Raw genomic sequence first — 360,404 nt, forward strand, 5'->3', positions numbered from 1 at the left:
ACACCACCCACACCACCCACACCACCCACACCACCCACACCACCCACACCACCCACACCACCCACACCACCCACACCGCCCACACCGCCCTCCCCATTCGCCCCATGCCCACCGCCGACATACGCCGCGCGCACATCGCCATTCTCCACATACGTCGGCTCATGCAACCAGCGCCATGCCAATGCCGCGGTTATCGCGCAACTCAGCGCCAGCAACGCATAAACACTCACGAAACCGAATCTCGTTGCAAGCGCCGGCAGCAACAGCGCGCCGAGTCCTCCACCTGCGGGGACAGCCGTCTGGCGAATGCTCATGGCCAGTCCGCGCTCGCCCTCGCGAAACCACGCCATGACCGCGCGGCCGCTCGAACCGTTGACGCTGCCGCCGAGCAGACCCACGAGCAACAGCCCGAGCGCAAGCGTCGTCACGCGAGGCACATGCGACCCGGACGGTGCCGCGAACAACGCCAGGCCGGCCAGCGCCGCGGCGGTGGAAAGCAGACCCAGCAGCAGCACGCGACGGTCGCCCCACCGGTCCGTCAAGAGTCCCCACGGCAGTTCGCTCACCGCGATGCCCAGGCCGAGCATGCCCAGCACAAGCCCGAGCCCTTCATTGCCGAGGTGATAACCCGAGCGCAAGTAAACCGCCGTGGTCGGAACACCCGAGAATGCGGCCGAAAAGCTCGCGTTGGCGGCAAAGCCCACGCCCAATACCTTCCACCGGTGGCTCGCCCCTAGGCCGCCCGTTATCTGGCCGCCTGCCCGTAGTGCGTTTTCCATGTTTCCTCCGCAATGAATTCGGAGGTATGCTACGGCGACGCCTTCTATCGGAAAAGCCGGAAATACAGATGCCATCCATCGGGAATAACGAAACATGAGCCAGCGCGGATTCGACCTCACGCAACTACGGACCTTCGTCGCCGTCGCTGAATCGGGCAGCGTCTCGGCAGGCGCGGAGCGCGTGTTCCTGTCGCAATCGTCGGTGAGCGAGCAGTTGAAAAAACTCGAGGAGCGCGCAGGCCAGCCGCTCTTCGTGCGCAGCAAGCAGGGCGTGAGCGCGACTCCCGCGGGCAGCCGCCTGCTGGAGCACGCGCTTCGCATCATCGCGATGAGCGAAGCGGCGTTCGAAGACCTCCAAGGTCGTTCGCTCGATGGCGAACTGCGCATCGCGATTACCGACTACTACCGTCCGCACGACATCGCTCGCATCCTCAAGACGTTCTCCGAGCAGCACCCGCGTCTGAAGCTGCATGTCACCGTGCTGCCGAGCGCCGTGATCGACAGCAGCGCCGGCGACGACGCATCGTTCGACATCGGCCTCTCGTTGCGGCTCGTCACGGGCAACTCTCGCGCGTCGAGCGGGCGCAGCAGCGCGCAGAGCACCGTCGTGCGCCGCGAGAAATTGCTGTGGGCAAGCGCATCGGATGCGAGCCCGCGACCGGTCGCGCCGTATCAACTGGTGCTGTTGCCCTCGAGTTGCCAGTTGCAGCGCTTCGTCGTGAAGCTGCTCGACGAAAACAAGGTGTCTTATGTCGTGTCGCATTCCGCCTCGGGCGTAGCCGGATTGCAACTCGCGTTGAAGGCTGGACTCGGCATCTCGTGCCTGAACGAATCGTCGATTGGAGCAGGTGTGGTCGCATGCCCGCCTGGCATTGGCCTACCCGCATTACCCGCCGTCGAGTTTCATTTGCTGCCCGGGCGGATCGGCGAGAGCGAACGTGTGACCAATGCGCGCACCGCGTTGATGAGACTCTTCAATTGAGCACATCAGACCATCACATTCGCGCGCTAACGTCCATTTGCATGCGGCGTGAATAGAAGTGTTGAAAGCGTTCTGAACGCCGCCTATGATGATCAGAGACGAAGTCAGCCAGCCTTATTGTTTCGTCATTGACGCTCCGAATGGATTGCTGCAGTCTGACATATGCAGTCGGACATCAACGTGTCGATGCAGCAACGGGAAAGCTGCCGTCCTTCGCGCTTACGTGTGTCAACGCGTTCTTTGACGAGCCATTGAATCGCAGCGGCGAACCGACGTTTCGCCATCCACAATAAGTGCCCTTTCATTGCCGTTTGCGCTGTCGCGATAGAGAAAAAAGGTAGACCCGCTGAGCATGGCGAACCAGGCTGGAAGCGAATCCAGCCGTCAATGCGGGCGAAGCAGATCGACAAAAAAACGTTCCCCAGCGAGGCCCGACGTGCATCGTAGAGCTATGGGATTTGCGCTTCTGTTCGTGCTTTACGTCTTATGGAACGGCGCGGCGCTCGCGGCTACCAGCGCGCCCGGCCCCATGCCCTCGGCCATGGACGAACGCGTGCGCGCCTGCACCTCCTGTCATGGCGTGCAGGGCCAGGGCCTCAACAACGATTACTTCCCGCGCATCGCCGGCAAACCGGCCGAGTATCTGTTCAATCAGCTAACAGCGTTTCGCGACGGCGGCCGCACCTATCCGCCGATGGGTTATCTGGTCGCGTTTCTTCCCGACGACTATCTGCGCAAGATCAGCCAGTACTTCGCCGATTTGCAGCCGCCCTACCCGAATGCCGATCAATCGAACGTCGCGCCCGCCGTGCTCGCCGCGGGCCAGCGACTCGTCATGCAGGGCGACCCGGCGCGCAAGATTCCCGCGTGCATCGCATGTCATGGAGCGCGCATGACGGGGCAGCAACCTGGCATTCCCGGACTGCTCGGTTTGCATGCGAGCTACATAGCCGGGCAGATGGGAACCTGGCGCTCCGGCACACGTCACGCGCTCGCGCCGGATTGCATGCGGTCAATCGCCGTCAAGCTGACCGACAAGGACATCACCGCCGTCTCGACCTGGCTCGCGCGGCAGCCGCGTCCAGCCGACCCGCGGCCCGTGCCGGCGTCTGCGGAGCGCTTGCCTCTCGCATGCGGGAGCCAACCGCAATGAAAACGACACTTCGTTCGCTGCGCGTGCTCTCACGTAAGTTGCACCGCTCGCTCCTGCCACTGGTTGCCGCCGCAGCACTGGTGACCGGCAGCGCGCCACTGCACTCGCTTGTCACCGAAGCTCGCGCCGCCGACAGCACCACTGAAGCCAAGGCCAATACCTCCGTCGACAACCGCACGGACATCGTCAAGCGCGGCGAATATCTTGCGCGCGCGGGCGACTGCGTGGCCTGCCACACCGCACCGCGCGGCAGGCTGTTCGCCGGGGGCCTCGCGATGGACACGCCGTTCGGCACGCTCTACTCGCCGAACATCACGCCAGATGCGCAGTACGGCATCGGCACTTGGAGCGAGGACGCCTTCTTCCGGATGATGCGCACCGGCATCACGCCCGAGGGCAAGCTGCTCTATCCCGCCATGCCGATTGCGCAGTACACGAAGGTCACGCGTGAAGACTCGAACGCGATCTTCGCTTTCCTGAAATCGGTCGAGCCAGTGCGCACGCCGAATCGCAAGCACACGCTGCGCTTCCCGTTCAATCAGCGCAAATTGCTGTACGGCTGGCGCACGCTGTACTTCCGCGAAGGCGAATTCAAGCCTGATCCGACCCGCTCCGTCGAATGGAATCGCGGCGCGTATCTCGTTGAAGGGCTCGGGCACTGCACGATGTGCCACACGAAGATCAACATGCTCGGCGGCTCTTCACAAAGCGAGCAATTTGCCGGCGGGCTGATTCCGGTGCAGAACTGGTACGCGCCGTCGCTCACTTCCGACAAGGACGGCGGACTCGGCGACTGGAGCATCAAGGACATCGTCGACCTGTTGCAAGCGGGCATTTCCGATCGCGGCGCTGTGTACGGCCCAATGGCCGAAGTCACTTATCACAGCCTTCAATACATGACCGACGAAGACGTCAAGGCAATGGCGGTGTACCTGAAGACGTTGCCGGACAATCGCGGCCGCAAGTCCGGGCCGACAGCGCCGACCGGCACCAACGTGTTCGCGCTCGGTGAAAAGATCTACGCCGACAAGTGCGCACTGTGTCATGGCGCAAAAGGCGAAGGACAGTTGCAGCACTATCCGCCGCTCGCGGGCAACCAGTCGATCGAAATGAACTCCGCGGTCAATCCCATCCGCATCGTGCTGAACGGCGGCTTCCCGCCTGGCACGAAGCGTAATCCCGAGCCCTACGGTATGCCGCCTTTCGCGCAGGAACTGAACGACACCGACGCGGCCGCCGTCATTACCTATATCCGTACAGCGTGGGGCAATCATGGGACGCCGGTCACCGCCCGCGATGTCAACGAACTGCGCAACGCGCCGCTGCACTAGCCGCCGCACCGGCAACAGGAGAAGCCCCAGATGGAAGCGAACGATACGCGCGCCGCGCTCCCTCCCACCGACGACGAAGTAGAACGCGTGGTCGTCGCGGGTCCGCATGGTGCGATCGCCGTCGCAGGCGTGGCCACGCTGATCGTCATGGCGATCTGGTTCGGCTTCTACTTCCTCGTGTTTCTGCCGCGCGGCGTCGTGCACTGATCATGTCCACTCATTCCCCCGACTCCCAACACCAACCGGGCAGCGGCCACACCGTCGCGCTACGCGCCGAGCGCCGCTGGGCGATCTTCGTCGGCGCGCTGATCGTGCTGATGCTGGCCGTGATCGTGTACTCGGGGCTCCACTGGGCGATGATGCCGCCATCGCGTGTGGAAACGATCGACCCGTCCCGTCTGCAACTGTCGGGCGAATTCGTCGAAGACAATCTGGGCAGCGCGGTCGAGCCGGACGGCTCCGTGGTCGTGCGTTTCATCGCGCAGCAGTACTCGTTCACACCGCAATGCCTGCTCGTGCCCGCCGACACTCCGATCACGATCCGAACCACCAGCGCGGACGTCGTGCACGGTCTGCTCGTCACCAACACCAATATCAACACGATGGTCGTGCCCGGCTACGTGGCCACGTTGAACACGCGCTTCGACGCGCCCGCCGATCACACCATGCCCTGTCACGAGTTCTGCGGCTTCGGCCATCAGGCCATGTGGGCGCATGTGAAAGTGATCGACAAAGCCGCCTTCTTCGAGCAGGCCCGACAATCACGGAGGCTGAGCTGTGTTTCACGCTAAGCGACTCGTTCTCGCGCATTTCTGGCTCGCCTTTATCGCGTTTATCGTCGCGCTGTTTCTCGGCGCCTGGCAGATGCTCGTGCGCAGTCCACTCGCGCCGTGGATCGGCGACCCCGAGCTGTACTACCGCTCAGTCACCGCCCACGGTTCAGTGATGGCCTACGTGATGCCGACTCTGGTGTCGATGGGCTTTGGCTACGCAATCGTCGAGCTTGCGCTCGCGCAGCGCCTCGCGGGCCTGAAGTGGGCATGGGCCGCCTTCATCATGCTGGCGGTCGGCGCGGTGATGGCGATGGTGCCCGTCGCACTCGGCAAGGCCTCGGTGCTCTACACGTTCTATCCGCCGATGATCGGCAGTCCCTTCTATTATCTCGGCGTGGTGCTAGTGGTAGTCGGCTCGTGGATCTGGGTCGCGTTGATGCACGTGAACCTCGCCATATGGCGGCGCGCGAACCCCGGAAAGCCGGTACCGCTCGCGATGTTCGCCAATGTCGCCGGCGCATATCTATGGGCATGGACGGCCGTCGGCGCGGCGCTCGAAATCCTGCTTCAGATTCTGCCGGTTGCGTTTGGCCTCAAGAATACGATCGACGCAGGCCTGTCACGTGTCCTGTTCTCGTGGACGCTGCATGCCATCGTCTACTTCTGGCTGATTCCCGCCTATATCGCGTACTACACGCTCGTGCCGCGAGCCATCGGCGGGCGGCTCTATAGCGATTCGATGGCGCGCGTATCGTTCATCCTGTTCCTCGTTTTCGCTATGCCGATCGGCATCCACCACCTGTTTGCCGATCCGCAGATCGGCTCCGGTTTCAAGTTCCTGCACGCAGTGTTCACAGGGATGGTCTCTGTGCCCACGCTGCTGACGGTGTTCACGATTTGCGCGTCGGTGGAAATTGCCGGCAGGCTGCGCGGCGGTAAGGGTGCGTTCGGCTGGCTCACCGCATTGCCCTGGCAGAACCCGATGATGCTCGTCGTCGCGTTTTCGTTCATGATGCTGGGGCTCGGCGGCGCCGGCGGTCTGATCAACATGAGCTATCAGTTGAATACCACCGTGCACAACACGCAGTGGGTGACCGGACACTTCCATCTGATCTTCGGCGGCGCAATCGTCATCATGTATTTCGCGATCGCGTATGAACTGTGGCCGCAACTCACCGGCCGCGCAATCGTGTCGATGAAGCTGGTGCGCACGCAACTGTGGCTGTGGTTCATCGGCATGCTGGTGGTCACGCTGCCGTGGCATTACGTCGGCCTGCTCGGCGCGCCGCGCCGCATGGCTTACTATGACTACAAGATGCCGGGCCTCGAATCGCAGGCGTTCTGGGTCAGCATGTCGGCGGTCGGCGGAGTGGTTCTCGCCATATCGGGCGCGCTCTTCATCTACATTCTGGCGAAGTCGCAGTTCGGGCCGGCGGTTCCGCAGCAAGGCTTCCGTTTCGCGAGCGCGGTGCATCCGGTCGAACGCGTGCCCGCCGCGCTCAATAGCTTCGGCTTGTGGGTCGCGTTGATGATCGGCCTGACCGTCGTCAACTACAGCGTGCCCATCGTCCAATTGCTCAAGCTGCCGCAAACGTCCGTGCCCGCGGTGGTGGTTGGAGCACAGCGATGAATCAGGAACGCGTCTTCAGCTTGCGAAATCCGTGGTTCACGGTAAGCGTGGCCGGCACGCTCGCGCTGGCCATCGTGTCGTTGCTGATAGGTTTCATCTGGCTGCCTTCGGCGAATAGCGCATTCGCGAACCGCAGCTTATGGGCGACGATCTGCAGCGCTGCGGGCGCGCCGTCGAGCTGGTACAGCGGTACCAACATTGCAGGCCGGGCACCGAGCGACGTGGTCGTGCTGCCGCCGCTGCGTCGCGTGCGGGCCGACGCCGATTCGATCGGGCGCGGAGCAACCCTCGCCACGCAGAAATGCTCGATGTGTCACGGCGTGCTCGGTACGGTGCAGGTCACGGCGCCCGCGCTGGCCGGTCAATATGCGGACGCCGTCTACAAGGAGTTGCGCGATTATCAACAAGGCGTGCGGCAGAACGCGGTAATGCAGCCGATCGTCGCCGCTCGCAGCGATCAGGACCTGCACGATCTCGCGGCTTACTACGCGTCGCTGCCACGCGGTCCCGCCGCGGAAGTTGCGCCCACCGGCAGCACGCCCGATGCGAACGCAGTGCGGCTGGCCATGCAGGGCGATCCGCAGCGCAACATTGCGCCATGTGCGGCATGTCACGGGCAACTGGATCGCAAGGGGTCGGCGCCGTGGCTTGGCGGCCAGTCGTCGATTTACCTTGCGGCGCAGATGCGAGCATTTGCTTCTGGCGCACGCCGCAACGACATCAACGAGCAGATGCGCAATGTCACGCGGCACATGACATCGGCGGAGATTGATAGTGTCGCGAAGTACTACGCGGGTATGCAGTAGAGCGAATGATTTGGGCGCGTGCGTTGCGGTGCACTGTGGTTCGCTGGGGCGCGCGACCGTAAAGTGCGATGCTCTGGGCAGGGCGCGACGCCCCCGGCCCCGCGGTGAGATGCAGCGCGCTGCCGCCTAACTACACGCGCCACGAACCTAACGCAACGCCGCCCGCGCATGTATCAAGCAACCACCAGTTCGTCCGCGCCGTTCGCTGCACGTTTCGTTGCAGCGCTCTGACCGTTGCGCGAGCCGGCCAGGCCCCGCGACGACGAACCGCCTTCCGTCTGGAACACTGCCACGGCCGATGTGAGCCTTCTCGCCTGCTCCTCCAGCGAGCTTGCCGCGGCCGCGGCTTGTTCGACCAGCGCGGCGTTCTGCTGCGTGACCTCGTCCATTTGCGCGACGGCCAGATTGACCTGGTCGATGCCGGTGCTCTGCTCGGTCGCGGCTGCGGCGATCTCGCCCATGATCGAGCTGACTCGCGAAATGGCCTGGACGATTTCGGTCATCGTCGAGCCGGACCGCTCGACCAGTTGTGAGCCGTTCTCGACGCGCGTAGTCGACGCTTCGATCAACGCCTTGATTTCCTTCGCGGCCGCGGCGCTTCGCTGGGCCAGCGAACGCACTTCGCTCGCGACGACCGCAAAGCCGCGGCCCTGCTCGCCGGCGCGCGCCGCCTCGACCGCAGCGTTCAGCGCGAGGATGTTCGTCTGAAATGCGATCCCTTCGATCACGCCGACGATATCCGCAATGCGCCGCGAGTCGTCGACGATCTCGTGCATCGTGCCTACCACCTGCTCGGTCAATTCGCCGCCCTGAGCGGCGAGCGTCGACGCGCCCTGCGCAAGCGAACTCGCCTGCTTCGCGTTGTCCGCGGTCTGTTTCACCGTCGACGTGAGCTGCTCGATGCTCGCCGCCGTTTCTTCCAGCGACGCCGCCTGTTCTTCGGTACGTTGTGACAGATCCGTATTGCCCGCGGCGATTTCGCTTACGCCGCTGTCGATCGATTCGGTGCCTTGACGCACCGAATTCACGGTCGCGATCAGCGACTCCTGCATCTTGCGCAGCGCGGCGGCGAGGCGGCCCATTTCGTTGCTGCTCGTGACAACAATCTGCCCGGTCAGGTCGCCATTGGCGATCCGCTGGAACTGGGCGATGGTGGCATCGACCGGACTCACGATTGCGCGCACCAGCACCGCGCGACCGAGCAACGAACCAAGCAGCGAGATGCCGATGCCGATCGCCACCGTTACGCAGATCGCGTAAAAGAGGGCCTGTGCGCTCTGATAGCGCTGTTCGGCGTGGTCGAGCTGCAACTGTTCGAGCGCGAGCATCGCCTTTTCGAACGAACTGTACAGAGACGGCAGCTTCTTCGCCTGCAGTTGCTGGAACGCGGTGCGGTCGCCCGCCTTGAGTGCGGCCAACGCCGGCTCGACACCCTCGCGAAGGAACGTGTCGCGCTTGTCCTGCATATCCTTGATGAGGCGCTGCTCGTCGGCCTCGGCGCTCGCGCGGCTCACATAGTGGGCAAGCCGTTCATTCGATGCTTTCTGGTACTGATCAAAACGCTTGAGCACAGCGTTTGCGCCGTCCTGGTCGTTGAGATCGACGAGCGACGCATAAGTGGCCAGTGCGAGGCGCAGACGCAACAGCTGGCCGGCGCTGCCTTCGAGATCGGCGACGGCGGGCGTGTCCACGGTGTACATCTGTTGCAGGGACGCGTTGCTCGAGCGCAGCGACAGAAGCCCGGCTGCAGCGCCCAGCAGCAGGGCGGCGGCAAAGAACGCGATCATCAGGGTAAGGCAACTGCGAATCGACAGATTTTTCAGCATCGGGCTAGTCTCCATTTGGGCCGCCTGACCGAATGTTCAGTGAAATACGCGTCGGCCATGCATGCTGCGCCCAGCCCATTCGGCATGGTCCGCAACCGTTTTTGTCAAAAATTAAGCGAATGCCACAGATAGGGACTACGGCTGAATCGCTAAAAACTTTATGGTGGATGGCGTACGCTTTTGCGTCACATCAAATTACAAGCGGCGCGAAGCCGCCCGAACGCCGGCGATAGCGGGACTGCCGAGTTTCAGGCGTCCTACCTAAGCCGGATGGCAGTCGATGCAAATGTCATAGGAGCACTTCTATGTCTGAAATAGGCTCGGCTCTGGTGGTTTTCATTCTCCTGCTCGCGACCACCGGCATCGGCGTGTGGGTGCGCCCGCTCCTGCCCGAGGAGCACAAGGCACACGAGACCGTGCAACTCGTGCAACTGGTGATCGGCATGCTCGTGACGTTTGCCGCACTGGTGCTTGGTTTGATGACCGCGTCGGCGAAATCCAGCTTCGACACGGCGTCAAATGACTTGCGCACCTTTGCCGCCGACATCATCGAACTGGACACGACGTTGAGGGATTACGGCAGCGACACCGAACCGGCGCGCAACCTCTTGCGCGTCTACACGGCCGCGGCAATTGCATCGACGTGGCCGAACGAACCGGCTCCTACGGGCGACTACCCCACCCACCTCGGCTCGCCGGACAACTCGCAGAAGCTGGAAAACGTGCGGCTCGGCGAAATGCTGACGTCGGTAGGCCGGCAATTGCGGCAGTTGCGCGCGCGTGATCCGCTGCAACAGCACGCGCTCGACGACGGCCTGACTCAATTTCGCCGCGTGGTGGATGCGCGCTGGAAGATTATCGAGGAAGCGCACAGCTCCATCTCGCAGCCCTTCCTCAAGACGCTGACGTTCTGGCTGTGCGTGATATTTCTGAGCTTCGGGCTCATCGCGCCTCGCAATGCGCTGGCGCTCGTGACAATCTCGCTTGGGGCTGTGTCGATTGCGTCGGCGATCTATGTAATCGTCGATCTTGATACGCCGCTCACCGGGCCGATCATGATCTCCAGCTTGCCGATGCGCGATGCGCTGGAGCATTTGAGGCGATAGCGACTGCTGAAAAGAAAAACCCCGCTGAGGAAGCGGGGTTTTTTGCTGGTTTTGTGGTACGGGTGGTCAGAACGGAATATCGTCATCCATCTCGTCAAAGCCGCCGCCGGCCGGTGCGCTCGGACGGCTGGAGCCACCACCGCTCGCGCCGCCACCGCTGCCGCCGCGCGAACCGCCACCCGACATAGCACGGCCGCCGCCACCGCCGCCACCGCCGCCACCGCTGCGCTCCGACGGCTCGCCACGGCTGTAGCCGCCTTCGTCGCCGCCGCCCATGGAGCCGCCACGACCGCCCAACATTTGCATCTGCTCGGCGACGATTTCCGTCGAGTAACGGTCGGTGCCGTCCTGTGCCTGCCACTTACGGGTGCGAATGCGCCCTTCGAGGTAAACCGACGAGCCCTTCTTCAGGTATTCGGAGACGATCTCGGCGAGGCGGCCGAAGAACGACACGCGGTGCCATTCGGTCGCTTCCTTCATTTCACCGGACGCCTTGTCCTTGTACCGATCCGTCGTTGCAAGGCGGATATTCGCCACTGCGTCGCCGCTCGGAAGATAACGGACTTCCGGATCGGCTCCGAGATTGCCGACGAGAATGACCTTGTTCACGGATGCCATGAGTTTCTCCTGTTGATTCCATTTCGGGCGGCCCGGCAACACAGTTCGCCTCTCACGCCTGACCGGCCCGAGATCAAAAGTGTGCCTCTGCCCGCCGCCGGGTGAGTTCTGGGTGATGCCGGGACACGCCCGAGTCGCCGCGTATGTTCTGCGAGTGTTCCGCGCGTGTCACGAGGACGCTTTACGCGGCGGCTGTTTCATCTTTGCGGCGATTATAAGCCAGCAAAAGACGAGCCCCGAGCAAGTAAAGAAGACCGCGCTCTGACCGTCCGCTTTGAGCAACCAGCCGCCGATCATGCCACCCAGCGCAAGACCGATGGACTGCGTGGTGTTGTACACGCCGGCTGCCGCGCCCTTGCGGTTGCCCGGCGCCAGTTTCGACACCAGCGAAGGCTGCGACGCCTCGAGAATGTTGAAGCCCAGAAAGTACACAAAAAGGATGGCCGCCACACTCAGAATCGTATGCGGAGCCACGCCCAATAACAACTGTCCGATCAGGATAAGAGCGATGGCCGAGAGCAGTACGATCTTCATCTTGCCGCGCTTTTCAGCGGCGATGATCGCGGGCACCATCATCACGAACGACAAGCCCATGACCGGCAAATACACTTTCCAGTGCGATGCGACCGGCAGGCCGCCGGCTTCGAGAATGCGCGGCACGACGAGGAACAACGCCGTCTGCGTGGCGTGCAGCACGAGCACGCCGAAGTTCAAACGCAGCAGCTCGACGTTGTGCAGCACTTCGGCGAACGGCGCCCGCACATGCACGGGCTTCGGCGCATCGGGCACGACCCACAGCACCACGCCGACGGCGAGAATCGAGAAGACGCCCACCAGCGTGAAAAGACCGCTCATGCCGACCCAATGGAAAACGATCGGCGCGCCGACAATCGCCACCGCAAAGGAAATGCCGATGCTGCCGCCGACCATGGCCATCGCCTTCGTGCGGTGCTCTTCGGCAGTCAGATCGGCGATGAAGGCAATCACCGCGGACGACACCGCGCCCATGCCTTGAATCACCCGGCCGACGATAATCCACGTCATGTCGTGCGCGCCCGCCGCGACAAAGCTGCCGAGCGCGAAGATCAGCAGGCCCGCAGCAATGACCGGCTTGCGGCCGATCTTGTCGGAGACCCAGCCGTAGAAAATGTAGAGCATGGACTGCGTCACGCCGTAAGCGCCCAGCGCGATGCCGACGAGCAGCACGTTTTCGCCGCCGGGAATGGTCTTCGCGTAGATCGAGAACACCGGCATGATCATGAAGAGCCCGAGCATGCGCAGCGCGAAGATGGCGGCAAGCGACACGGTCGCGCGCAGTTCAGGCGCGCTCATGCGTGAAGAGGTGGCAGACGGATTGGACATCGGAAGCGTTCTTTGAATGAGCTGGCTGACGCACCGGGGGCACCGGGGCGCCACGACCGGACGGCTTTCCATGGGACGGCCTGCAGACGGTGCGGCACTGCCGCTCGAGCCAACCGGGCAGCCTGCAGCGTTCCCGCTCCGCGCTGACCGCACTCCTGACCCTTCGGCTCTCGCGCCTTTGCGGCCGCGGCGCGCTTCGCGGCGCCTTGTACTTGCCGGAAACGGCCCCAGTTAGACCTTTTCCCGCTAGCGCTGAACCGCGTTCTTACAGCTTGCCTGAGGCGCTGTTCAGGCCTGTTCGGGCCGTCAGGCAGCCGTAACGGCGGCCTTGAAAAGTCGTTATAGTAGCAGGTTTAGCCTCTTCCTCTTTCCGCAGTTCATGGAATAAATCCGTGGAACAAATCCGTATTCGTGGGGCTCGCACCCACAACCTGAAGAACGTCAATCTCGACCTACCACGTCACAAGCTCGTCGTAATTACCGGTCTTTCCGGCTCGGGAAAATCGTCGCTCGCGTTCGACACGCTGTATGCGGAAGGACAGCGGCGCTACGTCGAAAGCCTGTCCGCTTACGCACGCCAGTTCCTGCAGTTGATGGAAAAACCCGACGTCGATCTGATCGAAGGTCTGTCGCCGGCGATCTCGATCGAGCAGAAGGCCACGTCGCACAATCCGCGTTCCACGGTGGGCACCGTCACCGAAATTCACGACTACCTGCGGCTATTGTTCGCACGGGTCGGCACGCCTTACTGTCCGGATCACGAAATCCCGCTCGAAGCGCAAAGCGTGTCGCAAATGGTCGACGCGGCGCTCGCGCTGCCGGAAGAAACCAGGCTGATGATCCTCGCGCCGGTCGTCGCCGACCGCAAGGGCGAGCATGTCGAGTTGTTCGAGGAGATGCAGGCGCAGGGCTTCATCCGGTTTCGCGTGCGCTCGGGCGGCGGCACGGCCAATGAAGGCGCGGCGAAGATCTATGAAGTCGACTCCTTGCCCAAGCTGAAGAAGAACGACAAGCACACTATCGACGTCGTGGTCGACCGCCTCAAGGTGCGGCCCGACATGAAGCAGCGCCTCGCGGAATCGTTCGAAACCGCACTGCGTCTCGCCGACGGTCGCGCCATCGCGCTCGAAATGGACACCGACAAGCAGCACCTGTTCAGCTCGAAGTTCGCGTGTCCGATCTGCTCGTACTCGCTGCAGGAGCTGGAGCCGCGGCTCTTCTCGTTCAACAATCCGATGGGCGCGTGTCCGGAATGCGACGGCCTCGGCCAGATCACCTTCTTCGATCCGAAGCGGGTGGTCGCGCATCCGTCGCTGTCGCTCGCGGCAGGCGCGGTGAAGGGCTGGGACCGGCGCAACCAGTTCTACTTCCAGATGCTGCAAAGCCTCGCGGCGTTTTACGACTTCGACATCGACACTGCCGTCGAAGACCTGCCTGAAAAAGTCCGCAAAATCCTGCTGTTCGGCTCGGGCAAGCAGGAAATTCCATTCTCGTACATCAACGAGCGCGGCCGCACGTCGGTCCGCGAGCATGTGTTCGAAGGCATCATCCCGAATCTGGAGCGGCGTTATCGCGAGACGGATTCAGCCGCAGTGCGTGAAGAGCTTGCGAAGTATCAGAACAATCAGCCGTGCCCCGCCTGCGCGGGCACGCGGTTGCGCCGGGAGGCGCGCTTTGTGCGCATCGGCACGGACGGCGACGCGCGCGGCATCTACGAAATCAGCGGCTGGCCGTTGCGCGACGCGCTCGGCTACTTTCAGACGCTGCGGCTCGAAGGCTCGAAGCGAGAGATCGCCGACAAGGTCGTGAAAGAGATCGTCGCACGGCTCATGTTCCTGAACAACGTCGGGCTCGATTACCTGTCGCTGGAACGCAGCGCCGAAACGCTGTCGGGTGGCGAGGCGCAACGCATTCGCCTCGCGTCGCAGATCGGCTCGGGTCTGACCGGCGTGATGTACGTGCTCGACGAGCCGTCCATCGGCCTGCACCAGCGCGACAACGACCGGCTCATCGCCACGCTCAAGCATCTGCGCGACCTGGGCAACTCGGTGATCGTCGTCGAACACGACGAAGACATGATCCGCATGGCCGACTACGTGGTCGACATGGGTCCGGGCGCCGGCGAGCACGGCGGCATGGTGATCGCCGAGGGCACGCCCAAACAGGTGCAGGGCAACCCCGCCTCCATGACGGGGCAGTACATGTCCGGCGCGCGCACCATCGAGTATCCGGACGAGCGCAAGGACCCGGACGAGCGGCATTTGCGCATCGTCGAGGCGCACGGCAACAATCTGCGGCACGTCACACTCGACCTGCCGGTCGGCCTGCTCACGTGCGTGACCGGCGTTTCGGGCTCGGGCAAGTCGACGCTCATCAACGACACGCTGTATCACGCGGTCTCGCATCATTTGTACGGCTCTTCCACGGAGCCGGCGCCGTATGAGTCGATCGAGGGTCTCGAGCACTTCGACAAGGTCATCAACGTCGACCAGTCGCCGATCGGCCGCACGCCGCGCTCGAATCCGGCCACTTATACGGGCCTTTTCACGCCGATCCGGGAGCTATTCGCGGGCGTTCCCGCCGCCAAGGAGCGCGGCTACGACCCGGGCCGCTTCTCGTTCAACGTGAAGGGCGGCCGCTGCGAGTCCTGTCAGGGCGACGGCGTGCTGAAGGTCGAGATGCACTTTTTGCCGGACGTCTACGTGCCGTGCGACGTCTGCCATGGCAAGCGCTACAACCGCGAAACACTGGACGTGCAGTACAAAGGCAAGAACATCAGCGAGGTGCTCGACATGACGGTCGAGCATGCGTACGAGTTCTTCAAGCCGGTGCCGGTCGTCGCGCGCAAGCTGAAAACCCTGCTCGACGTCGGCCTCGGCTATATCCGGCTGGGCCAGTCCGCCACCACTTTGTCGGGCGGCGAGGCGCAGCGGGTCAAACTATCTTTGGAACTGAGCAAGCGCGATACGGGTCGCACGCTATACATTCTCGACGAACCCACGACCGGGTTGCACTTTCATGACATTGCGCTGCTGCTGGAAGTTATTCATCGGTTACGCGACCAGGGTAATACCGTCGTGATCATCGAGCATAATCTCGATGTAATTAAAACGGCGGACTGGGTCATCGACATGGGTCCGGAAGGCGGCGCGGGCGGTGGCCAGATCATCGCGCAAGGCACGCCCGAGCAGATCGCGAAGTCCAATGCAAGTTTTACCGGTAGATATCTGGCGCCTCTGCTCAAGCGCGCGGCCAGTAAAAAGTAACGCTGCACAACACGGGTTGGAGACGGATAAGCCATGGCCAAGCGGAATCAGGCGCGCGAAGACGGGCAAGTTGAGGACCTACGTCCACGCCCGGTCAGGCTGACCAGCAACATGAGCCTGCCGAAGCTCTCGGCAGTCGAGATCGGCAGTTACGTGCTGATGCTGTTCGGCATGTGGGCGGTGATCGAACTCCGGCTGCTCGGCGCCCTGCTCGCCGGGCTGCTGGTGTTTCAGCTGGTGCATACGATCGCGCCGCGCATCGAACGTCATATGTCCAGCAAGCGGGCGCGCTGGCTCGCGGTGGTGTTTCTGTCGGCTGTGATCGTAGGCGCGCTCACGGGCCTCACGCTCGGCATCATCGAGCACTTCGAGAACGACGTGCCCAGTGTGCAGAGGCTGCTCGACCAGGCCATGCAGTTGATCGATCAGGCGCGCGGGCGGATTCCGCAATTCATCGCGAGTTCGCTGCCGGTCGACACCGAGCAGATGAAAACCAAAGCCGCCGAGCTGATGCAGACGCACGCCAACATGCTGCAGCAAAGCGGCAAGAGCGCTGCGCGCGCGTTCACGCACATTCTGATCGGCATGATCATTGGTGCGATTATCGCGGTGAGTGCGCAACAACACATGCACCGGCTGCCGCTGTCCACCGCGTTCGTCACGCGCGTGACCCGTTTTGCCGACGCGTTCCGCCGCATCGTATTCGCGCAGGTGAAAATTTCTGCGATCAACGCGGTGTTCACCGGCATCTTCCTGCTGCTGTTTCTGCCGATCTTCCACGACCAGTTGCCGCTTTCGAAAACGCTGGTACTGGTCACGTTCATCGTCGGCTTGCTGCCGGTCATCGGCAATCTGATCTCGAACACGATCATCGTTGCGGTGGCGCTGTCGGTGAGCTTTCCGGCGGCGGTCATGTCGCTCGCGTTTCTGATTTTGATTCACAAGCTCGAGTACTTCCTGAACGCGCGGATCGTCGGCGGACAGATCGAGGCGCGCGCCTGGGAACTGCTCGTGGCAATGCTCGTCATGGAAGCCGCTTTCGGTCTGCCCGGCGTGGTCGCAGCGCCGATTTTCTACGCGTATATCAAGCGCGAGTTGATCTATCTCCGGCTGGTTTGAGTCTGTTGCACGCTGGAGAATGCAAAGAAAAACGGCACCGCGGTGCCGTTTTTTTTGCTCAGAAATCGATGCGCGCGTTCAATGACAGCGTGCGAGGATCGCCCGGCGTCATGTAATCGGCGTATTGGTACTCCCAATAGCGGCGGTTGAGCAGATTGTCGATTGCCGCGCGGAACGTCACGTCATAGCCGGCAATCCGGGTCGCGTAGCTCGCGCCCAGATTCACCAGCAAATAGCCCGGCGCATTCAGATTGTCCGCCGGACGCACATTGGTGTTGCCCGTGAACTTCGCGTCCGCGCCGATGCGCAGCCCCGGCACGTACGGCACCGAGTAAGTCGCATGGCCGGCAACCACAAACTGCGGCGCGCCCGCCACGCGGTTGCCGTTATTGGCCGCGCCGCGCTCGTACTTCGTGTTGATCCACATCAGGTCGCCGCCCACGTTCCAGTTGCGGCCTAGACGCACATCGCCACCCATCTCGACACCCTGGAAGATCGACTCGCCGTCTTGGGTGTAGACGTTCGCACTATTCGCATAGGCCGCGCCGCGCTCGATGCGGAACAAGGCAGCCGTCGCGCTCCAGCGTCCCTGCTCGGTTTTGACGCCCACTTCGTATTGCTTGCTGCGCAAAGGTTTGAGCAGTTCACCGCGATTCGCATACGTATCGCCGACGACGGTCCCCGCTTCGAGCGACTCGACATAGCTCGTGTACAACGTCGTGGTCGGCGCGAGCTTGAACATCAGCGCGACGGTCGGCGTCAAAACGCCATTCTGGCTATAGGTCGAGGTCGTCGCGCCGGTCGTCGAATAGCCGTGCTGCTCGTAGTTCGTGTAACGCACGCCGCCGAGTACCGACCAGCGCTGCGTCAACGCGATCGTATCGCTGGCAAAGAGCGCTTTCTGCGTGATGTCGCTGTCGCGGTATGTGTAGTAGTTGGACGCGCCGCCGAACGTGTTGACGTTCGGCTGGTAGATGTTGCCCGTGCCAATCTGGCCGAAGAAGCTGTTCGCACCGTAGTCGTTCGTCTGACGCTGATACGCTGCGCCAAATACCAGTTGATGCTGGAAGGGTCCCGTCTTCACATGGCCTTCCGCCGACACCTGCCACAGGCTCAGTTGATGGCCTTCCTTGCCGGCGAAGCGGCTGTCGGTGTAATCGCCCGCGCCGTTCAGCAGGTAGTACGTGCTTTCGTTGCGGTCACGCGAACTCTTGCTGTAGCTGTAGCTTGCGTTGAGCGTCCAGTCCGGGCCGAGGTTGTACTGCAGGCCGGCGGTGTAAAGCTGCAGATTGGTGTTCAGATGCTGGTCGGGACCGGAAAGGTCGCCGGTGCCGCCGCTGATCGTATGCGGCAGGCTGGTGCCGGTGTATTGCGCCGTCGAGATCGCGCCCGTAATGCCGGTCGAATGGCGCTCCTGATATAACGCGCCGAAGGTCGCCTTCAGGTCGCGCGTGATGCGGGCGTCGAGTGCGACTGAAACCGAATCGCGCCGCACGTTGCCGTCGTTATAGGTTTTGCCTTCCTCGTGCGTGGCGTTCAGGCGATAGCCGAACATGCCGTCCGGACCCACGCGGCCGCCAAGGTCCGCGTGCTCGGTCCATACACCGTCGGTGTAGTAGCCGACGTCGACGCTGCGTACTGGCGTCGTCGAGACGGGCGGCTTTTTCGTCACGTAGTTGACGACGCCGCCGGGCGCGCCGAATCCGTACATGAAGCCGGTCAACCCTTTGAGCAGTTCCACTTTTTCGAGTTGCTCGTAGGGCATCGTGATGCCATAGCTGTTGAACGGCATGCCGTCGATTTTGAATCCCGACTGCCAGTCGAGCTGCATGCCGCGCACGGTCAGATACGTGGCCCACGCGTTGTAGGCGTTGCCGTTGTCGGATACGGAGGCGTCAGTGGCAAACACGTCGCCGAGTTTGGACGGCTGGCGATCCTGCAACTCTTCACTTGTCACGACGGTGGTCGAAAACGGCGTATCGAGTTGCGAGCGGGTGCCGAGCGCGCCGCTGCCGACGTCCTCTTTCAGATGCTGGGCGGTGTCGTGTGCCGCCGTGACCTTGACGGCCGGCAACGCGTTTTCACCGCTTTCCGAAGACGCGACTGGCGGCGGCACCTGCTGCGCCAGCGCGGCCTGACTTGCCGTTAATGCCAGGCACGCGGCCCAGTGCAACCGGTGCATTGCGCGACTCTTTCGTGAACGTCCTACCCCGCTGTGCTTCTTCATTGTCGATCCCGTTTCTCTATCTCATTTCATCAAATGAGAATCATTACTATTTGTACGGGACGGGATAATGCCGAAAAACTTGGCCAATTGTAAGGGTAAAGATGCGACATTTTGTCGCATGCGCGCTGTGAGGTGCCTTCGCAAGCCTTACCGGGCGCGGCACCGCGCACAGATTAGTCGAACCGCCCGGAACGCGATCAACGCCGCTGACCCGCCGAACTTTCAAGGAACTTGCGGCTTACGATGCGCATCGCATAAGATGCGAACAATTCCCATTTACAACTTTGCTACCGCTGTGATCCGTCGTCTGCAACTCCGCTTCGCGTTTCCGGTACGCCCATGAGGCGCCAGCTCGTCCGTCTGCATCGCTGGTTTGGTGTCGCCACTGCGCTGTTCCTGTTCGTCGCGGGACTGACCGGCGCGATCATCGCGTGGGATCATGAACTCGATGCCGCGCTCAATCCTTCGTTTTTCAAGGCGCGCACCGAAGGGCCTGCCCTGTCCGGCCTGGAACTCGCGCGACGCGTCGAAGCCGCCGATCCGCGCTTGCAAGTGACGTATCTGCCGCTCGCGGCAGAGCCCGGTCATACGCTGCAGATGATGGTGCTTCCGCGCACCAATCCGGTCACGCGAGAGCCGTACAAGCTCGACTTCAACCAGATCGCCGTCGATCCCGCCACGGGCAAGATTCAGGGTCAGCGGCAGTGGGGCGCATTTTCGCTAGCGAGGATCGACCTGATTCCGTTCATCTACAAGCTGCACTACACGCTGCATCTGCCGTTCACCGGCGGTATCGACGTGGGCGTCTGGCTGATGGGCATCGTCGGGATTATCTGGCTGTTCGATAGCGCAATTGCGCTGTGCCTGTCGTTTCCGAACCTCAATACGTGGCGCAAGTCGTTCGCGTTTCGTTTCGGGCGGGGCGGCTACGCGCTCACGTTCGACTTGCACCGCTCGGGCGGTGTGTGGATCTGGGGACTGCTGATGATCGTCGCGGTGACGTCGGTGTCGATGAACCTCGCGTCACCCGTTGTGCGTCCCATCGTCTCGATGTTTTCGACGCTCACGCCGGACCCGATCAACAACCCGGAGATTCTTCGCGCGCCGAAACCCGGCGACAGCCTGCTCACCCGCGAGCGCGTCCTGCAACTGGCGCACGAAGCCGGCAAAACGCAGCACCTGCAAGCGCCTCCGGGGGGCATCTATTACGCGGAATTCCTGCATGCGTATGGCGTCGGTTTCTACGAGACTGGCAACGATCACGGCGACATGGGCCTCGGCAACCCGTGGATGTACTGGGACGCGGCAACTGGCAAGCTGCTCGGCCAGCAGATTCCGGGCAGAGGCACAGCGGGCGACGTCTTCATGCAGGTGCAGTTTCCGCTGCACTCGGGACGCATCCTTGGCCTTGGCGGGCGGATCCTGATTAGCGCAGTCGGCATCGCGGTCGCCGTGCTGAGCGCGACCGGCCTGCTGATCTGGCTGAAGAAGTTGAATGCGCGCCGCCGCTCATCGCAGAACGCGCAGAGAATGCACAAAGCGCCAGTGACCAGGGACGCCGGCAGAGCCCCGGCACGTCCTGAGCCAAACGTCGCGCCCGAATGAACCGGTACCTGCGCGCAGCGGCAAATGAAGCGGAGCGTCGCTAAAGGATGCCGCTGCGGCAAGCCCTCACCCGTTTCTAACGGAACACCACCGTCTTGCTACCGTTCAGCACCACGCGGTGCTCGACGTGCCATTTCACCGCACGCGCCAGCGTCACGCATTCGACGTCGCGGCCGATCGCCGTCAACTGCTCCGGCGTCATGCTGTGGTCCACGCGCTCCACTTCCTGCTCGATGATCGGACCTTCGTCCAGATCGGTCGTCACGTAGTGCGCCGTTGCGCCGATCAACTTCACGCCGCGATCGAACGCCTGGTAATAGGGCTTCGCACCCTTGAAGCTCGGCAGAAACGAGTGATGAATGTTGATTGCGCGACCCGCAAGCGCTTCGCACAGCTTCGGCGACAGAATCTGCATGTAGCGCGCGAGCACGACCAGATCTGCCTGATGCTCGTCGATCACTTCGAGCACGCGCGCTTCCTGCGCGGCCTTCGCTTCGGGCGTGCCGCCCAGCAGCGGGAAATGATGAAACGGAATGTCATAGCTCGCTGCGAGCTGATAAAACTCCTTGTGGTTCGAGATGATCGCCGGGATCTCGATGTTCAGCTGACCGGTACGGTAGCGGAACAGCAAGTCGTTCAGGCAATGTCCGATTTTCGAAACCATGATGACGACGCGCGGCTTCACCGATGCATCGTGCAATTCCCAGCTCATGCCGAACTGCTCGGCGAGCGCCCCGAAGGACACACGCAGCGCCTCGAGCCCCGGATCGCCGCCCACCTGCTGAAAATGCACGCGCATGAAGAACTCGCCGGTGCGGCTGTCGCCGAACTGCGCGGAGTCGAGAATATTGCTGCCACGCTCGAACAGAAAGCCCGACACGGCGTGAACAATGCCGGGCCGATCGGCGCACGACAGTTTGAGGATAAAGCTGTGATCGGTCGACATGACCTGGGTGACTCCCTTCTTCAATGCGTGGTTTGTTCGGTGTTGCTGTATGGTGTGCGGCGCAAGGCGCTTTGGCAAGGTCCGCGATGACGTGCTTACGCGAGCACGGGCGGCGCAAACAACGCTTCGATTCCCGCGCAGGCCTCTTCGTCGATCCAGCGGCGGCGCAGCAGGCAATCCAGCGTGGCAAGACTCGCGTCGACCGTCATTGCGCCTTCCTCGATCCAGCGCGCCACTTCGTCGATGCGCGCAAGCCGGTGCTCGCCGACTTCGCCGTCCTGATTGCGTGGCGCGAAGTCCGCCGGCAGCGCGAGGTCGTAGATAAAGATCTGTTCGGCCTGGGTGCCTTCGGGCAGCGATTGCAACACATACGCGGTGCGGCCCGCCACCGCCCGCACGGCAATCTCTTCCGGAATGCCGGCTTCTTCCCAGCACTCCTTGACGATCGTCGCCTCGACGCCAAAACCCCAACCGATTCCGCCCGCCACTACGTTGTCGAGCATGCCGGGATCGGTCGCCTTCGTGTCGCTGCGGCGCGCGATCCACAACTTCGGCGCGCCGCCGTCCGCATATTCTACGACGCCGTTCAGATGCACCGCGTAGGTCAGCGTGCCGAAAAAGCGCGACGCCGCACGTTCGATGTAGGCGAGCGGCGGCGCGTCGAACGCATTGCGGATCGCATAGGTCTCGTTGCGCCAGCCGGGAATGCGGCCTTCGGCGGCAAGCGCGCCGATCACCGAACCGAGCGCCGCGCTCCGCAAATCAACGGTGTTGAACGAAGGCGCGAGGTTCACGCGCGCATCGTCGATGTCGAATACGTCAGGCCAACGCGCGAGCAATCGCACATCGCTCGAACGAATCCAGCCGACCTGGTTGCTGTCGATGTAGAACGGCAGATGCGCAGCAACGTCGAAGCGGCGCGCGGCGATAAGGCAAGGCAAACTCATTCGAAACTCCAAACTGTCGGCGGCAAGCGGTGGCAAGCGGCAGTGAGCCAGATCAGTCACGCAACGCGACCCGAATCCCGATCGCAATGAAGGTGGCGCCGGCAAGACGGTCGAGCCACACGCCCACACGCGGCCGGCGCTTCAACCACCCGCCGATAATCCCTGCACACACGCCAAACAGAGAAAACACCGCCACGGTCTGCAACATGAAAAGCGCGCCGAGTTCGAGCATTTGCACGGTAACGCTTTGCGCGCCGTGCGGCTGCACGAATTGCGGCAGAAATACGATGAAGAACAGCGTCACCTTCGGATTGAGCAGATTGCCGAGCACGCTTTGGCGGAACACGGCCATCAACGGTTGCGGCGCACGTTCGTGTGCGGTCGCGAGGCCCTGGCTACGCAGCGCCTTGACGCCGATCCAGACGAGATACGCCGCGCCGGCCAGCTTGATCGCCTGGAAAGCGAACGGCGAGGAGCGCAGCAGCGCTGCCACGCCGAGCGCGGCGAGCGTCGTGTGAAACGTGATGCCCGCGGCAAAGCCGAGCGCGGCCACCAGACCGGCCGCACGGCCCTGCGAGATGCCGCGCGCGAGCACTTGCAGATTGTCCGGACCGGGCGCCATCGTGATCGCAATCGACGTGGCAAGGAACAGCATGAAGTTGGGCATCGTTCTTACCTTCTTTATTGCACAAGGTGAAGCGCGCAGCGGCGAGTTTGCCGCGCGCTCAATGACCGTCGAAACTCGTCACCGTATAGAGCGACAGCCCGCCGTCGGCGAGCAGTTTCGAGCCGCCGAGTTCAGGCAAGTCGATAATCGCCGCACCTTCCACGACGACCGCGCCGAGCCGCTCAAGCAGAATCTTGCCGGCCATCATCGTGCCGCCGGTTGCGATCAGATCGTCGATGATCACCACGCGGTCGCCCGGCTTGCACGCGTCTTCGTGAATCTCGACGGTGGCCGTGCCGTATTCGAGTTCATAAGATTGCGACGCGCGCTTGTAGGGCAGTTTGCCCTCCTTACGAATCGGAATGAAGCCCAGATTCAACTCATACGCAAGAATTGGCCCGATGATGAAACCACGCGCATCGAGCCCGGCAATGTAGTCGAGCTTCGCGTCGATATAACGCTGCACGAACAGGTCGATCAGCACCCGCAGCGACTTCGGCTCCTGAAGCAGCGGCGTGATGTCGCGGAACTGCACGCCGGCCTGGGGCCAGTCGGGCACGGTGCGAATATGACTCTTGATGTAGTCGGCCGCATCGAGCGGCGCGCTCGCGAGCGCGTTTGACATGATGTCTCCGGATGGACCTCGACAGGTCCAATGAAAAGCTGAATTGGTGCAGCCGCACGAACCGTGCAGCAATCGCTACGCCGCGGCGGCGCCCGCGCGGCGGTGTTTCGAGAGCCGCTCCTCGGCCTGCGCCAACTGTTCGGGCAAGCCGCGCAACACGACAATGTCGCTCGCGCGCAGCTTGGTGGACGGGTCCGGCTCCACGCCGCGAATGCCGTGACGGCGAATCGCCGTCACTTCGACACCCAGTTCGTACAAACCCAGGTCCGCGAGCGTACGGCCAACCGCGTCGGCGTTCTCGTCGACCGGGACCGATTGTAGCCGCACCTGTTCGTGGCCGTCGTCGTCGTCCATGTCGTCGGCGCCGTGGAAATAGCCGCGCAGCAGCGCATAACGTTCGTCGCGCATTTCTTCCACGCGGCGCACCACGCGGCGCATCGGTATGCCCATCACGACCAGCGTGTGCGAAGCGAGCATCAGGCTCCCCTCTACGATTTCGGGAATCACCTCTGTCGCGCCAGCGGCCAGCAGCTTTTCCAGATCGGCGTCGTCGACGGTACGAACGATCACCGGCAGCGTCGGTTCCAGTTCGTGGATGTTGTGCAGCACGCGTAATGCCGAAGGCGTGTTTGCATACGTAATCGCGATCGCCGCGGCGCGATGAATACCGGCCGCGAGCAGCGATTCGCGGCGGCCCGCATCGCCGAACACGACCGACTCGCCCGCGGCGGCTGCCGCTTGCACGCGGTCCGGGTCGAGGTCCAGCGCGACATACGACAAACCTTCGTGTTCGAGCATGCGAGCAAGGTTCTGTCCGGAGCGCCCGTAGCCGCAGATGATCACGTGGCCGCTTTGCTTCAGGCTCTGCGTGGCGATGCGCGTCATTTGCAACGACTGCATCATCCATTCAGTCGAAGACAGCCGCAGCACGATACGGTCCGCGTTCTGGATCAGGAACGGCGCGGCGAGCATCGACAGCAGCATCGCCGCAAGAATTGCCTGCAGCAGCGTGGCGTCGACGAGATGTTTGTCGAGAATCAGATTCAGCAGCACGAAGCCGAACTCGCCCGCTTGCGCGAGGCCGATACCCGTGCGCATGGCGACGCCCGGCGACGCGCCGAACAGACGAGAAAGCCCCGTGATCATGACGGCCTTCAGCAGGATTGGACCGATCAGGAAGCCGAGCACGATCAGCGGATGCTCCCAGATCACGCGCGGATTCAACAGCATGCCGGTCGTGACGAAGAACAGCCCGAGCAGCACGTCGCGAAACGGCTTGATGTCTTCTTCCACCTGATGCCGGTACGGCGTTTCCGCGATCAACATGCCTGCGATGAATGCGCCCAGCGCGAGCGACAGCCCGAACTTGTCGGTGATGAACGCCGAGCCGAGCGTCACGAGCAGCAGATTGAGAATGAACAGTTCCTGCGAGCGGCGCCGCGCGACCACATTGAACCAGCGCGTCATGAAGCGCTGCCCCACGATCAGCAGCAGCGACAAAGCGACGACGATCTTGATGGCCGCGACGCCGAGCGCGTTGACGAGGTCTTTCGAATCGCCGCCCAGCGCCGAGATAATGATCAGGAGCGGCACCACCGCGAGATCCTGGAAAAGCAGCACACCGAAGATATTGCGGCCATGCTCGGTTTCGATTTCAAGCCGCTCCGCAAGCATCTTGCTGACAATCGCCGTCGACGACATCGCCAACGCGCCGCCGAGCGCAACGCTCGCTTGCCATTTGATATGCACCCAACGCTCGAACACGAAACCGAGCGTGACCGCGATCGCGATCGTGCCCAACACCTGCAATAGACCGAGACCGAACACGAGCCGGCGCATGGAGCGCAGCTTCGCGAGCGAAAACTCGAGGCCGATCGAAAACATCAGGAACACGACGCCGAACTCCGCGAGGTTCTGCGCGCCCACGGAATCGGGAACGAGGCCCAACGCATTCGGCCCAACGACGATGCCGACGCTCAGATAGCCGAGCATCGGCGGAAGATTCAGAAAGCGAAAAATCACCACGCCCGCGACCGAGGCCAGCAGCAGGAAAAGCGTCATTTCGAGCGGGGAAATCATCGGCAAAAACGCATGAGTGAAGCGTCCTCGTTCGTCAGCGGAACCGCGCACGCAACACGCCGTGCGACAAGGTTGAGGGGCCGTTATAGGGGGCGATAAAGCGGCCGTTGAAGGGGCCGATGAAGGCAGCGGCTTTGCACAGCAGGCCCGGCGCGGCGAACAAGCGCCTTTGCTATACTTCGCGAATGATAGCGAAAATCAATGGCGACCGGGCACTTGCGCTCGCTCGTGACGTGCTCGACATCGAAGCGGACGCCGTGCGCGCGCTTCGCGATCAACTCGACGGCGCCTTCGTCGGCGCGGTCGAACTCATCATGGGTTGCCGCGGGCGCGTTGTGGTCTCGGGCATCGGCAAATCCGGGCATGTGGCCCGCAAGCTCGCGGCCACGTTGGCCAGCACCGGCACACCGGCGTTCTTCGTGCATCCTGCTGAAGCGAGTCATGGCGATCTCGGCATGGTCACCGCCGACGACGTATTTCTCGCGTTGTCCAATTCCGGCGAAACCGAAGAACTCGTGGCAATTCTGCCGCTCATCAAGCGGATCGGCGCAAAGCTGATCGCAATGACCGGCCGCCCGTCGTCGAGCCTCGCGAAACTGGCCGACGTCCATCTGAATTCTGCCGTAGCGAAAGAAGCCTGTCCGATGAATCTTGCGCCTACAGCGAGCACCACGGCGGCGCTCGCGCTCGGCGACGCGCTCGCGGTCGCCGTGCTCGACGCGCGTGGCTTCGGCCGCGACGACTTCGCGCGCTCGCATCCGGGCGGCGCACTCGGTCGGCGCCTGCTTACTTACGTCAGCGACGTCATGCGCACGGGCGACCAGGTGCCGAAGGTCACGCCCGCAGCGACCGTACGCGACGCGTTGTTCCAGTTGACGGCCAAGCGCATGGGCATGACCGCGATCGTCGATAGCGAAGACCGCGTGAAGGGCATTTTCACCGACGGCGACTTGCGCCGCGTGCTGGAGCGTGACGGCGATTTTCGCGCGCTGTCGATCGCTTCGGTCATGACTGCCGACCCGCGCACCATCGGCCCGGATCATCTCGCAGTGGAAGCCGTGGAACTGATGGAGCGCCATCGCATCAATCAGATGCTGGTCGTCGACGAAGCGGGCAAGCTCATCGGCGCACTCAACATGCACGACCTGTTCTCGAAAAAGGTGATCTGATGGCCGTCGCGCCCCCTACCGCTACCGAACGCGCAAGCCGCGTGAAGCTGATGATTTTCGACGTCGACGGTGTACTGACCGACGGCGGGCTGCTCTTCACGGCGGAAGGCGACACGATGAAGGCTTTCAATTCCATGGACGGCCACGGCATGAAGCTGCTGCGCCAGGCCGGCATTGAAACGGCGATCATTACCGGGCGCAAGTCGGGCATCGTCGCCGCGCGCGCGAAAGAAATGCATATCACGCATGTGTATCAGGGCATCGAGAACAAGCCGCAGGCATTCGCGGAGTTGCTCCAGGCGACCGGCATGAGTGCGGAACAATGCGGCTACATGGGCGACGACTGGGTCGATCTCGGCGTGATGCTGAAGGTCGGCTTCGCGGCCGCACCGGCTAATTCGCATCCTGAAGTGATCGCGCGAGCCCACTGGGTCAGCGAGGCGCGCGGCGGCCACGGCGCGGCCCGCGAAGTGTGCGACACGCTGTTGCGCGCCCAGCACAAGTACGAGGCGCTGCTCGCAGCCGCCTGTAGCGGCGAACAGCGGGGCCTCGTCGGATGAATCAGTTTCGCCTGACTTCGCTGATCCCGCTCGTCGCGATGGCCGCTCTCGCGGGCATCACGTGGTGGCTTCTGCAAGCCACGCTGCCGCGGCAAAACGAAGGTGCGGTGCGTCCGAAGGAGCACACGCCCGACTACTTCGCCGACAACTTTTCGGTTTCCGAACTCGATCAGTCGGGCTCGACGCAATATCGCCTGACCGCGCAGTCGCTGGTTCACTACGAAGACGACGAACTGAGCGATCTCGTTAAGCCCGCGATGCGCGCGTTCCAGCCGGGCAAGCCGATCGTCACTGCAACCGGCGATACCGGCAAGGTCAACGGCGACGCGTCTATCGTCGACCTGTATGGCAACGCACGCATCCTGCGCGCGCCAGGTTATGGCGACCCGCAGATGCAAGCCGATTCCGAGCATTTCCGCGTGCTGGTCAACGACGATGTGATCGAGACGGAAAAGCCGGTTAAACTTCAGCGCGGCGTCTCCGTAATGACTGCCAGCGGCATGAACTACAACAACGTCACCCGGGTGATGCAGCTCTTCGGCAATGTGAAAGGCGCGATCGCCGCGTCCGACGCCGGCGGCAGCTCGCCCAAGTAACCCGGGTAAATCCATTCCAGGCGTGACTGCATGAACGAATCGTTCCCCCGTTTTCATACCGGCCGCTCGCGAACCCTGTCCGCGTGCCGCGCCGGACTTGCTGCGCTGATTGTCGCGTTGCCGCTCGCCGGCTTCGCGCCGCTTGCGCACGCAGACCGCGCCGACAAGGACAAGCCGCTCAATATCGAAGCGGACAACATGACTTACGACGACCTCAAACAGGTCAACATTTTCACCGGCCATGTGGTCGCGACCAAAGGCACGATCGTGATCAAGGCCGACCGTGTCGACGTGACGCAAGACCCGCAGGGCTATCAGTACGCAACCGGCACCTCGACCGGCGGCAATCTGTCGTATTTCCGTCAGAAGCGCGAAGGTCTCGATGAATACATCGAAGGCACGGCCGTTCGTATCGACTACGACGGCAAGCAGGACCTGACCACCCTCACCACGAATGCGACCGTCAAACGTCTGCAAGGCCTTTCCACGGTGATGGACCAGGTGCACGGCAGCGTCATTACATATGACGGGCAAAAGGACTTCTATACCGCGAAGGCAGGCAAGGACGTCGCGGGACCGGGCAACCCGAGCGGCCGTGTGCGCGCGATGCTTTCGCCGCGTAACGGCGGCGCGGCGCCGCTGAACGGTGCGTCGGCCACGCTCGCGCCGTCCACCACGATTCAGGGAGCGCCGAATCAGTGAGCACCTCCGCGTCCCTCCCCAATCGCAAGCCGGCCGGCACCAGTAGTTCGCTGGTCGTACGCAATCTGAAGAAGCGCTACGGTTCCCGCACAGTCGTCAAAGACGTCTCGCTCGACGTGAAAAGCGGCGAAGTAGTCGGGCTGCTCGGGCCGAACGGCGCGGGCAAGACCACGTCGTTTTATATGATCGTCGGCCTCGTGCCGCTCGACGCAGGCGAAATCGATCTGGACGGCAAGTCCATCAGCTTGTTGCCGATCCACAAGCGTGCTTCGCTCGGGCTCTCGTATCTGCCGCAGGAAGCTTCGGTGTTCCGCAAGCTTTCTGTCGAGCAGAATATTCGCGCCGTGCTGGAATTGCAGCACGAAGACAACGGCAAGCGCCTCACAAAAGACGCAATCACGAGCCGCGTGGAAGCTTTGCTGGACGAGCTGCAAATCTCGCATTTGCGCGACAATCCTGCGCTGTCGCTGTCGGGCGGCGAACGCCGCCGGGTGGAAATCGCGCGGGCGCTCGCCACCAATCCGAGCTTCATTCTGCTGGACGAGCCGTTCGCGGGCGTCGATCCGATTGCGGTGCTCGAAATCCAGAAGATCGTTAAATTTCTGAAGCAGCGCAATATTGGTGTGCTAATCACCGACCACAACGTGCGTGAAACGCTCGGTATCTGCGATCACGCCTACATCATCAGCGACGGCAGCGTGCTGGCCGCCGGCGCGCCGAGCGAAATCATCGAAAACGAAAGCGTGCGGCGCGTCTATCTGGGCGAGCATTTCCGCATGTAAGTGCTCGCGGGAATCGGCGGCGCCACGCGCGTTTGCCGGTTCTTCGGTGGCAAGCGCCCGGGCCTGCTCCTGTCGCGGGCGGCCCGCGCCCGGCGTCGCCGGGACCGGCGCAGCGTAATTGCGAATTCGCAAGGTATCGCGGTCGTGGCAAACTCTCTACAATGAATCTGAACTTGCCATGAAAGCCAGCCTCCAACTCCGCCTATCGCAGCATCTTGCGTTGACCCCGCAACTGCAGCAGTCCATCCGGCTGCTTCAGCTGTCCACGCTCGAACTGCAGCAGGAAGTGGCAACCGCGATCTCGCAGAATCCGCTCCTCGAGAACGAGGACGACTGGATCGCGAGCCCGCTTCGCGTGGCGGCCGACGGTTCGCTGATTACCCAGGCACCCAGTTCGTCGGCGCCACCCGACCAGATGGGCGGCAACGGCTCGTCATCGTCCAGCAGCAGTGAGCGCGCGGAAAACGGCGAGCCGCAAGGCGTAGACGAGTACAACGGCCTCTCGGGCGACAGCAACGGCGACGCGTCGCAATGGAATCTCGACGACTACGGCCGGTCCGGCAACGCCTCCGACGACGACGATCTACCCCCGCTGCAAATTCACGAATCGAGTACTTCGCTGCGCGATCATCTGATGGCGCAATTGCGCGTTACGCAGGCTGGTCAGCGTGACCGGGCGCTGATCACCTTCCTGATCGAGTCGCTAGACGACGACGGCTACCTTGCCGCCACGCTCGACGAAGTGCTCGCGGATCTGCCCGAAGAACTCGAAGTCGACCTCGACGAACTGAATGCCGCGCTCGCGCTGCTGCATAGCTTCGACCCGGCGGGTGTAGGCGCACGCTCCGCCTCCGAGTGTCTCAAGCTGCAACTATTGCGGCTGCCGCCCTCGCCCACGCGAACGCTCGCGCTCGAAATCGTCGCCCATTATCTGGAACTGCTGGCCGCGCGCGATTTCACGCGTCTGCGCAAGCATCTGAAAGCAAACGACGACGACCTGCGCGACGCGCACATGCTGATCCGCTCGCTCGAGCCGTTCCCCGGCGCGGCGTACGGCAAGGCCGAAGCGGACTACGTGGTGCCGGACATCATGGTGCGCAAAACTGCCCAAGGTTGGCAGGCTGAACTCAATCCCGAAGTGGTGCCGAAGCTGCGCATCAATCACCTGTACGCCAATATTCTGCGCAACAACCGCGGCGATCCGGGCAGCGGTTCGTTGCGCCAGCAACTGCAGGAAGCGCGCTGGCTCATCAAGAATATTCAGCAACGTTTCGAAACAATCCTGCGCGTCGCGCAGGCCATTGTGGAGCGCCAGAAGAGCTTTTTTGTGCACGGCGAAATTGCTATGCGCCCCTTGGTTTTGCGGGAAATTGCTGATACGCTGGGCCTACACGAGTCGACTGTCTCGCGTGTGACAACCGGTAAGTACATGCTCACCCCGTTCGGGACGCTAGAGTTCAAGTACTTCTTCGGATCGCATGTTTCGACAGACACGGGCGGCGCGGCCTCTTCCACGGCCATTCGCGCGCTCATCAAGCAACTGATAGGAGCGGAAAACGCAAAAACGCCTCTTTCAGACAGCCGCATAGCCGAACTGCTGGCGGAACAGGGCTTCGTGGTCGCACGGCGCACCGTCGCGAAGTATCGCGAAGCACTCAGGATTCCGGCAGTCAACCTGCGCAAGTCTCTGTAGCCCGTCGCCTTCCGTGGCGGGCATTTACCGGCCGCTCCGCAAGTTGGCGGACAGGCCGGCCGATGCGACCTGCCAGAAGTCAGTCACCGGGGGGCGACTCAGGCAAGCCGACAGATCGACCGGACCTACGTCATCGTGCGGACCAAGCGGCCATTAGCTTGGAGAAGCACTATGAATCTGCAGATCAGTGGACACCACCTCGAAGTAACGCCTGCGTTGCGCGAATACGTGATCACCAAACTGGATAGGGTGCTAAGACATTTCGATCAGGTCATCGACGGCAGTGTGGTCCTCTCGGTCGACAACCACAAGGAAAAGGACAAGCGGCAAAAGGTTGAAATCAACCTGCATCTGAAGGGCAAGGACATTTTTGTCGAGAGCTGTGACAGCGACCTCTACGCTGCGATCGATCTCATGATCGACAAGCTCGACCGGCAAGTGATACGTCACAAGGATCGCCTGCAAGGCCATCAGCACGAAGCGATCAAGTATCAACCGGCGCCGCAACTTGACGTGCCGCCGCAGTAAGCGAAATTAGAAGACTTACTTCATTTCGCTTCACCTCAACCGCCCGGATTCGGGCGGTTTTTCGTTGGGATTCCGGTTTGTTTGCCGAATGCTTTGTCGATTGCTTGTCGATTGCTTGTCGATTGCTTGTCGATTGCTTGCCGGTTCCCACCGGACGATCCTCAAGGTCGCCGCAGCGCGAATCGCCCTGAAAAAAGAACCTATTGAGCATTGATGGCGCGCCGCACCATACGCCGTCGCCCTGTTCTATAATGTTCCGGTTACCATCGGGGTCTAGGTCGCATGCACGCGGTCTGCCGGAGTACTGTGCTTTCGGACTCCAACGCACATCGCGGTGAGCATCAAACGAATGGAACGCCAATCAATCGCCCCAGCGAGGAGAACCCAGGCCACGTTTTCGCCTGTCAACATGAATCGTTTAGCCAAATTTCTTCCCCTCGAGAACGTCGTCGTCGGACTATCGGTCACCAGCAAAAAGCGCGTGTTCGAGCAAGCGGGCCTCATCTTCGAGAACCAGAACGGCATCGCCCGTAGCACGGTCACCGACAATCTGTTTGCGCGCGAGCGCCTCGGATCGACAGGGCTTGGCGAAGGCGTCGCGATTCCGCACGGCCGCATCAAAGGACTCAAGCAGCCGCTCGCCGCGTTTGTCCGTCTGGCCGAACCCATTCCCTTCGAATCGCCCGACGGCCAGCCGGTCTCGCTGCTGATCTTCCTGCTCGTGCCTGAACAGGCCACGCAGCAGCACCTCGAAATCCTTTCGGAAATCGCGCAACTTTTGTCCGATCGCGAGGCGCGCGAGCGCCTGCATACGGAAGAAGACCGCGAATCATTGCATCGCCTGCTCACTCAGTGGCAACCTTGATGCAGCGGCGGTCATCCGCACGCCGCCTATCCGCACGTCCCACCGCCCGCGTGCGGATATAGTCAGGCTCGGCGCACGGCCCGCGTTAGCGTGGCCAGCGGTTTGCCCGGCAAGCGGCCAACACTGGAGTCACTGACTCATGGATACGTCCAGCATCAACGCCCAGAGCATTTTCGACGATAACGCCGCCACGCTGAAGCTAAGCTGGCTGACAGGGCATGAAGGCTGGGAACGCGGCTTTTCTTCAGAATCGGTCGCCAATGCCACGTCGAGCGCCGACCTCGTCGGCCACTTGAACCTGATCCACCCGAACCGGATCCAGGTGCTCGGCGACGCCGAAATCGACTACTACAAGCGCCAGACCGACGAAGACCGCTCGCGCCACATGGCCGAGCTGATTGCGTTGGAACCGCCATTCCTCGTGGTGGCGGGCGGCGTCGCGGCTCCGCCGGAACTGGTGCTTCGCTGCACGCGCTCGTCTACACCGCTTTTTACTACGCCGATGTCAGCGGCTGCTGTGATCGACAGCCTGCGCCTCTACATGTCGCGCATTCTCGCGCCGCGCGCCACGTTGCATGGCGTGTTTCTCGACATTCTCGGCATGGGCGTGCTGCTCACCGGCGACTCGGGTCTCGGCAAAAGCGAGCTCGGTCTCGAACTCATTAGCCGCGGCCACGGCCTCGTCGCCGACGACGCCGTCGACTTCGTCCGGCTAGGCCCGGACTTCGTCGAAGGGCGCTGCCCGCCGCTGCTGCAAAATCTGCTGGAAGTGCGCGGCCTGGGACTGCTCGACATCAAGACGATTTTCGGTGAAACCGCCGTGCGCCGGAAAATGAAGCTCAAGTTGATCGTGCAACTGGTACGCCGTCCTGACGGTGAATTCCAGCGGCTGCCGCTGGAGAGCCAAACCGTCGACGTGCTCGGCCTGCCCATCAGCAAGGTCACGATTCAGGTGGCCGCAGGCCGCAACCTCGCGGTGCTGGTCGAAGCTGCGGTGCGCAATACCATTCTGCAATTGCGCGGCATCGACACGCTGCGTGACTTCATGGACCGGCAGCGCCTCGCCATGCAGGACCCGGATAGTCAGTTTCCCGGCAAACTGATCTGAGTCGGTCGTACATCGAGTACTTGCAGCCCACGCCCATGGCCGGTTGCAGGTACGCGCGAGAGCAGTCAGATGCTATGATGAAACGGACCGATTCCACGACTCCATGCGCATAATCCTCATCACCGGCATATCCGGCTCTGGCAAATCCGTCGCGCTCAACGCGCTTGAGGACGCGGGCTATTACTGCGTCGACAATTTGCCGCCGCGCTTTTTGCCCGAACTCGCCTCCTATCTCGCCGAAGACGGAAATGACCGCCTCGCGGTCGCGATCGACGCGCGCTCGAGTGCGTCACTCGACGACATGCCTGCGATGATCCGCGACCTCTCGCGCGCTCACGACGTGCGGGTGCTGTTCCTCAACGCGAGCACGCAGTCGCTGATTCAGCGCTTCTCGGAAACGCGTCGCCGTCATCCGTTGTCGGGCTCGACCGCGCATGACGCAGATGTCGGCTTGCTCACGTCGCTCGCGGAGGCAATTGAACGCGAGCGCGAGCTCGTCGCGGGACTTGCCGAATTCGGCCATCAGATCGACACGAGCAACTTGCGCGCGAACGTGCTGCGCCAGTGGGTGAAGCGTTTTATCGAGCAGGAGCATGCGGGTCTCGTGCTGATGTTTGAGTCCTTCGGCTTCAAACGCGGCGTGCCGCTCGACGCCGATTTCGTGTTCGATGTACGCACGCTGCCGAACCCGTACTACGACCATGAGTTGCGCCCGCTGACGGGTCTCGACAAACCGGTGATCGATTTCCTGGACGCGCTGCCGGTCGTTCACGAAATGATCGACGATATCGAGAAGTTCCTCGCCAAATGGCTGCCGCATTTCCGCGACGACAATCGTAGTTATCTGACAGTCGCGATTGGTTGTACGGGCGGCCAACATCGCTCGGTGTTCATTGCGGAGACGCTTGCCGCGCGTCTCGCCAATACAGCGAATGTAATCGTGCGGCATCGCGACGCACCGGTCGACGCCGGGGCGTCATCGAAGTTAGTGGCTTAACCGGCCGCATCGCGCGGCCTTAACTCGAAGCGTTGCGCCATGTCCTCTACTTCTACTGTGCTCGCCGATGTGCCGCTGTTCCCGCTGCATACCGTTCTGTTTCCTGACGGCATTCTGCCGCTGAAAATCTTCGAAGCGCGCTACCTCGATATGGCGCGCGACTGCCTGCGCGAGAAGACGCCGTTCGGCGTGTGCCTGCTGAAAAGCGGCGCCGAGGTCGCTCGGGAACACGAGCCTTCGGTGCCCGAATCAATCGGCTGCCTCGCCGAAATTGAAGAGTGCGACGTTGAGACCTTCGGCATGCTGTTGATTCGCGCGCGCGGCACGCGGCGCTTCCGGCTGCTGTCGCATCGTGTGGAAAGCAGCGGTTTGCTGGTCGGTATGGCCGAGCCGCTCGGCGAAGACCGGCCGCTAGAAGGTAACCAGCAACTCGCCAGGTTCGGCGCGTGCGCGGAAGTGCTGGAGCGCATCATCGCTACGATCCAGGAGCGCGACCCGGAAAGCTTGCCGTTCGCGGAACCGTTCAGACTCGAAGACCCGTCGTGGGTGTCCAACCGTCTCGCCGAAGTACTGCCGATCGCACTAAAAGCGCGGCAAAAGCTCATGGAAATGCTGGATGCCGGCGCGCGCATCGACGTGGTTCATCACTATATGCAGCAGCATCAACTGCTGTAAGAAGCGGCTCCGCGCGTGACCGTTCAGATCAGCGAACCCCGCAGACTCTCCAGAAGTTTTCGAACGGGCGCGGGCACGCCGAAAGAATCGAGATCGCTCACCGACACCCAAGCCGTGTCCGCATCGCGTAACGCCGCGAGAGCGCCGACACTACGATCGAACTCTGCGAGCCGTGGCTCTATTTCCAGCTTGAAGTGCGTGAACACATGCGTGAGCGGCGCGAGCGGCGACACCGCACCGTCGCCGCCGAACTCGCGCGCTCGCGTGGCGAGTGCCGCTTCGTCCGCAGCCTCGGGCAAGCTCCACAGGCCGCCCCAGATACCGGACGGCGGGCGCTTTTCGAGCATGACCGCGTCGCCGTCGCGCATCACGAGCATCCACGTGCGACGCGTCGGCACCGCTTTCTTCGGACGCGCGGTCGGCAGTTCGCGTTGACGTCCCGTCACGTTCGCAACACAGTCGGCGGAAAACGGACAGCGCAAACAGTCGGGCTTGCCGCGCACGCATAACGTAGCGCCAAGGTCCATCAGACCTTGCGTGTACGCGCTGACTTCGTCGTCCGATGCATTGGACGGCAGCAGCGATTCAGCCAGCGTCCACATGGCATTCTCGACCTTCTTCTCGCCGGGGAATCCTTCGACGCCGAACACTCGCGCGAGTACACGCTTCACGTTGCCGTCGAGAATCGTCGCGCGGGCGCCGAACGCAAACGACGCGATCGCCGCCGCCGTCGAACGCCCGATGCCGGGCAGTTCCGCGAGTTGGTCCACCGAAGCCGGGAACGCGCCGCCGTGCCGCTCGACGACCGCCTGCGCGCAGCGATGCAGATTGCGGGCGCGCGTGTAATAGCCGAGGCCGGCCCACAGCGCCATGACGTCATCAACAGGAGCCGCGGCAAGCGCGGCAACATCCGGAAAGCGCGCGAGAAACTTCGCGTAGTACGGAATCACCGTCGACACTTGCGTCTGCTGCAGCATGATTTCCGACAGCCAGATGCGATAGGCATTGCGCGTGTTCTGCCATGGCAGATCATGGCGCCCATGCATGCGCTGCCATGCGATCAGCCGGGCGGCAAACCCGGACGTCAGTGCAGATGCGGGCACCGTGGATACAGCAGGCGCGGCGGACGGCGCGGAACGCGGACCGGACTTAGGAGTTAAGCGGGAAGGCATCGAAAATTAGCGCTGACAGGTGGGACAAAAGTAAGTGGAGCGCTGACCTTGCACGATCTGTCTGATCGGCGTGCCGCACACGCGGCACGGCTGCCCCGCGCGGTCATAGACGAAATAATCGAGCTGGAAGTACCCGCTTTCGCCATTGCTGCCGACGAAATCGCGCAGCGTGCTACCGCCTTTCTCGATCGCCGCTGCGAGCGTCACGCGTACAGCATCGGCCAACAATCCGTAGCGTACGAGCGAGACGCGGCCTGCCGCGATGGTGGGCCGGATACCTGCGCGAAAGAGGCTTTCGGACGCATAGATATTCCCCACGCCGACGACGATTTCGCCGGCCAGCAGAGCCTGCTTCACCGACACCTTGCGCCCGCGTGTGAGCCGGTGCATGAGCGCGCCTGAGAATGCGGGCGAAAACGGCTCGACGCCAAGACTCGCAAGCAACGGATGCTCGAGCACGTCGCCGGCTTCACGCGGATGCCACAACACCGCGCCGAAGCGTCGCGGATCGCGGAAGCGCAGAATGAAATCGTCGAAAATCCAGTCGACGTGGTCGTGCTTCGCCGCGGCCGGAGGATGCGGTACATGACGCAACACACGCAGTGTGCCCGTCATGCCAAGATGCACGATGAACCACCCCGCGTCGATTTCGAACAGCAGATATTTGCCGCGCCGCTCGACGTTGCGCACGACGTGCCCTCGCAAGGTCTTCGCAAGGTCCGCGGGAATCGGCCACCGCAGCGCGGGCGTACGGACATCGACGCGCTGCACCTTGCGGCCGGACACATACGGCTCGATCCCTCGTCGGGTAACCTCAACTTCTGGCAGCTCTGGCATGTCTAACTGGTCTGCAACTTGCGTGAGTGGTTGTGCGCGTATTGTAGCGAGCGCGTTACAATCGTCCGAAACATTGAACGGATTTCCATGAACTTGTCCTTCGTGAAGCTGTTTTCGAAGCGCCCGGCTAGCGCGTCCCGCGTGCCGCACGCAGTGTCCGCGCGGCGCTCGCTGGGTGTGGCCGCGCTCGCGCTTTGGGCGTTCGCCGCGCTGCCCGCGCACGCGCAGGACCCATCGCCGGAGTCGGACGACACCTCGGTCACGCTGTCCGACCCGCTCGGCCCGCCGTCAGCAGAAGAACAGAAAGCGCTGCCGAACGTGCAACTGACGAGCCAGATCGTATTCCAGGTGCTCGCCGCCGAAGTCGCGTTGCAGCGTAATCAGCCTGCGCCTGCTTATCAGACGTACCTCGCGCTTGCGCGCGACACGCACGATCCGCGCATGGCGCAGCGCGCCACTGAAATCGCGCTGGCCGCGCAAAGTCCGTCGGACGCGTTGGCCGCCGCGCAATTGTGGCAGCAGTATGCGCCGGGCTCGGAGCGCGCCGCACAACTCGACGCGTCGCTGCTGGTACTGTCAGGCAAGCCCGATGACGCAGCGCCGCTGCTTGCGCGTGAACTCGAGAAGGTGCCCGCGCAGAATCGCGGCAGCGCAATTCTTGCGCTCCAGTTGCTGATTTCTCGCGGACCGAATCGCATCGGCGGCCTGCATGTGCTGCAGGACCTGCTGAAGAACGATATGAACCGGCCGGAAGCGCAGCTGGCCGTCGCACGTCAGCAACTGGTTTCCAATGACGCGCCGGGTGCTCGCAAGTCGCTGGAACAGGCGCTCGCGCTTAAGCCTGACTATTTGCCCGCCGCGTTGATGCTGTCGCAAATGGGCCCCGAGGAACGCAAGGAAGGAATCGCGTCGCTCGAAAAATACGTGCAGCAAAACCCGAAGTCGCATGACGCGCGTCTCGCGCTCGCTCAAATGTATCTGGCAAGCGACCGCCTCGACGACGCGCAAAAGCAGTTCGAGATCATGCACAAGGCGAATGCGAACGACCTCACGCCGCTCATGGCGCTCGCGCTCATCAAGATCCAGCAGAAGAACTTCGCAGAGGCGCAGACGTATCTCACGCAGTACGCGCAGCAAGCCGAGAAGACGCCTGGCGCGGATGCGGGGCAAGCGTATATCTATCTTGCGCAGTTGGCGCTCGAACAGAAGAACGAAGCGGCCGCCGCCGACTGGCTCGACAAGATTTCGCCGTCGAGCCAGCAGTACATGCCCGCGCAGATCACGCGCGCGCAGCTGCTCGCGAAGCAAGGCAAGCCTGACGACGCGCGCCGCCAATTGGCCAATCTGCGGCCGGCCGATCCGCGCGATCAGGCGTTGGTCGCACGCACCGACGCAGCCATCCTGTTCGACGCGAAGCGCTACCCTGAGGCGGAAACGCGCCTGCAGCAAGCCACGGCGGCATTTCCGGACGACCCGGATCTGAGCTATGACTACGCCATGGCGGCCGAAAAGAACGGCCACTTCGACGTCATGGAAGCGCAGTTGCGCAAGCTCATTCAGACGCAACCAGACAATCCCCAGGCGTACAACGCGCTTGGCTATTCGCTTGCCGATCGCAATCAGCGTCTAGCGGAAGCGGACAAGCTGGTCGAGAAGGCGTCGTCGCTTGCGCCGAACGACGCGTTCATCATGGACAGCGTCGGCTGGGTCAAGTACCGCATGGGCAATACGTCGGACGCGATCAAAGTGCTGCGCAAAGCCTACGACATTCAGCCGAACGCTGAGATCGGCGCGCATCTCGGCGAGGTGCTGTGGAAAGCCGGCGATCAGGACCAGGCCCGCGCCGCTTTCCGCGAAGCTCGAAAGCTCGAACCCAACAACGAAACGCTCGTCAAAACGCTGCAACGTCTTCAGGTGAACGATCTTTGATGCGTATTTCCCGTTTCAATTCTTTTTCATGGGCGCCGCGTCGCGCGGCGCTCGGGCTTGCTGCGGCAGCCGTCGTGACACTGGTCGGTTGCGCCTCGGTGAAACCGCAGGGGCCGTCCACGTCGAATGCGGCGACCGCGGTGACTACGCAAACGAGCCGTGCTTACCAGGGCCGTTTCGCCGTCCAGTACAACGATCAGAACGGCCAGCAGCGCAACGCGTACGGCAATTTCTCGTGGCAGGAAACGGGCGACACGGTGACCTTGCAATTGCGCAATCCGCTTGGGCAGACACTCGCGATCGTCACGTCGTCGCCGGCTTCCGCCACGCTTGAATTGCCGAACCGCCAACCGCTCACCGCCGACAACGTCTCCACGTTGATGCAGAACGCGCTCGGCTTTGCACTTCCCGTCGAGGGATTGCGTTACTGGCTGCAGCCTTCGCCCGCACCCACCTCGCGTGCCAAAACGGAACGGGACCCGGAACAGCCGTCACGCTTCAAGGAGATCACTCAGGACGGCTGGACGATCGACTATCTTGCCTACGCCGAAGCGCCGGCTACTGGCGTAAAGCGGGTGAATCTGACGCGCTCGGAGCCGCCGCTCGACATCAAGCTTGTACTGGACCAGTAAAACGCGCGTCTCGCGCTCTTGCCGCTTATTCGGCGCCACCTCGGCGCATGCAGCCTCGACATGATCGAAACGACCGACTCGCTGCGCGATTGCCTCGCGCCAGCGAAACTCAACCTCTTTCTGCACATTACCGGGCGCCGGCCGGACGGCTATCACACGCTGCAAACGGTCTTCCAGTTACTCGACTGGGGCGACACGCTGCACTTCAGGCGTCGCGCCGATGGCCTCATCACGCGTAGCACCGAAATCGCCGACGTGCCCCCCGAACACGACCTCACCGTGCGCGCCGCCACGCTTTTGAAAGCGCATACAGGCTCGCCGGAAGGCGTCGACATCGAAATCGAAAAGCGCCTGCCTATGGGCGCAGGGCTTGGCGGCGGCAGTTCGGACGCCGCCACCACGCTGCTCGCGCTGAACCGGCTTTGGAAATTGAACGTGCCGCGGCTGGAATTGCAGGCGCTGGCATTGAAGCTCGGCGCGGACGTGCCATTTTTTGTTTTTGGAAAAAATGCGTTTGCCCAGGGTGTCGGCGAAGCTTTAGACGTTGTACAATTGCCGCCGCGTCATTTCCTGGTAGTGACGCCGAGGGTTCATGTTCCGACTGCAGCGATTTTTTCCGAAAAAGCGTTGACAAGAGATTCAAAAGCCCTCACAATTACGGACTTTCCTGCAGAACTTAGCTGCAACACTGAATGGCCAGAGAGCTTTGGCCGTAATGACATGCAGCAGGTTGTCGTTGGAAAGTACGCGGAAGTAGCGCAAGTGCTGCGATGGTTTGAAAACGTCGCGCCGGCGCGGATGTCCGGATCTGGTGCAAGTGTCTTTGCAGCGTTCCGTAGTAAAGCTGAAGCAGAAGCGGTGCAAGCTAAACTGCCAGGCGAATGGAACAGCGCAGTGGCCGCCAGTCTGGAACAACATCCACTCTTTGCTTTCGCGTCATAGGTTTTGCATCGTCGAACGAAACTCCACGTTCGGCGGAGCTCAAAGTTAGTGTAGGGGAGTCGCCAAGCTGGTTAAGGCACCGGATTTTGATTCCGGCATGCAAAGGTTCGAATCCTTTCTCCCCTGCCAATAATTTCTCGCATTTCCCCTCGCCCCCAGCCTGAAGCAGGTGCACGATGAGCAGCCATGACGGCCTGATGGTTTTTACTGGCAACGCAAATCCCGCGCTTGCTCAGGAAGTCGTCAAAATCCTCGGTATTCCCCTCGGCAAAGCAATGGTTAGCCGTTTCTCGGACGGTGAAATCCAGGTCGAGATTCAGGAAAACGTGCGTGGCAAAGACGTCTTTGTTCTGCAGTCCACGTGCGCACCGGCGAATGACAACCTGATGGAACTGATGATCATGGTCGACGCGCTCAAGCGCGCATCGGCCGGTCGGATCACGGCAGCCATCCCCTACTTCGGTTATGCACGTCAGGATCGCCGCCCTCGTTCGGCGCGCGTCGCCATCTCGGCGAAAATCGTGGCGAACATGCTGGAAATCGCAGGCGTCGAGCGGATCATCACGATGGATCTGCACGCCGACCAGATTCAAGGCTTCTTCGACATCCCCGTCGACAACATCTACGCTACGCCTGTGCTGCTCGGCGATCTGCGCAAGCAGAACTACGAGAACCTGCTGGTCGTTTCGCCGGACGTCGGCGGCGTGGTGCGTGCCCGGGCATTGGCGAAGCAGTTGAACTGCGACCTCGCGATCATCGACAAACGTCGCCCGAAGGCGAACGTTGCCGAGGTGATGAACATCATCGGTGAAGTGGAAGGCCGGACCTGCGTGATCATGGACGACATGGTCGACACTGCCGGCACCCTTTGCAAGGCGGCTCAGGTTTTGAAGGAACGTGGCGCGAAGCAGGTTTTCGCTTATGCCACTCACCCGGTTCTGTCGGGCGGCGCCGGCGAGCGCATTGCCGCATCCGCACTCGACGAACTCGTTGTCACGGACACGATCCCGCTCGGTGAAGAAGCCCGCTCGTGCGCGAAGATCCGTTCGTTGACCAGCGCCGGCCTGCTTGCCGAAACGTTCTCGCGGATCCGCCGCGGCGATTCGGTCATGTCGCTGTTCGCTGAAAGTTAAGTATTTGCGAAGGCGCGGTGTATCGCTCTATGCGACACACGCGCTTTTGCACAATCGGCGTGAACGAACGAAGGTTCATGCCGCAGCTCTGGGGCCTCAGCCATAACGGCTTGCGGGCCCCGTTTTTACTGCCTGGTCGCGGGCAGTGCATTGGAGATTCAAAATGAAAGTTGTCGCTTTCGAGCGTTCTTTGCAAGGTACGGGTGCGAGCCGCCGCCTGCGTAACTCGGGCAAGACCCCGGGCATCGTATATGGCGCTGGTGCTGAAACGCAATTGGTCGAACTGGACCACAACGCGCTGTGGCACGCGCTGAAGAAAGAAGTTTTCCACTCGTCGATCCTCGATCTGGAAGTTGGTGGCAAGTCGCAACAGGTTCTGCTGCGCGACGTGCAATATCACCCGTTCCGTCAGCTCGTGCTGCACGTGGACTTCCAGCGTGTCGACGCATCGAAGAAGCTGCACACCAAGGTGCCGCTGCACTTCATGAACCAGGAAAGCAACCCGGCTGTGAAGCTGGCGAGCGCGGTGATCTCGCACGTCGTCAATGAACTGGAAATCGAGTGCCTGCCGTCGGCACTGCCTGAATTCATTGAAGTCGACCTGGCCAAGATCGAAGCTGGTCAATCGGTTCACGCTAAAGACATCCCGCTGCCGGCAGGCGTGTCGCTGGTTGCTCACGTCGAAGCAGAAAACCCGGTGGTCGCTGCTGCAACGATCCCGGCTGGCGCAGTGTCCGAAAGCGACGCCGCCGCTGGTGAAGGCGAAACGCCGGCTGCTTGAATGCGCCTCGCGCAGTGAGCAAGTAATCCTCTCGATCCGTTTCAATGAGACGATCGATGTGACCCGCCGAGGTTCGCCCCGGCGGGTTTTTTTTCGGTTATTTCGGCCCGGCCGCGTTTGGCTTGCGGGCCAGATGGACCCACTCAATCATGATCAAGCTGATCGTCGGCCTCGGCAATCCGGGCGCCGAGTACACTGCGACGCGCCATAACGCCGGCTTCTGGCTGGTGGATCAACTGGCGCGCGAGGCGGGCACGACGCTGCGCGATGAGCGGCGCTTCCATGGCTTCTACGCGAAGGCGCGGCTCCACGGCGAGGAAGTGCACCTGCTGGAGCCGCAGACTTATATGAACCGCTCGGGTCAGTCCGTCGTTGCGGTGGCGCAGTTCTTCAAGATTCTTCCCGACGAGATACTCGTCGCGCATGACGAACTCGACATGCCGCCCGGCAGCGTCAAGCTCAAGCTCGGCGGGGGGAGCGGCGGACATAATGGCTTGAAGGACATCACCGCGCATTTGTCGTCGCAGCAATATTGGCGGCTGCGCATCGGCATCGGGCATCCACGCGACCTGATCCCCGAAAGTGCGCGCGCGGGCGCCAAGCCCGACGTCGCGAACTACGTGCTGAAACCGCCGCGGCGTGAAGAGCAGGACGTGATCGACGCGTCCATTGAGCGCGCGTTGGCAGTCATGCCGCAGATCATCAAAGGCGAGCTCGAACGGGCAATGATGCAACTGCATCGCAATTCTTAAGCTGTGTTGCTGGCGGCGCAGGTTGGGATGAAGCAGCGCGACTTCGTGCCAAAGCAGCAAGAGCGGCCGGAGCGCCAACCCCAATCAACCGCATTGCAACGATAGGAGAGCGCTTTGAGCCGATACTGGAGTGACATTGTTCACCGTCTGACGCCGTATGTGCCGGGCGAACAGCCCCTGCTCGCCCGTCCGGTCAAGCTGAACACCAACGAGAATCCCTACCCTCCGTCGCCCCGCGTGCTCGAGGCGATTCGTCAGGAACTCGGCGACGCCGGCGAGTCGCTGCGCCGCTACCCGGACCCCACCGCGTTCAAGTTGCGCGAAACGGTCGCCGCCTATCACGGCATCCGTGCGGATCAGGTGTTTGCGGGCAACGGCTCAGATGAAGTGCTTGCACTCACGTTCCAAGCTCTGCTGAAGCACGATAAGCCTCTGCTGTTCCCTGACATCACGTACAGCTTCTATCCCACGTACGCGAGGCTTTTCGAGGTCGACTACCAGACGATTCCGCTCGACGACAGTTTCGCGATCAACGTCGACGACTACGCCATTGCGAACGGCGGCATCCTGTTTCCGAATCCGAATGCGCCCACCGGACGTCCGTTGCCGCTCGCCGATATTGAGCGTCTCGTAAAGAAAAACGCGGATTCCGTTGTGGTAATCGACGAGGCCTATGTGGACTTCGGCGCCGAATCGGCGATCGGACTGATCGATCGCTATCCGAATCTGCTCGTCGTGCAGACAGTGTCCAAGTCGCGCTCGCTGGCAGGCATGCGCGTCGGCTTCGCCTTTGGCAACGCGGAGCTGATCGACGCGCTCAATCGGGTAAAAGACAGCTTCAATTCGTATCCGCTCGACCGCCTCGCACAAGTCGCCGCGCGCGCGGCTTACGAAGACGACCGGTGGTTTCGCGACACCTGCGCAAAGGTAATTGCAAGCCGCGAGCGATTGAGCGCGGGACTAACGGCGCTAGGCTTCGACGTCGTGCCGTCGGCCGCCAATCTGCTGTTCGCGCGCCACGAGGCCTACGACGCGGCAATGCTCGTATCGCTCCTTCGTGAAAGGGAGATTTTCGTGCGCCACTTCAACGCACCGAGAATCGACCAGCACCTGCGCATTTCGGTCGGTACCGACGCGGAATGCGGCGTTCTGCTCGACGCATTGCGCGACATCTTCAGCGCTTACATCGGCTGAGCGGATCTGCGCAAAAAAAAGCGGCGAGGCCGGTGCCTCGCCGCTTCGCGTTTCCACTGCAAGAACATCAAGCGGTTTTTGCCGCCTGCAGCGCGTGATATTTCGCCATCAAGCCTTCCGGCGTTTCGAGGTGCTCCGGATCGCGCGGAATACACTCGACCGGGCACACCTGGATACACTGCGGTTCGTCGAAATGACCGACGCACTCAGTGCACTTCTTTGGGTCAATCACGTAGATTTCCGGGCCCATCGAAATCGCGTCGTTCGGGCACTCGGGCTCGCACACGTCGCAATTGATGCACTCGTCGGTAATCATCAAGGCCATACTTCTCTCACTTCGCGCCGGCCGCAGCCGGCTCTGATCCGTCAAACCGACAGTTTACGCCGGTTACGGCTGCGCCGCCGAAGCACCGTTATCCGGGTCCAACGCCGCAACCTTCTCCTTCAGCCATTTTTCGACCGACGGGAAAACGAACTTGCTCACGTCGCCGCCCAGCTGCGCAATCTCGCGCACAATCGTGCCCGAAATGAACTGATACTGATCGGACGGCGTCATGAACATGGTTTCGACGTCGGGCAACAGATAGCGGTTCATGCCCGCCATCTGAAACTCATACTCGAAGTCGGACACGGCGCGCAGCCCGCGCACGATCACTCGCGCGTTATTGCTGCGAACGAAATCCTTGAGCAGCCCTTTGAAGCTCATGACCTGAACATTCGGGTAATGGCCCAGCACTTCGTGAGCGATATCGAGCCGCTCCTTGAGCGTAAAGAACGGCTTCTTGTTGCGGCTGTCGGCGACGCCGACCACCAGCGTGTCGAAGATGCTCGACGCGCGCCGAACGAGGTCTTCGTGACCGCGCGTTAGCGGATCGAACGTGCCCGGGTACACGGCGACTACCATGAGACTTCTCCTCTCTTCAGACAGATGGGCACGTCAAAGCGTCCACGCGACGCATTTGGCACCGGCCGCACGCGTGACGGCAAACCGTCCGGCGCTTGTTATGGAAGGCGCATTATTCCTCATTTTCGCGCTGCAGCAAATGGAAGTGGACAGCGCCCGCTTTGCCCTGCCGGACGATTTCCCACCCGGCAAGAGCTTCGTTCGCGCCGGGCTCGATCGCCACGCCGGCTTCTACATACAGGAAACCGTCGCTGCTCACGAGCGGAGCCGCCAGCCCGAGCGCTTTGTCCAGTACATCCGAGCCAAACGGCGGGTCGAGGAATACCACGTCGAACGAACCGGGCGGCAGGCTCGCTGCAAGACGCAAACCGTCGGCCTCGGCAATTTCGATCATGCGCGCCCCGAGTCGTTCCTGGTTGGCCCGCAACTGGCTCGCCGCTCGCGAGTTACGCTCGACCATCAGTACGCGTGCGGCGCCGCGCGACGCCGCTTCGAAGCCGAGCGCGCCGCTGCCGGCAAAGAGATCGAGGCAGCGCTGACCGTCCAGACGTTGCCCGAGCCAGTTGAACAGCGTTTCGCGAACCCGGTCCGGCGTGGGGCGCAAGCCGTCGAGGTCGAGCACGGGCAGTGGCGTGCGTTTCCAGTCGCCGCCGATAATCCGGATGGCGTGCGGCTTACCGCCTTTAGACGAAGCGCCATGGGCGCGGGAAGAGGCTGAACGGGGCATGCAGTTTTGATTGCGTTGACAGAAGCGTCCGCTGCGTCGAAGCAAGCGGACCGGAGCGCCAACGTTACCACAGGGGCGCGGCGCGTCCAGCCTGGCCGTTCGGCCTATACAACGTGCGACGGCGCGCCTGATAAAATGTGCGGCTTCCAGCGCCTTGCATCCCGCATCGCAACGCTGCCTGCCGCTTTCGCCGGTGCTGTACCGGCCGCGCGCATCGGCGCGCGCTCTCACCACGCCAGATCATGTTCAGCTTTTTCAAACGATTCAAGGGTTCGAAAGAGTCCGAAAACGCGCCAGACGAATCGCAAATCGCGCCTGAGGGGCTGCTTGACGAGCCGGCTGCAGAAGCGCCGGCCGAGCCGCCTGTCCCCGCGAAAGCCGGGCCGGCCGCGAATGCCGCAAGTGCCAGCGTGCCGGCGAGCATTGTGTCGCCGCCCGTCGCCTCGCCCGAACCGCAGCCCCAGCCCGATTTCGAGGAATCGACGCTCGAGACCGTCGAAATCGTGCCTCCGCCGTTGCAGGATGCGAGCGCGAAACGCTCGTGGCTGACTCGCCTGAAAACCGGCTTGTCGAAGACCAGTTCGAGTCTCACCGGCATTTTCGTCGGCACCAAGATCGACGAGGATCTTTACGAAGAGCTGGAAACCGCGCTGCTCATGTCCGACGCGGGCGTCGACGCGACCGAATTCCTGCTTGAAGCGCTGCGCGAGAAGGTACGCACCGAGCGTCTTACGGAGCCGCAACAGGTCAAGACGGCGCTGCGCACGCTACTGGTCGAGTTGCTCAAGCCGCTCGAAAGCTCGCTTATGCTCGGACGCGCGCAGCCGCTCGTCATGATGATTGCTGGCGTCAACGGCGCGGGCAAGACGACGAGCATCGGCAAGCTCGCCAAGCATCTGCAGAGTTTCAACCAGTCGGTCCTGCTTGCCGCCGGCGACACGTTCCGCGCCGCCGCGCGCGAGCAGTTGGCAATCTGGGGGCAACGCAACAACGTCACCGTGGTGTCGCAGGAAAGCGGCGATCCAGCGGCCGTGATTTTCGACGCGGTCGGCGCCGCGCGGGCACGCAAGATCGACGTGATGATGGCGGACACGGCCGGCCGTCTACCCACCCAGTTGCATCTGATGGAAGAGCTGCGCAAGGTCAAACGCGTGATCGGCAAGGCGCAGGACGGCGCGCCGCACGAGGTGTTGCTCGTGATCGACGCCAATACCGGGCAGAACGCGCTTGCGCAGGTCAAGGCTTTCGACGACGCGCTCGGCTTGACCGGCCTGATCGTCACCAAGCTCGACGGAACGGCCAAAGGCGGCATTCTTGCAGCCATCGCGCGGCAGCGACCCATTCCGGTGTACTTCATCGGCGTTGGCGAAAAGGTGGAGGACTTGCAGCCTTTCAGCGCTGAAGAGTTCTCCGACGCGTTGCTAGGCGGTTAAGCCAAAGCGACGCCATTAGCGGCGCCTCGCCGGCAAGTCACAAAAAAGGGCACTCTTCGGAGTGCCCTTTTTACACCGGCAACGCGGTGCGGCTCATTCGGCGTCTGGCTGCATGCCGGGCGCGGCGCGCGCGAATGCGTCGATTTCCATCGCGTGGTCGTAAATGCGCTGGATGGTCGGATATTTCGACGTATCGACGTTGAAGCGCTGCGCGTTGAACACCTGCGGGATCAGGCACGCGTCCGCGAGTGTCGGCTCGTCGCCGAAGCAAAGCTTGCCGGTGCGCCCGTCGCTCGCCAGGTGAGCCTCCAGCGTCGCAAAGCCGGTGTCCACCCAGTGCCGGTACCAGGCGTCTTTCGCGTCGTTCTCCACGCGCAGCGTGTGTTTCAGATACTTCAGCACACGCAGATTGTTGAGCGGATGGATCTCACACGCCACCTGCAACGCGAGCGAGCGCACATATGCACGGTCGGCGGGAGCCTTCGGCAAAAGCGGCGGCTCGGGATGCGTTTCCTCCAGATATTCGATGATGGCGAGCGACTGCGGCATCACCTCATGGCCGTCGATCAACGTGGGGACGATGCCGTCCACGTTGACCGCGCGATATTCCGGCTTCAGCTGCTCGCCACCGTCTCGCACGAGATGCACAGGTACATACTCGTACGGCAGGTTTTTCACGTTGAGCGCGATCCGCACCCGATACGACGCCGAGCTGCGAAAATAGCTGTAGAGCTTCATGTCGTTGTCTCCTCCCAAAACTGCTTCAGACGACGCGCACGCTGAATTCTCCCAGTCCGTCCACGCCGCCATTCATCAGATCGCCCTTCACCACCGCGCCGACGCCTTCGGGCGTGCCGGTGAAGATCAGATCGCCCGGCTGCAACTCGAACAACGTCGAAAGGTAGGCAATGGTTTCGCCCACCGACCAGATGAGTTGCGACACATCCGAGCGTTGCTTCTCCTCACCGTTCACAGACAGCCAGATCGCGCCCTTACCGATGTGGCCAACGCTCGACACCGGATGAATCGGGCCGAGCGGCGCAGATTGATCGAAACCTTTCGCGGTGTCCCACGGACGACCCAGCTTCTTCGCCTCGGCCTGCAGGTCGCGGCGCGTCATGTCGAGACCGAGCGCGTAGCCGTAGACGTGATCCAGCGCGCTGTCCGCGGAGATATTTTTGCCGCCTTTACCGATCGCCGCGACGAGCTCCATTTCGAAGTGGACGTTCTTAGACAGCGTCGGATACGGAAACTCGCCGGTCTCGCCCGGCGGTACATACAGGACGGCATCCGCCGGCTTGCTGAAGAAAAACGGCGGCTCGCGGTCGGGATCATGACCCATCTCGCGGGCATGCGCCTCGTAATTGCGGCCGACGCAATAAATGCGACGCACAGGGAACTGCTCGCTGGACCCGACAACCGGCACTGCGACCACCGGTGCCGGTGCAAATACGTAACTCATCCGGTTCTCCGTTCTTCGATATGAGCCGCAGTGCGGCGATAAAACAGCGAGTGTAACGCGCGGTAGAAGGCGACGCGCGCAAGTCAGGCAAGGGTTCCGGAGAGCGGTGCGTCAGTGCGCGCGCCTCGCCGGACGGCTATAGATGCGATACTCACACCAGATAACGTCCCTTGAATACCGTGGCGTACCGTCCCGACGGCGGCACGCCAGCACGTCAATTGCGCTCATGACAGACTCCGCCGACACCGCCAACCCGTTCCCCTGTGCCCGCTTCATCAAGGAAATCGGCCGCGGGCCGAACGGAGCCCGCGCGCTCACCGCCGACGATACGCGCGCGCTCTACACCGCTATGCTCGACGGCCGCGTCGGTGAACTGGAACTGGGCGCGGTGCTGCTCGCTTATCGTGTGAAAGGTGAAACCGCCGACGAACTCGCGGCGATGCTGGCGGGCGCCCATGCGTCGTTCGAGCCGGTTCATCTGCGTCCCGGCGAGTTCCGGCCCGTGTCGATCCCCAGCTATAACGGCGCGCGCAAACAGCCGAACCTCGTGCCGCTGCTTGCGCTGTTGCTTGCGCGTGAAGGGGTGCCGGTCCTCGTGCACGGCATCACCGACGATCCCGGCCGCGTAACGAGCGCCGAAATTTTCACGCATCTGCGGATACCGCACGCGACCTCGCACGACGACATTGAAGACGGCCTCGCAGAGCGCCGTCTCGCGTTTGCGCCGATCGACGTGCTCGCGCCAAAGCTTGCACGTCTGCTCGGGTTGCGGCGGCGCATGGGCGTGCGCAATTCGACGCATACGCTCGTCAAGATTCTGCAGCCGTTCGCGCCCGCCGGGCTGCGTCTCGTGAACTACACGCATCCGCCGTATCGGGACAGCCTCACGCAGCTATTTAGCAGCCATCCGGACGCGGCGGCCGGCGGCGCTTTGCTCGCGCGCGGCACGGAGGGCGAAGCGGTCGCCGACACCCGGCGTCAGGTGCAGGTGGACTGGCTGCACGACGGGATCTGCGAGACGCGAGTGCCGCATGAGCGCTCGTCGCGCGACGCACCCGAGGTCGAGTTGCCCGAAGCACGCGATGCCGCGACGACAGCGGCATGGATCGGCGCCGTGCTGCGCGGCGAGGCGCCGGTGCCAAGCGCGATAGAGAGGCAAGTCGAGTTGATTGCCGACGTCGCTAGAACGCCCGCGCACTGAAGCTCACTCAATCGCGCAACGCGTCGCCTGCCATGCAATGAGGCGCCACTGGCCGTCTTCCTGCGTGTGGATTGCCGTGTAGGCAATGGGAAAAAGCAGTGCGCCGCTATTCGCTTCCATCTCGATCAGCGCGCGACCGGTCACGACGCAGGTTTCGCGGCCGACCGGCAGCACATCTTGCGACTGCACTTCAATTTGCCGATAGCGGCGGCGCCCGGCGGTAATGCCGTCGATGAACTGCCGCTTCGTCTCGCGCTTGCCGTTCGTGTGCACGTAGCTCACGTTCTCTGCGAGCAGCGCGTCGAGCGATTGACCGTCGCCGTCGACCATCGCGCGGAAGCGTTCGCGTTCCAGCCCGCGGATCGCCTCGATTGTCTTTGCCGCCATTGCTCAGCCCCTTGCACCGGTGAGCCAGACGCGGCCACGGTCGTCAGAAGTTATATTGCAGGTATAGCTGGTGGAAATTTATACCAGGATTCGGCTCTTTGATACCGCCATTCGAAACATGCTGGAAGCGGTAGCCGGCCTGGTACTGCTGATGGGCGCCGAACTGCATGCCCACACCCGCCATATCGGCGAACTGGAACGCAGTGGACAGTGTGAAAGTCGAAGAAATTCTCGGGCTCGACAACAAGCGCACACCCGCGCCCGCTTCGACGAAAGGCCGGATCGATCCGGATCCTTTAATGAAGCGAATGATAGGCGTCACACCGATCTCGCCGATGTTCTCATGCACATTGCCTTCGTTCGTGTGCCACCAGGCAACATGGGCCTCGCCGATCAGCGCGAAATGCCAGTCGCCGATCTGCCACCACGTGAGATTCGGGTCCCACACGAGCCCGAGGTCCAGTTTCTTGACATGATGATCCCCCAGAGCTCCGGTGACCTGGACTCCGAACTGATCAGCGGCGGCGACGCCGGAAAGCGTGAGCAGCAGAGCCGCGCACGCAGCTTTTAGAGCCAGACCACGGAAGACATTCTTTTTGTTGTCCATCTGATACCCGCGCTCAGCAAGTTGAACATTCTGTAACAGTTTGCGTATTCTAAAGACAATCTGAAGGCGGTGGATCCTGTTAAGAAACTTAAATTTTCGCAATTACATACATCATAAAGCGCAAAAATCGGTCGAAAGTGAGAGTGAATGGTGTTTGTTAGGTAATTTCTACGGCACCAGCGCTGGCCGCCAAAGGCGAGTATGATGGCTATTGAAAGTTGAAATTCAATAGGAAACAACGGAACTTGGATGCCCCTATGGGCTCTAAGTATTAGCACTCGGAAATCGAGAGTGCTAACATCCAACGCTGGAGTCGTTACCTGAACAAGCTTTTGCCTGATTCCAAAGGAGTTTTAAACGTGAGCCATGCATTGACCCTTCCGAGTACTCTGAGCCCGTCGTCGGCTAAGGCCGCTCCGGCAGGTGCGCTGGCGCTCTCGCATTCCTCCCTGCTGCCCGGTCAACTGGGCAACATCGACGCCTACATCCAGGCCGTAAATCGGATTCCGATGCTGACGCCGGCAGAAGAACGCCAGTTCGCTACAGAATTCCGCGAGCACGACAACCTCGAGGCTGCACGCCGCCTCGTGCTGTCGCACCTGCGGCTGGTCGTCTCGATCGCGCGCAACTATCTGGGCTATGGGCTGCCGCACGCCGACCTGATCCAGGAAGGCAACATCGGCCTGATGAAGGCCGTGAAGCGCTTCGATCCGGAGCAGAACGTACGTCTCGTGTCGTACGCCATGCACTGGATCAAGGCGGAGATCCACGAATACATCCTGCGCAACTGGCGCATGGTGAAGGTCGCCACAACCAAGGCGCAGCGCAAGCTGTTCTTCAATCTGCGCAGCCATAAACAAGGCTTGGGCGCTTTCACGCCGGACGAGATCGAAGGTCTCGCCAAAGAGTTGAACGTCAAGCGCGAAGAAGTAGCGGAGATGGAAACGCGCCTCTCGGGCGGCGACATCGCGCTGGAAGGCCAGGTTGAAGACGGCGAAGAGTCGTATGCGCCGATCGCGTATCTCGCCGACTCGCATAGCGAGCCGACCGCGGTACTGGCCTCGCGTCAACGCGACAAGCTGCAAAGCGACGGTATCGCGACGGCACTGGAGGCACTCGACGCCCGCAGCCGCCGCATCATCGAAGCTCGGTGGCTGAAAGTCGAAGACGACGGTTCGGGCGGCTCGACGCTGCACGAACTGGCCGACGAGTTCGGCGTCTCGGCTGAGCGTATTCGTCAGATCGAAGCGAGCGCAATGAAGAAGATGCGCGGTGCGCTGACCGAATACGCGTAACGCTCGTCAACGGACAGAGCGGCGTGGTGTAAGCCGGTTAGCCAAAAAAGAAACGCTGAAGTCCAAAGCCCTGCCTCGCAAGACGGCGGGGCTTTTTTTATGCGCCGTTCCCGGGCTGCGGCAAATGGGCACGCGCGCCGGCTACGGGAGAAGGGTCGGCGTACCGCACGCTAACAAGTGGTTTGTCCGGCATGGCGCCGGTAAACGCAAAGCGGCACCTCGGATCGAGGTGCCGCTTTCTTATTGCGCTGCTGGTCGGGCGCTCGGTGGACCCGCGCTAACCGCATCGCCGCATCGCGTGGCATGAAGCGCCTTGAGCGCTTCGCCGCCACGCCTGTCGGTCACGCAGGCAAAGGTGCCGCGCCGCCGCTGGCCGGCATGCGCGTTGCCAGTGCTTCCGCGTAACGCCGCGCCGCATCGCCGACGACGATATGGAACGTATCCGCCGCAACCCACGCTGTGTCGAGCGTCGCGAGACGCTGACGATCCACCGCCGACGGATCCTGAACGACGATACGCAGACGCGTCGCCGCCACGGCGTCGAGCGACTTCACGTTGCCGGCGCCGCCAAACACCGCGAGCCAGCGCAATGGATCGGGATCGAGCGGACCATTTGCGGCAGCCGAAGCACCACCCACCGTCGCCGAAGGTGCAGCCGAAGTCGAAACCGCAGCCGGCGCAGCAGCGGAGGCAGCCGGCTTCACCACACCGGCATCGTTGCCGCCCCGCTCCATCGCAGTCCGAATTTCATCAGCGATGATGTCCGCTTCCGGTCCGATAATGACCTGTACGTTCGTCGCGCCGCGCTTGAGCACGCCGCGCGCGCCGATGGTCTTCAGTTCGTTCTCCGACACCTTGCCGGAGTCCACCACGGACAGACGCAGACGCGTCGTGCACGCATCCACCACCGAGAGATTCGCCGCGCCGCCGAGCGCCGCGATATAACGCTGCGCGCGCGGGACGGCAGCGCCTGCCACGGGCGAAACGAAACCGCCGGCAGCGAACGAATCGACTTGTTCGTCGGCAGCGGCGGGTTCACGGCCCGGCGTCGCCATGTTGAACTTGCGGATGAAGAAGCGGAACAGGCCGTAGTACACCACCGCATACACGATGCCGACCGGAATGGCCAGCCAGCCCTTGGTCGAAAGGCCGTAGTTCAGCACGTAGTCGATTGCGCCCGCGGAGAACGTGAAGCCGAGGTGAATGCCGAGCGCCGAACAGATCGCGAGGGCAAGACCCGTCAACAGCGCATGGATCACGTACAGCACCGGCGCGAGAAACATGAAGCTGAACTCGATCGGCTCCGTGACGCCCGTCAGAAACGACGTAAGCGCCATCGAAAACAGCAGACCGCCCACAATCGCGCGGCGCTCTTTCGGCGCTTCATGGAACATCGCGAGACATGCGGCCGGCAAGCCGAACATCATGACCGGGAAGAAGCCCGTCATGAACGTTCCGGCAGTCGGATCGCCGGCGAAGAAGCGATGCAGGTCGCCCGTCACGGCGGCGCCGCCCGGCGGCGTGAAGGTGCCGAACACGAACCACGTCAGCGAATTCAGGATGTGATGCAAACCCGTCACGAGCAGCAGCCGGTTCAGCACGCCGAACACGAATGCGCCGAGCGCGCCCGCCGTGGTCAGCCAATGGCCGGCTGTATCGATCACGCTCTGCACCGGTTGCCATACATAGCCGAACAGAATGCCGAGCGCGAGACAGACTACGCCCGTGACAATCGGCACGAAGCGTTTCCCTCCGAAGAACGCCAGGTAGTCGGGCAGCTTGATGTCCTTGTAGCGGTTGTACAGCAAGCCGGCCACGATACCCGCCACGATCCCCGACAACACGCCCATATTCAGCTTGTCGTTGATGTCCTTCATCACCGCGACTTCGATCAGATAACCGATCGCGCCCGCGAGACCCGCGACGCCATTGTTGTCCTTCGCGAAGCCGACCGCCACGCCGATTGCAAACAGCAGCGGCAGGTTGTCGAAGATCGCGCCGCCGGCGTCGGCGATCATCTTGATGTTGAACACATCGGGCTGGCCGAGGCGCAGCAGCAGGCCGGCAACCGGCAGCACCGCGATAGGCAGCATCAGCGCGCGTCCCAGGCGCTGAATCTTCAGAAACGGATTCCCATCCATTGATACCTCCAATCCTTGTCTCGTCGTCGACGAACGTCGTTGAGTTATGTAGCGTTGCGTACCGTGCGGGGTTCAGTCCAACGGCCACGTTTCGCGGCTTACTACTCTTACCGCCTGCGCCGATTCGAGCGCCAGCGCATCCTGGGCGCGTTGACGGCACAGTTGATAATCGAGGTTGCGCACCCGCGCCTTGATGCCCGGCACCGAAACCGGGTCCACTGAAAGCTCGGTTACGCCGAGGCCGACAAGCAGCGGCATCGCAAGCGGATCGCCCGCTAGCGCACCGCATACGCCGACCCATTTGCCATGCTTGCTCGCGCCTTGCACGGTCGCGGCGATCAGCCGCAGCACAGCCGGATGCAGACCGTCGGCCTGTGCGGCGAGATCGGCCTGACAGCGGTCCATGGCAAGCGTGTATTGCGTCAGGTCGTTGGTGCCGATCGACAGGAAGTCCGCGTGTTGCGACAGTTGGTCGGCCAGCAGCGCCGCCGACGGCACCTCGATCATCACGCCGACTTCAATCGGCTCTGTGCGGCCCAACTCGCGAGCGAATTCGTCGATTCGTTTGCGGATGCGAATCAGCTCGCCGACATCGGTCACCATGGGCAACAAAATGCGGACGGCGCCCAACGGCTTTACGGAGAGCAGACCGCGCAGCTGATCGTCGAGCAGATCGGGGCGCACCTGCGCGAGGCGAATGCCGCGCAAGCCGAGCGCGGGGTTCGGCTCCGGCGGCAGCGTGAGGTAGTCGACTTCCTTGTCCGCGCCGACGTCGAGCGTGCGGATGATCGCGGTGCGGCCGCTCAATGCGTCGACAATGCCTTGATAGCTCTGCCGATGCTCGTCCGTGGTCGGCGCGGCTGCACGGTGAATGAATAGCAGTTCGGTACGCAGCAGGCCGACCGAGTCCGCGCCGTTTTCCACGGCCGTTTTCGCGTCGTCGAGCGTCGCGATGTTCGCGGCGACTTCGATCGCGCGGCCATCGGCCGTGACCGCAGCTTCCTGCGACGTACGGCGATTCGCTTCGCGCACACCCGCAAGGCGGCTGCGCTCGAGCTGCGCACGCTCGACATCGAGCTCCGTGGGTGCAAATTCCAGCCGACCGGTGGTCGCGTTCACCACGACCTGCGTGCCTTCGGGAATCGCATACAGCGCATCGCCCATAGCGACCAGCGCGGGAATGCCCGCCTGCCGCGCGAGAATCGCCGCATGCGACGTCGCACCGCCGCGCGCCATCACGAGAGCCGTGACACGCGAGCGATCCAGTGCGGACAAATCGGATGGCGTGAACTCCTCCGCGGCGAGCACTGCTTCGTCCGGGAGCGTGCGCGCCGCGGCATTCGTATAGCCGAGCGCACGCAGCACGCGTTTCTCGATGTCGCGCAGGTCGGCGGCACGTTCGGCGAGCAACGCGTCTTCGATATTAGTAAGGATGGCTATCTGTGCGCGAATCGCTTCGCGCCACGCAAAGCCCGCACTCTTGCCGAGACTGATCAGATCGCGCGCGGCGTCGAGCAGCGTGAGGTCTTCAAGCAACACGCGATGCACCGCGAAAATACCCGCCTCGCCGACCGCACCGCGTTGCGACGCGTCGCGCACCGTCGTGCCGAGGTCGGCGTCGACGGTCGCAATCGCCTTGTCGAGCAGACGGCTTTCCGCAGCCGACGTGCCGCTTGCCTGTTCAGGCGGATCGATGTCCGCGTCGTCCCAGCGCACCAGCTTGCCAATCGCCACGCCCGGCGACGCGCAGACACCGGCGAGCGCGTTCGGCGCGAGAGTCTCGCCCGCCGCCGGTGTCACGGTTTGCGGCGCGGGCGAACTCTGCCGCGCAGGCTTCTCTTCGACTTCGCCGTGCGCCTCGCGCGTCAGCTCGTCAGCGATCGCGTCTACAGCGGCGCGGGCTTGCGGGCCCACACCGAGTAGCTCCACCGTCGCGCCTTGACCCGCGCCGAGTCCCAGCAGTCCAACCACGCTTTCGATTGCCGCCTTGCGCCCTTCGTAACGCACCTCGACACGCGCATCGAAACCGCGCGCCACTTCACGAGCACGCGCTGCCGGCCGCGCATGAAGCCCGCCCGCATGAACCAGTGTGACTTGCGCGCGCGCTTCTTCGGTCACGCTCGTTGCGCTCAACTGACGAGACGCATCGGCCGCGGCACCGTCGCGAGGACGCAGCAACAACAGCGGCGTTTCACCTGCCTTCAGCATGCCGCCCTGCGCGCGCTCGACGATCTCGAACGCGTCAGAGTTGGCTATAGCGATGACAGAAACAAGGCTCGGCGCATGCAAGGCGATCTGATCCTGATCGAACTCGATCAGCACGTCGCCGGCATGCACGTGTGCGCCCTGCTCGATCATCGGCGCAAAGCCTTTGCCGTTCAGCTCGACCGTGTCGATACCGATATGCAGCAGAATCTCGGCGCCCTCCGCCGTGGCCAGCGTCACAGCGTGGCCGGTGCGTGCAAGGTGGGTGACGGTTCCCTCGCACGGCGCGACGAGTCGGCCCTCGAGCGGATCGACGCCGATCCCGTCGCCGAACATGCCGCCCGAAAACACCGGGTCGGGCACGTTCGCGAGCGGAACGACCGGACCGGTCATCGGCGCCAGCAAAACAATATGGCCTTCAGAATGGCTCATTAAACGGGACTCCTCGACACGTCGCATCTGATTTCTCGTCAGTGAGTTTCGGTGATTTTGTTGAGATGGCGCGGCGCATCGGGATTGCGCCCGCGCGCGGCCGCAAGGCCCGCGGCCATCACGTAAAAGGACAGGATGGCGGCGATCGGATCGAGCGCCGCGTGAGCGGTGATAGCGAGCGGCAGCGTCGCTTCGGGTACATCGGACGGAGCGGCAAGCAATACGCGAGCGCCGCGAGGCTGCATGTCGCGCGCGAGTTGCAGCAGACCGGCCTGCTCCGGCCCACGCGGTGCGAACACCAGCAACGGATAGTCGCGGTCGATCAGTTCCATCGGACCGTGCCGCACTTCCGCGCTAGAAAACGCTTCTGCCTGAATGCCGGAGGTTTCCTTCAGCTTCAACGCGGCTTCCTGCGCGACGGCAAGGCCGAGACCGCGGCCGATCACGATCATGCGTTCGATGCCGCGCAGTTCGTCGACGGCTTTCGACCAGTCGAGCTTGCCGGCGGTCTGCAACGCGTCGGGCAGCGTGTTCAACGCAGCCAGCAAGTCCGGATCGCGCTGCCAATGCGCAACCAGTTGCGCGGAAATCGAGAGCATCGCGATGTAGCTCTTGGTGGCGGCAACGCTCAATTCAGGACCTGCGACGAGCGGCAGATGCCACTCGCACGCGTCGGCGAGCGGTGAAGCCGGTGCGTTGACTGCGGCAACCGTCAACGCGCCCGCCTCGCGCAACGCCTGCATCGTGCCGACAAGATCAGGACTCTTGCCCGATTGCGAGAACGCCAGTGCAAGCTGATCGCGAACCTGTAGCGGCGCCTGTTGGAGCGTCGCGACCGACATGGGCAGCGACGCGACCGGCACGCCGAGGCGGCTCATCGTCAGGCTTGCGAAGTAACTCGCCGCATGGTCGGAACTGCCGCGCGCGACCGTCAACGCGACATGGCGGGGTTGCTGCGCGAGCCGGGCGGCCAGGGCCTCGACGCGCGAGGTGTCCGTGAGTTGCGCGGCGACCGTTTCTGCGGACGCCAACGCCTCTTTAAGCATATTCGACAATTGCTTCTCCTTCGACGTATGTCGCGCTCAACGCCAGTTCACGATCGAACACGACGACGTCGGCCCATGCACCGCGCGCGATTCGGCCGCGGTCTTCAATGCCGAGGTAGTCGGCGGCGTAGCGCGACAAACGGTTTGATACATCGGCGATCGGCAGACCGATCGACACCAGATTGCGCAGCGCCTGATCCATGGTCAGGGTGCTGCCGGCGAGCGTGCCGTCGGCGAGACGCACGCCGCCGAGACACTTCGTTACGTGTTGGCTGCCCAAGCGGTACTCGCCGTCGGGCATGCCGGTCGCCGACGTGCTGTCCGTGACCACGTACAGACGCGGAATCGCGCGCAGTGCGGCGCGGATCGCGCCCGGATGCACGTGCAGCAGGTCGGGAATAATTTCGGCGAATTCAGCATGCGCGAGCGCCGCGCCGACGAGGCCAGGATTGCGGTGATGCAGCGGCGACATCGCGTTGAAAAGATGCGTGAAGCCGCACGCGCCGTGTTTGAGCGCGGCAACGGCGTCGTCGTAAGTGCCGAGCGAATGGCCGAGCTGCACCCGCACGCCGCGCGCCGCCATCTCCGAGATGATGTCCATATGGCCGGCAATTTCAGGCGCCAGCGTGACTACGCGGATCGGCGCGATGGACAGATACTTGAGCACTTCGTCCATCACGGCGGAGACGGCCGCATCGGGCTGCGCGCCCAGCTTGCCAGGGTTGATGTAAGGCCCTTCCAGATGCACGCCGAGCACCCGCGAGCAGCCTGGTGTGCGCACGCGCGCGACGTCGCCGAGACCGGCGACCACGCTCATCAGTTCGTCGCGCGGCGCGGTCATGGTGGTAGCCAGCAGACTCGTCGTGCCGTAGCGCGCATGGGTGCGTGTGATGGTCTCGATGGCGTTGTCGGCTTCCATGACGTCGGCGCCGCCGCCGCCGTGCACGTGCAGGTCGATAAAGCCCGGCAGGATGTACGGGGCGTCGTTCGTCGCGGGATCGACGCGCTCGCCGGTAATCGCCGTGATGCGGCCGTTTTCGAATTCGAGCGTGCCGTGAATCCACCCGTCGGTGGTGAGTATGTTTCCGGTCAGCATGAGTCTCTCTTGCAAGGCGTGATACGGGGTGTGGCTCAATCGCGCCTGAGCGCGCGGTGCGGGGCGCGGGCGCGCGGCTTACGCGGCCGTGTGTCCCACCTGGATGCGGCGCTCAGGTCCGCAATTCAGCGACGAAGTCGTAGTAGTCGTCGCGGCAATAGGTGTCCGTCAATTCGATTGCGCGCTGGTCGGCGCTATAACCGATACGGGTAATGACCAGCAGCGCCGAGCGCGGTTCGATATCCATGAGGGAAGCGATCTCGCTCGAAGCGTTGACCGCGCGAAAGTGCTGCAACGCGCGCACAACCGCTGCGCCACGTTGCTCCAGATAGCTGTAAAGCGAAACGCCGATTGCCTGCGGATCGGGAACGATCGCGACCGGAAGCGCCGAGTGCTCGACCGCCATCACGATGCCGTCCGCGCGGCGCAGCCGGCGCAGGCTCGCCACTGCTGCGCCGGGCGACAAACCGAGGCGCACCAGCTCTTCCCGATTGGCGGCGCGAATATCGCGCTCGAGCCAAACCGAGTCCGGACGGAAGCCACGCTGCTGCATCTTCTTGGTGAAGCCGGTGAGCCGCGACAGCGGATCTTCGACGCGTGGCGTAATGAAGCTGCCCGCGCCGCGCGCGCGCCGGATAAGCCCTTGCTCGACCAGCAGTTCGATTGCCTTGCGCGCGGTAATGCGCGACACGCCGATTGCGTCCGAGAGCGTCCGCTCCGAAGGCAACGCTTCACCGGCCGACCACACCCCGCAATGGATCGCGGTCGCCAGATTGCGCGCGAGCTGCAAATACAGCGGCGTGACGTTGCGAGCGTCAGGCATGAGTGCGGACCAGCGAGTTTCCATGGCGCTCCGGCGGCAGTGGCGGAAGGTTCGGCCTGCAAAAAGGAGAGCCCATTATATAACCAACATAATACCAGTCAACGAACTGGTTCTATGCCGGTATGATCGGGCGCAAAGCCTTGTCCATCAAGCCGGAGCGGCCTATGAACATGGTCCGCATGCGGGTTCGGAGAGCCCAGGATTTACCCGTATTCGAGACGAATTCAGCGTGTAGCAGGCCCAATTACGAACCAGTTCGAGGTTCTGAAAGAGTGCACGTTCGTCCGTTTTCGAAGCTCGCGCGGTTTATGCCAAATGCATGATTTTGTTAAGGAAGGCGCGTTCCAATATAGTGGTATGCGAATCCATAAAAAGAACGGGAGATCAGCATTTGACCGATTCCGAGACGCTGCGACGGGCCCAGGCAGTCCGCCATTTCAATCGCTTCTACACGCGGCTTATTGGCGCTCTGCACGAGCGCCTGGCTCGCAGCACGTTCTCGTTGACGGAGGTGCGCGTGCTGCACGAACTGTCGCGCGGACGCGCGCAGACGGCGTCGGCGCTCGGCCGCGCGCTTGGACTCGACAGCGGTTATCTGAGCCGCTTGCTGACCAGTTTCGAGCGTCGCAATCTGATTACGCGACGGCCGTCCGAAACGGACGCGCGCCAGTCGCTGATCGAACTGACGGCTCACGGCCACGCAGCCTATGCGCCGCTCGACTCGGCAGCTGTTGAGGAAGTGCTGGACCTGCTCGGCGGACTCGGCGCGGGCTCACAGGAGCAGTTGATTGCCGCGATGAACCTTATCGAACGACTGCTCGGCGACAAGCCGCAGCAGGGCGCCATCGAACTGCGCGCGCCGCGCCCCGGCGAATGCGGCTGGCTCGTGCATCGACAAGCGCAATGGTTCGCGGCGCAATATGGTTGGGACGGATCGTTCGAAGGGCTGCTTGCGCGCGTGGTCGCCGACTACACGCAACGCAACGATAGCATTCGCGAAACGTGCGTCGTCGCTGATCACAACGGCATGGTGGTGGGCGCGGTGTGCATCGTCGCCGTGTCAACGACGGTGGCCGGCGTGCGCCTCTTGTGGGTCGAACCGGACGTGCAGCGTCTTGGCATCGGCACACGCTTGATGACCGAAGCAACGCGGTTCGCGCGGCGCGCGGGTTACACGAGACTAACGCTGACCACGGCCAGCGCATTGGAAGAGCCGCGGCGCCTGTGCAAGCGCGCCGGTTTCGAACTCGTCAGCACGGCGCCGGAGCGCCGTTTCGGCAAGGATCTGATGATCGAGCGGTGGGAGTTGGGGCTGTAAGCCGCGTTAGAACGACGGCACCACCGAACCCTTGAACTGCGTCTTGATGAACTGGCGCACGTCTTCGGATTGATACGCTGCAACCAGCTTCTTCACCCACGGCTTGTCCTTGTCCCGGGTGCGCACCGCGATCAGGTTCGCGTACGGGCTGTGAATGTCTTCGAGCGCAATCGCGTCTTTCGTCGGCTGCAGACCGGCGGAAAGCGCAAAATTCGTGTTGATCGCGGCTGCGTCCACATCGGCAAGCGAGCGCGGCAATTGCGCGGCATCGAGTTCGACCAGCTTGATCTTCTTCGGATTCTCAGCGACGTCGAGCGCGGTCGCATTGTTGCCGTTCGTGCCCGCGCCGGCCCTCAGCTTGATCACGCCCTGCGTCTGCAGGAGCAGCAGCGCGCGGTTCTCGTTTGACGGATCATTCGGCACAGCGACCTTCGCGCCTTGCGGCAAATCCTTTAGCGACTTCAGCTTCTTCGAATAGATGCCGAGCGGCGAGATGTAGGTGAGACCCGCGTTGACAATCTTGTAGCCGCGCTGCTTGATCTGGCTGTCGAGATACGGCTGATGCTGGAAGCTGTTGGCGTCGAGATCGCCTGCGTCGAGCGCGGCGTTCGGCTGCACGTAATCGTTGAATTCGACGACCTTCACGTTCAGGCCTTCACGCTTTGCCACCTTGGTGACGACTTCCCAGATCTGCGCGTCCGGGCCGCCGATGGTGCCGACCTTGATGACTTTGTCGTCGGCATGGGCGCCGAGGCTGGTGACGATCGCCGCGCCGGCGATCACTGCGGAGAGGGCTTTGAGGATATTTCTGCGCTGCATGTAATTCTCGCTGTTTCTAATCGAATCGTTCGCATGAGATTCGGGTGATAGCCGGACGCGGGCACTGATGACACGCAGGTAGCCGCGGGTTCAGAGCGCGCCGCCGGCCGGACCGTAAATCGTCTCATATGCGGTGCGAGATGTGAAATACAGCAATCACATATAGGTATGCGAAGCGCGATCGGGCGGCGAAGCGCCACGCTGTGGCTGATAATTCGAAACGTTGCCGCGAGCATCCGCGGTACGTTCAATCTCCTGCGAGGACGCCCATGTATGTCATCAACCTGATCTATACCGCTTCACTTGAACGAATCGACGACGCGCTGGAAGCGCACCGTGCGTTCCTGACCACGCATTTCGAAGCAGGTGTGTTCGTGGCAGCAGGACCGAAAGTGCCGCGCGACGGCGGCATCATTCTGGCGGTGCGCATCGAGCGTGACAGGCTGGATGCGATCCTCGCAACCGATCCGTTCGCCGTGCAGAAGCTCGCGCGTTACGAGGTGACCGAGTTCAAGACGACACGGCTTGCGCCGGGGTTGAATCTGCCGATGCCGGTTTGAGCTTGAGCGGGTCGTTTATGTACAGCACGACGTCAGTCAAGCAGCAGCTTGATGTCGTGTACCCAAGGCGCGGCGCCCTGGCCGTCGCGCGCGAAAAGGCGCAGCTTGCCGTCGGTGTCGAACACATAGCTCGCCGCCGTATGGTCCATCGTGTAGCTGTCGGGGGTCTTGCCGGGCACCTTCGCGTAGTAGACGCGGAAGTCTTTCGCCACTTTCTTGAGCTGTGCCTCGTCAGCGGGACGCAGGCCTACGAAGGTCGGATTAAACGCGGAGACGTATTGCCCGAGTAACGCGGCAGTGTCGCGCTCGGGATCGACGGTGACGAACAGTACTTGAACGCGCTTGGCGTCTTCGGGACCGAGTTGCTGCAGCGCTTGTGAGAGCTCAGCCATCGTGGTGGGGCAAACGTCCGGGCAATGCGTGTAGCCGAAAAACAGCACGACGACCTTGCCTTTGTAATCCGCCATTGTGCGAATCTTGCCCGACGTGTCCGGCAACGAGAAGTTGCTTCCAAACTGGGTATTGCCGGTCAAGTCCAGGTTCTGGAACGCTGGCGGCTGCTTGCCGCAGCCCGCCACGAACAATGCGCTGCCGAGCGCGCAGGCAATCACAGCGGCACGCGCCGCACGCGCGAAGCGGGTATTGAGCATGGTATTACGCGCCGATCACAACGCGCACATAGTGGTCGATCAGCAGCGCGGCAAACAGCAGCGACAGATAGACGATCGAGTATCGGAAGGTCCGGCGCGCCAGATTGTCGGAGTACTCGAGGTAGATCTTCCACGCGTAGGCGAGAAACACCGCGCCGAGCACCACAGCCGCTGCAAGGTAGAGCACGCCGCTCATGCCGGAGATGAACGGCATCATAGTCACGGCGAACAGAATTACTGTGTACAACAGAATATGCAGCCGCGTGTACTTTTCGCCGTGCGTGTTCGGCAGCATCGGCAAGCCGGCGTTTTCATAATCTTTGCGGCGGTACAAGGCGAGCGCCCAGAAGTGCGGCGGCGTCCACACGAAAATGATCAGCACCAGAATCCATGCGTCGCCCGGCACCTGACCGGTGACGGCGGCCCAGCCGAGCGCCGGTGGCATCGCACCCGACGCGCCGCCGATCACGATGTTCTGCGGCGTGGCCGGCTTGAGCAGCAGCGTATAGATGACGGCATAGCCGACGAACGTGGCGAGCGTGAGCCACATGGTCAGCGGATTGGCGAACGTATAAAGCGTCCACATGCCAAGGCCGCCGAGCACGGCCGAGAACAGCAGAATTTGCGTAGTGGTAATTTCGCCGCGCGCCGACGGACGCCACGACGTGCGCCGCATTTTCGCGTCGATTTTTTGTTCGACGAGGCAGTTGATTGCAAACGCCGCACCGGCCAGCAGCCAGATGCCGACGGTGCCGCCGATCAGAACGGTCCAGGGCACCATGCCGGGCGTCGACAGAAACATGCCGATGACGGCACAGAACACGGCAAGTTGCGTGACGCGCGGCTTGGTCAGCGCAATGTACTGCGAGATCCGGCTGCCGGGCGTATGAGGGAGTGTTGTGCTGTCCATGTGGAGTCACGCTGGCGCGGCATCGCGCGCAGGCAACACGGCGCGGCCGGGACGGCTATAAGCGATTCGAAAGTTTAACATAACGAGCAGGAGCAGCAGGATCGCCGCGCCTCCGTTATGAGCTACCGCAATTGGCAGCGGCCATTGCAGAACGATGTTCGACAATCCGGTGACGAACTGGATCAGCACCACCAGCAAAACGCCGTTCGCCGGACGCCGCAGCGACTCGAAGCGGCGCAATTGAAGCGCGAACCACACGAGGTAGCCGACGACCACGAGCGCGAAGGTGCGGTGCGTCCAGTGAATCGCCACCAGTGCATCTTGCGTGATCATGTCGCCGCTGCTTGTCATGCCGAGCGCACGCCACAGGTGAAAACCGTGCGAGAAGTCCATCGGCGGAACCCATTGGCCGTTGCAGGTGGGGAAATCCGTACACGCGAGCACCGCGTAGTTCGTGCTGACCCAGCCGCCCAACGCGATCTGCACAATCAACAGCACGAGACCCGCGACCGCCGCGACGCGCCAACGCGCGGCTTCCGGCTCATACGCAGGCAATGGCGTCTGGCGCGCGGCGAGCCAGCCGAGTGTGCCCAGCAGCGCGAGACCGAGCAGCAAGTGCGTCGTCACGATGACCGGTTGCAGCTTCATTGTCACCGTCCATGCGCCGAACGCGCCTTGCACGAGAATCAGCAGCAGCAGCGAAGTCGGCCACCAGGGCGACACGTGCAGCGGACGCCGCTTGATGCGCGCGGTCCATGCAATCACCGTCTGCGCGATGATCAGCACGCCGATCGCCATCGCGAAGTAGCGGTGGATCATTTCGATCCACGCCTTGGTCATGCTGACGGGGCCGGTGGGCATCGCCTGATGCGCGGCGGTGATCGCAGCATGCGCGATAAATGGCGACGACGTGCCATAGCAGCCGGGCCAATCCGGGCAGCCGAGCCCCGAGTCGGTCAGACGCGTGAAGCCGCCGAACATCACGAGGTCGAGCGTGAGGAAAGTGGTGAGCCACACGAGCTTGCGGAATTTGTTGTCGTCGGCCTTGACCCACACATAAGACAGCGGCAACAACGCAATACACAAGCCGATCAGACCCAATTGCAGTACGAACATCTTCTCTTACCCTGGTTGCGGCATCAGCCGATGCTCGACCATTTCAGCAGCTTGGTCACGTCGCCCTTGATCTTGCTCGGGTTCGGGTCTTTCGGGAAACGCATCATCAGATTGCCGTTCGGATCGACCATATAGATGTGGTCGGTGACCTTGGTGCCGTTCGCGGTCGGCAGCCACGCCGACACCTGCGCCGGATCGGCAAGCAGCATGTTGGTGTCGGGATAAGCCTTTTGTATCACGTCCGCCACGTTGCCCGCACCTGTCCGCAGCCACACTTCTACGACGCGCTCGCGTTCCGGGCCCTGTGCCGCGCGGATTTGCCGCATGAAGTAGAGCTTCGTCACGCACGCTTTGTCGCAAGCGGTGTCGTCGACGGAGATCAGCAGCCAGTGGCCACGCAACGCGGCGAGCTTGAGCGGTTTGCCGTCTTCGCCGGTGACGACGAGCGACTCGGGAATCGGCCGCTGCGGTTCGACGAGCGTGCCGTAACTGGTGCTGCCGCCGCTCGGCTTCACCACGTAGTACATGAAATAGGACACGGCAATGGGCGCCGCGCAGACGATCGCGAGCAGCAGCAGGATCCAGCGGCCGCGCTCCCAGGAGCCCTTGCCGTTGGGCTGACCGGGCATCGGCTTGGCGGCGGTCGGTTTGCGGGCTTGCTGCGAACGGGGAGATGGCGTCGACACTACATAACCTCTTTCAATAATTTGTGCGGCTCGCCCAGGTCGTGGAGAGCCGCGCCGGGCACGCGCCGCATCACACGATGGGCGCCTGCTGTTTTCTGGCCGCGCGGCGCGCGGCGTACAGGCCGAAGGCCAAAGCCGCGGCCGCCATGCCCCACCACTGGAACATGTAGCCGTAGTTGCGCTCGACGCCGTTGGTTGGAGCCGGCCAGTCGCGCACGAGTTTGTCGCCGTCGTCGTTCAATTGCTGGATGACGAACGATTGCAAGGGCAGTCCGGTCTCGGCGGCATAAGCGGCGACGTCGAGATTCTGGCGAATCGCCTGATGCGCGGCCGATCCGCCCTGCCCCAGTTCAAACGCACGCGACGCATCCGCACGCGCAATTCCTTCTATCTCGATTTCGCCCTGGGGCGTAGTGTACGGCGCGATCGTCTCGCGATTATTGATGTTACGCGGCAACCAACCCCGATTGACGAGCACATAACCGCCGCCGGTAAGTTTAAAAGGCATCACCACGTAGAAACCCGGCTGGTCGTTATACGGACGATTATCGAGGTACACGACCTTGTCAGCGACAAACGTGCCGCGCGCTTTCACGCGATGAAACTCGATGTCCTTCAATGCGACCGGCGCACTGGTGACGGGTTGCGCGGGCGCGTTCTCGAACTGCGTGATGCGTGCCTCGAGTGCTTCTTTCTGATGCGCGCGGTCGCGCTGCCAGAAGCCAAGTCGCAAGGTCACCGCGACCACGAGCAGGATCAGCAACGCGGGAACGAGCCGGATCTTCATCGACGACACTCCAGATGCGGCTTGAACGGGCTGGCGAACGTGGGGCAAACGCCGGCGCTCGGTGAGATAATGATCACCTTGCCTTCGCGCTTTTCCGTTTCAGCAGCTTCCATGCACATTCTCGTTCCCATCGCCTTCGTCCTGATCATCGCCAGCATGGTGTCGGCGCTGTACTTCATGATGCATGACAAGGGCAAAACCAAGCGGATGGTCTGGTCGCTCGCCATGCGAGTCGGACTTTCGATCTCGCTGTTCCTCTTCATCCTGTTTGCGTACTGGATGGGCTGGATTCACTCAACCGGCATTCCGTACGGGCGCTGAGCCTCGCGTCACCATCACTGCGCTATAAACAAAACGCCGCCCTGACGGGGTCGAGGGCGGCGCTTCATCAATCCTGCTCACTACGCGTGCGCGGTGTTCCGATGGACGCTGCGCGACGGCCCCCGCGCGCTCCGGTATAACCGGCTGCGGCGCGGGCCAATCAGTCTTACAGCCAGTACACGACGACGTAGAGTCCGAGCCAGACGACGTCCACAAAGTGCCAGTACCAGGCCGCGCCTTCGAACGCAAAGTGGTGTTCCGCCGTGAAGTGGCCGCGAATCATTCGCACCAGCACCACCGCGAGCATCGTGCCGCCGAGGAACACGTGAAAACCGTGGAAGCCCGTCAGCAGGAAGAACGTGGAGCCGTACACGCCCGAAGCCAGCGTCAGGTTCAGTTCGTTATACGCGTGGAAATATTCGAAGCCCTGCAAGAACAGGAAGCACACGCCCAGCACGAGCGTAGCTGCCAGCCAGATGATGGCCTTCTTGCGATGATCTTCACGCAGTGCGTGGTGCGAGACCGTCAGCGTGGCGCCCGACGAAAGCAGCAGCGCCGTGTTGATGGTCGGCACCGGCCATGGCGTCATGGACTTGAAGGTCGACACGAGCGACGCGGGACCGTTGTTGGGCCACACCGCCGAGAAATCCGGCCAGATCAGCTTGTAATCGAGACTCGCCAGTTCGTGCAGCGCGATTGCGCGTGCGTAGAAGAGCGCGCCGAAGAAAGCGCCGAAGAACATCACTTCAGAGAAGATGAACCAGCTCATGCTCCAGCGGTATGACTTGTCGACATTCTTGCCGTACATGCCGCCTTCGGATTCGGCAATCGCGTCGCCAAACCAGTGCCACAACGTAAAGAGCAGCCACAACAGGCCGACGACAACGCCGATCGGCGCCCAGTCATGTTCGTTGATCCACGCCGCAAGCGATCCGAGCATGACCAGCAACCCAGCGGCGGCGCTGATCGGGTGCCGCGACGGATGCGGTACGAAATAGTACGGGCTCTCGTTTTGACCGCTCATTCTTGATTCTCCACTTCAGTCCAGTTGTTCCGGAAGCTCCGGCTGCATCTTCGGCGGCGCGTGTGTACCGCACCGCTTCACTCTAATTCGTGGGCGCTGCTACGCCCGTACCACATGCATGCGCAATGTCAGCCCACCACCGCGCGTACCACCAGAATCAGCACGCCGATGAAAATCGCCGTGCTGATCAACGCCGCGATAATGACGTGCACCGGGTTCAGTTGCGTTGCGTCGGCTTCAAGATCGCGCCGCTTGCGCACGCCGAAAAACGACCAGAACACCGCCTTCATCGACTGGCCGAAACTGCTTTTGCGCGGGCCGCCGCTGTTATCGCTCATTGTTGTCTTCCTTCGCCGGCGGCATGAGCCGTCAGGCGGGATTGGCAGCAGTTGCCGCCGTCTCGGCCGGGAGCGCCGCGCTTCCAACCTTCGCCGTTGCCGGCGTGTTCAACTCGAAAAACGTGTACGACAACGTGATCGTTTTCACGTCCTTCGGCAACTTCGGATCGACGACGAACACGACAGGCATCCGCTTCGTCTGATTCGCCGTCAACGTCTGCTGCGTAAAACAGAAGCACTCGATCTTCTTGAAGTACTCAGTTGCCTGTTTTGGCGCGTAGCTCGGAATGGCTTGCGCCTGAATCGTGCGCGCCTGTTCGTTGCTCACCTCGTACATCACCGTTGTCACTTCGCCCGGATGCACGTCCATGCTGCGCTGTTCCGGCTTGAAACCGAGCGGGCCGCGCGCGTTCGCATCGAATTCGATCGAAACCGTACGGCTCATGTCGACCTGCGTATTCTTCGCCTCGCGCACCGTTGCATCGCGCTGCACCAGGTTGTTGATGCCGGTGATCTGACAGATCGCGCGGTACATCGGCACGAGCGCAAAACCAAAACCGAACATCATCAACGCGACGACGAACAGCTTGACCAGCATCGAACGGTTGAAAGAGCGATCGGCCTGAGCCGGCGGTTGCGTCGACATCTCAATCCTCAACAAACCTGCAAACTACACCTGGACCGGTTCCGTCAGGAAAACCAACCCTGATTGATGATGACGCTCGCGAAAAATACCGCTGCGATTGCGAGCAGCACAAGACCGATCCGTCTGTTGCTCGCCCGAATCTGCTCCGGCGTACGTCTTTCCTGTGAATTGCGCGTCATGCTCGAGTTTCTGAATACCTGATTACTGCCATTGCCGCGCTTTCGCCGCCGTCCGGTCCGGGCGACGACGCAATCGCGTCGCCACGGAACCGGCTACTTCGCTAAACGACGATTACTCGACGGTCGGCGGGTTTTCGAACGTGTGGAACGGAGCCGGGCTCGGCACGGTCCACTCGAGGCCCGTTGCGCCGTCCCACGGCTTGTCGCCCGCTTTTTCGTGGTCGCCGCCGCCGCGATACGCAGGCAACGCCACCGCGAACAGGAAGTACACCTGTGCGAGACCGAAGCCGAACGCGCCGATCGAAATCACCTGGTTCCAGTCGGTGAATTGAGCCGGATAGTCGGCGTAGCGACGCGGCATGCCTGCAAGACCGACGAAGTGCATCGGCAGGAACGCGAGGTTGAAGAAGAACATCGACGCCCAGAAGTGAATCTTGCCGCGCGTTTCGTTGTACATCCAGCCGGTCCACTTCGGCGCCCAGTAGTACCAGCCCGAGAACAACGCGAACAGTGAGCCCGCCACCAGCACGTAGTGGAAGTGCGCGACCACGAAGTAAGTACCGTGATACTGGATGTCGAGCGGCGCCATGGCGAGCATCAGGCCCGACAGGCCGCCGAACGTGAACACCAGCAGGAAGCCGACCGCGAACAGCATGGGCGTTTCGAAGGACAGCGAACCGCGCCACATCGTAGCGACCCAGTTGAACACCTTCACGCCAGTCGGCACGGCGATCAGCATGGTCGCGTACATGAAGAACAGCTGGCCCGTTACCGGCATGCCGGTTGCGAACATGTGGTGCGCCCAGACCATGAACGACAGAATCGCGATCGACGACGTTGCGTACACCATCGAGCTATAGCCGAACAGCGGCTTGCGCGAGAACGCCGGAATGACCTGCGACACGATCCCGAACGCCGGCAAGATCATGATGTACACCTCGGGGTGCCCGAAGAACCAGAAGATATGCTGGTACATGACCGGGTCGCCGCCGCCCGCCGCGTTGAAGAACGACGTGCCGAAGTGGCGATCGAACAGCACCATGGTGATCGCGCCAGCCAGAACCGGCATCACGGCGATCAGCAGGTACGCAGTGATCAGCCAGGTCCAGACGAACATGGGCATTTTCATCAGCGTGAGGCCGGGCGCGCGCATGTTCAGGATCGTCACGACGATGTTGATCCCGCCCATGATCGACGAAGCGCCCATAAGGTGGACCGCGAAAATCGCGAAGTCCATACCCGGGCCCATCTGCGTGGACAGCGGCGCGTACAGCGTCCAGCCCGCGGCGGTCGCGCCGCCCGGCGAGAAGAACGAACCGACCAGCAGAACAGCCGCCACCGGCAAAAGCCAGAAGCTGAAGTTGTTCATGCGGGCAAAAGCCATGTCCGATGCGCCGATCTGCAGCGGCACCATCCAGTTCGCAAAGCCGACGAACGCCGGCATGATCGCGCCGAACACCATGATCAGGCCGTGCATGGTGGTCAACTGGTTGAAGAACTCGGGGCGCATGATCTGCAGGCCCGGCTCGAACAATTCGGCACGAATCATCAGCGCCATCACGCCCCCGGAGAGGAACATGGTGAACGAGAAGATCAGGTACAGCGTACCGATGTCCTTGTGGTTGGTTGCGAACAGCCAACGACGCCAGCCATGCGGCGTTTCGTGGGCATGGTCGCCGTGCACGTGCTCGTGGCCCGCGACTACATCGTGTCCGATGCTAGACATGACAATCTCCTAAAGCGAATACTGCGGTGCTGACCGTGACACGTCAGGCAGCCGGGCTGATCTGAACACGCCGGGCTTCTTTCGCGTCGCTGCCGCCCGTGATCGTTTCCGGCTTCTTCAAAATAATATGGTCTTCGGCGATGCCGGCTGCTTTCAACGCGTCGCGCACGGCTTCCGCACGGCTCTTCGCGAGCTTCGCGTTCGTGTCCGCGGAACCGCTGGCGTCGGTGAAGCCAGACAGCGTGAACTTCGCGTCCGGATGCGCCTTCGCGTAAGCCGCGGCTGCTTCGACCGCCGCTTTCGCGTCGGCGGGCAGCGTGCTCTTACCGGTATCGAAGTAGACGCTCGCCGGCAATGCTGCTTGCGATGCCGCCGCGCTTTCCGAACCCGCGGACGCTGCCTGCGCGCCCGATGCTTCCGAAGCCGCAGCACCCGACGCCGCTTCAGCGCCGCTCGCCGCCGCGCCTGCGTCGGCCAGATGGTTGCCGCCTTCCGGCAGTTTGCCGTTACGGGCGTCTGCAACCTGCTTCGGCTGGAGAATGTCGCCGGTGTGGTTGCCCCACGAATTACGTTCGAACGTGACCACCGAGGCAATCTCTACGTCGTTCAGCGTAGGTGCCCACGAAGGCATTGCGTTCTTGCCCTTCAACACGATGCTGACGTGCTCTGCAATCGCGCCGTTGGCAACCTTGCTGCCGTCGAGCGCCGGGAATGCGCCCGCGCCCTTGCCGGTAGGCTGATGGCAGACCGCGCAGTTCGCTGCATAGACCTTGCCGCCGCGCTCCATCAACTCGGCCATCGTATAAGTCTTGTTCGGATCGTCCTGACCCGCCGCCATTTTCTTCTTCTGCGCGTCGACCCACTTCGCGTAGTCGTCGGTGGAGAGCACTTCGACCACCACCGGCATGAACGCGTGTTCCTTGCCGCAGAGTTCGGTACAGAAGCCGCGGAAGGTACCGACCTTGTCAGCCTTGAACCACGTGTCGCGCACGAAACCAGGAATCGCGTCCTGCTTCACGCCGAAAGCCGGCACGTACCAGGAGTGGACCACGTCGTTGGCGGTGGTGATGATGCGGATTTTCTTGCCGACCGGCACGACCAGCGGATTGTCGACTTCTTGCAGATACGTAGTGGAAATCGGCTGACGGCCGTCGGTTTCGGCACGCGGCGTGGCCAGCGTGGAGAGGAAGTTGATGCCCTCGCCCGGACCCTTCACGTAGTCGTAACCCCACTTCCACTGGTAGCCCGTGACCTTGATGGTGACGTCGGCATTGGTCGTGTCCTTCATTGCGACAACCGTCTTGGTGGCCGGCAACGCCATCAGCACGACGATGACGAACGGCACGATCGTCCAGATGATTTCGACGGTGGTGCTTTCGTGGAAATTCGAAGCCTTGTGGCCTTTCGATTTGCGGTGGGCAAAGATCGAATAGAACATCACAGCGAACACGCCGATGAAAATCACCGTGCAAAGAATCAGCATGAACGTGTGGAGGCTGTAGAGCTCCTCAGCGATTTTAGTCGCAGGCGGCTGGAGATTGATCTCGTTGACGGCAGGGCCGCCCGGAACATCGCCCACTGCCAGGGCGGCACCGGCGAAAAGCAGTCCGCTCATCGCCAGCACGCCCATGAGCGCTCGCTTGATTGTTTTCATAGCTTCCTTACCCAAAATTTCCATTCAAACCCTCGACCCCGCTGACCCCGTGACGGGCTGCCCGCGCTCCCCGTGAACGCCGCATGACCGGACGCGCCTAACAACGCGCGAGCCAGATACGCAACTCGCGGGCGAACTGCGCGCGCCGGTGCTGCGCGAGATGCTGCCCGATCATGATCGTCTCGCCGCGCGAGACCAGCTTGATCTGATCACGCGGTGTTGCGCCAGCCTCGATCCGCACCCAGCGCGGATTGAACTCGAACTGCGTGACCTGCTCGGCGCTCACCTGTTCGATTACCAGCCGGTTCTGGAACAACCGGATGCGTTCGTAATCGACAGCGTGGCGCGCATACATGGCAAACGCGACGCCCACCGCCAGCAATTCGATACCGGTGAACGGCAACACCAGCCAGGCGCCGACCAGAACCAGCATGAAAGCAATTGCCAACGAGAACAACGCGAGCGACACATAGAAACACACGAACTGCCGCGGCGACATGGAGCAGTTGCGTTTCATGGTCCAGTCCTTCAGGACCGGTTCTGAATCCGCCAGCAGATCTGATGCATCCATCGCTGCCTCCCGCCGAACGTCAACAACGCGTCACCAAGTCGTCAACAACGCGCCACCAACGGCCGCCTGCAATGCCCGACAGTGACCTCAACCCGCGACCTCATATTCCGGCCGCCCAACCGCCACCGCGCCAACTCGTGTTGCAGCCCGTGCCTCGGGCCTGCCGCCCCAAATGTGGGAACTCCGGGCGACAAACTGACGCATTATAGGCGCGATCCATAGCATCCACAAGCAAGCCCCGACCGCCTCACAAGCCAGGCGCGACAAGCCTCCGCGCCGTTTTGCCGCACCTTTTGCACGTCTTTGAAAGCGGTAATTTCAGACATAACAGATGTCCTCTTTACCTCTTTAGCGATTCCTCGACGAGCCTCGCCCAATGTCCTCTATTCGCACGATGCCGTGTCCTTCCGCCGTCGTGCGCGGTACCGCTTTCCACGCGTGTCCGTAGATCACCTCGAAGGTCAGCGCAATCGTTCCGTCGCCGCGCCGACGCGCTTCGAGCGCTGCCAGCAACGCTCTGTGCAACCGCCGTGCCGCCGCGCCCGACGACTCTTCGCGCTCGAACGGATACGCGCCCCAACGGCGTACGTCCGCGAGCAGCGACTCGGGCGACTTATAGGTGATTGTGATGGTTTCCTGGTCCATCACGGGAATTTCGAAACCGCTTTCGACCAGCATGTCGCCAAGGTCATGCATGTCGACAAAGTCGATCACATGCTTGCGCGAGCCGACACCGTGCGCCGCTTCCACTTCGGCGTATGCGCCGCGCAACTCTTTCAGGGTGTCGGGTCCGAGGGTACTGAACATCAGCAGCCCGTTCACCTTGAGCACGCGCTGCCACTCAGGGAATACGAGGTCAGGGCGCGAGTGCCAGTGAAGTGCGAGATTCGACCAGATGAATTCGAAGGCACCAGCCGCGAAAGGCAGCGCGGAAAAGTCCGCCTGCGCGAAGCGCGGACCGCGTGCGCCAAGCGCCTTGCCCAGCGTGGCCGGCAAGAAGCGCCGCCAGCTCGTATCGCCGGAATCGTGGCGCAGCGCGCGTGTGAGCATGCCGCGCGACAGGTCCGAGCCGAACACCGGCGCTTCCGGAAAGCGCTCACGCAATGCAGGAATGTCTTCGCCTGCACCGCAACCGGCATCAAGCACGCTTGCCGGCGCGACCTTGATGTAATCGAGACGCTCGCGCATGCGCTGCGCGATCTCGCGCGGCAGGAAGGCGACGTCGTCGAAAGTCGTTGCACGGCGGTCGAAAATCCGCCTGAGGCGCTGGGAATCGTAGGCCGGACGGCCTGATTGAGCGGAAGTTGGGGACATGGGTGTCGTGCTGGCGTAGAGCCCGAAGTATACTCGTTCGCTTCCTCCGCTTCAGTGCGAACGGCCCTTGCGGTCGCCAGTGCATGACATTCCGAGCATATTTTTCGTCGTCAGCCAGTCCGTTCACGCGATTCGCGCGCGGCGTGCGTTCGGCGTGGCCGCATGCAATGCACGCAATCCTACCGAACGCGTGCGCTCTGTGCGGCAATTTGTCGCACAGCACGCTGTGCCTCTTTTGCGACGAATCCTATTGGAATGAGAGTGCGTTGCGTTGCTGTGTCTGCGCCGTGCCGCTGACTTTCGCGCGAAGGGAACAGCACGCGTCTTATCGCTGCGCAGATTGCGTCGCCGAAAAACCGCCGTTCGACGCAACGTTCGCGCTCGCCGACTATCGCGCGCCGCTCGACGCGCTCGCAGTCGGCCTGAAGTTTCGCGCCCAGTTGATGCTGGCGCGCGAATTCTCGCGGCGTCTTGCCCGTCTCGCGCAAGATACCTGGCAAGAGCCGTCTGACTGCCCCGATGTCATCGCTCCGGTACCGCTCGCAGACCGGCGTCTTAGAGAACGCGGCTATAACCAGGCATGGCAGATCGCCAGAGCGCTGGCTCGCTCGCTGAAGGTGCCGGCCGACCCGACTCTGGTGCGCCGCGTGATCGACACCGCGCCGCAGTCGCGGCTCGATCTCGACGCGCGCCGCCTCAACGTGGGCCGCGCATTCCAGCTTGCTGGCAGAGTCGAAGGACTGCACGTAGGCATTGTCGACGATGTAATGACGACCGGCGCAACGCTCGAAGCGCTCGCCCGCACGCTGAAGGCAGCCGGTGCGCGGCGCGTCACGAACTTCGTCACACTGCGCACACCGAAAAACTAGTTTCTACCTGATCACTCTATGTTCAACGTCGTTCTTGTCGAACCGGAAATTCCGCCCAATACCGGCAACGTCATCCGCTTGTGCGCCAACACGGGTGCGCGGCTGCATCTGATCGAGCCGCTCGGCTTTCCGCTCGACGACGCCAAGCTGCGCCGCGCCGGTCTCGACTATCACGAATACGCGCAGATGAACGTGCATGCTGACTGGGCCGCCTTCATCGCGAAAGAGTCGCCGGACCCGTCGCGCACGTTCGCGTTCACCACGCGCGGCTCGGGCCGCTTTCACGAGCACGCGTTCCAATCGGGCGACTGGTTCGTGTTCGGCGCGGAAACACGAGGCTTGCCTGACCCGGTGCTCGAACAGTTTCCGAACGAACAGCGCGTGCGCCTGCCGATGCGTCCCGGCAACCGCAGCCTGAACCTGTCGAATACCGTCGCGATCGTGGTGTTCGAAGCGTGGCGTCAAACAGGTTTCGACGGCGGCGCCTGACGGCGCTGCAACTCCGCCTGATAACGCTCGAACATCGCGTGATCGAAGCAGGCGAAGATCACCTGTTCGAGTTGCGGCATGCGAGGTAGATTTTCGACTACCGTTTGGACCGCGATACGAACTGCTTCATCGGCAGGAAAACGGTAGATGCCGCAACTGATCGCGGGGAATGCAATGCTCGCGCAGTTCGCCTCGCGCGCCACCTCGAGCGAACGCTGATAACAGGAAGCCAGCAGATCGGCTTCGCCATGCGTGCCGCCGCGCCAGACCGGGCCCACCGCGTGAATCACATAGCGCGCCGGCAGATGGTAGCCGCGCGTGAGCTTCGCGTCGCCTGTCGCGCAGCCGCCAAGCGCTTCGCATTCGCCCAGCAATTCCTTGCCTGCGGCGCGATGAATCGCGCCGTCCACACCGCCGCCGCCGAGCAAGGAGGTATTGGCTGCGTTGACAATGGCGTCGACGTCGAGAGTCGTGATGTCGGCCACGCGTGCCTCCAGCGTGCAACCACCGATATTGAGCATATGAGCCTCGCTGATCCGTAGCGTCGATAGACGATGGACAGCGAGTGCAGACAGCCGTTCGGCGTTGTTACACGCCAAACGGCTGACAGGCAGCGCGCCCGGAAACCTGGGCGGCTTATTCGGCCTTCGAATCGCGCCGCAGCAGGGCGCTGACGGCGTCGCGCGGCGCAACGCCGTCGAACAGCACGGCACAGACCGCCTGGGTGATCGGCATGTCGATTGCATGAGCACGCGCGATCGCGAGAACCGCTTGCGCGCAACGCACGCCTTCGGCCACATGGCCCAGGCCGCCGAGAATATCGGCAAGCGAACGGCCTCCGGCAAGCTGCACGCCGACCGTGCGGTTGCGCGACAGATCGCCGGTCGCGGTGAGAATCAGATCGCCGAGCCCCGTCAAACCGGTGAACGTCTCCGCGCGACCGCCGAGCGTCACGCCAAGTCGCGACATTTCTGCGAGTCCGCGCGTGATCAGCGCTGCGCGCGCGTTCAGGCCGAGACCCAGACCGTCGGCGATTCCCGTTGCAATCGCCAGCACGTTCTTCACCGCGCCGCCCACTTCTACGCCGACGATGTCGTCGCCCGTATAAATGCGCATCGCGCCGTGATGAAACGCCGCAACCGTACGCTCGCGACAGGCCGCCGAAGCACTCGCGATGGTCAACGCAACCGGCAAGCCCTGGCCGACTTCACGCGCGAAACTCGGCCCCGACAACACACCATTGCTGCCGTGCGAGGGCAGTTCGGCCGCGACCACCTGATGCGGCAACAACTGCGACTCCGCCTCGAAACCTTTGCAGAGCCACACGATATGCGCGGGCACTTTGCCCGCATCGCGCATCGACTGGAACAGGGTGCGCAGTCCGGCCACGGGCGTGGCCACCACGCACAGCGCGTCGTCGGCGAGCGCGTGGTCGAGCGCTGCGTTCAGGTCCGCTTCGTAGCGAAGCGCCGACGGCAAGGCAACGCCCGCCAGATAGCGGGCGTTTTCGTGAGAAGCGGAGAGATCTGCGACCAGCGCGGGCTCGCGCGCCCACAGCAGCGTGTCGTGCCTGACGGCCAGATGGCCGGCGAGGGCTGTGCCCCATGCGCCGGCTCCGAGGACAGCAACCTTCATAGCCGGCACTGCCTGCGACACTTAATGCGTGACGCCGTTTTGCGCTGCGCCGTCCTGGCCGCCCATCTGCGCGAGGCGTTGCTCATAGAGCGCCTGGAAGTTGATTTCGGCGAGGTGAATCGGCGGGAAGCCGGCGCGCGTGATGGCGTCGGCGATGTTCGAGCGCAGGTACGGGAACAGGATGGTCGGGCACGCAATGCCGACGAGCGGATCGACCTGTTCAGCCGGAATGTTGCGAATGTCGAAAATGCCCGCTTGCTTGGCTTCGATCAGGAACGCGACCTTGTCCGACACCTTGGCCGTCACGGTGCCCGTCACGAGAATTTCGAACACGGTGTCGGCGAGGCGCTCGGCCTTCACGTCGACTTCCACTTCCACCGACGGCATTTCCTGCTCGAGGAAAATGGCCGGCGAATTGGGCTGCTCGAGCGACATGTCCTTCAGATAAATGCGCTGGATGTTGAAGAACGGCTGGTTGTTCTCGTCGGACATGATTGAGTGATTCCCTGATAGATATGCGTAGCGGCGGCCCATGAAGTCACGGGTCGCCAGATAGTTGCGGCGCGCCGCCTGCCCTCGCGGGGCGACGATGCGCCGGCTTGTATTTCACCCGCCGCTTCCCGCGCCCAACGGCGCGAGAACTCAGGCGGCTGCCAGCAGAGGCGTCAGACCGCCCGCGCGATCGAGCGCGGAGAGATCGTCATACCCGCCGACGTGCGTCTCGCCGATGAACACCTGCGGCACCGTGCGACGACCGGTCCGGGTCATCATTTCCTCACGACGGGCCGGGTCCTTGTCGATCAGTACTTTTTCGATATTCTCGACGCCGCGCGACTTTAAAAGACGTTCGGCCATCTGGCAATACGGGCACACCTGCGTGCTGTACATGATCACTTTGTTCACTTGGCTACTCCTTGTTTCACAACCGGCATGCCGGCTTTCTGCCAGGCGTCGACGCCGCCTTCCAGAACGTGGACTTCCGCATATCCCGCATCCTGCACGATACGCGCCGCCTTGTTCGACTGCTGGCCGGTCTGACAAACCAGCAGCACGGGGTTGTTCTTATTCTTCACCAGTTGCGCGACCTTTGCTTGCAACTCGGCGAATTCCAGGTGCCGTGCCGCGGGCAAATGCCCTTTGGCGAAGTCGGCCGACGGACGCAGATCGATGACCGCCGCATTGCGCCGATTGATCAACTGCGTGGCTTCGGCGGCCGACAGGCCACCACGGCCGCGCCGGCTGATGGTCGGCCACAGCAGCAACCCACCGGAGATGAGGACGATCGCAATGAGGACAAGATTTGTGTAATCAGTGAAAAACTTCACGGAAGATCCGCCGAAAAAGAGAGAAATCGGAAAGGGCAATCCGGGCATTATAAAATAAGCGTCTGACGCGATGGCGGCGCTCCTCGACGTGCGCCGGGCAGCGCTTACCGCTTCCTTACTACCGACCGGCAATCTTATGTACAAACTCGTTCTCATCCGCCACGGCGAATCGACGTGGAACAAGGAAAACCGCTTCACGGGCTGGGTCGACGTCGACCTCACCGAACAGGGCAACCGCGAAGCGCAGCAGGCGGGCGTGCTGCTGAAGGAATCCGGCTATTCGTTCGACATCGCTTACACGTCGGTGCTCAAACGCGCCGTTCGCACGCTGTGGCATGTGCAGGATCAGATGGATCAGATGTACATACCCGTCGTGCATTCGTGGCGTCTGAACGAGCGTCACTACGGCGCGCTGTCGGGTCTGAACAAGGCCGAAACCGCAGCGAAATTTGGCGACGAACAGGTGCTGGTCTGGCGCCGCAGCTACGACACGCCGCCGCCTGCGCTCGAACCGACGGACGAGCGCGCGCCGTACAACGATCCGCGCTACGCCAAGGTGCCGCGCGAACAGCTGCCGCTCACCGAGTGCCTGAAGGACACGGTGGCGCGCGTGCTGCCGCTGTGGAACGAGTCGATTGCGCCGGCCATCAAGTCGGGCCGCAAGGTGGTGATCGCGGCGCACGGCAACTCGATCCGCGCATTGGTGAAGTACCTCGACAACATCTCGGACGAGGACATCGTCGGGCTCAATATTCCGAACGGCGTGCCGCTCGTCTACGAACTGGACGAGAACCTGAAGCCGCTGAAGCACTACTATCTGGGAGACCAGGAAGCGATCGCGAAGGCGCAGGCCGCAGTCGCCAAGCAAGGCAAGGCGGGCTGATTCCGCTGCGCCGCCAGTTGCAGCGTGACGGCAACCTAGCTGACTTTCGCCACGTCGCAGCGCTTCTTTGTTAAAGATCGTTGCGGCGAAGCTGACCGCAAGCGCCGCGGCGCGTCACAAACGGACCACGCCGACCGGCAAGACGTACCGGCCAGCGCGGTCCGCTTTCCTCGATCGCGGACATTCTCATCGCGATCCACTTCCACTGTTACCGCACATTACTTCGACGTCGCGCTTGCGTTGCGCCGAACCCGGCACGCTTCGCGCTGTCGAATCACGATTGCCTGCACCGCGCCCTGAGTTGGCGGGTGTGCAGTTATACTTGTCCGTCCCCATCTCTATCGACGCTGCCACGCGCTTCCGACCGCAACAGACTCTATGCGAAAGAACCTGAAAAATATCGGCCTGATCGCCGCGGGCCTTGCTACCGGTGTATTCGCCACTTTGCAACTCTCGGCCTCGGCCCAGCAGCCCGCCAGCGCCGCCGCCACTCCGTTGCCGCTGGACCAGCTCAGGCTGTTTGCCGAAGTGTTCGGGCAGATCAAGCACGAGTACGTCGAACCTGTCGACGATAAAAAGCTTCTCACCGCCGCAATCAAAGGCATGGTGTCGAGCCTCGACCCGCATTCGTCCTACCTCGACAAGACCGATTACGAGGAACTGCAGGAGCAGACCAAAGGTCGCTTCGCGGGCCTCGGCATTGAGATTTCGTCGGAAGACGGCCTGATCAAGGTGATCTCGCCGATCGAAGACACGCCCGCGTTCCGCGCCGGAATTCGTCCGGGCGACCTGATCACGCGCATCAACGACAAGCCGGTACGCGGCATGACGCTCGACCAGGCGGTCAAGCAGATGCGCGGCGAGCCGGGCACCAAGGTCACGCTCACGATCTTCCGCAAGACCGACGACCGCACTTTCCCGCTCACGGTGACGCGAGCGCTCATCAAGGTGCAGTCGGTCAAGATGAAGATCCTCGCGCCGGGCTACGCGTATGTGCGTATCACCAGCTTCCAGGAACGCACCACGCCGGACCTGGCCGCGAAGCTGCAGGACATCGCGCGTCAGCAGCCGAATCTGAAGGGTCTCGTGCTCGACCTGCGCAACAACGGCGGCGGTCTGCTGCAAAGCGCGGTCGGCGTAGCCGGCGCGTTCCTGCCGCCGAACTCGGTCGTCGTGTCCACCAACGGGCAGATCCCGGATTCGAAGCAGGTCTATCGCGACACTTACGACAACTACCGTCTGCAGTCCTTCGACTCCGACCCGCTGAAAGACGAGGCGCCGATCTTCAAGACCGTGCCCATGATCGTGCTGACCAACGCCTACTCGGCGTCGGCATCGGAGATCGTCGCGGGCGCGCTGCAGGATCAGCATCGTGCGCTGATCGTCGGCAAGACGACCTTTGGCAAGGGCTCGGTGCAGACCGTGCGACCCATGACCGCCGACACGGCGCTGCGCCTGACCACGGCGTATTACTACACGCCGAGCGGCCGTTCTATCCAGAACAAGGGCATCCGTCCTGACATCGCGGTCGATCAGTACGCGGAAGGCGATCCGGACGACGCACTCGTCACGCGCGAAGTCGACTACTCGAATCACCTTGCCAACACGCAAGACCCGAACGAGAAGAAGGAAGCCGAGAAGCGCGAGCAGGATCGCATGGACCAGTTGCGTCAACTCGAAGAGCAGAACGACAAGAAGACGCCGGAACAGCGCCAGAAAGATCGCGAGCGCAAGCCGGTCGAATTCGGTTCCGCCGACGACTTCATGCTGGCCCAAGCCTTGAACAAGCTCGAAGGCAAGCCGGTCCAGGAATCAAAGTCGTTGACCGAGCGCCGTCTCGCGCAGAACAAGCCGGCCACGTCAGCGTCCGCGCCGGTCGCGGTTAAGCCGACGCAACCGGTGCCGGGCGCGTCGGGTGCTGCGCCGGCATCGGCACCGGCTACGCAGAGCAAGTAAGCAGCACGACTCACGTGTCTTCGCGGCGCAAGCCGCCGTGAAGACACGCAGCGAAGAAGACACGCTGGCCCCTCATGAATGACGATCAACTCCTTCGCTATTCCCGCCATATTCTCGTCGACGAAATCGGCATCGAGGCGCAACAGCGCTTTATCGATGCGCACGCGATCATTGTCGGCGCGGGTGGACTGGGTTCGCCTGCCGCGATGTATCTCGCGGCGGCAGGCGTCGGACGCTTGACACTAGTCGATGCCGATACAGTCGATCTCACCAATCTGCAACGGCAGATCCTGCATGTCAGCGCGTCAGTCGGACGCAAGAAGGTGGAGTCCGGCCGCGACACGCTCGCGCAAATCAATCCCGAAGTGACAGTGAACGCGGTGGCCGAACGCGTCGACGACGCGTGGCTCGATTGTCATGTGCCGGCCGCCACGGTGGTGCTCGATTGCACCGACAACTTCGCCACGCGCCACGCGATCAATCGCGCCTGCGTGAAGCATCGCGTACCGCTGGTGTCGGGCGCCGCGTTGCGCTTTGACGGCCAGATCAGCACGTTCGACTTCCGCAGTGAAGCATCGCCGTGCTACGCGTGCGTATTCCCCGAAGACCAGCCGTTCGAGGAAGTCGCGTGCTCGACCATGGGCGTGTTTGCGCCGACGGTCGGCATCATTGGCTCGATGCAGGCAGCGGAAGCGCTGAAGGTCATCGGCGAAATCGGCACGCCGCTTGTCGGCCGGCTGACTATGCTCGATTCGCTGCGAATGGAGTGGACTACCATGCGCATTGCGCGTCAGCCCGATTGCCCGGTATGCGGACAACCCCACCTGCCTTGAACAGACGAACGAAGCCAAAACGAAAACGCCGCACATGTGCGGCGTTTTTCATTCAGAGCAGGCGTTGCCGATCAGGCTTGCGCCACGCGCTTAAGCGCAGCTTGCACTTCCTCGGGCTCGAACGAAGCGAGCACATCTGCCACCGGCTTTTCCAACGTCTTCAAATGCGAGCGCAAGACTTCCTGCTTGACCACGAGCAATTGACTCGGATGCATTGAAAACTCGGTGAGGCCCATGCCGAGCAGCAGACGCGTCAGGCTCGGGTCGCCCGCCATCTCTCCGCACACCGACACCGGCACCCCCGCCCGCTTCGCTTCGCGCAACGTGAAGGCGATCAGATGCAGCACCGCCGGGTGAAGCGGATCGTACAGATGCGCGACCGAGTTGTCCGCCCGGTCGATCGCCAGCGTGTACTGGATCAGATCGTTCGTGCCGATGGACAGAAAATCCAGCCGCTTGAGAAAGAGCGGCAACGCGATGGCCGCTGCCGGAATCTCGATCATCGCACCGACCTGCACGTTCGGGTCGTAAGCAATCCCTGCGTCGTCTAGCTGACGCTTGGCTTCGCGGATCAGGTCCAGCGTTTGATCGATCTCCTGCGCATGCGCGAGCATCGGCACCAGAATCTTCACCGTGCCGAACGCCGACGCGCGCAGAATCGCGCGCAATTGCGTGAGGAACATCTGCGGCTCGGACAAGCTCCAGCGAATTGCCCTGAGCCCCAACGCGGGGTTCGCTGCGGTCTCGTAACCGTCGCCGCCGCTCATCGAATCGAGGGGCTTGTCGGCGCCCACGTCGATCGTGCGAATCGTGACCGGCAGACCGTTCATCAACTCGACCGCGCGCCGGTAGGCTTCGAACTGCTCCTCCTCTTCGGGCATGCGGTGCTTGTGATTCATGAACAGAAACTCGGTGCGGAACAGGCCAACACCGGTCGCGCCGGAGTCGACCGCGGCGCGCGCATCTTCCGGCAATTCGATGTTCGCGCACAGTTCGATACGCGTGCCGCACAGCGTTTGCGTCGGCGAAAATTTGAGGCGCTGCAGCTTGCGCTGCTCAAGCGCTTTTTCGCTCTGCCGGTATGAATATTCCTCCAGCACGATCGGCGCGGGATCGACGATCACAATGCCGTGGTCGCCGTCGACGATAATCAGGTCGTCCTGGCGAATCAGCGCGCTCGCGTGCTGCACGCCGACCGCCGCCGGAATGCCCAGGCTGCGCGCGACGATAGCCGTATGAGAAGTACGCCCGCCGAGATCCGTGACGAAACCCTGAAACGTTTGCGTTTTGAACTGCATCATGTCGGCTGGCGCAATGTCGTGCGCGACCACGATCATTTCGTCGCATGCACCATGCACGCCATTCACCAGAGAGCCCGACGCGCCCGCCAGCGCCTTCAGCACGCGCTCCACCACTTGTTCGATGTCGGCTTTGCGCTCGCGCAGATATTCGTCTTCGATATCGTCGAAATGGCGCGAGAGCCGTTCGAGCTGTTCGGTCAGCGCCCATTCCACGTTGTAACGGCGTGTGCGAATCAGATCGATGGTTTCCTGAACGAGCATTGCGTCGTTCAGGATCATTGAATGTACGTTGATGAAAGCGCCCATTTCGCTGGGCGCGTCCGCGGCGAGATCGGCGCGCAGCGCATCGAGTTCTTCATGCACGCGTTGCTGGGCCGCGCGAAATCGCTCGACCTCGCTCTCGATTTGCGCGGGTTCGATCAGATAGTGGTCTACGTCAAGTGCAGCCGGGGCGATCAGATAGGCTCGCCCGATGGCAATACCGCGTGACACGGGAATTCCATGCAGCGTGAACGACACGCGCACCTCCTCTAGTTGTGTGATGCCGCGGCAAACCGCTGCAGTGCTCTCAGACTCTCGTCGTCATTATAAATTCCACGCCGTCGCGCACGTGCGTGAATGCTGTGTGCAATGCAGCACGAAAGACCGTAGTCGTTGCGCTCCATGCATCATTGCATTCGCCGAAGAGATCCGCGTATTGTCGCGCGCTAAAAAAAACGCCGCGGACAGCCGCGGCGCTTCACTCATCGGTATATCGATTTGCAAGTTCACTGACCTTCGCCAAATTTATCAGCGATCAGTTTCAACAGTGCGTCCATCGCTTCTTTTTCGTCGGGGCCTTCGGTTTCGATCAGCACCGTGCTGCCGATACCCGCGGCCAGCATCATCACGCCCATAATGCTTTTCGCATTGATACGGCGGCCATTGCGGCTCATCCAGATTTCCGACTGGTAGTTGCCCGCCAGTTGCGTCAACTTGGCCGACGCGCGCGCGTGCAGCCCCAGCTTGTTCACGATAGTCGTTTCCTGTTGCAGCATGTGATGGTCCGAAGCGCTGGTAAGTGTTGTTGTGAAAGTAAAACTGCCAGTCAGTCGTTATGCAGTTGCAATGCGATGCGCTACAGGCCTGCTGGCCCAGCCTTCTGGACGAGTTCCGCGTCGCAAGGCAACGCGGGCAGACAGTCGGCCGAGGCCGCCGACGACTCAGCGGGCGCGGGCGTTGCCGGGCCGATTGCATGAACGCCCTTGGTCGCGCCGGCGAGCGCTTTGTCCACCAGTGTGTCGAGCGGCGTGGCGCGATAACAGACCGCGCGCACCAGCATCGGCAAATTGACGCCGCACAGCACGCGCACGTCCGGCACCGAGGCAAGCCGCCCCGCAATGTTCGCGGGCGTGGCGCCGAACATATCGGTGAGCACGAGTGCGCCGTTCTCTTCTTTCAGACGCGCGATTTCCGACTCGGCGAAAGAAACCATTTGTGCGGGATCGCAATCGGGCGATACGTCGATCACGCCGATGCGAGCCGGCAAGCCACCGTAGATATGCGAAATACAGTCGCGCAACGCGGTGGCGAACGGAGCGTGCGCAATGATCAGAATGCCTGCCATGTCAGCCTTACTGCAAAAATACGGCCCCAAACGTGGATCGGAACCTGTCCGAAACGCTCGCGCTCTCGGCCGGCCGTGGGCCATGAGAGCCGGGAATGCACCACTTCATGAGCGGAATCACAAGCATGACGCCGTGCCGGCGCACGCTGAATCCGCTCGCTCCAGGTCCGCGATTCGTGCCGATGGCCCGGTGCAAGAGCCTATTGCCAGAAACGGACGCGAAGAGCGGGCATTGTAGCAGGCCCGTTTTGGGGCCTAAGCCGGCGTCCCGCGCTGAGCGGACGTGATGCTGATCCTGCCACGTAGTTTGGGGGCCGCTGTCCACATTCAAGGACGACCGCTCAACCCGCCGCGCGCTCCAGTGCGTCGATGAACATCGCCGCGACGTCGAAGCCCGTCTGATCCATGATCTCGCGGAAGCACGTTGGGCTCGTCACATTGACTTCCGTGAGCCAGTCGCCGATCGCGTCCAGCCCGACGAGCAGCAGACCGCGCGCCGCCAGCACCGGCGCGAGCGTATCGGCGATCTTGCGGTCGTGATTGGTCAGCGGACGCGCCACGCCGAGTCCGCCCGCCGCGAGGTTGCCGCGCACCTCGTTGCCTTGCGGAATGCGGGCGAGCGAGTACGGCACGGCTTCGCCGCCAATCAGCAGAATGCGCTTGTCGCCGTCCTTGATCTCGGGGATGAACTTCTGCGCCATCACCGAACGCGTGCCGTCGTGGCTCAGCATTTCAATGATCGACCCGAGATTCATGCCATCGGGCTTCACGCGGAATACGCCCATGCCACCCATGCCGTCGAGCGGCTTCAGAATCACGTCGCCGTGCTGCTCGTGAAATGCCCGGAGTCGCGCCGGATCGCGCGTTACCAGCGTAGGTGCAACAAATTCCGCAAACTCGCCAATGGCGAGCTTTTCCGAGTGATCCCGGATCGCCTGCGGCTTGTTGAAGATGCGTGCCCCGGCGCGCTCGGCCATTTCGAGCAGCCACGTGGACGTGACGTATTCCATGTCGAAGGGCGGGTCTTTGCGCATGACCACCGCGCTAAAACTCTTGAGCGCGCGCGGCGCGGCGGCTTCCGCCGCGTACCAGACATCGCGATGCAGGTCGGTCACGTCGCCGGTGATCGCAAAGCGCTGCACGTTTGCTTCGACGTCGCCGCCCGTCCACGCCAGATGCTTCGGCTCGCACGTGTACAGCGTATGACCGCGGCGCGCGGCCTCGGCCATCATCGCGTAAGTAGAGTCTTTGTAGATCTTGAACTGCGTAAGCGGATCGGCGATGAAAAGAATGTCCATGAAGGTCCCGTTGCGCCCTGCTGGGCATGGCGTTGATCGTGTAACTGCGCGTGTAACTGCGCTTGAAATTGCGCGTGAATTTGCGAGTGAAGTCGAGCGCGAATGTCGTGGGTAAAAACGGCGCGGGCGGCATGCGCGCCGCCGCGCATCATGCAGGCCGCCCTCGCGCGGCCGAGCTTAAACCTGGATCGCTTCCGGATCGGTCTTTTCCAGCTCGACCGATGCGGCCAGCAGCCCGAGCCGCGCCACCACGCCATACATATAGAAGCGGTTCGGCGGCGCCGCGCCGGGCTTGGCGTGCGCATCGGGCAGTGCCGTGTGCTCGAACCCGAGCGGCACGAAGTGCATGCCCGGCGCGTTCAGATTCTGGTCGCGCTCGCGGCTGCCGTGCACACGGTAGAAACCACCTACCACGTACCGGTCGATCATATAGACGACCGGCTCCGCCACTTCTTCGCCAATGCGCTCGAACGTGTACACGCCTTCCTGCACGATGACGTCGTGCACTTCCAGGCCGTCTTTCGTGGCGGCCATCTTCGCCCGCTCGCGCTTGGTGAGCGCGGCCACTTCCGACGCGTCGTGCACGGTCATCACGCCCATGCCGTAAGTGCCCGCGTCCGATTTGATGACGACATACGGTTTTTCGGAGATGCCGTACTCGCGGTACTTCTTGGCGATCTTTTTCAGTACGCCGTCGATCGCATCGGCCAGCGCTTCCTCGCCGGTGCGCTCCTGGAAATCCACGCCCTCCACATGTGCGAAGTACGGGTTGATCATCCAGGGATCGATCTCGACCATCTTCGCGAACTTCTTCGCCACGTCGTCATAGCACGAGAAGTGCGTCGATTTGCGGCGAACAGCCCAGCCGGCATGCAGCGGCGGCAGCAAATACTGCTCATGGAGATTCTCGAGCACCGGCGGAATGCCGCCCGACAGGTCGTTGTTCAGCAGGATCGAGCACGGGTCGAAATTCTTCAGGCCAAGGCGACGCTGCGAGCGCTCGAGCGGCTCGAGCACGAGTTTCTGCCCGTCGGACAGCGCAATGGTGACGGGTCCGTTGATGCTTTCGTCGAGCGTGCCGAAACGCACGTTCAAGCCGGCCTGGCGCATGATCGCGGCCAGCCGGGCGACATTCTCCAGATAAAACGCGTTGCGCGTGTGGCGCTCGGGAATCACGAGCAGGTTCTTGGCGTCCGGGCAGATTTTTTCGATCGACGCCATGGCAGCCTGCACGGCAAGCGGCAGCACTTCCTGGGGCAAATTGTTGAAAGCGCCGGGAAACAGATTGGTGTCGACCGGCGCAAGCTTGAAACCTGCGTTGCGCAGATCGACCGAGCAATAGAACGGCGGCGTGTGTTCCTGCCACTCGAGGCGGAACCAGCGTTCGATTGCGGGAGTGGCGTCGAGGATCTTCCGCTCAAGATCGAGCAGCGGGCCGTTTAACGCCGTAACTAGGTGCGGAACCATTGATCACTCGCAGACTGGAGAAAAAAGATTGTAGAGCAAATGCTTTGCCCATTTGGGGACGCTTTCTCCATTCGCAAGCTAGCCAGAATGCATTGTCTCTATCGCAATGATAGACAGGAAAAAGAACTGTTAACAAGATAGCGAGCAAGAAAAAAGCCCGCCATGAAGGCGGGCCGAAGCGCTGTGCTTGTTCGTGCTTGTTCCTGATTCATCGAGCCCGGGAGCACGGGCTCGTCAAGCCACTTCCTTATTCGACGTGTTCGCCGTGCAGGCTGACGTCCAGGCCTTCGCGTTCCTGCTCTTCCGTCACGCGGATACCCATCGTCATGTCGATGAGCTTCAGCAGGATGAAGCTCACCACGCCGCTGTAGATCAGCGTCGTCAGCACGCCCTTGGCTTGCAGCAGCACGCTGCCGTCGAAGCCGCCGATGTCCTTGACCGCGAACACGCCAGTCAGAAGCGCACCCACGATACCGCCGACGCAGTGCACGCCGAACGCGTCGAGCGAGTCGTCGTAACCGAGCTTGTGCTTGAGCCACGTTGCCGACCAGAAGCAGACTACGCCGGCCACGATACCGATCACGAGCGAGCCGAGCGTACCGACGAAGCCCGAAGCCGGCGTGATCGCCACGAGACCAGCCACCGCGCCCGACACGATACCGAGCACCGAAGGCTTACCCTTGGCCGCCCATTCGGCGAACATCCAGGCGAGCGCCGCCGCTGCCGTTGCTACTTGCGTTGCGAACATCGCGAAACCGGCACGGCCGTCTGCCGCCACTGCCGAACCCGCGTTGAAGCCGAACCAGCCCACCCACAGCATCGCGCCGCCGATCAGCGTCAGCGTGAGGTTGTGCGGAGCCATTGCTTCCTTGCCGTAGCCGACGCGCTTGCCGAGCACCAGGCAGCACACCAGACCCGCGATACCGGCATTGATGTGCACGACCGTGCCGCCCGCGAAGTCGAGGACGCCTGCGCTAGCCAGCCAGCCGGTCGGTTCCCAGACCATGTGCGCGATCGGCGAGTAGACGATGATCGACCACAGCGCCATGAACACCAGCATCGCCGAGAACTTCATACGGTCGGCAAACGCACCGGTGATCAGCGCCGGGGTGATGATCGCGAACGTCATCTGGTAGACGAAGTAGACCGTTTCCGGGATCGTCGGGGCCAGGTGGCTGACGGTCAGCGTCGTAGCCTTGTCGCCCTTGATGTAGTTCATGCCGGCCATGAAGACGCGCGAGAACCCGCCGATGAACGAGCCGCCCGGCGTGAACGCGAGGCTGTAGCCCACCACCGTCCAGATGATCGTCACGAGGCAGGTGATCGCGAAGCTTTGCATCAGCGTCGCGAGTACGTTCTTCTTGCGGACCATGCCGCCATAGAAGAGCGCCAGACCCGGGATCGTCATGAACAGCACGAGCGCGGTGGAGGTCAGCATCCAGGCGGTGTCGCCCGAATTGATCTTCGACGAATCGACCGAGAACGGCGCGGTCGGTGCGGCCGGCGCGGCGTCCGATGCCGCGGGTGCTGCGGCGGCGCTCGCTGCGGGTGCAGCCGATGCGTCAGCCGCGGGTGCCGAAGCTGCGGCGGCGGCCGACGCGTCCGGTGCCGGCGCGCTTGCCGTATCGGAAGTAGCGGCCGAGGCGGCTGCGGGAGCGGACGCGTCGTCCGCGAGCGCGGCGCCGACACCGCCCGCGAGAAGCGAACCGGCCATCAGCAGGGACATCAATAGTTTGCGCATCTTTCGTTTCCTCTTGTCGCTTATCTGTGTCGCTATCTTTTGGTGTTACAGAGCGTCCGCGCCGGTCTCACCGGTGCGAATTCGGATCACCTGCTCGATCGGCGTGACGAAGATCTTGCCGTCGCCGATCTTGCCGGTGCGTGCCGCGCGCTCCAGCGCCTCGATCGCCTGATCGACGATGTCGTCCGAGACAGCGGCCTCGATCTTCACCTTCGGCAGGAAATCGACGACGTATTCAGCGCCGCGATACAGCTCCGTATGGCCCTTCTGACGGCCGAACCCCTTGACCTCTGTGACCGTGATGCCCGAGACGCCGATCGCCGACAAGGCTTCGCGCGCCTCATCGAGCTTGAACGGCTTGATGATTGCGGTGATGAGTTTCATGAAATCCCTCGCTTAGTTGCGTAACCCGTTTGCGTAACCCGTTTGCGTAACGCGTTTCCCGAACCCGTTGCAGCCCTGCTTCAATCCGTCTGCGTTCCGCATGCAGAAGCCTGGCTGGCACTCGTAACCGTCCGCGTGGTCTCGTTTCGCTGCCGGAAAATGGTGCCGGCAGTGCGCGCGGGGCAGTAAAAGCAACTCATATGCCATGTTGTGTCAAACTGCGCCCGCGCGGGCTTTGCGAGCGGCTCAGCCGCTCTTGTCCGAATGGCTAACGCACGCCCCGCCCGGTGGCGCGGTGCAGGGATCGTTGCTAGAGTGTCCGCAGGTTCCGAAACAGGAAGCGCGCACCAAAGGGGCTCACGCCTTCGTGAGTTGAAAAGGCCGGCGCACCAACACAGCGCATCGTCAGATGCGAGGCACAGACGTAATGAAACGCTGCACATTTTTTGTGCACCAAGGGGAACACCATGAAACAACCGAACGATGTTTTTAACGACATTCAGGCGCGCATGAGCGAGCTGTTCAAGAATTCGCCGGCCAAAGACGTCGAGCGCAATGTGAAAGCCATGCTGTCGCAGGGCTTCTCCAAGCTCGATCTGGTCACGCGTGAGGAATTCGATACCCAGACACAGGTGCTCGTGCGAACGCGCGCGCGCCTCGAAGAACTGGAGCGTCGAGTCGCAGAACTCGAACAGAAACTTCCGGTCACGCAGACTTCCTGACGCTTGTCGCTCTGGCAGCGCAGTAGCTGCATCTAGCTGCACATCACAGGCAAGCGAGCCGTGACGTCATCAGCGTATTAAGGGGATTGGAGCGCGTTAGTCGCGCACCGTCCGACGGGAGAAAACATGTCGCTTGCCGTGGTGCGCAGTCGCGCGCCGGCCTCTGGCCGCGCGCCCGAAGTAACCGTCGAGGTGCACCTCGCGAACGGGTTGCCTTCTTTTTCGATCGTCGGACTTCCCGATCTGGAAGTCCGCGAAAGCCGTGAGCGCGTGCGGGCGGCGCTGCAGAACTGCGGCTTCGACTTTCCCGTGCGGCGCATCACCGTCAATCTCGCTCCCGCCGACTTGCCCAAGGAATCCGGCCGCTTCGATCTGCCGATCGCGCTGGGCATTCTCGCGGCAAGCGGCCAGATTCCCGTGGAATCGCTGCTTCATCGCGAGTTCGCCGGCGAGTTGTCATTGACGGGCGCGCTGCGTCCCATGCGCGGCGCTTTCGCGATGGCGTGTGGCACCGCGCGCAGCGCGGCGGCGGGCGACACGTCCGCTGCTGAATGCATGCCCACGCGCGCGCCGCCGCACTGCAATCCGCAACTCTATCTGCCTGCCGCAAGCGCAGCCGAGGCTGCGCTCGTACCCGGCGTAGATGTGTATGGCGCGAGCGATCTGCCGTCGCTGTGCGCTCATCTGGCCGACGCGCCGGAAGCGCGCCTCTATCCGGTCGCCGCACCCGACCTCGCACAGTTCACGCCTGCGGCCGTGCCCGACATGGGCGACGTGATCGGCCAGCGCGGCGCGCGCCGAGCGCTCGAAGTCGCCGCGGCCGGCGGACATCACGTGTTGCTCATCGGGCCGCCGGGGGCCGGCAAATCCATGCTCGCCGCCCGCCTGCCGGGTCTGCTGCCACCCATGACCGACGACGAGGCGCTCAGTTCGGCAGCCTTGCTCTCTGCAAGCCGCACGGGTTTCTCGCCCTCGCAATGGCGCCGACGGCCGTTTCGCGCGCCGCATCATTCGTCGAGCGCAGCAGCGCTGGTCGGCGGGCGCAACCCTCCGCAGCCAGGTGAGATCACGCTGGCTCACCTTGGCGTGCTTTTTCTCGACGAGTTGCCGGAGTTCGACCGCGACGTGCTGGAAACACTGCGCGAACCGCTGGAAGCCGGTCGCATCACCATCTCTCGCGCAGCGTTGCAGGCGGACTTTCCCGCAGCTTGCCAATTGATCGCGGCGATGAATCCATGTCCTTGCGGCTGGCGCGGCGATCCGAACGGACGTTGCCGCTGCACGCCCGACATCGCGGCGCGCTACCTGCGCAAGCTGTCCGGGCCGCTGCTCGATCGCATCGACATTCAACTCGAAGTGCCTGCGCTCACGTCGGCGGAGCTTTCCGCGCGGTCAAACGCCGTTGGCGAGACGAGCGCGGTTATCGCGAGCCGGGTGAACGTCGCACGCGAGCGTCAATTGGCGCGGCAGGGCAAAACCAACCGCGAGTTGAGTGGAAAAGAGGTGGACGCCGTCTGCCGGCCCGACGCAGCCGGCGAAGCGCTACTGCGCGAGGCCGGGGAGCGCTTCGGCTGGTCGGCCCGCGCTTACTACCGCGTGTTGAAGGTGGCGCGCACCATCGCGGACCTCGCAGGGACGAGCATGCCGAGCGCTGCACAGGTCGGCGAGGCCGTTCAGTATCGACGCGCTTTTGGCTCTGGGTGAGGAGAAAAATATGCTGTCAAGACTTGACTTATGCACATGCGCGCGTTCCAGATAAATTTAGAAACATCTGAAAGGTACATAGAAGGCTTTCGAGCAAGATCGTTGATTTAAAACAGTTTTTTATTCTGGCCGACGGGCGCGCAGACAGGCGAAATGCCCATGGGGCGGGCATCTGCGCGAAAAAAGCGGGACTTCTCAACAGAGTTATCCACAGGACACGCGGACAAGTGGAAAACTTCAACGTAAACCGAGAATTAGCGTGCAAAGCTGCGACGGAACTTTCACTGCACAAATGGATCCGTCGCGCGTTGAATCGGCCAAAACTACCGCTTTCAATACAGCTGGAAAGACGAAAAAAATTGGTCGACCTGCTCCTGCGGCAACGGCTGCGAAGCGATGATCGCGGCTTGATACACATGACGCCCTCGCGCGACCAGCCGCGCATAAACGGTGCGCTTTTCGTGGTCTGAACCGGCTTGCCCGCTCAACTTCATTTCCAGACCCAGCACCTTGCCGCCGGCCGCGAGTGGAATCTGCACGGCGTGCGCATCCGGCTGCGCGCCGACGTTGCGCGCCAGGCCGGTACGCAGAAAGTCGAGCGCCTTGCGTTGCGTCGCCTCGCTCTCGTCGGGCAGCGTGATCGTGCCGACCGCGAATACGGCGTCGCCGGCTTCGGCCGTTTGCATGGCCATTTGCATCGGCGCTCCGTCTATCTGTACGGCACGCTGATCGTTGCCCGGCTTGGCCGGCAGATCGATCGTGTAGCCGCTGTCGTTATTCATGATCGTGCGCCAGTCGAAAGTCGGCGAGCAGCCGCTCAGAGCCGCGCCAATGGCGAGCGCGCAAGCCCCCGCGCGGAAGACCGAATGCGCGCGCGAAACCACGGGCGGTTTCTGATCCGCTGTATTCCGATTGCGGGCGAAGCCGGAAACAAGACGCGGAAGAAGTTGGGTGAACAGAGGGAAAACGCGAAAAACGATCTGGAGCATGGGAACAAGGCGCCCGAGAAACGGGCCAATGACGTGAGCATAAAGCGACATTATCCGCTGGCAGCTTGAGAAGCGTCAGCGGAAGCGGCACGCGGCCGGGGAACCGGCCTCAATCGGCCGCAGCCCGCGCGAGGCATGCGCCCCGGTGCGGGCGCTCGCTGCCGCCTGGCTCGAATAGGACTACAATACCCACGCTATGGGGCAGCGGGCGCAAAGCCCCGGCCCACGCGCTGTCCCACGCCATTTCGCGATTTCCGAGGTTCCGTTCATGAGCACCATCACGTCGACTACCGCCGTCAGGCGCACGAATCCGCTTCGCTACGTGATCGCCGCCGTCGTGGCGATTGCGATCGGCGTGGCTGGCTATTTTGCGTTCGCCGGCCAACAGCGCGTGCCCGACGCGACTTTCACGCTGCTCTCGGGCCAGAAAGTCTCGACTGCCGATCTGAAAGGCAAGGTCTACCTGGTCAACTTCTGGGCGACGAGCTGCGATACATGCATGAAGGAAATGCCGCAGATGGTCCAGACGTATAACCGCTTCAAAGGTAAAGGGCTGGAATTCGTCGCGGTGGCCATGAGCTACGACGCGCCCATGTACGTGACCAACTACACACAGACGCGTCAGTTGCCGTTCAAGGTCGCCATGGACGACGGCTCGGCCGCGAAGCAGTTCGGCAACGTCCAGCTTACGCCGACCACTTTCCTGGTCGACAAGGACGGCAAGATTCTGAAGCGCTATGTCGGCGAGCCGCAGTTCGCGGAACTCGACCAGCTACTGGAAAAGGCGCTGAACGCTGCTTGAGCCGGGCGAGAGCCACGACGGCCGACTGAGCCTCGTGCCGAAAGTAACGCCAGGCGCCCGGATCAACCGATCCGAGTCCAAGCCACACAGCCAAACCCAAAGCCCAATGAAAAACGCCGGCATGAACTGCCGGCGTTTCTTTTTTCACCTTTCCCCGTCCCCTCTGGCCGCGAGGCCGTAGCGTTTGATCTTCTCGTAAAGCGTCGCTTTGCCAAGCTGCAGCCGGTCCGCCGCGATTGCCACCGCGCCGCCGCTCTGCTCCAACGCCTCAGCAATCACCGCCCGTTCGAATTGCTCCACGCGCTCCTTCAGCGGCTGCGGCTGGGCGCCTTCGTCGCCGAAAGACATGACGGGGTCGTCGGCGACGCCGAGCACGAAGCGGTCCGCCGCATTGCGCAACTCCCGCACATTGCCCGGCCACTCGCGCTGCATCAGGCTCGCGCGCTGACGGTCCGTGAGAATCGGTGCGGGACGCTGATAACGGACGGCCGCGTCCAGCAGAAAGTGTTCGAAAAGCGGCACGATGTCCTCGCGACGCTCGCCAAGCGGCGGCAGCGCGATCGTCACCACGTTCAAGCGGTACAGCAGGTCGCGACGGAACGAACCGTCGGCGACATGTTCCGCCATATCGCCTTTTGCGGCGGCGACCACGCGGCAATTCACGCGAATCGGCTGGTTCGAGCCGAGGCGTTCGAGCACGCCGTCCTGCAACACGCGCAGCAGCTTGACCTGCAACGCAAGCGGCATGCTTTCTATTTCGTCGAGAAACAACGTGCCGCCCGACGCGTGTTCGAGCTTGCCGACCCGGCGTTTCGCAGCACCGGTGAAGGCGCCCGGTTCGTAGCCGAACATCTCCGACTCGAACATCGGCTCCGGCAGCGCGCCGCAGTTGACCGCAATAAACGGCTTGTCACGCCGCGGCGACAACTCGTGCAGACTACGCGCGATCAATTCCTTGCCCGCGCCGGTGTCCCCGTTGATGAGCACGGACGCATCGGTCGGCGCGACGTTTGCAATCAGCCGCCGGACCTGCTCGATTGCCGGACTGCGGCCGATGATCCGCGGCGCAACCGTGCTCTGCCCGGCAAGCTCGCGGCGCAGCGCGAGGTTTTCCAGCACGAGCTTGCGCCGCTCCAACGCACGCCGCACGGTCTCGATCAGGCGCTCAGAAGCAAACGGCTTTTCGATGAAGTCATAGGCACCGTCGCGCATCGCCTGCACCGCCATCGAAATATCGCCGTGACCGGTGACGAGAATCACCGGCACGTCGGGCGCGCGCTCATGGCATTGCGCGAGCAGATCGAGACCGCTCGCGCCGGGCAGCCGGATATCGCTGACGATCACGCCCGAAAAGTCGGCGCTGATCGACTTTGCCGCCGATTCCGCCGACGCATGACCCACCACGTTGAAGCCCGCCAGTTGCAGACTCTGCACGCTCGCGCGCCGCACGAGTTCGTCGTCTTCGATATACAGCACTTGCAAGCCGTCGTTCAGCATGTTGTTCTCATCGGATTCACGAACCCGTGGTGAGCGGGTCCGCGGTGTGACTCGTCTGCACGCGCGCACGGCGCAGCGTCAGTACAAATAATGCACCGCCGTTCGGGACGTTCGCCACATTCCGCGCCACCAGTGTGCCGCCGCAATCACGCGCGATCGACGACGAAATCGCCAAACCGAGGCCAAGTCCCTGGCCCATTTCCTTCGTGGTAAAAAACGGCTCGAACAGATGCGGCAACACATCTTCGGCAATGCCCGGGCCATTGTCGCTGACTGCGAACGACAGGCTGTCCGCGGCAACTTCAATCTGCACGGAAATGCGCGGCGGAGTCATGTCGGCGGTCGCGTCGAGCGCATTGCCGAGCAGATTGATCAGCACCTGTTCGAGACGCAGATCGTCGCAGTGGGCTACCAGTTCGGCATGATCGTCGGCGAGATCGAGCGGCACGCGCGTGCCGTTTTCGGCGTCGAACAACGTGAGGTTCAGTTCGACGCCCTTCAAACGTTGTTGCAACAGCGCGAGGGCATTGCGCAGCGCCCGCACGATCGAAGCGCGCGCGCTGCGCGGCCGCGCGCGTCCCACGAACAGTTTCAGCTGATTGGTGATCTTGCCCATGCGTTCGGTGAGCGCCGCGATCGCTTCGAGGTTCTCCCGCGCCGATGCCTGGTCGCCGCGCTCCAGCAGCACGCGCGTGTTGTCAGAAAATCCGCGTAATGCCGCGAGCGGTTGATTCAGTTCATGCGTGATGCCGGCCGCCATCTGACCGAGCGCCGCGAGCTTGCTCGCCTGAATGAGTTCGTCGTGCGCGGCGCGCAATTCCTGTTCGGCGCGCGTGCGTTCGGCCACTTCCTTCTGCAATTGCTCGTTCGCTTGCGACAGATCCGCGGTGCGCTCCGCAACGCGCTGGTTCAATTCGGCGTACGCCTTCTGCAGCAGCGCGCGGCTACGCATCACCTCGCGCACGCGGGACCGGCGCATTCTCCAGTAGAACGCGAGCAATACGAGCGACACATAGCCGAAGCCGGTCACGATGGTCGCGTTGCGCGCGTCAGCGTCGACCGGGCTAACGGGCGCCATGGTAATCAGATGCCAGTCGGGTTCGCCCATGCCGCGTCGCGACGCGAGATAGCGAGGCGCGTAGCGTCCGCCGCCGACGCGCACAATCTGCGCGTCGCCTTCGAGCTTGCGCTCGATCGTCACAGGCAGCGGCGCAATAGGCTGCTGCGCATACTGACGGGCCTGGTAGATGGAATCGGCGACCTGGCCCGACAGTGGCCGTATGGTGTGATATTTCCATGCGGGCACGGACGACAGAAAGATCACGCCGTGATCGTCGGTGACGAGGAGCGGCTCGTATGCGTCCGCGCCCTGAAACCATTCGAGATCGAGTTTGACGACCGCCACGCCGACGATCTTTCCCTCACGGCGCACCGGCTGCGAAATGTAATAGCCCGGCGCCTGCGAGATCGTGCCGATGCCGAAGAAGCGGCCCACGTGGCCTTTGATGGCATCGACGAAATATGGGCGAAACAGATAGCCCGCGCCGATGAAACTGCCCGGCCCTTGCCAGTTGCTCGCGGCGACACAATAGCCGTCGAGCGGAATGATGTAGGTCACCGTTGCGCGCGCGTGGCGGTTCAAATCTTCGAGATAGAGATTCGCGCGCTGGACGTTGGCGGGCGACGGATCGACCAGCACGTCCTGCACGATGGGATGCTCGGCGAGCAGATACGGCAGCGATTCATAGCGCTCAAGTGTGCTCTTGAGCGAACTGGCGGTGCGATCGACGCGCCCGGCGGCATTGCGCCGCAAGCTGTCGATTCCGCTTTGCCACGCGACGCTGTAGGTGAGCCCGCACGCCGCGACGAGCCCGGCGACGAGCGCGAAGAGGATCAGCAGACGGCGCGTCACGTTGGCAATATCCGGTGAGGTGTGATCGGATATTGTGGCATAAGGCGAAGCGCGGTCGGCGCGAGCTTCCCCGGCCGACGGCACTTCGGTTGGGCGCGCAGTCACCGGTTGCATGTGCTGGTGTCCGCGGCCGCAAACGTCACGCGTTTTCAGACAATGAGCGTCGATGCCCGGCTTAAACGCCGGCCGGCTCTTTGACCGGCACGTCGCCGCGCAACGCCGAGTTCAGCTTGTTGCGGTCCAGTTCCTTTTCCCACGCCGACACGACCACGGTCGCCACGCCATTGCCGACGATGTTCGTCAGCGCACGGCATTCGCTCATGAAGCGGTCGATACCGAGAATCAGCACCATGCCCGACAGCGGAATGGTCGGCACCACGGCCAGCGTTGCGGCGAGCGTGATGAAGCCCGCGCCCGTCACGCCGCTCGCGCCCTTCGACGTCAGCATCGTCACTGCCAGCAGCGTGAGCTGCTGCGCCCACGTGAGGTCGGTGTTCGTCGCCTGGGCGATGAACAGCACGGCCATCGTCATATAAATGTTGGTGCCGTCGAGGTTGAACGAGTAACCGGTCGGCACCACGAGACCCACCACCGAGCGCGAGCAGCCGAGGTTTTCCAGCTTGAGCATCAGTTGCGGCAGCGCGGCTTCGGACGAGCTCGTGCCGAGCACGATCAGCATCTCTTCCTTGATGTACGCAATGAAACGCAGGATGTTGAAGCCCACCGCACGCGCGATGATGCCGAGCACGACCACCACGAATACGATCGACGTCAGATAGAACGTGCCGATCAGCTTCAGCATGGGCAGCAGCGAGCCGATACCGTACTTGCCGATGGTGAACGCCATCGCGCCGAACGCACCGATCGGCGCGAGCTTCGTGATGATGCGCACGATGCCGAACAGCACATGCGAGAGCCCTTCAATGAAGTTCGTGACGACCTTGCCCCTCTCACCGGCTGTGGCGAGCACCGCGCCGAACAGCAGCGCGATCAGCAGAATCTGCAGGATCTCGCCTTGTGCAAACGCGGAGACGAGCGTGTCCGGAATCAGGTGCATCAGGAAGTCGACCGTGGTCTGGCCGTGCGCCTTGGCGGCGTACGAAGCGACCGCCTTGCCGTCGAGCGTGGCGGGGTCGATATTGAAACCGACGCCCGGCTTCAGCACGTGCGTCGCGATCAGGCCGAGCACCAGCGCAAACGTCGAAACGATTTCAAAATACAGCAGCGCCTTGCCGCCGACGCGCCCGACTTTCTTCATGTCTTCCATGCCGGCAATGCCGGTCACGACCGTACAGAAGATGATCGGCCCGATCACCATCTTGATGAGCTTGATGAAGCCGTCGCCGAGCGGTTTCATGTCGACGGCGAGATTCGGATAGTAATGTCCGAGCGCGATACCGATGATGATCGCCACGATCACCTGGACGTACAGCACTTTGTGGATAGGTTTCTTCACGATGGTTCCTGCGATGTGGGTGAGCCTATGGCCTGCCACGCTGCGCATCATGCGAACGAATGATCGTCACGCCTGTGCACGGCATTAGGCCGCGACAAGACGACGAATTCAGAAGTACCGGAAAGGGAAATCGGACATCGTTGTCTCCTTGCTTTAGTTGTCGGACCGTTGCGGCCGCGTTATCTATTTCGCAAGGTCGATGCCAGCTTGAGGCAGCCCGCGCGCCTTTGATTTTTATAGGTTTTCTTGCGCCTAATCGCAAGCGCCATCCGGGATTCCGGAAATCCGGACGGCCCGCGTCGGGAAAACCGGAATTCGCTCCGGCAGCAGCTCAGGGGAAACCCGAAGCCTTTACTGGCGGGGCTTTGCCGTTTTCCTAAGCGCCGCCCTCTTCGAGTACCAGCAGATTCTCATGCGAGAAACCGAGCGACACCGGCTGACCTCGTTCGGGTAAACCGCGATTCGGATCGTTGAACACGTCGAGAGAAATCACCGCGTCTTTCACACGCGTCCTGATCCGCACCACTGCGCCGAGAAAATTCACTTCTTCGACGGTCGCGCTCAGTGTGTTGCGGCCAGGCGCCGCGGGTTCGAGCACGATCGCTTCGGGGCGCAGCGCGAGCAGGCGCTTCTTGCCCGCATCGCCGGCCGGCAGTTCCTGCGTAGTAGTCAACTCCTGGCCGTCCACGACCATCTTGCCGGTCGCCGGATCGATCACGTGCCCCGCCAGAATGTTCAGCGTGCCGACGAACGACGCCACAAAACGAGTGCGAGGATAGTTGTAGATTTCCGAAGGCGAGCCGATCTGCTCGACGCGCCCCTCGTTCATCACGACGATGCGGTCGGAAATCGACAACGCCTCTTCCTGATCGTGCGTAACGAAAATCGACGTGATGCCGAGTTCGCGCTGCAGCGCGCGAATGTCCTGCCGCAACGAAATGCGAATCTTCGCGTCGAGCGCGGACAGCGGCTCGTCGAGCAACAATACCTGCGGCTTGCCGGCCAACGCGCGCGCCAGCGCCACGCGTTGCTGCTGGCCGCCCGACAGTTGCCACGGATAGCGGCCGCCGAGCTGCGGCAGCTTGATCAGGTGCAGCATCTCTTCTACGCGCTGGCTGATTTCCGCCTGCGGCCGGTGCGTGATCTTCAGCCCGAAGCCGATGTTCTCCGCGACCGTCATGTTCGGAAACAGCGCATACGACTGAAACACCATGCCGACCTTGCGCTGCCGCGTACGAAGATGCGTGACGTCCTTGTTATCGAGCCGGATGACGCCGCGCGTCGGCGTTTCGAAGCCGGCGATCATCCGCAGCACGGTCGTTTTGCCGCAGCCGGAAGGTCCTAGGAACGTGATGAACTCACCGCGCTCGATCTTCATGTCGAAGTGATGCAACGCGATGTTCGCCCCAAAGGACTTATGCAGATTTTCGATCTCGAGAAATGCCATGATTCGCTGCCTCAGTGGATCAAGCTCATTGCATCAAACCTTTTGACCGCTCAACGCGCGGGCCGAGCCGAACACCTGGATCAAGCCCATCGACGCCCACGTAATCATGAACGCGATGATCGCAAGCGCCGACGGCTCATACGCGCGATTCGCGCCGATCAGTTGCAGGTAAGGACCGAACGCGGGCCGATCGAGCAGACTCGCCAGCGTGAATTCGCCGATTACCACCGCAAAGGTGAGAAACGCGCCGGACAGAATGCCCGAGCGGATATTCGGGAAGATCACCTTGAAGAGAATCGTCGGCCAGTTTGCGCCGAGACACTCGGCGGCTTCGGTGAGCGAGCGCACGTCGACAGCGCGCAGGCCCGCATCGACCGCGCGGTACATGTACGGCAGAGACAGCGTCACGTAGCCGAACACCAACAGCAGATCGGTCGCGCGCTCGTTGCTCGTGAGCGGCAGAATCGAACTGCTGTTGTAGATGCGCAGATAGCCGAACACGATCACGATAGCCGGCACCACGAGCGGCAACAGCGTAATGAATTCGACGACCGGCCGCAGCTTCGGCAAGCGCAGTTGTACCCAGTAAGCGGTCGGCACAACGAGCAATATGCCGACGACGATCGTCAGCAGCGCCATCAGAATCGAATAACCAAACGAGGCCTGAAAGCGCGGATCGCCGAGCACCACGCTGTAGGCTTCGAAGCTATATGTGCCACGCTTCATCCGCAGACTGAACTCGAAGGTGGCGATCAGCGGAATCAGGAAGTACAGGGAACCGACCACCATCGCGGTCCACGCTCCCACGCGCGATTGGCTTTTCATCGGCGGCCCCTTTCAGCGCGTGAGCGCAGCCAGATATAACCGCCGTTCGACAGACCCGTGACGAGTACCATGCCGAGCGCAAGCGCGTAGCCGAGATTCTGGTTGTGCATGACGTCGCCGCGAATCTGCGCAAAGAGCAGAATCGGCACGATGTTCAACGAGCTTCCGGTCAGCGCATAAGCGGTGGCGACCGCGCCGAACGCGTTGGCGAACAGCAGCAGCGTCGCGCCCAGCACGCTCGGCCATAGCACCGGCAGCGCGACGTAGCGCCAGTACTGAGACGCGGTGCCGCCGAGGCAATCGCATGCTTCGCGCCATTCGCGCTTCAGGCCGTCGAGCGCGGGCGTGACGATCAGCACCATCAATGGAATCTGGAAGTACAGGTAGGTCAGCGTGAGACCTGAAAAGCTGAGAATGCTGAAGCCCGTCGAATACAGATTGAAGCCGAGATACTTCTTCAACAACACGGTGACGAGCCCGACGCGTCCCAACGTGCAGATGAAAGCAAACGCGAGCGGCACGCCCGCGAAGTTCGACGCGACACCGGAGAACGTCATCAACGTCGGACGAATCCAGCCCGGCAGCTTGCCCTGCACCGCCGCCCACGCGAGCAGCGAGCCGATCAGCGCACCGCCCGCCGCGGACGCCGCGCTGACTTTGAAGCTGATCCAGTAAGCGTCGAGCACGGACGGCTGAAACAGGTCGCGCAGGTTGGCGAGCGTGAAGTGACCTTGCGAATCCTGGAACGCGCCGATCATCAGAAAGCCGGTCGGCAGAATCAGGAACAGCAGCGCGAAAGTGAAGAACGGCACGACGCCGATCCAGGCCAGCATCTGCGACGCGCGGCCCGGACCGTCGACGCGCGGCGTTGGAGTGGGCACAGGCGGAACCAGCAAATCCGGCTGCACCGATCCAGCATCCGATGAAGCGCTCATAGCTCACCCTTTGGGTATTCCCCGCATTGGCCGCATCGCCGGCATGTCCGGCACTCTGGGTAACGGCGCGCGCCGTCCGACTAGGACGACGCGCGCGGCGTGTACGACCTCGCGCTAAACGTCGAAGCAGCGCTTACTTGACGTTCGCGCCGACCGTTTCGTCCCAATGCTTCGTGATGGTTTCCTTGTACGCGTCCTGTTGCGAGAGCGTCGGAAACACGACGTTCTTATACGACGACGGCGGCGGCAACTTGTCGAGGAGCGCCTGCGGCACTTTCTTCGCGGCCACCAGTTCGTTGTAGCGCATCGGGTGGCAATAGCCGGTCAGCCAGCCGATCTGGCCTTCGTCGGAATAGAGATATTCCATCCACAGCTTGGCTGCGTTCGGATGCGGCGCATAAGCGCTGATGGCCTGCACATAGACGCCTGCGACTACGCCCGTTTTCGGGATCACCACTTGAACCTTCGGGTTGCCCTTCAGCGTGTCGCGATCGGCGAGCGCGTTGTAATCCCAACGGACGACGATCGGCGTCGTGCCTTGCGCGAGCGACGCGGCCTTGCCGATCACCGGCACGAAGTTGCCGCTCTTGTTCAGGTCGGCGAAGAACTTGAGGCCGGCTTTGTCCGCCTTGCTCGCGTCGCCCTTGCTTTGCGCAAGACCCGCCGCGTACACCGCCTGAATCGCCTGATTCGCGGAGCGCGGATCGCCCGCGAGCGACACTGCGTTCTTGTAGTCTGACTTGAGCAGGTCGCTCCAGTCGGACGGCGCCTTGTCGATCATGTCGGCGTTCACTTCGAACGCGAGCACGCCGTAGTAGTCGCCGTACCAGTAACCGTCGGCATCCTTCGATTCCTTGGGAATCGAGTTCCACGCAGAGACCTTATACGGCTGCAGCAGCCCTTCAGCCTTCGCGCTCGGGCCGAACGACAGACCCACGTCGATCACGTCGGGCGCTTGCGGACCCTTGTTGCCCTTGTTCGCCTTGATCGCTTCCACTTCATCGCCGGAGCCTGCGTCCGGATTCAGCTCGTTGATCTTGATGCCGTACTTCTTCTGGAAACCCGCGACGAGTTGCCCATAGTTGCACCAGTCGTGCGGCAACGCGATCACGGTAAGCTGGCCTTCCTGTTTCGCAGCGGCGATCAGTGCGTCGAGCGGCGCGGCGCTAGCGCTGCTCGCGCCGGCGGCTGCGACGCCCGCGGCGGCCGACATCGAAAGTATGCGAGCTAACACGGTGCGGTTCATAGTTTTCCCCATCCTCTGCCGAAGTTGCTACGTTTGGAAAATTTCTAGTTCGACTTCAACGGCGTTACTCCTGCGCCATTGCGTGCGCTCCTGGTCGGCCTTTGCGGCCGCCTTCGCGTGCTTGCCTGCACACTCGCGCCCTGCTCTGGCCGGCTTCGCAGCTCAAAGCATGTCGTGCTGCAGCATATCGATGCGATCTGTACAAATCATGTCAACGCCCCACTGCGCAAGCAATTGCGCGCGCGCCGGATCGTTCACTGTGTATGCGAGCACATGCAGTCCGGCCTCGCGGATTTCGCCGACGAGTTGCTCCGTCAGATAACGATGGCTCGCATGCAAGGACACGCAGTCGAGCTCGCGCACGATACGCAACCAGTCCGCGGGCACTTCCTCGAACAGCATGCCGCGCCGCAATGAAGGCGCCGCGTCGCGCGCAGCTGCAAGGGCGTCGAAAGAGAACGACGACAGCAACGGCGGCGTTTGCCCTTGCCACAACCTGAGCGCACCATCCGCAACGAGGCGGCCGGTGATCTCTTCACGGCCCGGACAGGGTTTGATTTCGATGTTCGCCGCGATGCCGTCGCGCGCGCAACGTGCTGCCGCATCGGCAAGCGTCGGCAGGCGAGTGCCTGCGAATTGCGGACCGTACCAGGCGCCCGCGTCGAGCATGGCGAGCTGCGCCCACGTATAGTCGGCAGCAGCGCCGTAGCCGTTGGTCGTGCGCTCGAGCGTGTCGTCGTGCAGCAGGAACAGTTCGTTGTCGGCGGAAAGCTTGGCGTCGAACTCGACCATGCGGTAGCCGTAGCGCACACAGGCATCGAATCCCGCTAAGGTGTTCTCAGGCGCGAGCGTGCCGCCGCAGCGGTGCGCGACGAGCGGCGGATATGGCCAGTCTGCAGGTGATGCATGATCGATCCCGTTTCCCACGTCCGGTCACCTTTCACCCAGAAGAAAGCGGAGAGTGCATTGAAGCACTTCAACGCATGCGGTCTTGTCAAAAAGCGCCACACTAATGCACGAAAGAACAGATCAGACTTTGCCTTTCGAACATTCGAGTTTCGAACGAGCGCGGCGCTTCGATTTGCGAAGGCTAAAGTCAAATACACAAACTTGCAAGCTGCCAAAAAAATACAACACAATGCGGCTAAAGTAGTAGCCTTGACATCGTCTGGACACACATTCGTGTCCACGATGTCACTGACTAAGACACGTTGTGCGAGCGCCTTCGCATCCAAGGAAAATGCATGTGGCAGGAAGACCGTCATCAGAGAATACGCGCGTTGGTGTCGACGCTCCATCGGGTGTCGACCGAACGGATCATGGCGGACCTTGGCGTGTCGCGCGAAACGGTTCGGCGCGATCTGCTCGACCTCGAAGCGCTCGGTGAATTACGGCGGGTACACGGCGGCGCCATCAAACCCGCCGACGAAGCGCCGATCGCCGAGCGCGCGCACATGCGCGTCAAGTCCAAGACGGCGATTGCAAAGGCGGCGACCGGGTTGATCGCGAGCGGCCAGACGCTGTTCATCGACGCGGGCACGACGACCGCCGCACTTGCGGAAGAGCTCGCGAAGCTCGCCAATTTGACCATCGTCACTAATTCGATCGACGTCGCGTTGAAGCTGCGCGGCGCTGCGGAACAAGCCGACGCGGGCAACGAAGTGATTTTGCTCGGCGGCACGATCAGCGACCGCGCAATGGCAACCACGGGCGCCACCACCGTGCTAGATATTCAGCGCTATCGGGCGGATCTCGCGCTGCTGTCGCCGGTCGGCGTCGATCACCGGCATGGCGCGACGAACTACGACCACGCAGAAACCGAAGTGGCGCGCGCCATGGTCGCGAATGCCGACCGTGTCGTGATCCTTGCGGATTACAGCAAGATTGGTCAGCGCAGCCGGATCTCGTATTGCCCGGTGGAACGGATAGACGTGCTCGTCACCAACAAGAAGGCCGCAGACGCCGCCGATTTCCCGGCGCTAAAAAAGAAGCTCGAAGAGGTCGTGCTGGCCTGAAGCGTCATGCTGCACGCCACGCGTGCCGCTCACTCCTTCACATGCATCGTGTCGAGAACGCGCTTGCGCAGACGCGTGTCATGCAATGCGCCGGCGGCGTCGAGTACCGGATAAGCCGTCGAGCAGAACAGCGAGTTAAGCCGCTTCATGTCACTGATCAGATCCAGATGCAATGCGCTCGTTTCAATGCTGCGCAGAGTCTGCCCCGTGAGCCGGTCCAGATGCCTGTATGAATACGCGCGCTCCAGATCGCGGAAACGCTCTTTTTCTGCGAGTAGACGTTCGGCGCAGCGCAGATCGTTGTTCAGGAATACGGATAGACCCAGTTGCAGATTACTGACTAGCCGCGTCTGCAGATCGTCCAGTTCGCCGAGTCCTTCTTCGGAAAACGACAGGCGGTGAGCGATCTTCTTCTCCTCGATATCTCCCACGATCCGCTCGATGATGTCGCCCGCATGTTCGAGGTTGATCGTCAGCGAAATGATGTCGGTCCATCGGCGGCTGTCAGCTTCATCCAACTGCTCGCGTGAGATCAACGTGAGGTAGTTTTTGACCGCTGCGTAGAGTTCGTCGACGTCGTCGTCCATACGGATCGTTTCGCGCGCCTTGTCGAGATGGTTGTGATGAATCAGCTCCGCCACGTTGTCGAGCATGGCCCGCACGATGTCGCCGATGCGCAGCACTTCGCGCGCCGCATGCGCGAGCGCGAGCGTCGGCGTGGACAACGCGGCCTCGTCCAGATGCAGCGGCCGCAGTTCGCCGTTCGGCATGGGCCGGTCAGGCAGCAGCCGCACGCAGACGCGCGCAACCGGATCGATCAGCGACAGGCATGCGCAGCAACGCAGCGCGTTGTAGATCAGATGAAAACCCACGGTGGCTTCACGCGGATTGGCAATCAGCACCGGCAGTCCGCGCGCGAGCAGCGGCGCAAACGGCAAGATCAGCATCGCGCCCGCCAGCTTGAAGGCGAAGCTGCCCAAAGCGAGCCGCCGCGCCGCCGCGTTCTGCGCCACGGTGCCAAGCAACGCCAGCATGCCGCTGCCGAGGTTCGCGCCGATCACGAGGCACAACGCGACCTTCAACGAAATGACGCCCGACGATGCAAGCGTGGCCGTGAGCAGCACGGCCGCGAGGCTGGAATACGACAGCATTGCGAAGGCCGCGCCCACTAGCGCGTCGAGCATGGTGTCGCCGGTCAATGCGCCGAACATCACGCGCACGCCTGCGCCTTGCATCATGGGCTGCGCGGCCTCTACGATCAGATGCAGCGCGAGCAGAATCAGACCGAGACCAATCAGCGTACGGCCGGCCTGGCCTGTGCGCGTCTGCTTGCGCGACAGGAACAGTGGCACGCCGAACAGGATCAGGATTGGCGACAACCAGGATAGATCGAGGGTAAGAACTCGCGCCATCAGCGCGGTGCCGACGTCGGCACCGAGCATGATCGCAAGACCACTGGTCAGCGGCAGGAGCCCTTGCGCGGCAAACGACGTGACGATGACCGCCGTGGCGTTGCTGCTTTGGACGAGGCTCGTGACGCCGACGCCTGACAGGAATGCTCGCCAACGGCTGCGGGTGCTTCGCCCGAGGATGCTGCGCAGATCTGCGCCCAGTACGCGCAGGATGCCGGTGCGAACGATATGCGAGCCCCAGACAAGCAGTGCCACGCCGGCGAGAAGGTTAAGGAGAATCAACATAAGGCACTGCTCTTATTCTCTGCTGCCATGACCCGAACCGCATGCCGCGCGTACGACACCCGGGGCGTATATGACAGTAGTGTTGCACATTTTTGCCTTATTGTAATTTTGTGCTTTTAAATATACGCTCGGCCAACGATGAGGATCGTCGCGTGACCGTCTGTGCCGTTCATGTGACGCTACCACCACCTGTCACGAGGACAACGGATGAGCCGCAATCTCGCGCTGTTCGACCTGGACCACACGTTGCTGCCGCTCGACAGCGACCAGGCGTGGGCTCACTTTATCGCTGGACTCGGCATAGCGGGCGCGGCGCGCCATGCGCAAGACATCGACGAATATTATCGGCAGTACGTAGCCGGTACGCTCGACATGGCCGCCTATCTGGACTACACGTTGGCGCCGCTCGCTCGCCACTCGCGCGAACAGCTCGACACGTGGCATGCGCAATTCATGCAGGAAGTGATCACGCCGGCGATCCTGCCGGCCGCACGTGAACTGGTGCAGCGTCACATCGAGGCGGGCGACCTCTGCTGCATTGTCACCGCAACGAACGTGTTCGTTACCGCGCCTATCGGCAAGGCGCTCGGCTTCGAGCATCTTCTCGGGATCGAACTGGGTACGGAGGGTGATGATCCGCTTGCCCGTTTCACGGGTGCGTCGGTGGGCGTTCCGACTTTCCGTGAAGGCAAGATCGCGCGCACGGAGAGCTGGTTGGCTTCGCTCGGCCACCATTTGCACGACTTTCCTCAAAGCTGGTTCTATAGCGATTCGATCAACGACGTTCCGCTGCTCGAACGCGTCACGCATCCGGTCGCGACGAATCCCGATCCGCGTTTGCGTGCGATCGCGAACGAGCGAGGCTGGCCTGTCATCGAACTTTTCAGGTGACGCACGCTTGGTGCAATGTCGGTGTGGCCGTCAAGGGCCGCGACCGCGATGATGGCGGCCTCAATTCCCGCGTCTGATTATTCGTTAGCCAAGCTAATATAGTTTTTGTTCGAGCCGGCGGCACTACGGCGATCAGAGGCCTGCTCACCGTGAAATAGAAAACCCGCAACATGTGCGGGTTTTCTTCAACCTGACCGATCAGCCACCTGACACTCACACTACGCCGGCTCCATGCGCCTGCAAGTCGGCGTGGTAGCTGGAGCGCACCATAGCGCCCACCGCTGCGTGCGTGAAGCCCATTTTGTACGCCTCTTCCTCGTACATCTTGAAGGTGTCGGGATGCACATAAGAGCGCACCGGCAAATGGTGTTCGGAAGGCTGCAGATACTGACCGATGGTGAGCATGTCAACATCGTGCTCGCGCAGATCGCGCATGACCTGCAAGATCTCTTCTTCCGTTTCCCCCAAGCCGACCATGAGGCCCGACTTGGTCGCGACGTCCGGATGCAGCGCCTTGAAGTCTTTGAGCAGCTTGAGCGAATGCGCGTAGTCGGAACCCGGGCGCGCTTCCTTGTACAAACGCGGCACCGTTTCGAGGTTGTGATTCATGACGTCAGGCGGTGCGGCATTCAGAATGCCGAGCGCACGGTCCAGACGACCACGGAAATCGGGCGTCAGAATTTCAATGCGCGTGTCAGGCGACAACTCGCGCGTCTGACGGATACATTCGACGAAGTGCGCCGCGCCGCCGTCGCGCAAATCGTCACGATCCACGCTTGTGATCACCACATACTTGAGCTTCAACGCGGCAATAGTGCGCGCGAGATTCCCCGGCTCTTCCGGGTCGAGCGGATCCGGGCGGCCGTGGCCCACGTCGCAGAACGGGCAGCGACGTGTGCACTTGTCGCCCATGATCATGAACGTGGCCGTGCCCTTGCCAAAGCATTCGCCGATGTTCGGGCAACTCGCTTCTTCACACACCGTATGCAGATTGTGCTCGCGCAGAATCTGTTTGATTTCGTAGAAGCGCGAATTGCCGGTCGCCGCCTTGACGCGAATCCAGTCCGGCTTTTTCAGCTTTTCGATCGGAACGATCTTGATAGGAATGCGGGCGGTTTTGGCTTGCGCCTTCTGCTTCGCGGTGGCGTCGTAGGCAGCGGCGGATGCCGGCACGCCTTCAGGCACGGGAGAAGTTGCGAGGTTCGCGGTAACGTCAGTCATTCGTTCGGTCCAGTCAGGCGGTGAGCGCACCGGCCTGCGGTTGGGCGACGGCCGCGGGATTGCCGTCGAGGTTTGCGGTGAGGCACGCTGCAAGGGTGTGGGCCACGTCGCTCCAGCCGGCCACAACGCCAAGCGTTGCCATATCGACTGTTTCGAGCCCCACGTAGCCGCACGGGTTAATGGCCAGAAACGGCCGTAAATCCATTTTCACGTTCAGGCTAACGCCGTGATAGCTGCAGCCATTGCGGATTTTGAGGCCCAGCGCGGCGATCTTTGCGCCGGCATGCAACCCGGCGTGCGGCCCGGGCGCGACGTAGATACCGGGCGCACCCGCCTTGCGTTCTCCGGCGAGATTATACGCCGCTAGGGTGTCGATCACGGCCTGCTCGATCCGCGTGACCATCTCGCGCACCATCAGCTTGCGACGCCTCAAATCGAGCAGCAGGTAGGCAACCACCTGCCCCGGACCGTGATACGTGATCTGCCCGCCCCTGTCGACTTTCACCAGAGGAATAGCGCTGTCGGCGGCCAGCAGATGTGCCGGATCGCCGGCCTGGCCAAGCGTAAAGACGGGTGGATGTTCGACTAGCCAGATTTCGTCGGGAGTGTCGACGGTACGCGCGTCGGTGAACGCGCGCATCGCGTCGAAACTGGCTTCGTAGAGTTCGCTGCCGCGCCAGCGCAGCACGAGCGGCGCCGCGGCGGGCATTGGGGAAGTAGAAACCGGCGGGACGGACATGATCCACGCAGTTTACCGAAATCCGGCGATTCCCGCCGGGAGTCGCCGCGCCCCGCTGCCGGGGCACCCGCCATCAAACGGTGCGCCAGCCGCCGCGCATCCGCGCCGCCCAACGTTCGACAACTCGCGCAAACCAGTTAAGCGCACGCTCGTCGCAGCGCGTGGGCACTGAAAACGCGATCGTCGCGCGCGGTGTGCCTTCCGCACTGATCCACAGCCGTTCGCCGCGTCGCAATCTCAGCGTGTGGCCGGGTTGCAGCCAGTAGTCTTCGGTGTCGTCGCTGCGTGTTACCCAAACCGCACCGCCGCGCACGACCAGCTTCGTGCTGCGGGCCACCTTCAGGGGAAGCGTTTCGCCACCGTGGATTTCATACGCGATGCTAGAGGAAACTTCTCGCATAATGCCCTCGCCAAAAGTCGTTTCATGGCTACAATCGTAGGCGTAGCAAGGGGTTACGCAAAACGATCAATTTTCACCTCTATGTGAGAAATATTACGATGGAGCTGCGCCATCTGCCGCCGTTGAATGCGATCAAAGCCTTCGAGGCCGCCGCCCGTCACGAGAGCTTTTCGCGCGCCGCCGACGAACTTTTCGTCACGCACGGCGCTGTCAGCCATCAGATCAGGGCGCTGGAGGCGGAACTCGGGGTGTCGCTGTTCGCCCGCGACGGCAAGCGCGTGCGGCTGACAGAAACCGGCAGGCGCTACGCCAACCACGTGCGCTCTGCGCTCACCGCATTGTCCGACGCCACGCGCGAACTCCGTGCCGGTGACCGCGAGCGGCGGCTCGTGGTGTCCATGTTGTCATCGTTTGCGGCGCGGTGGGTCACGCCGCGCGTCGGCAGCTTTATCGAAGCCCACCCGCAATGGGACCTCGAACTGCTGTCCACTAACGCGCTCACGGACTTCGCGCGCGACGACGTCGACGTAGCAATCCGTTTCGGCTACGGAAAATATGCGGGGCTTTACTCCGAACTGTTGCTTGAGGAAATTTTCTTCCCGGCATGCGCGCCGAATTTCAACGGTGGCAACCGGCCGAAAACGCCCGCCGAGTTGGCGAAGCTTCCTCTACTTCGTTCCGACGACGAATTATGGCGGCCATGGTTTGACGCCGCCGGACTTACCGAATGGCCGGAGCCAAAGCGCGGCGTGCTGTATCAGGATTCGTCGAACCTGTTGCAGGCGGCAATCGACGGTCAAGGAATTGCGCTCACGCGCCGTTCGCTCGCCATGCATGAGATTGCGGCGGGCCGACTCGTGCGGTTGTTCGATGTGGACGGACCGAGTCCGTGGCAGTACTACTTCATCTGTCCGCCGCAAATGCTGGAAACAGCGCGGGTGAAGGCGTTCAGGGACTGGGTCTTTGCGGAGGTGGGACGGTTCAAGCTGTTGTTCGACCGGGCCTGCGAGGCCGGCTCGGCCGCAAGCGCGGGCCGGAAAGCGGACGCGGCGGACGCATTGCGCGTCGCGCCGTAGTGGGACGCCTTAAAGCACGACCTTGACCATCGGATGACCGGTCAGCACCCGATAGATATCGTCGAGTTGTTCACGGCTAGTGGCGCGCACCGTCACCGTTAGCCCGGTGTAGTTTCCGCCGCTGGACGGACGCGTCTCGACGCGCGAGGCGTCAACTTCGCTATCGAACTGACGGACCACCGTGACGATCGTCTCGGTGAACTCGGGGTGCGATTTGCCCATGATCTTGATCGGGAAATCGCACGGATACTCAATTAGTGATTCGTTCGCCGGATTCATTTTTTGCTCCTTGCTGCTGCGCCTCTTTTGCCTTGGCTTGTTGATACGCCGCATACAGCGCCGCAAACACCGCGCCCGGCTTGCCGCTGCCAACCGGCTGGGCGTCCAACTGCGTGACAGGCAGCACTTCTTTGGTGGCCGAACTGATGATGATCTCGTCCGCTGCGCGCACTTCGGCTTCGGCGATCTCGCGCACTTCCAGGCGGATACCGCATTCGGCCGACAGTTCTTCGATCAGCCCGTAACGGATGCCTTCGAGAATCTTGTGACTGCGCGGCGGCGCGATCAATACTCCGCCCTTCACCACCCACACATTCGACGACGACCCTTCGGTCAACACGCCATCGCGGAACTGGACCGTCTCGAACGCGTCGTTTTCCGCGGCGTATTGCGCCATCAGCACATTGCCGAGCAATGACACAGACTTGATGTCGCAATTGAGCCAGCGGCGATCTTCCGCGCTGACGCAACGCACGCCCTCCGCGCGCTGGGCAGCATTGGGCAGATGGAGCGGCGTAACCATGACGAATACCGTTGGCTGAACGCCCACGGGAAACGCATGGCCGCGCTTTGCGACGCCGCGCGTGACCTGAATGTAGGCGATCGCATCCTGACTGGCGGCAAGACCGGCCTCGGCTTCGTTGGCCGCGACCACGCGCTCGATCAACGCGCGCCAGCCTGCATTGTCGAATGGATTGGCAATGCCGATCTTCTCGAGCGAACGCGACAGACGCGCCAGATGCTGTTCGAAGCGGAAAGCCGTGCGTCCGGCCGCGTGCGCATATAGCGGCGCGACTTCGTAAATGCCGTCGCCGAAAATAAAGCCGCGGTCGAGCACCGGCACGCGCGCCTCGGACAAAGGCACCACTTCGCCGTTCAGATAAACGATCGGCTCGAGCGAAACATCAGGAAGAGCGGTCATTGCGATCCGTGTTTACTTTTTCTTGTTGAACATGAGCATCAGCGAATCCCACACGCGGCCCACCACGCCCGCTTGCGGCACGGCCTGCAAGGCGACGATCGGGAACTGTGCAAGCACCTTGCCGTCGGCGACGAGCTTCGCGGTACCGACCTGCTGACCGTTCGCGATCGGCGCGATCAGCGGATCCATCTGCTCGATTTGCGGCTTCACCTTGTCGGCCATGCCCTTGGGCACGGTGATGTACTGATCGCTCTTCACGCCGATCTGCACCGAGTCTTGCGCACCCTTGTAGACGCGCGGCGTGCCCACCACCTGGCTCGCCTTGTAGAGGCGCACCGTGTCGTACGCGGAGTAGCCGTAGTTCAGCATCTTCAGGCTGTCCTGCACGCGGTCGTGTTCCTTCGTCTCGCCCATCATGACCGAGACGAGGCGGCGCGAGGCGTCCTGCGTGCCCGGCAGCGAGCGCTTCGCGCTCGCGATCAGGCAGTAGCCGGCGGCTTGCGTGTGGCCGGTCTTCAGACCGTCGACGGTCGGGTCGATCCACAGCAGACGGTTGCGGTTCGGCTGCTTGATCTTGTTGTACGTGAACTCTTTGACCGAGAAGATGTTGTAGTAGTCAGGGAAGTCGCGGATCAGACGCGCCGACAGCACCGCGAGATCGCCAGCCGTGGTGTAGTGCTGCGCGTCGGGCATGCCGTTCACATCGGCGAAATGCGTGTTTTTCATGCCGAGGCGCTGTGCTTCGGTGTTCATCATGTTGACGAACTGCGCTTCGCTGCCGCCCACCAGTTCGGCCAGCGCGATGGCGGCGTCGTTACCCGACTGCACGATCATGCCGTACACCAGATCGTGCACGGTCACGGGCTTGTTTGCCTCCACGAACATGCGCGATTCGTCGGTGCGCACGCGACGCACTGCTTCGCTCGGCGTCACCGTCTGGTCCATCGCGATCTTCTTCGTTTGCAGTGCTTCGAAGACGAGATACGCAGTCATCAGCTTGGTGAGCGATGCGGGCTCCACGCGCTCATCGGGATTGCCCGAAGCCAGAACCTGATTGCTGGTCGCGTCCACGAGCACCCACGAACGCGCATTCACCGCCGGCGGCGGCACTTGCGCGAACGCAGTGCTGGCCGCCAGCGTGGCGGGCAGCACGACGCCGAGCGTCAATGCGCGGCTTAGCGTGGGAGAAACAAAACTTGCAACGGAGGGAAAAGACGTGCGGCCGGAGGTGGAAAAACGCATAGGGTCGGTTCGTGCAGATATATTCAACGCGCGCAGGGCGCAGAGTTTGGAAGAGCCGGTCGGCGAGCGACTGGCCGTGACGACTAAACGTAACGGCTTGAGCGCCCATTGGACTTCCGGCCACGCGATCGGTTCGCGCAGCACACTCGTAGCCGGCACCGCTGCGCGCGTGAGAAGAAGTTACGCGTCGCGCGAACTGCCGGACAGGCCGTGCTGCGCCCAAAAAAGAGCGCCCATTATACGCGTGGTATTCCCCGAACTTCGCGCAATGACTGGTGAATAGCCAGGCGTTTGCGCGTACCTGTACCCCGGAAAACGCGCGCCGCGCGGCAACTTACCGCCAGGCGTCGACGATGATCCGCTTCAGGATATGCAGCTTGCGATGCAGAAAATGCTCTGCGCCCGGAATCACCACCACGGGCAATTCCTGCGGCTGCGCCCAGTCGTAAACGGATTGAATGGGAACGGTCTCGTCAGTCTCGCCGTGAATCACGAGCGTGTTTTCCGGCACGGGCGCCACGTCCCAGCGGCTCGCGGCGGTGCCGACGAACACCATCCGCTCGATCTCCTTGCCTTCGTCGCGCAGCTTTGAGGCCACATGCGACATCACGAAAGTGCCGAACGAAAAACCTGCCAGCACCAGTGGCAGATCGGCGTGGCCCGGCTGCGCGCGCATGTGGTCGAGCACCGCACGCAAATCGTCGCGCTCGCCGATGCCCGCGTCATGCTCACCTTGCGTTTGCCCGACACCGCGAAAATTCGAGCGATACGTCACGTAGTTCAACTGGACGAGCGTGCGTGCGAGCGTCTGCGCGACCTTGTTGTCCATCGAGCCGCCAAAGAGCGGATGCGGATGCGCGACGAGCGCAATGCCCCGTGGCGCCGCGCCGTTTTCGCGCGTCTCGTCGGGCAGATCGAGCGCGACCTCGATTTTGCCTACCGGGCCGTCGATCAAATACTTCTTCGTATGTGCGTTCATCGCGGCGCCTATTGATCGATCTTCAGACGCTCGACAACCTTGCCGTTCGCCAGATGCGAGTCGACGATTTCGTCGATGTCGCTCTCGTCGACGTACGTGTACCAGACGCCTTCCGGATAGACGACGAGCGCCGGGCCGAGTTCGCAGCGGTCGAGGCAACCTGCCTTGTTGATGCGCACCTGGCCGGGGCCGGCGAGGCCGAGTTTCTTCACGCGCTTCTTCGCGTATTCCTGCATTGCCTGCGCATTGCAGTTCGCGCAACTCGGGCGCTCTGCGCCCGGTTCACGCTGATTAAGGCAGAAGAAGACGTGGTACTTGTAGAAGGAGTCCATGTTGTACGAAGAGCGAGGCTGTCAGAAGGGCAATAGTGCAGCAGAAGGCAGTCGGGCGCAGCGGCGCGCGCTTTGTTGCGGAGGAGCCGTTGGCCGCGCCGCTTGCGGAGGTCGTTTGCGAAGGACCGCTTGCGAACGATTATAGCGAGCAAGAGGCCAGCATCGCTGACGCTGCAGGAGCGCCTACTTCGACTCAAGCCTCGTGCGCCGCCTGAGCCAAACGCGTTCGACGACGAACGCAAGCCACACGAGCGCCGCGTACGGCCACACCCACGCGAGCCAGCGCGCGAGGCCATTGAAGTGCAGATAGCGTCCTTGCCGCCAGTCGGCCAGCACGACATCGAAATATGGATTCACCGGCAACAGGTTGACGAACACGAGCGTCACGACGAGTGCGCCCGCCGCCAGCGCGGTGCGCGATCTGCGCCGCAGACGCAGCGCCAGGAGCCCGAGCGCCGCGCCGCAGCCGATGCCAACGAGCCCGCCGGGCGTCGCCCAGTCGAAGGCGAGGCCCGATTGCGACTGCAAGAACGTAGCGCCCGCCTTCACTCCAAGAGCCACGACGATAAATAGCAGCAACAGCCGCACGCGCGGCGCATGACGGCGTATCGTCAACGACGCGAGCGCAAGCGCGGCGAACAGATTGAGCGTGGTGATGAGGGCTTCCCAGGCATCGTCAGGCAGCCAGGCGGCGACCCACGCGGGCCATGTGCCGACGTGCCAGCCGGCCGGCGTCCACGCGAACAGGGCATCTTGCGTCGTGGAATCGACTCGCGTCCACAGCGCGCGCGGCCAGTTACCGAGCCCAAAGAGACGCGGCGACGGATACATCGTCGCAAACGGCCAGGCCGCGACAAGACACGCGAGCGCGGCACTCTCGCGGTGGAACCACATGAGCCGCAAGCGTCGCAACAACCCGCGGTCGAGCAGCGCGCCCGTGGCCGGCGACATGATCGCCGCGCCAAGCAGCGCGCCGAGCGCGTTGGCCGCGAGGTCGAGGTTGGACGCGACCCGCGTCGGCAAATATGTTTGCACGGCTTCCATCACGCCCGACAGCAAGCCGCCGAGCACGAAAGCCAACGCGACCGCGAGCGGCCCGCGCCAGCGCGGATAGAGCGCAAGCACCATTAGCGCGCCAAACGGCATATAGCCGAGCACATTCGTGACGACATCGAATGCCGTCAGATACTGCGGCATCGGATCGGAAAGGAAGGCGAACGGCGTGAGCCCGAGCGAGCGCCAACCTGAAAACGGATACCACGAACCGTAGACGATCAGCACGGTGTACAGCAGCAGCGCTTGCCGCGAAAGCACCGACGGACGGCGCAGCCACGATCTTTCGCTCATGCAGCGCTCCGTTGCGTGCGCTGCGCGCCGGTCATTGCGCGGCGACCAGCGCCTGAACGCCGAGCCAGGCGGCGATTTGCGCGACGAGGTCGTCGCTGGCGGTGGCGAGCGCTTGCGCGCCGCCTGCAGCGTCGGCGGTACTCGACGGCGCCCTGGAGATGAAGGTTCGCTGACCCAGCACCTTGCCGTTTTGCGTCAGCGTGGCGCGCGCGGTCACCGCTGCATGGCTTTGCGACTGGCTGTCGAACACCTGTTCGAACTCGCCCAGATCCACCTTCAGTACGGGCGCGGCGACGCCGTCGGCGCCCGTCAGCACCGTGCCGCGAGAACTGAGCGCGCCGCGCAGACGTTGCGTGAGCAACTGCGAAGGCGGCATCGTCCAGTGGCTGTTCGCGTACGCGGCCAACTGCTGCGCGTCGGCATAGCCGAGCCGGTACACGAGCTTGTCGGACTGGAGCATTTCGGGCGCGCTCACGTCGAGCACCTTGACCGCCGATTGCGTGCCCGCAGACGCTGCAGGCTTCGGCGGCCCGAAGTCGTAGCGAATGTCCGCGAGCGCGGCCGGCGTGCTGGAGCAGCCTGCCGCCAGCAGACTGAGCGCAAGCAGCGTCGCGCAAACAGCGCCCGTGCGCGCGGCACGCGAGGACAACAAGCGGTGAATGGAGCGTGACATGACGATGTTCCTTTCTTCAAACCTTCAGATTCATTGTGCGGCGCGCGCGGCCGGCCACGTGAAACCAGCCTCGCCGGGGCCCGGCGCCGCCGCCGGCGCACCGAACAGCACGCTGCGCGGGCTGGTGCTGAACGTGTCGGCGGCGCGGTCCACGGAGCGCGCGGCGGAGCGCACGTCTTCAGCAAGCGAGTTGACCCGCGGCAACGTGTCGTAACCGACCCGCGCCGACAGATCCTGCAATGAGCCGTTCATCGCGGTGAGCGCGTCGCCCGCTTGCTGAGCCGCGGTGCCCACCTTGTTCAGATTGGTCTCGAACGGACCATCCGCACGATTCAGGCTCGTGATCAACTGGTTCGTCGAGACGAGCGTGCTATCCAGCTTGTCGATGGTGGCGGGCAGCTTGCCGGCCACCGGCGCCATCTGCTGCGTGAGCGTGGCGACGCCGTCCGCAGCTTTCTGGATGCTGGCCGCCGTGCCGTGCAACTGGTCGACCATCTCCTGCGACAACAGATTGTCGACGTCGTCCGTGACCTTTTCGAGTTTCTTCAACAGCACGTCGCCGCGTTGTTGCAATTGGTCTAGCAAGCCCGGACGCATCGGCAACTGTGCTACCTGCTTCGCCGACGAGGCGAGCGGCGACGGATCGCGCCCCGTGTCGTCGAGCTGAATGAACGCGATCCCCGTCACGCCTTGAAAGCCGAGACTGCCGAACGTGGAATGCGTGATCGGCGCATGCGTGTCGACGAGAATACGGATCAGGATCTGGCCCGGATGATCGCGGTCGAATTTGATCGACTGCACTTTGCCGACGTCGAGCCCTCTGTAGCGCACGGCCGCGTCGGTAAAAAGACCCGTTACGTTGGTGCGCGCAATGAGATCGTACGGCACACGCACCGCGCGGTCGACATTGAACAAAAAAGCCGCCGTTGCAATCGCGGCCAGCAGGACGACCGTAAAGAGTCCTGCCCAGAACGCATGCGATTTGTTTTCCATTGCCAGGTTCCCTAGTTTCCCTGATTCACAGCGGCAATTCGGACGATGCCGGCTCGAGCGCCGCGCGCGGCAGCTTTGCGCGGCGCTCGGGCGGCAACGCCTGCAAGGCGCGGCGCCCGCGCAAGCCGAGAAAATATTCGCGGATGAACGGATGATCGACGCCGGCCGCTTCTTCCACAGGCGCGGCGACCAGCACCTTGCGGTCCGCCAGCACGGCCACGCGCGTGGAAAGCGCGACCATCGTGTCGAGATCGTGCGTGACCATCACGACCGTCAAGCCGAGCGCGCGATGCAGCGCCGAAATCAGTTCGACGAACTCGTCGGACGCTTGCGGATCGAGCCCGGCGGTCGGTTCGTCCAGAAACAGCAGTTCGGGTTCGAGCGCGATCGCGCGCGCAATGCCTACGCGCTTGATCATGCCGCCGGACAGCGCCGAAGGCATTTTGGACGCGTGCTTGCACGGCAGCCCGACCATCTCCAGTTTCAGCATGACGATGTCGCGCAGCAGGTCTTCGGGCACCTTGCCGAGTTCGCGCACCGGCTGTGCGACGTTGTCGAACACCGACAGCGACGAAAACAGCGCGCCCCGCTGAAACAGCATGCCGGAGCGGCTGCGCATCAGCAGCGCGGTTTCGGGCGAAATGGTCGCGAGGTCTTCGCCGAACAGCTTGATGGTTCCCGAAGTTGGCCGCTCCAACCCGAGAATCTGTCGCACGAGCGTGGTCTTTCCGGAACCCGACCCGCCGACGATCGACACGATCTCGCCGCGCCGCACGTCCAGATTCACATGCTGATGCACGATGTTGCGGCCATAGCGCTTCGTGACGTCGATCACTTCGATCACCGGCTCGGCAATGGAAGGCATCGGCTGGCCGCGTACGGCCTGAGTTAGCGGCGCGATCATCCGAGCCCCACGTTCTGGAACAGAATCGCGAACACGGCGTCCGCGAGAATCACGATCGTGATGGACGTCACCACCGAAGTCGTCGTGCCTTCGCCGAGACTCTGCGAATTGGCTTTGATACGGAACCCGAAGTGGCAGCCGACAATCGCGATCAGCATTCCGAAGACGACGCCCTTGCCGAGACCGATCCACAGGTTCGCAGCCGGCACGACGCCGGGCAACGCGCGCGCGAAATAACTCATGTCGATGCCGAGCACAATCTTCGCGGCGAGTGCCCCACCGCTCAGCGCAATGATGTTCGTCCACATCACGAGTAGCGGCATCGCCACGCCGAGCGCCACCACGCGCGGCAGGATGAGCCGCAGACCGTGCGGAATGCCCATCACGCGCATGGCGTCGAGTTCCTCGGTCACGCGCATCACGCCGATCTGTGCGGTGATTGCCGAGCCGGAGCGGCCCGCGACCAGAATCGCCGAGAGCACCGGCCCGAGTTCGCGGATCACCGAGAGCCCGAGAATATTCACGATGTACTGATTGGCGCCGAAGAGCCTCAATTGCTGCGCGGACAGATAGCTCAGCACGATGCCGATCAGAAACGCGACCAGCGCGGTGATAGGCAACGCCCTGGTGCCGGCGTTGTAGATATTCGCCGAGATTTCAGTCCACGGCGTGAGGGCCGGCTTGCGCGCGATCGCCAGCAGATCGAGCACGACGCGACCCAGCATAGCCACGCCGCCGTATAAATGCTCGAAGAACGAAAACAGCCCGAGGCCGAGCCGCGTGAACGGATCGAATCTGACGACCGGCTCCGCCGTCTCGCGCACGGTGTCGAGCAACGCAATGCGCTCGAAGATATCGCGCTGCGTGTCGGTGAGTTCGGTGTCGGGCGGCATTCTGTGGCCCCACACGCGCCACAGCGCCTGGCCGCCGACGTGGTCCATCCGGTCGATGCGCGATAGATCCCACTGACCGATGCCTTCGGCGCCTTCGAGCGAACGCAGTTGCGGTATCACATGTCCGGTTGCACGGTCGCGCGCGAGCGCGAGCGCCGTCCACTGGCCCGAGAGCCGGACGATCTTGCCTTGGCTGCCAGCCGCGACTTCAAGGCCGGGCGGAGTGTCGTAGTTCAAGGATCGTTGCAATGTGGTTATCGGAGTAGCGGCCATTGTAACGAACGCGCAGCGGATCGACCGCGCTGGCGGGCCCAGGCGGTTCGCTGTCGCTACACGCTGTCGTTACAATATGGGACATGAACGCTTCCACTCCTCCCAAAGGACCGGCCGCTGCCGCGAATGCAGCCGACTGGCGTATCGACCGTGAACGCACCGTCGCTCTTTTCGGCGCGCATGCGCATGACTGGCCGATCGAAATCGTCGAAGAAACCGGCTCGACCAACGCCGACCTCATGTCCCGCGTGAAGGCGCTGCCGCGCAAGGCGGGCGCGCTGCCACGGCCGATCGTGCGGGTGGCTTACCTGCAGACCGCCGGACGCGGCCGCCGCGGGCGTCCGTGGTACGCGGAGCCGGGTAATGCGCTGCTGTTTTCGGTCGCCTGCGTGCTGCCGCGTCCGCTAGAAGGACTGGCGGGATTGAGTCTCGCGGTGGGCGTGGCGCTCGTCGACGGACTGCGCTCGTTGCCTGTCGCGGGCCCCGGCCAGATTGCGCTGAAGTGGCCGAACGACATACTGCTCGAAGGCGACAAGCTCGCCGGCATCCTGATCGAGACCGCCTGGAGTACGGAGGACGCGAGCGCCGTCGTGATCGGCATCGGCACCAACGTGAAGGGCGCCGACGAACTCGCCGCGAAAATCGGCGCGCTCAACGCCGGGTCGCCGCCGCAGGTGCGCGGCACGGCACCGACCGCGCTGCAGCGCGCGCTGCCCAACGCTAACCTCACCGATACGCTCGCCGCCGAACTCAACGCACTGGAGCCCGTGTTGCAGCGCTTCGGCGCGGAAGGATTCGCGCCGTTTCAGGCGCGCTGGAACGCAATGCATGCGTACGCCGGCCGCGAGGTCGTGCTGCTCGAACAGGGCGCGGAAGTCACACGCGGCGTCGCTGCGGGCGTCGATGAGCGCGGCCAGTTGTTGCTCGATACAGACGCGGGCCGGCAGAGCATCGCGACCGGCGACGTGTCCCTGCGTCTCGCCGACGGTGCTGCATGACGAGCGGCGCGCGTCATCTTTTGATCGACGCGGGCAATAGCCGCGTCAAATGGGCAATGGTCGAGGCTGACGGCACGCAGATCGCCGGTGGCGCGCTTGCGCATGGCGGCGCGAATCAGACTCAATGGGCTACTGAAGGGGCGACGCAGTGGGCGAACTTGCCGGCGCCTCGCGGCGCATGGTTATCGAACGTCGCGGGCGATGCCGCAGGTGAGCGAATCGCTGCGTTGGTCGACGCGCAATGGCCGCATCTGCCGCTCACCACGATTCGCGCACGCGAGCAGCAATGCGGCGTGACCAACGCGTACACGACGCCGCACGCGCTAGGCAGCGACCGCTGGGCCGGCATGATCGGCGCGCACGCGGCGTTTCCCGGCGAGCATCTGCTCATCGCGACCTTCGGAACCGCGACCACACTCGAGGCGTTGCGCGCGGACGGCCGCTTCGTAGGCGGACTCATCGCGCCAGGCTGGACATTGATGATGCGCTCGCTCGGCGAGCACACGGCTCAATTGCCGACGCTCGACGCTAACGCCGCGCGCGGCCTTCTGGCGAGTTCCGCTGATAAGCAGGACGCAACCCGACGCGGCCCGTTCTTCGCCACGGATACGCCTCGTTCGCTATCTGCCGGTTGCACGCTGGCACAAGCGGGACTCGTCGAGCGGACATGGCGCGACTTGGCGGACGAATGGCAGGTGCCGGTGCGCCTCGTGGTCGGCGGCGGCGCTGCAGACGAAGTGGCGAGCGCACTGAAAGTGCCGCATACTCGCCACGATTCACTGGTTTTGTCTGGGCTTGCACTGATAGCTTCCGAGCGCGCTTCGGAACACGGCGTGTAGAACGCCGGCTAAATGTGATGGCTGAGCTTCGCGTCTGAACCACATCGGCGGGACAACTTCTGGAAGGGAAAATATAACGATGCTGCGCTGGCTGATCGCCATACTGTTCCTGGCCAACCTTCTGGCATTCGTCGCAGTGCGCGGCGTGTTCGGCCCGACGCCCACCGCGAGCGGGCGCGAACCCAATCACCTGAGCCGTGAAGTCCATCCGGACTGGTTGAAGGTGCGCCCGGTCACCGCCACGGACGCCGCTGATCAGGCTGTTGTCGGCGCGGCGGCACCGGTCGCGCCGATCGCGGCGTCGGCGTTGCCGCAATAAACGGACAATCGAAGCCGAGAGTTGGAGCCGGATGTTGCAGCGGCGCGTCGGGGGGCGCATCTAACTGTGCAAGCACAAGCCTAGGCCATGCAGACTTTGCACCGTGCTCACTCGTCCACACTTAGCCTTGCGTACGAACCTTCTTGAGCAGCGCCGTCGTCGAGCGGTCATGCTCGAACGGAATTGCCAACGCCTTGCCGCCCCAGCCGCGCACGATGGCCGACTCCGGCAACGTGTCCATGTCGTAGTCGCCGCCCTTGACGAGCACATCCGGACGTAGCGCCGAGATCAGTTCGACAGGCGTCTTTTCCCCGAAGCAAACCACGTAGTCGACGCTCTCCAGCGCCGCGAGCAAAGCCATGCGGTCGGCTTCGTTGTTGATCGGCCGGTCATCGCCCTTGCCGAGCATACGGACCGACGCGTCGCTGTTCACGCCGACGATCAGGCAAGCGCCCTGTGCTTTCGCATCCGCGAGATAGGTCACATGCCCGCGATGCAGAATGTCGAACACGCCGTTTGTAAATACGACCGGCGCGTTCAGCGAAGGGCGCAGCGCGACCAGCGCGTCGCGAGTAAGAATCTTGCGTTCGAAAATAGCGGCCATTTGGGATATGGAAGATACGGAGATTTGCCGTCGCGATACGGCGTATGCAACGTGGAGCATAACGCTCACGCAGACTGGTCGAGCATAAGGGTGAGCATCGAAATCAGGCGCAAATTAAACAAAACGGTCCGGCAAGCTCGCGCCTGCCGGACCGTTTTAAAGCGCCGAACCGGAGCGCGGCGCTAGCTTCGCATCATGCGCGACCCGCGAACCCGGATTCACGAGGCTCCATTCAAGCCGGCTGTTCGGCCGACTTCTGGTCGGCCTGCAGCCGCGTCACCACTTCCTTGCGATAACGGTTCAGTTCCTGCGCGGTAGTGAACGTGCGCTCGAACAGCAGCGACAGGTTATGCAGAATGCGCTCGACAACCTTCTTTTCCCAACCGTCGTCGAAGCGGATCTGCTCGTCGAGCCAGCGTTCGAGCCATTCCGGATCGGGCAGGCGCGACTGGATCGTGTCGCGCGGGAACAATGCCTGATTGACGTGCAGATTCGTGGGATGCAACGGCTTTTCGGTGCGACGCGCCGACGCCATCAGCACACCGATCTTTGCAAAAGCGGCTCGCGCGATGTCGCCGGTTTGCACCATGGCTTTCTTCATGTAGCGCAGGTAAGCGCCGCCATGCCGCGCCTCGTCGCGCGAAATGGTTTCGTAGATGTGCTTGATGACCGGCTCGGTATGCCATTCGGCAGCGCGGCGGTACCAGTGATTCAGGCGGATTTCGCCGCAGAAGTGCAGCATCAGCGTTTCAAGCGGCGGCGCCGGGTCGAATTCGAAGCGCACGGCGTGCAGCTCTTCTTCGGTGGGGCACATTTCCGGCTTGAAGCGGCGCAGATATTCCATCAGCACCAGCGAATGTTTCTGTTCTTCGAAGAACCACACGCTCATGAACGCGGAGAAATCGCTGTCGTGATGGTTGTCACGCAGAAACATTTCCGTGGCGGGCAGCGCCGACCATTCGGTGATCGCGTTCATCTTGATCGTCGCGGCCTGCTCGTCGGTCAATAGCGATGCATCGAACTTGTCCCAGGGAATGTCTTTCTCCATGTCCCATCGAACGGATTCGAGCGATTTATAAAGTTCCGGGTAAAGCATGGTGTTCATAGTCCCACCCCTGTTCTGCACATACTGTGTGTGTCTGTCACTACTACGTGTAGCACTTTCCTGACCACGAACGAAACGCGCCGGGTGCTCTACCCGAATGCCGCGCCGTTCGCCGGCCAAGCCTTCAATTTTACGCGGTAACCGGCCGCCTGGATGCACGGGCAGCGAAGAAGTCCGGGCGCTCGCGCGAGGAGCGGCTAACGCAAAGTTACACGCTCGGGTCACGCATTGCGCGGCCAACCATGGGTGAGGGATACCCTATGCCTGAGGTCGAGCCAGTTTGCGATGAAAACCGCACCGTCCAGCCCTGCGCCGGTGATGCCGGCGGTGAATGGAGCCTGGGCGGCTGGTTGGTTGTTTTCAGCGCACGCCCAAAACCAAACAAATGCCTTCCAATGATAGCACGCTGACTTCCTCAAACCCGCGCGATAGCGGACGCAATTCCGATGCCTGCTTGACCTGTCTCAACGACTGTGCAATCGGCGGAGTGTGGCTTGCGACGGGGTCAAAACGGTGACAGCCGGCGATTTTTCTGCCCAGTTTCCCCGACAATCGGCCCGGCAGCCGCCCGCCTCCCGCTGCGCATCGTCACAGGGATTTTTTGGGCGGCTTCGACCCGCTGCTGGCCGTACCGGCCGCTGCGCGCTTTGTGGTTGACGGCGCGCGCTTCGCCGTCGGCCGCTTCGCCGCAGACTGGTCAGCAGTTCCAGCGCCTTCAGCCGAACTCGCAGACGCTGCGGCGGCTTCGTCCTCGGGCGATGGTCGCGGTACATCGGTCGCCCCGCCAACTGCCTCGCTCGCCTCGTCGGCAGCGTCCTCGTCAGTCTCGGCTTGCGCGCCGCCACTCTCGGCCGCTCCCGCGGCGCTCGCGGTCGGCTGAGTCATCGCGAATTGCGCGATCTGGTTGAATTGCGATTGCAGCAGGTTCCACCATGCCGATGCGTCGAATGGCGGAGTGGCAGGTGTGCCCTCCTCGTCGCCCGACGCTTCAGCGGTAGCCGAGTTTTCGGCCGAAGCCGCCGGCTCCGGATGAGGCCAGCCGCTCGTTGGCGACGGACTCGGCGACGGGCTCGGCGCGGGGGCCGGCGCAGGCGACGCCGCCGGCTGACTCATCGATTGCTGTGCAAACGCGCCGAACGCACGCAGCGTCGCAAGCGTCGCCCGCTGCACTTCGAGCGCCTGAATCGCGGATTGCAACATGCTCAGGTTCAGCTTGAGCCATTGCTCGACCGCGCGCATGTCGGTGATGCGCTTATCGAGTTCTTCGACGTTGGTAAGCGGCGCCATCATGTCGGACATCATCGACAGCGACGGACCCATGCCCGCGCCCATGCCCGCGCCCGATGGTGCGCCGGAGAACGCGGAGCCGAACGGCGACATGCGCATCATGCCCCACATGTGTTCCAGCATTTCGGCGGGCGGAAAACCGGGGAAGCCAGGGAACGGCGGCGTTGAACCAGATGTGTCAGTCATGCTTGTCGCCTCGCTGCATTATCAAAAAAGCGCGGAAAGAAAAACGCGAACCGGAGAGCGCATCGAGCGCATCCGAAACCGATCATACAGCGCGGTACATCCGAATCGCGCTGCATCCGTTACGGTGCGCGCCAAGGGTCTGCGCCGCCGAAATCCGGCGCACGCCGCTCGCGCAGCGAGGTCACGCCTTCACGCACGTCCGGCCCGGCGAATCCCATGAACTCCAGCGCAAGCGACGCATCGAAAGCGGGCCCTGCCGAGCGCAGCCAGTTGTTCAACGCATACTTCGTCCAGCGGATCGCGGTTTGCGAACCGTGCGCGAGTTTCTGCGCGACTTCAAATGCTTTGGGCAGCAGATCGTTTTCGTCGACCGCAAGCGACACGAGCCCGATTCTCTCCGCCTCCGTGCCGCTCACCGGCTCGCACAGCATCAGGTAGTACTTGGCCTTCGCCATGCCGCACAGTAGCGGCCAGACGATCGCCGCGTGATCGCCGGCGGCTACGCCGAGCCGTGTGTGCCCGTCGATAATGCGCGCCGTCTTCGACGCGATTGAAATATCGGCAAGCAGACCCGCGACCAGACCCGCGCCGACGGCCGGACCGTGCATCGCCGAGACGATCGGTTTGCTGCAGTTGATGACGTTGTAGACCAGATCGCGAGCCTCGCGCCACACGCGCGCGCGCACGTCGAAGTCGGTAGCCATGTCTTCGACCAGTTGCAGATCGCCGCCCGCCGAGAAGCCCTTGCCCTCGCCGCGAATGATAGCGACGCGCGTGTCGGGATCGCGGTCGATGTCGCGCCAGATTTCCGCGAGTTCGTAATGCATGCGCGCGTCGGCGGTGGCAAGCGCGCTTCTGTTCGCGCCTTCGCCGCTCATCACCACTTCGAGTACGCCGTGCGGACGGCGATGCAACTTGAGCGACTGGTAACGTGCGTAGAACGCATCGTTGGTGTGAGGTTGTTCAGTCATGGTGATCTATCCGTGGGTGCGTGATGCGCGCATCGCTTAACGCGGCTGATAAACCCATTTGCCGCTGCTGATTTCGACCATGACGCGCGCACGTTGGTCGAGCCCCAGGTGGTCCCCGGCGCTCATGTTGACGACGCCGTTGGTATCCGCGAGACCGCGCGTGCCTTCGAGTGCGTCGCGCAACGCACGGCGAAATTCCGGCGTGCCCGGCGCTGCTGTCTTCAACGCGATCGGCACGGCATGGCTGAGCAACATGCCCGCGTCCCACGTGTAGGAGCCGAATGCCGAGACGCTGCCAGGCCCACGCAGCGCTTCGAAGCGCGCGATGTAATCGAGCGCGAGGCGCTTCGCCGGATGATCGGCGGGCAATTGCGCCGCGACCAGCACCGGGCTTGCTGGCAGGAAGGTACCGTTGCAATCGGCGCCGCACACGCGCAGGAAGTCGTTATTGCCCACACCGTGGTTGTGATAGATCAGCCCTTTATAACCGCGCTCGCGCAGTGTCTTCGGCGGTAGCGCCGCGGGCGTGCCGGCCGCGCCCACCACCACTGCATCGGGATGCGTTGCTAGGATTTTCAGCACCTGACCCGTCACGCTCGGATCGGTGCGATTGAACCGCTCGCTCGCCACCATCTGCATGTGATGAAGCTGCGCGAACTTCGCGACTTCGGCGTAGAAGGTCTCGCCGAGCGCATCGGCCTGACCGATGAACGCGACAGTTTTCACTCCGCGTGTGCTTGCATGCTCGGCAATTGCTGAAGCCATCATCGCATCCGTTTGCGGAGTCTTGAAGACCCAATGGCGCTTGGCATCAACGGGTTCAATGATTTTCGCCGACGACGCAAGCGAGATCATCGGCGTGGCTCCGTCGGCAACCACGTCGATCATTGCCAGCGAGTTCGGCGTAATGGACGAACCGATGATCGCGTCGACATGATTCTCGGAGATCAGCTTCTTGGTGTCCTGGACAGCCTGGGTCGTGTCCGACGCATCGTCGAGCACGATGTATTCGACGCTCTGGCCGCCGATCTGCTTCGGCAGCAACGTCGCCGTATCGCGCGCGGGAATGCCGAGCGACGCGGCCGGCCCGGTCAGCGAGAGCACCAGCCCGATCTTCACCTGAGCCAACGCCGCCGCGGGCGACAGGCATACAAGCGCCGTACACAATGCGGCGACACGAGCCGCAGCTCTGGCGAGCCGCCTGCTCAGCTTCAGTTCTTCCCGCTCCTCCAGCCATGCGCTCGCATTCAGAACACGCGCGCATGCGCTCCTCAATCCCGCGTCAATCGATCCAGCTCGCCGCATGGTGTCTCCTCACATGAGTTTTTCGTTTTGATATGCCGCCGATGCCGCCGCGCCAGTCAGTGTAGCGGCGCGCGATGGCAGCGGCATCGGGCGAAACCCTTTCGGACGATGCGCCGTACCGCTTCAGTCGAGCGGTGCGATGCTCTGCTCGATGGAGCCGAAAATCGACTTGCCCGCTTGATCGAACATTTCGATCTTCACCGTGTCACCGTACTTCATGAACTCGGTCTGCGGCGCGCCATGCTCGATCGTTTCGAGGCAGCGTTTTTCGGCGATACAGCAATAGCCGCGCTTCGCGTCCTTGTTGGAGACCGTGCCCGATCCGACAATCGCGCCCGCTCGCAAATTGCGCGTTTTCGCAGCATGCGCGATCAGCTGGCCGAAGTGGAACACCATGTCCGTGCCGGCGTCTGGCTGGCCGACTTTCTTGCCGTTCCAATGGACGATCATTGGCCGGTGCACGCGGCCTTCGCGCCAGTGTTCGCCGAGTTCGTCGGGCGTCACGGCGACCGGTGCGAACGAAGAGGCCGGCTTGCTCTGGAAAAACCCGAAGCCCTTCGCGAGTTCAGCGGGAATCAGATTGCGCAGCGAAACGTCGTTGACGAGCGTGATCAGACGCACGCTTTTGAGCGACTGCTCGGGCGTCGCGCCCATCGGCACGTCCGTGGTGATTACCGCAACCTCTGCCTCGAAGTCGATGCCGAACGCTTCGGATGCACAGACCACGTCGTCTTTCGGACCGATGAAGTCGTCGCTGCCGCCCTGGTACATGAGCGGATCGGTCCAGAATTCCGGCGGCATCTCCGCACCGCGCGCACGCCGTACGAGTTCGACGTGATTTACATACGACGATCCGTCCGCCCATTGGAAAGCGCGGGGCAGCGGCGCCATGCAGTCGCTTGCGTCGAATGAAAATGTGTTGCGCGCGCGCCCTTGGTTGAGCGCGTCGTACAGATCGTGCAATTGCGGCGCGTAGAAGGTCCAGTCGTCGAGCACGCGTTGCAACGTGGGCGCGATCGCGTCGGCAACGGCCGCCGTGTGCAGGTCGCGGGACACGACAATCAGTTGGCCGTCGCGCGTGCCGTCTTTCAGCGTGGCAAGTTTCATGGATGATGAACCGGGTTAGTGACGATAGAGGGAATCTATTCTACGATGGTGAATCGGCGCAGCCCAAGCCCGCCTTGCCGAAACCCCTGTCAGGCGTATCGCAAGGGCTCTGCGGCCGGCATTCTTTCACCGCTTCTGAACGCGCTTCGCGCGCCTTGCTCATGCCGAACACTGCCCGCTCCGGCGCAATTCCTAACCGCGCGGTCGCCGACGCCGCCGAAGCATCCGACATCGACGACGAGACCGCCGAAACCACCGACGCAGCCGACGCCGGCGAGGAAAAGCTGCGCTCGGGCATCCAGTCGATCGAAGTCGGCTTCAGGCTGCTCGACGTGCTGACCCGCGAACCGCGCGCCATGATGCTGCGCGATCTCGCGCAGCGCGCCGGCATGAGCCCTGCGAAGGCGCACCGCTATCTGGTGAGCTTTCTACGTCTAGGCGTCGTCTCGCAAGACCCGCTCTCCGGTCGATATGAGCTGGGCGGCTTCGCGTTGCAACTCGGGCTCGCGCGGCTTGCCCGCGTCGACGGCGTGAAGCTCGCGCGGATCGCGCTCGCCGAACTGCGCGACCGGCTCGACCTGACTGTGGGCATCGCCGTGTGGGGCAATCAGGGGCCGACCATGGTTCACTGGATGGAATCGAGCCATCCGGCGAAGGCGTCGTTGAAACTCGGCGACGTGATGCCGCTCCTCAGTTCCGCCACGGGCCTGCTCTTCGCGGCCTATCTGCCCGCGGGCAAGACCGGCGCAATGCTGGAGCGCGAACTGGCCGACACCCGCCGCTCGTCGCATCTGGGCGTGCCGCGTACCCGCGAGGAAGTCGAAAGGGTGCTGGCGGACGTGCGCGAACATGAAGCGGCGCGCGTCGAAGGCATGTTGCTGCCGACCATTCACGCGTTCTGCATGCCGGTGTTCGACTCGACGGGCGAACTGGCGCTCGGCCTCGTCGCGCTCGGTCACGAAGGCGCGTTCGACATTGGCTGGGGCGGCGAAATCGACACGGCGCTGCGTGAATGTGCGCAAAAGCTGTCGTACGAGCTGGGGTATAGTCCGACGCCGCGTTAAGGCTCGCCGCCGCATCCATTCATTCGCACTTTGCGCCCGCACTGCACGCATTCAATCGCCGATGGCTCTACCTTCCACCGCACGCCAGTCCGATCTGACGCTCGCTGACGAGCCGCGTGTCCGTTGGCGTACGTGGCGCTGGATCGCGGTCCTGCTCGTGGTCGGCGTTCTCCACTGGATCGCCGCGCAATGGGTCGAGCGCCACCGCGCGACGCTGAATCCATCCGGTGACGAACATGTCCCAGTGCAGGTTGCGCTTCTTAAACCGGAACGTATCGAACGCAATCCGGCTGCCACGGCCCCGGCTGCGCCCACGCCCGAGCGAAAACGCAAGCCCGTCGCCGGCAAGCCGCGCGAGCATGTGTTGACCGCGTTGCGACCGGCCGAAAAGCCCACAGTCGACGCCGCTATCGCCGCATCGGACACCGCCGCCAGCGCGCCTGTCGCAAACGTGGCATCGGCGAGCGCCGCAAACGCCACGCCCGCAAGCGCGACGGCAAGCGCAGCGCCGGTCGCGCCAGCGCCGCCGGGCGTCAAGTTCTCGGTCCCGCCGTCCGGCGAACTCCAGTACGACACGTTTTACAACGGCGTGCGAAACCAGCCGGGCACGATCCATTGGACCAGCAGCGCGCAAAGTTACGAGATGGTGGTTTCGGTGCCCTTACCTTTTGTCGGCACCTTCGTGTATTCGAGCCATGGCCGTATTGATGCATTCGGCCTCGCTCCCGAGCAATACGTGGAAAAGCGCGGTCGCCGCGTGGAAGATGTTTCCATCTTCAACCGCGCCGACAAAAAGATCGCCTTCACGCGAACACCCTCCACACTGCCATTGCCCGACGGCGCGCAGGACCGCTTCAGCATGATCATGCAACTGGCGAGCCTGGTGCGCGGCGACCCCGATGCCTACAAGCCGGGCGTGACGCGCCAGTTCTTCGTGGTAGACAGCGATAGTGGTGAAAACTGGCCAGTCGAGACTATTGGCGACGAAACCATCCGCACCGCGCAGGGCTACCTGCAAACGCGCCATTTCAAGCGGCTGCCGCGCCGCCAGGGCGACCAGCGCCGCATCGACGTATGGCTCGCGCCTTCGCTCGGCTGGCTGCCCGCGCGACTCGTGCAGACGGAGCCGAACGGCACCCAGTTCGAACTGGTGTGGCGCGGCAAGATCAGTGTCGATAACAACGCGGGCTCGTCCGATATATCGCCGGGTGCCTCCCCTTCAGCCGCGCCGACAGCCGCCTCCGACGCAGCGCCAGCCGCGCCGCTGGCATCGCCGCCAGGCCCACCTGTCAATTCGACCGGTGCCGACGACACTTCCGGCAACATCAAGCCCTGATACAAAGCCCGCCGGCACCGGCGTCGATGCGGGCATGCACTCGAATAGTGCCTCGCACATACTCGCGAAACTTCCGTCTCGATGCCGACTCTGCATCATCTGATGCAACCGTTGGCGGGCCGCAGACGTATCTGCGTATATGCGCACACACGTCAGGCCTCGACCAATTCTTCCACTGCGATCCCCTTGAAGGAGCCCGCATGCAAGTGAACATCAACGGAATCGAGACGCGCTACGTGCTGAGCAATGAAGGCGGCGGCCCCTGGCTTACGTTCATTCATCAACTTGGCGGCGATCTGTCCGTGTGGGACCAGCTCGCAGGCTATTTTCGCGACGACTATACGGTTCTGCGCTACGACGTGCGGGGCCACGGCCAAACGGAATTGTCAAAAGAGCCGTTCTCGGTTGGCGATCTTGCCGGCGACCTTGCCGCGCTGCTGGATGCGCTGGGCGCCCCGAGCACGCACCTCGTAGGTATGTCGATGGGCGGCATGATCGCGCAGCAGTTCGCGCTTGACCACTCGTCCCGCGTGGACTCGCTCACCATTGCCGACAGCGTTGCCGCGAATCCGCCAGAGGCCCGCGCCACATGGGACCAACGCGCCGCCAGCGCCCGCCGGGATGGCATCGCGCCGCTTGCGGCCGCCACGCTTGAACGCTGGCTGACCGAGGATTTTCGGGTCGCGCATCCCGAAGCAGTGGAGCCGATCCACGAGGCGCTGACCCGCACGTTGCCAGAAGGCTACGCCATGGCGTGCGAAGCGCTGCGCGAGTTCGACGTACGCGGTAAGCTGGGAGCGATTCACTGTCCAACCCTGGTCGTGGCAGGGCGCCACGATACGGGCACGCGGCCTGCTGCTAGTCAGGAGATAGCAGATGCCATTGAAGGCGCTCACTTCGAATTGCTCGACGCCGCTCACCTTGCGCCAGTCGAGCAGTCTCAACGTTTTGCCGCACTGCTTGAAACGTTTCTTGAAAGGCCGGTCTAACCGGTAGGTTCGGAACTTTTACAAGCGTCAATCCGGACCCACCCCTTGAATTCCACACCATAAGCTCCACGTATGGCGCAGGAATGGCCAGGAGCCAACGGAAATAAGGAGTGTCGCCATGCAAATGATCTACAACAGCCCTAACTATTGTGTCGTCGAATTTCCGCCGCAAGAAGGCCCGCTGGCCATGAAATCGGGTGGCTACGAGATCGTCGACAAAAACATGCAGCGTGAAATTTACATTGACGGTGCAATGGCGGCGCGGTTTCGCGAGAACGTGCAAAAGCTGATCGAAGAAGAACCGTCGCTAGACGAAGTCGACGAATTCCTCGGCCAGTTCGACAGCCTGATGCATCAACCGGTAATTCTCCACTGACCTCAAGGTCTCGCCGACGTTCTCGGCGGCAGGACCGTTTGTATAGTTTTCACGTATTTGGCGACATATATCGACCACGCCGTCCGGCACCGCCGGCGGCCTTCACAAGATGGTCGGCAATGATGAAAGCGGTTCAGTGGGCTCAGCCTGCTGAACCGTTTTTCTTTTTGTGGTGTCCCTTCGCCGCGACGTGCTGCGCTCGGGTTGCGGTGTCGTTCAGTGGGATTCGCGCGCAGTCGTGCGTTGCGCGGTCTCTTAGGGCATTTGTCCCGACCTGAATTGCGCTTCCCGCGACATCCAGTCAGCGCCGCGCCGCCCGCGCCCGGCGAATTAGCCCGGCTACGGCTACAATGACTGGTTCCCGAAAAAGCCGGCGCAAGCCCTTGTCCGCCATGAACCAGCCTGCCCAAACTGCCAAGCCCGTCCGTCCCGAGCTCGCCTATACCCGCGGCACGGCGCTGCCCGCGCTGCTCAAGTCGCGCATTCTGATTCTGGACGGCGCAATGGGCACGATGATCCAGCGCTACAAGCTCGACGAAGCGCGCTATCGCGGCGAGCGTTTCAAGGACTACGGGCGCGACATCAAAGGCAACAACGAACTGCTGTCCATCACGCAGCCGCAGATCATCAGTGAGATTCACGAGCAGTATCTGGCTGCGGGCGCCGACATCATCGAGACGAACACGTTCGGCGCGACCACGGTCGCGCAGGCGGACTACGGCATGGAAGCACTTGCAGTCGAAATGAACCTGCAGTCGGCAAAGCTCGCGCGCGCCGCATGCGACAAGTATTCGACGCCCGACAAGCCGCGCTTCGTAGCAGGTGCGATCGGACCGACGCCGAAGACCGCGAGCATTTCGCCCGACGTGAACGATCCCGGCGCACGCAACGTCACGTTCGACGAACTGCGCGCGGCCTATTACGACCAGGCAAAGGCGCTGCTTGAAGGCGGCGCGGACCTGTTTCTCGTCGAAACGATCTTCGACACGCTCAATGCGAAGGCCGCGCTTTTCGCGCTCGACGAACTGTTCGAAAACACCGGCGAACGTTTGCCGATCATGATCTCCGGCACGGTCACCGACGCCTCGGGGCGCATTCTCTCGGGCCAGACCGTCGAGGCATTCTGGAACTCGCTGCGGCATGCAAAGCCGCTCACGTTCGGTTTGAACTGCGCGCTGGGCGCGGCGTTAATGCGCCCTTACATCGCCGAACTTGCGAAGCTCTGCGACACGTATGTGTCGTGCTATCCGAACGCGGGTTTGCCGAATCCAATGAGCGATACGGGCTTCGACGAATTGCCGGCCGACACGTCCGGACTGCTCAAGGAATTCGCCGAAGCGGGTCTCGTGAACATCGCGGGCGGCTGCTGCGGTACGACGCCGGAGCACATCGCGGCGATAGCCAAGGCGCTCGCCGAAGTGAAGCCGCGCAAATGGCCGACGCAGTATCGCGACGCCGCTTGAGCGGCGTCCAGGCAGACGCAACGCAGACGCACCGCAGACGCAACCGAGCCGCACCTAACGCACGCAATCGACTCGCATATACGCCATGACAGATCACACCATGCGCCTTGCCGGCCTAGAGCCGTTCAACGTCACGTCCGGGACGCTTTTCATCAACGTTGGTGAACGAACCAACGTGACAGGATCGAAGGCGTTCGCACGAATGATCCTGAACGACCAGTTCGACGAAGCCATTGCCGTCGCGCGCCAGCAGGTGGAAAACGGCGCGCAGGTGATCGACGTGAACATGGACGAGGCGATGCTCGACTCCAAAGCGGCGATGGTCCGCTTCATGAATCTGATCGCGTCGGAGCCGGACATCGCGCGCGTGCCGATCATGATCGACTCGTCGAAGTGGGAAGTGATCGAAGCGGGCCTGAAGTGCGTGCAAGGCAAGGCGATCGTCAACTCCATCTCGCTCAAGGAAGGCGAAGAAGCGTTCCGCCATCACGCGAACCTGATTCGCCGCTACGGCGCGGCCGCCGTCGTCATGGCTTTCGACGAGCAGGGCCAGGCCGACACGTTCGAGCGCAAGACGCAGATTTGCAAGCGCTCGTACGACTTCCTCGTGAACGAAGTGGGCTTTCCGCCGGAAGACATTATCTTCGACCCGAACATCTTTGCGATTGCCACCGGTATCGAAGAACACAACAACTACGCGGTCGATTTCATCAACGCGACGCGCTGGATCAAGGAAAACCTGCCGTACGCGAAGGTGAGCGGCGGCGTGTCGAACGTGTCGTTCTCGTTTCGCGGCAACGATCCGGTGCGCGAGGCGATTCACACCGTGTTCCTGTATCACGCAATTCAGGCCGGCATGGACATGGGCATCGTCAACGCGGGGCAGCTCGGCGTGTATGCCGACCTCGATCCGGAACTGCGCGAACGCGTCGAAGACGTGGTCCTGAACCGTCGCCCGGACGGCACCGACCGCCTGCTCGAAATCGCCGACAAATTCAAGACCGGCGCGGCGAAGAAAGAAGAGAACCTGGAGTGGCGTAACCAGCCCGTCGAGAAGCGCCTGTCGCATGCGCTCGTGCATGGCATTACGAACTTCATCGTCGAAGATACCGAGGAAGTGCGCGCGAAGATCGCGGCTGCAGGCGGCCGTCCGATCAACGTGATCGAAGGCCCGCTGATGGACGGCATGAACATCGTCGGCGACCTGTTCGGTCAGGGCAAGATGTTCCTGCCGCAGGTCGTGAAGTCGGCCCGCGTAATGAAGCAGGCGGTTGCGCACCTGATCCCGTTCATCGAAGAAGAAAAGAAGCAACTTGCGGCTGCGGGCGGCGACGTGCGCGCGAAGGGCAAGATCGTCATTGCGACCGTTAAGGGCGACGTGCACGACATCGGCAAGAACATCGTGTCGGTGGTGCTTCAGTGCAATAACTTTGAAGTGGTCAACATGGGCGTGATGGTTCCGTGCAACGACATTCTCGCGAAGGCGAAGGTCGAAGGCGCGGACATCATCGGACTCTCCGGGCTGATCACGCCGAGTCTCGAGGAAATGGCCTACGTCGCGTCGGAAATGCAGCGCGACGACTACTTCCGCGTGAAGAAGATTCCGCTGCTGATCGGCGGCGCGACCACCTCGCGCGTTCACACCGCAGTGAAGATCGCGCCGCATTACGAAGGCCCCGTGGTGTATGTGCCGGACGCGTCGCGTTCGGTGTCCGTCGCGTCGAGTCTGCTGTCTGACGAAGGCGCGACAAAGTATCTCGACGAATTGAAGTCCGACTACGAGCGCATTCGCAATCAGCACGCGAACAAAAAGGCGCTGCCGATGGTCTCGCTCTCCGAAGCCCGCGCGAACAAAACGCCGATCGACTGGAAAGGCTATGAGCCGGTCAAGCCGAAGTTCATCGGCAGGCGCGTGTTCAAGAACTTCGATCTGAACGAACTGGCCAACTACATCGACTGGGGGCCGTTCTTCCAGACCTGGGACCTCGCCGGTCCTTATCCGGCAATTCTGAACGACGAGATCGTCGGCGAATCGGCGCGGCGCGTGTTTTCCGACGGCAAGTCGATGCTCGCGCGCCTGATCCAGGGTCGCTGGCTGCAGGCAAACGGCGTGATCGCGCTGCTGCCCGCCAACACGGTCAACGACGACGACATCGAAATCTACACGGACGAATCGCGCACCGAAGTCGCGCTCACCTGGCGCAACCTGCGGCAGCAAAGCGTGCGGCCGGTGGTAGACGGCGTGATGCGCCCGAACCGCTCGCTAGCCGACTTCATTGCGCCGAAAGACTCGGGCGTGGCGGACTACATCGGCATGTTCGCGGTCACGGCGGGTCTCGGCGTCGACGTGAAGGAAAAGCAGTTCGAAAAGGATCACGACGACTACAGCGCAATCATGCTGAAGGCGCTTGCCGACCGTTTCGCCGAAGCCTTTGCCGAAGCGCTGCATGCGCGGGTGCGGCGCGACCTGTGGGGTTACGCCAACACCGAAAACCTGTCCAGCGACGACCTGATCGCGGAAAAGTATCGCGGCATTCGCCCCGCGCCCGGCTATCCGGCGTGCCCGGACCATCTGGTGAAGCGTGACATGTTCGAGGTGCTGCAAGCGGGCGACATCGGCATGAGCGTGACCGAATCGCTTGCCATGCTGCCGGCGGCCAGCGTCTCCGGCTTCTATCTCGCGCATCCGGACAGCACGTATTTCTCGGTGGGCAAGATCGGCCAGGACCAGCTGGAAGATTACGCACAGCGAATGTCTCTTTCGAAGGCGGATGCCGAGCGGGCGTTGGCGCCGTTGCTCTAAGCCGGTAAGAGCCGATCTGCCGGCGTGGCGGGAAACCCACTATATCCGGCGAGAAAGACTGAATATTTGCGGCAACGTAATTTTCGGCTTTGTAGACTGAGGCGGCTTGACCCGCCAGACGCGGCTAAAACGCGTCGGCTTAACTAATTGCAACCGTCGACGGAGAAAATCCTATGAAGAAGCTGGTGCTGTTATTGACTGCTGTTTCGCTTGCCGCGGGCGCTTCGGCGGCGCTCGCGCAAACTGCCGCTCCCGGCGGTTCGAGCGCGGTCAGCTCGTACTCCCCGCCCACGGTCAAGCACGTCAAGAAACCGAAGAAGCAAAAAATGAAGAAAGGTGAGTCAGCTCCCGCAGCCGCTCCGGCAGCCGCCAGTCAGTAAGCAGGCTGCACGGCCATAGCGCTTTCGGCCTCGCAACGAAAAAGAGCCCGCGTCGAGCGGGCTCTTTTTTCATTCAGACATGAGGCGCGGGCCGCCGGGCATCAGGTCTACGGCAAATACAGCACGCGCATATCCCTCGCGAGCCGATCGCAGTGGCGTGGCTCGCTCGCGAGAATCACAGTCCCCAGACAATGTCTGCGTTCTCTTTTTGCGCGGCGCGCAACATGTCGAGGAACGGGTAAGCGCGCTGTGCGAGTCCAGGCGGAATCTCGTGATGCTCGTGGCCCTCTTCGCCTTCGTGGAAATGGCCGTCGTGCTCGGCGCGTTCCTGCTTGTCGAAGGTGATGGCCGCTTCGAGTTTGGTGATAGCGTCTGCGAGTTCGTCGTGAGTAATGACGCCTCGTTCACCCAGACGTTTGCCGACAATGCCGACCAGATGCTGTGCCAGATTATTGAGCATGATCACGTCTGGGCAAGCGCGACATTTGAAAGTAATCAGCATGACTGTTCCCTTTTTCGTTATGTTCGATTGACGCGCGAGCGGCGCTCAATGCAGCCGTCAGCGCGCGCTCCGTTAGCTCGCCAAAGAGACGCGGCGGCATCGGCCCTTGCTGGGCATCTGATTGAACATATTAGCACCTGCTAAAATCCGTCTGGACGGAAAAGCGCGCCTCGCGGCGCCGCGCGCACAGGTGCAAGCGGCGCAGCCAGCCCGGCCGGTTCGCGCCTGCACGCCGCGGCGCCCATGCCGTTGCAGGGCGCCGCGCAACGCGCTTATTGTGTTGCAGGCTGCGTGCCCGATGGCGCGTCCGTCATGCCGACGCGTTGACGAGCGAACCGCCGCTTTCCACGCTTCTGACGAATCGGCCGTGCCTGCCGCGCGGCCGGCGCCTCTTCCGCATCACCGGATTGCCTCACTGGACTCGCAACAAGCATGCTGCCCGCACATAAACATACTCTCGAAACACTGCTCGCCGACACGGTGAAGCAGGTAGCTCTTGCCACGCAAGGTGCGGCCGAAGCCGCGTTCGTGTCGCCCACCATCGCGCTGGAGCGACCCAAAGTCGCCGCCCACGGCGACGTCGCGTGCAATGTGGCGATGCAACTCGCCAAGCCGCTGCGCGCCAATCCGCGCCAGCTCGCGCAACAGATCGTCGACGCGCTGCTCGCGCAGCCGCAAGCGCACGGACTCATTGAAGCCGCCGAAGTCGCGGGTCCCGGCTTCATCAACCTGCGCCTCGCCGCCACAGCGAAGCAGGCCGTGATTGCCGCCGTGCTCGCCGAGAAAGAAACTTATGGTCGCTCGCAACGCGATGCCGGTAAGCATGTGCTCATCGAATTCGTGTCGGCGAACCCGACGGGACCGCTGCACGTCGGCCACGGCCGCCAGGCTGCGCTCGGCGACGCGCTGTCGAACGTGCTCGCATCGCAAGGCTGGGACGTGCATCGCGAGTTCTACTACAACGACGCCGGCGTGCAGATCGCAACGCTCGCGCTATCCACCCAGGCGCGCGCACGCGGTCTCGCTCCGGGCGACGAAGGCTGGCCGGCTTCGGCGTACAACGGCGAGTACATTGCCGACATCGCGAAAGACTATATGAACGGCGTCACGGTGTCGGCGAGCGACGGTGAACCCGTCACCGGCGCGGGCGACGTCGAAAACCTCGACGCGATCCGCCGTTTCGCGGTCGCGTACCTGCGCCGCGAGCAGGACATGGACTTGCAGGCGTTCGGCGTGAAGTTCGACCAGTACTATCTGGAGTCGTCGCTTTATACCGAAGGCCGCGTGGAGAAGACCGTGCAGGCGCTGATCGCCGCGGGCAAGACCTACGAGCAGGAAGGCGCCCTCTGGCTGCGCACGACCGACGACGGCGACGACAAAGACCGGGTCATGCGCAAAACCGACGGCACGTACACGTACTTCGTGCCTGACGTCGCGTATCACGTCGCGAAGTGGGAACGCGGCTTCACGAAGGTCATCAACATTCAGGGCTCCGATCACCACGGCACGATCGCGCGTGTGCGCGCCGGCCTGCAAGGTCTCGGCATCGGCATTCCGAAAGGCTACCCGGACTACGTGCTGCACAAGATGGTCACGGTCATGCGCAACGGCGAAGAGGTGAAGATCTCGAAGCGCGCGGGCAGCTATGTGACGGTGCGCGATCTGATCGAATGGTCGGGCGGCGCGACGCCGGGGTCCGAAGCCGCTGTCGATCTGATCGACGAAGAAACGATTCGCCGTGGCCGCGACGCTGTTCGCTTCTTCCTGATTTCGCGCAAGGCGGATACCGAGTTCGTCTTCGACATCGACCTCGCGTTGAAACAAAATGACGAAAACCCCGTGCACTACGTGCAGTATGCACATGCCCGGATCTGCTCCGTGATAGCCGAATGCAAGGCCCGCTACAGCGGCGATCAAAGTACTGACGAAAGCGCGCTTGCCGGCGTCGACCTCGCGCCGCTCACGAGCGAACGCTCAATGGCTTTGCTGAACAAGCTCGCCGAGTTCCCGGACATGCTTCAACATGCCGCCGACGAACTCGCGCCGCACGCGGTCGCGTTCTATCTGCGCGACCTCGCCGGGGAATTCCACTCGTTCTACAATGACAGAGCCGAGCGCGTGCTGGTCGACGATGCCGCCGAACGCAATGCACGCGTCGCGCTGCTGGCGGCCACGCGTCAGGTGCTCGCCAACGGTCTTGCGATCATCGGCGTCTCCGCTCCAGTCAAGATGTAAGTCCTCCGGCGCAACATGTATGCGGCCGTCGTTATAATCGGCGGCCGTTCCAGGATTCTTTTTGCAGGTAATTCGTACGATGGCAAAACCACGCCGCACAACAAAGCAATCGAAGCAAACCGGGGGCACTTTTCTCGGCATCGTGCTGGGCCTGATCGTCGGCCTTGCGATCGCGGTAGTGGTGGCGCTTTATATCACCCGTGCGCCTACGCCGTTCGTCTCGAAGGTGGCGCCGCCTGCTGCATCCGATTCGAGCGCGAGCCAGGCGCAATACGATCCGAACCGTCCGCTGCAAGGCAAGACGCCGGGGCAGCCGGTGCCGCAAGCGGCACAACCCGCGCCGCCGAATACCGCGCCCGGCCAGACCAACTCGCAGACGCAGTCGGGCATGCTGGAACAGCCTCAGATCATCGAAGTGCCGCCGACCATCGGCAATAATCCGAACGCCAACGCGAACGGCACCGCGGTCGCTCCGAAGCCGGCTCAGGATAACGGCAGCAGCACCACCGCCGCCGCGCCCGCAAAGAAACCGCAAGCGACCAGCGCGCCGGCAGCCACGGCTGCGGGTTCGGCGCCGAAAAGCACGTCGTCGGCCACGGCCGCAAACGGCAAACCGGGTTCGGGCGCAGCCCCGGCGCCGGGCGACGCGAACACCGGCTACTTCCTGCAAGTGGGTGCGTACAAGACCGCTGCCGACGCCGAACAGCAACGCGCGCGTCTCGCGTTCCAGGGATTCGAGTCGAAGGTCACGCAGCGCGATGCGGGCGGTGTCACGTACTATCGCGTACGTATCGGACCGTTTTCGAAGTTCGAGGACATGAACGCGAACCGTCAGCGCCTGTCGGACGCGGGCGTGGACACAGCGGTCATCCGTTTCACCAAACAATAAACAGCGAGCGATCCGCCGGCTGCGCCGCCGCCGAACTATCGGTGTGCGGCGCCTGTCACAGGAATCGCAAGCAAGATAAGCATGATTGAGCACGACGGACGATAGAACCGTCGAACGCCGACTTTAAAAACGGTGACGGGCATTTGCGTGGCGCCACTGTTTTACGCCTACCTGGGTCAACAAAACATGAAAAAACTGCTGAGCATTCTGTTCCTCTCGCTGGGGCTCGTTGCAGCCACGGCGCACGCATCGCCGACGGCGCCGGTCGCGGGCAAGGACTACACGGTGTTGCCGAGCGCGCAGCCCACCGACGTGCCCGCCGGCAAGATCGAAGTCACCGAATTCTTCTGGTACGGCTGCCCGCACTGCAACGAATTCAACCCGTACCTTGAAGCATGGGTGAAGAAGCAAGGTGCCGACGTGGTGTTCAAGCGCGTGCCGGTTGCCTTCCGCGACGACTTCATTCCGCACTCCAAGATGTATCACGCGCTCGACGCACTCGGTCTCGCCACACAACTCACGCCGAAAGTCTTCAACGAAATCCACGTCAATAAAAACTATCTGCTGACGCCCGAAGATCAGGCCAAATTCCTCGCGAAGAACGGCGTTGATCCGAAGAAGTACATGGACGCGTACAACTCTTTCTCGACGCAAAGCGCGTTGCAGAAAGACAAGAAGCTGCTTGAGGACTACAAGATCGACGGCGTGCCGACTATCGCAGTCCAGGGCAAGTATGAAACCGGCCCGGCCGCCACCAATAGCCTGCCTGGCACCGTGCAGGTGCTCGACTACCTGGTCCAGCAGGTTCGCGCAAAGAAGATGTAAAACCCGAGGCGCCGGAATGAGTTCACCGTTGAAAGTTTTCATTACCGGCGCGTCAAGTGGAATCGGCCTCGCGCTCGCCGCCGAATATGCGCGGCGCGGCGCGATTCTCGGCCTCGTTGCCCGCCGCGGCGACGCCCTTGCTGCCTTCCAGCGGTCTCATCCGCAGAACCCCATTTCCATCTATTCCGTCGACGTCCGTGACGCCGAGGCGCTCGCCGATGCCGCCGCGCAATTCATCGCGCAGCACGGCGTGCCGGACATCGTGATCGCCAATGCAGGCGTGAGCCGCGGCGCGGTCACCGGACAAGGCGATCTGCGCACGTTCCGCGAAGTGATGGACGTCAACTACTTCGGCGTAGTTGCCACCTTCGAGCCGTTCGCCGCGCCCATGATCGCGGCCAGGCGCGGAACGCTGGTCGGCATTGCCAGCGTAGCAGGCGTGCGCGGCTTGCCCGGCTCGGGTGCGTACAGCGCGTCGAAAACCGCGGCGGCGAAGTATCTCGAAGCATTGCGCGTCGAGATGCGTCCGCTCGGCGTCGGCGTGGTCACGATCGCGCCCGGCTATGTCCGCACGCCGATGACCGCGCACAATCCGTACAGCATGCCCTTCCTGATGGACGCCGATCGTTTTGCCGCCAAGGCCGCGCGTGCGATCGAGCGTCGCACGGCTTACGCTGTGTTCCCCTGGCAGATGCGCGTGGTGGCAATGCTGCTGCACATAGCGCCACGCTGGCTTTATGACCGCGTGTTCGAACGCGCGCCGCGCAAGCCGCGCGCCGTCGCCGAGTAAATCATGTCACTGCGTGCGGTCGATGCAACCGGCGTCGCGCACGAGAAAGCGGGTGCCGGCGCGCGCATCGTCTCGCTGGTGCCGAGCCTCACCGAATTGCTGTTTGCTCTCGGCCTCGAACGGGAGATCGTCGGGCGCACCGGCTTTTGCGTGCATCCGCGCGACAAGGTCCGCAACGTGCCCAAGGTCGGCGGCACGAAAGCGGTGAATATCGAAACGATTCGCGCGCTGCAACCTACGCATCTGATCGTCAATATCGACGAGAACGAGCGCGACACCGTCGAACAGTTGCGCGCGTTCGTGCCGCACGTCGTCGTCACGCATCCGCAGACACCGCACGACAACCTTTCGCTCTACGCGCTGCTGGGCGCAATTTTCGATCGCGATAAAGAAGCGCAGCGTCTCGCCGCAATGCTTGAAGCGCGTCTGCACGAGGCCGCCTCACGCGCGTTTGCTGCGCAGAACGTGCTGTATCTGATCTGGCGCGAACCGTGGATGACCGTCGCGCGCGACACTTACATTTCCGCGATGCTGCGCCTCGTGAACTGGCACACGCTGCCCGACGTGCAAGGCGGAGCCGCGGGCGCGGCCCGCTATCCGGCGTTCGATTTCGACCGCTCGCCGTGGCTTGCCGGCGTCGACCGTATTCTGCTTTCAAGCGAGCCATATCGCTTCACGGAAGCGCATTGCGATGCGCTCAAAAGCGATCCGCGTATGGCCGGCAAGCGCATTGAGTTGATCGATGGCGAGATGGTGTCGTGGTACGGCGTGCGCGCTATCGACGGTATCGCTTATCTAGTGAAGCAGGCCTGGTCCGCATGAGCGCGCGGCGCGACTCCATATGAATATGCGGATTATGTTGTTGTCGTCGCAACGGCCCTTCGATAAGCTTTCGCGAAGGCCGGCGCGCGCCTGGTCCGTCAGTCGATCACCTGGTTGATCCCGACTGATGCCGGTCATGCGCGAGCGCTGGAAACGTATCAAAATGAAGTCGACGGCCACGCCGCCGTCGCCCGTCAACGGAACATAACCAGAAACCAGACGCACTGCCTGACTGCGCTTGTTATCGGAGATCTTATGCGCTTCAAACTGCTCGCAGCCGCCGTACTGTTCACAGCGCCCGCGCTCGTGCTCGCCAAACCGCTGACCGTCTGCACCGAGTCGAGCCCCGACGGCTTCGATGTCGTGCAGTTCAACTCGCTCGTCACGACGAATGCGTCGGCTGACGTGATTTTCAATTCGCTGGTCTCATACGACGAAGCCGCAAAGAAAGTGGTGCCGTCGCTGGCCGACAAATGGGACGTGAGCGCGGACGGCCTCACCTACACGTTCCACCTGCGCCCGAACGTGCAGTTTCAGACCACCGACTACTTCAAGCCGAGCCGGCCGCTGAACGCCGACGACGTCGTCTTCACGTTCGACCGCATGCTGAACGACAGTAACCCGTGGCACAAGGTGGCGGGCGCGAGCGGCTTCCCGCATGCGCAGTCGATGGGATTGCCGAAGCTCATCAAGTCGATCAGCAAGGTCGACGACAACACCGTCAAGTTCGAACTGAACGCACCGGACGCGACCTTCGTGTCGATCCTCACCATGGGCTTCGCTTCGATCTATTCCGCCGAGTACGCGGATCAGTTGCTCAAGGCCGGCAAGCAGGTCGATCTGAACTCGAAGCCTATCGGCACGGGTCCGTTCGAACTGAAGAGCTACACGAAAGACGCGGTGATCCGTTATGACGTGAATCCGTCCTACTGGGGCGCGAAACCGAAGATCGACCGTCTGATCTACGCAATTACGCCAGACGCCACAGTGCGCGCGCAGAAGGTGAAGGCGGGCGAATGCCAGATTGCGTTGTCGCCGAAGCCGCAGGATCTCGCCGACGCAAAGGGCGACAAGTCGCTCGCCATTGTGCAAACGCCTGCATTCATGACCGCGTTCGTCGCGTTGAACACGCAGAAAAAGCCGCTCGACAATCAGAAAGTGCGTGCCGCTTTGAACATGGCGTTCGACCGCACCACGTATCTGAAGACCGTCTTCGACAACACTGCGACGCCGGCGGTCAATCCGTATCCGCCGAATACGTGGAGCTATGACAAGGCAGTAAAGGCGTGGCCGTACGATCCCGCGAAGGCCAAAAAGCTGCTCGCAGACGCGGGCTATCCGAACGGTTTCGAAACGACGATCTGGGTGCGCCCGAACGGCAGCGTGCTGAATCCGAACCCGAAGGCCGGCGCCGAACTGCTTCAGGCGGACTTCGCCAAGATCGGCGTGAAGGCGGACGTGAAAGTGATCGAATGGGGCGAACTGATCAAGCAGGCCAAGCAGGGCCAGCATGATTCGCTATTCATGGGCTGGGCCGGCGACAACGGCGACCCGGACAATTATCTGTCGCCGCTCTTTAGCTGCAACGCGGTGAAGTCGGGCATCAACTTCGCGCGCTTCTGCAATGAGGATCTCGACAAGCTCATCGCCGACGGCAAGTCCACGCCCGATCAGGCCAAACGCGCGAAAGCGTATCAGGCCGCGCAGCAGATCATCCACGATCAGGCGCTGTGGATTCCGCTCGGCTATCCGACTGCCGCGGCTATCACGCGAACCAACGTGAGCGGTTATCACGTGAGTCCGTTTGGACGACAGAACTTTGGAACAGTGGCCGTGCAGTAGTCACTCGCTGCGCTCTGAAACGCAAAAAAGCCCGGGTGCGAAAGCACCGGGCTTTTTTGTCGGCGTCTCAAACTTGGCGAACCATTACGCCGAAAAGCGCATCACTCCATCCGCATCCAGCCTGCGCTTTAGCGCGCCCGCCAGCCACAGCAGATGCAAGTGCGCGAGCGCCTCGCCCATCGCGAACGTCAACTGGTGGATATCGAGCTCGCGCTTGAACATTAGCGGAACGATATCTGCCGCGCTTTGCGGCTTTTGCGCACACGCCTCGCGGACTTCGGCGAGACGCGCATCGTGATGTTCGCGCAGCTGCCTCACGCGCGTACGCACGCCGCGAAACGGCTTGCCATGCGACGGCAGCGCGAGCGTGTCTTCGGGCATTGCTTCGTAGCGCGCAAGCGATTCCAGATACAGCGCGAGCGGCGAGCCCTCCGGCTCCATCGCGAAGACCGACACATTCGTCGATATGCGCGGCAAAACCATGTCGCCGGAGATCAGCACGCCGATCTCCTCGCAATGCAACGCGCAGTGCTCCGGCGAGTGACCGAAGCCCGTCACCACGCGCCACGTCTTGCCACCGATCCTGACGGCATCCGCTTCGCGCAAGCGCCGGTATTGGTCGGGGACTTCAGGCACCAGGTTCGCGTAATAGCTCTGGCGGCTGCGTAGCTTGTCGAGCGACGCCTCGTCGGTCACGCCATGCAGCGCGAAGTGGCGCGCAGCGCCCTCGCCGCCCGCGTTCGAGCCGTCGCCCGCCGCCATCACGCGAGCCTGCATGTATTCGCCGAGCGTCATCCATAGCCGGGCATCCCAGCGCTTCTTGTCACCGCCGCTGCAAATCCAGTGCGCGAGACCGACGTGGTCCGGATGGCAATGCGTGACGATCACGCGCAGCACCGGCAAACCGCCGAGCACGGACTCGAACACCGTCTCCCAGTTTTCCTTGATCGCGTCGGACGCGATTCCGCAGTCGACCACCGTCCATCCGTCCTGACCGTCGATCTGATCGCGCAGCAGCCAGAGATTGATATGGTCGAGCGCAAACGGCAGCGGCATGCGTAGCCAGAAGACGCCGGGCACGACTTCCTGCGCGTGGCCGGGTTCGGGCAATGTGTCTTTGAACGGATAGTCGAGTTGATGTTCGAGCGCATTCATTTCGGATGTCTTCCTCCACGCGTTCCGCGTACTTGCCGCAGGTTGCATTCAACCCAAGTTGACGATAACGTAAACGTCGATTCTATCGTTCAATCCGATTTTTTGCCCGGTTACTGAATGTCCCGATGAACACGCAATACACGATCACCGAGCTCGCGCGGGAGTTCGACGTCACACCGCGCGCGATCCGCTTCTACGAAGATCAGGGTTTACTCTCACCGAGCCGCGAAGGTTCGAGCGGCTTGCGGCGCGTCTATTCGGGCCGCGACCGCACGCGGCTCAAGCTCACGTTGCGCGGCAAACGACTCGGTTTCACGCTCTCCGAGATTCGCGATCTGCTGGACGTCTATGAATCGCCAACTGACACGGTGCCGCAACTGCAAGCGTTTCTCGCCACGGTCGCGCGTCATCGCGACGTGCTGGAGCGCCAACTGGAAGACCTGAACGCGACGCTCGAAGACCTCGCGCAATATGAAGCTCAGGCGCGGGCGCTGCTCGAGAACGGCACGCACAAGGCACGTGAAGCCAAACCCGCGTAAGCAGGCGGAGAACCGCCGCCCAGCAGTTTTTTTGCCGCAAGTTGAGCCGTGTAACGACGCGGAACAGGAGCATTGAGCGGAGTTAGTCGGAAAGGTCGGCGAGTGCCCTGCAACGCTCAGGTGGCGGCGGGTCATCAACCGGTTGGCGCAATGCGTCGAAGGCGCACTCGAACGATACAATCACGGGTGTCTTCACGACATGAGACGAATGCACGGTCGACATGAATCACTTCCCCAAACTGTTGTCGTCGCAAATCGGCTTTGACGTCGCGGAAACGCTGCTCGAAGGATTCAACCGGCACTACCGGATCTTTCGCGACGCGGCGATCCACGCCAAGGCGCTGTTCGAAAGCGGCGACTGGCACGGGCTGCAAAAGCTGGCCCGCGAGCGCATTACTTCATACGACGATCGCGTAGAAGAATGTGTCGCGCTGCTCGAAGACGAGTACGACGCGGAGAATATCGACAGCGAAGTGTGGCAGCAGATCAAGCTGCACTACATTGGGTTGCTGACCACGCATCGTCAGCCTGAATGCGCGGAGACGTTTTTCAATTCTGTCTGCTGCAAAATCCTGCATCGCTCGTATTTCAACAACGACTTCATCTTCGTGCGCCCGGCGATCTCGACCGAATACATCGAGAACGACGAACCCGCGGCAAAGCCTACCTACCGTGCGTACTATCCCGGCAAGGACGGCCTCGCCGCCACGCTCGAGCGCATCGTCACGAACTTCCAGCTGGAGCCGCCGTTCGAAGATCTGACGCGCGACGTCGGCTGCGTGATGCAGACCATTCACGACTCGTTCGGTACATTCGACGAAGCGCCGAACTTCCAGATTCATGTGCTTTCGTCGCTGTTCTTCCGAAACAAGTCGGCGTATATCGTCGGCAGAATTATCAACGGCGATATGCTGCTGCCGTTCGCGGTGCCGCTGCGCCACGTGCAGCCGGGCTTGCTGGCGCTGGATACCGTGCTGCTCAAGCGCGAACAGTTGCTGATCATTTTCAGCTTCTCGCACTCGTACTTCCTGGTCGATATGGAAGTGCCGTCCGCTTATGTGGAATTCCTCGGCACTATCATGCCGGGCAAACCGAAGGCCGAGATCTACACGTCAGTCGGCTTGCAGAAGCAGGGTAAGAATCTGTTCTACCGCGACTTGCTGCATCACCTGTCGCATTCGAGCGATCAGTTCATCATCGCGCCGGGCATCAAGGGACTCGTGATGCTGGTGTTCACGCTGCCCTCGTTTCCGTATGTGTTCAAACTGATCAAGGACAACTTTCCGCCGCCGAAAGAAACTACGCGCGCGAAGATCCAGGAGAAGTATCAGCTGGTGAAACGGCACGACCGCCTGGGCCGCATGGCGGACACGCTCGAATATTCGAGCGTTGCGCTGCCCCTTTCGCGACTCGACGAAGCGCTCCTGCGCGAACTGGAAAAGGAAGTGCCGTCGCTGCTCGAATACGACGGCGACAATCTCGTAATTCGCCATATGTACATCGAACGTCGCATGGTGCCGCTCAATCTGTTCCTGCAAAACGGCAGCGACAACGACGTCGATCACGGCATCAAGGAATATGGCAACGCGGTGAAAGAACTGATGCAGGCGAACATTTTCCCCGGTGACATGCTGTACAAGAACTTCGGCGTAACGCGCCACGGCCGTGTCGTGTTTTACGACTACGACGAGATCGAATATCTGACCGATTGCAACGTGCGCGCGGTGCCCGCGCCGCGTAACGAGGAAGACGAAATGTCGGGCGAGCCGTGGTACTCGGTCGGCCCGCACGACATTTTCCCGGAGACGTATGGCACTTTCCTGCTCGGCGACCCACGCGTGCGCCGCTCGTTCCTGCAGCATCACGCCGACTTCTTCGATCCCGCGCTGTGGCAAACGCATAAGGACCATCTACTGAAGGGCGAATTGCCCGATTTTTTCCCGTACGACAGCAACGTGCGCTTCTGCATCCGCTACCCGGAACGCTTTGCCGATACCGCATCCGACGCACCGAATGCTCAGGACGCCGCGCAAGCGCCAGAGAACGAGCGCAGCGTAAGAGTCGCATAGCGGCTCGCACGCCGCATGAATGACGCTCGTACGACACCGAATCTAACGTAACGACCCGGCCGCTCAAACGGTCGAATAACCGCCAAGACGCTTTATGAACATTAACGCTTCCAACCCCGCTCACCCGCTCGCTCATCTGTTCGACAACAACGACGCGTGGGTTGCCCGCAAACTGTCCGAAGATCCCGAGTACTTCTCGCGCCTTGCGCATCAGCAGACACCCGAGTATCTGTGGATCGGCTGCTCCGATTCGCGCGTGCCGGCCAACCAGATCATCGGCTTGCCGCCGGGCGAAGTGTTCGTACATAGAAACATCGCAAACGTAGTGGTGCACACCGATCTGAACTGTTTGTCGGTGATCCAGTTCGCGGTGGATCTGCTGAAGGTCAAGCACATCATGGTGGTCGGCCACTATGGCTGTTCGGGCGTGGGCGCGGCATTGCACGGCCGCCGCGTGGGTCTCGCGGATAACTGGCTGCATCACGTGCAGGACGTGCGGACGAAGCATGCCGCGCTGCTCGACGAATGGCCGCTCGGCGAGGCGCGTCACCGGCGTCTCGTCGAACTGAACGCTTTGGAACAAGTGGTGAACGTGTGCCGCACGACCATCATCAACGATGCATGGGCGCGCGGCCAGGAACTGACCGTGCACGGTTGGGCGTACGGCGTGCACGACGGCAAGGTGCGCGACCTCGGCATGACGATCAACAACGCGGCCGCGCTCGATGAAACTTACCAGCGTTGCGTCGCCGCCGTGTCGGCAAGCCGCGCGCATCAGGCGGACAACGACGTGGTCGCCGCCGATGCGGCCCAGCTTGGCGACGTGCCGGCTATCGTCGAAGGTGTGATCAAGGAGCTAAAACATGAGTGAGACAAACATGAACGGCACAACGGCTGATCCAGTTGTAATCGTGAGCGCGGCGCGCACGCCGATGGCCGCGTTCCAAGGCGATTTCGCGTCGCTGACTGCGCCGCAACTCGGCTCGGTGGCGATCGAAGCCGCGGTTCAACGCGCGGGCCTCAAGCCCGAGCAGATCGACGAGGTAGTGATGGGCTGCGTGCTGCCGGCCGGCCTCGGCCAGGCGCCCGCACGCCAGGCCGCGCTCGGCGCCGGCTTGCCGCTTGCAACCGGCAGCACCACGGTCAACAAGATGTGCGGCTCCGGCATGCGCGCGGCGATGTTCGCGCACGACATGCTGGCCGCCGGCTCGGTGGACGTGATCGTCGCGGGCGGCATGGAGAGCATGACGAACGCGCCGTACCTGTTGCCGAAGGCGCGCGGCGGCATGCGCATGGGTCACGGCCAGGTGATCGACCATATGTTCTACGACGGCCTCGAAGACGCGTACGAAAAAGGCCGCCTGATGGGCACGTTCGCGGAAGAATGCGCGGCCTCGTTCGACTTCACGCGCGACGCGCAGGACGCATTCGCCGTGGAATCGCTGAACCGCGCGAAGCGCGCGAACGAAGATGGTTCGTTCGCGTGGGAAATCGCGCCGGTGAAGGTTGAGAGCCGCAAAGGCGAAGTCACCATCGACCGTGACGAACAGCCGTTCAAGGCGAACCTCGAAAAGATCCCGACGCTCAAGCCCGCATTCAGCAAAACCGGCACGGTGACGGCAGCGAACTCGTCGTCGATTTCGGACGGCGCCGCGGCTCTCGTGATGATGCGCGAATCGACGGCCAAGCGTCTCGGCGTCACGCCGATTGCGCGCGTGGTCGGCCACTCCACTTTCGCGCAGGAGCCGGCGAAATTCACCACTGCGCCGGTCGGCGCGATTCGCAAGCTGTTCGAGAAGAACGGCTGGCGCGCCGACGAAGTCGATCTGTACGAAGTCAACGAAGCGTTCGCCGTGGTGACCATGGCGGCGATGAAAGAGCACAAGCTGCCGCACGACAAGGTCAATGTGCACGGCGGCGCATGCGCGCTCGGCCATCCGATCGGCGCATCGGGCGCACGCATTCTCGTCACGCTGATCGGCGCGCTGAAACAGCGCGGCGGCAAGCGCGGCGTCGCGACGCTGTGCATCGGCGGCGGCGAAGCGACTGCAATGGGTATCGAACTGGTTTGACGCGTAGTACGCACGTTCAAGCGTGTCACTTGGTCTGAGGTGAATCATGAAGACAGTGTTGATCGTCGGTGCATCGCGCGGCATCGGCCAGGAGTTTGTCCGGCAGTACAAACATAGTGGCTGGCGGGTGCTCGCCACCGCGCGCGACGGCGCCGCGCTCGACATCCTCACTCAGCTTGGCGCGCAAACCTATTCCGTCGACGTGACCGAGCCGGAGGATATCGCCGCGCTCGGCTGGAAGCTCGATGGCGAGCATGTGGACCTTGCCATCGTCGTGTCGGGCGTGTACGGCCCGCGCACCGAAGGCATCGAAACCATCACCGCCGAAGACTTCGACCATGTCATGCACACCAACGTGCGCGGCCCGATGCAACTGATGCCGATCCTGCTGCCGCTCGTCGAAGAATCAGGCGGCGTGCTCGCGGTGATTTCGAGCAAGATGGGCAGCATCGGTGAAACGAGCGGCACGAGCGGCTGGCTGTATCGCGTGAGCAAGGCGGCGTTGAACGACGCGCTGAAACTCGCGTCGCTCGACGCGCAGCGCGCCACGTGTGTGTCATTGCATCCCGGCTGGGTGCAAACCGACATGGGCGGCGCGCAGGCGGCGATCGACCCCGCGCGCAGCGTCGCCGGCATGCGCGAGGTGCTCAAGCAGGCCGCCGCGTCCCGCGAAGCGTTCAATGGCCGCTTCTATCAATACGACGGCACGCCGCTGGAATGGTGAGGAGACACGCTCATGGTGCTTGATCAGGACCACCTGATGGTCCGCGACGCGCTGCGCACATTCGTGCGTGAAGCAGTCACGCCGTACGCGGCGACGTGGGATCGCGAGCGCACGTTCCCGAAGGACGTTCACCGTCAACTCGCGGAACTTGGCGCATACGGCGTGCTGGTGCCCGAAACCTACGGCGGCGCCGGCATGGACGCGCTCGCACTCGCGCTGATTCTCGAAGAAATTGCCGCGGGCGACGGCGGGACATCCACGGCGATCTCCGTGAACAATTGCCCCGTATGCAGCATCCTGCTGACTTACGGCAATGACGCGCAAAAGCGTGACTGGCTCACGCCGCTCGCGCGCGGCGAAATGCTCGGTGCGTTCTGTCTGACCGAACCGCAAGCCGGCTCCGACGCATCGGCGCTGCGCACCACCGCCACACGCGATAAAGACGGCGACGCGTACGTGCTGAATGGCGTCAAGCAGTTCATCACGAGCGGCAAGAACGGTAACGTCGCGATCGTGATGGCCGTCACCGACAAGGCGGCGGGCAAGCGCGGCATCAGCGCGTTTATCGTGCCGACTGACAGCAAGGGTTACGTGGTCGCGCGAGTCGAAGACAAGCTCGGCCAGCATTCGTCGGACACTGCGCAGATCATCTTCGAAGACTGCCGCGTGCCGACCGCGAATCTGATCGGCGCGGAAGGCGAGGGTTATCGCATCGCGCTGTCGGGGCTCGAAGGCGGGCGCATCGGCATCGCTGCGCAAAGCGTCGGCATGGCTCGCGCCGCGTACGAGGCCGCGCTGACCTATGCAAGAGAGCGTGAGAGCTTCGGTCAGCCGCTTTTTTCGCACCAGGCGGTGCAATTCCGCCTCGCCGACATGGCGACGCAACTGGAAGCCGCGCGTCAGCTGATCTGGCACGCGGCGTCGCTGAAGGACGCCGGTCAGCCGTGTCTCACGGAAGCCGCCATGGCGAAACTGTTTGCGTCGGAAGCTGCCGAGCGGATTTGTTCGGCGGCGCTGCAGATCCACGGCGGCTACGGGTATCTCAGCGACTTTCCGGTCGAGCGGATTTATCGCGACGTCCGCGTGTGCCAGATCTACGAAGGCACGAGCGACATTCAGAAAATATTGATCGCGCGCGGTCTCGGCTAGGGTTCGATGAGTTTGATGTCTTCGATGAGTTCGAAAAACAGTGACAAGTCGTCCGCGCAGCGGCCTGCCGACTGCCCATGCGGCGGCGCGGTCCCGGGCCAGGCGAGCGCAGCAAAAGCGCCGCGCTTCGAGCAGTGCTGCGGCCGTTACATCGACGGCGGCGAGGTCGCGCCGCGCGCACTGGAACTGATGCGCTCGCGTTACAGCGCCTATGTTGTCGGCGCAACGAACTATTTGCGCGCGACCTGGGCGCCGCAAACCTGCCCTGCCGATCTGGACGCCGACGTGTCGGCGCCCGACGCTCCTCGCTGGCTCGGACTGCAAATCAAGACGTTCGCGGAGATCGATCCGCGTCACGCGACGGTCGAGTTCGTCGCCAGATACAAGGTTGCGGGCCGCGCGCACAGGCTGCACGAGCTGAGCCGCTTCATTTGCAACGACGAAGGACGCTGGCTCTACGTCGACGGCGATGTAAGCGAGTAGCTTTCAGCGCCTTTCTATTATCTGGCCGCGCGGCTGCGGATTATGCGGCGCCATCGCATATGGCCCCATAGAAGCGCCGTTTTCTTCCGTTGGCTCGGCGCCACAGGCCGCGCCTTACCTTTGCTCACCTGGCTCGCTGCGGTGCCGCGCAACGGCTTGCCAGCGCCTGCTCAAGGACCCTCAAGGACCCGCCTGCCCGCGCCCCCAGCGCGCCCCGCGCCGAATCCACCCGGGCCAAACAAGCCCTCGCGCGATGCAGCAATTTTTTCGTCGCGGGTTCTCCTTGATTGCACAAAACAAAATTGTCGTGCCAGGATGAGGTCGTTGCTTCGTGACGCCGCGATGCGAGGACCAGTTGGTAAGGGTTCCGCAAGCCGCGCCGGCGCTCGGCCGATAACCAGATAGAAACGGTTACGGCCGCGGCGCCCGGCGGCAGACGTGGCGTTCATCATCGGCGCGTGGGGTCGCGTCGGCCGTTGGGTTTATCCCGTGCGATCTCGATTGACGTGCGTGCGCTTCGCGCAATGCGTACGTGAGCATCTTTTTGTTTGTCGCAAACGTGCACGAAAGGCGAATGTCGGCCGCGTGTTTCGATGAACGGACATGAGATGTCCAGGCAGTCTTTTCAGGCAGGTGCGTGAATGGTGTTGAGCAAGGTCCTTACGAAGTGTGCGGTGATTTGTGCAGCGGCCACGTGCGCTGTCGCAGTCGCGCAGGCGAATCCGCTCGCGGACGCCCAGCCCGGACCCCTCGCCCGCGCGCAGGTGCCGCGCATCGCGCTCCAGGACGACGTTTATCTGCCCACCGCGCGCCTGAACCAACAGATTATCCGCATACCCGTCGATGCCGACGGTGACATCACGCTTCAGACAACGGTCTACAAGCCGGACGGCGCAGGCCCGTTCCCGATGATCGTCTTCAATCACGGCAAGATTCCCGGCGATCCGCGTATGCAGGAGCGCAGCGACCCGCTGCCGCTCGCGCGCGAATTCGTGCGCCGTGGCTATGTGGTCGTAGCACCGAACCGCCAGGGTTTTGGCCAGTCGGGCGGCGTCTATCATCAGGACGGTTGCGACGTCGAACGCAACGGCATGTCGCAGGCCGGCGACGTTGCGGCCGCCGTCGACTACATGTCGAAGCAGCCCTACGTCGACGCGTCACACATCGTGGTGGCCGGCACGTCACACGGCGGTCTCGCGACATTGGCCTACGGCACCGAGGCCGCACCGGGCGTGCGCGCGCTGATCAACTTTTCGGGCGGCTTGCGGCAGGACGCGTGCGGCGACTGGCAGGGCAACCTGACGCGCGCATTCGGCGCGTATGGCGACAAAACGAAAGTGCCGTCGCTGTGGATGTACGGCGACAACGACTCAGTGTGGAATGCGCCACTCGTGGCCGGAATGTACTCGGCGTACGTAGCGCACGGCGCAAGCGCAAAGATGGTCGACTACGGCAGCTACAAGAACGACGCACACCGGCTCGTCGGCGACCGCGATGGTGTACATGTGTGGTGGCCGGCCGTCGAGGCCTTCCTCGCCCGCGTCGGCATGCCTACGGGCGTGCAGTACCGGGTATCGGATCCTTCGGCGCCCAAAGCAAGCGGCTTTGCTTCAGTCGATGCCGTAGACGCGGTGCCCTATGTCGACGAAGCTGGACGCAACGGCTATCGCAACTTCTTGCATCAGTATCCGAGCCGCGCATTTGCGGTGTCCGACACGGGCGCATGGTCGTGGGCCGAGGGCGGTGACGATCCGATGTCGGTCGCGATTGCTAATTGCCAGAAACAGAGTTCCGCGCCGTGCCGGTTGTATGCCGTCGATAGTTCTGTCGTCTGGGGCGATCAAGGTTCGCGGACGGCGGATAGTGGTGCTACCGGCGGGTCAGGATCTTCTGCCGACGAAGCGCGGCGGGCTATTGCCAGTCGCGAGTGATGTTGCGATTGGGTTCTGGTTCAAATGCGCAGCGGTTTAGGGCATAGGTAGGGTATCGGTTTTTAGATACCGCCAATCTTCACTAGCCGTCTGCCTGTTCTTTGCTGCCCCTCCATTGAATTTCTTAGAGGCCCGCTTTGTGGGCCTTTCTTGCATTCCTCTATGCTGCCAACCCGGCGAAGTGGCTGCACTTTCCATCGCGCAGATCGAACTTCCAGGCTGAGGTGCCATCACCTTTCGATGACCTAAAAGGAGTTGCGTCCGCTGCTCGGGTGCAAGCCTACTTAATGATCTTGCTGTTCGGTGAAACACGCTGATCGTTGCAAAGGCGTTCACAACCTCCGGCGCATATCGGGACCAATGTCACGGCGATCTGATTCAGCGTCTTGTTTCCCGCTTGATCAACGTCAGGATGCTTAATGATTCTCTTATCCACCCAAATGTTGCTTTCCCTAACTCCAAGTTGAATTAGATAAGCCCGCAACGCCGACGCCCTCCGATCTGCGACCGTACTTGGGTCGCGTTCCTCAATATACCCTCCGGCATATACGATTCCGCGAATTTCAACGTCCGGCCATTCACGTGCCGCTATTACCATGTCGGCAATTCTCATGCGATCTGCATTCGGTATCTCGACGGAGTTCAGTGGCAAGCTATCTGCCATGTCTTCCGAGATAGTGCACGCATATCCATAGTGAGTCGCGAGTCCGATCCAGGACGCGAACACAAGAGTGGCGGCTTTCGAAAACGACAACCTCTTGCGCATATTTCGCCTAGTCTTCAAAGCCGACATAGCAGGTGATACTGTCAGCGTTTTTGATCGCTTTTCCAGGGTTGGTTTGCGCCCACAGCGACAATCCCACACTGATGCCGTACATGTCGTCCGTTGAGTCGAACACGTCTGTGAAATGTGTACACTCGTGAATGAGTGTGAACACTTTGTTACCCTTCCACAATTGCGCCTCCGGCGATGTGCATACCGTGCAAGTAATGTTTCGTTGCCTCTGCTGGTCCCATCTGATCACGTTCTCGGGCTTCAAATTCCGGACTACATCAAGCAATTTGGGCAGGCCGACCGTCATCGCGGCGCGAACTTCTTCGCTTGAACTTCCGAACCATTTCTTTGCGCGCGCTTGCTCGCTGTAATCCCATCGGGCAAGCGACTTAATGCGATTATGAGTCAACGTTACGGCCGTGGCGCGGCTCGAAACAAACACGTCCCTAAATTCCCTGTTGGTCATATTCGAGCAGATCGGCGTCGGATCAAGAACCACGTCCACGCACGAATCGGGGCTCGTATTAGTGCAGGCAGTATCGTGGACCGTTATCCATTTGGTGTCTTCTGGCATTCTCAATTGTCTATTCGTAGTTGAAGGCCTGTGCTGATCTGATCGCGGTCCGCTACTGTCGGTCAGAATATTCACCGTCTCCAAGTGATTGCGCCACGTCGAAATAGAGGCGCTTCATCCCGTCAATAGATATGCGCTGCGTCTTTCCGCTCGCGTCCGTGACACCACTCGCAATGGTTGCCTCGTTGAGGCGAACACGATAGCGCACGCCCACGAGGGGGCGGCCTGTCGAATCGGTAAGCGCAAACTGCTCGTCGTGCAGCGTATGTGACCGAATCACGGATTCCGACACTCGCGCGGGGAAAGGCGGTGCGTCGGGCGCACCGTCATCGCACCATGACTCGCCTGCGAGCGTCGCAATGATTCGGGGCGGCGTTGCACAGTTACACAGAACAACGTCGCCGTGCGCGGCTGTTTCGCCCATAAAGTTGACGCGGCGCGGGCCTCCGGTTTTTGCAATTGCGCCTATGCTCTTGCATTGTTCGCAGTACGCGGCGCCGCCTATAAGTGCGACCTGATGGCCTCCATCGGCGCACGTACACATCCGACCTTCGTAATGCACGACATGCCCGCCTGTGTCGAGTTGATCGCCAACGACTGCAATACGACGCAACATGATTGCCCCCTCACTGGCGAGTCAGTTCGGCGCCGTGCTCGTTCACGGGAACGAACACGGTGGAACTGCGCATGTCGCGATGCGGACCATCGTCAATCACGTCGCCGTTATCAAGCGCAACGGGGTTGCCGGCATAGATAGACACGCTGCCTCCGCCGTCCAGGATGACTGCGTCGCTGCCGTCGCCATACGTCACAGCGTCACCAACATCTGTGGCGGGACACTCGCAGACGCGCAATTTACTTCCGCTTGTGGCACATCGGCCGCGCTCGGTCCGCGCTCCGATCATGCCGAGAGCGTACTTAGTGCTTTTACGTTCCTGCTCATGCAACATTTGAATATCCTTACTTTGTGCGGATACACCCGGCCGGCCACGCAACCGGCTCTCGGTCAGCCAACTACGGCTATAACTCGCCGAACATCTTTAGTCTCCGCTAGAGGCGGCTGGAATCGGATAACTCCGAAAAGTGCATGGCATATCCAACCCACAGAGACTCCCCCCAAAACTCGATCCCGCCGGGCAACTGCCTGGCGATCATGTGCCGCGCGCATGCGTGCGCATGGCCCCTTATGCAGTTTGTAATAGACGCTGATCATCAAAATTGCCGCCTCGGTTTCGAGGCGCAGGTCATCGGTGCGGCGATCAACAATTCCGGCCTGCTGACTGGTCGCCTGCATGTCGACTGGTTTGATGCATGCGGCAAGGTGATTTGCGTATCAGAAATCAACGAGAGTCGCATCAGGAGGAACGAATGCGCAGAGGTACAAACCTGTCGCACTCCCGTTGGCACATCGGCTGATGAGATCGGCCTGGGCGTCCGGGCGTCGCGACGTTAAAAAAGTGGGGCCATGTATCGCCTCCTGAATTGTCACAGGCGTGCGCACACGCGATGACTTCGACGACGCAGCAGAACGGGGATACGGGAGTTGCCCGCGAAGTGAAGCAGACACCGCTCGCGAACCACAAAGACGCCCTACGCAACAAACCCAGAAAGGCCGCGCGGCCGAAACCGCCTGACGTGCTGAAGGCAATCAGTGAGGCCACGGGTCCGCCATCACTCGTAGCTGCCAGCAAGCCCGTCACATCTCTCCGCTCGTCCCCCTTCCCCCGAATCTCGCCCACTACCCCCAATTACTTTGCCGTCGCCAACTCCGGCGATTTGCGAGCTTCAGATTCAAACGCAAATCACCTGTCGCGAACACCGCTGAACCCCGCGGCGGCCAGCGAAAAGCACGGTCAAAGGCCTAGTGCAAAGGCCCAAATAAACCGCTAATCTCGACCCCGCACGCTAGCCGAGGGCTGCGCGCAGCGTCGCCAACGCGCACGCGCCGCGCCCGGAAAAACCATAAAAACCAATCACGGCAGCAGCAAGAAAAGCTTCTCTGGAGTACCTCTTGGAAAATTCAGCAACACCGTCAATATCGACCGAAGACTGGGTGGCCCGCAGCCTGCGCGCGGTCTGGCATCCCTGCACGCAGATGAAGCACCACGAGCGCCTTCCGCTCGTGCCGGTCGCGCGCGGTCAAGGCGCGTGGCTGTACGACCGCGCCGGCCATCGTTATCTGGATGCGATCAGTTCGTGGTGGGTGAATCTCTTCGGCCACGCAAACCCGCGGATCAACGCGGCGCTCAAGGACCAACTGGATACGCTCGAGCACGCCATGCTCGCCGGTTGCACGCACGAACCCGCGATCGAACTCGCGGAGCGCCTCGGTGCGCTCACACACGGCACGCTGGGTCACGCGTTCTTCGCGTCGGACGGCGCATCTGCAGTCGAAATTGCGCTCAAGATGAGCTTCCACTCGTGGCGCAATCGCGGTTTCGCCGACAAGCAGGAATTCGTCTGCATCGCGAACAGCTACCACGGCGAAACAATCGGCGCGCTCGGCGTGACCGACGTCGCGCTGTTCAAGGACGCCTACGACCCGCTGATCCGCAACGCGCACGTCGTGGCGTCACCCGACGCGCGTCTTGCGAAACCAGGTGAGACGGCTGCGGACGTCGCACGTCGCGCGCTCGACCATGTACGCGCGCTCTTCGAAGCCCGCGCCACGAAGATCGCGGCGCTGATCGTCGAGCCGCTCGTGCAGTGCGCAGCCGGCATGGCCATGCACGACGCTTCGTATATCGCCGGCCTACGCGCGCTGTGCGATCAATATGGCGTGCATCTAATAGCTGATGAAATCGCCGTTGGCTGCGGACGCACGGGCACCTTCTTCGCGTGCGAACAGGCTGGCATCTGGCCGGACTTTCTGTGCCTCTCCAAAGGGATAAGCGGTGGCTATCTGCCGCTTTCCATCGTGCTCTCGCGCGACGAAATCTTCGAAGCCTTCTATCACGACGACACCGCTCGCGGCTTCTTGCACTCGCATTCGTACACCGGCAATCCGCTCGCGTGCCGCGCAGCGCTCGCCACGCTCGATCTATTCGCGACCGACAACGTGCTCGCAGCCAACGCGCAAAAGTCGGCAAAGCTGATGGCCGCGCTCGCGCCGCTCGCAGAGCATGAACAGGTGCGCAACCTGCGGCAATGCGGCACCATCGTCGCCTTCGACGCGGCAATCGAAAACCCTCAGCATGCCAAAACATTTTCGCGCCGTTTCTTTGAAAACGCGTTGCAACGTGAACTGCTGCTGCGCCCCATTTCGACCACGGTTTATCTGATGCCTCCATACATTCTCGACGACAACGAACTCGCGCTGCTCGCCTCGCGCACTCGCGAAACGTTCGAAGCAACGCTCGTGCAGGTCTGCTAATGCATCTTCTCGACAGACTCTCAGAGGGGCTGAAGGAAATCGACGAACGCGGCCTGCGCCGTCGACGCCGCACGGCCGACACGCCCTGCGCCGCGCACATGACGGTCGACGGCCGCGAGATCATCGGCTTTGCGAGCAATGACTATCTCGGGCTCGCCGCGCATCCGCAACTAATCGCGGCCATTGCCGAAGGCGCGCAACGCTACGGCGCGGGCAGCGGCGGTTCGCATCTGCTTGGCGGCCACTCGCGCGCGCATGCGCAGCTCGAAGACGACCTTGCTGAATTCGTCGGCGGATTCGTGGATACACCGCGCGCGCTCTACTTCAGCACTGGCTACATGGCGAATCTGGCGACGCTCACTGCGCTCGCGGGCCGCGGCACGACGCTCTTCTCCGACGCACTGAATCACGCGTCGCTGATCGACGGCGCCCGTCTATCGCGGGCAGATGTGCAGATCTATCCGCACTGCGATATGGAAGCGCTGAGCGCGATGCTCGACGCGTCGGACGCGGATGTGAAAGCAATCGTCTCCGACACGGTTTTCAGCATGGACGGCGACATCGCACCGCTGCCGCGCCTGCTCGAACTCGCGGAACAGCATGGCGCATGGCTGATCGTCGACGACGCGCATGGTTTCGGCGTGCTCGGTCCGCAAGGCCGCGGCGCCGTCGCAGACGCCGCGTTGCGCTCGCCGAATCTGATTTCCATCGGCACGCTCGGCAAGGCGGCGGGCGTGTCGGGCGCGTTCGTCGCCGCGCACGAGACGGTGATCGAATGGCTCGTACAGCGCGCGCGTCCCTATATTTTCACCACGGCATCCGTGCCCGCGGCAGCGCATGCGGTTTCGGCGAGTCTGCGCATAATCGGCGGCAATGAAGGCGATGAACGCCGCGCGCATTTGCGGCAATTGATCGAACGCACGCGCGCGATGCTCAAAGGCACGCCGTGGATTCCGGTCGATTCGCACACTGCCGTGCAGCCGCTCGTGATCGGCGCGAACGAGGCGACGCTGGATATTGCGGCCTCGCTCGACCGCGCCGGTCTGTGGGTTCCCGCAATCCGTCCGCCGACCGTGCCCACCGGCACATCGCGCTTGCGCATATCGTTGTCAGCCGCGCATTCGCATGCGGATCTCGACCGGCTGGAAGCCGGCTTGCAACAGGCAGGAGCGCAAGCCATATGACCGCCACGAACTCTGCCCTGTCGCTATTCGTCACCGGCACCGATACTGAAATCGGCAAGACGTTCGTCTCTTGCGCACTGTTGCGCGGCTTCGCGCGCGAAGGTCTGCAAGCCGCCGCGATGAAGCCGATCGCTGCGGGCGCGTTCGAACTGAACGGCGAACTGCATAACGAAGACGCGGATCAGCTCGACGCCGCTTCGACCGTGCTGCTGCCGCCCGCGATGCGCACACCGTATCTGCTGAAGGAACCCGCTGCGCCCCAAATCGCGGCCGCGTTGGAGAACGTCGCCCTCGATATCGACCATATCGTCGCTTGCCATGCGCAGGCGTTGACGCGCGCGGACGTCGTGGTAGTGGAAGGTGTCGGCGGTTTCCGCGTACCGTTGACCGCCACACATGACACTGCCGATCTCGCCGTCGCGCTGAAGCTGCCGGTCGTGCTGGTGGTCGGCATGCGACTCGGCTGCATCAGCCACGCGTTGCTCACCGCTGAGGCCATCGCCGCGCGCGGGCTCACGCTTGCTGGCTGGGTAGCGAATCGCGTCGACCCGGACATGACTTTTCCCGACGAAAACATCGCGTCGATCCGCGAACATCTCGCGCGTGAACACGGCGCGCCGTTGCTCGGCATCGTGCCGCATCTGCACCCAACGGCGCCGGAACTCGCGGCTGATCAACTCGACATCAACCGGCTATTGCAGACGCTGCGTGACGCGCAGCGCTGAATCAACCAACACATCCATTCATGAGGATTGAACCCATGACGCAACTGAACATCGCCCCCGCGCGTGCTGAAACGGCCGCGAACAACGCCAATGCGAACGCCAATGCAAACGCCAATGCGAACGCCAACGCCAATGCCAGTGCCAATGTCGATGCAGCGGGCAAGCAGCTCGCGCGCTGGCGCGTTGCCGATATCGTCGCGTTGTATGAACTGCCGTTCAACGACCTGATGTTTCGCGCGCAGCAAACGCATCGCGAGCATTTCGATGCGAACACGGTGCAACTGTCGACACTGCTTTCCATCAAGACCGGTGGCTGCGAAGAAGATTGCGCGTACTGCCCGCAGTCCGTGCATCACGACACGGGCCTGCAAGCCGACAAGCTGATGCCGGTCGACGAAGTGCTCGCCGCCGCGAAGACCGCCAAGGAAAACGGTGCGACGCGCTTCTGCATGGGCGCCGCGTGGCGCAATCCGAAAGACCGGCACCTCGAGCCGATCAAGGACATGATTCGGGGCGTGAAGGCGATGGGTCTGGAAACCTGCGTGACGCTCGGCATGCTCGAAACGCATCAGGCGCAGCAATTGCGCGAAGCAGGCCTCGACTACTACAACCACAACCTCGACACGTCGCCGGAGTTCTACGGACAGATCATTTCGACGCGCACTTATCAGGACCGTCTCGACACGCTTGAACGCGTGCGCGACGCCGGCATCAACGTGTGCTGCGGCGGCATCGTTGGACTGGGCGAGTCGCGCCGCGAACGTGCTGGCCTCATCGCGCAACTGGCGAACATGGACCCGTATCCGGAATCGGTGCCCATCAACAATCTGGTGCAAGTGGAAGGCACGCCGCTGACAGGCACTGAATCGATCGATCCGTTCGAATTCGTTCGGACGATTGCGATTGCGCGCATCACCATGCCGCGCGCGATGGTGCGCCTGTCGGCCGGTCGCGAGCAGATGGACGAAGCGTTGCAGGCAATGTGCTTCCTCGCAGGCGCGAATTCAATTTTCTACGGCGATCAGTTGCTCACCACGAGCAATCCGCAAGCGGAAGCTGACCGCAAGCTACTCGAACGCCTCGGTAGTCGCGCCGAGGCCGCGCAGCACATGCCGCTCGATAAGAGCGGCTGCGAGCATGGTTGCGAACACGAGCAACCGGCACAGGCCGCGACGAACTAAGTACACTGCTGCGCGCCGTAAATGCCGCGCAATGAAAAAGGCCGCTTCAATATGAAGCGGCCTTTTTTTATCTTCAGTCCGAATAGTTACTTCTTGTCGACGATGATCTGATCGAACGTTCCGCCGTCCGAGAAATGCGTTTGCTGCGCTTTCTGCCAGCTGCCGAACATTTCTTCGACGGTGAATGTCTTGATCGGCTTGAACTCGGCGGCGTGCTTCGCGAGTACGTTCTTGTCACGCGGACGCAGATGATGTTGGGCGATGATCTCCTGCGCGGCCGGCGACCACAGATAGTCCAGGTAAGCCTGCGCCTCCTTGCGCGTGCCGCGCTTGTCGACCACTTTGTCGACGATCGATACCGGCGGCGCCGCAAGCAGGCTCACCGACGGATAGACCGCTTCGAAATTGCCCGCGCCCACGCCGGTATTCATCAGCGCGACTTCGTTTTCGAATGTCACCAGCACATCGCCGATGCCGCGTTGCGTGAACGTGGTCGTTGCGCCGCGGCCGCCCGTGTCGAGCACCGGCACGTTCTTGAAGATCGCTTTTTCGAAGTCGAGCGCCTGTGCGTCGCTGCCGCCATGCTGCTTGCGATATCCCCACGCGGCCAGATACGTATAACGCCCGTTGCCCGAAGTTTTCGGATTTGCGATCACCACTTGCACGCCGGGCTTCGCCAGATCATCCCAGTCCTTGATGTGCTTCGGATTGCCCTTGCGCACGAGGAACACCATCGTGGTCGTGTACGGTGCGCTGTCGTCCGGCAGACGCGTGCGCCAGTTGGCGGGGACCAGTTGGCCCTTTTCCGCGAGCAGGTCGATGTCGTTCGGCTGATTCATCGTCACGACGTCCGCCTGCAAACCCTGCAATACCGACAACGCCTGCGCGCTCGACGCGCCATGCGACTGGCGAATCGATACGCTCTCGCCGCTCTTCTGTTTGTACGCGGCGATGAAGCCGGCATTGATGTCCTTGTACAACTCGCGCGTCACGTCGTACGACACGTTCATCAACGACGTCTCCGCGTGCGCTGCCGACACGCCGCCGAGCGCCAGCGCGGCTGCCGTAAAACCGGCCGCCAGCCAGCGCGTTGTCCCCGTCCTGTATGCCATGTTGTCCCCGCTATCGATGATAAAAACCTGTGGCCGCGCAATTGCGCGGCGTGAAGCGGGATTCTAGCGGATCGCCTGTGCGGGCCGCGGCCGAAGTCGGGGCGCGCGATAGTCGCCGCATGCCGGGCATCGAGCGGCGCACGATAAGAAGCCGAACGGGTCTGCCGAACAAACGGGCCAGAACCAGCGCGTCAAACCAGCGCCTGCTGCCCAACCTCGAACGCTTCGTCGCGAAAGCGCAGCGGCGCCGCGCAATGCACCAATGTGTCGACGAAATACTTCGCCCTCGGCCACGGGCCGAACCCGGCTGCGGTGTTGATGTGCCCAGCGTCGCCCAGATTGACGAACGCACTGCCGAAGCGCTGCGCGAGTTCGCGAGCGCCGGCGAGCGGCATCCACGGATCGGTTTCACTGCCGATCAGAATGGACGGAACGCCGACACGCCGCGCCTCGAACGGTCCGGCGAAAGCGAATTTCTGCGGGCTTGCGGGTGCAACGAACAGCACGCCGACTACCTCGTTGGCATACGACGCCTGCTGCAACGCGTGCGCAGCCGCGAGGCAGCCGAAGCTATGCGCGGCGAGCACGAACGGCCCGCGTTCACGCGCGAGCAGTTCGCGCAGCGAGTTCGCCCAACCTGCGACGTCCGGTGCGTCCCAGTCGGCCTGCTCGACGCGCAACGACCGCGCGAACTGGCGCTCAAGCCAGGTTTGCCAATGTGCGCCCTCGCTGCCGTGCAGGCCGGGAACGGTCACGAGCCGCGGCGGCCACGGCGCTGTGGTGCATGAAAGCATGTCTGTCCCTCGCTACGGGAAACCGGGAGGTCATTGTCCCGCCGCGCGGCGCGTGGACGAACCAAGTTTTTGTGCTTTGTTTATGGAGTGCTTCTCAGGAACGGGCGGCGCGCTCGCCCGCGACGCGCACGGTCGTGCGCAACCGCGCGGGATTGCCGGCGAAAAAGTAGAATGAAGCCTATCCATAAAAGGAGGAGCCCTCATGTTGCCAGCGTCGTGCGCCGCGCCGCAGCCGCCGGAAGCCTCGCAGCCATGCTGCCGCGCATCTCGCGCGAAGCGGCGCGATCGCGCATTCAAAGGCGACGCCGCATGAAAATCCTCTTTTACATGCCGAACGCCGAAGCCGCCGCCTGGCTGCACGACTTCGCCCGCGCGCTGCCGGAGGCCGATCTGCGCGAATGGCAGCCCGGCGACACCGCGCCCGCCGATTTTGCCGTCGTATGGCGCCCGCCTCGCGACATGCTGGCCGGCCGCACCGATCTGCGGGCGATCTTCAATCTGGGTGCGGGCGTCGACGCGATCCTCGCGCTCGAACGCGAGCAGCCCGGCACGTTGCCCGCCAACGCGCAGTTGATCCGTCTCGAAGACAGCGGCATGGCGTCGCAAATGGCCGAATACGTAACGCACGCGGTGCTGCGCTATCTGCGGCGTTTCGACGAATATCAGACGCTGCAACGCGAGGGTCGCTGGCAAGTACTCGATCCGCATCCGCGCGAGACGTTCACGGTGGGTGTGCTCGGACTCGGCGTGCTCGGCGCACATGTCGCACAAGCTGTCGCCGCGTTCGGCATGCCGGTGCGCGGTTATAGCCGTAGCGCGCGGCAGGTCGAAGGCATCACGACGTTTGCTGGCGCGGCGCAATTCGACGCGTTTCTCGACGGCGTGAAGGTGCTCGTGAATCTGCTGCCGCATACGCCGGATACCGCCGACGTGCTCGGCGCGCGCACGTTTTCGCGGCTTGAACGTGGCGCGTATCTGATCAACGTTGCACGCGGTGCGCATCTCGTGGAAGCAGATCTGCTCGACGCGCTGGCAAGCGGTCAACTGGCCGCGGCCACGCTCGACGTGTTCCGCGAGGAACCGTTGCCCGCCGATCACCCGTTCTGGCAGGAGCCGCGCATCACCATTACGCCGCACATCTCCGCGCTTACGTTGCGCGAAGAAAGCGTCGCGCAGATCGCGGAAAAAATGCTGGCGCTGGAGCGCGGGGAAGCGGTCGGGGGCGTGGTGGACATCGAACGCGGATATTGACATCGTCGAATTGCATGAGCAGGAGCAGGTGCCAAACCGCCAACTCCAATCGACTACTGTGTATGAGGAGACAATCATGGCCGTACCGAAGCAAGTGAAAATCGTCGAAGTGGGCCCGCGCGACGGCCTGCAGAACGAGAAGGAGTTCGTCCCGACCGCCACGAAGATCGAACTGATCAACCGGCTCTCCGCAGCGGGATTTCGCAACGTCGAAGCGGCGTCGTTCGTGTCGCCAAAATGGGTTCCGCAGATGGCCGACGGCGCGGAAGTCATGTCCGGCATCGAGCGCCGCCCCGGCACCATCTATTCGGTGCTCACGCCTAATCTGCGCGGCTTCGAAGGCGCGCTTGCCGCGCGCGCGGACGAGATCGTGATTTTCGGCGCCGCGAGCGAAGCGTTCTCGCAGAAGAACATCAACTGCAGCATCGCAGAAAGTATCGAACGATTCGCGCCGGTCGCGCAGGCAGCCAAGGAGCACGGCCTGCGCATTCGCGGCAGCGTGTCGTGTGCGCTCGGTTGTCCGTATCAAGGCGAGGTGCCGGTCGCGTCGGTGGTCGACGTGGTGCAACGCTTTGCAGCGCTCGGCTGCGACGAAATCGACATCGCCGATACGATTGGCGTGGGCACGCCGAAGCGCACGCGCGAAGTCTTCGAAGCGGTGACGCAGGTGTTTCCGCGCGAGCGTCTGTCCGGGCACTTTCACGACACGTATGGCCAGGCGCTGGCCAACATCTACGCGGCGCTGCAGGAAGGCATCGAAATCTATCACGCGTCGGTAGCGGGGCTCGGCGGCTGTCCGTATGCGAAGGGCGCAACCGGCAACGTCGCGACCGAAGACGTGCTGTATCTGATGAACGGCCTCGGTATCGAGACCGGCATCGACCTTGCTCAAGTCGTGGCAATCGGCGATTTCATTTCCACGTCGATCGGTCGGCCGAACGTTTCGCGCGCGGGCAAGGCGCTGCTCGCGAAGGCGCGCAGCGAAGCGGCCAACTGCGTTTGAGCCTACGTCGAACATCTTCCTCAAGACATTGCCGGACACCAGACTATCAGGACCTGACACGATGACGGACCACGCTTCTCTCGACCCGGACGATCTCGCCGCATTACCGGACTCTGCACGCCGCGTTGCACTGCTGCTGCGCGAGCGCGGACACAGTGGCCGGATCGTTATGCTGCCGGAGACCGGCAAGACTTCAGCCGAAGCCGCCGCCGGCCTTGGCTGTTCAGTCGCGCAGATCGCAAAGTCAATCCTGTTTCGCCGTCGCGAAGACGATGCGCCGGTGCTGGTGGTTGCAAGCGGCGCGAATCGCGTCGATGAAAAGAAGGTGGCGGCGCAGGTCGGCGACATCGGCCGCGCCGACGCGAAGTTCGTCCGCGAAAAGACCGGCTATGCAATTGGCGGCGTGTGTCCGGTCGGTCATGCGGTCGAACCGGTCACGCTGATCGATGAAGACCTGCTCGCGCTGGACAGCCTGTGGGCGGCGGCCGGACACCCGCATGCGGTGTTCAATCTGAGCGCGCAGGAACTGGTTGCATTGACGGGCGCGCCGGTAGTCGACGTGGCGCTGCGCGAGACGGCCTGACGCGATGACAGCGGTAATCAACAAAGCAACGGATGCTGGCGGCGTGCCGTCGCCATGTATCAACGTGTGCCGGATGAATGCGTCGACCGGATGGTGCGAAGGTTGCCTGCGCACCATCGACGAAATCGCCGGCTGGTCGATCTACGACGATCACGAGAAGCGCGCCGTATGGAACGAACTGGAGGCCCGGCGCGCCCGGTTGATCGCAGGCCAGGCAAAGGTGCAGCCATGAACGCGCCGCCGCGCATTGTCACCATCGGCGAGACGTTCAGCTCGACGCTCACCTTGTCCGTGGATTCGGTGAAGTCGTTCGCAACGCTCGTCAACGACATGAATCCGCTGCATCACGACGAAGCCTATGCGGCGCAAAGCCGCTTCGGCGGTCTCATCGCGTCGGGCACACAGCCCACCGCACACTTCATGGCGCTGCTCGCGACGCATTTTTCGACCTACGCGCAGCCACTCGGACTCGACTTCGATATCAAGCTGAAGAAGGCCGCGCACGCGGGCGACACGCTCACCATGACCTGGCGCGTGCGCGACGCTTACTGGAAGCCGAGCCTGAACGGAGACCTGACGCACCTCGATGGCTCGGTCAAGAACCAGCGCGGTGAGGTTGCAGTGGTCGGCACGTCGACCATTCTCGTGATGCCGAAAGCCGAGGCATCCGTGAACGCAGGCGTAGCAGCCGACTCGGGCACGGGCACGCTATGAACGCATTGCCCGCATTGCCTGCATCGATCCGCGTCTTCGAGCGCGGCTGGCTTTCGTCGAACAACGTGCTGCTCGTCGACGACGACTGCGCTGCCATCGTGGACACCGGTTACGCGACGCATGCGCAGCAAACATTGGCCCTCGTCCAGCAGGCGCTCGGCGAGCGGCCGCTCGATCTGATCGTCAACACACATCTGCATTCCGACCATTGCGGCGGCAATGCGCTGCTGCAGTCTTCGTGGCCGTGCCGCACGCTCATCCCCGCTTCCGAAGCCGGCGCCGTGAGCGAATGGGACGAGACGCGTCTGAGCTTCCGTGCGACCGCGCAGACCTGCGAACGCTTCGGCTTCACAGGCACCATCGCACCGGGCGCAACGCTGCGCCTGGGCGCACTCGACTGGCAGGTGCTCGGCGCGCCCGGCCACGATCCCCATTCGCTGATGCTGTACTGCGCTCACGAACGCGTGCTGATCAGCGCCGACGCGCTGTGGGAAAACGGCTTCGGCGTCATCTTTCCGGAACTCGAAGGCGAAAGCGGCTTCGCGGAGGAGCAGGCGGTGCTCGAAGCCATTGCAGCGCTCGACGTGCGCCTTGTGATTCCGGGCCATGGGGCACCGTTCACGAACGTGGGACAGGCGCTGGACCGGGCTTTCTCCCGCGTGGCGTGGTTGCGCGCCGACCCGGCACGCAATGCGAAGAATGCGCTCAAGGTGCTGATTGTCTTCAAGCTGCTCGACGTTCGCTCGATGAGCTTTGCGACGCTGCTGCAAATGCTCGACGACGCGGCGGTCATGCGTGCGGCGGCTTCAATGCTGAAGCCGCGTGGTGAATGGCCCGCACTCGTCAAAACGCTTGTCGATGAACTGGCTGCCGGAAACGGACCGCTGATGGTGGATGGCGAGCAGATCGTCGCGCGCGCGGCGCAACGGGCGTAAGCGCCTACGTTGCTTGAAGTGATCGAAGTCCGGCCACTGGTAGCCGGAGCATGCGCGTTGGCAAGCGCGCCAGCTTTGGCGCGTCAAAAACCGCCGCCACAAAAAGAAAGCCGCTCGACCTATAAAGGCGAGCGGCGGAAATTCTGTCGGACGTGATCAGCGTCTGGTCGAATGATACGCGCGCGCGATTTTTGACCGCATCAGTGATTTCCCTACAGACGCTTGACGCCGGCCGTTAACCCGCATGCGGTCTGAAAGCAACGGGAGCCGCGCCGAGCCTGGCGAGATTGGTCCGCTGATATGACCAAACGTCCACGCATATGGTTTGCAATCCATAGCATTGCGGCTCGCCGCGTTGGCCGGACGCGCGGCGCTCAGACGGACGGCACGCGCCTTTGCGGCACGATGCGCCAGCCAAGATTGACGCCCGCAGCCGCAACGAGGATCAGCACCGCGCCCAGCACCTGAATCCATGCTAATGCCTGACCAAACGCAACGCGATCGACGATGATCGCCACCACCGGATAAATGAATGACAGCGCACCGGTCATGGAGGTTGGCAGCTTCTGGATGGCACCGTACAGCAACACATACATGAGGCCGGTGTTCACGACGCCCAGCACGACCAGCTCGACCCATTGCGCGCCAGTGGCGGGTAGCGCGTCGAAACGCACGAACGGCGCCAGCATGACCACGCCGAGCAAGACCTGGATCAGCGCGATCAGATGCGGCGGCGTGCCCTTCAGGCGCTTCGTGATAATCGAGGAAACCGCATACATTGCTGCCGCGCCCACCGCAAAGGCGATACCCACCAGATATTGCCCCGGCACCGCCAGTACGGCCGGTTCGACCTTGACGACAAACACGAGCCCGATAAATGCGATCAGCAGCCACACGACCGTGGACGCGCTGATGCGCTCGCGAAACACCAGCGCGCCGAGCGCCACCAGCATGAACGGCTGCGTGTTGTAGACGGCCGTCGCCATCGAAATCGATGCGCGCGAATAGGCGGCGAACAGCAGCACCCAGTTCGCGACGATCGCCGCGCCGCCGAGCAACGCGAGCCCGAGCATCTTCCACGAGAACAGCTTGCGCCTGAAGAAACCGAGCACAGCGCACACCAGCGCGAGCGTTGCGCCGCCGAAAATGCAGCGAAAAAACACCACGTTGAACGGACTCTGCTGCGACGACACCACCAGCCAGCCGATCGTGCCCGACATCAGCATTGCAATGCTCATCTCCGCCGCGCCGCGCCGGATTTCGTTTGAAGCCATGATCCAATCCTCGATTCAATTCTGCCTGACGAGCAGTGTAGATAATCCGCTGTCACGAATACATGGCTAAACTTAAGCATTATCGCGATCAAACCTAATAATCGAAGCCCGTCATGTCAAAACGCCTTGCACAGCCCGCGCCTGCAGCGCTCGACGAAACCGACCGCGCGCTCCTCGCCGCGCTCGCCGAAGACGCGCGCCGTCCAGTCAGCGAACTTGCTCGCCTTGTCGGGCTATCGGCGCCGAGTACGGCCGAGCGCATCCGACGGCTGGAAGCGCAAGGCGTGATCGAACGCTTCACCGTCCAGCTCGCTCCGCGCGCGTTGGGCTTCACGCTGCAAGCCATCGTGCGCGTGAAGCCTTTACCCGGCCAGTTGCATCTGGTGGAAGAAGTGATCCGGCGAATTCCGGAGTTTGTGGAATGCGACAAAGTGACGGGCGACGATTGCTTCATCTGCCGCCTCTATCTGCATTCGATCGAGCACCTTGACGAGATTCTGTCGAAGGTCGCCGAGCGGGCGGAGACCAGCAGCGCGATCGTCAAATCGACGCCCATCGCGCGGCGCCTGCCGCCGCTCGGTTAGGCGAGCAACGCTACTTTTCGAGCGCTTCGAAGAAGGACAGCATTTCGGCGACCAGTTCGTCAGGCGCCTCTTCGGGTATGTAGTGGCCGCAAGACAGCGAACGGCCGCTCACGTCGCGCGCCACGTGACGCCATTCGTCCAGCGCGTCGAAGCACTTTTCGATCACGCCCTTGTCGCCCCACAACACGCGCAACGGGCAGGCGATCTTCTGTCCGCGCTCGATGTCAGCGCGGTCGTGCTCAAGGTCGATACTCGCCGACGCGCGGTAGTCCTCGCACATTGCATGCACCGCACCGGGTTGCGCAAGCGCCGAGCGGTAGGCGTCGAGCGAGGCCGGGTCGAACGGCGCGAGACCTGCGTGACGGCTTCCCATGACCGCATCGACGTAAGCAGCCGGGTTTGCGCCGATCAGCGTTTCGGGCAGCGGCTCCGGTTGAATCAGGAAGAACCAGTGGAAATAATGCGTGGCGAAGGTGCGGTCGGTCGCTTCGTACATGGCCAGTGTCGGTGCGATGTCGAGCAGCATCAGACGTTCGACGGCGTCCGCATGGTCGAGCGCCATGCGATGCGCGACGCGCGCGCCGCGGTCATGCGCGCAGACGAGAAAGCGCTCGAACCCGAAGTGCCGCATCACTGCGACCTGATCGGCGGCCATGGAGCGTTTCGAATACGGCGCATGCGTGGCGTCGCTCTGCGGTTTTGCCGAGGCGCCATAGCCGCGAAGATCGGTGGCAATGACCGTGAAGTGCTGAGCCAGTTGATCCGCGCAGCGCGCCCAGATCAGATGCGATTGCGGATGACCGTGCAGCAGTAGAAGCGGCGGCCCCGCTCCGCCCTTTACTCCGAAGATATCTGCATCGCCCGCGGCGACGCGAAAGGGCGTGAAATTCTCGAAGGCCATGGCCGGCGTCTCTCGTCGTTTGAAGTCAGTGCATTGTAAAAGCTCAATGTGTCCGGACCGGGTGGGACACCCCACGCAAAGCATAGAACCCGAACACTCATTCGAACCGTTCTAAACGAACCGGCGAACGCAAAGCACACGCTTGCCCTATAATCGAACGATCGTTCTTAAACGTTCAAGTGGCCTGTGCGCGGGCTGTCAGCTTCGCCACGGTGCAAGCCGCATGCCGCTACACTCATCAACAGCCGGGCGCTTTGCGCACCGGTAGTCAATCAGGAGACCCGCACTATGGCATTGCCCGCCGTTCTACAAAATCTGGCGTTGCCTGTCGTCGCCTCGCCGATGTTCATCGTGAGCTATCCGGAGCTCGTGCTGGCGCAGTGCAAGGCCGGTATCGTCGGTTCGTTCCCCGCGCTGAATGCGCGCCCTGCCGAACTACTCGACGAATGGCTCACGCAATTGCAGGCGCAACTCGCCGAACATAAGGCGGCAAATCCCGACTCGGTGATCGGACCGATTGCCGTCAACCAGATCGTCCATCAGTCGAATACGCGGCTCGAACACGACGTGCGGGTCTGCGTCGAGCACAAGGTGCCCATCTTCATTACGAGCCTGCGCGCGCCGGCGCGCGAGATTGTCGATGCAGTGCACAGCTACGGCGGAATCGTGCTGCATGACGTGATCAATCTGCGGCACGCGCAGAAGGCGCTGGAAGCGGGCGTCGACGGTCTGATTCTCGTTGCGTCAGGCGCGGGCGGCCATGCGGGCACTACTTCGCCGTTCGCGCTGGTCGGCGAAGTGCGGCGCATTTTCGACGGCCCGATCGTGCTGTCGGGATCGATTGCGAACGGCGGCTCCATTCTCGCCGCGCAAGCCATGGGCGCCGACCTTGCGTACATGGGAACGCGCTTCATCGCGACGAGAGAGGCGCATGCGGTGGACAGCTACAAGCAGGCCATCGTCAACTCCACCGCGTCGGACATCATCTACACGAACCTGTTCACCGGTGTGCACGGCAATTACATTCGCGAGAGCATCGTCAACGCCGGGCTCGATCCGGACGCGCTGCCCGAATCGGACAAAACCAAGATGAACTTCGCGAATGACAAGGCGAAGGCGTGGAAAGACATCTGGGGCGCGGGCCAGGGCGTCGGCCTGATGGACGACGTGCCGAGCGTGAGCGAACTGGTCGAGCGTCTGTCGAAGGAATACGACGACGCAAAGGCGCGACTCGGTATCCGGCGCTGACTCCGCCAAGGGTTGCGCGCGGTTGCGGGGGTGGCGTGCAGGCGCTCGCCGACGGCCGCGGCAGCCCGCCTGCAGCCCGCCCGCTCTCGCTACATATTCCGACGATACTGCCCGCCCACTTCGAACAGCGCGTGCGTGATTTGCCCAAGCGAACACACGCGCACCACATCCATCAGCACCGCAAAGACGTTTTCGTCGTCGATCACCGCCCGCTGCAGCCGCTCCAGTGCGGCCGGTGCGGCGCCGCGATGCCGCGCCTGGAAATCGCGCAGACGTTTTAACTGGCTTTGCTTCTCTTCTTCGGTGGAGCGGGCGAGCGCAATTGGCGCCGGCGCTTCGTGCGGCTTCGCGCTCACAAACGTGTTCACGCCGACAATCGGATACGAGCCGTCATGCTTGCGATGCTCGTACAGCATCGACTCGTCCTGAATGCGCCCGCGCTGATAACCGGTCTCCATTGCGCCGAGCACGCCGCCGCGCTCGGTCAGCCGGTCAAATTCGGCGAGCACCGCTTCTTCGACGAGGTCGGTCAGTTCGTCGATCACGAAGCTGCCCTGATTCGGATTCTGATTCTTCGCCAGCCCCCATTCGCGGTTGATGATCAACTGGATTGCCACCGCGCGTCGAACCGACTCCTCGGTGGGTGTGGTGATCGCTTCGTCGAACGCATTCGTGTGCAGCGAATTGCAGTTGTCGTAAATGGCGATCAGCGCTTGCAGCGTGGTGCGGATATCGTTGAAGTCGATCTCTTGCGCATGCAGGCTACGGCCCGAGGTCTGCACGTGATACTTGAGCTTCTGACTGCGTTCGTTCGCGCCGTAACGCTCGCGCATCGCGATCGCCCACACGCGCCGCGCAACCCGGCCGAGCACCGTGTATTCCGGGTCCATGCCGTTGGAAAAGAAGAACGACAGATTCGGCGCGAAGTCGTCAATCGACATGCCGCGCGCGAGGTACGCCTCGACATACGTGAAGCCGTTCGCGAGCGTGTAGGCGAGTTGCGAGATCGGATTCGCGCCGGCTTCGGCAATGTGATAGCCGGAGATCGACACCGAATAGAAGTTGCGCACGCGGTGTTCGACAAAATACGCCTGAATATCGCCCATCACCTTGAGGCTGAACTCGGTCGAAAAAATGCAGGTGTTCTGGCCTTGGTCCTCTTTCAGAATGTCGGCCTGCACTGTGCCGCGTACATTCTCCAACGCCATGCGGCGCGTCTCGGCGAGTTCGTCGCCGCTCAGTGCCCGGCCCAGTTGCTGTGCCTGGCGCGCGATCTGCTGATCGATCGCGACGCTGAAGAACATGGCGAGTATGGTCGGCGCCGGGCCGTTGATCGTCATCGACACCGACGTCTGCGGCGCGCACAGATCGAAGCCGTCGTAGAGCGCATGCATGTCGTCGAGCGTCGCGACCGACACGCCCGAGTTGCCCACCTTGCCGTAGATGTCGGGGCGCTCGTCCGGCTCTTCGCCGTAAAGCGTGACCGAGTCGAACGCGGTCGAAAGACGCTTGGCCGGCATGCCTTCGGACAGCAGCTTGAACCGCCGGTTGGTGCGCGACGGATCGCCTTCTCCGGCGAACATTCGCGTCGGGTCTTCGTTCTCGCGGCGGAAAGGGAAGACGCCTGCAGTGAACGGAAAGTAACCCGGCAGATTGTCGAGCATCAGCCAACGCAAAATCTCGCCGTGGTCGACGAATTTAGGCAGCGCGACTTTGCGCAGCTGTGTACCCGATAAGGTCGTGGCCGTGAGCGCGGTGCGTATCTCGCGGTCACGAATGCGGACCACGTGGTCATCGCCCGAGTAGGCGGCGACAGTTTGCGGCCACGCGTCGAGCAGTTTGCGCTCGTGCTCGCGGAGCGCTGTGGTGCGTTGCTCGATGAGCGCGTCGAGCGAGGCTAGCGATGCTAGCGAGGCTTGCGCATCGTCTGCATCGTGCTGGTTTGCGCTGGCCTCCCCAAGCATCCGGCGCGCTTCCACGAGTTGCCAGCGCTCGCGCGCAACGCCGGCTTGCTGATCGACCCGCTCGCGATAAGCGTGGATGGTCTGTGCGATTTCCGCGAGATAGCGCACGCGCGCAGGCGGCACGATCGCATGACGGCCGCTCGAAAAGCGCACGTCGGCGGCAATCGACAAACGGCCGCCTCCTGAGCGCAGGCCGTGCTTGCGCAGCGCTTCGGCGATGTACTGGTAAAGCGCGGTCACGCCGTCGTCGTTGAAGTGCGAAGCGATCGTGCCGAACACCGGCATCGCCTCGGGCGATTTCGCAAAGTCGGCGCGGTTACGCTGCACCTGTTTCGCGACATCGCGCAACGCATCTGGCGCGCCCTTGCGGTCGAACTTGTTGATCGCGACGGCGTCGGCGAAGTCGAGCATGTCGATCTTCTCCAACTGGCTGGCCGCGCCGAATTCGGGCGTCATGACATACAGCGATTCGTCGACGAACGGCACGATGGCCGCGTCGCCCTGACCGATCCCTGACGTTTCCACGACGATCAGGTCGAAGCCAGCCGCCTTGCACAGCATCAGCGCGTCGGGCAGTGCGTCGGAGATTTCGCTCGATGCCTCGCGCGTCGCCATGGAGCGCATATACACGCGTGCACCGCCGCCCCAGTCGCCGATTGCGTTCATGCGGATGCGATCGCCGAGCAGCGCGCCGCCGGACTTGCGGCGCGACGGGTCGATGGCGAGCACGGCGATGGTCAGCGTGTCGCCGTAATCGAGCCGGAAGCGGCGGATGAGTTCGTCGGTAAGCGACGATTTGCCCGCGCCGCCCGTGCCGGTAATGCCGAGCACGGGAACTTGCACTGCCTGAGTAAGAGCGGAGAGCTCCGCGCGCTTCGACGACGCTACGCCGCCCGTTTCGAATGCACTGATCAGTTGAGCGAGCCGGCGGAACACGAGCGAACTCGCGTCGAGCGAACCGGCGCTGCTTGCTTCGCCCCTTGCCTGCGCGCTCGAACGCAAGTGCAACAGAGGTTGACCGGTCACGCTGGCGAGCCATTCGCCGACTGCGCCGGTCCGCGCTGTGGCGTCCTCGCGGGCCGCTGCCGAGCAGCGCGCGATCATGTCGTCGATCATTCCTTGCAGGCCAAGCCGCTGGCCGTCGTGCGGCGAATAGATCTTTTCGACTCCGTAGTTTTCCAGCGCGACGATTTCGTCGGATACGATCACCCCGCCGCCACCGCCGAACACCTTGATGCGCTCACCGCCGCGCGCTCGCAGCAGATCGACCAGGTAGCGGAAGTATTCGTTATGGCCGCCCTGGTAGCTCGACACTGCGACGCCGTCCGCGTCTTCCTGGAGCGCGGCGGTCGCGACTTCATCGACGGAACGGTTATGGCCTAGATGGATGACTTCGACGCCGCTCGCTTGCAGGATGCGACGCATGATGTTGATCGACGCATCGTGGCCGTCGAACAGGGCTGCGGCGGTGACGAAGCGCAAGCGCCGGCCGGCGGGCAGCTCGTGGCTGGCGGCGCGCTGCGGCGTGGACAGATCAGTCATGTCTCCCCCAGATCGTTACGCTGTTTGCGTGTGTGGGTGCTGGCAACCAGTATAACGAAACGGATGGGCGCGGCTCCGGCGGTTTGCGGCGTGGGGCGCTTGCCAACAAGCTTTGCCAAAGCGCTATCTCACGGCCAGCGCCTCGATCTGTTCGAGCGACGGCCACAGCGACTCGTTCGCAAACCGCTCCGCGAGGAAGTCCACGAACGAGCGCACCTTCGCGGACAAATGGCGCCGGCTCGCGTACACGACATGAATCGGCAACTCGCGAGGCGGCACTTCATCGACGAGCACAGGCACGAGACGGCCTTCTGCCAGATCGGCGCCGATCACTTCGGTGCCGAGCAGCGCGATGCCCGCACCGTGCAGCACCATCACGCGCTGCGCCTCGAGATGATTGACGATCAGATTGCCGGACAGGCGCACGCGCGCGGCTTCGCCGGTGGCTTGCAGGACGTCGAGCGCCGACACGCCCGTGTATTGCAGAATGTTGTGGCGCGCGAGATCGGCGACCGTCTTCGGCGTACCGCGCCGGCGCAGATACTCCGGCGACGCGCACAGCAGCAGATGCGCCATCGCGATCTGCCGCGCGATCAGCGACGACGACTTGAGGCCGCTCGGCGAAGCGCGGATCGCGACGTCGAAGCCTTCGTCGATCAGCTCGACCACGCGGTCCGACAACGTGATGTCGACAGTGACTTGCGGATACTGCGCGGCGTAGTCGGCGACCGCTGCCATTACGTGACTCAGTCCGAATGCCGACAGCGACGACACCCGCAAGCGCCCTTGCGGCACGACGCTCGCCGCACCGACGACCTGCTCCGCTTCCTCGAGTTCGGTGAGCACCTGACTCAGGCGCTCGTAGTATTCGCGGCCCGCCTCGGTCGGCGCGACGCGGCGCGTGGTGCGGTTCAGCAGACGCGCGCCGAGTTGCTGTTCGAGATGCATCACATGCTTGCTCGCCATTGCCGCAGACATCTCCATCCGTTCAGCCGCGCCCACGAAGCTGCCCACCTCGACCACTTGCCGGAACACTTTCATGCTGACGAGGGTGTCCATCCGAATCGCTCGCTATAGGAATTAATCGGCGTTATTTTGCCCGGTTTATCAAAGAGCCGATGGCGAAACGACTGGCCGGAGTCGTGTCAGAAGTCGGAAAGACCAAAGCCCGTGTTCCGTGAGGAACGCGGGCTTTGGAGGTTGTGAGCATGGGGCCAGGCGCGCGGCAGTCGCCGCCCGCCGGCCAGTTCAGCTACGCGGCGACGCCTAGAACTTCGCGCGCAAGCCGACGCCGTACGTATTGCCGCTCGACTGGCTGCTGATGTGGTCGTACAGGTAAGCCGCGTACACGTCGGTGCGCTTGGACAGCGGGTAGTCGTAACCGATTGCCGCAGTCTGGCGCGTCTGGTCGAAGCCGCCGCCGTCGCGCGAATAAGCGTACGACGCCATCACCGAGCCCGGACCCGCCGGCACCGTTACGCCGCCCTGCGCGGTGTTCACGTGCCAGCTCGTCAGCGTCTGGTCGTTGTGCGTGTACATGTACTGGCCGAACAGCTTCACATACTTGAGGTCATACGAGACGCCGACTTGCGCGACGCTCTGCGCCTTCAGGCCCGGCACGCCCGAGGAATCGAAGCTGCCCAGGTCTCCCGGCGTGTTGTTGAAGTTCACGTACTGATAAACCGCGGTCGCCGCAAACGGGCCGTGGAAATACAGAACCTGGCCGCTCCACTTCTTCGCGCCGTTCTGCGTCGTGTTACCCAGCGCATACATCGCGCTCGCCGACAGGCCGTTGAAGTTCGGCGACTGATATTGGACCGCGTTATTCCAGCCCGAGTCGCCGGTCACGCCTTGATCGGTCGAGTAAGTCGGGAACGTGCCGAGCCCGAGATACACGTGATAGACCATCGGCGAGAAGACGTAGGAGTCGATGAACGGGTTGAACAGGATCGTCGACACGAACAGTTCGGTGGTCAGCCGGCCAGCGGTAACCGTGCCGTACGGCGATTCGATACCGACGTACGCGTTACGCGAAAACATCGTGTCGCCGGTAAAGCGGCCGTACTGGCCGTTCTGCGCGCGGAAGAAGCCTTCCAGCGTAAAGATCGCCTTGTAGCCGTTGCCCAGATCCTCAGCCCCTTTCAAGCCCCAGTACGACGTCGACATCCCGCCGCCGGACACCTGTACAGACGTCTTGCCGCCGGGAAATTTCTGCGCGCCGACCCATTCGTCCACCTGACCGTAGAGTTGCACGCTCGACTGCGCAAAAGCAGACGATGCACTGGCCAGCAAAGCGGCACACGCGGTTGCCTTAAGGGTGGTCTTCAGCGCACGGCTGATGCCTGTTTTCATGGATTCTCCAGTCTTTGTCAAAAGGGGTGTGGCTGTGCGAAAGGGCAAGCTCGCGCGAACCATTGTTGTTGTCCGTTCGATCGTCGAGCCAATCTGGGCGGGGACCATCTTTGCGGACCATTTTTATGAACAAAAATATCGCTGGTTATTGCGGGTATATCGGTCTGATTAGTTTTGTCGCTTATCGGCCTGCTAAGGACCTTCACGCGCGCATGCTCGCGGCGCCGCGACAGACACGTCGGGTCGCGCGAAGCTGCGTGCGCTATGCGCAAGGCGCCCGATAACGCTTCAAATGACATGCTGATGACGCGCCGCCGCATAACCGCCCAAATTTGACGACGGGAGACGGTCTGCTGCCGAGTGTTTTCAAAAAAGTGTGGCGTCGAAACGTCACATTGCGCGCGTGGTTTTGAGGTGAGTTAAAGCGTAATGCGCGCACTAAGCCAATTGAAAGGCGCGTGAATTAAGAGAGCTTGAGGCAACGGGTGTTGCCGAGGAGTGAATGCTGTGGGGAACTGCTGGGCAGATTGACTAACAACTCAGATTAACGCGCAGCCCAGGCGGGCCTCGTTCCGAGCCTAGTTCCGGTAGGGAGAACTCTCGGGCGGGCGGCTGTCGTCACCCTGGCGCTGAACGGCGCGCAGTGCACCGCGTTCTTCGTTATAGCGCGCGACGTCGGCCCGGATCGACCCCGAGCGAACCGGCGCGTTGGTCTGCGGCCGCTGTCCGGGGCGCGACTCTGCGCTAACCGGTTGAATGACACCGATGTACGGTATGCCGCCGCGGCCGTCGCCTGGACAGGCGCCCGGTCCGGCGACGCGATGCATGCCTGCGCCCGGCGCGCCGGAGGGGTCGAGGCTACGCTCGACGTTGCGGCCAACGTCGCGATTCACGTAATTGCCGTGACCATAGCTGTCAGCACCGAAGCTCGCGCCACCGTGTGGCATGCCCGGCCCTTTTGCATAGGCGAACGAGCACAGCGCGACGATTACCGCGCCCCACGCCAGGTGCTTCGTTCTCGACAACCCGTCCACCAGTGACTCACTTGCCCGAAGACTTGCCTGAAGCCCACCGTTCGAGCTGCGATGGACTTGTTGAGGGACTGGCGCGGGCGCTGCGGACAGGTCGCAGCGCAGAGCATCCCGACGGCCTTTGATCGGTAATTTATGGTCACCGGCAGAGGGTGTCGAGCCAAAAAGTGTTAGGCCTCGCCTGCTCTTGTAACACGTTGTTACTGCGACGTTTTTCTACGACACAACCCTTGCTAAAACCGCCTTAAAAGCAGCAGTAGATTGATGGGAACGCCTTCGCGAAAAGCGAAAATGCAACGATGCAAGATGTCTCCGAATCGCAATAAATAAGTGGGCGGCGCAGACTCACTGGAGCACGCAACTCCGAGGTGTGCGCACTCAACGACCGGTGGTTCACAACCGCAATCGTCGCTCTGGCGAAAATGCACCGCGCTCATCAATCAATTCGGCAAATGAATTTGCCGTTTCAATCGGTTTAGACGGACAATAGGGTTTTCCATAGCACCGCCGCCGCAGCGCTTTCGCGCACGCGCCTTGCGTGCAACCCCGCATCACCGATTTCGAGAATCCGACATGGCCCGCCCGAAACTGCTTCCCGATAACTTCACCCTGTGCCTGGTCGGCACGGTGATACTGGCCAGCCTGCTGCCGGTTCACGGTCAGGCCGCCGCAGGGTTCGACTGGGTGACGAACATTGCGGTCGGCCTGCTGTTCTTCCTACACGGCGCGAAGCTTTCTCGGGAAGCGATTGTTGCGGGCGCGACGCATTGGCGTCTGCATCTGGTCGTACTGCTCAGCACGTTCGCGCTGTTTCCGCTGCTCGGCCTCGCGCTTAAACCGCTCCTGTCGCCACTTGTCACGCCTGCGCTCTACGCCGGGATCCTCTTCCTCTGCACGCTGCCGTCGACGGTTCAGTCCTCTATCGCCTTCACGTCCATCGCCAAAGGCAACGTTCCGGCCGCGGTTTGTAGCGCGTCGGCCTCGAGCCTGCTCGGCATCTTCATCACCCCCGCACTCGTCAGTGTCCTCGTCACGAACCAGGCGGCGGGCGGTAGCTCTCCTTGGCACACCGTGGGCAATATCGTGTTGCAGTTGCTGGTCCCGTTCGTGGCGGGACAACTGCTGCGCCCGCTGATCGGCAAGTGGATCGAGCGGCATCGCGGCGTGCTGAAGTTCGTCGATCAAGGTTCCATTCTGCTGGTCGTGTATGGCGCGTTCAGCGAGTCCGTGACGGAAGGCCTGTGGCATCAGATCCCGCTCTCCGCTTTGGGCGGTGTGCTGCTCATCAGCGTGGTGCTGCTCGCGCTCGCGCTGGGCATGACGATTTTCGTGAGCAAGCGGCTTGGCTTCAGTCGCGCGGACCAGATCACCATCATCTTTTGCGGCTCGAAGAAAAGTCTCGCCGCCGGCGTGCCCATGGCCAAAGTCATCTTTGCCTCGCAGGCGGTCGGCGCGGTCGTTCTCCCGCTCATGCTGTTCCACCAGATCCAGTTGATGGTCTGCGCCGCGCTCGCGCAACGGTGGGGCGCCCGCGACACCACTGGAGAAACCCGCGCCGCCTCGCGCGAGCGAGCTGCTGCCGCCGTCGCCCGTCGTTGAATACGCGCGCAATGCAAATAGGACATTCATAAGCGCCCTCCCTGAGCGTCGTTTTCCAAAAGCCGCCTCGCGCGGCTTTTTGTTATTTCACGCTCATCGGCGACGGTTGTCGCCTCGGCCGGATGGCATAGGCGGATTCCTGGGCGCGCCTCCTGGCCAACTCCTTACAACGCATCAGCCCGCGCACAACCGCGCGCGACGACTCACCAAAGCGCAAACGCACCACACCAGTGCAACGCTTCACTAAAAGTTCACTTAATTCTCCGCAGCGCAGGTCGATAAGCCGAAGGTCCATCGCTACGTCAACCTGCCATGCAACTTCGCTCGCCCTCCGGAATCGCTGTGCCGCGCATCGAGGACCTGATTGCCCGGCGTGATCTGTCCGCCGTATTCCAGCCGATCATCGACTTCGAGGACGGCGCGATTCTCGGCTACGAAGGCCTGATTCGCGGGCCGGCCGGCACATCGCTCGAGACGCCATTCGCGCTCTTCTCGCAAGCGCTCGTGGAAGGCTGCACGATCGAACTCGAACAGGCTGCCGCGCGCGCCTGTATCGACGCATTCGCGAGACTCGGCTACGACGGCAAGCTGTTCCTGAACTTCAGCGCAGGCGCGCTCCGGCGTCTGGCCGCCGTACCCGACGACACACTTGCGCTGCTGCGCCATCGCGGCGTCGATCCGCAGCGAATCGTGATCGAGTTGACGGAGCAGAGCATGATTCCCGACGTCGGGAGTTTCCTGCCGGTGATCGCTTCGTTGCGCACGGCAGGCGCGCAGTTCGCACTCGACGATTACGGCACCGCGAACGCGAGCATGAATCTGTGGGTGCGACTCCAACCGGACGTCGTGAAAATCGACCGCTTCTTCATTCACGATATCGCCTGCGATCCCTTGAAGTTCGAGGCCGTTCGCGCGATGCAGCACTTCGCGAGCGCAAGCGGCGCGCGCCTCGTGGCCGAAGGCATCGAGAACGAGGCAGATCTGATCGTCGTGCGCGACATGGGAATCGGCTGCGGGCAAGGCTTTTTCTTTGGCCGTCCGCATGCGCAGCCGGCAAGCAAAGTCACCGACGACGCCCGCGACGCCTTGCGCGCAGGCCACATCGCCGTATTTCCCGAGGCGACCCGCACGCTCGGCGGCGCGTCGCCATCGGGCGGCATGGCTTCGGAAAAGATGCTCGTGCACGCGCCCGCGTTGCCGCGCCAGGCAACCAATAACGACGTGCTGGAACTCTTCAACCGTCTGCCCGATCTGCACGCGGTCGCCGTGGTCGAGCATGACGAACCGGTTGCGCTGATCAACCGCCGCAGCTTCATGGACCGTTACGCGTTGCCGTATCACCGCGAGTTGTTCGGCAAGCGGCCATGTCTGCTCTTCGCGAACGCCTCGCCGGTAGTGATAGAGAAATCGATGACCGTCGAGCAGATGGCCAAGCTCCTCGCAAGCGACGATCAGCGCTATCTCGCCGATGGCTTCGTCATCACCGAAAACGGCAAGTACGCGGGACTCGGCACTGGCGAGAACCTCGTGCGCGCGGTGACCGAGGTGCGCATCGAAGCGGCGCGTTACGCCAACCCGCTGACGTTCCTGCCGGGCAACATCCCGATCAGTTCGCACATTGCGCGGCTCGTCGGCAATCACGCCGGCTTCTACGCCTGCTATGTGGACCTGAACCACTTCAAGCCATTCAACGATCAGTACGGCTACTGGCAAGGCGACGAGGTACTGAAGTTCGCCGCTGCGGTACTCGCCGACGTCTGCGATCCGACGCGCGACTTTCTCGGTCACGTGGGCGGCGACGACTTCCTTATCCTGTTCCAGAGCGACGACTGGCGCGAGCGCGTGCTGCGCGCGATTCACGTATTCAACGAGGGCGCGCAGCGCTTCTACGCGCCCACCGACCGTCTGGCCGGCGGCATTCACGGCGAAGACCGGCGTGGCAACCCGACCTTCTTCGGCTTCGTTACGATGGCAATTGGTTGCGTGCGCGTGGAGCCGGAGCCGGCCAGCGGCGCGTCGCTCTATAACAGCGAGGAAATTGCCACGGTCGCGGCGCTGGCCAAGCGGCGGGCGAAGCTCGAATCAAGCGGATTCGTGCTGATCGACGCGGAAGAAAGCGTGGCCTTGTTGCGCGGGCAGTCAGAAGCCGCGGCGACGTCCGCCGACTGACGACGTTGCGCCGGCCGTTTTGAAACACCGCATTCCGAAGCTCGGCTAACGCCATTGCGCACGCTTGGGACAGACCGGAACGCGCGGAAAGCACACGTGTTTAGCATTTTTACTAAACAACAAAATACAAAAAATACCAACAACTACGGGTATTTACGGGTGCTATTGGCGACCCCACAAAGCTGTTTGACGGCCGTTTTACTATACAATCGCCCGGACCCAAACATGTGCGGCCGCCCTGTCACGGCCGCCTGCTTCGATGGCGATAACCATCCGCGACGTCGCGCGTGCGGCCAGCGTGTCGATCGGCACCGTCTCACGCGCACTGAAAAACCAGCCGGGCCTGTCCGAGGCCACACGCGTGCGCGTGGTCGAGGCCGCGCGCGAACTCGGCTATGACGCGGGCCAATTGCGTCCGCGCATCCGCCGTCTAACGTTTCTGCTGCACCGCCAGCACAACAACTTCGCCGTCAGCCCATTCTTTTCGCATGTCTTGCATGGCGTGGAAGACGCCTGCCGGGAGCGCGGAATCGTGCCGTCGGTGCTGACCGCCGGGCCCACCGAAGACGTCATCCAGCAGATGCGCCTGCATGCGCCCGACGCCGTAGCGATTGCCGGCTTCGTCGAACCGGAGACGCTTGCCACGCTCGTCGCGATGCAGCGTCCGCTCGTGCTGATCGATCTCTGGGCGCCCGGTTTGCGTTCGGTGAATCTCGACAACGCGGCCGGCGCCGCGCTTGCGATGCGGCATCTGTTCGAACAGGGGCGCAAGCGGGTGGCGTTCATCGGCGGATCGCTCGCGCACTTCAGCATCGCGCAGCGCGCACTCGGTTATCGGCGTGCATTTTTCGAAGCGGGACTTCTATTCGACCCGTCGCTCGAAGTCACGATCGACGCCGGACTCGATCCCGACAGCGGCGCGGCCCGGGCGATGCAGCAACTCCTCGATGCGCCCGGCCCACGCCCCGACGCCGTGTTCGCCTACAACGACGCCGCCGCGCTCGCGGCGCTGCGCGCCTGTTTCGCGCGCGGTGTGCGCGTGCCGGAGGACATCGCCATTATCGGCTTCGACGACATTCCCGCCGCCGCTCACGCCACGCCGCCGCTGTCCACCATTGCGGTCGACAAGGAAGCGCTCGGCCGCCGCGGCGTGGAGTTGCTGCTCGAAGACGCGCCGGCCGAAACAGAAGTCCGCGTGCCCGTTCATCTCATTGCCCGTGCCAGTACTTTGGTGAAAACGCCATGACGCTATCCGCTACGCCTCCTTCCGCCAACGGCGCGCCTGCCGTGCCCGCCGTCGCCAGCTTTCGCAGCCGCGAGTTTCTGCTCTCCCATGTCGAGGACACGCTGCGCTTTTACGCGCCTAATGTGTTCGATTCGAGCGGCGGCTTTTTCCATTTCTTCCGCGACGACGGTTCCGTCTACGACAAAACCACGCGGCATCTGGTGAGCAGCTGCCGCTACGTCTTCAACTACGCGATGGCGTATCGGCAGTTCGGCGACCCGAAACATCTGGAATACGCGCGCCACGGCCTGCAATTTCTGCGCGACGCGCATTGGGACGGGCAGCACGAAGGTTACGACTGGGAAATCGAATGGAGCGACGGCAGGAAGCGCACGCTCGACGCCACGCGCCACTGCTACGGCCTCGCGTTCGTGCTGCTCGCGTACTCGCATGCGGCGATGGCCGGCATCGAGGAAGCCAAGCCGATGATCGGCGCGACATTCGAGTTGATGGAGCATCGCTTCTGGGACGCCGCCGCCGGTCTCTACGCCGACGAGGCATCGCCCGAATGGCGTGTGAGTTCGTATCGCGGGCAAAACGCGAACATGCACACCACCGAGGCCTTGCTCGCCGCGCACGAAGCGACCGGCCATCTCGTGTATCTGGACCGCGCCGAGCGCGTGGCGTCGAACATCACGCTGCGTCAGGCAAAGCTGTCGCAAGGGCTCGTGTGGGAGCACTTTCACGCGGACTGGTCGGTCGACTGGCACTACAACGAGGAAGACAGCTCGAACATTTTCCGTCCGTGGGGTTTCCAGCCCGGTCATCAAACGGAATGGGCGAAGCTGCTGCTGATTCTGGAGCGCTATCGGCCGCTGCCCTGGCTTTTGCCGCGCGCAATCGAACTGTTCGACGCGGCGATGACGCACGCATGGGACGAAGACCATGGCGGCCTGTATTACGGCTTCGGCCCCGACGGCACTGTGTGCGACCACGACAAATACTTCTGGGTCCAGGCGGAAACTTTCGCGACCGCCGCGCTGCTCGGCAAGCGCACCGGCAACGAGCGCTTCTGGGACTGGTACGACGAGATCTGGCGCTATAGCTGGGCGCACTTCGTCGATCACAAATACGGCGCGTGGTATCGCATCCTCACCTGCGACAACCGCAAGTACAGCGACGAAAAGAGTCCGGCCGGCAAGACCGACTATCACACCATGGGCGCATGCTACGAGGTGCTGACGCATGCGCTGGCCGACGGCTCAACCGCCGCGGCCGTCTCCACGGAGCACGCAAAATGAGCCACGTGTCCAACGAACTGCCCGTCTTCGTTTCGGCGGGCGATATCCTCACCGATCTCGTGCGCACGGGCGCCTCGCAATGGCTTTCGCGTCCGGGCGGCGCGGGCTGGAACGTGGCGCGTTGCGTGGCTCGGCTCGGCTTGCCGACCGCCTGCGCGGGCTCGCTCGGCGTCGACAATTTCTCCGACGAACTGTGGGACGCGAGCGTCGCGGCGGGGCTCGACATGCGCTTCATGCAGCGCGTGGAGCGCCCGCCTTTGCTCGCGATCGTTCATCGCACGCATCCGCCTGCTTACTTTTTCATGGGCGAAAACGGCGCCGATCTCGCCTTCGATCCCGCGCATCTGCCGGCAGGCTGGATGCAGCAGGTGAAGTGGGCGCACTTCGGCTGCATCAGCCTCGTGCGGCAACCGCTCGGCGACACGCTCGCCGCGTTGGCCGCCGAACTGCGCTCGCGCGGCGTGAAGATCAGTTTCGACCCGAACTACCGGAATCTGATGGAGCACGGGTACGAGCCCACGCTACGCAAAATGGCGGCGCTCGCCGACCTCATCAAGGTATCGGACGAGGACCTGCGCCTGCTCTTCAAGACCGACGACGAAGCGCATGCGCTTGCCCAGTTGCGCGCGATGAATCCGGCCGCCACCGTACTCGTCACCCGTGGACCGGAAACGGCTCTGCTGATCGACGGCGCGGCGACTTTCGAGGCGCGACCGCCGCGCGTCGAGGTCGTGGATACGGTCGGCGCCGGCGATGCGTCCATCGGCGGCTTGCTGTTCAGTCTGATGACCGCTTCGCAGCGCGCGTGGCCGGAGCATCTGGCGTTCGCATTGGCGGCCGGCGCGGCAGCCTGCCGGCACGCGGGCGCGCATGCGCCGTCGCTCGATGAAGTCGTCGCGCTGCTGTAACGCGCGGGCGTTATCTTTCCGGTTGGACAGGCGCGCGTCGTCGCGAGGCGCCGCGCCACGGGGCTTCAGCCGAAGCGCCATTGCCGTGCTAGGATGAAATCACCAGAACCTTTGGAACAAGGAGCGACGCCATGGAGGACATCACCTACACCAAAGGCATCTACACGGCCACTGCAACGGTGAGAGAGGTCGGCGCGGACACCTGGCAGGGCGTAGTCACACTCGCGCGCGACGAAGGCGAGGCGAGCCAGGACCAGGAAACCACGGTCTATGAAGTCGAAGCTACCTCGTCCACACCGGGCGAGGCGCTGGAAGAAGCGAAGGCGCTCGCTCATCGCATACTCGGGGAAATCGAACTCTAGGCAGACCGGCGCGGCGCATCTTGCGGCGCGCCACCTGAACGCAATGGTCGGAGGCGATCATGGTTGAGCAGCTCTTCCTCTACGGCGTGTACTCGATTCACGTCCGCCCAATCGAACTCAGCGGCGCGCGCTGGGACTCGGAATACGAAATCAGGCATCGGGAGAAAGCGGTCAAACCGTGGACGACCATCGGCGGCGACAACGGTTACGCCGACGAAGCACAAGCCATCGCTGCGGCACACCAGCAAGCCGTCGACGACATCGAGCACGGCGCAGGCATTCCGAAGCCGCGAGCATTTCCTTAAAGCAGAGCCCAGGTCGTCCGTGCCGGCGTTAGCGCTTGCGTCACCGCTAGCAGGCATCGCACACAGCATTTGAACGCGGCATTCACGCGATTCCAAATGCTGCGGAAGCGCCCCGCCGCACCGCCACGGCGTAGAAAACGCACGCCATCTTTCGCTCCAGTTCGACGCGCTGAAGATCGCGCTCCGCGAGCGAGGCCGCGTGCTACGCTTGCGCCGTTTTCATCTCCACGAGTACGCGATGGCTACTGAACCGTCGGACCGTTTTGCCCGCATCGGACGCGAGAAAGTCAGCGCAGAAAATAGCCCTTCGCGCGGCAGCCGCGAACTTCGCCTGGACGACCGCGTGGTGATCGCGCACGGCATGCCGACGCGATTCTGGCAGGACCTTTATCACCGCGCGCTGGTGGTGCGCTGGCCGATGTTTTTCGTCAGCCTCGCGGTGATCTTCCTGTTGCTGAACACCACATTCGCCGCGCTCTATATGCTCGGCAACGCGTCTATTGCCAACCAGTATCCGCCGGGCTTCGGCGGCGCGTTTTTCTTCAGCGTCGAAACGCTGGCCACGGTCGGTTATGGCGACATGCATCCGCAAACGGTGTACGCGCACTGGATCGCGACGCTCGAAATTTTCGTGGGTATGTCGAGCATTGCGTTGGCAACGGGTCTGATTTTCGCGCGCTTCTCGCGTCCGCACGCGAAGATCATGTTCGCCCGCTACGCGATCATCCGGCCGCTCGACGGTCACATGACCTTGATGGTCCGCTCGGCCAACGGGCGCCAGAACGTGATCGCCGAAGCACATGCAAGGCTGCGCATTATGCGTCGCGAAACGACTCCAGAAGGTTATACGTTGCGCAAGCTTTACGACCTCACACTCGTGCGCGATCAGCATCCGGTCTTCAAGCTCGGCTGGAGCATCATGCATGTGATCGACGAAACAAGTCCGCTTTTCGGCGAGACCGCCGAGACGCTAAAAGCAAGCGACACGTCGCTGCTGCTCACGCTGGAAGGCGTCGACGAATCGACGTCGCAGACCATGCAGGCACGCCACATGTGGACATGCGATCAGATCTACTGGCAGCACCGTTTTGTCGACATCATGAGCGAACGGGACGGCGTGAGCCATATCGACTATTCGCATTTTGACGAGATCGTGCCGCTGGATGAAGCGCCTGTTGCGACGGGTGTTCGTTCATAAAAACAGCGTATCTGTTAAAAATATAAAAACCGAAAAAGAGATAAGCATTTCGGAATCCTTTCGCTAGATTTTCAGATTCATACTGTCTATGCTGCGCGGCTTCGTTGCCCAAGAACGCCGCCATGCAGCATCGCCGTAAAGCCACTTTCGCCGCCGCTTCACTCGCCCTCTACGGGCTGCCGTCGTTCGCCCAAAGCAACGCATCGCTGATCAACGTCCTGCCGGGCAACGACACGCAGCGCGCACAACAGCAACGGCTTGAAGCCAATGCGACGAATGGCTCGCTCGGCAACGCGCTGAACGAGGACGCGCCGCGCGCGACGAGCGTCGATCTCGCGCATCTGCCGGTGCAGTCGCCTTGCTTCGAAATCGAAAAAATCCGGATTACGAACAATCCGCTCGATTCGCTCGACCGTCTCGTCGAGCCGGTCAAGGGTCAGTGTGTCGGCGCGGACGGTCTGAAGATCGTGCAGGACAGCGTCGCCAATAAACTGATCGGCTATGGCTATGTGACCACGCGTGTCGCCGTGCCCGAGCAATCGCTCGCTTCCGGCACGCTCCAGCTCGACGTCGTGCCGGGCCGCGTCGGCGCGATACGCAGCGAGGGCGAAGCGATCGGCGACATCGCGCGTGCGTTGCCGTCCGGCGAGGGTACGCTCCTGAACCAGCGCGCGATCGACCAGGCGCTGGAAAACATCCGGCGTCTGCCATCGCAGGCGGATGCGCGATTCGACATCGCGCCGGGCATTGGCGCCGGCGAATCGGACCTCGTACTGCACGCCGGCACCGGGCGACGCTGGCGCATCGCGGCTGGCTACGACAATGCGGGCCAGACTGCCACCGGCAAGAACGAGCTGTTCGGCGCGCTGACTGTCGACTCGCCCTTATATCAATACGACCAGTTGCAGGTATCGGGTCTCACCAACGCCAACCGTGGCGCACCCGGCAAGGGAGAAAACCAGGCCGCCGCGTCGTACAGCGTGCCTTTCGGCTACGCGATGCTCACGATTGACGCTTATCGCGCGAGTTATCTGCAAACACAGGCGTTCGCCTCCGGCGCCGCGCAATTCACGGGCGAGCAGAAAGGCGCGGGCATCAAACTGTCAGGCGTCGTGCAGCGCGGCGCGAAGTCCCGCACGGAACTGCGGGCACGCTTTTACCGCGCGTTCAATCATCACTATGTGAACAACACGTGGATCGACGTGCAGGACCGCGACGTATACGGCTACGAAGTCGGCGCGTCGCATCGTCATTACATCGGACGCGCGCAGATAGACGCGTCGGTCGGCTGGCGCGACACGCTGCCGGGCATCTCGCGTCAGCCGGGCTACGTACTCGGCGACAGCGCGTTCAACGGCCGCGAGCAGATCGTCACCGCGTCGCTCAACGTGCTTGCGCCGTTTCGGGTCGGCAATCAACCGTTCTCGTACCAGTTTGGCTGGACCAGGCAGAACGCGCGCACCCGGGTTACCGCCCCTGACTACTTTACGATCGGTACTCGCTATGCCGTACGGGGCTTCGACCAGCAGGCAACGCTCGCGGCCGAAAACGGCTGGACCGTATCAAACGAACTCGACTGGTACGCGCCGACGTCCTACGGCGTGCAAGCCTTATACGCTGGGCTCGACGCCGGACGCGTACAAGGGCCGACGACGCGGTACCTGGCGGGTGACACCCTGGTAGGAATGGCGGTGGGCGCGAGAGGCAGCCTTGCGCCGAAGAATCGCCTGTCGGCGGGCGTCAACTACGACGTCTCCGTCGGCTGGCCGCTCTACAAGCCGAAGGCTTTTCCGAGCGGCTCGCCCACCGTACTCGTACAAATCAGCGCGCTGATCTGAACAAGGCTTCCTATTTGTTAGTTGTACTTTTGTTAATGTAGAGGAAACAACAATGCAGAAAATTCACCCTCGTCTGATGGACGGCAACAACCGGAACTTGTGGTTTGCCGCACGCGCCAGCGCGTTCGCGGCGTTGTGCACATTCGGCATGCAACCGCTCGTCGCGAGCGCGCAAGCCAATCTCGCCATAACCGTCGACTCGAGCGCCGCGTCGCGCCCGACTTTCGGCACGTCCGGCAACGGCACGCAGGTCGTCAACATCGTCGCGCCCAATGCGGCCGGCGTGTCGAACAACCGCTTCACGCAGTACAACGTCGGAACCGGCGGCGTGATCATCAATAACGCGACGCAAGCCGCGCAGACGCAGATCGGCGGCGCGGTGCAGGCCAACGCCGCGCTCGGTCAGAAAGGCGCGAGCGTCGTCCTGATGCAGGTCACATCCGGCTCGCCGACGCAACTGCTCGGCACGACCGAAGTCGCCGGCAAGGGCGCCAACCTCGTGATCGCGAACCCGGCCGGCATCACCTGCTCGGGCTGCGGCTTTCTCAACGCGCCGCGGGTCACGCTTGCGACCGGCACGCCGACGCTGAAAGACGACGGCTCGCTGGGCACGCTCGACGTCAAGCAGGGCACCATTGCCGTCGACGGCAATGGCCTGAGCGGGTCGGCAAGCGCGGTCGATTTGATTGCACGCGCGATGACCATCAACGGCAAGGTGCAAGGCAAGACGATCGACGCAATTGCAGGCGCGAATCGCGTCGACTACGCGTCCAAATCGGCAGCCGCGCAAGCGGGCACGGGCGCCGCGCCGCAAGTGGCAATCGACGTGCAATCGCTCGGCAGCATGTATGGCGACGGCGCCGTGCGTCTGATCGGCACCGAAGCGGGTGTCGGCGTGCGCGACAACGGCGCGCTGAACTCGCTGACCGGCAGCGTGAGCGTGGGGGCCAATGGCGACGTGACGATCGGCGCGCCCGCCAGTATCAAGGCGGCAACCGACGTCAACGTGAACGGCGCGAATCTGACGAACAACGGCTCGATCGCAGCTGCGCGCACGCTCAATGCTTCGGCGATGCAGGCGCTGACCAACAGCGGCACGTTGACGGCCGACAGCATGTCGGTGAACGCGCGCGGCACGCTATCGAACACCGGCAAGATCTCGGGAGCAGGCGTGCGTCTGGGCGGCGATCAGTCGCTCGTCAACACCGGCACCGTAGAAGCCACGCAAGACGCAACGCTCGCCGGCGACCGCCTGACGCTTTCGGGCGGCAGTGTGAAAGGCGACACGGTGACGCTGCAAGGCGGCACGGTCATGAATCAGGGCGTCACGGTGAGCGCCGCGAAGTCTCTCAACGTGAGCGCGACCCGCTTTGACAACACCGGCACGCTGACTTCCACGGGCGCGGTCAGCGTCAACGCGTCAGACACGTTCACGAACCAGGCGAACGGCAAGCTGACCGGCCAGACGGTGCAGTTCGGCGGCGTGAACGCGACGAACGCCGGCTCGGTTACGGCAACGCAATCCATCAACGGCAACGCCATGCAGACGCTCGACAATCAGGGCACGCTCAGCGCCGAGCGCGTCAGCCTGACCACGCGTGGCACGTTGTCAAACAGCGGCAAGATTGCGGGCAGCGGCGTGAGCATGAACGCGGACCAGTCGCTGACCAATAAGGGCATCGTCGAGGCGTCGATGGAAGGAATGCTCGCGGGCAACCAGGTAACGCTCTCAGGCGGCAGCGTAAGCGGCGGCACGGTGACGCTGCAAGGCGGCACCATCGCCAACCAGGGCACGACTGTCAGCGCCGGCCAGTTGCTCAATATCAACGCGACTCGCGTGGATAACTCGGGCACGCTGAATTCCGGCGGCGACACGCGCGTTAATGCCATGGACACGTTCTCGAACGCGAACGGCACGGTGAGCGCGCAGAACACGCTGCATGTCGGCGCAGGCACGCTGGACAATCGGGGCGCCAGTTTCAACGCCGGACAGATGCTCGACGTCAGCGCACAACAGGTGCTGAACGGCAACGGCCGCATGAAGTCGGCGGGCGCTTTGCGCTTTCAGTCGGGTTCGCTGGACAACACCGGCGGCGCGATCTCGGCGCAGCGCGAGGCGGTCATCAACGTCGATGGGAAACTGACCAACGACAATGGGGCGATCACGTCGAGCACCACGCTGAGCGGCACGGCTGGCTCCCTGTCGAACGTCGGCGGCACGATTTCGGCACCGGTCTCGGCAGACATTCGCGTTGCGGGCGGCGGCAATAACGGTGGCTACGTGCCGCCGGTCGAGCCGACGCCGCAGCCGCAGCCGCAACCGCAACCGCAACCGTCGAGCTTCGTTCCGCCTCCGGGCTACGTGCGCATCTCGCTCGACTCGCCGGACCTGCGCAAGTACAACGGCTTCTACGGCCCGGACGGCTACTTCTACGCGTTCGTCAACAATCCGGTCTAAGCCGCGCATCTGACTGGGCGTCGCCATGCGCTAACAAAGGCACGAGCGATTAACTCACGGACGGCGGCATGCAGCAATGCGTGCCGCCGCCCGACATGTTTCGACACCCCGTCAAAACATGCATCAGCGTGTCTGCCTGGATGCGTGCAGCACACCGCCCGACGCACCAGGGCATACCCGAATCCTCCGTTCGCGTGGCATATCTATCTCAAAAGAGGCTTAAAACCGGGCGCTCCTCGCGCTCATTCGCCGACGCGCAAGCAAAGTAGAAAAAATCCACTCCGATTGGCGCTAAAAAATAGAGTCTCTTTCGCTGCGGCCCCCACGTCTGCCCGAGGACGCGCGCCGAAGATACAAACAGCATCCATCACGTATGGGATTGGAGACTCACCTATGACCGCTCGCCTGCCCATCGACGGCACGCCCGCTCTTTCCGACTACAAGCTGTCCGACAACCTCACCGCGACGCGCGGCCGGATTTTCCTGACCGGCACCCAGGCGCTGGTGCGCCTCGCGCTCATGCAACGCTCGCTCGACCGCGCGCGCGGCATGAACACCGCGGGCTTCATCAGCGGCTATCGGGGTTCGCCGCTCGGCATGGTCGATCAGCAATTGTGGAAAGCGAAGAAACTGCTCAGCGCGAGCGATATTCGCTTTCTGCCCGCCATCAATGAAGAACTCGGCGGCACCGCCGTGCTCGGCACGCAGCGCGTGGAAGCGGACCCGGAGCGCACCGTCGAAGGCGTGTTCGCCATGTGGTACGGCAAGGGCCCCGGCGTGGATCGCGCGGGCGACGCGCTGAAGCATGGCAACGCGTACGGCTCGTCGCCGCACGGCGGCGTACTGGTCGTAGCCGGCGACGATCACGGCTGCGTGTCTTCGTCGATGCCGCATCAGAGCGACTTTGCGATGATGGCATGGCACATGCCGGTCGTGAATCCGTCGAACATTGCGGACATGCTCGAATTCGGGCTGTACGGCTGGGCGCTGTCGCGGTTTTCGGGCGCGTGGGTCGGCTACAAGGCGATCTCCGAAACAGTCGAATCCGGTTCGACGGTCGATCTGGATGCGCTGCGGACCGACTGGAGCGCGCCGGAGGATTTCGAAGCACCCTCGGGCGGCCTGCACAACCGCTGGCCCGATTTGCCGAGCCTCACCATCGAATCGCGCATGCACGCGAAGCTCGACGCCGTGCGTCACTTTGCCAAAACCAACAGCATCGACAAATGGATCGCGCCGAGCCCGCATGCGAACGTGGGCATCGTCACATGCGGCAAGGCGCATCTGGATCTGATGGAAACGTTGCGCCGCCTCGACCTGACCGTCGCCGATCTCGACGCGGCCGGTGTGCGCATCTACAAAGTCGGCCTGTCGTTCCCGCTGGAAATGACGCGCATCGACACGTTTGTCGAAGGGCTTTCCGAAGTGCTCGTGATCGAGGAGAAAGGCCCGGTCATCGAGCAGCAGATCAAGGACTATCTGTACAACCGCACGCAAGGCGCGCGGCCGGCCGTGATCGGCAAGCAGGCGCAAGACGGCAGCATGCTGCTCTCGTCGCTCGGCGAATTGCGGCCTTCGCGCATCTTGCCGGTGTTCGCCAACTGGCTCGCGAAGCACAAGCCGGCACTTGATCGCCGCGAACGTGTGGTCGATCTGGTCGCGCCGCAGATTCTCTCCAACGCCGCGGACAGCGTGAAGCGCACGCCGTATTTCTGCTCGGGCTGTCCGCACAACACGTCGACGAAAGTACCCGAAGGCTCGATTGCGCATGCAGGCATTGGCTGTCACTTCATGGCTTCGTGGATGGAGCGCGACACGACCGGCCTCATCCAGATGGGCGGAGAAGGCGTGGACTGGGCGTCGCATTCGATGTTCACGAAGACGCGCCACGTCTTCCAGAATCTCGGCGACGGTACGTACTTTCACTCCGGTATTCTCGCGATCCGTCAGGCGGTCGCGGCGAAAGCCACCATTACGTACAAGATTCTCTACAACGACGCCGTTGCGATGACCGGCGGCCAGCCGGTGGACGGAAGCATCTCCGTGCCGCAGATCGCGCGTCAGGTGGAAGCGGAAGGCGTATCGCGCTTCGTGGTGGTCAGCGACGAGCCGGAGAAATACGACGGCCATCACGATCTTTTCCCGAAGGGCACGACGTTCCATCACCGTAGCGAAATGGACACCGTGCAGCGCGAGTTGCGCGACACCGACGGCGTGACCGTGCTGATCTACGACCAGACGTGCGCCGCGGAAAAACGGCGCCGCCGCAAAAAGGGCGAATTCCCCGACCCCGACAAGCGCCTTTTCATCAACGAAGAAGTCTGCGAAGGCTGCGGCGATTGCGGCGTGCAGTCCAATTGCCTGTCGGTTGAACCAGTGGAAACAGCATTGGGGCGCAAGCGTCGCATCGATCAATCGTCGTGCAATAAAGACTACTCGTGCGTGAACGGTTTTTGCCCGAGCTTCGTGACCGTCGAAGGCGGCAAACTGAAAAAAGCCGCGGGCGCCGCGTTCGATCCGCAAGCATTGGCTGAACGCATCAACGCGTTGCGGCTGCCGGCCACGCAACTCGATGCCGCACCGTACGACATCCTGGTGACGGGCGTCGGCGGCACGGGCGTCGTGACGGTCGGCGCATTGATCAGCATGGCTGCGCATCTGGAAGGCAAGAGCGCGTCGGTGCTCGACTTCATGGGCTTTGCGCAAAAGGGCGGCTCGGTGTTGTCGTTCGTGCGCTTTGCCGCGCGCGACGAGTGGCTCAACCAGGTTCGCATCGACACGCAGCAAGCGGACGTGCTGCTCGCCTGCGACATGGTGGTCGGCGCGAGCGCCGATGCATTGCAGACGGTGCGTCATGGCCGCACGCGCATCGTCGTCAACACGCATGCCATTCCGAACGCGACGTTCGTGCAGAACCCGGACGCCACGCTGCATGCCGACGCGTTGGTCGACAAGATGCGCCATGCGGCCGGCGCCGAGCGCATGTCGACTTGCGACGCACAGGCGCTCGCCACGCGTTTTCTCGGCGACACCATCGGCGCTAACATTCTGATGCTCGGTTATGCGTGGCAGCTTGGTCTCGTGCCGGTGTCGTTCGGCGCGTTGATGCGCGCAATCGAACTGAACAACGTGGCCGTGCAGATGAATCAACTGGCGTTTTCCATCGGACGGCTTGCTGCAGAAGACCCGGCCGCGCTCGAATCGCTGTGGCAGGCGCGGCACGCCGCGAAGCAGACGGTGCGCGTCGATACGCTCGACGAACTGATTGCGCATCGCGAAGGCCGTCTGCAGATTTACGGCGGCGCAAGCTATGTGAAGCGCTATCGTGCGCTGGTCGATGCTGCGCGTCGCGCGGAAAGCGCGGTCGGCGCAAACAGTGAACGCGTAACGCGTGCGGTGGCTACGACGTTCTATCGTCTGCTGGCGGTAAAAGACGAATATGAAGTTGCCCGCCTGCATACCGATGGCGCGTTCCGCGAAGCACTCGAGGCGCAATTCGAAGGCGTGGCCGGCAAGGACTTCGGCATCAAGTTCAACCTCGCGCCGCCCGCACTCACGCGCGCGCATTCGGGTGCGAATCCGACGAAGAAAACCTTCGGCCAATGGATGTGGCCGGTCCTCGGCGTACTCGCCAAGGTGCGCGGCCTTCGCGGCACGATGCTCGACCCGTTTGGCCGCACGCTCGAGCGCAAAATGGAGCACGAACTCGCGGACGACTACGAAACCACGTTGCAACGAGCGCTCGCCAAGCTCGACGCCGATAATCTCGACGACGTCGCGAAGCTCGCCGATCTGCATGCCCGTGTGCGCGGTTATGGCCATGTGAAGCTCGCGAATCTCGCGGGCGTCAAACGGGGCGAGCGGGATCTCGTCGCGCGTCTGCAGATCGAAGCGGCGACGGGAGCGTCGGTTAAAAAATCGCTGGAGGAAGTGAAAGGCGCCGGGCAGTTGCGCGGCATTCCCGTGGTAGTGGCGAAGTAAGCGCTACGAGGCACCGGCCTTGCCGACGCCTACAACAAAGCCGCTCGTGCGCATGCACGCAGCGGCTTTTTTTTGCCTGGCGATTCAGCCCGCGCGCTAGCTTTTCGCCTCGGCATCCAGCAATGCCCTCACCTGAGCGACCTTTTCGCTATCGACCGGGGCGAGCCCGTTACCGCCGATGCGGACGCCCGACCCGAAGTGCACCGCTTCGACTCGCGTCCTGCTCACGAAGCCCGCAACCGCATCGACAGTCAAACCCGCGCCTGCCAGCACCGTGCAGCGCGATCCCGCCGCCTGGCGCGCCAGTTCGCGAATGGTCGCTTCGGCATCGAGCACCGAGGGCTTGCCGCCCGAGGTCAGCACATTCGTCACCGCATCGAAACCGAGCAGCACGTCTAGCGCTTTTTGCTGATCGCGAGCTTCGTCGAACGCACGATGGAAAGTGATCGCCAGATCACCGGCGGCGTCGATCGCACGCGCAAGTTGTTCGCGGTCGATCTCGCCGTTCGCGTTCAACATGCCGATCACCACACCGTTCGCGCCCGCCGCCTTCACCGCTTGCACGTCGCGCAGCATCACCGCGAAGTCGTCGGCGTCGTAGACGAAAGAACGGCTGTGAGGGCGCACGATCACGTTGACAGGAATGCTGACCGCATCGACCACCGCTTCCATCAAGCCGATGCTAGGCGTCAGGCCGCCCTCGCCCATCGCGGTCACGAGTTCGAGCCGGTCGGCGCCCGCTTGCGCGGCGAGACGTGCGTCGGCAACAGTAGTGGCAATGACTTCGAGTAGAACGGACATGAGCGCAGCCGGGTGTCGTTGAAAACGACATCATCGCAGAAGCGCTATTCGTCGATCCAGTCGATGTCGCCGCACAGCACGCAAGTCTGCGCCCCGACGCGCGTCGCCACCGACAACGTCACGCATGGCAACGCTTCGTTGATCGACAGATACGGACGCGTCACATGCACGCGCTCGGGCGAGTTGATTGCATCGCGAAAGTACGGACGACGCAGCCAGTTCGCCCCTTGCGCATCGGCAAGCGGCAGGAAGCGCGTTTCATGCGCCGCGCGATCGGCCCGCAGCACGACGTTGCGCCCCGCCTGCCGCCCTTTCGCGTCGAGCAGAAAGCAGCGCGCGGCGTGATCGAGCGCGAGAAAATTCCAGCACACTTCTTCGAGCGGCTCGCCGGCAGCAAGCCGCTCAGCCGCGCGTTCGAATGCGCGCAGATAGGGAGCGAGGCGGCTCGCGGTGCGGCGCTCGTGTGCTTCCGTCTGATCGCGATAACGTTCGGTTAGCTCGCCGATGCAGGTCGCCGCGTGCGTTGCGTCGGCCGCCCCCGGGTTCGGGCGTCCAAAGAAAAACCCTTGAACGAAGTCGGCGTTGCAGGCAAGCGCCATTTGCGCCTCGTGTTCCGTTTCCACGCCTTCGACAAGCACGAGCTTGCCCGCTTCATGCAGCAACGCGACGAGGCCCGGCAGAATCGTTCCCATGTCGGCCCGATGCGCCGCGTGCGACAGCATGATGCGATCGAGCTTCACAATGTCCGGATTCAATTGCCAGATGCGCTCGACGTTCGAATGTCCCGCGCCGAAATCGTCGAGTGCGATCAGGAAGCCGCGCTCGCGGAACTGGCGCACGGCATCCGCGAGACGCTCCAGATCTTCAGCGCGCTGCTCGAGCACTTCGAGCACGATGCGCCTTGGAGACAAGCCGAGGCGCTTGAGCGTAGCGAGTAATGCAGCGGACAGATACGGATCGGTGAGCGCGCCGGGGTGCACGTTGAGGAACAGCCACTCGCGTTCGGCGCCTAGCACCTTGAAGTTTTCCAGATGCAGCGTCTGCGCGAGACGGTCCAGCTGCAACACATCGCCCACGCGCGCCGCCTCGCCGAATACGTCGAGCGGCGAAACCGGCCGGTCGAGCATGTCGTGCGCGCGCAGCAAGCCTTCATAGCCGACCGCCCGCATATGCGACAGACTGAAGATGGGTTGAAACACGCTCGTGAGCGTCAGCTCGCCGTGCTGCACCGAGAAGCGCTCCAGGCCGGACGTCATTTCGACGTCGAAACCGTGGCGCGCGCTGGCCGTCCTTTCCTGTTGCGCAATCGTCATGCAATCCTCTCACGCGAGAGCCGGGCCGGTCGAACGCGGGTGCGAACAACCCACGGCGCCATTGCTCCAAAATGTGCGTCATCGATATGGCTTAAGCAAGCTCCATGCGCGCGTTCGCGCACATAGCCATGTAACTCGCGTGAAAGATTGCACCGGCGGTATGGCACGTGCGCCACGGCAGGGCGCGGACGCACCTTTAGCGTGCAGCGACGATCAGCTGATCTTGCGGAGCGCCAGGCGACCCTCGTGGATCGCTAAGCACGCCGCGCGGCGCGGTCACGCTGCGCAGGTCAAACTCACAAGCTAAACTCGCGGTCTACATCTGGCGCTCGCGCTGCGCCGCGCGGCGCACGCCGACGCGCCATATGCCGCTTGCGCGCCGGCCTTGCGAGGTGCGACGCGCCGGCGCACAAACCTTTGTCCGCCTCTCCGTTATCTTCCCAAGTCTCGTACCGATGGAAATTGTCTTCACCGTATTGATTCTTCTGCTTGCCGTGGCCGGGTCGGGTGTCGTGACCCGCCTCGCGCCATTGCCGTTGCCGCTGGTTCAGATCGCAATCGGCGCGATGCTCGCCTGGCCGAAGCTCGGATTGCACGTCACGTTCGATCCGGAAATCTTCATGATGCTGTTCATTCCGCCGCTGCTGTTCGCGGACGGTTGGCGCATTCCGAAGCGCGAATTTTTCATGGCGCGCCGCTCGATCCTGATGCTCGCGCTCGGCCTTGTGTTCATGACGGTGCTCGCCGTCGGCTACTTCGTGCATGCGCTGGTACCGTCGATGTCGCTGCCCGTCGCGTTCGCACTTGCCGCCGTGTTGTCGCCGACCGATGCGGTCGCACTCTCCGGCATCGCGGGCAAGGGCAAAATTCCAGGCAGGCTGATGCACATCCTGGAAGGTGAGGCGTTGATGAACGACGCCTCCGGCCTCGTCGCGCTGAAGTTTGCGATTGCCGCTGCGCTCACCGGTGTCTTTTCATTGCGCGACGCGTCGATCAGCTTCGTGATCATCGCGGCGGGCGGTCTCGCGACGGGCGCAGCGGTGAGCTGGCTCTTCAGCTTTATCGCGGTGCGCTTTCTGAATCTCGCCGAAGAAGGCGACCCTGCGCCCGGCGTCATCATGACGTTGCTGATTCCATTCGCCGCATACCTGATCGCAGAACGCCTTGAACTGTCGGGAATTCTCGCAGCGGTCGCGGCCGGCATGATGATGAACTACACGACGCTTGCGACGTCCGGGCCGGTGGCATCGCGAGTGCGCGCGAGCAGTACGTGGACCATGATCGAGTTCGTCTTCAACGGGATGGTGTTCATTCTGCTGGGGCTTCAGTTCCCGCACATCCTCGGACGCGCGCTGCTCGATGCGCATGAAACGAGCAACGCGCAAGTCGGGCTCCTGATCGGCTACATCGCGGCCGTTGCAGCGGCGCTCTACACGATGCGCTTTGTGTGGGTCTGGTTGCTGCGCTGGTTCGCGAGCCGCGGCGCGGCGCGCCAGGGCGTCGCGAACGCGGTGCCGGGATTGCGCACGGTGGGGGTCACGACGGTCGCGGGCGTGCGCGGCGCCGTGACATTGGCAGGCGTGTTGTCGCTGCCGGAGATGCTGCCGGACGGCGCACCGTTGCCGGGGCGTGACCTCGCGATATTCATCGCATCGGGCGTGATCCTGTTGTCGCTGCTCGTCGCTGTCTTCGCGTTACCGCTGCTATTGCGCGGATGGCGTCGCGGTAAAGACCCACATGCTGCGGAAGAAGCGCTTGCACGTGTGATGGCCGCGCAAGCCGCCATTCGTGCCGTTGACGACGTGCATGACAAGGAGTGCGCGAACCTCGACGAATCCGCCTCGGCATATGCGGCCGATGTCACCGCGCGCGTGATGGACATTTATCGTCGCAGGCTCGCCGCACTTGGCGAGGAGCGGGAACCGCGCGAGATGGCACGGCGCGCCGACGCATTGGAATTTCGCATGAAGCTCTCGGCGATGCGCGCGGAGCGTCAGGTGCTTCTCAGCTTGCGCAGCAGTCAGGCGATCAACGACGAGACGTTCAACAAGCTCATGCGCGAAGTGGATCTGTCGGAGACGGCGCTGACCGCGCGCAGGAAGTGAGCCGGCTACTGCACGAGTTGCGGCGGCGTCCCTCGCCTGAAGGTACGCGCGCCGCCGCGAAAACCGTCAGGCGACCGGGCCTTCCGCCGACTTCCTTCTGAGCAGCGCGTAAAGAATGATCGCGCCGAAAGTCGCGGTGCCGATGCCGCCAAGACCGAAGCCGCCAAGCTTCAGCGAGAAGTCGCCTGCGCCGAGTACCAGCGTGACAGCTGCCACGATCAGATTGCGGTTGTCCGAGAAGTCGACTTTGTTGACGACCCAGATGCGCGCGCCCGTCACCGCGATAAGACCGAACACCACAATCGAAACGCCGCCGAGCACGGGACCCGGAATGGTCTGGATGACCGCGCCGAACTTCGGCGAAAAGCCCAGCACCAGCGCAATCAGCGCGGCAATGACGAACACCAGCGTCGAATAGATTTTGGTCACCGCCATGACGCCGATGTTTTCAGCGTACGTCGTCACGCCCGTGCCGCCGGCGAAACCCGAGACGACTGTCGCGAGCCCGTCGCCGAGAAATGCGCGGCCGATATAGCGGTCGAGGTTCTGCCCCGTCATTGCACTTACCGCCTTGATATGGCCAAGGTTTTCAGCGACGAGAATCACCGCGATCGGCGCGAGCAACGTCATGGCCCGCATATCGAACACAGGCGCCGTGAAGTGCGGCATACCGAACCACGCAGCGTTGGCCACGATCGAAAAGTCGATGGGCTTGCCCATGCCGAGGCCGTTCGTCACGATTGCGTAGATCACATACGCCATCAGCAAGCCGACCAGAATCAGCAGACGCTGCAACATGCCGCGCCCAAACACGGCAACGGCGCCGACGCACAGCACGGTGACCAGCGCCATCCACGAATCGAAGTTGCTGCCGCTCACGCCGCGCACCGCGATAGGTGCGAGATTCAGACCGATCACGCAGACGATCGCACCGGTCACGACCGGCGGCATCAGCGTTTCGATCCAGCGCGTGCCGACCGCCGACACGATCAGCCCGATGATCGCGTACACCACGCCGCACGCGATGATGCCGCCCAGCGCGAGCGGAATGTTCATATTCGGCCCGTGGCCACCGTAGCCCGTGACTGCAATCACGAGACCGATGAACGCAAAGCTCGAACCGAGATAGCTCGGTACGCGGCCTCCGACCAGCACGAAGAACAACAGCGTGCCGATGCCCGACATGAAGATGCAGAGGTTCGGATCGAAGCCCATCAGCAACGGCGCGAGCACCGTCGAGCCGAACATGGCGACGACGTGCTGAATGCCCATCGCGAACATCTGCGGCCACGCGAGACGCTCGTCGGTGCCGACGATGCGCCCCTCGACGGCGTCTGGCTGTGCGCGCCAGCGGGGGAAATAGGAATCGGCCATCGCGGGGGTTCTCCTCTAGTCGGCGTTTTTCATGACGACGGCGCAAAAAACAAACGCCGTGCGGGAATTACGCGCGAGTGTACGGAGTGCCATTGGAGGTGGCAAGCGTGAACAAGATGGCGTGCAGTCGGTTGAAACGGCACAGCGCGCGATGACGTGAATCCGGTCACCCCCGCGTCGCTTCGAGCGAAAACACAGTCACCGCTTGCTGCAGTTGTCTCGCCTGATCCGCCATCGACGAGGCCGCTGCCGCGGCCTGCTCGACGAGTGCGGCGTTCTGCTGGGTCACGTCGTCCATTTGTGCGACGGCGCGGTTCACGCCCTCGATGTCCGTGCTTTGCTCCTGCGACGCCGACGAAATCTCGCCCATCAGGTCCGTCACGCGTTTGATCGCCTGAGTCACTTCAGCCATCGTCTGGCCGGCCCGCTCTGCGAGTTCCGCGCCGCTGCCCACGCGTGCCGTCGAGCTTTCGATCAGTTCCTTGATCTCTTTCGCCGACACCGCGCTGCGCTGGGCGAGCGAGCGCACTTCGCCCGCGACGACCGCGAAGCCGCGCCCCTGTTCGCCGGCGCGTGCCGCTTCGACCGCTGCGTTGAGCGCCAGAATGTTGGTCTGAAACGCGATGCCTTCGATCACCGCGATGATATCGGTCATGCGTTTGGAGCCGGCCGCCAGTTCGCGCATCGTTTCCACGACATCGTCCACAAGACCGCTGCTGCGCGCGGCCACTTCGGATGCACCTTGCGCGACGCCGCCCGCCTGCTGCGCGTTTTCGGCGTTCTGCTTCACCGTCGAAGTTAGTTGCTGCATGCTCGACGCCGTTTGCTGCAAGGCTGCAGCCTGTTCTTCAGTGCGCTGCGAGAGGTCGGTGTTGCCTTGTGCAATCTCGCCTGACGCGGTCAGAATGGATTCACTCGATTCGCTGATGCCCGACACGATCGTGGCGAGCCGCTCACGCATGTTGCGCAGCGCGTAGAGCATGCTGTGCGTGTCGCCGGCGCGGGTCTCGACGCGCACGCTGAGATCGCCGTCGGCGATACGATTGGCGAGTTGCATCGCGTAGTCCGGCTCGCCGCCCAACTGACGCGACAGGCGCCGCGCGATCATTGCAGCAAGCAGGCCGCCCGCGGCGATCGCACCCAGCACCAGCGCGACCATCGCAACGCGCATGCGCTGATATTCGCTGGCTGCTTCCGCCTGCGCGTCGTTGCCTTGCTGACGGCGATAGTCGATCAACGCCGTGATGCGATCGCGCAATGCCTCGCTCGACGCAATCGCGCGGCGCACGAGTTCGTCGTTGTCGACGCCGGCAGGAATCGGCGCGAGGCCGACCTGCTGATGCACGATAGCTTCCCACTCCGCCGACTTGCCCAGCACGTCGTCGAACATCTGGCGGCCTTTTGCGGTGACGATAGTCGCGCGGTATTGATCGTAGCCCTGATGCATCAGCTTGAGCGAGCCGACGATGCTGTCCTTCAGCTTCTGGCGCCCCGCATCGTCTTTCACGTAGCCGAGATTTGCGGCGGCGAGGTCGGCGTCGATCTTGTGGCGGTTCGCCTCTTCCAGCCAGTAAAGGCCGTCCATGTATTTGTCGCAGATCGCATCGGTGATGTCATGCATCGACGACAGCGTTTTCAGCGAAGTGCCGCCAATCACCACGCAAAATCCAATCACAACGGCAAAGGCCAGCAGCAGTTTCCTGAACACGGTCATGCGGTCGAACCACTTCATTTGAACATCCTTCGGAAGTCACAACGGAATGCCCGCTGCTGCTCCGTCGCAAGCATGCGGCGACTCGTTGCGATGAGTCATGCATGCAGGACGTGGAGGCGCGGCAGCGCTCACCTTCCTTTTACGGCGCTGACGGCGTGGACCTGAAGCGATAAATGCCTGGAATAAGCGGGACAGGATAATGTAAGGAATGCCTGGCAGACGGAACCGTGATGAACACACATGCGTGCGTTTGAGATTCGTCCGATAGAAGCGTGTTCATTCGCCTCTTAGACTTCTCCTGCTGCGTGGACCTCATGTAGCGCATGCGATGTTGTTGTAACTCTCCGACTTTTCCGCTCACGCTCGAACGAGTGTGAGCGGTTTTTTTTCGCCTGTGCGCCGCGTTTGATGCGAGTCACATTGGCGGTTCGAACGCGTTGCCGGCGAGCCGCAATGCGTAGGCGCGGACGTCTTCGGGCCATCCGGCGATTTTCTTTTCGAAGCGTGGTTGATCGCCTGCATAGAGCGCGCGAGTGGCGTCCTCGTAATCCGGCAGGTTGCCGGCTACCGCCGTCATGAACCGATACGCCGCTTCTTGCGCCGCACGTTTGCGCTCGCGCTGCTCGCCAGTTCCGCGCGCCGTCTCCACGAGCTTGCGCAACGCGACCGACGCCCCGCCCGGCTGCGCGTTCAGCCAGTCCCAATGACGCGGCAACAAGGTGACTTCGCGCGCGACGACGCCCAGCTTGGGGCGTCCGCGACCGCGTGGTGTGTCGGGCTCGGCGTCTTCGTTGCTTGCGTTGCTGTTTGCATGGTTGCTTGCATCGTTGTGCGGATGAGCAGCGGACGACTCGCGAACTAGGCGCGCGACGATTTCTTCGGCAGTACCGCGCAGATCGAATTCGACCGGGGCGGCCGTGGCGTCGTCGAAAACGAGAATGGGCGCTCGCTCGCCTCGCTCGACTACTCCCTTGACGGCAATCGCGACTGCGGGCAACTCACCCGAGGCGATGAAGCGATGGCCCTCGAAGGCCGTGCAAGTGGTGCTGGTAGTGCTGGTGGGGCGATGCGTGGTCACGACAAACTCCGGTTGGGAAGTTGTCGAATTATATCCGGGTTAAATTAGAAAGCAACATATTACCCGGATAATATTGGTAGGAACTCAATGGCCGGCCACCACCGTGAAAGCGCGGCTCGTTGCCGACGCGCAGGTTCCTACAGTTGGGTGCGACACGACGCGGTTGCGGCCGCCGTCTTTGGCTGCATACAAAGCCTGATCGGCCGCGTTGACCAGCGCGCGACTCGTCGTGAACGCCTCGCCTTGCGTAGTGGCTACGCCAATACTGATCGTCAACACATGATGCGAGCTCGCGACATGCCCGAGCGCGAGTGCCTGGACCGCTGCGCGGATTTTCTCTGCAATGCAGAGGGCGCCCGCTTCGTCGGTGTCCGGCAGCAGAACGGCGAACTCTTCGCCGCCGTAGCGCGCCGCCGTGTCGCCGGGACGCCGTACCTCGTGCGTGATGCAGCGAGCTACGGCGATCAGCGCGTCGTCGCCGGCCGAGTGCCCGTACAGGTCGTTGAAGCCCTTGAAACTATCGACGTCGATCAACAGCATGGCGAGCGATCCGTCGTTGCGCTGCGCGCGACGCCACTCCTTCTCCGCGGCTTCCTCGAAGGTGCGGCGGTTGTCCATGCCCGTGAGACCATCCGTTCGCGCGAGCCTGTGCAACTCTTCTTCGGCGAGAAGACGGCGCCGCATCTGCTGCGCGAACAGCACGGCAAGCGCGATCAGCGTGAGATCGAGCGCGCCGATCAGCGAGCCGATGATCCATGCCCGCCGCCGCCAGCCGACGTAGATGTCGCGCGTGGACAGCGCGACATCGAGAATCAGCGGATACATGTCGATATGGCGAAACGCGTACCAGCGTTCGACGCCGTCGATTGCCGCGGTGCCGAAGAAGTCGCCGCTCGGCTGCGCGGCGAAGCGCGAATAGTTGGAGGTACCCGTCAGATTGATGCCGATCGTCTTTGGATCGTACGGACGCCGCATCAGCATCGTGCCGTCGCTTAGCATGAGAGCCATCGAACCGCCGGCGCCGAGATTCATCCCGTTGAAGAGGCTGCGGAAATATTTCAGCCGCATGGTGCCGACCACCACGCCGCCGAAGCTGCCGTCCGGCCGCGAAATACGCCGGCTCAAGCCGATGCTCATGTCAGTGCCCGTTGCGCGCGGCATGAACGGGTGACTCACATACAGACCCACGTTGGGCGAATCGCGATGCACCTTGAAGTAGTCGCGGTCGGCGAGATAGACATGGCGCGGCGTAACGGACTGCGAATCGAACTTGATATAGCCGGTTTCGTCGATCACGAGAATCGAGCCCATGTCTTTCGCGGATGCCGAACCGTCGAACAACACCATTTGCCGCAGCGAAGGCTCCAGTTCAAGCACGCGTGGCTGCTTGAGCCCTTCGATCACCGTGCGTATCGACAGGTCGTAGATCTCCAGATTGCGCGACACGTCGCGCTCCACCAGCAGCGAGACGTTGAACACGGAATCTTGCGCGCGCCGCAATGCGTCGTCGTGCATCTGCGCCAGCACCCACACTGCAATGGCGAGGATCGCGCTGGCCAGCACGCCACTAATCGCAATGATGTTGTTCGGACGACGCGTGACCATTGAGTTCGGTTTGGGCATGCGCGGTCTCACGCGCGAAAGGAGGAAGAGACGCGTCCATAGGGAATCGCGTATGGCGAACCCGTAGCGTAACAGAGGTCATCCTTACCCAAAGGATCGAAAAGACGGGTTTTTAGTGCCTAGTGCGCGTTTATGAGGCGCTTGCGGAGGCGCTTGTGAATCGCTTACGCGGCGGACCCGACGCTAGGTTCTATGCGAATTTCATGAGAAGTCCGTAATGGATTACCCCGCCCTCCTCAAGTCCGCTCTGCGCGGCCCGATAACCAGTAAATGGGATGCCGGTTTCGTGCTTGCACGCGACGGCAACACTGCGCAGGACCGTCGGGGAGTACGACGGTCACATAGACGCTCCCATGTCCGGACCTGAGAGTCCATCACGAAACGCCTACGTTTCGTCCTTGGAGAAGCAACAATATATGGCCGCCTTGAACCAGTTCAGTATTAAAGCGAAGCTAATTGCCGGCTTCGGCACGTTGTCCCTGATTGTCGTCGTGGTTGCGGGGCTTTCCCTCAAGTCGCTGAGCGATTCGACCGAAGGGTTCTCCAGCTTCGTGCGCGGCATCAACGCGCGCGCCGAGATGGCCGTGCAAGTGAGAACAGCCGTCGACCGTCGGGCGATCGCTGCCCGTAACCTCGTGCTTGTCGTGAAGCCCGAGGATTTCGACATTGAGAAAGCGTTGGTGGCGCGTGCCCACGAAGATGTATCGGCGAACCTGAAGAAGCTGAACGAGATGGTGAAGGCCTCCGACGCGAGCGACAAAGCGCGCAGCCTCGTGGCCGAGATGGACCGCGTGGAGACGGCTTACGCGCCCGTCGCGACCGAGATTGTCGGTCTCGCGCTCGCCAATAAACGCGACGAGGCGATCGCCAGGATGGACGATCAATGCCGCCCTCTGCTAGCGGCGCTGATCCGTGCGACCGATGCGTATGCGGACTACGCGCATTCGCGGCAGGAGGAGATGATCACCGGCTATGCGGCGCACTACGAGCACCAGCGCAACTTGCTCATCACGATTTCCCTGCTCGCGATCGCGCTCGCGGTGGGCGCATGCGTGGTACTCACGCGCGCGGTGAGCGGTCCGTTGAATCTTGCAATCGGCGTCGCGCGGACCGTGTCGCAAGGCGACTTGCGCACGCGCATTAACGTCGACGGCAAGGATGAAACCAGCAAGCTGCTCGGCGCATTGCGCGAGATGAACGAACGCCTGACGACGATCGTCGGACGCGTGCGCGATGCCAGCACGAGCATTGCGCACGCGGCGCGCGAGATCGCCGCGGGCAATATGGACCTGAGCCAGCGCACGGAAGAGCAGGCGGCGTCACTGCAGGAGACGGCGTCAAGCATGGAGCAACTTACGTCGACGGTGAAGCAGAACGCCGATAACGCGCAGCAAGGCAGCACGCTGGCCGCGAACGCGTCGAGTGTTGCGCAAAAAGGCAGCGCGGTGGTGGGCCAGGTGGTGAGCACGATGCAGGACATCAGCGACAGCTCGACGAGGATCGCGGACATCACCGGCATCATCGAAGGAATTGCATTTCAGACAAACATTCTTGCGCTGAACGCGGCCGTCGAAGCGGCGCGTGCGGGCGAACAGGGACGCGGCTTCGCGGTGGTTGCGAGCGAGGTGAGAAGCCTGGCTCAGCGCTCGTCGAGCGCGGCCAAGGAGATCAAGGATCTGATTGCCAATTCGGTGGACAAGATCCGCGACGGCTCGTCGCTCGCCGGCGAAGCGGGCAAGACGATGAGCGAGGTGACGGAGGCGGTGGCGCGCGTCACTGACATCATGTCGGAGATCGCGGCGGCATCGAGCGAACAGAGCCGCGGCATCGAGCAGGTGAACCTAGCGATCACGCAGATGGACAACGTCACGCAGCAGAATGCGGCGTTAGTGGAAGAGGCGGCGGCGGCTTCGCGGTCGATGGAGGAGCAGGGAGAGCAGTTGAATGAGGTTGTGGGGTTTTTTCGGGTTTTGGAGGGGGTGGGGGGTGGGGGTGCTGGGGCTGCGGGGGCTGCTTTGGCTGCCGGGGCTGCGGTGGATTCTGGTGGTCGAGAGAATGCGGTTGTTACGGGGCGTGCAGTTGTTGCGGCGGCGCCGCGGGTGGGCGCGTTGGCGGCGATCCGAAAGCCGGTTAGGGATGGAACGGTGCCCGTTGTCTCCGTCGGCGAAGATGCGAGGTGGGATCAGTTTTGATTTGGTGGGTTGGCGGGAAGCGTTTGATGGGAAATTAAAAAACCCCGGCAGGTTGAACTGCCGGGGTTTCTTGTTTTGAAGCTTGTGGTGTTGCTTGGAATCTGGTTGGTGGAGAGGAGGAGGATCGAACTCCCGACCTTCGCATTGCGAACGCGACGCTCTCCCAGCTGAGCTACCCCCCCAACGTGCAAATTATTCTAGCACAGGCATTTTCCGTTTTGCCAAGCCACCAACCCGGCAAAAACTCACTTGGAAGGTGCCCCAGCAAGCACCCAATCGACCACCGCGCGAATATCCGCATCGCTCATCGACTGATGCGCGGGCATCGGAATCATGCCCCACACACCCGAGCCACCGTCCTTCACCTTGCGCGCCAACTTTGCGGGAGCCTGGGCGTCGCCTTTGTATCTGGCGGCGATCTGCTGGAACGACGGACCGACTAGTTTGCGATCCACCGCATGGCATCCCATGCAGGCATTGGCGTTAGCGACCCGCTGGCCGCTCGGCATATCGGCAGCGTAGGCCGTCGATACAAACAAGCTCGCCGCCCCGAACATCAAAGAAGCGATAACAACGCCAACAACCCCGAGCTTCATTGCGGCGCCTTAGGATTGCCAGGATGCACCGCGTTCGAGTTCGTGACCGGTGCCGGCGCCTGCTGCTCGAGCGGCCTCGCGCTAACCGACGAGTCAGGAATCGTTCCAACCGTCGCCGCGGCAGCGTCCGGCTGCGACGCGGCAACAGGCGCTGTCGCCGCAGCCGCATTTGCCGCCGCTGCCTCTTGCGGCTGGATGTACTGGAAGACCTTCACGACCTGCGTAACGCCCGGCACCCGGCTGGCGACGTCCGCGCCGCGATTGCCTTCGTCCATCGTGACGAGGCCCATCAGATACACGGAACCACGCTCGGCGACGACCTTGAAATCGTTCGCCGAGATGTCCTTCTCGGCGATCAGCGCGGTTTTCACGCGCGTCTCAAGATACGTGTCATTCGTGCGCGAGGAGAATGAACTCGCCGGCATGATCGTGAGTTCGTTGACGATCGTATTCACGTTGTTCAAACCACGCACGATACTCTCGGCGCGCTGCTTGGACGCATCCCCTGCCACTTCGCCGGTCAGCAGCACGCGGCGGTTGAACACCGTCACGTTGACGTGCGCCGAATCCGGCAGATTCTGACTGATCTGCGAAAGCGCCTTCACCTGGATTTCGCGGTCCTCGGTCTGCGCGCCGATTGTGCGCCGGTCGGTCGCCATCAACGCGCCGCCGCCCGCCGCGCCCGCAACGGCGAGAAAACAACCCTGCAACGTCGCGGACAACCCCGCCGCAAACCCAACCACCAGCACGGTTCTCACCAGTGTCTTCTTGACGCGGAATACGCTCATCAACTAGCTCTCCTTCGGATCAATCTCAGTCTTCGCCCAGCAACATGGCATCGATGCCGTCGCATAGACAATGGATGGTCAGCAAGTGCACTTCCTGGATGCGCGCGGTGCGTTCTGACGGCACGCACACGTGGATGTCGGTATCGCTCAATACTTCCTGCATGCGTCCGCCGCCCTTTCCACTCAACGCGACAACAATCATCTCGCGCTCGTGCGCGGCTTCGATTGCAGCAATCACATTCGCGGAATTGCCCGACGTGCTGATCGCGAGCAGGACATCGCCCGGCTGACCCAACGCCCACACCTGCTTCGAGTAAATCTGTTCGAACGAATAATCGTTAGCGATGGCGGTGAGCACCGACGTATCGGTACTAAGTGCGACGGCCGGCAAGCCAGGCCGCTCGCGTTCAAAGCGGCCAATCAGTTCAGCGGCAAAATGCTGCGCGTCCGCCGCGGAACCGCCATTGCCGCACGCAAGAATACGGTTGCCATTGGCAAGCGCGGCAAACATCGTGTCGATTGCTGCGGCAATCGGCATCGACAAGGTTTCCAAAGCTTCGAGTTTGACTGCCGCGCTATCGCGGAAGTGTTGTTGAATGCGTTCGACTGACATCGAGTCTCTATCTTCTACCGCGAATAAGCCGCGACATGCGGCCGTGTTGTGAAGTTGTATGAATGAAGTCTTGCTGCAAGCAATAGCGCTCCACTGAACTTTAAGCGCAACGAACCGTGTGCGTTTCGACACCTCGCAAAATGCGCTGTGAAGCACGCTGAAATCTCACCATTTCGCCCCGTAGCTCGCACGCGAGCGCAAGTTTATCGCACTAACCCATGTTCTCCGCGCAATTGCGTCACACTTCGTCGGCGCGGAAAGCATCGCGTAACCAGACGAGGCGCCCCGCTTCGAACGCAATCACGTCAAAGCGGCAAGCAGGCTGATCCCGCGAATCCGAACGCTGAGTCGCAAGATAGTGCTGCGCTGCGCGCACGATTCGTTGCCGCTTCTGCCAACCGATGCTCGCAGCCGCGCCGCCATACTTGCGTTGCGCGCGCGCACGAACTTCGACGAATACAAGCGCGCCATCGCGCTCGCGCATCACGAGATCGATTTCCCCGCCGCGGCAGCACACATTGCGCGCCACGAACCGCAAACGCTGACGCTGCAAAAACTCCTGCGCACGCAACTCGAACGCCGCGCCGACGAGTTTGGACCCCGCCTGTCCGGAAAAGTTGTTCGTTATGGCGACGCTTGCGTTCGGCTTCTTCGTCGTCGCGTCGGCATTCCTCTCGGCGGCCGGAACGCGCGGCGCTGCGTGGCACAATGACGGCCTCATTCCGTCCGTTTGCGTTTTCTGCCTCATGACTCCTCTCTCTGAACTCGCGCAAGGACAGCAGTACCCCGCCGCCGCGCTGTATGTGGTGGCCACGCCGATTGGCAACGTCGCCGACATCACGCTGCGCGCGCTGCATGTGCTCGGACTCGTAGACCGCATCGCCGCGGAAGACACGCGCAACACCGGTCAGTTGCTCGCGCGCTATGGCATCTCGAAGCCGCTCATCGCGGTTCATCAACATAACGAGCGAGCCGCCGCGCAACGCATCGTCGAGCATTTGCAAGCAGGCGAGCGCGTGGCCTATGTGTCCGACGCGGGCACACCTGGAATCTCCGATCCGGGCGCAAAGCTCGTCGATGCAGCTCGCGAAGCGGGCTTCGCGGTGATTCCGCTGCCGGGCGCGAGTGCACTTGCCACTGCGCTGAGCGCGGCGGGGGATTGGGTCTCGACGTTCTCGTTCCTCGGCTTCCTTCCGCCGAAACCTAAAGCCCGCGCCGCCGCGCTGCAAACGCTCGCGCAGCATCCGCACGCAATGGTCTTCTACGAAGCGCCGCACCGCATCGTAGAAACGGTGCAGGCTTTGGCCGATGCGTGGGGCGGCGAGCGCAAGCTGCTCATCGCGCGAGAACTGACGAAGTTACACGAAGCCTTGCATTGCGGCACCCTGGCCGAAGCGCCAACGTGGCTCGCCGCCGATCCAAACCGCCAACGCGGTGAGTTCGTACTGGTGGTCGAAGGCGCGCAGCAGGAAACGGCCGGCGAGCACGATCACGACGCGTTGCTCGAGATGTTGCTGGAGGAGTTGACGGTGAGCAGCGCGGCCAGGATCGCGGCGTCGATCACCGGCGCGTCGCGCAACGCGCTGTACACGCGCGCACTGGCGCTCAAGAAAGAAGACGATTGAGAGAAACGGCAGCGCCTGACACGCAGCAGCAAAGATCAAACAAAAAGGGCCGCCCATATACATGAGCGGCCCTTCTTTTTTCTGCAGGCGGACGTAGTTCGCCATACCGACCGACGCAAACAGCGCCGTGCGCCTATTACTTCTGCGCGATGGGACCCGAATCGGACGCCAGCGTTTCGTCACGCGCCTGGCGCGCTTCGTCCTGCGTCACACCTTCGATCTTCACGCGCGCGGTGCCCGCGTGGCGCATATCAAGAACATTCGCTGCCGCCATCGACAGATCGATCACACGGCCGCGCGCGTACGGGCCGCGGTCGTTGATCCGGACAACGACGGAACGCGAAGTGGCGGGATTCGTCACTCGCACATACGAACCGAGCGGCAACGTGCGATGCGCGGCGGTCAGCGCGTGCATGTCGTAACGCTCGCCATTGGCGGTGCGGCGGCCATGAAAGCCGCGGCCGTACCAAGAGGCGCGTCCGGTCTGATGAAAGTCCGAAGCACCGGTACTGTCATCCGAAAGAGGCTTCGCATCGGCCAGCGATGGCCCTTGCGCGGCAGCATCGGCGGACGCCGGCGCGCTGCCGTAGGCTTGCGGTCCGAATGACGCAGCTTGCGCGTTCTTTGTGCGGAGCGGCACGGCGCTTGCGACACTGTTGTCGGCGCCCGGCGGCGTGGCGCAACCGGCCAGCACAAAAAAGGCAAAAAGTGTCCCCAGACTACGGGATAACCGAGTTTTCATAAGACGTGCAATCAAATTGTCGAGCCGCATCACGCGTAGTTGAGCGTGTTGCCTGCGACTCCGGCGGCAAAGGACGACAACGCGCCGCGCAGACGAGCGCAGAACGTCAAAGCCCGGATGCGGCTCATTCAGCCGCTACCGCACGGTTAATTTTCACGTCTGGCGCAACCTGTCCCCGGCAGCCTGACCAGACCCCACATGCCGCCATCGAACGTGGCAAACACGTTCTTGCGCGCAAGACTCAGCGTGCAGGAACGGCGGCGTAGGCCCCACCCAGCGTCACGACCGTAAGAGTCATAGCAGGCGCGTGGCGCCTGGCTGGGCAAGACGTGTGCATCGAAAGCTCGATACCTGATGGCCGTCCAAAACCGCGACAGCCCATACTTGAGTGGCGATCCGCGCTCCTATTTGTGATAGGGACGCATCGCCTTGTGGCAGCACGATTCCTCGTGCATGGGCTCCATTATACCCAAAACAGAATGCTGTGTTGCTAAGCGACTGAAAACCTTGATGAATCTTCACCATTGCTGCAAGAATGAGCAGACAAAACGCTGCGCCGCAAGCATTCGCGGGCGCCGGCGAACGTCGGCGCGGCGGGTCGAGACGCCGGTACAATCAACGTTTTCCCCGCGGCGCCGTCATTCATGAAAGTCACTTTGATCCCCGTCACGCCGTTCCAGCAAAACAGCTCGTTGCTCGTTTGTGAGGCAACCGGGCGCGCGGCCGTCGTCGATCCGGGCGGCGATCTGGACGTCATTCAGGCTGAGATCGCGCGCCAGAACGTGAGCGTCGAGAAAGTCTTCCTGACGCACGGTCACATCGACCACTGCGCAGGGGCGAAGACACTCGCCACGCATTACGGAGTGCCGATCGAAGGCCCGCATCCCGACGAACGCTTCTGGCTCGACAAACTGCCCGATCAAAGCACGCGGTTCGGCTTTCCGGCAGCCGATGCATTCGAGCCCGATCGTTGGCTCGACAATGGCGACACCGTGCAATTCGGCGACGAGACGCTCGAGGTCTATCACTGCCCCGGGCATACGCCCGGCCACGTGGTGTTCTTTAGCCGCGCGCATCGGCTAGCGCTGGTCGGCGACGTGCTGTTCGCGGGTTCGATCGGCCGCACGGATTTTCCGCGCGGCAATCATGCGGATCTGGTGCGCTCGATTCGCGAAAAGCTCTGGCCGCTCGGCGACGACGTCACCTTTGTCCCGGGCCACGGTCCGACGTCGACCTTCGGCGCGGAGCGGCGTAGCAATCCCTATGTTGCCGACGGAGTCGTCGCATGAGCAGCGAAATCTATGTCAGCACCGACGTCGAAGCGGACGGCCCGATTCCCGGTCCGCATTCGATGCTGAGCTTCGCGTCGGCGGCCTATACGGAAGACAAGCAACTCATCGCCACTTTCTCCGCGAATCTGGAGTTGCTCGAAGGCGCCGCGCCGCATCCCGTGCAAGAAGCGTGGTGGAAGACGCAGCCGGAAGCCTGGGCAGCGTGCCGGAAGGACTTGCAACGTCCGGAGGCGGCGCTCGCGGCGTATGTCGACTGGGTCGAGGCGCTGCCCGGCAAACCGGTGTTCGTCGCGATGCCGGCCGGCTTCGACTTCACCTACATGTTCTGGTACATGATGCGCTTTGTCGGCCGTTGCCCGTTCTCGTGGTCGGCGCTCGACATCAAGACACTCGCGTTCGCAATGACCGGCTTGCCGTATCGCAAGAACATCAAGCCGCGCTTTCCGAAACACTGGTTCGACGAACATCCGCATACCCATGTGGCGCTCGACGACGCTATCGAGCAGGGCGCGCTTTTCTGCAACATGCTGAAGGATCTGCGCGCAATGCAGGCCGCAGCCTCGGCGGCCGGCGTAGAAGGGGACGCGTCAGGACAAAATCCCGCTGAGGAACCGGCAAATTAGGTAATCTCCCTCGCTCAGGCCGTTTTGCATTGCGTTTCGTTTTCGCGCCCTCTACCATGCGGTGATACGGCGACGCCAACGGAGGCGCAGTTGACACTCGATACGTTCTCTCAAAAAATCCTGCGCCTTTTGCAGCTAGATGCACGCCGCTCGGTGCAAGAAATATCCGACCAGGTCGGTCTGTCGAGCACGCCTTGCTGGCGGCGCATCAAGGACATGGAGCAATCGGGCGTGATCCAGCGCTACACGGCGCTGCTGGATCGCGAGAAGCTGGGACTGCACGTGTGCGCGCTCGCGCACATTCACCTCACGCGTCATACCGAAGGCGGCGTCGAACAGTTCGAGCGGGAAATCGCCACTTGCCCGGAAGTGACCGAGTGCTACAGCACCACCGGCGAGTCCGATTACATCCTCAAGATCGTCGCCCCGGACATCAAGGCGTACGACACGTTCCTTCACGAACGCATCTTCAAGATTCCAGCGGTTGCTCAAGTACGCACGAGCGTCGTGCTGCGCGAAATCAAATTCGATACGCAACTACCGCTGTGATATGCGCGGACGTGCGCTGAGGTTCGCTGTGTTGGATAGCCGCGGGCAGTTTAGTTGCAGCACAAACCGGTGCGGCTGCGTGCGGTGGCTCGTTCAACGAGGGTTGCAGCGGCGTTCGACGCGTCGCGTCGAGTTGCATCCTCTCGCGCCTTAGCTGGTGCCGTGCGGGACCGTGCTCTTGTGACGATCCGCACCCGCGCCGGCCTGCGTCGACGAACCGCTTTGCGCCGACGGTGTGTCGACTTCGCGCAGTAAATCGAGCTTGCGCGCGCCAAGGCGGCGCTTGAGCGCGGCGAGGTCGACACGTTCAAGCGCCCCCATGCTTTCGCCGTTGTCATGGCGCAAGGATCGCGCGGGCAGTACGACTTCGACGTCGAGCCCGGTGCTCAGATAATGAATGTTGACCGCCGCGGCCTTGAGGCCGACCGTCGCCAATGCCGCGTTCACGTCGGCAACGATCCGCTCGCGCGAAGGCAACCCGACCGGCGGATGCGCGACCGCATCGTTCTCGGGATCAACGTGGATCAGCGCGTCGAGCACACGGTTGTCGCTCAACACACGCAGGCGTGCACTTTCGGCGATGTAATGCCCTTCGGACACCGAGATCAGCGGATCGACCAGAATATGTGCGTCGACTAGCGCGAAGTCGCCCATTTTTCGCGTTCGTAGTTCGTGGACGTCGCGCACGCCCGGCGTCGACAGCAACAGTGCGCGCATGTCGGCAGTGGCGGCTTCGTCCAGCGCGCGGTCCGACAGATCCTGCAGCGCGTCCCACCCGAACATCCAGCCCATGCGCGCCACCATGAAACCGACGATTGCGGCAGCGATGGGATCGAGCAGCCGCACGCCGGCGAGACTGCCGAGAATGCCGAGCGCAACCACCAGCGACGATGCCGCGTCCGAGCGCGCATGCCACGCGTTCGCAATCAGCATGGCCGAGCGCACGCGCTGCGCCTCGCGCAGCATGTAGCGGAACAGGCCTTCTTTGGAAAAGAGCACGAGCACTGCCACGAACAGAGCGCTCAGATGAACGGCCGGAATGTTGTCGAGATCGGCCAGGCGAGTGCCGGCACGCCACAACATGCCGACGCCGACTGCAATGAGCAGCGCGCCAAGAAATAACGAAGCGACCGTTTCGTAACGGCTATGCCCGTAATTGTGATCCGCATCCGGCTTTGCGCCGCTGTGCCGATTGGCGAACAGCACGACAAAATCTGAAATCAGATCGGCAAGAGAATGGATGCCGTCGGCCACGAGTGCCTGTGAGTGCGCGAACACGCCGATGGCGATTTGCAGCGCCATCAATACGGCATTCAGCGCAATACTGACAAACGTACTTTTGCGCGCGACGCGGTGTTTCTCGGCGGACTCAACGGCGGCGGAGGGCATCTTGAAGAAAGCAGGAGTTCAATGCCTACATTCTACCCGCCGGGCCTTCTTAAACTGCACTGACTCGAAAAACATCCATAAAAATCAGCCGCTTATGAAAACGAAAACTATTCGCATTCCAATTACGCGAAGCACCACGTACGGCGATTTTTTGGGCGACTTAGACGCGACAATGAAAAGGTCGCGTTCTGAACAGCACGCGACCTTTCATGACGAGGCAGCAGCGCTTAGGCGTCCGGCTCGTATTCGTATTACATTTAATGGGGCAGCCATTTACATCTGAGTAATTCCGAGGGAATTACTTTTGAATCAGAAACTTCTCACGATCGAGACCGGCAATCCACCGCGGCGGTTTGCCGCGTCCGGACCACGTGCTGCCGGATTCCGGGTCACGATATTTCGGTGCAACGCCAGCGCGCGGACGCGCGGCTTTGGCGCCTTTAGGTGCGCGACCGCCGCCCAGTTCGCTGAGCGAGATGCCGTAGTCGGCCATTTTCTGTTTGATTTCGTTCAGCACTTCCGCGTATTCGCGCGACTTAGCCTCTTCGATCTGCTTTTCAAGCTTCTCTCGCTGCGCGAGTAGTTCCTTGTAGGAAGACATAGGTTCCCTTGTGGTTTGAATTAACGACTGCCAGTCTTAAGCCAGCTTGCCCTTTGAAGGTGTTCATGCCTCGGAATTTGAACGCGAGATTAACACAAAATAGAAAGACTACAAATGCATCGGCGTGAAACTAATACTTGTTCGTTTCAAAAACTTTCCGTTAGGCGCCGTGTCCCCGTGTTCCCTTTCATTTGGCTATGTCCGCAATTTGCAGCGGAAGGCCTTGTCGTGTCGGTAATTATGGGATTAATTATCAGCAGATGAAAATTAAGATACGTTTCAACGGCCAAACATGTCATTTCATGAAAGCTTTGATATGAGACCACGTAACATATTGCGATAGAACTTTTCCGCCGTCTTTTCTGGGATAAGGTCTTTGGCAATCGGCAATAAACGCCTAATCTGTTTGTCGCCTCATGCAATCTTCTAGCGCCGCGTGCAAGGTTTCCCGATCTGGCATTCCGCTGTCGAATGGAAAACGTTTGCGAAGCCCGTCTTTTCTTAAATCAGCGCCATACCGGTCCACGCCGATGAGCTGATAACCGGATCGGTTTAAAAACGCATCGGTGAATTCACCTATGAGAGCCTCTTCCTGATCGGATTCCAGCGCGGGCAGCGGGTCCAGTTCGTCGCCGCCAAGCCACCCCATCGCACCGAACCCGCCGATATAGCGCAGGCGGTCGAGCGTCATGGTCCAGAACGTAAAGTCGCCGAGAACGAGGTAGCGCTCCGCGTCAGGGTGATAGCGCAGATAGCGCGCGACGAGTTCCGGCGCCGGATCGACCGGTTCAAACGTCCCCAGCAACGTGACGCGCTGCCCATTGAGTACGTCGCCGTCGGGCGCGTCGACAACGAGAAAGCCGGCCCGCGGGTCCGCATGCAGGTTGTGCGTATGCTCCGCGAGCCGACTCACCAGAATCGTAGGCCGGTGGCGCGCGTCTGGCGCGAATGGCAGCACGGAGGGATAAGGGAAACCTTCCGGCTGGCGAGCGTGCGTCGCGAGGGTACCGACGGCGGAGGTATGCAGCAGGTGCAATGGCGCTTGTGCGGGAATGTTCAATTGCTTTCCTTGTTGAATGATCTCTGCTCGCCTGAGACCCCGAAAGCGCAGTTGCACGGGGGACGCCTGAGCTATCGCCTAGGGCCGGCGCCAGCGCTTGCAGTCGGCGTCGATCGCCTCCAGACGCAAGCTTTCATGGTCTTGAGCGCTTCAAGCATAAGACAGCGTGCCTGGTTAGAATCGGAAATTCGCTTTCAGTGCGCTTTCTCCCAGCATCTTTCTCCACGAGACTTCCGTGTCCGACCGCTCTCCCGACTTCGCCGCCATCCCCGCCGCTCACCGAGACCTGTCCTACACAGTTCGTCAGCGAGCCCGCATTGCGACCATGGCAGTGTTTTTCATCGCCGGGATGGTGTACGGGTCATGGGGTGTGCACGTGCCAACCGTGCGCGACCGTTTCCAGCTTAGTCCAGCATTGCTGTCGCTGGCGCTTCTCGCCGTCGCCGGTGGCTCGATCGGCGCGATGGCCGCCAATGCGTCGTGGATCGCGCGTGTCGGCACACGCCGCGCCTGCCTGACCGGCGGCCTCGTGATGGCGGTCTGCGCCGCATTGATCCTGGTGGTGCCGTATTACTGGCTTTTGCTGATCGTGCTGGCAACCTTCGGCGCGGGCATGGCCACTCTCGATGTCGCCATGAACGCAGAGGCCAGCGCCGTTGAGAAAGCGTTGGGCAAGCCGATCATGTCGTCGTTGCACGGTATGTTCAGCGTCGGCGGGATGTTCGGTGCGGCGGCGGGCGGCGCGCTGCTCGCGCACGGCATGGCGCCGGCCGTGCATCTGGCGTTGGCGGCCACCGTCAGCGCACTGGTGCTGATCGCCGCGTGTCCGGCAGTGTTGCCGCATGTACCGCACGACGATCATCCGGATTCCGCGACGCCGCGCGCCAATCGTTGGCGCTCGCCGGCGTTGTGGGCGCTCGGCACCATGGCGCTCGTCGCGCTGATCGCAGAAGGCGCAATGTACGACTGGGCGACCGTCTATATGCGCGACGTCGTCCTCGCCACGCCCGCGCTCGCGAGCGCTGCGTATGCCGCGTTTTCCGGCGGCATGGCGGCGGCCCGTTTTGCCGGCGACGCCGTGCGCGCACGCTTCGGCGCTCCGCAACTCGTCATGGGCAGCGCAACGCTCGCGCTCGCGGGAATGATCGGCGCGCTCCTGCTGCCGACGCCGGTCGCCGCGCTAGTCGGCTTCACGTTGATGGGCCTCGGCTTGGCCAATATGATGCCGGTGCTGTTCGCGGCCGCAGCGAGCGTAAAGGGCATTCACGCAGCCGAAGGCCTCGCGCACGTCGCCGGGCTCGCGTATTTCGGGCTGCTGTTCGGGCCAGTGGTGATCGGTGCAGTCGCGCAGGTGACCAATCTGTCGATCGGGCTTTCCGTTGTCGCCGTGTGTTGTGCGTTGATTGCGTTCGCGGGCCCGAAAGTACTGCGACGCCTGAAAATCTAGCAACAACGCGCGGCATCAAAGAAAAAGGCACGCGACCTGACGGTACGCGTGCCTTTTTTAATCATGCGTTCACGGGCAGCGCAAGCTGCCCGCGTACATGCGCTCTTACATCTTCACCACGTCGAGCAGCGTCTTCTTGCCCGACTTGTAGTTGTACAGCGAGATCACGCCGTGCTTCAGGTCGCCCTTCGAATCGAAGGTCGTCTGGCCGATCACACCCTTGTAGTCGGTGTTCGGCATTGCAGCCAGGATCTTCGCCGGATCGGTCGAGCCAGCGCGCTTCATTGCGTCGACGATGATGTACACCGCATCATACGTGAACGGAGCGTAAATCTGGATCGGCTGGCCAAAACGCTTCAGATACTTTGCCTGGAACGCCGGGCCGCCTTCCATCTTCTCGAGCGCCATACCGGCTTCCGAGCAGACGATGTTGTCGGTTGCGTCGCCGGCCAGATCGGACAGCTTGTCGGTACACACGCCGTCGCCTGCCAGCACCTTCGCACGCAGGCCGAGCTGCTTGGCTTGCTTCGCGAAAGGGCCGCCGGTTGCGTCCATGCCGCCGTACATGATGGCGTCAGGATTCTCACCCTTGATCTTCGTCAGAATTGCGCGGAAGTCCACAGCCTTGTCGTTCGTCGCGTCATGCGACATCACGTTCAGACCCAGCGACTTTGCGGTCTTTTCGAATTCGTTCGCGAGACCCTGGCCATAAGCGGTCGAGTCGTCGACGATCGCGACGCTCTTCACTTTCAGACCCTTGGCTGCGTAGTTAGCCAGTGCCGGACCTTGTTGCGCATCGGTTGCGACGACGCGGTACGTCGTCTTGAAACCTTGTTGCGTGTAGGCCGGGTTCGTTGCCGACGGCGAGATCTGCACGATGCCTGCATCGCTGTAGATCTTCGAAGCCGGAATCGACGTGCCCGAGTTCAGGTGGCCGACCACTGCGACGACTTTATCGTCGACCAGCTTCTGCGCGACCTGCGTAGCAGTACGCGGGTCGGCTGCGTCGTCTTGTGCGTCGAGTTGCAGCGTGATTTTCTGGCCGCCAATCGTCAGGCCCTTCGCGTTGATTTCTTCAACCGCGAGGCGAGCGCCGTTTTCGTTGTCTTTCCCCAGGTGAGCGATACCGCCAGTCAACGGTGCAACGTGACCGATCTTGACGACCGTGTCAGCCGCAGCCGATGTTGCCAACGTCGCGAACAGCATCGCCGCAGCGCTGATCGGCAACAGCTTTTGAATCTTGATGTTCATGTAAGTCTCCAGTTTCGGTCCCAAAAACAACGTAATCGCCCTGTGCCCCCGCTTCCCCTACACGTGTCGCTCAGTCCCGTGGACGACCACGCCGGTTGCATCGTTCATGCACTTGGCCAGTACGTTCGCCGGACTGTTTGTGGCAGGCGGCGACCCGTACTTGCGCGCAAGTGTAGGCTATCAAATTAATTTGTGGGACTTTTTTGAGGAAGTGGGATGAACACTAATAGCGTTTATCCAACAGCGACCGTTTCCGGCTTGCATGGCGGGCCGGAGAACTCCAGCCCATGCGGGTTTCCGCTATGTAAAGCGTTCATTGAGGAACCCGGCCTCAAGCTTTTAGCGGGTTAAACCGTTAATGGTTCGAATAAGCTTCGAGCGGCTTTTGATTGTGAAAACGACGTGCATCGCAAGCGGGGGCGATGCACGCCTGACTCATGCCGATCAGCGCCCGAATGCCGCAATACGCGCGCTTGCCGCACGCCATTCCTGCTCGAGTTGCTCCATCAGTTCAGCAGCGCCGAAGTCTTCGCGTCGCGCACGGCCCAACGGTGCGCCCTGCCCCGACCACAGCGACAGATAGTCGCCGTTCTGCGCGCGGGCGGCTGTCTGACGCAACTCTTGCGTCAATGCGTTCTGCACCGGATACGGCGCGATGTTCTGCGGCGTATCGCTCAAACGCTGCATCAGCGGATTACGTATGCCGCGGGCATGCCGGCCTGTGATTGCACGCGTCACTGAAGTCGATGTGTCCGTGATCGAACGCAGCCGCTCTTTCCATGCCTGCGGTATCGCGCTCTCGCGGCTCGTCAAAAACGCGGTGCCCATCACGGCGGCTTGTGCACCGAGCGCAAGCGCGGCGACGATCCCGCGTCCGTCCATGATGCCGCCCGCGGCTAGCACCGGCAGCCCGGTTGCATCGACGAGTTGCGGTACGAGCGCCATCGTGCCGACCAGCGCCTCTTCAAATGAGCCGATGAACGTACCGCGATGCGCGCCCGCCTCCGATCCTTGCGCGGCGATTGCATCGGCGCCGGCATCTCGCCACGCGACACCTTCGGCGACGTGCGTCGCAGTGCCGATTACATATTGACCGTTGGCATGAAGCCGCGCGACGTCCTCGCTCGACAGCACCCCGAAAGTGAAGCTGACCACCGGCACGCGCGACTCGATCAGCGACTCCAGCTGCGCGCGAAAATCGGGCGCATAGCGTTCGAGCGGCCGGCCCGGCGGCAAGCCGAGATCCGCGCGCACCGGGTCGATTGCTTCGAGCGCGCGGCGCACTGTGGAGTCGTCCGGCGAGGCCGGTTCCAGTACAAACAGATTGACGCCGAACGGACGATCGGTGAGCGCGCGAATCGCCGCGACATCGGTTGCAATCTTCTCCGGCGACAGCGCCGCGCCCGCCAGCGTCCCCAGGCCGCCGCTATTCGATACTGCGGCCACCAGCTCCGGCGTGGTCGCGCCCGCCATCGGCGCCTGGACGACCGGCACCCGCATTTCAAAACGCTCGGCAAACGGCGTCACAAAATTGACTTCACCCATGATCGATTCTCCTTCGCGCGACCCGCTCTTCATTACGGCAAACCACTACCGTGGACTCTACCGGCACCACGCGCAACGGAAAAATGAATTATCGAGAACGTTTCAATCGCCTTACGAGATTGCCTTCCGAAGGCGCGTCGCCCGAGCTCCCGAAGGCTGCGCGCAAGGCTGCCGGACCCCTGCCTGCAGCAGCGTTCGTTTGATGGCAAACTGACCGCCCGCTTCAGGCATTCGAGCCTCTTGCGTTGACCTGGACTCAATCCGCAGACTCACCTCGCGCGCAACGCGCGACTATGGAGAACATCATGAGCACCACTTCCCGATGGATCGACATCCCTGCCGGCAACGACACGTTCGGCGGCTATCTGGCGTTGCCCAAAGGCGGCAAGGGACCGGCCGTCATCATCATCCAGGAAATTTTCGGCGTGAATAGCCATATTCGCTCGGTCGCGGATCAGTACGCGCTAGACGGATATATCGCGCTCGCCCCGGACGTCTTCTGGCGGGTGCAGCCGCGCGTCGAGTTGACATATGAAGGCGCCGACCGCGCCAAGGGCATCGAACTGATGCAAAAGCTCGACGCGAACGAGGCCGCCGACGACATCGGCGCCGCTGCCGCGGCATTGCGCGCAATGCCCGAAGTCACCGGCAAGATCGCCGCCATCGGCTTCTGCTTCGGCGGACGCCTTGCATATATGGCGGCGGCGCGAGGCAGCGTGGACGCCGCAGTCGCCTATTACGGCGGCGGCATTCAGAACCAGCTCGACGAAGCCGCAAAGATCAAGGTGCCGATGCAGTTTCACTACGGCGAACTCGACGAGCACATTCCGCTGTCGGCCGTCGGACAGATTCAGGAGCGCTTTGCGGGCCGCACGGATACCGAATTCCACATCTATCCGAATGCCGATCACGGCTTCAACTGCTGGGACCGCGCGTCGTATAACCAGCGCGCTTCGGCGCTCGCGCATGGCCGCACGCTGACGTTCCTTGGCGAGCGTGCTTAAGTCAAGCCAATAGTCGGCACGATGCGCGCAGCTTTTCACGTCTGCGCGTAAGTCGGCTACCCTGTCAAGAACGGCGCGTCGCCAGCGCGCCGTCTTCTTTTGTGCGCGTTCATGAGCGGCTCGAATATCGCGGCGCCCTGTTTGCCGCAGCCGCTGGCGCGCATGAATATCCGGTGTTCAACATTCGGCAACGAGGGCTCTTCCGTCGTGCTATCAGACTATCTTGCCCATGACGCCATCGGCCTCGCCGAACTGGTGCGAACTCGCGAAGCGAGCGCGCGCGAGTTGATCGACACAGCGATCTCGCGCACCGAAGCGGTCAATCCCGCGATCAACGCGATCGTGCTGAAGGACTATGACGCGGCCCGCGAACGCGCGTCGCGTTACGACGCAAGCATGACAAACGGAGCGAATCCCGCAGATGCCGGCAGCAAAGGAACGACGCCGAGCGCGCAGACTGCGCTCGCCGGTGTGCCGTATCTGATCAAAGATCTCGGCGCTCCCGTTGCAGGACTGCGCATGACAATGGGCAGCCGCCACTACCGTCATTTCATTCCCGGCGACGACGCGCCAGTGGTCGCGCTTGCCAAGGCCGCAGGAATGAACATCTTTGGCAAGACGAGCACTTCCGAGCTTGGTCAGATGCCTTATACGGAGAGCGAACTGTTTGGCGCATGTCGCAATCCGTGGAATCTCGATCATACGCCGGGCGGCTCCAGTGGCGGAGCGGCAGCGGCAGTCGCCGCCGGAATCGTGCCGCTTGCGCATGCGTCGGACGGCGGAGGTTCGATCCGCATTCCTGCATCGTGCTGCGGGCTCTTTGGACTGAAGCCGTCGCGCGGACGCGTGCCGCGCATGCCCGCTGCGGTCACGGCCGGCGAACTCGGCATCGATCATGGCGTATCGCGCAGCGTGCGCGACAGCGCGGTGTTGCTCGACCTTCTTGCGGGTAACGCCGACCGTCCGCTCGGCGCGCCCGGCACGTTTCTCGGCGCGAGCCGCGAGCCGTGCAAACCGCTGAACATCGCTTACGTCACCGAGCCGATGCTCGCGCCGTCCCTCTCCGCCGATGCGCGCGCCGCACTGGACGACGCCGCGCAACTCGCGAGTTCGCTTGGCCATAACATCGAGCCGATTTCGCTTGGCATCGATTTCGCGGCTGTCAGACACGCATTTCTCACGCTCTGGTCCGTCACCGCGGAAGATCTCGTGCTGAACGCCGAGCGCATCACCGGGCGAAAACCGCTGCGCGACGAGTTCGAAATCTCGACATGGGTGATGGCGCACGTGGGCCGCAAGCTCGGTGAACGCGGCTTGCCCGCTGCGCTCGAAGAACAGCGCCGCATCACCGAACGTTTGACGGGTCTGCTGCAGCGTTACGACGTGATTCTGTGCGCGACGCTTGCGAGCGCGCCAATCAAGATCGGCGAGATGCAGCCGACTTCGACCGAACGCATGCAAATGCGCGCCGTCAGCGCGATGCCGCTTGAGCCGCTGCTCAAGAAGCTGCTTGCCGAAGCGTCGAATAAAGCATTTGCGTGGGCAGGCTGCACGGAGTTGTTCAATCTGAGCGGGCAGCCGGCCATGTCGATACCGCTTTACTGGAATGCACGTGGACTGCCGGTGGGCGTGCAGTTCGCCGCGCGCGACGGTGGAGAAGCGACGCTGTTGCGCCTCGCCGCGCAACTGGAAGCGGCGCGTCCCTGGTTCGACAAGCGGCCGCCGCTTATCAAGGCGCGCAGTTAAGCGGCTCAACTGCTGTTTGACTCGGGCTCAGCAGCTTCCACACGCCCGACGCCAACGCCAACGCCATGCGGAAATCGAACCTCCGGTAAGTGTCCCGTGATGTTCTGTGTGAGCGTCAATATGCGTCCGCGCGGTGAAGCCACAAAAAGGGCGTCTGCCGCGCATGGCGGCAGACGCCCAAGTGACAGGTCATTGAACGTGCGCCGCAATATTTCCAGCGCTATTCACTTCACGTGTCAGCACGACATGTGAGGCACGCGTTCACGCCTTCTTGTTATATGCGCTGCACCAACCCTTGGCCGCGACCTGCTTGCCGGCGAACATCGGGCACGGCGCGTATGGGTCTGCCGCCTTGCCCTGATAGAAGCTGCAATTGCCGCAGTCCTGGCCCGGCGCGTATTTGGCGAACTTCGCCTTGTCGACCTTGCTGGCGTCTTCCTTGTAGCCGAGCGCTTGCGCGGTCGGATCGCTTTCGGCGACCTTCGGCGCATCGGCGAGTGCCTGGCGGGACAGCGCGAGCGATGAGGCAACACCGATACTGGTGATCAAAAACGTACGACGGGAAGCTTTCATGGGGACTCACTCCATTTATATTGAACTGATCGCCGTTCTATCGACAGCGGTCCCCAAGCATAGCAATGAAGCCGCCGTACGTGACGGCTCAAATGATAGAGATAAGCGAATCGGTACGAATTGACGCAGCATGGCGGCAGACGCAGCCGCCCTCGTCACGCGCGCCCGCTCAACTCGCAGACCCGTTGCGCGATCGCGAGCGAAGCAGTCAGTCCCGGCGATTCGATGCCGAACAGATTGACCAGTCCGCGCACGCCATGCGCGGCGGGCCCCTGAATCACAAAATCGGCGGCAGGCTCGCCCGGCCCCGACAGCTTGGGACGGATGCCCGCATAGGCAGGCTGCAACGCATTGTCGGGAAGCGCGGGCCAGTACGCGCGGATCGCCGCGTAGAAAGATTCGGCGCGCCGTGGATCGACGTCGTAGTTGATTGCATCGACCCATTCGACGTCGGGACCAAAGCGCACCTGGCCACCCAGATCGATTGTCAGATGCACGCCGAGTCCCGCTTCGTTGGGCATCGGATAAATCAGCCGGCTGAACGGTGCGCGCCCCGAGATACCAAAGTAGTTGCCGCGCGCGAGATAAAGCGGCGGCACGTGCCGCGCGTCGAGTCCGCGGATCTTGCGGGCCAGCGCGTTCGCGTGCAGGCCCGCACTGTTGATCACGCAAGCCGAACTGATGGTGGCCGGCGCGTCGCCGCCCACTTTGATGATGAAGCGGCCATTACTCGCTTCGATTGCCTCCACCGGCGAGTGGAACGCGAACACCGCGCCATCGCGCTCGGCGTCGCCCTGCAACGCAAGCATCAGCTGATGACTGTCGACAATGCCGGTCTGCGGCGAGAAGACCGCCGCCACGCATTCGAGCGCCGGTTCGAGCGCCTGCGCCTGGTCGCCGGTAATACGCATCAGGTCGAGCACGCCGTTCTCGCGGCCCTTGTGCATGATGCTTTCCAGCTGCGGAATCTGATTGGACGACGTCGCCACAAGCAGTTTGCCGCAGCGCGAATGCGGCACGTTATGCTCGACACAGTAGTCGTAGAGCATCTCGCGTCCTCGCACGCATAGCGTTGCCTTGAGCGAACCGCGTGGATAGTAGATGCCCGCGTGAATCACTTCACTGTTGCGCGAACTCGTGCCTACGCCAATGGCCTCGGCCGCTTCCAGCACGATCACTTCCCGCCCGCGCGCCGCGAGGGCGCGCGCTACCGCGAGCCCGACCACGCCCGCGCCGATTACGACACATTCGATTTGGTCCATGTCCCTCGACGCAGCCAACTTCGCCGCGCGCCGCCTCGTTCACCAATATAGATGACGCCAGCATGCAGCCAACGAGCGTCTTACACCGCTCGCTGGCGAACGCACTGCCGTTTCGCAACCCGCTGCGTGGAATTGTACGACGCCGCACAGAGCTTGATGCCCTCCGTGGTTCCCAAGGCGGCGTCACGCGGGCATCGGCGCCGGAACTAGCGCACAGAAGCGCACAGAAGCGCAGAGGAGCGCGCAGGAACGTTAGAAGCCGATCGGTCTGCGACGGTTGCCGTAGTCGAGCCGGATGTCGCCACCGCCTATCTCGTCGCGCCCGTCGATCCGCGCAGCGCCGAAGCCGTTCAGAATCGCGCGGCGCATTTCGCGTGGCGACGCATTCTTCAACGCCTCCAGGGCGCCCTCGCCGATCTGTTCAGGAAAACGCAGACCCCAGTTGTGTGCGCCGCGAATTTCCGCGTAGATGGATTGCGCGATCCGGCGCGCGCCGTCACGGTCCGGCGGTGGAATTTCGTACACATTCATCCGGTTCATGATCGGCTCGGGAATCGAGCGCTCGTCGTTGGCTGTGGCGATCCAGATCACATGGCCGGCGTTAATGGGAACTTCAGCGAATTCGTCGATGAAAGTCTGCGCCGTGTCGTGCTCCAGCAACGCGTACAGCGCGCCAAGCGGATCATATTGCGAGTCGCCGGTAGCCTTGTCGATTTCGTCGACCGTGATAACAGGGTTTGCATAGCTGCCGTTCACGAGCGCGTCGAACACTTTGCCCGGCTTCGCATTTTTCCATTGCGACGACGCGCCGGAAAGAATCCACCCAGCCGTCAACGAACTCATCGCGACGTAGTGGTAAGCCGTGCCGAGCAGGCGCGCTAACTGCTTCGCGAAATGCGTCTTGCCGATGCCGGGGTCGCCGAGCAGCAGGATCGGCATCAGTTCGAGGCGGTCTTCTGTCTCGAGACAGAGGGCGACCTGCTTGCGAATGTCGTCGAGCGGGTCGGCAAAGTTCGGCAGTGCGTCGATCAGATCGTCGATAGACGGCATGCGGTTCGGCTTGACGCAGAAGCGCAGATTGCCGGTTTTCAGCATCTTTTCGTAGGTTGTACGCAGCGCGTCGTTGGCGCCTTCGCCGAGATCGTTCAGAGCGGTCTCGACCTGATCGAGGTCGTACACCTGACTGAACGATGCGACGGCGATTTCCTGTTTGACCATTGCTGTTGTCATTGCTCACCCCGTTCTGGCTGGCCTTGCTCGGCGGCACCCCAGGCGGGCGCCGTTTCAGGTTCAGTTTAACGAGGACAAATCGGCACGCAAGCCAGCAGTCGCGCGGCTCTGCTGCTAACAGCCGGTCATTTGAGACGGGCGCGGGAAGCGCCGTCCGGATTACCGGCCCAACCGGAAATGCATTGTTGCTGAACCCGGCCCCGTTTAACCTGTCAGAAAAGCGTTCTGCTCTTCAGGCGTAAGATGGCCATCTGCCAACGCTGCCGGACGCAGTCACCGGAGATTTGCTTTATGTGGAAAACCAGTATCGTGGCCGTGCTGCTTGGCACTTCGTTGCTCGCACACGCGCAACAACGGCCGCCGCAGCCGGTTGTTCAATGGGAGTTGCAAGTATTGCGCGACGGTCAGCAGATCGACACGTTCCAAGGCACGACCACGGTCGGCCAGGCGCGCACGGATACGCATCACAAGGTGGTTCAGCATAACGTCGGCTGCAAGGATCGGCCGGCCGGCAGCATCGACCTCGCCCGGACGCTAACCGTGTCGCCGCTGCAGGCGGACAGTAACGAGGTCACGCTGTCCATCGAGGCGCAGGAAACTTTCGAGGACTCCGCCGCGCGGCAAACGGACACCGGCTGCAAACTGCCGCCGCAGCCGCGTCAGGTGAGCGCGAGCCATCCGGGTCTGAAAGTGGCAGCGGGTCAATCGGCAAGCTGGACGATCGTCGCCAAAGATCCGAACTTGGTCTATCGCGTCCGCGCGAGCCTGACTAACGGGGCAAGTGAGGCGGCAGGCGCGAGTGCCGCGAGTGCCACGAGTGGCGCAAGTGGCGCGAACGCTACGAACTGAGCGGCAAGGCAAAGGGTTGAAAAGCGAAGCTGAAGAGCCAACCTGAACGTTGTGTGAACAGCGCACGAATAATCAAAGCCCCGAAAACAGAACACGTGGATAACGCGGCATGCGAAACCCCGAAGAATTGATCCGCGAAAGCACAGCACCCAAAGATTTTGTGGCGGTGAGCTGGAACCTTCACAAAGGGAGAACGCCGCTCGGCTTTCAGGCCTGGCAGGCCATGCAGCGCTGGGTTCAGTCGACCCAGGCAGACGCCTACTTTCTCCAGGAAGCCATGGCGCGACGCATGCCGTCGCCGGTGCTGGGGAGCAGTTTCGGCGCACCCGTTGCCGATCCGCTAAGCGACGTCTGGCATTGCCAGGCTACCGAAATCGCGCGGGCGCTCGAACTCGAAATCGCGCTCGGGCCGAACGTCTTCAAACCGTCCTGGCGACACGGCAATGCGATCCTGTCGCCACATCCGCTCGATCTCGGCGGACGCTGGGACATCTCCGCGCATCGCTTTGAAAAACGCGGCCTGCTTGTCGCGCGCGCAACGTTCGGCGGGCACTCGGTCACCTTGTTGTGTGCGCACCTTGCCCTTACGCGCTCGGCGCGCTTGCGTCAGATGAACTGGATCGCCCACTGGATCGCGAAAGAAGCGCCGGACGGGCCGCTTGTGCTGGCCGGTGACTTTAATGACTGGCGCAACGACTCGGTGCCGCTTTTCGGCGAACACGGCCTGCACGAAGTCGCGACGCTGCTCGGCGAATCCGGCCGCACGTTCCCGGCCTTTTCGCCGGCCCTTGCGCTGGACAAGATGTTCATCCGCGGCATGAAGCCGATCGAGTGGATTCAACCGACACAGGAGACCGCGTGGCTCTCCGATCACCTGCCGTATATGGCGCGATTGCGCGTCGAATGACGGCGTGAAAGCGTGAAATCGACGTTGTCAGGGGCGGTGCGACCGCCCTTTTTCTTTTAATCCCGCCAGACTCCGCGCCCAAACCAGCTACATCCGTTCAGGCGTCCACGTCACCGTAGCCGAGAGTTCTTCGCCCGGCTGCAGCACGCAGCCGCCGACATGCTCGCGCGGACCTGACGCGTTAAAGCAATCGGTCGTGTTCGTCACCGGTTCCACGCATAGCTGCGAGTCGTCGGCGGGCGCAAAAATCACCATATGGTCGAACGGTGCCTCGGCGGTCATCGTCAATTGACGGCTTTCGTCGGGCCATGCAATCGTCGCTTCGCGCGCCCAGTTTGCGAAGTTGTTGTCCAGATCGAAAGCATCCGGCGAGAGACCTTCGCGGCGCAACGCCTCGACAGCCGGATGCGGACCAAGATGCGTCGGCAGCACGTGAGCGTCGGCGTGCCACATTGCCGCTACATCGGCGTAGATGCGCGTTTGCCGCGTGCGCGGATAGTACGGATGATGTCCCATGCCGAACGGCATCGGCCGCCCTGCCAGGTTTTGCGCCGACAGCGTGATGCGCAACGCCTGATCGCTGAGTTCGATCCGCTGCCGCGCGCGATACCGGAATGGCCAATCGCCGGCAATGCGCGAATCGGGTTCGTGCTCGAAATGCAGGTCCACCGAATTTTGCGTCAACGCGCCAACCTGCCACGGACGTCGCCACGCATTGCCATGCAGCGCGTGCGCAAAGCGCGGGTCGTTACCGCTGAGATCGACTATGGCGCCGTCGAATTCGAAGCGCGCATTGCGAATCCGGTTGCAATACGGAAAGAGCGGAAAGCTCGCCATGCGCAACGGGTCCCGCTCGGTGAATGCGGCGTGCGAAGCGGGCCGCATCCAGTGCCGGGGGCCGTTCGCCGTGCTCTCGTAGAAAGCAGCCAGCGCGCCGCCAATCGCAGGCGCGATCACAAGCCGCAGCGTGCCGGCCGTCAGCGTGACAAGCTGCGGCGCGATGGAAGGATCGTCGAGCCATGCCAGTTCGGTTGCAGCAGGCAGCTTGGGATTGGCGGAAACGTCGGGCATGTGGAGAGAGAAAACGTGGCATCGCGCGAAGACGGCTAACGGCTACAGCGCGGACCCTGTTGGCGTCGATGTACCGCGCACTCTGCGCGGCCCGCGCGGATCGAGGTCCGCGCGTCGCAGAATCGCACGCCATGACGCGCCGGTCAATATTATTAGTAATAATCTGGAGCTCCGCGACGTCGAAACATCCCGCCACCTGCGCCCACCGTGACGGGTTAGCGCGCGTTGCCGTGCACATATTATTAGTGGTACCGTCAGCACGGAATGTTCAGCATGTCTTCGCTTTAGCGCCGCTGCCGCGCGGCCCGCACAATGAAAAAATCGACTCAACGCCGTCCCACCATGACCGACATCGCCAAATTTACTGGCGTGTCGCAATCCACTGTCTCACTGGTGCTCAACAACGCGACCGGCGCGAAGTTTTCCGAGAATACCCGCAAGAAGATTCTCAAGGCCGCGCACGACCTCGGCTACCGGCTTGCACCGCGCGCGCCGGTCGCGGCTTCGAGCGACGAACGCAATCTGATCGTCTATCTCGCCGACGAAATCTCTACGAGTCCGCATCCGGTCGTCAATGTTGACGGCGCGCGCGACGCGGCCTACGCGAGCGGCAAAATGCTGGCGGTCTATTCGACGCACGGCAACGCCGACATCGAAAAGCAGGTGCTCGACACAACGTTGTCGAACCCCCATGTGCTCGGCGTGATTTACGCGACCGTCTATACGCGCAAGGTGACGCCGCCGGCCGCGCTCTCCCGCGTGCCGACCGTGCTGCTGAACTGCTACACGGGCGACAGCGGCTTTTCGTCGGTCGTGCCGGCCGAAGTCGCGGGCGGTCATCTGGCCACCGACTATCTACTGCAAGCGGGACATCGGCGAATTGGCTATATCAACGGCGAGCCGTGGCAGGACGCGTCGAAAGACCGGCTCAAAGGCTATCGCACCGCGCTGGCAACGGCCGATCTGCCGTACGCGCCCGAACTGGTGCGCGACGGCGACTGGAGCTCCGGACTCGGCTTCGAGCTGACGCTTTCATTGATGCGCGAACCCAATCCGCCGACAGCGATTTTCTGTGCGAACGACCTGACCGCGATCGGCGCGATCGAAGCGCTAAAGCAGCTCGGCCTCCGCGTTCCCGACGACGTCTCCGTGCTGGGTTACGACGACCAGGAAATCGCTCGCCATACGCATCCGCCGCTATCCACGGTCGTGCTGCCGAACTACGAACTGGGACGTTGGGCCGTCGAAACGCTGCTTCAGGAAGAGCACAACCGTGCAGCCGGCGCACCGGTACGGCACCGTATGGTGAAGCTCGACGGACCGCTGGTCGAACGTGCTTCAGTGCGGGTAATTACCGAGGCGAAAAATTCCATGACTAATATTATTAGTGATTGACCGATAATAATTCGCGGTGAAATAATCGACGCGTCCGGTCGTGGCAAAGTTGTCGGGCGAAAGCAAAATCAAAAAGCAAAATACACCTCACCAGGTACTGGAGGAAGACATGGCGTTGCTCAACAAAGAGGCGCGCAGGAATGCGCGCACGCAGAAGATTCGTCCGCTGGCGGGTTCGCTGCTGGCTCTGGCAGTCGGTCTCGGCGCGGGTCTTGGTGCGATCGCGGCGCACGCGGACGACGCGTTGCCGAAACTGCCCGGCAAGACTCCGCTCAAGGTTGGCTTCGCGCAGACCGAAAGCAACAACCCGTGGCGCCTCGCGGAAACACGCAGCTTCAAGGAAGTGGCCGCGAAATGCGGCTGGCAGCTCGTGATGACCGACGCCAACGGCTCCAACTCCAAGCAGGTGTCCGACATTCAAAGCATGATCGCGCAGCACGTCGATCTGCTGGTGTTCCCGCCGCGCGAAGAAAAACCGCTTGCTCCCGTCGTGCTGCAGGCGAAAAAGGCCGGCATTCCGGTGATTCTGGTGGACCGTAACGTCGATCAGTCGGTGGCCGTCGCGGGCCGCGACTACATCACGTTCATCGGCTCCGACTTCATCGATCAGGGTCATCGCGCCGCAGACTGGCTCGTCAAGGCAACGGGCGGCAAGGCGAAGATCATCGAACTCGAAGGCACGACAGGCGCGTCCGCAGCGAATGATCGCAAGAAGGGCTTCGACGAAATCATCGCGAAGAATCCGGGCATGACGATCATCGCGTCGCAGAGCGGCGACTTTGCGCGCGACAAAGGCCGTCAAGTGATGGAAACGTTGCTGCAGGCGCATCCGGACGTCACCGCCGTCTACGCGCACAACGACGAAATGGCGCTCGGCGCGATCGCCGCGATCAAGGCGGCGGGCAAGCAGCCGGGCAAAGACATCCAGATCGTCACCATCGACGGCACCAAGGGCGGACTCGACGCAATCGCCGCCGGCGAACTGGGCGCGAGCGTGCAGTCGAGCCCGTTCTTCGGGCCGCTCGCCTGCGACGTCGCTCAGCGTTATGCGAAAGGTGAAAAGATTCCGACCTGGGTCAAGGTGTCGGACCGTTTCTACGACAAGAGCAACGTGCAGCAGAGCATGCAATACGGCTATTGACCGTGTTGCTGGCGAAGCTCGCCAACCAGGCAGCAAGAAGTCTCCGGCTTGAAGCAGTCTCCTCTGCAAGCGGATGACGGAAGGGTTCGAAGCGACGCGCCCGTGAACCACGGACCGTCGCTTCGCTTTTATGCAGCGTAAGATGATCAGGCGCAAAGCGCCGAGCGTTGTACGCGCATCAGGAGGACACCTGTGACGCAATCCGGCATGCACAAGCCGCACTCCCCGCAGCCTTCGCAGTCTCCAGTTACACGTCCGCTGCTGCTCGAGATGCAGGACATCGGCATCAGCTTCGGTGGCGTGCCCGCGTTGCGCGGCGCGAATCTCAGCGTCGCGGCGGGCGAAGTCCATGCGCTGATCGGCCAGAACGGCGCAGGCAAATCCACCATGATCAAGATCCTGACCGGCGCTTATCGGCGCGGCTCGGGCAGCGTGCGCTTCGAGGGCCGCGAAGTCGATTTCCGCACGCCGAAGCAGGCACGCGAAGCCGGTATCAGCACGATCTATCAGGAAATCAACCTGGTGCCGTTCCGCTCGGTGGCCGAGAACATTTTTCTTGGCCGCGAGCCGCGCCGCTTCGGTCTGATCGATTGGCGCACCGTGCAGCATCGCGCCGCCGCACTACTCGACTCATTCGGCTTGCATATCGATGTGAAGAAACCGGTGGGTCGCTATTCGACCGCCATTCAGCAAATGGTGGCACTCGCGCGCGCCGTTTCTTCCGACGCGAAGATGGTCATCATGGACGAATCCACTTCTTCGCTCGACGAACGTGAAGTGGAGTTGCTATTCACCGTGGTGCGCAAGCTGCGGGACGACGGGCGGGCGGTGATCTTCGTGTCGCATCGGCTGGACGAACTGTATGCGTTGTGCGACCGCGTCACGGTGATGCGCGACGGTCAGACCGTTGCGCAAAGCACGATGGCGGAGATGGACAAGCTGCAACTCGTGACGACGATGCTCGGCCGTACGCTCGCTGCCGTCGTGCACGACGATCCCGCGGCACGCGAAGCGAATCTCGCACGACGCGGCAAGCAGGCCATCGCCGCGCGCGATCTCGGCGCGCATCCGAAAGTGAGCGACGTCTCGCTCGAAGTGCATGCGGGCGAAGCCGTGGGTCTGGCGGGCCTGCTCGGTTCAGGGCGTACCGAAACCATGCGGCTGATGTTCGGCGCCGATCCGCTGGAACGCGGGTCGGTTTCGATCGACGGGGCAACGGTGACGCTGAAATCGCCGCAAGACGCAATCGCGCGCGGTCTCGCGTATCTGACCGAAGACCGCAAGGCCGAAGGCATCGTTCCGGAACTGTCGGTGCGCGACAACCTCACGCTCGTCTGCCTGCGCACGCTGACGAGAAACGGCATTGTCGATGTGAAGAAACAGCAGGCGATTGTCGACCGCTTCATTGCGTCGCTCGGCATCAAGCTGCGCTCCGCCGATCAACCGATCCGCGAACTGTCGGGCGGCAATCAGCAGAAAGTGCTGCTTGCGCGTTGGCTCGCCGCCGAGCCGTCGCTTCTGCTGCTCGACGAGCCGACGCGCGGCATCGACGTGGGTGCGAAGGCGGACGTCGCGAAGATCGTGCGCGAATTGCGCGACGCGGGACTCGCCGTGCTCATGTCCGCTTCGGAACTGGAAGAGCTGACGGCGGTGGCCGACCGCGCGGTCGTGATTCGCGACGGCCGGACAGTCGCGGAACTGAACGGCGCCGACATGAGCGAGAGCGCGATCATGGACGCCATCGCCTACGGCGGCGACAGCAGTTCGCAACTGGCCGAAGCGGCACAGACGGCGAGTGCCGCTCATATCGAAGACGCGCTGGAGGGCGACCGTCATGGCGTTTAAGCTGGACACGGAGTCTTTGCAAAGCGAGCCGCAGGCCGGGCAGGAAGCCAGACCGCAACCTGGCAGCGAAGCGTCGCCTCAGCAGGCAAGTTCGCCGCCAAATGCGCCGCGCGCTTCCCAAGCCACCGGCGTGCGCAACTGGCGGCGCCTCGCGATGCAACGAGAAGTGATCGTGCTGCTCGCGATGGTGCTGTTCAACCTGATCTTCACGCCGCATTTCTGGTCGCTACAGACGTTCAACGTGAATCTCACGCAGGTGGTGACGATCGTGATCGTCGGCATCGGCATGACGCTCGTGGTCGCGACAGGCGGCATCGATCTGTCGGTCGGCGCTTCGATGGCCATCTCGGGCGCGCTCGCACCGATGCTCTTCCTCAACGTACCCGGACCCGGCGGCATCGCGCTGGCGTTTGTACTGCCGGTGCTGGCCGCGGCGTTGTGCGGTGTCTTCAACGGACTGCTGGTAACAAGGCTCGCCGTTCAACCGATTGTCGCGACGCTCGTCCTCTTCATCGCCGGACGCGGCATTGCCCAGGTCGTCACCGACGGCAGCCTGCAGGCATTCAATACGCCGGCCTTCCAGTGGATTGCGCTTGGCAAGGTCGCGGGCGTGCCGTTCCAGGTGCTTCTCATGCTCGCGCTGGTGGTCGCATTTGCGTGGGTCGTGCGCAAGACGCTGTTCGGCCAGTATCTGCTGATCACCGGCGGCAACGAGAAGGCGGCTTATCTGTCGGGTGTGCCGACGGCGCACGTCAAGCTGATCGCCTACACCCTGTGTGCGGCGCTGGCCGGACTGGCCGGGCTGATTTCGATCTCCGTTAATTCTTCGTCGGATGCGAACGTGGTCGGGCTCGGCATCGAACTCGATGCGATCGCCGCGGTTGCGGTCGGCGGCACGGCCCTGACCGGCGGCAAGGCGTTTATCGGCGGCACGCTGGTCGGCGCGTTGATCATCCAGTTGCTGCGCTACACGTTGCTCGCGCACGGCATTCCCGATGCAGCCGCGCTGGTGGTGAAGGCCGGCATTATCGTCGCCGCGGTGTACGTGCAGCGGCGCTCGCGCTAACGCCAGGAACCTTATCGCGATGAAAAAGAATCTGCCTATCCTGCTCGCGCTGGTTGCGCTCGTCGTGCTCGGCCTCGTGCGCTACGAGCATTTCGCGTCGGCGTACAACATCACTTCCTTCTGGCGCTACAACTCGATGTTCGCGCTGATCTCGGTCGGCATGGCGTTCGTGATCATCACGGGCGGCATCGACCTGTCGGTGGGCACGGTCGCGGCCATGTCGAGCGTCGTGGCGGCACTGGCGAGCGCGCACGGAGGCTGGGTCGCCGTGGTCGCGGGTTGCGCGGCCGGGCTTTCCGTCGGCGTGCTGAATGGAGTCATCATCAGGCGGCTGAAGATTCTGCCCTTCATCGTGACGCTCGCGACGAGCCTCGGCGCGCACGGCGTCGCGTTGCTGCTCGGCAAGAACGATGCAGTGTCGATCGCGTCGGATTCGAATTTCGCGAATTTCGGCCAAGGCGATCTGTTCGGCTTGCCGATTCCCGGGATCGTCGCCGCGCTGGTCGCCGTGGCCGGCTGGCTCGCGCTGCGTAGCACGCGCTTCGGGCGGCATTCGCTCGCCATCGGCGGAAGTGAGGAAGCGGCGCGGCTAATGGGCCTGAACGTGGACCGCACGCTCGTGATGGCCTATGCGGTCAGCGGCCTGCTCGCCGGCATGGCGGGCGTGATCCTGGCCGCACAGTTCGGCGCAGGGCAGCCGAACGAGGGCGTCGGCTGGGAGTTGTTCGCGATCTCCGCAGTGGTGCTCGGCGGCACATTGCTCACGGGCGGAGAAGGCTCGATTGCGATGACTATCGCCGGCGTGTTGTTGCTCGGCCTCGTGTTCAATCTGCTGAACTTCGAGAACGGCCTCGGGTTCATCAGCTTGTCGGCGTACTGGCAATCGGTGATTCGGGGCGTGTTTCTGCTGCTCGTCATCGTCTTGCAAGCAAGAGTGTTGAAGCAGCGGAGTAACAAGCGGATCGAGGCAGCCGCGCAGAGTTAGGCGGCGATGCACGGGCCAGAGAGCGGCGCCAAGCTGCCGACGGGCCGCTCCAAGCGGCTTTTTTCTGACGCGTTTGCCTGCTTTATCGGCAGGGTCTATGCTGCGCCGCACGGCAGGTTTCGGTATTATCCCGAAAATGTTGGCCGCGCGGCGCACCTACCCGGCGCAAGACGACAGCCAATGGCGACCGCCCTGCGCGGCGTTCGCCCATCGCCGTACCCGTGGTGAAGCGCGGCTGCAATCACGCCAGGTTTTCCCGCCGCCGATCGGACTTAGATCTCACCCAGATCCGGCGCGGGCGCTTTCAAACCAGTAATCCGCTTGATGACCGCAGGCCGATAACCGTCGCCTGGACTGCTGTATCGGTGCCAGCGGCAATGCTTTTGGCCGCGCTTCTGGCGGCGCTTGTCTCTGTATTTGTCGCGCCCTATCGCCCGCGCCACGGCCCACCGGCTGCGGGCGCGGTAAAATAATGGATTGCGCGCACTTCCCGTTCGCGGGTGAGCGCAGCATCGCCCTTGCCGTGCCGGCCGGCTTGAACGACTGGCCGCCTTTGTTTTCGCACTATCCAAGAAGCCATGAGCAACCTCAATTCACAAACCGTCCTGAGCGTCCATCACTGGACCGATACGCTTTTCAGCTTCACCTGCACGCGCGATCCGTCGTTCCGTTTCGAAAACGGCCAGTTCACGATGGTGGGCCTGGAAGTCGATGGCAAGCCGCTGATCCGCGCCTACAGCCTCGCAAGTGCGAACTACGAAGAACATCTCGAATTCCTGAGCATCAAGGTGCAGGACGGCCCGCTCACGTCGCGTTTGCAGCATTTGAAGGTGGGCGACCAGGTGCTGATCGGCAAAAAGCCGGTCGGTACGCTGATGGCCGACAACCTGCTGCCGGGCAAGACGCTGTGGCTGTTGTCCACGGGCACGGGCCTCGCGCCGTTCATGTCGATCATCAAAGATCCGGACATCTACGACCGTTACGAGCGCGTGGTTCTCACGCACACCTGCCGTTTCGTCGACGAGCTGGCGTACAAGGAATACATCACCGACCACCTGCCGGCGCACGAGCACCTCGGCGAACTGGTGCAGGAAAAGCTGCTGTATTACCCCACCGTCACGCGTGAGCCGTTCCAGAACCGTGGCCGCATTACCGAACTGATCGAAACCGAAAAGCTGTTCGCCGACCTCGGCGTGCCCGGCTTCTCGCTCGAAGACGACCGTGTGATGCTCTGCGGCAGCCCGCACATGCTGCGCGACACGCGCAAACTGCTCGACGACCTGGGCTTCCAGGAAGGCAGCAACAACGCGCCGGGCCACTACGTGGTTGAAAAAGCGTTTGTCGGTTAAGCCGACTGTCGCGGCCGCGCCGCAAGTCGCGTAAAAGGAGCCTTCTGGCTCCTTTTTTTTCGTGGTTACAATTAGGCGTCACACATTTGACGTTTAATGTCGGAATTCTTCCTACAAAAGCGCTCGTGACCGAGGTCAGTCATTGCTGTCAATATTCGCGCTAACCCTTGGTGCGCCTGTATTTTTCGCCTTTTTAAGATATGATCGCGGCGCACCGGCGGTGGATTTTGTTGTGGCCCATGTTGCACCCCGTTTGTTACTGAATGTAAATTTCGTTACGTTTGCGGTAGTGAATTTGCCTCGCGCTTTTTTCGATACGGGCCGTCCGGGGTGTACTGAGACCTTATGCATTCTTTCGTTTTTGCGGCGCCGATGCGCCACTCTGTCGTTGTCCGCGCCGCTTGCTGAGAGAAAGTCATGGATACGTCGACTGTCGTCCGAATAACCGCCCATTCGCCAACGCCGTTGCTGCGCGGCGGTTTCGACGCGAGCGGTGAAACCGCTGCGTCGGCTGAGCGCGAATTGGCGCGGCTGCGCGCTCGGGTGCGTGAGCTTTCCACGGAACTCGTCAGGGCTCAGGAAGCGGCCTGCCGGCACGTTGCGCGCGAACTGCACGACGGCGTGGGCGCCGAGTTGACCGCCACGCGCTTCGCGCTCGCCGGCGTGGAAACATGGTTGCCCGCCGACGCTCCCGCACAATGCTCGGCCGCGCTCGCCGTCGCGAACCGTTCGCTCGACGCCGTCTGCACTGCAACGCGTCAGGCTGTGGCGGAACTGCACGCACCGGCGTTGGAAGCGGGCATCGTCGGCGCGCTTTCGCAATGGACCGGTGATTTCGCCGCACGCACGCAGTTGCGCACGAGTTTTGTCTGCGCGGCCGACGTCCGCCTCACGCGACTACCCGGTGACGCGGCGCTCGCCGTGTTTCGCGTCGCGCAGGAAGCGCTCAACAACATCGCCAAACATGCACGCGCCCAATCCGCCGACGTACGCATCGAGACAAGCCGCCGCCATCTCACGCTAATAGTCAGCGACGACGGCATCGGCGTTTCGCGCAACGCCCAGCGGCGCAATGGCCATTTCGGCTTGAGCGGAATGAAGGCGCGTTGCGCCGCCTTCGACGGCACGCTGCGCGTGACTGCACGGCACGACAAAAACAACGGCTCGCGCGGTAACAGCGGCGAAGGCTCGCGCGGCACGCTCGTGCGCGCACGCTTCGCGTGGGACGCGATGCTCGCCGACGGGCACGCCGCCGGACTGCGCGCGGTGCAATCGTGAGCGAGCCGTCATGAGTCTGCGCATCCTGCTCGCCGACGATCACGCCGTGGTCCGCCAGGGCGTGCGTCAATTACTGCTCGACCGCGGCGTGGCGCGCGAGGTCACCGAGGCGCAGACCGGCGCCGAAGCGCTCGACGCCGTCGCCAGCCAGAACTACGACGTGGTGTTGCTCGACATTTCGCTGCCGGACATGAACGGCGTGGAAGTACTCAAGCGCCTGAAGCGCAAGGCGCCGCGCGTGGCGGTGCTGATGTTCTCGATGTACCGCGAGGATCAGTATGCGGTGCGCGCGCTGAAGGCCGGCGCTGCGGGCTATCTGTCGAAGACCGTCGACGCCGCGCAGATGATCGGCGCGATCCAGCAGGTCGCTGCGGGCCGCAAGTACGTGAGCCCGGCGATGGCGGAGGCGCTGGCCGATTACGTCTCTTTCGACGGCGAACAGCTGCCGCACGAAAAGCTCTCCGATCGTGAATACCAGACGCTGTGCATGCTCGCTTCGGGCAAACGGCTGACCGACATCGCCGAAGCATTGTCGCTGTCGGTGAAAACGGTGAGCGTGTACCGCACCCGTCTGCTCGAAAAGATGAAGCTGCGCAACAACGCGGAACTCACTTTCTACGTGATGAGCAACCGCCTCGTCGACCTGAATCCGGCGATGGCGGGCTGAACCGCGGCTTGCTATCGTTCTTGCCGGTTCTTTCTCGCTTTCGTCGCCCCCTTCCGACGTTGAGCAATTAACCGGCGATCACGCCAGTCCAATAGCGCGTCCCAAAAAGGTGCATAGGGCGCGCATCCGCTAAAATTGCGGGTTTCCCCGACATTCGGCGCGCGACGCGCGTGCACTACTGGAGACCCCCGCCAATGTCCCTCTTCCGCAAAAAGAGCGTCGAGCACATGATCGCGACGAGCGCTCAGAATGCCGGCCTCAAAAAAGCGCTCGGCGCGCTCGACCTCACGTTTCTCGGCGTCGGCGCCATCATCGGCACCGGCATTTTCGTGCTCACGGGCACGGGCGCTGTGCAGGCAGGCCCTGCGCTGATGGTCTCGTTTCTGATCGCCGCCGTGGCCTGCGGCTTTGCCGCGCTGGCATATGCCGAGTTCGCGTCGACCATTCCGGTCGCGGGCTCTATCTACACCTATTCGTACGCGACGCTCGGCGAACTGGCCGCGTGGATCATCGGCTGGGATTTGATGCTCGAATATGGGCTCGCCACCTCGGCTGTGTCCGTTGGCTGGTCGGGGTACTTGCAATCGCTGCTGTCGGGCTTTGGCGTCTCGCTGCCCGTCGCACTGACGGCGGCGCCCGGCGCGCTGCCTGGTCACGAAACGCTCTTCAATCTGCCCGCGTTCCTCGTAATGATGGCGATTACCGCCCTGTTGTCGGTAGGTGTGCGCGAATCCGCGCGGATCAACAACATCATGGTCGCGATCAAGGTGGTCGTGGTGCTGCTGGTGATCGCCGTGGGCGTATTTCACGTGACGCCGGCCAACTGGCATCCGTTTATGCCGAACGGCTGGAACGGCGTGTTCGGCGCGGCGGCGGTGATGTTCTTCGCGTTCATCGGCTTCGACTCGGTGTCGTCCGCCGCAGAAGAGGTCAAAAACCCGAAGCGCGATCTGCCCATAGGCATCATTGCGTCGCTCGGCGTGTGCGCGGTGTTGTACGTGGCGGTCGCGGCGGTCGTGACCGGCATCGTGCCGTCGGCGCAGTTCGCGAACATTTCGCATCCGGTGTCGTACGCTTTGCAGGTCGCGGGGCAAAAGTGGGTGGCGGGCTTTATCGACCTTGGCGCGGTGCTCGGCATGCTCACCGTGATTCTGGTGATGGCTTACGGCCAGACCCGCGTGATCTTCGCGATGTCGCGCGACGGCTTGCTGCCCGCGCGGCTCTCGCGCGTGCATCCGCGCTTCGCGACGCCGTTTTTCACCACATGGCTCGTCGGCATTTTCTTCGGGCTGATCGGGGCGCTCGTGCCGCTGAATGTGCTGGCCGAATTGATCAACATCGGCACGCTCGCCGCATTCTCGATGGTGTCGATTGCGGTTCTCGTCTTGCGTAAGACGCACCCTGAATTGCCACGGGCGTTTCGCTGTCCGGGTGTGCCGGTGGTGCCGGTGCTCGCCGTCGCGTCGTGTGTGTTTTTGATGGCGAATCTGCAAGCCGTGACGTGGGTCGCCTTTGTAGTGTGGCTTCTGATCGGAATGGTGATCTATTTTGGCTACTCGCGGCGGCGGTCGCATCTGGCCAGATAACGGGTGGTTGCTGAGGGCGGGCAAAAAACCCCTCATAGCGCGCCCGCCCGATTTGTGCTTTACTTTTCGGCAGACTCATAAAAACCGCAGCACCCTAATCGGGCCCATGAAGACAGGCTGAAGGCGAAAACAAAACGGTCCGGTTTCACCCCATAAGGAGACGACTTCATGGCGATCAGCATCAGTCTGACGGTGAACGGCGCGCCCATCAGCGCTTCAGTCGAGCCCGGCACCCTGCTTGTGCAGTTCCTTCGCGATCAACTCCGGCTCACCGGCACGCACGTCGGCTGCGATACGGCCCAATGCGGCGCATGCACCGTCCACCTCGACGGCCGCGCAATCAAATCCTGCAATATCCTCGCGGCCCAAGCGGACGGCGCGCAGATCACCACCATTGAAGGCCTCGCCAAAGACGGCGCGCTGCATCCAATGCAAGCCGCCTTCAAACACTGTCACGGCCTGCAGTGCGGCTTCTGTACACCCGGCATGGTGATGAGCGCGATCTCGCTCGTGCAGCGTCAGCCAGATCTCACCGGCGAAGACGTCCGCACTCAACTCGACGGCAATCTCTGCCGCTGCACTGGCTACCACAACATCGTCAAGGCAGTGCTCGAGGGCGCCGAAGGGATGAAGTCCTCCGGCACAGCCAACGCCAACGCCACCGCAAATGCCGATGCGAATGCATCGACAAATGCCAACGCAGCGGCCACCGCCTGAGGAGCCGACGATGAACGCACCCGAAACTCACAGCCTGATCGGCGCTTCCGTCGAACGTAAGGAAGACTACCGGTTTCTGACCGGCAACGGCCAGTACACCGACGACATCCTGCTACCGCAGCAAACCTACGCAGTGTTCCTGCGCTCGCCGCACGCGCACGCAAAGATCAACAGCATCGACACGACCGCTGCGAAACAGTCGCCGGGTGTGGTCGCGATCTTTACCGGCGCGGATATGGGTGCGGAAAACGTCGGCGGCCTGCCGTGCGGCTGGTTGATCCACAGCACCGACGGCAAGCCGATGAACGAGCCGCCGCATCCGATCATCGCGCATACGAAAGTGCGCCACGTCGGCGATCAGGTCGCACTGGTGATCGCCGATTCGATCAAGGCCGCGAAAGATGCCGTCGAACTGATCGAAGTCGACTACGACGTCCTGCCCGCTGTGGTCGATACCGCGCATGCAGCCGACGCAGGCCAGCCGGCCGTTCACGACGAAGTGCCGGACAACGTCTGCTACAACTGGGGCCACGGCGACAAAGCCGCGACCGACGCCGCCTTCGCCAAAGCAGCGCACGTCACGACGCTCGACATCGTGAACAATCGCCTCGTGCCGAACGCGATCGAGCCGCGCGCCGTGAATGCCAGCTATTCGTCGCAGGACGACAGCTACACGCTTTACGTCGCCAATCAGAATCCGCACGTCGAGCGTCTACTCATGGCCGCTTTCGTGTTGTCGTTGCCCGAGTCGAAATTGCGCGTGATCGCGCCGGACGTCGGCGGCGGCTTCGGTTCGAAAATTTTCCTCTATGCGGAAGACGTCGCGCTGACGTGGGCGTCGAAGAAAATTCGCCGTCCCGTGAAATGGACCGCCGAGCGCTCGGAAGCATTCCTGTCGGATGCGCATGGCCGCGACCACGTGACGAAAGCCGAACTGGCAATGGATGCCGACGGCAAGTTTCTCGCCATGCGCATTCACACCATCGCGAACATGGGCGCGTATCTGTCCACGTTCGCTTCGAGTGTGCCGACCATCCTCTACGCGACGCTGCTCGCAGGCCAGTACGCGACGCCCGCGATCTACGCGGAAGTGAAAGCCGTTTTCACCAACACCGTTCCCGTCGATGCGTATCGCGGCGCGGGCCGTCCGGAAGCGACCTATGTGGTCGAGCGTCTGGTCGAGACCGCCGCGCGCGAGATGAAGCTCGATCCTGCAGAAATTCGCCGCCGCAATTTCATCCGCGAATTCCCTTATGCGACGCCGGTCGGCCTCACCTACGACACCGGCGATTACGAGACGATCCTCGCGCGCTCGCTCGAACTCGCCGATGTGAAAGGCTTCGAAGCGCGCAGGCAGGAATCGGAACGGAACGGCAAGCGGCGTGGCCTGGGTTACTCGTGCTACATCGAAGCATGCGGACTCGCACCGTCGAATATCGCTGGCGCGTTGGGCGCTCGCGCGGGCCTCTTCGAAGTCGGGCAGATTCGCGTGCATCCGACCGGTTCGGTCACCGTATTCACCGGCTCGCATAGTCACGGCCAGGGTCACGAAACGACCTTCGCGCAAGTGGTCGCGGACCGGCTCGGTCTTCCGCTCGAAAGCGTCGAAATCGTGCACGGCGACACCGGTCGCATTCCGTTCGGCATGGGCACGTATGGCTCACGCTCGATCGCGGTGGGCGGCTCGGCGATCATGAAGGCGCTCGACAAGATCGAAACCAAGGCGAAGAAAATCGCCGCGCATCTGCTCGAAGCCGCGGCGGAAGACATCGAGTTCAAGGACGGCGTGTTCCGGGTCGCGGGCACGGATCGCACCAAGGCCTTCGCCGAAATTTCGCTCGCTGCTTACGTGCCGCACAACTATCCGCTCGACGTGCTCGAACCCGGCCTCGAAGAAAGCGCGTTCTACGATCCGAGCAATTTCACCTATCCATCGGGCGCGTACATCTGCGAAGTGGAAGTCGATCCGGATACCGGCGTGTGCCGGATCCAGCAGTTCACCGCGGTGGACGATTTCGGTAACGTGATCAATCCGATGATCGTCGAAGGCCAGGTTCATGGCGGACTCGGTCAAGGCATCGGGCAAGCCATGCTCGAACGCTGCGTGTACGACAACGACAGCGGTCAACTGCTGTCGGGCTCGTATATGGACTACGCAATGCCGCATGCGTCCGACCTTCCCGACTTCACCGTGGAGACCGCGAAGGGCACGCCGTGCACACACAATCCGCTCGGCGTCAAAGGCTGTGGCGAAGCGGGCGCGATCGGTTCGCCGCCGGCGGTGATCAACGCGATCATCGACGCGCTCGCGCCCTTGGGCGTGACCGATCTGCAAATGCCGGCAACGCCACATCGCGTATGGTCGGCGATTCACGCCGCCAAGCAGGCAGCCCATTGAGACCCTGAGCGGAGCATTCGACATGTATTCATTCGAGTATCAACGCGCGACGGATCCGCAAGCGGCCGCCGCAGCCATTTCTGCCGACAGCGACGCCAAGTTTCTCGCCGGCGGTCAGAGCCTGTTGCCCACCATGCGGCTGCGTCTCGCTCAGCCATCGCAACTGATCGACGTGACGCGCATTCCCGCGCTCAAGTCGATCGCCGTCGACGCAAATCTGGTCACGATCGGCGCGGCCGTCTGCCATGCGGACGTCGCCGATCACGCCGAGTTGCGGCGCGTGTCGCCGGCGCTCGCGGATCTCGCCGCGCATATCGGGGACCGTCAGGTGCGCGCGCTCGGCACGCTGGGCGGCTCGCTTGCCAACAACGATCCCGCCGCTTGCTATCCGGCTGCTGCAATGGGATTGGACGCAACCATCGTCACGCAGCGCCGGCGCATTGCATCGAGCGACTTTTTCGTCGGCATGTACGAGACGGCGCTGGAACCGGACGAGTTGATCGTCTCCGTTGAATTTCCGGTTCCCGAGCGCGCCGCCTACGAGAAATTCCGCAATCCGGCGTCGCATTTCGCGCTCGTCGGCGTGTTCGTCGCGAAGTTCGCTAGCGGCGTGCGTGTTGCGGTGACGGGCGCGGCGGCGTCGGTCTTTCGCGTGCCCGAACTGGAAAGCGCGTTGTCGGCGAACTTCACGCCGGAGTCGGCGCGAGCGGTCAGTGTGCCGTCGGCAAATCTGAACGACGACATGCACGCGAGCGCCGAGTATCGCGCGCATCTGATCCCCGTTCTGGCGGCGCGAGCGGTAGCGAAGGCAAACGCTTAGTCTTGCTTGCTATTGGCTGCTGACGTGTCGAGCGTGTAGCTCGCGCACGTCAGTCGCTCGCACACGTCAGTCGCTCGCATTCGCCAGCGCATGCTGTATCGCGCAACGAACGCGCTTCACGTTTCATTGACGCTGCATTTGACGAGCAGACAGCGCGCAGATTCAGGAACGCCATGCACCCCGTTTCAATCGACGACACCCTCGCGCAACTCGCCGCTCAAAACTACTTCGCGAGCCGCGAGCTTGCGACGGCGTTGTTTCTCGCGCTGCGTATGGACCGGCCGTTGTTCGTCGAAGGCGAGCCGGGCGTCGGCAAGACGGAACTTGCGAAGGCCGCCGCCGGCATGCTCGATACGTCGATGCTGCGGCTGCAATGTTATGAAGGGCTCGACACGGCCAGCGCGCTATACGAATGGGACTATCCGCGTCAGATCATGGCGTTGCGTCTTGCGGAAGCCGCCGGTCAACGGCCCGATAACGACACCCTGTATCGCGGCGAATTCCTGCTCAAGCGTCCGTTGTTGCAAGCGCTGATGCCCGACGAAAATCATCCGGGCGCGCGGCGCGTGCTGCTGATCGACGAAATAGACCGCGCAGATGAACCGTTCGAAGCGTTCCTGCTCGAACTGCTCTCCGACTTCCAGGTGTCGATTCCCGAGTACGGCACCGTGCGCGCAACGCAACCGCCGCTCGTCGTGATGACGTCGAACCGCACGCGCGAAGTGCACGACGCGTTGAAGCGCCGTTGTCTCTATCAGTGGATCGGCTATCCGGAGCGGGATCGCGAGCTTGAAATTGTCGCGGCGCGTGCGCCAAAGACATCGGCGGAGTTGCAGCGGCGCGCGGTCGATTTCGTGCACCGTCTGCGCGGCATGGACCTGTTCAAGGCGCCGGGTATCGCCGAAACAATCGACTGGTGCCGCGCGCTCGAAGCACTGTCGATCACGGAACTCGATCCGCAATCGGTGCAGAACACGCTAGGTGTACTGCTCAAGTATCAGGACGATCTGGCGCGTGTCGACGCGGATCAGATCTCGCAGTGTCTCGCCGCGCCGGGATAGCGGGCATGACGACGCCACCCTCCGCAGACGAGACAGCGCCGCTTCCTGCCGGGACGCCAACGCTCGCTCGCAACGTGGTGCATTTCGTGCGCGTGCTGCGCGGCGCGGGCCTGCCGATGTCGCCCGCACACGCCGTCGATGCGCTCGCCGCGCTGCACTGGATCGACTTGAGCCGCCGTGACGACGTACGCGCAGCGCTAGCCGCATCGCTCGTCTCCGCGCCCGACGAGCGCGAGCTTTTCAACGCCGCGTTCGATCTGTTCTGGCGAGATCCGGATTGGGAAGGGAAGCTGCGTGCGCTGCTTCTGCCGAAGGTCCGCGACGGCCTTCCGCCGCCAAGACGCAACAACCGTCTCGCCGACGCGCTGGCGGTCCGCGCGCCGCCCTCCCCGCACACGCACAGCCCGCAGGAAACCGAGCGACAGGAATTGCGCGCGCACGTCACCTTCAGCGCGGAAGAGCGGTTGCGTCATCGCGATTTCGACACTCTCTCCGCCGATGAATGGCGCACGCTGCGCCATCTGATCCGCGCTCAGCGTCTGCCGCTTGCGAAGGAGCCGACACGCCGCCTCAAGGCCGCGTCGCATGGCACGCATGCGGACCTGCGCGCGAGCGCGCGGCAGGCGGTGCGCGCGGGCGGCGACTGGACCGTGTGGAAATATCGCGCGGTGGTCGAGCGCAAGCCGCCGCTGGTTCTGATGCTCGACATATCCGGTTCGATGAGCAGTTATTCGCGTGCGGTGCTGTATTTCTGCCACGCGCTCGTGCAGTCGCGTGAACGCCTGCAGGTTTTTCTGTTCGGCACACGCCTTACCAACGCGACCCGCGCATTGCGCGAGCGCGATCCGGATGTGGCGATTGCCGCGCTCACCGAACAGGTCGTCGACTGGTCGGGCGGCACGAGAATCGGCGCGGCGCTCGCTGAATTCAACCGGCGCTGGGCGCGGCGCGTGCTGACCGGTCGCGCAACGGCGCTGCTCGTGACCGACGGCCTCGATCACGAAGCGATCGACGTCCTCCAGATGGAAATGGCCCGCCTGCGTCGCTTCGCGCACCGTATCGTATGGCTTAATCCGCTGCTGCGTTTCAGCGGCTTTTCTCCGAAGGCGCGCGGCGTGCAGGCGATCCTGCCCTACGTCGACGCGCATCGTCCGGTTCATAATCTAGACAGCCTGGCCGCATTCGGCCGCGACCTCGCGCAACTCACGCGCGCGCCGCGTCGGGAAGTTGCTGCCACGTCAACCGCAGGAGCAAGTCCATGGAACTGACCGAAACTCATACGCTGCCGGTTTCGCAACAGCGTACGTGGGATGCGCTGAACGACACCGAGGTTTTGCGCGCCTGCATTCCGGGCTGCGAAAGCATCGACCCGGACGGCGAGAATGCGTACCTGGTGGCGTTGAGCGCCGCGGTCGGCCCGGTCAAGGCGCGCTTCAAGGGCCGCATGCAACTGACCGATATCGACGCGCCCAACGCGTACAACATCGTGTTCGAAGGCCAGGGCGGCGCGGCTGGCTTCGCGAAGGGCAACGCGCGAGTCACGCTCGAAGCCGACGGCGAAGCAGCAACAAAGCTCAGCTATACCGCGAACGCGCAGGTCGGCGGGAAGCTCGCGCAGATCGGCTCGCGGCTCGTCGATGGCGCGGCGCGCAAGATCGCCGGCGAGTTTTTCAAGCGCTTCGGCGCACGATTCGATGGCGAAGGCGCCGGTGCCGTCAGCGATGAAAACCCTGAAGATGCCGGCGGCGCTGCAGCCGCCGACGCGGAGGGGCACAATACGGCATCGACCGAGGCCGCGGACGGCGAGTCCGGCGGCGATGCAACGAAGAGGAAGAAATCATGGACAGCGTGGATCTCGAAGTCCTGAAATCCAGTGCACGTTGGCTGGAAGAGGGACATCGCGCGCTACTGGTGACGGTGGTGAAAACGTGGGGCTCGTCGCCGCGCCCCGAGGGCGCGATGCTCGCGGTGCGCGACGACGGACTCGTAGTCGGCTCGGTGTCGGGCGGCTGCATCGAAGACGACCTGATCGATCGCGTGCGGCAGCGGGGCATCGAGCAGGCGCATCCCGAGGCCGTGAAATACGGCATCTCGGCAGAAGAGGCGCATCGCTTCGGACTGCCTTGTGGCGGCACGATCCAACTGGTGCTCGAACCGTTGACGCCGCAAAGCGGTATCGCCGAACTCTGCAATGCCGTGGAAGAAGGCCGGCTCGTGGCGCGCGAACTGAATATGAATTCGGGTGAGGCGCGGCTCGGCAAAGCGCTCGCGACAGACGGCGTGCTTTTCGACGGCGAGCGTCTATTGACGATCCACGGTCCGCGTTACCGCATGCTCGTGATCGGCGCGGGACAGTTGTCGCGCTATCTGTGCAATATTGCGGTGGGTCTCGACTATCAGGTGACGGTCTGCGACCCGCGCGAGGAATACACCGAAGAGTGGAACATCCCCGGCACGAAGATCGTGCGGACCATGCCGGACGACACCGTGCTCGACATGAAGCTCGATGAGCGCTGCGCGGTCATTGCGCTCACACACGACCCGAAGCTCGACGATCTCGCACTGATGGAAGCGCTCAAGACGCCGGCGTTCTACGTCGGCGCGCTGGGTTCGAGGCGCAATAATCAGGCGCGTCGCGAGCGGCTCAAAGAGTTCGACCTGAGCGACACGGAACTGGCGCGATTGCATGGGCCAGTCGGCATTTATATCGGCAGCCGCACGCCGCCTGAAATTGCAGTGTCGATTCTCGCCGAAGTGACGGCGGCGAAAAACGGCGTTTCGTTGCCGACGCTGCTTCAGGTCGAGGGTGCGAAGGCAGCGCGCGAGATTGCGGCTTCCGGCGGGGAAGCCTGCAGCGCGTAGTCGTCTGAACACCCGGGCGTTCAGCCACATGGCTGGCGCGACGCCCGGCGGCTTACATCATTCCGCAAACCACGGCGGCAATCACCGATCCGCCGATCAGCACCACGCCCACCACGCGGCGCTTGTTCAGTTCGGTCCACAACAGCACGCCGGTCAGCGAAAGCAGGATCAGCGAGCCGGCGATCGTATCGACCAGCAGCATCCATCCGATGCTCAAACCCACGCCCTTGTGCAGATTGGTCATCGTCGCGAGGAAGGAATTCTGCGTGCGTTTGACCGCGACGAAGCCGTTGCCGACCCAGTACTCGGCCTGCACGTTCTGCGTGGGCGCGGCGAACGCAATCTGCCAGAACTCGGGCTGAATCGTGCTGCGATCGCCCCAGGCCACGGGATGCGCCGGCTCGCGCTTCATCCTGCCAGGCTTACCGTCGATCTTCAGTTCGCCCTTGAGCCACTTCGCCATGTCCATCGGCGAATGAAACGGCTTTTCGGGCACGGCCATTTGCAACTCTTCGACCTGCGGTTGCCCGGTCGACACCTTCATCGGCCCCGCGCGATGGTTCAGCAGGAAGCCGGTTGCGCCGAACAGGAGTCCGAGCACCGCGCCCCACAAGCCGACCCAGCCATGCACTTTGCGCAGCCACTTGATGAAGTTCGCGCGCCGCGAACGCTGACGCCGCGCAGCCTGCTCGGCGTCGTCCATCAGATGATGGCCGGGCCGCTGTTCATGGGCGACATATCGCGAAGCGCCATTGGCAGCAGGTTTCATATCGATCGAATCAGGCGCGTTCACATCATGCTCCAGGCACGGCAGGTTAAGCCGCCGACCGCGCGCAGACAGGAGCGCGCTCAGAGACGGGCGGCGACGGAATTTCTGAAGGAGAGAGCGGACAGCTCCGGCTTGCGGTCCAGAGCCGTCCTGTTGAGAGGCTGGCTGGCAGTCACAGAGGAGGAGAAATGTGACAGGAAGCTGGCGATGCCCTTCAATTGAGAATGGCTATCATTACACAACTGGCGCTTTTGCTCAATCGCGGCAAAAAGCTCACACCGGCCACAAAGGCCCTTCCTGCATCGCGCCGAGTTGCTCGCGCATTTCGAGGATGCGATCTTCCCAATAACGTTGCGTGTTGAACCACGGAAACGCTGCCGGAAACGCCGGATCGTCCCAACGGCGCGCGAGCCACGCCTGGTAATGAATCAGCCGTAACGTGCGCAGCGCTTCGACCAGATGCAGTTCGCGCGGCTCGAAGTCGCAGAAGTCTTCGTAACCGGAGAGCAGATCCGCCAGCGCGCGCGATGCCTCCGCGCGCTCGCCGGGTAGCAGCAGCCACAGGTCCTGCACGGCCGGACCCATGCGGCTGTCGTCGAAGTCGACGAAATGCGGGCCCGCGTCGGTCCACAACACGTTGCTCGGATGACAGTCGCCGTGCATGCGGAGCATGCGGATCTCGCCGGCCCGCTCAAATGCACGCTCCACGCCTTCCAGCGCCAGATTGACGACAGTTTCCCAGGCAGCGCGCACGTCGTCGGGTATGAAGCGGTGCGCGAGCAGGAAATCGCGCGGTTCATAGCCAAACGTCTGACTGTCGAGCGTGGGACGCTCCGTGTAGTCTTGCGTCTGCCCAACCGCGTGAATGCGGCCGATGAAACGTCCAAGCCATTCAAGCGTATCTCGCCGGTCGAGATCGGGCGCACGACCGCCGCGGCGCTCGAAGATCGAGAAACGGAAACCATCGAAGGTATGCAGCGTGCGGCCCTCGTACGCACGCGCCGGCACAGCGGGAATCTCCCGCGCGGCCAGTTCGGCAACGAACGCGTGTTCTTCGAGAATGGCGGCGTCGCTCCAGCGCTCAGGACGATAGAACTTCGCAACGACGGGCGGGCCGTCTTCGACGCCCACCTGATACACGCGGTTCTCGTAGCTGTTGAGCGGCAACATACGGCCGTCGGTACGTACGCCGACTGTGGCGAGCACGCTGTCGAGCGCGTCGAGCACGATTTCCGGCTGGAGCCGGGCGAAAGGCACGGCGCGGTCTGCGCCGTCCTGTGTATCGAGAATGTCGTTCATGCCCGCATTGTGCGCCGCGCCGCCGTCAAAGACGAGTGCGAGTGAACATGGGGGCACGCGTCTGCCGTCACGCGACAGACGCGCCAAACGGTAATCGCTTCAATGCATCTGCGCGCTTGACGGACGCACGAGTTCGCCGGTGTCGATAAGGTCTTCGAGGAAAAAGGGTTCAGTGTTCAGCTGCGGCGAAGCGCCGGGCTCGCCGGCATACCACGCCACCATGGCCATGTCGCCGAGAATGCGCATGACGATTCCGCGCGCGCCCTGCGGCACGGCGATATGCACTGATCGGACAATGGAACCGATTTGCATGATGTTTCCCCGTTCTCCCATAGCCGGCTTTATAAGTTCGCGCCGGTCAAGATGATGATAAAAGCGCCGCTTCGCCGGTAACGTTGCGTACGCACCCAAACAGCTGCGCGTGAATACGCGTGAGAGCTTCGAGTCATTGTTCCCGTTTTGCGGGGCCTTGGAAAGCGGGAACTGAGGGCGCTTCGCCCGTCGTTTCGCTTGATTCGTCGAGACGCGCGGCATCGCGACGAGACCATCATAAACCCTCGTGGGCTGAGATATCAAAAACGTGCGGCGTCTGCGCGACGCGTGCGTTGCGGCGCACGCAGGCGCCATTTTCAGCGTATCCTTAAATGTTTTGCACGAGCGTCGTCTCGCGCGTGACGGTCGCCATCGCGCCGCGCCTGATACATCGCTGCCGGTTGTTCATCTGCTTCGTTCCGCCTTCTGCTCTTTGCTCTCTGCCGTGCCCATCACCTCCGACACGCCCTATCTCGAACGCGGCACCCGCGCTTACTGGCGCGCCAGCATCGCATTGCTGTTCGCGGGCTACGCCACGTTCTCGTTGCTCTATTGCGTGCAGCCGCTGCTGCCGTCGTTTTCAGCGGCATTCAACGTGACACCCGCGCAAAGCAGTCTCACTGTTTCGTTGAGTACGGCAGCGCTCGCAGTCGCCATCTTTATGGCCGGCTTCGTCTCCGAAGGCTGGAGCCGTCACAAGCTGATGACGATGTCGCTCACCGTCTCCGCACTCCTCACCATCGGCGTGTCGATCGCCCCGCAATGGCACCAGTTGCTCGTGCTGCGCGCGCTCGAAGGTCTCGCGCTCGGCGGTGTGCCGGCCGTCGCGATGGCTTATCTCGCGGAAGAAGTGCACCCCGACGGCCTCGGTCTTGCAATGGGCCTCTACGTCGGCGGCACCGCAATCGGCGGCATGGCGGGACGCGTGATTACGGGCATCGTCGCCGATCTGTTTTCATGGCGCGTTGCAATCGGCACGATTGGCGTGCTCGGCATTTTGTCGATGCTCGCGTTTCGTTCGCTGCTGCCGCCGTCGCGCCATTTCGTGCCGCGGCGCGGGCTGGGCTTCACGCATCATCGCAGCGCACTCGTCAGGCAATTCAGGCGGCCGGGTCTGCCCCTGTTGTTCCTGCTTGGCTTCGTGCTGATGGGCAGCTTCGTCACGCTGTACAACTACATCGGCTACCGGCTGCTCGCGCCGCCGTACCGGTTGAGTCAAACCGAGATCGGCGCGATCTTCGTGGTGTATCTGACGGGCGTGATCGCCTCGCCGTGGTCGGGGCGCATGGCCGACACATTCGGCCGCGCTCGTGTGCTAACGGCAAGCCTGCTGTTGATGGCCCTGGGACTCGCACTCACCATGTTGAGTCCGCTTTCGGCGATTGTCGGCGGCATCGCGTGCGTGACATTCGGCTTCTTCGCCGGACACGCCGTCGCAAGCGGCTGGGTCGGGCGACTCGCCAAAGAGGCGAAAGGCCAGGCGGCCGCGCTGTATCTGCTTGCGTACTACATCGGCTCGAGCCTGGTCGGCTCGTACGGCGGGCACATGTGGGCCGGTTATGGATGGAACGGCGTTGCTGGACTGGTCTTCGCACTGCTCGTGATCGGCGTGCTGGCGACGCTGAGGTTACGCCGGCTCGACCAGCCCTGAGCGTGACCGGCGAATGTGCGACTGTCTCCATCGCACAGTTCGCCCGGTGATTCACACTGCATTGAAAATCCATAAAAAGTAAGCAGCGCGTAAGCAAACGCTTCACACTTTCTGGCCGGATTTGCTGCGTCGCGGCAACCGCGGGAAGCCTTGCGGCGACTGGCTTCTACGGATTGCGAATAAACCTTCTGGAAGTACCGGACGCGCCTACGCCGCCTCCGCCGTCACCTATACTCAAATCGAGCGTTGCAGCGTGCGACTCTGAACGAGACCCGCTCATTACGCCGCCAATACAAAAGGAGACGAGTATGACGACCTATTTCACGATCGGCGATTTCATTCTGGTCATTCCGATGGCGCTCGCCGGGGCATTGTTCGTAGGCGCGCTTCCTTGCAAGACGGAATTGCGGCACAACGCGCTGCGCGTGCTGGGCGCCCTGCTCGGCGTAATGTTCGCAGTCGTGCTGGTCGAAGGCTTACCCGCGCTCGTTTAGCAAAAAGCCGCCTGATCGGCGGCTTTCGTTTTTCATTTGCGCGGCGGCAGCGCCGCCGGAATCAGACCGCCTGATCCGTCGACGGCTTTTCCCACAAGTTGACGCCGCCTTCCGTCGCGTAGCGGTCGATCTCCGCGAGTTCCTCTTTCGAGAACGCGAGGTTCTTCAGCGCGCCGACGTTCTCGCGCACCTGTTCAGCGCGGCTCGCGCCGATCAGCACCGAGGTCACGCGCGGATCGCGCAACGCCCACGCAAGCGCCATTTGCGCGAGGCTTTGTCCGCGACGCTGAGCGATATCGTTCAGCTTGCGTACATGCTCGATGTTCTGCGCGCTCAAATGCTCCTCTTTCAGCGAACCGCCGCCCGGCTTGTTCACGCGCGCGTCTTGCGGCACGCCATTCAGATACTTACCGGTGAGCAGACCCTGTGCGAGCGGTGTGAACGCAATGGTGCCCGCGCCGACCTGCTCGAGCGTGTCGAGCAGATCCTGTTCGATCCAGCGATTGAGCATGTTGTACGCGGGCTGATGAATCAGCAACGGCACTTTGTATTCGGCGAGCAGCTTCGCCATTTCGAGCGTCTTGCTCGCCGAGTACGACGAAATGCCGATGTAAAGGGCTTTGCCCTGCTGCACGGCGCTCGCCAGCGCGCCGGCGGTTTCTTCGAGCGGCGTGTGCGCGTCAAAGCGATGCGAATAGAAAATGTCGACGTAGTCGAGGCCCATACGCTTCAGACTTTGGTCGAGACTCGCGAGCACATATTTGCGCGAACCGCCGCCTTGTCCATACGGACCTGGCCACATGTCCCAACCGGCCTTCGACGAAATCAGCAGCTCGTCGCGATACGGTTTGAAGTCGTCCTTGAAGTGGCGGCCGAAATTCGTTTCGGCGCTACCATACGGCGGCCCGTAGTTGTTCGCGAGATCGAAGTGCGTGATGCCAACGTCAAACGCGGCACGCAGAATTTCGCGTTGCGTCGAGAGCGGCGTCGTATCGCCGAAGTTGTGCCACAAGCCGAGCGACAGTGCGGGAAGTTTGAGACCTGATTTGCCGCACACGCGGTATTGCATGTCCGAATAGCGTTCTGAAGCTGCTTCGTAAGCCATTGCTGGTGTCCTTGATGGTGATGTCGCCCGGGAATCTGTGGGCATGGGCAATCGCATGCTGCGGGAGGCGTGCTGCTGTGGGTTTGTTTTTATGTGCGGTCAGACCGCTATGGTAGCCAATCGACGGGATGCGTGCAGACGCCCAATATGCAGGATGGACGACTGCTTGCACGTCCCCTACACTTTCGCCGTTCGAGCTTATGGAGCGTTAAATGACGAAAGCGATTTCAATCGCGTTGATTGTCGGTGGCATTCTGTTGCTGTATTTCGGCGGGCAAGCGTTCAATTCGGTGAGCAGCGACGTGTCCCGCGTCTTTACAGGTTCACCGTCGAACAAGGCGATCATGCTGATCGTAGGCGGCGTGGTGGCGACGCTCGCGGGAATAACGGGCATCGCCTTGTCTGGCCGCAAGCGCTAGGCGCGAAGCGGCGCAGGCCTGGGTGGCGACAAAAAGACCGCAAAAAAGGCGCTGAAAAAGCGCCTAAAAGTCAGAACGCGATCTCAGGCTTCGCCGCTGACCGGGTGCCCGGCAACGGCACATTGCTCGCGCCGTGGTACGTGTACACGAGCGAGAACTTCACCTGATCGCTGATGTTCTTGCCCGCCGAATGCAGCGTATTGCAATGAAAGAACACCACGTCCCCGGCTTTCAGTTCCGGCGACACGGCGGTGCGAATCCACGCCTGGTTTTCCTCGAGATCGGAGCGGAAGAACTTCGCGTCGTCGAAGCGTTCACCCGTGAATGCAGCGGTGTGCGATCCAGGCACGAACCATAGCGCGCCGTTGTCGACGTTCTCATTGCCCAGCGCGAGCCATACCGAAACCAGGTCGTCGCGCTCGAACGACCAGTAGCGCACATCGCGATGCCAGCCGGTCAAACTGCCGTACGCCGGATGCTTCGTCATCATGCAATTGTGATGGGCGCGCGACAGGCGCGGCTCCTCACCGAAATACAATTCCATCCAGCCGCGAATTTCCGGCGCAGTCGCCCATTCGGCGAAACTGCGATCGCGGGCATACGCGTCGAGCAATCGCCGCACGGTCTTGCCGCCGGGCGCATGCCGGGAAGACGGCGCTCCGGGGTACTGCAAATCCGCTTCGAACTCGACCGGCGCCGCGGCTTCGTTCAACTGACGTTGCGCGACCCGCTTCATCTCCTCGCATCGCTCGACCGGCACGAGGCCAGGCACGACGACGAAGCCCTGCTCCCGCAATGCTTGAATCTGCTCTTTCTTCGAATGAAATGACATGGTGTTCCGTGACCGTCGACAAACCGATGTTCGATTGTAAAACGGGCGCGATCATATCGCCCGGTGTTTGACGTCGCACGTTGCGATGAACTTGATGCAACCCGGCCATTTGCGCACCGTTTGCACGCGGCTCGCGATGGCGCCGCACATTTCCCGGGCAGCGGCGCACGCTAATCGTCCGCGAAGGGTGGGAGCAATGTCCGTCTCAAAGCTTCATGCACCCTCGTGAAAACCCGTATCCGCAGGGTAAAAACCGACTTTCAGACGTCACGAATCACGTGTAGCCTGCTCGCATGTTGATCGCTATTCCCGCCTGTTTGCGCGCTGCACCGGCCATCAAGGCCCGCCCGGCTGTCCGCCGCGCAGTTTTCCATCGAATCCCGGGCTCCCGCGCAGTCGATCGCGATGCCGCCATTGGCATGCTTGGTGCTGCTATTGGCGCACATTTGACCGCGCGACACGTTGCCTACCTGTGAAGCCATGCATACTCTTCTGAGCACCCGTTTTACCCGAGCCGCACTCAAAGCGGCCCGCCCCGCGCGCCGCCACGTGGTGCGCGCTCTGCGTCACCACGCCACGCGCACGCGCGCTTTAGGCGAACAATGGCGCGATGCCCGAGCGGTCGACGGCATTCGCACCTGGTTCAATACGTTCTTCTCGGCGCTGCGCACACGCGGCGGTTCGCGCCGCTTCTCACTGCGCACTCTCCTGCGCAAACCGACACCGCTGCGTCTGAGCGCTACGCAGCGCGCGCCCGTCGCCGTGCCGGCGCAAAACGCGAGCCGCCGTCCCCGCCGGATGTCGACGAACGGCAGCACGGGCTGGTTTGCGTTCGCGTTTGCGAGTCGCTAAAGCGGCGCTGAACAGCATGCGTCGATAGCCCGCAATGCGGCGGCGTCGGACGGTTTAGAGCACACCAGCGCTCAAGCCACGCCCGATGCCGACGCATCGCCCTTTGTCCGCGCCGACCCGCCGAACAATCGACCGCCAATAAAAAACCCCGCGCGGCGCAAGCCGGCGGGGTTTTTTACACTAAAGACGCGTGCAGCTAGCGTTAATCGGCCAGCGCAGCGACCGGTTCGGTACCGGCAGCTTCCGCGAGTGCGAGAGCCTTGTCGGTGGCTTCCCACGTGAATTCCGGCTCTTCGCGGCCGAAGTGACCGTAAGCCGCGCTCTTCTCGTAGATCGGGCGCAGCAGGTCGAGCATCTGGATGATGCCCTTCGGACGCAGATCGAAATGCTCCTGCACGAGGCGCGTGATCGTCGAATCCGAAACGCGGCCCGTGCCGAACGTGTTGACCATGACCGAAGTCGGCTGCGCGACGCCAATGGCGTACGACACCTGAATCAGGCAGCGCGATGCGAGCCCGGCGGCCACGATGTTCTTCGCGACATAACGGCCCGCATAAGCAGCCGAACGGTCGACCTTCGACGGATCCTTGCCCGAGAACGCGCCGCCGCCGTGGGGCGCCGCGCCGCCGTACGTGTCGACGATGATCTTGCGTCCCGTCAAACCGCAGTCGCCTTGCGGACCGCCGATCACGAAACGGCCGGTCGGGTTCACGAGGAACTTGATGTCGCCCTTGATGAGCTCAGCCGGCAGCGTCGGCTTGATGACTTCTTCGATCACCGCTTCGCGCAGCGTATCGAGGTCGATGTCCGGCGAATGCTGCGTGGACAGCACCACGGTGTCGATAGAGTGCGGCTTGCCGTCGACATAGCGCACGGTGACTTGCGACTTCGCGTCCGGACGCAGCCAGGGCAGACGGCCGTCACGGCGCAGATTCGCCTGGCGCTCGACCAGACGATGCGACAGGTGGATCGGCAACGGCATCAATTCAGGCGTTTCTTCGCACGCGTAACCGAACATCAGGCCCTGGTCGCCCGCGCCCTGATCGAGGTTGTTGTCGTGTGCACGGTCCACGCCCTGCGCGATGTCCGGCGACTGCTTGTCGTACGCGACGAGCACCGCGCAACCGCGGTAGTCGATACCGTAGTCGGTGTTGTCGTAGCCGATGCGTTTGATCGTGTTGCGCGCGATCTGAATGTAGTCGACGTTGGCGGTCGTGGTGATTTCGCCCGCGAGCACCACGAGACCCGTGTTGCACAGCGTTTCCGCGGCAACGCGCGAGTATTTGTCCTGCGTCAGGATGGCGTCGAGAATCGCGTCGGAGATCTGGTCCGCGACTTTGTCGGGATGGCCTTCGGAAACGGATTCGGAGGTGAAGAAATAGTCGTTTGCCACGTTGCAGACTCCTGTTTTGTGGTTACGGTTGAGTTTCACGTAGCCAGCTTCGGGAGTCTGAAGCGGCGACGCTTTAGCGGATTACCTTACCGGCAGGCGCATATCACGTGGATCGCACCGCCCGGCTTCGCCCCGCAAGTTGTCTATTAACTCGGCGAAGCCCTTATTATAGCGACTTCCATTGATTGTCACAGAGTGCCCACGAGTGCGGTATTACGTCCACCTCTCCGCTTTCCTGAACCCCGTCCCGCAAAGCGCCTCCACGGAGGCCACATGCTGAGCCGCCTCGGAGCCCGGCTCGCGATCGGCCTGCTCAAACTTTTCGCGCTGCTGCCGTATGGTCTCATCGCCCGTCTCGGCGACGGACTCGGCTGGCTGCTGTATCAGATTCCCAGCCGGCGCAAGCGCATCGTCCATATCAACCTGAACCTGTGCTTCCCCCAATGGAGCGACGAGCGGCGTGAAGAAGTCGCGCAGAAGCATTTCCGTCACGCGATCCGCAGTTACCTCGAACGCAGCGTGCAGTGGTTCGGCTCCGCCAGGAAACTCGAAAAGCTCATTCAGCTCGACAGCGCGATCGATTTGACCGACCCGAATCTGCCGCCCACGCTTTTTCTCGGCTTTCACTTCGTCGGCATCGAGGCGGGCTCGATCTTTCTCAATTACTCGCTCAAGCGCCGTTGCGGCTCGCTTTATCAGCCGATGTCGAATCCGGAACTGGAAGAAGTCGCCAAGGCGGCCCGCGCGCGTTTCGGCGCGGACATGGCAAGCCGCGCCGACAGCGCGCGCATCGTGCTGCGCTGGTTGCGGGAACGCAAGCCGGTCATGCTCGGCGCCGACATGGACTACGGCGCGCGCAATTCGACGTTCGTGCCGTTTTTCGGCGTGCCGACCTGCACGCTTACCGCCGTCGGGCGTCTTTCGAAAGTCGGTCATGCGCAAGTGGTGCCTTTCATCGGCGAAGTGCTGCCTAACTACAAGGGATATCGCCTGAAGGTGTTCAAGCCGTGGGACAACTATCCGACCGGCGACGACGAAGCGGATGCGCGACGCATGAACGCTTTCCTCGAAGAACAGATTCCGTTGATGCCCGAGCAGTACTACTGGGTCCACAAGCGTTTCAAGACGCGGCCGCCCGGCGTGCCGAGCGTGTATTGAAGTGGGCTTCCCGGGTGGTGAAGCTGGAAGCAACGCGCCGTTCGGCTCACCGACCTGGCTCACCCGTTTGGCTCACTTCTGGGCGCGTCACTTACAATAGCGTGATGAAACTGAAATTCACCAAAATGCACGGCGCGGGCAACGACTTCGTCGTGCTCGACGGCTACACCCAACCGGTCAACCTGACGCCGGCGCAGGTGCGCGCGCTTGCGGACCGGCATTTTGGCGTGGGCGCCGACCAGCTTCTGCTGGTCGAAAAGCCGACGGTAGAAGGCGTCGATTTCAGGTATCGCATCTTCAATTGCGACGGCGGCGAAGTCGAACATTGCGGCAACGGCGCCCGTTGCTTCGTGAAGTTCGTCCGTGACAGCGGCCTCACCGATCAGCGCAGCGTGCGCGTGCAGGTGCAGAACGGCACGATCACGCTAACCATGCAGGAAAACGGCGAAGTGCTGGTCGATATGGGCACGCCGGTGTTCGACCCGGAACGCGTGCCTTTCGCTACCAAAGGTCTCGAAGGGCGCCAGGAAGGCGCGGACACGCTATGGCCGCTCGACGTCAACGGCACCACGCGCTGGATTTCGGTCGTGTCGATGGGCAATCCGCACGCGGTGCAAGTTGTCGACGACGTGGAGCAGTTCCCCGTGCTCGTCGAAGGTCCGGTGATTGAGCGGCACGCGCGCTTTCCGCAGCGGGTCAACGCGGGCTTCATGCAGATCGTCGGTCGCAGCGAAATCAAACTGCGCGTGTATGAGCGCGGTGCCGGTGAAACGCTGGCATGCGGCACGGGCGCCTGCGCGGCAGTCGCAGCCGGCATTCGCCGCGGACTGCTCGACGCACCGGTGCTCGTCCATACGCATGGCGGCAAGCTCACCATCTCATGGGACAGCAAGCAGCAAAACGAGCCTTTGCTGATGGCGGGCCCCGCCACAACCGTTTTTCAGGGCGAGATCGAACTGGCCGATTGAACGCCTCCAGTTCCATCGCGCATGACTGGTGCACAAACTCTTTTGACCGACGCGTCGCATGAAGGCGTCGTCCCGTAGTCCTACAGCCGAAACCATGAACGATCGCGAAGTCGCCGAATACCTGCTCGCCAACCCCGAATTCTTCGCCGAACACGCGGAAATCCTCGCGACCATTCGCCTCGCGAACCCGCACGGCAAAGCCGCGGTGTCGCTGCAGGAGCGGCAAATGGAAATGTTGCGCGACAAGAACAAACATCTCGAACGCCGGCTTGCCGAACTGCTGCGCTACGGCCACGAAAACGACAGCATCGCCTCGCGCTTCAACCGCTGGACGATCCGCGTCATGTCCGAGCGCGACTCGTACGCCCTGCCGCGCACGATCGCCAACGGCTTGCGCGACATCTTCGACGTGCCGCAGGCCGCGCTGCGCGTTTGGGACGTCGCCGAACCGTACGCCCAAGCGGACTTTGCGCGCCACGTTGGCGAGGAAGTACGCATTTTTGCAAACAGCCTGACCGCACCCTATTGCGGCGCGAACACGGGTTTCGAAGCGGCGCAATGGCTGGTGCCCGCGACCGGCGCACCGGGCGCACAGGCCGCGGCCGACGAAAACACGTCGGGCGGTGCCGCGCCCGAGTCCGCGCATGCGACGGAGTCCATTGCACTTCTCGCGCTGCGCGATCCGGAGGGCAAAGAAGAAGCGTCGGCATTCGGCCTGCTGGTAATGGGCTCGGCGGATGCGCGACGGTTCCACGAAGGCATGGCGACCGACTTCCTCACGCAGATCGGCGGGCTCGCGAGCGCGGCGCTCAGTCGTCTGCTGCCGCGCTGATTCAGCGAGCGCCACGCGTCAACCGCCGGTTAAAAAGCCAACCGTGACCGAAGCCGATCCCATCGCCGCCTATCTGTCGAATCTCGAACATGAGCGGCGGCTGTCGGCGCATACCTTGCGCGGTTACACGCACGAACTCGAAGAACTCCGGCTGCTGGCCAAGGGCCGGCCGCTCGAAAGCCTTACCGCCGTCGACATTCGCGGCGCCGTTTCACGCGCGCATGCCGGCGGACTGACGGCGCGCTCGATCAGTCACCGCCTGTCCGCATGGCGCGCGTTTTATCGCTGGCTCGCCGGCCGCGTCGATCTGCCTGCCAATCCGGTCGCCACCGTGCGCGCGCCGAAGCAGGCCAAGACGCTGCCCAAGGCACTGTCCGTCGACGACGCCACCCGCCTGATGGAAAGCCCGCCCGCCGCATCGGCAGAAGGTTTGCGCGATCACGCCATGCTCGAGTTGTTCTACTCGTCGGGGCTGCGTCTCGCCGAACTTGTCGGTCTGGACGCACGTTTCGCCGACGCCGACGGTTATCGCTCGGCCGGCTGGCTCAAGCTCGATTCCGCCGAAGTCGAAGTGCTCGGCAAGGGCAACCGGCGCCGCATCGTGCCGGTCGGCAGCAAGGCGCTCGACGCGCTCAACGCGTGGCTGGCAGTGCGCGACCAGATGATCAAGCACGACCCGCATCCGCTTTTTCTGTCGGCGCGCGGCAACCGGCTGTCACCAAACGTGGTGCGCGAGCGCGTAAAGCGCGCGGCCCTCGTGGCCGGCATTCCCGCCAATGTGCATCCGCACGTGCTGCGGCATTCGTTTGCCACGCACGTGCTGCAGTCGAGCGGCGACCTGCGCGCCGTGCAGGAATTGCTCGGGCACGCGAGCATTACAGCGACGCAGGTCTACACCGCGCTCGATTTCCAGCATCTCGCGCACGTCTACGATCAGGCGCATCCGCGCGCCAAAAAACGCGACTGACGCCGCTTTGCGGCTTTTCGGTCTCCGCCTTCGCTTTATCCGTCGCGCGTGCGCAGCAAGCCGCGCGGCCCTTTGCTCTCGCTGACATCCTGATGAATATCGTTACGCTTAAACCGTCGAAAGATAAATCGCTGCTGCGCCGCCATCCGTGGGTCTACGCGAACGCGATCGACCGGATCGACGGCAATCCCGCGCCCGGCGCGACCGTGCTGGTGCGCGCGCACGACGGCCGGTTTCTCGCGCGCGCCGCGTACAGCCCGCACTCGCAGATCCGCGCCCGCGTGTGGAGCTTCGACGAAAGCGAGCCGATCGATCATGCGTTTTTCAAGCGCCGCGTGCAGCGCGCGCTGGCGCACCGCCGAACGATGGTTCACGACACCGGCGCAGTGCGGCTCATTTTCGGCGAAGCGGACGGCCTGCCGGGACTGATCGTCGATCACTACGTCGCCGAAGACGAAGGCCAGCGCAGCCAGCTCGTGTGCCAGTTCATGGCGGCGGGCGTGGAGGCGTGGAAGGAGGCGATCGTTGCGGCGCTGGTCGACGCGACCGGCTGTCCGAATGTGTACGAGCGTTCGGACGTGTCGATTCGTCAGAAGGAAGGGCTCGAACAGACCACCGGTGTGCTGGCGGGCGAGCCGCCCTCGGACACGCTGATCGCGAGCGAGAACGGCGTGCGCTATCACGTCGACGTGCGCAATGGCCATAAAACCGGCTTTTACGTCGATCAGCGCGACAACCGCCTCCTCGTGCAGCAGCTCGCGCAGGACCGCGACGTCTTGAACTGCTTTTGCTACACCGGCGGTTTTTCGCTGGCGGCGCTGAAAGGCGGCGCGAAGCGCGTAGTCTCTATCGATTCGTCCGGCGAAGCGTTGGCGCTCGCCCAGCAGAACGTGGCGGCAAACGGTTTCGACGCCGAACGCGCGACCTGGCTCGACGCCGACGCGTTCAAAACGCTGCGCCGCCTCTACGACGAAGGCGAACGCTTCGACCTGATCGTGCTCGATCCGCCGAAATTCGCGCCTTCGCGTGAACACGTGGACCGCGCGTCGCGCGCTTACAAGGACATCAACCTGACCGGCCTCAAACTGCTGCGCCCGGGCGGCCTGCTGTTCACCTACTCGTGCTCCGGCGCGATCGATTCCGAGTTGTTCCAGAAGATCGTGTCGAGCGCCGCCGCCGATGCGCGCGTCGACGCGCGCATCCTCAAGCGCCTCGGCGCCGGGGTGGATCATCCGTTGCTCACAGCATTCCCGGAAGGTGAATACCTGAAAGGCCTGCTGTTGCAAATCGCCTGATCGCCTATAGATTCAGGGTTATTTCGCGCTGGGGCGTGCGCGGCGAGGGCTTTCAATCCCGCCTGCCAGCGCCGGCTTGACAGATATGTTTCAATAACCGGCTAGACGGGCCGCGCGCCGCGAGGCTGCCGCGCCCGCCTATGCATACGCATCGTTTCACGACCATATAGGCGAACAACATGATCCCAGTCACTATCCTGACCGGCTTTCTCGGCAGCGGCAAAACCACCCTGCTCAAGCGCATCCTGAATGAAAAGCACGGCATGAAGATCGCCGTGATCGAGAACGAGTTCGGCGAAGAAAACATCGACAACGAAATTCTCGTGCAGGACACGAGCGAGCAGATCATCCAGATGAGCAACGGCTGCATCTGCTGCACGATCCGCGGCGACCTGTCTCGGGTGCTCAGCGACCTGGCCGCGCAAAAGCAGTCGGGTAAGCTGGATTTCGACCGCGTGGTCATCGAAACGACCGGCCTCGCAAATCCCGGCCCCGTTGCGCAGACTTTCTTCATGGACGATCAGATCGCCAGCGAATTCCTGCTCGACGCGATCATCACGCTGGTCGACGCCAAGCACGCGAACCATCAGCTGGACGAGCATGAAGTCGTGCAACGCCAGGTCGGTTTCGCCGACCGCCTGTTCATCACCAAGGCCGATCTCGTCGACGAGCAGCACCTGGCCGATCTGCGCCACCGTCTGCTGCACATGAATCCGAAGGCCGCGATCAAGGTCGTCAATTTCGGCGAAGCGGACATCAAGGAGATCTTCGACCTGCGCGGCTTCAACCTGAATTCGAAGCTCGAGATCGATCCGGACTTCCTCGTTGAAGACGAACACGCGCATAGCCATGCGCACGCGCACGACGAGCACGGCCATACGCACGCTCATGGCGACGATCATGCGAACTGCGATCACGACCATGGCCATTGCAATCACGAAGGCCATGATCACGCGCACCATCATCACGCGCATCACGACGACAAAATCAAGTCGTTCGTGTACCGCAACGACCGTCCGTTCGATCCGAACAAGCTGGAAGACTTCCTCGGCGGCATTCTGCAGATTTACGGCGAACGGCTGCTGCGCTACAAGGGCGTGCTGTACATGAAGGGCGTGGATCGCAAAGTCGTCTTCCAAGGCGTGCATCAGATGATGGGCAGCGATCTCGCGGCGAAATGGCAGCCGGTCGAGAAGAAGACCAACAAGATGGTGTTTATCGGTATCGAATTGCCGCAAGACCTGATTACAGACGGTTTGGACGCCTGTCTCGCCTGAACGACGTTGTCGGCATTCAGGCAATAGTCAGCAGAAAAAGCATGCTGCGGCGGCGCAATTGCCGCCGTGAAATGTGCGCTGGCGCACACGTGTGAAAAGCGCGTGAAAACCCTGCTGTATTAATGCGTGCACGACCATCGCTTTTTGACCGTTCGCGCGTTATATTTTCGGGATACCGGTGCGCCGCAGAGGGATTTCCACCAGTTGCGGTGCCGGATTGTGATTCAGTTACAATACGTGCCCACTGGAGAATGAGAACGATTTGCCCGGTCAGTGCGCGGTCAGTGAATAGTGCGCGCCGGGCCTGAAGCGGCGCCGGAAAATCTAATCCGGGGAACACGCCGACAGTGCCCGCCGCCAGCCTGACAAGGTTGGTGCCCGGGAGCAATACCTCAGGAGCATTTGAGAATCGGTTTCCAGAGGAGTTCGGCCCCGCATTGGCGTTACGACGCCCGAGTTGGGCGAGAGACGCTCCGGCGTCACGACAGCCCATCGTCCGTGTCCGCCCTGCGCTCCGCGTCCCAGGCGCCTTGCGGGCAATACGAAAGTGCGGGCACTATGCAGAGTTTTGCCTCACATTGAAGAAGTAAGCCAGATGACGACGAAACGACTCTTGACCGAAGCCGAAATCCTGAAGATGAGCGACAAGGATTACATGAATGAGGATCAGCTCGCTTTCTTCAAGAACAAGCTCGAACAGCTGCAGGCGGACATTCTCCGCAATGCCGGCCAGACGACCGAGAACTTGCGCGAGACCGTGATCGTGCCGGACCCGGCCGACCGCGCAACGATCGAGGAAGAGCACGCTCTCGAACTGCGCACGCGCGACCGCGAGCGCAAGCTGCTGAAGAAGGTGCAGCAGTCGATCGCGCGCATCGACTCTGGCGACTACGGCTGGTGCGAAGAAACCGGTGAGCCGATCGGCATCCCGCGTCTGCTCGCGCGGCCCACGGCTACGCTGTCGCTCGAGGCGCAGGAGCGCCGCGAACTGCGCCAGAAGCTGTTCGGCGACTGAAAGCCGGCGGCGCGGCTTCGGCGCCGCGCCAACAAACGCTGCTTCGTCGAGAGGCGCACGGTGATCCGTGCGCCTTTTTTCTTTTGCGCGCGAATCTCGCACATCACGCGGGCACGTCATCCTGCGAACTCACGTTTTTTGTCTTATGCCGTTTGCCGGCTCTTGATATGACAGCGCAAGCCCTAAAATAAACCGGACATGCGCTGTACGAGCGCGCCGACCGCCAGCACTACAGGCGTCGCGCGCCGTCCGCTTCCAGGATTTATGCGGTGGCGCATCCCGCCGCCGCGTCCTACCCGCTTTGCAAAGAGGAACGCATATGGAGCAATTTCACGGCACGACGATCGTCTCCGTGCGCCGCGGCGACAAGGTCGCGCTCGGCGGCGACGGCCAGGTGACGCTTGGCAACATCGTCATGAAGGGCGGTGCGAAGAAGGTCCGGCGCATTTATAACGGCAAGGTGCTCGTCGGCTTCGCAGGCGGCACGGCCGACGCATTTTCGCTGCTCGACCGCTTCGAAGCGAAGCTCGAAAAGCATCAGGGCAACCTCACGCGAGCCGCAGTGGAGCTCGCAAAAGACTGGCGCACGGACCGCATGTTGCGTCGTCTCGAAGCCATGCTGATTACGGCGGACGCGACCACCACGCTCGTTATCACCGGTAACGGCGACGTGCTGGACCCCGAAGGCGGCATTTGCGCGATCGGTTCGGGCGGCGCATATGCGCAAGCCGCCGCCAAAGCCCTCGCCGACAACACCGAGTTGTCGCCTCGCGAGATCGTGGAAAAGTCGCTGGAGATAGCCGGCGACATGTGCATCTACACGAACCATAACCGCGTCATCGAGACGATCGAGTAAGGACCCACGATGAGCACCATGACCCCTGCCGAGATCGTCTCGGAACTCGACAAACATATCATCGGCCAAGGCCGCGCGAAAAAAGCGGTGGCCGTAGCGCTGCGCAACCGGTGGCGCCGTCAGCAGGTGGAAGACCCGCTGCGTCAGGAAATCACGCCGAAAAACATTCTGATGATCGGACCGACCGGCGTCGGCAAGACCGAGATTGCGCGGCGGCTGGCCAAGCTTGCGGATGCGCCGTTCATCAAGATCGAAGCCACCAAATTCACCGAAGTGGGCTACGTGGGCCGCGACGTCGACAGCATCGTGCGCGATCTGATCGAGATATCGGTCAAGCAGACTCGCGAATCGGAAATGCGCAAGGTGCGAACCAAGGCTGAAGACCAGGCCGAAGACCGCATTCTCGACATCCTTCTGCCGAGCGCGCGTCCGGTTGGCTTCGGCTCCAGTTCGAGCGCCACTGATACCGCCGACGAAGGCGGCACCACTCGTCAGACGTTCCGCAAGCGCCTGCGCGAAGGACTGCTCGACGACAAGGAGATTGAACTCGACGTCGAACAGCCGCAAGTCGGCATGGACATCATGGGGCCGCCGGGAATGGAAGACATGACCGAGCAGATCCGTTCGATGTTCGCCAACATCGGCGGCGGCAAAAAAACACGCCGCAAGATGAAGGTGAAGGAAGCGCTGAAGGTCCTCACCGACGAAGAAGCCGGCAAGATGCTGAACGACGAAGAGGTGAAAACCAAGGCGGTTCAGAACGTCGAGCAGAACGGCATCGTGTTTCTCGATGAAATCGACAAGATCGCGTCGCGCAATGAGGCAGGCGGCGGCGAAGTGTCCCGCCAAGGCGTGCAGCGCGATTTGCTGCCGCTCGTGGAAGGCACCACCATCAACACCAAGTACGGCATGGTGAAGACGGATCACATTCTGTTCATCGCGAGCGGCGCGTTCCATCTGGCGAAGCCGAGCGATCTGATTCCCGAACTGCAAGGGCGCTTTCCGATTCGCGTGGAACTGGATTCGTTGTCCGTGAAGGACTTCGAGTCGATCCTGGTGTCGACGGACGCGAGCCTCGTCAAGCAATACCAGGCACTGCTCGCCACAGAAGACGTGCACCTCGAATTCGCCGACGACGGCATTCGCCGCCTCGCCGAGATCGCTTATTCGGTGAACGAAAAGACCGAGAATATCGGCGCGCGCCGTCTATATACGGTTATCGAAAAGCTGCTCGAAGAAGTGTCGTTCTCCGCCGGCAATCACTCCGGCCACACGGTGCAAATCGACGCAGCATATGTGGATCGCGCGCTGAACGAAGTTGCCGAAGACGAAGACCTGTCGCGTTATGTGCTGTGACGTAGTGACCTAGTCACATCAAGCTTTGAACGGACGCAAAAAACGGGCTGCCTGTAAAAAGGCAGCCCGTTTTCTTTTACACAATATCAGCGATAAAGCCGCGCTTACTGCTTGACTGGCCGCTTCGCGAGTTTGCGTTGCAACGTCCGCCGATGCATGTTCAAAGCGCGCGCGGTGGCCGAGATATTGCCGCCATGCTCGGCGAGCACGCGTTGAATATGCTCCCACTCGAGCCGCGCGACAGACAACGGCGTGGGGTGCTCGATCGCCTCTTCCGCCTGCAACGCGCTTGCCTCGCTTTGCAGCGCCGACAGAATCGTTTCGACGTTGGCAGGCTTTGCCAGATAGTTATCCGCACCGTCTTTCACCGCTTGCACCGCGGTGGCGATGCTCGCATAGCCCGTCAGCACCAGCATGCGAGCGTCGGGCTGCAAATCGCGTAGCGGTGCGACAAGCGTGAGGCCGGAGTCGTTGCCGAGGTGCAGGTCCACCGTGATCTGACTGAATTTTTGCTGGTTTGCCAGCTTGATCGCTTCGTCCGCGTTGTGCGCTTCGCTCACGGTGTACCCGCGACGCGTCAGGCCACGTGCGAGGATGCCGGAGAACACCTCGTCGTCGTCGATCACCAGAAAATTCATTTCGCTCATGCCTGTTTCTCCGTGTTGGATGGTGCGGCGCCTTGACGGCCCGTGCCGGATATTTTTCGCTCGGTGAGCGGCAACCGCAAAACCGCACGCGTGCCACGCGGCTTGATCGAACTGACGTCGGTCAATTCGATCGAGCCTTTGAGGCGCGCCGCCGCCGAAAAAGCCAGATACAAGCCGACGCCGTGGCCGCCCTGCGTGCTCTCGACCGGCACCGCGCCGAGCGAGCCGCGCAGCGCGGCCGGAATGCCGGCGCCGGCGTCGCATACTTCGAATTCGACCTGATCGCCGCGCGCCGTCAACGCGCACGACAGGGTCACGTGATCGCGGCTCGCACGCGCGGCGTTGTCGAGCAGAATCGTCAGAATCTGGCTGACGGCAACCGTGTCGTCGAGGCTGACATCGGCGGGCGGCGTGCCGATCCGCTCGAACTTCACATGCGGATGGCGCAAGCGCCACTGCTCGGCAAACGACTCGAGCCATTCGTCGACAGGCTGACGGTTCGTCGCGGTCGTTGCGCGGCTGCGCAACCTGGCAAGCGCCGACGTGCACAGACCCATTTGCTGTTCGAGCAATTCGAGATCGGCCTTGTACGGCGCGAGCCCTTTATCGGTTCGTGCCGCGTCGCGCAGTTCTTCGGACAGCATCGCAATTGTAGACAGAGGCGTGCCGATTTCGTGAGCGACGGTAGCGGCCTGCACGCCAAGCGCGACCGCGCGTTCGTCGTGAAGCAAGCGCTGCTGCGCTTCTCCGAGCGCTGCGTCACGTAGCCGCAGGGCTCGCGACATGCGCGCGACGAACCATGCAATCAGACCGACGCTCACCATGAAGTTGACCCACATGCCGGCGCGATAGTAGTCGAACAGGTTCGCGGGGTTGTCGAGATTCAACGGCACCGAGTCGAAGCCGAGCACCGCGTAACAGGCCACGGCGAATGCGGCGAGCCACGCCATCAGTTGCCACGGCAGAACAGCGGCGGCGATGGCGAGCGACGGCAGGTACAGCGAAACAAACGGATTGGTCGTGCCGCCAGATAAAAACAGCAACGCGGACAACGCGCCGAGATCGACCCAGATCTGACCGAACAGTTCCATGTTCGACTCGGGCCGCTGCTGGGCGACGCGCCACCACGTGAGTCCGTTGAAGAGCACTTCGAGTGAGATGACCAGCAGCATGGCCGGCAACGGCAAATGCACGCCGATAAAGATCTGCACGAACGCGATTGTCAGTAACTGACCGATGATCGCGAGGCTGCGCAGCCAGAACAAATGGCCCAGATTGACCCGACCCGTGTTGGTTATACGATGCATGACTTCAGTTTACCTGTTCGGACGCTTCCGAATCATCTCGCTGCTGCACGGCGATACCATAGCTTTCCTTGTTAGCGCGCGGAGCCGGTCGTTCGGCAGCCAATTATCCATGGTCACCTCTGACATGTCGTCAGCTTTCCTTAACTTCATGCGGCAAGCCGCCACAGCCCGCAAGAACGGCGCTGCGGAATCCGAAGCGCAATGGCTCGACGCCGCGGCGCAACTCCACTCTCTCGACAACGCGTCGCTCGCCTCGCTCATCCACGCTTTGATCGAGCAGCAACGCCACGACGACGCAATCGAACTGGCCGCCATTATTGCGCAACTCGAAGCAAGCAACGCCGACGCGCATTTTCGTCTCGGCTACGCATTGCAAATGGCGAACCGTCACGACGAAGCGATCGCTCCATATCGCCGCGCGCTCGCACTGAACCCCTCATTGCCGTCGCTCCGCTGCAATCTCGCCGGCGCACTTGCGGTCACGCACGGCGAGCTGAGCGAACAGATTCAGCTGCTCGAAGATACGCTCCAGGATCAACCTGACGACGGCAACAGCTGGACCAACCTGTCGAACGCTTATCGCAACAATATGGATGTACCTCGCGCGCTTGAAGCGGGCGCGCGAGCCGTCCAGTGCGCACCGCTTAGTCCCCTCGCCCACAACAACTATGCGCTGGCGCTACGTGAAGCGCAACGCTGGGCCGAGGCGGCACAAGCCTCGCAAACCGCTTGCGCGCTCGCGCCCACTGACGCCAGCATGCGTTTGAACCTCGCGATGCTGCAACTCATGAGCGGCGATTATGCGAACGGCTGGCAGTCGCATGAAGCGCGCTGGAGCGGTTCGTCCGAACTGCGCGGCAATCGTCCTGCGCTGCCCGCGGCCACCTGGCGCGGCGAGCCGCTTGCGGGCAAAACGCTGCTAGTGTGGGGCGAGCAAGGCATGGGCGATGTGTTGCAGTTCAGCCGCTACATTCCGATGCTGGCCGAGCATGTGCATCGCGAAGGCGGCCGCCTCGCATGGAATTCGTTTCCGCAAATGGGCGCCTTGCTCGCCCGCAGTCTCGGCGGGCATGTCGACCACTACTCGGCGGGCGGCGACGTCGAATCGCTGCCGCCTTTCGACTTCGAGATTCCTTTGATGAGCCTGCCGTTGATCTTCGGCACGCGCGAGGCGACCATTCCCACCACCACGCCTTACCTGTATGCGGACCGCGCTGCCGTGCAGCGCTGGCAGCAACGGCTTGCCGGCGAGTCGAGGCTCAGGGTAGGACTCACGTGGACCGGCAGCCATGGTCATCAGCGCAATCCGTTCCGGCGGGTGGGCTGGGAACGCTATGCGAAGCACTTTGGCGGCATTCAGAACGTAGCGTTCTATTCGTTGCAACCCGGTGCCGCTGCCGATGTCGGCGCGGCAACCGCCGCAGGCCTGCCGCTTACCGACTACACCGCCGAATTTTCGACTTTCGACGACACAGCCGCCTTTGTCGGCGGGCTCGATCTTGTTATCAGCGTTTGCACGTCGGCTGCGCATCTGAGCGGCGCGCTCGGACAGCGCACATGGGTGCTGCTCGACGTCAATCCGCACTGGGTCTGGCTGACCGGTCGCCGCGACAGTCCGTGGTATCCCGGCGCGACGCTGTACCGGCAGGAAGAATTCGGCAACTGGGATCCGGTGCTCCAGGCGGTGGCCCGCGACCTCAATGCGCTCGCTACCCGGCGCCGCGCGGCCTGACGGGCCACTGAAGCCAGCCGCGGCTCCGCCCGCAGCCCGGCGACGGTCGCGGCGCCTGTCACGGCAGCGTCACGGCAAATTGGCGCCCGGCTCGGCCTGGGCCGCTCTCGCAATCTCCGCTACGAGACATTCCGGGCAAAGGCAACGTCCGGCCGGGTCCAGCCGGTCGCGCGGCAGTGCGGGCATTTCGCGGCACCAACAGTCGAAAGGCTCTGCATGCATTGCGCAGTCGAACGCGTTACCGCAGCGCGGGCAACGCGCGCTGCCTTGCGGGCGGGTAGCAGATGGTTTCATGGCAGGCAGATGGCCCCGCGAAGCATCGACGAGCCAATAATGCCACGGCCGGCGTCCGGCCGTGAGTCGTCCATTCGGCTAGTTCACAGGTGCGCGCGAGGCGCGGTACGCTTGGTCGTCGGCTGGCGCTGCAAACGCCGCTTGCGCCGGGCGCAAACACCGGCTGCGTGCCGCGAGCGCGCGTGTCGAAAACCCTGTTGCAGCGCGCCAGTCCTGTACAATTCGCCGTGTTTTAACTGTTCCGTGCCCGAGCCTGCCGCCATGTCCGAGCTTCCCGACCTTTCGCAGATTGCGCCCACCCTGAAGGCTGAAATCCTGGCCGAGGCGCTGCCTTACATTCGCCAGTATCACGGTAAGACCGTGGTTATCAAATACGGCGGCAACGCCATGACGGAGGAGCGGCTGAAGCAGGGATTTGCGCGCGACGTCATTTTGCTGAAGCTGGTCGGCATCAATCCGGTCATCGTGCACGGCGGCGGTCCGCAAATCGACCAGGCGCTGAAGAAAGTCGGCAAGCAGGGCACGTTCATTCAAGGCATGCGCGTCACCGACGAAGAGACGATGGAAGTCGTCGAATGGGTGCTCGGCGGCGAAGTGCAGCAGGACATCGTTACGCTGATCAACCACTTCGGCGGTCACGCGGTCGGTCTGACCGGCAAGGACGGCGGCCTGATCCACGCGCGCAAGATGCTGATGCCCGACCGTGACAATCCCGGTCAGTACGTCGACATTGGCCAGGTGGGCGAAGTCGAAGCCATCAACCCCGCGGTTGTAAAGGCGCTGCAGGACGACGCATTCATTCCGGTGATCTCGCCAATTGGTTTCGGCGAAGACGGCCTGTCGTACAACATCAACGCCGACCTCGTCGCGGGCAAACTGGCGGTCGTGCTGAACGCCGAAAAGCTCGTGATGATGACGAACATCCCCGGCGTGATGGACAAAGAAGGCAATCTGCTCACCGACCTGTCAGCGCGCGAAATCGACGGCCTGTTTGCCGACGGCACGATCTCCGGCGGCATGCTGCCGAAAATCTCGTCGGCGCTTGACGCGGCCAAGAGCGGCGTGCGCTCGGTGCATATTATCGACGGGCGTATCGAGCATTCGGTGCTGCTGGAAATTCTCACCGAGCAGCCGTTCGGCACAATGATCCGCTCGCATTGATTGCTGTCCCCCGCCCGGCACATAAGGCACGCCAAACCGGCGCGCCTTGTGTGCACTGCGGCAACAATCCGGCAACGTATGGCCGCCGCGCGCAGCAACTGCTCCGGCCTGAACGGCCCTACTGACCATGCGCACTCCAACTTCCCGACGCCGCCGTCCGCATATCGGGGGCGGCCGTCCGGTCTGGCTGTTCGATCTCGACAACACGCTGCACCATGCGTCGCACGCCATCTTCCCTGCAATCAATCAGGCGATGACGCAGTACATCATCGACGCGCTCCAGGTCGAGCTCGACGAAGCCAACCGTCTGCGCACCGGCTACACGGAGCGCTACGGCGCTGCGCTGCTGGGTCTCACGCGCCATCATCCACTCGACGCAAGCGACTTCCTGAAGGTCGTGCACACGTTCCCCGATCTCGGCTCTATGGTCCGGCACGAGCGCGGCGTGGCGCGTCTCGTTGCGGCGCTGCCGGGGCGCAAGATCGTGCTGACCAATGCGCCTGAAGCGTACGCGCGCGCGGTGCTGGCGCAGCTTCGTATCGAGCGTCTGTTCGAGCAGGTAATCGCCATCGAGCACATGCGCGACCGGCGCCGCTGGCGCGCAAAACCCGACCACGCGATGTTGCGCAAGGCCATGCGTGACGCTCGTGTGTCGCTGAAAGACGTGATCCTCGTCGAAGACACGCGTTCGCACCTGAAGAACTACCGGCGCCTCGGCATCCGCACCGTATGGATCACCGGCCATCTGCCGCGTAAGCCTCATGCGGACGGCGTGCCCACGCGGCTACCGGGTACAGGCCGGCCGCACTATGTCGATCGCAGCATTCGTTCGTTAAAATCGCTACGACTGAGCACCCGCTCGGTTCGAGTGAAGCGCCAGCAGACGGGACGACAGCCATGCAGCCGATCGACAAGCCTGACGAAGCCCTAGCCGAACACGAACCCGCCGCGCCCGCTGCACCCCGCGGGCAGCGCCTGAAACCGGGCGAGCGCCGCGTGCATATTCTCCAGACGCTCGCCTCCATGCTTGAGGCGCCAAAGAGCGAAAAAATCACCACGGCTGCGCTTGCGGCAAGGCTCGGCGTGTCCGAAGCCGCGCTTTATCGGCACTTTGCCAGCAAGGCGCAAATGTTCGAAGGGCTAATCGAGTTCATCGAGCAGACCATCTTCGGATTGATCAATCAGATTGTCGACAGGGAAGAGAGCGGTGTGCTGCAGGCGCGCGCAATCGCATTGATGCTGCTGAATTTCTCCGCGAAAAATCCTGGCATGACCCGGGTACTCACATGCGAGGCGCTGGTCGGCGAACATGAGCGGCTGACCGTGCGCGTCAATCAGATGCTCGAGCGCGTGGAAGCTTCGTTGAAGCAATGTCTGCGCTTAGCTGCAACGAACGCCGGTGCAGCCGCTCAAGACGCGCCGTCGCCGGTGCCCGCCCCGGCCGATTACGATCCGGCCGTGAGAGCAAGCCTGCTGCTCAGCTATATCATCGGCCGCTGGCACCGGTTCGTTCGCAGCGGCTTCGTGCGTATGCCGGCCGCCGACGCGGATTCCCAATTACGAGTGATCCTTCAGTAGTCCGCTGAAGAAGGCGCGCCACGGGGTGTCAGACGCTGCCGCGCGAGATTTTCCGCTATACTTTGCGCCTGATCGCGGCCCTGATTGTCTCCGGAAATCGCTTCCCAGCTTCTAATGCCGCGCTTCAGAACACGTCTAATACGTGTGTGAATTCCTGTTGTGAAAGCCTAGTACGCGCCGATTTGCTGACTCGATTGCGGGCGCGCGAACCAGTGGAAGTTTCCGCGGTTCACTATAAATGCGGCTAAAGAGGTCGTCAGCCGCGCACAAGTCTTTCTCCTCCGTGCTTTGCCGACGCCGTCTAGCCGCCCTGTCTTTGTCAAATGGCGGAATGAATGGAATCGATCGGTATCGTCGCTCCACAAAAAATGCATTTCACCGAGCCGTTGCGTCTGCAAAACGGCAGCTCGCTCGCCAGCTACGACCTGATGGTCGAGACCTATGGCACGCTCAACGCTGCGCGCAGCAATGCGGTACTCGTGTGTCACGCGCTGAACGCCTCGCATCATGTTGCGGGCGTCTATGCGGACAATCCGAAGGACATCGGCTGGTGGGACAACATGGTCGGCCCCGGCAAGCCGCTCGACACCAATAAGTTCTTCGTGATCGGCGTGAACAACCTCGGCTCGTGCTTCGGCTCGACGGGTCCCATGAGCATCGATCCTGCAACCGGCAATCCGTACGGCGCGACGTTCCCCGTGGTCACGGTGGAAGACTGGGTCAACGCCCAGGCGCGCGTCGCGGATCAGTTCGGCATTACACGCTTTGCCGCTGTGATGGGCGGCAGCTTGGGCGGCATGCAGGCACTCGCGTGGAGCATGATGTATCCGGAGCGGGTCGGGCATTGCATCGTGGTGGCGTCGACGCCCAAGTTGTCGGCGCAAAACATCGCGTTCAACGAGGTGGCGCGCTCGGCGATCCTGTCGGATCCCGACTTCCACGGCGGCAACTACTACGCGCATAACGTGAAGCCGAAACGCGGCTTACGTGTCGCACGAATGATCGGCCACATCACGTATCTGTCGGACGACGACATGGCCGAAAAATTCGGCCGGTCGCTGCGCCGCGCCGAGGGCGCGCTCGACGCATACAACTTCAATTTCGACGTTGAGTTCGAGGTGGAGTCGTATCTGCGCTATCAGGGCGACAAGTTCGCCGACTACTTCGACGCCAACACCTATCTACTGATCACACGCGCGCTCGATTACTTCGATCCGGCCAAAGCCTTCGAAGGAGATCTGACAGCGGCCGTTGCCCATACAACGGCGAAGTATCTGATCGCGAGCTTCACAACCGACTGGCGTTTCGCGCCGGCCCGTTCACGCGAACTCGTGAAGGCGCTGCTCGATCACAAGCGCACCGTCACCTACGCGGAAATCGACGCGCCGCACGGTCACGACGCCTTCCTGCTCGACGATGCGCGCTATCACAACCTGATGCGCGCCTACTACGAACGCATTGCGAACGAGGTGAACGCATGAACCAGCGAGCTCTGGACTATCTGGCGCTGCGCCCGGACTTTCGCGCGATCGCCCGCTGGGTCGAACCGCGCGCCACGGTGCTTGATCTCGGCTGCGGCGACGGCTCGCTGTTGTCGCTGCTCACCGAGGAACTGGACGTGCAAGGCTATGGCATCGAGATCAACGACGCCGGCGTACTGGCCGCGACGCAAAACGGCGTCAACGTGATCCAGCAGAATCTGGAAGACGGCCTGCGCCTCTTCGAAGACGGCAGCTTCGACTTCGCGGTTCTGTCGCAGACACTGCAAACCATTCATCAGACCGCCGCGATTTTGCGCGAGACCGTGCGGGTCGGCCGGGAATGTATCGTGTCGTTCCCGAACTTCGGCTACTGGGCGCACCGTCTTTCCGTGCTGCAGGGACGCATGCCGGTGTCGAAGTCACTGCCTTATCAATGGCACAACACGCCTAACGTGCGGGTGCTGACCATCAAGGACTTCGAGGCACTCGCGCCCGAAGTCGGCATCGAAATTCTGGACCGTGTGGTGCTGCACGACGGTCAGACGGTGCGATGGGGGGTGAACTGGCGTGGTAGTCTTGCGGTCTATCGCGTCAAGAAAAGCTAACGCAAGTTATCCACATGTCGAACCCGCCGCACGAGGCGCCTGCACTTACCGCTCACGAAGAACATCCCGGCTGGCGCGCGTTTTTTAATACGCGCATGCTAATCTGCGTCTTTCTCGGCTTTACGTCGGGATTGCCGCTGTTCACGCTCGTCTACCTGGTGCAGGCGTGGTTACGCTCCGAAGGCGTCAATCTGAAGGAAATCGGCCTCTTTGCGCTGATCCAGTTCCCCTACACCTGGAAATTCATCTGGGCCCCGCTGATGGACCGCTACGTCCCGCGCTTTCCGGGCTGGCGCCCGGGCAGACGGCGCGGTTGGATGCTCGTCACGCAGATTCTGGTCGCGGGGGCCATCGCAACGTTGGGCTTCGTGTCGCCGCGCGACTCGATCTGGACCGTCGCGGCATTGACGGCGCTCGTCGCATTCTTCGGCGCAAGCCAGGACATTTCGATCGACGCATACCGGCGTGAATTGCTAAGCGACACGCAGCAAGGCCTCGGCAACGCGGTGCACGTGAACGCCTACAAGATCGCAGCGCTAGTACCCGGGTCGCTCGCGCTCATTCTGTCGGATCATTTGCCGTGGACTACCGTGTTCATGGTCACTGCAGCGTTTATGGTGCCCGGTATGGTGATGACGCTCGTTGTGCGCGAACCCGAAGTGCACGGCACGCCGCCCAAGAATCTGCGCGAAGCGATCGTGCAGCCGTTCCGCGAATTCCTCGAACGTGACGGCTGGCGCGGCGCGCTGTTCGTGCTCGGCTTCATCTTTCTGTACAAGCTCGGCGACACGATGGCAACGACGTTGTCCACATCGTTCTTCCTCGATATCGGCTTCTCGCGCACGCAGATCGGCGTGATCGCGAAAACCACGGCGTTCGGCGCGAGTCTCGCGGGCGGAATCGTCGGCGGTATCTGGCTGATGAAAATTGGCATCGGGCGAGGTTTGTGGATCTTCGGCATCCTTCAGATGGTGTCGACACTCGGCTTCGCATGGCTTGCGCATCTCGGACCCGCCTCGCCCGGTTTGACGGCGGTCTATGACATCGCCGTGTGGATAAGCGAAGGTACGACGAGACTGCTCGCCTTCGTCGGCGTCGACTGGTCTGTGCAACTCGAACCGCGCTCGGTCGCGCTCGCGCTGGTCTACGGTTTCGAAACCTTCTCTACTGGTCTGACGATGGCGGCTTTCACCGCGTACATCGCCAGCACCACGGACCCGCGCTACACGGCTACCCAGTTCGCGCTCTTCACGAGTCTCGCTTCGGTGCCGCGCACGCTGGCTTCGGCGGCGAGCGGCTACGTGGTGGCCAAGATCGGCTGGTTCGACTACTTCATTGTCTGCACGGCGCTGGCCGTGCCGGGCATGCTGCTTCTGTTGCGCATTGCGCCGTGGAGAGACAGGTCGTGAAGGTGCGTCTCCCGAAGCGGTTGTTGTCGCCGGTCCCGCGCGCTGCGTGGTGCAAGGCCCGCCGCGGCGCGTTGCATGCAGCGTTGAGCCTTCTCTGTCTGAGCCTGTTGAGTGCCGCCGTGCCCTCCGGCGCCTATGCTGCCGCCGCAGCGCTCCCCCCAGCTGCGGCCCCGGCTACCGGTAACAGTGCCGCCGCCGGCACGTCCGCTAATGCAACAACGGCTGCGCCGCCGGTGCCGGTCACGAAATCCGCAGCGCCAATCGCCGGTACAGAAAACGCCACCTCCGCGACACCGGCCGCGAGCAGTGCGGCCAACGCGACACCCTCCGGGAGTGGGCAGGCCGCAGGCACGTCGCCCGGTGCATCGGCGCAACCACCCGCTATCGCGCGAACCCCGACCGCAACGTCTTCGCCCACTGGCGCGACAAAGCCCGCAGCGGGCGCGGGCGCGTCGGCGCCGTACAGCCCGAACAACCAGTTGCGCTTCGGCGGCTATCTCGTGTTCCGTAATCTGGTGCCGTCGCCGGTGCTCGAGGCGCAAGCCGCAGACGAGTTCAGCCAGATCGCGTACGGTGCGGAGCATGCAAACCGCCTCTACGGCGACACTGACGCGCACGTGACACGTGTGCGCTCGATCGTCGACAAGATGGTGCCGTACTCGCTCAAATGGAACGAGCGGGCGAAGGGCTGGAAGTGGGATGTCGCCGTGGTGCGCTCGACCGACGTTCGTATGTACTGCCTGCCGGGAGGCAAGATTGTCGTGTACGGTGGGCTGCTCGACCGCGCGCATCTGAACGACAACGAACTCGGCATGCTGATTGGCCACGAGATCGCGCATGCGCTGCGTGAGCATGCGCGGGAACGCCTCGGTCAATTGCAGGCGAGCCAGCTCAATTCGTCGGGCACGATTCCACAGCTATTCGGTCTGGCGGATCTCGGCATGGCGCCGCTCGGCATCGGCTCGCGCCTGCTCGAAATGAAGTACGAGAACACTGACGAGACCGAAGCCGACGTGATCGGCAGCGACATTGCCTCTCGCGCGGGCTTCGATCCGCGCGCGGCAGTCACGCTTTGGGACAAACTCGCTCAGGCCACGCGCAGCAATCGCGAGCAGGGCTTCATCTACGTGCACCCGTACACGCCGGCGCGCCGCGAGGACATCATCAAGCGCTTGCCCGATATGCTGCCGCTGTATGCGAAAGCCATTGGCAAGACCGTGGATGCCCTCCCGGACTACGCCGGCATGGGCCGCCCGCGCCGCAAGCTCGCGCGCGATTAAGACGGCTCGATCAATTCCGCACGCGTCCCGTCAGACGTTGCTCACGATCGAGCTACGCATGTCCAGCCGCCTGACGGCGAACGCGAATTTCACTTCTTGACGTCGTGGTCGTAGTCGACCGTCAGCGGCGCGTGGTCGCTGAACTTGATATCGCGAAACACGTCCGTGCGTTTCGCCTTGCTCGCGATGCCCGGCGTCGCGATCTGGTAGTCGATCCGCCACCCCACGTTCTTCGCATACGCCTGGCCGCGATTGCTCCACCACGTGTATTGCTCCGGACGCTGATCGAGCGTGCGGAATACGTCCACGTAACCGACTTCGTCGAAAAGCTTGGTGAGCCACGCGCGCTCTTCCGGCAGGCAACCTGAATTCTTCTGGTTGCTCTTCCAGTTCTTGATGTCGATTTCCTTGTGGACGATGTTCACGTCGCCGCACACGATCACTTCGCGCTCGCGGGCAAGCTCCGCGAGATGCGGCATGAACTCATCCATGAAACGGTATTTGGCCTGCTGGCGCTCGTCACCGCTCGACCCTGACGGCACATACACCGACACGATCGACAGCTTGCCGAAACGCAGTTCGACGTAGCGCCCTTCCGGATCGAACTCCTCGCTGCCGAAGCCAATCACGACTTCGTCCGGCTCATGACGCGTATAGACACCCGCGCCGCTATAGCCCTTCTTCACGGCGTGCTGGAAATAGCCGGTGAAGTCGTGCGGCGCGAGGAATTCCGGCGTCATGTCGTCTTGCGAACATTTGATTTCCTGCACGCAGAGCACGTCGGCATTCTGCTCGCCAAACCAGTCGAAAAAACCTTTCTTCGCCGCTGAGCGGATGCCGTTCAGGTTGGCGGTAATCACACGCAACATGTCGTTCCTTTATCTTCAATTCGTTTTTGAGATCCGTTCGGGGCGAACGGCGAAACTCACTCGACCTTGACGCCCTTCAGCGATTCTTTTGCGGGCGGATATTCGAGCTTTAGCCCTTCAAACGTACGCAACAGCAGTTCGGCGACCATCAGGTTGCGATGCGTTTTCGAGTCGGCGGGAATCACGTACCACGGCGCGTATTCGGTGGAAGTCGCGGCGAGGGCGTCGCGATACGCGGCCTGATACTTGTCCCACTGTTTGCGCGCGTCGAGATCGGAGACGTCGAATTTCCAGTGCTTCGTCGGGTCGTCGATCCGCGCTTGCAGGCGCGCGCGCTGTTCGTCTTTCGAAATATGCAGCATGCACTTGACGATTGTCGTGCAACTGTCGGCGAGCAATTCCTCGAACTGGCGAATGTGTCGGCTGCGCACCTGGAACGCGTCCTTGTCGAGCTCGCCGAGGACAGTCGGGACCAACAGGTCTTCGTAGTGGCTGCGATTGAAGATAGTTAGCTCGCCGGCAGCAGGCGCCTGCCAATGGACGCGCCAAAGGAAATCATGCGCGAATTCCACGGGCGTCGGCGCCTTGAACGGCACAATCCGCAAACCGAGCGGATCGACTTCGTGAAACACCGCGCGAATAGTGCCGTCCTTGCCGCTCGTATCCATGCCTTGAAGGACCAGCAACACGCGTCGCTTCTGCTGCGCGTGCAGGCATTCCTGCAAGCTGTCGAGCTTCGCGCCAATTTCTGACAGACGCGCGCGGTCGGTGTCTTTCGATCCCGTCGAAAAAGGCTTTGCAGCGGGATCGAAATCGTCGAGCGAAAACTTGTCGTTCTTCTTGGTCTCGAAATAAGGCACGCGGAAATCGTCGAGTTCGGGTTGCTTCGCCATCAACACACTCCGTGATCTGCGTTCAGCGGCTCGCAAAAAGCGCGGCCGCGAAATGAAACGGGCCGTTGCCTCCAACTTTCGTTTCCGGCAACAGCCCGCTGTCGCCAAAGCGCGAGCGCTTCAGCCGTATTTTCTCTTCAACTGCACTTCATTTCAGCTTGAGCCACGCTCCGGCTTACGATAGCTTTTTCTTCAGCAGTTCGTTCACCTGCGCCGGATTGGCCTTGCCCTTCGTCGCTTTCATTGCCTGGCCGATCAGCGCGTTGAACGCCTTCTCCTTGCCCGCGCGGAACTCTTCAACCGACTTCTGGTTCGCAGCGAGCACTTCGTCGATGATCGCTTCAAGCGCGCCCGTGTCGGAAATCTGCTTCAAACCCTTCGCTTCGATGATGCGGTCGGCGGCGCCTTCGTCTGTGGCCTTCTCCTCCCAGATCGCGAGGAAGATTTCCTTTGCGATCTTGTTGGAGATCGTGCCGTCTGCAATGCGCTGCAGCAGCAATGCCAGTTGCGCGGACGACACAGGGCAGTCCGCCATATCGAGGCCTTCGCGATTCAGTTGCGACGACACCTCGCCCATCAGCCAGTTCGCCGCGACCTTGGCGTTGCCCGCACCGAGCTTGACGACTACCGCTTCGTAATACGCGGCCATTGCCTTGCTCGACGTGAGCACGTTCGCGTCGTACGGCGTGAGACCGTATTGCGACACGAAGCGCTGCTGGATCGCTTCGGGCAACTCCGGCATTTCGCTCTTCACGCGCGCGACCCACGCTGCGTCGACCACGAGCGGCATGAGATCGGGATCGGGGAAATAGCGGTAATCGTGCGCGTCTTCCTTGCTGCGCATGGAACGCGTTTCACGCTTATCCGGATCGTATAGACGCGTTTCCTGCACCACCGTCCCGCCGTCTTCGATCAGTTCGATCTGACGGCGCACCTCGTACTGGATCGCTTCTTCCAGAAAGCGGAACGAGTTGAGGTTCTTGATCTCGGCTCGCGTGCCGAACTCCGCCTGACCCACCGGACGCACCGACACGTTCGCGTCGCAACGGAACGACCCTTCCTGCATGTTCCCGTCGCAGATGCCGAGCCAGGTCACGAGCGTATGCAGCGTTTTTGCGTATGCGACGGCTTCTGCCGCGCTGCGCATTTCAGGCTCGGTGACGATTTCGAGCAGCGGCGTGCCCGCGCGATTCAGGTCGATGCCCGTCATGCCCGCGAAGTCTTCGTGCAGCGACTTGCCTGCGTCTTCTTCCAGATGCGCCCGGGTGAGATTGACGACCTTCGAATACGCTTCCTTACCCGCTTTCTCGTTGGCCGGCACCTGAATCGTCACCTGGCCGCCCTGCACGACGGGAATTTCGTACTGACTGATCTGATAGCCCTTCGGCAGATCGGGATAAAAATAATTCTTGCGCGCGAAGATGCTGCGCGGCGCGACCGTTGCACCGATTGCGAGGCCGAACTGGATTGCGCGTTCTACAGCGCCGCGGTTCATCACCGGCAACGTGCCCGGCAACGCGAGATCGACAGGGCTCGCCTGCGTGTTGGGCGCGGCGCCGAATTGCGTCGGGGAGCCCGAGAAAATCTTCGATTGCGTGGACAGCTGCGCGTGGGTCTCCAGACCGATCACGACTTCCCATTGCTTGGTCATGGTGCTCACACTCCTGCCGGTGCTTTACGGTGCCAGTCGGTCGCGCGCTGGAACGCGTCGGCCACCTGCAGCATCCGGGCTTCATTGAAATAGTTGCCGATGATCTGCAATCCCACGGGGCGCTGCGCGTTCGCGCCCGCGCCGAAGCCGCACGGCACGCTCATGCCGGGCAAACCGGCGAGGCTCACCGACAGCGTGTAGACGTCGGCGAGATACATCTGCACCGGGTCGTCGCCCTTCGCGCCCAGATCCCACGCCACCGACGGCGCGACCGGTCCCATGATCACGTCGCACTGCTTGAACGCTTCCTGGAAGTCCTGCGCGATGATGCGGCGGATTTTCTGCGCCTGCAGGTAGTACGCGTCGTAATACCCGTGCGACAACACGTAAGCGCCGACCATGATGCGACGTTTAACTTCCGGACCGAAACCTTCAGCCCGCGACTTCTTGTACATGTCGAGCAGATCGCGATATTCCGCGGCGCGATGGCCAAAGCGCACGCCGTCGAAACGCGACAGGTTCGACGACGCCTCCGCCGGCGCGATCACGTAGTAGACCGGGATCGACAGCTCGGTTTTCGGCAACGACACTTCGACGAGCGTTGCGCCGAGTGCTTCGTATTCCTTCAACGTCGCGTCGATAGAAGCGCGCACGTCGTCGGCGAGACCCGCGCCGAAATACTCTTTCGGCAGGCCGATGCGCAGACCGGCGAGCGGCTTGCCGGCGCCGTCCTGTTTCCACGGCTGGCCGAGATAGCGCGTGTAGTCTTCGTCGTCGCGCACGAGGCTCGTCGAATCGCGCTCGTCGAAGCCGGCCATGGCGTTGAGCAGCGTGGCGCAATCGGCGGCGCTTTGCGCCATCGGGCCGCCCTGATCCAACGACGACGCAAACGCGATCATGCCGTAGCGCGACACGCGGCCGTACGTAGGCTTGATGCCGGTGATGCCCGAGAACGACGCCGGCTGACGGATCGAGCCGCCGGTGTCGGTGCCGGTCGCGGCAGGCGCGAGGCGCGCGGCGACCGCCGCCGCAGAACCGCCCGACGAGCCGCCCGGCACGGCCTGACGATCCCACGGGTTTTGTACGGGACCAAAGTACGAATTTTCGTTGGACGAGCCCATCGCGAATTCGTCCATGTTGGTCTTGCCCACGCAAACCATGCCCGCCTTCTGCAGACGCTCGACCACCGTTGCGTCGAACGGACTTTCGTAGTTCGACAACATTTTCGAGCCGGCAGTGGAGCGCCAGCCCTTGGTGACGAACACGTCTTTGTGCGCGATGGGCAGGCCGGTCAGCGGACCGCCGTGGCCCGCGTGAAGCAGTGCGTCCGCGGCCTTCGCCTGCGCGAGCGTCAGGTCCGCGTCGACCTGAATGAAAGCGTTCAGGCTATTGGCCGCGTCGATGCGCTTGAGATAAAGCTGCGCCAGTTCGACGGCGGAGCATTCCTTCGCTGCCAGTGCGGCGCGCAGTTCGGTCAGACTTTTTTCATGCATTGCGTTTTGTCCTGGAAAGCGCGGCAGCGCGGATCACGCTGCCGTGTAGGCGTTCGATTGCGCGCCGGCGAGCCCGGCCGGGTGTGGGCTCCCAGCAGCACCCGCGAGGGCCGCCCGGAAAACGGCATGCTGTTTTCCGGCGCGCTGCCCGCGGGCCGCGCGGCGCTCGCCACGCGGGTCTTACTCGATCACCTTCGGCACGAGATACAAACCGTCCTGCACGGCCGGCGCAGGACGCTGAAAAGCTTCGCGCTCGATCGTTTCGGTCACCACGTCGTCGCGCAGGCGCAGCGCGACGTCTTCGATCTGTTCGATCGGATGGGCAAGCGGCGCGATGCCTGTGGTATCGACCGCCTGCATCTGCTCGACGAGGCCAAAAAAGTCGTTGAGCTGGGCAAGCGTGTGTTCGGCGTCGGCGTCGGCCAGTTCGAGCCGCGCAAGATGCGCGATGCGCTTAACATCGGTCAGGGTCAAAGCCATGCAGTCACCGGAAAAAGTGGCAGACCGCCGCAGCGCGAAAAGAGCGCTGCGACAGTGGGTTACGACGCGGGAGGATGACCTCGAAAAAGGGGCCAGCGGCGGCAAAAAGTGCCGTCCGTTTCCTTCAAAACATCCAAAATTATAAGGTATCATTACGCGTTCGACCCAAACCCGGACCGACTTACCAAGGCCTTTCTGGACAATTCGTAAAGATAGTTCGGATATTTCTGACTCGGCCTTGCTTCGGCCTCCGGTAGACTCCCTCGCAGCTTCAAGTTCCGGTGGCGCCGCTTCGCCCGGTTGAAGCTGTTATTTTTTTCCGCTGCCGCCCTGCGCATCGTTGCGAGGGCCGGCCCCAAGCGAGACAGGATTTTGAATGTTCGGTTTTTTGCGCAGCTACTTCTCCAACGATCTGGCGATTGATCTAGGCACCGCCAACACGCTCATCTACATGCGTGGCAAAGGCATCGTTCTCGATGAACCGTCGGTGGTTTCGATCCGCCAGGAAGGCGGTCCCAACGGCAAGAAAACCATTCAGGCAGTCGGCAAGGAAGCCAAGCAGATGCTTGGCAAGGTGCCGGGCAATATCGAGGCGATCCGCCCCATGAAAGACGGCGTGATCGCCGACTTCACGGTGACCGAGCAGATGATCAAGCAGTTCATCAAAACTGCTCACGAGTCGCGCATGTTCTCGCCGTCGCCGCGCATCATCATTTGCGTGCCGTGCGGTTCGACCCAGGTCGAGCGCCGCGCCATCAAGGAAGCGGCTCACGGCGCAGGCGCTTCGCAGGTGTATCTCATTGAAGAACCCATGGCCGCCGCAATCGGCGCCGGCCTGCCGGTGTCGGAAGCGACCGGCTCCATGGTCGTCGACATCGGCGGCGGCACGACCGAAGTCGGCGTGATCTCGCTCGGCGGCATCGTGTACAAGGGCTCCGTGCGCGTCGGGGGCGACAAGTTCGACGAGGCCATCGTCAACTACATCCGCCGCAACTACGGCATGCTGATCGGCGAGCAAACCGCCGAAGCCATCAAGAAGGAAATCGGCTCGGCCTTCCCGGGTTCCGAAGTGAAGGAAATGGAAGTGAAGGGCCGCAATCTGTCGGAAGGTATTCCGCGCAGCTTCACCATCTCCAGCAACGAAATTCTCGAAGCACTGACCGATCCGCTCAACCAGATCGTCTCGTCGGTCAAGATTGCGCTCGAACAAACGCCGCCGGAACTGGGCGCGGACATCGCCGAGCGCGGCATGATGCTGACGGGCGGTGGCGCGCTGCTGCGCGATCTGGACCGCCTGCTCGCCGAAGAAACCGGTCTGCCGGTGCTCGTCGCTGAAGACCCGCTGACGTGCGTCGTGCGCGGTTCGGGCATGGCGCTCGAGCGCATGGACAAGCTCGGCAGCATCTTCTCGTACGAGTAAGCGAGCGAGATCGATGTCAGTAGCGCGGATCTGGCAAACGGCCCCTTGCGGGCCGGTTTGCCGTTGGCTGGGCCAACCAGCCTCCGTGCGCTGAACCCGCGTTTCCAGCGCGCCGCCGCCTCACCCAACCGCTTACGCCCCCGGCGCCGACCATGGAATACAGTCCGCCGCCCCTGTTCAAGCAAGGCCCATCCGCTCTCGCACGACTGCTGTTTTTCGTCGTGCTCGCGCTGGCTTTGCTGATCTCCGACGCACGCTTCAAAACGCTCGAAATCGTTCGGGGCGTGCTCGGCGCGGGTCTTTATCCGTTGCAACGCGCGGCGCTCGTGCCGCGCGACGTCTTCATGGGCGCCGCCGATCTGGCCGTGACCAGCGCCACGCTGCGCAGCGACAACGAGAAGTTGCATACCAGGAACCTCCAGCTCGCACAGCAGGCGAACACGGCGGCTGAGCTATCCGCTGAAAACGCCCATTTGCGCGCGTTGCTGCAACTTTCGCAACGTGCGACCACGCAATCGCTGCCTGCGGAAATCCAGTACGACACACGCGATCCGTTCACGCAGAAGGTCGTAATCAATCGCGGCGCGCAGCAAGGCATCCAGAACGGATCGCCCGTCGTCAACGAAGACGGCGTGATCGGCCAGGTTACCCGCGTGTTCCCGCTACAGGCCGAAGTGACGCTGCTCACCGACAAAGACCAGGCTGTGCCAGTGCAGATCGTTCGCACCGGCCTGCGCAGCGTGATCTACGGCACGCCGAAGGGCGACACGCTCGATCTGCGCTTCGTGCCGATCAGCGCCGACGTCCAGACGGGCGACGAACTCGTCACGAGCGGACTCGACGGCGTGTACCCGCCGGGGCTGCCGGTTGCCAAGGTGGTCCGCGTCGATAAGCAGGCGGACACCGCATTTGCGCGCGTCATCTGCCTGCCTATCGCGCCGGTACGCGGCGCGCGTCAGTTGCTGGTGCTGCATTACGTGGCCGACGTGCCGCCGCGTCCAGCCGAAGAGCCGGAGCTGTCCGCTAAAGACGCGAAGGCAAAGAAGAGCGCGAAAGCGGCAGACAGCAAGGCCGCCGCCGATAAATCCGCCAAACCAGCGGAAAAGCCGGCCGCTGACAAGAACGCCCCCAAGCCCGCGGCAAGCGCGCCTGGCCAGGCAGGTAAAGCGGCGCCGGCCGACCAGAAACCCGCTGCGTCAAAGAAACCCGCCGCCGTCGAAAAAGCCAGGCCACAAGCCGCGCCGGGGGTGAAGCCATGAACCGTCCGCAATACATTCTGCAGCCGGTCAATCCGTACTTCATCGCGTTCAGCCTCGCTGCGGCCTTTCTGCTGAACCTGATGCCGTGGGGGCGCCTGATCGGCGTGCCTGACTTCGTCGCGCTCGTGCTGCTGTTCTGGAATGTGCATCAGCCGCGCAAGGTCGGCATGGGGATCGCGTTCTTCCTGGGTCTGCTAATGGACGTGCACAACGCCAGCCTGCTGGGCGAGCACGCGCTCGCGTACACGCTGTTGTCGTATGGCGCGATCACGATCCATCGCCGCGTCCTGTGGATGTCGCTCGGCGTGCAGACTTTCGCCGTCATGCCGCTGCTGGTGATCGCTCAACTGGTGCCGTTCGTCATCCGCCTGCTGACGGGCGCGGCCTTTCCCGGCTGGGGTTATCTGATCGACGGATTCGTCGAAGCCGCGCTGTGGCCCGTCGCGAGCCTGCTGCTGCTGATGCCGCAACGCCGGCCAGCCGACCCCGACGACACGCGGCCGATTTAACACGGCGTCGAGCGCGCAAGCAGTCCTCATGGAACTCAACTTTTCAGCCCGTTCGACGCCCATCGCTGTTCATGCCTTCCGGTTCAGGCCGGATCAGGCGCACACTCATGATGGCCGTCGCCCGGCCTTTTGCAGAATCGCATGACCGAATTCAAGGACACTCAGCAACAGCTCTCGAAGTTCCGCCTGCGGGTCGCGGCGGCGGGCCTGTTCGTGTTCGTCTGCTTTGGACTGATCGGCTTTCGCTTTCTGTTCCTGCAGGTGTGGCACTACAGCAAATACTCGCTGCAAGCCGACGAAAACCGCATTTCAGTCGCGCCGATCGTACCGAACCGCGGCATCATCACTGACCGTAACGGCGTGGTGCTGGCCAAGAACTATTCGGCCTACACGCTCGAAATCACGCCGTCCAAGCTGGGCGCGCCGCTCGAAACAGTGATCGACGATCTGGCCTCGGTCGTGTCGATCGACGCACGTGACCGGCGCCGCTTCAAGAAGCTGCAGGAAGACTCGAAGAACTTCGAAAGCCTGCCCATCCGCACCCGTCTGACCGACGACGAAGTCGCGCGCTTTACCGCGCAGCGCTTCCGTTTTCCGGGCGTGGAAGTGCGCGCCCGCCTGTTCCGCCAATATCCCCTCGGGCCGACAGCGGCGCACGTGATCGGCTACATTGGCCGCATCTCGCAGCGCGACCAGGATCGTATCGACGACGCCAGCGATCAGAACGACAGCGATCCGGAACACTACGATCCGCGTCTGGACGCAAACAACTACAAGGGCACTGACTACATCGGCAAGATCGGTGTCGAGCAAAGTTACGAGACCGAGTTGCACGGCCAGACGGGTTTCGAGGAAGTCGAAGTCACCGCCGGCGGTCGGCCCGTGCGGACGATGTCGCGCACGCAGGCAACGCCGGGCAACAACCTCGTGCTGTCGCTCGACATCGGTTTGCAGCAGGTTGCGGAGCAGGCCTTCGCGGGCCGCCGCGGCGCGCTCGTCGCTATCGAGCCGGCCACCGGCGACGTGCTCGCGTTCGTCTCCGCGCCGAGCTTCGATCCGAATTCGTTCGTCGACGGCATCGATCAGCAGACTTGGGACGAACTCAACAACTCGCCTGACCATCCGCTGCTGAACCGGCCGCTGCACGGCACTTATCCGCCAGGCTCGACGTATAAGCCGTTCATGGCGCTCGCAGCGCTGTCGCTGCACAAGCGCACGCCGGGTTGGGGTTTCCAGGACCCCGGCTCCTACACTTTCGGCGGTCACACTTTCCGCAACGACGTGCGCTCGGGTCAGGGCTGGGTCGACATGAACCGCGCGATCGTCGTGTCGAACGACACTTACTTCTACATGCTCGCTCACGACCTGGGCGTGAACGCCATTGCCGGTTTCATGAAACCGTGGGGTTTTGGCCAGATCACGGGTATCGACATCTCGGGCGAGGCGCGCGGCATCCTGCCTTCGACGGAATGGAAGCGCAAGGCCTACCGCAAGCCCGAGCAGCAACGCTGGTACGAAGGCGAAACGATCAGCCTCGGCATCGGCCAGGGCTACAACTCGTTCACGATCCTGCAACTCGCGCACGCCACGGCCACGCTCGCTAACAACGGCGTCGTGATGAAGCCGCACCTCGTGCGCGACATCGAAAATCCGATCACCAAAGGCACGCGCCCCGTCGTGCGCGATCCGAGCGACAAAATCGCGGTGAAGCAGTCCGACATCGACATCATCAAACGCGCGATGGAAGGCGTCATAACAAACGGCACGGCCTCCAAGCTGTTCATTGGCGCGCCGTATGTCGCCGCGGGCAAGACCGGCACCGCGCAGGTGTATTCGCTCCAAGGCGCGAACTACAAAGGCCATGCGATCGCGGAGCACTTGCGCGATCACGCGCTTTTCATCGCTTTCGCACCGGCGGAGCAACCGAAAATCGCGCTCGCCCTGATCGTGGAGAACGGCGGCTGGGGCGCCGAGGCGGCCGGCCCGATCGCGCGCAAGGTGCTGGACTACTACCTCGTCGGCAAGAATAAGCCCGGCGCGGAGGCAGCGGCAGTTGCAGCGGCAGCGTCGGCGACCGAGGACGCGTCTGCGCCGGAAGTCGGCGGTGCGCCGGCGCCGCAGGAAGCCGGGCAGCCGGTCAGGATCGCTGCGGGCTTCACCGCGCTGCCGATGCCCGGAGCGGCGTCCGCCGCGGCTGCTGCGTCGGCTGCGGCCGCAGCCGCTGCGGCGAACGGGGCATCGGGCGCAGGTGCGGCGTCGGGAGCGGCTGCAGCGTCTGCCGTCACGCCCACATCAAAGTTGTCCGCATCGACGGCGACGACCGCGACCACGCCAAAGCTACCGGCCTCGGGCACTGCGGGCGCACCCGCCTCGGCGGCAAAGGGTTCCGCGCCCCGCAAAACTGGCGCCCCGCGTCAACCGCGACCGGCGAGCGAGCCGGCACCGGTCGCCGCGCGCTCGGGAACCAGCACGCTACGCGATCCATCGCGCGATAACGGCACTCAAGCCACCTCGCCACGCCAGCCGGTTACCGGCGGCATCGACGAGTAAGGAGAAAGGCATGCAATTCGACAAGCGCGCCTGGATCGACCGCATCAAGCGGATGTTCGCAGGCTTCGACCGCCCGCTCGCACTGGTAGTGTTTCTGCTGCTGTGCGTGGGCATCGTCACCTTGTACAGCGCGAGTCTCGATGTACCGGGCCGCGTTGAAGACCAGTTGCGCAACATCATGCTGACGTTCGTGCTGATGTGGGCGCTCGCCAATGTTCCGCCCACCACACTGATGCGCTTCGCGGTCCCGCTTTATACATTCGGGATCGCGCTACTGGTTGCCGTGGCGCTCTTCGGCCTCACGCGCAAAGGCGCGAAGCGCTGGATCAATGTCGGCGTGGTGATTCAGCCGTCGGAGATCATGAAGATCGCGACTCCGTTGATGCTCGCCTGGTACTATCAGCGGCGCGAAGGCGTGATGCGCTGGTACGACTTTCTGGTCGGGCTGGTGATCCTTGCCGTGCCTGTGGGGTTGATCGCTAAGCAGCCCGACCTGGGCACCGCCGTGCTCGTTTTCGCAGCCGGTTTCTTCGTCATTTACTTTGCGGGTTTGAGCTTCAAACTGATCGTTCCGGTGCTGATTGCCGGCGTAATCGCGGTCGGCTCGATTGCGGCGTTTCAGGACAAGATCTGCCAGCCGGAAGTGCAGTGGCCGCTCATGCACGACTATCAGAAGCACCGCATCTGTACGCTGCTCGATCCGACTTCCGATCCGCTCGGCAAGGGCTTCCACACCATTCAGGCGGTGATCGCGATCGGCTCCGGCGGCCCGCTCGGCAAGGGCTGGCTGAAGGGCACACAGGCGCATCTGGAGTTCATCCCGGAGAAACACACCGACTTCATCTTCGCTGTGTTCTCCGAGGAATTCGGGCTCGCGGGCGGCGTCGTGCTGCTCACGCTGTACATGTTGTTGATCGCGCGCGGGTTGTATATCGCCGCCAACGGCGCGACGCTATTCGGACGCCTGCTTGCAGGGTCTCTGACAATGGCGTTCTTCACGTACGCGTTCGTCAATATCGGTATGGTGAGCGGCATCTTGCCGGTGGTCGGCGTGCCGCTGCCATTCATGAGTTACGGCGGCACCGCGCTGACGACGCTTGGCGTCGCCATCGGCCTGATCATGAGCGTCGCGCGACAGAAACGGTTGATGCAGAGTTAGCCGGTGGGCTGATAGAGAGAAGCGGCTTCGTTTAGCTGCAAGACAAACTGCAAGACAAACTGCAACGCGAACTGCCAGCACGCCGCATCGCAAGTTGCAAAACAGAAAGGGCGCATCGCCAGATGCGCCCTTTCTCGTTATTGAGGTTTCACTTCCTTGTGGTCCCGCAACTGCGCGCTCAGTTGCTGATACTTCAAGCGCGCCGCCGGATCGCCTTGCGCAGCTGCAGCCGCGTAATAAGCCCGCGCCACGTTGAGGTTTTTGTCGACGCCGTCGCCGCCGCGTTCGTAGAAAGAGCCTGTCACGTACTGCGCGGTCATATCGCCGCCCTCGGCAGCCTTCTTGTACCAGACGAACGCCTGCTGGTTGTCCCGATCGGTGCCCCGGCCATCCAGGAACTGATTAGCGAGCGCAAGCTCGGCCTGCACGTGCCCTTGCTGCGCGGCTTTCAGAAACCAGCGGTGCGCCTCGACCGGATCGCGGCCGACGAACTCGCCATCGTCATACATCTTGCCGTACACATATTGCGCGTGCGACATGTTCGCGTCGGCGGCCTTGCGCAGCCACTTCTTGCCTTCGTCGACGTTGACCGCGGTGCCTTCTCCGTTGAGCAGCATCATCGCGTAATTGAACTGCGCAAGCCGGCTGCCGCGCTCGGCGGCCTTGCGGAATTCTGCAAGCGCCGCACCGAAATTGCCGGCGTTGTAGTCGGCGACCGCGGTTTGCGTTTCCGGATCGTTCGGCTTCGCGAGACGATCCTGCGCATGCGCTGCGACGCCCGTGGTCAACGCCGCCGTAATCAACATGCGCGCGACAACGCCTTGCACCATCCACTTCATGACCTCACCTCCTGCAGCGCCTGGCGGGTTGCGCGCAACATCCACATGACGTCGGCGGCCAGAGCGATAAAACGAAAACCGGCATCGCGATGCTGCCTTGCGCTCGCGACGTCCATCGAAAAAATGCCGGCGGCAATGCCCGCCTTGTCCGCGGCGCTGACGATGCGCGCCATGGCCGCTTGCACATCGGCGTGCTTCGAATCGCCGAGATGACCGAGGCTCGCGGCGAGATCGGCGGGTCCGACAAACAGGCAATCGACGCCCGGCGTCGCTGCAATCTTGTCGACCTCGTCGAGGGCGCGCGCCGATTCGATCTGCACAATGGTCGCAATTTGCGCGTTGGCCGTTTGCACGTAATCGCGCCGCATGCCGTAGGCGGCGGCCCGCACGACGCCAGCGACGCCGCGCAGACCATCGAGCGCCTCGGCGCTCGGATATTGCGTCAGGCGTACGGCATGCGCAGCTTCTTCGGCGGACTCGATATTGGGGAACATCAGCGTGCGTGCGCCAGCGTCCATCACGCGCTTGACGAGCCAGCCCTCGTTCGCCGGTACGCGCACCACCGGTTCGCTCGGCAGATGCGCGGCGGCAATCGCACGCAATTGCGAAGTCACGTCGCCGCTGTCGTTGGGCGCGTGCTCCATGTCGATCAGCAGCCAGTCGAAGCCGGCGTGAGCGAGTGCCTCAGCGGCGGAATCGCTGCCGAGCGACAGCCATAGCCCGAACAGCGGATCGGCTTCTTTAAGACGTTGCTTGAGGGGATTGGTGAAGGTGCTCATCGCCACACTCCGTGATGATGAGCACCTTCATTGCCTGACACGAGGGGAAGCGCGCTCGTCAGGCGAGCCAGGCTCGAACGCGGACGGCTCGTTTGGCTGCTGCAACGCATTGCGGTGACCGGCATGTCTCGCTCCGTGTGGTTATCGGAGCGATCATACCGTGACAATAACGCGGCGGTTGGCCCGCGTAACGCGTGTGAGGGTTAGTCGCGAACCACGTCGGACCAACAATTCGGCGTCTCGTACAGACGCAGCTTGTGGAGGCGCAGATTCACGCCATAGTGCGCGTCATAAACGTTCGCGAGAATGTCGAACGCTACAGCGGCGAGATTTTCAACCGTCGGAATGCGATCGAGCACCACGGTCTTGTGGCCCGCCATTGTCTCGAGGAAGCCGCGCACTTGCGTGTCGCCTTCGTAGACGAGAAACGCGTGATCCCACTTGTCGACGAGATGCTCGACGGCGAGCGACTTGACGTCGGCGAAGTCCATCACCATGCCGCGGTCGGGCGCACCCTCCGTGTCGACCAGATCGCCTTGCAGCGTGATTTCGATCACATAGCGATGGCCGTGCAGATTACGGCACTGGCTGCGGTGATCGGGAATGCGGTGACCCGCGTCGAATTCGAGTTTTCGTGTAATCGTCAGCACGGCAAATCAGGGAATATTCAGATACTTGTGGGTCTGCATCGACAGGCGCCATTGCGGATGGCGTTTGCACCAGTCGATCGCGAGCTTGGTGTTGATGTCGCGCGACGGGCCGTCCATTGGCTGGACGAGGAAATACTCGAAGTCGAGCTGCGCGTAGTCGGACAGGCGCTGGTTGTCCTGCGGGATCACGACCTTCAGTTCGTTGCCTTTCGTGACGACGAGCGGCGCGTCGGCCTTCGGGCTCACGCAGATCCAGTCGATCGTCTCGAGCACCGGCAACGAGCCGTTGGTTTCGATCGCAATTTCAAATTCGGCCGCATGCAGCGCGTCTACCAGCGGCTGGTCGATCTGCAACATCGGCTCGCCGCCTGTGCAAACGACAAAGCGTTGACCCTCGCCTTCGGGCCATTGCGACGCGATCATCTGCACGAGGTCTTCGGCCGTGCGGTACTTGCCGCCGTTCTCACCGTCCGTGCCTACGAAGTCCGTGTCGCAGAACCGGCAGACGGCGTCGGCGCGGTCTTCCTCGCGGCCCGACCACAGATTGCAGCCGGCAAAGCGGCAAAACACAGCCGGACGCCCGGCATTCGCGCCCTCGCCTTGCAACGTATAGAAGATTTCCTTGACCGCGTACGTCATGCTGCCTTCTGCCTAGATTTGTACTTGTGTACCTAAAAACGACTGTTGGAGCCCCGCTGTGGCGAGGCCTTTTCACACCGGCTCGGTTACCTTTTCACCGGCGAGATAGGCTTCGTAACCACGCTTACGCAAGCGGCAGGCCGGGCATTCGCCGCAGCCGAAGCCCCATGCGTGCAATTCCGCGCGCTCGCCGACATAACAGGTATGCGTCTCTATGCGCACCAGTTCCACCAGTTCGTCGCCGCCTAGCTCATGCGCGAGGCGCCACGTATCCGCCTTGTCGAGCCACATCAGCGGAGTTTCGAGCAGGAGGCGCGTGTCCATGCCGAGATTCAGCGCGACCTGCAAAGCCTTCATGGTGTCGTCCCGGCAATCGGGATAGCCCGAAAAATCCGTCTCGCACATTCCGCCGACCAACACCTGCAAACCACGCCGATAAGCGATGGCCGCCGCGATCGTCATGAACATCAGATTGCGGCCTGGCACGAACGTATTCGGCAAACCGTTGGCCGTGGCCTCGATTTCGATCTCGCGCGTCATGGCCGTGTCGCTGATTGCGCCGAGCACAGACAGATCGATCATGTGATCGTCGCCGAGGCGCTCGCTCCACGCCGGGAACGTACGCACTACTGCATTGCGGAAGCCTTCGCGGCATTCGAGTTCGACGCGGTGCCGCTGACCATAGTCGAAGCCGAGCGTCTCAACCGTTTCATAACGTTCAAGTGCCCATGCGAGGCACGTGGCGGAATCCTGGCCGCCGGAAAACAGCACCAGAGCGCTACGTTTAGCGTCTTTGCGGATCACCGTGAAACTCCGTGAATGATGAGTGCCGCGTCGCGCTGCGCGAGGTGCGCCATGCAAGCAACGCGGCGCGACGCGAGCCGGCACTGCTGCCGGCCCAAAGCAGTATAGGCCGCGCCTTTGGCCTGCAAAGTCGCTGGGCGCTTATACCGTTGATCGTCGGGCGAGGGGTTCGGTGCGGATCGCGGCTCGGCCGCGGGCCCTTGAACGAATTCGGCGGGCGACGCACTCGCATGCAAGTGCTTGAACTGGCGCGATTTTATCACGCGATGCCGAACCTCGCCCGGCGCGCCCCGACGTACTACCGGCGAGCACCGAAGCAACGAAAGCTCACCGCAAAAGGAAAAGCCCCAGGAATCTTGCGATTTCCTGGGGCTGAATCCTGGTGGCCTGGGACGGAATCGAACCATCGACACGCGGATTTTCAATCCGCTGCTCTACCAACTGAGCTACCGGGCCAACGAAGAACGAAATGATATCAAAGGGTCATTCGCTGGGCAAGCCCCTTCCCGAAAAAATGTGGGGAGGTGAAATCCGCGCAGGTAACGCGGTGCTCACTCGCCTTTGTTCTTCCCGAGATCGACGCCGAGCTGTTTGAGCTTGCGATACAAGTGCGTGCGCTCCAGGCCCGTCTTTTCCGCGACACGCGTCATGCTGCCGTTCTCGCGCGCGAGGTGATACTCGAAGTACGCGCGCTCGAACGCATCGCGCGCATCGCGCAGCGGGATGTCGAACGAGATGGATGCCGTCTGCGCCGCGAGCACGCCGCTGCCCAAGCCGTCAGCCGAGGAAAGCATTGGCAATGCCGCCGCCGAAGCCACCGCCGAAGAATTCATCGGCGACGTCAATTTGGCGGCGGTGCCGCCCGGCGCTACGGCCGCAGTGCCGCGCGCAAGGCCTTGCTCGACAGCCTTCAGCAACTTCTGTAACGCGATCGGCTTCTCGAGGAAATTCAGCGCGCCGATCTTCGTCGCTTCGACTGCGGTGTCGATCGTCGCGTGGCCTGACATCATGATCACCGGCATCGTGAGCTGCCCTTGCGCAGCCCATTCCTTGAGCAGCGTCACGCCGTCGGTATCGGGCATCCAGATGTCGAGCAGCACCAGGTCCGGCGCCTGACGCAAACGGAATTCGCGCGCCTGCTGCGCGTTTTCCGCTGCCTCCACGACATGCCCCTCGTCGCTCAGGATCTCCGAGAGCAATTCCCGGATGCCCATTTCATCATCTACCACCAGGATGGTTGCCATTTACGCTGCCTTTGTCTGCACTGTTGCTTTTGTCTTTCCCTGCGACGTACTGCCGTGCGCAGGACGCGGTCCCGCTTCGGGAGCCGCGGCGTCGTCTGCCAGTTGAAGGAAGAGAATCGAAATTTGCGCGCCTTCGATGACATCGCCCGCTTTCAGGCGGTTTCGAATGTCGATGCGCGCGCCATGTTCGTCGACGATCTTCTTGACCATCGCAAGACCCAGGCCCGTGCCTTTCGCCTTGGTCGTGACGTAAGGCTCGAATGCACGGGTGAGGATACGCGTTGGGAAGCCCGGTCCGTTATCCGACACTGTCAGACGTACCGCGACGCGTGCCTTGCCTTCCGCGTCGGGGTCTCCGTATTCTACTGTCCTCGTCTCGAGCACCACACGCGGGTGCTCGATCTCTGCCACCGCGTCCTGCGCATTCTGCAGCAGGTTGTGGATCACCTGGCGCAATTGCGTTGCGTCACCACGAATCGCGGGCAGCGCGGAGAGTTCGACATGAATCGCGCCCTTGCCTTCCTCGATGCCATACAGCGTCAGCACTTCGGTCACGAGATCGTTTAATTGCAGATGCGCCAGCACGGCGGGAGGCGTGCGTGCGTAGTCCCGGAAATTGTCGACCATCTGCTTCATCGCCGCGACCTGGTTCACAATTGTGGTCGCGCCGCGCTTGAGCACATCTGCGTCCGACGGCGACAGCTTGTCGGCGAGCTTCATCTGCAGACGTTCGGCAGATAGCTGAATCGGCGTAAGCGGATTCTTGATCTCATGCGCGAGCCGCCGCGCGACCTCGCCCCATGCAATGGAACGCTGCGCGGAAATGACGTCCGAGATGTCGTCGAATACCACGACATAGCCCGACGTCTGCATGTCCTGAGCGTCGCGATCGGTCGCCGACACGAGGCGCGCACCGCGCACGAGTAACGTGAGGGGCTCGCTTTCGCCGGCCACCTGAACCGAGAACTGCTGCTGCCAGTGGCCGCCGTCGTCGTGACCGTCGCCGCTTGCCGCTTCGCGATCGGCAAACGCCTTGCGCACCATGCCGCCGAATTCGCTCAGCACGCCGATCTGTTCGAGCGCCGAGCCCAGCACCTCCTGGAACTGCTGACGGAAGATGCGCTCGGCGCCACGATTCGCGGTGGTGAGCCGGAACTGGCGGTCGAACACGAACACGCCCGCAGTGAGGTTCGCGAGAATACTTTCCAGATACGCCTTCGAATGCTCGAGTGCGATGCGATTATTCTCGACGGCCGCGCGTGCCTCGGACAATTGCCGCGTCATTGCGTTGAACGACTGCGTGAGAAAGCCGAGCTCGTCGCGCGATTTGATTTCGCGCTTCGGCGTGTAGTCACCCTCGGTGATTTCCTTCGTGCCCTGCGCGAGCAGGAACAGCGGCCGCGCGAGCTGATTGCCGAGCGCGAGCGCGAGCATCATCGCGATGAACGTGGCGAGAAAGAGCGCGAGCGTCAGCGTGCCGATATACATCTTGCGCAAGCCGGTTCGTCCGAGCGCTTTTTCCTGATACTCGCGATACGCGCGTTGCACAGCATCGGCGTTGCGTGCGAGCGATTGCGACACTGGCTGTGTGAGTTGCAGGAAGCGTTCAGTGGGCTGCAACAGCGACGCATTCGAGTCGGGAATACGCTGCACGACGCGCAGTCGCAGCGCGCCCTTGCTGCCGTGAGCGCGAGGATCGCCGTCGACTTCGCCTTCTATTGCCGCGTAGCCGCGTCCGCGCGCCTGGTCGAGCATTAGCGGCGTAGGCAAATCGTTCGGTACGAGCGACGCGTAATTGCTGGATGCCTGCGCGACCACATGCATGTCGGGCGTTGCGCCGGACATGCTGCGCGTGGGCTCGACGATTGTCGCGTCCTGCACGCCGAACTGGTCGCGCAGACGCAGCAGCGTGAGCGTCGTACCCGCGGCGTCCGCGCTCGCGAGCTGCTCGGACATCAGGCGGCCCTTGGTTTGCAGATCGGACAGCGACGCGTCGAGCATGCCGCGCCCGAGGTTCAGACCGGACGTGAGCGCGGTTTCGACATTCACGTCGAACCACGACTCGATACTGCGCGACACGAACTGATACGAGACCACATAAATGATGCCGCCCGGCACCACGCCGACCAGCGCCATGAAGAACGCGAGTTTGGCGAGAAGCCGCGTGCCGAACTTACCCTTTCGTAATCGCGCAATGATGATGATGACGAGCGTCGCCACCACCAGCAGAAAGATCATCGCGACCACGAGGTTCGCGGCATAAAGCCACTGGTAATAGCGGTCGAAGAATTCGGTGTTCGCGCTTGCCGCCGCGAGCAGCACGAGCAGCAACACAGCCGTCACGGCGACGGTGGAAACCAGCACGCGCACGACGATGCTGCTGACACTGGTGGCGGAGCGCACTTTATTTAGCACGTTCGGTCACCGTAAAAGTAAAGCGCTTCCATTCGGAAGCGAGATTCCAGTCGCGGTTGTTGACCGCGTCGATCTGGAACGGTTTGGGCATCAATGCGATGTCGAGTTGCATGCGCACGGACGCGTTGTACGTCTCACCGGCATGCACTTCGTTGCGGTCGATCACGTGCCACGACGTCACGTGCTTGATGACCGCGAGCGCATCTTTAAGCGTCGTGAAGCCGAGTTGCAAACCACCCGACGACACGCTGGACACGCGATATTCGCGCGTGAGCGGCTGAAACGACAGGCGAAGGCTTTGCGACACGTTCACCGGCTGCTCGTCGAACCAGTACCAGCGCGGCCGGCTCAACTCGAAGTCGGTTGTGAAATACAACGGGATGCCCTTATTCACGGCGTCTTCGAGATTGCTGTTCAACTCGAAGTCGAAACGCGCGTCCAGGCTCCAACCGGTGTTGTCGGCCTGCAGCGAAGCGCGCTGCACGGCAATCGAGTCGGCGTACGCCGCGCCGGGCGCGACAAGCCAGACGGCCAGCGCGACCCAAAGCACGGCAGCGAGCCGAAGCGGGAAGAAGCGTTTGATGGTCACCGTTTCTGAAAGCGCGCGTAGAAAAATCCGTCGTGGTCTGAGTTCGCGCCGGCGCTGATGTCAGCGAATTCTCCGGCATGGGAACCGGCCGATGTGTCGGCGGGCGCGCGGGCGACCGTAGGTAAAAGTTGCCCCGGCGCGTCCAATCGTACCGCATCCTGGTGCTTGTTTCCAAACCACTGCGCCTGCAACTCGCCTTCTTCGGGAAAGATCGAGCACGTAACGTAGAGCAATTCACCGCCTGGCTTCACGAGCGGCCACAGCGCGTCGAGAATGCGCCGCTGTTCGTCGACGAGCGCGGGAATATCGGAGGCGCGGCGCAACCAGCGAATATCCGGATGACGCCGCACGATGCCCGACGCCGAGCACGGCACGTCGGCGAGAATGCGGTCGAACGGCTGATCGATGTCGTCGTGCCATTTCGACGGCGTGCCCGCGTCGCCAATGCGCACTTCCGCCTGGAGCTTCAGGCGCTGCAAATTTTCGCCGATGCGCCGGGCGCGCGTCGCATCGCTTTCGAGCGCAATCAGTTGCAGGTTCGCCAGTTCCAGCAGATGCCCGGTCTTGCCGCCGGGCGCGGCGCAGGCGTCGAGCACACGCATGCCGTCACGCACGCCGAGCAGTTGCGCGGCGAGCTGAGCGCCTGCGTCCTGCACCGAAACCACGCCTTCGCTAAAGCCGGGAATTCGGTCGACGGGCATGGGCGTGGCGAGCTTCACCGCGTATTCGCCGGCTTTGCTCGCGACAATATGATGCTGCTCGAGAACCTGCAGATACGCATCAACCGTCGAATGACGGGCGTTCACACGCAGCGTCAACGGACCTTGCGTGTTGCCGGCTGCGAGCACGTCCTGCCACGCGTCCGGCCATGCGCGTCTTACCGCGTCGATCCACCATGACGGGTAGTTCCAGCGCGCGACTTCATCGGCCTGCGCCGCTTCGAGCAGCGCCTCGCGTTCGCGCAGGAAGTTGCGCAGCACGGCGTTGATAAGCCCCTTGGCGAACGAGAATTCGCGACGCGCCGAGATCGCGCTCACTGCCTGGTCGACCACCGTGAACGGCGTGTAGGCTGCGCTGGCTTCGTCGTCGATCAGAAGCGCGATCGCGCAGGCAAGCACATGACCGACGTGCGGCGGCGGCGCCTTTTTGACGAGCTTTGCGATCAACCATTCGGCAGTCCCGAGACGGCGCATCGTGCGATAGGCGATGTCCTGCACCGCGCCGCGCGCAGCAGCGGCACTACCCTCGGGCGCAGACACGAAAACAGATTGCAGCGCGGCCGGCAAAGCCGCCCCGAGGCGGACAGCGCCAACCGCTTGCGCTGCGCAGTCGAGCGCAAAGCCGAGCGATTCCGGCGCAAGATGCAGCACGGACAAACGGGATTCGCGCGGACGCGCCGACGAAGAAGCAGAACGCGAAGAAGGCTTTAGATTCATGGGAAGGCAAAGGCAGGCCGTGCGGTACGCGCGACACAATGAACACACATTGTAGCGTGGCGCGGCTAACGGCCCCCGCACGCGCGGCGGCCGCTGAAGCGCGCGCTGTCACCAAATTAAAAAGGCGAGTCAGAAGACTCGCCTTTGGTCATGCACTGCGCATACGCGTTATTCGAAGCGCCCGGTTCGGGCCATCTCCATCAAACGCGCGATGCGCTCTTCTGTGGCCGGGTGCGTTGAAAACAGATTCGCGATGCCGCCGCCCGCCAGCGGATTCATGATCATCATCTGCGCAGTGGCCGGATGCTGCTCGGCTGCCGGAAACGGAATGCCGCTCGCATAACGATGGATCTTGTCGAGCGCCGAAGCCAGCGCTTGCGGGTCGCCGGAAATCTGCGCGCCGCCACGATCCGCTTCGAATTCGCGCGCACGCGAGATCGCCATCTGGATCAGCGCACCGGCAATAGGCGCGAGCAGCGCGACCGCAATGCTGGCGATCGGGTTCGTGGGACGCCCGTTTTCGTCGCGGCCGCCGAAGAACATAGCAAAGTTCGCGAGCGCGGAAATCGCGCCGGCCATAGTGGCCGAAATTGTCGAAATCAGAATGTCGCGGTGCTTCACGTGCGACAGTTCGTGTGCCATCACACCGCGCATTTCGCGCTCGGACAGCACGCGCAGAATGCCGGTGGTCGCGGCAACCGCTGCATGCTCCGGATTGCGGCCGGTGGCGAACGCATTAGGCGCGTCTTCGTTGATCAGATACACGCGCGGCATCGGCAAGCCGGCGCGCGTGGAAAGCTCGCGCACCATGCGGTAGAACTGCGGCGCGCTGGTTTCGTCGACTTCCTGCGCGTTGTACATGCGCAGCACCATCTTGTCCGAAAACCAGTACGAAAAGAAATTCATGCCGAGAGCGATGACGAGCGCGATCGTCATGCCGCGCGTGCCGCCTATCATTCCGCCGATCACGATGAAAAGGGCCGTGATCGCGGCCATCAACATCGCGGTTTTGACCCAATTGAACATGTCTGCAACTCCTTGCCCTAACGCGGGGTTCATTTCCATGCCGCATCGTCGCGGCGCCTGATTGTAAGCTAACTGTTAGATATAGGCGCGCGCGGAAAATTCAATCATCTCGATGCGGTGGCGAGCTTGATTCCCAGGCCGACAAAGGCGCTGCCGACGCCGCGGTCCAGCCACTTCTTCACCGACGGCTTGCCGGAGAACCGCCGCGTCACGCTGCCGGCGATCCAGGCGACGAAGCTGTTCCACAGCATGCTCATCACGACGAATACTGCGCCGAGCGTGAGAAATGCGAGCGCCTTGTGATCCGTGCCGGCAGTAACGAACTGCGGAAAGAACGAGACAAAGAAAAGCACGACCTTGGGGTTCAGTACGTTTGTCCAGAAGCCTTGCAGGAACAGCTGGCGCAGCGACTTGGGTGCACCCGCCCCGCGCGCTTCGCCGCGGGCCTCGTCTTCGGCAGGTTTCGCGAAGATAAGGCGCACGCCGAGATAAATCAGATAAATCGCACCGACAAACTTGATCACGGTGAACGCCGTGGCCGACGCGGCGAGCAGCGCGGTCAAGCCGAACGCGCAAGCTAGCGAATGGACGCAGCACCCGGCCGAAATGCCCAGCGCGGACATAAGCCCCGCGCCGCGGCCCTGCGCGACGCTACGCCCGACGATATAAGCCGTGTCAGGCCCGGGCGTCACGTTCAGCAGGAAGACCGCGACGACGAAGAATTCGAAATGGGTGATGCCGAACATGAGGATCCTCGGAACATGAGCGTTTGCATGGAGGATTTTAACGCGCGGCGACTGTCGGGCGGGGCCGTTGAGCATCGGCCAAACGGACGATGTTCAGGCGCCGCCGACTGGTGCTACTTTGCTTCGGGAAGCTGGAAACGCTGCCCCGCAGCCAGCGCAAAGCCGGCCAGGAATTCGCGTACCGGCAGACGTTTGCCGCCGGGCTTCTGCAATTGCGTGAGACGCAGCGCGCCGTCGCCGCAGGTCACGACGACCCCTTCGGGCGAAACGCCGGCGATCGTGCCGGGCGCATCCCCGGCTTGCGTGGGTTCGGCCGCCGCCGCCCAGATCTTGATCGACGTGCCGTCTTCGAGCGTCGCCACGCTGCCCGGAAAGGGATCGAACGCGCGCACCTGGCGGGCGAGCACCGAAGCCGGGCGGCGCCAGTCGAGCGCGGCCTCGTGCTTGCCGATCTTTTCGGCGTACGTCACGCCATCGAAGGGTTGCGGCGTCGAGGTCAGCTTGCCATTGCGCTCCAGTTCGACGAGCGCCGCGATTATCAGCTTCGCGCCGTGTTCGGCGAGGCGGTCGTGCAACGTGGCGGTGGTCTCGTTCGCGGAAATCGGCGTGCGCACCTCGGAGATCATGGCGCCGGTGTCGAGACCCGCATCCATTTGCATCAGCGTGATGCCGGTTTCAGCGTCACCCGCTTCGATCGCGCGATGGATCGGCGCGGCGCCGCGCCAACGCGGCAACAGCGACGCGTGAATGTTGATGCAGCCAAGCGGCGCAATATCGAGTACTTCCTGCGGCAGGATCAGGCCGTAGGCTGCAACCACCATCACGTCGTGCGGCGTGGCGCGCAGGAGGTTGATGGCGGCTTCGGCCTCGGCCGGGTATTTCCCTTCCCGGCGCAGCGAAGGCGGTTGCGCGACGGCCAGCCCATGTTCTTCGGCGTAGCGCTTGACCGGGCTCGCCTGCAGTTTCATGCCGCGCCCGGCCGGGCGGTCGGGCTGCGTCAGCACGAGCGGCACCGGAAAACCGGCGTCGTGGATTGCGGCCAGCGCGGCCGACGCAAATTCCGGCGTACCGGCAAAGACAACGCGCAACGAATGGCTCATGAGCAGGGGCAGAAGCAGGAAGCGGAATGAACGCGCATTACATTGCGTGGGCGAGCTTTTTCATCTTGCTCTTGATGCGCGTCTGCTTCAGCGGCGACAAATACTCGACGAACACACGGCCCATCAGGTGATCCATTTCGTGCTGGATGCACACGGCGAGCAAACCCTCGCAGTCCATTTCGAAGGTTTCGCCCTTTTCGTTCAGGGCCCGCACGCGCACTTTCTCGGCGCGTTCGACGTTGTCGTAAATGCCCGGCACCGACAGACAACCTTCTTCCGACAGCTTTTTCTCGCTGCTGGACCAGACGATTTCCGGATTGATGAAGGCGAGCAGTTGATCGTGCGCGTCCGACACGTCGATCACGATCACGCGCTCGTGCACGTCCACCTGGGTGGCCGCAAGGCCAACGCCCGGCGCGGCATACATGGTCTCGGCCATATCCGCGACGAGACGGCGGATGCGGTCGTTGACCTGTTCAACCGGCTTCGCGACCTTGTGCAGGCGCTTGTCCGGGTAATTGAGAATGTTCAGTAAAGCCATGATTTCGAGTGTGATTTTCCGGCGCCGCCAGCCGTGTGAGGGCTCACGTTGGCCATTCGGCCAGGTTGTCGGCCCGTCGCAATACGCACACGATAGATGGTGTCGAACCGGTTCGATTCAACGCGCCAGATGCGCCAAACGACGAGCCCGCGCGGGTGGGCGCGGCGCCGCAGTTATTTCGGATGATGAAAATTTTAGCATGGCGCCCGCCTGCCCGCTGGCCCTGCACTAGGAACGCCCCGCAATGCACACCTTGCCTGCAACTCATATCGAACTCGCCGCGTGGCTGCGGCTTTCTCTCGCCACGGGGCTCAAACCCGCGGCGCTGCGCCTGCTGCTGAGCGCCTTCGGGCTGCCCGAAGCAATTCTCCAGCAGGACCATGAAACGCTCGCCGCGATCGCCGGCGAGGCTGCGGCACGCGCCGCCCTGGCTCCCACCGGCCCTGAATTCGACGCTCAGCTCGACGCGGTAATCGCATGGCGCGACCTGCCGGGCAACCATCTGGTCACGCTCGACGACCCGGCCTATCCGCCGGCGCTCCTCACCATGCCCGATCCACCTCCGTTGCTATATATAAAGGGCCGGCTGGACCTGTTGCATACACGAGCCGTCGCGCTGGTCGGCAGCCGCAGCGCCACGCCGCAAGGCATGGAAGACGCCGAGCGGTTCGCGCGGACGTTTGCGGCGGCAGGCGTCACCGTCGTGTCGGGGCTGGCGCAAGGCATTGACGGTGCGGCTCATCGGGGCGCGCTCGAAGGCGTCGGCAGCACGGTCGCCGTAATCGGTACGGGCGCCGATCTCGTCTATCCGGCTGCGCACCACGCTCTCGCCCGGCAAATCGCGATGCAAGGCGCCATTCTCTCGGAATGGCCGCTCGGCACGCCCGCACGCGCCGCCAACTTTCCGCAGCGCAACCGGCTGATCGCTGGACTCGTCAGCGGCGTGCTGATCGTGGAAGCGGCCATGCGTTCGGGCTCGCTCATCACGGCGCGCCTAGCGAACGAGATGGGCCGCGATATCTTCGCGTTGCCGGGCTCGATCCACGCGCCGCTGTCGCGCGGATGCCATCGCATGATCAAGCAGGGGGCGAAGCTCGTGGAGACGCCAGACGAGGTTCTGGAGGAATTGGGCTTCGCGATAACCACGCCAATTCGGGCTAGCACCCGGCGGGATAGGGCGGCGACGCAGGCGGCTTGCTCCGCTGCGGCCGACAATGCGGCAACCGCTCGTGCGCAGAGTGAAGAGTCGACGCAGACGGTGTCACGAGCGCGGGCATCGGACATGACCGTCTGCCGGGACCCGGACGCCCAGCGACTGCTCGCCGCCCTCGGCTACGCCCCAACGCCCCTTGAAATACTGGCCACGCGCACCGAAATGGATTACGCCCTACTACAAACGACGTTGCTGCAGCTGGAACTGGCCGGCGAGGTCAGCGCGCTGCCCGGCGGGCGTTACACCCGCGCAAGCCAAGGCCGGACCGCCGCGAACTGCTTTGACCCAGCTTGACCACTCTCCGGGATCGGCCATGCTACATTCGCGCCAAAGCATCCGACAAAGCACCTGAGGAACCACCATGCCCGCGCTGAATCTCGACACCGACCAAGACCGGATCGCCGAGCGCGTCAACGAGCCCGACACGCTGTTCGTTGCCTGCCTGTGTGCGCAATGGTGCGGGACCTGTCGCGAGTATCAGGAGGCGTTCGACAAGCTGGCCGAGCGGCATCCGGAAATCTGTTTCGCATGGATCGACATCGAAACGCATGCCGATCGCTTCGACGATCTCGATGTCGAGAATTTTCCCACCATCCTGATCGAAGACTCAGTAACGACACGATTCTTCGGCACCGTTTTGCCGCAGGCAGCGATCGTGGAGCGGATGTTGTCGGATTTGACCGCGTTGCCCGGCGTGAGCGGCGCGCCGAAATTGCGACCCGCGCTGACCGTCGCCTAAGAGCGATCGGCCGCCTGTAGGCGCCGTTACGGCGCAGGCATTGCGGCCGGCGCGGAGCATGTTTAACGCAGCCTGGTCAGTTGCCAGGCGCGCAATTTTGATGTCGCGCTTTTATGGCAGTTGACACGCCGCGTTCGCGCCGTGTGCTATAAAGCGGTCGTTAATGGGTCGCAAGGTCGCAAACGAGGGTCGCGCCAGAAGGGCGCGCTCAAGGCCACCAACCCGGATATACCAACCTCACATCGAGTCATGTCCAAAGCACTGATCATCGCCGAAAAGCCTTCCGTCGCGAACGACATCGCGCGCGCTTTGGGCGGTTTTACCAAGCATGACGAATACTACGAGAGCGACGAGTACGTGCTCTCTTCGGCAGTGGGTCACCTGCTGGAAATCGCCGCGCCCGACGAGTACGAAGTCAAACGCGGCAAGTGGAGCTTCGCCAACCTGCCCGTCATCCCGCCGCATTTCGATCTGAATCCGATCGCCAAGAGCGAGTCGCGCCTGAAGGTGCTGACCAAGCTGCTCAAGCGCAAGGACATCGACCGCCTCATCAACGCATGCGACGCGGGGCGCGAGGGCGAACTGATTTTCCGCCTCATCGCGCAACATGCGAAAGCGAAACAGCCGGTTCAGCGTCTGTGGCTGCAATCCATGACGCCGGCCGCCATCCGCGACGGCTTCGCGCGTCTGCGCAGCGACGAAGAAATGCAGCCGCTCGCCGACGCCGCACGCTGCCGCTCGGAAGCCGACTGGCTCGTCGGCATCAACGGCACCCGTGCGATGACCGCGTTCAACAGCAAGGGCGGCGGCTTCTTCCTGACCACGGTCGGCCGGGTACAAACGCCAACGTTGTCTATCGTCGTCGAACGCGAAGAGAAAATTCGCCGCTTCGTGCCGCGAGACTATTGGGAAGTGAAAGCGGAGTTCGTGTGCGCGGCCGGTTTCTACGAGGGCCGCTGGTTCGACCCGAAGTTCAAGCGCGACGAGTTCGATCCAGAAAAGCGCGACTCGCGTCTGTGGGCGCTGCCCGCGGCCGAGACGATCGTCGCCGCATGTCGCGGCCAGATCGGTACGGTGAGCGAGGAATCGAAGCCGTCCACGCAGCTGTCGCCGGCGCTCTTCGACCTGACCAGCTTGCAGCGCGAAGCGAACGGCCGCTTTGGTTTCTCGGCCAAGAACACGCTGGGCCTCGCGCAGGCGTTGTACGAAAAGCACAAGGTGCTGACCTATCCGCGGACCGACGCGCGCGCGCTGCCCGAAGACTATATGGATACGGTCAAGCAGACGCTCGGCATGCTCAAGGAGAGCAACAACTATCTCCCGTTTGCCAAGCAGGTGCTTGATAAGGGCTGGGTGAAGCCGAACAAGCGCATCTTCGATAACTCGAAGATCAGCGACCACTTCGCAATCATCCCCACGCTGCAGGCGCCGAAGAATCTGTCAGAGCCGGAACAGAAGCTCTACGATCTGGTGGTGAAGCGCTTCCTGTCGGTGTTCTTCCCGGCAGCGGAATTCAAAGTGACCACCCGCATTACCGAAGTGGTCGGGCATCACTTCAAGACCGAAGGCAAAGTGCTCGTCGAGCCGGGCTGGTTGCAGGTGTACGGTCGCGAAATCAGCGGTGAAGATGCCAACCTCGTGCCGGTGCAGAAGGACGAGAAGGTCAAGACCGACAAGATCGCCGCCCAGCAACTCGTGACGAAACCGCCTGCACGCTACAACGAAGCCACGTTGCTGTCCGCAATGGAAGGCGCGGGCAAGCTCGTGGAAGACGACGAGTTGCGCGAGGCGATGGCCGCAAAGGGGCTCGGTACGCCGGCCACGCGTGCCGCCATCATCGAAGGTCTGCTTGGTGAGAAGTATCTGATTCGCGAAGGTCGCGATCTGATTCCGACCGCGAAGGCATTCCAGTTGATGACGCTGCTGCGCGGGCTCGGTGTGAAGGAATTGACCGCGCCGGAGCTCACAGGCGAGTGGGAATACAAGCTGTCGCAAATGGAGCGCGGCAACCTGCCGCGCGACGCGTTCATGCAGGAAATTGCCCGCATGACGCAGACCATCGTCAAGCGCGCAAAAGAATACGATTCGGACACGATCCCCGGCGATTACGCGACGTTGCAAACGCCGTGTCCGCACTGCGGCGGCCAGGTGAAGGAGAATTACCGTCGCTTCGCGTGCTCGAAGTGCGAATTCTCGATTTCGAAAATCCCCGGCGGCCGCCAGTTCGAGATCGAGGAAGTCGAGGAACTGCTGAAGAACAAGACGATCGGTCCGCTGTCGGGTTTCCGCAGCAAGATGGGCCGCCCGTTTTCGGCAATTCTCAAGCTTTCACTCGACGACGAAATCAAGAACTACAAGCTCGAGTTCGACTTCGGTCAGGACGCGGGCGGCGAAGACGGCGAACCGCCTGACTTCTCCGACCAGGAATCGGTGGGCGCATGTCCTAAGTGCAAGGGCCGCGTGTTCGAGCACGGCATGAGCTACGTCTGCGAGAACTCGGTCGCGAGCCCGAAAACTTGCGACTTCCGCTCGGGCAAGGTGATCCTGCAGCAGGAGATCGCCCGCGAGCAGATGGCGAAGCTGCTCGAAGAAGGCCGCACCGACCTGCTGACCAACTTCAAGTCGTCGCGCACCGGCCGTAACTTCAAGGCGTTCCTCGTCAAGCAGAACGACGGCAAAATCGGCTTCGAATTCGAGAAGAAAGAGCCCTCGGCCAAGACGGCGGCGAAGACCGCCGCGGCAAAGTCAGCCGCAAAGGGTGGAGCAGAGTTCGAATCGGACGAAGGCGACGCGACGGTCGCGGTGAAGGCAGCGCCGGCGGCGAAAAAGGCCGCGGCGAAGAAAGCGCCGGCAACCAAAACCGCTGCGGCAAAGAAGGCGCCAGCGAAAAAGACGGCGGCTCGTAAGACGGGCTCCTGATCGAGCGACAAGGCGGGCGTGCACGGCCTCCGCGCCGCTGCCTGCCCGATCTCAAGTTGACGATAAAAAAGCGCGATCACCAAAGGTGACCGCGCTTTTTTTTCGCCCTGCCCAACGCGCTTGTACTGCGCGGCCTGGACTCTCGAACGACGCCTTTACAGTGGAGTCAACGCCGAGAGCCGCGTGCGGTTCGACGTCTTCGCCAACGTCTTGGGCACCGGTGACAATTCGCTGTCCAGCAGACGCGACAGCGGCTCGGCGCCGTCAAAAGCTTCGGGCGGCATGGACGAATCCGCCGCTTCGAATGACGCCTGCGATGCCGGCCGCCCGACGCCGTCTTTGATCCACTGTTCGCCAAGCAGGCTGTTCGGCGTCTGGCTGAAATGCTCGACCAGGTGATCAATGAACGTGCGCACCTTCGCGGGCAAGTGACGGCGGCTCGGATAAGCGATGTTGATCTCGACTTGTGGCAAACGGTAGTCGCCCAGCAAGCGCACCAGCCTGCCGCGCGTCATGTCGCGGCCGATCAGATAACTCGGCAGAATCGCGATGCCCATGCCGAGCAGCGCAAACTGACGCAGCATCTCCGTATTGTTTGCCACGATCACGTTCGACGGACGCACGCGCACTTCGCCTTCCGGGCCCGTAAATACGCGCTCGTCGCCCCAATATTCGGACGGCAGGCTCAGGCACGGATGCTCCAGTAAATGCTCGGGACGCGTGGGCGTGCCGTGCTTTTCCAGATACGCAGGCGTTGCGCACACGGTCATGCACCCCGTGGTCAGACGCCGTGTGACAATGCTCGCGCTGCGCATTTGCCGGGCAATGACGACACCTACGTCGAAGCCTTCTTCCACCAGATCGACCTGACGGTCCACGAGCGTCACGTCGGGAATCACTTTCGGATAGCGCTCCGCGTATGTCTGCAGCACCGGAGCCAGATTGTGCAAGCCGAACACGACCGGCGCGACGATCCTCAAGGTGCCGACGGGCTCGTGATTTCGCGCGACCACCATCTGCTCGACGTCTTCAAGTTCGTCGAGAATCTGGCGCGCGCGCTCGAGATAAACCTGACCGGATTCGGTCAGGGACAAGCTGCGAGTTGTTCTGTTGAGCAGCCGCGTGCCTAGACGCCCCTCCAGGTCGGCAACGTGACGGGTGGCAACTGCGTTGGAAATATCCATCGCGCTCGCGGCGCGGGCAAAACTGCCGAGATCCGCCACCTTGACGAAAACTCGCATCGACTGCAAATGGTCCATATGACAACTCCTGCCGTGTTACGGCTTCCTGACAATTGGTGATAACCAGTGGAAGCGAACTAGGGATTCTCCTACGACTCGCGCAATCGTGCAGAAGTTGCCCGCAAAAGCGGAAATTTCGTCAATTTTCGTGCGACTGTGCGCCCTAATGTGGGGCGCGAGTGTCGATTGTTCCGCAAATGGAAACAAACGTGCTGCGGCGCAGCTTGGGACAGGCGGTTGTGCGAATAGACACGGTTCAGGTGCGGTGCCGGTGTGCGCACCGGTGCTTCGAACATAACGCGGCCAAAAAGGCGAAAAAGCCGCCCGAAGGCGGCTTCCAATTGGTAGTGACCACTCACATGGCTAGGCGGCCAGTTTGCTTTCCAGTTGGGTTTTGGCTTGCGTCAGCGCGGGCGGCAAGCCTTGCTGCAACGTGTCGAAGAGTTCGGCATGGAGCGCAAGTTCAGCGCGCCAGGCTGCGTCGTCGACGGAGATGACCTGCTCGAACTGCTCGCGGCTGAAGTCCAAACCGCTCCAGTCGACGTCTTCGTACCGCGGCGACGTGCCAAACGCATGCTCTTCGCCCTGCGCGGTGCCCTCGATGCGGCCGACCATCCAGCCAAGCACGCGCATGTTTTCGCCGAAGCCCGGCCAGACGAACTTGCCGTCGGCACCCTTGCGGAACCAGTTGACGCAAAAGATTTTCGGCAGCTTCGCGTTCATCTGCTGCAAGCGCTCGCCCGTCTTCAGCCAATGGCCGAAGTACTCGCTCATGTTGTAGCCGCAGAACGGCAGCATCGCGAATGGATCGCGCCGCACGACGCCCTGCTGCCCGGCGGCTGCGGCGGTGGTCTCAGAGCCCATGGTCGCCGCCATGTAGACGCCCTCGACCCAGTTGCGCGCCTCCGTGACGAGCGGCACTGTGGTCGACCGGCGGCCACCGAAGATGAACGCGTCGATCGGCACGCCAGCCGGGTTTTCCCAGTCGGCGTCGATAGACGGACATTGCGACGCCGGCGCCGTGAAGCGCGCATTGGGATGCGCCGCCTTGCGCCCGCTCTCCTTCGCGCTCGCCGGCGTCCAGTCTTTGCCTTGCCAGTCGATCAGGTGCGCGGGCGGTTCGTCGGTCATGCCTTCCCACCAGACGTCGCCGTCGTCGGTGAGCGCTACGTTGGTGAAAATCACGTTTTCCTTCAACGTGGCCATTGCGTTGAAGTTGGTCTTTTCACTCGTGCCGGGGGCCACGCCGAAGTAACCTGCCTCCGGATTGATCGCGTACAGGCGGCCGTCCTTGCCCGGTTTGATCCACGCGATATCGTCGCCGATGGTGGAAATTTTCCAGCCGTTCAGCCCTTCTGGCGGAATCAGCATCGCGAAGTTGGTCTTGCCGCACGCCGACGGAAACGCCGCCGCCACGTGATGTTTGCGTCCCTCGGGTGAAGTCACGCCGAGAATCAGCATGTGCTCGGCAAGCCAGCCTTCGTCGCGGCCCATTGTCGATGCAATGCGCAGCGCAAAGCACTTCTTGCCCAGCAACGCGTTGCCGCCGTAGCCGGAGCCATAGCTCCAGATTTCGCGTGTCTCGGGAAAATGGACGATGTACTTGGTCGGATTGCACGGCCAGGGCACGTCTTTCGCGCCTGCCTCGAGCGGCGCGCCCACCGAATGCACGCACGGCACGAACTCGCCGTCTTCGCCGAGCACGTCGTACACCTTGCGGCCCATGCGCGTCATGATGCGCATGTTGGTGACCACATACGGGCTGTCGCTCAATTCGACGCCGATATGCGCGATCGGCGAACCCAGCGGGCCCATGGAGAACGGTACCACGTACATGGTGCGGCCACGCATCGCGCCGTCGAACAGGCCGTCGAGCGTTTCGCGCATTTCTTGCGGCGCGACCCAGTTGTTAGTCGGTCCCGCGTCTTCCGGACGTTGCGCGCAAATGAACGTGCGATCTTCGACACGGGCGACGTCGGAGGGATCGGACCATGCGAGATATGAGTTGGGACGTTTGGCGGGATTGAGCTTTCTGAGCGTGCCGGCTTCGACCATTTGTGCGCACAGCCGGTCATACTCTTCCTGCGATCCGTCGCACCAGACGATGTTGTCCGGCTTGGTCATAGCGGCAACGCGCTGAACCCAGTCGATCAGTTTTCGATGTTTGACCCACGCGGGCGCTTCTACTGACGCTTTGACTGTGGGTTGTCCTTCGAATGATGGATGATTCATCGACTTGTCTCCGTTTGTAGTGAATAGGAAAACGGTACAAGCCCGGCGATGCTGCATGCGAGAGGCATTTAATTGGTTGCGCCAGTTCTACGAACCGACGCGCAATTGCGCAGGTCATCACGGGCTTCAACACAGTCTGTTGGGCCGATACGCGCTGGACAGGCGATGCAACCGTCTGTAAAGCGGCTTGCCTCAACACGCAACAAACTGTTAAAAACGATGTCAATCGGCCTTGCCGTCACGCTGTCGTTCTATGCGGCAGCTTCTACGGTAAGGCAATCAGCCAGACCGCCATGTGACCTGGGTCACATGATGGGACAGTCAGCATAACATTCCGTTCCGCACCAACGTGGTGCGACGCAAGACACATACCATGAAGATTGCCATCCTCGACGATTATCAGGACGCCGTTCGCAAGCTCGACTGCTTTCAATTGCTGGCCGACCATGAGGTCAAAGTTTTCAATAACACCGTCCGCGGACTCGGCCAACTGGCGAGCCGTCTCTCGGAGGTCGACGCGCTTGTCCTGATTCGGGAACGCACTCGCATCAGCTCACAACTCCTCGATAAACTGCCTCGTTTGCGCATGATCAGCCAGACGGGTAAGGTGTCCAATCACATCGATCTCGGCGCTTGTACGGAGCGCGGCATTGCCGTGCTGGAAGGCAGCGGCTCACCGATCGCGCCCGCGGAACTCACGTGGGCTCTCATCATGGCGGCGCAGCGGCGCATTCCGCAATACGTGGCGAACCTTAAGCAAGGAGCCTGGCAACAGTCGGGGCTGAAGACGTCAGCACTGCCGCCGAATTTTGGATTGGGCCAGGTGTTGCGCGGTCAGACGCTGGGCATCTGGGGTTACGGCAAGATCGGGCGGCTCGTTGCCGGCTACGGCAAGGCGTTCGGCATGAACGTGTTGATCTGGGGCCGCGAGCATTCGCGCGAAGCCGCTCGCGAGGATGGATATGGCGTGGCAGAGAGCCGCGAAGCGCTGTTCGAGCAGAGCGACGTGCTGTCGCTGCATCTTCGTTTGCATGACGACACGCGCGGCATCGTCAAGCAGGAAGACCTGATGCGCATGAAGCCGACCGCGTTGCTCGTGAACACGAGCCGCGCCGAACTGCTCGACGAGAACGCGCTGGTCAACGCGCTTTCGCATAACCGTCCGGGCATGGTCGCAATCGACGTGTATGAAAGCGAGCCGATTCTGCAGGGCTACAGCCTGCTGCGCATGGAAAACGTGATCTGCACGCCGCACATCGGCTATGTCGAGCGCGAGAGCTATGAGCTTTACTTCAGCGCGGCGTTCAGGAACATCCTGGCTTTCGACGCCGGCGACACCGCCAGCGTGGCAAATCCCGAAGCGTTGCAGGGCGGGCGCCGGCGTTAAGCGGCAATTTCCAGCAGATCGGGCATGCGTTGGAGGAACGTCTCGCCGTCAGCGCGGCCGAGGTTGTATGCATGCACCATCTGCGAAGGACTCGTGTAGTCCCAGCTCGAAATAGGCACCTTGCGCGAGGGCTGCACGTAAAGCCGTTGTTGCGCGCCGTGAGGCACGACGAACATCTGCGGCCGCGGATAGAGACGCGTGACCATCACGAGTACGTTGCCGGGCGCGTCGGCGTCGAGCGCGCCGACGGGCACGTTGTCGACCATGCCGCCGTCGAGCACCGGGCGGCCATTGCGCCGCAAGACCGGCGTGAAAGGCGGCGTGCTCGACGACTGGAGAATCAGGTCCGCGAGATCTTCGACGGTCGCGCAATCTTGCGCGCGCACGAATTCCGGATGAAAACCAAGCGTCTGACCGAGCGTAGGGTGCAGCGTCTTGCGTACGTACTTTTCGATGTTGTACGCGATCAGGCCGGCCGCCACCGCGCTGCGCGCACCCAACCAGCGCGGCAGATGCGAAACGCCGATGCGAATTTCCGGCGCTTGCGCGAGTGATGAAAACTTCTCACCGTAAATGTCGAGCAGCGCCTGACGGTAGATGCGGTAGTGCGGAAAGACCGACTCGCCGCGCAGCAGGTTGCCCCAATAGGCGTTGCGTGAATTGTGACGTAGCGCGTCTTCGTAGTAGCGCATGACCCACTGTGAGTCGCGCGTGTAGAGCATGCACGCGGTCGCGGCGCCAGCGGAAATGCCGGCGATCACGCGTGGACGGATGCGCAACTCCGGTTGCACGACGTCCCAGAAACCCGCCTGCCACCAGCAACGATTGCCGCCGCCCGCGAACACAACCTGGTCGAACATCTCGATATCCTCTAATGCTGTCTGGCGCGCGGTTTATGCGAGCAACGCGTAAGTCGTGGTTGCGTGAACGGCCATGTTGCCGGTCTCGTCCAGCAGCTCGACTTCGCCGAACACGAGATTGCGGCCGAGACGCAGCACGCGGGCCGTGATCAGCACGTCGCCGTTGCGCACAGCACGCATGAAGCTGATGTTGAGCGACACGGTTGTCATCGGCTTGAAGCCGCCAAGCGCGGCTGAAATGGCGACGATCATCGCCGTGTCGGCCGCCGCCATGAACACCTGTCCGCAGATGACGCCGCCTGAGTGACGCAGCTCGCCGGAGAAAGGCAGGCGAAGCGTTGCGCTGTCCGCGTCGACCTTCACGGGAGTCAGCGTCAGCGAACGGACCCAAGGCGCGAGGACGCGGTCGAGCAATTCGGTGATCTCTTTGTCATCCATGGCAATTCCCCGTTGAAAGCCGCGCTGCGCAGAAGCGGCAAGTGTCCGCGACATGATACCGGGACGCCGAAGGCGGCGCGTTCTCGCGGGCGCCCGTTTTGGCGAGCGACGACTCTACTGGAACGAAGCGGTATTTTTAAGAAATCTGCGAAAGGGGGCTTGGCAATGGATAGAACATGCTGCATAATTTCGCTTCTGTTGGGGCGTTAGCTCAGTTGGTAGAGCAGCGGACTCTTAATCCGTAGGTCGAGTGTTCGAGTCACTCACGCCCCACCAAAGAATTTGAAAGGCCGGTTAGCGAAAGCTAACCGGCCTTTTTCGTTTGCTGAGGCGCGCCGGAGAGACCGCGGCAGCGCCTCGCACTTTCTCCGCCCAAAGCTCGGAAGGCACGACTTCTCCCGACCAGCCCCTCACCGCATCGCCGCGCCCAACGCCGCAACCCCAGTTCGCCCGCACAAAAATTTCCAATGCGTAACGAATTATTGCGAACTATTATCATCCGTGTAATGATACTGATTCTCATTTGAGAACAAGACGATGGGTCCATCACCTCTCGGGGCAGGCAGATCGCCTGCCGGTGCCGCACGGGCGCTGGCATCCGTCGAATCAGAAAAATAGCGACAACGACAGGGTTATCGATGTTCCGAAACACGCCTCTCGCGGCGGCCGTTCTGGTCGCGTTCGCGACGCCGCTCTACGCTCAATCGACCGCAACGCCCGCGACCGGCGCCCAACCCGGGTCGCCCGCCTCCGCTTCGAGCGTAAGCGCGGAAAGCGCCACATTGCCCACCGTCAAGGTGACGGGCCAAAACAGTCGGTCCGCGGACTTCGCGCCTGACGTCTCCAGCGTCGGCGCAAAAGTGCCGACCGCGCTGCGCGACATTCCGCAGGCGGCGGTCGTGGTGCCGAAGGCCGTGCTGCAATCGCAGGCCGCGAGTTCGTTCACCGACGCGCTACGCAACGTGCCGGGCATCACGATCGGTGCCGCTGAAGGCGGGCAGATCGGCAACAACATCAACCTGCGCGGCTTTTCGGCGCGCACCGACATCTACCTCGACGGCTTCCGCGATCGTGGCCAGTACTATCGCGACACGTTCAACCTCGAATCGATCGACGTGCTGTACGGCCCGTCGTCCCTGTACTTCGGGCGCGGCTCCACGGGCGGCGTCATCAATCAGGTCAGCAAGCAACCGACGCTCAAGCCCCGCGCCGATGTCTCCCTGCAGGCCGGCACGCACGACCGCTACCGCACGACGGTCGACCTGGACACGCCGATCACATCGACGTCGGCATTCCGGATCAACGCGTTCGGCCAAAGCCTGGGTTCGTCGCGCGATGTGATGAAGAGCAAGGACTACGGCGTCGCGCCCGAAGTGAAATTCGGCATCGGCACGCCAACGGAAATCACGCTGTCCGCGCTGATCCAGCACAACCGCGATCAGCCCGACTACGGCATTCCGGCGCTCAACGGTCATCCCGCGCCGGTGAACCGCGGCACGTTCTACGGCTTCACCGACGACCGCACGATCCAGGACGTGCAGACGCTGAACGCCCGCATCGAACACCGCTTCAACGACAACCTCAAGCTGCGCAACCAGACCCAGTTCAGCCACTACAGCACGGAAGCGCGCGCGACGAACGCGGCGTCGGTGCTGACAGGTCCGCTGCCTACCTCGACGGCGTTGACCAACGGCAACTACACGACGATCGATCCGTCGCGACTGTTCGTGAAACTGCAGGGCAAGGACCGCAACATCAACGACCACTCGGTCTACAACTCGACAGACGTCGAGGCCAAGTTCAACACCGGCTTCATCAAGCACGATGTCGTCGCGGGCGTCGATCTGAGCCACGAGACGTACAGCAATCAGAGTTTCGCCACCACCACGCCGGGCCTGCCGTCTAACACGATCGCTATCGTGCCGCTCGTCGACCCGACTTATACGACGCGCCCGTCGAACGCGAAAACCGTCGCGACGAACCTTGCGGAGTCGAGCGCGAACGGCGTCGGCATCTACGCGAACGACACGGTGTCCATCGGCGAACATTGGAAGATCGTGGGCGGCCTTCGCTGGGACCGCTACGAAGCGTCGATTCATAACTCGATCAATGCGCCTTCGTACGCCACGCAAACAAACTACTTCACGAGCGTTCGCGGCGGCGTGATCTGGCAGCCGGCCGACTGGCAGTCCTACTACGTGTCGTACGGTACGTCGTTTAATCCGTCGCTGGAAGCGCTCACGCTCACGAACAACACGCAGAGCCTGCCGCCTGAGCACAACAAGTCATATGAGGTCGGCGCGAAGTGGGATCTGCTGGGCGGCGGCCTGTCCGTCACCCAATCGCTCTTCAACATCGAGAAGACAAACGCGCGCACGCTGAATGCCGACGGCAGTTACACGCTCGATGGCGACGTCCGCGTACGTGGCTATCAGCTTGGCCTCGCGGGCCACATCACCGACAAGTGGCAAGTGTTCGGCGGCTACACGTACATGGACGCGACGATCCTGAAGGCGCTAGACGGCACGACCGGCAAGACGCCAGCGAACACGCCGCGCAACATGCTGACGCTGTGGACGACGTATGCGTTCACTCCGCATTGGGAAATCGGCGGCGGCCCGATCTACACATCGTCGCGTTATGCCGCGAACAACAATTTCGTGAAGGTCGGCGGCTACACGCGTTGGGATGCAATGGCCGCGTATCACGCGAAAAAGTACGACGTCCAGTTCAACGTGCTGAATCTCACGGACAAGAACTACTACGACGCGCTAATTCCGTCGGACGGCGGACGCGCGGTGCCAGGCAACGGCCGCACGTTCCTCGCGACGTTAAACTACCGGTTCTTCTGATCGCCGGAACGAGCGACCAACGTCACTCACGCCGCGCGCTTTCCCGCTCCGACAGGCAGCGGAAAGCGCGCGGTTTCGCAGGAAAGTCCAACCATGATTGTCTCGATACCTGACGTATTCAGCCCCGCCGACGCCGCCGCCATGCGCGCGCATCTCGAAGCGTCGACGGACGCGTGGGTGGACGGCCGCGCGACGGCCGGCTATCAGGGCGCGCCAGTCAAGCGTAACCAGCAGATCGCGGAAGGCTCGCCGATTGCGCTGGAAATGGGCGACCGGATCATCGCGGCGCTCGAGCGGCACCCTCTCTTTATCAGCGCGGTGCTGCCGAACAAGGTCTATCCGCCGCTGTTCAACCGCTATGAAGGCGGTATGCATTTCGGCAGTCATGTGGACGGCGCCATTCGTCTCGTGCCTGGCAGCGGCGCCCGCGTACGCACGGACGTCTCGGTCACGCTCTTCCTCACGCCTCCCGACGAATACGACGGCGGCGAACTGCTGATCGAAGACACCTTCGGCGTCCAGGAAGTGAAGTTGCCCGCCGGTCATGCGATCGTTTATCCCGGCACCAGTCTGCACCAGGTGCGGCCCGTCACGCGCGGCGCGCGGGTGTCGAGCTTCTTCTGGGCGCAAAGCCTCGTGCGCGACGATACGCAGCGCGCGATGCTGTTCGACATGGACGGTGCGATCCAGCGTCTTAACGCGTCGAACGCGGACGATGCCGCGCGTCGCACGCTCGTCGGCTGCTATCACAACCTGCTGCGCATGTGGAGCGATACGTAAAGTCGTACTAAACGGCGGATTTGTCCTGCAAGCTGGCTAGAGCGGCGCGCATTTTTGTCCTACGCTTTAAGCGCGACGCGTAGCGCAATCGGTATTTCGGCTTCGCAGCATCCAGCGAAAAATTCTGCATTCGCTGCGTTCGCATGGTCCTCCCGCGCAAATACAGTCCAACCGGCCGGAGGCAGATGTGAGACAAGCAATTGCCTGATGGAACAGTCAGGCAGCCCGGGGACCGCCTCCTCGACGAGCGGCATCGGTGCCCGGCGCACCCTCATGGAGGAAGACGATGTCGATTCGACTTGGAGAAGAAGCCCCCGATTTCACTGCCGAAACCACCGAAGGCACGATTCATTTCCACGAATGGATCGGCGACCATTGGGTGATTCTGTTTTCGCATCCAAAGGATTTCACGCCGGTATGCACCACTGAGCTTGGCTATCTGGCCGGCCTCAAACCCGAATTCGACAAGCGCAATACGAAGATCATCGGGCTGAGTGTCGATCCCGTCAGCGATCACCAGAACTGGGTGAAGGACATCGAAGAGACGCAGGGCCACGCGGTCAACTACCCGCTGATCGGCGATGCGGACCTGAATGTCGCGAAGCTCTACGACATGATCCACCCGAACGCGAGCGGCGGCACGCGCACCGCAGTCGACAACGCAACGGTACGCTCGGTGTTCATCATCGGACCGGACAAGAAGGTCAAGGCGATGCTGGTGTATCCAATGAGCGCAGGGCGCAACTTTGACGAAGTACTGCGTCTGCTCGATTCGCTGCAGCTCAACGCAAAACATACAGTGGCGACGCCCGTGAACTGGAAGCCCGGAGAGGATGTGATCATTCCGACATCCGTCTCGAACGATGATGCAATGAAGAAGTACCCCGAAGGATTCAAGACCGTGAAGCCTTATCTGCGGTTCGTCACACAGCCGCAGTAATATTGCCGTGCAATGAACCGGGCGCATTGCATGCGCCCGGTCTTTTTCGACGACGCGGGCCACGGAGCAAAATCGTGTTGATCTTCCGGCAGCTATTCGACCAGCAATCGTCGACGTACACCTATCTTCTTGCCGACAGCGCAACGCGCGAGGCCATTCTCATCGATCCGGTTTTCGAGCAGGTGCGCCGCGATACCGCGCTTATCGAGGAACTCGGGTTGCGTCTGCTATACACGATCGACACACACGTGCACGCCGATCACGTGACGGGCGCGTGGCTTCTCAAACGGCACACCGGTAGCCAGATTGCGATATCGGCTGCGAGCGGCGCGCAAGGCGCCGACCGCTATCTGAACCATGGCGAGCAATGCGTGTTCGGCTCGCGCCATCTGGAAGTTCGCGCAACGCCCGGTCACACAAATGGCTGCATCAGCCTCGCGCTCGACGACGGCAGCATGATGTTCACCGGCGATTGCCTGTTGATAAGAGGCACGGGCCGCACCGACTTCCAGCACGGCGACGCGCACGCAATGTTCCGCTCAGTCCAGAACCAGATATTCATTCAGCCGGACACGTGCCTGCTTTACCCTGCCCACGACTATCGCGGCTTGACGGTCACGAGTGTCGGTGAAGAGCGGCGCTTCAATCCGCGCCTAGGCGGTGAGCTATGCGAAGACGATTTTGTCGGATACGTGACGAACCTGCGTCTGCCGCATCCGAAGCAGATCGACATTGCGGTACCCGCAAACCTCAAATGCGGCGTTGCGACGAGCGACCCGACACAGACCGCCGAACCGGAGTGGGCGCCGCTCGCCTACACCTTTGCAGGTATCTGGGAGATCAGTCCGCAATGGCTCGAGGACAATCTCCGCTCTGTGCAGATCGTCGACGTGCGCGAGCCGGATGAATTCAACGGACCACTCGGCCGCATTCCCGCAGCCCAGCTCATTTCCCTTGGCGATCTGGCCGCGCGTGCGAGTGAGCTCAAGAAAGAGCGCCCGATCGTTGCGGTGTGCCGTGCGGGCGGCCGTTCTGCACAAGCCACGGTAATACTGCGGCAAGCAGGATTCAACGACGTTGCGAATCTCGCCGGCGGCATGCTGCGTTGGCGTGCGGAAGGCCGCGTCGTAGAAAACGCCGCGATGTAGGCGTCAGAAAGGCCACGAACCAGCGCACCGAGCGCCGCGCAAAAGCAATTTCCTTCAATACACCTTGCCTCGCCGTCGATACCGTGAAGCCGCGTCAATCCCGCGCATTCACGTATCGAGGCACCCGATGTCCGCTTTGCTTTCCATGGCCGCGTTCGCGCTGGCTTCGTCCATTTCACCTGGGCCTGTCAATGTCGTCGCGTTGAGCGCCGGCGCATAGCACGGATTCGCCGCAAGCCTGCGCCACGTCAGCGGCGCGACCGTCGGCTTCACGTTGCTGCTTCTGCTCATCGGCTTGGGACTGCATGAACTGCTCGTGCATTTCCCCAATCTCATCAGCATCGTCAAATGGGCCGGGGTCGCGTTTCTGCTGTACATGGCCGGCAAACTGGCGCTCGACGACGGCCAGCTCGGCGCCGACAAGCTCTCACGCGGGCCATCGTTCGCCTATGGCGCGGCGCTGCAATGGCTCAATCCGAAAGCATGGCTCGCTTCGCTGGCCGGCATGGGCGCGTATGCAGCCGAAGGCGATGGTGCCCTCGTCTGGCAGTTCACCGCGATCTATTTCGTGATCTGCTATGTATCTATTGCAAGCTGGGCTTATGCCGGTACTTTCTTGCGCAAGTACTTGCAGGCGCCAAAGCGAGTCAGGCTATTCAACCGGATCCTCGCCGCATTGCTCGCCGCGAGCGCGCTTTACCTGCTTACGACGTAACGCGCCGGACAAGCGGCCTCAACTGCGATATTGCCCCGGCGTCGCGGCGACGAGCCGCTTGAAAGTGCGCTGCAGATGCGCCTGATCGGCGAAGCCCGCGTCGAGCGCAACGTCTGCGATCAGACGGCCACGCTTCAGCTGCGAGCGGCTGTATTGAATCCTGCGATTGATCAGATACGCGTGCGGTGTCATGCCGTAGCGCTGCTTGAATGCGCGAATCAGATGCGACGCCGACAAGCCCGCCGCGTTGCAGATGTCCTCCAGTTTCAGCGAACTTCTGCAGTTTTCAGCGATAAATTCCGCCGCTCGCGCAAGCTGCCGGCTCGCATCGTCGTCGGAAAGAGGTGCGGGGTTTAAGCGGTGTTGTACTTCGGAGAAAAACGCAATCGCTGCGCTTTGCTTGCGCAGCAGATCCGTCTTTGCGTCGACGAGAATCGCATGCAGCCCGTTCAGTGCATTGAACAGCGCCGCATCTGTCGTCATGATTTGCGAGAACGCACGAAACGCGTGGTTCTCACTGAAGCCCAGTTCGTGCTGCAGGCCAGTGAGCCAGGCAACGTCGACGTGAAGCATGCGATACGACCAGCACTCGTCTGCAACGGGATTGCACGCGTGAACGTCGTCGGGATTCATCAGGACAACCGCACCCGCGCCAGTCCATTCGCGCGCGTGGCGATTCACGTACAGACTGCGTCCGCCTGTGACCGCGCCGATGGAGAACGTTTCATGAGAGTGTCTGGCGTAGCAGATCTCGCGGCCGTCCTCGATGGAACGCGCCTCGATGTGCGGCAACGCCGCGCTACGCCAGAAACGCGGCTCGCTGGCGCGCTTCGCGTGACTGATCGCCTCTGTCGTTCCGCTCATTCGTGCGCCTCCGGCTTTTACGTGGACCTCGCAAAAGCAGCAGCCGCAGCGAGGCCACTTATCGTAGCCGTCAAACGCTCAGTCAACAAGCGGACTCAGACGCTAGCCAGCCTGGCGTGAGCCGTAAGCCGTTACTTCGCCGAGATGTCGATATCGCCCAGGTATTTCGCCGCGAGCGTTTTGACGGTGCCGTCGGCCTGCACCTTTGCAATCGCCGCGTTCAGCCGCTCGCGCAGCGCCGTATCGCCTTTTCGGATGCCGTACGCGATACCGCTGCCCAGAATCTTGTCGTCACGCACCGGCTGACCGACGAACGCGTAGTCCTTGCCGTTGGGCTTCGACAGAAAACCGGTTTGTCCCGCAGGCGCCAGCACGAGCGTTGCGTCGAGACGTCCCGCGACGAGGTCCGTGTACACCTGGTTCTGATCCTGATACGGGACGACGGTAACGCCAGCCGGTTCCCAATGCGCCTTCGCGAACGTCTCCTGAATTGACGCCTGCAACACTCCCACGCGTTTGCCTTTCAACGCTTCGGGCGTGGGCAGCAAACCGCTGTCACGCTTTGCGATCAGTTGCGTCGGCACGCGATAGACAACCGTGGTGAAATCGATCGTCTGGCGGCGCTGGTCCGTTGCGTTCATCGCCGAATTGATCGCGTCGAATTTGCGGCCTTGCAGCGCCGGAATCAGACCGTCGAACGACGTCTCGACCCACTTGCACGTCATATGCGCAGCGACGCACACAGCATTGCCGACGTCGATATCGAGACCTTGCAATTCGCCGTTAGGACCTTTGGATTCGAACGGCGGGTACTGCGCTTCGAGCCCGAAACGCAGCGTCGATGTATCGGCGGCAACGGCAGCAGACGAGGCCGCCACCGATGCGAATGCGCAGGCCAGCGCCAAAAGAGGCTTGAGCAGTTTCATAGCAGGTCCCTTCTCTTCAGTTTCGTTGTAGTGCAAGCACGCTTCGTGTGGATGTAATACGGCGCGACGATCATACTGCGTTCAAAATACTCCGCCAGCGCGGCCGACGTGAAGGCAGTTTCAGATCTCGCACAAACGGCGCGCGCCTTCAATCAGCGTAGCGTCGTCTTTCGAAAAGCTCAGGCGAATCAGGCCCGAATCGGTGCCGTCGCTGTAGAACGCGGACAGCGGAATCGTCGCGACGCGCGCATCTCGAATCAGGCGCAACACGAAATCGCTGTCGCTCTCATCGGAGAATCCGCGAAAACGCGCGAGCATAAAGAAGCTGCCCTCGCTCGGCAACAACTCGAAGCGCGATTCGGAAAGCGCATGCGCGAGCAGATCGCGCTTTTGCTGATAAAACGCGGACAAGCCGAGGTAACTCTCGCGATTGGACAAGGCGTCCACAAAGGCGTACTGCATCGGTGTATCGGCGGAAAACACCATGAACTGATGCACTTTGCGGATCTCGTTCATCAGCTCGGCGGGGGCGAGGCAATAACCTACGCGCCAGCCGGTGACGTGATACGACTTGCCAAACGACGACACGATGACGCTGCGTTCCGCCAATTCACTATGGCACGCCATGCTCTGATGTTTAGCGCCGTCGAACACTACATGTTCGTAGACTTCGTCGGCGAGAATCACAATGTCCGTGTTGCGCGTAATCGCTTTCAATCGCGCGACGTCGGCTTCGCTGAACACGGTAGCGGTCGGATTGTGCGGCGTGTTGATGATGATCATGCGAGTCTTCGGCGTGATCGCGGCGGCGACCTCGTCCCAGTTCACACGAAAATCGCTCAGCGACAGTTTGATCGGCACGGGCGTCGCGCCTTGCAGCCGAACGATCGGACCATAGCTGTCAAACGAAGGCTCGAAGTAAATCACTTCGTCGCCCGGGTGCACCAGCGCACTGATCGTCGAATAAAGGCCTTCGCTCGCGCTCGCGATCACCGTCACTTCGCTCGTCGGGTCGTAGCGCACGCCGTAGAGCGTTTGCACTTTGTCGGAGAGCGCTTCGCGTAACGCCGCGATGCCGGCCATCGGCGCGTATTGGTTATGGCCGTCGCGCATAGCCTGCGCGACGCCGTCTACCAGCTTCGCGTCCGGCGCGAAGTTCGGCGCGCCCTGCGACAGGTTCAGTGCATCGTGTTGTGCGGCCAGTTGACCGATTACTGTGAAGATTGTCGTGCCAACATCAGGCAATTTCGAGCGGGCTTGTGTAGCGCTCTGCATAAGGCTTCTCCCTGTCTCCATCCGGCGGCGGACTGGCGGGCGCGGATCGCGCGGCCGAACAATCCAGTCGAGTGCCGGTTGAGTGATTAGGCATCAGCCAAAGAACCGTCACAATCGAAACTTTGTCATGCGCGGCATGCGTTTATGTCATGGCATGCGCGAGGGCGCACGAGCCCTTGGAAACGGCCGCACAGGACGTTCGACGGGAGAAAGACCCACCTGCGGCCGAAGACGAACGTCCCGGAGGTATGACCGGAGGTGATGCACTAGCAGGCGCGGGCGCAGCGTAGAAAGCGGCCAGCGTGACAACGGGGTTCGAGCGGATGCGCCGCAGCAATGGTCGCGGCGAGAGCGGTCAGCATAGCTTTGCCGACGCGCCGCCCTCGCCACCCTCGCCACCTCGCCGCCGAATCAGGCGTCGTCCATCAAGCGAACCTTGACCTTCTTGCCCTTCACCTTGCCCGCGCTCAGCTTGCGCACGGCGTCACGCGCCACGCTGCGTTCGATCGCTACATACGTCGACATCTCGGTCACGTTGATCTTGCCGATCTGCGAGCCGGCGAAGCCCGCCTCGCCGGTCAGCGCGCCGAGAACGTCGCCGGGGCGAATTTTTTCCTTGCGGCCGCCGAGAATCTGCAGCGTTTCCATCGGCGGCAATAGCGGCTCGTTGCTGGCCGCAGTCAGTTCAGACAGCTTATGCCATTCAACTTCGCGTTTTTGCGCCTGCTCGAGACTGCCGACACGCCCCATCTCGTTCATGCTCGCGAGGCTCAACGCCCAGCCCTCCTGATCGGCGCGCCCCGTGCGGCCAATACGATGCACATGCACTTCCGGATCGGGCGTTACGTCTACGTTGATTACCGCCTCGAGTTGCGCGATGTCGAGCCCACGCGCGGCGACGTCGGTCGCGACCAGCACCGAGCAGCTGCGGTTTGCAAACTGGATCAGCACCTGATCGCGTTCGCGCTGATCAAGTTCGCCATGCAGTGCGAGCGCATGAAAACCCTGGGCGCGCAAAACGTCCAGCAGATCGCGGCATTGCTGCTTGGTGTTGCAGAACGCCAGCGTGCTCACCGGGCGATAGTGGTTCAGCAGCAGGCCGACAGCATGCAAACGTTCGTCTTCGGTCACTTCGTAGAAGCGTTGACGGATCTTCGTATTGTCATGCCGTTCGGCGAGCTTCACTTCCTTCGGATTTCGCAGGAATTGCTGACTGAGCTTGACGATGCCCTCAGGGTAGGTCGCCGAGAACAGCAGCGTCTGCCGCTCTTTCGGGCATTGCTTGACGACTGTTGCGATGTCGTCGAAGAAACCCATGTCGAGCATGCGGTCCGCTTCGTCGAGCACGAGTGTATTCAGCGACTGCAAAGGCAGGCTGCCGCGCTCGAGGTGATCCATGATCCGGCCCGGCGTGCCGACGACGATATGCGCGCCGTGTTCGAGGCTCGCGGTTTGCGGACGCATTGGCGTGCCGCCGCACAAGGTCAGCACCTTGATGTTTTCTTCCGCGCGCGCGAGACGGCGGATCTCCTGTGTGACCTGATCGGCGAGTTCGCGCGTCGGACATAGCACCATGGCCTGCACGGCGAAGTTGCGCACATCCAGACGCGCGAGCAGCGCCAGTGAAAACGCTGCGGTCTTGCCGCTGCCGGTTTTCGCCTGCGCGATCAGATCGTGGCCGGCGAGCGCGATCGGCAAGCTCGCGGCCTGGATCGGCGTCATCTCGACGTAGCCGAGTTGCGTGAGATTCGCGAGCGCGGCGGGAGGCAGTGGCAACTCACTAAACGGAGCGCCGGCGGTGGTGGGACTATTCATAGATGGTGACTCGTTATCGGCTTGAGGCCTGGGAACTATTCGGCGACGGGGCCGGGAAAGGGGCGGCCTTCCATCTGCTCGTACAGCACCGAGCCGTCGTCCCCTTCGAAGCGCTCGACATAATTGCGCGCGCCGCACATCGGGCAGCGGAATAGCAGACCCTGTCCCTCGTTCTTGATGACGACGTCTGACTGATCCCACTGTGCGCCGCAGGACTGATTTCTACATGTGAACACGTTGCTTCTCCAACTGGATTCGATTATCGATTCGACTGGACGCATCACCCGAGATGGGTGTGCCGCGCACGCGGCGCGCTCACGTCCATGTCGCTGAGACCTTGAACGATGCCGCAGTCTTCTACGGCCTGTTCGCCGTGGCATTGCTCACGCAGCGTGCGCAGTTGCGCCTTGAGTTGCTGCAGTTCGTCGATGCGCGTATCGACGTGGGCAATATGCTCGTCGATCAGATCATTGATGCCGCCGCAGCCGTGACCCGGCGCGTCGGTGAGACGCAGCAGCGCGCGGATTTCGTCGTGAGTCATGTCGAGCGCGCGGCAGTTGCGAATGAAGCGCAGCCGCTCGACATGCTTCGCGGTATAGCTGCGGTAATTGGCCTCCGTGCGCTCCGCTTCGGGCAATAGCCCTTCCTTCTCGTAGAAACGGATGGTTTCGGTCGTGCAATGGGCGATTTTCGCCAATTCGCCGATTTTCATGGACCCTCCCGAGACCGGCCTTGACCTTGTAGTGGCTTCAAGGTGTTTACTAGACCACAAATCGAACGAGGAAGCCACCATGCCGCACGCTCACGAGGCACATGCCGAAACTGCCACACAGCACGACGCCTGCGCCCATAACCACGAAAAGCATCGACATGATCATGCGAGTGGAGGCTGTTGCGGCGCCTCGGCCCATGCCCCCGCGCAGCTGGAGGCACAGTTGCGGCCGTCCGAAGCGATCGGCGACGACGTGCGCACCGCGATCCGCATCTTGCAAATGGATTGCCCGACCGAAGAAGTGCTGATCCGCAAGAAATTCAGTCGCATGCCGGACGTGCGCAGCATGGAGTTCAATCTGATGCAGCGCGTACTGACCGTCGTGCACGCGCACGGCGCGCTCGACTCGATTCTCGCCGCGCTTCGTTCGCTCGACTTCACGCCGGAAATCGCGGGTCCGGATTCACCGTCTTCGCAGCAAGACGCTAAACAGCGCACTCAACCGGCCGCGCCTCCACAGCCGAAGCCTTGGTGGCCGCTTGCTTTTGCGGGCGTCGCTGCGGCCGCTTCAGAGGCCGCGGGCTGGCTCGGCGCGCCCGCCTGGATGCCAGCAAGCCTTGCGATCATCGCGATCGCTTCCTGCGGCCTGACAACGTACCGCAAGGGCTGGCTCGCTATTCGCCACGGCAACCTGAATATCAACGCGTTGATGAGCATTGCGGTGACCGGCGCGTTGATCCTGCGCCAATGGCCTGAAGCGGCGATGGTGATGGTGCTCTTCACCGTCGCCGAACTGATCGAAGCGAAGTCGCTCGACCGCGCCCGCAATGCAATCCAGGGGCTGATGCAACTCACGCCCGAACAGGCGAGTGTGCAGCAACCCGACGGCACGTGGCGCCTCACCGATCTCAACGCGATCGCGACCGGCGCGCTGGTTCGCGTGAAGCCGGGCGAGCGGATTGCGCTCGACGGAGAGATCGTTGCAGGGCGTTCTAGCGTGGATCAGGCGCCAATCACGGGGGAAAGTCTGCCGGTGGACAAGACCGTCGGAGATGCCGTGTTCGCAGGCACCGTCAACCAGACCGGCTCGTTCGACTACCGCGTGACCGCGGCGGCCAGCAACACGACGCTTGCGCGCATCATTCACGCCGTTGAAGCAGCGCAAGGCACCAAAGCGCCCACACAACGTTTCGTCGATCAGTTCGCGCGCGTCTACACGCCATGTGTGTTCGCCGTTGCGCTACTGGTGGCGCTCGTGCCGCCGCTCTTTTTCGACGGATTGTGGCAAGCGTGGATCTACAAGGCGCTGGTGATGCTGGTGATCGCGTGTCCCTGCGCGCTCGTGATTTCCACGCCGGTAACGATTGTCAGCGGTCTGGCCGCAGCCGCGCGCAAGGGCATTCTCATCAAGGGCGGCACTTTCCTGGAACAAGGGCGCAAGCTGACCCGCATGGCGTTCGACAAAACCGGCACGATCACGCACGGCAAACCGGTGCAAACCGATTTCGCGATGCTCGCCGATGCCGATGCCGACGCCGCACGTTGCCGCACGCTTGCCGCGAGTCTTGCGGCGCGCTCGGATCATCCTGTGTCGATGGCAATTGCGGCGGCGGCAAAGAACGACGGCGTGGGCAACGTCACTGTCGATTCGTTCGAAGCGCTTCCGGGGCGCGGCGTGCGCGGCGAGATAAACGGCTTGACGTACTGGCTGGGCAATCATCGGCTCGCGGAAGAACTCGGGCGGTGCTCGCCTTCACTTGAAGCGCGGCTCGGCGCGCTCGAACGTCAAGGCAAGACGGTGGTGTTGTTGAGCGACGCCGGGCGCGTCCTCGCGCTCTTTGCCGTGGCGGATACGGTAAAGGAGACAAGCTCCGCCGCTATCGCCGATTTGCACCGCGTGGGCGTCGTCACGGCCATGCTCACCGGCGACAACCCGCATACCGCTGCCGCAATCGCAGAGCAAGTAGGTATCGACGAAGCGCGCGGCAATCAGTTGCCGCAAGACAAACTGGATGCGATCGCACAGTGGTCGGCCGAGGGCGCGAAGATTGGCATGGTGGGCGACGGCATCAACGACGCACCCGCGCTTGCACGCGCTGACATTGGCTTTGCAATGGGCGCGATGGGAACCGGCACGGCCATTGAAACCGCGGATGTCGCGTTGATGGACGACGACCTGCGCAAGATCCCGCTCTTCATCCGCCTCTCCAAAGCGACACATGGCGTGCTGGTGCAGAACATCGCGCTCGCGCTCGGCATCAAGAGCGTGTTCCTGGTGTTGACCGTGATGGGTCTCGGCACCATGTGGATGGCAGTGTTCGCCGATGTTGGCGCGAGTCTGCTCGTAGTGGCCAACGGCCTGCGCTTGCTGCGCAAATAGCAACGCAACGCGTCACGCTGTGAGGCAACTAGTGCGCAGATGAACGGCTGCTCGCGACGGATTGAGCGCCAATCGCAGCCTTCAACGTATCCGAGGGCCGCATGCCGAAGAGCTTGCGGTAATCGGTTGCAAACTGGCTCATGTGCCAGAAGCCCCAAGCGGCCGCGACGTCCTGCACCGAGCGGCAGTCCCGCGACGCATTGCACAGATCGCGGCGCGCGCCGTTCAGGCGGATTGCTCGCACATAGGTTGCCGGCGCCATGCCGAGCACATCCTGAAAGCAGTATTGCAGCGTACGCCGGCTCACATGCAGACGCTCGCAAAGCTCCGGCACACCGACCGCGCGATCGCGATTGGCGAGCACATAGTCGCGCGCGTCAGAGACGATCGACTGACGGCGCGCACGCGCCGGCATTGCCGTCGGTTCGGAAGAAGCAGGCAAAGCGCCCGCGTCGAACAACTCCGCCAGCACCGACGCCTGCAAGTTCTCCCGAGCGGCCGACGACAACGGCGCGGCGCTCGCCGCACCAGGTGCGAGAAGCTCGCGCAGCAAAGCGCACATACGCTCCTTGCGAGCCATGCCGACCGTCACGACCTCGGTATCCGGCATTGGCTCGACAAGACTCACGCGCTCCACGTCCGCCGCGTAGCGACGCAACATCTCTCCCTTCACGACCACACCGAAAATCTCGTAGCCAGCCGACGTCAGCAGTTCGAACTCGATTCCACCGGGACGAAAGGCGAGCGCGTCGCCGCCGATGATTTGCGCGTCGATGCGACCGGAGCCCGCGGGGCACGTCGGAATACCGAACCAGTACGCGTCTTTCTGCACTTCGCAGGTTTGCCTCAAGGTGTGACTCGTTGTTTCAACAAACACCTGCATGTGATCGAGGCACAACTCCGTCAAGCCGCCAACAAAGCTTCCCGCAGTCAACTGGTCGTACGTCTGGTGCCAGCCGTGAAGATTGCGGGCCTGCTCGTCTGCGTCGTGGGCGACACGGGTCTGCACGCAAAACCTTGGCTGCGGCACGAGCGTGGAGCTTGCGCACGCGGCGCTCGCCGGGTTGCTGCTGAGGGTTCCGATCGTCATGGCGAATCCGCGCAATGGAGTATCGAAGAGAAAAAACAAGGCAAGTCCCATGCCGATCGCACGCGCCTGCTTACTGCAGTGACTGGCTCGGCACGCGCCGCGCCGCTGTTCAATTCGTGAACAGCAACAACCGCGTTGATCAGAAACGACGCGCCGCCCTCCGTCGACTGAAGGCAAAAACACGCGCCCCGGTGCGCCGGTGCCTGCTGCGCGTGCACGTCTCACCAGCCGGGTGCATTGGCATAGATCTGGCTCTACGGTGACGCGGCCGACTTCAACGGATTGCAACCGAGCGCAACGTCGCGCCGGCTATTGCCCATTCAGACATGTGAGGAGCACACAGATGAATCACGCGGAGATGCAGTTTCTGACGACCGAATTCCCCTTCAAGAAGCAATATGCGAACTTTATCGGCGGCGAATGGGTGAAGCCCGCAGGGGGCGAGTACTTCGACAACGTATCGCCGATAACAGGCGAGCCGTTCACCTCGATCCCACGTTCGCGCGAGGCCGACGTCGAACTCGCGCTCGACGCAGCGCACCGCGCTAAAGCGGCTTGGGGCAAAACCTCGACGACCGATCGCGCGAACATTCTGAACCGCATTGCGGACCGGATGGAAGCGAATTTGCAGCGTCTCGCCGTTGCTGAAACGATCGACAACGGCAAGCCGCTGCGCGAAACAATGGCCGCCGATATTCCGCTCGCCATCGACCATTTCCGCTATTTCGCCGGCGCGGTGCGCGCTCAGGAAGGTTCGATCTCCGAGATCGACGACGACACCGTTGCATATCATTTCCACGAACCGCTCGGCGTGGTGGGTCAGATCATTCCGTGGAATTTCCCGATCCTCATGGCGGTGTGGAAACTTGCGCCCGCGCTCGCGGCCGGCAACTGTGTCGTGCTCAAGCCGGCCGAGCAAACGCCTGCGTCGATTCTCGTACTGGTGGAGCTGATTCAGGACCTTCTGCCCGCCGGCGTGCTGAATGTGGTGAACGGCTTCGGTCTGGAAGCGGGCAAGCCGCTGGCTTCGAGCAAGCGCATCGCGAAGATCGCCTTTACCGGTGAGACCACGACCGGCCGCCTCATCATGCAATACGCGAGTCAGAACATCATTCCTGTCACGCTCGAACTCGGCGGCAAGAGCCCCAATATTTTCTTCGCCGACGTGATGAATCAGGACGACAGCTACTTCGACAAGGCGCTCGAAGGCTTCGCGATGTTTGCGCTCAATCAGGGCGAAGTATGTACGTGTCCGTCGCGTGTGCTGATCGACGAAAAGATCTACGACAGTTTCATGGAGCGAGCATTGAAGCGCGTCGCGGCGATCACGCAAGGTCACCCGCTCGACACGCGGACGATGATCGGTGCGCAGGCGTCGCAGGAACAGTTGGAGAAGATTTTGTCGTATGTCGATCTCGGCAAGCAGGAGGGCGCCGAATGTCTGATTGGCGGCGAACGCAACACGTTGAGCGGCGAGTTGAGCAAAGGCTATTACGTGAAGCCGACCGTGTTTCGCGGCCACAACAAAATGCGCATCTTCCAGGAAGAGATCTTTGGGCCGGTTGTTTCAGTGACCACGTTCAAGACCGAAGAGGAAGCACTCGAGATCGCCAACGATACGCTCTACGGTTTGGGCGCCGGTGTATGGACTCGCGACGGCACGCGCGCTTATCGCTTTGGCCGGCAGATTCAGGCGGGCCGTGTGTGGACCAATTGCTATCACGCGTATCCGGCGCACGCGGCGTTTGGCGGCTACAAGCAATCGGGCATCGGCCGGGAAAATCACAAGATGATGCTCGACCACTATCAGCAAACCAAGAACCTCCTCGTCAGCTATAGCGAGAAGCCGCTCGGTTTCTTCTAAGCGTTCGCGGCGAAGTGTTGATTGCAGAGCGAGCCGCATTGTGCGGCTCGCTGTGTTTAAGCGAGGGTACGATGACCGACGGAAAAGAAGTAGCGCGCGTAATTGCAACTCCTGCCGCTATCCAGTTGATCGACTCGTTGCGCACGGAACATGGCGAGGTGCTGTTTCACCAATCCGGCGGATGCTGTGACGGCAGCGCACCTATGCTGTTTCCGCAGAGCGAATTCATGGTCGGTTCGTCCGACGTGAAACTCGGTACCCTGGCAGGCGTGCCGTTTTACATGAGCGATTCGCAGTTCGAGTACTGGCAGCACACGCAGTTAATTATCGATGTGGTGCCAGGCAACGGTGGCATGTTCTCGCTGGAGCGGCCAAGCGGTCTGCGCTTTCTGACCCGTTCCCGCTTGTTCGACGACGACGAGAATGCGTGGCTCGAAGCGCACCCCGTACAGCGTGTCGATGCGTGAGCTATTCCGCAGTTGAGTTTGGGTTCGGGTTTCCGCTTGGGGCGGCCTCGGCGCTGATTGCGGCTGTTGCCGGCGCGCCCGGCAGCGATGCGTCGCTATCGTCTTTCAGGCCCACGCCGGTGACACCCAGCCGGCGTGCATGCGTAAGCAGATAATGCAGTTTGTGCGCGGCAAGCGGATAGTCGAGTCCTTCAGGACGCACGTTTGAAATGCAATTGCGTTGTGCGTCGCTGCAGCCCACCTTCGGCGCATGTGTAATGTAAATGCCGAGACTATCCGGCGAACTGAGACCGGGCCGCTCCCCGATCAGCATCACGACGATCTTTGCATTCAGCAACTCGCCGATCTCGTCGCCGAGTGCAACCCGTGCCTGCCGCGCGACGACAACAGGCCCGATCGCCCAATCCACGAGTTGCGGAGTGACAGCCTGCAGCAACGGAACGGCTTGTTTCGACGCGGCAAACGCCGACAAACCATCGGCAATCACGAACACTACATCGGGCGACTCGCCGGGTAATTGCGCGAGCGCTGCGCGACTCTCTTTGGATAGGCGCCGGCCGAGGTCGGGACGCCGCAAGTAGTGCTCGCGGTCGGGCGCAGCGCTGTGCACATCTAGCGTTCTGAAGTTGTGCGCACGCAGTTGCGCGTGCAATGCGTCTGTGTCGAGCGGATGGTGCACGGCGTCGCGCGCTTGTGCATGCGAAAGATTGAACGCGAGTAAAGGCGCAGTGGGGAGGCTGTTGCCTGCTCGACCCAATGCAATACGCGCGTTGGTGAACTGGCGCAGTGCATTCCAGGGGTTCTTGTCGACAGAGTCGCTCATTCGATACCCATCCAGTCGCGCACACCTTCCAGCAACGGTTGTTGTGTCGACGCGCTCAGCAATGCGCCGCGCGCGTCGGCGATCTGCATCGACTCAAGCCATTCTTCAAACTCGGGTGCGCGGCGCAAGCCGAGAACATCGCGCACATAGAGTGCATCGTGGAAAGAGGTGCTCTGATAATTGAGCATCACATCGTCTGCACCCGGAATGCCCATGATGAAGTTGATGCCTGCCACGCCGAGCAACGTGAGCAGATTGTCCATGTCGTCCTGATCGGCTTCCGCATGATTCGTGTAGCAGATGTCGCAGCCCATCGGCACGCCCAGCAGCTTGCCGCAGAAGTGATCTTCGAGGCCCGCGCGCGTGATCTGCTTGCCGTCGTACAGATACTCGGGGCCAATAAAACCCACCACGGTATTCACGAGAAACGGATTGAACTTACGTGCAACCGCATAGGCGCGCACTTCGCAAGTCTGTTGGTCGACGCCGAAATGCGCGTCCGCCGACAACGCACTGCCCTGCCCCGTTTCGAAGTACATCAGATTGTTGCCCACAGTACCGCGTTTGAGCGACAGCCCCGCTTCGTACGCTTCCTGAAGCAGCGAGAGTGAGATTCCGAAACCGGCGTTCGCTTTCTCGGTGCCTGCAATCGACTGAAACACGAGGTCGACGGGCGCACCTTTTTCGATGGCGGCGATCGTGTTGGTGACGTGCGTCAGCACGCACGATTGTGTCGGCACCTGATAACGCTGCCGGAATTCGTCGACCATCACCAGCAGTCTGGTGATCGCTGCAAGATTGTCGCTGGCCGGGTTGATGCCGATCATCGCGTCGCCACAGCCGTACATGAGGCCGTCGAGCATCGAAGCCGCGATGCCCTTCACGTCATCCGTCGGATGATTCGGTTGCAAACGCACCGACATGTGTCCCGGCAAGCCGACCGTGTTGCGAAAGCGCGTGATCACCGGACGCTTGCGCGCCGCCGCGATCAGATCCTGATTGCGCATGAGCTTTGACACGGCTGCGACCATTTCAGGCGTGAGGCCGGCGGCGATGCGCGCGAGCGCATCGGCATTCGTCGTTGTGCTGAGGAGCCAGTTTCGAAAGTCGCCTACCGTCAGATGCGAAATCTCGGCGAACGCCTGCGGCGAATGATCGTCGATGATGAGACGCGTGACTTCGTCGCTTTCATACGGAATCAGCGCTTCGTTGAGGAACGTGCGTAGCGGCACTTCGGCGAGGGCCATCTTCGCGGCCACGCGCTCCTCTTCGCTCGCCGCCGCGACGCCGGCGAGTTGATCGCCGGAGCGTTGCGGGCTCGCCTTCGCCATGAGTGTCTTCAGATCGGCAAAGCGATAGGTACGGCTGCCGATTGTCTCCGTGTAGCTCATTTTTACGACTCCAGCGCCGCTGCGCGCGCAGCGGCTTCATCCGTCATTCTTCGAGCAATGCGTCCGCTGGCGCGGCCTCGCGTTGATGGCGCGTCAACAGAAAATAGACGTAGCCTAGCGCGAGGAAGATTGCGAACACTACTGCCACCAGAAAGTTGAAGTACACCATGGTCGCCAGACAGATTACCGCGGCGACCAGCGCGAACGCCGGGAACAGCGGAAACAGCGGCGCGCGGAACGGACGCTCCATGTTCGGCTCCGTGCGGCGCAGCTTGAAAAGCGACAACATACTGATGATATACATCACGATAGCGCCAAACACGGACATCGTCACGATGTTCGCCGTGAGTGTCTGGCCGCCGAACTGGATCAGCTCGTCACTGTAGATCGCTGCGATGCCGATCACGCCGCCGGCCAGAATCGCGCGATGCGGCGTCTTGAAGCGCGGATGTACCTTGGAGAGCCACTCAGGCAGATAGCCCGCGCGTGCCAGCGCGAAGATCTGCCGCGAATAGCCGAGGATGATCCCGTGAAACGACGCGACCAGACCGAACAGGCCGAGCCACACGAGCATATGCATCCAGCCGCTGTGTTCGCCGACGATGAACTTCATCGCTTGAGGCAACGGATCGTTGATGTTCGACAGCTTGGTCCAGTCGCCGGCCGCGCCCGCGAATACCATCACACCGATGGCCAGCACGACGAGCGTCAGGATGCCGGCGACGTAGGCAATCGGGATCGAGCGTTTCGGGTTTTTCGCTTCTTCCGCGGCCATAGCAACGCCTTCGATTGCGAGGAAGAACCAGATCGCGAACGGGATGGCCGCGAACATGCCGTTGATCGAGCCCATGCTGAACGTATCCGCGCCGGCCCATCCGCCTTTCGTGAAGTTAGACCACTGGAAGCCCGGCGATACGACGCCCATGAAGACGAGCAGTTCGAAAATCGCGAGCAACGTCACGCACAGCTCGAAAGCCGCCGCGATCTGTACGCCAACGATATTGAGCGCCATGAAGACGAGGTACGCGCCCATTGCCGCGTGTTTCGGCTCGAGGCCAGGAAACTGCACGTGCAGATAGGCGCCGATTGCGAGCGCAATGGCCGGTGGCGCGAACACGAATTCGACGAGCGTCGCCGCGCCGGCCAGATAACCGCCGGTCGGACCGAACGCGTGACGCGCGTAAGCGAACGGTCCGCCCGCGTGTGGAATCGACGTGGTGAGTTCGGTGAAACTGAAAATGAAGGTCGTGTACATCGCGGCAATAAAGATCGCCGTGACGACGAAGCCGAGCGTACCGGCGCTCGCCCATCCATAGCTCCAGCCAAAGTATTCGCCGGAGATCACGAGGCCAACCGCGATGCCCCAAAGCTGCCACGTGCCGAGCGTCTGCTTCAACTCGTGATGCGTGACTTTACCGACGTGCTGACCGTTGGACTCTGATTTCATCGGGCGCTCCGTGAGTTTGCCGCTGCTCGACGCCGCAAGGCTTTGCGGTGTGCGCGCAGGCAGGCTTTCGCCGATGGTAGTGAGCCATTATTCGAGGTGGTATCGAAATTCGGCAAAGTTGGGGGGTGGGAGGGGTGGGTGGTTTGCTGGCGGTTTGTTTGCGCTTTCTATGGTTTTTATAATCTTTGTATGTGTATATGTAGTAATAGTTAACAAGGCGCGCTCATCGTTGTGGATAAGTGTGAAACTGCGTTGTGGATCACGACGTTACAGGGGCGATAACCTTGCGCAGCAACTGTGGGCAGCGGGCTTGAGTTGGGGATAAGTTTTGGTGCGGCTGCCTGCGAGGTCTGTTTATCAAAGTTCGCCCCACAACGGGTGAACGGGCTTTTACAGGGGTTGTGCAGAGGGTGGTGGGGTAAGTCGTGCGATGCGCATTGCATCGGTTCGTGATTGCGGGAGTTTCATTCTGATACTGACGTGAGCAAACGTGTCCTGCTACCTCAACGCGGCCGATCTCGCCCCATCCACCAGTCAATTCGGGTTCGCTCAATGCTGACCGCGCCCATTATGATCGGCACGTCGTTCAAGGTGAGTTACGAAGACGCTGTGGCGCCGGATTACCTGTGTCATCGTGGCGCAGAGCAAGGATGACCAAGCACATGTAGCAGTCGCTTTGCCACCGTTCGACATAGATATCGTTTCATGGCGCGCGTGTTGTGGTTACTCGGCAAAAGCAATGGTGAGCGTGACTATCATCGATCGCAAGTCAGCGCGAACCGATATCATCCCCCAGTTGAAGACGAACGAATCGACGCCTTGTGAAGTCGCAACGCGCGTCGTTTGCGCCTCTTTCATGATGAGTTTTACCAAGGTCTTTTTTTCTCGGATCAGGTCGTCATCAATCGCCGACCAGTCCTGTTTGCGAATGCTTCCGTCGTTCCAAAGACAATCGATCGCCGCAAATCTTCCTTCGTAAAAACGTGCTCCCACCGCAAAGGAGTGCCCCCAAACAATTATCTCGTCGACGCTGAAGGACTCCCACCCGTTCCGAGCGTCTAGCGCCTTCCAGCCGGCCTCGATCACATCTGCCGCTGTTGTGCGGCCAGGCGCGAGTACCAGCCCTGTGCCGATATCCAGTTCGCCAGTTGCAAAATTGAAGATGCCCGACATCATTAACTCCCTATGTTCAATTGTGTCAGCACGAAGTCGCGGAATTGAGTCGATCCGAATTGGACTTCGTTCCAAGAAGCGACGTGTATCAATGCCCTGCTGGCAGACGAGGCATTCATCATCTATGGGAGACGGTGAACTGCCGATATACCGTTCGAAGCGGTCTTCGCGCTGCCGTTGACGCGAACGGCAGAAGAGGGTCGTGTAGCAGGACGGGCAACCGCCGGAGGCCGTACGGATTGGAACCTGTAATCAACGGACTACAAGTCCGAAATTGCGATGACGATACGGATTTCTATGACGGTCTATCAGTCGGAGCAACTCTGTCCCATAGTCACAAAACTGCGGCGCCAGTCGCACTTACTCTGCCACCCTACAATTCTCGACAACAACCAACCTGTAGCGAGACTCAAAAGGTGAGATTTTTGGGCCCGTCAGACAAGACGCTGCGGACCGTGGGACGCATCAGATGAGATTTGGGGAATCATCGCGTGAGATTTTTTGCCGCGGTATTGAACTGGCATTACAACGGGTACTTTCCTGGTAACGTTCTCCCATCGCCCATCGGGCCCTCGAGAGCGAACCACTCGATGCACGTCGGCGGTCAAGAAATGTCCAAGTTTCTGAAATTGGCCTTAGCGCGCCAGACAGACAGCGATGGCTGTTTAACGAAGCAACTACCGAGTTAAACCCTTCTCTATTCCGTCTCCGACCAGCGGTTTCGGCAACTGGTCGAGGCGTCGGCGTCTGCCCGTCGCAAACCCGACCTGGAGGGCATCCATGAAATCTCCTCGCCTCTGTCTCGCCTGTGGCAACGCGTTCGTGCCGCTGCTGCATGTCCCTCGTCAGCGTTACTGCTCGTCGGAAGCTTGCCAGCGCGCTCGTCGACGCGACTGGCAGAACCACAGGCTCCGTATCGACCGCGACTATCGCGACAACCAGGCCCGTGCCTAGGCGAGATGGCGCGCAGGCCACTCCGACTATTGGCGCGAATACCGAGCCGCACATCCGGCGTACCGGAAGCGCAACAGCAGCATGCAGCATGCGCAATGCACGACGGAATTTTAAGCCGATTGCAAAGATGGATGTCATCGAACTCCCCCGGCCGCTGGGCTCTGGCTTCTACGTGCTGCGTCATGCGGATGATGCCAGCGCTGCAAAAATGGACGCGTGGACCGTCCACATAGCTGTGCTGTCTGCGCCACCAGCACCGCCCATGTGATTGCAAAGAGATGACGTGATACACATTGGCGTCGGGCCTGCTATGTTTGCCTCGTCACCGTTCGCTTTCAAACGCCACCGCCTGATGTGAAGCCGCAGCGTTTGCACTTTGGGGCTCCCCTAGCGCTCGGTGGCTGCCGCGTGTCTGTGTCTGAGTTGCGGAGCCGAGCATGTCATTCAATAACGCGGGTGGAGCTGTCGTAGCCGGTTCCCTGACCGGAGGCGCGGCTGAGTACGTCCGTATGTTGACCGAGCACCAGCAATATTCGACCGAGAACCAGCGCGACCGAATTCGGGACTACGCGACCCGCCGAGGATTCGAAATCGTCCGCACCTATGCCGACGAGGGTAAAAGCGGTCTTCGAATCGACGGTCGCCGGGCCCTCCAGAATCTCATCTCCGATGTTACCAATGGAAAGGCGGATTTCTGCGTAATCCTTGTCTATGACGTGAGTCGTTGGGGGCGATTCCAGGTCGCGAGGAGAGCGCGTATTACGAGTACATCTGCCGCCGTGCCGGCATCCAGGTTGCGTACTGCGCCGAGCAGTTCGAAAACGACGGGTCACCTGCCTCGACCATCGTCAAAGGAGTCAAGCGGGCATTGGCTGGTGAGTACAGCCGCGAATTGTCGGAGAAGGTTTTCGCGGGCCAGTGCCGTTTAATTGAAATGGGTTTTCGACAAGGAGGACCAGCCGGTTATGGGCTTCGCCGGGTATTGGTGGATGAGCACGGACTCATGAAGGCGGAGCTGTGCCGGGGCGAACATAAAAGCCTGCAGACGGACAGGGTAATCCTCACGCCGGGGTCGGAAAGCGAGGTGCGAACTGTCAATCTGATCTATATCTGGTTTATCGACGAGTTGCTCGACGAATACGAAATCGCGGCTTGCCGGAACGGCATGCACGTGCGGACCGACCTTGACCGGGAGTGGACTCGAGCCACTCCATCCAGTAGAACATGTTGTCCGGAAGACTGGTCCGCCGGCGTTACAGAGAGCGGTTCGATGAGGCCTACTGCCTCAATGGAGGTCCGTATCTGCTTGAATTTACGCGACTCGACCACGAGAGTCGGTATTCTGCGCGATGGCAAGATGTTGGAGACCAGCACCGACAACGGCTCGGGGATGAATCCAAGGGTTACGCCAGTCATGTGGCACTCCCGGTTGGCCAAACGCGTTCGGCAAGATACTTCGGCAGGCAGGCCAGTCTCTCCGCGCGCAACAAGTTGATGAAGTTCTCATCGGCAAATAGTTGCCTCAATGCACCGACCACAAATAGCAAGTCATCTGCGCTTACTCGCCATCCTGGAGTTGAGGCGCGAACGGGCTGCCTGTCTTGTCGCGACCGACGATGAGACTTACACGTACAACAATCGCGTGAATCGCCTTTCGACAATCCTAGAGCACTATATGATTCGGCGTGTGATTGAGCGAGGCGTATCGCCCGAGCGATTGGCGAAAGCTCGTTCCGTGGATGTAACCCAAATCATAAGAAGATGTCGCTGCTCGACGGCGTGTGCCCAGAGGCGCCTGAACTTCTCGGGGACCGGCAGTTCTCGCCGGAGCTTGTTCGCGCTATTCGAAAAATGAAGCCCACACGGCAGGTTGAATGCGTTGAACTGATGGTGGCCGCGAACAATGTGTCCGTCTCTTACGCCGAGGCATTGTTGGTAGCTACGCCGGCAGCACTTCTCGTGGAGGGCAAAAAGCCACGCAAACTGACCGGCGTTAGCCCCGAGCAGATGGCGAAAATGGAGCGGGAAATGAGCAACCTGCAGGGGCAGTACAAGCTCGTTGAACAGAACTACGGTCAAGATGTGTTGAATCTTGTGCTTGCGAAAGGGTATCTCGTCAAGCTCCTCGAAAACGAATCTGCACGGCAATACGTTGCCCAACGCCATCCGGATTTGATGGCAGAGTTCGAGTCCGTCATTGCAACCATTTCTCTCGACCAGCAGCAATCCAGCGTGGCAATTTAGTTGGGGGCCGCTCAGAGTTACCGTCCACGTTGTGTCGCCGTCTCGCAAAAGCGCCAATACGCAAGCAGCAGTTGCTGCGTTTATACTATCTACCTTAAATAGTTTCACGCAAGCCTGCGACCCAGTGATTGACGCTTGTTCGGTTTTGGCCGTGCTAATAGCAGCAACGTTGGTCGCAAGCGACCTTCTCGATGAAGCGCCGGCGCAGCATCATTCTATTCATAATGCATAAAACGGAACTCTCCGGTTATCAGGGAGGCCTTATACCGCATCGCCCGGTTAGTACTATTGGAAGAACAGTGCGGCTTGGCTAGTATCGCGGACAACGGCCAATCGACCGGTCGGGAAAGACTACCCATGGCGCAGCCAGTTAATGGTTTCCAATACATAAAATGCGCGAGCGCTCACCAGGTGGCGCGAAGACCGTCGATTCACAATGGCGGCAACGCCGACCACTCGTGACTGCGAGAGTTCCGGGTCACAATTCCGACGCACTCGGCGCGCACAGGTGCTGGCCGCTACCTAAGCAACCTTGTTACGGCTGGCCATCGTCGAGGAGCGGCAAAAAATACCTTTTATGTTCCCAGATGAGTAAATGGTGTCGAATGGGATAGCTGCTGCACCGGTTTTACAAAAATTGTCCACCGCGGATTTTCATCATATTATTCGGCGTGGCAATTTGCGGCTTACTCGAAAATGACGATAAATGACCTGGCAACAGTGCTGAGCGCGGGGATGGACCAATCCCGACGCTTGTTGAAACTCGATACTGCGTTGGGCGCAAACGCGCTAGTGCCAGTCCGCGTCGTCGGCACTTCGCGTATTGGCCGCAACTACGACTTTACTGTCGATGTCGCTTCGCTAAAAGATTCGATAGAGCTCAAAACCCTCATTGCGAAACCGGTTACGCTCTGGACGCAACAGACTGACTCGTCGTATTTACCGCGTCACGGCTACGTTCATACTGCGAGATTTTTGGGCTCCGACGGCAGCGTTCAGCTTTACCAGATTAGTTTTTCGTCGTGGCTGCATTTCCTGAAATTTCGCAGTGACGCGCGGATATTTCAGGACAAGACGGCAGAAGACATCATTTCGACGGTATTCGACGTGCATCCCCAGTCACGCGGCGCGTATCGCTTTGACCTGCGTAACCAGCTACCTCCGCGGTCGTTCTGTGTTCAATATGAAGACGACTGGAACTTCGTGCACCGGATTATGGAAGCCGAAGGTCTATTCGGCTATTTTGAGCAGGCGGGGGATGGCAAAGCGCACACGCTGGTCATCACCGACGACCTCTACACCGTTAAAGCTCTAACGCCGCAAGAGGTACCGTTTTATCGTGCGGGCGCTGGAAGCGAAACGGATGCGATAGTTCAGTTGGGTGGAGCGCGCACGTTGCAAAGCACGAGCTACACCACGCGCACATTCGACTATAAGAACCCAACTTTTAGCAAAGAGCTGTCCACACCGACAGTTGATCAGCAGGGCGACCTGCCCGACCAGGCGGAGGTCTATGAGTACACGGGCGCCTATACCTATCGCGACAGTGCTCGCGGCAACGCTTTGTCAAAGACCCGGATGGAAGAATGGGAGTCCCGCGCGAAGCGCTTCTTTGCGACGGGCAGCGTACGGCGGGCCGATGTGGGTCGCTGGTTCCAACTTGACGGCGCAACCGCTCTCTCGTCGGATAGCGCGGAAAATCGTCAGTTCGCGATTTTGGCAGCGACCTGGTACATTGAAAACAATCTACCGGTTTCGACCGGAACACATTTCCGCCATAGCCTCCAGTCACAACTGGTTGAAGCTCGCTCATATCACGCGGGTTCGTCGGACGTCTTCAATGTAAAGGACGCGTTGGGCGGCGAAGGTTTCTTCCTCGTCGAACTCGAAACTCAGAGACGCACCGTTCCGTTTCGTAGCCCCTTCGAACACCGTAAGCCCCTGATGCATACCCAGACCGCGACGGTGGTCGGCCCGAACCAGGAGGAGGTGTTCACGGACAGCCTCAATCGAGTCAAAGTGCAGATGCACTGGGACCGCTTCAGCGGCGCAGATGAAAAGGCTTCTTGCTGGTTGCGGGTGATGTCGCCAAATGCTGGCGGGACGCTAGGCGGGGTATTTGTCCCGCGTGTGGGACATGAAGTGGGAATCGTCTACCTCGACGGCGATTGCGACCGACCGGTCGTCAGCGGCAGTCTGTTCAACGGACAGCAGACGCCGCAATGGCATTCCAACGGCCTGCTCTCGGGTTACAAATCGAAGGAATTTCAGGGCACAGGCTTCAACCAGCTTGTCATGGACGATTCGACAGGCCAGAACCGCGCACAGCTTTTTAGCAGTACGTCCGAGAGCTACCTGCATCTGGGATACCTCATAGACCAGCAACGTAACACTCGCGGCTCCTTCGTCGGGAAGGGCTTCGACCTCAAGACGAATTCTTACGGAGTGGTACGTGCGGGACAGGGCATGTATCTGTCGACTTACGCGCGGGGCGGCACGTCGAGCCAGCCGCTCGATGTGAAGGAAGCGCGTCAGCATCTTGTCGATTCGGGCGGCGTAGTGGAGCGGCGTTCAGAAGTGGCCACCAGTAGTCAGGCGGAAGGGCTGCAGGATGCGCAGGACACTATCAACGACTTCGCCGCCGCGACGCAAAATGCCGTTCAATCGAGCACAGGCGGCGGCAACACGGGCGGGGGTGGGACAGGCGAGGCGAACGGTTTCTCCCATCCAGTGATGCTGCTGGCAAGCCCATCCGGTATTGGGCTGTCGACACAGAAATCCATTCAGGCCGCGGCGACCGAGCACGTCAACATCGTGAGTGGCGCCAGCACGCACATTGCCGCGTCCAAGTCACTCATTGCAAGCGTGGGCGAGAAACTTAGCTTTTTCGTGCAGAACGCAGGCATGAAGCTATTTGCGGGTAAAGGAAAGGTCGAGTTGCAGGCCCAGTCGGATAACGTGGAAATCACGGCCGATAGGACGGTTATGGTCGTTTCGACCTCTGACGCCGTCAATATTACTGCGCAGAAGGAAATCAAACTGACAGCGGGAGGTGCCACAATTCGCATCGCCGGCGGCAACATCTATGTACACGCGCCAGGTCTCATCGAAGTGAAAGGCAGCCAGCATTCATTCGAAGGACCGGCGAGCGAGAACAGTACGGTCCAACTACCGTCCACTGAAGCCTGTGCGCAAAAGTTCGGTTCCGCCGCGCGGGCCGGTGCCGCCATTGTTGACTAGGCGCTCCCATGGACCTTTATCTGATTGTTGAGCCGGACAATGGGCATGTCGACCTTGGCGCGGCGCCTCGAATGTTTGAGATTGGCGAGATTGTTCCCCCCGCCATGCCTGAGTTGAAGGGCGTGATGCCGATTCTGTATGCGATTGAGCATCCGGAACAGCAGGTACCCGTCATCCAGGCTATCGCGAGCAAGGACCTCGAAGCTGGTCGGCCGCCACGGGCGTGCGCACTCCTTGAGACTCAAGCGAGCGCCGAGGACCTGATGATCTCTCTCAGTAGCGCCATCGCGTTGGCTCGCGAGTCCGAGGGATATTCCGTATTTCGCTTTTACGACCCTCGAGTCTTCCGGCACCTTCCGTGGGTGCTTCAACCGGAGCAGCTTTCGGCGCTTTTCGGGCCGGTCAATCGTTGGCGTTACCTTGACAATAGCCAAGGCTGGATAACAGTCGAGCGTCCACTCGAACCTGTGTTGCCCTTCAAGCCGACGGCGGTGCAGCGCGCGACGTTGACGCGGCTTCACCTCATTGAGAAGGCGTTGAAATCCATCGTCGAAGCGGGCGAGGCTACCGACCATCGCACGGCGCGCCAACTTGATTTGCTCTTTGAAAAAGGCGCCCGTTACAACCTCACCGACGAGGACCTTGCGGTATTCGTTGTTCAGGGCGCACTCGTTTCCCCTCACTTTGACCGACATCCCAAAGTTATTGCAGCCCTGCAACGCAGCGCGTCTTCGTCCTATGCGGAGGTCACGACACAATGGTCCGACGAAGAATGGGCGCAGATTTTCCATGACACCCAGTCGTACGAGTGACCGCGACAGCGAATAACGAAAAGAGAGAGCCATCATGGCAACCGCAAGCAACATTCCCAAGGTACAAGCCGCGTCAGCGAACGCGAAAGCAAATGCGGCCGGCCCGACTAGCTGTGACATGTGCGAGAAAAAGGGCCTTCTTATCCTGCCCGTCCGTTACGCCGCAGCTGCGGCAAGCGGCGCGCACAATCTCGGCGCGGCGACCGCGCTCGCGTTGCCCAAAGGGCAATTTGGCGATGGTGTCACAGCAGTCGGCGCAAAGAAGGCCAGCTACTTCCTGCGCTCGGTTCGAAAGGGTTTCATTCACGTCTACTATCCGTCCACTAATAAGTGGAAGATTTACGGTGTCACGACAGAGGGCTACGTCTTCAACTACCCGCTTGATGCCGACCTGAACCCGGCCCAGGAAAAGGCGTTCAGTTGCAAGCAGGCGGGGCATATGCAACTCGCGCAGTGCATCAGCATCGAACATCCCAAGAAGGCAGGTAAGGTTTATCTCGCGTTCAGCGATGTGCGGTGGACTGCGCCAGTACGCAAACGCTATGAGACAAACGAAAGCGGCTGTCGTGACCATCGGATGCAGATGCTCGACGCTGCGGGTTGGGCGAGCGGCAACCACACTCAGAAGCACGCAGAGAAGATTGACCATCTTGCAGACTTTGTGCTCGAGTACAAAGGTGGGCTTGCCATCGCAGCTTCCGGTTCGCCCTTTCACATCGTGGACCGGACAGGGCAAGCCCAGGCTCTCAAGGATTCCATGGATTCGCATGACAAAGGACAAGGGCTTTTCTTTGCGCTGTGGGACCCAGCTGGTATCACGCAGGAAATCAATACTGAACAGGTTCTGGCGTATGGCGCCGCGATGGCGCCCTATCAACGCAAGCTGTGGACCGCTAGCGCCATTGAGGGGCTTAAAACCGCAATCGAAGAAAGCGCAGAGCAGGACGAAAATGCTGCGGCAGAACGGCTTAAGGGCCAGACGGCCGAATCCTACGCGCTTTATTCGCTTTTCGATGGAGGGAAGGCCTACGAGCGGCAGGTACGGTCCATCGATGCCCAGAAGGACCGCGAAATGGAATCGGTCAAGGCGGCCGCTTGGAAGCCGTACACCGAGTCTTACAGTCCGAATGCGGTCACGCAGTTCCGCAATGACATGAAAAAGAACATGAAGCAGGTGGAGGACAGCACGCTCAATCCAATTGCGGATGACCATGTCGCCTGGTTAAAGAGTACTGCTCTGAGGACTGTATTCGCATTCGACTATCACGAAAAGGACCTGGTCAAGGGCGTCGACTACGCGGCACTCTTTCATGCGTGCATTGCTGATTCTGCCGACCGTAAGCAGGTGTTCGACCTGATTTTGCAATGGGCGCAGGGGGACGTCATGGACCGCCACAATCCACTGTTGCGCTCGCTGGTTCTCAACCACGACCCTACCGCAGAGAAGGTCAAGGAGACAGCCGGATTTCCTCTCAAGGAATTGCGTGAACCGCTCGCGAAGCTCATTGAATCCAACAACGTCGCTAACGAGATACTCGAAAAGGAGGAGGGTGGCCTGCTACTGCGCGCGGACAAGGTTGGCGCCAGCATCATCCATCAGGTCGGTGGACCTATCGCGAAATTTATTGCACGCGGCGGCGATGCCATCAGCACCAAGGTGTTCATCACCTGCATGTGTCTGCGGACAAGAACTACCGTCATCTATAAGCCGGTGGAAGGAAATCTTAATCAGTGGCTTTCATATATGGCCCGGGAGATGTACGAGCAGATGCCGGCGAACCGGCGGCCGAGTCTGAATTCCCTGAAGGACAACCTGCGCAAGTCGTTCAAGGCCTCCTCACCTCAGGATGGACCCATTAAAGTCCCGCAATACATACTCTTCAATGCCGACGAGGCTCTTGCAGCATCGACAGAGGCGAAGTCCGGTCGAGCCATTGGGAACGCGATATTCGGACCTGGTGTGCGGGCGGTGCTGACGGAGGAGAACGTGACGTCGAGCTTCCTGCCAAAGTTTCGTGCCGTGACGCAGGGCGAGGTCGGCTACGGTGTGATTGGAGTCATCTTCAATGGCGTGAACTGGATGCTCGCAAGCGAGGAACTTGAAAAATCAAGCGCCTTGAACAAGGCCGAGAACAGGCACAAATTCTGGGCCGCAATCGTGTCAACGTGGGCCGCGGGTGGCCAGACCGTGGGTAATGGATTGAAGGCGTTCGGCGAGTTGCGACTGCGGTACTCGGCGGTTATGGCACGTTATGGAACGTTCGTCGAAATCGCGGGCAGGACAATTGGGGCGGTCGCAGGACTGGTCGGCGCCTGGTATGACTTTAAACAATTCCAGAGCGAGAAAAAGGAAGGGCATGCGGTACTAGCGTGGCTGTACCTGTTTTCGGCAGGCGCCAGCTTACTGCTATGCATAGCGACCATCGTGGGCGCAACATCGCTTGTCTTCCCGCTGCTACTTATTCTGATAGTTATCGGAATATTGATAGCATGGCAAAAACACCGTGAAATCAACGAATGGCTGAGCAAGTGTATCTTTGGCACTGCCGAAGAGAAGTTCTCGCCGCAGGATGAACAGAAGCAGTTTGAGGCTCTGACCTCATAAGCGAGATGCTATGGCATATGACTACATGACCCGAGTTCCACTGAATCGTGCCGTAACTGACATAGAACGGTCGCGACGTGTCGACGTGCACAAGCCAGTCGCAGACGAGGCTGCAGATGCTTACACGGTCTTCGGCATGAACGATACATATCTTGAGATTTGCGACGCGTCATACTTCCAGCTTGGCTGGTGCTTGCTCGCATTTCTAGTGGGTTTCCCAGGATTTCTTTTGCTAACTATCGCCGCGATTCAAGCGGCAACGGAAGTCAATCCAATAATGGTTCAGAACGGTGACCAAGGCTGGTTTAGCGCGTCGATGTGGTTCATGAGCGCATTGATGCTCGCGGGATGCGCATTCAGTATCGTTCTCTTGCGCAGGGACTGCTTCAACTACCGCCACAGGTCGGTGAGGTTCAACCGACGTACGCGAATGGTTTATGCCTTCAGGCACAACGGTCGTAACGGTGTCATTCAGGTAGCTTGGGACAAAGCCTTCTTTTATGTGCAAAGGCAGGCCTCAAACTCGGCGTTTGGAGGGGCGCCGACGTTGATGCGGTGCCTCGTTCTCAATGATGCAGGTAAGGTCGTGGACACCTTCAGTTTTGGGCTGCGCACGGTAAACGGTGCAAGTGAATCGTCCGATTATGGACGACAGGTGCTGTATCAAGTGAAGGCGAACTTCGAGTTTATCCGACGTTACATGGAAGACGGTCCGACCGCACTCCCGCCGGTGAGCGAGTATCTGCCGCGCGAACCGTCGTTACGAAACTCTATTCGAGTGCGATTCTATGGATTGGGAGCTATTGGCCGAGTCAGCGTGGGTCTGCGCATCTTCTCGTTCATGATTAGCGGTCCGGTTTTCTTGCTGTCGGTGCTGCATTACATCGCGCAGTTGACAAGTCGTGAGCCCGTCTGGCCCACGGATGTCGAGACCGCGTGCGGGAATATCGAACCTGCTACGCTCGTGCGCGCGTAAAGTTCGCTTGCGAAATATACTGCCTTCAGTTTGCGGCCTTCGCCATCCAGCGCTGGAGCAGCATGGGTGCGAAACTTCGTCGATTACGACTTGCTTCGGTGCTGCGGCGCTTCGGTTGGGAATGCATGACATACGACTACATGACGCGGGTTGTCCTTAACCGCCCCGTCACCGAGAAGGAAGCTTCAAGACGCGTAGATGTTCGCAAGCCGGTAGCAGGCGAAGCCGCAGACGCCTACACGGTCTTTGACATGAACGACACATACCTCGAAATTTGCGACGCATCCTTTTTTCAGGTGGGCTGGTGTCTTATGGCTTTTCTGGTTGGGTTCCCGTCCTGCTATTTCTTGCCATCTCGAACGCCATGGACTCGATAGACGTGCCCGCGGCGATTGTCCGCAATGGGGACGCGGCCTGGTTCAGTGCGTCCGGTTGGGCTCTATGTGCCGTGGCGCTTGCCGGCTGCGCCTTTACCATTGTCCTACTACTCAAGGATTGTTTTAACTATCGCCATAAGTCGGTCAGGTTCAACCGTCGAACACGGATGGTCTATGCGTTCCGCCACAACGGCCCGGGCGGTGTCGTTCAGGTTCCGTGGGACGAGGCATTCTTCTATGTGCACAGGCAGGCTTCCAACTCAATGATGGGAGGAGCGCCAACGATGATGCGATGTCTTGTGCTAGACGACGCCAGTAAGGTAGTCAACACATTCAGTTTCGGCTTGCGCACCGTAAATGATGCCAACGAGTCTTCCGAATATGGACGACAGGCTCTCTATCAGGTGCAGGCAAACTTCGAGTTCATCCGGCGATATATGGAAGAAGGCCGGACAGCCGTTCCGCCGGTGAAGAAGTATTTGCCCCGGGAACCGTCCTTGCGCAACTCGATGAGCGTCTGGTTCTATGGGCTAGGCGATATTGGTCGCACGAGCTCGGCGTTGCGAGCCTTTTCCCTTGTGATGAGCGGACCGGTCTTCTTACTATCGGTGCTTCATTACATTGCGCAGTTAACAAGTCGAGAGCCCGTTTGGCCCCCGGAAGTCAAGGCTGCGTGGCGTGATATACAAGCCACACCGCTTGTGCGCGCCTAACGCGACGCCCATAACAAAGACATTGCTCTAAGAGATAAAGACATGGGACGTAGATTCATTGTTCAGGGCGACATGACTGACCGAAACGGCGTCGTGATGGACGGCATAACTGGGTCATCCTTGGACGGGAAGCCGCTGGCTTACGTCGGCGGCGTTGTGAAATGCCATAGCTGCGACAAGGAGGGCGTCATCATCACTGACGGTACACCACATACCGTATCGGTAATGGGTAAGCAGGTAGCATTGGAAAATGACCTTTGCAAATGCATTTGCGAACCGCTTCCCAAGCTCATTGCATCTCAGACACGTGGCTCGCTATCCACTTAGTGCTAGCGCAGTTCAGGATGACGCGCCTGCCTTGTCGTCATCCTTTCGCGACGTGGACTCCGCGAGCTGACCGGACAAGTCCTCGCACGCTTCATAACGTGCCCACGGCTCTTCGTCTGTAAGACGGTGTGATACCGCCCGCCCGTCTCGCGCACGAGAAGCTTGGGCTGCGCACCGGGCAGCAGTCCTAGCGCCAGCTCTCCCGGGAAATCGTCAGGAACCACATGCCGTGTGGTCATCGTCTTCTCTTTGATTCCGAGTATCGCCAGCATCGCGTCGCCCCGGGGTGTCCCTTTGACATTCCGGGCCTGCTGTTGAGCCAGCCCGCCGGTGTTTCGGTGCGGCCCAGATTCCAGGGAATGCAGAGGTCGACGCATCTGGACAAGCCCGCCGATAGATATATCGTCGGCACGAGCGAGTATCTGCAATAGCTCTCGTTTATCGGTAACGGCTTTCGTGCGCTCACGTGGGGTCGTCATCATCAGCTCCGTCAAGAAGACGTTCGGTGACATCGGCGTACGATGCGACCTCGTATAGTTCGCACCACCGCATCCAGACGTAGTCGACGTTAAACGACGAGCCTTGCCTTCCGACCGGCTCATAAATGCGTCCCGTCTGAGTCGTACCCTGCATGGTGACCGGGTCGAACGACACTATCGGGGAGCTGATGCGCCTCGACGAGTCAAACATGTCCACGCCAGCAAAAAATGCTGGTTCCCATCCTCCGTCTCGAATATGCGCCATCGAGACAACGGAATCTTCGGCAATTCGAGAGCGAGGCGTGGTTTCCAGATAGGCGTCGCAGTCTCCTGGTGGTGGAACGGCGAAACGGTCGCCTTGAGTTTAATTTGCAATGCTTTGTATTCCAGGAAAATTTCACTTTTTATTGTGCAAATATTTTCACCAGCGCAATGTGCAATATTTATTGAATTACAGCTCTTTGTTTGTTTCGCGATAAGGTTTTTGACTTCAAGAAATAAAATGGCCCGGAAGACGTATATTGTCGACCAGGCCATAGAAATGCTCTAAATTTTCATAAACACTGAGAAATAATTTTCATAAACACTGAGAAATAATTTTCATCTCAGTGAAAATGTTTTCACGAACTCTGAAAACCTACACAACCTGTAGACGGTCGCATATCCCGAGAAACTCGCCCTCGCCAGATAAGGCCTCCCCGCCGGGGCGGATGCATAACTTGAGAAAGACGGACGCATAAGCCGAGAAATTCCGACCAGGGCCACGTTAAATGCGGTGCGGTCGAAGCCCCAGAAACGACCTCTCCCGTCAGCGGACGGCGCTCGCGCACGTGCGCGATTTTCGAAAAACTACGCTTGAAGTAAGGAAATTCTAGCGATTTTCGCGGGTGATGGGAATCTGCCGGACGTGCGCCGACGACCATTCTGTATTTCCTCTCAGGCGGGCGAATTCGCTGGTGGGTCAGGACGGCCGCGGACGCCCGTCTCGACCCGACGCGGAGCGGCCCCATGAAATCGACCCGCCTCTGTCTTGCCTGCGGCAACGCGTTCGTGCCGCTGCTGCATGTTCCCCGTCAGCGATATTGCTCCTGGAAGGCTTGGCAGAAAAGCCGGTTCCGTAACGATAGTGACTAAAGCGACAGCCGGGCCCGAGCCCAAGCGAAATGACGCGCGGAACGGCGCATCCGACGTCTCGATAGCGCGAGACCGCAGCATGCGGCGCTTGTCCGGTGCGTCTCGATTGGGCTTCTCTACGCGTTGAGCAGTGACTTTGGGGTGACCGAATCGTGTGCAATTCCAGGCATGGACGGCTGTGTTTTGTCCGAAAAGTGTGCGATTCGTCTGCAAGCGTGTCCGAAAACTGTATGTTTCTGGCATGCCATCCTCCTAGGCAACGCATTCCGGTGTCGGTGTCTGGCTCAAAGTGCTTCATAGCGCGCGACGGCCAGGTCATTTTTCGTCGGACGTCGATGCCTTATAGGCCTCTACTGCGGCCTCGCGGGTCGCCCAATACTCCAGCACCGACGCCTTCGTGACGAATCGGTCGCTCCCCTTTTCATGATGTAGTTCCAGTTTCCCTTGCTCGAGCAGCTTCGAGATGTGCGGGCGGGACACGAATAGCAGGGTCGCCGCCTCGGCGATGGACAGGAAGTCGTCGGTATCATGCCGCCATGCGGGGTGCCGGCTCAGAACGTCAACAAGTATTGCCTCCACGCCGGCGGAGAGCTCGCGCCGAACGTCGGAGGGCAGACTGGCCCCAACACGCCCGAACATCTCGTCCATACGTACGCGCGCGAGCTGCACCGCATCGGCAATTGATGGCGAAATTTTCGCGTCTGTCGACATATTGGCTCCCGGGCGGGTAGAAATTGAGTGTAGCCCCTTTGTGAAGACACCGAAACGCGCCAGCTGCGCCCGTCGCAAGCCGAACTGGAGGGGCCCATGAAATCGACCCGTCTTTGTCTCGCCTGTGGCAACGCGTTCGTGCCGCTGCGGCACATTCCCCGTCAGCGATATTGCTCCGCGAAGGCGTGCGAGCGCGTCCGTCGACGCGACTGGCAGAGCAACAGGCTCCGTAACGACAGCGACTATCGCGACAACCAGGCCCGCGCCCAGGCGAAATGGCGCGCGGACCACTCGAGCTACTGGCGCCAATATCGGGCGGCGCATCCCGCGTATCGCGAGCGCAACTGCAGTATGCAGCCGTCGCGCAACGCGCGACGGAGCTCCAGGCCGATTGCAAAGATGGACGTCATCAGGCTTCCTCGGCCGCTGGACTCGGGGTTCTACCTGCTGTCTTACGCGGATGATGCCGGCGTTGCAAAAATGGACGCGTGGACCGTTCACATCGCCGTGCTGTCTGCACCGACAGCGCCGCCAACGTGATTGCAAAGAGATGACTTAATACGCATTGGTTTCCAGCCTGCTACCTTTGCCTTGTGGCCGTTCGCTTTCGAACGCGACCATCTGATGTGAAGCCACGACGCTCGCATCGGGCGCCCACTTGCGTCCGATGCCTGCCGCCTGTCGGTGTCTGAGTTGCGGGGTGGAGCATGTCATTCAATAACGCGGATGCACCGGTCGTCGCTAGTTCGTCTGCCGGGCGTGCAGCGGAGTACGTCCGGATGTCGACCGAATATATGCCGATGAGGGCAAAAGCGGTCTTCTAATTGACGGCAGGCAGGCACTTCAAAATCTCATCTCCGATGTCGTCAACGGCAATGCTGACTTCTGCGTCATCCCCGTCTACGACGTGAGTCGATGGGGTCGATTCTAAGACGCCGATGAGAGCGCGTATTACGAGTACATCTGCCGCCGCGCTGGCATCCAGGTCGCGTACTGCGCCGAGCAGTTCGAGAACGGCGAGTCACCGCCTCGACTATCGTCAAAGGGGTAAAGCGGGCGATGGCTGGAGAATACAGCCGGGGATTGTCGGCGAAAGTCTTCGCCGGCCAGTGCCGTTTGATTGAGATGGGTTTCAGGCAAGGAAGTCCCGCCGGCTACGGACTGCGCAGGAAGGACACTTCCAAATTAGACGCGAGAACGCTTCGCGAACGGCCGTTGTCGATTCGTGGAGCATTGACAACGCGAGCCGCGTCGTCCGTCATCGCGCCATGGCCAGCGGTTGAGCTATTTATGGACAAATACACTCAAATAGACCTTGATGATTTGTGCACATGTCGACGCGTACGCGAAGCCGACGATTTGGACGCTCAGTTCAAAATGGGCAAAAGTGGCGAAGGTGTCAGCCACGTATTTCCGTTGAAGGACCAAGCGCTTCAGCGAGCGCTTTGGTAAATCAAAGACGAGCTCACTCATCTTGAGGCCACGCCACGCCTTCACGCCGGCGAGGGGTGCGGTGAAAAGCAGTAGCACAAGCATCATGTTAGCCATGAGTGGGTCAGCGCGATGACGGAAGGGTGCTACATCGGTTGCGTAGGTCTGAGCTACGCTACTAAGGAGTGCGATGCCAAAGTAGAGCAACCCGAGGACGGCCGCACCGGTTCCGCCAAGAAAGACAATTGCCCCAAGGAGACGCTTTCGGATGTTCTTGCTGTATTTCCGAAAAGACCGTTGACTCCGGATAACAAAGAGCGGCGTGAATCCTGCGAAGGCTGCGACAACACAATCGATAGCCGTAACGCCCGTCTTCACCACGAACCAAGCTGCAACTATGGCCACGCACCTCGTGAACAGTTCCCAGCCGAGCTTTCGGTCCTCGCTCATGAGGCTCCAGTAGTCTTCAGTGATGCCGCGCTTCACGATTGCTGTCATGGTTTTCGAATTTGAACCGCTCTATTATCGGAGTTCCGGTAGAAGGGGAGGCCTAGAACTTTCCTCGGGCCGCGTTGAGTCGAGTGCGCGTTATCCCATGCGGCCGATTTGCCACACAGGCGTTGTCTACCCTGTGCCTCGGGGCCGTCGCTAACCATCGGTTGACTGCACCGCGCGGCAAAGCCCGTTCGGAGAAATGGATAGTCCCACGCCTTCCTCGACGTTAGTCCGACCCTCAAGCGCATGCACTAGCGTTTCTATCGACGTAGCCCAGTACAGACGCTCTTGCTCAAGACGGACGCGCTGCCCCCAGCTACCAGCACGTAGGTTGTCGTAGACGCGCCGCTCTTCAGCCGTCAGTTCATCAAACGGGACATTGGGACACAGTGAAGATTCCTCCACCCACAGCGGGCGGTGCGAAACCAGTGTTGCTTCGTCCATAAGTACCGACCGAAGCTGAGGCATGACCCTGCGGGCGCGGTCGAGAATTGCAAAACCGTGAGTGTCGATGTCACCCCAGTAGACAATCTGCGGCCCGCGCAACCATCGCAGGACATGCAACGCACTCACCGCATTACCAAGCCGCATGATTGCCACGGTACCCGGAACATCCGGGAGTGCCATGCCCGTCTCAAGATTCTCGACGATAACCACTGCCTTGGGCTCAATAGGCAGCGTCGCAAGTTCAGCTATAGGTGCCTCGATGTCACAGAGGCCACCGACCCGTTCGCGCAAGGCTGGGCATAGGAGTCGGATTCGGACCCTGTGCGCAGGTTTCCTCAGGCCGGACAAAGCATGGAAGTCGGTGTCGTCGACAGTGACTCCGCGCAACGACCGAAGGAGCCCCGCCACCAGGCCCGTTCGCTTCTCCAACCACTTCGTGTCAAGCCCCTCGACAGGAAGTTGCCGAAGATAGAGTCCGGAATCGGGATTCGCTTCCAGCCATGTCAACAGCGTCACCAGCCGCTCGAAGTCTGCCGGAAGGTAGTCGGCTAACACATCGAACCTCGATGCCAAGACCTTGTTTTTTGCAAGCACCGGCCAGCGATTCAACATCTGCTGATAGCGCTCCGTTGCAGTTTCCCAGCGCCTGGTCTGACCGACGGCAGCCGCAACGGCAGTCGCATTCGCGAAGCTCAGGCTGACAGGAAGGCGATGCCGTCCAAACCGAGCAAATTGGCGCTCTTCGAAGACAACTTCACCCGGACCCGTTCTCGACTGCCAAGCGGAAGCCCATGTGCGGACCGCCGAAGCATCATCCGCGATGTCCTTGTCGGTGGGAGCACCCAGCGCGACGACCAGCGGCCAAGCTCCCTCCCCAGCAAGCCAGCTCTCGTGCTGGTTATTGAAGCGACGAACAAGGAACTCGCGCGCCGACTCAGGAGACAGCAGTTTCTTCGGCATTGCGTACGTCCTGAGTCAACTTCAAGCGATTGGACTCGCTGTCGTACTCGATGGGTATGACGGCAGATTTCTTGCGGTCCTTTATATGCATGTTGATACGCGCATAAAACTGACCCATTTCCGATAGAAATTTGCATCGAAAATTGACCCACATGTTCAACTGCCTG

The 360,404-nt window shown here is 62.2% G+C and carries 323 protein-coding genes, 4 tRNA genes and 6 pseudogenes; 172 read left to right on the forward strand and 161 right to left on the reverse strand.

Annotated elements, in window-relative coordinates:
* Positions 1-779: MFS transporter (locus SB753_RS19440; protein ID WP_410801383.1), on the reverse strand; the 779-nt coding region annotated here is incomplete at its 3' end.
* Positions 780-873: 94 nt separating this feature from the next.
* Between SB753_RS19440 and SB753_RS19445 the strand changes: the two genes are divergently transcribed.
* The 7 genes from SB753_RS19445 to SB753_RS19475 all read left to right on the forward strand — a co-directional run bounded on the left by SB753_RS19445 (position 874) and on the right by SB753_RS19475 (position 7,454).
* Entirely contained in the window at positions 874-1,761 is an 888-nt protein-coding gene (locus tag SB753_RS19445; RefSeq protein ID WP_410801385.1) for a LysR family transcriptional regulator, read from the forward strand.
* Between the two features lie 451 nt (positions 1,762-2,212).
* Positions 2,213-2,914 carry a c-type cytochrome gene (locus SB753_RS19450; protein ID WP_392392913.1) on the forward strand — a complete coding sequence of 234 codons (702 nt, stop codon included), beginning with the start codon at positions 2,213-2,215 and terminating at the stop codon, positions 2,912-2,914.
* Positions 2,911-4,245, forward strand: coding sequence for a c-type cytochrome (locus tag SB753_RS19455; protein ID WP_088173161.1), 1,335 nt, complete (start codon positions 2,911-2,913; stop codon positions 4,243-4,245). The genes SB753_RS19450 and SB753_RS19455 overlap by 4 nt, the downstream gene beginning before the upstream one ends.
* A gap of 30 nt (positions 4,246-4,275) precedes the next feature.
* On the forward strand, positions 4,276-4,452 hold the full coding sequence (locus SB753_RS19460) for a hypothetical protein (protein WP_020066944.1): 177 nt from the start codon (positions 4,276-4,278) through the stop codon (positions 4,450-4,452).
* A 2-nt stretch (positions 4,453-4,454) separates the two neighbouring features.
* Positions 4,455-5,036, forward strand: coding sequence for a cytochrome C oxidase subunit II (locus SB753_RS19465; protein ID WP_087754754.1), 582 nt, complete (start codon positions 4,455-4,457; stop codon positions 5,034-5,036).
* Positions 5,023-6,648, forward strand: coding sequence for a b(o/a)3-type cytochrome-c oxidase subunit 1 (locus SB753_RS19470; RefSeq protein ID WP_410801387.1), 1,626 nt, complete (start codon positions 5,023-5,025; stop codon positions 6,646-6,648). The genes SB753_RS19465 and SB753_RS19470 overlap by 14 nt, the downstream gene beginning before the upstream one ends.
* Positions 6,645-7,454 (forward strand): c-type cytochrome, encoded by an 810-nt coding sequence (locus tag SB753_RS19475; protein WP_410801389.1) that lies wholly within the window; start codon positions 6,645-6,647, stop codon positions 7,452-7,454. The genes SB753_RS19470 and SB753_RS19475 overlap by 4 nt, the downstream gene beginning before the upstream one ends.
* A gap of 173 nt (positions 7,455-7,627) precedes the next feature.
* Here the strand turns inward: SB753_RS19475 and SB753_RS19480 are convergent, their stop codons facing one another.
* Positions 7,628-9,280 carry a methyl-accepting chemotaxis protein gene (locus SB753_RS19480; RefSeq protein ID WP_087754757.1) on the reverse strand — a complete coding sequence of 551 codons (1,653 nt, stop codon included), beginning with the start codon at positions 9,278-9,280 and terminating at the stop codon, positions 7,628-7,630.
* Between the two features lie 305 nt (positions 9,281-9,585).
* Between SB753_RS19480 and SB753_RS19485 the strand changes: the two genes are divergently transcribed.
* Positions 9,586-10,386 carry a hypothetical protein gene (locus SB753_RS19485; protein WP_087754758.1) on the forward strand — a complete coding sequence of 267 codons (801 nt, stop codon included), beginning with the start codon at positions 9,586-9,588 and terminating at the stop codon, positions 10,384-10,386.
* Positions 10,387-10,452: 66 nt separating this feature from the next.
* Here the strand turns inward: SB753_RS19485 and SB753_RS19490 are convergent, their stop codons facing one another.
* Both SB753_RS19490 and SB753_RS19495 read right to left on the reverse strand, forming a co-directional pair.
* Positions 10,453-11,004, reverse strand: coding sequence for a single-stranded DNA-binding protein (locus SB753_RS19490; protein ID WP_410801391.1), 552 nt, complete (start codon positions 11,002-11,004; stop codon positions 10,453-10,455).
* A gap of 168 nt (positions 11,005-11,172) precedes the next feature.
* The gene (locus SB753_RS19495; RefSeq protein ID WP_087754760.1) at positions 11,173-12,366 is read right to left on the reverse strand and encodes an MFS transporter; all 1,194 of its coding nucleotides are present in this window, start codon (positions 12,364-12,366) and stop codon (positions 11,173-11,175) included.
* 392 nt (positions 12,367-12,758) lie between these two features.
* Here SB753_RS19495 and uvrA point away from each other — a divergent pair, with 392 nt between their 5' ends.
* Positions 12,759-15,632 carry an excinuclease ABC subunit UvrA gene (gene uvrA, locus SB753_RS19500; RefSeq protein ID WP_410801393.1) on the forward strand — a complete coding sequence of 958 codons (2,874 nt, stop codon included), beginning with the start codon at positions 12,759-12,761 and terminating at the stop codon, positions 15,630-15,632.
* A 33-nt stretch (positions 15,633-15,665) separates the two neighbouring features.
* Positions 15,666-16,751 (forward strand): AI-2E family transporter, encoded by a 1,086-nt coding sequence (locus SB753_RS19505; protein WP_020066953.1) that lies wholly within the window; start codon positions 15,666-15,668, stop codon positions 16,749-16,751.
* 58 nt (positions 16,752-16,809) lie between these two features.
* Here SB753_RS19505 and SB753_RS19510 read toward each other — a convergent pair whose 3' ends face one another.
* Positions 16,810-18,933: a TonB-dependent siderophore receptor gene (locus tag SB753_RS19510; protein ID WP_410801395.1), complete on the reverse strand. Its 2,124-nt coding sequence runs from the start codon at positions 18,931-18,933 to the stop codon at positions 16,810-16,812.
* 384 nt (positions 18,934-19,317) lie between these two features.
* Between SB753_RS19510 and SB753_RS19515 the strand changes: the two genes are divergently transcribed.
* Complete coding sequence (locus SB753_RS19515; RefSeq protein ID WP_410801397.1) at positions 19,318-20,583, forward strand: PepSY-associated TM helix domain-containing protein; 1,266 nt, start codon at positions 19,318-19,320, stop codon at positions 20,581-20,583.
* 76 nt (positions 20,584-20,659) lie between these two features.
* On the opposite strand, the gene purU is transcribed toward SB753_RS19515, so the two are convergent.
* The 5 genes from purU to SB753_RS19540 form a co-directional block, all read right to left on the reverse strand.
* Positions 20,660-21,529, reverse strand: a complete 870-nt coding sequence (purU, locus tag SB753_RS19520; RefSeq protein ID WP_020066956.1) for a formyltetrahydrofolate deformylase — start codon at positions 21,527-21,529, stop codon at positions 20,660-20,662.
* Between the two features lie 95 nt (positions 21,530-21,624).
* Positions 21,625-22,476 (reverse strand): NUDIX hydrolase, encoded by an 852-nt coding sequence (locus tag SB753_RS19525; protein WP_408198123.1) that lies wholly within the window; start codon positions 22,474-22,476, stop codon positions 21,625-21,627.
* A 52-nt stretch (positions 22,477-22,528) separates the two neighbouring features.
* Positions 22,529-23,143, reverse strand: coding sequence for a LysE family translocator (locus SB753_RS19530; RefSeq protein WP_027804459.1), 615 nt, complete (start codon positions 23,141-23,143; stop codon positions 22,529-22,531).
* Between the two features lie 58 nt (positions 23,144-23,201).
* On the reverse strand, positions 23,202-23,768 hold the full coding sequence (locus SB753_RS19535) for an adenine phosphoribosyltransferase (protein WP_288824608.1): 567 nt from the start codon (positions 23,766-23,768) through the stop codon (positions 23,202-23,204).
* A 75-nt stretch (positions 23,769-23,843) separates the two neighbouring features.
* Positions 23,844-25,847 carry a monovalent cation:proton antiporter family protein gene (locus tag SB753_RS19540; RefSeq protein ID WP_027804460.1) on the reverse strand — a complete coding sequence of 668 codons (2,004 nt, stop codon included), beginning with the start codon at positions 25,845-25,847 and terminating at the stop codon, positions 23,844-23,846.
* A 185-nt stretch (positions 25,848-26,032) separates the two neighbouring features.
* On the opposite strand from SB753_RS19540, the gene kdsD reads away from it, so the two are divergent.
* The 11 genes from kdsD to SB753_RS19595 all read left to right on the forward strand — a co-directional run bounded on the left by kdsD (position 26,033) and on the right by SB753_RS19595 (position 35,522).
* Entirely contained in the window at positions 26,033-27,016 is a 984-nt protein-coding gene (gene kdsD, locus SB753_RS19545) for an arabinose 5-phosphate isomerase KdsD (RefSeq protein ID WP_392392663.1), read from the forward strand.
* The gene (locus tag SB753_RS19550; RefSeq protein ID WP_020066962.1) at positions 27,016-27,576 is read left to right on the forward strand and encodes a KdsC family phosphatase; all 561 of its coding nucleotides are present in this window, start codon (positions 27,016-27,018) and stop codon (positions 27,574-27,576) included. Before kdsD ends, SB753_RS19550 begins: the two co-directional genes overlap by 1 nt.
* Positions 27,573-28,172, forward strand: coding sequence for an LPS export ABC transporter periplasmic protein LptC (gene lptC, locus SB753_RS19555; RefSeq protein WP_020066963.1), 600 nt, complete (start codon positions 27,573-27,575; stop codon positions 28,170-28,172). The genes SB753_RS19550 and lptC overlap by 4 nt, the downstream gene beginning before the upstream one ends.
* Before the next feature lie 30 nt (positions 28,173-28,202).
* A complete protein-coding gene (gene lptA / locus SB753_RS19560) occupies positions 28,203-28,874 on the forward strand; it encodes a lipopolysaccharide transport periplasmic protein LptA (RefSeq protein ID WP_020066964.1) in 672 nt (223 codons plus the stop codon).
* Positions 28,871-29,656, forward strand: a complete 786-nt coding sequence (gene lptB / locus SB753_RS19565) for an LPS export ABC transporter ATP-binding protein (protein WP_020066965.1) — start codon at positions 28,871-28,873, stop codon at positions 29,654-29,656. The genes lptA and lptB overlap by 4 nt, the downstream gene beginning before the upstream one ends.
* A 178-nt stretch (positions 29,657-29,834) precedes the next feature.
* Positions 29,835-31,349 (forward strand): RNA polymerase factor sigma-54, encoded by a 1,515-nt coding sequence (locus tag SB753_RS19570; RefSeq protein ID WP_020066966.1) that lies wholly within the window; start codon positions 29,835-29,837, stop codon positions 31,347-31,349.
* Between the two features lie 171 nt (positions 31,350-31,520).
* Positions 31,521-31,877 (forward strand): ribosome hibernation-promoting factor, HPF/YfiA family, encoded by a 357-nt coding sequence (hpf, locus tag SB753_RS19575; protein WP_020066967.1) that lies wholly within the window; start codon positions 31,521-31,523, stop codon positions 31,875-31,877.
* A 349-nt stretch (positions 31,878-32,226) separates the two neighbouring features.
* On the forward strand, positions 32,227-32,742 hold the full coding sequence (locus SB753_RS19580) for a PTS sugar transporter subunit IIA (protein WP_027804462.1): 516 nt from the start codon (positions 32,227-32,229) through the stop codon (positions 32,740-32,742).
* A 139-nt stretch (positions 32,743-32,881) separates the two neighbouring features.
* Positions 32,882-33,850, forward strand: coding sequence for an HPr(Ser) kinase/phosphatase (gene hprK / locus SB753_RS19585; protein ID WP_007179412.1), 969 nt, complete (start codon positions 32,882-32,884; stop codon positions 33,848-33,850).
* A 103-nt stretch (positions 33,851-33,953) separates the two neighbouring features.
* Entirely contained in the window at positions 33,954-34,847 is an 894-nt protein-coding gene (gene rapZ / locus SB753_RS19590; protein WP_020066970.1) for an RNase adapter RapZ, read from the forward strand.
* 39 nt (positions 34,848-34,886) lie between these two features.
* Positions 34,887-35,522, forward strand: coding sequence for an LON peptidase substrate-binding domain-containing protein (locus SB753_RS19595; protein WP_410801401.1), 636 nt, complete (start codon positions 34,887-34,889; stop codon positions 35,520-35,522).
* A gap of 23 nt (positions 35,523-35,545) precedes the next feature.
* Here SB753_RS19595 and mutY read toward each other — a convergent pair whose 3' ends face one another.
* Both mutY and mutM read right to left on the reverse strand, forming a co-directional pair.
* On the reverse strand, positions 35,546-36,694 hold the full coding sequence (gene mutY, locus SB753_RS19600) for an A/G-specific adenine glycosylase (RefSeq protein WP_410801403.1): 1,149 nt from the start codon (positions 36,692-36,694) through the stop codon (positions 35,546-35,548).
* Between the two features lie 6 nt (positions 36,695-36,700).
* Complete coding sequence (gene mutM / locus SB753_RS19605; protein ID WP_087754768.1) at positions 36,701-37,531, reverse strand: bifunctional DNA-formamidopyrimidine glycosylase/DNA-(apurinic or apyrimidinic site) lyase; 831 nt, start codon at positions 37,529-37,531, stop codon at positions 36,701-36,703.
* 87 nt (positions 37,532-37,618) lie between these two features.
* Here mutM and SB753_RS19610 point away from each other — a divergent pair, with 87 nt between their 5' ends.
* The 8 genes from SB753_RS19610 (at position 37,619) to hisC (ending at position 44,894) form a co-directional block, all read left to right on the forward strand.
* Entirely contained in the window at positions 37,619-39,460 is a 1,842-nt protein-coding gene (locus SB753_RS19610; protein ID WP_020066975.1) for a tetratricopeptide repeat protein, read from the forward strand.
* The gene (lolB, locus tag SB753_RS19615; protein WP_088173174.1) at positions 39,460-40,092 is read left to right on the forward strand and encodes a lipoprotein insertase outer membrane protein LolB; all 633 of its coding nucleotides are present in this window, start codon (positions 39,460-39,462) and stop codon (positions 40,090-40,092) included. Before SB753_RS19610 ends, lolB begins: the two co-directional genes overlap by 1 nt.
* Positions 40,093-40,152: 60 nt before the next feature.
* Complete coding sequence (ispE, locus tag SB753_RS19620; protein ID WP_027804466.1) at positions 40,153-41,034, forward strand: 4-(cytidine 5'-diphospho)-2-C-methyl-D-erythritol kinase; 882 nt, start codon at positions 40,153-40,155, stop codon at positions 41,032-41,034.
* Between the two features lie 52 nt (positions 41,035-41,086).
* A tRNA-Gln gene (locus tag SB753_RS19625) sits at positions 41,087-41,163 on the forward strand.
* 47 nt (positions 41,164-41,210) lie between these two features.
* Positions 41,211-42,167, forward strand: coding sequence for a ribose-phosphate pyrophosphokinase (locus tag SB753_RS19630; RefSeq protein WP_006048037.1), 957 nt, complete (start codon positions 41,211-41,213; stop codon positions 42,165-42,167).
* A 163-nt stretch (positions 42,168-42,330) separates the two neighbouring features.
* A complete protein-coding gene (locus SB753_RS19635) occupies positions 42,331-42,948 on the forward strand; it encodes a 50S ribosomal protein L25/general stress protein Ctc (protein WP_020066979.1) in 618 nt (205 codons plus the stop codon).
* Positions 42,949-43,097: 149 nt separating this feature from the next.
* Positions 43,098-43,700, forward strand: coding sequence for an aminoacyl-tRNA hydrolase (gene pth / locus SB753_RS19640; protein WP_087754772.1), 603 nt, complete (start codon positions 43,098-43,100; stop codon positions 43,698-43,700).
* 114 nt (positions 43,701-43,814) lie between these two features.
* Positions 43,815-44,894, forward strand: a complete 1,080-nt coding sequence (gene hisC, locus SB753_RS19645) for a histidinol-phosphate transaminase (protein WP_410801405.1) — start codon at positions 43,815-43,817, stop codon at positions 44,892-44,894.
* A 67-nt stretch (positions 44,895-44,961) separates the two neighbouring features.
* On the opposite strand, the gene SB753_RS19650 is transcribed toward hisC, so the two are convergent.
* From SB753_RS19650 to rsmD, 3 genes are all read right to left on the reverse strand, one after another.
* A complete protein-coding gene (locus SB753_RS19650) occupies positions 44,962-45,219 on the reverse strand; it encodes a YfhL family 4Fe-4S dicluster ferredoxin (protein ID WP_087754774.1) in 258 nt (85 codons plus the stop codon).
* A 63-nt stretch (positions 45,220-45,282) separates the two neighbouring features.
* A complete protein-coding gene (coaD, locus tag SB753_RS19655) occupies positions 45,283-45,798 on the reverse strand; it encodes a pantetheine-phosphate adenylyltransferase (RefSeq protein WP_020067005.1) in 516 nt (171 codons plus the stop codon).
* Between the two features lie 112 nt (positions 45,799-45,910).
* Positions 45,911-46,525, reverse strand: a complete 615-nt coding sequence (rsmD, locus tag SB753_RS19660) for a 16S rRNA (guanine(966)-N(2))-methyltransferase RsmD (RefSeq protein ID WP_087754775.1) — start codon at positions 46,523-46,525, stop codon at positions 45,911-45,913.
* A 242-nt stretch (positions 46,526-46,767) separates the two neighbouring features.
* Between rsmD and ftsY the strand changes: the two genes are divergently transcribed.
* Positions 46,768-47,958: a signal recognition particle-docking protein FtsY gene (gene ftsY, locus SB753_RS19665; RefSeq protein WP_410801407.1), complete on the forward strand. Its 1,191-nt coding sequence runs from the start codon at positions 46,768-46,770 to the stop codon at positions 47,956-47,958.
* A 93-nt stretch (positions 47,959-48,051) separates the two neighbouring features.
* Here the strand turns inward: ftsY and maiA are convergent, their stop codons facing one another.
* Both maiA and SB753_RS19675 read right to left on the reverse strand, forming a co-directional pair.
* The gene (gene maiA, locus SB753_RS19670; RefSeq protein WP_410801409.1) at positions 48,052-48,696 is read right to left on the reverse strand and encodes a maleylacetoacetate isomerase; all 645 of its coding nucleotides are present in this window, start codon (positions 48,694-48,696) and stop codon (positions 48,052-48,054) included.
* Between the two features lie 25 nt (positions 48,697-48,721).
* A complete protein-coding gene (locus SB753_RS19675) occupies positions 48,722-49,420 on the reverse strand; it encodes a fumarylacetoacetate hydrolase family protein (protein WP_410801411.1) in 699 nt (232 codons plus the stop codon).
* Between the two features lie 226 nt (positions 49,421-49,646).
* Between SB753_RS19675 and ybiB the strand changes: the two genes are divergently transcribed.
* Positions 49,647-50,621, forward strand: coding sequence for a DNA-binding protein YbiB (gene ybiB / locus SB753_RS19680; protein ID WP_020067010.1), 975 nt, complete (start codon positions 49,647-49,649; stop codon positions 50,619-50,621).
* Positions 50,622-50,624: 3 nt separating this feature from the next.
* Here ybiB and SB753_RS19685 read toward each other — a convergent pair whose 3' ends face one another.
* Both SB753_RS19685 and SB753_RS19690 read right to left on the reverse strand, forming a co-directional pair.
* Complete coding sequence (locus tag SB753_RS19685; RefSeq protein WP_020067011.1) at positions 50,625-51,008, reverse strand: nuclear transport factor 2 family protein; 384 nt, start codon at positions 51,006-51,008, stop codon at positions 50,625-50,627.
* A gap of 43 nt (positions 51,009-51,051) precedes the next feature.
* Positions 51,052-51,615 carry an acyloxyacyl hydrolase gene (locus SB753_RS19690; protein ID WP_087754779.1) on the reverse strand — a complete coding sequence of 188 codons (564 nt, stop codon included), beginning with the start codon at positions 51,613-51,615 and terminating at the stop codon, positions 51,052-51,054.
* A gap of 359 nt (positions 51,616-51,974) precedes the next feature.
* On the opposite strand from SB753_RS19690, the gene rpoH reads away from it, so the two are divergent.
* Positions 51,975-52,910 (forward strand): RNA polymerase sigma factor RpoH, encoded by a 936-nt coding sequence (gene rpoH, locus SB753_RS19695; RefSeq protein WP_020067013.1) that lies wholly within the window; start codon positions 51,975-51,977, stop codon positions 52,908-52,910.
* A gap of 341 nt (positions 52,911-53,251) precedes the next feature.
* Here rpoH and nagE read toward each other — a convergent pair whose 3' ends face one another.
* The 5 genes from nagE to SB753_RS19720 form a co-directional block, all read right to left on the reverse strand.
* The gene (gene nagE / locus SB753_RS19700) at positions 53,252-55,051 is read right to left on the reverse strand and encodes an N-acetylglucosamine-specific PTS transporter subunit IIBC (RefSeq protein ID WP_410801413.1); all 1,800 of its coding nucleotides are present in this window, start codon (positions 55,049-55,051) and stop codon (positions 53,252-53,254) included.
* Between the two features lie 72 nt (positions 55,052-55,123).
* Positions 55,124-57,688 (reverse strand): phosphoenolpyruvate--protein phosphotransferase, encoded by a 2,565-nt coding sequence (ptsP, locus tag SB753_RS19705; RefSeq protein ID WP_410801415.1) that lies wholly within the window; start codon positions 57,686-57,688, stop codon positions 55,124-55,126.
* 38 nt (positions 57,689-57,726) lie between these two features.
* Positions 57,727-58,734 carry an SIS domain-containing protein gene (locus SB753_RS19710; RefSeq protein ID WP_410801646.1) on the reverse strand — a complete coding sequence of 336 codons (1,008 nt, stop codon included), beginning with the start codon at positions 58,732-58,734 and terminating at the stop codon, positions 57,727-57,729.
* The gene (nagA, locus tag SB753_RS19715; RefSeq protein ID WP_410801417.1) at positions 58,727-59,830 is read right to left on the reverse strand and encodes an N-acetylglucosamine-6-phosphate deacetylase; all 1,104 of its coding nucleotides are present in this window, start codon (positions 59,828-59,830) and stop codon (positions 58,727-58,729) included. Before nagA ends, SB753_RS19710 begins: the two co-directional genes overlap by 8 nt.
* Before the next feature lie 112 nt (positions 59,831-59,942).
* A complete protein-coding gene (locus tag SB753_RS19720) occupies positions 59,943-60,677 on the reverse strand; it encodes a GntR family transcriptional regulator (RefSeq protein WP_020067018.1) in 735 nt (244 codons plus the stop codon).
* 367 nt (positions 60,678-61,044) lie between these two features.
* Here SB753_RS19720 and SB753_RS19725 point away from each other — a divergent pair, with 367 nt between their 5' ends.
* On the forward strand, positions 61,045-61,971 hold the full coding sequence (locus SB753_RS19725) for a bifunctional helix-turn-helix transcriptional regulator/GNAT family N-acetyltransferase (RefSeq protein ID WP_087752563.1): 927 nt from the start codon (positions 61,045-61,047) through the stop codon (positions 61,969-61,971).
* A 6-nt stretch (positions 61,972-61,977) separates the two neighbouring features.
* On the opposite strand, the gene SB753_RS19730 is transcribed toward SB753_RS19725, so the two are convergent.
* The gene (locus SB753_RS19730; RefSeq protein WP_410801419.1) at positions 61,978-62,790 is read right to left on the reverse strand and encodes a MetQ/NlpA family ABC transporter substrate-binding protein; all 813 of its coding nucleotides are present in this window, start codon (positions 62,788-62,790) and stop codon (positions 61,978-61,980) included.
* Positions 62,791-63,059: 269 nt separating this feature from the next.
* Here SB753_RS19730 and SB753_RS19735 point away from each other — a divergent pair, with 269 nt between their 5' ends.
* Positions 63,060-63,350, forward strand: a complete 291-nt coding sequence (locus SB753_RS19735) for a YciI family protein (RefSeq protein WP_087752564.1) — start codon at positions 63,060-63,062, stop codon at positions 63,348-63,350.
* 32 nt (positions 63,351-63,382) lie between these two features.
* Here SB753_RS19735 and SB753_RS19740 read toward each other — a convergent pair whose 3' ends face one another.
* The 5 genes from SB753_RS19740 to SB753_RS19760 all read right to left on the reverse strand — a co-directional run bounded on the left by SB753_RS19740 (position 63,383) and on the right by SB753_RS19760 (position 67,499).
* Complete coding sequence (locus SB753_RS19740; protein WP_410801421.1) at positions 63,383-64,000, reverse strand: SCO family protein; 618 nt, start codon at positions 63,998-64,000, stop codon at positions 63,383-63,385.
* Positions 64,001-64,004: 4 nt separating this feature from the next.
* The gene (gene cyoE / locus SB753_RS19745; protein WP_408188650.1) at positions 64,005-64,910 is read right to left on the reverse strand and encodes a heme o synthase; all 906 of its coding nucleotides are present in this window, start codon (positions 64,908-64,910) and stop codon (positions 64,005-64,007) included.
* Between the two features lie 6 nt (positions 64,911-64,916).
* Positions 64,917-66,026, reverse strand: coding sequence for a COX15/CtaA family protein (locus SB753_RS19750; protein ID WP_088173188.1), 1,110 nt, complete (start codon positions 66,024-66,026; stop codon positions 64,917-64,919).
* A gap of 23 nt (positions 66,027-66,049) precedes the next feature.
* A complete protein-coding gene (locus tag SB753_RS19755) occupies positions 66,050-66,712 on the reverse strand; it encodes an SCO family protein (RefSeq protein WP_410801423.1) in 663 nt (220 codons plus the stop codon).
* Positions 66,713-66,782: 70 nt separating this feature from the next.
* Positions 66,783-67,499: an SURF1 family protein gene (locus SB753_RS19760; protein ID WP_410801425.1), complete on the reverse strand. Its 717-nt coding sequence runs from the start codon at positions 67,497-67,499 to the stop codon at positions 66,783-66,785.
* 111 nt (positions 67,500-67,610) lie between these two features.
* Here SB753_RS19760 and SB753_RS19765 point away from each other — a divergent pair, with 111 nt between their 5' ends.
* Positions 67,611-67,820: a twin transmembrane helix small protein gene (locus SB753_RS19765; RefSeq protein ID WP_410801427.1), complete on the forward strand. Its 210-nt coding sequence runs from the start codon at positions 67,611-67,613 to the stop codon at positions 67,818-67,820.
* 166 nt (positions 67,821-67,986) lie between these two features.
* Here SB753_RS19765 and SB753_RS19770 read toward each other — a convergent pair whose 3' ends face one another.
* The 8 genes from SB753_RS19770 to SB753_RS19805 form a co-directional block, all read right to left on the reverse strand.
* Complete coding sequence (locus SB753_RS19770; protein ID WP_020067029.1) at positions 67,987-68,844, reverse strand: cytochrome c oxidase subunit 3; 858 nt, start codon at positions 68,842-68,844, stop codon at positions 67,987-67,989.
* A gap of 128 nt (positions 68,845-68,972) precedes the next feature.
* Positions 68,973-69,182, reverse strand: a complete 210-nt coding sequence (locus SB753_RS19775; RefSeq protein WP_087752569.1) for a DUF2970 domain-containing protein — start codon at positions 69,180-69,182, stop codon at positions 68,973-68,975.
* Positions 69,183-69,213: 31 nt separating this feature from the next.
* Positions 69,214-69,828 (reverse strand): cytochrome c oxidase assembly protein, encoded by a 615-nt coding sequence (locus tag SB753_RS19780; protein WP_020067031.1) that lies wholly within the window; start codon positions 69,826-69,828, stop codon positions 69,214-69,216.
* 44 nt (positions 69,829-69,872) lie between these two features.
* Complete coding sequence (locus tag SB753_RS19785) at positions 69,873-70,007, reverse strand: cytochrome oxidase small assembly protein (protein WP_020067032.1); 135 nt, start codon at positions 70,005-70,007, stop codon at positions 69,873-69,875.
* Between the two features lie 112 nt (positions 70,008-70,119).
* The gene (gene ctaD, locus SB753_RS19790; RefSeq protein WP_020067033.1) at positions 70,120-71,733 is read right to left on the reverse strand and encodes a cytochrome c oxidase subunit I; all 1,614 of its coding nucleotides are present in this window, start codon (positions 71,731-71,733) and stop codon (positions 70,120-70,122) included.
* Positions 71,734-71,776: 43 nt separating this feature from the next.
* The gene (coxB, locus tag SB753_RS19795; RefSeq protein WP_087752570.1) at positions 71,777-73,411 is read right to left on the reverse strand and encodes a cytochrome c oxidase subunit II; all 1,635 of its coding nucleotides are present in this window, start codon (positions 73,409-73,411) and stop codon (positions 71,777-71,779) included.
* A 73-nt stretch (positions 73,412-73,484) separates the two neighbouring features.
* A complete protein-coding gene (locus tag SB753_RS19800) occupies positions 73,485-73,958 on the reverse strand; it encodes a DUF2244 domain-containing protein (RefSeq protein WP_020067035.1) in 474 nt (157 codons plus the stop codon).
* Between the two features lie 348 nt (positions 73,959-74,306).
* Complete coding sequence (locus SB753_RS19805; protein ID WP_310065849.1) at positions 74,307-75,272, reverse strand: methyltransferase domain-containing protein; 966 nt, start codon at positions 75,270-75,272, stop codon at positions 74,307-74,309.
* An 83-nt stretch (positions 75,273-75,355) separates the two neighbouring features.
* Here SB753_RS19805 and SB753_RS19810 point away from each other — a divergent pair, with 83 nt between their 5' ends.
* Positions 75,356-76,141 (forward strand): ComF family protein, encoded by a 786-nt coding sequence (locus SB753_RS19810; RefSeq protein WP_410801429.1) that lies wholly within the window; start codon positions 75,356-75,358, stop codon positions 76,139-76,141.
* 18 nt (positions 76,142-76,159) lie between these two features.
* Positions 76,160-76,630 (forward strand): tRNA (uridine(34)/cytosine(34)/5-carboxymethylaminomethyluridine(34)-2'-O)-methyltransferase TrmL, encoded by a 471-nt coding sequence (trmL, locus tag SB753_RS19815; protein ID WP_410801431.1) that lies wholly within the window; start codon positions 76,160-76,162, stop codon positions 76,628-76,630.
* Here the strand turns inward: trmL and SB753_RS19820 are convergent.
* The 5 genes from SB753_RS19820 to SB753_RS19840 all read right to left on the reverse strand — a co-directional run bounded on the left by SB753_RS19820 (position 76,603) and on the right by SB753_RS19840 (position 79,590).
* A complete protein-coding gene (locus SB753_RS19820; RefSeq protein ID WP_410801433.1) occupies positions 76,603-77,151 on the reverse strand; it encodes an O-acetyl-ADP-ribose deacetylase in 549 nt (182 codons plus the stop codon). The two genes, trmL and SB753_RS19820, sit on opposite strands and share 28 nt — an antisense overlap.
* 115 nt (positions 77,152-77,266) lie before the next feature.
* Complete coding sequence (locus SB753_RS19825) at positions 77,267-78,265, reverse strand: NAD(P)H-dependent glycerol-3-phosphate dehydrogenase (RefSeq protein ID WP_088173195.1); 999 nt, start codon at positions 78,263-78,265, stop codon at positions 77,267-77,269.
* Between the two features lie 21 nt (positions 78,266-78,286).
* Positions 78,287-78,757: a protein-export chaperone SecB gene (gene secB, locus SB753_RS19830; RefSeq protein ID WP_027804472.1), complete on the reverse strand. Its 471-nt coding sequence runs from the start codon at positions 78,755-78,757 to the stop codon at positions 78,287-78,289.
* Positions 78,758-78,907: 150 nt separating this feature from the next.
* Positions 78,908-79,168, reverse strand: a complete 261-nt coding sequence (grxC, locus tag SB753_RS19835; protein WP_020067042.1) for a glutaredoxin 3 — start codon at positions 79,166-79,168, stop codon at positions 78,908-78,910.
* The gene (locus SB753_RS19840) at positions 79,165-79,590 is read right to left on the reverse strand and encodes a rhodanese-like domain-containing protein (RefSeq protein ID WP_029969654.1); all 426 of its coding nucleotides are present in this window, start codon (positions 79,588-79,590) and stop codon (positions 79,165-79,167) included. The genes grxC and SB753_RS19840 overlap by 4 nt, the downstream gene beginning before the upstream one ends.
* 136 nt (positions 79,591-79,726) lie before the next feature.
* On the opposite strand from SB753_RS19840, the gene gpmA reads away from it, so the two are divergent.
* The 3 genes from gpmA to SB753_RS19855 all read left to right on the forward strand — a co-directional run bounded on the left by gpmA (position 79,727) and on the right by SB753_RS19855 (position 83,262).
* Positions 79,727-80,473, forward strand: coding sequence for a 2,3-diphosphoglycerate-dependent phosphoglycerate mutase (gpmA, locus tag SB753_RS19845; protein ID WP_020067044.1), 747 nt, complete (start codon positions 79,727-79,729; stop codon positions 80,471-80,473).
* Between the two features lie 378 nt (positions 80,474-80,851).
* The gene (locus tag SB753_RS19850; RefSeq protein ID WP_020067045.1) at positions 80,852-82,429 is read left to right on the forward strand and encodes a S41 family peptidase; all 1,578 of its coding nucleotides are present in this window, start codon (positions 80,852-80,854) and stop codon (positions 82,427-82,429) included.
* 74 nt (positions 82,430-82,503) lie between these two features.
* Entirely contained in the window at positions 82,504-83,262 is a 759-nt protein-coding gene (locus SB753_RS19855) for a HesA/MoeB/ThiF family protein (protein ID WP_410801436.1), read from the forward strand.
* A gap of 71 nt (positions 83,263-83,333) precedes the next feature.
* Here SB753_RS19855 and ptsP (SB753_RS19860) read toward each other — a convergent pair whose 3' ends face one another.
* The 7 genes from ptsP (SB753_RS19860) to SB753_RS19890 all read right to left on the reverse strand — a co-directional run bounded on the left by ptsP (SB753_RS19860) (position 83,334) and on the right by SB753_RS19890 (position 91,059).
* Positions 83,334-85,082, reverse strand: coding sequence for a phosphoenolpyruvate--protein phosphotransferase (ptsP, locus tag SB753_RS19860; protein ID WP_410801438.1), 1,749 nt, complete (start codon positions 85,080-85,082; stop codon positions 83,334-83,336).
* A 248-nt stretch (positions 85,083-85,330) separates the two neighbouring features.
* A complete protein-coding gene (locus SB753_RS19865) occupies positions 85,331-85,600 on the reverse strand; it encodes an HPr family phosphocarrier protein (RefSeq protein WP_020067048.1) in 270 nt (89 codons plus the stop codon).
* Positions 85,601-85,680: 80 nt separating this feature from the next.
* Positions 85,681-86,169, reverse strand: coding sequence for a PTS sugar transporter subunit IIA (locus SB753_RS19870; protein ID WP_020067049.1), 489 nt, complete (start codon positions 86,167-86,169; stop codon positions 85,681-85,683).
* A gap of 341 nt (positions 86,170-86,510) precedes the next feature.
* Positions 86,511-87,467, reverse strand: coding sequence for a glutathione synthase (gshB, locus tag SB753_RS19875; protein ID WP_410801440.1), 957 nt, complete (start codon positions 87,465-87,467; stop codon positions 86,511-86,513).
* A gap of 177 nt (positions 87,468-87,644) precedes the next feature.
* The gene (gene gshA, locus SB753_RS19880) at positions 87,645-88,934 is read right to left on the reverse strand and encodes a glutamate--cysteine ligase (protein WP_013586995.1); all 1,290 of its coding nucleotides are present in this window, start codon (positions 88,932-88,934) and stop codon (positions 87,645-87,647) included.
* Between the two features lie 247 nt (positions 88,935-89,181).
* Positions 89,182-90,675 (reverse strand): ammonium transporter, encoded by a 1,494-nt coding sequence (locus SB753_RS19885; RefSeq protein WP_410801442.1) that lies wholly within the window; start codon positions 90,673-90,675, stop codon positions 89,182-89,184.
* A 45-nt stretch (positions 90,676-90,720) separates the two neighbouring features.
* The gene (locus SB753_RS19890) at positions 90,721-91,059 is read right to left on the reverse strand and encodes a P-II family nitrogen regulator (RefSeq protein WP_006048089.1); all 339 of its coding nucleotides are present in this window, start codon (positions 91,057-91,059) and stop codon (positions 90,721-90,723) included.
* A 467-nt stretch (positions 91,060-91,526) separates the two neighbouring features.
* Here SB753_RS19890 and SB753_RS19895 point away from each other — a divergent pair, with 467 nt between their 5' ends.
* On the forward strand, positions 91,527-91,781 hold the full coding sequence (locus SB753_RS19895) for an accessory factor UbiK family protein (RefSeq protein ID WP_020067052.1): 255 nt from the start codon (positions 91,527-91,529) through the stop codon (positions 91,779-91,781).
* Between the two features lie 126 nt (positions 91,782-91,907).
* A complete protein-coding gene (locus SB753_RS19900; protein ID WP_410801445.1) occupies positions 91,908-93,485 on the forward strand; it encodes a YifB family Mg chelatase-like AAA ATPase in 1,578 nt (525 codons plus the stop codon).
* 332 nt (positions 93,486-93,817) lie between these two features.
* On the opposite strand, the gene SB753_RS19905 is transcribed toward SB753_RS19900, so the two are convergent.
* Complete coding sequence (locus SB753_RS19905) at positions 93,818-94,525, reverse strand: hypothetical protein (RefSeq protein ID WP_410801447.1); 708 nt, start codon at positions 94,523-94,525, stop codon at positions 93,818-93,820.
* Between the two features lie 217 nt (positions 94,526-94,742).
* On the opposite strand from SB753_RS19905, the gene SB753_RS19910 reads away from it, so the two are divergent.
* Positions 94,743-95,276 carry a TlpA disulfide reductase family protein gene (locus SB753_RS19910; protein ID WP_027780122.1) on the forward strand — a complete coding sequence of 178 codons (534 nt, stop codon included), beginning with the start codon at positions 94,743-94,745 and terminating at the stop codon, positions 95,274-95,276.
* 144 nt (positions 95,277-95,420) lie between these two features.
* Here the strand turns inward: SB753_RS19910 and SB753_RS19915 are convergent, their stop codons facing one another.
* From SB753_RS19915 to ugpQ, 8 genes are all read right to left on the reverse strand, one after another.
* Positions 95,421-96,773 carry a sigma-54-dependent transcriptional regulator gene (locus SB753_RS19915; RefSeq protein ID WP_410801449.1) on the reverse strand — a complete coding sequence of 451 codons (1,353 nt, stop codon included), beginning with the start codon at positions 96,771-96,773 and terminating at the stop codon, positions 95,421-95,423.
* 16 nt (positions 96,774-96,789) lie between these two features.
* On the reverse strand, positions 96,790-98,799 hold the full coding sequence (locus SB753_RS19920; protein WP_410801451.1) for an ATP-binding protein: 2,010 nt from the start codon (positions 98,797-98,799) through the stop codon (positions 96,790-96,792).
* Positions 98,800-98,860: 61 nt separating this feature from the next.
* Positions 98,861-100,141: a dicarboxylate/amino acid:cation symporter gene (locus SB753_RS19925; RefSeq protein ID WP_027804477.1), complete on the reverse strand. Its 1,281-nt coding sequence runs from the start codon at positions 100,139-100,141 to the stop codon at positions 98,861-98,863.
* Positions 100,142-100,517: 376 nt separating this feature from the next.
* Positions 100,518-101,588: an ABC transporter ATP-binding protein gene (locus SB753_RS19930; RefSeq protein ID WP_087751004.1), complete on the reverse strand. Its 1,071-nt coding sequence runs from the start codon at positions 101,586-101,588 to the stop codon at positions 100,518-100,520.
* A 33-nt stretch (positions 101,589-101,621) separates the two neighbouring features.
* Positions 101,622-102,413 carry an ABC transporter permease gene (locus SB753_RS19935; protein ID WP_020067076.1) on the reverse strand — a complete coding sequence of 264 codons (792 nt, stop codon included), beginning with the start codon at positions 102,411-102,413 and terminating at the stop codon, positions 101,622-101,624.
* The gene (locus SB753_RS19940; RefSeq protein WP_020067077.1) at positions 102,410-103,348 is read right to left on the reverse strand and encodes an ABC transporter permease; all 939 of its coding nucleotides are present in this window, start codon (positions 103,346-103,348) and stop codon (positions 102,410-102,412) included. The genes SB753_RS19935 and SB753_RS19940 overlap by 4 nt, the downstream gene beginning before the upstream one ends.
* A 133-nt stretch (positions 103,349-103,481) precedes the next feature.
* Positions 103,482-104,594 (reverse strand): ABC transporter substrate-binding protein, encoded by a 1,113-nt coding sequence (locus SB753_RS19945; RefSeq protein WP_087751005.1) that lies wholly within the window; start codon positions 104,592-104,594, stop codon positions 103,482-103,484.
* A 162-nt stretch (positions 104,595-104,756) separates the two neighbouring features.
* Positions 104,757-105,521 carry a glycerophosphodiester phosphodiesterase gene (gene ugpQ / locus SB753_RS19950; protein WP_310065860.1) on the reverse strand — a complete coding sequence of 255 codons (765 nt, stop codon included), beginning with the start codon at positions 105,519-105,521 and terminating at the stop codon, positions 104,757-104,759.
* 317 nt (positions 105,522-105,838) lie between these two features.
* Between ugpQ and SB753_RS19955 the strand changes: the two genes are divergently transcribed.
* Positions 105,839-106,609: a DeoR/GlpR family DNA-binding transcription regulator gene (locus tag SB753_RS19955; protein ID WP_087751007.1), complete on the forward strand. Its 771-nt coding sequence runs from the start codon at positions 105,839-105,841 to the stop codon at positions 106,607-106,609.
* Between the two features lie 29 nt (positions 106,610-106,638).
* Here the strand turns inward: SB753_RS19955 and SB753_RS19960 are convergent, their stop codons facing one another.
* Positions 106,639-108,306, reverse strand: coding sequence for a Na/Pi cotransporter family protein (locus SB753_RS19960; protein ID WP_410801454.1), 1,668 nt, complete (start codon positions 108,304-108,306; stop codon positions 106,639-106,641).
* 207 nt (positions 108,307-108,513) lie between these two features.
* Here SB753_RS19960 and SB753_RS19965 point away from each other — a divergent pair, with 207 nt between their 5' ends.
* Positions 108,514-109,197 (forward strand): HAD family hydrolase, encoded by a 684-nt coding sequence (locus tag SB753_RS19965; protein WP_410801456.1) that lies wholly within the window; start codon positions 108,514-108,516, stop codon positions 109,195-109,197.
* 213 nt (positions 109,198-109,410) lie between these two features.
* On the opposite strand, the gene lipA is transcribed toward SB753_RS19965, so the two are convergent.
* The 3 genes from lipA to SB753_RS19980 form a co-directional block, all read right to left on the reverse strand.
* Entirely contained in the window at positions 109,411-110,418 is a 1,008-nt protein-coding gene (gene lipA / locus SB753_RS19970) for a lipoyl synthase (RefSeq protein ID WP_128587933.1), read from the reverse strand.
* 13 nt (positions 110,419-110,431) lie between these two features.
* Complete coding sequence (gene lipB / locus SB753_RS19975) at positions 110,432-111,157, reverse strand: lipoyl(octanoyl) transferase LipB (RefSeq protein WP_410801458.1); 726 nt, start codon at positions 111,155-111,157, stop codon at positions 110,432-110,434.
* A 73-nt stretch (positions 111,158-111,230) separates the two neighbouring features.
* Positions 111,231-111,557: a DUF2917 domain-containing protein gene (locus tag SB753_RS19980; protein ID WP_020067085.1), complete on the reverse strand. Its 327-nt coding sequence runs from the start codon at positions 111,555-111,557 to the stop codon at positions 111,231-111,233.
* Positions 111,558-111,655: 98 nt separating this feature from the next.
* Between SB753_RS19980 and SB753_RS19985 the strand changes: the two genes are divergently transcribed.
* A complete protein-coding gene (locus tag SB753_RS19985; protein ID WP_410801460.1) occupies positions 111,656-112,633 on the forward strand; it encodes a transcriptional regulator GcvA in 978 nt (325 codons plus the stop codon).
* 9 nt (positions 112,634-112,642) lie between these two features.
* Here the strand turns inward: SB753_RS19985 and SB753_RS19990 are convergent, their stop codons facing one another.
* The 10 genes from SB753_RS19990 to SB753_RS20035 form a co-directional block, all read right to left on the reverse strand.
* Positions 112,643-112,912 carry a DUF493 family protein gene (locus SB753_RS19990; protein ID WP_410801462.1) on the reverse strand — a complete coding sequence of 90 codons (270 nt, stop codon included), beginning with the start codon at positions 112,910-112,912 and terminating at the stop codon, positions 112,643-112,645.
* Positions 112,884-113,834 carry a D-amino acid aminotransferase gene (locus SB753_RS19995; protein WP_410801464.1) on the reverse strand — a complete coding sequence of 317 codons (951 nt, stop codon included), beginning with the start codon at positions 113,832-113,834 and terminating at the stop codon, positions 112,884-112,886. The genes SB753_RS19990 and SB753_RS19995 overlap by 29 nt, the downstream gene beginning before the upstream one ends.
* A 12-nt stretch (positions 113,835-113,846) precedes the next feature.
* Complete coding sequence (locus SB753_RS20000) at positions 113,847-115,076, reverse strand: D-alanyl-D-alanine carboxypeptidase family protein (protein ID WP_088173208.1); 1,230 nt, start codon at positions 115,074-115,076, stop codon at positions 113,847-113,849.
* Between the two features lie 334 nt (positions 115,077-115,410).
* Positions 115,411-116,055, reverse strand: a complete 645-nt coding sequence (locus SB753_RS20005; RefSeq protein ID WP_410801466.1) for an alpha/beta hydrolase — start codon at positions 116,053-116,055, stop codon at positions 115,411-115,413.
* 8 nt (positions 116,056-116,063) lie between these two features.
* Positions 116,064-116,387, reverse strand: coding sequence for a (2Fe-2S) ferredoxin domain-containing protein (locus SB753_RS20010; protein WP_027804480.1), 324 nt, complete (start codon positions 116,385-116,387; stop codon positions 116,064-116,066).
* Between the two features lie 183 nt (positions 116,388-116,570).
* On the reverse strand, positions 116,571-117,734 hold the full coding sequence (locus tag SB753_RS20015; RefSeq protein ID WP_410801468.1) for a VanZ family protein: 1,164 nt from the start codon (positions 117,732-117,734) through the stop codon (positions 116,571-116,573).
* A 31-nt stretch (positions 117,735-117,765) separates the two neighbouring features.
* Positions 117,766-118,407: an ABC-type transport auxiliary lipoprotein family protein gene (locus tag SB753_RS20020; protein WP_020067093.1), complete on the reverse strand. Its 642-nt coding sequence runs from the start codon at positions 118,405-118,407 to the stop codon at positions 117,766-117,768.
* A gap of 30 nt (positions 118,408-118,437) precedes the next feature.
* Complete coding sequence (locus tag SB753_RS20025; protein WP_020067094.1) at positions 118,438-119,400, reverse strand: MlaD family protein; 963 nt, start codon at positions 119,398-119,400, stop codon at positions 118,438-118,440.
* Between the two features lie 25 nt (positions 119,401-119,425).
* The gene (locus SB753_RS20030) at positions 119,426-120,304 is read right to left on the reverse strand and encodes an ABC transporter ATP-binding protein (protein WP_088173211.1); all 879 of its coding nucleotides are present in this window, start codon (positions 120,302-120,304) and stop codon (positions 119,426-119,428) included.
* Positions 120,301-121,434, reverse strand: coding sequence for an MlaE family ABC transporter permease (locus tag SB753_RS20035; RefSeq protein WP_020067096.1), 1,134 nt, complete (start codon positions 121,432-121,434; stop codon positions 120,301-120,303). The genes SB753_RS20030 and SB753_RS20035 overlap by 4 nt, the downstream gene beginning before the upstream one ends.
* Before the next feature lie 119 nt (positions 121,435-121,553).
* Between SB753_RS20035 and SB753_RS20040 the strand changes: the two genes are divergently transcribed.
* From SB753_RS20040 to SB753_RS20050, 3 genes are all read left to right on the forward strand, one after another.
* Entirely contained in the window at positions 121,554-122,468 is a 915-nt protein-coding gene (locus SB753_RS20040) for a biotin--[acetyl-CoA-carboxylase] ligase (protein WP_410801470.1), read from the forward strand.
* A complete protein-coding gene (locus tag SB753_RS20045) occupies positions 122,465-123,307 on the forward strand; it encodes a type III pantothenate kinase (RefSeq protein ID WP_410801472.1) in 843 nt (280 codons plus the stop codon). The genes SB753_RS20040 and SB753_RS20045 overlap by 4 nt, the downstream gene beginning before the upstream one ends.
* Positions 123,308-123,386: 79 nt before the next feature.
* Positions 123,387-123,626 carry a hypothetical protein gene (locus SB753_RS20050; RefSeq protein ID WP_020067099.1) on the forward strand — a complete coding sequence of 80 codons (240 nt, stop codon included), beginning with the start codon at positions 123,387-123,389 and terminating at the stop codon, positions 123,624-123,626.
* A 121-nt stretch (positions 123,627-123,747) separates the two neighbouring features.
* On the opposite strand, the gene rfaE2 is transcribed toward SB753_RS20050, so the two are convergent.
* The 6 genes from rfaE2 to SB753_RS20080 all read right to left on the reverse strand — a co-directional run bounded on the left by rfaE2 (position 123,748) and on the right by SB753_RS20080 (position 130,191).
* Positions 123,748-124,230, reverse strand: a complete 483-nt coding sequence (gene rfaE2 / locus SB753_RS20055; RefSeq protein WP_020067100.1) for a D-glycero-beta-D-manno-heptose 1-phosphate adenylyltransferase — start codon at positions 124,228-124,230, stop codon at positions 123,748-123,750.
* Between the two features lie 232 nt (positions 124,231-124,462).
* On the reverse strand, positions 124,463-125,335 hold the full coding sequence (locus tag SB753_RS20060; protein ID WP_027780097.1) for a ferritin: 873 nt from the start codon (positions 125,333-125,335) through the stop codon (positions 124,463-124,465).
* A gap of 588 nt (positions 125,336-125,923) precedes the next feature.
* A complete protein-coding gene (locus SB753_RS20065) occupies positions 125,924-126,808 on the reverse strand; it encodes a PhaM family polyhydroxyalkanoate granule multifunctional regulatory protein (RefSeq protein ID WP_410801474.1) in 885 nt (294 codons plus the stop codon).
* Positions 126,809-126,927: 119 nt separating this feature from the next.
* Positions 126,928-127,779 (reverse strand): enoyl-CoA hydratase/isomerase family protein, encoded by an 852-nt coding sequence (locus SB753_RS20070; RefSeq protein WP_020067103.1) that lies wholly within the window; start codon positions 127,777-127,779, stop codon positions 126,928-126,930.
* Between the two features lie 36 nt (positions 127,780-127,815).
* Positions 127,816-129,084, reverse strand: coding sequence for an ABC transporter substrate-binding protein (locus SB753_RS20075; RefSeq protein WP_410801476.1), 1,269 nt, complete (start codon positions 129,082-129,084; stop codon positions 127,816-127,818).
* A 123-nt stretch (positions 129,085-129,207) separates the two neighbouring features.
* On the reverse strand, positions 129,208-130,191 hold the full coding sequence (locus tag SB753_RS20080) for a fumarylacetoacetate hydrolase family protein (RefSeq protein ID WP_410801478.1): 984 nt from the start codon (positions 130,189-130,191) through the stop codon (positions 129,208-129,210).
* Positions 130,192-130,352: 161 nt separating this feature from the next.
* Here SB753_RS20080 and SB753_RS20085 point away from each other — a divergent pair, with 161 nt between their 5' ends.
* The 7 genes from SB753_RS20085 (at position 130,353) to SB753_RS20115 (ending at position 138,602) form a co-directional block, all read left to right on the forward strand.
* Positions 130,353-131,255, forward strand: coding sequence for an IclR family transcriptional regulator (locus SB753_RS20085; protein ID WP_310356533.1), 903 nt, complete (start codon positions 130,353-130,355; stop codon positions 131,253-131,255).
* Positions 131,256-131,316: 61 nt separating this feature from the next.
* Entirely contained in the window at positions 131,317-132,591 is a 1,275-nt protein-coding gene (locus SB753_RS20090; RefSeq protein ID WP_410801480.1) for a DUF3108 domain-containing protein, read from the forward strand.
* Positions 132,592-132,791: 200 nt separating this feature from the next.
* Complete coding sequence (locus SB753_RS20095) at positions 132,792-133,580, forward strand: alpha/beta fold hydrolase (RefSeq protein ID WP_410801482.1); 789 nt, start codon at positions 132,792-132,794, stop codon at positions 133,578-133,580.
* 118 nt (positions 133,581-133,698) lie between these two features.
* Positions 133,699-133,956 carry a DUF3567 domain-containing protein gene (locus SB753_RS20100; RefSeq protein ID WP_013337859.1) on the forward strand — a complete coding sequence of 86 codons (258 nt, stop codon included), beginning with the start codon at positions 133,699-133,701 and terminating at the stop codon, positions 133,954-133,956.
* Between the two features lie 392 nt (positions 133,957-134,348).
* A complete protein-coding gene (locus tag SB753_RS20105) occupies positions 134,349-135,419 on the forward strand; it encodes a homocysteine S-methyltransferase family protein (RefSeq protein WP_410801484.1) in 1,071 nt (356 codons plus the stop codon).
* Positions 135,420-135,495: 76 nt separating this feature from the next.
* Entirely contained in the window at positions 135,496-138,222 is a 2,727-nt protein-coding gene (gene metH, locus SB753_RS20110; protein WP_410801648.1) for a methionine synthase, read from the forward strand.
* A 173-nt stretch (positions 138,223-138,395) separates the two neighbouring features.
* Positions 138,396-138,602 (forward strand): hypothetical protein, encoded by a 207-nt coding sequence (locus SB753_RS20115; protein ID WP_020067112.1) that lies wholly within the window; start codon positions 138,396-138,398, stop codon positions 138,600-138,602.
* 175 nt (positions 138,603-138,777) lie between these two features.
* Here the strand turns inward: SB753_RS20115 and SB753_RS20120 are convergent, their stop codons facing one another.
* On the reverse strand, positions 138,778-139,104 hold the full coding sequence (locus SB753_RS20120) for a DUF1840 domain-containing protein (RefSeq protein WP_020067113.1): 327 nt from the start codon (positions 139,102-139,104) through the stop codon (positions 138,778-138,780).
* 432 nt (positions 139,105-139,536) lie between these two features.
* On the opposite strand from SB753_RS20120, the gene argS reads away from it, so the two are divergent.
* From argS to SB753_RS20150, 6 genes are all read left to right on the forward strand, one after another.
* Positions 139,537-141,339 (forward strand): arginine--tRNA ligase, encoded by a 1,803-nt coding sequence (gene argS / locus SB753_RS20125; protein ID WP_410801486.1) that lies wholly within the window; start codon positions 139,537-139,539, stop codon positions 141,337-141,339.
* A gap of 61 nt (positions 141,340-141,400) precedes the next feature.
* Positions 141,401-142,228 carry an SPOR domain-containing protein gene (locus tag SB753_RS20130; protein ID WP_087751023.1) on the forward strand — a complete coding sequence of 276 codons (828 nt, stop codon included), beginning with the start codon at positions 141,401-141,403 and terminating at the stop codon, positions 142,226-142,228.
* A gap of 186 nt (positions 142,229-142,414) precedes the next feature.
* Positions 142,415-143,053, forward strand: a complete 639-nt coding sequence (locus SB753_RS20135) for a thiol:disulfide interchange protein DsbA/DsbL (RefSeq protein WP_020067117.1) — start codon at positions 142,415-142,417, stop codon at positions 143,051-143,053.
* Between the two features lie 16 nt (positions 143,054-143,069).
* Positions 143,070-143,843 carry an SDR family oxidoreductase gene (locus tag SB753_RS20140; protein WP_310065880.1) on the forward strand — a complete coding sequence of 258 codons (774 nt, stop codon included), beginning with the start codon at positions 143,070-143,072 and terminating at the stop codon, positions 143,841-143,843.
* Positions 143,844-143,846: 3 nt separating this feature from the next.
* The gene (locus tag SB753_RS20145; protein WP_410801488.1) at positions 143,847-144,665 is read left to right on the forward strand and encodes a cobalamin-binding protein; all 819 of its coding nucleotides are present in this window, start codon (positions 143,847-143,849) and stop codon (positions 144,663-144,665) included.
* Between the two features lie 255 nt (positions 144,666-144,920).
* A complete protein-coding gene (locus SB753_RS20150; protein WP_310356511.1) occupies positions 144,921-146,507 on the forward strand; it encodes an ABC transporter substrate-binding protein in 1,587 nt (528 codons plus the stop codon).
* A gap of 84 nt (positions 146,508-146,591) precedes the next feature.
* Here the strand turns inward: SB753_RS20150 and SB753_RS20155 are convergent, their stop codons facing one another.
* A complete protein-coding gene (locus tag SB753_RS20155; RefSeq protein ID WP_310356508.1) occupies positions 146,592-147,662 on the reverse strand; it encodes an MBL fold metallo-hydrolase in 1,071 nt (356 codons plus the stop codon).
* A 125-nt stretch (positions 147,663-147,787) separates the two neighbouring features.
* Here SB753_RS20155 and SB753_RS20160 point away from each other — a divergent pair, with 125 nt between their 5' ends.
* The 8 genes from SB753_RS20160 to SB753_RS20195 all read left to right on the forward strand — a co-directional run bounded on the left by SB753_RS20160 (position 147,788) and on the right by SB753_RS20195 (position 156,629).
* A complete protein-coding gene (locus tag SB753_RS20160; protein ID WP_020067122.1) occupies positions 147,788-148,201 on the forward strand; it encodes a MerR family transcriptional regulator in 414 nt (137 codons plus the stop codon).
* A 221-nt stretch (positions 148,202-148,422) separates the two neighbouring features.
* A complete protein-coding gene (gene aceK, locus SB753_RS20165; RefSeq protein WP_410801490.1) occupies positions 148,423-150,270 on the forward strand; it encodes a bifunctional isocitrate dehydrogenase kinase/phosphatase in 1,848 nt (615 codons plus the stop codon).
* Positions 150,271-150,364: 94 nt separating this feature from the next.
* Positions 150,365-151,141: a carbonate dehydratase gene (can, locus tag SB753_RS20170; protein ID WP_408170581.1), complete on the forward strand. Its 777-nt coding sequence runs from the start codon at positions 150,365-150,367 to the stop codon at positions 151,139-151,141.
* Positions 151,134-152,342, forward strand: coding sequence for an acetyl-CoA C-acetyltransferase (locus SB753_RS20175; protein ID WP_020067125.1), 1,209 nt, complete (start codon positions 151,134-151,136; stop codon positions 152,340-152,342). The genes can and SB753_RS20175 overlap by 8 nt, the downstream gene beginning before the upstream one ends.
* A 46-nt stretch (positions 152,343-152,388) precedes the next feature.
* Positions 152,389-153,066 (forward strand): SDR family oxidoreductase, encoded by a 678-nt coding sequence (locus tag SB753_RS20180; protein ID WP_410801492.1) that lies wholly within the window; start codon positions 152,389-152,391, stop codon positions 153,064-153,066.
* Between the two features lie 12 nt (positions 153,067-153,078).
* On the forward strand, positions 153,079-154,215 hold the full coding sequence (locus SB753_RS20185) for an acyl-CoA dehydrogenase family protein (protein WP_410801494.1): 1,137 nt from the start codon (positions 153,079-153,081) through the stop codon (positions 154,213-154,215).
* A 15-nt stretch (positions 154,216-154,230) separates the two neighbouring features.
* The gene (locus tag SB753_RS20190) at positions 154,231-154,698 is read left to right on the forward strand and encodes a YchJ family protein (protein WP_410801650.1); all 468 of its coding nucleotides are present in this window, start codon (positions 154,231-154,233) and stop codon (positions 154,696-154,698) included.
* A 641-nt stretch (positions 154,699-155,339) separates the two neighbouring features.
* Entirely contained in the window at positions 155,340-156,629 is a 1,290-nt protein-coding gene (locus tag SB753_RS20195; protein ID WP_087751676.1) for a dienelactone hydrolase family protein, read from the forward strand.
* Positions 156,630-157,402: 773 nt separating this feature from the next.
* Here SB753_RS20195 and SB753_RS20200 read toward each other — a convergent pair.
* A complete protein-coding gene (locus SB753_RS20200; protein ID WP_410801496.1) occupies positions 157,403-157,909 on the reverse strand; it encodes a M35 family metallo-endopeptidase in 507 nt (168 codons plus the stop codon).
* 695 nt (positions 157,910-158,604) lie between these two features.
* Entirely contained in the window at positions 158,605-158,739 is a 135-nt protein-coding gene (locus tag SB753_RS20205; protein ID WP_310065887.1) for a hypothetical protein, read from the reverse strand.
* A 326-nt stretch (positions 158,740-159,065) separates the two neighbouring features.
* Here SB753_RS20205 and SB753_RS20210 point away from each other — a divergent pair, with 326 nt between their 5' ends.
* The 5 genes from SB753_RS20210 (at position 159,066) to bioB (ending at position 164,441) form a co-directional block, all read left to right on the forward strand.
* Positions 159,066-159,431: a hypothetical protein gene (locus tag SB753_RS20210; RefSeq protein ID WP_204522707.1), complete on the forward strand. Its 366-nt coding sequence runs from the start codon at positions 159,066-159,068 to the stop codon at positions 159,429-159,431.
* Positions 159,432-159,989: 558 nt separating this feature from the next.
* A complete protein-coding gene (gene bioA / locus SB753_RS20215; protein ID WP_410801498.1) occupies positions 159,990-161,351 on the forward strand; it encodes an adenosylmethionine--8-amino-7-oxononanoate transaminase in 1,362 nt (453 codons plus the stop codon).
* Entirely contained in the window at positions 161,351-162,535 is a 1,185-nt protein-coding gene (bioF, locus tag SB753_RS20220) for an 8-amino-7-oxononanoate synthase (protein ID WP_410801500.1), read from the forward strand. The genes bioA and bioF overlap by 1 nt, the downstream gene beginning before the upstream one ends.
* Positions 162,532-163,260 (forward strand): dethiobiotin synthase, encoded by a 729-nt coding sequence (gene bioD, locus SB753_RS20225; RefSeq protein WP_410801502.1) that lies wholly within the window; start codon positions 162,532-162,534, stop codon positions 163,258-163,260. The genes bioF and bioD overlap by 4 nt, the downstream gene beginning before the upstream one ends.
* A 35-nt stretch (positions 163,261-163,295) precedes the next feature.
* Complete coding sequence (gene bioB / locus SB753_RS20230; protein WP_410801504.1) at positions 163,296-164,441, forward strand: biotin synthase BioB; 1,146 nt, start codon at positions 163,296-163,298, stop codon at positions 164,439-164,441.
* An 86-nt stretch (positions 164,442-164,527) separates the two neighbouring features.
* Here the strand turns inward: bioB and SB753_RS20235 are convergent, their stop codons facing one another.
* Both SB753_RS20235 and SB753_RS20240 read right to left on the reverse strand, forming a co-directional pair.
* Positions 164,528-165,553 (reverse strand): sulfate ABC transporter substrate-binding protein, encoded by a 1,026-nt coding sequence (locus tag SB753_RS20235; protein ID WP_020067134.1) that lies wholly within the window; start codon positions 165,551-165,553, stop codon positions 164,528-164,530.
* A gap of 191 nt (positions 165,554-165,744) precedes the next feature.
* Complete coding sequence (locus tag SB753_RS20240; protein WP_088173236.1) at positions 165,745-166,347, reverse strand: RBBP9/YdeN family alpha/beta hydrolase; 603 nt, start codon at positions 166,345-166,347, stop codon at positions 165,745-165,747.
* Positions 166,348-166,656: 309 nt separating this feature from the next.
* Between SB753_RS20240 and SB753_RS20245 the strand changes: the two genes are divergently transcribed.
* From SB753_RS20245 to SB753_RS20270, 6 genes are all read left to right on the forward strand, one after another.
* Positions 166,657-167,598 carry a 2-hydroxyacid dehydrogenase gene (locus tag SB753_RS20245; protein ID WP_410801506.1) on the forward strand — a complete coding sequence of 314 codons (942 nt, stop codon included), beginning with the start codon at positions 166,657-166,659 and terminating at the stop codon, positions 167,596-167,598.
* A gap of 76 nt (positions 167,599-167,674) precedes the next feature.
* Positions 167,675-168,601, forward strand: a complete 927-nt coding sequence (locus SB753_RS20250; protein WP_020067139.1) for a hydroxymethylglutaryl-CoA lyase — start codon at positions 167,675-167,677, stop codon at positions 168,599-168,601.
* Positions 168,602-168,662: 61 nt separating this feature from the next.
* A complete protein-coding gene (locus SB753_RS20255) occupies positions 168,663-169,184 on the forward strand; it encodes a YbaK/EbsC family protein (RefSeq protein WP_410801508.1) in 522 nt (173 codons plus the stop codon).
* Positions 169,185-169,188: 4 nt separating this feature from the next.
* Entirely contained in the window at positions 169,189-169,416 is a 228-nt protein-coding gene (locus SB753_RS20260; RefSeq protein ID WP_020067141.1) for a DUF1289 domain-containing protein, read from the forward strand.
* Positions 169,413-169,898 (forward strand): MaoC family dehydratase, encoded by a 486-nt coding sequence (locus tag SB753_RS20265; protein WP_088173239.1) that lies wholly within the window; start codon positions 169,413-169,415, stop codon positions 169,896-169,898. The genes SB753_RS20260 and SB753_RS20265 overlap by 4 nt, the downstream gene beginning before the upstream one ends.
* A gap of 5 nt (positions 169,899-169,903) precedes the next feature.
* Entirely contained in the window at positions 169,904-170,833 is a 930-nt protein-coding gene (locus tag SB753_RS20270; protein WP_410801652.1) for an MBL fold metallo-hydrolase, read from the forward strand.
* Positions 170,834-171,207: 374 nt separating this feature from the next.
* Here the strand turns inward: SB753_RS20270 and SB753_RS20275 are convergent, their stop codons facing one another.
* Complete coding sequence (locus SB753_RS20275; protein WP_410801510.1) at positions 171,208-172,107, reverse strand: DMT family transporter; 900 nt, start codon at positions 172,105-172,107, stop codon at positions 171,208-171,210.
* A gap of 113 nt (positions 172,108-172,220) precedes the next feature.
* Here SB753_RS20275 and SB753_RS20280 point away from each other — a divergent pair, with 113 nt between their 5' ends.
* A complete protein-coding gene (locus tag SB753_RS20280) occupies positions 172,221-172,691 on the forward strand; it encodes an Lrp/AsnC family transcriptional regulator (protein ID WP_410801512.1) in 471 nt (156 codons plus the stop codon).
* 10 nt (positions 172,692-172,701) lie between these two features.
* Here SB753_RS20280 and SB753_RS20285 read toward each other — a convergent pair whose 3' ends face one another.
* On the reverse strand, positions 172,702-173,592 hold the full coding sequence (locus SB753_RS20285) for an alpha/beta fold hydrolase (RefSeq protein ID WP_088173242.1): 891 nt from the start codon (positions 173,590-173,592) through the stop codon (positions 172,702-172,704).
* Positions 173,593-173,880: 288 nt separating this feature from the next.
* Here SB753_RS20285 and SB753_RS20290 point away from each other — a divergent pair, with 288 nt between their 5' ends.
* Positions 173,881-174,840, forward strand: a complete 960-nt coding sequence (locus tag SB753_RS20290) for an NAD(P)H-dependent flavin oxidoreductase (protein WP_288827027.1) — start codon at positions 173,881-173,883, stop codon at positions 174,838-174,840.
* Between the two features lie 89 nt (positions 174,841-174,929).
* Here SB753_RS20290 and icmF read toward each other — a convergent pair whose 3' ends face one another.
* From icmF to SB753_RS20310, 4 genes are all read right to left on the reverse strand, one after another.
* Complete coding sequence (gene icmF, locus SB753_RS20295; protein WP_410801514.1) at positions 174,930-178,346, reverse strand: fused isobutyryl-CoA mutase/GTPase IcmF; 3,417 nt, start codon at positions 178,344-178,346, stop codon at positions 174,930-174,932.
* Positions 178,347-178,469: 123 nt separating this feature from the next.
* The gene (locus tag SB753_RS20300) at positions 178,470-179,405 is read right to left on the reverse strand and encodes a LysR family transcriptional regulator (protein ID WP_020067149.1); all 936 of its coding nucleotides are present in this window, start codon (positions 179,403-179,405) and stop codon (positions 178,470-178,472) included.
* A gap of 207 nt (positions 179,406-179,612) precedes the next feature.
* Positions 179,613-180,698, reverse strand: coding sequence for a porin (locus SB753_RS20305; protein ID WP_020067150.1), 1,086 nt, complete (start codon positions 180,696-180,698; stop codon positions 179,613-179,615).
* Between the two features lie 578 nt (positions 180,699-181,276).
* On the reverse strand, positions 181,277-181,732 hold the full coding sequence (locus SB753_RS20310) for a hypothetical protein (RefSeq protein ID WP_410801516.1): 456 nt from the start codon (positions 181,730-181,732) through the stop codon (positions 181,277-181,279).
* A 570-nt stretch (positions 181,733-182,302) separates the two neighbouring features.
* On the opposite strand from SB753_RS20310, the gene SB753_RS20315 reads away from it, so the two are divergent.
* From SB753_RS20315 to SB753_RS20365, 11 genes are all read left to right on the forward strand, one after another.
* Positions 182,303-183,328 (forward strand): bile acid:sodium symporter family protein, encoded by a 1,026-nt coding sequence (locus SB753_RS20315; protein ID WP_410801518.1) that lies wholly within the window; start codon positions 182,303-182,305, stop codon positions 183,326-183,328.
* A 312-nt stretch (positions 183,329-183,640) separates the two neighbouring features.
* Positions 183,641-185,497, forward strand: a complete 1,857-nt coding sequence (locus tag SB753_RS20320) for an EAL domain-containing protein (protein WP_410801520.1) — start codon at positions 183,641-183,643, stop codon at positions 185,495-185,497.
* A 259-nt stretch (positions 185,498-185,756) separates the two neighbouring features.
* Positions 185,757-186,743 carry a LacI family DNA-binding transcriptional regulator gene (locus tag SB753_RS20325; protein WP_020067155.1) on the forward strand — a complete coding sequence of 329 codons (987 nt, stop codon included), beginning with the start codon at positions 185,757-185,759 and terminating at the stop codon, positions 186,741-186,743.
* Positions 186,740-188,023 (forward strand): AGE family epimerase/isomerase, encoded by a 1,284-nt coding sequence (locus SB753_RS20330; RefSeq protein WP_087751691.1) that lies wholly within the window; start codon positions 186,740-186,742, stop codon positions 188,021-188,023. Before SB753_RS20325 ends, SB753_RS20330 begins: the two co-directional genes overlap by 4 nt.
* Complete coding sequence (locus SB753_RS20335) at positions 188,020-188,931, forward strand: carbohydrate kinase family protein (protein ID WP_027776713.1); 912 nt, start codon at positions 188,020-188,022, stop codon at positions 188,929-188,931. The genes SB753_RS20330 and SB753_RS20335 overlap by 4 nt, the downstream gene beginning before the upstream one ends.
* Positions 188,932-189,062: 131 nt before the next feature.
* Positions 189,063-189,293 (forward strand): hypothetical protein, encoded by a 231-nt coding sequence (locus SB753_RS20340; protein ID WP_020067158.1) that lies wholly within the window; start codon positions 189,063-189,065, stop codon positions 189,291-189,293.
* Positions 189,294-189,352: 59 nt separating this feature from the next.
* Complete coding sequence (locus tag SB753_RS20345; RefSeq protein ID WP_020067159.1) at positions 189,353-189,598, forward strand: hypothetical protein; 246 nt, start codon at positions 189,353-189,355, stop codon at positions 189,596-189,598.
* 238 nt (positions 189,599-189,836) lie between these two features.
* Positions 189,837-190,796 carry an ion channel gene (locus SB753_RS20350; RefSeq protein ID WP_087751693.1) on the forward strand — a complete coding sequence of 320 codons (960 nt, stop codon included), beginning with the start codon at positions 189,837-189,839 and terminating at the stop codon, positions 190,794-190,796.
* Between the two features lie 122 nt (positions 190,797-190,918).
* The gene (locus tag SB753_RS20355; RefSeq protein ID WP_410801523.1) at positions 190,919-192,634 is read left to right on the forward strand and encodes a ShlB/FhaC/HecB family hemolysin secretion/activation protein; all 1,716 of its coding nucleotides are present in this window, start codon (positions 190,919-190,921) and stop codon (positions 192,632-192,634) included.
* 52 nt (positions 192,635-192,686) lie between these two features.
* Entirely contained in the window at positions 192,687-195,092 is a 2,406-nt protein-coding gene (locus SB753_RS20360) for a filamentous hemagglutinin N-terminal domain-containing protein (protein WP_410801525.1), read from the forward strand.
* Positions 195,093-195,485: 393 nt separating this feature from the next.
* Positions 195,486-199,073 carry an indolepyruvate ferredoxin oxidoreductase family protein gene (locus SB753_RS20365; protein ID WP_410801527.1) on the forward strand — a complete coding sequence of 1,196 codons (3,588 nt, stop codon included), beginning with the start codon at positions 195,486-195,488 and terminating at the stop codon, positions 199,071-199,073.
* Between the two features lie 96 nt (positions 199,074-199,169).
* Here SB753_RS20365 and SB753_RS20370 read toward each other — a convergent pair whose 3' ends face one another.
* Both SB753_RS20370 and SB753_RS20375 read right to left on the reverse strand, forming a co-directional pair.
* Positions 199,170-199,874, reverse strand: a complete 705-nt coding sequence (locus SB753_RS20370) for a copper homeostasis protein CutC (protein ID WP_410801529.1) — start codon at positions 199,872-199,874, stop codon at positions 199,170-199,172.
* A 44-nt stretch (positions 199,875-199,918) separates the two neighbouring features.
* Positions 199,919-201,187 carry an EAL domain-containing protein gene (locus SB753_RS20375; protein WP_020067163.1) on the reverse strand — a complete coding sequence of 423 codons (1,269 nt, stop codon included), beginning with the start codon at positions 201,185-201,187 and terminating at the stop codon, positions 199,919-199,921.
* A gap of 455 nt (positions 201,188-201,642) precedes the next feature.
* On the opposite strand from SB753_RS20375, the gene SB753_RS20380 reads away from it, so the two are divergent.
* Entirely contained in the window at positions 201,643-203,292 is a 1,650-nt protein-coding gene (locus SB753_RS20380; protein ID WP_410801531.1) for a Na+/H+ antiporter, read from the forward strand.
* A 66-nt stretch (positions 203,293-203,358) separates the two neighbouring features.
* Here the strand turns inward: SB753_RS20380 and SB753_RS20385 are convergent, their stop codons facing one another.
* From SB753_RS20385 to SB753_RS20400, 4 genes are all read right to left on the reverse strand, one after another.
* Positions 203,359-204,666: a solute carrier family 23 protein gene (locus SB753_RS20385; RefSeq protein ID WP_410801533.1), complete on the reverse strand. Its 1,308-nt coding sequence runs from the start codon at positions 204,664-204,666 to the stop codon at positions 203,359-203,361.
* Positions 204,667-204,832: 166 nt separating this feature from the next.
* Positions 204,833-206,398: a methyl-accepting chemotaxis protein gene (locus SB753_RS20390; RefSeq protein WP_410801535.1), complete on the reverse strand. Its 1,566-nt coding sequence runs from the start codon at positions 206,396-206,398 to the stop codon at positions 204,833-204,835.
* A gap of 397 nt (positions 206,399-206,795) precedes the next feature.
* Positions 206,796-207,458 carry a DUF2239 family protein gene (locus tag SB753_RS20395; RefSeq protein WP_410801537.1) on the reverse strand — a complete coding sequence of 221 codons (663 nt, stop codon included), beginning with the start codon at positions 207,456-207,458 and terminating at the stop codon, positions 206,796-206,798.
* An 84-nt stretch (positions 207,459-207,542) separates the two neighbouring features.
* Positions 207,543-209,081, reverse strand: coding sequence for a diguanylate cyclase (locus SB753_RS20400; RefSeq protein ID WP_410801539.1), 1,539 nt, complete (start codon positions 209,079-209,081; stop codon positions 207,543-207,545).
* Between the two features lie 416 nt (positions 209,082-209,497).
* On the opposite strand from SB753_RS20400, the gene SB753_RS20405 reads away from it, so the two are divergent.
* Positions 209,498-211,273 carry a methyl-accepting chemotaxis protein gene (locus SB753_RS20405; RefSeq protein WP_410801541.1) on the forward strand — a complete coding sequence of 592 codons (1,776 nt, stop codon included), beginning with the start codon at positions 209,498-209,500 and terminating at the stop codon, positions 211,271-211,273.
* 106 nt (positions 211,274-211,379) lie between these two features.
* Here the strand turns inward: SB753_RS20405 and SB753_RS20410 are convergent.
* The 5 genes from SB753_RS20410 to SB753_RS20430 all read right to left on the reverse strand — a co-directional run bounded on the left by SB753_RS20410 (position 211,380) and on the right by SB753_RS20430 (position 214,018).
* Positions 211,380-211,455: transfer RNA gene (locus SB753_RS20410), tRNA-Ala, on the reverse strand.
* 63 nt (positions 211,456-211,518) lie between these two features.
* The gene (locus tag SB753_RS20415) at positions 211,519-211,869 is read right to left on the reverse strand and encodes a c-type cytochrome (protein ID WP_088176127.1); all 351 of its coding nucleotides are present in this window, start codon (positions 211,867-211,869) and stop codon (positions 211,519-211,521) included.
* Positions 211,866-212,657 carry a BON domain-containing protein gene (locus tag SB753_RS20420; protein WP_087751703.1) on the reverse strand — a complete coding sequence of 264 codons (792 nt, stop codon included), beginning with the start codon at positions 212,655-212,657 and terminating at the stop codon, positions 211,866-211,868. The genes SB753_RS20415 and SB753_RS20420 overlap by 4 nt, the downstream gene beginning before the upstream one ends.
* A 25-nt stretch (positions 212,658-212,682) precedes the next feature.
* The gene (locus SB753_RS20425) at positions 212,683-213,270 is read right to left on the reverse strand and encodes a phosphoheptose isomerase (RefSeq protein ID WP_392392753.1); all 588 of its coding nucleotides are present in this window, start codon (positions 213,268-213,270) and stop codon (positions 212,683-212,685) included.
* Between the two features lie 238 nt (positions 213,271-213,508).
* A complete protein-coding gene (locus tag SB753_RS20430) occupies positions 213,509-214,018 on the reverse strand; it encodes a YraN family protein (RefSeq protein WP_410801543.1) in 510 nt (169 codons plus the stop codon).
* On the opposite strand from SB753_RS20430, the gene rsmI reads away from it, so the two are divergent.
* Complete coding sequence (gene rsmI / locus SB753_RS20435) at positions 214,017-214,895, forward strand: 16S rRNA (cytidine(1402)-2'-O)-methyltransferase (RefSeq protein WP_020067189.1); 879 nt, start codon at positions 214,017-214,019, stop codon at positions 214,893-214,895. The genes SB753_RS20430 and rsmI overlap by 2 nt on opposite strands.
* Positions 214,896-215,031: 136 nt before the next feature.
* On the opposite strand, the gene SB753_RS20440 is transcribed toward rsmI, so the two are convergent.
* A complete protein-coding gene (locus SB753_RS20440) occupies positions 215,032-215,637 on the reverse strand; it encodes a septal ring lytic transglycosylase RlpA family protein (RefSeq protein WP_408484610.1) in 606 nt (201 codons plus the stop codon).
* 644 nt (positions 215,638-216,281) lie between these two features.
* On the opposite strand from SB753_RS20440, the gene SB753_RS20445 reads away from it, so the two are divergent.
* From SB753_RS20445 to SB753_RS20455, 3 genes are all read left to right on the forward strand, one after another.
* On the forward strand, positions 216,282-216,926 hold the full coding sequence (locus tag SB753_RS20445; RefSeq protein ID WP_027776755.1) for an MBL fold metallo-hydrolase: 645 nt from the start codon (positions 216,282-216,284) through the stop codon (positions 216,924-216,926).
* Entirely contained in the window at positions 216,923-217,552 is a 630-nt protein-coding gene (locus tag SB753_RS20450; RefSeq protein WP_288826991.1) for an exonuclease, read from the forward strand. Before SB753_RS20445 ends, SB753_RS20450 begins: the two co-directional genes overlap by 4 nt.
* A 90-nt stretch (positions 217,553-217,642) precedes the next feature.
* Positions 217,643-218,101: an Lrp/AsnC family transcriptional regulator gene (locus SB753_RS20455; RefSeq protein WP_006050474.1), complete on the forward strand. Its 459-nt coding sequence runs from the start codon at positions 217,643-217,645 to the stop codon at positions 218,099-218,101.
* 150 nt (positions 218,102-218,251) lie between these two features.
* Here the strand turns inward: SB753_RS20455 and SB753_RS20460 are convergent, their stop codons facing one another.
* The 3 genes from SB753_RS20460 to SB753_RS20470 all read right to left on the reverse strand — a co-directional run bounded on the left by SB753_RS20460 (position 218,252) and on the right by SB753_RS20470 (position 221,151).
* Entirely contained in the window at positions 218,252-219,490 is a 1,239-nt protein-coding gene (locus tag SB753_RS20460; protein WP_408484614.1) for a cation diffusion facilitator family transporter, read from the reverse strand.
* A gap of 298 nt (positions 219,491-219,788) precedes the next feature.
* Positions 219,789-220,091 (reverse strand): H-NS family nucleoid-associated regulatory protein, encoded by a 303-nt coding sequence (locus tag SB753_RS20465; RefSeq protein ID WP_020067195.1) that lies wholly within the window; start codon positions 220,089-220,091, stop codon positions 219,789-219,791.
* Positions 220,092-220,488: 397 nt separating this feature from the next.
* On the reverse strand, positions 220,489-221,151 hold the full coding sequence (locus SB753_RS20470; RefSeq protein WP_408419662.1) for a HugZ family protein: 663 nt from the start codon (positions 221,149-221,151) through the stop codon (positions 220,489-220,491).
* Between the two features lie 235 nt (positions 221,152-221,386).
* On the opposite strand from SB753_RS20470, the gene SB753_RS20475 reads away from it, so the two are divergent.
* Entirely contained in the window at positions 221,387-222,598 is a 1,212-nt protein-coding gene (locus SB753_RS20475) for an MFS transporter (protein ID WP_027804492.1), read from the forward strand.
* A gap of 105 nt (positions 222,599-222,703) precedes the next feature.
* Here SB753_RS20475 and SB753_RS20480 read toward each other — a convergent pair whose 3' ends face one another.
* On the reverse strand, positions 222,704-223,849 hold the full coding sequence (locus SB753_RS20480) for a branched-chain amino acid ABC transporter substrate-binding protein (RefSeq protein WP_020067198.1): 1,146 nt from the start codon (positions 223,847-223,849) through the stop codon (positions 222,704-222,706).
* Positions 223,850-224,293: 444 nt separating this feature from the next.
* Positions 224,294-225,394 (reverse strand): NAD(P)H-dependent flavin oxidoreductase, encoded by a 1,101-nt coding sequence (locus SB753_RS20485; RefSeq protein ID WP_410801546.1) that lies wholly within the window; start codon positions 225,392-225,394, stop codon positions 224,294-224,296.
* A 305-nt stretch (positions 225,395-225,699) separates the two neighbouring features.
* On the opposite strand from SB753_RS20485, the gene SB753_RS20490 reads away from it, so the two are divergent.
* Entirely contained in the window at positions 225,700-226,398 is a 699-nt protein-coding gene (locus SB753_RS20490; RefSeq protein WP_392392758.1) for a dienelactone hydrolase family protein, read from the forward strand.
* A gap of 207 nt (positions 226,399-226,605) precedes the next feature.
* Positions 226,606-228,144, forward strand: a complete 1,539-nt coding sequence (locus SB753_RS20495; protein WP_410801654.1) for an amidase — start codon at positions 226,606-226,608, stop codon at positions 228,142-228,144.
* A 261-nt stretch (positions 228,145-228,405) separates the two neighbouring features.
* Here SB753_RS20495 and SB753_RS20500 read toward each other — a convergent pair whose 3' ends face one another.
* From SB753_RS20500 to SB753_RS20510, 3 genes are all read right to left on the reverse strand, one after another.
* A complete protein-coding gene (locus tag SB753_RS20500; RefSeq protein WP_020067203.1) occupies positions 228,406-228,717 on the reverse strand; it encodes a high-potential iron-sulfur protein in 312 nt (103 codons plus the stop codon).
* A 155-nt stretch (positions 228,718-228,872) separates the two neighbouring features.
* On the reverse strand, positions 228,873-229,979 hold the full coding sequence (locus SB753_RS20505) for an NAD(P)/FAD-dependent oxidoreductase (RefSeq protein ID WP_410801548.1): 1,107 nt from the start codon (positions 229,977-229,979) through the stop codon (positions 228,873-228,875).
* A 252-nt stretch (positions 229,980-230,231) separates the two neighbouring features.
* On the reverse strand, positions 230,232-231,209 hold the full coding sequence (locus SB753_RS20510; RefSeq protein WP_027804494.1) for an AAA family ATPase: 978 nt from the start codon (positions 231,207-231,209) through the stop codon (positions 230,232-230,234).
* A 291-nt stretch (positions 231,210-231,500) separates the two neighbouring features.
* On the opposite strand from SB753_RS20510, the gene SB753_RS20515 reads away from it, so the two are divergent.
* Together SB753_RS20515 and SB753_RS20520 are read left to right on the forward strand one after the other, a co-directional pair.
* Complete coding sequence (locus SB753_RS20515) at positions 231,501-232,058, forward strand: hypothetical protein (protein WP_410801550.1); 558 nt, start codon at positions 231,501-231,503, stop codon at positions 232,056-232,058.
* A 109-nt stretch (positions 232,059-232,167) separates the two neighbouring features.
* The gene (locus SB753_RS20520; RefSeq protein ID WP_020067207.1) at positions 232,168-232,965 is read left to right on the forward strand and encodes an endonuclease/exonuclease/phosphatase family protein; all 798 of its coding nucleotides are present in this window, start codon (positions 232,168-232,170) and stop codon (positions 232,963-232,965) included.
* Between the two features lie 87 nt (positions 232,966-233,052).
* On the opposite strand, the gene SB753_RS20525 is transcribed toward SB753_RS20520, so the two are convergent.
* On the reverse strand, positions 233,053-234,036 hold the full coding sequence (locus SB753_RS20525) for an aldose 1-epimerase (RefSeq protein WP_410801552.1): 984 nt from the start codon (positions 234,034-234,036) through the stop codon (positions 233,053-233,055).
* Positions 234,037-234,378: 342 nt separating this feature from the next.
* Between SB753_RS20525 and SB753_RS20530 the strand changes: the two genes are divergently transcribed.
* The 16 genes from SB753_RS20530 to SB753_RS20605 all read left to right on the forward strand — a co-directional run bounded on the left by SB753_RS20530 (position 234,379) and on the right by SB753_RS20605 (position 253,206).
* Positions 234,379-235,431 (forward strand): LacI family DNA-binding transcriptional regulator, encoded by a 1,053-nt coding sequence (locus SB753_RS20530; protein WP_410801656.1) that lies wholly within the window; start codon positions 234,379-234,381, stop codon positions 235,429-235,431.
* Between the two features lie 109 nt (positions 235,432-235,540).
* The gene (locus SB753_RS20535) at positions 235,541-236,572 is read left to right on the forward strand and encodes an ABC transporter substrate-binding protein (RefSeq protein ID WP_087751714.1); all 1,032 of its coding nucleotides are present in this window, start codon (positions 235,541-235,543) and stop codon (positions 236,570-236,572) included.
* Positions 236,573-236,764: 192 nt separating this feature from the next.
* Positions 236,765-238,417, forward strand: coding sequence for a sugar ABC transporter ATP-binding protein (locus tag SB753_RS20540; protein WP_410801554.1), 1,653 nt, complete (start codon positions 236,765-236,767; stop codon positions 238,415-238,417).
* Positions 238,407-239,483 (forward strand): ABC transporter permease, encoded by a 1,077-nt coding sequence (locus tag SB753_RS20545; RefSeq protein WP_179214133.1) that lies wholly within the window; start codon positions 238,407-238,409, stop codon positions 239,481-239,483. Before SB753_RS20540 ends, SB753_RS20545 begins: the two co-directional genes overlap by 11 nt.
* Positions 239,484-239,502: 19 nt before the next feature.
* Complete coding sequence (locus SB753_RS20550; protein ID WP_410801556.1) at positions 239,503-240,468, forward strand: ABC transporter permease; 966 nt, start codon at positions 239,503-239,505, stop codon at positions 240,466-240,468.
* Positions 240,469-241,046: 578 nt separating this feature from the next.
* The gene (locus SB753_RS20555; protein ID WP_020067214.1) at positions 241,047-241,817 is read left to right on the forward strand and encodes a ferredoxin--NADP reductase; all 771 of its coding nucleotides are present in this window, start codon (positions 241,047-241,049) and stop codon (positions 241,815-241,817) included.
* Positions 241,818-242,234: 417 nt separating this feature from the next.
* A complete protein-coding gene (locus tag SB753_RS20560; RefSeq protein ID WP_410801558.1) occupies positions 242,235-243,095 on the forward strand; it encodes a sensor histidine kinase in 861 nt (286 codons plus the stop codon).
* A 10-nt stretch (positions 243,096-243,105) separates the two neighbouring features.
* Positions 243,106-243,762, forward strand: a complete 657-nt coding sequence (gene rqpR, locus SB753_RS20565; protein ID WP_020067216.1) for a response regulator transcription factor RqpR — start codon at positions 243,106-243,108, stop codon at positions 243,760-243,762.
* 194 nt (positions 243,763-243,956) lie between these two features.
* Positions 243,957-245,348: an amino acid permease gene (locus SB753_RS20570; RefSeq protein ID WP_020067217.1), complete on the forward strand. Its 1,392-nt coding sequence runs from the start codon at positions 243,957-243,959 to the stop codon at positions 245,346-245,348.
* Between the two features lie 168 nt (positions 245,349-245,516).
* Entirely contained in the window at positions 245,517-246,065 is a 549-nt protein-coding gene (locus SB753_RS20575) for a (2Fe-2S)-binding protein (RefSeq protein WP_410801560.1), read from the forward strand.
* Positions 246,066-246,075: 10 nt separating this feature from the next.
* A complete protein-coding gene (locus tag SB753_RS20580; protein WP_410801562.1) occupies positions 246,076-248,463 on the forward strand; it encodes a xanthine dehydrogenase family protein molybdopterin-binding subunit in 2,388 nt (795 codons plus the stop codon).
* A gap of 22 nt (positions 248,464-248,485) precedes the next feature.
* A complete protein-coding gene (locus SB753_RS20585) occupies positions 248,486-249,283 on the forward strand; it encodes an FAD binding domain-containing protein (RefSeq protein ID WP_027776779.1) in 798 nt (265 codons plus the stop codon).
* A 173-nt stretch (positions 249,284-249,456) separates the two neighbouring features.
* The gene (locus tag SB753_RS20590) at positions 249,457-250,344 is read left to right on the forward strand and encodes an AAA family ATPase (protein ID WP_410801564.1); all 888 of its coding nucleotides are present in this window, start codon (positions 249,457-249,459) and stop codon (positions 250,342-250,344) included.
* A 5-nt stretch (positions 250,345-250,349) separates the two neighbouring features.
* On the forward strand, positions 250,350-251,612 hold the full coding sequence (locus tag SB753_RS20595) for a vWA domain-containing protein (protein WP_410801566.1): 1,263 nt from the start codon (positions 250,350-250,352) through the stop codon (positions 251,610-251,612).
* Complete coding sequence (locus SB753_RS20600) at positions 251,603-252,211, forward strand: CoxG family protein (protein ID WP_087751722.1); 609 nt, start codon at positions 251,603-251,605, stop codon at positions 252,209-252,211. Before SB753_RS20595 ends, SB753_RS20600 begins: the two co-directional genes overlap by 10 nt.
* Positions 252,184-253,206: an XdhC family protein gene (locus tag SB753_RS20605; RefSeq protein ID WP_020067225.1), complete on the forward strand. Its 1,023-nt coding sequence runs from the start codon at positions 252,184-252,186 to the stop codon at positions 253,204-253,206. The genes SB753_RS20600 and SB753_RS20605 overlap by 28 nt, the downstream gene beginning before the upstream one ends.
* 52 nt (positions 253,207-253,258) lie before the next feature.
* On the opposite strand, the gene SB753_RS20610 is transcribed toward SB753_RS20605, so the two are convergent.
* From SB753_RS20610 to SB753_RS20620, 3 genes are all read right to left on the reverse strand, one after another.
* Positions 253,259-253,999 (reverse strand): PepSY-associated TM helix domain-containing protein, encoded by a 741-nt coding sequence (locus SB753_RS20610; protein WP_020067226.1) that lies wholly within the window; start codon positions 253,997-253,999, stop codon positions 253,259-253,261.
* 249 nt (positions 254,000-254,248) lie between these two features.
* Positions 254,249-255,274, reverse strand: coding sequence for a serine/threonine protein kinase (locus SB753_RS20615; RefSeq protein WP_310065928.1), 1,026 nt, complete (start codon positions 255,272-255,274; stop codon positions 254,249-254,251).
* Positions 255,275-255,373: 99 nt separating this feature from the next.
* The gene (locus tag SB753_RS20620; RefSeq protein WP_006050502.1) at positions 255,374-255,586 is read right to left on the reverse strand and encodes a hypothetical protein; all 213 of its coding nucleotides are present in this window, start codon (positions 255,584-255,586) and stop codon (positions 255,374-255,376) included.
* Between the two features lie 445 nt (positions 255,587-256,031).
* Between SB753_RS20620 and SB753_RS20625 the strand changes: the two genes are divergently transcribed.
* Together SB753_RS20625 and SB753_RS20630 are read left to right on the forward strand one after the other, a co-directional pair.
* Positions 256,032-257,237, forward strand: coding sequence for an MFS transporter (locus SB753_RS20625; protein WP_410801568.1), 1,206 nt, complete (start codon positions 256,032-256,034; stop codon positions 257,235-257,237).
* Positions 257,238-257,545: 308 nt separating this feature from the next.
* Positions 257,546-257,731: a hypothetical protein gene (locus tag SB753_RS20630; RefSeq protein ID WP_020067230.1), complete on the forward strand. Its 186-nt coding sequence runs from the start codon at positions 257,546-257,548 to the stop codon at positions 257,729-257,731.
* A gap of 61 nt (positions 257,732-257,792) precedes the next feature.
* On the opposite strand, the gene mgrA is transcribed toward SB753_RS20630, so the two are convergent.
* Positions 257,793-258,836, reverse strand: a complete 1,044-nt coding sequence (mgrA, locus tag SB753_RS20635) for an L-glyceraldehyde 3-phosphate reductase (RefSeq protein ID WP_020067231.1) — start codon at positions 258,834-258,836, stop codon at positions 257,793-257,795.
* A 212-nt stretch (positions 258,837-259,048) separates the two neighbouring features.
* Between mgrA and SB753_RS20640 the strand changes: the two genes are divergently transcribed.
* Positions 259,049-259,255 carry a DUF3185 family protein gene (locus SB753_RS20640; RefSeq protein ID WP_027776789.1) on the forward strand — a complete coding sequence of 69 codons (207 nt, stop codon included), beginning with the start codon at positions 259,049-259,051 and terminating at the stop codon, positions 259,253-259,255.
* Between the two features lie 70 nt (positions 259,256-259,325).
* On the opposite strand, the gene SB753_RS20645 is transcribed toward SB753_RS20640, so the two are convergent.
* Entirely contained in the window at positions 259,326-260,087 is a 762-nt protein-coding gene (locus SB753_RS20645; protein WP_408197910.1) for a phytanoyl-CoA dioxygenase family protein, read from the reverse strand.
* Between the two features lie 480 nt (positions 260,088-260,567).
* On the opposite strand from SB753_RS20645, the gene SB753_RS20650 reads away from it, so the two are divergent.
* Positions 260,568-260,939: a hypothetical protein gene (locus SB753_RS20650; protein WP_027804499.1), complete on the forward strand. Its 372-nt coding sequence runs from the start codon at positions 260,568-260,570 to the stop codon at positions 260,937-260,939.
* Positions 260,940-261,141: 202 nt separating this feature from the next.
* Here the strand turns inward: SB753_RS20650 and metK are convergent, their stop codons facing one another.
* On the reverse strand, positions 261,142-262,332 hold the full coding sequence (metK, locus tag SB753_RS20655; RefSeq protein WP_020067236.1) for a methionine adenosyltransferase: 1,191 nt from the start codon (positions 262,330-262,332) through the stop codon (positions 261,142-261,144).
* Between the two features lie 273 nt (positions 262,333-262,605).
* On the opposite strand from metK, the gene SB753_RS20660 reads away from it, so the two are divergent.
* The 9 genes from SB753_RS20660 (at position 262,606) to hslU (ending at position 272,056) form a co-directional block, all read left to right on the forward strand.
* Positions 262,606-263,490, forward strand: a complete 885-nt coding sequence (locus SB753_RS20660) for a lipid A biosynthesis lauroyl acyltransferase (RefSeq protein WP_020067237.1) — start codon at positions 262,606-262,608, stop codon at positions 263,488-263,490.
* A 104-nt stretch (positions 263,491-263,594) separates the two neighbouring features.
* The gene (gene dapF, locus SB753_RS20665; RefSeq protein ID WP_410801571.1) at positions 263,595-264,458 is read left to right on the forward strand and encodes a diaminopimelate epimerase; all 864 of its coding nucleotides are present in this window, start codon (positions 263,595-263,597) and stop codon (positions 264,456-264,458) included.
* A gap of 94 nt (positions 264,459-264,552) precedes the next feature.
* Positions 264,553-265,290, forward strand: coding sequence for a DUF484 family protein (locus tag SB753_RS20670; RefSeq protein WP_131315922.1), 738 nt, complete (start codon positions 264,553-264,555; stop codon positions 265,288-265,290).
* Positions 265,291-265,333: 43 nt separating this feature from the next.
* Complete coding sequence (gene xerC, locus SB753_RS20675) at positions 265,334-266,257, forward strand: tyrosine recombinase XerC (RefSeq protein WP_410801573.1); 924 nt, start codon at positions 265,334-265,336, stop codon at positions 266,255-266,257.
* Positions 266,258-266,349: 92 nt separating this feature from the next.
* Positions 266,350-267,552, forward strand: a complete 1,203-nt coding sequence (locus SB753_RS20680) for a class I SAM-dependent rRNA methyltransferase (RefSeq protein ID WP_087752297.1) — start codon at positions 266,350-266,352, stop codon at positions 267,550-267,552.
* A gap of 179 nt (positions 267,553-267,731) precedes the next feature.
* Entirely contained in the window at positions 267,732-268,829 is a 1,098-nt protein-coding gene (locus tag SB753_RS20685; RefSeq protein WP_410801575.1) for a CobW family GTP-binding protein, read from the forward strand.
* 595 nt (positions 268,830-269,424) lie between these two features.
* Positions 269,425-269,844 (forward strand): RNA polymerase-binding protein DksA, encoded by a 420-nt coding sequence (gene dksA / locus SB753_RS20690; RefSeq protein WP_012431412.1) that lies wholly within the window; start codon positions 269,425-269,427, stop codon positions 269,842-269,844.
* Positions 269,845-270,163: 319 nt separating this feature from the next.
* Positions 270,164-270,700 (forward strand): ATP-dependent protease subunit HslV, encoded by a 537-nt coding sequence (gene hslV, locus SB753_RS20695; RefSeq protein WP_020067243.1) that lies wholly within the window; start codon positions 270,164-270,166, stop codon positions 270,698-270,700.
* 9 nt (positions 270,701-270,709) lie between these two features.
* On the forward strand, positions 270,710-272,056 hold the full coding sequence (hslU, locus tag SB753_RS20700; RefSeq protein WP_020067244.1) for an ATP-dependent protease ATPase subunit HslU: 1,347 nt from the start codon (positions 270,710-270,712) through the stop codon (positions 272,054-272,056).
* 104 nt (positions 272,057-272,160) lie between these two features.
* Here hslU and SB753_RS20705 read toward each other — a convergent pair whose 3' ends face one another.
* Positions 272,161-272,703: a response regulator transcription factor gene (locus SB753_RS20705; RefSeq protein ID WP_007179684.1), complete on the reverse strand. Its 543-nt coding sequence runs from the start codon at positions 272,701-272,703 to the stop codon at positions 272,161-272,163.
* Positions 272,700-274,010: an ATP-binding protein gene (locus tag SB753_RS20710; protein WP_410801578.1), complete on the reverse strand. Its 1,311-nt coding sequence runs from the start codon at positions 274,008-274,010 to the stop codon at positions 272,700-272,702. The genes SB753_RS20705 and SB753_RS20710 overlap by 4 nt, the downstream gene beginning before the upstream one ends.
* 109 nt (positions 274,011-274,119) lie before the next feature.
* On the opposite strand from SB753_RS20710, the gene SB753_RS20715 reads away from it, so the two are divergent.
* On the forward strand, positions 274,120-275,742 hold the full coding sequence (locus SB753_RS20715; RefSeq protein ID WP_410801580.1) for a tetratricopeptide repeat protein: 1,623 nt from the start codon (positions 274,120-274,122) through the stop codon (positions 275,740-275,742).
* Positions 275,743-275,811: 69 nt separating this feature from the next.
* Here SB753_RS20715 and SB753_RS20720 read toward each other — a convergent pair whose 3' ends face one another.
* Positions 275,812-276,036, reverse strand: a complete 225-nt coding sequence (locus SB753_RS20720; RefSeq protein ID WP_410801582.1) for a cysteine-rich CWC family protein — start codon at positions 276,034-276,036, stop codon at positions 275,812-275,814.
* A gap of 261 nt (positions 276,037-276,297) precedes the next feature.
* Here SB753_RS20720 and argB point away from each other — a divergent pair, with 261 nt between their 5' ends.
* The 7 genes from argB (at position 276,298) to SB753_RS20755 (ending at position 283,550) form a co-directional block, all read left to right on the forward strand.
* A complete protein-coding gene (gene argB, locus SB753_RS20725; RefSeq protein WP_013337747.1) occupies positions 276,298-277,197 on the forward strand; it encodes an acetylglutamate kinase in 900 nt (299 codons plus the stop codon).
* A 127-nt stretch (positions 277,198-277,324) separates the two neighbouring features.
* Positions 277,325-278,128, forward strand: a complete 804-nt coding sequence (locus SB753_RS20730) for a pyrimidine 5'-nucleotidase (protein WP_410801584.1) — start codon at positions 277,325-277,327, stop codon at positions 278,126-278,128.
* A complete protein-coding gene (gene slmA / locus SB753_RS20735) occupies positions 278,095-278,775 on the forward strand; it encodes a nucleoid occlusion factor SlmA (protein WP_410801586.1) in 681 nt (226 codons plus the stop codon). The genes SB753_RS20730 and slmA overlap by 34 nt, the downstream gene beginning before the upstream one ends.
* 335 nt (positions 278,776-279,110) lie before the next feature.
* Positions 279,111-280,256 (forward strand): homoserine O-succinyltransferase MetX, encoded by a 1,146-nt coding sequence (locus tag SB753_RS20740; RefSeq protein ID WP_087752304.1) that lies wholly within the window; start codon positions 279,111-279,113, stop codon positions 280,254-280,256.
* Entirely contained in the window at positions 280,253-280,861 is a 609-nt protein-coding gene (metW, locus tag SB753_RS20745; RefSeq protein ID WP_020067251.1) for a methionine biosynthesis protein MetW, read from the forward strand. The genes SB753_RS20740 and metW overlap by 4 nt, the downstream gene beginning before the upstream one ends.
* A gap of 14 nt (positions 280,862-280,875) precedes the next feature.
* Positions 280,876-282,270 (forward strand): AmpG family muropeptide MFS transporter, encoded by a 1,395-nt coding sequence (locus SB753_RS20750; RefSeq protein WP_020067252.1) that lies wholly within the window; start codon positions 280,876-280,878, stop codon positions 282,268-282,270.
* Positions 282,267-283,550, forward strand: coding sequence for a M48 family metalloprotease (locus SB753_RS20755; RefSeq protein ID WP_410801588.1), 1,284 nt, complete (start codon positions 282,267-282,269; stop codon positions 283,548-283,550). Before SB753_RS20750 ends, SB753_RS20755 begins: the two co-directional genes overlap by 4 nt.
* 89 nt (positions 283,551-283,639) lie before the next feature.
* Here the strand turns inward: SB753_RS20755 and SB753_RS20760 are convergent, their stop codons facing one another.
* The 5 genes from SB753_RS20760 to gatC form a co-directional block, all read right to left on the reverse strand.
* Positions 283,640-284,419 (reverse strand): exodeoxyribonuclease III, encoded by a 780-nt coding sequence (locus tag SB753_RS20760; RefSeq protein WP_020067255.1) that lies wholly within the window; start codon positions 284,417-284,419, stop codon positions 283,640-283,642.
* A gap of 56 nt (positions 284,420-284,475) precedes the next feature.
* Positions 284,476-285,312, reverse strand: a complete 837-nt coding sequence (locus SB753_RS20765; RefSeq protein ID WP_310355325.1) for a PPK2 family polyphosphate kinase — start codon at positions 285,310-285,312, stop codon at positions 284,476-284,478.
* Positions 285,313-285,487: 175 nt separating this feature from the next.
* The gene (gatB, locus tag SB753_RS20770; protein WP_392392781.1) at positions 285,488-286,963 is read right to left on the reverse strand and encodes an Asp-tRNA(Asn)/Glu-tRNA(Gln) amidotransferase subunit GatB; all 1,476 of its coding nucleotides are present in this window, start codon (positions 286,961-286,963) and stop codon (positions 285,488-285,490) included.
* Between the two features lie 5 nt (positions 286,964-286,968).
* Positions 286,969-288,456 carry an Asp-tRNA(Asn)/Glu-tRNA(Gln) amidotransferase subunit GatA gene (gene gatA / locus SB753_RS20775; protein ID WP_410801590.1) on the reverse strand — a complete coding sequence of 496 codons (1,488 nt, stop codon included), beginning with the start codon at positions 288,454-288,456 and terminating at the stop codon, positions 286,969-286,971.
* A gap of 180 nt (positions 288,457-288,636) precedes the next feature.
* Entirely contained in the window at positions 288,637-288,936 is a 300-nt protein-coding gene (gatC, locus tag SB753_RS20780; RefSeq protein ID WP_020067259.1) for an Asp-tRNA(Asn)/Glu-tRNA(Gln) amidotransferase subunit GatC, read from the reverse strand.
* Positions 288,937-289,312: 376 nt separating this feature from the next.
* Here gatC and SB753_RS20785 point away from each other — a divergent pair, with 376 nt between their 5' ends.
* The 5 genes from SB753_RS20785 (at position 289,313) to rodA (ending at position 295,833) form a co-directional block, all read left to right on the forward strand.
* Positions 289,313-290,356, forward strand: a complete 1,044-nt coding sequence (locus tag SB753_RS20785) for a rod shape-determining protein (RefSeq protein WP_004189550.1) — start codon at positions 289,313-289,315, stop codon at positions 290,354-290,356.
* Positions 290,357-290,508: 152 nt separating this feature from the next.
* Positions 290,509-291,615: a rod shape-determining protein MreC gene (gene mreC, locus SB753_RS20790; RefSeq protein WP_408170736.1), complete on the forward strand. Its 1,107-nt coding sequence runs from the start codon at positions 290,509-290,511 to the stop codon at positions 291,613-291,615.
* A complete protein-coding gene (gene mreD / locus SB753_RS20795; protein WP_020067261.1) occupies positions 291,612-292,124 on the forward strand; it encodes a rod shape-determining protein MreD in 513 nt (170 codons plus the stop codon). Before mreC ends, mreD begins: the two co-directional genes overlap by 4 nt.
* Before the next feature lie 141 nt (positions 292,125-292,265).
* On the forward strand, positions 292,266-294,674 hold the full coding sequence (gene mrdA / locus SB753_RS20800) for a penicillin-binding protein 2 (RefSeq protein ID WP_410801593.1): 2,409 nt from the start codon (positions 292,266-292,268) through the stop codon (positions 294,672-294,674).
* A gap of 10 nt (positions 294,675-294,684) precedes the next feature.
* On the forward strand, positions 294,685-295,833 hold the full coding sequence (gene rodA / locus SB753_RS20805) for a rod shape-determining protein RodA (protein WP_020067263.1): 1,149 nt from the start codon (positions 294,685-294,687) through the stop codon (positions 295,831-295,833).
* Positions 295,834-295,970: 137 nt separating this feature from the next.
* Here the strand turns inward: rodA and SB753_RS20810 are convergent, their stop codons facing one another.
* The 14 genes from SB753_RS20810 to def all read right to left on the reverse strand — a co-directional run bounded on the left by SB753_RS20810 (position 295,971) and on the right by def (position 308,641).
* Positions 295,971-296,672, reverse strand: a complete 702-nt coding sequence (locus tag SB753_RS20810) for a tetratricopeptide repeat protein (protein WP_020067264.1) — start codon at positions 296,670-296,672, stop codon at positions 295,971-295,973.
* Positions 296,669-297,451 carry an HpcH/HpaI aldolase family protein gene (locus SB753_RS20815; RefSeq protein WP_088176089.1) on the reverse strand — a complete coding sequence of 261 codons (783 nt, stop codon included), beginning with the start codon at positions 297,449-297,451 and terminating at the stop codon, positions 296,669-296,671. The genes SB753_RS20810 and SB753_RS20815 overlap by 4 nt, the downstream gene beginning before the upstream one ends.
* A gap of 203 nt (positions 297,452-297,654) precedes the next feature.
* Positions 297,655-298,098, reverse strand: a complete 444-nt coding sequence (gene queD / locus SB753_RS20820) for a 6-carboxytetrahydropterin synthase QueD (RefSeq protein ID WP_410801658.1) — start codon at positions 298,096-298,098, stop codon at positions 297,655-297,657.
* A gap of 9 nt (positions 298,099-298,107) precedes the next feature.
* The gene (gene queE, locus SB753_RS20825) at positions 298,108-298,740 is read right to left on the reverse strand and encodes a 7-carboxy-7-deazaguanine synthase (protein WP_410801595.1); all 633 of its coding nucleotides are present in this window, start codon (positions 298,738-298,740) and stop codon (positions 298,108-298,110) included.
* 72 nt (positions 298,741-298,812) lie between these two features.
* On the reverse strand, positions 298,813-299,544 hold the full coding sequence (gene queC, locus SB753_RS20830; protein ID WP_027776813.1) for a 7-cyano-7-deazaguanine synthase QueC: 732 nt from the start codon (positions 299,542-299,544) through the stop codon (positions 298,813-298,815).
* A gap of 380 nt (positions 299,545-299,924) precedes the next feature.
* Positions 299,925-300,000 (reverse strand) — tRNA-Phe (locus SB753_RS20835).
* 95 nt (positions 300,001-300,095) lie between these two features.
* A complete protein-coding gene (gene esaR / locus SB753_RS20840; RefSeq protein ID WP_027776814.1) occupies positions 300,096-300,788 on the reverse strand; it encodes a response regulator transcription factor EsaR in 693 nt (230 codons plus the stop codon).
* Entirely contained in the window at positions 300,789-303,203 is a 2,415-nt protein-coding gene (locus SB753_RS20845) for a sensor histidine kinase (protein WP_204522629.1), read from the reverse strand. It abuts the gene before it with no gap.
* Complete coding sequence (locus tag SB753_RS20850) at positions 303,193-303,792, reverse strand: DUF4390 domain-containing protein (protein WP_020067272.1); 600 nt, start codon at positions 303,790-303,792, stop codon at positions 303,193-303,195. Before SB753_RS20850 ends, SB753_RS20845 begins: the two co-directional genes overlap by 11 nt.
* On the reverse strand, positions 303,789-305,228 hold the full coding sequence (gene rsmB / locus SB753_RS20855) for a 16S rRNA (cytosine(967)-C(5))-methyltransferase RsmB (RefSeq protein ID WP_410801597.1): 1,440 nt from the start codon (positions 305,226-305,228) through the stop codon (positions 303,789-303,791). The genes SB753_RS20850 and rsmB overlap by 4 nt, the downstream gene beginning before the upstream one ends.
* 168 nt (positions 305,229-305,396) lie before the next feature.
* The gene (gene htpX, locus SB753_RS20860) at positions 305,397-306,254 is read right to left on the reverse strand and encodes a zinc metalloprotease HtpX (protein ID WP_020067274.1); all 858 of its coding nucleotides are present in this window, start codon (positions 306,252-306,254) and stop codon (positions 305,397-305,399) included.
* Positions 306,255-306,358: 104 nt separating this feature from the next.
* The gene (locus SB753_RS20865) at positions 306,359-307,000 is read right to left on the reverse strand and encodes a LysE family translocator (protein ID WP_088176085.1); all 642 of its coding nucleotides are present in this window, start codon (positions 306,998-307,000) and stop codon (positions 306,359-306,361) included.
* 113 nt (positions 307,001-307,113) lie between these two features.
* Entirely contained in the window at positions 307,114-308,100 is a 987-nt protein-coding gene (fmt, locus tag SB753_RS20870; RefSeq protein WP_410801599.1) for a methionyl-tRNA formyltransferase, read from the reverse strand.
* Positions 308,101-308,137: 37 nt separating this feature from the next.
* The gene (def, locus tag SB753_RS20875; protein ID WP_214878176.1) at positions 308,138-308,641 is read right to left on the reverse strand and encodes a peptide deformylase; all 504 of its coding nucleotides are present in this window, start codon (positions 308,639-308,641) and stop codon (positions 308,138-308,140) included.
* Between the two features lie 244 nt (positions 308,642-308,885).
* Between def and dprA the strand changes: the two genes are divergently transcribed.
* The 3 genes from dprA to SB753_RS20890 all read left to right on the forward strand — a co-directional run bounded on the left by dprA (position 308,886) and on the right by SB753_RS20890 (position 313,512).
* Positions 308,886-310,148 (forward strand): DNA-processing protein DprA, encoded by a 1,263-nt coding sequence (gene dprA / locus SB753_RS20880; protein ID WP_410801601.1) that lies wholly within the window; start codon positions 308,886-308,888, stop codon positions 310,146-310,148.
* Between the two features lie 67 nt (positions 310,149-310,215).
* Positions 310,216-310,593, forward strand: coding sequence for a thioredoxin family protein (locus SB753_RS20885; RefSeq protein ID WP_020067279.1), 378 nt, complete (start codon positions 310,216-310,218; stop codon positions 310,591-310,593).
* A 249-nt stretch (positions 310,594-310,842) separates the two neighbouring features.
* A complete protein-coding gene (locus SB753_RS20890; RefSeq protein WP_410801603.1) occupies positions 310,843-313,512 on the forward strand; it encodes a DNA topoisomerase III in 2,670 nt (889 codons plus the stop codon).
* Positions 313,513-313,667: 155 nt separating this feature from the next.
* Here the strand turns inward: SB753_RS20890 and SB753_RS20895 are convergent, their stop codons facing one another.
* Positions 313,668-314,771: a LysR family transcriptional regulator gene (locus SB753_RS20895; protein ID WP_088176081.1), complete on the reverse strand. Its 1,104-nt coding sequence runs from the start codon at positions 314,769-314,771 to the stop codon at positions 313,668-313,670.
* A gap of 345 nt (positions 314,772-315,116) precedes the next feature.
* Complete coding sequence (locus tag SB753_RS20900) at positions 315,117-316,985, reverse strand: phosphoenolpyruvate carboxykinase (GTP) (protein ID WP_410801605.1); 1,869 nt, start codon at positions 316,983-316,985, stop codon at positions 315,117-315,119.
* A 373-nt stretch (positions 316,986-317,358) separates the two neighbouring features.
* On the opposite strand from SB753_RS20900, the gene SB753_RS20905 reads away from it, so the two are divergent.
* Positions 317,359-318,372, forward strand: a complete 1,014-nt coding sequence (locus SB753_RS20905) for a D-2-hydroxyacid dehydrogenase family protein (RefSeq protein WP_128584212.1) — start codon at positions 317,359-317,361, stop codon at positions 318,370-318,372.
* On the opposite strand, the gene SB753_RS20910 is transcribed toward SB753_RS20905, so the two are convergent.
* Together SB753_RS20910 and SB753_RS20915 are read right to left on the reverse strand one after the other, a co-directional pair.
* Positions 318,369-319,232 carry a patatin-like phospholipase family protein gene (locus tag SB753_RS20910; RefSeq protein WP_087752322.1) on the reverse strand — a complete coding sequence of 288 codons (864 nt, stop codon included), beginning with the start codon at positions 319,230-319,232 and terminating at the stop codon, positions 318,369-318,371. The two genes, SB753_RS20905 and SB753_RS20910, sit on opposite strands and share 4 nt — an antisense overlap.
* Positions 319,233-319,265: 33 nt before the next feature.
* The gene (locus SB753_RS20915) at positions 319,266-319,670 is read right to left on the reverse strand and encodes a PaaI family thioesterase (protein ID WP_020067285.1); all 405 of its coding nucleotides are present in this window, start codon (positions 319,668-319,670) and stop codon (positions 319,266-319,268) included.
* A gap of 200 nt (positions 319,671-319,870) precedes the next feature.
* Between SB753_RS20915 and SB753_RS20920 the strand changes: the two genes are divergently transcribed.
* From SB753_RS20920 to SB753_RS20945, 6 genes and pseudogenes are all read left to right on the forward strand, one after another.
* Positions 319,871-319,946 (forward strand) — tRNA-Lys (locus tag SB753_RS20920).
* A gap of 362 nt (positions 319,947-320,308) precedes the next feature.
* Positions 320,309-322,522, forward strand: coding sequence for a TonB-dependent receptor (locus tag SB753_RS20925; RefSeq protein WP_027804508.1), 2,214 nt, complete (start codon positions 320,309-320,311; stop codon positions 322,520-322,522).
* Positions 322,523-322,615: 93 nt separating this feature from the next.
* Positions 322,616-323,302: a Fe2+-dependent dioxygenase gene (locus SB753_RS20930; RefSeq protein ID WP_110405274.1), complete on the forward strand. Its 687-nt coding sequence runs from the start codon at positions 322,616-322,618 to the stop codon at positions 323,300-323,302.
* Between the two features lie 286 nt (positions 323,303-323,588).
* The gene (locus SB753_RS20935) at positions 323,589-324,242 is read left to right on the forward strand and encodes a peroxiredoxin (RefSeq protein ID WP_020067321.1); all 654 of its coding nucleotides are present in this window, start codon (positions 323,589-323,591) and stop codon (positions 324,240-324,242) included.
* 77 nt (positions 324,243-324,319) lie between these two features.
* On the forward strand, positions 324,320-325,390 hold the full coding sequence (locus SB753_RS20940; protein ID WP_410801660.1) for an MBL fold metallo-hydrolase: 1,071 nt from the start codon (positions 324,320-324,322) through the stop codon (positions 325,388-325,390).
* A gap of 127 nt (positions 325,391-325,517) precedes the next feature.
* Positions 325,518-326,105, forward strand: a pseudogene (locus SB753_RS20945) (LysE family translocator).
* An 18-nt stretch (positions 326,106-326,123) separates the two neighbouring features.
* On the opposite strand, the gene SB753_RS20950 reads toward SB753_RS20945, so the two are convergent.
* The 6 genes from SB753_RS20950 to cadR all read right to left on the reverse strand — a co-directional run bounded on the left by SB753_RS20950 (position 326,124) and on the right by cadR (position 331,697).
* On the reverse strand, positions 326,124-326,969 hold the full coding sequence (locus tag SB753_RS20950; RefSeq protein ID WP_204522621.1) for an AraC family transcriptional regulator: 846 nt from the start codon (positions 326,967-326,969) through the stop codon (positions 326,124-326,126).
* A 131-nt stretch (positions 326,970-327,100) separates the two neighbouring features.
* On the reverse strand, positions 327,101-327,895 hold the full coding sequence (locus SB753_RS20955; protein ID WP_020067325.1) for an ABC transporter substrate-binding protein: 795 nt from the start codon (positions 327,893-327,895) through the stop codon (positions 327,101-327,103).
* A gap of 120 nt (positions 327,896-328,015) precedes the next feature.
* Positions 328,016-329,170, reverse strand: coding sequence for a pyridoxal phosphate-dependent aminotransferase (locus SB753_RS20960; protein WP_410801608.1), 1,155 nt, complete (start codon positions 329,168-329,170; stop codon positions 328,016-328,018).
* A gap of 411 nt (positions 329,171-329,581) precedes the next feature.
* Positions 329,582-330,985 carry an ATP-dependent RNA helicase DbpA gene (gene dbpA, locus SB753_RS20965; RefSeq protein ID WP_410801610.1) on the reverse strand — a complete coding sequence of 468 codons (1,404 nt, stop codon included), beginning with the start codon at positions 330,983-330,985 and terminating at the stop codon, positions 329,582-329,584.
* A 35-nt stretch (positions 330,986-331,020) separates the two neighbouring features.
* Entirely contained in the window at positions 331,021-331,221 is a 201-nt protein-coding gene (locus tag SB753_RS20970; RefSeq protein ID WP_020067328.1) for a hypothetical protein, read from the reverse strand.
* A gap of 44 nt (positions 331,222-331,265) precedes the next feature.
* The gene (gene cadR / locus SB753_RS20975; protein WP_020067329.1) at positions 331,266-331,697 is read right to left on the reverse strand and encodes a Cd(II)/Pb(II)-responsive transcriptional regulator; all 432 of its coding nucleotides are present in this window, start codon (positions 331,695-331,697) and stop codon (positions 331,266-331,268) included.
* Between cadR and SB753_RS20980 the strand changes: the two genes are divergently transcribed.
* Positions 331,648-334,077, forward strand: a complete 2,430-nt coding sequence (locus SB753_RS20980) for a heavy metal translocating P-type ATPase (RefSeq protein ID WP_410801612.1) — start codon at positions 331,648-331,650, stop codon at positions 334,075-334,077. The two genes, cadR and SB753_RS20980, sit on opposite strands and share 50 nt — an antisense overlap.
* A gap of 28 nt (positions 334,078-334,105) precedes the next feature.
* On the opposite strand, the gene SB753_RS20985 is transcribed toward SB753_RS20980, so the two are convergent.
* Positions 334,106-335,167, reverse strand: coding sequence for a helix-turn-helix domain-containing protein (locus tag SB753_RS20985; protein WP_410801614.1), 1,062 nt, complete (start codon positions 335,165-335,167; stop codon positions 334,106-334,108).
* Between the two features lie 343 nt (positions 335,168-335,510).
* On the opposite strand from SB753_RS20985, the gene adh reads away from it, so the two are divergent.
* Positions 335,511-337,031: an aldehyde dehydrogenase gene (adh, locus tag SB753_RS20990; RefSeq protein ID WP_020067333.1), complete on the forward strand. Its 1,521-nt coding sequence runs from the start codon at positions 335,511-335,513 to the stop codon at positions 337,029-337,031.
* 71 nt (positions 337,032-337,102) lie between these two features.
* Positions 337,103-337,498, forward strand: coding sequence for a DUF779 domain-containing protein (locus SB753_RS20995; RefSeq protein ID WP_410801616.1), 396 nt, complete (start codon positions 337,103-337,105; stop codon positions 337,496-337,498).
* A gap of 1 nt (position 337,499) precedes the next feature.
* On the opposite strand, the gene eutC is transcribed toward SB753_RS20995, so the two are convergent.
* The 4 genes from eutC to SB753_RS21015 all read right to left on the reverse strand — a co-directional run bounded on the left by eutC (position 337,500) and on the right by SB753_RS21015 (position 342,335).
* Complete coding sequence (eutC, locus tag SB753_RS21000; protein ID WP_410801618.1) at positions 337,500-338,321, reverse strand: ethanolamine ammonia-lyase subunit EutC; 822 nt, start codon at positions 338,319-338,321, stop codon at positions 337,500-337,502.
* A complete protein-coding gene (locus SB753_RS21005; protein ID WP_410801620.1) occupies positions 338,318-339,712 on the reverse strand; it encodes an ethanolamine ammonia-lyase subunit EutB in 1,395 nt (464 codons plus the stop codon). The genes eutC and SB753_RS21005 overlap by 4 nt, the downstream gene beginning before the upstream one ends.
* 43 nt (positions 339,713-339,755) lie before the next feature.
* Positions 339,756-341,159 (reverse strand): ethanolamine permease, encoded by a 1,404-nt coding sequence (gene eat, locus SB753_RS21010; RefSeq protein ID WP_410801622.1) that lies wholly within the window; start codon positions 341,157-341,159, stop codon positions 339,756-339,758.
* Between the two features lie 723 nt (positions 341,160-341,882).
* Complete coding sequence (locus SB753_RS21015) at positions 341,883-342,335, reverse strand: hypothetical protein (protein WP_410801624.1); 453 nt, start codon at positions 342,333-342,335, stop codon at positions 341,883-341,885.
* A 777-nt stretch (positions 342,336-343,112) separates the two neighbouring features.
* Between SB753_RS21015 and SB753_RS21020 the strand changes: the two genes are divergently transcribed.
* The gene (locus SB753_RS21020) at positions 343,113-343,286 is read left to right on the forward strand and encodes a hypothetical protein (RefSeq protein WP_410801626.1); all 174 of its coding nucleotides are present in this window, start codon (positions 343,113-343,115) and stop codon (positions 343,284-343,286) included.
* Positions 343,287-343,723: 437 nt separating this feature from the next.
* Positions 343,724-344,496: pseudogene (locus SB753_RS21025) on the forward strand (recombinase family protein); the annotation flags it as partial.
* Here the strand turns inward: SB753_RS21025 and SB753_RS21030 are convergent.
* Both SB753_RS21030 and SB753_RS21035 read right to left on the reverse strand, forming a co-directional pair.
* Positions 344,484-344,702: pseudogene (locus SB753_RS21030) on the reverse strand (chromosome partitioning protein ParB); the annotation flags it as partial. The pseudogenes SB753_RS21025 and SB753_RS21030 overlap by 13 nt on opposite strands.
* Positions 344,699-344,833: pseudogene (locus SB753_RS21035) on the reverse strand (chromosome partitioning protein ParB); the annotation flags it as partial. The pseudogenes SB753_RS21035 and SB753_RS21030, both read right to left, overlap by 4 nt.
* Before the next feature lie 2 nt (positions 344,834-344,835).
* Between SB753_RS21035 and SB753_RS21040 the strand changes: the two are divergent.
* From SB753_RS21040 to SB753_RS21070, 7 genes and pseudogenes are all read left to right on the forward strand, one after another.
* Positions 344,836-345,530: pseudogene (locus tag SB753_RS21040) on the forward strand (plasmid partitioning protein RepB C-terminal domain-containing protein); the annotation flags it as partial.
* A gap of 696 nt (positions 345,531-346,226) precedes the next feature.
* Positions 346,227-348,770, forward strand: coding sequence for a type VI secretion system Vgr family protein (locus SB753_RS21045; protein ID WP_410801628.1), 2,544 nt, complete (start codon positions 346,227-346,229; stop codon positions 348,768-348,770).
* An 8-nt stretch (positions 348,771-348,778) separates the two neighbouring features.
* Complete coding sequence (locus SB753_RS21050) at positions 348,779-349,582, forward strand: DUF4123 domain-containing protein (protein ID WP_410801630.1); 804 nt, start codon at positions 348,779-348,781, stop codon at positions 349,580-349,582.
* Between the two features lie 34 nt (positions 349,583-349,616).
* Positions 349,617-352,187, forward strand: a complete 2,571-nt coding sequence (locus SB753_RS21055) for a T6SS effector BTH_I2691 family protein (protein WP_410801632.1) — start codon at positions 349,617-349,619, stop codon at positions 352,185-352,187.
* Positions 352,188-352,197: 10 nt separating this feature from the next.
* Complete coding sequence (locus tag SB753_RS21060; protein ID WP_410801634.1) at positions 352,198-353,163, forward strand: DUF6708 domain-containing protein; 966 nt, start codon at positions 352,198-352,200, stop codon at positions 353,161-353,163.
* A 304-nt stretch (positions 353,164-353,467) separates the two neighbouring features.
* A complete protein-coding gene (locus SB753_RS21065) occupies positions 353,468-354,253 on the forward strand; it encodes a DUF6708 domain-containing protein (RefSeq protein WP_410801636.1) in 786 nt (261 codons plus the stop codon).
* Between the two features lie 42 nt (positions 354,254-354,295).
* On the forward strand, positions 354,296-354,580 hold the full coding sequence (locus SB753_RS21070) for a PAAR domain-containing protein (RefSeq protein WP_408426642.1): 285 nt from the start codon (positions 354,296-354,298) through the stop codon (positions 354,578-354,580).
* A gap of 1,928 nt (positions 354,581-356,508) precedes the next feature.
* Here the strand turns inward: SB753_RS21070 and SB753_RS21075 are convergent.
* A complete protein-coding gene (locus tag SB753_RS21075) occupies positions 356,509-356,904 on the reverse strand; it encodes a helix-turn-helix domain-containing protein (RefSeq protein ID WP_410801638.1) in 396 nt (131 codons plus the stop codon).
* Positions 356,905-357,000: 96 nt separating this feature from the next.
* Here SB753_RS21075 and SB753_RS21080 point away from each other — a divergent pair, with 96 nt between their 5' ends.
* Entirely contained in the window at positions 357,001-357,444 is a 444-nt protein-coding gene (locus SB753_RS21080; RefSeq protein WP_410801640.1) for a hypothetical protein, read from the forward strand.
* A gap of 238 nt (positions 357,445-357,682) precedes the next feature.
* Positions 357,683-358,074: pseudogene (locus tag SB753_RS21085) on the forward strand (recombinase family protein); the annotation flags it as partial.
* Between the two features lie 114 nt (positions 358,075-358,188).
* Here SB753_RS21085 and SB753_RS21090 read toward each other — a convergent pair.
* From SB753_RS21090 to SB753_RS21100, 3 genes are all read right to left on the reverse strand, one after another.
* Entirely contained in the window at positions 358,189-358,833 is a 645-nt protein-coding gene (locus tag SB753_RS21090; protein ID WP_410801642.1) for a hypothetical protein, read from the reverse strand.
* A 150-nt stretch (positions 358,834-358,983) separates the two neighbouring features.
* Positions 358,984-360,237 carry a DUF3322 domain-containing protein gene (locus tag SB753_RS21095; RefSeq protein ID WP_027210529.1) on the reverse strand — a complete coding sequence of 418 codons (1,254 nt, stop codon included), beginning with the start codon at positions 360,235-360,237 and terminating at the stop codon, positions 358,984-358,986.
* A partial coding sequence (locus tag SB753_RS21100; RefSeq protein WP_410801644.1) for a hypothetical protein occupies positions 360,212-360,404 on the reverse strand: 193 nt, incomplete at its 5' end. The genes SB753_RS21100 and SB753_RS21095, both read right to left, overlap by 26 nt.

It is taken from the genome of Paraburkholderia sp. SIMBA_053 (assembly GCF_046534895.1).
GTDB lineage: Bacteria > Pseudomonadota > Gammaproteobacteria > Burkholderiales > Burkholderiaceae > Paraburkholderia > Paraburkholderia caledonica.

Coding starts and splice junctions, on each gene's coding strand:
- SB753_RS19445 (WP_410801385.1), top strand. CDS start 874: ATGAGCCAGCGCGGATTCGACCTCACGCAACTACGGACCTTCGTCGCC.
- SB753_RS19450 (WP_392392913.1), top strand. CDS start 2,213: ATGGGATTTGCGCTTCTGTTCGTGCTTTACGTCTTATGGAACGGCGCG.
- SB753_RS19455 (WP_088173161.1), top strand. CDS start 2,911: ATGAAAACGACACTTCGTTCGCTGCGCGTGCTCTCACGTAAGTTGCAC.
- SB753_RS19460 (WP_020066944.1), top strand. CDS start 4,276: ATGGAAGCGAACGATACGCGCGCCGCGCTCCCTCCCACCGACGACGAA.
- SB753_RS19465 (WP_087754754.1), top strand. CDS start 4,455: ATGTCCACTCATTCCCCCGACTCCCAACACCAACCGGGCAGCGGCCAC.
- SB753_RS19475 (WP_410801389.1), top strand. CDS start 6,645: ATGAATCAGGAACGCGTCTTCAGCTTGCGAAATCCGTGGTTCACGGTA.
- SB753_RS19480 (WP_087754757.1), bottom strand. CDS start 9,280: ATGCTGAAAAATCTGTCGATTCGCAGTTGCCTTACCCTGATGATCGCG.
- SB753_RS19485 (WP_087754758.1), top strand. CDS start 9,586: ATGTCTGAAATAGGCTCGGCTCTGGTGGTTTTCATTCTCCTGCTCGCG.
- SB753_RS19490 (WP_410801391.1), bottom strand. CDS start 11,004: ATGGCATCCGTGAACAAGGTCATTCTCGTCGGCAATCTCGGAGCCGAT.
- SB753_RS19495 (WP_087754760.1), bottom strand. CDS start 12,366: ATGTCCAATCCGTCTGCCACCTCTTCACGCATGAGCGCGCCTGAACTG.
- SB753_RS19505 (WP_020066953.1), top strand. CDS start 15,666: ATGGCCAAGCGGAATCAGGCGCGCGAAGACGGGCAAGTTGAGGACCTA.
- SB753_RS19510 (WP_410801395.1), bottom strand. CDS start 18,933: ATGCACCGGTTGCACTGGGCCGCGTGCCTGGCATTAACGGCAAGTCAG.
- SB753_RS19515 (WP_410801397.1), top strand. CDS start 19,318: ATGAGGCGCCAGCTCGTCCGTCTGCATCGCTGGTTTGGTGTCGCCACT.
- purU (WP_020066956.1), bottom strand. CDS start 21,529: ATGTCGACCGATCACAGCTTTATCCTCAAACTGTCGTGCGCCGATCGG.
- SB753_RS19525 (WP_408198123.1), bottom strand. CDS start 22,476: ATGAGTTTGCCTTGCCTTATCGCCGCGCGCCGCTTCGACGTTGCTGCG.
- SB753_RS19530 (WP_027804459.1), bottom strand. CDS start 23,143: ATGCCCAACTTCATGCTGTTCCTTGCCACGTCGATTGCGATCACGATG.
- SB753_RS19535 (WP_288824608.1), bottom strand. CDS start 23,768: ATGTCAAACGCGCTCGCGAGCGCGCCGCTCGATGCGGCCGACTACATC.
- SB753_RS19540 (WP_027804460.1), bottom strand. CDS start 25,847: ATGATTTCCCCGCTCGAAATGACGCTTTTCCTGCTGCTGGCCTCGGTC.
- kdsD (WP_392392663.1), top strand. CDS start 26,033: ATGATAGCGAAAATCAATGGCGACCGGGCACTTGCGCTCGCTCGTGAC.
- SB753_RS19550 (WP_020066962.1), top strand. CDS start 27,016: ATGGCCGTCGCGCCCCCTACCGCTACCGAACGCGCAAGCCGCGTGAAG.
- lptC (WP_020066963.1), top strand. CDS start 27,573: ATGAATCAGTTTCGCCTGACTTCGCTGATCCCGCTCGTCGCGATGGCC.
- lptA (WP_020066964.1), top strand. CDS start 28,203: ATGAACGAATCGTTCCCCCGTTTTCATACCGGCCGCTCGCGAACCCTG.
- SB753_RS19570 (WP_020066966.1), top strand. CDS start 29,835: ATGAAAGCCAGCCTCCAACTCCGCCTATCGCAGCATCTTGCGTTGACC.
- hpf (WP_020066967.1), top strand. CDS start 31,521: ATGAATCTGCAGATCAGTGGACACCACCTCGAAGTAACGCCTGCGTTG.
- SB753_RS19580 (WP_027804462.1), top strand. CDS start 32,227: ATGGAACGCCAATCAATCGCCCCAGCGAGGAGAACCCAGGCCACGTTT.
- hprK (WP_007179412.1), top strand. CDS start 32,882: ATGGATACGTCCAGCATCAACGCCCAGAGCATTTTCGACGATAACGCC.
- rapZ (WP_020066970.1), top strand. CDS start 33,954: ATGCGCATAATCCTCATCACCGGCATATCCGGCTCTGGCAAATCCGTC.
- SB753_RS19595 (WP_410801401.1), top strand. CDS start 34,887: ATGTCCTCTACTTCTACTGTGCTCGCCGATGTGCCGCTGTTCCCGCTG.
- mutY (WP_410801403.1), bottom strand. CDS start 36,694: ATGCCTTCCCGCTTAACTCCTAAGTCCGGTCCGCGTTCCGCGCCGTCC.
- mutM (WP_087754768.1), bottom strand. CDS start 37,531: ATGCCAGAGCTGCCAGAAGTTGAGGTTACCCGACGAGGGATCGAGCCG.
- SB753_RS19610 (WP_020066975.1), top strand. CDS start 37,619: ATGAACTTGTCCTTCGTGAAGCTGTTTTCGAAGCGCCCGGCTAGCGCG.
- lolB (WP_088173174.1), top strand. CDS start 39,460: ATGCGTATTTCCCGTTTCAATTCTTTTTCATGGGCGCCGCGTCGCGCG.
- ispE (WP_027804466.1), top strand. CDS start 40,153: ATGATCGAAACGACCGACTCGCTGCGCGATTGCCTCGCGCCAGCGAAA.
- SB753_RS19630 (WP_006048037.1), top strand. CDS start 41,211: ATGAGCAGCCATGACGGCCTGATGGTTTTTACTGGCAACGCAAATCCC.
- SB753_RS19635 (WP_020066979.1), top strand. CDS start 42,331: ATGAAAGTTGTCGCTTTCGAGCGTTCTTTGCAAGGTACGGGTGCGAGC.
- pth (WP_087754772.1), top strand. CDS start 43,098: ATGATCAAGCTGATCGTCGGCCTCGGCAATCCGGGCGCCGAGTACACT.
- SB753_RS19650 (WP_087754774.1), bottom strand. CDS start 45,219: ATGGCCTTGATGATTACCGACGAGTGCATCAATTGCGACGTGTGCGAG.
- coaD (WP_020067005.1), bottom strand. CDS start 45,798: ATGGTAGTCGCCGTGTACCCGGGCACGTTCGATCCGCTAACGCGCGGT.
- rsmD (WP_087754775.1), bottom strand. CDS start 46,525: ATGCCCCGTTCAGCCTCTTCCCGCGCCCATGGCGCTTCGTCTAAAGGC.
- ftsY (WP_410801407.1), top strand. CDS start 46,768: ATGTTCAGCTTTTTCAAACGATTCAAGGGTTCGAAAGAGTCCGAAAAC.
- maiA (WP_410801409.1), bottom strand. CDS start 48,696: ATGAAGCTCTACAGCTATTTTCGCAGCTCGGCGTCGTATCGGGTGCGG.
- SB753_RS19675 (WP_410801411.1), bottom strand. CDS start 49,420: ATGAGTTACGTATTTGCACCGGCACCGGTGGTCGCAGTGCCGGTTGTC.
- ybiB (WP_020067010.1), top strand. CDS start 49,647: ATGACAGACTCCGCCGACACCGCCAACCCGTTCCCCTGTGCCCGCTTC.
- SB753_RS19685 (WP_020067011.1), bottom strand. CDS start 51,008: ATGGCGGCAAAGACAATCGAGGCGATCCGCGGGCTGGAACGCGAACGC.
- SB753_RS19690 (WP_087754779.1), bottom strand. CDS start 51,615: ATGGACAACAAAAAGAATGTCTTCCGTGGTCTGGCTCTAAAAGCTGCG.
- nagE (WP_410801413.1), bottom strand. CDS start 55,051: ATGGATGGGAATCCGTTTCTGAAGATTCAGCGCCTGGGACGCGCGCTG.
- ptsP (WP_410801415.1), bottom strand. CDS start 57,688: ATGAGCCATTCTGAAGGCCATATTGTTTTGCTGGCGCCGATGACCGGT.
- SB753_RS19710 (WP_410801646.1), bottom strand. CDS start 58,734: ATGCTTAAAGAGGCGTTGGCGTCCGCAGAAACGGTCGCCGCGCAACTC.
- nagA (WP_410801417.1), bottom strand. CDS start 59,830: ATGCTGACCGGAAACATACTCACCACCGACGGGTGGATTCACGGCACG.
- SB753_RS19720 (WP_020067018.1), bottom strand. CDS start 60,677: ATGGAAACTCGCTGGTCCGCACTCATGCCTGACGCTCGCAACGTCACG.
- SB753_RS19730 (WP_410801419.1), bottom strand. CDS start 62,790: ATGCAGCGCAGAAATATCCTCAAAGCCCTCTCCGCAGTGATCGCCGGC.
- SB753_RS19735 (WP_087752564.1), top strand. CDS start 63,060: ATGTATGTCATCAACCTGATCTATACCGCTTCACTTGAACGAATCGAC.
- SB753_RS19740 (WP_410801421.1), bottom strand. CDS start 64,000: ATGCTCAATACCCGCTTCGCGCGTGCGGCGCGTGCCGCTGTGATTGCC.
- cyoE (WP_408188650.1), bottom strand. CDS start 64,910: ATGGACAGCACAACACTCCCTCATACGCCCGGCAGCCGGATCTCGCAG.
- SB753_RS19750 (WP_088173188.1), bottom strand. CDS start 66,026: ATGTTCGTACTGCAATTGGGTCTGATCGGCTTGTGTATTGCGTTGTTG.
- SB753_RS19760 (WP_410801425.1), bottom strand. CDS start 67,499: ATGAAGATCCGGCTCGTTCCCGCGTTGCTGATCCTGCTCGTGGTCGCG.
- SB753_RS19765 (WP_410801427.1), top strand. CDS start 67,611: ATGCACATTCTCGTTCCCATCGCCTTCGTCCTGATCATCGCCAGCATG.
- SB753_RS19770 (WP_020067029.1), bottom strand. CDS start 68,844: ATGAGCGGTCAAAACGAGAGCCCGTACTATTTCGTACCGCATCCGTCG.
- SB753_RS19775 (WP_087752569.1), bottom strand. CDS start 69,182: ATGAGCGATAACAGCGGCGGCCCGCGCAAAAGCAGTTTCGGCCAGTCG.
- SB753_RS19780 (WP_020067031.1), bottom strand. CDS start 69,828: ATGTCGACGCAACCGCCGGCTCAGGCCGATCGCTCTTTCAACCGTTCG.
- SB753_RS19785 (WP_020067032.1), bottom strand. CDS start 70,007: ATGACGCGCAATTCACAGGAAAGACGTACGCCGGAGCAGATTCGGGCG.
- ctaD (WP_020067033.1), bottom strand. CDS start 71,733: ATGTCTAGCATCGGACACGATGTAGTCGCGGGCCACGAGCACGTGCAC.
- coxB (WP_087752570.1), bottom strand. CDS start 73,411: ATGGAAATTTTGGGTAAGGAAGCTATGAAAACAATCAAGCGAGCGCTC.
- SB753_RS19800 (WP_020067035.1), bottom strand. CDS start 73,958: ATGGATGCATCAGATCTGCTGGCGGATTCAGAACCGGTCCTGAAGGAC.
- SB753_RS19805 (WP_310065849.1), bottom strand. CDS start 75,272: ATGTCCCCAACTTCCGCTCAATCAGGCCGTCCGGCCTACGATTCCCAG.
- SB753_RS19810 (WP_410801429.1), top strand. CDS start 75,356: ATGACATTCCGAGCATATTTTTCGTCGTCAGCCAGTCCGTTCACGCGA.
- trmL (WP_410801431.1), top strand. CDS start 76,160: ATGTTCAACGTCGTTCTTGTCGAACCGGAAATTCCGCCCAATACCGGC.
- SB753_RS19820 (WP_410801433.1), bottom strand. CDS start 77,151: ATGCTCAATATCGGTGGTTGCACGCTGGAGGCACGCGTGGCCGACATC.
- SB753_RS19825 (WP_088173195.1), bottom strand. CDS start 78,265: ATGAAGGTTGCTGTCCTCGGAGCCGGCGCATGGGGCACAGCCCTCGCC.
- secB (WP_027804472.1), bottom strand. CDS start 78,757: ATGTCCGACGAGAACAACCAGCCGTTCTTCAACATCCAGCGCATTTAT.
- gpmA (WP_020067044.1), top strand. CDS start 79,727: ATGTACAAACTCGTTCTCATCCGCCACGGCGAATCGACGTGGAACAAG.
- SB753_RS19850 (WP_020067045.1), top strand. CDS start 80,852: ATGCGAAAGAACCTGAAAAATATCGGCCTGATCGCCGCGGGCCTTGCT.
- SB753_RS19855 (WP_410801436.1), top strand. CDS start 82,504: ATGAATGACGATCAACTCCTTCGCTATTCCCGCCATATTCTCGTCGAC.
- SB753_RS19865 (WP_020067048.1), bottom strand. CDS start 85,600: ATGCTGCAACAGGAAACGACTATCGTGAACAAGCTGGGGCTGCACGCG.
- SB753_RS19870 (WP_020067049.1), bottom strand. CDS start 86,169: ATGGCAGGCATTCTGATCATTGCGCACGCTCCGTTCGCCACCGCGTTG.
- gshB (WP_410801440.1), bottom strand. CDS start 87,467: ATGGACATTCTTTTCATCGCCGATCCGCTTACGCAGTTCAAGATCTAC.
- gshA (WP_013586995.1), bottom strand. CDS start 88,934: ATGGTTCCGCACCTAGTTACGGCGTTAAACGGCCCGCTGCTCGATCTT.
- SB753_RS19885 (WP_410801442.1), bottom strand. CDS start 90,675: ATGCGCAAACTATTGATGTCCCTGCTGATGGCCGGTTCGCTTCTCGCG.
- SB753_RS19890 (WP_006048089.1), bottom strand. CDS start 91,059: ATGAAACTCATCACCGCAATCATCAAGCCGTTCAAGCTCGATGAGGCG.
- SB753_RS19895 (WP_020067052.1), top strand. CDS start 91,527: ATGAAACAACCGAACGATGTTTTTAACGACATTCAGGCGCGCATGAGC.
- SB753_RS19900 (WP_410801445.1), top strand. CDS start 91,908: ATGTCGCTTGCCGTGGTGCGCAGTCGCGCGCCGGCCTCTGGCCGCGCG.
- SB753_RS19905 (WP_410801447.1), bottom strand. CDS start 94,525: ATGTCGCTTTATGCTCACGTCATTGGCCCGTTTCTCGGGCGCCTTGTT.
- SB753_RS19910 (WP_027780122.1), top strand. CDS start 94,743: ATGAGCACCATCACGTCGACTACCGCCGTCAGGCGCACGAATCCGCTT.
- SB753_RS19915 (WP_410801449.1), bottom strand. CDS start 96,773: ATGCTGAACGACGGCTTGCAAGTGCTGTATATCGAAGACGACGAACTC.
- SB753_RS19920 (WP_410801451.1), bottom strand. CDS start 98,799: ATGCAACCGGTGACTGCGCGCCCAACCGAAGTGCCGTCGGCCGGGGAA.
- SB753_RS19930 (WP_087751004.1), bottom strand. CDS start 101,588: ATGGCATTTCTCGAGATCGAAAATCTGCATAAGTCCTTTGGGGCGAAC.
- SB753_RS19935 (WP_020067076.1), bottom strand. CDS start 102,413: ATGAAAAGCCAATCGCGCGTGGGAGCGTGGACCGCGATGGTGGTCGGT.
- SB753_RS19940 (WP_020067077.1), bottom strand. CDS start 103,348: ATGAGCGCTTCATCGGATGCTGGATCGGTGCAGCCGGATTTGCTGGTT.
- SB753_RS19945 (WP_087751005.1), bottom strand. CDS start 104,594: ATGAACCGCACCGTGTTAGCTCGCATACTTTCGATGTCGGCCGCCGCG.
- SB753_RS19955 (WP_087751007.1), top strand. CDS start 105,839: ATGTGGCAGGAAGACCGTCATCAGAGAATACGCGCGTTGGTGTCGACG.
- SB753_RS19960 (WP_410801454.1), bottom strand. CDS start 108,306: ATGTTGATTCTCCTTAACCTTCTCGCCGGCGTGGCACTGCTTGTCTGG.
- SB753_RS19965 (WP_410801456.1), top strand. CDS start 108,514: ATGAGCCGCAATCTCGCGCTGTTCGACCTGGACCACACGTTGCTGCCG.
- lipA (WP_128587933.1), bottom strand. CDS start 110,418: ATGACTGACGTTACCGCGAACCTCGCAACTTCTCCCGTGCCTGAAGGC.
- lipB (WP_410801458.1), bottom strand. CDS start 111,157: ATGTCCGTCCCGCCGGTTTCTACTTCCCCAATGCCCGCCGCGGCGCCG.
- SB753_RS19980 (WP_020067085.1), bottom strand. CDS start 111,557: ATGCGAGAAGTTTCCTCTAGCATCGCGTATGAAATCCACGGTGGCGAA.
- SB753_RS19985 (WP_410801460.1), top strand. CDS start 111,656: ATGGAGCTGCGCCATCTGCCGCCGTTGAATGCGATCAAAGCCTTCGAG.
- SB753_RS19990 (WP_410801462.1), bottom strand. CDS start 112,912: ATGAATCCGGCGAACGAATCACTAATTGAGTATCCGTGCGATTTCCCG.
- SB753_RS19995 (WP_410801464.1), bottom strand. CDS start 113,834: ATGACCGCTCTTCCTGATGTTTCGCTCGAGCCGATCGTTTATCTGAAC.
- SB753_RS20000 (WP_088173208.1), bottom strand. CDS start 115,076: ATGCGTTTTTCCACCTCCGGCCGCACGTCTTTTCCCTCCGTTGCAAGT.
- SB753_RS20005 (WP_410801466.1), bottom strand. CDS start 116,055: ATGAACGCACATACGAAGAAGTATTTGATCGACGGCCCGGTAGGCAAA.
- SB753_RS20010 (WP_027804480.1), bottom strand. CDS start 116,387: ATGGACTCCTTCTACAAGTACCACGTCTTCTTCTGCCTTAATCAGCGT.
- SB753_RS20015 (WP_410801468.1), bottom strand. CDS start 117,734: ATGAGCGAAAGATCGTGGCTGCGCCGTCCGTCGGTGCTTTCGCGGCAA.
- SB753_RS20020 (WP_020067093.1), bottom strand. CDS start 118,407: ATGTCACGCTCCATTCACCGCTTGTTGTCCTCGCGTGCCGCGCGCACG.
- SB753_RS20025 (WP_020067094.1), bottom strand. CDS start 119,400: ATGGAAAACAAATCGCATGCGTTCTGGGCAGGACTCTTTACGGTCGTC.
- SB753_RS20030 (WP_088173211.1), bottom strand. CDS start 120,304: ATGATCGCGCCGCTAACTCAGGCCGTACGCGGCCAGCCGATGCCTTCC.
- SB753_RS20040 (WP_410801470.1), top strand. CDS start 121,554: ATGAACGCTTCCACTCCTCCCAAAGGACCGGCCGCTGCCGCGAATGCA.
- SB753_RS20045 (WP_410801472.1), top strand. CDS start 122,465: ATGACGAGCGGCGCGCGTCATCTTTTGATCGACGCGGGCAATAGCCGC.
- SB753_RS20050 (WP_020067099.1), top strand. CDS start 123,387: ATGCTGCGCTGGCTGATCGCCATACTGTTCCTGGCCAACCTTCTGGCA.
- rfaE2 (WP_020067100.1), bottom strand. CDS start 124,230: ATGGCCGCTATTTTCGAACGCAAGATTCTTACTCGCGACGCGCTGGTC.
- SB753_RS20060 (WP_027780097.1), bottom strand. CDS start 125,335: ATGAACACCATGCTTTACCCGGAACTTTATAAATCGCTCGAATCCGTT.
- SB753_RS20065 (WP_410801474.1), bottom strand. CDS start 126,808: ATGACTGACACATCTGGTTCAACGCCGCCGTTCCCTGGCTTCCCCGGT.
- SB753_RS20070 (WP_020067103.1), bottom strand. CDS start 127,779: ATGACTGAACAACCTCACACCAACGATGCGTTCTACGCACGTTACCAG.
- SB753_RS20075 (WP_410801476.1), bottom strand. CDS start 129,084: ATGCGGCGAGCTGGATCGATTGACGCGGGATTGAGGAGCGCATGCGCG.
- SB753_RS20080 (WP_410801478.1), bottom strand. CDS start 130,191: ATGAAACTTGCCACGCTGAAAGACGGCACGCGCGACGGCCAACTGATT.
- SB753_RS20085 (WP_310356533.1), top strand. CDS start 130,353: ATGCCGAACACTGCCCGCTCCGGCGCAATTCCTAACCGCGCGGTCGCC.
- SB753_RS20090 (WP_410801480.1), top strand. CDS start 131,317: ATGGCTCTACCTTCCACCGCACGCCAGTCCGATCTGACGCTCGCTGAC.
- SB753_RS20095 (WP_410801482.1), top strand. CDS start 132,792: ATGCAAGTGAACATCAACGGAATCGAGACGCGCTACGTGCTGAGCAAT.
- SB753_RS20100 (WP_013337859.1), top strand. CDS start 133,699: ATGCAAATGATCTACAACAGCCCTAACTATTGTGTCGTCGAATTTCCG.
- SB753_RS20105 (WP_410801484.1), top strand. CDS start 134,349: ATGAACCAGCCTGCCCAAACTGCCAAGCCCGTCCGTCCCGAGCTCGCC.
- SB753_RS20115 (WP_020067112.1), top strand. CDS start 138,396: ATGAAGAAGCTGGTGCTGTTATTGACTGCTGTTTCGCTTGCCGCGGGC.
- SB753_RS20120 (WP_020067113.1), bottom strand. CDS start 139,104: ATGCTGATTACTTTCAAATGTCGCGCTTGCCCAGACGTGATCATGCTC.
- argS (WP_410801486.1), top strand. CDS start 139,537: ATGCTGCCCGCACATAAACATACTCTCGAAACACTGCTCGCCGACACG.
- SB753_RS20135 (WP_020067117.1), top strand. CDS start 142,415: ATGAAAAAACTGCTGAGCATTCTGTTCCTCTCGCTGGGGCTCGTTGCA.
- SB753_RS20140 (WP_310065880.1), top strand. CDS start 143,070: ATGAGTTCACCGTTGAAAGTTTTCATTACCGGCGCGTCAAGTGGAATC.
- SB753_RS20145 (WP_410801488.1), top strand. CDS start 143,847: ATGTCACTGCGTGCGGTCGATGCAACCGGCGTCGCGCACGAGAAAGCG.
- SB753_RS20150 (WP_310356511.1), top strand. CDS start 144,921: ATGCGCTTCAAACTGCTCGCAGCCGCCGTACTGTTCACAGCGCCCGCG.
- SB753_RS20155 (WP_310356508.1), bottom strand. CDS start 147,662: ATGAATGCGCTCGAACATCAACTCGACTATCCGTTCAAAGACACATTG.
- SB753_RS20160 (WP_020067122.1), top strand. CDS start 147,788: ATGAACACGCAATACACGATCACCGAGCTCGCGCGGGAGTTCGACGTC.
- aceK (WP_410801490.1), top strand. CDS start 148,423: ATGAATCACTTCCCCAAACTGTTGTCGTCGCAAATCGGCTTTGACGTC.
- can (WP_408170581.1), top strand. CDS start 150,365: ATGAACATTAACGCTTCCAACCCCGCTCACCCGCTCGCTCATCTGTTC.
- SB753_RS20175 (WP_020067125.1), top strand. CDS start 151,134: ATGAGTGAGACAAACATGAACGGCACAACGGCTGATCCAGTTGTAATC.
- SB753_RS20180 (WP_410801492.1), top strand. CDS start 152,389: ATGAAGACAGTGTTGATCGTCGGTGCATCGCGCGGCATCGGCCAGGAG.
- SB753_RS20185 (WP_410801494.1), top strand. CDS start 153,079: ATGGTGCTTGATCAGGACCACCTGATGGTCCGCGACGCGCTGCGCACA.
- SB753_RS20190 (WP_410801650.1), top strand. CDS start 154,231: ATGTCTTCGATGAGTTCGAAAAACAGTGACAAGTCGTCCGCGCAGCGG.
- SB753_RS20195 (WP_087751676.1), top strand. CDS start 155,340: ATGGTGTTGAGCAAGGTCCTTACGAAGTGTGCGGTGATTTGTGCAGCG.
- SB753_RS20210 (WP_204522707.1), top strand. CDS start 159,066: ATGGCATATCCAACCCACAGAGACTCCCCCCAAAACTCGATCCCGCCG.
- bioF (WP_410801500.1), top strand. CDS start 161,351: ATGCATCTTCTCGACAGACTCTCAGAGGGGCTGAAGGAAATCGACGAA.
- bioD (WP_410801502.1), top strand. CDS start 162,532: ATGACCGCCACGAACTCTGCCCTGTCGCTATTCGTCACCGGCACCGAT.
- bioB (WP_410801504.1), top strand. CDS start 163,296: ATGACGCAACTGAACATCGCCCCCGCGCGTGCTGAAACGGCCGCGAAC.
- SB753_RS20235 (WP_020067134.1), bottom strand. CDS start 165,553: ATGGCATACAGGACGGGGACAACGCGCTGGCTGGCGGCCGGTTTTACG.
- SB753_RS20240 (WP_088173236.1), bottom strand. CDS start 166,347: ATGCTTTCATGCACCACAGCGCCGTGGCCGCCGCGGCTCGTGACCGTT.
- SB753_RS20245 (WP_410801506.1), top strand. CDS start 166,657: ATGAAAATCCTCTTTTACATGCCGAACGCCGAAGCCGCCGCCTGGCTG.
- SB753_RS20250 (WP_020067139.1), top strand. CDS start 167,675: ATGGCCGTACCGAAGCAAGTGAAAATCGTCGAAGTGGGCCCGCGCGAC.
- SB753_RS20255 (WP_410801508.1), top strand. CDS start 168,663: ATGACGGACCACGCTTCTCTCGACCCGGACGATCTCGCCGCATTACCG.
- SB753_RS20260 (WP_020067141.1), top strand. CDS start 169,189: ATGACAGCGGTAATCAACAAAGCAACGGATGCTGGCGGCGTGCCGTCG.
- SB753_RS20265 (WP_088173239.1), top strand. CDS start 169,413: ATGAACGCGCCGCCGCGCATTGTCACCATCGGCGAGACGTTCAGCTCG.
- SB753_RS20275 (WP_410801510.1), bottom strand. CDS start 172,107: ATGGCTTCAAACGAAATCCGGCGCGGCGCGGCGGAGATGAGCATTGCA.
- SB753_RS20280 (WP_410801512.1), top strand. CDS start 172,221: ATGTCAAAACGCCTTGCACAGCCCGCGCCTGCAGCGCTCGACGAAACC.
- SB753_RS20285 (WP_088173242.1), bottom strand. CDS start 173,592: ATGGCCTTCGAGAATTTCACGCCCTTTCGCGTCGCCGCGGGCGATGCA.
- SB753_RS20290 (WP_288827027.1), top strand. CDS start 173,881: ATGGCATTGCCCGCCGTTCTACAAAATCTGGCGTTGCCTGTCGTCGCC.
- icmF (WP_410801514.1), bottom strand. CDS start 178,346: ATGACTGATCTGTCCACGCCGCAGCGCGCCGCCAGCCACGAGCTGCCC.
- SB753_RS20300 (WP_020067149.1), bottom strand. CDS start 179,405: ATGGACACCCTCGTCAGCATGAAAGTGTTCCGGCAAGTGGTCGAGGTG.
- SB753_RS20305 (WP_020067150.1), bottom strand. CDS start 180,698: ATGAAAACAGGCATCAGCCGTGCGCTGAAGACCACCCTTAAGGCAACC.
- SB753_RS20315 (WP_410801518.1), top strand. CDS start 182,303: ATGGCCCGCCCGAAACTGCTTCCCGATAACTTCACCCTGTGCCTGGTC.
- SB753_RS20320 (WP_410801520.1), top strand. CDS start 183,641: ATGCAACTTCGCTCGCCCTCCGGAATCGCTGTGCCGCGCATCGAGGAC.
- SB753_RS20325 (WP_020067155.1), top strand. CDS start 185,757: ATGGCGATAACCATCCGCGACGTCGCGCGTGCGGCCAGCGTGTCGATC.
- SB753_RS20330 (WP_087751691.1), top strand. CDS start 186,740: ATGACGCTATCCGCTACGCCTCCTTCCGCCAACGGCGCGCCTGCCGTG.
- SB753_RS20335 (WP_027776713.1), top strand. CDS start 188,020: ATGAGCCACGTGTCCAACGAACTGCCCGTCTTCGTTTCGGCGGGCGAT.
- SB753_RS20340 (WP_020067158.1), top strand. CDS start 189,063: ATGGAGGACATCACCTACACCAAAGGCATCTACACGGCCACTGCAACG.
- SB753_RS20345 (WP_020067159.1), top strand. CDS start 189,353: ATGGTTGAGCAGCTCTTCCTCTACGGCGTGTACTCGATTCACGTCCGC.
- SB753_RS20350 (WP_087751693.1), top strand. CDS start 189,837: ATGGCTACTGAACCGTCGGACCGTTTTGCCCGCATCGGACGCGAGAAA.
- SB753_RS20355 (WP_410801523.1), top strand. CDS start 190,919: ATGCAGCATCGCCGTAAAGCCACTTTCGCCGCCGCTTCACTCGCCCTC.
- SB753_RS20360 (WP_410801525.1), top strand. CDS start 192,687: ATGCAGAAAATTCACCCTCGTCTGATGGACGGCAACAACCGGAACTTG.
- SB753_RS20365 (WP_410801527.1), top strand. CDS start 195,486: ATGACCGCTCGCCTGCCCATCGACGGCACGCCCGCTCTTTCCGACTAC.
- SB753_RS20370 (WP_410801529.1), bottom strand. CDS start 199,874: ATGTCCGTTCTACTCGAAGTCATTGCCACTACTGTTGCCGACGCACGT.
- SB753_RS20375 (WP_020067163.1), bottom strand. CDS start 201,187: ATGACGATTGCGCAACAGGAAAGGACGGCCAGCGCGCGCCACGGTTTC.
- SB753_RS20380 (WP_410801531.1), top strand. CDS start 201,643: ATGGAAATTGTCTTCACCGTATTGATTCTTCTGCTTGCCGTGGCCGGG.
- SB753_RS20385 (WP_410801533.1), bottom strand. CDS start 204,666: ATGGCCGATTCCTATTTCCCCCGCTGGCGCGCACAGCCAGACGCCGTC.
- SB753_RS20390 (WP_410801535.1), bottom strand. CDS start 206,398: ATGAAGTGGTTCGACCGCATGACCGTGTTCAGGAAACTGCTGCTGGCC.
- SB753_RS20400 (WP_410801539.1), bottom strand. CDS start 209,081: ATGCCCAAACCGAACTCAATGGTCACGCGTCGTCCGAACAACATCATT.
- SB753_RS20405 (WP_410801541.1), top strand. CDS start 209,498: ATGGCCGCCTTGAACCAGTTCAGTATTAAAGCGAAGCTAATTGCCGGC.
- SB753_RS20415 (WP_088176127.1), bottom strand. CDS start 211,869: ATGAAGCTCGGGGTTGTTGGCGTTGTTATCGCTTCTTTGATGTTCGGG.
- SB753_RS20420 (WP_087751703.1), bottom strand. CDS start 212,657: ATGAGCGTATTCCGCGTCAAGAAGACACTGGTGAGAACCGTGCTGGTG.
- SB753_RS20425 (WP_392392753.1), bottom strand. CDS start 213,270: ATGTCAGTCGAACGCATTCAACAACACTTCCGCGATAGCGCGGCAGTC.
- rsmI (WP_020067189.1), top strand. CDS start 214,017: ATGACTCCTCTCTCTGAACTCGCGCAAGGACAGCAGTACCCCGCCGCC.
- SB753_RS20430 (WP_410801543.1), bottom strand. CDS start 214,018: ATGAGGCAGAAAACGCAAACGGACGGAATGAGGCCGTCATTGTGCCAC.
- SB753_RS20440 (WP_408484610.1), bottom strand. CDS start 215,637: ATGAAAACTCGGTTATCCCGTAGTCTGGGGACACTTTTTGCCTTTTTT.
- SB753_RS20445 (WP_027776755.1), top strand. CDS start 216,282: ATGAAAGTCACTTTGATCCCCGTCACGCCGTTCCAGCAAAACAGCTCG.
- SB753_RS20450 (WP_288826991.1), top strand. CDS start 216,923: ATGAGCAGCGAAATCTATGTCAGCACCGACGTCGAAGCGGACGGCCCG.
- SB753_RS20460 (WP_408484614.1), bottom strand. CDS start 219,490: ATGCCCTCCGCCGCCGTTGAGTCCGCCGAGAAACACCGCGTCGCGCGC.
- SB753_RS20465 (WP_020067195.1), bottom strand. CDS start 220,091: ATGTCTTCCTACAAGGAACTACTCGCGCAGCGAGAGAAGCTTGAAAAG.
- SB753_RS20480 (WP_020067198.1), bottom strand. CDS start 223,849: ATGAACATCAAGATTCAAAAGCTGTTGCCGATCAGCGCTGCGGCGATG.
- SB753_RS20485 (WP_410801546.1), bottom strand. CDS start 225,394: ATGGGTGAAGTCAATTTTGTGACGCCGTTTGCCGAGCGTTTTGAAATG.
- SB753_RS20490 (WP_392392758.1), top strand. CDS start 225,700: ATGAGCACCACTTCCCGATGGATCGACATCCCTGCCGGCAACGACACG.
- SB753_RS20500 (WP_020067203.1), bottom strand. CDS start 228,717: ATGAAAGCTTCCCGTCGTACGTTTTTGATCACCAGTATCGGTGTTGCC.
- SB753_RS20505 (WP_410801548.1), bottom strand. CDS start 229,979: ATGGACCAAATCGAATGTGTCGTAATCGGCGCGGGCGTGGTCGGGCTC.
- SB753_RS20510 (WP_027804494.1), bottom strand. CDS start 231,209: ATGACAACAGCAATGGTCAAACAGGAAATCGCCGTCGCATCGTTCAGT.
- SB753_RS20515 (WP_410801550.1), top strand. CDS start 231,501: ATGTGGAAAACCAGTATCGTGGCCGTGCTGCTTGGCACTTCGTTGCTC.
- SB753_RS20520 (WP_020067207.1), top strand. CDS start 232,168: ATGCGAAACCCCGAAGAATTGATCCGCGAAAGCACAGCACCCAAAGAT.
- SB753_RS20525 (WP_410801552.1), bottom strand. CDS start 234,036: ATGCCCGACGTTTCCGCCAATCCCAAGCTGCCTGCTGCAACCGAACTG.
- SB753_RS20530 (WP_410801656.1), top strand. CDS start 234,379: ATGACCGACATCGCCAAATTTACTGGCGTGTCGCAATCCACTGTCTCA.
- SB753_RS20535 (WP_087751714.1), top strand. CDS start 235,541: ATGGCGTTGCTCAACAAAGAGGCGCGCAGGAATGCGCGCACGCAGAAG.
- SB753_RS20545 (WP_179214133.1), top strand. CDS start 238,407: ATGGCGTTTAAGCTGGACACGGAGTCTTTGCAAAGCGAGCCGCAGGCC.
- SB753_RS20550 (WP_410801556.1), top strand. CDS start 239,503: ATGAAAAAGAATCTGCCTATCCTGCTCGCGCTGGTTGCGCTCGTCGTG.
- SB753_RS20555 (WP_020067214.1), top strand. CDS start 241,047: ATGAGCAACCTCAATTCACAAACCGTCCTGAGCGTCCATCACTGGACC.
- SB753_RS20560 (WP_410801558.1), top strand. CDS start 242,235: ATGGATACGTCGACTGTCGTCCGAATAACCGCCCATTCGCCAACGCCG.
- rqpR (WP_020067216.1), top strand. CDS start 243,106: ATGAGTCTGCGCATCCTGCTCGCCGACGATCACGCCGTGGTCCGCCAG.
- SB753_RS20570 (WP_020067217.1), top strand. CDS start 243,957: ATGTCCCTCTTCCGCAAAAAGAGCGTCGAGCACATGATCGCGACGAGC.
- SB753_RS20575 (WP_410801560.1), top strand. CDS start 245,517: ATGGCGATCAGCATCAGTCTGACGGTGAACGGCGCGCCCATCAGCGCT.
- SB753_RS20580 (WP_410801562.1), top strand. CDS start 246,076: ATGAACGCACCCGAAACTCACAGCCTGATCGGCGCTTCCGTCGAACGT.
- SB753_RS20585 (WP_027776779.1), top strand. CDS start 248,486: ATGTATTCATTCGAGTATCAACGCGCGACGGATCCGCAAGCGGCCGCC.
- SB753_RS20590 (WP_410801564.1), top strand. CDS start 249,457: ATGCACCCCGTTTCAATCGACGACACCCTCGCGCAACTCGCCGCTCAA.
- SB753_RS20595 (WP_410801566.1), top strand. CDS start 250,350: ATGACGACGCCACCCTCCGCAGACGAGACAGCGCCGCTTCCTGCCGGG.
- SB753_RS20600 (WP_087751722.1), top strand. CDS start 251,603: ATGGAACTGACCGAAACTCATACGCTGCCGGTTTCGCAACAGCGTACG.
- SB753_RS20605 (WP_020067225.1), top strand. CDS start 252,184: ATGGACAGCGTGGATCTCGAAGTCCTGAAATCCAGTGCACGTTGGCTG.
- SB753_RS20615 (WP_310065928.1), bottom strand. CDS start 255,274: ATGAACGACATTCTCGATACACAGGACGGCGCAGACCGCGCCGTGCCT.
- SB753_RS20620 (WP_006050502.1), bottom strand. CDS start 255,586: ATGCAAATCGGTTCCATTGTCCGATCAGTGCATATCGCCGTGCCGCAG.
- SB753_RS20630 (WP_020067230.1), top strand. CDS start 257,546: ATGACGACCTATTTCACGATCGGCGATTTCATTCTGGTCATTCCGATG.
- mgrA (WP_020067231.1), bottom strand. CDS start 258,836: ATGGCTTACGAAGCAGCTTCAGAACGCTATTCGGACATGCAATACCGC.
- SB753_RS20640 (WP_027776789.1), top strand. CDS start 259,049: ATGACGAAAGCGATTTCAATCGCGTTGATTGTCGGTGGCATTCTGTTG.
- SB753_RS20645 (WP_408197910.1), bottom strand. CDS start 260,087: ATGTCATTTCATTCGAAGAAAGAGCAGATTCAAGCATTGCGGGAGCAG.
- SB753_RS20650 (WP_027804499.1), top strand. CDS start 260,568: ATGCATACTCTTCTGAGCACCCGTTTTACCCGAGCCGCACTCAAAGCG.
- SB753_RS20660 (WP_020067237.1), top strand. CDS start 262,606: ATGCTGAGCCGCCTCGGAGCCCGGCTCGCGATCGGCCTGCTCAAACTT.
- dapF (WP_410801571.1), top strand. CDS start 263,595: ATGAAACTGAAATTCACCAAAATGCACGGCGCGGGCAACGACTTCGTC.
- SB753_RS20670 (WP_131315922.1), top strand. CDS start 264,553: ATGAACGATCGCGAAGTCGCCGAATACCTGCTCGCCAACCCCGAATTC.
- SB753_RS20680 (WP_087752297.1), top strand. CDS start 266,350: ATGAATATCGTTACGCTTAAACCGTCGAAAGATAAATCGCTGCTGCGC.
- SB753_RS20685 (WP_410801575.1), top strand. CDS start 267,732: ATGATCCCAGTCACTATCCTGACCGGCTTTCTCGGCAGCGGCAAAACC.
- dksA (WP_012431412.1), top strand. CDS start 269,425: ATGACGACGAAACGACTCTTGACCGAAGCCGAAATCCTGAAGATGAGC.
- hslV (WP_020067243.1), top strand. CDS start 270,164: ATGGAGCAATTTCACGGCACGACGATCGTCTCCGTGCGCCGCGGCGAC.
- hslU (WP_020067244.1), top strand. CDS start 270,710: ATGAGCACCATGACCCCTGCCGAGATCGTCTCGGAACTCGACAAACAT.
- SB753_RS20705 (WP_007179684.1), bottom strand. CDS start 272,703: ATGAGCGAAATGAATTTTCTGGTGATCGACGACGACGAGGTGTTCTCC.
- SB753_RS20710 (WP_410801578.1), bottom strand. CDS start 274,010: ATGCATCGTATAACCAACACGGGTCGGGTCAATCTGGGCCATTTGTTC.
- SB753_RS20715 (WP_410801580.1), top strand. CDS start 274,120: ATGGTCACCTCTGACATGTCGTCAGCTTTCCTTAACTTCATGCGGCAA.
- SB753_RS20720 (WP_410801582.1), bottom strand. CDS start 276,036: ATGAAACCATCTGCTACCCGCCCGCAAGGCAGCGCGCGTTGCCCGCGC.
- argB (WP_013337747.1), top strand. CDS start 276,298: ATGTCCGAGCTTCCCGACCTTTCGCAGATTGCGCCCACCCTGAAGGCT.
- SB753_RS20730 (WP_410801584.1), top strand. CDS start 277,325: ATGCGCACTCCAACTTCCCGACGCCGCCGTCCGCATATCGGGGGCGGC.
- slmA (WP_410801586.1), top strand. CDS start 278,095: ATGCAGCCGATCGACAAGCCTGACGAAGCCCTAGCCGAACACGAACCC.
- SB753_RS20740 (WP_087752304.1), top strand. CDS start 279,111: ATGGAATCGATCGGTATCGTCGCTCCACAAAAAATGCATTTCACCGAG.
- metW (WP_020067251.1), top strand. CDS start 280,253: ATGAACCAGCGAGCTCTGGACTATCTGGCGCTGCGCCCGGACTTTCGC.
- SB753_RS20750 (WP_020067252.1), top strand. CDS start 280,876: ATGTCGAACCCGCCGCACGAGGCGCCTGCACTTACCGCTCACGAAGAA.
- SB753_RS20760 (WP_020067255.1), bottom strand. CDS start 284,419: ATGTTGCGTGTGATTACCGCCAACCTGAACGGCATCCGCTCAGCGGCG.
- SB753_RS20765 (WP_310355325.1), bottom strand. CDS start 285,312: ATGGCGAAGCAACCCGAACTCGACGATTTCCGCGTGCCTTATTTCGAG.
- gatB (WP_392392781.1), bottom strand. CDS start 286,963: ATGACCAAGCAATGGGAAGTCGTGATCGGTCTGGAGACCCACGCGCAG.
- gatA (WP_410801590.1), bottom strand. CDS start 288,456: ATGCATGAAAAAAGTCTGACCGAACTGCGCGCCGCACTGGCAGCGAAG.
- gatC (WP_020067259.1), bottom strand. CDS start 288,936: ATGGCTTTGACCCTGACCGATGTTAAGCGCATCGCGCATCTTGCGCGG.
- SB753_RS20785 (WP_004189550.1), top strand. CDS start 289,313: ATGTTCGGTTTTTTGCGCAGCTACTTCTCCAACGATCTGGCGATTGAT.
- mreC (WP_408170736.1), top strand. CDS start 290,509: ATGGAATACAGTCCGCCGCCCCTGTTCAAGCAAGGCCCATCCGCTCTC.
- mreD (WP_020067261.1), top strand. CDS start 291,612: ATGAACCGTCCGCAATACATTCTGCAGCCGGTCAATCCGTACTTCATC.
- mrdA (WP_410801593.1), top strand. CDS start 292,266: ATGACCGAATTCAAGGACACTCAGCAACAGCTCTCGAAGTTCCGCCTG.
- rodA (WP_020067263.1), top strand. CDS start 294,685: ATGCAATTCGACAAGCGCGCCTGGATCGACCGCATCAAGCGGATGTTC.
- SB753_RS20810 (WP_020067264.1), bottom strand. CDS start 296,672: ATGAAGTGGATGGTGCAAGGCGTTGTCGCGCGCATGTTGATTACGGCG.
- SB753_RS20815 (WP_088176089.1), bottom strand. CDS start 297,451: ATGAGCACCTTCACCAATCCCCTCAAGCAACGTCTTAAAGAAGCCGAT.
- queE (WP_410801595.1), bottom strand. CDS start 298,740: ATGACGTACGCGGTCAAGGAAATCTTCTATACGTTGCAAGGCGAGGGC.
- esaR (WP_027776814.1), bottom strand. CDS start 300,788: ATGGCAACCATCCTGGTGGTAGATGATGAAATGGGCATCCGGGAATTG.
- rsmB (WP_410801597.1), bottom strand. CDS start 305,228: ATGAATCTAAAGCCTTCTTCGCGTTCTGCTTCTTCGTCGGCGCGTCCG.
- htpX (WP_020067274.1), bottom strand. CDS start 306,254: ATGTTCAATTGGGTCAAAACCGCGATGTTGATGGCCGCGATCACGGCC.
- SB753_RS20865 (WP_088176085.1), bottom strand. CDS start 307,000: ATGTTCGGCATCACCCATTTCGAATTCTTCGTCGTCGCGGTCTTCCTG.
- fmt (WP_410801599.1), bottom strand. CDS start 308,100: ATGAGCCATTCGTTGCGCGTTGTCTTTGCCGGTACGCCGGAATTTGCG.
- def (WP_214878176.1), bottom strand. CDS start 308,641: ATGGCTTTACTGAACATTCTCAATTACCCGGACAAGCGCCTGCACAAG.
- dprA (WP_410801601.1), top strand. CDS start 308,886: ATGCACACCTTGCCTGCAACTCATATCGAACTCGCCGCGTGGCTGCGG.
- SB753_RS20885 (WP_020067279.1), top strand. CDS start 310,216: ATGCCCGCGCTGAATCTCGACACCGACCAAGACCGGATCGCCGAGCGC.
- SB753_RS20890 (WP_410801603.1), top strand. CDS start 310,843: ATGTCCAAAGCACTGATCATCGCCGAAAAGCCTTCCGTCGCGAACGAC.
- SB753_RS20895 (WP_088176081.1), bottom strand. CDS start 314,771: ATGGACCATTTGCAGTCGATGCGAGTTTTCGTCAAGGTGGCGGATCTC.
- SB753_RS20900 (WP_410801605.1), bottom strand. CDS start 316,985: ATGAATCATCCATCATTCGAAGGACAACCCACAGTCAAAGCGTCAGTA.
- SB753_RS20905 (WP_128584212.1), top strand. CDS start 317,359: ATGAAGATTGCCATCCTCGACGATTATCAGGACGCCGTTCGCAAGCTC.
- SB753_RS20910 (WP_087752322.1), bottom strand. CDS start 319,232: ATGTTCGACCAGGTTGTGTTCGCGGGCGGCGGCAATCGTTGCTGGTGG.
- SB753_RS20915 (WP_020067285.1), bottom strand. CDS start 319,670: ATGGATGACAAAGAGATCACCGAATTGCTCGACCGCGTCCTCGCGCCT.
- SB753_RS20925 (WP_027804508.1), top strand. CDS start 320,309: ATGTTCCGAAACACGCCTCTCGCGGCGGCCGTTCTGGTCGCGTTCGCG.
- SB753_RS20930 (WP_110405274.1), top strand. CDS start 322,616: ATGATTGTCTCGATACCTGACGTATTCAGCCCCGCCGACGCCGCCGCC.
- SB753_RS20935 (WP_020067321.1), top strand. CDS start 323,589: ATGTCGATTCGACTTGGAGAAGAAGCCCCCGATTTCACTGCCGAAACC.
- SB753_RS20950 (WP_204522621.1), bottom strand. CDS start 326,969: ATGAGCGGAACGACAGAGGCGATCAGTCACGCGAAGCGCGCCAGCGAG.
- SB753_RS20955 (WP_020067325.1), bottom strand. CDS start 327,895: ATGAAACTGCTCAAGCCTCTTTTGGCGCTGGCCTGCGCATTCGCATCG.
- SB753_RS20960 (WP_410801608.1), bottom strand. CDS start 329,170: ATGCAGAGCGCTACACAAGCCCGCTCGAAATTGCCTGATGTTGGCACG.
- dbpA (WP_410801610.1), bottom strand. CDS start 330,985: ATGAATAGTCCCACCACCGCCGGCGCTCCGTTTAGTGAGTTGCCACTG.
- SB753_RS20980 (WP_410801612.1), top strand. CDS start 331,648: ATGGTTTCGGTCGTGCAATGGGCGATTTTCGCCAATTCGCCGATTTTC.
- cadR (WP_020067329.1), bottom strand. CDS start 331,697: ATGAAAATCGGCGAATTGGCGAAAATCGCCCATTGCACGACCGAAACC.
- SB753_RS20985 (WP_410801614.1), bottom strand. CDS start 335,167: ATGACGATCGGAACCCTCAGCAGCAACCCGGCGAGCGCCGCGTGCGCA.
- adh (WP_020067333.1), top strand. CDS start 335,511: ATGAATCACGCGGAGATGCAGTTTCTGACGACCGAATTCCCCTTCAAG.
- SB753_RS20995 (WP_410801616.1), top strand. CDS start 337,103: ATGACCGACGGAAAAGAAGTAGCGCGCGTAATTGCAACTCCTGCCGCT.
- eutC (WP_410801618.1), bottom strand. CDS start 338,321: ATGAGCGACTCTGTCGACAAGAACCCCTGGAATGCACTGCGCCAGTTC.
- SB753_RS21005 (WP_410801620.1), bottom strand. CDS start 339,712: ATGAGCTACACGGAGACAATCGGCAGCCGTACCTATCGCTTTGCCGAT.
- eat (WP_410801622.1), bottom strand. CDS start 341,159: ATGAAATCAGAGTCCAACGGTCAGCACGTCGGTAAAGTCACGCATCAC.
- SB753_RS21015 (WP_410801624.1), bottom strand. CDS start 342,335: ATGATGTCGGGCATCTTCAATTTTGCAACTGGCGAACTGGATATCGGC.
- SB753_RS21020 (WP_410801626.1), top strand. CDS start 343,113: ATGAAATCTCCTCGCCTCTGTCTCGCCTGTGGCAACGCGTTCGTGCCG.
- SB753_RS21045 (WP_410801628.1), top strand. CDS start 346,227: ATGACGATAAATGACCTGGCAACAGTGCTGAGCGCGGGGATGGACCAA.
- SB753_RS21050 (WP_410801630.1), top strand. CDS start 348,779: ATGGACCTTTATCTGATTGTTGAGCCGGACAATGGGCATGTCGACCTT.
- SB753_RS21055 (WP_410801632.1), top strand. CDS start 349,617: ATGGCAACCGCAAGCAACATTCCCAAGGTACAAGCCGCGTCAGCGAAC.
- SB753_RS21060 (WP_410801634.1), top strand. CDS start 352,198: ATGGCATATGACTACATGACCCGAGTTCCACTGAATCGTGCCGTAACT.
- SB753_RS21070 (WP_408426642.1), top strand. CDS start 354,296: ATGGGACGTAGATTCATTGTTCAGGGCGACATGACTGACCGAAACGGC.
- SB753_RS21075 (WP_410801638.1), bottom strand. CDS start 356,904: ATGTCGACAGACGCGAAAATTTCGCCATCAATTGCCGATGCGGTGCAG.
- SB753_RS21080 (WP_410801640.1), top strand. CDS start 357,001: ATGAAATCGACCCGTCTTTGTCTCGCCTGTGGCAACGCGTTCGTGCCG.
- SB753_RS21090 (WP_410801642.1), bottom strand. CDS start 358,833: ATGACAGCAATCGTGAAGCGCGGCATCACTGAAGACTACTGGAGCCTC.
- SB753_RS21095 (WP_027210529.1), bottom strand. CDS start 360,237: ATGCCGAAGAAACTGCTGTCTCCTGAGTCGGCGCGCGAGTTCCTTGTT.